The 453307-nt window shown below is 67.4% G+C and carries 432 protein-coding genes, 7 tRNA genes, 4 pseudogenes and 3 riboswitches (2 of these 446 only partly in view); of the genes and pseudogenes, 210 read left to right on the top strand and 233 right to left on the bottom strand.

Annotated elements, in window-relative coordinates; translation table 11 throughout:
* Positions 1-15 carry the end of a GntR family transcriptional regulator gene (locus ACZ50Z_RS23955; RefSeq protein ID WP_464485779.1) on the top strand. 645 nt of this gene lie to the left of the window's left edge, so only the last 15 of its 660 coding nucleotides appear in the window; the start codon falls outside the window, past its left edge; its stop codon occupies positions 13-15.
* A 3-nt stretch (positions 16-18) separates the two neighbouring features.
* On the opposite strand, the gene ACZ50Z_RS23950 is transcribed toward ACZ50Z_RS23955, so the two are convergent.
* From ACZ50Z_RS23950 to ACZ50Z_RS23935, 4 genes are all read right to left on the bottom strand, one after another.
* Complete coding sequence (locus tag ACZ50Z_RS23950) at positions 19-990, bottom strand: LLM class flavin-dependent oxidoreductase (RefSeq protein ID WP_464485778.1); 972 nt, start codon at positions 988-990, stop codon at positions 19-21.
* 1 nt (position 991) lies between these two features.
* On the bottom strand, positions 992-2230 hold the full coding sequence (locus ACZ50Z_RS23945) for an MBL fold metallo-hydrolase (RefSeq protein ID WP_464485777.1): 1239 nt from the start codon (positions 2228-2230) through the stop codon (positions 992-994).
* A 14-nt stretch (positions 2231-2244) separates the two neighbouring features.
* Positions 2245-3516, bottom strand: coding sequence for a sulfotransferase family protein (locus ACZ50Z_RS23940; protein ID WP_464485776.1), 1272 nt, complete (start codon positions 3514-3516; stop codon positions 2245-2247).
* 78 nt (positions 3517-3594) lie between these two features.
* Complete coding sequence (locus ACZ50Z_RS23935; RefSeq protein WP_464485775.1) at positions 3595-3981, bottom strand: DUF2237 family protein; 387 nt, start codon at positions 3979-3981, stop codon at positions 3595-3597.
* A gap of 148 nt (positions 3982-4129) precedes the next feature.
* On the opposite strand from ACZ50Z_RS23935, the gene ACZ50Z_RS23930 reads away from it, so the two are divergent.
* From ACZ50Z_RS23930 to ACZ50Z_RS23910, 5 genes are all read left to right on the top strand, one after another.
* Positions 4130-4603 (top strand): TM2 domain-containing protein, encoded by a 474-nt coding sequence (locus tag ACZ50Z_RS23930; RefSeq protein ID WP_464485774.1) that lies wholly within the window; start codon positions 4130-4132, stop codon positions 4601-4603.
* 242 nt (positions 4604-4845) lie between these two features.
* Positions 4846-5979 carry a cellulase family glycosylhydrolase gene (locus ACZ50Z_RS23925; protein ID WP_464485773.1) on the top strand — a complete coding sequence of 378 codons (1134 nt, stop codon included), beginning with the start codon at positions 4846-4848 and terminating at the stop codon, positions 5977-5979.
* 137 nt (positions 5980-6116) lie between these two features.
* Positions 6117-7607: a putative alpha/beta hydrolase gene (locus tag ACZ50Z_RS23920; protein ID WP_464485772.1), complete on the top strand. Its 1491-nt coding sequence runs from the start codon at positions 6117-6119 to the stop codon at positions 7605-7607.
* Positions 7608-8340: 733 nt separating this feature from the next.
* Positions 8341-8844: a hypothetical protein gene (locus tag ACZ50Z_RS23915; RefSeq protein WP_464485771.1), complete on the top strand. Its 504-nt coding sequence runs from the start codon at positions 8341-8343 to the stop codon at positions 8842-8844.
* A gap of 110 nt (positions 8845-8954) precedes the next feature.
* Complete coding sequence (locus ACZ50Z_RS23910) at positions 8955-9431, top strand: hypothetical protein (protein WP_464486381.1); 477 nt, start codon at positions 8955-8957, stop codon at positions 9429-9431.
* A 39-nt stretch (positions 9432-9470) separates the two neighbouring features.
* On the opposite strand, the gene ACZ50Z_RS23905 is transcribed toward ACZ50Z_RS23910, so the two are convergent.
* From ACZ50Z_RS23905 to ACZ50Z_RS23885, 5 genes are all read right to left on the bottom strand, one after another.
* Positions 9471-9944, bottom strand: a complete 474-nt coding sequence (locus ACZ50Z_RS23905) for a CAP domain-containing protein (protein ID WP_464486380.1) — start codon at positions 9942-9944, stop codon at positions 9471-9473.
* A 131-nt stretch (positions 9945-10075) separates the two neighbouring features.
* Entirely contained in the window at positions 10076-11080 is a 1005-nt protein-coding gene (locus tag ACZ50Z_RS23900) for a glycoside hydrolase family 6 protein (RefSeq protein ID WP_464485770.1), read from the bottom strand.
* Between the two features lie 119 nt (positions 11081-11199).
* A tRNA-Ser gene (locus tag ACZ50Z_RS23895) sits at positions 11200-11289 on the bottom strand.
* A 29-nt stretch (positions 11290-11318) separates the two neighbouring features.
* Complete coding sequence (locus ACZ50Z_RS23890) at positions 11319-11774, bottom strand: nucleoside deaminase (protein ID WP_464485769.1); 456 nt, start codon at positions 11772-11774, stop codon at positions 11319-11321.
* On the bottom strand, positions 11771-12292 hold the full coding sequence (locus ACZ50Z_RS23885; protein ID WP_464485768.1) for a tRNA adenosine deaminase-associated protein: 522 nt from the start codon (positions 12290-12292) through the stop codon (positions 11771-11773). Before ACZ50Z_RS23885 ends, ACZ50Z_RS23890 begins: the two co-directional genes overlap by 4 nt.
* Positions 12293-12421: 129 nt before the next feature.
* Between ACZ50Z_RS23885 and ACZ50Z_RS23880 the strand changes: the two genes are divergently transcribed.
* Positions 12422-13366 carry a prephenate dehydrogenase gene (locus ACZ50Z_RS23880; RefSeq protein WP_464486379.1) on the top strand — a complete coding sequence of 315 codons (945 nt, stop codon included), beginning with the start codon at positions 12422-12424 and terminating at the stop codon, positions 13364-13366.
* Here ACZ50Z_RS23880 and ACZ50Z_RS23875 read toward each other — a convergent pair.
* The 5 genes from ACZ50Z_RS23875 to ACZ50Z_RS23855 are packed head-to-tail and all read right to left on the bottom strand — an operon-like array spanning position 13329 to position 17371.
* On the bottom strand, positions 13329-13928 hold the full coding sequence (locus tag ACZ50Z_RS23875) for a putative glycolipid-binding domain-containing protein (protein WP_464485767.1): 600 nt from the start codon (positions 13926-13928) through the stop codon (positions 13329-13331). The two genes, ACZ50Z_RS23880 and ACZ50Z_RS23875, sit on opposite strands and share 38 nt — an antisense overlap.
* Positions 13929-14645 (bottom strand): ABC transporter permease, encoded by a 717-nt coding sequence (locus tag ACZ50Z_RS23870; protein WP_464485766.1) that lies wholly within the window; start codon positions 14643-14645, stop codon positions 13929-13931.
* A complete protein-coding gene (locus ACZ50Z_RS23865) occupies positions 14642-15328 on the bottom strand; it encodes an ABC transporter permease (protein WP_464485765.1) in 687 nt (228 codons plus the stop codon). The genes ACZ50Z_RS23870 and ACZ50Z_RS23865 overlap by 4 nt, the downstream gene beginning before the upstream one ends.
* Positions 15328-16422 (bottom strand): ABC transporter ATP-binding protein, encoded by a 1095-nt coding sequence (locus ACZ50Z_RS23860; protein ID WP_464485764.1) that lies wholly within the window; start codon positions 16420-16422, stop codon positions 15328-15330. The genes ACZ50Z_RS23865 and ACZ50Z_RS23860 overlap by 1 nt, the downstream gene beginning before the upstream one ends.
* A 1-nt stretch (position 16423) precedes the next feature.
* Positions 16424-17371, bottom strand: a complete 948-nt coding sequence (locus ACZ50Z_RS23855) for an ABC transporter substrate-binding protein (protein ID WP_464485763.1) — start codon at positions 17369-17371, stop codon at positions 16424-16426.
* 99 nt (positions 17372-17470) lie between these two features.
* On the opposite strand from ACZ50Z_RS23855, the gene ACZ50Z_RS23850 reads away from it, so the two are divergent.
* A complete protein-coding gene (locus tag ACZ50Z_RS23850) occupies positions 17471-17821 on the top strand; it encodes a LapA family protein (protein WP_464485762.1) in 351 nt (116 codons plus the stop codon).
* On the opposite strand, the gene ACZ50Z_RS23845 is transcribed toward ACZ50Z_RS23850, so the two are convergent.
* Together ACZ50Z_RS23845 and ACZ50Z_RS23840 are read right to left on the bottom strand one after the other, a co-directional pair.
* Positions 17818-18870, bottom strand: coding sequence for a phosphotransferase family protein (locus tag ACZ50Z_RS23845; RefSeq protein ID WP_464485761.1), 1053 nt, complete (start codon positions 18868-18870; stop codon positions 17818-17820). The genes ACZ50Z_RS23850 and ACZ50Z_RS23845 overlap by 4 nt on opposite strands.
* A gap of 65 nt (positions 18871-18935) precedes the next feature.
* Complete coding sequence (locus ACZ50Z_RS23840; protein WP_464485760.1) at positions 18936-19574, bottom strand: histidine phosphatase family protein; 639 nt, start codon at positions 19572-19574, stop codon at positions 18936-18938.
* A gap of 74 nt (positions 19575-19648) precedes the next feature.
* On the opposite strand from ACZ50Z_RS23840, the gene ACZ50Z_RS23835 reads away from it, so the two are divergent.
* From ACZ50Z_RS23835 to ACZ50Z_RS23810, 6 genes are read left to right on the top strand one after another with little or no spacing between them, the layout of a single operon-like run.
* A complete protein-coding gene (locus tag ACZ50Z_RS23835) occupies positions 19649-20317 on the top strand; it encodes a class I SAM-dependent methyltransferase (RefSeq protein ID WP_464485759.1) in 669 nt (222 codons plus the stop codon).
* A 52-nt stretch (positions 20318-20369) separates the two neighbouring features.
* Positions 20370-21437 carry a phosphotransferase family protein gene (locus ACZ50Z_RS23830; RefSeq protein ID WP_464485758.1) on the top strand — a complete coding sequence of 356 codons (1068 nt, stop codon included), beginning with the start codon at positions 20370-20372 and terminating at the stop codon, positions 21435-21437.
* Position 21438: 1 nt separating this feature from the next.
* Positions 21439-22203 carry an SDR family NAD(P)-dependent oxidoreductase gene (locus tag ACZ50Z_RS23825; protein ID WP_464485757.1) on the top strand — a complete coding sequence of 255 codons (765 nt, stop codon included), beginning with the start codon at positions 21439-21441 and terminating at the stop codon, positions 22201-22203.
* A gap of 18 nt (positions 22204-22221) precedes the next feature.
* Positions 22222-23505, top strand: coding sequence for an acyl-CoA dehydrogenase family protein (locus ACZ50Z_RS23820; RefSeq protein ID WP_464485756.1), 1284 nt, complete (start codon positions 22222-22224; stop codon positions 23503-23505).
* Positions 23486-24109, top strand: coding sequence for a TetR/AcrR family transcriptional regulator (locus ACZ50Z_RS23815; protein ID WP_464485755.1), 624 nt, complete (start codon positions 23486-23488; stop codon positions 24107-24109). The genes ACZ50Z_RS23820 and ACZ50Z_RS23815 overlap by 20 nt, the downstream gene beginning before the upstream one ends.
* Positions 24109-25080, top strand: coding sequence for an NADPH:quinone oxidoreductase family protein (locus ACZ50Z_RS23810; protein ID WP_464485754.1), 972 nt, complete (start codon positions 24109-24111; stop codon positions 25078-25080). Before ACZ50Z_RS23815 ends, ACZ50Z_RS23810 begins: the two co-directional genes overlap by 1 nt.
* A 13-nt stretch (positions 25081-25093) precedes the next feature.
* Here the strand turns inward: ACZ50Z_RS23810 and ACZ50Z_RS23805 are convergent, their stop codons facing one another.
* Positions 25094-26971: an alkyl/aryl-sulfatase gene (locus ACZ50Z_RS23805; RefSeq protein WP_464485753.1), complete on the bottom strand. Its 1878-nt coding sequence runs from the start codon at positions 26969-26971 to the stop codon at positions 25094-25096.
* A gap of 165 nt (positions 26972-27136) precedes the next feature.
* Here ACZ50Z_RS23805 and ACZ50Z_RS23800 point away from each other — a divergent pair, with 165 nt between their 5' ends.
* Positions 27137-27628 (top strand): lipoprotein LpqH, encoded by a 492-nt coding sequence (locus ACZ50Z_RS23800; protein ID WP_464486378.1) that lies wholly within the window; start codon positions 27137-27139, stop codon positions 27626-27628.
* On the opposite strand, the gene ACZ50Z_RS23795 is transcribed toward ACZ50Z_RS23800, so the two are convergent.
* From ACZ50Z_RS23795 to ACZ50Z_RS23775, 5 genes are all read right to left on the bottom strand, one after another.
* Positions 27625-29142, bottom strand: coding sequence for a sensor histidine kinase (locus ACZ50Z_RS23795; RefSeq protein ID WP_464485752.1), 1518 nt, complete (start codon positions 29140-29142; stop codon positions 27625-27627). The two genes, ACZ50Z_RS23800 and ACZ50Z_RS23795, sit on opposite strands and share 4 nt — an antisense overlap.
* Entirely contained in the window at positions 29120-29824 is a 705-nt protein-coding gene (gene tcrX / locus ACZ50Z_RS23790; RefSeq protein WP_008263107.1) for a two-component system response regulator TcrX, read from the bottom strand. Before tcrX ends, ACZ50Z_RS23795 begins: the two co-directional genes overlap by 23 nt.
* Before the next feature lie 153 nt (positions 29825-29977).
* Positions 29978-30133 (bottom strand): DUF6131 family protein, encoded by a 156-nt coding sequence (locus tag ACZ50Z_RS23785; RefSeq protein ID WP_008263106.1) that lies wholly within the window; start codon positions 30131-30133, stop codon positions 29978-29980.
* A 22-nt stretch (positions 30134-30155) separates the two neighbouring features.
* The gene (locus ACZ50Z_RS23780; RefSeq protein WP_464485751.1) at positions 30156-30395 is read right to left on the bottom strand and encodes a hypothetical protein; all 240 of its coding nucleotides are present in this window, start codon (positions 30393-30395) and stop codon (positions 30156-30158) included.
* Positions 30396-30675: 280 nt separating this feature from the next.
* Entirely contained in the window at positions 30676-31620 is a 945-nt protein-coding gene (locus tag ACZ50Z_RS23775; protein ID WP_464485750.1) for a class I SAM-dependent methyltransferase, read from the bottom strand.
* 125 nt (positions 31621-31745) lie between these two features.
* Here ACZ50Z_RS23775 and ACZ50Z_RS23770 point away from each other — a divergent pair, with 125 nt between their 5' ends.
* Genes ACZ50Z_RS23770 through ACZ50Z_RS23760 form a run of 3 tightly spaced genes read left to right on the top strand, consistent with a single transcriptional unit; the run spans position 31746 to position 33656 of the window.
* A complete protein-coding gene (locus ACZ50Z_RS23770; RefSeq protein ID WP_464485749.1) occupies positions 31746-32105 on the top strand; it encodes a nuclear transport factor 2 family protein in 360 nt (119 codons plus the stop codon).
* 39 nt (positions 32106-32144) lie between these two features.
* The gene (locus tag ACZ50Z_RS23765) at positions 32145-33143 is read left to right on the top strand and encodes a phosphotransferase family protein (RefSeq protein ID WP_464486377.1); all 999 of its coding nucleotides are present in this window, start codon (positions 32145-32147) and stop codon (positions 33141-33143) included.
* 18 nt (positions 33144-33161) lie between these two features.
* Positions 33162-33656 (top strand): hypothetical protein, encoded by a 495-nt coding sequence (locus ACZ50Z_RS23760; RefSeq protein ID WP_464485748.1) that lies wholly within the window; start codon positions 33162-33164, stop codon positions 33654-33656.
* A 749-nt stretch (positions 33657-34405) separates the two neighbouring features.
* Here ACZ50Z_RS23760 and ACZ50Z_RS23755 read toward each other — a convergent pair.
* The 3 genes from ACZ50Z_RS23755 to ACZ50Z_RS23745 all read right to left on the bottom strand — a co-directional run bounded on the left by ACZ50Z_RS23755 (position 34406) and on the right by ACZ50Z_RS23745 (position 35549).
* Positions 34406-34708, bottom strand: coding sequence for a hypothetical protein (locus ACZ50Z_RS23755; RefSeq protein WP_464485747.1), 303 nt, complete (start codon positions 34706-34708; stop codon positions 34406-34408).
* Between the two features lie 637 nt (positions 34709-35345).
* A tRNA-Arg gene (locus tag ACZ50Z_RS23750) sits at positions 35346-35418 on the bottom strand.
* A 42-nt stretch (positions 35419-35460) separates the two neighbouring features.
* A tRNA-Ser gene (locus tag ACZ50Z_RS23745) sits at positions 35461-35549 on the bottom strand.
* An 84-nt stretch (positions 35550-35633) separates the two neighbouring features.
* Between ACZ50Z_RS23745 and hisC the strand changes: the two genes are divergently transcribed.
* Complete coding sequence (gene hisC / locus ACZ50Z_RS23740) at positions 35634-36701, top strand: histidinol-phosphate transaminase (protein ID WP_464485746.1); 1068 nt, start codon at positions 35634-35636, stop codon at positions 36699-36701.
* A gap of 10 nt (positions 36702-36711) precedes the next feature.
* Positions 36712-37185 (top strand): DUF4334 domain-containing protein, encoded by a 474-nt coding sequence (locus ACZ50Z_RS23735; RefSeq protein ID WP_464485745.1) that lies wholly within the window; start codon positions 36712-36714, stop codon positions 37183-37185.
* A 163-nt stretch (positions 37186-37348) separates the two neighbouring features.
* On the opposite strand, the gene ACZ50Z_RS23730 is transcribed toward ACZ50Z_RS23735, so the two are convergent.
* A complete protein-coding gene (locus tag ACZ50Z_RS23730) occupies positions 37349-37933 on the bottom strand; it encodes a TIGR03086 family metal-binding protein (protein WP_464485744.1) in 585 nt (194 codons plus the stop codon).
* A 23-nt stretch (positions 37934-37956) separates the two neighbouring features.
* Between ACZ50Z_RS23730 and ACZ50Z_RS23725 the strand changes: the two genes are divergently transcribed.
* From ACZ50Z_RS23725 to ACZ50Z_RS23710, 4 genes are all read left to right on the top strand, one after another.
* A complete protein-coding gene (locus ACZ50Z_RS23725; protein WP_464485743.1) occupies positions 37957-38781 on the top strand; it encodes a crotonase/enoyl-CoA hydratase family protein in 825 nt (274 codons plus the stop codon).
* A gap of 78 nt (positions 38782-38859) precedes the next feature.
* A complete protein-coding gene (gene lipE, locus ACZ50Z_RS23720) occupies positions 38860-40098 on the top strand; it encodes a lipase LipE (RefSeq protein WP_464485742.1) in 1239 nt (412 codons plus the stop codon).
* Positions 40099-40126: 28 nt separating this feature from the next.
* Complete coding sequence (locus ACZ50Z_RS23715) at positions 40127-40315, top strand: hypothetical protein (RefSeq protein WP_008263089.1); 189 nt, start codon at positions 40127-40129, stop codon at positions 40313-40315.
* A gap of 39 nt (positions 40316-40354) precedes the next feature.
* Positions 40355-41473, top strand: a complete 1119-nt coding sequence (locus tag ACZ50Z_RS23710) for an Rv2629 family ribosome hibernation factor (RefSeq protein ID WP_464485741.1) — start codon at positions 40355-40357, stop codon at positions 41471-41473.
* Between the two features lie 5 nt (positions 41474-41478).
* Here ACZ50Z_RS23710 and ACZ50Z_RS23705 read toward each other — a convergent pair.
* Positions 41479-41565: transfer RNA gene (locus ACZ50Z_RS23705), tRNA-Ser, on the bottom strand.
* Positions 41566-41602: 37 nt separating this feature from the next.
* Between ACZ50Z_RS23705 and ACZ50Z_RS23700 the strand changes: the two genes are divergently transcribed.
* Positions 41603-42571 carry an NAD(P)H-quinone oxidoreductase gene (locus tag ACZ50Z_RS23700; protein ID WP_464485740.1) on the top strand — a complete coding sequence of 323 codons (969 nt, stop codon included), beginning with the start codon at positions 41603-41605 and terminating at the stop codon, positions 42569-42571.
* 86 nt (positions 42572-42657) lie between these two features.
* Here ACZ50Z_RS23700 and ACZ50Z_RS23695 read toward each other — a convergent pair whose 3' ends face one another.
* Positions 42658-43854, bottom strand: coding sequence for a cysteine desulfurase-like protein (locus tag ACZ50Z_RS23695; RefSeq protein WP_464485739.1), 1197 nt, complete (start codon positions 43852-43854; stop codon positions 42658-42660).
* A gap of 129 nt (positions 43855-43983) precedes the next feature.
* Between ACZ50Z_RS23695 and ACZ50Z_RS23690 the strand changes: the two genes are divergently transcribed.
* The 21 genes from ACZ50Z_RS23690 to ACZ50Z_RS23590 all read left to right on the top strand — a co-directional run bounded on the left by ACZ50Z_RS23690 (position 43984) and on the right by ACZ50Z_RS23590 (position 70707).
* Entirely contained in the window at positions 43984-45954 is a 1971-nt protein-coding gene (locus tag ACZ50Z_RS23690) for a DUF6541 family protein (protein ID WP_464485738.1), read from the top strand.
* 81 nt (positions 45955-46035) lie between these two features.
* On the top strand, positions 46036-46485 hold the full coding sequence (locus tag ACZ50Z_RS23685; protein ID WP_464486376.1) for a bacterial proteasome activator family protein: 450 nt from the start codon (positions 46036-46038) through the stop codon (positions 46483-46485).
* Between the two features lie 20 nt (positions 46486-46505).
* Positions 46506-47333: a galactan export ABC transporter ATP-binding subunit Wzt/RfbE gene (gene wzt / locus ACZ50Z_RS23680; RefSeq protein WP_067173388.1), complete on the top strand. Its 828-nt coding sequence runs from the start codon at positions 46506-46508 to the stop codon at positions 47331-47333.
* Positions 47326-48252 carry a galactofuranosyltransferase GlfT1 gene (glfT1, locus tag ACZ50Z_RS23675; RefSeq protein WP_464485737.1) on the top strand — a complete coding sequence of 309 codons (927 nt, stop codon included), beginning with the start codon at positions 47326-47328 and terminating at the stop codon, positions 48250-48252. The genes wzt and glfT1 overlap by 8 nt, the downstream gene beginning before the upstream one ends.
* On the top strand, positions 48249-49079 hold the full coding sequence (gene wzm / locus ACZ50Z_RS23670) for a galactan export ABC transporter permease subunit Wzm/RfbD (protein WP_464485736.1): 831 nt from the start codon (positions 48249-48251) through the stop codon (positions 49077-49079). Before glfT1 ends, wzm begins: the two co-directional genes overlap by 4 nt.
* A 39-nt stretch (positions 49080-49118) precedes the next feature.
* Positions 49119-50579 (top strand): HNH endonuclease signature motif containing protein, encoded by a 1461-nt coding sequence (locus ACZ50Z_RS23665; RefSeq protein WP_464485735.1) that lies wholly within the window; start codon positions 49119-49121, stop codon positions 50577-50579.
* A 93-nt stretch (positions 50580-50672) separates the two neighbouring features.
* Complete coding sequence (locus tag ACZ50Z_RS23660) at positions 50673-51152, top strand: GreA/GreB family elongation factor (RefSeq protein ID WP_464485734.1); 480 nt, start codon at positions 50673-50675, stop codon at positions 51150-51152.
* Positions 51153-51203: 51 nt separating this feature from the next.
* Complete coding sequence (locus ACZ50Z_RS23655; protein ID WP_464485733.1) at positions 51204-51626, top strand: GtrA family protein; 423 nt, start codon at positions 51204-51206, stop codon at positions 51624-51626.
* A gap of 32 nt (positions 51627-51658) precedes the next feature.
* A complete protein-coding gene (locus ACZ50Z_RS23650; RefSeq protein ID WP_464485732.1) occupies positions 51659-53041 on the top strand; it encodes an FAD-binding oxidoreductase in 1383 nt (460 codons plus the stop codon).
* Positions 53042-53806 carry a decaprenylphospho-beta-D-erythro-pentofuranosid-2-ulose 2-reductase gene (locus ACZ50Z_RS23645; RefSeq protein WP_464485731.1) on the top strand — a complete coding sequence of 255 codons (765 nt, stop codon included), beginning with the start codon at positions 53042-53044 and terminating at the stop codon, positions 53804-53806.
* 2 nt (positions 53807-53808) lie between these two features.
* Entirely contained in the window at positions 53809-55689 is a 1881-nt protein-coding gene (locus ACZ50Z_RS23640) for a galactan 5-O-arabinofuranosyltransferase (protein ID WP_464485730.1), read from the top strand.
* Between the two features lie 6 nt (positions 55690-55695).
* Complete coding sequence (locus ACZ50Z_RS23635; protein ID WP_464485729.1) at positions 55696-58974, top strand: arabinosyltransferase domain-containing protein; 3279 nt, start codon at positions 55696-55698, stop codon at positions 58972-58974.
* Positions 58975-59037: 63 nt separating this feature from the next.
* A complete protein-coding gene (locus ACZ50Z_RS23630) occupies positions 59038-59361 on the top strand; it encodes an ArsR/SmtB family transcription factor (RefSeq protein ID WP_464485728.1) in 324 nt (107 codons plus the stop codon).
* Entirely contained in the window at positions 59358-59846 is a 489-nt protein-coding gene (locus ACZ50Z_RS23625; protein ID WP_464485727.1) for an SRPBCC family protein, read from the top strand. Before ACZ50Z_RS23630 ends, ACZ50Z_RS23625 begins: the two co-directional genes overlap by 4 nt.
* Positions 59843-60466: a maleylpyruvate isomerase family mycothiol-dependent enzyme gene (locus ACZ50Z_RS23620; protein ID WP_464485726.1), complete on the top strand. Its 624-nt coding sequence runs from the start codon at positions 59843-59845 to the stop codon at positions 60464-60466. Before ACZ50Z_RS23625 ends, ACZ50Z_RS23620 begins: the two co-directional genes overlap by 4 nt.
* 65 nt (positions 60467-60531) lie before the next feature.
* On the top strand, positions 60532-63867 hold the full coding sequence (locus ACZ50Z_RS23615) for an arabinosyltransferase domain-containing protein (protein WP_464485725.1): 3336 nt from the start codon (positions 60532-60534) through the stop codon (positions 63865-63867).
* A gap of 29 nt (positions 63868-63896) precedes the next feature.
* Entirely contained in the window at positions 63897-67064 is a 3168-nt protein-coding gene (locus ACZ50Z_RS23610) for an arabinosyltransferase domain-containing protein (protein ID WP_464486375.1), read from the top strand.
* 182 nt (positions 67065-67246) lie between these two features.
* Entirely contained in the window at positions 67247-67762 is a 516-nt protein-coding gene (locus ACZ50Z_RS23605) for a hypothetical protein (RefSeq protein WP_464485724.1), read from the top strand.
* Between the two features lie 18 nt (positions 67763-67780).
* A complete protein-coding gene (locus tag ACZ50Z_RS23600) occupies positions 67781-68239 on the top strand; it encodes an FHA domain-containing protein (protein WP_464485723.1) in 459 nt (152 codons plus the stop codon).
* 7 nt (positions 68240-68246) lie between these two features.
* Positions 68247-68915: a Crp/Fnr family transcriptional regulator gene (locus ACZ50Z_RS23595; RefSeq protein WP_464485722.1), complete on the top strand. Its 669-nt coding sequence runs from the start codon at positions 68247-68249 to the stop codon at positions 68913-68915.
* 10 nt (positions 68916-68925) lie between these two features.
* Entirely contained in the window at positions 68926-70707 is a 1782-nt protein-coding gene (locus ACZ50Z_RS23590; protein ID WP_464485721.1) for an acyl-CoA dehydrogenase family protein, read from the top strand.
* 76 nt (positions 70708-70783) lie between these two features.
* On the opposite strand, the gene ACZ50Z_RS23585 is transcribed toward ACZ50Z_RS23590, so the two are convergent.
* The 11 genes from ACZ50Z_RS23585 to glf form a co-directional block, all read right to left on the bottom strand.
* Positions 70784-72349: an acyl-CoA carboxylase subunit beta gene (locus tag ACZ50Z_RS23585; protein WP_464486374.1), complete on the bottom strand. Its 1566-nt coding sequence runs from the start codon at positions 72347-72349 to the stop codon at positions 70784-70786.
* 5 nt (positions 72350-72354) lie between these two features.
* Positions 72355-77613 (bottom strand): polyketide synthase Pks13, encoded by a 5259-nt coding sequence (gene pks13 / locus ACZ50Z_RS23580; protein ID WP_464486373.1) that lies wholly within the window; start codon positions 77611-77613, stop codon positions 72355-72357.
* A 94-nt stretch (positions 77614-77707) separates the two neighbouring features.
* Positions 77708-79606 carry a long-chain-fatty-acid--AMP ligase FadD32 gene (fadD32, locus tag ACZ50Z_RS23575; protein ID WP_464485720.1) on the bottom strand — a complete coding sequence of 633 codons (1899 nt, stop codon included), beginning with the start codon at positions 79604-79606 and terminating at the stop codon, positions 77708-77710.
* Positions 79607-79887: 281 nt separating this feature from the next.
* The gene (gene culp6 / locus ACZ50Z_RS23570) at positions 79888-80898 is read right to left on the bottom strand and encodes a carboxylesterase Culp6 (protein WP_464485719.1); all 1011 of its coding nucleotides are present in this window, start codon (positions 80896-80898) and stop codon (positions 79888-79890) included.
* Between the two features lie 151 nt (positions 80899-81049).
* Complete coding sequence (locus ACZ50Z_RS23565) at positions 81050-81952, bottom strand: esterase family protein (protein ID WP_464486372.1); 903 nt, start codon at positions 81950-81952, stop codon at positions 81050-81052.
* A gap of 161 nt (positions 81953-82113) precedes the next feature.
* Positions 82114-83157, bottom strand: coding sequence for a diacylglycerol acyltransferase/mycolyltransferase Ag85A (gene ag85A / locus ACZ50Z_RS23560; protein ID WP_464485718.1), 1044 nt, complete (start codon positions 83155-83157; stop codon positions 82114-82116).
* Positions 83158-83549: 392 nt separating this feature from the next.
* Positions 83550-85523 (bottom strand): terminal beta-(1->2)-arabinofuranosyltransferase, encoded by a 1974-nt coding sequence (aftB, locus tag ACZ50Z_RS23555; RefSeq protein WP_464485717.1) that lies wholly within the window; start codon positions 85521-85523, stop codon positions 83550-83552.
* The gene (locus ACZ50Z_RS23550; RefSeq protein ID WP_464485716.1) at positions 85510-86427 is read right to left on the bottom strand and encodes a decaprenyl-phosphate phosphoribosyltransferase; all 918 of its coding nucleotides are present in this window, start codon (positions 86425-86427) and stop codon (positions 85510-85512) included. Before ACZ50Z_RS23550 ends, aftB begins: the two co-directional genes overlap by 14 nt.
* Before the next feature lie 3 nt (positions 86428-86430).
* Positions 86431-86973 (bottom strand): phosphatase PAP2 family protein, encoded by a 543-nt coding sequence (locus ACZ50Z_RS23545; protein ID WP_464485715.1) that lies wholly within the window; start codon positions 86971-86973, stop codon positions 86431-86433.
* A complete protein-coding gene (locus ACZ50Z_RS23540; protein ID WP_464485714.1) occupies positions 86966-88852 on the bottom strand; it encodes a glycosyltransferase in 1887 nt (628 codons plus the stop codon). Before ACZ50Z_RS23540 ends, ACZ50Z_RS23545 begins: the two co-directional genes overlap by 8 nt.
* Entirely contained in the window at positions 88852-90042 is a 1191-nt protein-coding gene (gene glf / locus ACZ50Z_RS23535; protein WP_464485713.1) for a UDP-galactopyranose mutase, read from the bottom strand. The genes ACZ50Z_RS23540 and glf overlap by 1 nt, the downstream gene beginning before the upstream one ends.
* A gap of 260 nt (positions 90043-90302) precedes the next feature.
* On the opposite strand from glf, the gene ACZ50Z_RS23530 reads away from it, so the two are divergent.
* Both ACZ50Z_RS23530 and ACZ50Z_RS23525 read left to right on the top strand, forming a co-directional pair.
* Entirely contained in the window at positions 90303-91289 is a 987-nt protein-coding gene (locus ACZ50Z_RS23530; RefSeq protein ID WP_464485712.1) for a PirG, read from the top strand.
* 131 nt (positions 91290-91420) lie between these two features.
* Positions 91421-93067, top strand: coding sequence for an N-acetylmuramoyl-L-alanine amidase (locus tag ACZ50Z_RS23525; protein ID WP_464485711.1), 1647 nt, complete (start codon positions 91421-91423; stop codon positions 93065-93067).
* Between the two features lie 35 nt (positions 93068-93102).
* Here the strand turns inward: ACZ50Z_RS23525 and ACZ50Z_RS23520 are convergent, their stop codons facing one another.
* Genes ACZ50Z_RS23520 through ACZ50Z_RS23505 form a run of 4 tightly spaced genes read right to left on the bottom strand, consistent with a single transcriptional unit; the run spans position 93103 to position 96275 of the window.
* The gene (locus tag ACZ50Z_RS23520; RefSeq protein ID WP_464485710.1) at positions 93103-93915 is read right to left on the bottom strand and encodes an HAD family hydrolase; all 813 of its coding nucleotides are present in this window, start codon (positions 93913-93915) and stop codon (positions 93103-93105) included.
* 19 nt (positions 93916-93934) lie between these two features.
* Positions 93935-94720, bottom strand: coding sequence for a lysophospholipid acyltransferase family protein (locus ACZ50Z_RS23515; protein ID WP_464485709.1), 786 nt, complete (start codon positions 94718-94720; stop codon positions 93935-93937).
* Between the two features lie 13 nt (positions 94721-94733).
* Complete coding sequence (locus ACZ50Z_RS23510; RefSeq protein WP_464485708.1) at positions 94734-95498, bottom strand: lysophospholipid acyltransferase family protein; 765 nt, start codon at positions 95496-95498, stop codon at positions 94734-94736.
* 9 nt (positions 95499-95507) lie between these two features.
* On the bottom strand, positions 95508-96275 hold the full coding sequence (locus tag ACZ50Z_RS23505) for a lysophospholipid acyltransferase family protein (protein ID WP_464485707.1): 768 nt from the start codon (positions 96273-96275) through the stop codon (positions 95508-95510).
* Positions 96276-96407: 132 nt separating this feature from the next.
* On the opposite strand from ACZ50Z_RS23505, the gene ACZ50Z_RS23500 reads away from it, so the two are divergent.
* Together ACZ50Z_RS23500 and ACZ50Z_RS23495 are read left to right on the top strand one after the other, a co-directional pair.
* The gene (locus ACZ50Z_RS23500) at positions 96408-97958 is read left to right on the top strand and encodes a Rieske 2Fe-2S domain-containing protein (RefSeq protein ID WP_464485706.1); all 1551 of its coding nucleotides are present in this window, start codon (positions 96408-96410) and stop codon (positions 97956-97958) included.
* A complete protein-coding gene (locus ACZ50Z_RS23495) occupies positions 97955-98296 on the top strand; it encodes a hypothetical protein (protein WP_464485705.1) in 342 nt (113 codons plus the stop codon). Before ACZ50Z_RS23500 ends, ACZ50Z_RS23495 begins: the two co-directional genes overlap by 4 nt.
* Here the strand turns inward: ACZ50Z_RS23495 and ACZ50Z_RS23490 are convergent.
* A complete protein-coding gene (locus ACZ50Z_RS23490) occupies positions 98293-99855 on the bottom strand; it encodes a phytoene desaturase family protein (protein WP_464485704.1) in 1563 nt (520 codons plus the stop codon). The genes ACZ50Z_RS23495 and ACZ50Z_RS23490 overlap by 4 nt on opposite strands.
* Positions 99856-99904: 49 nt before the next feature.
* The gene (locus ACZ50Z_RS23485; RefSeq protein ID WP_464485703.1) at positions 99905-100552 is read right to left on the bottom strand and encodes a TetR/AcrR family transcriptional regulator; all 648 of its coding nucleotides are present in this window, start codon (positions 100550-100552) and stop codon (positions 99905-99907) included.
* Positions 100553-100640: 88 nt separating this feature from the next.
* On the opposite strand from ACZ50Z_RS23485, the gene ACZ50Z_RS23480 reads away from it, so the two are divergent.
* On the top strand, positions 100641-101138 hold the full coding sequence (locus ACZ50Z_RS23480) for a DUF2834 domain-containing protein (protein ID WP_464485702.1): 498 nt from the start codon (positions 100641-100643) through the stop codon (positions 101136-101138).
* On the opposite strand, the gene ACZ50Z_RS23475 is transcribed toward ACZ50Z_RS23480, so the two are convergent.
* Positions 101135-101704 carry a class I SAM-dependent methyltransferase gene (locus ACZ50Z_RS23475; RefSeq protein WP_464485701.1) on the bottom strand — a complete coding sequence of 190 codons (570 nt, stop codon included), beginning with the start codon at positions 101702-101704 and terminating at the stop codon, positions 101135-101137. The genes ACZ50Z_RS23480 and ACZ50Z_RS23475 overlap by 4 nt on opposite strands.
* Before the next feature lie 54 nt (positions 101705-101758).
* On the opposite strand from ACZ50Z_RS23475, the gene ACZ50Z_RS23470 reads away from it, so the two are divergent.
* Positions 101759-102508 carry an AraC family transcriptional regulator gene (locus ACZ50Z_RS23470; RefSeq protein ID WP_464485700.1) on the top strand — a complete coding sequence of 250 codons (750 nt, stop codon included), beginning with the start codon at positions 101759-101761 and terminating at the stop codon, positions 102506-102508.
* Here the strand turns inward: ACZ50Z_RS23470 and serS are convergent.
* Entirely contained in the window at positions 102505-103758 is a 1254-nt protein-coding gene (serS, locus tag ACZ50Z_RS23465; RefSeq protein ID WP_464485699.1) for a serine--tRNA ligase, read from the bottom strand. The two genes, ACZ50Z_RS23470 and serS, sit on opposite strands and share 4 nt — an antisense overlap.
* Before the next feature lie 112 nt (positions 103759-103870).
* On the opposite strand from serS, the gene ACZ50Z_RS23460 reads away from it, so the two are divergent.
* The 3 genes and pseudogenes from ACZ50Z_RS23460 to ACZ50Z_RS23450 all read left to right on the top strand — a co-directional run bounded on the left by ACZ50Z_RS23460 (position 103871) and on the right by ACZ50Z_RS23450 (position 105816).
* On the top strand, positions 103871-105220 hold the full coding sequence (locus tag ACZ50Z_RS23460; RefSeq protein ID WP_464485698.1) for a septum formation family protein: 1350 nt from the start codon (positions 103871-103873) through the stop codon (positions 105218-105220).
* Between the two features lie 4 nt (positions 105221-105224).
* A pseudogene (locus ACZ50Z_RS23455) lies at positions 105225-105624 on the top strand (metallopeptidase family protein); the annotation flags it as partial.
* Positions 105625-105816 carry a hypothetical protein gene (locus tag ACZ50Z_RS23450; protein ID WP_464486371.1) on the top strand — a complete coding sequence of 64 codons (192 nt, stop codon included), beginning with the start codon at positions 105625-105627 and terminating at the stop codon, positions 105814-105816. It abuts the pseudogene before it with no gap.
* A gap of 8 nt (positions 105817-105824) precedes the next feature.
* On the opposite strand, the gene ACZ50Z_RS23445 is transcribed toward ACZ50Z_RS23450, so the two are convergent.
* Positions 105825-106511: a histidine phosphatase family protein gene (locus ACZ50Z_RS23445; RefSeq protein WP_464485697.1), complete on the bottom strand. Its 687-nt coding sequence runs from the start codon at positions 106509-106511 to the stop codon at positions 105825-105827.
* Entirely contained in the window at positions 106508-107458 is a 951-nt protein-coding gene (pheA, locus tag ACZ50Z_RS23440) for a prephenate dehydratase (RefSeq protein ID WP_464485696.1), read from the bottom strand. Before pheA ends, ACZ50Z_RS23445 begins: the two co-directional genes overlap by 4 nt.
* A gap of 90 nt (positions 107459-107548) precedes the next feature.
* Here pheA and ACZ50Z_RS23435 point away from each other — a divergent pair, with 90 nt between their 5' ends.
* Both ACZ50Z_RS23435 and ACZ50Z_RS23430 read left to right on the top strand, forming a co-directional pair.
* Positions 107549-108337: a DUF2470 domain-containing protein gene (locus tag ACZ50Z_RS23435; protein WP_464485695.1), complete on the top strand. Its 789-nt coding sequence runs from the start codon at positions 107549-107551 to the stop codon at positions 108335-108337.
* Positions 108338-108575: 238 nt separating this feature from the next.
* Positions 108576-109520 (top strand): LCP family protein, encoded by a 945-nt coding sequence (locus ACZ50Z_RS23430; RefSeq protein ID WP_464485694.1) that lies wholly within the window; start codon positions 108576-108578, stop codon positions 109518-109520.
* Positions 109521-109529: 9 nt separating this feature from the next.
* Here ACZ50Z_RS23430 and ACZ50Z_RS23425 read toward each other — a convergent pair whose 3' ends face one another.
* Positions 109530-110354 carry a glycerophosphodiester phosphodiesterase gene (locus ACZ50Z_RS23425; protein ID WP_464485693.1) on the bottom strand — a complete coding sequence of 275 codons (825 nt, stop codon included), beginning with the start codon at positions 110352-110354 and terminating at the stop codon, positions 109530-109532.
* Between the two features lie 4 nt (positions 110355-110358).
* Positions 110359-111405: a DUF4328 domain-containing protein gene (locus tag ACZ50Z_RS23420; RefSeq protein WP_464485692.1), complete on the bottom strand. Its 1047-nt coding sequence runs from the start codon at positions 111403-111405 to the stop codon at positions 110359-110361.
* 574 nt (positions 111406-111979) lie between these two features.
* Here ACZ50Z_RS23420 and ACZ50Z_RS23415 point away from each other — a divergent pair.
* The 9 genes from ACZ50Z_RS23415 (at position 111980) to rraA (ending at position 117707) form a co-directional block, all read left to right on the top strand.
* Positions 111980-112135: a hypothetical protein gene (locus tag ACZ50Z_RS23415; protein ID WP_008262955.1), complete on the top strand. Its 156-nt coding sequence runs from the start codon at positions 111980-111982 to the stop codon at positions 112133-112135.
* Positions 112136-112283: 148 nt separating this feature from the next.
* The gene (locus ACZ50Z_RS23410; RefSeq protein ID WP_464485691.1) at positions 112284-112907 is read left to right on the top strand and encodes a superoxide dismutase; all 624 of its coding nucleotides are present in this window, start codon (positions 112284-112286) and stop codon (positions 112905-112907) included.
* Positions 112908-113102: 195 nt separating this feature from the next.
* Entirely contained in the window at positions 113103-113636 is a 534-nt protein-coding gene (locus ACZ50Z_RS23405) for a peptidase (RefSeq protein ID WP_464485690.1), read from the top strand.
* A gap of 636 nt (positions 113637-114272) precedes the next feature.
* Complete coding sequence (locus ACZ50Z_RS23400) at positions 114273-114671, top strand: transcriptional regulator (protein WP_464485689.1); 399 nt, start codon at positions 114273-114275, stop codon at positions 114669-114671.
* A gap of 144 nt (positions 114672-114815) precedes the next feature.
* Positions 114816-115472: a DUF6474 family protein gene (locus tag ACZ50Z_RS23395; RefSeq protein ID WP_464485688.1), complete on the top strand. Its 657-nt coding sequence runs from the start codon at positions 114816-114818 to the stop codon at positions 115470-115472.
* A 28-nt stretch (positions 115473-115500) separates the two neighbouring features.
* On the top strand, positions 115501-116169 hold the full coding sequence (locus ACZ50Z_RS23390) for a YcnI family protein (RefSeq protein WP_464485687.1): 669 nt from the start codon (positions 115501-115503) through the stop codon (positions 116167-116169).
* The gene (locus ACZ50Z_RS23385) at positions 116166-116666 is read left to right on the top strand and encodes a copper resistance CopC family protein (RefSeq protein WP_464485686.1); all 501 of its coding nucleotides are present in this window, start codon (positions 116166-116168) and stop codon (positions 116664-116666) included. The genes ACZ50Z_RS23390 and ACZ50Z_RS23385 overlap by 4 nt, the downstream gene beginning before the upstream one ends.
* A gap of 88 nt (positions 116667-116754) precedes the next feature.
* Positions 116755-117195, top strand: a complete 441-nt coding sequence (locus ACZ50Z_RS23380; RefSeq protein ID WP_464485685.1) for an Rv3852 family protein — start codon at positions 116755-116757, stop codon at positions 117193-117195.
* 26 nt (positions 117196-117221) lie between these two features.
* The gene (rraA, locus tag ACZ50Z_RS23375; protein ID WP_464485684.1) at positions 117222-117707 is read left to right on the top strand and encodes a ribonuclease E activity regulator RraA; all 486 of its coding nucleotides are present in this window, start codon (positions 117222-117224) and stop codon (positions 117705-117707) included.
* Here the strand turns inward: rraA and ACZ50Z_RS23370 are convergent.
* Positions 117704-119173 carry a flavin-containing monooxygenase gene (locus ACZ50Z_RS23370; protein WP_464485683.1) on the bottom strand — a complete coding sequence of 490 codons (1470 nt, stop codon included), beginning with the start codon at positions 119171-119173 and terminating at the stop codon, positions 117704-117706. The two genes, rraA and ACZ50Z_RS23370, sit on opposite strands and share 4 nt — an antisense overlap.
* Before the next feature lie 76 nt (positions 119174-119249).
* On the opposite strand from ACZ50Z_RS23370, the gene ACZ50Z_RS23365 reads away from it, so the two are divergent.
* Together ACZ50Z_RS23365 and dinB are read left to right on the top strand one after the other, a co-directional pair.
* Positions 119250-119891, top strand: a complete 642-nt coding sequence (locus ACZ50Z_RS23365; protein ID WP_464485682.1) for a TetR/AcrR family transcriptional regulator — start codon at positions 119250-119252, stop codon at positions 119889-119891.
* A 23-nt stretch (positions 119892-119914) separates the two neighbouring features.
* Positions 119915-121129 carry a DNA polymerase IV gene (dinB, locus tag ACZ50Z_RS23360; RefSeq protein ID WP_464485681.1) on the top strand — a complete coding sequence of 405 codons (1215 nt, stop codon included), beginning with the start codon at positions 119915-119917 and terminating at the stop codon, positions 121127-121129.
* Here dinB and ACZ50Z_RS23355 read toward each other — a convergent pair.
* Positions 121126-121251: pseudogene (locus ACZ50Z_RS23355) on the bottom strand (FAD-dependent oxidoreductase); the annotation flags it as partial. The gene dinB and the pseudogene ACZ50Z_RS23355 sit on opposite strands and share 4 nt — an antisense overlap.
* Positions 121252-121421: 170 nt before the next feature.
* On the opposite strand from ACZ50Z_RS23355, the gene ACZ50Z_RS23350 reads away from it, so the two are divergent.
* Positions 121422-121892, top strand: coding sequence for a SpoIIAA family protein (locus tag ACZ50Z_RS23350; RefSeq protein WP_464485680.1), 471 nt, complete (start codon positions 121422-121424; stop codon positions 121890-121892).
* A gap of 9 nt (positions 121893-121901) precedes the next feature.
* On the opposite strand, the gene ACZ50Z_RS23345 is transcribed toward ACZ50Z_RS23350, so the two are convergent.
* Positions 121902-122909: a PHP domain-containing protein gene (locus ACZ50Z_RS23345; RefSeq protein ID WP_464485679.1), complete on the bottom strand. Its 1008-nt coding sequence runs from the start codon at positions 122907-122909 to the stop codon at positions 121902-121904.
* A gap of 32 nt (positions 122910-122941) precedes the next feature.
* Entirely contained in the window at positions 122942-123382 is a 441-nt protein-coding gene (locus tag ACZ50Z_RS23340; protein WP_464485678.1) for a hypothetical protein, read from the bottom strand.
* Positions 123383-123433: 51 nt separating this feature from the next.
* On the opposite strand from ACZ50Z_RS23340, the gene ACZ50Z_RS23335 reads away from it, so the two are divergent.
* Positions 123434-124285 carry an LLM class F420-dependent oxidoreductase gene (locus ACZ50Z_RS23335; RefSeq protein ID WP_464485677.1) on the top strand — a complete coding sequence of 284 codons (852 nt, stop codon included), beginning with the start codon at positions 123434-123436 and terminating at the stop codon, positions 124283-124285.
* A 393-nt stretch (positions 124286-124678) separates the two neighbouring features.
* On the opposite strand, the gene ACZ50Z_RS23330 is transcribed toward ACZ50Z_RS23335, so the two are convergent.
* Together ACZ50Z_RS23330 and gltB are read right to left on the bottom strand one after the other, a co-directional pair.
* Complete coding sequence (locus ACZ50Z_RS23330; RefSeq protein WP_464485676.1) at positions 124679-126154, bottom strand: glutamate synthase subunit beta; 1476 nt, start codon at positions 126152-126154, stop codon at positions 124679-124681.
* On the bottom strand, positions 126147-130730 hold the full coding sequence (gene gltB, locus ACZ50Z_RS23325; protein WP_464485675.1) for a glutamate synthase large subunit: 4584 nt from the start codon (positions 130728-130730) through the stop codon (positions 126147-126149). The genes ACZ50Z_RS23330 and gltB overlap by 8 nt, the downstream gene beginning before the upstream one ends.
* Before the next feature lie 603 nt (positions 130731-131333).
* Between gltB and ACZ50Z_RS23320 the strand changes: the two genes are divergently transcribed.
* The gene (locus tag ACZ50Z_RS23320; RefSeq protein ID WP_464485674.1) at positions 131334-132509 is read left to right on the top strand and encodes a MinD/ParA family ATP-binding protein; all 1176 of its coding nucleotides are present in this window, start codon (positions 131334-131336) and stop codon (positions 132507-132509) included.
* Here ACZ50Z_RS23320 and sigI read toward each other — a convergent pair.
* Positions 132506-133384 (bottom strand): RNA polymerase sigma factor SigI, encoded by an 879-nt coding sequence (gene sigI, locus ACZ50Z_RS23315; protein ID WP_464485673.1) that lies wholly within the window; start codon positions 133382-133384, stop codon positions 132506-132508. The two genes, ACZ50Z_RS23320 and sigI, sit on opposite strands and share 4 nt — an antisense overlap.
* A 110-nt stretch (positions 133385-133494) precedes the next feature.
* Here sigI and ACZ50Z_RS23310 point away from each other — a divergent pair, with 110 nt between their 5' ends.
* Both ACZ50Z_RS23310 and ACZ50Z_RS23305 read left to right on the top strand, forming a co-directional pair.
* Positions 133495-134346: an NAD(P)H-binding protein gene (locus ACZ50Z_RS23310; RefSeq protein ID WP_464485672.1), complete on the top strand. Its 852-nt coding sequence runs from the start codon at positions 133495-133497 to the stop codon at positions 134344-134346.
* Position 134347: 1 nt separating this feature from the next.
* Positions 134348-134788 (top strand): nitroreductase family deazaflavin-dependent oxidoreductase, encoded by a 441-nt coding sequence (locus ACZ50Z_RS23305; RefSeq protein WP_464485671.1) that lies wholly within the window; start codon positions 134348-134350, stop codon positions 134786-134788.
* 13 nt (positions 134789-134801) lie between these two features.
* Here the strand turns inward: ACZ50Z_RS23305 and eccA2 are convergent, their stop codons facing one another.
* From eccA2 to ACZ50Z_RS23250, 11 genes are all read right to left on the bottom strand, one after another.
* On the bottom strand, positions 134802-136652 hold the full coding sequence (eccA2, locus tag ACZ50Z_RS23300; protein WP_464486370.1) for a type VII secretion system ESX-2 AAA family ATPase EccA2: 1851 nt from the start codon (positions 136650-136652) through the stop codon (positions 134802-134804).
* A gap of 108 nt (positions 136653-136760) precedes the next feature.
* Positions 136761-138383 (bottom strand): type VII secretion protein EccE, encoded by a 1623-nt coding sequence (gene eccE / locus ACZ50Z_RS23295; RefSeq protein WP_464485670.1) that lies wholly within the window; start codon positions 138381-138383, stop codon positions 136761-136763.
* Entirely contained in the window at positions 138380-140041 is a 1662-nt protein-coding gene (gene mycP2 / locus ACZ50Z_RS23290; RefSeq protein ID WP_464485669.1) for a type VII secretion system ESX-2 serine protease mycosin MycP2, read from the bottom strand. Before mycP2 ends, eccE begins: the two co-directional genes overlap by 4 nt.
* Positions 140026-141555 carry a type VII secretion integral membrane protein EccD gene (eccD, locus tag ACZ50Z_RS23285; RefSeq protein ID WP_464485668.1) on the bottom strand — a complete coding sequence of 510 codons (1530 nt, stop codon included), beginning with the start codon at positions 141553-141555 and terminating at the stop codon, positions 140026-140028. The genes mycP2 and eccD overlap by 16 nt, the downstream gene beginning before the upstream one ends.
* Complete coding sequence (locus ACZ50Z_RS23280; RefSeq protein WP_464485667.1) at positions 141552-142577, bottom strand: MinD/ParA family ATP-binding protein; 1026 nt, start codon at positions 142575-142577, stop codon at positions 141552-141554. Before ACZ50Z_RS23280 ends, eccD begins: the two co-directional genes overlap by 4 nt.
* A 121-nt stretch (positions 142578-142698) precedes the next feature.
* A complete protein-coding gene (locus ACZ50Z_RS23275; protein WP_464485666.1) occupies positions 142699-143529 on the bottom strand; it encodes an ESX secretion-associated protein EspG in 831 nt (276 codons plus the stop codon).
* A 114-nt stretch (positions 143530-143643) separates the two neighbouring features.
* Positions 143644-143931 (bottom strand): WXG100 family type VII secretion target, encoded by a 288-nt coding sequence (locus ACZ50Z_RS23270; protein ID WP_008262888.1) that lies wholly within the window; start codon positions 143929-143931, stop codon positions 143644-143646.
* Between the two features lie 51 nt (positions 143932-143982).
* Positions 143983-144297 carry a WXG100 family type VII secretion target gene (locus ACZ50Z_RS23265; protein WP_008262887.1) on the bottom strand — a complete coding sequence of 105 codons (315 nt, stop codon included), beginning with the start codon at positions 144295-144297 and terminating at the stop codon, positions 143983-143985.
* Between the two features lie 102 nt (positions 144298-144399).
* Complete coding sequence (locus ACZ50Z_RS23260) at positions 144400-145572, bottom strand: PPE domain-containing protein (protein WP_464485665.1); 1173 nt, start codon at positions 145570-145572, stop codon at positions 144400-144402.
* A gap of 31 nt (positions 145573-145603) precedes the next feature.
* Entirely contained in the window at positions 145604-145903 is a 300-nt protein-coding gene (locus ACZ50Z_RS23255; RefSeq protein WP_372460825.1) for a PE domain-containing protein, read from the bottom strand.
* A gap of 439 nt (positions 145904-146342) precedes the next feature.
* Complete coding sequence (locus ACZ50Z_RS23250; RefSeq protein ID WP_464485664.1) at positions 146343-147671, bottom strand: sensor histidine kinase; 1329 nt, start codon at positions 147669-147671, stop codon at positions 146343-146345.
* Positions 147672-147904: 233 nt separating this feature from the next.
* On the opposite strand from ACZ50Z_RS23250, the gene ACZ50Z_RS23245 reads away from it, so the two are divergent.
* The gene (locus ACZ50Z_RS23245) at positions 147905-148555 is read left to right on the top strand and encodes a TetR/AcrR family transcriptional regulator (RefSeq protein ID WP_464485663.1); all 651 of its coding nucleotides are present in this window, start codon (positions 147905-147907) and stop codon (positions 148553-148555) included.
* The gene (locus ACZ50Z_RS23240) at positions 148552-149763 is read left to right on the top strand and encodes an acyl-CoA dehydrogenase family protein (RefSeq protein WP_163714347.1); all 1212 of its coding nucleotides are present in this window, start codon (positions 148552-148554) and stop codon (positions 149761-149763) included. The genes ACZ50Z_RS23245 and ACZ50Z_RS23240 overlap by 4 nt, the downstream gene beginning before the upstream one ends.
* On the opposite strand, the gene ACZ50Z_RS23235 is transcribed toward ACZ50Z_RS23240, so the two are convergent.
* Positions 149753-150370 carry a TetR/AcrR family transcriptional regulator gene (locus tag ACZ50Z_RS23235; RefSeq protein WP_464486369.1) on the bottom strand — a complete coding sequence of 206 codons (618 nt, stop codon included), beginning with the start codon at positions 150368-150370 and terminating at the stop codon, positions 149753-149755. The genes ACZ50Z_RS23240 and ACZ50Z_RS23235 overlap by 11 nt on opposite strands.
* A 25-nt stretch (positions 150371-150395) precedes the next feature.
* Between ACZ50Z_RS23235 and ACZ50Z_RS23230 the strand changes: the two genes are divergently transcribed.
* From ACZ50Z_RS23230 to ACZ50Z_RS23220, 3 genes are read left to right on the top strand one after another with little or no spacing between them, the layout of a single operon-like run.
* Positions 150396-151160 carry an SDR family NAD(P)-dependent oxidoreductase gene (locus ACZ50Z_RS23230; protein WP_464485662.1) on the top strand — a complete coding sequence of 255 codons (765 nt, stop codon included), beginning with the start codon at positions 150396-150398 and terminating at the stop codon, positions 151158-151160.
* A gap of 44 nt (positions 151161-151204) precedes the next feature.
* Positions 151205-152422 (top strand): GNAT family N-acetyltransferase, encoded by a 1218-nt coding sequence (locus ACZ50Z_RS23225; RefSeq protein WP_464485661.1) that lies wholly within the window; start codon positions 151205-151207, stop codon positions 152420-152422.
* Positions 152423-152439: 17 nt separating this feature from the next.
* The gene (locus ACZ50Z_RS23220) at positions 152440-153387 is read left to right on the top strand and encodes an NAD(P)/FAD-dependent oxidoreductase (protein WP_464485660.1); all 948 of its coding nucleotides are present in this window, start codon (positions 152440-152442) and stop codon (positions 153385-153387) included.
* Between the two features lie 42 nt (positions 153388-153429).
* Here ACZ50Z_RS23220 and ACZ50Z_RS23215 read toward each other — a convergent pair whose 3' ends face one another.
* The gene (locus ACZ50Z_RS23215; RefSeq protein ID WP_067102654.1) at positions 153430-153711 is read right to left on the bottom strand and encodes a hypothetical protein; all 282 of its coding nucleotides are present in this window, start codon (positions 153709-153711) and stop codon (positions 153430-153432) included.
* Between the two features lie 190 nt (positions 153712-153901).
* Here ACZ50Z_RS23215 and ACZ50Z_RS23210 point away from each other — a divergent pair, with 190 nt between their 5' ends.
* Complete coding sequence (locus ACZ50Z_RS23210; RefSeq protein WP_464485659.1) at positions 153902-155116, top strand: MFS transporter; 1215 nt, start codon at positions 153902-153904, stop codon at positions 155114-155116.
* A 23-nt stretch (positions 155117-155139) separates the two neighbouring features.
* On the opposite strand, the gene ACZ50Z_RS23205 is transcribed toward ACZ50Z_RS23210, so the two are convergent.
* A complete protein-coding gene (locus ACZ50Z_RS23205; RefSeq protein WP_464485658.1) occupies positions 155140-156177 on the bottom strand; it encodes an LLM class F420-dependent oxidoreductase in 1038 nt (345 codons plus the stop codon).
* 11 nt (positions 156178-156188) lie between these two features.
* On the bottom strand, positions 156189-156611 hold the full coding sequence (locus ACZ50Z_RS23200) for a nuclear transport factor 2 family protein (protein ID WP_464485657.1): 423 nt from the start codon (positions 156609-156611) through the stop codon (positions 156189-156191).
* Between the two features lie 120 nt (positions 156612-156731).
* Between ACZ50Z_RS23200 and ACZ50Z_RS23195 the strand changes: the two genes are divergently transcribed.
* The gene (locus ACZ50Z_RS23195; RefSeq protein ID WP_464485656.1) at positions 156732-157289 is read left to right on the top strand and encodes a PadR family transcriptional regulator; all 558 of its coding nucleotides are present in this window, start codon (positions 156732-156734) and stop codon (positions 157287-157289) included.
* Positions 157290-157295: 6 nt separating this feature from the next.
* Here ACZ50Z_RS23195 and ACZ50Z_RS23190 read toward each other — a convergent pair whose 3' ends face one another.
* Positions 157296-158186, bottom strand: a complete 891-nt coding sequence (locus ACZ50Z_RS23190; RefSeq protein WP_464485655.1) for an SAM-dependent methyltransferase — start codon at positions 158184-158186, stop codon at positions 157296-157298.
* Positions 158187-158282: 96 nt separating this feature from the next.
* On the opposite strand from ACZ50Z_RS23190, the gene ACZ50Z_RS23185 reads away from it, so the two are divergent.
* Positions 158283-159038 (top strand): haloacid dehalogenase type II, encoded by a 756-nt coding sequence (locus ACZ50Z_RS23185; RefSeq protein WP_464485654.1) that lies wholly within the window; start codon positions 158283-158285, stop codon positions 159036-159038.
* A gap of 31 nt (positions 159039-159069) precedes the next feature.
* Here the strand turns inward: ACZ50Z_RS23185 and ACZ50Z_RS23180 are convergent, their stop codons facing one another.
* A complete protein-coding gene (locus ACZ50Z_RS23180; protein WP_464485653.1) occupies positions 159070-159789 on the bottom strand; it encodes an NUDIX hydrolase in 720 nt (239 codons plus the stop codon).
* A 72-nt stretch (positions 159790-159861) separates the two neighbouring features.
* Here ACZ50Z_RS23180 and ACZ50Z_RS23175 point away from each other — a divergent pair, with 72 nt between their 5' ends.
* Positions 159862-160755: an SCO6745 family protein gene (locus ACZ50Z_RS23175; RefSeq protein ID WP_464485652.1), complete on the top strand. Its 894-nt coding sequence runs from the start codon at positions 159862-159864 to the stop codon at positions 160753-160755.
* On the top strand, positions 160752-161018 hold the full coding sequence (locus tag ACZ50Z_RS23170) for a YdeI/OmpD-associated family protein (protein ID WP_464485651.1): 267 nt from the start codon (positions 160752-160754) through the stop codon (positions 161016-161018). The genes ACZ50Z_RS23175 and ACZ50Z_RS23170 overlap by 4 nt, the downstream gene beginning before the upstream one ends.
* A gap of 11 nt (positions 161019-161029) precedes the next feature.
* Here the strand turns inward: ACZ50Z_RS23170 and ACZ50Z_RS23165 are convergent, their stop codons facing one another.
* The 3 genes from ACZ50Z_RS23165 to ACZ50Z_RS23155 all read right to left on the bottom strand — a co-directional run bounded on the left by ACZ50Z_RS23165 (position 161030) and on the right by ACZ50Z_RS23155 (position 162952).
* Positions 161030-161383, bottom strand: coding sequence for a VOC family protein (locus ACZ50Z_RS23165; protein WP_464485650.1), 354 nt, complete (start codon positions 161381-161383; stop codon positions 161030-161032).
* A gap of 38 nt (positions 161384-161421) precedes the next feature.
* On the bottom strand, positions 161422-161937 hold the full coding sequence (locus ACZ50Z_RS23160; protein WP_464485649.1) for a hypothetical protein: 516 nt from the start codon (positions 161935-161937) through the stop codon (positions 161422-161424).
* A 130-nt stretch (positions 161938-162067) separates the two neighbouring features.
* The gene (locus ACZ50Z_RS23155; RefSeq protein WP_464485648.1) at positions 162068-162952 is read right to left on the bottom strand and encodes a cyclopropane mycolic acid synthase family methyltransferase; all 885 of its coding nucleotides are present in this window, start codon (positions 162950-162952) and stop codon (positions 162068-162070) included.
* 344 nt (positions 162953-163296) lie between these two features.
* On the opposite strand from ACZ50Z_RS23155, the gene ACZ50Z_RS23150 reads away from it, so the two are divergent.
* The 3 genes from ACZ50Z_RS23150 (at position 163297) to ACZ50Z_RS23140 (ending at position 166970) form a co-directional block, all read left to right on the top strand.
* On the top strand, positions 163297-163869 hold the full coding sequence (locus ACZ50Z_RS23150; protein ID WP_464485647.1) for a hemerythrin domain-containing protein: 573 nt from the start codon (positions 163297-163299) through the stop codon (positions 163867-163869).
* A gap of 299 nt (positions 163870-164168) precedes the next feature.
* Positions 164169-165497, top strand: a complete 1329-nt coding sequence (locus ACZ50Z_RS23145; protein ID WP_464486368.1) for an MFS transporter — start codon at positions 164169-164171, stop codon at positions 165495-165497.
* Positions 165498-165614: 117 nt separating this feature from the next.
* A complete protein-coding gene (locus ACZ50Z_RS23140) occupies positions 165615-166970 on the top strand; it encodes a WS/DGAT/MGAT family O-acyltransferase (RefSeq protein ID WP_464485646.1) in 1356 nt (451 codons plus the stop codon).
* A 31-nt stretch (positions 166971-167001) separates the two neighbouring features.
* Here the strand turns inward: ACZ50Z_RS23140 and ACZ50Z_RS23135 are convergent, their stop codons facing one another.
* A complete protein-coding gene (locus ACZ50Z_RS23135) occupies positions 167002-167604 on the bottom strand; it encodes a TetR/AcrR family transcriptional regulator (RefSeq protein ID WP_464485645.1) in 603 nt (200 codons plus the stop codon).
* Positions 167605-167707: 103 nt separating this feature from the next.
* Between ACZ50Z_RS23135 and ACZ50Z_RS23130 the strand changes: the two genes are divergently transcribed.
* From ACZ50Z_RS23130 to ACZ50Z_RS23115, 4 genes are all read left to right on the top strand, one after another.
* The gene (locus tag ACZ50Z_RS23130; protein WP_464485644.1) at positions 167708-168886 is read left to right on the top strand and encodes a spirocyclase AveC family protein; all 1179 of its coding nucleotides are present in this window, start codon (positions 167708-167710) and stop codon (positions 168884-168886) included.
* Positions 168887-169705, top strand: coding sequence for an AAA family ATPase (locus ACZ50Z_RS23125; RefSeq protein WP_464485643.1), 819 nt, complete (start codon positions 168887-168889; stop codon positions 169703-169705). It begins immediately after the preceding gene.
* On the top strand, positions 169705-171384 hold the full coding sequence (locus tag ACZ50Z_RS23120; RefSeq protein WP_464486367.1) for a nitric oxide reductase activation protein NorD: 1680 nt from the start codon (positions 169705-169707) through the stop codon (positions 171382-171384). Before ACZ50Z_RS23125 ends, ACZ50Z_RS23120 begins: the two co-directional genes overlap by 1 nt.
* A 78-nt stretch (positions 171385-171462) precedes the next feature.
* Entirely contained in the window at positions 171463-172680 is a 1218-nt protein-coding gene (locus tag ACZ50Z_RS23115) for a cytochrome P450 (RefSeq protein ID WP_464485642.1), read from the top strand.
* 3 nt (positions 172681-172683) lie between these two features.
* Here the strand turns inward: ACZ50Z_RS23115 and ACZ50Z_RS23110 are convergent, their stop codons facing one another.
* Positions 172684-173103: an ATP-binding protein gene (locus tag ACZ50Z_RS23110; RefSeq protein ID WP_464486366.1), complete on the bottom strand. Its 420-nt coding sequence runs from the start codon at positions 173101-173103 to the stop codon at positions 172684-172686.
* A gap of 141 nt (positions 173104-173244) precedes the next feature.
* The gene (locus ACZ50Z_RS23105; RefSeq protein ID WP_464485641.1) at positions 173245-174216 is read right to left on the bottom strand and encodes a 2-hydroxyacid dehydrogenase; all 972 of its coding nucleotides are present in this window, start codon (positions 174214-174216) and stop codon (positions 173245-173247) included.
* Positions 174217-174298: 82 nt separating this feature from the next.
* Between ACZ50Z_RS23105 and ACZ50Z_RS23100 the strand changes: the two genes are divergently transcribed.
* Entirely contained in the window at positions 174299-175156 is an 858-nt protein-coding gene (locus ACZ50Z_RS23100; protein WP_464485640.1) for an LLM class F420-dependent oxidoreductase, read from the top strand.
* A 9-nt stretch (positions 175157-175165) separates the two neighbouring features.
* Here ACZ50Z_RS23100 and ACZ50Z_RS23095 read toward each other — a convergent pair whose 3' ends face one another.
* Both ACZ50Z_RS23095 and ACZ50Z_RS23090 read right to left on the bottom strand, forming a co-directional pair.
* Positions 175166-176713, bottom strand: a complete 1548-nt coding sequence (locus tag ACZ50Z_RS23095) for a SulP family inorganic anion transporter (protein WP_464486365.1) — start codon at positions 176711-176713, stop codon at positions 175166-175168.
* A gap of 278 nt (positions 176714-176991) precedes the next feature.
* Positions 176992-177414: a nitroreductase family deazaflavin-dependent oxidoreductase gene (locus ACZ50Z_RS23090; RefSeq protein WP_464485639.1), complete on the bottom strand. Its 423-nt coding sequence runs from the start codon at positions 177412-177414 to the stop codon at positions 176992-176994.
* Between the two features lie 106 nt (positions 177415-177520).
* Between ACZ50Z_RS23090 and ACZ50Z_RS23085 the strand changes: the two genes are divergently transcribed.
* Both ACZ50Z_RS23085 and ACZ50Z_RS23080 read left to right on the top strand, forming a co-directional pair.
* The gene (locus ACZ50Z_RS23085) at positions 177521-178420 is read left to right on the top strand and encodes an SAM-dependent methyltransferase (RefSeq protein WP_464485638.1); all 900 of its coding nucleotides are present in this window, start codon (positions 177521-177523) and stop codon (positions 178418-178420) included.
* 74 nt (positions 178421-178494) lie between these two features.
* Positions 178495-179181 carry a class I SAM-dependent methyltransferase gene (locus ACZ50Z_RS23080; RefSeq protein WP_464485637.1) on the top strand — a complete coding sequence of 229 codons (687 nt, stop codon included), beginning with the start codon at positions 178495-178497 and terminating at the stop codon, positions 179179-179181.
* Positions 179182-179201: 20 nt separating this feature from the next.
* Here the strand turns inward: ACZ50Z_RS23080 and ACZ50Z_RS23075 are convergent, their stop codons facing one another.
* From ACZ50Z_RS23075 to ACZ50Z_RS23065, 3 genes are read right to left on the bottom strand one after another with little or no spacing between them, the layout of a single operon-like run.
* Positions 179202-180884 (bottom strand): PPE domain-containing protein, encoded by a 1683-nt coding sequence (locus ACZ50Z_RS23075; protein WP_464485636.1) that lies wholly within the window; start codon positions 180882-180884, stop codon positions 179202-179204.
* Positions 180885-180886: 2 nt separating this feature from the next.
* Complete coding sequence (locus ACZ50Z_RS23070) at positions 180887-181195, bottom strand: PE family protein (protein WP_464485635.1); 309 nt, start codon at positions 181193-181195, stop codon at positions 180887-180889.
* The gene (locus ACZ50Z_RS23065; RefSeq protein WP_464485634.1) at positions 181192-181731 is read right to left on the bottom strand and encodes a hypothetical protein; all 540 of its coding nucleotides are present in this window, start codon (positions 181729-181731) and stop codon (positions 181192-181194) included. The genes ACZ50Z_RS23070 and ACZ50Z_RS23065 overlap by 4 nt, the downstream gene beginning before the upstream one ends.
* A gap of 71 nt (positions 181732-181802) precedes the next feature.
* Here ACZ50Z_RS23065 and ACZ50Z_RS23060 point away from each other — a divergent pair, with 71 nt between their 5' ends.
* The 3 genes from ACZ50Z_RS23060 (at position 181803) to ACZ50Z_RS23050 (ending at position 183245) form a co-directional block, all read left to right on the top strand.
* The gene (locus tag ACZ50Z_RS23060) at positions 181803-182228 is read left to right on the top strand and encodes a hypothetical protein (protein ID WP_464485633.1); all 426 of its coding nucleotides are present in this window, start codon (positions 181803-181805) and stop codon (positions 182226-182228) included.
* Complete coding sequence (locus ACZ50Z_RS23055) at positions 182225-183010, top strand: hypothetical protein (RefSeq protein WP_464485632.1); 786 nt, start codon at positions 182225-182227, stop codon at positions 183008-183010. Before ACZ50Z_RS23060 ends, ACZ50Z_RS23055 begins: the two co-directional genes overlap by 4 nt.
* A gap of 67 nt (positions 183011-183077) precedes the next feature.
* The gene (locus ACZ50Z_RS23050; protein WP_464485631.1) at positions 183078-183245 is read left to right on the top strand and encodes a hypothetical protein; all 168 of its coding nucleotides are present in this window, start codon (positions 183078-183080) and stop codon (positions 183243-183245) included.
* A gap of 53 nt (positions 183246-183298) precedes the next feature.
* On the opposite strand, the gene ACZ50Z_RS23045 is transcribed toward ACZ50Z_RS23050, so the two are convergent.
* From ACZ50Z_RS23045 to ACZ50Z_RS22985, 13 genes are all read right to left on the bottom strand, one after another.
* On the bottom strand, positions 183299-183670 hold the full coding sequence (locus ACZ50Z_RS23045) for a hypothetical protein (RefSeq protein WP_464485630.1): 372 nt from the start codon (positions 183668-183670) through the stop codon (positions 183299-183301).
* A 13-nt stretch (positions 183671-183683) separates the two neighbouring features.
* Complete coding sequence (locus tag ACZ50Z_RS23040; RefSeq protein ID WP_464485629.1) at positions 183684-183908, bottom strand: hypothetical protein; 225 nt, start codon at positions 183906-183908, stop codon at positions 183684-183686.
* A 252-nt stretch (positions 183909-184160) separates the two neighbouring features.
* Positions 184161-185396: a TetR/AcrR family transcriptional regulator gene (locus ACZ50Z_RS23035; RefSeq protein ID WP_464485628.1), complete on the bottom strand. Its 1236-nt coding sequence runs from the start codon at positions 185394-185396 to the stop codon at positions 184161-184163.
* A gap of 129 nt (positions 185397-185525) precedes the next feature.
* Positions 185526-186311, bottom strand: coding sequence for a mannan-binding family protein (locus tag ACZ50Z_RS23030; RefSeq protein ID WP_464485627.1), 786 nt, complete (start codon positions 186309-186311; stop codon positions 185526-185528).
* Between the two features lie 12 nt (positions 186312-186323).
* Complete coding sequence (locus ACZ50Z_RS23025) at positions 186324-186920, bottom strand: Mce protein (RefSeq protein WP_464485626.1); 597 nt, start codon at positions 186918-186920, stop codon at positions 186324-186326.
* Positions 186921-186953: 33 nt separating this feature from the next.
* The gene (locus ACZ50Z_RS23020) at positions 186954-188204 is read right to left on the bottom strand and encodes an MlaD family protein (protein WP_464485625.1); all 1251 of its coding nucleotides are present in this window, start codon (positions 188202-188204) and stop codon (positions 186954-186956) included.
* Complete coding sequence (locus ACZ50Z_RS23015; RefSeq protein ID WP_464485624.1) at positions 188201-189433, bottom strand: MlaD family protein; 1233 nt, start codon at positions 189431-189433, stop codon at positions 188201-188203. The genes ACZ50Z_RS23020 and ACZ50Z_RS23015 overlap by 4 nt, the downstream gene beginning before the upstream one ends.
* 2 nt (positions 189434-189435) lie before the next feature.
* Complete coding sequence (locus tag ACZ50Z_RS23010) at positions 189436-190575, bottom strand: MCE family protein (protein WP_464485623.1); 1140 nt, start codon at positions 190573-190575, stop codon at positions 189436-189438.
* Positions 190572-191618, bottom strand: a complete 1047-nt coding sequence (locus ACZ50Z_RS23005; protein WP_464485622.1) for an MCE family protein — start codon at positions 191616-191618, stop codon at positions 190572-190574. The genes ACZ50Z_RS23010 and ACZ50Z_RS23005 overlap by 4 nt, the downstream gene beginning before the upstream one ends.
* Complete coding sequence (locus ACZ50Z_RS23000; protein WP_464485621.1) at positions 191611-192690, bottom strand: MlaD family protein; 1080 nt, start codon at positions 192688-192690, stop codon at positions 191611-191613. Before ACZ50Z_RS23000 ends, ACZ50Z_RS23005 begins: the two co-directional genes overlap by 8 nt.
* A complete protein-coding gene (locus ACZ50Z_RS22995) occupies positions 192687-194249 on the bottom strand; it encodes an MlaD family protein (protein ID WP_464485620.1) in 1563 nt (520 codons plus the stop codon). The genes ACZ50Z_RS23000 and ACZ50Z_RS22995 overlap by 4 nt, the downstream gene beginning before the upstream one ends.
* Entirely contained in the window at positions 194250-195107 is an 858-nt protein-coding gene (locus tag ACZ50Z_RS22990; RefSeq protein WP_464485619.1) for an ABC transporter permease, read from the bottom strand.
* A gap of 1 nt (position 195108) precedes the next feature.
* Complete coding sequence (locus tag ACZ50Z_RS22985) at positions 195109-195978, bottom strand: MlaE family ABC transporter permease (RefSeq protein WP_464485618.1); 870 nt, start codon at positions 195976-195978, stop codon at positions 195109-195111.
* Between the two features lie 333 nt (positions 195979-196311).
* On the opposite strand from ACZ50Z_RS22985, the gene ACZ50Z_RS22980 reads away from it, so the two are divergent.
* A complete protein-coding gene (locus ACZ50Z_RS22980; protein ID WP_464485617.1) occupies positions 196312-196923 on the top strand; it encodes a hypothetical protein in 612 nt (203 codons plus the stop codon).
* Positions 196923-197663, top strand: a complete 741-nt coding sequence (locus tag ACZ50Z_RS22975) for an Mce protein (protein ID WP_464485616.1) — start codon at positions 196923-196925, stop codon at positions 197661-197663. The genes ACZ50Z_RS22980 and ACZ50Z_RS22975 overlap by 1 nt, the downstream gene beginning before the upstream one ends.
* A gap of 21 nt (positions 197664-197684) precedes the next feature.
* Here ACZ50Z_RS22975 and ACZ50Z_RS22970 read toward each other — a convergent pair whose 3' ends face one another.
* The 4 genes from ACZ50Z_RS22970 to ACZ50Z_RS22955 are packed head-to-tail and all read right to left on the bottom strand — an operon-like array spanning position 197685 to position 201074.
* Positions 197685-198641: a dipeptidase gene (locus ACZ50Z_RS22970; protein WP_464485615.1), complete on the bottom strand. Its 957-nt coding sequence runs from the start codon at positions 198639-198641 to the stop codon at positions 197685-197687.
* 4 nt (positions 198642-198645) lie between these two features.
* Positions 198646-199200 (bottom strand): arsinothricin resistance N-acetyltransferase ArsN1 family B, encoded by a 555-nt coding sequence (locus tag ACZ50Z_RS22965; protein WP_464485614.1) that lies wholly within the window; start codon positions 199198-199200, stop codon positions 198646-198648.
* 54 nt (positions 199201-199254) lie between these two features.
* Positions 199255-199686 (bottom strand): SgcJ/EcaC family oxidoreductase, encoded by a 432-nt coding sequence (locus tag ACZ50Z_RS22960; protein WP_464485613.1) that lies wholly within the window; start codon positions 199684-199686, stop codon positions 199255-199257.
* Positions 199683-201074, bottom strand: a complete 1392-nt coding sequence (locus ACZ50Z_RS22955) for an FAD-dependent oxidoreductase (RefSeq protein ID WP_464485612.1) — start codon at positions 201072-201074, stop codon at positions 199683-199685. Before ACZ50Z_RS22955 ends, ACZ50Z_RS22960 begins: the two co-directional genes overlap by 4 nt.
* Before the next feature lie 371 nt (positions 201075-201445).
* Between ACZ50Z_RS22955 and ACZ50Z_RS22950 the strand changes: the two genes are divergently transcribed.
* Positions 201446-202342, top strand: a complete 897-nt coding sequence (locus ACZ50Z_RS22950) for an alpha/beta fold hydrolase (protein ID WP_464486364.1) — start codon at positions 201446-201448, stop codon at positions 202340-202342.
* Here ACZ50Z_RS22950 and ACZ50Z_RS22945 read toward each other — a convergent pair.
* The 5 genes from ACZ50Z_RS22945 to ACZ50Z_RS22925 form a co-directional block, all read right to left on the bottom strand.
* Entirely contained in the window at positions 202339-203016 is a 678-nt protein-coding gene (locus tag ACZ50Z_RS22945; RefSeq protein WP_464485611.1) for a Crp/Fnr family transcriptional regulator, read from the bottom strand. The two genes, ACZ50Z_RS22950 and ACZ50Z_RS22945, sit on opposite strands and share 4 nt — an antisense overlap.
* A gap of 286 nt (positions 203017-203302) precedes the next feature.
* Positions 203303-203470 carry a hypothetical protein gene (locus ACZ50Z_RS22940; protein WP_464486409.1) on the bottom strand — a complete coding sequence of 56 codons (168 nt, stop codon included), beginning with the start codon at positions 203468-203470 and terminating at the stop codon, positions 203303-203305.
* A 98-nt stretch (positions 203471-203568) separates the two neighbouring features.
* Positions 203569-205002, bottom strand: coding sequence for an FAD-binding oxidoreductase (locus ACZ50Z_RS22935; RefSeq protein WP_464485610.1), 1434 nt, complete (start codon positions 205000-205002; stop codon positions 203569-203571).
* A 99-nt stretch (positions 205003-205101) separates the two neighbouring features.
* Entirely contained in the window at positions 205102-205842 is a 741-nt protein-coding gene (locus ACZ50Z_RS22930; protein WP_464485609.1) for an SDR family NAD(P)-dependent oxidoreductase, read from the bottom strand.
* 54 nt (positions 205843-205896) lie between these two features.
* On the bottom strand, positions 205897-206172 hold the full coding sequence (locus ACZ50Z_RS22925) for a hypothetical protein (RefSeq protein ID WP_464485608.1): 276 nt from the start codon (positions 206170-206172) through the stop codon (positions 205897-205899).
* A gap of 139 nt (positions 206173-206311) precedes the next feature.
* On the opposite strand from ACZ50Z_RS22925, the gene ACZ50Z_RS22920 reads away from it, so the two are divergent.
* Positions 206312-206683, top strand: coding sequence for a hypothetical protein (locus tag ACZ50Z_RS22920; protein ID WP_464485607.1), 372 nt, complete (start codon positions 206312-206314; stop codon positions 206681-206683).
* Between the two features lie 49 nt (positions 206684-206732).
* On the opposite strand, the gene ACZ50Z_RS22915 is transcribed toward ACZ50Z_RS22920, so the two are convergent.
* The gene (locus ACZ50Z_RS22915) at positions 206733-207782 is read right to left on the bottom strand and encodes an NAD(P)H-dependent amine dehydrogenase family protein (protein WP_464485606.1); all 1050 of its coding nucleotides are present in this window, start codon (positions 207780-207782) and stop codon (positions 206733-206735) included.
* Between the two features lie 174 nt (positions 207783-207956).
* Here ACZ50Z_RS22915 and ACZ50Z_RS22910 point away from each other — a divergent pair, with 174 nt between their 5' ends.
* The 3 genes from ACZ50Z_RS22910 (at position 207957) to ACZ50Z_RS22900 (ending at position 210146) form a co-directional block, all read left to right on the top strand.
* Entirely contained in the window at positions 207957-208586 is a 630-nt protein-coding gene (locus ACZ50Z_RS22910) for a TetR/AcrR family transcriptional regulator (RefSeq protein WP_464486363.1), read from the top strand.
* Positions 208587-208612: 26 nt separating this feature from the next.
* Positions 208613-209194: a TetR family transcriptional regulator gene (locus ACZ50Z_RS22905; RefSeq protein ID WP_464485605.1), complete on the top strand. Its 582-nt coding sequence runs from the start codon at positions 208613-208615 to the stop codon at positions 209192-209194.
* A gap of 109 nt (positions 209195-209303) precedes the next feature.
* A complete protein-coding gene (locus ACZ50Z_RS22900; RefSeq protein WP_464485604.1) occupies positions 209304-210146 on the top strand; it encodes a TauD/TfdA dioxygenase family protein in 843 nt (280 codons plus the stop codon).
* Here ACZ50Z_RS22900 and ACZ50Z_RS22895 read toward each other — a convergent pair.
* From ACZ50Z_RS22895 to ACZ50Z_RS22860, 8 genes are all read right to left on the bottom strand, one after another.
* A complete protein-coding gene (locus tag ACZ50Z_RS22895; RefSeq protein ID WP_464485603.1) occupies positions 210143-210709 on the bottom strand; it encodes an NAD(P)H-dependent oxidoreductase in 567 nt (188 codons plus the stop codon). The two genes, ACZ50Z_RS22900 and ACZ50Z_RS22895, sit on opposite strands and share 4 nt — an antisense overlap.
* A complete protein-coding gene (locus tag ACZ50Z_RS22890) occupies positions 210706-212082 on the bottom strand; it encodes an LLM class flavin-dependent oxidoreductase (RefSeq protein ID WP_464485602.1) in 1377 nt (458 codons plus the stop codon). Before ACZ50Z_RS22890 ends, ACZ50Z_RS22895 begins: the two co-directional genes overlap by 4 nt.
* Positions 212083-212166: 84 nt before the next feature.
* A complete protein-coding gene (locus ACZ50Z_RS22885; protein ID WP_464485601.1) occupies positions 212167-213030 on the bottom strand; it encodes an SDR family NAD(P)-dependent oxidoreductase in 864 nt (287 codons plus the stop codon).
* Positions 213031-213056: 26 nt separating this feature from the next.
* Complete coding sequence (locus ACZ50Z_RS22880) at positions 213057-214244, bottom strand: cytochrome P450 (RefSeq protein WP_464485600.1); 1188 nt, start codon at positions 214242-214244, stop codon at positions 213057-213059.
* Between the two features lie 13 nt (positions 214245-214257).
* Entirely contained in the window at positions 214258-215616 is a 1359-nt protein-coding gene (locus ACZ50Z_RS22875) for a cytochrome P450 (protein ID WP_464485599.1), read from the bottom strand.
* Positions 215613-215846, bottom strand: a complete 234-nt coding sequence (locus ACZ50Z_RS22870) for a ferredoxin (RefSeq protein ID WP_464485598.1) — start codon at positions 215844-215846, stop codon at positions 215613-215615. The genes ACZ50Z_RS22875 and ACZ50Z_RS22870 overlap by 4 nt, the downstream gene beginning before the upstream one ends.
* 50 nt (positions 215847-215896) lie before the next feature.
* Positions 215897-216640, bottom strand: coding sequence for an SDR family NAD(P)-dependent oxidoreductase (locus tag ACZ50Z_RS22865; RefSeq protein WP_464485597.1), 744 nt, complete (start codon positions 216638-216640; stop codon positions 215897-215899).
* A 115-nt stretch (positions 216641-216755) separates the two neighbouring features.
* Positions 216756-217442, bottom strand: coding sequence for a nitroreductase family protein (locus tag ACZ50Z_RS22860; protein WP_464485596.1), 687 nt, complete (start codon positions 217440-217442; stop codon positions 216756-216758).
* 134 nt (positions 217443-217576) lie between these two features.
* Here ACZ50Z_RS22860 and ACZ50Z_RS22855 point away from each other — a divergent pair, with 134 nt between their 5' ends.
* On the top strand, positions 217577-218347 hold the full coding sequence (locus ACZ50Z_RS22855; protein ID WP_464485595.1) for an SDR family NAD(P)-dependent oxidoreductase: 771 nt from the start codon (positions 217577-217579) through the stop codon (positions 218345-218347).
* Between the two features lie 18 nt (positions 218348-218365).
* Complete coding sequence (locus ACZ50Z_RS22850; protein WP_464485594.1) at positions 218366-218794, top strand: VOC family protein; 429 nt, start codon at positions 218366-218368, stop codon at positions 218792-218794.
* Positions 218795-218798: 4 nt separating this feature from the next.
* Here ACZ50Z_RS22850 and ACZ50Z_RS22845 read toward each other — a convergent pair whose 3' ends face one another.
* Positions 218799-219653 (bottom strand): TIGR03619 family F420-dependent LLM class oxidoreductase, encoded by an 855-nt coding sequence (locus ACZ50Z_RS22845; RefSeq protein WP_464485593.1) that lies wholly within the window; start codon positions 219651-219653, stop codon positions 218799-218801.
* Between the two features lie 100 nt (positions 219654-219753).
* Between ACZ50Z_RS22845 and ACZ50Z_RS22840 the strand changes: the two genes are divergently transcribed.
* The gene (locus ACZ50Z_RS22840; RefSeq protein WP_464485592.1) at positions 219754-220950 is read left to right on the top strand and encodes a cytochrome P450; all 1197 of its coding nucleotides are present in this window, start codon (positions 219754-219756) and stop codon (positions 220948-220950) included.
* 8 nt (positions 220951-220958) lie between these two features.
* On the opposite strand, the gene ACZ50Z_RS22835 is transcribed toward ACZ50Z_RS22840, so the two are convergent.
* The 5 genes from ACZ50Z_RS22835 to ACZ50Z_RS22815 all read right to left on the bottom strand — a co-directional run bounded on the left by ACZ50Z_RS22835 (position 220959) and on the right by ACZ50Z_RS22815 (position 225482).
* Positions 220959-221744, bottom strand: a complete 786-nt coding sequence (locus ACZ50Z_RS22835) for an SDR family oxidoreductase (protein ID WP_464485591.1) — start codon at positions 221742-221744, stop codon at positions 220959-220961.
* Positions 221745-221796: 52 nt separating this feature from the next.
* Positions 221797-222354, bottom strand: a complete 558-nt coding sequence (locus ACZ50Z_RS22830; RefSeq protein WP_464485590.1) for a nuclear transport factor 2 family protein — start codon at positions 222352-222354, stop codon at positions 221797-221799.
* A gap of 132 nt (positions 222355-222486) precedes the next feature.
* Positions 222487-223611 (bottom strand): acyl-CoA dehydrogenase family protein, encoded by a 1125-nt coding sequence (locus ACZ50Z_RS22825; RefSeq protein ID WP_464485589.1) that lies wholly within the window; start codon positions 223609-223611, stop codon positions 222487-222489.
* Entirely contained in the window at positions 223612-224844 is a 1233-nt protein-coding gene (locus tag ACZ50Z_RS22820) for an acyl-CoA dehydrogenase family protein (protein ID WP_464485588.1), read from the bottom strand.
* A 254-nt stretch (positions 224845-225098) separates the two neighbouring features.
* Positions 225099-225482 carry a lipase family protein gene (locus tag ACZ50Z_RS22815; RefSeq protein WP_464485587.1) on the bottom strand — a complete coding sequence of 128 codons (384 nt, stop codon included), beginning with the start codon at positions 225480-225482 and terminating at the stop codon, positions 225099-225101.
* 24 nt (positions 225483-225506) lie between these two features.
* On the opposite strand from ACZ50Z_RS22815, the gene ACZ50Z_RS22810 reads away from it, so the two are divergent.
* Positions 225507-226100 (top strand): helix-turn-helix domain-containing protein, encoded by a 594-nt coding sequence (locus ACZ50Z_RS22810; protein ID WP_464485586.1) that lies wholly within the window; start codon positions 225507-225509, stop codon positions 226098-226100.
* 434 nt (positions 226101-226534) lie between these two features.
* Positions 226535-227562, top strand: a pseudogene (locus ACZ50Z_RS22805) (fused (3R)-hydroxyacyl-ACP dehydratase subunits HadA/HadB).
* Positions 227563-227594: 32 nt separating this feature from the next.
* Here ACZ50Z_RS22805 and dnaB read toward each other — a convergent pair.
* From dnaB to ACZ50Z_RS22760, 9 genes and pseudogenes are all read right to left on the bottom strand, one after another.
* Positions 227595-228971 carry a replicative DNA helicase gene (gene dnaB, locus ACZ50Z_RS22800; RefSeq protein ID WP_464485585.1) on the bottom strand — a complete coding sequence of 459 codons (1377 nt, stop codon included), beginning with the start codon at positions 228969-228971 and terminating at the stop codon, positions 227595-227597.
* A gap of 530 nt (positions 228972-229501) precedes the next feature.
* Complete coding sequence (gene rplI / locus ACZ50Z_RS22795) at positions 229502-229960, bottom strand: 50S ribosomal protein L9 (RefSeq protein ID WP_067170745.1); 459 nt, start codon at positions 229958-229960, stop codon at positions 229502-229504.
* Between the two features lie 31 nt (positions 229961-229991).
* Positions 229992-230246: a 30S ribosomal protein S18 gene (rpsR, locus tag ACZ50Z_RS22790; protein WP_202349564.1), complete on the bottom strand. Its 255-nt coding sequence runs from the start codon at positions 230244-230246 to the stop codon at positions 229992-229994.
* Between the two features lie 37 nt (positions 230247-230283).
* Entirely contained in the window at positions 230284-230808 is a 525-nt protein-coding gene (locus ACZ50Z_RS22785; protein WP_202349563.1) for a single-stranded DNA-binding protein, read from the bottom strand.
* A 119-nt stretch (positions 230809-230927) separates the two neighbouring features.
* The gene (gene rpsF / locus ACZ50Z_RS22780; protein WP_007771721.1) at positions 230928-231218 is read right to left on the bottom strand and encodes a 30S ribosomal protein S6; all 291 of its coding nucleotides are present in this window, start codon (positions 231216-231218) and stop codon (positions 230928-230930) included.
* 134 nt (positions 231219-231352) lie between these two features.
* On the bottom strand, positions 231353-231994 hold the full coding sequence (locus ACZ50Z_RS22775; RefSeq protein ID WP_464486362.1) for a DJ-1/PfpI family protein: 642 nt from the start codon (positions 231992-231994) through the stop codon (positions 231353-231355).
* 3 nt (positions 231995-231997) lie between these two features.
* Positions 231998-233649 (bottom strand): annotated as a pseudogene (locus ACZ50Z_RS22770) (glycosyltransferase family 87 protein); the annotation flags it as partial.
* Positions 233646-236270 carry a transglycosylase domain-containing protein gene (locus tag ACZ50Z_RS22765; RefSeq protein ID WP_464485584.1) on the bottom strand — a complete coding sequence of 875 codons (2625 nt, stop codon included), beginning with the start codon at positions 236268-236270 and terminating at the stop codon, positions 233646-233648. The pseudogene ACZ50Z_RS22770 and the gene ACZ50Z_RS22765, both read right to left, overlap by 4 nt.
* Entirely contained in the window at positions 236267-236701 is a 435-nt protein-coding gene (locus tag ACZ50Z_RS22760; RefSeq protein WP_464485583.1) for a DUF5318 family protein, read from the bottom strand. Before ACZ50Z_RS22760 ends, ACZ50Z_RS22765 begins: the two co-directional genes overlap by 4 nt.
* 121 nt (positions 236702-236822) lie before the next feature.
* Here ACZ50Z_RS22760 and ACZ50Z_RS22755 point away from each other — a divergent pair, with 121 nt between their 5' ends.
* From ACZ50Z_RS22755 to ACZ50Z_RS22715, 9 genes are all read left to right on the top strand, one after another.
* A complete protein-coding gene (locus tag ACZ50Z_RS22755) occupies positions 236823-237701 on the top strand; it encodes a DUF1707 domain-containing protein (protein WP_464485582.1) in 879 nt (292 codons plus the stop codon).
* Between the two features lie 158 nt (positions 237702-237859).
* Positions 237860-238402 (top strand): PadR family transcriptional regulator, encoded by a 543-nt coding sequence (locus ACZ50Z_RS22750; protein WP_008262664.1) that lies wholly within the window; start codon positions 237860-237862, stop codon positions 238400-238402.
* Positions 238403-238456: 54 nt separating this feature from the next.
* Positions 238457-239551, top strand: a complete 1095-nt coding sequence (locus tag ACZ50Z_RS22745) for an inositol-3-phosphate synthase (protein ID WP_464485581.1) — start codon at positions 238457-238459, stop codon at positions 239549-239551.
* A gap of 133 nt (positions 239552-239684) precedes the next feature.
* Complete coding sequence (locus ACZ50Z_RS22740) at positions 239685-240812, top strand: LLM class flavin-dependent oxidoreductase (RefSeq protein WP_464485580.1); 1128 nt, start codon at positions 239685-239687, stop codon at positions 240810-240812.
* Positions 240809-241978 (top strand): sulfotransferase family protein, encoded by a 1170-nt coding sequence (locus tag ACZ50Z_RS22735; RefSeq protein ID WP_464485579.1) that lies wholly within the window; start codon positions 240809-240811, stop codon positions 241976-241978. The genes ACZ50Z_RS22740 and ACZ50Z_RS22735 overlap by 4 nt, the downstream gene beginning before the upstream one ends.
* 1 nt (position 241979) lies before the next feature.
* Positions 241980-242783, top strand: a complete 804-nt coding sequence (locus ACZ50Z_RS22730) for a sugar phosphate isomerase/epimerase family protein (protein WP_464485578.1) — start codon at positions 241980-241982, stop codon at positions 242781-242783.
* A gap of 2 nt (positions 242784-242785) precedes the next feature.
* A complete protein-coding gene (locus ACZ50Z_RS22725) occupies positions 242786-243994 on the top strand; it encodes a DUF1214 domain-containing protein (protein WP_464485577.1) in 1209 nt (402 codons plus the stop codon).
* Positions 243984-244934: an alpha/beta fold hydrolase gene (locus ACZ50Z_RS22720; protein ID WP_464485576.1), complete on the top strand. Its 951-nt coding sequence runs from the start codon at positions 243984-243986 to the stop codon at positions 244932-244934. The genes ACZ50Z_RS22725 and ACZ50Z_RS22720 overlap by 11 nt, the downstream gene beginning before the upstream one ends.
* 6 nt (positions 244935-244940) lie before the next feature.
* On the top strand, positions 244941-245546 hold the full coding sequence (locus ACZ50Z_RS22715) for a TetR/AcrR family transcriptional regulator (protein ID WP_464485575.1): 606 nt from the start codon (positions 244941-244943) through the stop codon (positions 245544-245546).
* On the opposite strand, the gene ACZ50Z_RS22710 is transcribed toward ACZ50Z_RS22715, so the two are convergent.
* Positions 245487-246500, bottom strand: a complete 1014-nt coding sequence (locus tag ACZ50Z_RS22710) for an NAD-dependent epimerase/dehydratase family protein (protein WP_464485574.1) — start codon at positions 246498-246500, stop codon at positions 245487-245489. The genes ACZ50Z_RS22715 and ACZ50Z_RS22710 overlap by 60 nt on opposite strands.
* Positions 246501-246551: 51 nt before the next feature.
* On the opposite strand from ACZ50Z_RS22710, the gene ACZ50Z_RS22705 reads away from it, so the two are divergent.
* The 7 genes from ACZ50Z_RS22705 (at position 246552) to ACZ50Z_RS22675 (ending at position 253321) form a co-directional block, all read left to right on the top strand.
* Positions 246552-247742 carry an NADH:flavin oxidoreductase gene (locus ACZ50Z_RS22705; RefSeq protein ID WP_464485573.1) on the top strand — a complete coding sequence of 397 codons (1191 nt, stop codon included), beginning with the start codon at positions 246552-246554 and terminating at the stop codon, positions 247740-247742.
* Between the two features lie 21 nt (positions 247743-247763).
* Positions 247764-248546, top strand: a complete 783-nt coding sequence (locus ACZ50Z_RS22700; protein WP_464485572.1) for an LLM class F420-dependent oxidoreductase — start codon at positions 247764-247766, stop codon at positions 248544-248546.
* Positions 248547-248667: 121 nt separating this feature from the next.
* Positions 248668-249408 (top strand): GntR family transcriptional regulator, encoded by a 741-nt coding sequence (locus ACZ50Z_RS22695; RefSeq protein WP_464486361.1) that lies wholly within the window; start codon positions 248668-248670, stop codon positions 249406-249408.
* Between the two features lie 50 nt (positions 249409-249458).
* On the top strand, positions 249459-251276 hold the full coding sequence (locus ACZ50Z_RS22690) for an ABC transporter substrate-binding protein/permease (protein WP_464485571.1): 1818 nt from the start codon (positions 249459-249461) through the stop codon (positions 251274-251276).
* Positions 251273-252022 (top strand): amino acid ABC transporter ATP-binding protein, encoded by a 750-nt coding sequence (locus tag ACZ50Z_RS22685; protein ID WP_464485570.1) that lies wholly within the window; start codon positions 251273-251275, stop codon positions 252020-252022. The genes ACZ50Z_RS22690 and ACZ50Z_RS22685 overlap by 4 nt, the downstream gene beginning before the upstream one ends.
* Before the next feature lie 65 nt (positions 252023-252087).
* Complete coding sequence (locus ACZ50Z_RS22680) at positions 252088-252591, top strand: MarR family winged helix-turn-helix transcriptional regulator (protein ID WP_464485569.1); 504 nt, start codon at positions 252088-252090, stop codon at positions 252589-252591.
* A gap of 58 nt (positions 252592-252649) precedes the next feature.
* Complete coding sequence (locus ACZ50Z_RS22675; protein WP_464485568.1) at positions 252650-253321, top strand: SDR family oxidoreductase; 672 nt, start codon at positions 252650-252652, stop codon at positions 253319-253321.
* 6 nt (positions 253322-253327) lie between these two features.
* Here the strand turns inward: ACZ50Z_RS22675 and leuS are convergent, their stop codons facing one another.
* The gene (leuS, locus tag ACZ50Z_RS22670; protein WP_464485567.1) at positions 253328-256237 is read right to left on the bottom strand and encodes a leucine--tRNA ligase; all 2910 of its coding nucleotides are present in this window, start codon (positions 256235-256237) and stop codon (positions 253328-253330) included.
* Positions 256238-256421: 184 nt separating this feature from the next.
* On the opposite strand from leuS, the gene ACZ50Z_RS22665 reads away from it, so the two are divergent.
* Positions 256422-257525, top strand: coding sequence for an LpqN/LpqT family lipoprotein (locus ACZ50Z_RS22665; protein WP_464485566.1), 1104 nt, complete (start codon positions 256422-256424; stop codon positions 257523-257525).
* 68 nt (positions 257526-257593) lie between these two features.
* Positions 257594-257935 (top strand): hypothetical protein, encoded by a 342-nt coding sequence (locus ACZ50Z_RS22660; protein ID WP_464485565.1) that lies wholly within the window; start codon positions 257594-257596, stop codon positions 257933-257935.
* Positions 257936-257953: 18 nt separating this feature from the next.
* Here ACZ50Z_RS22660 and ACZ50Z_RS22655 read toward each other — a convergent pair whose 3' ends face one another.
* A complete protein-coding gene (locus ACZ50Z_RS22655) occupies positions 257954-258559 on the bottom strand; it encodes a YqgE/AlgH family protein (protein WP_464485564.1) in 606 nt (201 codons plus the stop codon).
* 146 nt (positions 258560-258705) lie between these two features.
* Between ACZ50Z_RS22655 and ACZ50Z_RS22650 the strand changes: the two genes are divergently transcribed.
* Positions 258706-259992 (top strand): MFS transporter, encoded by a 1287-nt coding sequence (locus ACZ50Z_RS22650; RefSeq protein WP_464485563.1) that lies wholly within the window; start codon positions 258706-258708, stop codon positions 259990-259992.
* Positions 259993-260042: 50 nt separating this feature from the next.
* The gene (locus tag ACZ50Z_RS22645; protein ID WP_464485562.1) at positions 260043-260816 is read left to right on the top strand and encodes a TIGR03084 family metal-binding protein; all 774 of its coding nucleotides are present in this window, start codon (positions 260043-260045) and stop codon (positions 260814-260816) included.
* 15 nt (positions 260817-260831) lie between these two features.
* Here ACZ50Z_RS22645 and ACZ50Z_RS22640 read toward each other — a convergent pair whose 3' ends face one another.
* Both ACZ50Z_RS22640 and ACZ50Z_RS22635 read right to left on the bottom strand, forming a co-directional pair.
* Complete coding sequence (locus ACZ50Z_RS22640; protein WP_464486360.1) at positions 260832-261158, bottom strand: DUF2710 family protein; 327 nt, start codon at positions 261156-261158, stop codon at positions 260832-260834.
* Between the two features lie 50 nt (positions 261159-261208).
* Entirely contained in the window at positions 261209-262897 is a 1689-nt protein-coding gene (locus tag ACZ50Z_RS22635; protein WP_464485561.1) for a DUF5632 domain-containing protein, read from the bottom strand.
* 82 nt (positions 262898-262979) lie between these two features.
* On the opposite strand from ACZ50Z_RS22635, the gene ACZ50Z_RS22630 reads away from it, so the two are divergent.
* Entirely contained in the window at positions 262980-263123 is a 144-nt protein-coding gene (locus ACZ50Z_RS22630; protein WP_014378759.1) for a hypothetical protein, read from the top strand.
* A gap of 35 nt (positions 263124-263158) precedes the next feature.
* Here the strand turns inward: ACZ50Z_RS22630 and ACZ50Z_RS22625 are convergent, their stop codons facing one another.
* From ACZ50Z_RS22625 to ACZ50Z_RS22600, 6 genes are all read right to left on the bottom strand, one after another.
* The gene (locus tag ACZ50Z_RS22625; protein ID WP_008262605.1) at positions 263159-263470 is read right to left on the bottom strand and encodes a DUF2694 family protein; all 312 of its coding nucleotides are present in this window, start codon (positions 263468-263470) and stop codon (positions 263159-263161) included.
* The gene (locus ACZ50Z_RS22620; protein ID WP_464485560.1) at positions 263467-263784 is read right to left on the bottom strand and encodes an ESX-1 secretion-associated protein; all 318 of its coding nucleotides are present in this window, start codon (positions 263782-263784) and stop codon (positions 263467-263469) included. The genes ACZ50Z_RS22625 and ACZ50Z_RS22620 overlap by 4 nt, the downstream gene beginning before the upstream one ends.
* 50 nt (positions 263785-263834) lie before the next feature.
* The gene (locus tag ACZ50Z_RS22615; protein WP_464485559.1) at positions 263835-265268 is read right to left on the bottom strand and encodes a DUF4226 domain-containing protein; all 1434 of its coding nucleotides are present in this window, start codon (positions 265266-265268) and stop codon (positions 263835-263837) included.
* A 130-nt stretch (positions 265269-265398) separates the two neighbouring features.
* Positions 265399-265761, bottom strand: coding sequence for a DUF4226 domain-containing protein (locus ACZ50Z_RS22610; RefSeq protein ID WP_464485558.1), 363 nt, complete (start codon positions 265759-265761; stop codon positions 265399-265401).
* Positions 265762-265809: 48 nt separating this feature from the next.
* Positions 265810-266628 (bottom strand): C40 family peptidase, encoded by an 819-nt coding sequence (locus tag ACZ50Z_RS22605; protein ID WP_464485557.1) that lies wholly within the window; start codon positions 266626-266628, stop codon positions 265810-265812.
* Positions 266625-267413, bottom strand: coding sequence for a helix-turn-helix domain-containing protein (locus ACZ50Z_RS22600; protein ID WP_464485556.1), 789 nt, complete (start codon positions 267411-267413; stop codon positions 266625-266627). Before ACZ50Z_RS22600 ends, ACZ50Z_RS22605 begins: the two co-directional genes overlap by 4 nt.
* A 144-nt stretch (positions 267414-267557) precedes the next feature.
* Here ACZ50Z_RS22600 and ACZ50Z_RS22595 point away from each other — a divergent pair, with 144 nt between their 5' ends.
* The 4 genes from ACZ50Z_RS22595 (at position 267558) to ACZ50Z_RS22580 (ending at position 270820) form a co-directional block, all read left to right on the top strand.
* The gene (locus ACZ50Z_RS22595; protein ID WP_464485555.1) at positions 267558-267974 is read left to right on the top strand and encodes a WhiB family transcriptional regulator; all 417 of its coding nucleotides are present in this window, start codon (positions 267558-267560) and stop codon (positions 267972-267974) included.
* Between the two features lie 91 nt (positions 267975-268065).
* Positions 268066-269448 carry an acyl-CoA dehydrogenase family protein gene (locus ACZ50Z_RS22590; protein ID WP_464485554.1) on the top strand — a complete coding sequence of 461 codons (1383 nt, stop codon included), beginning with the start codon at positions 268066-268068 and terminating at the stop codon, positions 269446-269448.
* 60 nt (positions 269449-269508) lie between these two features.
* A complete protein-coding gene (locus ACZ50Z_RS22585) occupies positions 269509-270504 on the top strand; it encodes a pirin family protein (protein WP_464485553.1) in 996 nt (331 codons plus the stop codon).
* Positions 270491-270820, top strand: a complete 330-nt coding sequence (locus ACZ50Z_RS22580) for a GNAT family N-acetyltransferase (RefSeq protein ID WP_464485552.1) — start codon at positions 270491-270493, stop codon at positions 270818-270820. Before ACZ50Z_RS22585 ends, ACZ50Z_RS22580 begins: the two co-directional genes overlap by 14 nt.
* 132 nt (positions 270821-270952) lie before the next feature.
* On the opposite strand, the gene ACZ50Z_RS22575 is transcribed toward ACZ50Z_RS22580, so the two are convergent.
* The 5 genes from ACZ50Z_RS22575 to ACZ50Z_RS22555 form a co-directional block, all read right to left on the bottom strand.
* The gene (locus ACZ50Z_RS22575) at positions 270953-271354 is read right to left on the bottom strand and encodes a hypothetical protein (protein ID WP_464485551.1); all 402 of its coding nucleotides are present in this window, start codon (positions 271352-271354) and stop codon (positions 270953-270955) included.
* 79 nt (positions 271355-271433) lie between these two features.
* Positions 271434-273356 carry a TNT domain-containing protein gene (locus ACZ50Z_RS22570; protein WP_464485550.1) on the bottom strand — a complete coding sequence of 641 codons (1923 nt, stop codon included), beginning with the start codon at positions 273354-273356 and terminating at the stop codon, positions 271434-271436.
* Between the two features lie 214 nt (positions 273357-273570).
* Positions 273571-274173 carry a GNAT family N-acetyltransferase gene (locus ACZ50Z_RS22565; RefSeq protein ID WP_464485549.1) on the bottom strand — a complete coding sequence of 201 codons (603 nt, stop codon included), beginning with the start codon at positions 274171-274173 and terminating at the stop codon, positions 273571-273573.
* A gap of 48 nt (positions 274174-274221) precedes the next feature.
* Positions 274222-275784 (bottom strand): long-chain-fatty acid--ACP ligase MbtM, encoded by a 1563-nt coding sequence (gene mbtM / locus ACZ50Z_RS22560; RefSeq protein ID WP_464485548.1) that lies wholly within the window; start codon positions 275782-275784, stop codon positions 274222-274224.
* Entirely contained in the window at positions 275781-276044 is a 264-nt protein-coding gene (locus tag ACZ50Z_RS22555) for an acyl carrier protein (protein WP_464485547.1), read from the bottom strand. Before ACZ50Z_RS22555 ends, mbtM begins: the two co-directional genes overlap by 4 nt.
* Before the next feature lie 263 nt (positions 276045-276307).
* Between ACZ50Z_RS22555 and ACZ50Z_RS22550 the strand changes: the two genes are divergently transcribed.
* Positions 276308-276766 (top strand): DinB family protein, encoded by a 459-nt coding sequence (locus tag ACZ50Z_RS22550; RefSeq protein WP_464486359.1) that lies wholly within the window; start codon positions 276308-276310, stop codon positions 276764-276766.
* Between the two features lie 66 nt (positions 276767-276832).
* A complete protein-coding gene (locus ACZ50Z_RS22545) occupies positions 276833-277192 on the top strand; it encodes a nuclear transport factor 2 family protein (RefSeq protein WP_464485546.1) in 360 nt (119 codons plus the stop codon).
* A gap of 75 nt (positions 277193-277267) precedes the next feature.
* On the opposite strand, the gene ACZ50Z_RS22540 is transcribed toward ACZ50Z_RS22545, so the two are convergent.
* Positions 277268-277350, bottom strand: a tRNA-Leu gene (locus tag ACZ50Z_RS22540).
* A 253-nt stretch (positions 277351-277603) separates the two neighbouring features.
* On the opposite strand from ACZ50Z_RS22540, the gene ACZ50Z_RS22535 reads away from it, so the two are divergent.
* The 7 genes from ACZ50Z_RS22535 (at position 277604) to pknB (ending at position 287423) form a co-directional block, all read left to right on the top strand.
* The gene (locus tag ACZ50Z_RS22535; protein WP_464485545.1) at positions 277604-279229 is read left to right on the top strand and encodes a DUF3662 and FHA domain-containing protein; all 1626 of its coding nucleotides are present in this window, start codon (positions 277604-277606) and stop codon (positions 279227-279229) included.
* A gap of 124 nt (positions 279230-279353) precedes the next feature.
* A complete protein-coding gene (locus tag ACZ50Z_RS22530) occupies positions 279354-279821 on the top strand; it encodes an FHA domain-containing protein FhaB/FipA (protein ID WP_007771646.1) in 468 nt (155 codons plus the stop codon).
* Between the two features lie 64 nt (positions 279822-279885).
* Entirely contained in the window at positions 279886-281391 is a 1506-nt protein-coding gene (locus tag ACZ50Z_RS22525) for a PP2C family protein-serine/threonine phosphatase (RefSeq protein WP_464485544.1), read from the top strand.
* Positions 281388-282797: an FtsW/RodA/SpoVE family cell cycle protein gene (locus ACZ50Z_RS22520; protein WP_464485543.1), complete on the top strand. Its 1410-nt coding sequence runs from the start codon at positions 281388-281390 to the stop codon at positions 282795-282797. The genes ACZ50Z_RS22525 and ACZ50Z_RS22520 overlap by 4 nt, the downstream gene beginning before the upstream one ends.
* On the top strand, positions 282794-284272 hold the full coding sequence (gene pbpA / locus ACZ50Z_RS22515) for a D,D-transpeptidase PbpA (protein ID WP_464485542.1): 1479 nt from the start codon (positions 282794-282796) through the stop codon (positions 284270-284272). Before ACZ50Z_RS22520 ends, pbpA begins: the two co-directional genes overlap by 4 nt.
* Positions 284269-285546, top strand: a complete 1278-nt coding sequence (locus ACZ50Z_RS22510) for a serine/threonine-protein kinase (protein WP_464485541.1) — start codon at positions 284269-284271, stop codon at positions 285544-285546. Before pbpA ends, ACZ50Z_RS22510 begins: the two co-directional genes overlap by 4 nt.
* On the top strand, positions 285543-287423 hold the full coding sequence (gene pknB / locus ACZ50Z_RS22505; RefSeq protein WP_464485540.1) for a Stk1 family PASTA domain-containing Ser/Thr kinase: 1881 nt from the start codon (positions 285543-285545) through the stop codon (positions 287421-287423). Before ACZ50Z_RS22510 ends, pknB begins: the two co-directional genes overlap by 4 nt.
* Here pknB and ACZ50Z_RS22500 read toward each other — a convergent pair.
* Together ACZ50Z_RS22500 and ACZ50Z_RS22495 are read right to left on the bottom strand one after the other, a co-directional pair.
* Positions 287401-288087 (bottom strand): aminodeoxychorismate/anthranilate synthase component II, encoded by a 687-nt coding sequence (locus tag ACZ50Z_RS22500; RefSeq protein WP_464485539.1) that lies wholly within the window; start codon positions 288085-288087, stop codon positions 287401-287403. The genes pknB and ACZ50Z_RS22500 overlap by 23 nt on opposite strands.
* Before the next feature lie 49 nt (positions 288088-288136).
* A complete protein-coding gene (locus ACZ50Z_RS22495; RefSeq protein ID WP_464485538.1) occupies positions 288137-288880 on the bottom strand; it encodes a DUF881 domain-containing protein in 744 nt (247 codons plus the stop codon).
* Between the two features lie 129 nt (positions 288881-289009).
* Between ACZ50Z_RS22495 and crgA the strand changes: the two genes are divergently transcribed.
* Both crgA and ACZ50Z_RS22485 read left to right on the top strand, forming a co-directional pair.
* Positions 289010-289291 (top strand): cell division protein CrgA, encoded by a 282-nt coding sequence (crgA, locus tag ACZ50Z_RS22490; protein WP_464485537.1) that lies wholly within the window; start codon positions 289010-289012, stop codon positions 289289-289291.
* 155 nt (positions 289292-289446) lie between these two features.
* Positions 289447-289872 carry a PH domain-containing protein gene (locus ACZ50Z_RS22485; protein ID WP_464486358.1) on the top strand — a complete coding sequence of 142 codons (426 nt, stop codon included), beginning with the start codon at positions 289447-289449 and terminating at the stop codon, positions 289870-289872.
* A 22-nt stretch (positions 289873-289894) separates the two neighbouring features.
* Here the strand turns inward: ACZ50Z_RS22485 and ACZ50Z_RS22480 are convergent, their stop codons facing one another.
* Positions 289895-290443, bottom strand: coding sequence for a peptidylprolyl isomerase (locus ACZ50Z_RS22480; RefSeq protein ID WP_464485536.1), 549 nt, complete (start codon positions 290441-290443; stop codon positions 289895-289897).
* Positions 290444-290603: 160 nt separating this feature from the next.
* Here ACZ50Z_RS22480 and cwsA point away from each other — a divergent pair, with 160 nt between their 5' ends.
* Entirely contained in the window at positions 290604-291038 is a 435-nt protein-coding gene (cwsA, locus tag ACZ50Z_RS22475) for a cell wall synthesis protein CwsA (protein WP_464485535.1), read from the top strand.
* 2 nt (positions 291039-291040) lie between these two features.
* On the opposite strand, the gene ACZ50Z_RS22470 is transcribed toward cwsA, so the two are convergent.
* Positions 291041-292255: a cytochrome P450 gene (locus ACZ50Z_RS22470; RefSeq protein ID WP_464486357.1), complete on the bottom strand. Its 1215-nt coding sequence runs from the start codon at positions 292253-292255 to the stop codon at positions 291041-291043.
* 196 nt (positions 292256-292451) lie between these two features.
* On the opposite strand from ACZ50Z_RS22470, the gene ACZ50Z_RS22465 reads away from it, so the two are divergent.
* Positions 292452-293018: a TetR/AcrR family transcriptional regulator gene (locus ACZ50Z_RS22465; RefSeq protein ID WP_464485534.1), complete on the top strand. Its 567-nt coding sequence runs from the start codon at positions 292452-292454 to the stop codon at positions 293016-293018.
* Between the two features lie 25 nt (positions 293019-293043).
* On the opposite strand, the gene ACZ50Z_RS22460 is transcribed toward ACZ50Z_RS22465, so the two are convergent.
* The 9 genes from ACZ50Z_RS22460 to dnaA all read right to left on the bottom strand — a co-directional run bounded on the left by ACZ50Z_RS22460 (position 293044) and on the right by dnaA (position 304331).
* Positions 293044-293116 (bottom strand) — tRNA-Ala (locus tag ACZ50Z_RS22460).
* Positions 293117-293278: 162 nt separating this feature from the next.
* A tRNA-Ile gene (locus ACZ50Z_RS22455) sits at positions 293279-293352 on the bottom strand.
* 80 nt (positions 293353-293432) lie between these two features.
* Positions 293433-294323, bottom strand: a complete 891-nt coding sequence (locus tag ACZ50Z_RS22450) for a DUF3566 domain-containing protein (RefSeq protein ID WP_464485533.1) — start codon at positions 294321-294323, stop codon at positions 293433-293435.
* Positions 294324-294469: 146 nt separating this feature from the next.
* Positions 294470-296989 (bottom strand): DNA gyrase subunit A, encoded by a 2520-nt coding sequence (gyrA, locus tag ACZ50Z_RS22445; RefSeq protein WP_464485532.1) that lies wholly within the window; start codon positions 296987-296989, stop codon positions 294470-294472.
* Between the two features lie 53 nt (positions 296990-297042).
* A complete protein-coding gene (gene gyrB, locus ACZ50Z_RS22440; RefSeq protein ID WP_464485531.1) occupies positions 297043-299076 on the bottom strand; it encodes a DNA topoisomerase (ATP-hydrolyzing) subunit B in 2034 nt (677 codons plus the stop codon).
* A gap of 256 nt (positions 299077-299332) precedes the next feature.
* Complete coding sequence (locus ACZ50Z_RS22435) at positions 299333-299896, bottom strand: DUF721 family protein (protein ID WP_464485530.1); 564 nt, start codon at positions 299894-299896, stop codon at positions 299333-299335.
* Positions 299893-301050, bottom strand: a complete 1158-nt coding sequence (recF, locus tag ACZ50Z_RS22430) for a DNA replication/repair protein RecF (protein WP_464485529.1) — start codon at positions 301048-301050, stop codon at positions 299893-299895. Before recF ends, ACZ50Z_RS22435 begins: the two co-directional genes overlap by 4 nt.
* Complete coding sequence (gene dnaN / locus ACZ50Z_RS22425; RefSeq protein WP_464485528.1) at positions 301051-302250, bottom strand: DNA polymerase III subunit beta; 1200 nt, start codon at positions 302248-302250, stop codon at positions 301051-301053.
* 545 nt (positions 302251-302795) lie between these two features.
* Positions 302796-304331, bottom strand: a complete 1536-nt coding sequence (gene dnaA, locus ACZ50Z_RS22420) for a chromosomal replication initiator protein DnaA (RefSeq protein ID WP_464485527.1) — start codon at positions 304329-304331, stop codon at positions 302796-302798.
* Positions 304332-304933: 602 nt separating this feature from the next.
* Between dnaA and rpmH the strand changes: the two genes are divergently transcribed.
* The 9 genes from rpmH to ACZ50Z_RS22375 all read left to right on the top strand — a co-directional run bounded on the left by rpmH (position 304934) and on the right by ACZ50Z_RS22375 (position 311361).
* On the top strand, positions 304934-305077 hold the full coding sequence (gene rpmH, locus ACZ50Z_RS22415) for a 50S ribosomal protein L34 (RefSeq protein ID WP_003874369.1): 144 nt from the start codon (positions 304934-304936) through the stop codon (positions 305075-305077).
* Between the two features lie 22 nt (positions 305078-305099).
* Positions 305100-305459 carry a ribonuclease P protein component gene (rnpA, locus tag ACZ50Z_RS22410; protein ID WP_464485526.1) on the top strand — a complete coding sequence of 120 codons (360 nt, stop codon included), beginning with the start codon at positions 305100-305102 and terminating at the stop codon, positions 305457-305459.
* A complete protein-coding gene (gene yidD / locus ACZ50Z_RS22405) occupies positions 305456-305800 on the top strand; it encodes a membrane protein insertion efficiency factor YidD (RefSeq protein ID WP_464485525.1) in 345 nt (114 codons plus the stop codon). Before rnpA ends, yidD begins: the two co-directional genes overlap by 4 nt.
* Positions 305781-306869, top strand: a complete 1089-nt coding sequence (gene yidC / locus ACZ50Z_RS22400) for a membrane protein insertase YidC (RefSeq protein ID WP_464485524.1) — start codon at positions 305781-305783, stop codon at positions 306867-306869. The genes yidD and yidC overlap by 20 nt, the downstream gene beginning before the upstream one ends.
* 82 nt (positions 306870-306951) lie before the next feature.
* Positions 306952-307518: a Jag family protein gene (locus tag ACZ50Z_RS22395; protein WP_464485523.1), complete on the top strand. Its 567-nt coding sequence runs from the start codon at positions 306952-306954 to the stop codon at positions 307516-307518.
* A 78-nt stretch (positions 307519-307596) separates the two neighbouring features.
* Positions 307597-308337: a 16S rRNA (guanine(527)-N(7))-methyltransferase RsmG gene (gene rsmG / locus ACZ50Z_RS22390; RefSeq protein ID WP_464485522.1), complete on the top strand. Its 741-nt coding sequence runs from the start codon at positions 307597-307599 to the stop codon at positions 308335-308337.
* Complete coding sequence (locus ACZ50Z_RS22385) at positions 308334-309326, top strand: ParA family protein (protein ID WP_464485521.1); 993 nt, start codon at positions 308334-308336, stop codon at positions 309324-309326. Before rsmG ends, ACZ50Z_RS22385 begins: the two co-directional genes overlap by 4 nt.
* 23 nt (positions 309327-309349) lie before the next feature.
* Entirely contained in the window at positions 309350-310345 is a 996-nt protein-coding gene (locus tag ACZ50Z_RS22380) for a ParB/RepB/Spo0J family partition protein (protein WP_464485520.1), read from the top strand.
* 263 nt (positions 310346-310608) lie between these two features.
* Positions 310609-311361, top strand: coding sequence for an acetyltransferase (locus tag ACZ50Z_RS22375; RefSeq protein ID WP_464485519.1), 753 nt, complete (start codon positions 310609-310611; stop codon positions 311359-311361).
* A 7-nt stretch (positions 311362-311368) separates the two neighbouring features.
* Here ACZ50Z_RS22375 and ACZ50Z_RS22370 read toward each other — a convergent pair whose 3' ends face one another.
* The 10 genes from ACZ50Z_RS22370 to ACZ50Z_RS22325 all read right to left on the bottom strand — a co-directional run bounded on the left by ACZ50Z_RS22370 (position 311369) and on the right by ACZ50Z_RS22325 (position 324735).
* A complete protein-coding gene (locus ACZ50Z_RS22370) occupies positions 311369-312589 on the bottom strand; it encodes an N-acetylmuramoyl-L-alanine amidase (RefSeq protein WP_464485518.1) in 1221 nt (406 codons plus the stop codon).
* Positions 312590-312723: 134 nt separating this feature from the next.
* A complete protein-coding gene (trxA, locus tag ACZ50Z_RS22365) occupies positions 312724-313077 on the bottom strand; it encodes a thioredoxin (RefSeq protein ID WP_464485517.1) in 354 nt (117 codons plus the stop codon).
* The gene (gene trxB, locus ACZ50Z_RS22360; RefSeq protein WP_464485516.1) at positions 313074-314084 is read right to left on the bottom strand and encodes a thioredoxin-disulfide reductase; all 1011 of its coding nucleotides are present in this window, start codon (positions 314082-314084) and stop codon (positions 313074-313076) included. Before trxB ends, trxA begins: the two co-directional genes overlap by 4 nt.
* Before the next feature lie 103 nt (positions 314085-314187).
* Entirely contained in the window at positions 314188-314958 is a 771-nt protein-coding gene (locus ACZ50Z_RS22355) for a hypothetical protein (RefSeq protein ID WP_464485515.1), read from the bottom strand.
* Positions 314959-315018: 60 nt separating this feature from the next.
* Entirely contained in the window at positions 315019-315606 is a 588-nt protein-coding gene (sigM, locus tag ACZ50Z_RS22350) for an RNA polymerase sigma factor SigM (RefSeq protein ID WP_464485514.1), read from the bottom strand.
* Between the two features lie 79 nt (positions 315607-315685).
* Complete coding sequence (locus ACZ50Z_RS22345; RefSeq protein ID WP_464486356.1) at positions 315686-319258, bottom strand: lipid II flippase MurJ; 3573 nt, start codon at positions 319256-319258, stop codon at positions 315686-315688.
* 65 nt (positions 319259-319323) lie between these two features.
* On the bottom strand, positions 319324-321711 hold the full coding sequence (locus tag ACZ50Z_RS22340) for a hypothetical protein (protein WP_464485513.1): 2388 nt from the start codon (positions 321709-321711) through the stop codon (positions 319324-319326).
* A complete protein-coding gene (locus ACZ50Z_RS22335) occupies positions 321708-322442 on the bottom strand; it encodes an NUDIX hydrolase (protein WP_464485512.1) in 735 nt (244 codons plus the stop codon). Before ACZ50Z_RS22335 ends, ACZ50Z_RS22340 begins: the two co-directional genes overlap by 4 nt.
* A gap of 405 nt (positions 322443-322847) precedes the next feature.
* Positions 322848-323099, bottom strand: a complete 252-nt coding sequence (locus tag ACZ50Z_RS22330; protein WP_464486355.1) for a hypothetical protein — start codon at positions 323097-323099, stop codon at positions 322848-322850.
* Positions 323100-323208: 109 nt separating this feature from the next.
* Complete coding sequence (locus tag ACZ50Z_RS22325) at positions 323209-324735, bottom strand: putative alpha/beta hydrolase (protein WP_464485511.1); 1527 nt, start codon at positions 324733-324735, stop codon at positions 323209-323211.
* 155 nt (positions 324736-324890) lie between these two features.
* Here ACZ50Z_RS22325 and ACZ50Z_RS22320 point away from each other — a divergent pair, with 155 nt between their 5' ends.
* The 12 genes from ACZ50Z_RS22320 to eccCa all read left to right on the top strand — a co-directional run bounded on the left by ACZ50Z_RS22320 (position 324891) and on the right by eccCa (position 341602).
* Entirely contained in the window at positions 324891-326333 is a 1443-nt protein-coding gene (locus ACZ50Z_RS22320) for a CCA tRNA nucleotidyltransferase (RefSeq protein ID WP_464485510.1), read from the top strand.
* A gap of 24 nt (positions 326334-326357) precedes the next feature.
* Positions 326358-326867 (top strand): pullulanase, encoded by a 510-nt coding sequence (locus ACZ50Z_RS22315; RefSeq protein ID WP_464485509.1) that lies wholly within the window; start codon positions 326358-326360, stop codon positions 326865-326867.
* A 38-nt stretch (positions 326868-326905) separates the two neighbouring features.
* The gene (locus tag ACZ50Z_RS22310) at positions 326906-328876 is read left to right on the top strand and encodes a putative alpha/beta hydrolase (RefSeq protein WP_464485508.1); all 1971 of its coding nucleotides are present in this window, start codon (positions 326906-326908) and stop codon (positions 328874-328876) included.
* A gap of 126 nt (positions 328877-329002) precedes the next feature.
* Positions 329003-329332 (top strand): DUF2563 family protein, encoded by a 330-nt coding sequence (locus tag ACZ50Z_RS22305; RefSeq protein WP_464485507.1) that lies wholly within the window; start codon positions 329003-329005, stop codon positions 329330-329332.
* 249 nt (positions 329333-329581) lie between these two features.
* Positions 329582-329902, top strand: coding sequence for a hypothetical protein (locus tag ACZ50Z_RS22300; protein WP_464485506.1), 321 nt, complete (start codon positions 329582-329584; stop codon positions 329900-329902).
* Between the two features lie 123 nt (positions 329903-330025).
* Entirely contained in the window at positions 330026-330592 is a 567-nt protein-coding gene (locus ACZ50Z_RS22295; RefSeq protein WP_464485505.1) for a hypothetical protein, read from the top strand.
* A gap of 470 nt (positions 330593-331062) precedes the next feature.
* Entirely contained in the window at positions 331063-331371 is a 309-nt protein-coding gene (locus ACZ50Z_RS22290) for a hypothetical protein (protein WP_464485504.1), read from the top strand.
* Positions 331361-333742, top strand: coding sequence for a DUF5631 domain-containing protein (locus ACZ50Z_RS22285; RefSeq protein ID WP_464485503.1), 2382 nt, complete (start codon positions 331361-331363; stop codon positions 333740-333742). Before ACZ50Z_RS22290 ends, ACZ50Z_RS22285 begins: the two co-directional genes overlap by 11 nt.
* Positions 333743-334004: 262 nt before the next feature.
* On the top strand, positions 334005-334781 hold the full coding sequence (locus tag ACZ50Z_RS22280) for a hypothetical protein (protein WP_464485502.1): 777 nt from the start codon (positions 334005-334007) through the stop codon (positions 334779-334781).
* A gap of 273 nt (positions 334782-335054) precedes the next feature.
* Positions 335055-335897, top strand: coding sequence for a transglycosylase SLT domain-containing protein (locus ACZ50Z_RS22275; RefSeq protein ID WP_464486354.1), 843 nt, complete (start codon positions 335055-335057; stop codon positions 335895-335897).
* A gap of 2 nt (positions 335898-335899) precedes the next feature.
* Positions 335900-337387, top strand: coding sequence for a type VII secretion protein EccB (gene eccB / locus ACZ50Z_RS22270; protein ID WP_036457789.1), 1488 nt, complete (start codon positions 335900-335902; stop codon positions 337385-337387).
* A gap of 3 nt (positions 337388-337390) precedes the next feature.
* The gene (gene eccCa, locus ACZ50Z_RS22265) at positions 337391-341602 is read left to right on the top strand and encodes a type VII secretion protein EccCa (RefSeq protein WP_464485501.1); all 4212 of its coding nucleotides are present in this window, start codon (positions 337391-337393) and stop codon (positions 341600-341602) included.
* On the opposite strand, the gene ACZ50Z_RS22260 is transcribed toward eccCa, so the two are convergent.
* Positions 341586-344438, bottom strand: a complete 2853-nt coding sequence (locus ACZ50Z_RS22260) for an MMPL/RND family transporter (RefSeq protein WP_464486353.1) — start codon at positions 344436-344438, stop codon at positions 341586-341588. The two genes, eccCa and ACZ50Z_RS22260, sit on opposite strands and share 17 nt — an antisense overlap.
* Positions 344431-344811, bottom strand: a complete 381-nt coding sequence (locus tag ACZ50Z_RS22255; RefSeq protein WP_464485500.1) for a hypothetical protein — start codon at positions 344809-344811, stop codon at positions 344431-344433. Before ACZ50Z_RS22255 ends, ACZ50Z_RS22260 begins: the two co-directional genes overlap by 8 nt.
* 132 nt (positions 344812-344943) lie before the next feature.
* Here ACZ50Z_RS22255 and ACZ50Z_RS22250 point away from each other — a divergent pair, with 132 nt between their 5' ends.
* A complete protein-coding gene (locus ACZ50Z_RS22250) occupies positions 344944-346161 on the top strand; it encodes a sensor histidine kinase (protein WP_464485499.1) in 1218 nt (405 codons plus the stop codon).
* The gene (locus tag ACZ50Z_RS22245) at positions 346158-346814 is read left to right on the top strand and encodes a response regulator (RefSeq protein WP_464485498.1); all 657 of its coding nucleotides are present in this window, start codon (positions 346158-346160) and stop codon (positions 346812-346814) included. The genes ACZ50Z_RS22250 and ACZ50Z_RS22245 overlap by 4 nt, the downstream gene beginning before the upstream one ends.
* 13 nt (positions 346815-346827) lie before the next feature.
* Here ACZ50Z_RS22245 and ACZ50Z_RS22240 read toward each other — a convergent pair whose 3' ends face one another.
* The 5 genes from ACZ50Z_RS22240 to ACZ50Z_RS22220 form a co-directional block, all read right to left on the bottom strand.
* A complete protein-coding gene (locus ACZ50Z_RS22240; protein WP_464485497.1) occupies positions 346828-347088 on the bottom strand; it encodes a hypothetical protein in 261 nt (86 codons plus the stop codon).
* A gap of 184 nt (positions 347089-347272) precedes the next feature.
* Positions 347273-348613, bottom strand: a complete 1341-nt coding sequence (locus tag ACZ50Z_RS22235) for an aromatic ring-hydroxylating oxygenase subunit alpha (protein ID WP_464485496.1) — start codon at positions 348611-348613, stop codon at positions 347273-347275.
* A gap of 12 nt (positions 348614-348625) precedes the next feature.
* Positions 348626-350386: an N-acyl-D-amino-acid deacylase family protein gene (locus tag ACZ50Z_RS22230; RefSeq protein WP_464485495.1), complete on the bottom strand. Its 1761-nt coding sequence runs from the start codon at positions 350384-350386 to the stop codon at positions 348626-348628.
* Positions 350387-350513: 127 nt separating this feature from the next.
* The gene (locus ACZ50Z_RS22225) at positions 350514-351650 is read right to left on the bottom strand and encodes a phosphotransferase (protein ID WP_464485494.1); all 1137 of its coding nucleotides are present in this window, start codon (positions 351648-351650) and stop codon (positions 350514-350516) included.
* A gap of 101 nt (positions 351651-351751) precedes the next feature.
* Complete coding sequence (locus ACZ50Z_RS22220; protein ID WP_464485493.1) at positions 351752-352372, bottom strand: TetR/AcrR family transcriptional regulator; 621 nt, start codon at positions 352370-352372, stop codon at positions 351752-351754.
* Positions 352373-352493: 121 nt separating this feature from the next.
* Between ACZ50Z_RS22220 and ACZ50Z_RS22215 the strand changes: the two genes are divergently transcribed.
* Together ACZ50Z_RS22215 and ACZ50Z_RS22210 are read left to right on the top strand one after the other, a co-directional pair.
* A complete protein-coding gene (locus tag ACZ50Z_RS22215) occupies positions 352494-353630 on the top strand; it encodes an Rv3169 family protein (RefSeq protein ID WP_464485492.1) in 1137 nt (378 codons plus the stop codon).
* Positions 353630-354706: a phosphotransferase family protein gene (locus tag ACZ50Z_RS22210; RefSeq protein WP_464485491.1), complete on the top strand. Its 1077-nt coding sequence runs from the start codon at positions 353630-353632 to the stop codon at positions 354704-354706. Before ACZ50Z_RS22215 ends, ACZ50Z_RS22210 begins: the two co-directional genes overlap by 1 nt.
* Before the next feature lie 10 nt (positions 354707-354716).
* Here the strand turns inward: ACZ50Z_RS22210 and ACZ50Z_RS22205 are convergent, their stop codons facing one another.
* Together ACZ50Z_RS22205 and ACZ50Z_RS22200 are read right to left on the bottom strand one after the other, a co-directional pair.
* Complete coding sequence (locus ACZ50Z_RS22205) at positions 354717-355208, bottom strand: ATP-binding protein (protein WP_464485490.1); 492 nt, start codon at positions 355206-355208, stop codon at positions 354717-354719.
* Positions 355209-355220: 12 nt separating this feature from the next.
* A complete protein-coding gene (locus ACZ50Z_RS22200) occupies positions 355221-355598 on the bottom strand; it encodes an STAS domain-containing protein (protein WP_464485489.1) in 378 nt (125 codons plus the stop codon).
* A gap of 362 nt (positions 355599-355960) precedes the next feature.
* Here ACZ50Z_RS22200 and ACZ50Z_RS22195 point away from each other — a divergent pair, with 362 nt between their 5' ends.
* Positions 355961-356854, top strand: coding sequence for a fructose bisphosphate aldolase (locus ACZ50Z_RS22195; protein WP_464485488.1), 894 nt, complete (start codon positions 355961-355963; stop codon positions 356852-356854).
* Positions 356855-356891: 37 nt separating this feature from the next.
* Here ACZ50Z_RS22195 and ACZ50Z_RS22190 read toward each other — a convergent pair whose 3' ends face one another.
* Positions 356892-357971, bottom strand: a complete 1080-nt coding sequence (locus tag ACZ50Z_RS22190; protein WP_464485487.1) for a DUF190 domain-containing protein — start codon at positions 357969-357971, stop codon at positions 356892-356894.
* Between the two features lie 269 nt (positions 357972-358240).
* Here ACZ50Z_RS22190 and eno point away from each other — a divergent pair, with 269 nt between their 5' ends.
* Positions 358241-359509 (top strand): phosphopyruvate hydratase, encoded by a 1269-nt coding sequence (gene eno, locus ACZ50Z_RS22185; protein WP_464485486.1) that lies wholly within the window; start codon positions 358241-358243, stop codon positions 359507-359509.
* A 29-nt stretch (positions 359510-359538) separates the two neighbouring features.
* Here the strand turns inward: eno and ACZ50Z_RS22180 are convergent, their stop codons facing one another.
* The 7 genes from ACZ50Z_RS22180 to ACZ50Z_RS22150 all read right to left on the bottom strand — a co-directional run bounded on the left by ACZ50Z_RS22180 (position 359539) and on the right by ACZ50Z_RS22150 (position 367521).
* Positions 359539-361560 (bottom strand): proton-conducting transporter transmembrane domain-containing protein, encoded by a 2022-nt coding sequence (locus tag ACZ50Z_RS22180; protein WP_464485485.1) that lies wholly within the window; start codon positions 361558-361560, stop codon positions 359539-359541.
* Positions 361557-362366 carry an NADH-quinone oxidoreductase subunit B family protein gene (locus ACZ50Z_RS22175; RefSeq protein WP_464485484.1) on the bottom strand — a complete coding sequence of 270 codons (810 nt, stop codon included), beginning with the start codon at positions 362364-362366 and terminating at the stop codon, positions 361557-361559. The genes ACZ50Z_RS22180 and ACZ50Z_RS22175 overlap by 4 nt, the downstream gene beginning before the upstream one ends.
* A complete protein-coding gene (locus ACZ50Z_RS22170; protein ID WP_464485483.1) occupies positions 362367-363869 on the bottom strand; it encodes a hydrogenase large subunit in 1503 nt (500 codons plus the stop codon).
* Positions 363866-365173, bottom strand: a complete 1308-nt coding sequence (locus ACZ50Z_RS22165) for a proton-conducting transporter transmembrane domain-containing protein (RefSeq protein WP_464485482.1) — start codon at positions 365171-365173, stop codon at positions 363866-363868. Before ACZ50Z_RS22165 ends, ACZ50Z_RS22170 begins: the two co-directional genes overlap by 4 nt.
* Positions 365174-365384: 211 nt before the next feature.
* Positions 365385-366068 carry a hydrogenase gene (locus ACZ50Z_RS22160; protein ID WP_464485481.1) on the bottom strand — a complete coding sequence of 228 codons (684 nt, stop codon included), beginning with the start codon at positions 366066-366068 and terminating at the stop codon, positions 365385-365387.
* Positions 366068-367027: a respiratory chain complex I subunit 1 family protein gene (locus ACZ50Z_RS22155; protein WP_464485480.1), complete on the bottom strand. Its 960-nt coding sequence runs from the start codon at positions 367025-367027 to the stop codon at positions 366068-366070. Before ACZ50Z_RS22155 ends, ACZ50Z_RS22160 begins: the two co-directional genes overlap by 1 nt.
* Positions 367024-367521 (bottom strand): NUDIX hydrolase, encoded by a 498-nt coding sequence (locus ACZ50Z_RS22150; RefSeq protein WP_464485479.1) that lies wholly within the window; start codon positions 367519-367521, stop codon positions 367024-367026. The genes ACZ50Z_RS22155 and ACZ50Z_RS22150 overlap by 4 nt, the downstream gene beginning before the upstream one ends.
* Before the next feature lie 11 nt (positions 367522-367532).
* Positions 367533-367606: riboswitch (Fluoride riboswitch) on the bottom strand.
* Between the two features lie 224 nt (positions 367607-367830).
* On the opposite strand from ACZ50Z_RS22150, the gene ACZ50Z_RS22145 reads away from it, so the two are divergent.
* Together ACZ50Z_RS22145 and ACZ50Z_RS22140 are read left to right on the top strand one after the other, a co-directional pair.
* Positions 367831-368403, top strand: coding sequence for a histidine phosphatase family protein (locus ACZ50Z_RS22145; RefSeq protein WP_464485478.1), 573 nt, complete (start codon positions 367831-367833; stop codon positions 368401-368403).
* Positions 368400-369614, top strand: a complete 1215-nt coding sequence (locus ACZ50Z_RS22140; protein ID WP_464485477.1) for an MFS transporter — start codon at positions 368400-368402, stop codon at positions 369612-369614. The genes ACZ50Z_RS22145 and ACZ50Z_RS22140 overlap by 4 nt, the downstream gene beginning before the upstream one ends.
* 76 nt (positions 369615-369690) lie before the next feature.
* On the opposite strand, the gene ACZ50Z_RS22135 is transcribed toward ACZ50Z_RS22140, so the two are convergent.
* From ACZ50Z_RS22135 to ACZ50Z_RS22115, 5 genes are all read right to left on the bottom strand, one after another.
* Positions 369691-371079 carry a PPE family protein gene (locus ACZ50Z_RS22135; RefSeq protein ID WP_464485476.1) on the bottom strand — a complete coding sequence of 463 codons (1389 nt, stop codon included), beginning with the start codon at positions 371077-371079 and terminating at the stop codon, positions 369691-369693.
* 274 nt (positions 371080-371353) lie between these two features.
* Positions 371354-371414: riboswitch (Fluoride riboswitch) on the bottom strand.
* A 35-nt stretch (positions 371415-371449) separates the two neighbouring features.
* Positions 371450-372970 carry a MutS-related protein gene (locus tag ACZ50Z_RS22130; protein WP_464485475.1) on the bottom strand — a complete coding sequence of 507 codons (1521 nt, stop codon included), beginning with the start codon at positions 372968-372970 and terminating at the stop codon, positions 371450-371452.
* Positions 372967-374517, bottom strand: a complete 1551-nt coding sequence (locus ACZ50Z_RS22125) for a MutS-related protein (protein WP_464485474.1) — start codon at positions 374515-374517, stop codon at positions 372967-372969. The genes ACZ50Z_RS22130 and ACZ50Z_RS22125 overlap by 4 nt, the downstream gene beginning before the upstream one ends.
* Positions 374518-374538: 21 nt before the next feature.
* Positions 374539-374598: riboswitch (Fluoride riboswitch) on the bottom strand.
* Positions 374599-374651: 53 nt separating this feature from the next.
* A complete protein-coding gene (locus tag ACZ50Z_RS22120) occupies positions 374652-375824 on the bottom strand; it encodes a sulfotransferase family protein (RefSeq protein WP_464485473.1) in 1173 nt (390 codons plus the stop codon).
* Positions 375824-376918: a DUF1214 domain-containing protein gene (locus ACZ50Z_RS22115; RefSeq protein ID WP_464485472.1), complete on the bottom strand. Its 1095-nt coding sequence runs from the start codon at positions 376916-376918 to the stop codon at positions 375824-375826. Before ACZ50Z_RS22115 ends, ACZ50Z_RS22120 begins: the two co-directional genes overlap by 1 nt.
* Positions 376919-376980: 62 nt before the next feature.
* Here ACZ50Z_RS22115 and ACZ50Z_RS22110 point away from each other — a divergent pair, with 62 nt between their 5' ends.
* Positions 376981-377619, top strand: a complete 639-nt coding sequence (locus ACZ50Z_RS22110; RefSeq protein ID WP_464485471.1) for a TetR family transcriptional regulator — start codon at positions 376981-376983, stop codon at positions 377617-377619.
* On the opposite strand, the gene ACZ50Z_RS22105 is transcribed toward ACZ50Z_RS22110, so the two are convergent.
* On the bottom strand, positions 377606-378202 hold the full coding sequence (locus ACZ50Z_RS22105; protein ID WP_464485470.1) for a TetR/AcrR family transcriptional regulator: 597 nt from the start codon (positions 378200-378202) through the stop codon (positions 377606-377608). The genes ACZ50Z_RS22110 and ACZ50Z_RS22105 overlap by 14 nt on opposite strands.
* Before the next feature lie 180 nt (positions 378203-378382).
* On the opposite strand from ACZ50Z_RS22105, the gene ACZ50Z_RS22100 reads away from it, so the two are divergent.
* The 3 genes from ACZ50Z_RS22100 to ACZ50Z_RS22090 are packed head-to-tail and all read left to right on the top strand — an operon-like array spanning position 378383 to position 382257.
* Positions 378383-380608 (top strand): acyl-CoA dehydrogenase, encoded by a 2226-nt coding sequence (locus ACZ50Z_RS22100; protein ID WP_464485469.1) that lies wholly within the window; start codon positions 378383-378385, stop codon positions 380606-380608.
* A gap of 8 nt (positions 380609-380616) precedes the next feature.
* Positions 380617-381825 carry a thiolase family protein gene (locus ACZ50Z_RS22095; protein WP_464485468.1) on the top strand — a complete coding sequence of 403 codons (1209 nt, stop codon included), beginning with the start codon at positions 380617-380619 and terminating at the stop codon, positions 381823-381825.
* Positions 381826-381831: 6 nt separating this feature from the next.
* Positions 381832-382257 carry a Zn-ribbon domain-containing OB-fold protein gene (locus tag ACZ50Z_RS22090; protein WP_464485467.1) on the top strand — a complete coding sequence of 142 codons (426 nt, stop codon included), beginning with the start codon at positions 381832-381834 and terminating at the stop codon, positions 382255-382257.
* A 3-nt stretch (positions 382258-382260) separates the two neighbouring features.
* On the opposite strand, the gene ACZ50Z_RS22085 is transcribed toward ACZ50Z_RS22090, so the two are convergent.
* Entirely contained in the window at positions 382261-383238 is a 978-nt protein-coding gene (locus ACZ50Z_RS22085) for a LacI family DNA-binding transcriptional regulator (RefSeq protein WP_464485466.1), read from the bottom strand.
* A gap of 300 nt (positions 383239-383538) precedes the next feature.
* On the opposite strand from ACZ50Z_RS22085, the gene ACZ50Z_RS22080 reads away from it, so the two are divergent.
* Genes ACZ50Z_RS22080 through ACZ50Z_RS22055 form a run of 6 tightly spaced genes read left to right on the top strand, consistent with a single transcriptional unit; the run spans position 383539 to position 389826 of the window.
* Positions 383539-384888: an amidohydrolase family protein gene (locus tag ACZ50Z_RS22080; protein ID WP_464485465.1), complete on the top strand. Its 1350-nt coding sequence runs from the start codon at positions 383539-383541 to the stop codon at positions 384886-384888.
* A 2-nt stretch (positions 384889-384890) separates the two neighbouring features.
* Positions 384891-387224 carry a CaiB/BaiF CoA-transferase family protein gene (locus ACZ50Z_RS22075; protein WP_464485464.1) on the top strand — a complete coding sequence of 778 codons (2334 nt, stop codon included), beginning with the start codon at positions 384891-384893 and terminating at the stop codon, positions 387222-387224.
* A 1-nt stretch (position 387225) separates the two neighbouring features.
* Positions 387226-387561, top strand: a complete 336-nt coding sequence (locus ACZ50Z_RS22070; RefSeq protein WP_464485463.1) for a hypothetical protein — start codon at positions 387226-387228, stop codon at positions 387559-387561.
* A 26-nt stretch (positions 387562-387587) separates the two neighbouring features.
* Positions 387588-388748: a thiolase family protein gene (locus ACZ50Z_RS22065; RefSeq protein ID WP_464485462.1), complete on the top strand. Its 1161-nt coding sequence runs from the start codon at positions 387588-387590 to the stop codon at positions 388746-388748.
* Entirely contained in the window at positions 388745-389179 is a 435-nt protein-coding gene (locus ACZ50Z_RS22060; RefSeq protein ID WP_464485461.1) for a Zn-ribbon domain-containing OB-fold protein, read from the top strand. The genes ACZ50Z_RS22065 and ACZ50Z_RS22060 overlap by 4 nt, the downstream gene beginning before the upstream one ends.
* Positions 389176-389826: a MarR family transcriptional regulator gene (locus ACZ50Z_RS22055; RefSeq protein WP_464485460.1), complete on the top strand. Its 651-nt coding sequence runs from the start codon at positions 389176-389178 to the stop codon at positions 389824-389826. Before ACZ50Z_RS22060 ends, ACZ50Z_RS22055 begins: the two co-directional genes overlap by 4 nt.
* On the opposite strand, the gene fadD1 is transcribed toward ACZ50Z_RS22055, so the two are convergent.
* From fadD1 to ACZ50Z_RS22040, 3 genes are all read right to left on the bottom strand, one after another.
* Positions 389765-391399 (bottom strand): fatty-acid--CoA ligase FadD1, encoded by a 1635-nt coding sequence (gene fadD1 / locus ACZ50Z_RS22050; protein ID WP_464485459.1) that lies wholly within the window; start codon positions 391397-391399, stop codon positions 389765-389767. The genes ACZ50Z_RS22055 and fadD1 overlap by 62 nt on opposite strands.
* Before the next feature lie 86 nt (positions 391400-391485).
* Positions 391486-392247 carry an SDR family NAD(P)-dependent oxidoreductase gene (locus ACZ50Z_RS22045; RefSeq protein WP_464485458.1) on the bottom strand — a complete coding sequence of 254 codons (762 nt, stop codon included), beginning with the start codon at positions 392245-392247 and terminating at the stop codon, positions 391486-391488.
* A gap of 75 nt (positions 392248-392322) precedes the next feature.
* Positions 392323-393153 (bottom strand): alpha/beta fold hydrolase, encoded by an 831-nt coding sequence (locus ACZ50Z_RS22040; protein WP_464485457.1) that lies wholly within the window; start codon positions 393151-393153, stop codon positions 392323-392325.
* A gap of 67 nt (positions 393154-393220) precedes the next feature.
* On the opposite strand from ACZ50Z_RS22040, the gene ACZ50Z_RS22035 reads away from it, so the two are divergent.
* Positions 393221-393829, top strand: a complete 609-nt coding sequence (locus ACZ50Z_RS22035; RefSeq protein ID WP_464485456.1) for a TetR/AcrR family transcriptional regulator — start codon at positions 393221-393223, stop codon at positions 393827-393829.
* An 8-nt stretch (positions 393830-393837) separates the two neighbouring features.
* Here the strand turns inward: ACZ50Z_RS22035 and ACZ50Z_RS22030 are convergent, their stop codons facing one another.
* From ACZ50Z_RS22030 to ACZ50Z_RS21980, 11 genes are all read right to left on the bottom strand, one after another.
* On the bottom strand, positions 393838-394464 hold the full coding sequence (locus ACZ50Z_RS22030; RefSeq protein ID WP_464486352.1) for a TetR/AcrR family transcriptional regulator: 627 nt from the start codon (positions 394462-394464) through the stop codon (positions 393838-393840).
* 35 nt (positions 394465-394499) lie between these two features.
* Positions 394500-395789: a lipase family protein gene (locus tag ACZ50Z_RS22025; protein ID WP_464485455.1), complete on the bottom strand. Its 1290-nt coding sequence runs from the start codon at positions 395787-395789 to the stop codon at positions 394500-394502.
* A 112-nt stretch (positions 395790-395901) separates the two neighbouring features.
* Complete coding sequence (locus tag ACZ50Z_RS22020; RefSeq protein WP_464485454.1) at positions 395902-396711, bottom strand: polysaccharide deacetylase family protein; 810 nt, start codon at positions 396709-396711, stop codon at positions 395902-395904.
* Positions 396712-396971: 260 nt separating this feature from the next.
* Positions 396972-398372, bottom strand: coding sequence for an alpha/beta hydrolase (locus tag ACZ50Z_RS22015; protein ID WP_464485453.1), 1401 nt, complete (start codon positions 398370-398372; stop codon positions 396972-396974).
* Positions 398373-398509: 137 nt separating this feature from the next.
* Positions 398510-400789: a heavy metal translocating P-type ATPase gene (locus tag ACZ50Z_RS22010; protein WP_464485452.1), complete on the bottom strand. Its 2280-nt coding sequence runs from the start codon at positions 400787-400789 to the stop codon at positions 398510-398512.
* On the bottom strand, positions 400786-400998 hold the full coding sequence (locus ACZ50Z_RS22005; RefSeq protein WP_464485451.1) for a heavy-metal-associated domain-containing protein: 213 nt from the start codon (positions 400996-400998) through the stop codon (positions 400786-400788). The genes ACZ50Z_RS22010 and ACZ50Z_RS22005 overlap by 4 nt, the downstream gene beginning before the upstream one ends.
* Before the next feature lie 65 nt (positions 400999-401063).
* Positions 401064-401834, bottom strand: a complete 771-nt coding sequence (locus ACZ50Z_RS22000) for an SDR family NAD(P)-dependent oxidoreductase (RefSeq protein WP_464485450.1) — start codon at positions 401832-401834, stop codon at positions 401064-401066.
* A complete protein-coding gene (locus ACZ50Z_RS21995; RefSeq protein ID WP_464485449.1) occupies positions 401834-402655 on the bottom strand; it encodes a mycofactocin-coupled SDR family oxidoreductase in 822 nt (273 codons plus the stop codon). The genes ACZ50Z_RS22000 and ACZ50Z_RS21995 overlap by 1 nt, the downstream gene beginning before the upstream one ends.
* Before the next feature lie 18 nt (positions 402656-402673).
* The gene (locus ACZ50Z_RS21990) at positions 402674-403738 is read right to left on the bottom strand and encodes a hypothetical protein (RefSeq protein WP_464485448.1); all 1065 of its coding nucleotides are present in this window, start codon (positions 403736-403738) and stop codon (positions 402674-402676) included.
* Complete coding sequence (locus ACZ50Z_RS21985; RefSeq protein ID WP_464485447.1) at positions 403728-404888, bottom strand: sulfotransferase family protein; 1161 nt, start codon at positions 404886-404888, stop codon at positions 403728-403730. The genes ACZ50Z_RS21990 and ACZ50Z_RS21985 overlap by 11 nt, the downstream gene beginning before the upstream one ends.
* A 34-nt stretch (positions 404889-404922) precedes the next feature.
* The gene (locus ACZ50Z_RS21980) at positions 404923-405798 is read right to left on the bottom strand and encodes an SDR family NAD(P)-dependent oxidoreductase (RefSeq protein ID WP_464485446.1); all 876 of its coding nucleotides are present in this window, start codon (positions 405796-405798) and stop codon (positions 404923-404925) included.
* A gap of 139 nt (positions 405799-405937) precedes the next feature.
* Here ACZ50Z_RS21980 and ACZ50Z_RS21975 point away from each other — a divergent pair, with 139 nt between their 5' ends.
* Positions 405938-406903 (top strand): LysR family transcriptional regulator, encoded by a 966-nt coding sequence (locus tag ACZ50Z_RS21975; protein WP_464485445.1) that lies wholly within the window; start codon positions 405938-405940, stop codon positions 406901-406903.
* Positions 406904-406941: 38 nt separating this feature from the next.
* On the top strand, positions 406942-407412 hold the full coding sequence (locus tag ACZ50Z_RS21970) for an SRPBCC family protein (protein ID WP_464485444.1): 471 nt from the start codon (positions 406942-406944) through the stop codon (positions 407410-407412).
* On the opposite strand, the gene ACZ50Z_RS21965 is transcribed toward ACZ50Z_RS21970, so the two are convergent.
* On the bottom strand, positions 407400-407972 hold the full coding sequence (locus ACZ50Z_RS21965; RefSeq protein ID WP_464485443.1) for a pyridoxamine 5'-phosphate oxidase family protein: 573 nt from the start codon (positions 407970-407972) through the stop codon (positions 407400-407402). The genes ACZ50Z_RS21970 and ACZ50Z_RS21965 overlap by 13 nt on opposite strands.
* 125 nt (positions 407973-408097) lie before the next feature.
* On the opposite strand from ACZ50Z_RS21965, the gene ACZ50Z_RS21960 reads away from it, so the two are divergent.
* Both ACZ50Z_RS21960 and ACZ50Z_RS21955 read left to right on the top strand, forming a co-directional pair.
* Complete coding sequence (locus ACZ50Z_RS21960) at positions 408098-408712, top strand: TetR/AcrR family transcriptional regulator (protein WP_464486351.1); 615 nt, start codon at positions 408098-408100, stop codon at positions 408710-408712.
* A gap of 69 nt (positions 408713-408781) precedes the next feature.
* Complete coding sequence (locus tag ACZ50Z_RS21955; RefSeq protein WP_464485442.1) at positions 408782-409234, top strand: YkgB family protein; 453 nt, start codon at positions 408782-408784, stop codon at positions 409232-409234.
* Here the strand turns inward: ACZ50Z_RS21955 and ACZ50Z_RS21950 are convergent.
* Entirely contained in the window at positions 409158-409832 is a 675-nt protein-coding gene (locus ACZ50Z_RS21950) for a TetR/AcrR family transcriptional regulator (RefSeq protein ID WP_464485441.1), read from the bottom strand. The two genes, ACZ50Z_RS21955 and ACZ50Z_RS21950, sit on opposite strands and share 77 nt — an antisense overlap.
* Positions 409833-409974: 142 nt before the next feature.
* Here ACZ50Z_RS21950 and ACZ50Z_RS21945 point away from each other — a divergent pair, with 142 nt between their 5' ends.
* The 3 genes from ACZ50Z_RS21945 to ACZ50Z_RS21935 all read left to right on the top strand — a co-directional run bounded on the left by ACZ50Z_RS21945 (position 409975) and on the right by ACZ50Z_RS21935 (position 414062).
* Positions 409975-410598 (top strand): TetR/AcrR family transcriptional regulator, encoded by a 624-nt coding sequence (locus ACZ50Z_RS21945; RefSeq protein ID WP_464485440.1) that lies wholly within the window; start codon positions 409975-409977, stop codon positions 410596-410598.
* A 93-nt stretch (positions 410599-410691) separates the two neighbouring features.
* A complete protein-coding gene (locus ACZ50Z_RS21940) occupies positions 410692-412491 on the top strand; it encodes a flavin-containing monooxygenase (protein WP_464485439.1) in 1800 nt (599 codons plus the stop codon).
* Positions 412488-414062, top strand: coding sequence for a flavin-containing monooxygenase (locus ACZ50Z_RS21935; RefSeq protein ID WP_464485438.1), 1575 nt, complete (start codon positions 412488-412490; stop codon positions 414060-414062). Before ACZ50Z_RS21940 ends, ACZ50Z_RS21935 begins: the two co-directional genes overlap by 4 nt.
* 85 nt (positions 414063-414147) lie before the next feature.
* Here the strand turns inward: ACZ50Z_RS21935 and ACZ50Z_RS21930 are convergent, their stop codons facing one another.
* The 5 genes from ACZ50Z_RS21930 to ACZ50Z_RS21910 form a co-directional block, all read right to left on the bottom strand.
* Positions 414148-414990, bottom strand: coding sequence for an SDR family oxidoreductase (locus ACZ50Z_RS21930; RefSeq protein ID WP_464485437.1), 843 nt, complete (start codon positions 414988-414990; stop codon positions 414148-414150).
* Positions 414991-415024: 34 nt separating this feature from the next.
* Positions 415025-416317, bottom strand: a complete 1293-nt coding sequence (locus tag ACZ50Z_RS21925; protein WP_464485436.1) for a sodium:proton exchanger — start codon at positions 416315-416317, stop codon at positions 415025-415027.
* Between the two features lie 243 nt (positions 416318-416560).
* Entirely contained in the window at positions 416561-417379 is an 819-nt protein-coding gene (locus tag ACZ50Z_RS21920) for an SDR family NAD(P)-dependent oxidoreductase (protein ID WP_464485435.1), read from the bottom strand.
* Entirely contained in the window at positions 417380-417793 is a 414-nt protein-coding gene (locus ACZ50Z_RS21915; protein ID WP_464485434.1) for a nuclear transport factor 2 family protein, read from the bottom strand.
* Complete coding sequence (locus tag ACZ50Z_RS21910) at positions 417790-418842, bottom strand: zinc-binding dehydrogenase (RefSeq protein ID WP_464485433.1); 1053 nt, start codon at positions 418840-418842, stop codon at positions 417790-417792. The genes ACZ50Z_RS21915 and ACZ50Z_RS21910 overlap by 4 nt, the downstream gene beginning before the upstream one ends.
* Positions 418843-418957: 115 nt before the next feature.
* Between ACZ50Z_RS21910 and ACZ50Z_RS21905 the strand changes: the two genes are divergently transcribed.
* Genes ACZ50Z_RS21905 through ACZ50Z_RS21895 form a run of 3 tightly spaced genes read left to right on the top strand, consistent with a single transcriptional unit; the run spans position 418958 to position 422046 of the window.
* Positions 418958-419806, top strand: a complete 849-nt coding sequence (locus ACZ50Z_RS21905; RefSeq protein WP_464485432.1) for a helix-turn-helix domain-containing protein — start codon at positions 418958-418960, stop codon at positions 419804-419806.
* Between the two features lie 41 nt (positions 419807-419847).
* A complete protein-coding gene (locus tag ACZ50Z_RS21900) occupies positions 419848-421236 on the top strand; it encodes an MmgE/PrpD family protein (RefSeq protein WP_464486350.1) in 1389 nt (462 codons plus the stop codon).
* 45 nt (positions 421237-421281) lie between these two features.
* A complete protein-coding gene (locus ACZ50Z_RS21895) occupies positions 421282-422046 on the top strand; it encodes a DUF2127 domain-containing protein (protein ID WP_464485431.1) in 765 nt (254 codons plus the stop codon).
* Between the two features lie 15 nt (positions 422047-422061).
* Here ACZ50Z_RS21895 and ACZ50Z_RS21890 read toward each other — a convergent pair whose 3' ends face one another.
* Positions 422062-422676, bottom strand: coding sequence for a PaaI family thioesterase (locus ACZ50Z_RS21890; RefSeq protein ID WP_464485430.1), 615 nt, complete (start codon positions 422674-422676; stop codon positions 422062-422064).
* Positions 422677-422768: 92 nt separating this feature from the next.
* On the opposite strand from ACZ50Z_RS21890, the gene ACZ50Z_RS21885 reads away from it, so the two are divergent.
* The 3 genes from ACZ50Z_RS21885 to ACZ50Z_RS21875 all read left to right on the top strand — a co-directional run bounded on the left by ACZ50Z_RS21885 (position 422769) and on the right by ACZ50Z_RS21875 (position 424572).
* Complete coding sequence (locus tag ACZ50Z_RS21885; RefSeq protein ID WP_464485429.1) at positions 422769-423614, top strand: SDR family oxidoreductase; 846 nt, start codon at positions 422769-422771, stop codon at positions 423612-423614.
* Positions 423615-423769: 155 nt separating this feature from the next.
* Positions 423770-423934, top strand: a complete 165-nt coding sequence (locus ACZ50Z_RS21880) for a hypothetical protein (RefSeq protein ID WP_464485428.1) — start codon at positions 423770-423772, stop codon at positions 423932-423934.
* 26 nt (positions 423935-423960) lie between these two features.
* Positions 423961-424572 (top strand): class I SAM-dependent methyltransferase, encoded by a 612-nt coding sequence (locus ACZ50Z_RS21875; RefSeq protein ID WP_464485427.1) that lies wholly within the window; start codon positions 423961-423963, stop codon positions 424570-424572.
* Here the strand turns inward: ACZ50Z_RS21875 and ACZ50Z_RS21870 are convergent.
* Positions 424552-425097: a CGNR zinc finger domain-containing protein gene (locus ACZ50Z_RS21870; RefSeq protein WP_464486349.1), complete on the bottom strand. Its 546-nt coding sequence runs from the start codon at positions 425095-425097 to the stop codon at positions 424552-424554. The genes ACZ50Z_RS21875 and ACZ50Z_RS21870 overlap by 21 nt on opposite strands.
* 148 nt (positions 425098-425245) lie before the next feature.
* Between ACZ50Z_RS21870 and ACZ50Z_RS21865 the strand changes: the two genes are divergently transcribed.
* Together ACZ50Z_RS21865 and ACZ50Z_RS21860 are read left to right on the top strand one after the other, a co-directional pair.
* Positions 425246-425941 carry an SDR family oxidoreductase gene (locus ACZ50Z_RS21865; protein WP_464485426.1) on the top strand — a complete coding sequence of 232 codons (696 nt, stop codon included), beginning with the start codon at positions 425246-425248 and terminating at the stop codon, positions 425939-425941.
* Positions 425942-426009: 68 nt separating this feature from the next.
* Positions 426010-426468, top strand: a complete 459-nt coding sequence (locus ACZ50Z_RS21860) for an SRPBCC family protein (protein WP_464485425.1) — start codon at positions 426010-426012, stop codon at positions 426466-426468.
* 16 nt (positions 426469-426484) lie between these two features.
* Here ACZ50Z_RS21860 and ACZ50Z_RS21855 read toward each other — a convergent pair whose 3' ends face one another.
* The 3 genes from ACZ50Z_RS21855 to ACZ50Z_RS21845 form a co-directional block, all read right to left on the bottom strand.
* Positions 426485-427231: a class I SAM-dependent methyltransferase gene (locus ACZ50Z_RS21855; protein ID WP_464485424.1), complete on the bottom strand. Its 747-nt coding sequence runs from the start codon at positions 427229-427231 to the stop codon at positions 426485-426487.
* 96 nt (positions 427232-427327) lie between these two features.
* On the bottom strand, positions 427328-428710 hold the full coding sequence (locus ACZ50Z_RS21850; protein WP_464485423.1) for an adenylate/guanylate cyclase domain-containing protein: 1383 nt from the start codon (positions 428708-428710) through the stop codon (positions 427328-427330).
* 55 nt (positions 428711-428765) lie between these two features.
* Positions 428766-429359, bottom strand: a complete 594-nt coding sequence (locus ACZ50Z_RS21845) for a TetR/AcrR family transcriptional regulator (RefSeq protein ID WP_464485422.1) — start codon at positions 429357-429359, stop codon at positions 428766-428768.
* A 185-nt stretch (positions 429360-429544) separates the two neighbouring features.
* Between ACZ50Z_RS21845 and ACZ50Z_RS21840 the strand changes: the two genes are divergently transcribed.
* A complete protein-coding gene (locus ACZ50Z_RS21840) occupies positions 429545-430516 on the top strand; it encodes an oxygenase MpaB family protein (RefSeq protein WP_464485421.1) in 972 nt (323 codons plus the stop codon).
* 114 nt (positions 430517-430630) lie between these two features.
* A complete protein-coding gene (locus ACZ50Z_RS21835; protein WP_464485420.1) occupies positions 430631-431395 on the top strand; it encodes an SDR family oxidoreductase in 765 nt (254 codons plus the stop codon).
* A gap of 68 nt (positions 431396-431463) precedes the next feature.
* Here ACZ50Z_RS21835 and ACZ50Z_RS21830 read toward each other — a convergent pair whose 3' ends face one another.
* Positions 431464-432207, bottom strand: coding sequence for a cutinase family protein (locus ACZ50Z_RS21830; RefSeq protein ID WP_464485419.1), 744 nt, complete (start codon positions 432205-432207; stop codon positions 431464-431466).
* A 300-nt stretch (positions 432208-432507) separates the two neighbouring features.
* On the opposite strand from ACZ50Z_RS21830, the gene ACZ50Z_RS21825 reads away from it, so the two are divergent.
* Entirely contained in the window at positions 432508-433413 is a 906-nt protein-coding gene (locus ACZ50Z_RS21825; RefSeq protein ID WP_464485418.1) for an SDR family NAD(P)-dependent oxidoreductase, read from the top strand.
* The gene (locus tag ACZ50Z_RS21820; RefSeq protein ID WP_464485417.1) at positions 433403-434965 is read left to right on the top strand and encodes an AMP-binding protein; all 1563 of its coding nucleotides are present in this window, start codon (positions 433403-433405) and stop codon (positions 434963-434965) included. The genes ACZ50Z_RS21825 and ACZ50Z_RS21820 overlap by 11 nt, the downstream gene beginning before the upstream one ends.
* Before the next feature lie 4 nt (positions 434966-434969).
* Here the strand turns inward: ACZ50Z_RS21820 and ACZ50Z_RS21815 are convergent, their stop codons facing one another.
* Both ACZ50Z_RS21815 and ACZ50Z_RS21810 read right to left on the bottom strand, forming a co-directional pair.
* Entirely contained in the window at positions 434970-439820 is a 4851-nt protein-coding gene (locus ACZ50Z_RS21815) for an HAD-IC family P-type ATPase (protein WP_464485416.1), read from the bottom strand.
* Positions 439821-440001: 181 nt separating this feature from the next.
* On the bottom strand, positions 440002-440967 hold the full coding sequence (locus ACZ50Z_RS21810; RefSeq protein WP_464485415.1) for a sigma-70 family RNA polymerase sigma factor: 966 nt from the start codon (positions 440965-440967) through the stop codon (positions 440002-440004).
* Between the two features lie 157 nt (positions 440968-441124).
* On the opposite strand from ACZ50Z_RS21810, the gene ACZ50Z_RS21805 reads away from it, so the two are divergent.
* Positions 441125-441892 (top strand): SDR family oxidoreductase, encoded by a 768-nt coding sequence (locus tag ACZ50Z_RS21805; RefSeq protein ID WP_464485414.1) that lies wholly within the window; start codon positions 441125-441127, stop codon positions 441890-441892.
* Positions 441893-441921: 29 nt separating this feature from the next.
* Positions 441922-442659, top strand: a complete 738-nt coding sequence (locus ACZ50Z_RS21800; RefSeq protein ID WP_464485413.1) for a DUF899 domain-containing protein — start codon at positions 441922-441924, stop codon at positions 442657-442659.
* A gap of 88 nt (positions 442660-442747) precedes the next feature.
* Here the strand turns inward: ACZ50Z_RS21800 and ACZ50Z_RS21795 are convergent, their stop codons facing one another.
* Positions 442748-442972 carry a hypothetical protein gene (locus tag ACZ50Z_RS21795; RefSeq protein ID WP_464485412.1) on the bottom strand — a complete coding sequence of 75 codons (225 nt, stop codon included), beginning with the start codon at positions 442970-442972 and terminating at the stop codon, positions 442748-442750.
* A 43-nt stretch (positions 442973-443015) separates the two neighbouring features.
* A complete protein-coding gene (locus ACZ50Z_RS21790) occupies positions 443016-443393 on the bottom strand; it encodes a nuclear transport factor 2 family protein (RefSeq protein WP_464485411.1) in 378 nt (125 codons plus the stop codon).
* 79 nt (positions 443394-443472) lie between these two features.
* Between ACZ50Z_RS21790 and ACZ50Z_RS21785 the strand changes: the two genes are divergently transcribed.
* Positions 443473-443964, top strand: a complete 492-nt coding sequence (locus ACZ50Z_RS21785; RefSeq protein ID WP_464485410.1) for an SRPBCC family protein — start codon at positions 443473-443475, stop codon at positions 443962-443964.
* Here the strand turns inward: ACZ50Z_RS21785 and ACZ50Z_RS21780 are convergent, their stop codons facing one another.
* From ACZ50Z_RS21780 to ACZ50Z_RS21755, 6 genes are read right to left on the bottom strand one after another with little or no spacing between them, the layout of a single operon-like run.
* Entirely contained in the window at positions 443965-445125 is a 1161-nt protein-coding gene (locus tag ACZ50Z_RS21780) for an NDMA-dependent alcohol dehydrogenase (protein ID WP_464485409.1), read from the bottom strand. It abuts the gene before it with no gap.
* Entirely contained in the window at positions 445122-446663 is a 1542-nt protein-coding gene (locus tag ACZ50Z_RS21775; protein WP_464485408.1) for an acyl-CoA synthetase, read from the bottom strand. Before ACZ50Z_RS21775 ends, ACZ50Z_RS21780 begins: the two co-directional genes overlap by 4 nt.
* A complete protein-coding gene (locus ACZ50Z_RS21770; RefSeq protein WP_464485407.1) occupies positions 446648-447430 on the bottom strand; it encodes an SDR family NAD(P)-dependent oxidoreductase in 783 nt (260 codons plus the stop codon). Before ACZ50Z_RS21770 ends, ACZ50Z_RS21775 begins: the two co-directional genes overlap by 16 nt.
* A complete protein-coding gene (locus ACZ50Z_RS21765; RefSeq protein ID WP_464485406.1) occupies positions 447423-449042 on the bottom strand; it encodes an AMP-binding protein in 1620 nt (539 codons plus the stop codon). Before ACZ50Z_RS21765 ends, ACZ50Z_RS21770 begins: the two co-directional genes overlap by 8 nt.
* 1 nt (position 449043) lies before the next feature.
* Positions 449044-449793, bottom strand: coding sequence for a GntR family transcriptional regulator (locus ACZ50Z_RS21760; RefSeq protein WP_464485405.1), 750 nt, complete (start codon positions 449791-449793; stop codon positions 449044-449046).
* Positions 449793-451415, bottom strand: a complete 1623-nt coding sequence (locus tag ACZ50Z_RS21755) for an SMP-30/gluconolactonase/LRE family protein (RefSeq protein WP_464485404.1) — start codon at positions 451413-451415, stop codon at positions 449793-449795. Before ACZ50Z_RS21755 ends, ACZ50Z_RS21760 begins: the two co-directional genes overlap by 1 nt.
* Positions 451416-451634: 219 nt before the next feature.
* Here ACZ50Z_RS21755 and ACZ50Z_RS21750 point away from each other — a divergent pair, with 219 nt between their 5' ends.
* Together ACZ50Z_RS21750 and ACZ50Z_RS21745 are read left to right on the top strand one after the other, a co-directional pair.
* Positions 451635-452492, top strand: a complete 858-nt coding sequence (locus ACZ50Z_RS21750; RefSeq protein ID WP_464485403.1) for an SDR family NAD(P)-dependent oxidoreductase — start codon at positions 451635-451637, stop codon at positions 452490-452492.
* Positions 452489-453307: the 5' portion of an aromatic ring-hydroxylating oxygenase subunit alpha gene (locus ACZ50Z_RS21745; RefSeq protein ID WP_464485402.1), read on the top strand. The gene runs 582 nt beyond the window's last position; 819 of the gene's 1401 nt are visible here — the first part of the coding sequence; the start codon lies at positions 452489-452491; its stop codon lies beyond the right edge, outside the window. Before ACZ50Z_RS21750 ends, ACZ50Z_RS21745 begins: the two co-directional genes overlap by 4 nt.

Below are 453307 nucleotides of genomic sequence, written 5' to 3'. Positions count from 1 at the left end.
CGCCGCGACGGTTAGCCGTCAGGCCAACACGGGCAGCACCTTGTCGGTAAGCAACTGGACCGACTTCCACGCTTCCTCAACGGGCATGCCTCCGACCAGGGGGTGCATGACGAGCGGGCCGTAATTCTGCGCCTCACGCACCTCGGTGATCAGCTGCTCTGGAGTCAGGAAGCGGTATCGCCCCGACGCCCTGACCTGGTCCAGGGTTTGAACGCCCGGCAGGTGCATGAGTGAACGCTGATCCGTTGACCACCCGCCGTAAGTGACCGCCTCCCAAAGGATGTGGTCGCCGAGTTCCTCCCACGCGCGCTCGGGGTCCTCGTGCAGGTAGATCATTCCGCGGTTGACCGGACCCGGCATCAGAATGAAGGGCGCCATGTCGGCCTCGGCGCATAGCTCGCGGTAGTAGGCGGCGATCTCGGGCAGGTGATCGGCGAGGCTGAGCGGCAGCCGGAACCGGGCCGCGCGGCGGGCCGTGGCGCGCGCACCGCCGCCGACGTACAGCGGTGGGTGCGGGCGGGTCCACGTGCCGGTGCAGATGCCCGCGTCAGGATCGTCACCGGACCAGACCGCCAGCATCCGCTCCAGCAGGCTGTCCATCAGCGCGCCCCGGCGGGCGAAATCGGTTCCGAGAGCGTCGTATTCGACGGTGCGGTACCCCAGGCCCACCGTGGTGTGCAGCCGGCCCCGGCTCATGTTGTCGACCAGCGCGATGTCTTCGGCAAGCCTGACCGGGTTCCACAGCGGCCCCAACGCGCAATCGACGCTGGCGATCAGCGTCGAGGTTCGTGCCAAGAACATCGCCGCGGCCATGATCGGATTGCAGCTCCACCCGTGCCCGGTCGCGTGATGCTCGTCGACACTGATGGAGGTGATGCCGTGCGTTTCGCCCCACTGCGCCAATTCCAAAGCAGCGGAAAGGAGTTCGCCCTGTAAGCGTGGATCCCCTTGTGGGGATGCAAAATTGAACCGCAGCACCGTCAACAGCATGTTATGAGTTCCTCGCGATCTGGTCGCGCAGCCAGGCGCTTTCCCAGAAGTTCGTGCTGGCGGCGAGGAGTCTCTCATGCGCTTGCCGCAGCACATCGCGAGCCTCCGGATGCTCCGAGGGCACGAGTTGCGCGAGGTGGATCGCGTGCAGCTCACGACCGGCAGCCAGGTGATCCCGGGCACGATCCAGCAGTGCATCGGCGCCGGCGAGTTCGACCACGTCGGTGGCGACGGCGTCGAATCCGACCGGGTACAGCTCGGTGGTCGATTCGTGGTGAAACCAACCCGAGTAGTTCTCCCAGACGGCGCGTACGTCCCAGGCGACTTTCCCATAGCCTTGGCCCACTTCGTATTCCGCGGGCACGGTGATCTCGCGCATCAACGTGCGGACGTCCTTGCCGACGTTCATGCCGGCGACCGTCTGATCGTGGATGTACTCGATGGCGTCGCGCAGCCGGGTCAGTTCGGCGTGGATGCGCTCGGCCCCCGCGACGGGCTCGAAGTGTCCGGTGACCAGCAGCTCGGGCTGCAGGTCGCGGACCCGTTCCACCGAAGCGATGGCCGTCAGCGCATCCCGGTAGCGGTCTCCTCGCATGGTGACGAGGTTGGGGATGTGCCCGAACAATGGCCCGAAGGTATTTCCGCACAGACAGATTCGCTCCTGCGGCAACCAGACGACGAGCGAGTCGGTGGTCTCCCCGCCGGGCACCGAGATCAGCTCCATCCGTCGGCCGCCGAGTTCCAACGTCAGCGTGTCCTCGAAGTTGAGGTCGACGACGGGCACGCTCTGGCCTGCCAGCCGCGTCGTCCCGAGGCGGCGTTGGATGGCTTCGATGCCGCTGGCGAGCGTTTCTTTGAACGCGAACGCGCTGCGGCTGGCCCGGTAGGGGATCAGGCGGTCGTTGTCGTCGCGCCACGCGGTCCAGTTCGCTTGCGCGACAACGGTCGTGCCGGGGTCGCGCACGCTGTCCAGTCCGCCGACATGGTCGACATGACCCTGCGTGAAGATGATGTAACGCACGGGCGACGAGTCCACAGCGTCGAAGTTGGCTCGATGCACCGGGCCCTCGAAACCCATGCCGGTGTTGACGATCACCCGGCCCTGCGTCGTGGTGAGCAGATACGAGTTGGACAGGCCGGGCGAGCACCATATTCCGGGGGCGATCTCCTCGGCCTTCTCCGCGGAGGCCGGGCGCATCGCGTCGGCGCCGGGCCTGCTGCGATAGACAGGTTCGGTCATCGCTGCTGACTCCTTTATTCGGGTCGGACGTCGAACTTGTCGAAGTAGAAGCCGAACCGGCCGCGAAGTTCGTCGGCCGAGATGCCGAAGTGCCGTTGCAGTTCGTAATGGATGCGGCCGTGCTTGCCGCGCGGGTTGCCGTCCAGGTAGCGCTGGAAGCAGTCGCGCACCGGCTGCGGCAATTCGACACCGCCGCAATCGTATAGCCGTTCGAGCACCGGCATCTCGTTGCCGCCCAGCTGGTGGAAGTTGACATCGATGCTGCGTGCGGTGTCCACCAGGTCACGGTCGCGCACGCAGGCGCTCAGCAGTCGGTGCACGCGATCGCTCCAATAGTCCAGCAGCCACTGTGGGTCAATGCTACTGCGGCGCAACCGATCTGAGTAGGCCATCATGGTGATCGCCGATTGGATCACCGCGACTGGATCGCGGTGCGTGAAGGCCACGGTCGCGTCGGGGAACGTCGCCATCAGCGGGCCGAGCTGCTCGCAGTGCTGCGGGCTCTTGAGGACCCAGCTTCGTGGGCCGCGCAGAAAGGTCAACGCCTGCAGCGCTTTTTTCATGTAGGTGTAATGGCGGGTTTGGTCGAGGCTCAGGTAGTAGTCGCGCCAGTCAGGCACCCGCGCATGCCATTCCAAGACGTAGGAGGCCAGGTCAAGGTCGAGGAGTTCCACCTCCTCCTCGATCGCCTCGGGGAAGCGGTCATGCATGGCGGCCACCACCGGTGCGCTGGCCATCAGCGCTTCGTGTTCTGATTTGGCCCGCGCGTAGCGGGGGTCGACGCCGAAAATGTCGGGGCCCTGCCCGCGGGCGGGGATGGGATCCTGGCTCTCCCAGTACGGCAGCGCGCGCCGGCGCGGGTCGGCGGCAATGAGATTCACCAGATGCGTGGTGCCCGACCGCGGCATCCCGACCACGATGAAAGGCCGCTCGATCGGGATGGATTCGATCTCGGGATACCGCGCGATTAACTCGGTGAGCGACAACCGGTTGCGCAGCAGGCGCACGATTCGCTCGCGTAGTGAACCGCGGGTGAGCTGGCGCAGGCCCGTGTCGGCTTCGATCGCCGCGACGTGCGCGCGCAGCCGGTCGACGAAGCCGTCGGTGTCGTCGAGATCGGCGGCTTTGACCTCCAGGCCGCTCTGTTCGATGGCCTCGACGAGCATCCGGTCGATGTCGAGGTCGACGCGCTTGGCCTCGGTGAACTTAAGGATCTGACGCTGAACGTCGGTCAACTGGGGCGCGGTCAGATCGTCGAAGTCGATGTCGTCGACCGCAGCACCCACTCCGAACCCCTCTTCGACGCGTCAGGCGAGAGATATGACACCGAGGCTAGACGCGGCGGGATTCCGTCGTTCACCCACCTACAGGTTGGCCAGATCGTCGGGGACGTCGATCTTGTGCGCCTGCAGCGCCTCCAGGGGCACGACTTCGAGGGTGCTTTCGTGCGTGGACGCCAGCACCACCGGCGCCGCGCACCCGTCGTAGTGCGCCCGTAGCCAGTTCAGCGCGGTCACGCACCAGCGGTCGCCGGGCAGCAGGCCGGGGAACCGGTACTCGGGAACCGGGGTCAGCAGGTCGTTGCCGATGGAGCGCTGGTGCTCCAAGAACTCGGCGGTCATTACCGCGCAAACCGTGTGCCGTCCAAGGTCCTGAGGCCCAGTTGAGCAACAGCCGTCGCGGTAGAAACCGGTCAGCGGGTCTGTGCCGCACGGTTCCAGCGGACCGCCCAGCACATTTCGATCAGGCACCCGTCCAGTATTGCTCTCGTAGGGGTGAAGTTTGAAGGGATTTGCCGACTGCGCCGCAAGATTTTTCGCGCCTGTGCCTCGAGGCCCACGGAGGCCGTTGTGGAGGCCGTTGTGGACGGCCCGACCTCGGGCGTGTTAACTCGAATCGATGTCGACGCCGCCCCCACCGCCCGGAAATCCCTCCGATGAGCCACCGTGGGGATGGCAGCCACCCGGTTACGGTCCACAGCCGAATCCGCCCGGCCCGCCGCCACCGCCGGGCTATCCGGGCCCGCAGGCTTATCCCGGGTATCCGGGCTATGGCGGGTATCCGGGATACGTCGACCCGCAGGCGCCGTTTGGCCGCGATCCGATTACCGGACTGCCGCTGTCGGACAAGTCCGCCACCACCGCCGGCCTGCTTCAGCTCTTCCTCGGCATGTTCGGCGTCGGTCGCTTTTACATCGACGCGACTCAGATCGCGGTGGCGCAGCTCTGCGTGGGGCTGTTCGGAATTGTCTTCAGCCTGTTTTGTTTTCTGGGGTTTCCCGTCCTGCTCGGCAGCATCATCTGGGCGATCGTCGACGCGATCTTGATATTCACCGGCAGCGTCAAGGACAACCACGGCCGCAAGCTGCGCTAGGGCAGTGTCGGATTCGTTGTCCGACAACGTGTTTGACGCATAGCTGGGCTAATTTTAACCTGGCCGGCATTCACGGCGGCCCGGGGCGCGCCGGTTGCGATGGTTACGGATTGGTCACGATGTCCAGTGGATGCCAACTTTTCGCGGCGCCGATGACCGACCGGCAACAATTGTTATCTCAAGCTCTCGCGACGCGCTGAGCAAATCCCGGGGAAATCGCCCCGGAAACTTATCGTCACATCGTGGAACGACGAACGGCCCTGAAACTCCCCCTGCTGCTGGCGGCGGGCGCCGCAGTTGCCCGGGCCCCCCGGGCCTCCGCGGAGGAAGCGGGCCGGTGGGCCGCCGACCGCGCCAACCGGTGGTATCAAGCGCAGGGCTGGCTCGTCGGAGCAAACTACATTCCCGCCAGCGCCATCAACCAGTTCGAGATGTTTCAGGCTGACACCTTCGACCCGCGGCGCATCGACACCGAGCTCGGCTGGGCTCAGTTCTACGGACACAACACTGCGCGGGTCTTCCTCCACGATCAGCTCTGGGCCGCCGATCAGCGTGGATTCCAAACGCGCCTAGGGCAATTCGTCGACATCGCGGCCCGTCATCGCATCAAACCGCTGTTCGTCTTCTTCGACTCCTGCTGGGATCCGCAACCCCGCGCGGGTCGACAGCGCGCACCGCGCCCCGGTGTGCACAACTCGGGCTGGGCGCAAAGCCCGGGCGCCGAACGCCTCGGCGACCCCCGCTACGTCCCGGTGATGCGCGACTACGTCACCGCGGTGATGACCCAATTCCGCAACGACAACCGGGTTTTGGGGTGGGACCTCTGGAACGAACCCGACAACCCTGCGAACCAATACCGCAAAACCGAACGAAGCGACAAGGAGCAACTGGTCACCGACCTGCTCCCCCAGGTGTTTCGGTGGGCGCGCGCGGTCGATCCCAGCCAGCCGCTCACGAGTGGGGTGTGGCGCGGCGACTGGGGACAACCCCAGGGCCGCAGCGCAATCAGCGACATCCAGCTCGCCAACTCCGACGTGGTGACCTTTCACTCCTACGCTGAGCCCGCCGGGTTCGAGTCGCGGATCAACGAGCTGACCCCGTTGGGCCGGCCGATCCTGTGCACGGAATACATGGCTCGGCCCCGGGGCAGCACCGTCCAGAGCATCCTGCCCGTCGCGAAGCGCCACAATGTCGGCGCCATCAACTGGGGCCTGGTCGCCGGCAAGACCCAGACCTACTTTCCCTGGGATTCCTGGGACCATCCGTACACCACGGTTCCGAAGGTGTGGTTCCACGACTTGATCCGGCCCGAGGGACGTCCGTTCCAAGACATCGAGGTGCTGACCGTCCGGAAGCTGGCCGGCAGCCAGGCCTGACAAGCAGGGGCGGGCCAATCGTCCTGCCTGGGCTTTGACCATTCAACGATCGCCGTTGCGCTGCCAGTAGTAGCGTTTATGCCAGCTCAGAAGGGGGCGGCGATGATCGTCGGTGTTGGCCATCTGCCCGCGACGCCATGACGCTGTCAAACCTGAGCGAAGCCGAACTGATCGCGTCGGCCGGCGGCGATCCGTGGGCGATCAACCAGAGCTTGCAGGCGGGTAATCCATACCAGATCGACCGTTTGGCGGAGGCCTTTCATAACGCAGGCCGGTGCACCGCTGCGGCCAGCGAGGAGTTTGCACAGGCACGGAAGCGCTTCGACGCGGCCTGGACCCACCAGGAAGGTCCCCACCCGATCAACGAGTCCGAAGAGGTACAGCAGGTAACCAGAGCATTGGGCTACCAGTCCGAGCAGTTGCCAAAGATAGGTCTTGATTTGGAAAACGTCGCGACGGCCTTAGCTGCGGCGCAAAGGGCAGGCGCCGACGAAATTGCGGCGTTGGATCACCAGCTACACGTGCTCGACGTATTGATCGGCGCGGCGAAGAAGGATTTGACGCTAGCCCTCCCCGCGAACGAACGCGACAAACTGGAGAAACTGATTGACGACGCTCACGCCGATGCCGTGGACGACGTTCGAGATGCTCTCAAGCAGATGCAGATGATCCGCGGCTTGTATACCGATGTTTTGGACGCGTCGCGGGGAACGTTGGCTCGAGACGGATATGACCCTTCCCTCATATGGGGTGTCGACGGTCACCAACCTCAACGCCCCGCTCCGCATGGCGCAGGACCGAGTATTGATGGCCCAGCCACGCCACCAAAGATGGAGGGTCAGAACACCGGGGATCAGGACGACTTAGATGTCACGATCCCCGGGACGGGGATCGCTCTCGGTGGGGACGGCAAACATGGATTTCCGCATATCCATGTTCCCGGCGTATATGACGGGAAGAACCCGTTGCCGGTTCCCCAAGACAGTCGGCCACTTCCGACCGGTACCGCCATAGGGCCGAACGGCGAGCAGTATGCGTTCTACGCGATCGTGCCCTACCACAACCCGGACGGAAGTCCGAACAAAAGCTACACATCTCCCGATACGGTTGTTGTGGATCTGCGCCATCCCGAGACGCCCTTGTACACCTTGCATGGCATCTCACAGGCCAGCGGAGCTTATGACGCGCAATCGGGCCGCATGGTCATCCTCGGAAACACGCCCGACAGACAACGTGCGCTGTGGCAATCGGCCCCGGTTAGCCAGAACCGCACGTGGGGAAACTCGTTGCAGCAGCAAGGAACATTTACCGGCCCTATGAACGGGAATCGTGAGAGCCAAATCGTTGCATTACCCAAGGGCGGAATGATGGTAGTTGGCGCGGGCGAAACTCCGTGGCACCAAACCTTGCCGATCCAGGCCGTAACCGCAAGCACCCCACAAGGATTGTTGACCGCCACACCGACGGCACTCGTAAGTCCAAAAGATTTGCCGCAAGTCTACGGGCCGACAATCACCGGCATACAAGAGATCAACGGCAAGGAAGTGATTTCGATGCGGGTCAGCACTTATGGTGACGGCCATTACGACCCGCGCACCTATACAACGACGTTTACAGTCACCCCCTGATTTGAGGAGGATTCGAATGCGCGCTGCCGCAAGTGTGGCCAAGCGGTCATTGGCCGTAATGACGGCCTTGGCGTCCATGTCGTGTACGTCGGCGCCCCAACATGCCGCCGCACAACCGCCCGGCTTCCCCGACCTCGGCGAGTTCGCACCTGTCCCAGTCGAGGGGTACATCGAACCGCCTGAGAAAGGCCCGTCGTTCGCGTACTTTTCGACTCCTTACAACATTGCGTGCTTCTTCGAGGCAAGCGAGGTTATACCAGCGTGGTCCGGGCAAGGGATCACTTGCAACGGCGAGTTTCCGGGAATGGACAACGGATCATGCGTTGTTGGCAGAGCAGCGGCGGCGGGTATGGGGCCGGCCTACGGGTTGATTCGGACGGGCGAAGCGTGTGGCGCGCAATTCTCGCACGGGAAGCTTTTGAATGTCGGACAGAAGGTGACCGCCCTAAATGCGACATGTGCAGTAGGGTCAGACCACCTCGTCGCATGCCTGGACACCACACGCGGCCAGCACGGATTCGTGCTCAAACCCTCTGGCAGCATGGCGTTTTAAGCGCGACGGGACTGCGTCGAATGATCCCGGAGTGTAAACCGGGCTTCGATTTTGTGGAGATTTCTTGCACCGTCCCGATCAATGCTGGATGATTGGAAACTATTGTCATCCAGCCGAATCCAAGCTAGTGGTCGAGGTACCGTTCGGCACCAGGGTCCAATTTGAACCGATGGGGACGATATGCGAGTCAAGAACTTCACCGCGATCGCCGCAATCATCGGCGCTTTTCTGGTGGGACCGGGCGCAGCCCATGCGGACGCTCCGCAGTTTCCTGATCTCAGCAGCTATACGCCAGTCAATGCCACGGACTATAGAGTTGACGCATCCACCCCAGGTATATCGGCTACCCAGGTGTTTTTTCTGACTCCTGATGCCATCGTCTGCAGCTTTTTGTTAGGTCAAGCGCAGTGCACGGTAAATAATCTTCCTGGAATCCCGCCGGCTTCACCTGCATCCCGCGGGTCGCAGCGCGTGAATTGGATTGGCACCATGTCACGCTTACAACAAATCACGCCCTCGGGTCCCACACCAAACGGCGTTAAAACGCTTCCTCCGTCTCACACCATCACCGTCGACGGCATCATCTGCGGGGTCGATAAGTCAGGCACGACCGCATGCAAAGATCCGCAAGGCCGCGGCTTCGTGCTGTCGCCGCATGGCTCCGGTTGGCTGCCCCACGTGTGATTAACGTCTACGCGACCCGTTTAGCCGTCAGACTCTTGGTACCAAGGAGGGCTTACGTGCGTACCGTCGTCAATTCAGCCGCGGTGTCGCTGGCCGTCATGTTCGCTGGGATGTGTACGTCTTATACGGCAGCAGATGCCGACCCTCCCAGTTTTCCCGACCTAAGCGGATATGTATCCGTGAATGTCAAAGATTACGGCATTTCCATTTCCAACCCCGGACAGCCGCCTGACCAGACGGTCTATTTCCTCACTCCAGATGGCGTCATCTGCAGCTTTATTTCCAATGAAGCACTGTGTAGGGGTAATAATTTGCCCGCGATACCGCCAGCGCCGTCAAATCCCGCCGCCGGAATCACCGGAGTGAACTGGATAGGGACAACATCGGGCCTAAAGCAGACGAACGAGGGCGAACAATCCAAGGTAATTGGCCGACAACCGACCAAAACACTTCTGCCGTTCCATTCAATCACCGTGGACGGCGTGATCTGTGGGGTCGATAACTCAGGCATGACCGCATGCAAAGACCCCCAGGGTCGCGGCTTTGTGCTGTCGCCGCATGGTTCGGGTTGGCTGCCGCACGTGTGATTGCCGGCCGAAATCCGAAACCGCTTGATGTGAAAGCGTTTACGAAGCCGCAAAGTCACCGACGACGGTCATTTTGTTGCCGTCCCGTGCGGTGGCAAAGCCGCCTGCGTTGAAGGCGCAATTCAGGATGATCGCCCGGTGCGGGGGACTTTGCATCCACATGTCCAGGGCCTCACGGGGATTCGCGGCGGATCCGGTGCCCCAGAAGACGATTTCACCCGTGGAGCGGCTCCGATAGCCCGCCTGCGCGATCCGCGCCTGCGGCGACGAGCCGTCCGAGCCGATGTGTCCGCTGACCCCGCTGCGCAGCATGTCGTCGGCGTGCCGCTGGGCCGCTTCCGTCAAACGCGGGTCGTCGCTGATCGGCCCGCATCCCTGGCGAAGCTGATTGATGCCGCTGTACACCGCGGTCCCCGCATCGTCGGCGTGCGCAACGGGCCCAGCTGCACCGGAAACAGTCATGAAGGCAGTGCAGATCGAGAGGACCGCGAGAAACCGAACTTTCCTCGTCATGTTTGCCTCGTACCGCATACTGGCTTTATCTGTTTTCGATAACGAAATGTTACCCACTTGCAACCATCAAAGGTCGCGAATCCCAGATCCGTTCGGCGGCCGCCGTCGGCGCGGCTAAGCCAAAGACCCTGCTAGTGGCCGCTATTGCGGGCCAGGTCGATGGCGTACTGATTGACAAAGTTGCCGGCCGGCGGATCACCCTTGCCGCACGTTCCGTCGGACTCGCCGGGACGCTTGATCCACAGGTAGGCGTCGGCGTGCGCGCCCGCGGTGGAGGCGGTGGGCGGAGTGCCCAGCGCCCGACCGCTGGGGTTGCACCAGTTGAGCTCGGAATCGGGCGCAGGTCCGGCACCGTTGCGCGACGTGTCGATTACGTAGTGCGAGCCATTTGTGAGACCGGAAATCGCCTCGCCGTAACCGATTTCGTCCTCGGTGGTGAAGAAGTTCGCGGTGTTGACGCTGAAGCCCCGCGCGTGGCCGACGCCGGCCTGGTTGAGCCGGGCGGCCATGTCCTCGGCACTGTGCCAGCGCAGGTGACCCGCGTCGACGTATACGGCCGCGTTCGGATCCTTTGTCAGCGTGTCGACGGCGTAGTGAATCAGGTCGAACCGTTCCTGGCGCTGATCACCTGAAAGGCAGTCGGCCATCGCGAGCGCATCGGGTTCAACGACGATCGCCACCCGCGAGGTGCCCACACCGCCGGCGATGCCATCGATCCAGCTTCGGTAATCGGCGCCCGATCCCATGCCGCCCGCAGCGAAGCTGCCGCAGTCGCGATGGGGGATCCCATAAATCGTCAGGACGGGAATGGCGCCGGCAACGGCTGCGTCGCCGACGTACTTCCCGACCGTTCCTGCGGACCCGCCCGGGACGATCCAGTACGCCTGCGGGGTATTGGCGACCGCGGTCAACTCGGCACTCGGCGGATCGGCGCGTTGCGCGGCGCGCATGGCCGCAGACGTGGGGTTGACGTAGAACGGCGCCCCGTCCAACGGGTTGCCATCGGCGACCAACCGCACCGTCGGGGCGGGACGGACCGGCACCGGGTCGCAGACAAGGCCGATGCCGGTGACGGCCGTGATCGTCAGGAAGGGAGTGATCCATCGTGCGACTGCACGAGCAGCTGAAAACGTCACCTCAGGAAAATTAGTGGGTCGAACCATCGAGCGCCAACGAGGGTGGCGAGCGATCGGCGCGCGCACGATCGGTGCATCGTGAGAGCACGATCTACCTGCGACGGGGCGCCGGTAGTTTTTGGCGGTGGCGGAGGGATTTGAACCCTCGGACGGTTTTAGCCGTCACACGCTTTCGAGGCGTGCTCCTTAGGCCGCTCGGACACGCCACCGCCGAGCAGCTTACCGAACGGCACGCGTCTCACCCCAATCGCTGGCGGGCGAAGAACGCCTCCAGCGGCGCCGCGCACTCCTGTGCCAGCACGCCGCCGCGCACTTCGGGGCGGTGATTGAGCCGCCGGTCACGGACCACGTCCCACAGCGATCCGACCGCCCCCGTCTTGGGTTCCCAGGCGCCGAACACCAGCCGGCCGATGCGCGAGAGCACCAGCGCGCCCGCACACATGGTGCACGGTTCGACGGTGACGGCCAGCGTGGCACCCTCGAGCCGCCACCCGTCCCCGAGCACCTCGGCGGCCGCGCGCAGCGCGAGGATCTCGGCGTGGGCCGTCGGGTCGCCCAGGGCCTCGCGGGCGTTCACGGCGCGCGCCAGCTCGGTTCCGTCGGCGCCGATCACGACCGCACCGATGGGCACATCACGGGGACCCGCCGTCGCGGCAACCGACAGTGCGGAGCGGATCAGCTCTTCGTCGATCACCGACCGAGGCGGTCGATCACCGCCGACAGCTGATCGGCGAAGCCCATCTCGCGGGCGATGCGGCCCAACTGCTCGTCGGCGTACAGGTCGGTCTCGTCGAGGATGACCCCCAAGACCGCCTCGGGCAGCCCGATGTCGGACAGCAGGCCCAGGTCGCCCTCTTCGAAGGGATCGGAATCCTCGAGGTCGTCGGGATCGATATCGGCGTCGAGCTTGTCGAGCACTTCCGCGGCGATGTCGTAGTCCAGCGCGGCGGTGGCATCCGAGAGCAACAGGCGCGTCCCCGACGGTGCGGGCCGCACGATGACGAAGAATTCGTCGTCCACGTCGAGCAGGCCGAAGACCGCGCCGGCGCTGCGCAATTCACGCAGCTCCGTCTCGGCCGCCGACAGGCTCGTCAGCGACTTACGGGCCATCGGAGCGCAGCGCCACTGTCCCTCCTCGCGCACGACCGCGACGCCGAAGCCGTCCGGCGTATCCGCGGACAGGCCCTGGGCAGAGGCCCGTGTTGCTCCCATGGCCGCTTACGGTAGTCCCTGACCAGGCCCCTGACCAGATGGAGCCTGGTAGGGGCGACGGCTGACCGCACCGTTTGCGAGCGGATGTGCCAACCTTGAAATGTGACGAGCCCTTCTTCTAAGACACCGGTGTGTGTGCTCGGGCTGGGGCTGATCGGCGGCTCGATCATGCGGGCCGCCACGGCAGCGGGTCGTGAAGTCTTCGGCTACAACCGCTCGGTGGAGGGAGCGCAGGCCGCGTCCGCCGACGGCTTCGACGCCACCACGGATCTGACCGCGACCCTGACTCGCGCCGCGGGCTCCGACGCGTTGATCGTGCTCGCCGTCCCGATGCCGGCGATGGCGGGCATGCTCGCCCACATCAGGGACACGGCCCCGTCGTGCCCGTTGACCGACGTCACCAGCGTCAAAAAGGCGGTGCTCGACGAGGTCGCCGCGGCCGGCCTGCAGGAACGGTTCGTCGGGGGCCACCCGATGGCGGGTACCGCGCACTCGGGTTGGACCGCCGGCCACGCCGGGTTGTTCACCGGGGCGCCGTGGGTGGTGAGTGTCGACGATCATGTCGACCCGACGGTCTGGTCGATGGTGATGACGTTGGCGCTCGACTGCGGTGCGGTGGTGGTGCCGGCCCGATCCGACGAACACGACGCCGCCGCGGCCGCCATCTCGCATCTGCCCCACCTGCTCGCCGAGGCGCTGGCGGTCGTCGCCGGAGACGTCCCGTTGGCGTTCGCCTTGGCCGCCGGGTCGTTCCGTGACGGGACCCGGGTAGCCGCCACCGCCCCCGATCTGGTGCGGGCGATGTGCGAGGGCAACTGCGACCAACTGGTTCCGACGGCCGACCGTGTCATCGAACTGCTGAGTCGCGCGCGCGAATCCCTGGCCCACCACAACTCGGTCGCCGACCTCATCGAAGCGGGCCACGCCGCGCGAACGCGTTACGACAGCTTCCCGCGCTCCGACATCTTCCACGTCGTCGTCGGCGCCGAGAATTGGCGTCAGGAATTGGCCGCGGCCGGCCGCGCGGGCGGGGTGATCAGATCCGCTCTGCCAAGCCTGGATAGTCGACGATGAATCCTTCGTGGTCGACGCTGACGGTGGTATCGGCGATCGGGGTGTGCACCTTGATCTCGCCGCGACGGCCCGCGCTGCTGTAGCTCACCGTGTCCGCGGTGATGGACATCTCCGGCACGTTCACATAGACGACGGGCAGCGTGACCGACGCCGCCTGCTCCTGAAGGCCGAGGCGCCGGATCGGCAGGGCGTTGAAGAAAGGGCTGAACTCCACGTCGATGTCGAGGGCGCCGTTGTAGGCCGCGCGGTGCTCGCCCTGGTGGTCGGTGACCAACCACATGTTCTCTTCGTCGCGGGCAAAGGAGAAGACGCGCTCGCGCTCGGCCAGGGTGACGGTCATGCCGAGCCGCTTGGTGGCACCGGCTTCATCGGTCAGCAGGTCGTAGTAGGCGCCGAAAGCCGGGTTGGCGTCGGTGGCGGCCGCGACGATGCGGCCGTTGGCCTTGATTCTGTTGCCGGACACCTGGAGTCGCACGGATTCCATCCGGGAGACGTCCTGTGCACGCCAGGTGAGCATCGCCTGCCATACGCGGCGAGACGGATCGGAGGGGGCTGCGTTCACTCATCTACCGTAAGACGTCCCCGCGAACCGCTGCGGAAGTGTCCGGGAAGTGCGTCGCAGCCGACCGGTGCCCGGCACCGACGCCCACACCAGCAACGCCAGCAGCCCGTCGAGCACCAGCGCCAATGCGGCCACCATCAGCGCGCCTACCAGGGCCAGGTGGAACTCGCGTTCCTTGATCCCGTCGATCAGGTATCGCCCCAGACCGCCGAGGCTGGCATAGGCGGCCACCGTCGCGGTGGCGACCACCTGCAGGGTCGCGTTGCGCAATCCGCCCAGCATCAACGGCATCGCATTGGGCACCTCGACGCGCAGCAGCACCTGGCCCTCGGTCATGCCCATCGCCCGGGCGGCGTCGACGACCGTCGGGTCTACGTTGGCGATCCCCGCATACGTGCCGGCCAACAGCGCCGGCACGCCCAGCAGCATCAGGGCCACCAGCGACGGTCCCAGCCCCAGCCCGAACAACAGCGTCCCGAACAGGAGCACGCCCAGCGTCGGCAGCGAGCGCAGCCCGTTGACGGCGCCCACCACGAACAGGGTGCCGCGGCCGGTGTGCCCGATGACGAGCCCGACGGGAACGGCGATCAGCGCCGAGGCGCAAACCGCGATGGCGGTGTATTCGAGGTGCTCGAGGATGCGGGCCGCAAGCCCTACCGGCCCGGTCCAGTTGTCTGCGGTCAACACATAGGAGATCGCCCGGTCTACGAAGTTCACCGCGCGCCACCCACGACGGGAGCGACGACCGAGCGGCGACCGGTCCCGCCTACGGCCCGGACCCAGGGCGTGGCCAGCCGGCCGGCGAACACGATGAGCACGTCGATGACGACCGCCAGCGCGAACAGCGCGATGATGCCCGCCAGGATCTGATCGCTCTTGTCGGTTTGATACCCCTGGGTGAACCAGCTGCCGAGCCCGCCGATGCCGATAACCGAGCCGACCGAGACCATCGCAATGTTGGTCACCACCACCACCCGTAGACCGGCGACCAGGACCGGAACCGCAAGCGGCAGATCGACTTTCATGATCCGTGTGATCGGCGGGTAGCCGACCGCGACGGCGGCGTCACGCGTCTGTGCCGGGACCGCGTCCAGCGCCTCGAGCACCGCGCGCACCAGCAGCGCTGCGGTATAGGCCGTCAAGGCGACGATCACGTTGGCCTCGTCGAGGATGCGCGTTCCGATGATCATCGGCAACACCACGAACAGCGCCAGCGACGGGATGGTGAACACGACACTGGCGGCCGCCGTCGTCAACCCGCGGGCAATGCGGGTGCGCTGGACCAGCAATCCCAGCGGCAGCGCGATCGCCAACCCGATCACCACCGGCACCAACGACAGCCGCAGGTGCACGATCATCAGCCCCCAGGCGTCGTCGAGATGGGTGAGCAGGTAGTGCATTAGCGGCTCCCCCGTTGGGATTCCACCGCGGCCAAGACGTCGGCGGCCAAGACCCCGCCGATCACCTTGCCGCCGTCGTCGACGGCGATGCCGACCCCCGACGGCGACGACAGCGCGGCGTCGAGCGCCTGGCTCAGATTGCCCCGCGGCCGAAACAGCGAGCCCGCGCCGCTCATGCACTCCGGCAACGGTGTGCCGTCGCGGTGGCGGCGCGCGCCGTCGGCATCGATCCAGCCCAGCGGCGCTCCGGAGTCGTCGACCACGACGGCCCATCCGTCGGAAAGCCCGGTCCCGGACAGAGTTTCGGTCTTAATCTGGGCGACGTCGTGCAGCGGCAGTCCGGCCGCGTCAAGGCGTTGCAACCACCGATAGCCGCGGCCCAGACCGATGAACCTCGACACGAAGTCATTTGCCGGTCGCGACAGCAGCCGAGCCGGCTCGTCGTACTGCTGTAGCGATCCGCCCTTGAATACCGCCACCCGTTCGCCGAGCCGCAGCGCCTCGTCGATGTCGTGCGTGACGAAGACGATCGTCTTGTGCAATTCGCTTTGCAGTCGCAGTATTTCGTTCTGCAGGTCGTGCCGGACCACTGGGTCGACGGCGGAGAATGGCTCGTCCATCAGCAAGATCGGGGGATCGGCGGCCAGGGCGCGCGCGACGCCGACCCGTTGCTGTTCGCCACCGGAGAGCTGCGCGGGGTAGCGGCGCGCGAGCTTGACGTCCAGCCCGACGCGCTCGAGAACCTCGTAGGCGGCTTTGCGGGCGGCGCGGCGCGACTGCCCCCGCAGCACCGGAACCGTTGCCACATTGTCGATCACCCGCTGGTGGGGCATCAGCCCCGCATGCTGGATGACGTAGCCGATTCCGAGGCGCAGCTTCACCGGGTCTCGGGTGGAGACGTCGATTCCGTCGATCGCGATGGTGCCCGACGTCGGCTCGATCATCCTGTTGATCATGCGCAGGGCCGTGGTCTTGCCGCTGCCGGAGGACCCGACGAACACGGTCAGCTTCCCACTGGGAACGGCCAGGTTGAGGCGGTCCACTGCGGTGGTTCCGTCGTCGAAGACCTTGCTGACCTCTTCGAAGGTGATCACGTCATCCTCCGATCGGGTGGTTGAAGCCGTTGTCTCGTATCCAGTTCCGGGCCGCCTCGTCGGGATCGAGGCCCGAGTTTCCCGACACCGCCGCGTTGAGTTCGGCAACGCCGGAGGTGGTCAGCTTCGCTGACACCGCGTCCAGCACATCTTTGAGCAGGTCCGACCTTTTCTGCGAATTGACCAGCGGCACAATGTTTCCCGCCAGGAAGTTGTGCTCCGGGTCGTCGAGCACCACCAGGTGGTCCTGCGGTATCGCCGGTGAGGTGGTGAAAACGTTGGCGGCGTTCACCCGTCCGTCGACCAGGGCGCGCACGGTGACCGCGCCGCCGCCGTCGTCGATGGCGACGAAGTTGCCCGGGCGGACGTCGAGTCCGTATTTCTGCCGCAGCCCCGGCAGCCCGGCCGGCCTGGTCGCGAACGCCGACGGCGCCCCGAATCTCACCTCGGCCGAATGTGCGGTCAAGTCGGCGATGGTCTTCAGGTTCCACGCGTTCGCCGTCTGACTGGTCACGCTGACGGTGTCCGTGTCGGTCGCGGGTGCCGGCGTCAGGATCGACAGGTCGCCCGGCAGGCGCCGGTAGAGCTCCAGCTCGACGGCGTCGAGCGTGGTGGCCTCCGATTGCGGCGCGAAATACAGCAGCAGGTTGCCGATGTATTCGGGCACCAGATCAATGGAATGGTCCTTGAGCGCAGGGATATACGTCTCCCGGCTGCCGATCCCCATCCGCCTTCCGATGTCAAACCCGTTGGCCTGCAATGCTTGTGCATAAATCTCGGCGATGATCTGCGATTCCGGAAAGTCCCCGGAGCCGACGACGATGGACGTGGGGCTGCGGACCTGCGTTCCCAGCGGGTCGGAATTGCTGCACGCCGCAACGACGCACATCGTCGTCAGCAGCACTGCCGCGCGCGCGATCACGCCGTGCAGGCGCGGCGGTTGCGTCATACCGCCGACCCTAACGCCCGAAGCGGGCGCACGCTGGCCTGCGAGGATCGGTTGCGCGAATCGGTTTCATTCTGGGCCGGATCGGGCAAAGATGACACTATGAGCAGCCACAACCCTGCGTCGCCCGGACAGCCGTCCCCCAAGCCCACCCACGGGGACAAGACCGGCGCCTCCACGAAGGAACCCGCTATCGGGTTCACGCGCGCCGGTGCGCTGTGGTCGTCGCTGATCGCCGGCTTCGTGATCCTGATTCTGTTGCTGATCTTCATCACCCAGAACACGGTGCCGACGGACTTTCGGTTCTTGGGCTGGCATTGGAGCCTGCCCCTGGGTGTGGCGATCTTGCTGGCCGCCGTCGTCGGCGGGCTGATCACGGTGGCGGTCGGCACCGCACGGATCTTGCAGCTACGCCGCGCGGCGAAAAAGCACCACGCGGCCACGGCCCGCTAGCCGGGCAGCTTCGCCAGTTCGGCCAGGCCGCGGGAGATCAGCGGCGCCACCACCTCGGGCGCGTGCTCGGCGGCGTCGCCCATGCCACGCGCCTGATCCGACATCCGGCGGCGGAAGTCGATGCCCGCGGCGATGATCGCGAGTTTGAAATACGCCAGCGCCATATAGAACTCCCAGTGCGCCAGCGGTAAACCGGCCACCAAGGAATAGCGGTCGGCCAGCTCGTCGGCCGTCGGCAGCAGCGGTGATGTCCATGCGGCCTGCGCGTTGACGATCAGGTCCAGGGCAGGATCGCGGTACACGCACATCAGGGCCGCGTCGGACAGCGGGTCCCCCAGCGTCGAGAGCTCCCAGTCCACCACGGCCCGAACCTTTGTCGGGTCGTCGGCGTCCAGGATGGTGTTGTCGATCCGGTAGTCGCCATGCACGATCGACGTGCGGCTCTGCTGCGGAATCGCCTCGCCCAGACCGGAATGCAGCCGCTCCACGTCGGCGTCGCGCCGATCCTCCGGCAACCGCACCAGCGCCCACTGGGAACCCCATCGCCGCACCTGGCGCTCCAGATACCCGCTGGGCTTGCCGAAGTCGGCCAGGCCGACGGCGTTGGGATCGACAGTGTGGAGGTCGACGAGAACCCGGATCAGCGAGTCGACGCACCCTCCGATGACGGTGTGGCTGAACGATTCGAGTTGGGCGCGGCGGCGCACCACCTGGCCGGCAACGAATTCGACGATCTGGAACGGGGCGCCCAGCACCGAATCGTCTTCGCACAACCCGATCGTGCGCGCCACGGGAACCGGTGTGTCCTGCAGCGCGGCAACCACCCGGTACTCGCGGGCCATGTCGTGCGCCGACGGCGTCAACCCGTGCAGCGGCGGCCGGCGCACCAGCCAGCTGGTCGCGTCGTCGTAGACGCGGAACGTCAGGTTGGAGCGGCCACCGGAAATGAACTCCCCGCGCAACTCGCCGTCGCGCCCGATCCCGAGTGAACGCAGGTAGGAATCCAGCGAGGCCAGGTCGAGCCCCTCGAGTTGGTCAGCTGAGGTCACCGAACTTGTCTACCATCGCCGGCCGCGACGTGGTTCACCACCTGCGATTTGCCCGCAGCCCCGGTTCAGGCCGTCCCGCGGCCCGCGTCGTCGTCGAGCAGCCTCTGGTTTCGCGGCAACAGATCCCAGACGTGCTCGGTGGTGTTGACCGCGGCCACGGTCGCCTGACCGGACCGGGAGAACAACAGTCGCGTGACCGACGCGTAGTCGACGGGAAAGGACAACAGTCGCGCCGTCCCGAGGATCTCGTGCAGCAGCACGTTGATCACCCCGCCGTGGCTGAACACCGCCACGGTGTCCTCGGGATCGGCGCTCGCGACGAGGCCGTCGACCGCGGAGCGCACCCGGGCACGAAACGCGTCCTCGTCGACCGCGCTGGGCAAATGCCCCTGGGCCAGGCGCGCCCACTCCTCGGGCATTTCCGCGCGGATCTGCTCGACGGGGATGTACACCGGAAGGTCGCGGTCGTATTCGGCGAAGCGGTCGTCGATCTCGACGCGCAGCCCGCGGTCCGCCGCGACCGGTTCGGCGGTCTGGATGGCGCGGCGCTGCGGGCTGCTCACCACCCGCGAGATCGGAAACCTGGCGAGCGCCTTGGGGAGTCGGTCGATCTGAGCCAGCCCTTCCTCCGACAGGTCCGGATCGGAACCTTGGCCGTGTTCGCTGCGCAGTGGCAGCGCGTGCCGGACCAGAAGCACTTGCATAATTCTTCCTGTCGTTCGATGGTGGCAGCGCCAGTTTCTCATCGCGCCCGCGCGGCCGATCTCGAGGAGCCCCGATGACCGAACCGGACAGGGATTGGGACGCCGCCTACCGGCAGGCGGCCCCGCCGCCGTGGAGCATCGGCCGGCCCCAGCCCGAGCTGGCGCGCCTGGTCGATCAGGGCAAGGTGCGCAGCGAGGTGCTGGACTCCGGCTGCGGTCATGCCGCGCTTTCGCTGGCGCTCGCGGCGCGCGGCTACACCGTCGTCGGGCTCGACGCCAGCGCGACGGCGGTCCGGGAGGCGGCCGCCGCGGCCGCGGCGCAAGGTCTGAGCACCGCGAGCTTCGCGCAGGCCGACGTCACCAACTTTCGTGGTTATGACGGCCGCTTCTCCACCATCCTGGACAGCGGGCTGTTCCACGCGCTGCCGCCGGAGCGGCGCCAGGATTACGTGCGGTCCATTTTTCTGGCCGCGGCGCCGGGAGCGGCTTTACACATCCTGGCCTTCGCGGCCGGGGCATTGGACCAGGCTCACCAGGACCGGCCGGGCCCGCCGGGCTTCACCGAAACCGAGTTGCACGACGCGGTCTCAACGCTGTGGCAGGTCGATGACATCCGCGTGGCCAAGGTCTACGGCAACGACGATGCCCCCGGGTCGCCGGGGAACCCGCTGGCACACCTCGAGCATGACGGCGAGGGCCACTTCATGGCGCCCGGATTCCTGCTGAGCGCCCGCAAGCCGTGACCCTTCGCGGTGGAGAATGTTATTCTCCGCACGGAGATTGGGGTGTGCGCAGATGGCTGAGCAGGTGGACGGCGGCGAATCGGGACTGGATGCGGACGTCCTCGCCCGTTGGCTGGACGCGAACGACGCACCGGGCGGTGGCGAACGGCCGCGGCTGACCCAGCTGAAGGGCGGCTCGCAGAACACGCTCTATCTGCTCGAGCGCGGCGGGCAGCGGATGGTGCTGCGGATGCCCGGCGCCCGGGCGGATGCGGCCCGCATCGACGGCCTGCTGCGCGAGATCCGGCTGGTGCGGGCGCTGTCCGGTACCGATGTGCCGCACGCGGGGCTGATCGCCGCCGACGACACCGGCACCGTGCTCGGCATGCCGTTCTACGTCATGCAGGCGGTCGACGGCTGGAGCCCGATGGACGGCGGATGGCCGGCGCCGTTCGACACCGATCTGGCCGCCCGGCGCGGTCTGGCGTTCCAACTGGTCGAGGGCGCCGCCAAACTCGGCCGGGTGGACTGGCGCGCGCAGGGGCTCGAGGGCTTCGGCCGCCCCGACGGCTTCCACGAACGGCAGGTTGACCGCTGGCTGTCGTTTCTCGGCGCCTACAAGGTGCGCGAGCTGCCGGGCCTCGACGAGGCCTCGGACTGGTTGCGCCGCAACCGCCCGGCGCAGTACCGGGCGGGCATCATGCACGGCGACTATCAGTTCGCCAACGTGATGTTCGCCCACGGGGAGCCGGCGCGCCTGGCCGCGATCGTGGACTGGGAGATGACGACGGTCGGCGATCCGCTGCTCGACCTGGCGTGGTGCCTGCTGGGCTATGACGGCGAAAAGCCGCGCGAAGACGGGTTTTATCTCGACATGCGCGGCATGCCCTCGCGCAGCGAGCTGTTGGAGCACTACGAATCCGTCAGTGGGTCGTCGACCGAGAACATCGATTACTACTTGGTGTTGGCCAACTGGAAGCTCGGCATCGTGCTAGAGAAGACGTATGCCGCCGGCGTGCGCACCGGATCGCAAAAAGGAGGAGTCGATCCCAAGATCACCGATGCGTTCGGGCCGATGATCCTTGCGCTCATCGCCACTGCGGCCGACCTCGCCCGAGCCCTACCAACCAAAGGGTCCTGAAATGGGTTATGCCGATCAGCTTTTCGATCTGACCGACCGGGTCGTCCTGATCACCGGCGGCAGCCGCGGGTTGGGGCGCGAAATGGCGTTCGGCGCGGCGCGCTGTGGCGCGGACGTCGTGATCGCCAGCCGCAACATGGACAACTGCGTCTCCACCGCCCAACAGATCGAGGCCGAGACCGGCCGTTGCGCCCTGCCGTATCAGGTGCACGTGGGCCGTTGGGATCAGCTCGACGGCTTGGTCGACGCGACGTACGAGCGGTTCGGCAAGGTCGACACGCTGATCAACAACGCGGGCATGTCGCCGCTGTACGACAAGCTCACCGACGTGACCGAGAAGCTGTTCGACGCCGTGGTCAACCTCAACCTGAAGGGCCCCTTCCGCTTGTCGGCGTTGGTGGGTGAGCGGATGGCGGCGGCGGGCCGGGGTTCGATCATCAACGTGAGCACGGCCGGATCGCTGCGCCCGACGCCGGACATCATTCCCTACGCGGCGTCCAAGGCCGGGCTCAACGCCATGACCGAGGCGCTGGCGAAGGGTTTCGGGCCGGCGGTGCGGGTCAACACGCTGATGGCCGGGCCATTTCTCACCGACGTGAGCAAGGCGTGGAACCTGGATGCGGCCAAGGGCAATATGTTCGGCCATCTCTCGTTGCAGCGCGCCGGCGACCCACGTGAAATCGTCGGCGCGGCACTGTTTTTGGCGTCCGATGCATCCAGTTTCACCACCGGCTCGATTTTGCGGGCCGACGGCGGGATTCCTTAGCGAGCAGGAGGTTGCGCGATGTCCTGGGATTTTTCTACCGAACCGGAGTTCGAGGAGAAGCTCGAGTGGATCCGCGGCTTCGTCCGTGACGAGGTGGAACCGCTGGAGGTGCTGTTTTCAGGCTGCGAGTTTCTGCCGTTGAACGACGAGCGCCGCCGCATTGTCGATCCGCTCAAGCAGCAGGTGCGCGACAAAGGTTTGTGGGCACCGCATCTGGGTCCCGAACTGGGCGGGCAGGGCTTCGGCGCGGTCAAGCTGACGTTGATCAACGAGATACTGGGCCGCAGCCCGTGGGCGCCGATCGTGTTCGGAACGCAAGCGCCCGATACCGGCAACGCCGAGATCATCGCCCGCTTCGGAACCCAGGAGCAGAAGGACCGCTACCTGGCGGGGCTGCTGTCCGGGGAGATCTTCTCGTGCTTCTCGATGACCGAACCCCAGGGCGGGGCCGACCCACGGGTGTTCACCACCCGCGCGGTCCGGGACGGGAACGACTGGGTGATCACCGGCCGAAAGTACTTCTCCTCCAACGCCTCCGTCGCCTCCTTCTTCATCGTCGTCGCGATCACCGATCCCGACGTACCGGTGCATACCGGCGCATCGACGTTCCTGGTTCCGGCCGGCACCGAGGGACTGGTCCTGGAGGCCAATCACCATCTGGTCGGCGCGGATCCGCACGAGCCGGGGCATTCGCTGGTCCATTACGACGACGTGCGAGTGCCGGCCGACGCCCTGCTCGGCGAGCCCGGGCAGGGCTTCCTGATCCTGCAGACCCGGCTGGCCGGCGGCAGGCTGCACCACGCGATGCGGTCCATTGGGATGGCGCAGCGTGCGGTCGAGATCATGTCGCGACGGGCGAAAAGCCGCTTCACCCAAGGCAGCCTGCTGGCCGACAAACAGCTCGTGCAGGAGTTCGTCGCCGATTCCTACACCGATTTGATCCCGTTCCGGCTGACGGTTTTGCACGCCGCCTGGCTGATCGATCAGGGCGACGAGCGCGGCGCCCGCGCGGAGATCGCCGCCTGCAAGATCCTCGCCTCCCAGGTGCTCAAATCGATTGCCCTGCGGGCCATCCAGGTGCACGGCGCGCTCGGGCTCACCGACCAACTGCCGCTGGTCAACGTGTTGCTCGGCGGCATCGCGCTCGGCCTGGCAGACGGTCCGACCGAGGCGCACAAGGTCAACCTGGCGCGCATGTTACTCAAGGGCTATGAGCCCGAAGAAGGCGACTGGCCCAGCGAAATGCTCGACGTGCGGCGCGCGGCGGCACGCGCCAAATACGGTGAGCTCGTTGACCTCTAACAGGGTGACCGCCGCGGTCGAGCGAGCGCTGGATGAGCGTCAGCGGGAGGCCACCGAGGAGGTCGAACGCATCCTGGCCGCGGCGGTGCGCGTCATGGAACGCGTGGCGCCCGAGCCGCCCCGGGTCAGCGACATCGTCGCCGAGGCGGGTTCGTCGAACAAGGCGTTCTACCGCTACTTCGCCGGCAAGGACGACCTCATCCTGGCCGTCATGGAGCGCGGGGTGGGCATCGTCGTGTCCTACCTCGAACACCAGATGGCCAAGGAGTCCAGCTCGCACGATAAGGTCGCGCGATGGATCGAGGGCACGCTGGCGCAGGTGGCCGACCCACACCTGAACAGCATGACCCGAGCGGCGGCCGGCCAAATGTCGGCCGGGACCAGTTGGCGCGCGGCCGACCAGGAAATGATGCGGCCGCTTCGCGAGCTGCTCGTCGAACCCGTTGCGGCGCTGGGCAGTAGCGACGTCGAGCGCGACGTCGAGGCGGTGTTCAGCTGCACGGCGGCGACCCTGCGCCGCTATGTGGGCTCGGCGCAGGAGCCGGGACCAGACGACATCGCACACGTGGTGCGGTTCTGTTTACGTGGACTGGGGGCCAATTGATGCGCGCGGTGATCTGCCGTTCCTATGGCACGCCCGAAGACCTGGTCATCGACGACGTGCCCGACCCCGTCCCGGCGCCCGGGCAGCTGCTGGTGCGGGTGCGCGCGGCCGCGGTCAACTTCCCCGACGTGCTGTTCATCGCCGGCAAGTACCAGGTGAAGATCCCCCCACCGTTCATCCCCGGCAACGAGATCGCCGGCGAAGTCATCGCCGCCGGCGAAGGCGCGCCGTTCCGTCCGGGGCAGCGCGTATCCGGAACCACCTTCGGTGCGTTCGCCGAACAGGCGCTGCTCGACGCCAGTCAGGCGGAGCCCGTGCCCGACGACGCCGACTTCGCGTCGGCCGCAGCCTTCGGCGTGACCTACCGCACCGCCTATCACGCGCTGCGCTCGACCGCCGCTGTCGCGCGGGGAGATTGGGTCGTCGTCCTCGGCGCCGCGGGCGGCGTGGGCCTGGCCGCCGTCGACCTGGCGGTGGCGATGAACGCACGCGTGCTGGCCGCGGCGTCGAGTCCGGACAAACTGGAGCTGTGCCGGCAGCGCGGCGCCGAGGCGACTGTCGACTACGACCGGGAGGACCTGAAGTCGCGGATCCGTGAACTCACCGGGGACAGCGCCCGGGTCGTCCTGGACCCGGTCGGTGGATCGTATTCGGAACCGGCGCTGCGCGGACTCGCGCGGGGCGGCACCTTTGTCACGCTGGGGTACGCGGCGGGTACGATCCCGGCCATTCCGCTCAATCTCATTCTGCTCAAAGACATCTGCGTGCGGGGAATGGAGATCCGCACCTTCATGAGCGACTACCCCGACGACGCCGTCCGCGACTTGACGGAGTTGTCGCAGATGTTCGCCGCCGGTACGGTCCGCCCGTACATCGGCGCGCGATTCCCGCTGTCGCAGACCGCCGCCGCATTGCGGCATGTTGCCGACCGCAAGGTGCTGGGCAAGGTGGTGATCGACGTCTCGCCCTAGCACCGCGAGCCGACTACGGCGTGATGATGTTGAAACTCGGGTCCGGCGCGTCAAGCACATCCAGGAAGGCCTGCAGCGCGCCCCGGTCACCGGATAGCTCCAAGCCGGGCGAGGTGAAGTCACCCGTCGCCACCTCCAACAGCCGAATCTTGTTGGCCAGATTGATGGTAACGGTCGCGGTTGCGGGGTCGGGCGCCGCCTCGCGGTGGACGAGCACCCCGTTACGCAGCGTGAGCCGATAGTTGATGGCGGAGTCCTCGAGGGCGATATCGAGAGCGATGTCGAGATCCCAACCGCGTGGGCCGTTGACCCGGATGGCCAGGCCGTCGAAAATCTGCTCGGGCGTCAGCTGACTCATCATGGACGGTGACGCCGTGGTCGTTGCGGTGCCGAAGTTCCCCTCGCGCAACTCCATCGCCCCGCTCAGGAAGAAATTGCGCCAAGTCGCGTTCTCGGCGCCGTAGGCCAGCTGCTCGAGCGTGTCCGAGTACAGTGCGCGAGCGCCGGAATGCTCGCTATCGGTGAAGATCGCGTGGTCCAACAGTGTTGCGGCCCAACGGTAGTCACCGGAGTCGAATGCCTGTTGCGCGCGGTCGACCACCCGGTCGACGCCGCCCATCGCCTCGACATAGCGGGGCGCGAGCGCCTCGGGGGGATGCGGCCACAGCCGCCCCGGGTTGCCATCGAACCAGCCCATGTAGCGCTGATAGATCGCCTTGACGTTGTGGCTCACCGAACCGTAGTAACCGTGCGTGTGCCACGACCGCTCGAGTGCCGGTGGCATCTCGAACATCTCGGCGATCTCGACGCCGGTGTAACCCTGGTTCAGCAATCGCAGCGTCTGGTCGTGCAGATAGGCGTACAGGTCGCGCTGCACGGACAGGAATTCGACGATGTTGTCTTTACCCCAGGTTGGCCAGTGGTGGGACGCGAACACGACGTCGGCGCGGTCGGCAAAGGTGTCGATCGCCTCGGTGAGGTAGCCCGACCAGGCGTGCGGGTCACGCACCAGCGCGCCACGCAGGGTCAGTAGGTTGTGCAGGTTATGGGTGGCGTTCTCGGCCATGCACAGGGCGCGGAAACGCGGGAAATAGAAGTGCATTTCGGCGGGCGCCTCCGTGCCGGGCGCCATCTGGAACTCGATTTCCACGCCGTCGATCGTGTGTGTTTCGCCGGTGGCGCGGATGTCGATGGTGGGCACGATGACGGCGACCTCACCGGTGGACGTCGTCTGGCCGAGGCCGCAGCCGACCTGATCCAGCGGTCCGCGCGGTAGCAGGGTGCCATACATGTACGTGGCGCGACGCGTCATTGCCGGTCCGGCGTAGACGTTTTCGGAGACCACGTGCTCGACGAAGCCTTCCGGCGCCAGCACGGCCACCGCGCCGGCATCCACGTCGGCTTGCGAGGTGATGCCCAGTACGCCACCGAAGTGGTCGACGTGGCTGTGGGTGCAGATCACGGCGACGACGGGCCGCTGCCCCCCTCGATGCTCGCGGTACAGCGCCAGCGCCGCCGCGGCCACCTCGGTGCAGATCAACGGATCGATGACGATGACGCCGGTATCGGTTTCCACGAACGTCACGTTCGAGATGTCCAGGCCGCGGACCTGGTAGATGCCCGGCACCACTTCGTAGAGGCCCTGTTTGGCGGCCAGCGTCGACTGCCGCCACAGGCTGGGATGTACCGATGTCGGCGCCGGGCCGTCCAGGAAGGCGTATGCGTCGTTGTCCCAGACGACCCGCCCGTCGGCCGCTCGAATCACGCACGGCGACAAGGCCGCAATGAATCCGCGGTCCGCGTCGCGGAAATCCGTGTCGTCCTGGAACGGCAGGGCCTGTTCGCGGTGGGCGGACTCGATGACGGGGCTGGGGGGCTTGTGGTCCACCATTTCCACCTTGCCATTGATGCGGCAGTCCACGAAAGGGAATTCGCCGACCAAATAATGAATACAGCAACAATTTCTCGGGTTCTGGATTCTCGGTCCAGTTAACCCGCATACTGCCCAGACGGCCCTCAATGCCGAGGACCGCAACCTTTGGGCAAAGGAGAACAGGTGAAGCGTCAATTGACTGTCGCGGTGGCAGGAGCGGCAATTCTTGCCGCGGGCATTTCCGGCTGTTCGGGCGGTAACAAGTCGGGAACGAGCACGAGCGGTTCGGCCAGTAGCTCGGGTACCAGCGCGTCGGCGAGCACCGGCGGCGCCGCCGGTACGAAGGTCACCATCGACGGCAAGGACCAGAACGTCACCGGTTCGGTCGTGTGCACAAACGCGGGCGGCACCATCAACATCGCGATCGGTGGGACAGCGACCGGCATCGCCGCCGTGCTCAGCGACGGCAACCCCCCGCAGGTGAAATCCGTTGGGCTGGGCAATGTCAACGGCGTGACGCTCGGCTACACCTCGGGCACCGGCCAAGGCAATGCCACCGCCAGCAAGGACGGCAACAGCTACAAGATCAGCGGCACCGCCACCGGGGTGGACATGGCCAATCCCATGCAGCCGGTGAACAAGCCGTTCGAAATCGATGTGACCTGCACTAGCTAGGTCGATGCGGGCGGTTGCCATCCGTCGGGTGGCAACCGCACCGTGAACTCGGTGCGGCCCGGTGCGCTGTTGACCGCGATCGTCCCGTGGTGCGCCTTCACCACAGCCGAGACGATGGCCAGGCCGAGCCCGGTGCTGCCGCCCTTGCGCGAGCGCGAGGAATCGCCGCGGGCGAACCGTTCGAAGACCTCCGATTGCAGCGCCGCCGGAATGCCGGGTCCGTTGTCGATGACCTGCAGCACGGTGTGCGACGGCTCGGTGCTCAGCCGCGTCGTCACCACGGTGCCCGCGCCGGTGTGGACGCGGGCGTTGGCAAGCAGATTCGTCAGCACCTGGTGGAGCCGCGCCGCGTCGCCGGTGACGACCACCGGTTCTTCCGGCAGGTCGAGTTCCCACTGATGATCCGGGCCCGCGACGTGAGCGTCGTTGACCGCATCCACCGCCAACCGGGACAGGTCGACCGATTCGCGTTCCAGCGGGCGGCCGGAATCCAGGCGGGCCAACAGCAGCAGGTCCTCCACAAGGCGCGTCATCCGCTCGGTCTCGGATGCCACCCGGCTCAACGCCTGCGCCACCGCCTCGCGGTCGTCACCCATCCGTTGCGTCAGTTCGGTATAGCCGCGGATCGCGGCGAGGGGCGTGCGCAGTTCATGGCTGGCGTCGGCGACGAATTGGCGGACGCGGGTCTCGCTGGCTTGGCGCGCCGACAGCGCTTCCGCGATGTGGTCGAGCATCCGGTTGAGCGAGGCGCCGAGTTGTCCCACTTCGGTAGAGGGGTTGGCGTCGGATTCGCGTACGCGCACAGGCAGTTCGACCTCACCGCGCGACAGTGGCAAATCGGCGACCTGACCCGCGGTTTGGGCGACGCGGCGCAACGGAGCGAGTGCCCGCCTGATGATCACGACCCCGGCGATCGTCGCGGCCGCCAGTGCGACCGCGGTGACGATCCCGAAGGTGACGAGCATTCGGATCAGGGTGGCGTCGATGTTTGACATCGAGAGACCGGTGACGATGATGTCGCTGCCGTTGCGGCTCGGGGCCGCGACGACGCGGTAACGGCCGAGGCCGTCCAGGTTCAGCGTGACCGGCGCGCGGTTGCCGGCGATCTGCTCCAGTTGGGTCTGGGCGGTCGGGGTCAGGTCATCCCGGGTGCCGATGCTGGTCAGGTAGCCGGCGTCGACCGTCTTGCCGTGGCTGACCACCGCCGCCACCATGCCCGCCGGTTGGCCCGGGGCATCGAGGAACCGGGGCCCGGGTCCCGGCCTCGGATAGTAGGAATGCTGGTGGTGGTGGTGCCAGCCCGGGTGGTTCGGTTCGGGGTACATCAGCGCCGAGCGGAACGAGGTCCCGGCGAGTTGGCCGTCGAGCTGCTTCACCAGGTGATGGTTCAGCGCCAGCTCGGTCACCGCGGTCATGCCGACGCACACGATCGCCAAGACGACGATCTGTCCGACCAGCAGCCGCAGCCGAAGGGACCAGGCCCGCCGCGGGTCAGCGCGCCGGTTTGAGGACATAACCCGCGCCGCGCAGCGTGTGGATCATCGGATCGCGACCGTTGTCGATCTTCTTGCGCAGGTAGGAAATGTAGAGCTCGACGATGTTGGAGCGGCCGCCGAAGTCGTAACTCCATACCCTGTCCAGGATTTGGGCCTTGCTCAGCACCCGCTTGGAGTTGCGCATCATGAACCGCAACAGCTCAAATTCGGTCGAGGTCAACGAGATTGGCTCGCCGGCGCGGGTGACCTCGTGGCTGTCCTCGTCGAGCACCAGGTCCCCGACCACGAGCTGCGCGCCGCTGTCCACGGTCGTCACCCCGGTGCGCCGCAACAGCGCCCGCAAGCGCAGCACAACCTCCTCGATGCTGAACGGCTTGGTGACGTAGTCGTCGCCGCCGGCGGTCAGGCCCGCGATGCGATCCTCCACGGCATCCTTGGCCGTCAACAACAGCACCGGCAGCTGGGGGATCTCGCCGCGCAGCTTGTGCAGGACGTCGAGGCCGCTCATGTCGGGCAGCATCACGTCGAGGACGACGACGTCCGGACGCTGGTTGCGGGCGGCCGCGATGGCCGATTCCCCGTCGCCCGCGGTAGAGATGTTCCAGCCCTCATACCGCAGCGCCATCGACACCATTTCGGCGAGGACGGGTTCGTCGTCTACGACCAGGACGTTGATGGGGTTGCCGTCTGCGCGGCACATAACAACCCGCTCTACAGAGGTTCGGGGCTGTGTCACAACCTCCAGTATCCGCTACCGACTGAGCCAAGACTATGACGAACCTATGCGCGACCTGTGAAACGAAACGCGCGACTGCCTGGGCAGTCGCGCGTTCGCGCTATTCGGTCGAAGGGGCTAGTACCAGTAGCGTCGGCCGGCGACCGGACGCCCGATCGAGCCCAAGATCCAGAGGATCGCGCCGATCACCAGCAGCACGATTCCCAGCGTGGTCAGCACGGGTACGTGGAAGAAATACCCGAGAACAAGCAAGACAATTCCTAAGATAACCATTTCGACTTCCTTCGGGTGTGGGTTAGAGGTTGATCGATTGCATTGAACTTGGTTGCGGCAGATGGCAATCCGTGACTTTCGGGTTGACACCGAAGTAGTTCAAGGGTCCGGCGATCACGGTCACCGCAACCGTGCCCGCCGAGGCGCATGTTGTTTGGTCGTTTTTGAAGTAATCCCGTTGCCACGCCGCGAAGGCTCCGATCAGCAACCACACCAAAGCAACCGTTCCGATGATCCCGCTGCCACGCATCGTGACCTCCATTGTGGTCGAGAAGAAGTTTTCTCGTGGACGTGAAGTTACCCATTCGACTTATGTCTAAACATGCAATGGGTTATGCGGCAGTGCTTGTCGGCACATCCCGGCACGTCAGAGGTAGTCCAAGCGGTGGCGGGCGACCCGCGCCGCCGGAGCCGGGTAAAGGCGTGCCCGCCGAATCAGCGCAGCTAATTCGGGGACTCTTCCCGCCTCGCGCCATTTGCCGCCCGAAATTGCGGGCTCCGACCGCTAAACAATCAGCGGCACTGTCGATCTCGGCGTCGGATCAACCCGCTCGTCGCTGCGCGGACACGTAGAGGGTGGGCGGCATCGAATCTTCCGCGCCCTGCGGGATGCGCCGGTCATACCGGGCCATCAGCTCCGCGAAAGTCGCGGTCGCGACGTCCCAGCCGCGGCCACGCAGCCAGCCGTCGACGGGCGTGCGTTCCTCCGGGTACCAGAGGTCGTCGAAGTCGGTGATCTCGGCGTTGACCAGCTCCGCGGCCGCGGCCCGCATGCGCCGCATGTCCTCGCGCTGGCGCTGCACACGGTCGGGATCGGTGAAACCCGAATCCGGCACGTTGGACGCCAGCCGGCTGCCCTCGGCGCTCAACGAATCTATCCGCTCGAACAGCAGGTCCTGGGCCTGTGCCGGCAGGTAGCGGACAAGCCCTTCGGCCGACCAGACCGCCGGTAGGGAAGTATCAAACCCCGCTTCCTGCAATGCTTTCGGCCAATCCTGACGCAGGTCTATCGGCACGTTGACCAGCCGCGCGGTCGGCGTCGCGCCGTGGTCGCGCAGCGTGTTGGATTTGAATTCCAGCACCTTGGGCTGGTCGAGTTCGTAGACGACCGTGCCGTCGGGCCAGGGCAGCCGCCAGCTGCGCGCGTCCAGTCCGGCCGCCAGGATCACCACCTGGCGGATGCCGGCGTCGGCCGCGCCCAGAAAGAACTCGTCGAAGAACGCCGTGCGGGTGGCCATGAAGTCGACCATCAGTTGCAGCCGCGCCCGCAGATCGGGCTCGATATCGGCCGCCTTGGCCAACAGCGTCGGGTCGGCATAGATGCTCCACATCCCCTCGCCCGCGGCGTCGACGAACACCCGCGCGAACGGATCCCTGATCAGCGGGTTCTCGCTCTCGGTCTCCGCGGCACGAGCTGCGGCGACGCCGAGCGCGGTGGCGCCGACGCTTTGGGTGATTTCCCAGGAATCGTTGTCGGTCCGCGGCATCGCCAGTTCCCTTCCCCAGAAAGTAAGTTATGCACACTATTCTTCCAGCCGCCGCCGACGGCCGCCGCCCGTCGGCCCTGCCCTAGTCTTTTTCCCAGACGGTCCACAGGTTGCAAGGGAGTGCCATGACGCCCACCCCGTCGCGTACGCCACACGAGGTGTTCGCACACCACGGCGCGGCGCTGGCCGCGGGCGACCTCGACGAAATCCTCGTCGACTACGCCGAGGACTCCGTGCTGATCAGGCCCGCCGGCGTCGCGCGCGGCAGGGAGGCCATCCGCCGGGTCTTCACGCAACTGCTCGCTGATCTGCCGAATGCCCACTGGGACTTGAAGACCCAGCTCTTCGACGGCGATGTGCTGTTCCTGGAATGGGCGGCCGACTCGGCCGCCAGCCGGGTCGACGACGGCGTCGACACCTTCGTGTTCCGCGACGGCATGATCGCGGCGCAGACCGTCCGATACACGCCGCACCGGAAGGGCTGAGCCGTGGACCCCGTGAATCTGGAAGCCGTAGCGGAATGGATGTCCGGGCAGGGCCTCGGGGAGGGCCCGCTGGAAGACGTCTCCAACGTCACCGGCGGAACGCAGAACGTCATGCTGCGGTTCAGCAGGGCCGGCCGGGCCTACGTGCTGCGGCGCGGGCCCCGGCACCTGCGTCCGCGTAGCAACAGCGTGATCCTGCGGGAGACGAAAGTCCTTGCGGCGCTGGCTGGTTCCGACGTGCCGCATCCGCACCTGATCGCCGTCTGCGAGGACCCCGGCGTGCTGGGCGACGCGGTCTTCTACCTGATGGACCCGGTCGATGGATTCAACGCCGGCGAGGGGCTGCCGGCGTTGCACGCGGGCGACGCCAAGGTGCGGCACGGCATGGGGCTGTCGATGGCCGACGCGTTGGCCAAGCTCGGTGCCGTCGACCATGTCGCCGTCGGCCTCGCCGAATTCGGCAAGCCAGAGGGTTTTTTGGAGCGCCAGGTGCCGCGCTGGCTTTCCGAGCTCGAGTCCTACAACGACTACGAGGGGTATCCCGGGCCGCAGATCCCCGGCATCGAGGAGGTGTCGGCCTGGCTGGACCGGCACCGGCCGGCGCACTGGACGCCGGGCATCATGCACGGCGACTACCACGCGGCCAACGTGATGTTCTCACGCACGGGTCCCGAGGTGGTCGCGATCGTCGACTGGGAGATGTGCACGATCGGCGATCCGCTGCTGGACCTGGGCTGGCTGCTGGCCACCTGGCGCCAGCCCGACGGTTCCAGCGTGTTCAGCCACGCCCTGGGCGGACAGGACGGATTGGCCAGCACCGACGAGCTGTTCCAGCGCTACGCGGCCAACACGACCCGCGACCTGTCGCACCTCACCTGGTACACGGTGCTGGCCTGCTTCAAGCTCGGGATCGTGATCGAGGGGACGCTGGCCCGCGCCTGCGCGGGCAAGGCGGAGAAGGAGGTCGGCGACCAATTGCACGCCGCCACCGTGCATCTGTTCGAGCGGGCGCTGCGCCTCATCGACAACGAGGCCTGACCTACTAACATTCGTCTCGTGCCGCCCTATCCCGAGGAACCGGATTACTACTCCGAGCCCACCGCGGCCGCGCGGTACGGCGGCTACTACGACGCCGCGCCCGAGCCGCCCGAACCCCCGACGCCCTGGTACCGCCGCCCGGCGGCGCTGGTCGCGGCAGGCGCGGTCGGCGCGCTATTGCTGGGCGCGATCGTCTTCGCGGCGGTCAAGCTCGCCAGCAATTCGCCGGCGCCCGCCCCGGCAACCACGACGACGCCGACACCGTCGACCACCGCCCCGGTGACCACCACGACGACCGAGGCGCCGCGGCATCACGGCGGAGGCGGCGGGGGCGGCGGTCCGACCGAGACCGTCACCGAAACCGTCCCGCCGCCGAGCACCGACACTCCCACGACGACGGTGCCGCCCAGTACGGTCACGGTGACGCCGAGCACCGAGACCAGCACCGTCACGCAAACCGTGACGGAGCCGCCCCGTCGGGGACCGTTCGGCGGGCCCTTCGGGGGACGCTAGCGGGGTGTCCCCCGGGTTCCGTCAAACCCGGGGGCGCAACGGAATTCGACCGCTTACATCAAGGTGCAAGTGGTGACCCCTGAGGTTGTGCTGCAACCGCAAGCAGACGTCATCAAGGCGCTGGAGGCGATCACCACGGCGGCGAGGATTTTCGTGACACGGGACATGATTCAACTCCGATGTTCGCACGGAACTGACCTGTTGCCCGAGGGCGTTGATATTACGCGTCGGCCGGTATTCGCGGACCGCATTTGCATATCGATGTTTGGGTTGGTTAACGGCTGGCACTCTCCGACCCACCCATCGAGCATCTGCTGAGGCGACACGACAACCCGTCGCCAAGCACCGCGATCACGGCCTGCGTTGCGTCCAAGGAAGTTGTGTACGGATATCAGCTGGCTAGCGGTGTGTTGCAGCCCGAGAGGCGGGCTCGCGTGATCTGTCTGCCGCCCTGCTGAACGACTCACCAACCAAGTGTTACCTGCCTGGCGAATCGAGCTGGCGGATGGACAAGCTCGTCGAGCCCGTGGGCATCACCCGGGCTTTTCCAAGGAGCGCCGGCTGGAGCCTCAAAACACTACCTCGGCGACGCCTCCGGCATGCCACTGTTGGGTTCAGGCGTTTAAGGGCAACAAGGCCGAGACCGCGACGATGCTGCCGTACCCGAAGCCAATCGGCCTTCGTCCCATACATTCGCGTTTCATCGATTAGGGTCTCGCCGACATCGAACACAACTGCTTTTAGCGATACTAGCGACTCTGAAAGCTAAAATACCGACCGAAACATTCGGCCGCTTCCGCCGTCAATTCAGGATGAATTTCCCGCAGCCTGCTTGCAACATAGGATTGCGAACCGGAGAGGTCATATTTTGTCCAATCCACATCCGTCCGCATGGCCTCTTGCATCAACGATTGGATCTTTTCTACCAGCACGCCACCATCCTCTTCGCCATAACGGGCGATGACCTCGTTACTGTCAAATCCCGGCCCGTAAGCCGTATTTCCCGTTGTGAAGGCCCACGTGATCGCATCGCTAAAGTTTTCGATTGTCATGCCTCTTCTCTCCCATCGCGCGAATACCACCGTCTCGGCTCCGGTCAGGGTTGATTTCCACAATTCTTGTCACAGCCGGATTTCCCATGAGCGCTTTTGTCTGGATTCATGACATAGGTGACGGGTGAGTCGGGCCATGGGTTACACCTGGGCGCCGCTGATGAGTCGCGCCATAGGTGACAGTCATGGTTCATGTCCAAAGTGCGTGTCGCCGTCCTTCACGTCATCAGTGGTCACCTCACCGTCACCGCAGCCGCCAAGGCTCAAGCGCTATCGCGAGGGCGGCCTGGAGGCAGTTGACCCACGGTCACGGCGCGCCGTCAGCAAACCCCGCGCGGTCAGCGACGACGTCATCATCGCCATCTTGGGGCTGCATGAACAGCTCGGCACTGATGGTCTAGATGCCGGCCCGGTGACCCTGCAGCCGAACCTGCACCAAGCCGGACTACCGGTGCTCTCACCGCCACCACCGTCACCATCCCGGCCACACCGAGCTACCAACTCATCGCCAGCCACCACATCGACCCTGACCGAAACTACCGGCGCAACCAACAAAAAAGCCCCGGCCGATGGCCGGGGCGATCTGTAACCAATGACGCGACTCAGGTGTAACCCATGACTCGACTCACCACATGAGCGCGCCCGAAGGGATTCGAACCCCTAACCTTCTGATCCGTAGTCAGATGCTCTATCCGTTGAGCTACGGGCGCCTGTTCTTCAGTTGTACTTCCGTGTTCCGTTCAAGGACCCAGCGGAGGCGAGAGGATTTGAACCTCCGGTCCCCTTTGAGGGGGACAACTCATTAGCAGTGAGCCCCATTCGGCCGCTCTGGCACGCCTCCCTTTGGACTTTCTGAGGGTACCGACCCCTTTCCGGTCTCGCGGAACCGGCCATACTGTACACAGTTGAGACATAAACTGTCGAAGTGACCGCCCGTCTGCGCTCCGAGCTGGCCGGACTGCCAGTGTATGTGCCCGGCAAGAACGTGCCCGGCTCGATCAAGCTGGCCAGCAACGAGACCGTTTACGGCCCTCTGCCCAGCGTGCATGCGGCGATCGAGCGGGCCATTGCCGTCGTCAACCGCTACCCGGACAACGCCAGCGTGGACCTCAAGGCGGCGCTGGCTATGCATCTGGGCTCCGACGTCGCCCCCGAGCACATCGCGGTCGGCAGCGGTTCGGTCACCTTGTGCCAGCAGCTCGTTCAGATCACCGCCGCGGCCGGCGACGAGGTGATGATCGGCTGGCGCAGTTTCGAGTGCTACCTGCCGATCATCCAGGTGTCCGGCGCGACCACCGTCCGGGTGCCGTTGACCGACCACACGCATGACCTCGACGCGATGCTCGCGGCGATAACCGACCGCACCCGGCTGATTTTCGTCTGCAACCCCAACAACCCGACGTCCACGGTCGTCGACCCGGACGCGCTGGCCCGCTTTGTGGACGCCGTGCCGTCGCACGTCCTCATCGCCATCGACGAGGCCTACGTCGAGTACGTCCGCGACGGCATGCTGCCCAACAGCCTGGAGCTGGCCCTTAACCGCAGCAATGTCGTTGTGCTGCGGACCTTTTCGAAGGCGTACGGGCTGGCGGGCCTGCGGGTCGGCTATGCGATCGCCCACCCCGATCTGATCACCGCGCTGGACAAGGTCGTCATGCCGTTCGCGGTGACCAACGTCGCACAGGCCGCCGCCATCGCGTCGCTGGACGCCTCCGACGAGTTGATGGCCCGCACCGACGCGCTGGTCCTCGAGCGCACCCGCGTGAGCGACGCCCTGCGCGAGGCCGGGTTCGAGCTGCCGCCGTCGCAGTCGAACTTCGTGTGGCTGCCGCTCGGGTCGCGCACCATGGACTTCACCGAGCAGGCCGCCAACGCGCGCCTGGTGGTGCGGCCGTTCGCGGACGAAGGCATCCGTGTCACCATTGGTGCGCCGGAGGAAAACGACGCCCTGCTGCGTTTTGCCTGCGACTGGATCGCCCGCACCGAACCCTAAGGAGTCGTCCGTGGACCTCGCCCGCAAGAAGTTCATCGAGTTCAAAGAGCGCAGCGGCGACATCGCGGATTCCGAGCTCGACGAGTTCTGGGCAGAGCTTTCGCCCGCCATGCTCGACGAGATGCTCGGCGAGTGGAAGGGCGGCGAGTTTCAGACCGGCCACAAGATGAACGGCCAGCTGGAAAAGGCGGGGTGGTTCGGCAAGACGTTCAAATCCGTCAGCGACGTGCAGCCGCTGGTCTGCCTGGACGCCGACGGCAACAAGTTCTCCAACGTCGAGATGGGCAAGGGCGAGGCCAGCCTGTGGCTGGAGGACTTCCGCGGGGAGGTCACCGCGACCATGGTCTACGACGGCCAGCCGGTGCACGATCACTTCAAGAAGATCGACGACAACGCCGTGATGGGGATCATGAACGGCAAAGGCGTCCGGGACTTCCAGGGCGGGGTGGGCAAGTACTACTACTTCTACCTCGAGCGGGTGTAGGTCCCGAGCCGTCGAGTGTGAACTGACGGCTTTGACTGTGCGTCCAGGGCGACGACACGCCGGGCGGGCCCGCCGTGGGTTCACACTCAAAGCCAAGGCTTCACACTCGACGGGGCGAACTCCGCCGAGCGGGCTATCGCGCCGGCGAAAGCCGTCGAGCGGGCTATCGCGCCGGGTTGCGGCCGGTGAATGCGACCAACTGCTCGAGTGCGCCGGCGTCCGCGGGCACGTCGACTGGGTCGTCGAATCCGGCTTGACCCCGTAATTCCGGCCGGATGATCTGGCGGGCCAGCCCCAGCACGTATTCGGACAGCGGCTCCGGGGCGTCGATCTCGCGGCCCACGGCGGCGGCGTAATCCCAGGCGTGCACCAGGAATTCGATCGACAGGACACCGCACGCACTCTTGGCGGGCATCTCACCCTTGCCGAACGGCACGGACCCGTCCAGGCCGTGGCGGTGCCAGGCGTCCAGCGCCGGGCGGGCCGCCGCGACCACCTTTCGCTCCACCGAATCGCCTTCGGCGGGTTCGGGAATTTCCGCACCCACCATGCCCCCGAGGGCTTTGATCGAATTCAGCAGATGCCCGGTCAGCTGCGCCACGTCGAAATCCGCGCAGGGCGTCCGCCGCGAGACGTCGTCGGCGGCGACGGTATGCAGGACCCGCTGCAGCACCCCGAGGGTGTCCTCGGCGCTGTGCAGCTCGTCGGTCGGCCGGGAATGCGGGCCGGGTCGCAAATCGGGAGCCATATTCGCCACGCTACGGTCTCGATATGGCGCAAGCATATGAATCCGTCACCGTGGAGAAGAAGGACCACGTCGCCCAGGTGACGCTGATCGGGCCGGGCAAGGGCAATGCGATGGGCCCCGCCTTCTGGGCCGAGCTGCCCGAGCTGTTTCCGGAGTTGGACGCCGACCCCGAGGTGCGGGCCATCGTGCTGGCCGGTTCGGGCAAGAACTTCAGCTACGGCCTGGACCTGGCCGCGATGGGCGGGACGCTGTCAGGGGTGCTGGGTGGGGGCGCCTCGGCGCGGCCGCGGGCCGAATTTCACCGAACGGTGCTGCGCATGCAGGGCGCGATCAGCGCGGTCGCCGACTGCCGAACCCCCACCATCGCCGCGGTGCACGGCTGGTGCATCGGCGGCGGCGTCGACCTGATCTCGGCGGTGGACATCCGCTACGCCAGCGCAGACGCCAAGTTCTCGGTTCGCGAGGTCAAACTCGCCATCGTCGCCGACGTCGGCAGCCTGGCCCGCCTCCCGTTGATCCTGAACGACGGGCACCTGCGTGAGCTGGCGCTGACCGGTAAGGACATCGACGCGGCGCGCGCCGAGAAGATCGGGCTGGTCAACGACGTGTACGCCGACGCCGAGGCAACGCTGGCCGCCGCCCACGCCACGGCCGCGGAGATCGCCGCCAATCCCCCGCTGACCGTCCACGGCGTCAAGGACGTGCTCGACCAGCAGCGCATCGCGGCGGTCTCGGAGAGCCTGCGATACGTGGCGGCCTGGAACGCGGCCTTCCTGCCGTCCAAGGACCTGGCCGAGGGCATCACGGCGACGTTCGAGAAGCGTCCGCCGCAGTTCACCGGGGAGTAGTCCGGCCACACGTACCCTCGCTGAGGTGACCTGCGCCGGCGACAATGCAGAGCGCAGCGATGAGGAGGAGCGGCGCCAGTGACCCAGCCTGACGGCAAGATCCGCGTGCCGGCCGACCTGGACGCGGTGACGACGGTCGGCGCCGAGGACCACTCCGATATCGACGCCGCCGCAATCGACCGGATCTGGCAGGCCGCGCGGCATTGGTACCGGGGCGGCTTCCATCCGGCGATCCAGTTGTGCCTCCGCCGGCACGGGCGCGTCGTGCTCAATCGCGCGATCGGGCACGGCTGGGGCAACGCCCCGAGCGACTCGCCCGACGCCGAGCAGATCCCCGTCACGCCCGACACCCCGTTTTGCGTGTACTCGGCGGCCAAGGGGATGGCGGCGACCGTGGTGCACATGCTCGCCGAGCGCGGCGTCTTCTCCCTCGACGATCGGGTGTGCGAGTACATCCCCACCTTCACCAGCCACGGCAAGCACCGGATCACCATCCGGCACGTGATGACGCACAGCGCCGGGCTACCGTTCCCGACCGGCCCGCGACCGGACGTCAAACGCGCCGACGACCACGAGTACGCGCAGCGCAAGCTCGGCGAATTGCGGCCCCTCTACCGTCCCGGGTTGTTCCACATGTATCACGCGCTGACCTGGGGTCCGCTGGTGCGCGAGATCGTGTATGCGGCCACGGGCAAGGAAATTCGCGAAATCCTGGCCACCGAGATCCTCGACCCGCTCGGCTTCCGCTGGACCAACTTCGGTGTCGCCGAGAAGGACCTGCCGCTGGTGGCCCCGAGCCACGCCACCGGGCGCACGCTGCCGCCGGTGGTCGCCCAGATCTTCCGCAAGGCGATCGGCGGAACCGTGCACGAGATGATCCCGATCACCAACACCCCGTTGTTCCTCACCACCATCATCCCGTCGTCCAACACGGTGTCGAACGCCCAGGAGATGTCGCGGTTCGCCGAGATCTGGCGTCGCGGAGGCGAACTCGACGGGGTACGGGTCATCAGTCCGGAGACCATGTACGGTGCGGTAGCCGAATGCCGAAGGCTACGACCAGATTTCGCGGTCGGGCTACAGCCGGCTCGCTGGGGCACGGGCTACATCCTGGGCACCAACCGGTGGGGACCGTTCGGCCGCAACGCGCCGCACGCCTTCGGCAACCTCGGCCTGGTCAACATCGCGGTCTGGGCCGACCCCGCCCGCGGGCTCTCGGCAGGCGTGGTGAGCAGCGGCAAGCCCGGGCGGGATCCGGAGGCCCGCCGGTACACAGCGCTGATGGACACCATCGCCGCGGAAATCCCCCCGGGTTAACGGCCACGGCAGTGGGAACCCTGCCGTCATGGCTACCTATCGAGTGCTCAACCCGAAAGGCGACGTCGTCGCGACCAAGGACATCGACAGCGCCGACGACGCACACGCATGGTTCGTCGACAACAAGGCCGACAACAGCGAGCTCGGCTGGCGCATGGAAGTCGAGCACGACGGCGACTGGCATTTCTTCGACGACAGCGAGGGCGATCGAAGCTAAAGGTGTTTGTGCATCGGCTCGCGGGGCAACCAACAAGGCATGGACTCGCAACGCTTCCGCAAGCTGCTGGACGCACCGGGGCCGTTCGTTTCGGTGTATTTCGACGACTCGCACGACACCCATGACGCCGAGGCTCAACTCGAGCTCAAGTGGCGCGCGGTCAAGGAGGACCTCGAACGCTCTCGCGCCGACGCCACCGTGATCGACGCGATCGAGGACGCGGTCATGAACCTGCGTCCTCCGATCGGCCGAAGCGGGCGCGCGGTGATCGCCAACTCCGACGGTGTGGTGATCAACGAGCACCTGGCCCGCGGCCCCGCCGCGAACGTCGTGCGGGTGTCCGAATTGCCTTACCTGGTACCGATTCTCGAGCAGAGCTTCGATCACCCCGACTACGTCCTGGTGGTCGTCGACCACAGCGGCGCCGACATCACCACCCACATCGGCGGGACGCTGCGCACCGAGACCGTCGACGGCGGCGGCTATCCCGTGCACAAGGCCGCGGGCGCCGAGACCGCCGGCTACGGCGACCCCCAGTTGCGCACCGACGAGGCCGCCCGCAAGAACGTGCGGGCGGTGGCCGATCGCGTCGCCGAACTCGCCGACGACAAGGCGATCGAGGTCATCTTCGTGGTCGGTGAGGTGCGATCGCGCTCCGATCTGCTGGCCGCGCTGCCGGAACGACTGCGCGATCGCGCCGTGGCCCTCGAGGTCGGTGCGCGGCACAGCGGCCACGACTTCGGCGAGATCGAGCAGGCCATCGAAGACGAATTCGTCAAGGGCCAGTTGCGGACGATAGACGATGCCGCACAACGCTTTACCGCCGAGATCGGGCGGCAGTCGGGGCTGGCGGCCGAGGGACTGGGTCCGGTGTGCTCGGCGCTGCGTCAGGGCGCGGTGGAGACACTGATCATCGGCGACATCGGCGACGCCACCGTGGTAGCCGACGAAGACCTGACGACCCTCGCCCCCAACGAGAACGTGCTGTCCGAGCAGGGCGCCGCACCCGCCAAGACGCTGCGGGCCGACGAGGCACTGCCGGTATCCGCGATCTCGGTGGGCGCCGCCCTGGTGCGCACCGACGAGCGGATCTCCCCAGCCGACGGGATCGGTGCGGTGCTGCGCTACGCGCCGACGCTGCACCAGAGCGTCGAGTGAAAGAGCGGTGGCGGAGGGATTTGAACCCCCGGACGGTTTTAGCCGTCTCTCGCTTTCAAGGCGAGTGCATTAGGCCGCTCTGCCACGCCACCACGGACAAGGGTAACGGGGGCCGGTAGCGTGGCCGCCATGCGCGCCATCGTCGCCGAATCCCCCGATCAACTGTCCTGGCAGGAAGTGGCCGACGTCTCCGCCGGGCCCGGCGAGGTCCTGATCAAGGTAACCGCCGCCGGCGTGAACCGCGCCGACGTGCTGCAGGCCGCCGGCAAGTATCCGCCCCCGCCCGGCGCCAGCGAGACCATCGGCATGGAGGTGTCCGGCGTCGTCGCCGAGGTCGGCGAGGGCGTCACAGAATGGCCTGCGGGGCAAGAGGTTTGCGCGCTGCTGGCCGGCGGGGGGTATGCCGAATACGTCGTCGTTCCGGCGGGGCAGGTGCTGCCGATCCCGTCCGGCGTGGACCTCGCCGACGCCGCGGGGCTGCCGGAGGTGGCTTGCACCGTGTGGTCGAACCTGGTGATGACGGCGGGCCTGAGCGAGGGCCAGCTGCTGCTGATGCATGGCGGGGCCAGTGGCATCGGCACCCACGCGATCCAGATCGCGCGTGCGCTCGGGGCCCGGGTGGCGGTCACCACCGGCTCGAGGGAGAAGCTCGATTTCTGCCGCGACCTGGGCGCCGAGATCATGATCAACTACCACGACGAAGACTTCGTCGCCCGGGTGCAGGAGTTCGGTGGCGCTGACGTGATCTTCGACATCATTGGGGCGGCGTATCTGGACCGCAACATCGACGCCCTGGCCAGCGACGGAAAACTCGTCATCATCGGCATGCAGGGCGGCGTCAAGGCCGAGCTCAACATCGGCAAACTGCTCGCCAAGCGCGCGGCGGTCATCGGCACCACGCTGCGGGGGCGCCCGACGGCCGGGCCGAACAGCAAAAGCGAGGTCGTGCAGGCGGTGACGGCGTCGGTGTGGCCGATGATCGCCGACGGCCGGGTGCGGCCGATCATCGGCGCCCGCCTGCCCATCCAGCAGGCCGGCGAAGCGCACCAGCGACTGGTGGCGGGCGAGGTGACCGGAAAGATCGTCCTGACGGTCTAGCGGATTCGCGCGCGTAACGAGGCGGCGATTTTCGGGCCTTAGATTCGCCGTGGCGTTACGCTCGCGGCCAAAGGCTTAGCCCAGCCTCAACCCAGGGAAGCCAGCGCGCGCACCAACTGATCGACCTCGGCCGTCGTCGAATAGTGCGCCAGCCCGACGGTGACCGCGCCGCCGATGTCGTTGACGCCCAACACGTCGAGCGCGCGGGAGCTTTCGTTGGTGACGGCCAGAATCCCGTTGTCCGCCAGCCGTTGCACCACCCGTTCGGCGGGCACGCCGTTCAGGGCGAAACTCACCACCGGGATCCGCACCTCCGGGCGGCCGATGACCATCACCAACGGCAACGAGCGCAACGACACCATCAAGTAGTCGTAGATCCGGTTCAGATACGAGGTGGCGGATTGCATCGACACCGCCAGGCGTTCGCGCCGGGTGCCGCGGGCGGATTCGTCGAGCGACGCCAGGTACTCGATGCTGGCGACCACCCCGGCCAGCAGTCCGAACTGGTGCGCGCCGATCTCGAGGCGCGCGGCGCCCGTGGCCTTGGGGTCGGCCGAGATGGAACTGAACGAGTTGAGCAGCGCCGGATCGCGGAACACGATCGCCCCGATCGGTGGCCCGCCCCACGCGGCGGCATTCACCGCCACCACGTCGGCGTCGGCTTCCTTCATGTCGAGCAGCCGGTAGGGCGCGGCGGCGGAATGGTCGACCACCACCAGGCCGCCGACGTCGTGCACCAGCTTTGTCATCACCCGTAGATCGGTGACCGTGCCCATCGTCGCGGACGCCGAGGCGACCGCGACCAGCCGGGTGGACTTCCCGATCAGGCCCTCCCACTGCCACGTCGGCAGCTCGCCCGTCTCGATGTCGATCTCGGCCCACTTGACCTTGGCGCCGTACCGGTGCGCCGCGCGCAGCCAGGGGGCGATGTTGGCTTCTTCGTCCAGGCGGCTGACGATGACCTCGTAGCCCAGGCCGGCCCGCGACGACGACGCTTCGGCCAGCGCCGACAGCAGGATCGCGCGGTCGGCGCCCAACACGACGCCCGCCGGTTCGACGTTGAACAGATCGGCCACCGCCGCCCGGGCCGCCTCCAAGATGGCGGCACTGCGCTGCGCCGACGGGTGCGCCCCCACGGTGGTGGGCCCAGACCTGCGGAAAGCCGTCGACACCGTGGTCGCGACGGAATCGGGAATCAGCATCCCGGCCGGAGCGTCGAAGTGCACCCACCCGTCACCCAGCGACGGATGCAGTCCGCGCACCCGGGCGACGTCATATGCCATGTGGGCCACCTTAGGCTTCCGCGTTTTTTGCGAAACTGTGACGGTAGCGGGTGCCTTGAAAGGCTCCAAGCCGTGCCGGCGAGTCGGTGGCCTCCCGAGCCAGGGCACCCGGCCAGCCATACTAGTCGAGTGGGGCTCTGGTTCGGAACGCTCATTGCATTGTTTTTGCTGATAGCGCCCGGGGCGATCATCGCACGTATCAGTCAGCTGTCTTGGCCGGTCGCTGTCGCGGTGGGCCCGGCGCTGACCTACGGCGTGATTGCGCTCGCCATTATTCCGTTTGGCGCCATCGGAATACCGTGGAACGGCTGGACCGCGCTGGCCGCGCTGGCCGTGGTGTGCCTGGTGATGACCGGTTTCCAGCTGCTGCTCGCCCGCTATCGAGACCGCGACGCCGAAGCCCGCCGGGTCAGCCGCTGGCCGGCGATCACGGTCGCGGCCGGTGTGCTGCTGGGCGTCCTGCTGATCATGTGGGCCGCCTACCGCGGCCTGACCCACTGGCAAAGTGTCCCGAGCACCTGGGACGCGGTCTGGCACGCCAACGAGGTGCGGTTCATCCTCGACACCGGCCAGGCGTCGTCCACCCACATGGGCGAGCTGCGCAACGTCGAAACGCACCACACGCTGTACTACCCGTCGGTGTTCCACGCCCTGACCGCGGTGTTCTGCCAGCTGACCGGGGCGGCGCCCACCACCGGCTACACGTTGAACTCGGTCGCCGCGTCGGTGTGGCTGTTTCCGACCAGCGCCGCGATGCTCACCTGGCGCCTGCTGCGCCCGACCTGGGGCGAGTGGCGCACCGCGGGAGCCGCGGCGACCTCCGCCGCGCTGGCGGCCTCGTTCACCGCGGTCCCCTACGTCGAATTCGCCGTCGCCGCGATGCCCAACCTGGCGGCCTACGGCGCCGCGGTGCCGGCGTTCGTGTTGATCACCTCCACGTTGCGGCACCGCGACCGCATCCCGGCGGGCGTGCTGGCGCTGGTGGGTGTCATGTCGGTGCACATCACCGGCGGTGTGATCGTCCTGTTGATGCTGGCGGCCTGGTGGCTCCTGGAGGCGCTGTGGCATCCCGTGCGCGGCAGGCTGGCCGACGTCGCGGCCCTGGCCTGCATCGCGGTGGTGTCCGGGTTGATCCTGTTGCCGCAGTTCATCAGCGTCCAGGAACAGGAAGACATCATCGCCGGGCACTCGTTTTTGACCTACCTCAGCAAGAAGCGGGGGCTGTTCGACGCCGTCTTCCAGCACTCCCGCCACCTCAACGACTTCCCGGTCCAATACGCGCTGATCGCGTTGGCCGCCATCGGCGGTGTCATCCTGCTGGTCAAGCGGGTCTGGTGGCCGCTGGCCCTGTGGCTGCTGCTGATCGTGGTGAACGTCGACGCCGGGACCCCGATCGGCGGCCCCATCGGCGCGGTGGCCGGGATGTTCGGCGAGTTCTTCTATAAGGATCCGCGCCGGATCGCGGCCGCCACCACCCTGCTGCTGGAACCGATGGCCGGCATCGCGTTGTTCACGATCGTGATCGGCGTCGTGGCCGGCGCCCGACGCGTGTCGGGCCGGTTCAAACCACTGCCCGCCCCGGTCTGGGCGTCGGTCACCGCGGTCCTGCTGGTGGCGACCACGGTGCTCAGCGCCCACCACTACCTCTATCGGCACCTGTGGTTGTTCGGCGACAAGTACGACTCGGTGATGATCGACCAACGCGATCTGATGGCCATGGCTTATCTGGCCAAGCTGCCCGGGGCCCGCGAGACCCTGATCGGCAACGCCAACACCGACGGCACCGCGTGGATGTACGCCGTCGCCGACCTGCACCCGCTATGGACGCACTACGACTACCCACAGCAGATGGGCCCGGGTCCCAACCGCTACATCTTCTGGACCTCGGCCCGCCGGGGCGATTCCGATCCGAGGGTGCTGGAAGCGATTAAAGCGCTCAATATTCGGTACATCTACACCAGCGCGCCGACTGTCCGGGGATTCGCCGTACCCGACGGACTAGTGTCACTGGATAAGTCGAAGTCGTGGTCGCTGATCTACGACAATGGCGGTGCCCGAATTTATGAATGGCGACCGAACGGCACGACGCCACACTCATAGTCCACAAAGGATGGTGAAGTATTGAGTACCCGCAACGACGATGACGACGTCGAAGTCATCGGCGGCGTCGACCCGCGGATCATGGCGATCGCCGATGATGACTCCGACGAGCGCTCCCTGACCGATCTGGTCGAGCAGCCCGCAAAGGTGATGCGAATCGGGACCATGATCAAGCAACTGCTCGAGGAAGTGCGCGCCGCGCCGCTGGACGACGCCAGCCGCAACCGGCTACGGGAGATCCACGCGACCAGCATCCGGGAGCTGGAAGAGGGATTGGCGCCGGAACTGCGTGAGGAGCTCGACCGCCTCACCCTCCCCTTCAACGAGGACGCCGCGCCGTCGGACGCCGAATTGCGCATCGCCCAAGCACAGTTGGTCGGCTGGCTGGAAGGTCTCTTCCACGGCATCCAGACCGCGCTGTTCGCCCAGCAGATGGCCGCCCGCGCCCAGCTGGAAAAGATGCGCCAGGGCGCGCTCCCCCCGGGCATCGGCAAGCCGGGCGGTGCGCCCGGGCACGGCCAGTACCTGTAAGCGACCTCGAGTAGTTCACGGTGTCGGGTCCTCACATCAAGACGCACAACGCGTGGGTGGAATTTCCCATCTTCGATGCCAAGTCGCGCTCGCTGAAGAAGGCCTTCTTGGGCAAGGCGGGCGGCACGATCGGGCGCAACAACTCCAACGTGGTGGTCGTCGAAGCGTTGCGGGACATCACCATGTCCCTCGAGCTGGGCGACCGGGTCGGCCTGGTCGGCCACAATGGAGCGGGGAAATCGACCCTGCTGCGGCTACTTTCGGGCATCTACGAGCCCACCCGGGGCTGGGCGCAGGTCACCGGCCGGGTGGCGCCGATCTTCGACCTCGGCGTCGGGATGGACCCCGAGATCTCCGGCTACGAGAACATCATCATCCGCGGCCTGTTCCTCGGGCAGACCCGAAAACAGATGCAGTCCAAGGTCGATGAGATCGCAGAGTTCACCGAGCTGGGCGACTACCTGTCGATGCCGCTGCGCACCTATTCGACCGGTATGCGGGTGCGCCTGGCCATGGGCGTGGTCACCAGCATCGATCCCGAGATCCTGTTGCTCGACGAAGGCCTGGGGGCGGTGGACGCCGACTTCATGAAGAAGGCCCAGTCGCGGTTGCAGGGCCTGGTGGAGCGGTCCGGAATCCTGGTGTTCGCCAGCCATTCCAACGAATTTTTGGCCCGGCTGTGCAAGACGGCGATGTGGATCGACCACGGTGTCATCCGCATGACCGGCGGCATCGAGGATGTCGTGCGCGCGTACGAGGGGGAGGATGCGGCCCGGCACGTGCGCGAGGTGCTGGCCGAGACCGCCGCCGATAAGCCCTTTGCCCAGCAGGCATCCGGAGATGAGTGACACCGTCGTCGCCGTCGTCGTCACCCACCGGCGCCCCGACGAACTGGCCAAGTCCCTCGATGTGCTGAGCACCCAAACCCGATTGCCCGACCACCTCATCGTCGTCGACAACGATTACTCGGGCGACGATCGCGTCCGCGAACTGGTTGCGGGACAACCCATCCCAACCACCTACCTGGGCTCGCGCCGCAACCTCGGGGGCGCCGGCGGTTTCGCGCTGGGCATGCTGCACGCGTTGGCCCTGGGCGCCGAGTGGGTGTGGCTGGCCGACGACGACGGGCGCCCGCAAGACTCCCACGTTCTGGCCACCCTGCTGGCGTGCGCGGACAAGCACGACCTGGCCGAGGTGTCACCGATGGTGTGCAATTCCGACGACGCGGCGCGGCTGGCGTTTCCGTTGCGTCGTGGCCTGGTATGGCGCAGGCGCGCAAGCGAATTGCGCACCGAAGCTGGACAGGACCTGTTGGGTGGCATCGCGTCGTTGTTCAACGGCGCGCTGTTCCGGGCCACCACGCTGGAAGCGGTCGGCGTCCCGGATCTGCGGCTGTTCATCCGTGGCGACGAAGTCGAGATGCACCGGCGGCTGGTGCGTTCCGGCCTGCCGTTCGGCACCTGCCTCGACGCGGTCTACCTGCATCCGTGCGGATCCGACGAATTCCGGCCGATCCTCGGCGGCCGGATGCACACCCAATATCCCGACAACGCCGCCAAGCGCTTCTTCACCTACCGCAACCGCGGCTACCTGCAGTCACAGCCCGGGTTGCGCAAGCTGGTGGTGCAGGAGTGGGTCCGGTTCGGCTGGTTCTTCTTAATTACCCGTCGCGACCCCCGCGGCCTGGCCGAGTGGATCCGGTTGCGGCGCTTGGGACGTCGTGAGCAATTCGGCCAGCCACCATCGAGACCGGGAGGGCCCCGATGACGTTCCTCGACGCGGCGGCGCAGTCGCGGACATTCACCCGCGCGCGCGGCGATCTGGCCGACGGCTTCCGTCGTCACGAGCTCTGGCTGCACCTGGGCTGGCAGGACATCAAACAGCGTTACCGGCGCTCGGTGTTGGGGCCCTTCTGGATCACGATCGCGACGGGGACCACCGCGGTCGCCATGGGCGGCTTGTACTCCAAGCTGTTTCACCTCGAGCTGTCCGTGCACCTGCCGTATGTGACGCTGGGCCTGATCATCTGGAACCTGATCAACGCCGCCATCCTGGAGGGCGCCGACGTGTTCGTCGCCAACGAGGGACTGATCAAGCAGTTGCCCACCCCGCTGAGCGTGCATGTCTACCGGCTGGTGTGGCGGCAGGTCATCTTGTTCGCGCACAACATCGTCATCTACGTCGTGATCGCGATGATCTATCCCAAGCCGTGGTCGTGGGCCGACCTCGCGGTGATCCCTGCGTTGGCGCTGATCGTGCTCAATTGCATATGGGTGTCACTGTGTTTCGGCATCCTGGCGACCCGCTACCGCGATATCGGCCCGCTGCTCTTTTCCGTCGTGCAGCTGCTGTTCTTCATGACGCCGATCATCTGGAACGACGACACCTTGCGTCAGCAGGGTGCCGGACGCTGGTCGCGCATCGTGGAACTCAACCCGCTGCTGCACTACCTCGACATCGTTCGCGCGCCGCTGCTCGGGGCGCACCAGGAGCTGCGGCACTGGGCCGTGGTGCTGGTGTTGACGGCCGTCGGGTGGGTGCTCGCGGCGTTCGCGATGCGCCAGTACCGCGCCCGGGTGCCGTACTGGGTGTAGCCCGGCAACTTGTCGTAGGGCATGGCTACTATCGAATGTATGTTCGATACAGTGCCCGGTGACCTGGTGTTTCAGGGCGTCGATGACGCCGGCGTGCTGGACCGCGTCACCGCGGCGGCCCGGGCGCAGAACGCGCAGTGCGCGCGGGAGTTGGCGGCGATCGGGGAGCTGTACGCGCGCCGGGCACCGGCCGACGACGCCGAGCGTTTCAACTGGGCCGTCGATGGACACGCGAACGTGGTCGCCGAGGTGGCCGCCGCGCTGGGCATCAGCCGCGGCCGGGCGGCCGGGCGGCTGCACTATGCGATCGCGCTGCGTGAGCGGCTGCCCCGGGTCGCTGAGGTCTTCGCCCAGGGCGGCATCGATTTCCGTCTGATGGCGGCGGTGGTGTACCGCACCGAGCTGATGGAAGACACCGAGTTGATCGCCCGGCTGGACTCCGCGGTGGCCCGGCACGCGCCCAAGTGGATGCGGTTGTCGGGCCCGAAAATGGCTGAGCGCATTGATATGTGGGTGGCGCGTATCGATCCCGCCGGGGTGCGCGTGCCGGGGATGCGCAGTGAGGATCGCCGTGTCGAGATCGGGCCCATCAGCCCGGGGCTGGCGGAGATCTCGGCGAGGGTGCATTCGACCGATGCGGCCGCGGTGGACAGCGCGCTTGACGCGTTGGCCGACTCGGTGTGCCCGAACGACTCACGCACCAGGGCTCAGCGCCGCGCCGACGCTTTGGGCGCGATGGCCGCCGGGCTGACCGCTCTGCGCTGCAACTGTAGCGGCGCGGATTGCGTTGCGGCACAGCGGCCCCCGGGCACCAACGTCATGATCCATCTGCTGGCCAAGCCGGGCGCGGTCAGCGGCGAGGCGCGCGCACCGGCGTATCTACCTGGGTTCGGTCCCTTGCCGACGGCATCGCTGCGCGATCTGGTCGGTGTTGCCAAAACCAAGCCGCTCTCGGTGCCGCCGGATCGCGCGGAAGCCGGGTATAGGCCGTCGACCGCACTGGCCGAATTCGTCCGCTTCCGCGACCTGACATGCCGATTCCCCGGCTGCGACGCTGCGGCGGACGTTTGCGATATCGACCACACGGTGCCGTTTCCGCTCGGCCCCACGCATCCGTCGAACCTCAAGCTGCTCTGCCGCCACCATCACCTGCTCAAGACGTTCTATACGGGCCCCGACGGCTGGCGGGACCGCCAGCTGCCCGATGGCACGGTGGTGTGGACGTCCCCGACGGGGCATGCGTACACCACCAAACCTCTTGGCGGCCTGTATTTTCCGGCGTTGGCGGTCCCGACGGGAACGTTGACACTGCCGACCTTCACGCCGGCACCCGCGCAGGACCGCGGTGTGATGATGCCGGCCCGGCGACGGACCCGGGCCGAGGATCACGCCGCCCGGGTCCGCTGGGAGCGCGGCCTCAACGAGGCACGCATCGGCGCCGAGGCGGCACGCGAGGCCGAGCGGTCGGCGCCCAACATCAACGACCCGCCGCCCTTTTAGATTTCTTGTTCCCCCGCTGATGGTGGCGGGCTGCCTCATCGTGGTGTCACACTGGTACGCCACCTGAGCACACTGGGCGAAAGGTCCACGGACGTGAGCAAGAAAGTCCAATCGGCAGCGGACGCCGCGCGGAACAACCTCGAGGCTGAGCTGGACCGGCTGCGGCAGCGGCGCGACCGCCTCGAGGCCGAAGTCAAGAACGACCGCGGGATGGTGGGCGATCACGGCGACGCGGCCGAGGCGATCCAGCGCGCCGACGAGCTCGTCGTCCTGTCCGACCGGATCAACGAATTGGACCGGCGTTTGCGGGCCGGGCCGCCGGACTCCGACTCGTCGGAGACGCTGCCCGGCGGCACGGAGGTGACGCTGCGGTTCGCCGACGGTGAGGTGGTCACGATGCACGTGATCTCCATCGTCGAGGAGACGCCGGTGGGCCGGGAGGCCGAGACGCTGACCGCGCGCAGTCCGCTGGCCCAGGCCCTGGCCGGGCGCAAGCCGGGCGACACGGTGACCTACTCCACCCCGCAGGGCGAGAACCAGGTCGAGTTGATCGCGGTCAAGCTGCCCCACTGACGCAGCCCGACGCTGCCCGCCGGGTCCCGCCGGCCCCGTTAAACTCCCCCAATGCTTCCCCCCGAGTCCCCGACCGCGCCGGAGCGGCTGAGCCTGACGACGCAGGTCACGCGTTTCGTCGTCACGGGCGGCCTGGCGGGGATCGTGGACTTCGGGCTCTACTTGGTGTTGTTCAAGGCGGCGCACGTCCAGGTCGACGTGGCCAAGTCCATCAGCTTCGTCGTCGGCACCATCACCGCCTACCTGATCAACCGCCGGTGGACCTTCCAGGCGCCGCCCAGCACCGCCCGGTTCGTCGCGGTCATGGTCCTCTACGCCATCACCTTCGCCGTGCAGGTCGGGCTGAACCACCTGTGTCTGGCGTTTCTGCACTACCAGGGGTGGGCGATCCCGGTCGCGTTCGTGATCGCGCAGGGCACCGCGACGGTGATCAACTTCGTCGTGCAGCGGGCCGTAATCTTCCGCATCCACTGAGCCGCCGTCGGCAGGCGGTACCCTCTTTGACGATGTCGAGCACCGATCCCGTGACCAAGCCCGCCCGGCTGATGGGCTTTGGGCGCACCGCACCGTCGGTGGCCCAGGTGCTGTCCACTCGCGATCCCGAGGTGATCGCCCAGGCGGTGGCCCGGGCGGCCGACTCGGGCGGCCGCGGCGTGATCGCGCGCGGGCTGGGCCGGTCCTACGGCGACAACGCGCAAAACGGCGGCGGCCTGGTGATCGACATGACCGGCCTCAACCGCATCCACTCGATCAGCGCCGACACCCGCCTGGTCGATGTCGACGCCGGAGTCAGCCTGGACCAATTGATGAAGGCGGCGCTCCCGTTCGGGCTCTGGGTTCCGGTGCTGCCGGGAACGCGGCAGGTGACCGTGGGCGGGGCGATCGCGTGCGACATCCACGGCAAGAACCACCACAGCGCGGGCAGCTTCGGCAACCATGTGCGGTCAATGGATCTGCTCATGGCCGACGGCACCGTGCGCACCATCACCCCGGACGGAGACGACGCCGAGCTGTTCTGGGCGACCGTCGGGGGCAACGGCCTGACCGGGATCGTGCTGCGCGCAACCATTGTCATGACTCCGACGGAGACGGCCTACTTCATCGCCGACGGCGTGGCCACCAAGGATCTCGACGAGACGGTGGCCGTCCACCTCGACGGCAGCGAAGCCAACTACACCTACTCCAGCGCCTGGTTCGACCTGATCAGTCCGCCGCCGAAGCTCGGGCGGGCCGCGGTCAGCCGCGGCAGTTTGGCGAAGCTGGATCAACTGCCGAAAAAACTCGCCAAGAATCCGCTGAAATTCGATGCGCCGCAGCTATTGACGGTGCCGAACCTGTTTCCGGTCAGCGCGATGAACAAGCTGTCGTTCATGGCCATCGGTGAGACGTATTACCGCCTCGGCGGAACCTACTCGGGCAAGATCCAGAACCTGTCGCAGTTCTACCACATGCTGGACTTGGTCAGCGGCTGGAACAACGCTTATGGCCCAAGGGGTTTCGCCCAGCACCAGTTCCTGGTTCCGCCGAACGCCATGGACGAATTCAAGGCCATCATCCGCTGGATTCAAACCACCGGACACTACTCGGCACTGAACGTGTTCAAGCTTTTCGGGCCGGGCAACCGCGCCCCCCTGAGTTTCCCCATGGCCGGCTGGAATGTCGCGATGGACTTCCCCAACAAGCCCGGGATCAACGAGTTCCTCAACGAACTCGACCGGCGCGCACTGGAATTCGGCGGACGGGTCTATACCGCCAAGGACTCCCGTGTCAGCGCGGAAACCTTTCACGCCATGTATCCGCGCATCGACGAATGGATCGCGATACGCCGCAAGGTCGACCCCTTGCGGGTGTTCGCCTCGGACATGGCCCGACGTTTGGAGCTGCTCTAAATGGTGTTGGACGCCGTGGGAAATCCGCAGACCATCCTGCTGCTCGGCGGCACCTCCGAGATCGGGCTGGCCATCTGCGAACGCTACCTGCAGAACGCGCACGCGCGAATCGTGCTGGCCGCCATGCCCAACGACCCGGGCCGCGACGCCGCCGTCGCGCAACTGAAGGCCGCCGGTGCGCGATCGGTGGAGTTGATCGATTTCGAAGCCACCGACCCCGACACGCACCCCAAAATGATCGATCAGGCGTTCGCCAATGGCGACGTCGACGTGGCGATCGTCGCATTCGGCATCCTCGGTGACGCCGAGGAGCTGTGGCAGAACCAGCACAAGGCCGTGCTGGCCGCCGAAATCAACTACACCGCCGCGGTTTCGGTGGGTGTGCTGCTGGCCGAGAAGATGCGCGCCCAGGGCTTCGGCCAGATCATCGCGATGAGTTCTGCCGCCGGCGAGCGGGTGCGACGGTCCAACTTCGTCTACGGCTCCACCAAGGCGGGTCTGGACGGCTTCTACCTGGGGTTGGGAGAAGCGTTGCGCGAGTTCGGGGTTCGTGTCCTGGTGATTCGCCCCGGCCAGGTGCGCACCCGGATGAGCGCGCACGTCAAGGAAGCGCCGCTTACCGTCGATAAGGAATACGTCGCCAACCTCGCGGTCACCGCTGCCGCAAAGGGTAAGGAATTGGTTTGGGCACCAGCAGCATTCCGCTATGTGATGATGGTGTTGCGACACGTCCCGCGCCCCATCTTCCGCAAGCTGCCAATCTGATCATGCGTAACGCGCTGGCCACCCTTGGCCAGATGGCCCTGGCGGCGCTGGTTGCGGTGGCCGTCGCGGTGGTGTCGCTGATCGCCATCTCGCGCGTGCAATGGCCGGCCTTTCCCTCATCGAACCAACTGCACGCGCTGACCACCGTCGGGCAGGTCGGCTGCCTGGCCGGTCTGGTCGCCGTGGCCTGGGTGTGGCGGCGCGGACACCGGTGGCTCGCCCAGGTGGGCGGGCTGGTGTTCGTGTCCGCGTTCACCGTCGTCACCCTGGGCATGCCGCTCGGGGCGACCAAGCTGTACCTGTTCGGCATCTCCGTCGACCAGCAGTTCCGCACCGAATACGTCACCCGGCTCGCCGACAACCCCGCCCTGCGCGACATGACCTACCTCGGGCTGCCGCCGTTTTACCCACCCGGCTGGTTCTGGATAGGCGGGCGCGCTGCCGCGCTCAGCGGGGCACCGGCGTGGGAGATCTTCAAGCCGTGGGCCATCACCTCGATCGCCGTCGCCGTCGCGATCGCGCTGGTGTTGTGGTGGCGGATGGTCCGGTTCGAGTACGCGCTCATCGTCACCACCGCGACGGCCGCGGTCACGCTCGCCTACGGCTCGCCCGAGCCCTACTCGGCGATGATCACCGTGCTGTTGCCGCCGGTGCTGGTGCTGACCTGGTCGGGCCTGCGCGCCGCGGACCGTCCGGGCGCGGGCCGCCGGGCGGGCTGGGGTGCGGTGATCGGCGCCGGAATTTTCGTGGGGTGGACGGCCACCTGGTACACCCTGCTGTTCGGGTTCAGCGCGTTCGCGATCGGGCTGATGGCGCTGTGGCTGGCCGGCGTGCGCTGGCATCAAGACGGTGCGAAGGCCGCGCTCGATCCGCTGCGGCGGCTGGCGGTCATCGCCGGCGTCGCCGTGGTGATCGGCTGCACCACCTGGTTGCCGTTCCTGCTGCGAGCGGCCCGCAGTCCGATCAGCAACACCGGCGGTGCCGCCCACTACCTGCCGGCCGACGGGGCCGAGCTGACCTTCCCGATGCTGCAGTTCACGCTGCTCGGGGTCGTCGCCATGATCGGCACGCTGTGGCTGGTGGTGCGGGCCGGATCCTCGGTGCGGGCGGGCGCGCTGGCCATCGGGGTGCTGGCGATCTACCTGTGGTCGCTGTTGTCGATGCTCACCACGCTGGCGCGCGTCACGCTGTTGTCGTTCCGGCTGCAGCCGACCCTGAGTGTGTTGCTGGTGGCCGCCGGGGTGTTCGGATTTGTCGAATTCGCCGCGGCGTGGCGCGAGCGCAGCCGCGCGGTGGTCCCGGTGGCCGGCGCCATCGGGCTGGCCGCCGCGATCGCGTTCAGCCAGGACATCCCCGACGTGCTGCGCCCCGACCTCACCATCGCCTACACCGACACCGACGGCAACGGGCAGCGCGGCGACCGGCGCCCGCCCAGCGCCGAAAAGTTCTACGCGACAATCGATCACGACATCACGCAGGTGACCGGCAAGCCCCGCGACCAGACCGTGGTGATGACGGCCGACTACAGCTTCCTGTCCTTCTACCCCTACTGGGGATTCCAGGGGCTCACGTCGCACTACGCCAACCCGCTCGCGCAATTCGACCTACGGGCCGCGCAGATCACCAAGTGGTCCAAGCTCAAAAACGCCGACGAGTTGATCCGCGCCCTGGACTCCTGCCCCTGGCCGGCGCCGACGGTCTTCCTGATGCGCCGCGGCGCGAACGGCAACTACACCCTGCGGCTGGCCGAGGATGTCTACCCCAACCAGCCCAACGTGCGGCGCTACACCGTCGACTTGCGCGGCGCCCTGTTCGACAGCCCGCGCTTCGTCGTCCGCAGCGTCGGCCCCTTCGTACTGGCCATCCGCAAACCGGCGGCGTAACGGCTGATGAGCACCGAGACCACGCCTCAAACGGGGCCGCACCCGGGGCAAGAACTAGCATCTAGCACCGTGCAAGACAGGGAAGCCAATCACCGGATCGCCCGGCTGGTTGCTTCCGTCGCCGGGCTGCTCGGCGTGCTGCTGGCGATCGCCACACCGCTGCTACCGGTCGACCAGACGACCGCCCAGCTGAACTGGCCCCAGAACGGCACCTTCGGCAGCGTCGACGCGCCCCTGATCGGTTACGTCGCCACCGATTTGAACATCACCGTCCCGTGTCAGGCCGCTGCCGGGCTGACCGGCGGGGGCAACGCCGGCAGGACGGTGTTGCTGTCGACGGTGCCCAAGCAGGCGCCCAAGGCCGTCGATCGGGGACTGCTGATCGTGCGGGCCAACGACGAGCTGGTGCTGGTGGTGCGCAACGTCCCGGTGGTGAGCGCCCCGCTGAGCCAGGTGCTCAGCCCGGCGTGTGAGCGGCTGACGTTCACCGCGCACGCCGATCGGGTCACCGCCGAGTTCGTCGGGCTGACCCAGGGACCCAACGCCGAGCATCCCGGCTCGCCGCTGCGCGGGGAGAAGAGCGGCTATGACTTCCGGCCGCAGATCGTCGGCGTCTTCACCGATCTGAGCGGACCGGCGCCGACGGGCCTGCACTTCTCGGCGACCATCGACACCCGCTACAGCAGCAGCCCCACCCCGCTGAAGATGGCGGCGATGATCCTCGGGCTGGTACTGACCGCCGCCTCCCTGATCGCGCTGCACCGGCTCGACACCGCCGACGGAACCCGGCACCGCCGCTTCCTGCCCGCGCGCTGGTGGTCGATCGGCGCGCTGGACACCCTGGTCATCGCGGTGCTGGTGTGGTGGCATTTCGTCGGCGCCAACACCTCCGACGACGGCTACATCCTGACCATGGCCCGGGTGTCCGAGCACGCCGGCTACATGGCCAACTACTACCGCTGGTTCGGCACGCCTGAGGCTCCCTTCGGCTGGTACTACGACCTGCTGGCGCTGTGGGCCCACGTGAGCACCACCAGCATCTGGATGCGGTTGCCCACCCTGGTGATGGCGCTGACGTGCTGGTGGGTGATCAGCCGGGAGGTCATGCCCCGCCTGGGCCACGCGGTCAAGCAGAACCGCGCGGCGGCCTGGACGGCGGCGGGCACGTTCCTGGCGGTCTGGCTCCCGCTCGACAACGGCCTGCGCCCCGAGCCGATCATCGCCCTGGGCATCCTGCTGACGTGGTGTTCGGTGGAGCGCGCGGTGGCCACCAGCCGGCTGCTGCCGGTGGCGATCGCGTGCATCATCGGCGCGCTGACCCTGTTCTCCGGCCCGACGGGCATCGCCTCGATCGGCGCCCTGCTGGTCGCGATCGGGCCGCTGCGCACCATCCTGCACCGCAGGATCACCCGGTTCGGCGCGCTGCCGCTGGTGCTGCCGTTGCTTGCCGCGGTCACCGTCACCGCCATCCTGATCTTCCGCGACCAGACGCTGGCCGGTGAGGTCCAGGCCACGATGCTCAAGCGGGCCGTCGGCCCCAGCCTGAGCTGGTTCGACGAACACATCCGTTACGAGCGGCTGTTCATGGCCAGCCCCGACGGGTCGGTCGCCCGCCGGTTCGCCGTGCTGGCGCTGGTTCTCGCACTCGGGGTCACGGTCGCAATGTCGTTGCGCAAGGGCCGAATTCCGGGTACCGCCGCCGGGCCGAGCCGGCGCATCGTCGGAATCACCATCATCTCGTTCGTCGCGATGATGTTCACCCCCACCAAATGGACCCACCACTTCGGGGTGTTCGCCGGGCTCGCCGGCCCGCTGGGCGCGCTCGCCGCGGTCGCGGTGACGGCCGTGGCCATGCGGTCGAGGCGCAACCGCACCGTGTACGCCGCGGTGGTGCTGTTCCTGGTGGCGCTGTCGTTCGCCAGCGTCAACGGCTGGTGGTACGTCTCGAATTTCGGGGTGCCCTGGTCGAACGCGTTCCCGGCGTGGCACTACGCCTTTGCCACCGCGCTGCTCGGGCTGACGGTGGTGGTGCTGCTGCTGGCGGCATGGTTCCACTTCGTCTCCCCCGACAACGGTCCGCCCAAAACCCGTTACGGTGCACGCGCGGCCGGAATCATCCAGTCCCCGTTGGCCATTGCGACGTGGGTGCTGGTGGTGTTCGAGGTGGCGTCGCTGACGCTGGCGATGACCGACCAGTATCCGGCGTGGTCGGTGGGGCGCTCCAACCTGCAAGCGCTGACCGGAAAGTCGTGTGGACTGGCCGAGGACGTGCTGGTGGAGCAGGACCCTAACGTGGGCATGCTGTCGCCGGTGAATGCCTCGACGGCGGACGCCCTGGGCGCCGGCATGTCGGAAGCCTTCACGCCCAACGGAATTCCCGCCGATGTGCGCGCCGACCCCGTGATGGAACGCCCGGGTGACCGCAGCTTCGTCAACGACGAGGAGAAGACCGGCAGCAACCAGGCGGGCACCGAGGGCGGCACCACCCCCGCGCCGGGCATCAACGGATCGTCGGCCCAGCTGCCCTTCAGCCTCGACCCCGCGCGCACACCGGTGCTCGGCAGCTGGCGCTCGGGCATCCAGATTCCGGCACACCTGCGGTCGGGCTGGTACCGGCTGCCGCCGCGCGACAAGGCCGGACCACTGCTGGTGGTCAGCGCGTCCGGGCGCTTCGACCCCCGCGAGGTCCAGGTGCAGTGGGCCACCGACGAGCGGGCGGCCAGTGGACATCCCGGCGGCTCGTTCCAATTCGCCGACGTCGGTGCATCCCCGGCGTGGCGCAACCTGCGACTGGCGCTGTCGGCAATCCCCAATTCCGCCACCCAGATTCGGTTGGTCGCCGACGACGAAGACTTGGCGCCGCAGCACTGGATCGCCCTGACGCCGCCGCGCATTCCGCAGCTGCGCACGCTGCAGGACGTGGTGGGCTCCACCGATCCGGTGTTTCTGGACTGGCTCGTCGGGCTGGCCTTCCCGTGCCAGCGCCCGTTCGGCCATCAGAACGGCGTCGACGAGACACCGAAATGGCGCATCCTGCCCGACCGGTTCGGCGCCGAGGCCAACTCGCCCGTGATGGACAACAACGGCGGTGGTCCGCTGGGCGTCACCGAGCTGCTGGCCAAGGCGACCACGATGGCCACCTATTTGAAGGACGACTGGTCCCGCGACTGGGGCTCGCTGCAACGGTTGACGCCGTATTACCCGGGCGCGCAGCCCGCCGACCTGCTGTTGGGAACGGCGACGCGCGGCGGTCTGTGGAACCCGGCGCCGCTGCGCAAGACCTAGAACCGCGGCGCCTTCGGGCGCACCCTTGAGCTGCAGGCATCGGTAAGTCTAGACTTACCGTTCGTGGCCACTTACCAAGCCGGTGACGTGTGGCTGGCCCTGGCGGACGGGACGCGGCGCGCCATCGTGGAACGCCTCGCGCACGGCCCGGCGGCCGTCGGCGAATTGGCCCGCGGCCTACCGGTCAGCCGGCCCGCGGTGTCCCAACACCTCAAGGTGCTCAAGTGCGCCGGGCTGGTGCGCGACCGCGCCGCGGGAACCCGCCGCGTCTATCAGCTCGACCCCACCGGTCTCGAGGCACTGCGCGCCGATCTCGACCGGTTCTGGACCCAGGCGCTGGCCGGCTATGCGCAGACCATCGACGAGATCAACGAAGGAGCACCATGACGCCGCAGCGGACCCCCACCGTCACCCATCACGTCGTCGTCAACGCTGCCATCGAGCGCGCGTTCGCCGTCTTCACCGAACGGTTCGGCGCGTTCAAGCCGCGCGAGCACAACCTGCTGGCGGTTCCCATCGCCGAGACCGTGTTCGAGCCCCGCGTGGGCGGCCACATCTATGACCGCGGCGTCGACGGCAGCGTCTGTCGATGGGCGCGGATCCTGGTCTACGAGCCGCCGCATCGCGTGGTGTTCAGCTGGGACATCGGGCCGACGTGGCAACTGGAGTCCGACACCGCGAAGACCAGCGAGGTCGAAGTCCGCTTCACCTCCGAGGACGGCCAGCGCACCCGGGTGGACCTCGAACACCGCCATCTCGACCGCCACGGGCCGGGCTGGCCATCGGTGGCCGACGGGGTCGACGGCGATGCGGGCTGGCCGCTGTACCTGGGCCGCTACGTCGAGCTGTTGAGCGGCGGTGACCCGCGATGACCGCCGACCTGATGCCCATGGCCCGCGCCGAGCGGGCGGACCTGGCGGACTTTTTGGCCACGCTGACGCCGCCGGACTGGAATGCGCCCAGCCTGTGCACGCAATGGAGCGTGAAAGACGTTGTGGCGCATGTGATCAGCTACGAAGAACTCGGCACCCTGGGGCTGCTGAAGCGCTTCGCAAAGGGCCGGGTGGTGCGGGCCAACCAGGTGGGCGTCGACGAATTCGCCGACCTGACCCCGCAACAATTGCTGGAATTCCTGCGCGCCCACCTCCAACCACGGGGATTGACAGCGGGTTTCGGCGGAATGATCGCACTCGTCGACGGCACGATCCATCACCAGGACATCCGCCGCGCGCTTGGCCGGCCGCGCGAGGTCCCGCACGACCGGCTCGAGCGGGTCCTGTCCCTGGTTCCGGGCAATCCCCGGCTCGGCGCGGGACGGCGAGTCAAGGGTTTGCACCTGCGCGCCACCGACCTCGAGTGGACGCACGGCGACGGGCCCGAAGTGACCGGCCCCGGCGAGGCGCTACTCATGGCGATGTCCGGGCGCCCGGCCGCGCTCGGCGACCTCGGCGGCCCCGGGCACGCCACGCTGGCGGCCCGGCTCGGCGGATAGCGACCGCCCGCTGCGCGGCCCCGCATCCTCAGCGGACACAGGCCCGTCGCTTACGATCGAGCCTCGTGCCCCACGACCGTAATGAGCGATCGCAGCGGATCCCACGATCGGTGGCCGCGGTCGCGGGACTTCTGGGGCTGTTCCTGTGCCTGCTCGTCCCGGTGCTTCCGGCGAAGCAGACCACGGCGACGGTGCTGTGGCCGCAGGGCACAACTGAGGGCCCCGACGGGCACGTCAGCCAGATCACCGCGCCCCTGGTGTCGGGGGCGCCCCGGGCGCTGGACATCTCCATTCCCTGCCCGGACATCGCCACCCTGCCCGCCGACGGCGGCTTGGTGGTCTCGACGTTGCCGCCCGGTGGCATGGACGCCGGGAAGAACGGGCTGTTCGTGCGGGCCAACAAGGACGTCGTCGTCGTGGCGTTCCGCGACACCGTCGCGGCGGTGGCGCAGCGCTCGGCCATCGCCGCCGGCGGCTGCACCGTGCTGCACGCCTGGGCCGGCATCGGGTCGGCCGGCGCCGAGTTCGTCGGCCTCCCCGGCGCCTCAGGCGTCCTGCCGCCCGAGAAGAAGCCGCAGGTCGGCGGGATCTTCACCGACCTGAAGGTGCCCGCGGGGCCGGGCCTCTCAGCCCGCATAGACATCGACACCCGATTCATCACCGCGCCCACCGCCGCCAAGAAGATCGTGATGGCCTTCGGCGTCCTCTCGGTGCTGGCCGCCATCATCGCGCTCGCGGTGCTGGACCGCCGCAGCCGAGGCGGCGGCACGCTGCTCAACTGGCGCTCCCCCATCGCCTGGCTGTCCAGGTACCGCCCCGCCACCCACCTGGCCAACTGGCGGCGCGTCGGACTCGCGACATGGATCGCCGACGCCGGCGTGATCGCAACCCTGTTGCTGTGGCACGTCATCGGCGCCACCACGTCGGATGACGGCTACAACCTGACCATCGCCCGCGTCGCTCCCGGCGCCGGCTACGTCGCCAACTATTACCGCTACTTCGGCACCACCGATGCCCCCTTCGACTGGTATCTCGGGGTGCTGTCCAAGTTCGCCTCGGTGAGCACCGCCGGCGTCTGGATGCGGCTGCCCGCCACGCTGGCCGGAATCGGCTGCTGGTTGATCATCAGCCACTGGATGCTGCGCCGGCTGGGCCCCGGCAGGGGCGGGCTGGCCGCCAACCGCGTCGCGGTCTTCACGGCGGGCGCGGTGTTCGTCGCGGCCTGGCTGCCGTTCAACAACGGGCTGCGGCCCGAACCGCTGATCGCGCTCGGGGTGCTGATCACCTGGATGCTGGTCGAGCGCGCGATCGCGCTGCGACGGCTCGCCCCGGCGGCGGTGGCCATCATCGTGGCCCTGTTGAGCGCGACGCTGGCGCCGCAGGGTTTGATCGCCGTCGCCGCGCTGCTCACCGGGGCGCGGGCCGTCGCCCAGACGATCCGGCGCCGCCGGGCCACCGACGGGCTGCTGGCACCGCTGGCGGTGCTCGCGGCGTCGCTCGCGGTGATCCTCGTGGTGGTGTTCCGCAGCCAGACGCTGGCCACGGTGCTCGAATCCGCCCGCATCAAATACAAGGTCGGGCCGACGATCGCCTGGTACCAGGATTGGCTGCGCTACTACTTCCTGACCGTCGAGTCCAATCCCGACGGGTCGATGGCGCGGCGGTTCGCGGTGCTGATCCTGCTGCTGTGCCTGTTCGGCATGTTGGTCATCCTGCTGCGCCGCGGACGCGTCCCCGGCGTGGCCAGTGGCCCGGCGTGGCGGCTGATCGGCACCACCGCGATCGGCCTGCTGCTCCTGACATTCACCCCGACGAAGTGGGCGATCCAGTTCGGCGCCTTCGCGGGGCTGGCCGGGGCGCTGGGCGCGGTCACCGCGTTCGCGTGCTCGCGGATCGGCCTGCACAACCGCCGCAACCTGACGCTGTACGTGACCGCGCTGCTGTTCGTCCTGGCGGTGGCCACCTCGGGCATCAACGGCTGGTTCTACGTCGGCAACTACGGGGTGCCCTGGTACGACATCCAGCCGGTCGTCGCCAGCCACCCGGTGACGTCGATGTTCCTGACGTTGTCGATCATCACCGGGCTGCTGGCCGCCTGGCAGCACTTCCGGATGGACTACGCCGGCCACACTGAGGTCAAGGACAACCGGCGCAACCGCGTCCTGGCGTCCACCCCGCTGCTGGTGGTCGCGACCATCATGGTCGTCGGCGAGGTCGCGTCGCTGACCAAGGGCGCGGTGTTCCGCTACCCGCTCTACACCACGGGCAAGGCCAATCTCGCCGCGATCAGTTCGGGGTTGTCGTCCCGCAGCTGCGCCATGGCCGACGACGTGCTGGCCGAGCCCGACCCCAATGCCGGCATGCTGTCGCCGGCGCCGGGCCAGACGTTCGGCCCCGACGGCCCCCTCGGCGGCGTCAATCCGGTGGGCTTCAAACCCGACGGCGTGGGCACGGATCTGAGGTCGTACCCGGTGGTCACCAAGCCGGGGGTGGTCAATTCCGACGCGTCACCCAACAAGCCGAACGCGGCCATGAGTGACTCCGCGGGTACGGCCGGCGGGAAAGGCCCGGTCGGTGTCAACGGCTCATCCGCGGCGCTGCCGTTCGGGCTGGACCCCGCCCGCACGCCGGTGATGGGCAGCTACGGCGAAAACTCCCTGGCCGCCACCGCCACCTCGGCGTGGTACCAGCTGCCGCCCCGCACCCCGGATCGCCCGATCGTCGTGGTGTCGGCGGCCGGCTCCGTCTGGTCCTACAAAGAAGACGGCACCTTCACCTACGGACAGTCGCTCAAACTGCAATGGGGAGTTGCCCGCCCGGAGGGGACGACCCAGCCGCTCGCCGAGGTGCAGCCGATCGACATCGGCCCAGAACCGGCGTGGCGCAATCTGCGGTTCCCGCTGACCTGGGCGCCACCCGAGGCCAACGTGGCGCGCATCGTCGCCTACGACCCGAACCTGAGTTCGGATCAGTGGTTCGCGTTCACGCCGCCCCGGGTCCCGGTGACCGAAACCCTGCAGCAGCTGATCGGGTCGCGCACACCCGTGCTGATGGACATCGCGACCGCCGCGAACTTCCCGTGCCAGCGGCCGTTCTCCGAACACCTTGGCGTCGCCGAACTTCCGCAGTACCGCATCCTGCCCGACCACAAACAGACGGCGTCGTCGTCGAACGGCTGGCAGGCCGGCGAGGCGGGCGGCCCGTTCCTGTTCGCCCAGACGATGCTGCGCACCTCGACGATCTCGACGTATCTGCGCGGCGACTGGTATCGCGACTGGGGATCCGTGGAGCAGTACTTCCGGCTGGTGCCGGCTGATCAGGCGCCGGACGCCGTTATCGAACAGGGTGTGATGACAGTGCACGGCTGGAGCCGGCAGGGACCGATTCGGGCGCTCCCGTGAGCGCGCCGACCGCCAGCGACGACGTGCGGATGACGCGCTGGGTGGCGACCATCGCCGGCCTGATCGGGTTCGTGCTGTCGGTAGCCACCCCGCTGCTGCCCGTCGTGCAAACCACCGCGACGCTCAACTGGCCACAGAACGGTCAGCTGAACAGCGTTACCGCACCGCTGATTTCGCTGACCCCGGTCGACGTGACGGCAACCGTGCCGTGCTCGGCGGTGCGCGCCCTGCCGCCGGAGGGCGGGGTCGTGCTGAGTACGGCGCCCAAGAAGGGCAAGGACGCCGCCCTCAACGCGCTGTTCGTGGTCGTCAACGGCAAGCGGGTCGACGTCACCGACCGCAACGTGGTGATCGCCAGCGCGCCCCGGGATCAGGTGGCCTCCCCGCAGTGTCAGCACATCGACATCACCTCGACGAAGGCCGGCGCCTTCGCCACCTTTGTCGGACTCAATGATCCGGCGGGCAAACCCATCAGCGGCGGTTTCCCCGATCCCAACCTGCGGCCGCAGATCGTCGGGGTGTTCACCGACCTGAGCGGTCCGGCTCCGGCCGGTTTGAGGCTGTCGGCGACCATCGACACCCGGTTCTCCACCACCCCAACCACTTTGAAACTGGCCGCGATGGTCGCGGCGATCGTGGCCACCATCGTCGCACTGGTCGCGTTGTGGCGGCTCGACCAGCTGGACGGGCACCGGATGCGCCGGCTCATTCCGGCGAACTGGCGCACCTTCACTCTCGCCGATGTCGCGGTGATCGGCGGGTTCGTCCTCTGGCACGTGATCGGGGCGAACTCGTCCGACGACGGCTACATCCTCGGCATGGCCCGCGTCGCCGACCGCGCCGGATACATGTCGAACTACTTCCGGTGGTTCGGCAGCCCCGAAGACCCCTTCGGCTGGTACTACAACCTGCTGGCGCTGATGACCCATGTCACCGACGCCAGCCTGTGGATGCGGTTGCCGGACTTGATCGCCGGAATCGTGTGCTGGCTGCTGCTCTCGCGCGAGGTGCTGCCCCGTCTGGGGCCCGCGGTGGCCTCCAGCAAGGCCGCCAACTGGGCGGCGGGCACGGTGCTGCTGACGGCCTGGATGCCGTTCGACAACGGCCTGCGCCCCGAGCCGATCATCGCCGTCGGTTCGCTGATCACCTACGTGCTGATCGAGCGCTCCATGCGCTACAGCCGGCTCACCCCCGCCGCGCTGGCGGTCATCACCGCGGCTTTCACGCTCGGCGTCCAGCCCACCGGCTTGATCGCGGTCGCCGCGCTGATCGCCGGCGGCCGGCCGATCCTGCGAATTTTGGTCCGCCGCCACCGCCTGGTCGGCACGTGGCCGCTGGTGGCGCCCATGCTGGCCGCCGGCACGGTCATCCTGACCGTCGTGTTCGCCGACCAGACACTGTCAACCGTGCTGGAAGCCACCAGGATTCGCACGTCGATCGGCCCCAGCCAGGCCTGGTACACCGAGAACCTGCGCTATTACTACCTGATTCTGCCCACCGTCGATGGCTCGCTGTCGCGCCGGTTCGGGTTCCTGATCGCCGCGCTGTGTCTGTTCACGGCCGTGTTCATCATGTTGCGGCGCAAGCGAGTTCCGGGAGTGGCCCGCGGGCCGGCGTGGCGGCTGATGGGTGTCATCTTCGGCACCATGTTCTTCCTGATGTTCACACCCACCAAGTGGGTGCACCACTTCGGGCTCTTCGCGGCGGTGGGGGCGGCGATGGCCGCCCTGACCACCGTGCTGGTCTCACCGGCGGTGTTGCGCTGGTCGCGCAACCGGATGGCGTTCCTTGCGGCGGTATTTTTCGTGTTGGCCCTGTGTTTCGCCACCACCAACGGCTGGTGGTATGTCTCCAGCTACGGTGTTCCGTTCAACAGCGCGATGCCGAAGATCGGCGGAATCACAATCAGCACAATCTTTTTCGCGCTGTTTGTGATCGCAGTCCTCTACGCGATCTGGTTGCATTTCGCGTCCCGCGACCATGGCGAAGGCCGGCTGGCCCGGGCGCTGACGGCGGCGCCGGTGCCCCTCGCGGCGGGCTTCATGGCGCTGGTGTTCATCGCGTCGATGACGGCCGGCATCGTGCGGCAGTACCCCACCTACTCCAACGCGTGGGACAACCTGCGCGAGTTCAGCGGCGGCTGCGGGCTGGCCGATGACGTGCTCGTCGAGCCGGACAGCAACGCCGGCTTCATGGCGCCGCTACCCGGCAATTACGGACCATTGGGGCCGCTGGGTGGTGAGCGCCCAACAGGATTCACGCCGAACGGCGTTCCGGACCGCACCCTGGCCGAGTCGGTCAAGGAAACGTCGGTGCCGCAGCCCGGAACCGACTATGACTGGGATGCACCACTCAAGCTGACGACGCCGGGTATCAACGGATCGACGGTACCGCTGCCCTACGGCCTGAACCCTCAGCAAGTTCCGGTAGCGGGCAGCTTCGCCACCGGCGCGCAACAGCAGAGCAGGCTGAACTCGGCGTGGTACCAGCTGCCCAAACCCGACGCCGGACACCCACTGGTCGTCATCAGCGCCGCGGGCACCATCACCGGCAACAGCATCCTGCACCACCACACCACCGGGCAGACGGTGGAATTGGAATTCGGCAGGCCCGGCCCGGACGGCTCCGTACTGGCGGCGGGCCGCCTGGTGCCCTACGACCTCTACGGCGAACAACCCAAGGTGTGGCGAAACCTGCGGTTCGCACGCTCGCAGATGCCGGCCGACGCCGTCGCGGTGCGGGTGGTCGCCGAGGACCTGTCGCTGACGCCGGACGACTGGATCGCGCTGACCCCACCGCGGGTCCCGGAGCTGCGCTCGCTGCAGGAGTACGTCGGCTCGACGCAGCCGGTGTTGATGGACTGGGCGGTCGGATTGGCCTTCCCCTGCCAGCAGCCGATGCTGCACACCAACGGCGTCACCGAGATCCCGAAGTTCCGCATCACCCCGGACTACAACGCCAAGAAGCAGGACACCGACACCTGGCAGGACGGCGTCAACGGCGGCCTGCTGGGCATCACCGATCTGCTGCTGCGGGCGCACGTGATGTCGACGTACCTGTCCCACGACTGGGGCCGTGACTGGGGATCGCTGCGCAAGTTCGACACGATCGCCGACGCGCGCCCCGCGCAGCTCGACCTGGGCACCGCGACCCGTACTGGGTGGTGGTCGCCGGGCCAGATCCGCATCAAGCCGTAACCGCGGCGAAAAGCGTCATTTATTGGCGTGTTTAAATCGCGCGCCGCGGCCGCTATTCAGTGCCGGAATAGCCCCCCGAATTAACGCCTGGGTAATTGCTGGCGGTGGGTTTGAACCGGCCGATAGCGGGACAATCCTCATTCCGATGTGATCCAGTTCACACTACGGAAAAGGGTGGCCCCATGCGCACGCTGACACGCCTGAAGACCTGCTCCACCGCGCTTACCGTGCTGGTATTGCCGGCCACCACGTTCGCGATCGGCACGTCGGGCGCCGAGGGTGCCGGCACCACCGTCGTTTTCGACGCCAAACTTCGGCGTTGCGATTTCAGTTTGGTGACTTTTGCGGTGCAGGTGCCGCACCCATCCCTGGGGACGGGTTATGCCGTCGTCCACACGGCCGGGTCGAGGGTGGTCGCGGACGTCCATTTGGTGGACGCGCCAGAACCCGGCACCCATTTCGACGTGGGTCTGATCCAGCTGCCCCGCCCCTCCTCCGCCACGTGCGGGCCCGGCGACCCCGGGACCGCGTTCACCGGCCTGGACACCGACGGGGCCGGCCGCGGGAACGCGACCGTACAAGACAGCATTCGGCCCGGCACGACCGGTGTGTGGGTGATCGTCGAACAACCGAACCCCCACGCGCAAAGCCCGGCGGAGTTCTACACCTCCGAGTTCGTCGTCCCCGCGAGGGCATAGGCCGGATGAGGGGCAGCGGTGTCGGCATCGCAACGGGACACACGGCAGCAGCGAATCGCGCCTGATGACGCCACCGGCGACCTTTCCGCGATCCGCGGCTCCCCGTCGCCTGCCGAGGACGTCCCCGAGGAATTCGACACGACATCGGAAGCGGCCGAAGCGGCCGGGATGGCGCGCGGCTCGGCCATGCTCGTGGTGAAACGGGGCCCCAACGTCGGATCGCGGTTCGTCCTGAACCAGCCCGTCATGACCGCCGGGCGTCACCCGGAAAGCGACATCTTTCTCGACGACATCACGGTCAGCCGCCGGCATGCCGAATTCCGCACCGAGGACGACGAATTCCGCGTCGTCGACCTCGGCAGCCTCAACGGCACCTACCGCAACCGTGAACCCGTCGACTCCGCGGTGCTGGCCAACGGCGACGTGCTCCAGGTCGGCAATTTCCGGCTGGTGTTCCTCTCCGCCCAGGCGCCGTGACCCGACGATGTACACCTCCGAATTCGGCGCCGGCCAAACGATTTTCGCGCAGGGGGACCCGGGTGATCGGCTCTATGTGATCGCCGAAGGCACGGTGAAGATCAGCCTCCGCGATCCCGCGGGCCGCACCAGCGTGCGGGGCATCCTGGGCCCCGCGGACATCTTCGGCGAGCTGGCGGTGTTCGACCCCGCCCCGCGCGCGTGCACCGCCACGGCGCTCACCGACGTGCGAGCGCTGTGGCTGGACCGCGCCGCCCTGCGCGCCTCGATGGCGCGGGAGCCGGCGCTCGCCGAACAGGTGCTGCGGGCGCTGACCCGGCGGTTGCGGGGTGCCGAACGACAACTCGTCGAACTGGTTTCCAGCGATGTCCCTGCCCGTGTCGCCCGCCAGCTGTTGATGCTGGGCAGGCGGTTCGGCAGCCGCGAGGGCGGCGCGCTGTGGCTCGCCCATGAACTCAGCCAGGACGAGCTGGCCCAGATCGTGGGCGCCGACCGGGTATCGGTGAACAAGGCACTGCGCAACTTCACGACACGCGGCTGGATCTCGTTGAAGGGCAAGACCGTTCTGATCATCAACCCCGAGGCGCTGGCCCGCCGCGCCGGGGACGGTGGGGACGTCGGGGGCGTCGGGGGCGCCCCCGACGCCCTACCGCATGACGATCGGCTCGGCGCGTAGCGTCTGTCCCATGAGCGACTACGCCGTAGAGGCGGTGGACAGGCTGCCGTTCTCCACTGAGGAAAAATCGCAGCGCTACGCGACGGAGGACTACGCCGGCGCCGTCGGTCTCAATTGGTACAGCACCGATCCCACGCTGCAGTTCACCATGGCCTACTACCTGCAGCCCGACGAGCTGAAGTTGGCCGAACGCCATCTGGGGGGCATCGGCGAGCTGATGGGTGGCTCGGTGGCGCGCTGGGCCGAAGAGACCGACCGCAACCCGCCGCGGCTCGAGCGTTACGACCGGTGGGGCCACGACGTCAGCCGGGTGGTCATGCCGACGTCGTTCACGCAGTCCAAGCGGGCCGTCCTGGATGCCCAGCGAGCGCTGCGGGCCGAGGCTCGCGAGGCGAAGATGAGCTCGTCGCTGACCCTGTTCGCGTCGAATTATCTACTCAATCAAGCCGATATCGGCATGGGCTGCGCGTTGGGCACCGGCGGCGGCATGGTCCAGTCGCTGGTGGCGGCCTACGCGCCGGCCGACGTGGCCGAGCACGTGCTGGCCAAATTCGCCTCCGGCGAGTGGGCCGGCGAGACCGCGCAGTTGCTCACCGAACGCACCGGCGGCTCCGACCTGGGTGCGCTCGAGACGACCGCCACGCGTCACGGCGACTCGTGGCTGCTGAACGGGTTCAAATGGTTCGCGTCCAACTGCGCCGGGGAGGCGTTCGTCGTCCTGGCCAAACCCGAAGGCGCGCCGGACTCTTCGCGGGGCGTCGCCAATTTCCTGGTGCTGCGCACCCGCCGCGACGGCTCCCGCAACGGGGTGCGGGTCCGGCGCCTGAAGGACAAACTCGGCACCCGCTCGGTGGCCTCGGGCGAGGTCGAATTCGTCGACGCCGAGGCGTTTCTGCTGTCGGGCGAACCCGCCGCCGAATCGGGCCCCTCCGACGGCAAGGGTCTGGGCCGCATGATGGAGCTGACCAACGCCGCGCGGCTGGGCATCGCGTTGTTCGGCCTCGGGAACGCGCGGCGCGCCCTGGTCGAGTCGCTGTGCTACGCGCGGCGGCGGCGCGCTTTCGGCGGCGCGCTGATCGACAAACCGCTGATGCGGCGCAAGCTCGCCGAGCTGATCGTCGACGTCGAAGCCGCCCAGGCGCTGGTGTTCGACGGCACCGGCGCCACCAACCATCGCCAGCCGCGCAGCCTGCGGCAGCGCATCGCGGTCCCGGTCACCAAGCTGAAAGTGTGCCGGCTCGGGATCACCGCGGCGTCGGACGCGATCGAGATCCACGGCGGCAACGGCTACATCGAAACCTGGCCGGTGGCAAGGCTTTTGCGTGACGCACAAGTCAACACCATCTGGGAGGGCCCGGACAACATCCTGTGCCTGGACGTGCGTCGCGGGATCGAGCAGACCCGCGCGCACGAGACGCTGCTGGCCCGGCTGCGCGATGCCGTCTCGGTCGCCGACGACGACGAGGCGACCCGGCTGGTCGCCGGCCGGATCGAGGATCTCGACGCGGCGATCACCGCATGGTCGAAGCTCGACCGGGACCTGGCCGAGGCGCGGCTGTTCCCGCTCGCCCAATTCATGGGTGACGTCTACGGCGGCGCGTTACTCATCGAGCAGGCCGCCTGGGAGCGCGCCACCCGCGGCAGCGGACGCAAGGCGCTGGTGGCACGGCTCTACGCGCAGCGGTACCTCGCCGATCGGGGGGCGCTGCGCGGCATCGACGCCGACACCGACGAGGCGATGGAGCGCTTCGACGAGCTGGTGGACGGCGCCTTCACCGCCGAGCAGGCATAGGAGCACGCGAAATCGCCTCGGAATGGGCGTTTTTGGGTGCTTTTGCGACTGCTCGCGGTGAACTCGCGGTGAGCCCTTAGATCGGGATGAGCCCGTGCTTGCGTGCCGTACGGAACCACAGTTGCTTGTCCCGCAGCAGTTTCATCGACTTGCGCAGCAGCAGCCTGGTCTGGTGCGGGTCGATGACCGCGTCGATGAAGCCACGCTCGGCGGCGGTCCACGGGATCGCCATGTTGAGGTTGTAGCCCTCGATGAAGTCCTTCTTGATCTGCTGCGCCTCGGGCGTGGTCGGGTCCGGGAACCGCTTCATCAGCAGCTGCGCGGCCCCCTCGGCGCCGATCACCGCGATGCGCGCGGTCGGCCAGGCGAAGTTGAAGTCGGCGGTCAGCTGCCGCGATCCCATCACGGCGTACGCGCCGCCGAAGGACTTGCGGACCGTGATGGTCACCTTCGGCACGTCGGCCTCGACCACCGAGTACAGGAACCGGCCGCCGCGCTTGATGATGCCGTTTTTCTCCTGCTCGGCGCCGGGCAAAAAGCCCGGGGTGTCCACCACGAAGACCAGCGGAGTGTTGAACGCGTCGCAGAACCGGATGAATCGCGCGGCCTTGTCGGAGGCCTCGTTGTCGATCGACCCGGACAGGTACATCGGCTGGTTGGCGATCACGCCCACCGGGCGCCCGTCGATCCGGGCGAACCCGGTGATGATGGCCGGGCCGTGCTGCGCGGCGACGTCCAGGAAGTCACCGTCGTCGAAGATGCGCAGCAGGATCTCGTGCATGTCGTAGGCCATATTGTCCGAGTCCGGCACGATCGAGTCGAGCTCCAGATCGGTCGGGGTGGTCTCCGGCTCGAGGCCGGGGTTGACGATCGGCGGCTCGCTGACGGTGCTCGACGGCAGGAACGACAGGAAGTCGCGCACGTATGCGAACGCCTCGGCCTCGGAGTTCACCACCTGGTGGATGTTGCCGTAGCGGGCCTGCGCGTCGGACCCGCCGAGCTCGTCGAGGGTGACCTCCTCGCCGGTGACCTCCCGGATCACGTCGGGCCCGGTGACGAAGAAGTAGCCCTGGTCGCGCACCGAGACGAGCAGGTCGTCCTGGATCGGCGAATACACTGCTCCCCCAGCGCATTTCCCGAAGATCAGGGAGATCTGCGGCACCAGCCCGGACAGCGCCTCGTGGCGGCGGCCCAGTTCGGCGTACCAGGCCAGCGAGGTGACCGCGTCCTGGATCCGGGCGCCGCCCGAGTCCTGGATGCCGATGATCGGGCACCCGATCATCGCGCACCACTCCATCAGCCGGGCGACCTTGCGGCCGAACATCTCGCCGACGGTGCCCTGGAACACGGTCTGGTCGTGGGAGAACACCCCGACCGGGCGGCCGTCGATCATGGCGTGCCCGGTGACGCAGCCGTCACCGTAGAGCGCGTTCGGGTCGTTGGGCGTCTTGGCCAGCGCCCCGGTCTCCAGGAAGGTGCCCGGGTCGACCAGCGCGTGCACACGGGCGCGGGCGCTGGGGATGCCCTTCTTGTCGCGCTTGGCGACGGCCTTCTCGCCGCCGGGCTCTTTTGCCAGTTCCAGGCGGCGGTGGAGCTCGGCCAGCTTCTCGGCGGTGGTGTGCTGGATGGGGGCCGGCGCCATCTCCGTCACGACTTGCCTACCTCACTTGTCTGAGTGGTTTCCGCGTCCACCTTATTCAGCACGTCCGCCAGGTGTGCGCCCACCTTGGCGATGATCGGTTCGTCGATGGCCTGGATGTGCTCGCCACCGATGGGAACCACCTCCAGGTCCGCCACGAACTCGCCCCAGCCGCCGTCGGGCTGACGGACCGCGTAGCGAGGCTCGAACTCGATGACGTCATCGTGGTAGCGGTCGGCCATGTAGAGGGTCACGTGGCCGTCGTACGGCTCGATCACGACGGTCTCGAGCGCCCGGTTGTCCAGATACGACGTCCGCTGGTGCTCGACGATGCCGCCCGGGATCTGCACGCCGCTCTGCTGGACGATGTCCAAGACGAACTTGACCTGACCCTCGTCGTCGAGCTCCTCGAGCTGTTCGTAGGGGATCGCGGGGATCTCGACGTTGAAGGTGCGCTCCGCGAATTTCGCGTAACGGTCCCAGCGCTTGCGGGTTTCCTCCTGGGTCTGCGGGATCTCCTCGCCGGCGCGCACCGTGTCGATCATCCCGACGAATCGCACGTCGGCGCCGGCCCGCTTCAGCCCGATCGCGCACGCGTAGGCCAGCGCACCGCCCAGCGACCAGCCGGCGAGGATGAACGGCTTGCCCTCGTTCATCTCCAGCAGCTTGGGCACGTACTGGGCGGCCCGCTCCTGGACGGTGCCCTCCACGCGCTCGAACCCGTACATCGGGGTGTTCGCCGGCAGCCGGTTGAGCAGCGGCTCGTAGACCACGGTCGACCCGCCGGCCGGGTGGAACACGAATACCGGTACCTGCGAATCGTTCTCGGGCGCCCGCAGGGTGCGGACGAAGCCGTCGATCTGGCCGGCCTCCAGGTACTGGCGGACCTTTTCGGCCAGCGCCTCGATGGTCTGCGATGTCAGCACGTCTTCGGCGGTGATGGTGCCCTCGGCGCGCTCCGAGAGGCGTTGCGCCATCTTGGCGGCGGCGTCCTCGTCGAGCGCGGGCAACGGGTTGAAGATGCCGCCCGGCGACTTGCCGGTGACGATCGCCCAGGTGGCGAAGGTGACCCGCTCGGCGGCGTCACGCGGGGGCACATCGGAATTGAGCGCCTTGGACACCGCCTCCTGGCTGAGCGCGCCCGCCAGGTTCGGCTGGCCACCGTTGGTCGCCGCGCCCTTCGGCCCGGACGGATCCGTCGGCGGCGGGGGAATTGGGGCCTGGGTTTCGGGCTCGGCCTGCGGATCCGGATCCGGCGCGGCGACCGATGTCGGCGTTGCCCCGCTGAGCAGCTGGGCCTGCTCCTTGGCGATCTCGTCGGGTGTCAGCGTCTTTTGGTGCTCGTGCAGCTGCGCGACCTCGTCGCGGTGCTCGACCGCGTACTCGATCAGCTTCTCGACGGCGTAGAGGTTGGCGTCGCGCACCGCAGTCAACTGGATGGGCGGCATGTCGAAGTCGTATTCGACCCGATTCTTGATCCGCACGGCCATCAACGAATCCAGGCCGAGCTCGATCAGCGGCACCTCCCACGGCAGGTCCTCGGGCTCATAACCCATGGCCGCCGAGACGATCATGCCCAGCCGCTCACCGATGGTCTCACCGGAATCCGGCGACCACCGCCCGACGCTGGACGGCAGGTAGCGGTTGGTCAGGCTGTCCGACAGCGTCTCGGCGTCGGCCTCGTCCGCCGGGGACGCCGGGGGCGCCTCAACCGCGGCGGTCGTGGTCGGGGCGGCGATCGCCGCGCCGGCGCCCACGGCGGTCGGCAACGCGGCCACGCTCTGGCCGGCCCGCGACACGAGCGCGTCGTAGACCAAAGTGAAGGATTCGTCGATGCGGGCGTGCACCTGGACCGAGGCGCCACCCGGGTGCCTGGTCATCGTCGTCACCAGCCGGGCGCCCGCGCCGGGGACCGCGCGCTGCTCGGATGCCACCAGTTGCGCGTCCGAAAGAACCTGTGTCGCAGCCGCTCTCACCAACGCAGCCAGGTCCGTCTCGCCGTTGCGCGGGGCGTACTCCCAGACGTGCCGGCCGTCCGGCAACGCGACATGGGTCCCCGGCATGATCACCGAGCCGTCGCCGGAGAAGTGCACGTCGAGCCAGTGCTCTTTGCGCTTGAACTTCGTCGGCGGGATGTTCGCGTAGTCTTCCGGCCCCTGGGCGCGACTGAACAGGGTGCGGATGTCCAGGTCGTGGCCGTGGACGTAGAGCTGGGCCATCGCCGAGGTCATCGACTCGACGTCGTCCTGCTTTTTAGCCAGCGTCGGAATCAGTTGGGCGTCATGCAAACCCGCGGCCGCGGTGGTCAAGCCGATCTGCATCAGCGCCACCGGGTTGGGCGCCAGCTCCAGGAACGTGGTGTGGCCGCTGTCGACGGCGTTGCGGACGCCGTGCGTGAAGTAGACCGAATGCCGCATGCCCTTGACCCAGTACGCGACGTCGTGGATCGGCTCGCCACCGGGCTTGACGTAGCTGCCCTCGTGCACCGTCGAGAAGATTCCGACGGTGGGGCTCGTCGGCTTGATGCCCTGCAGTTCCGCGGAGAACTCACCGAGCAGCGGATCCATCTGCGAGGTGTGGCCCGCGCCCTTGGTCTGCAGCTTGCGGGCGAAGCGGCCCTCGGCTTCACAGCGGGCGACGATCGCGTCGATCTGCTCGGGCGGACCGCCGATCACGGTCTGACTGGGAGCGGCGTAGACGCACACCTCCAGGCCGGGGAAATCGGCGAACACCGTCTTCAGCTCGTCGGCGGAGTACTCCACCAACGCCATCAGCCGGATGTATTCGCCGAACAGCATGGCCTCGCCCTCGCCCATCAGGTGCGAGCGCGAGGCGATCACGCGGGCGGCGTCGCGCAGCGACAGCCCGCCGGAGAAGTAGGCCGACGCGGGCTCGCCCAGCGACTGACCCACCACCGCAGCGGGTTTCGCGCCGTGATGCTTGAGCAGCTCGCCCAGCGCGATCTGGATGGCGAAGATGACGACGTTGGACGTTTCGATGCCGTATTCGTGCGAGTCGTCGAGGATCAGCTCGAGCACCGAGTAGCCCCGCTCGTCCTGAATCAGCGCGTCGACCTTCTCGATCCACTCGGCGAAGACGTCGTTGCGCAGGTACAGGTTCTTGCCCATCTTGCGGTGCTGCGCACCGAAGCCGGCCATCGCCCAGACCGGCCCGCTTGTCACCGGGCCGTCGACGCTGAACACGCCTGCGCGCTGCTTGCCCTCGGCGACCGCCCGCAGGCCCTTGACGGCCTCTTCGTGGTCGTGGGCCAGCACCACCGCGCGCGAGCGGCCGTGGTTGCGCCGCGACAGCGCCCGCCCGATCGATTCCAGCGAAGACGCTTGGCCCTCCGGTGTTTCCATCCAGTCCGCGAGCTCGGCGGCCGCGGCCTTCTTGCGCGAGGTCAAAAAGCCCGACACCGCGAGCGGGATCAGCGGCGCTGATTCTTCTTGCGCGGCAAGCTCTTCGGCCGCTATCTCCTTGAGGCGCAGGGCCTCTTCGGTCACGCCCGGCAGTTCGTATTCTTCTTCCTCGTCGGGCGTCTCGGCGTCGGGGATGATGTTGCCGAAGTCGTCGAACCGCAGCGAGTGGGCCTCAAGCGTCGGGGTCTCACCCGGTTCCTCACCGGGAGCCCCCGGCGCGATGACCTGGGCCTCGGGTTCGGGTTCGCGTTCGATCACGTCGCGCGGCAAGACCTCACGCACCACCAGGTGCGCGTTGGCCCCGCCGAAGCCGAAGCTGGACACCCCGGCCAGCGCGTAGCCGCCGTAGCGCGGCCAATCGCTCGCGCTGTCAATGACTTTCAAGCGCATGCCGTCGAAGTCGATGTAGGGGCTGGGTCCGGCGAAGTTGATCGACGGCGGCAGCTTGTCGTGCTGCAACGCCAGCACCACCTTGGCCAGGCTCGCCGCGCCGGCGGCCGACTCCAGGTGTCCCACATTGGTTTTCACCGCGCCCAGCAGCGCCGGACGGTCAGCGGGACGGCCGCGGCCGACGATGCGACCGAGCGCCTCGGCCTCGATCGGGTCACCCAGGACGGTGCCGGTGCCGTGCGCCTCGATGTAGTCGACGGTGCGCGGGTCGATGCCGGCGTCCTTATAGGCCCGGCGCAACACCTCGGCCTGCGCGTCCTGGTTGGGGGCGATCAATCCGTTGGACCGGCCGTCGTGGTTGACCGCGCTGCCGGCGATCACGGCCAGGATCTGGTCGCCGTCGCGGCGGGCGTCGTCGACCCGCTTGAGCACGAACATGCCGCCACCCTCGGAGCGGGTGTAGCCGTCGGCGTCCGACGAGAACGACTTGATCCGGCCGTCGGGCGAAAGGACCTGACCGATCTCGTCGAAACCGAGCGTCACCAACGGCGTCAGCAGCGCGTTGACGCCCCCCGCCACCGCCACGTCGCATTCGCCGTTGCGCAGCGCCTGCACCGCCTGGTGGGTCGCCACCAGCGAGCTCGAGCAGGCGGTGTCCAGCGCGACCGACGGGCCGCGGAAGTCGTAGAAGTAGGACACCCGGTTGGCGATGATCGAGCTGGCGGTGCCGGTGATCGCGTACGGGTGCGCGACGGTCGGGTCGGAGACGGCCAGGAATTGGTAGTCGTTGTTGGAGAAGCCGACGTACACGCCGACGGCCTCGCCGCGCAGGCTCGACGCCGGGATCCGGGCGTGCTCGAGCGCCTCCCAGGTCAGCTCCAGCGCCATCCGCTGCTGCGGGTCGATATTGTCGGCCTCGGTCTTGGCGACCGCGAAAAACTCCGAGTCGAAGCCCTTGACGTCCTTCAGGTAGCCGCCGCGGGTGCGGGCGGTGTCGACGCGCGCCGCGATGCGCGGCTCCTCGAGGAATTCCGACCAGCGGCCCTCGGGCAGGTCGGTGATGGCGTCGCGGCCCTCCATCAGCGCTTGCCAGGTTTCGTCGGGGCTGTTCATGTCGCCGGGCAGCCGGGTGGACAGCCCCACGATCGCGATGTCGACGCGCTCGGCCGGGCCGGTGCGGGTCCAGTCGGCACCGTCGAGGCCGTCATCGGGCACCTCGGGCTCGCCCTCGATGATGCGGGTGGCCAGCGATTCGATCGTCGGATGCTGGAAGGCCACCGCGACCGACAGCGTGACGCCGGTCATGTCCTCGATGTCGGCGGCCATGGCCACCGCGTCGCGCGACGCCAGGCCCAGCTCGACCATCGGCACCGACTCGTCGATGTCGTCCGGTGACCGGCCGACCGCCTTGCCCACCCAGTTGCGCAGCCACTGGCGCATCTCGGGGACCGTCATGTCGGACTTGTTGGCGTTGGTGGCGGGCACCTCCCCGTCGGGGCCCGGGGTGGTGTCTTCGGGGTGCTCAGTGTCAGCCATGGTCCTAAGAGATTCAGTCGGTTTCGCTGGCGAAGGCGGTCGGGGATCCGACACCGCTTCGCAGGCTGCCGTCCAGGTAGGCGGCGCGGCAGGCGCGGTGGCCGATCTTGCCGCTGGAGGTCCGCGGAATCGTTCCCGACTGCACCAGCAGCAGGTCGCGGACGGTCACGCCGTGGCGGACGGCGATCGCGGCACGGATGTCGTCGGCGATGGGCTGGTAGTCCAGTTTGTGCGAACCGGCCGCGCGCTCGGCGACGATCACCAGCTGCTCGGAGCCGTCGTCGGGGTCGTACTTGAGGCCGGCGTGCGGGTTGTCGAACACTTCCTGCGGCAGTTGGTTGGCCGGCACCGAGAAGGCGGCCACGTAGCCGGTGCGCAGCGCCTTGCTGGCTTCCTGCGCCGAGTACTCGAGGTCCTGCGGGTAGTGGTTGCGGCCGTCGATGATGACCAGGTCCTTGATGCGGCCCGCGATATAGAGGTGGCCCTTGTGGTAGGTGCCGTAGTCGCCGGTCTTGACCCACATGCCGTCGTCGGGGGCGCCCTCGGCGTGCGACTGGCTGATCCGCGACTTGAGGATGTTGCGGAAGACGTCGTTGGTCTCTTCTTCCTTGCCCCAGTAGCCGATGCCCAGGTTGTTCCCGTGTAACCAGATCTCGCCGATCTGTCCGTCGGGCAGCTCGCTGGCGGTCTCGGGGTCGACGATGACGGCCCACTCGTCGACGCCGATGATGCCGGCCGAGACCTGCGCCACGGCGTTGGGGGCGTCGGCGGCGACCTCGACGAAGCGCTGCTTGTTCAGCTCCTCGCGGTCGACGTGGATGACGGTCGGCGGCTCGTCCATCGGCGTGGTGGAGACGAACAGCGTCGCCTCGGCCAGGCCGTAGGAGGGCTTGATCGCGGTCTCGCGCAGGCCGTAGGGGGAGAACGCCTCGTAGAACTTGCGCATCGACGCCGGGGACACCGGCTCGCTGCCGTTGAGGATGCCCTTGACGTTGCTCAGGTCCAGCGGCGGCTCGCCTTCCTTGGGCACACCGCGCACCGCGGCGTGCTCGAACGCGAAGTTCGGGGCGACGGTGAAGACCTCGCAGTCCGGGGCGTCCTCGGGCTTGCGCGCCATCTCGCGGATCCACCGGCCGGGCCGGCGCACGAACGCGGCCGGCGTCATGAAGGTGAAGTTGTGGCCGAGCACCGGCGACAGCAGCGCCGTGATCAGGCCCATGTCGTGGAAGAACGGCAGCCAGGACAGGCCTCGGTCGCCCTCCTTGCCCTCCAGGCCGTTGAGCACCTGCAGCACGTTGGTGGGCAGGTTGAGGTGGGTGATCTCCACACCGGTCGGGGTGCGCGTGGAGCCGGAGGTGTACTGCAGGTAGGCGATGGTGTTCTCGTCGGCCTCGGGCGGCACCCAGGTCGACGCGACCTCGCTGGGCACCGCGTCGACGGCGATGACGCGAGGCCGCTCCTTGGCCGCGCGGGCGCGGATGAACTTGCGGACCCCCTCGGCGGCGTCGGTGGTGGTCAGGATGGTCGAGGGGGTGCAGTCGTCGAGCACGGCGTGCAGGCGGCCGACGTGGCCCGGCTCGCTCGGGTCGAACAGCGGCACCGCGATCCGGCCGGCGTACAGCGCGCCGAAGAGCGCGATGAGGTAGTCCAGGTTCTGTGGGCACAGCACGGCGATGCGGTCACCGGGCTCGGTGACCTGCTGCAGCCGGGCCCCCACGGCGCGGTTGCGGGCGCTGAACTCCGACCAGGAGATGTCGCAGGCGACGCCGTCGCGCTCGGTGGAAAAATCCAGGAACCGGTAGGCGAGCTTGTCGCCACGGACCCGCGCCCACTTCTCAACGTGCTTGACCAAGTTCGTGTTCTCGGGGAACTTGATCTTTCCATTCACGATGAACGGGTTGTGGTAAACCATGCCGCTCTCCTGTCACACCTGTTATCTAGGTCGGCTCCGCCGACGTTTCGTTCTCTAGCTCTGGCCGGCTACCGCCGACCGTTACATGTCTACGCGCGGGCCAGAACGCCGGTCACGTGCCGGTCCCAGCCGGCATCGACCCCGACCCGGGCCCGCGACAAAGTCTGGTAGCTCTTAAATTCCTCTTAATGTTACGGGCCCGCCCACGGCGGACCAAATCACAAGGTACCGCTGATAGCCACCGGCAACCGCTACCTAAAGCCTGTGTCCCACCGCCCCGGTCATCCGTGTTTCGGTTGTGGCGCATTCGCAATCAGGCCGTGAGCCCAGTTCAACGTCCAGTCGGTCGCCGGGGCACCGTCGACGCTCCAGCACTGCGTCGTCGCGTACAACGCGTGGACCGGTTGGGCGGCGCCCCCGGCCAAGGTGTTCAGCGTGCTCGGCAGGTTGGCGATGCTGAAGGCCTCTTCCGGTGCGGCGCAGATGAGGTCGCCCGGCGCGCAGATCTCGTTGGTCTTGCCGTTGAGGTCACCGAACCCGCCGGGGCGCGCACCGGTCATGGTCAGGCCCAGCCCGGACAAGATCGGCACCTCGTGCAACGTGACCTCGGCGCCCTGTCCCGGCGGGTTGGGCCCGATGTCGTTGCCGACGCCGAGCTGACGGCGCCCGTCGGCGATCAACGTCACACCGAGCACCAGGTCGTCGTCGACGGGTCCGCGGCCATTGCCGATGTCGCTGGCGATGTCGCCCATGATCACCGCGCCCTGTGAGAAGCCCATCAGCACGTAGCTGGTCAGGGGGCACTTGGTGTTCATGTCGGTCATCGCCTGCACGGTCGCGCGGGTGCCTTCGGCCCGGCTGGCGTTGTAGGACATCTGCGTGTCGCCGCTCAGCGGATTGTGGAACTGCGCGGTGTAGGGGGTGGTGTACGCCTGCACCCGCGACGCGGGGAAGTCTCCGGTGATGCTCGCGGTCACGTTGTGCAGCAACGCGTTCGGGAATTGCAACGGGTTGGCAGGGTCGTCCTGCGGGGCGGACTCCCACGTGCCCGGCACGTTGACCAGCAGCACGTCGGGGCACGATGCGTCCTGATACGCGGGTCGCGGCTTGTGCGGGTGCGACGACGTCGACGACGGGGGCAAGACCCCGGGCGGCACCGCGCTCGGCTGCGACTCCCGCCCGCGCAGCACGGTGACGACGGCCACGATGACCAACAAGACGACGCCGGCGACCGAAAGGGCGGCGACCCAGGCGAGGGTGCGGCGGCGCTTACGCCGGGCGCTGTTAGCCATGTTCTCCTGCCAGCAGAGGGGGTGGAGCGCAGCTCGAATCCGGGGCAAGCGGCCCGCCCGACCCCTGCTGCACTCCTACACGGTACCGGCTCGGCCGCTAGGTCAATCCGGACAACGACCCGCTGCTAGCCAGTTGGACAACGACCCGCTGCTAGCGAATGGCGCCGACGATGTCGCCCGACATGGCCCCCAATTGCCCCGACCACGAGCCCCAGCCGTTGTCGCCGCCGCCGGGAAAGTCGAAGTGGCCGTTGTGCCCGCCGTTGCTGCGGTACTGCTGATAGAACTCCCGGGAACTGCCCATCGCCGCGGCGGCCTGTCCGATCATCGCCGCGTCGTCGCCGCCGGCGTTCGTCGGGCTGTAGACCCACACGCGGGTGTTGTTCTGCGCGAGCAGTGCCGAGTGCACATACGGGTCGTGCCACTTCCACCGGCCGAGCTGCGGGGTGCCCCACATGCCGTTGCCGTCCACGCCGCCGAACTGCTGCAGACCGGCCAGAATGGCGCCGTTGTAGTTGGTGCTCGACGGGTACAGGAATCCCGACAGCGAGCCCGCGAAGCCGAACCGGTCGGGGTGGAAGGCGGCCAGCGCCATCGCGCCGTAGCCACCCTGTGAGGCGCCGACGGCGGCGTGGCCACCGGGCGCCAGGCCCTTGTTGGCGGCCAGCCAATCGGGCAGCTCGCTGGACAGGAAGGTGTCCCACTGCTTGCTGCCGTCCTGCTCCCAGTTGGTGTACATGCTGAACGCGCCCCCGGCCGGGGCCACCACCGAGATGCCCTTGCCGCCCAGCGTGTTCATCGCGTTGCCGGCGGTGACCCAGTTGCTCACGTCCGGGCCCGCGTTGAAGGCGTCCAGCAGGTACACCGCGTGCGGGCCTCCGCCGAGGAAGGCCACCGGGATGTCGCGGCCCATGGCCGCCGACGGCACCATCAGGCTTTCGTAGCCCGCGGCCCTGGCTTTGCCGACGGTCCCGACCGCCGGCGAAACAAAGGCCAACCCGGCCGCCAGCGCGGCAAAGCAGAACACCCGAAGAAGCGCCGGCACACCCCGCACGACCGTCATGTCCACCCTCCATCGTCTAGTCGCTGAATGCACATTAGCCAGCGACTCGGGGCGCGCGCTCGCCGGGTAGTGAAACAGGTCACATCCGCCGAAACGACTAACGGCGGGAACCCCGAAGGGTTCCCGCCGCGAGTCGTGATGCTCGGTGTGTTCTAGGTGCCCTGGCCGGTTCCGTTACCGGCAGCCGCGGCCGTGGCCGGGCCCGCACCGGGGGTGGCTCCCAGGACCGACTGCATGTCAGGCTTCATCGCCTGCAGCTGCGCGCCCCAGTAGGGCCAGTCGTGGGTGCCGTTGGCGTCGAAGTTCCAGAAGGCGTTGTGGCCGCCGGCGGCGTTGTAGGCCTCTTGGAACTTCAGGTTGGAAGTCCGCACGAAGCCCTCGAGGAACTTCGCGGGCAGGTTGTCGCCACCAAGGTCGGACGGCTTGCCGTTACCGCAGTACACCCAGATGCGGGTGTTGTTGGCGACGAGCTTGCCCACCTGAAGCGACGGGTCGTTGCGCGCCCAGGCCGGGTCTTCCTTCGGGCCCCACATGTCGGCGGCCTTGTAGCCACCGGCGTCGCCCATGGCCAGACCGATCAGCGACGGGCCCATGCCCTGGGACGGGTCCAGCAGCGCCGACAGCGAGCCGGCGTAGACGAACTGCTGCGGGTGGTAGGCGGCGAGGATCAGCGCCGACGAGCCCGCCATCGACAGACCGACCACGGCGCTGCCGGTCGGCTTGACCTGCTTCTCGCTCTGCAGGTACGCCGGGAGCTCACTGGTCAGGAAGGTCTCCCACTTGTAGGTGGTGCAGCCGGCCTTGCCGCAGGCGGGCTTGTACCAGTCGGAGTAGAAGCTGGACTGGCCACCGACCGGCATGGCGACCGAGATGCCCGACTGGTTGTACCACTCGAACGCCGGGGTGTTGATGTCCCAGCCGTTGAAGTCGTCCTGCGCACGCATACCGTCGAGCAGGTACAACGCCGGCGAGTTTGCGCCACCGCTCTGGAACTGAACCTTGATGTCGCGGCCCATTCCGGCGGACGGAACCTGCAGGTACTCCACCGGCAGACCCGGGCGCGAGAAGGCACCGGCGGTCGCCGAGCCTCCGACGGCGCCAACCAGGCCCGTCAGCAGCGCCGCGCTGGCGGCCCCCACCACGAGCCGGCGCGGCATACCCGCCACGGCGCCGCGAAATCTGTCGACAAGCGTCATCCTTGCTTCCTCATCCTTCTTGCGGCCTCCCGGCACATTCGTCCGATCGGGCGCTTTCCTGATTGGGTCGAACTGCCTGCGCGTACCCACCTGCACGGCTCTCCTCAGGCCATCGTCGGCCCGCATCGTCGCCGCGCGAAGCGCAGGAGTGCCCGTGTAGTCAACCACACCTTGCCCCATTCGTTCGCATCGAGGCGAGCCGCCGAAGCCGCGAGCGGCCCACCTACCCAGCGGTTTTCATGTCAAACATGTGTAAAAAAGGCGGGGTTTGCGCATGTGCTTGACCGTCATTGCCAGCTGGTGGGGGGCCAAATGTGATGTTGCTGCCATTTTTTCGCGACGGGCGGGTGGTATTCGGCGGGAGATCTGCCGAAAATTCTTCTGCGCAGCGCTTACTCGCGAGGCGGCGGCGGCGCTTGTTCGGGTATCGGCAGCCCGCACCGGGCCAGTTCGTAGAGCGGGACCCGGTCGATCCGGTATTTGGTGAATTGGAAGGAGTGCAGCACGTTGGACAGGAAGCGATGCGGGTTCATCGGCGCGCGCACCGAGCCGAGCACCGCCTGGGTGTCGGGGCACTTCAGCGCCGAGACCGCCTCGGCGACCCACTGCGCGTCCAGGTAGCCAGGAATGCCCGGATACACCTTCACCCAGGGGCCGTCGGCGATCACCCAGTCCGGGAAGAGGTTCTTGTCATGCCCGATGCGGCCGTGTTTGAGCCGCTCGGTGTGTTGCGCAAGCGGATTCGCCAAACCGATCTGGTCGATGACCCGGACGTCGAGCCCGACGTTCATGCCGACCATGCCGAGGTTGGTGAAAAACACCGCGTGCTGAGGCCTTTGCGGCGATTTGTCGCCCGGAGCGGGCTGCGCCTGCGGCACCAGGTCCCATTGGATGTAGTTGCCCGACGGCAGCAGTAACGCGCCGTCGGGGGTGTTGTTCAGGGCCGTCAGGATGGCGGACATCCGCGGGTAGCCCAAATAGTCCGCGGCGGTCAGCGGATGGGCCTGACCAGTGGCCTGGGCATAGAAGCGCCGTTCGTCGACGATGCCGGAGTAGGTGACGTGGGTGGCGTCATCGCCCATGCCGGGTGAGTTCGCCGCCCACAGCGCCCAACCGGCGACCCCCAGCCACAACGCGGCGGCCGCGCCGGCGACCCAGTTACCGGTCTCGCGCGAATAGTCCTGTCCGTCGGGGATGGCGACCGGGACGACGGCCACCGGGGCCAGCACGCAGAACAGCGGTGCCAGCAGCACCCGCGCGTGCATGAAGTCCCCGCCCTGGCGGATCCAGTACAGGGCCTGCAGCACACCGCTGATCAGGACCCACGCCACCACCGCAGGCGGGCTGTGCACCGCCCGGGCCACGCGCCCGTAGTCGGGTGCCAGCGCCGGCCGCAGGAACGAGGGCCGCCGCCGGGCGGCGAACAGCAGCACGCCCAGCGGGACGAGCAGCACCACGGGTATCCACACCGCGTACGGGGCGTTGAAGTTGGAGAGGTAGATCATGCCCTGGGACCACTTGTCCCCGGCCGCGTCCTTGGCCAGGGCGGTGCCGGGCACCAGCAGGCCGTAGTAGCCCATCCGGAAGATTTCGTAGCCGACCGGCAGGAGACCGCCGGCCACCACGATCAGCGCGCGGCGCCGCCAGGTTCGCGCCGCGATCAACATCATGATCAGCGCCAGACCGCCCATGAGGGCCAGCTCGGGCCGAACCAAAACGCTGAACCCGGCGACGAACGCCAGCGCGCCTACGAAGATGTTCTTGTCCGGGCGGTTGCGCACCGGCTGCGCCCAGCAGACCATCATCCACCACAGCAGCCCGAGATACGCCAGCGCCAAACCACTTTCCAAGCCGGACGTGGCGAAGTCACGCGCCGGCGGCAGCGCGACGTAGACCAATGCCCCGGCGGGCACCATGATCGCCTTGCGCCCGCGCAGGCTCGGCGCGTACAACCGTGCGGCGCCCAACATCAGCAGCGCCACGCCGAGCACCGAAAGTACCAGTGCCAGAGCCAAAGCCACGTATTCCATGCGCAGCGGACCGCCGACCCAACTGCCGGCGTACATCAAATACGTCCAGGCGGTCGAGGTGTTGGCCTCCACCCGCTCGCCCTGGTTGAAAACCGGTCCGTTGCCGGCGAGCAGATTGCGCACGGTGCGCAACACGATGAGCCCGTCGTCGGCGATCCACCGCCGCTGCCAGGCGCCCCAGGCGAACAGGACGGCGACCGCCGCGACGCTGATCCACAGGCTGGTCCGCACCATGGTCGTGTACGGGAACACCGGCCAGCCGGGCCGCCTGATCACCGGCCGGCTGCGCATCATGCGCGCCTTGAGCGCCTGCAGCTCGGGGCTAACCGAAGGCAACCGCGGCTCCGACTGTTGCCATCCACGCCAGGAACAGCAGCTGCAGCACCCGGTCCCGCAGCGCGATGTCTTCGGGTTCCCCCGCCAGCCCGCCGTCCACGTCGACCGCGTAGCGCAGTATCGCGATGGTGAACGGGACCATCGACACCGCGAACCACGACCCCGAATGGTGGTCGCGCTCGAACGCCCACAGCCCGTAACAGACCACGACCGCGGTCGCGGACAGGGTCCACACGAACCGTAAGTAGGTGCTGGTGTAGCTCTCCAGGGATTTGCGGATCGCCGCCCCGGTGCGCTCGGCGAGCTGTAGTTCCGCGTAGCGCTTGCCGGCCACCATGAACAGCGACGCGAACGCCGCCGAGAGCAAGAACCATTGCGACAGCGGGATTTCGGTGGCCACACCACCGGCGATGGCGCGCAGCAGGTACGCCGACGAAACGATGCAGATGTCAAGCACCGCTTGGTGTTTGAGACCAAAACAGTAGGCCAGCTGCATGCCGAGGTAGACGGCCATCACCAAAGCCAGGTTCGGCGTCACCATCCATGCGATGCCCAGCGAGGCAGCGCCCACCAGCACCGCCAAGGCGTAGGCCAGCCACTCGGGCACCACGCCCGCCGCGATCGGGCGGAACCTCTTGGTGGGGTGTTCCCGGTCGGCCTCGACGTCGCGGACGTCGTTGACCAGATAGACGGCCGAGGCCGCCAGGCTGAACACCACGAACGCCAACCCGACCTGAGTGAGCATCTGTCCGTAGTCGTAGCGGATCCCGCTACCGAGCCCGGCCACCGGCGCCGCCAACACCAGGACGTTCTTCACCCACTGGCGCGGGCGGAGCGCCTTTATCACCCCGGCGACCAGGTTGCTGGGCGGTCCGGCCACCGCTTCCTCAGTTTCCTCGGTCATTCGTCACCTTCTCGCGAGCTGTCCTGCGCGGCGCGTGACCGCCGCGACGACGGCACCCAGGGCGATGCCGCAGGCCACGTCGCTGGGGTAGTGCACTCCCAGCAACATTCGCGACAGCGCCATCGGCGGCACCAGGCCCGCTTCGCAAACTCCTCGGGGCAGGCCGGTGGCCCGGCCCATCAGAATCGCGGCGGCCGTGGTGGAAGTGGCATGTGCGGACGGAAAACTCAGCTGGCTGGGAGTGCCGACGTTCACCACGACGGCGGGATCGTGCGGCCGCTTGCGCCGCACGATGCGTTTGACGATCACGGCGGCGGCGTGGGCGACGAAGGCGCCGCCGCCGGCGATGAGCCAGTCTGCGCGCCGCTTCGGCGACAGAACCGCGCCGAGCAGGGCTACGGCCACCCAACCGATGCTGTGCTCGCCGAAGTGGGACAGTGCGCGCGCCACCGGTAGCGCCCCGGGGCGATCGCCCAGCGCCGCCTGGACGGCGACCAGCGCGGCCACCTCACCGCGCGGGGCCTGCGCAGCAGAGGCCTCATGCATGTTCTGCAGCTGGCAGCAACGCCGTCTCCCACTTCTGCTTGCTGGACAACACCGGCAGCGCGTCGCGGTACACCCTGCGCATCTCGTCGAACCGGCTGAGCAGCTGGCGCTGGCGGCGCAGCGATTTGAACAACAGCGAGAACATCTTTCGCCGGTCCCGCTGTCGGTAGACCACACCGCACCCGTCGGCCGTCGTGACGGTCACGCCGTCGACCGTGCACAGGCGAAACCAGCGCGCATCCTGGGTCGGCACGTTGTACTCCGGGGCACGGTGGGCTTCGGCGTCCGCCTTGGTCGCGTTGTGCAGGATCCCGCGGGCCAGCCGGTAGCCGATCGACACCGGGTTCACCGGAGGGTTCATCGCCTTGCTCTGGTAGCGCGGCTGCGGCAGTTCGCTGGCCGCCGGCAGCACCACCGCGTCCGGGTATTCCTTGCGCAGGCGATGCACCTCCGGCAGCGCGGATTCCAGGATCGAGAAGATGTGCTCGGGTCCGGCGAGGAAGTCGTCGATCGCCCTGTTCTGGATCGCCACCGTCGAATATTCAAGGCAAGCAAGGTGTTTCAGCGTCGCCTTGAGGTGGCTGCGAACCAGCCCGGTGATGTCGCCGTCCCAGTGCAGCGCGGCGACCACCAGCCTGTTGCGCAGGTGGAAGTACGCCTGCCAGTCGATGGCGTCATCCTTGTCGCTCCAGGCCATGTGCCAGATCGCGGCACCGGGCAGCGTGACGGTCGGATACCCGTGCTCGCCGGCGCGCAGACCGTATTCGGCGTCGTCCCATTTGATGAACAGCGGCAGCGGCTGGCCCAGTTCCTCGGCGACCTGCCGGGGGATCATGCAGGTCCACCAGCCGTTGAAGTCGACGTCGATCCGTCGGTGCAGCAGGGAGCTCCGAGAGTTCTTGTCGCTCAACGGGAATTCCGCGAAGTCATGGTCGTACTCGGCGTGCGGCGCGGCGGTCCACATGAAGTTGGACTGGTTGACGACCTCGCCCATGATGTGCAGGTGCGACGGCTCCTGCAGGTTGAGCATCTGGCCGCCGACGAGCATCGGCGTCTTGGCGAAGCGGTGCATCGCGAGGACCCGCAGGATCGAGTCCGGCTCGATGCGGATGTCGTCGTCCATGAACAGGATCTGTTGGCAGTCGGTGTTTTTCAGCGCCTCATACATCACCCGGCTGTAACCGCCGGAACCGCCGAGGTTGGGCTGATCGTGGATCGACAGCCGATCCCCGAGACCCGCGGCCGCGGTCGCGAAGTCCGGGTGATCGCGCACCTTGCGAGTGCCCTGGTCCGGAACGATCACCGCACCAATCACCTCGTCCACCAAGGGATCAGCGGTGAGGTCGGCCAGGGCGTTGACACAGTCGGCGGGACGATTGAAGGTGGGGATGCCGACGGCGATGTTGGCCGGGACCGGGGCGGGCTCGGTCGCGTACCAGCCGCCGCTGATCAGGTTGACCGCGCTGTCGGTGGTGATGTCGAACCAGATCCAGCCGCCGTCCTCGAACGGCTTGAGCGCCACCTCGATCTCGACGACGGCCGGTTGTTCGTCGGTGCCGACGAATTGGCGGCCCTCGACCGAGATTCGCACCCCGGTGGCCTTCGTCCGGTACACGTCGACCCGCCCGGTTCCGGTCAGCTCGACCCGCAGTACCACCGACGCGCAGATGGACCAGCGCCGCCAGTAGCTGGCCGGGAACGCGTTGAAGTAGGTGGCGAACGACACCTCGGATTCTTTGCCGATCTCCAGCGAGGTGCGGCTCGTCGCGTGCGCCCGACGGGCGTTGGTCGTCGACTCCTCCAGATACAGCTTGCGCACGTCGAGCGGCTCGCCGGGACGCGGCAGGATGATCCGGGACAACAGGCTTACAGCAGGCATCAGGCGCTCTCCCCAACTAAAGCTTTGCCGTCGCGCAGGTGCGGCGCCAGAACGTTGTCGTACATGTTCAGCGCGCTGGCGATGGCCATGTGCATGTCCAGATACTGGTAGGTGCCCAGCCGGCCACCGAAAAGCACCTTCGCCGAAGCGGTTTCGGACTTCGCCCTGGCCCGGTATGCGGCCAGCACGGCGCGGTCGGCCTCGGTGTTGATCGGGTAGTAGGGCTCGTCGTCGTCCTCGGCGAACCGCGAGTATTCCCGCATGATGACGGTCTTGTCGGCGGGATAGTCGCGCTCGGTGTGAAAGTGCCGGAACTCGTGGATGCGGGTGTAGGGCACGTCGGGGTCGTTGTAGTTCATCACCGGTGTGCCCTGGAAATCCCCGATCGGCAGCACTTCCAGCTCGAAGTCGAGGGTGCGCCAGCCCAAGCGCCCCTCGGCGTAGTCGAAGTAGCGGTCCAGCGGGCCGGTGTAGACGACCGGCGCGTCGGGGCTGTCCGCGCGCAGCTGGTCGCGCACGTCGAACCAGTCGGTGTCCAGCCGGACCTCGATGCGGTCGTCGGCGGCCATGTTGCGCAGCCACGCCGTGTAACCGTCAACGGGCAGACCCTCGTAAGTGTCGGAAAAGTAGCGGTTGTCGAAGGTGTAGCGCACCGGCAGCCGGGTGATGTTGGCGGCCGGGAGCTCCTTGGGGTCGGTCTGCCACTGCTTGGCGGTGTAGCCCTTGACGAAGGCCTCATACAGGGGTCGGCCGATCAGCGAGATCGCCTTCTCCTCGAGGTTCTGCGCGTCGGCGGTGTCTATCTCGGCGGCCTGCTCGGCGATGAGCTTGCGCGCCTCGTCCGGCGTGAAGTACTTGCCGAAGAACTGCGACACCAGGCCCAGCCCCATCGGGAACTGGTAGGCCTGGCCGTTGTGCATGGCGAAGACCCGGTGCCGGTAGTCGGTGAAGTCGGTGAACTGGCGCACGTAATCCCAGACCCTCTTATTAGAGGTGTGGAACAGGTGGGCGCCGTACTTGTGCACCTCGATACCGGTGTGCGGCTCGGCTTCCGAGTAGGCGTTGCCACCGATGTGCGGACGGCGGTCCACCACGAGTACACGCTTCCCGAGCTGGGTAGCCACGCGCTCGGCAATGGTCAGTCCGAAGAATCCAGAGCCGACGACGAATAGATCGAAACGAGCGGTCATCGGTTGCTTAGGGTATCCGACCGCGTGGCCCTAACCCATTTGGCGAGGCCAGGAAGCGCGCCGGCCGTTTGACGAGGGCCGTCGGGGGGCGTTGGGGGGCTTCCGGAGCCGCGATCACAGTCCTGGTCGCAATTGCCTCACGATTCAATATCACCACTCTAGTAACAGACCCCCCACTCGTACCATCGACTGTGTGTGATTCCTGCCAGCTAGGACCGGCGGGACCGCCGACACAACACATAGTGATAGAGGAGACTTCCGTGCCGAACCGACGCCGACGCAAGCTCTCGACAGCCATGAGCGCGGTTGCCGCCCTGGCAGTGGCGAGTCCGTGCGCATACTTCCTTGTCTACGAATCGACGGCCGACACCAAGGCGCCCGAGCACCACGAGTTCAAGCAGGCCGCGGTGATGAGCGACCTGCCCGGCGAGCTGATGGGCGCGCTGTCGCAGGGGCTGTCGCAATTCGGGATCAACATGCCTCCGGTGCCCGCCTTGAGCGGGGGCGCGGCCACCCCGGGTCTCGCCAGCCCCGGCCTGGGAACTCCCGGCCTCGGCTCCCCCGGCCTGGGAACGACGGGGCTGACCAATCCGGGCTTGACGAGCCCCGGTTTGACCAGCCCCGGCCTGACCAGTCCCGGTTTGACCAGCCCCGGGCTGGCGAGCCCGGGCCTCACCAATCCCGGCCTGGCCCCCACGACACCCGGGCTCACCGCGCCGGGTGCGTTGCCGGCCACCCCGGGCACGGGCATCGCGACCCCGGGCGCCGGACTCAACCCCGCGTTGTCCAACCCCGGGCTGACCAGCCCGGCCGGCGTGGCTCCGGGGCTGGGCAGCCCGGCGCTGTCCCCGACCGAAGTTCCGATCGACTCCGGGGCCGGCCTGGACCCGGGCGTCGGTGGCACCTACCCGATCCTCGGCGACCCGTCGACGTTCGGTAACGCCTCGCCCATCGGCGGCGGTACCGGCCTGGGCGGTGGCTCCGGGTCGGGCGCCAGTGGCGGCCTCGTCAACGACGTCATGCAAGCCGCCAACCAGTTGGGCGCCGGTCAGGCGATTGACCTGCTCAAGGGCCTGGTGATGCCGGCGATCACGCAGGGCATGCAGGGCGGCGGGGCCGCGGGCGCGCTCCCGGGCGCCGCGGGTGCCCTGCCCGGCGCCGCGGCGGGTGCTCTCCCGGCCGCCGCGGGTGCTGCCGGTGCGCTGCCGGCGGCCGCCGGCGCGGTACCGGTACTGCCCCCGGTCTGACCTTTCCCAAACCCTCCACCAGACGGCACCGCAGAATCATCTGCGGTGCCGTCGATTTTGGTGGAGATTCAGCCGCGCGGAACCTCGTGTCGTCCCATAGATAACATTAGAAACACACGTAACATCGGCTGGTGTCCCGCAGTCGCGCCCCGACGACGTTGCTCACCGCCATCGCCGCGACCGTCGTCATCGTCTCGTGGGTGGGGGACGCCACGCGCGACCGGGGCGCCTCCAGGACTTCACCGACGCGCGGCACCCAACTTGTCGAGCAACCGCTGATCGGGCTGGGCGCCGGAGTCACCGTTCGGGAGATCGGCCAGGACACCGCGTTCTCTTTGGTGGCGCTCACCGGCGACCTGGCCGGGACGTCGACCCGCGTGCGCGCCAAGCGTCCCGACGGTTCGTGGGGTCCGTGGTATCAGACCGAGTACGAAACCGCGGCGCCCGATCCGGCGGCGTCCGGCCATCCGGCCGCAGCCACCGAGGGGCCGCGCGGCACGGACCCGGTCTTCGTCGGCACCACGACCACCGTCCAGATCGCGGTGACCCGACCGCTCGACGCGAAGGCGACCCAGCCGCCCCCGGCATCCCCGGGCGACGCGAGGGATCTGGGATACAAACCGGCGTCGAGGGAACAGCCCTTCGGGCAGAACATCTCGGCTGTCCTCATCTCCCCGCCGCAGGCGCCGAGCCAAACGCAGTGGACGCCACCGTCGGGAGTGGTGATGCCCGGCCAGGCGCCGCCCATCATCAGCCGAGCGGAGTGGGGCGCCGACGAGTCGTTGCGATGCGGTAGCCCACAGTACGACAACGGGATTCGCGCCGCGGTCATCCACCACACCGCCGGCAGCAACGACTATTCACCGCTGGAATCGGCCGGCATCGTCAAGGCCATCTACACCTACCACAGCAAGACGCTGGGCTGGTGCGACATCGCCTACAACGCGCTGGTCGACAAGTACGGCCAGGTGTTCGAGGGCAGCGCCGGCGGGCTCACAAAAGCCGTCGAGGCCTTCCACACCGGCGGATTCAACCGCAACACCTGGGGCGTGTCGATGATCGGCAATTTCGACGACGTGCCCCCGACGCCGATCCAACTGCGCACCGTCGGCCGCCTGCTGGGCTGGAGGCTGGGCCTGGACGGCGTCGACCCCAAGGGCACGGTGCAACTGGAGTCGGCCGGTAGCCACTACACCACCTTCCCGGCCGGCTCCATCGCGACGCTGCCGACCATCTTCACCCACCGAGACGTCGGCAACACGGATTGCCCGGGCAACGCCGCCTACGCGTTGATGGACGAAATACGGGACATCGCATCGCATTTCAACGACCCGCCGGAGGAACTGATCAAGGCGCTGCAGGGCGGCGCGATCTACGACCACTGGCAGGCGATCGGCGCGATGAACAGCGTGCTGGGCGCGCCGACCTCGCCGGAAGACAGCGCGGCCGGTGACGCCCGCTTTGTCACCTTCGCCCGTGGGGCGATGTATTGGTCACCCGAGACCGGGCCTCAGCCGGTCACCGGCGCCATCTACGACGCCTGGGGCTCGCAGAGCTACGAGCGGGGTCCGCTCGGACTGCCGACCAGCGCGGAAATACAAGAGCCGCTGCAGATTACGCAGAACTTCGCGCACGGAACGTTGAACTATGAGCGGCTGACCGGAAACGTCACCGAAGTCGTGGACGGTATCACGACGCCGCTGGCCACCCAATTGCCAAGCGGCCCAACGGTGCCGGCCGAACATTTCTCGCTACCGACGCACCCCGGCGCCACGTAGAGCTAAAGCCAATTGCCGCACTCCTCCTCGCACGGCTAAAGCCACCAGCGTTCCAGCACCCGGCCCACGCCGTCGTCATTGTTGGCGGCGGTGACCTCGTCGGCGGCGGCGCGCACGTCGGGATGGGCGTTGCCCATCGCCACGCCGTGGCCCGCCCAGCGCAGGATCGGCAGGTCGTTGGGCATGTCGCCGAACGCCACCACCTGCTGGGGGGTGATCTCCAGCGGCCTGGCGATCTCGTCCACGCCGGTGGCCTTGCTGATCCCCAGCGGCACGATCTCGATCAGGCCGTTATTGGTGGAGTAGGTGATGTCGCCATCGATGCCGACGTGCTTGGCCAGTTCGGCGGCCATGTCGGAGCTGCGGGCCCCGGCCCGGCGGATGAGCAGCTTGATCGCCGGGGCGCTGAGCAGGTCCTCGATCGACACCTCGGTGTTGTCCGGGTTCAGCCAGGCGTGCTCGTAGCCCGGCGAGCTGATGAACTGCGGGGTCGCGGTGTCGTGGGCGCGGTCGCCGATCCGCTCGACGGCCAGCCCCGCGCCGGGGATGACGCGCGTCGCCAGCTCCGCCAGCTCCGCCAGGGTGTCGACGGAAAGCGTGCGCGTCGACACCACCCGGTCGGTCGCGGAGTCATAGACCACGGCGCCGTTGGCGCACACCGCGATCGGGGCGAAGCCGAGCGCGTCGACGACGGGACGTATCCACCTCGGCGGCCGTCCGGTCGCCACGACGAACTGCGCACCGGAGTCCACCGCGGCGCGGATGGCGTCGCGGGTGCGCGGGGTGATCTTCTCGTCGTCGTCGAACAGGGTGCCGTCGACGTCGCAGGCGATGAGCGTCGGCTTCATCGTCATCGGGCCTTACCGCTCAATGCAATCCGCTTTGGGTCTGCCCCGGGCGCGTGACGCCGTCGGTTCCGTATTTCTGCATCCGGTCCTGCAACTCCGACAGCCGGATGGCGCGGGAATCCTCCTGGGTGGGCGCGCCGCCCCCCAAGCGGCGCGGCACCCAGAATTCGTCCTTCGGGTGCGGATATTCCTCCTGCACGCGGTACAGCAGGGCATTCATCGCCTCGCGCAACACCGCGTTGAGCTGCTCGGGCGTGCCCCGTGGTGGCAGCGGGCGCCCGGCGAGCACGGTGATCGGAACCTTGTTGCGCAGCACCTTTTTCGGATGGTCCTTGGGCCAGATCCGGTGCGCGCCCCACACGATCACCGGGACGATCGGCACCTGGGCCTGAAGCGCCATGCGCGCGGCCCCGGTCTTGAATTCCCGCAACTCGAAACTTCGGCTGATGGTGGCCTCGGGATGCGTCCCGATCAGCTCGCCCTCGCGCATGCGCTGCACCGCCGCGTCGAACGCGTCGTGTCCCGATCTGCGATCCACCGGGATCAGCCGGGCGTGCCTGATGACGTAGTTGACCGCCTTCACGTCGGCCATCTCCGCCTTGATCATGAAGTACGCGCGCCGGCGGCGCTCCCGCACGGCCATCAGCGTGGGAAGCCAGTCCAGGTAGCTGGTGTGGTTCTGGGCCAGTAGTGCGCCGCCCCGCTCGGGGATGTTCTCGAGGCCCTGATAGGTGAACTTGGTTCCCTGCATGGCGACCATCGGCGGGACGATCCACTCCGCGAACCGGTAGAACCCCTCAGGCATGTCTTCTCCTTGCCTACTGCGACGGGCGTTCGGCCCGGTTGGCGGCCTTCTTGGCCGATCGGGCCGCCGCCTCCTCGGCCTCGATGCGCGCGGCCTCAGCGCGGGTCGGGGCGCAACCGCCCAGCCGGTGCGGCACCCAGTACGCTCCGGGCTCGTTCGGATAGTCCCGTTGCGCCTGGTGCAGCAACGTCGTCATCGAGTCGCGCAGGGCAGCGTCGGTCTGCGCAATGTCTTCGCGCACCTGTAACGGCGCGCCTACCTGCACGGTGACAGGAATTTTGGCCCGCCCCAGTTTACGTGGGTGGTCCTTGGTCCAGATGCGCTGCGCCCCCCAGACGATCACGGGCACGATCGGGACGTCCGCTTCCAGCGCCATCCGGGCGGCGCCGGTCTTGAACTCCTTGAGCTCGAAGCTGCGGCTGATCGTGGCTTCGGGGTACACGCCGACCAGCTCGCCTTCACGGAGCCGCTGCACGGCCACCGCGTAGGCGCCCGCGCCGGCGCCGCGGTCCACCGGGATGGTGCGGGTGTGCTTGATCAGGAAATTGACCACCTTCACCCGCTGCATCTCGGCCTTGATCATGAACCGTAGGCGCCGCCCCCGGCGATGGACGGCCAGGCCGGCGGGCAAGAAGTCGACATAGCTGGTGTGGTTGATCGCCACCACGGCCCCGCCGCGTTCAGGGATGTGCTGCTCGCCGCGATAGGTGATCGTGGTGCCGGTGGCCGTCACCGCCAGGTGGGCCAGCAGCTCCAGCGCGCGGAAGGTCGGCTCCACCGTCGATCACTACTCCGGCGCCCCTGCGGGGCGCGCCCGGCGTGCCGCCCGAGCGGCCGCCTCTTCGGCCTCCAACCGCGCCGCTTCCGCCAGCGACGGGGCGCCTCCGCCCAACCGGTGCGGCACCCAGAACGCCCCGGCGGGATGGGCGCCGTAGAGCTCCTGCGCGCGTTCCAGCAGGTGTTGCATCCGGGAGTGCAGGAGGCCCTTCAATTCCTCGATGCCCAGCGTCGGCTCGATCGGCTCGCCGACCACCACCACGATCGGCACCTTGGGCCGCCAGAGCTTCTTCGGATGGTCCTTGGTCCAGACGCGCTGGGCGCCCCAGACGATGTGCGGGACGATCGGCACCCCGGCCTCGACCGCCATGCGGGCGGCCCCCGATTTGAACTCCTTGATCTCGAAGCTGCGGCTGATGGTGGCCTCGGGATAAACCCCGACGAGCTCGCCGTCTTTCAAGTGCCGCACCGCCGCCTCGTAGGAGGCGGCGCCGTCCTGCCGATTCACCGAGATGTGGCGCAGGCTGCGCATGATGGGCCCCGTGACCTTGTGGTCGAAGACCTCCTGCTTGGCCATGAACCGCACCTTGCGTCCCAGGCCCTGCTTGTAGGCGGGCAACCCCGCGAACGTGAAGTCCAGGTAGCCGGTGTGGTTGATCGCGATGACCGCACCGCCGCTTTTCGGGAGGTTCTCCACACCCGTGACCGTGATCTTCAGCCCCTGCGCGCGCCATACCAAGCGGGCTAGCTGGATGACAGTCCCGTAAACCGGTTCCACAGCTCATCAGCCTAGTGCTCCGGACTGTGCGGCGTCCCCCGGATGCCGCCTCGCGCTAAGCTCGGGGGCGCAAAAACCCTCATCGCCGGTCGATACCGAATCGGTCCCCCAGCGTCCTTGGGAAAGGTATTAGTGCAGGTCACCAGCGTAGGCCACGCCGGATTTTTGATTGAGACCCAAGCGGGCAGCATCCTATGCGACCCCTGGGTCAATCCGGCCTACTTCGCGTCCTGGTTCCCTTTCCCGGACAACAGCACGCTGGACTGGGACAAATTGGGCGCCTGCGACTACCTGTACGTGTCGCACCTGCATAAGGACCACTTCGACGCGAAGAACCTGACCGAGCACGTCAACAAAGACGCGACGGTCTTATTGCCGGACTTCCCCGTGCCGGATCTACGAAACGCTCTGCAGGAGTTGGGATTTCACCGATTCTTCGAGACAAGCGATTCGGTCAAGCATCGGATCGAAGGCGCCAGGGGCGCCCTCGACGTCATGATCATCGCGCTACGGGCGCCCGCCGACGGACCGATCGGTGATTCGGCGCTGCTGGTCTCCGACGGCGCCACAACGGTTTTCAACATGAACGACGCCCGGCCGGTCGATCTGGATGTGCTGGCCTCCGAGTTCGGGCACATCGATGTGCACCTGCTGCAGTACTCCGGGGCGATCTGGTACCCGATGGTCTACGACATGCCGGCCCGCGCCAAGGAGTCCTTCGGCATCCAGAAGCGGCAACGACAGATGGACCGCGCCCGCCAATACCTCGCCCAGGTCGGGGCGACGTGGGTGGTCCCGTCGGCGGGCCCGCCCTGCTTCCTGGATCCGCAGCTGCGCCACCTCAACGACGACCACGCGGATCCGGCCAATATCTTCCCCGACCAGATGGTGTTCCTCGACCAGATGCGCACGCACGGCCACGACGGCGGCCTGCTGATGATCCCCGGGTCGACCGCCGACTTCACCGGGTCCACCCTGAATTCGCTACATCACCCGCTGCCCACCGACGAGGTCGAGGCCATCTTCACCACCGGCAAGGCCGACTACATCGCCGCCTACGCCGAGCGGATGGCGCCCGTCGTCGCCGCCGCGCGGGCGAGCTGGGCGCCCGCTACCGGAGAGCCCCTACTGGAACCGCTGCGCGAACTGTTCGAGCCGATCATGTCGCAAAGCGACGAGATCTGCGACGGGATCGGCTATCCCGTCGAATTGGTGCTCGGTCCGGAGACCGTGATCCTCGACTTCCCGAAACGTTCGGTGCGGGAACGGATTCCGGACGAGAAAGTCCGCTACGGCTTCGAGATCGCACCGGAGCTGGTGCGCACCGTGCTGCGCGACCGCGAACCGGACTGGGTCAACACCATCTTCTTGTCCACTCGCTTCAAGGCGTGGCGGGTCGGCGGCTACAACGAGTACCTCTACACCTTCTTCAAATGCCTGACCGACGAACGGATCGCCTACGCCGACGGCTGGTTCGCCGAAACCCACGACGACTCGGCCTCGGTCACCCTGGACGGCTGGGAGATCCAGCGCCGTTGCCCCCACCTCAAGGCCGACCTGTCGAAATTCGGTGTGGTGGAAGGCAACACGCTGACCTGTAACCTGCACGGGTGGCAGTGGCGATTGGATGACGGTCGCTGCCTGACCGCGCGGGGCCACCAGCTGCGGAGCCGGCGCGCGTGAACGACTCCCACCGCTCCTACGATGACGGGCTGGTTGCGCTGGATCGGGCGGCAATCACGCTGCGCCGCTATCACTTTCCATCGGGCACGTCGAAAATCATCGCCCTCGGCACGATCCGCGGCTACAAAGCCGAAAGCCTCGGGCTTTTCACGCAGCGGTTCCGGATATGGGGCAGCTCGGACTTCCGCCGCTGGCTGCCGCTGGACATGCAACGGCCGTTCCGGTCGACCTTGATCACCCTGGACGTGCCGGGCACCTGGCCCAGCCCCGCGTTCACGCCGGCGCGCGCGGACGAGTTCACCGCCCTGCTCGACGAATTGCTCGGCGGGCGCGGCTAGCGCTCCCGATCCGCAAGCGCCTGCCGCGCCGCGTTGTATCCGGGGATGAACGTGATACCCGGTCCGCCATGGCATCCCGCGCTGCCCAGGTACAGCCCCTCGATCGGGATCGGCTGGCCCAGAAAACCCGTGGGGCCCGGCCGGTTGGGGCCGATCTGGTTCGCGTTCAACAGACCGTGGCAGTAGTCGCCGCCCGGGGCGCCGAACATCACCCCCATGTGCTTGGGCGTGAAGGTGGTGTGCCGAATGATGCTGCGTTCGAAATTCGGTGCGAGCCGGGTGATCTTGTCGATCACTCGCTGACCCATTTCGACCTTCGCCTGCCCGTAATCCACCTCGCCCTCGATCGGGAAGAACAGCGCGAACGCCGACGCGGCGTGCTTACCCGCCGGGGCGAGGTCCGGGTCGTTCTGCGACGGGATCTGCAAGACCACCGTCGGGTCGGCCGGAACGATGCCGCGCCGGGCGTCCTCCCACTGCTGCTGGACCTCTTCCGGCGTGCAGAACAGGCCGATCGAGGCCTGCATGGCCGGTGAGTTGAGGCCCTCGTACGGCGGGGCGAAAGCGGGGGCTTCGTCGAGCGCGAAGTGCATCTGCAAATAGCTGCCGCGATGATCGATGCGCGCATAGCGTTCCCGGATGTCGGCGGGCAGCGCGCCGGGATCGATCAGGTCATTGAGCGTGGTGTCCGGGGCGATGCCCGAGACGACGATCGGGGCGTCCAGGGTCTCCCCCGACTCGGTGCGCACTCCGGTCACCCGGCCGTCCGCGACGAGGATCTCGGTGACCTTGGTGCGCAACCGAAGTTCACCGCCGTGGCTTTGCAGCACGTCGCACAGGTGTGAGGTGAGCGCGCCGATCCCGCCGCGCAGCTTCTTCATCTGCATCGTGTCGCCGTCGGGAACGCCGAGGCCGAAGGCGAGCGCGGCCGCGCTGCCCGGCGTGGACGGGCCACGGTAGAGCGTGTTGACGGCCAGCACGGTCATCGAACCGCGCAGCGCGCCGTGCTTCTCGCGGTCCGGCAGATATCGGTCCAGCACGTCGGTGACCGAGCCGAACAGCATGTCGTCGATCGCGGAGCGCTCGAATTCGTTGGTGGCGCAGGCGTACATCTCGTCGATGCTCTTGGGTGGCGTTCCCGCTTCGAACCGGCCCAGCGCGCGGGTCGGGCCCTGGCTCCACGCCATCAGCCCCGCCATTCCGTTGACGGCGTCGGCTCCGTGCACCTCGTTGAGATGGGTGAACAGCTTGATGGGGTCGCTGTACTGCACCAGCGGATCGTCGCCGACGCCGCGCACCGCCACCGACATCACGTCCAGGTCGATCGTGGGCATGGCGTCCAGACCCAGCTCGTCGACCACCACCTGCGATGTCGGGAACTGCACCGAGCCGGCGATCTCGAACTGATACCCGTCGAAAAGCTCTACGGTGGAAGCCATCCCGCCGGCGTAGAGCTTGGGATCCAGGCACACCGTCCGCAGCCCGGCCTTGGCCAGCAGCACCGCCGCGGTCAGGCCGTTGTGCCCCGCGCCGATAACGATCGCGTCATAACCAGTCATGTCCTTGCCCTCCGCAAAGGAGGCTCGCACGGCCACAAAGTTTTGTCAATTATGACGAAACTTGTCGGGAGGTCGCCGTGATCCAGGAGTCCGTGATCCCCGCTCGCAGCGACTCCAGCGCCGCATGGCACAGCCGCGCGAGCTCGCCGAGCGACCGGTCGTCGCCGACCATCCAGACCTCCATCGCGCCGAAGACGGCGGCCGCGATGCACCGCGCGGTCACCGCGGTGCGCACCCGGTGGTCGGCCGCCGGCTCCGCGGCGCCCCCGGCCCCGCGACCACGCCGTTGTAACTGCGCCGCAATGGCATCGGCGAAGTCGGCCTGGACTTCGCGGATGTGGCGGACGATGCGGCCGGGGTCGAGCTCGTCCTGGCGCAGGGCGGCGATCTTGGTGACCGCATCGACGTCGTACGGGAACGAGAAGATGGCCGATTGCACCGAGTCGATGATCGCCTCGTCGGCCGGCCTGGCGTCCAGGGCCGCGCGAAACCAGTGCAGCCCGGTGTAATCGGCGAACAACAAATCGTGCTTCGAGCTGAAGTGGCGGTAGAACGTCCGCAGCGACACCCCGGCGTCGGCGGCGATCTGTTCGGCCGACGTGTCCTCGACGCCCTGGGCCAGGAATCGCACCAGGGCAGCCTGGCGCAACGCCTCGCGCGTACGTTCGCTGCGCGCCGTCTGAGCGGGCCTGACCATCTCAGTAAGGTACCAAGGCGACGGATTTGCCATCCCGGTTGTTGTGTCAATATTGACAAAACTTTACGGCGCGGGTGAGACTGCGCCCATGGTCTCGCTACTCACTCACGCGGTGCTCGGACTGGCGGTCATCACCTGGATCGTCCGGTCGAACTCGAAAGTCTTCGCCCGGCCGGCTGACGGCCCCCTGTTCTCGCCGATGGAAATCGTCTACTACGTCGTCGGCATCGCGTCCGTCGCGCTCGGGTGGTACTTCAACATCACCTTCGTGCACGAGTACTCGCAGGGCTCGACCAACCCGCTGTGGGGCGAGCACGGAAGCTGGGCCGAATACATCAAGCTGATGTTCACCAACCCGGCGGCGAGCTCGGCAAGCCAGGACTACACGATAGCGAATGTGATTCTGCTGCCCATCTTTACGATCGTGGACGGCTACCGGCGCGGCCTGCGCCACCCCTGGCTGTACTTCGTGTCCAGCCTGTTCACCAGCTTCGCATTCGCCTTCGCGTTCTACTTCGCGACGATGGAACGACAGCGACGGCACGGGCACGTTGCCGGCGAGCCGGCGACGAAGATCACGGCCTAGCCCGGTTTGGTGGCCCGCCACCGCTGCCGGCCACGCCTGACGTCGGTGTAGATGTCGGTGAATCCCGCGGCTCGCAGCCGGCCGGGGAGGTCGCCCGGTGCGATGGGGTTGTAGGTATCGGCGACGTGGAGCAGACGGAACGCCAGTGACGGGACGCCGTCGCTTCCGGCGAAGACCCCTCCGGGCCGCAGCAGCCTGAACGCCTCGGCGAAGAGTTGGTCCTGCAAGCCGGCGGTGGGAACGTGGTGCAGCATCGTGAAGCACACCACCGACGTGAAATCGTCTGCGGGTAGCCCCGTTTCGGTTCCGCTCGCCTGAATGATGCGCGCCCGCTCGCCGTAGCGGCGCCGCAGGCGATCGGCCATCGCGCCGTCGAGTTCAACGGCCGTGAGCGAGGCCGTGCGATCGAGCAGGCCGCGCAGCGTCGCGCCATAACCGGGCCCGATTTCCACAGTGCGCGAGCCCAATTCGACGTCCTGCAACGCCCACGGCAGCAGCTGATCGGCCACCGCTCGTTCCCATGACGCCGAGCTGCAGCGCCGTCGGTGGAGGAGATTCATTGCCATATCGTCAAAGTTAAGGGGCACCTTGGCTGCGCGCTTCCGATATCCTGCCGAAATATGTCGGAAATCAGCCATGACGGATTGGTCACCTCGGCGCAGACGCTGCCGCCGGGAGCGCGGATCGAACGGCATCGCCATCCGCAACATCAGATCGTCTACCCGTCCTCGGGCGCGGTGTCGGTGACCACCCCGGCGGGTACGTGGATCACACCGGCGAATCGCGCGATCTGGATACCGGCCGGGTGCTGGCACGAGCACACGTTCCACGGCACCACCCAATTTCACGGTGTCGCACTGGATCCCGCCCGTTACCGCGGCGGCCCGGCGGCGCCGGCCGTGCTGGCGGTCAACCCGTTGATGCGGGAACTGATCATCGCGTGTTCGCGGGCCGAGGGGACCGAGAGCGCCGAGCATCACCGGATGCTGGCCGTCCTGCACGACCAGTTGCAGGTGACCAGCGTCGCGGAACCGCTGTGGATTCCCACGCCCGTCGACCCGCGGCTCCGCATAGCGTGCGCACTGATCGCCGACAACCTGCGCGAGCCGCTGACGCTGCAACAGATCGGCGACCGCGTCGGCGTCGGCCAGCGCACGCTGAGCCGGTTGTTCAGCGACGAGCTGGCCATGACGTTCCCGCAATGGCGCACCCAGGTCCGGCTGCAACGCGCGCTGGTGTTGCTGGCCGACCGGCGCGATGTCACGTCGGTGGCATCCGAATGCGGTTGGGCCACACCGAGTGCCTTCATCGACACCTACCGGCGGGCCTTCGGGCACACCCCCGGGCAGCTGGCCGCCAGCACGGTCTAGGGTTCGAGCACCTCGGCGCCCACGAAGGGCACCAGCGCCGCGGGGATCCGCACGCTGCCGTCGGGCCGCTGGTGGTTTTCCAGGATCGCCACCAGCCAGCGGGTGGTGCCCAGCGTGCCGTTGAGGGTGGCCGCGGTCTGCGGCTTGCCGTTCTCGTCGCGGTAGCGCGTGGACAGCCGGCGCGCCTGGAAGGTCGTGCAGTTCGACGTCGACGTCAGCTCGCGATAGGTGCCCTGCGTGGGAACCCATGCCTCGCAGTCGAACTTGCGAGCGGCCGACGAGCCGAGATCGCCTGCGGCGACGTCGATTACCCGGTAGGGCACCTCGATGCGGGCCAGCATCTCGCGCTGCCAGCCCAGCAGCCGCTGGTGTTCGGCCTCGGCGTCGTCGGGCGTGCAGTAGACGAAGCCTTCGACCTTGTCGAACTGATGCACCCGGATGATGCCGCGGGTGTCCTTGCCGTAGCTGCCCGCCTCGCGGCGAAAACACGATGACCAGCCGGCGTATCGCAGCGGGCCGGCCGACAGGTCCAGGATCTCGTTCCAGTGGTAGCCGGCCAGCGGCACCTCCGAGGTCCCCACCAGGTAGAGGTCGTCGGCCTCGACGCGGTAGATCTCGTCGGCGTGGGCGCCCAGGAACCCGGTGCCGGCCATCACCTCGGGGCGCACCAGCACCGGCGGGATCATCGGGGTGAAGCCGTTCTCGACGGCCAGCCGCAGCGCCAGCTGCAGCAGGCCGAGCTGCAGCAGCGCGCCCTTGCCGGTCAGGAAGTAGAACCGCGAGCCGGACACCTTGGCGCCGCGCTGCATGTCGATCAGGCCCAGCGACTCGCCCAGCTCGAGGTGATCCTTGGGGTCGTCGAGCGCCGGGGGCTCGCCGACGACGTCGAGGACGGCGAAGTCGTCCTCCCCGCCCGCCGGGACCCCGTCAATGACGACGTTCGAGAGCGCCATGTGCGCCGCGGTGAACGCCGTCTCCGCCTCGGCCTGGGCGGTCTCGGCGGCCTTCACCTGCTCGGCCAGCTGCTTCGCGCGCGCCAGCAACGCGGGACGCTCGTCGGGCGACGCCGCGCCGACGCTCTTGCTGGCGGACTTCTGGTCGGCCCGCAGCGCGTCGGCGGAGGAGATGGCGGCCCGGCGCGCGGCGTCGGCCGACAGCAGCGCGTCCACCAACGTCGGGTCTTCACCGCGGCTGAGCTGGGAGCGGCGCACGGCGTCGGGGTCTTCCCGGAGCAGCTTCAGGTCGATCACGGCCCTGAGACTACTTTCACCGGCACCGGCCGACCGCCGCAACGTCCACGTCGACCCGGCTCAGGACTCACATCAGTAACTTTTGTCACGCGGCTCAGGTGGCCCTGTCAGAATGGACCCGATGTCGCAAGCGCCCGAGAAGGAACTTTCGGAAGGCCCCGCCGTCGAGACGCCCGCCGCCTCGACCGGTGAGCCGTCCGAGCAGCAGCCGCCCGCCTTCTTGTGGCCGCGCAGCCTGCAGGCCCGGGCGACCCGGCGGGCCCTGCTGCTGACCGCGCTCGGCGGGCTGTTGATCGCCGGGCTGGTCACCGCGATCCCGGTCAGCACCGAATCGGGACGGCTCCTCGACAGCAGCCCCGTGCGCAGTACCGGGGCCAAGAGCGACGCCGCCTTGAATCGCGCCTCCCGCGGGGAATGCCTGATGTGGCCCGACACCACGCCGGAGTCCGCGAAGATCGTCAACTGCAACGACGACCACAAGTTCGAGGTGGCCGAATCCATTGACATGCGGACGTTCCCAGGCTCGGAGTATGGGCCCAACGCCGCGCCCCCGACGCCCGCCCGCATCCAGCAGATCACCCAGGAGCAGTGCGAGGCGTCCGTCCGTAACTACCTCGGACTCAAGTTCGATCCGAACAGCAAGTTCACCGTCAGCCTGCTGTGGCCCGGCGACCGGGCCTGGCGTCAGTCCGGCGATCGCCGCATGCTGTGCGGTCTGCAGCTGCCCGCCACGAACAACCAGCAGCAGGCATTCAAGGGCAAGGTCGCCGACGTCGACCAGTCCAAGATCTGGCCGGCCGGTACCTGCCTGGGTATCGATCCGGCGACCAACCAACCGACCGATGTGCCGGTCGACTGCGCGGCCCCGCACGCGATGGAGGTCACCGGCACGGTCAACCTGGCCGAGAAGTTCCCCGATGCCCTGCCCGCCGAGCCGGACCAGGACAGCTTCATCAAGGATTCGTGCACCAAGATGACCGACGCGTACCTGGCGCCGGTCAAGCTGCGCACCACCACGCTGACGCTGATCTACCCGACAGTGCCGCTCTCGAGCTGGACGGCCGGCAGCCGCGAAGTGGCCTGCAGCATCGGCGCGACGCTGGGCAACGGGGGCTGGGCGGCCCTGCTGAACAGCGCCAAGGGTCAGCTGCTGATCAACGGCCAGCCCCCGGTGCCGCCCCCCGATATCCCCGAAGAGCGGCTCACGATGCCGCCGATCCCGCTGCAGGCCCCGGCGCAGGCGCCGTCCAACCAGTCGACCAGCGCGCCGGAGATCCCCCCGAACAATCAGCACCTGCCCGGGCAGCAACCCGTGGTGACGCAGCCCCAGCAAGCGCCGCAACCCCAGCAGCCGCCCGCCCAGCAACCGCCGCCCCCGCCGGCGGACAACGGCGCGCCGCCGGCCAACCCGGCACCCGAGGCGCCGCCGCCCCCGCCCGCCGAGCCGCCGCCCGGGGGCTAGCCGGGTGCCCGTGCGGATGGACCCGCGGCGCTTCGACGAACTGGTCTCCGACGCCCTCGACCTGATACCACCCGGGTTGGCCGCGGCGATGGACAACGTCGTGGTGCTGGTCGAAGATCGCCATCCCGAGGACGCCGAGCTGCTCGGACTGTACGAGGGGGTGGCGCTGACCGAGCGCGACTCCGACTACGCCGGTGCGCTGCCCGACACCATCACGATCTACCGCGGGGCGCTGCTGGACGCGTGCGAGTCCGAGGCCGAGGTCGTCGAGGAGGTGGCGATCACGGTGATCCACGAAATCGCCCACCACTTCGGCATCGACGACGACCGGCTGCACGAACTGGGCTGGGCCTGACTGGCGCGGCGTCCCGGATTTGTCCGCGCCGGGTGCTATGAACGCACCTATGAGCACTGACTGCCGCGACTGCCGGGCAGGCTTAGATCACTGTCACGGCACCATCATTCATCACGCCCTGCACCGGTCGGAGTGCACCGAGCCGGATTGCGTCAGCCCCGAATTGTTGCCGCACGCCTTCGCCATCGATTGCGACGCCGTGGGCTGTGCCTGCACCGCGGCGATCGCGCTGGCCGTCTGAGCGACGCCTCAGCCCATCGGGTCGGTGCTTGACCGCACCGCGTCCGCGACCGGGGTCGCCTCGGCCTCCGGATAAAAGGGCGGGGTCAACGTCCCCCACCGCACGCAGCTCCACCGCCCGTCGGTGATCGGGGTCAAGGCCACCGATTGGGCGTTGTCGAGATGATTGTCGAGCGCGAAGTCGGCCTCCACGCCGGCCAGCACCGCGGCGGCCAGCCGGATCGCCGCGCCGTGGCTGACGACCACGATGTCGCCGTGGAAGTCGTGGTCGTCGAGGTAGCGCAGCCGCAGGTCGGTGAGCACCGGCACGTAACGGTCCAGCACGTCGTTGCCGGTCTCGCCGCCCGGCAGCGGCACGTCGAGTTCGCCGCGATGCCAGCGGTCGTAGATCGCGTTGAACTCCGCGACCGCCTCGTCGTCGTTGCGGTCTTCGAGCCGGCCGACCTGCACCTCGTGAATGCCGGGCACCTCGAGGGCGGACATCGCGAGCTGGCCCCCGATCACCGCCGCGGTCTGCGCGGCCCGGGTGGCCACCGAGTGCGCGAGCATCGCCGGCCGGCCCGACCCGCGGGCGAACGCCCGGGCCTGGTCGCGCCCCAACGGTGTCAGCTCCGCCCCGGGCGGGCGGGTGTCGAGGCGGCGCTCGACGTTTCCGTAGGACTGGCCGTGCCGCACCAAGATCAAGTGACCGCTCACCGCCGCGACCCCCCGCCGGGGTCTTCGGGCTTTCCGTCCCGGACCCGCGCCAACCAGCACAACGCCTCGTCGGCGGACGGCGGCAACGCCCCGGCGGGCGAGCCGGTCGGCCACGATCCCAGGTACCGCACATCGGCACAACGACGGTGCAGCGCCTTGAGTGCCTCGGCGACAGCGTCGTCGTCAATGTGTCCCACGCAATCGGCGAAAAACCGGTAGGTGCCGAGCCCGGTTCGGGTCGGCCGGGATTCGATTCGGGTCAGGTCGATGCCACGGACGGCGAACTCGGCGAGCGCGGCCAGCAAGGCGCCCGGCGCGTTGTCGATGCGCAGCACCACCGAGGTCCGATCGGCGCCGGTGCGGGCCGGCGGCGGTCCCGGCGGCCCGACCAGAACGAAGCGCGTGCGGGCGTTGGGCTCGTCGACCACACCGTCGGCCAGGGTGTCCAGCCCCAGGTGGGCGGCGGCCAGCGGTGAGGTCACCGCGGCGTCGACGCGCCCCTCGGCCACCTGCTGGGCGGCGTCGGCATTCGAGTACGACGGCCGCAGTTCGGCGTCGGGCAGGTTGGCGGCCACCCAGTGCCGTACCTGGGCCGCCGCCACGCCGAAGGCGGCCAACGTCCGCACGTCGGCGGCGCGGCATCCGCGTTTGACGACGATGCTGAAGGCGACGTCCAGCGTCGTCTCGGCGAAGACCTGCAGCGGCGAGCCCATGGCCAGGCTGTCCAGGGTGGGCGTCACCGAACCGTCGATCGAGTTCTCGATCGGGACGCACGCGTAGTTCGCGGCGCCGTCGCGCACGGCGTCCAAGGCCGCCGACGTGCTGTCGACCGGCACCGGCCGCACCCCGCCGGAGTCGGTTGCGGGAACCAGGCCGGCGGCGGTGATCTGTCGCAGCGCCGCCTCGGTGAAGGTCCCCTCCGGACCGAGGTAAGCGATGCGGGCCACGTCCCAACCCTAGCGGCGCGCTGGACAGAAAACCCTTGCGACGCCAACCCGGGTAAGTTAACTTAGGCTTACCTAAACATAAGGATGAGGATGGTGTTACCGCTGAGCTGCCACGCCCCGACCACCGCCGAACGGATCCGCAGCGCCTGCGTGCGCGCCGGCGGCGCGCTCTTGGCGATCGAGCATGACGACCCGGTCCCCACGCCGGTGCATCACTTGATGGACGACGGGTCCTTCGCGCTGGCGCTGCCCGTCGAACGGGAACGCGGGAGACCCATCGCGGGATCGCAAGCGCTGCTGGAGCTGACCGATTACGCGCCACTGCCCCTGCGTGAACCGGTCCGGTCGCTGGTGTGGGTGCGCGGGCGACTTCAGGAGGTGCCCCCGGCGCACATCCTCTCCACGCTCGACGCGATCGCCGCCGAATGCCCCGATCCGGCGCTGCTGGGTGTCGACACCCCGCGGTGCGCGCCGTCCGGTGGACACGAGCAGCGGTACACACTGCTGCGGCTCGAGATCGCCTCGGTAGTGGTCACCGACGCCACCGGCGCGGAGCCGGTCACCGTGGCCGACCTGCTTGCGGCGCGGCCTGACCCGTTCTGTGCGCTCGAATCGGGCCTGCTGCGGCACCTGGACGCCGCCCACGGCGACATCGTGGCGCGGCTGGTGTCCCGGCTGCCCGCGCCCCTGCGCCGCGGGCGCGTGCGGCCGCTGGGGCTCGACCGCTACGGCGTGCGGTTCCGCGTCGAGGGCAGCGACCAGGACCACGACGTCCGGTTGCCGTTCCACAAACCGGTGGACGACATGACCGGCCTGCGCCAGGCCATTCGGGTGCTGATGGGGTGCCCGTTCATCAACGGGCTGCGGGCGCGCGGCTAGCCGCGGCGCACCTGCCACGTACGTTAGGCAGGTGAACGGCGAGCGCTCACCCCGGCGTCGGCGGCCCGGACAGCCGGACCCGCCGCGCCGCGAGCCGCCGCAGGTGATTCGCCGCGCGGGCGTCCCGCCGCCGTCACCGACCGCAAAAACCCAACCACTGCACCGGCCGGCGCCACCGGCCCCGCCACGACCACACGCGCCGCGGGCACCCCGCAAGCGGCGCCGCCGGATCCGAACGATGCTGTCGGCGCTGCTGGTGGTCGTGCTGCTGATCGGCGCGGGCGTCGTCGCCGGCGCCGTGTGGTTCGACACCAGACTGCGCCGCGAGCAGGTGCTCGCCGACTATCCCGAACGCCCCGGGCCCGGCCGCGGCAGCAACTGGCTCATCGTCGGCTCGGACAGCCGCCAGAGCCTGAGCGCCACCCAGCAACAGGAGTTGGCCACGGGCGGCGACATCGGTGACGGCCGCACCGACACGATCCTGCTGGTTCACGTGCCCGGGGTCGGGGCCGCGGTTCCGACGACGATTGTGTCGATCCCGCGCGACTCCTATGTGCCGATCCCCGATCACGGTAAGGACAAGATCAACGCCGCGTTCTCGATGGGCGGCGCGCGGTTGCTGGTCCGCACCCTGGAACAGGCCACCGGATTGCGCATCGCTCACTACGCCGAGATCGGATTCGGCGGGTTCGCCGGGTTGGTCGACGCGCTCGGCGGGGTGACGGTGTGCCCGACCACCGCGATCAGCGACCCGTTGGCCGGGATCGATCTGCCGGCCGGCTGCCAGACGCTCGACGGCCGGCACGCCCTCGGCTACGTCAGGACGCGCGACACCCCGCGCGCGGACCTGGACCGGATGGTCAATCAGCGCCAGTTCGTGGCCGAACTGCTGCATCGCGCCGCCAGCCCGGCGGTGTGGCTCAATCCATTTCGCTGGTATTCGGTGCCGCGGGCGGCCGCCGACGCCCTCACCGTCGACCAGGACGACCACGCCTGGGATCTGGCTCGGCTCGGCTGGGCGTTGCACGGCTCCACCGCCACCATGACCGTCCCGATCGGCGAATTCACCAGCGGTGATGCCGGCGCGGTGGTGGTGTGGAACCACGCCGAGGCCGGCCGGTTGTTCGACGCGTTGGCCGCCGATGCGCCGCTACCGCCCACCACCGCGGATGGCCAGCAGTAGCCGGGGAAACTAGATGCTGATTTGGCCCGCCGCATCGCCCCGCAGCCACGCCTTGGTGCGGCCCGGGTGGTGGGTGGCCAGCCAGGCCACGCCGACCTCGCGGCAGAAATCGATGTCGTCGTAGTCGTCGACGTTCCAGCAGTAGACCGCCCTGCCCTGGGCGATGGCGCGGTCCGCCAGTTGGGGATATTCCTTCAACGTCAGCAACGACGGCCCGACGGCGGTGGCGCCGACAGCCGTGGGCGCGCCGCTGGTCAGGTAGCGCGCGGTCTTGCCGAGTAGCACGGTGGGCAAAAGCGGCGCGGCCCGCCGGATCCGCCAGACCGCGGACGCCGAGAACGACATCACCACGGCGCGGGACCGATCGGCCGAGGCGGGCGCGGCGATGCCGAATCGGTGCAGCAGCGCCAGCAGCTTGGTTTCCACCAGTGAGCCGTACCGGACGGGGTGCTTGGTCTCGATGAAGAGTTTCACGGGCCGATGCCAATCCAGCACCAGCGAAACCAGCGCGTCCAGCGTCAGCAAACTGGTGTCGCCGTGGCCGCCGTCCTCGCGCCAGCTGTCGTGCCACGCCCCGTACTCGAGCTCCCGCAGCTGAGCGAGCGTCATCGTGCTGACCAGGCCGGCTCCGGTCGAGGTGCGGTCTAGCCGGCGATCGTGCACGCAGACCAAATGGCCGTCGCGGGTCAACCGCACGTCACATTCCACGCCGTCGGCGCCCTCTTTGAGCGCGAGGTCGTAGGCGGCCAGCGTGTGTTCGGGGCGCGCCGCCGAAGCCCCGCGGTGGGCGACGACATAGGGATGCCCGGCGAGCACCTCGTCGGCCCACGTCATATCCCTATGCTGCCGGTTCCTGCCCCTCTAACTCAACTGGGTCAGCCGAAGCCGGTGCGGCGGCGCCGTCCTCGGGAACCATCACCCAGCGATGCGCAGGACGTGCGACCGGCTTGCGATGGAAGCCCTCGAAAATGCGGGTCGCGGCGGCCAGGGTGGCGGCCGCGAGCAGGTAGGCGACGACCATCAGGACGGTGTTGTTGGCGATGCCCTGCGCGTCGGTGGCGAAACTGGTCGCGATCGCGGCGATGGAGACGGCGTAGCTGCAGACCCACGCGATCCACCACTGCAGGACGGATCGGCGCAGCCGCGCCCAATGGTCCTCGAGCATGGCCAGCTCGATCACGTAGACCGGGGCCCACAGCAGATTGGCCAGCGGCACGACGCAGCCGGCCCACAGCGCGCGCACGGAGCGCGGCTCGGGCAGGCCGTGATGGGCGAACACGGCGGCGCGCCGCGCGATCATCCAGCGGATCAGCAGCACGCCGGAGGCGATCACCGCCGCACCCGCACCCACGCTGGCGAGCACGCCGAGCCAGTCGGCGGCGATGGCCACCCACGAGTTCAGCAAGGTGTTCCGGTTGATGACCAGCAGCACATAGCGGACGACGTAGACCAGGGCGGCAATGCTGAGGACCAGCACGCTCACGAATGACGTGGTGCGGATGATCTGGCCCGACGGCCCCGGTGGTGCGGCCGCTTCGGCCACGGCGGGTGCCTGTTCGACGCGGTCGGCCAAACCCCAACGCGGAATCACCGCGTAGCGCGGGGTGGGCCCGAGGGGGCGCCGGGCGTGCCTGGCCGGCGGGGCGGCGCCGGGACGCACCGCTATCCAGCGATAGCCGGGCGGAAGGCGTGGCGGAGTGCGCTGCCAGGCCGGAGAACGCTGCGGTGCGGCCGGGTGTGGGGCGCCTGCGGTGCCCCACCGCGGGTCGGCGGGCGGGGATTGCGGCAGGGGCGCCATGAGGGCGCCGCGGCAGCGGGGACACCACTCGCGTTGCCGATCGCGCACGTTCCAGCGGGTGCCGCACTGGGAGCACACCTGGATCACCGGACCAGACTAGCGCCGCGACGATGCGGCCCGCGAAACGCGGGGCGAGGAGGAGCGGCGCCATCGGACCCCCCGCGACGATGCGGCCCGCGGAACGCGGGGCGAGGAGGAGCGGCGCCATCGGACCTCCCGCGACGATGCGGCCCGCGGAACGCGGGGCGCGGGCCGCATTCGAGCGGGGCGGGCAAACCTCATCAGCCGCTGCGGACTATCCACAGTTTCCACAGGTTTATCCACATAGACCCAGGGGGTATAGAAAGCCATCGCTACAGCCTCTGGCGCCGGATCGTGCTGCCGCTGTGGATAACACCGCGGTGTTGTACGCATGTCCTAAACAACCCAATCCGGCCGTTGAGCGAAATGGATTGCCTCGCTAAGCATCGGCTGGCCGCGCCCGCGACGCACCGTTTCCCGCTCCGCCGTTTTCGCGCCCCCACGCCGGCAGGTTCTCGCCAACCCCCAGCTCAGAGCGTTATTTCTCAACATCGCCACAAAGCGCTATGATCGCGTTCGCGAAAGTGTTTGTGACTCACCTCACTCACCGTGAGGTGAACCGGGGGGTGGAAGGCGATTGATGGCCACGCATTCGTTCGGTCCGGGTTCACCGGCCGCGTCGAAGTCGTATTGCGGCTCGCCCGCGTGGAATCACAGCTACACCATCGCGGCGCTGCGCGCCGGATTGATCGCACTGGCCTTGCTGGCCGTCCTCGCGGTCATCGTCTTGTTCTGAACTGACGCCGAGCGGGTATCCGCCTTGCGGCTCAACAAGGGTCATTCTTGCGGTGCGCGCGCTCATGGAGCAGGGTTGATAACGGCCGGCCGCCGTGAGGCGGCCCGCGCGACTGAGCGTCAAGACGATAATCGAAGAAAGGAACGCCGTGGCTGAATACACCCTGCCCGACTTGGACTGGGACTATGCAGCGTTGGAACCGCACATCTCAGGTCAGATCAACGAGATCCACCACAGTAAGCACCACGCCACGTACGTCAAAGGCGTGAACGACGCTCTGTCCAAGCTCGAAGAGGCCCGTGCCAACGAGGATCACGCTGCGATCTTCTTGAACGAAAAGAACCTGGCCTTTCACCTGGGCGGCCACGTCAACCACTCGATCTGGTGGAAGAACCTGTCGCCGGACGGTGGCGACAAGCCGACCGGCGAATTGGCCGCCGCGATCGACGACGCCTTCGGATCCTTCGACCGGTTCCGTGCCCAGTTCAGCGCGGCCGCCAACGGTCTGCAGGGCTCGGGCTGGGCGGTGCTGGGCTACGACACCCTCGGCGGCCGGCTACTGACGTTCCAGCTCTACGACCAGCAGGCCAACGTTCCGCTGGGCATCATTCCGCTGCTGCAGGTCGACATGTGGGAGCACGCCTTCTACCTGCAGTACAAGAATGTCAAGGCGGACTACGTCAAGGCGTTCTGGAACGTCGTCAATTGGGCGGACGTGCAGAAGCGCTACGCCGCCGCGACCTCGAAAACCCAGGGCCTGATCTTCGGCTGACTTTTATCTCGATCGGCGGGGGCGTCGCGCACAATGCGCGGCGCCCCAGTCGTTTGTTCGGCCCCGAATCGGCCGGATACGAAGATCCGCGCCGCTGACCGTGTCGTGTTGCACGGCGCCTAATCCGCAGGCATTCTTAATTATTCGGACTATCAGTGTGGTTATTCCAAACGGAGGCGTCGCGCGGAGGTCGAGATGGAAACCGGCTCGGATCGGCCCATCGGGGTTTCCCCGTTCCATTCTCGTGGCGCCCTGAAGGGGTTTTTGATCTCCGGACGCTGGCCCGATTCGACGAAAGAGTGGGCACAGCTGCTCATGGTCGCGGTCAGGGTCGCGTCGCTGCCCGGATTACTCTCCACCACAACGGTGTTCGGTGCCCGCGAGGAACTACCCGACGAACCCGAACCGGGCACGGTCGGCCTGGTGCTGGCCGAAGGCACGGTTTTCGGTGAATCAGCAATCCAGCCAGGATATTTCGCCGACCATCAGCCCCCCGCGCTACTCATGCTGCACCCGCCGTCGGAAACCACGCCGTCACTGCCCGAATGCACGGGCGCGGCATCGGGATGCGTATTGCTGCCCGGCTTGCCCTACCTCGGGCTGGAGCACCGGGCCGCTTGGGTGGAAGCCGAAGCCGACGGCACCATCACCTCGATGGTGAGCCGGGTCGGCGTCGACCCGATCAGTCATCCCGACACGGCAATTCTGGCCATGCTCCTCGCCGCCTAGTCCCAGAACGCAGCGAAACCGAAGTAACCCTTCTCTCACCGCCGGCGGCGAGACCATCGCCGCCGGCGCGCGAATGGCGATTCGCCTTCCCGCGCGCGGGGCCGCGATTCGCGAGCGCCGAAATGACCGACCGATCCGGCCCGGCGAGCGTCACGTCGGCCGGCGGTCGCGACCGAACCCGTCCCGCATGACCGCGATCTCGGCGGCGCCGGCTAAGTTAACGACCCCTCGACCATGGGTGTCCGCCAAGCGGCCGACGGGTTTCGGCGCGCCCCTGGCAGTCTCGTTTGGCGCCCGGCAGCAAATGGTGCACTCGATCGGCGCGGCTCTTCGGCCCGTTGCGGTGCAATCGCCCAGCACGGCGCGCCTGCTCACCGTGCCCCCCACCAGACGGGCCCCCCGCCACTTCGGGACGGGTGTCCGATTCTGCGGATAACCTGTGAGTTCCGTGGATTTGGTGGACACCTCAGCGAATCAGTTAGACGCTCGTCAAGTGGGGAGTTGATGAGCATCAGCTGTGCCGGTCGGGAATCCTTCGGGGTTTGCACCTGGTTACCCTCATCAAGCCTCGCTACCATGATCAGCAAATACACCTAGGTAATAGTTCGCTTCTACAGCCCAGTGGAGGTCAAATCAATGAGCACGACGTTCGCTGCTCGCCTGAACCGCCTGTTCGACACGGTGTATCCGCCTGGACGCGGCGCGCACACCTCCGCGGAAGTGATCGCGGCGCTCAAGGCGGAGGGCATCACGATGTCGGCTCCCTACCTGTCCCAGTTGCGTTCCGGCAACCGCACCAACCCGTCCTCGGCGACGATGGCCGCCCTGGCCAACTTCTTCCGCATCAAGCCCGCGTACTTCACCGACGACGAGTACTACGAGAAGCTCGACAAGGAATTGTCGTGGCTGGCCACGGCCCGCGACGACAACGTGCGGCGCATCGCGGTGCGCACGGCCGAATTGTCCCCCGAGGCCCAGCGCGAGGTCATGGAGCGGGTCAACGAGCTGCGCCGCTCCGAGCACCTGGACGCCTAGCGGCCCGACATCGACCGCCCCGGGGCCTGGCGGCCAGCCCTGGGGAGCTGGCGCCCAGCCATTCCGATTAGGGTTGGCAAACGGATCGCGAACGCGAGAGCGTTAGACGACGATTGCCAGCGAGATACCGGGAGGCGGCCGGGAATGGGCCTGTTCGGCAAGCGAAAGAGCCGCGCGACGCGTCGCGCTGAAGCCCGCGCGATCAAGGCCCGCGCCAAGCTCGAGGCCAAGCTGGCCGCGAAACATGAAGTGCGGCGCGCCAAATCCGCCCAACGGGCGGAGAACAAGGCGCTCAGGGCTCAGATCAAGTCGCAACGCGACAGCGACCGCAATGCGCTCAAAGTCGCTGAGGCCCAACTCAAGGCGGCGCGGGAGGGCAAGATCTTCTCCCCCACACGGATCCGCCGCGTGCTCACGGTGTCGCGGCTGCTCGCGCCGATCCTCACACCGGTGATCTATCGGTTAGCCGTCTCGGCGCGGGCGTTGATCGATCAGCGCCGCGCGGACCGGCTCGGCATTCCGCTGGCCCAGATCGGCCAGTTCTCCGGCCCCGGCGCCCAGCTGTCGGCCCGAATCGCCGGTGCGGAAAAGGCGTTGCGGACGGTGCAGGACAAAAAGCCCAAAGACGCCGAGACCAAGGCGTTCGTGGCCGCCATCACCGAGCGGCTCGCCGATCTGTCGGCGGCGGTCACCGCCGCGGAGAATCTGCCCGCCGCGCGACGACGGGCGGCCCACGCCGCGATCTCGTCGCAGCTCGAAGGCATCGAGGCGGACCTGATGGCCCGCCTCGGGTTGAGCTGACTGACCGCACGAAAGGCAACCTCCTCCCATGTCAACCCACGGCAGGTGGATCTCGCGCATCCTGGTCGCGGTCGGCGCCGCCGCCGTCCTGGCTCTCGGATCGGCGCTGCAGTCCCCCACCGCACGGGCGCACGTCCACGCCAGCAGCGACGACGCGGTGCGCGGTGCCATGGCCCTGGTGACCTTCCAGGTGCCCAACGAATCGAACGCCGGGGCCGCCACCACCGCGTTGACCGTCACCCTCCCCGACGTCGCCTCGGCGCGCACCGAAAGCATGCCGGGCTGGACGGCCCGGCTCGACCGTGACGCGGCGTCCGGCGCCGTCCGCTCGGTGACATGGACGGCCGCGCCCGGCGGGGGGATCCCCCCGGACCAATTCGCACTGTTCCGGTTGTCCGTGAAGTTGCCCGACACCGACACCGTCAGCTTCCCGGCCACGCAGTCCTACGCCGACGGGACCGTCGTGAAGTGGGATCAGGCGCCGCTGCCTGACGGCGGCGAGCCGGAACACCCGGCACCCATGCTCACCCTGGGCAGCGGGCCGGCAGGGTCTCACCACCACCACTCGACGCCCACCCCGGTCACCCAACCCGCGCGGTCCGACGCGGCCGACAACACGGCGCGGTTGCTGGGTGGCGCCGCTCTGGTGGTCGCCGCGGCGGGTGTCGCAATCGCGTTGATCCGCCGGCGCCCATGAAACGGCTGGCGATCGGCGCGTGCGTCAGCGCCATGTTCGCGATGGCCACGCTCACCGCGCCGGTGGCCGCAGCGCACGCCGCCCGGATCGCCACCGACCCCGCGGCCAATGCCGTGCTTGCGTCCGGCCCGCAGCGGGTCAGCGCCACCTTCAACGAGCAGTTGCAGACCACGTTCGCCGCCATGACGGTGGTCGGGCCGGACGGCAACGTGTGGTCCGCCGGAGAGCCCACCGTGGCGGGCGCGGTGGTCAGCGTCGCCCTGCGTCCACTGGGACCGTCCGGGGCGTACACGGTGAACTACCGGGTGACCTCGGCGGACGGCCACGTGGTGTCCGGGTCCTTCTCGTTTCAGCTCACGGTGTCCGGTACCGGCACCCCCGGGCCTCCCGTCGCCGGCGGCGGCGGGGGCGGTGTCGTTCCAGTCTGGCCGTTCGTGGCGGCCGCGTTGGCGCTCGTCGCGGGCGGCGCCTGGTGGGCGGTGCGGCACAGGCGGTGATCGAGGCGCCGGGACGCGGGCTGGCATGATGGGGTCGAGATCCCTGAGCTAGGGAAACGACGACAGAGGAAGCTCAAGGAGCGGCCGCATGGCAGACCCGCAGGACCCCACCGACAGCGCGCCCGACGGCGCCGGCACCCCGCCGGAAAAGAAGCCGCCCGCCAAGGCGGCGAAAAAGGCCGCGAAGGCGCCGGCCAAGAAGGCACCTGCGAAGAAGGCGCCCGCCAAAAAGGCGCCCGCCAAGAAAGCGCCCGCGAAGAAGGCGCCGGCCAAGAATGCCGAACCCGCACCCCCGAAACCGCCCGAGCCGCCGGCCGGCCTGCAGCAGCGGGCGGAAACCAACGGCGACCTCACCGCCGCCGCCAAAGACGCCGCGGCACAGGCGAAGTCGACCGTGGACGCCGCCAACAACCCGGTCTCGCCCGCCGTCCCGGGGCCCGCGGTGGGCCAGTCCCCGGTGCCGCTGATCGTCGCCCTGGCCGTCAGCCTGCTGGCCATCCTGCTCATCCGCCAGCTGCGCCGCCGCTGAGTGCGCGGGTATTTAACGTGTCTGAAGTGACGGTGTCATTCCGGCCGACCGCCGACCTCGTCGACAGCATCGGCGCCGACGTGCGCAGCTGCGACACCCAATTCCGGCAGCTCGGCGGGCGCGCCGAGTTCGCCGGGCCGATCAGCACCGTGCGCTGCTTTGAGGACAACGCGCTGCTGAAGTCGGTGCTCTCCGAACCCGGTGCCGGCGGGGTCTTGGTGATCGACGGCGCCGGATCGCTGCACACCGCGCTGGTCGGCGACGTCATCGCCGAGCTCGCGCGCTCCAACGGCTGGGCCGGGCTCATCATCAACGGTGCGGTGCGCGATTCGGCCGCGCTGCGGGGCATGGACATCGGCATCAAGGCCCTGGGCACCAATCCCCGCAAGAGCACCAAGACCGGCGCCGGCGAACGCGACGTCGAGATCACGCTGGGCGGTGTGACGTTCCTGCCGGGCGAGATCGCCTACAGCGACGACGACGGGATCGTCGTCGTCGTCCCAGACGGCTAAACCGCTACCGGCGCAGGCATTTTCGCGAACTTCAGGCCCTCGTCGTCGACCTTGCCGCGCCGGATCGTGCGCATGTCGAAGAAGTAGTTCTGCTTGAGCCGCCACGGCGCCCGCGACCCCGACTTGGGCAGCAGGTGCATCGAGCGCCGGAAGTAGCCCGGGGTGAAGTCCATGAACGGCAGTTCGTCGACGGCCTCGCCCGGGTGTTGCGGCTCCACGAAGTCAAAGCCCTTGGCGTCCATGTAGTTCAGCAACCGGCAGACGAATTCGGAGACCAGGTCCGCCTTCAGCGTCCAGGATGCGTTCGTGTATCCGAAGGTGATGGCGAAGTTCGGCACCCCGGAGAACATCAGGCCCTTGTAGGTCATCAACGAGGTCAGGTCGATGTCCTCGCCGTTGCGGGTCGGCTTCACCCCGCCCAGCAGCTGCATGTTCAATCCCGTTGCGGTGACGATGATGTCGGCCGCCAACTCCTCACCCGAGATGAGCTTGATGCCGGTCTTGGTGAACCGGTCGATGGTGTCGGTGACCACGTCGGCCTTGCCGTGCCGGATGGTGCGGAAGAAGTCGCCGTCGGGCGCCAGGCACAGCCGCTCGTCCCAGACGTTGTAGCGCGGGCCGAAGTGCTTTTCGACGTCGTAGCCCTGCGGCAGGCGACGCTGCGCCATCGTCATCAACGTCTTGCGCATATAGGCGGGGGCCTTGCGGGACAGCTGGTACTGGAAGGTGCTGAACGCGATGGCCTTCCAGCGGTTGGCCATGTGCGCGAGGCGCTCGGGCAGCAGGCGATTGGCCTTCTCGGCGAACGGATCGACCCCGGGCAGCGAGCCGATGTAGGTCGGCGAGCGCTGCAGCATCGTCACGTGACCCGCGCCAGAGTTCACCAGGGCGGGGATCAGGGTGATCGCGGTGGCGCCGGATCCGATGACGACGATTCGCTTGCCCGCGTAGTCGAGGTCCTCCGGCCAATGCTGCGGATGGACGACGGTGCCGCCGAAGTCGTCCGAGCCCGGGAAGGTCGGCGAGAAGCCCTCGTCGTAGTTGTAGTAGCCGGTGCAGGCGAACAGGAACGAACAGGTCATTTCGCTCGTGCGGCCGTCGTTCTCGACGGTCAGCGTCCAGCGGTTGTCGGCGTCAGACCAGTCGGCGGCCACCACCCGGTGGTTGTAGCGGATGCGCGGTTCGATCCGGTTCTCGACCGCGGCTTCCTTGATGTAGGCCTTGATCGACGCGCCGTCGGCGATCGACTTCGCCGAACGCCAGGGCTTGAACCGGAAGCCGAGGGTGAACATGTCCGAGTCGGATCGGATGCCGGGGTATTTGAAGAGGTCCCAGGTGCCGCCGAGGTCGGCGCGGCGTTCGAGGATGGCGTAGCTCTTGGTCGGGCAGCGTTCCTGCAGGTGCCAGGCCGCGCTCACGCCGGAGATGCCGGCGCCGACGATGAGGACGTCGAGGTGCTCAGTCATACGGCCACGCTATCAACGCTGTGTCGATTCAGTCAACATAGTGTTGATACTTTCGACACCGTGTAAAGTAGCGGCCGTGACTACCGTAGGCCAGACGCGCGCCTTGCGCGGCCGCCGAGCCATGCGTCCCTCCGGGGACGACCGCGAGCAGGCGATCCTTGCGACGGCCGAGCGGCTGCTGGAGGAGCGCGGCTTCGGCGGTATCTCCGTCGACGACCTGGCCAAGGGCGCCGGCCTGTCGCGGCCGACCTTCTACTTCTATTTCAAGTCCAAGGAGGCGCTGCTGATCTCGCTGCTCGAGCCGGTCATCGCGCGCGCCGACTCCGAGTTCGACGGGGCGGTACAGCGGCTGCCAACCGACCCGCGCCGGGTGTGGCGCAATGGCATCAAGGCGTTCTTCGCCGCGTTCAGCTCGCACCGCGCGCTGGCGCGGGCCGCGACCGAGGCGTTGGCCACCAGCTCGGAGCTGCGGGCGGTGTGGCTGGGCTTCATGCAAAAGTGGATCGACCAGACGGCGGCCATGATCACGGCCGAGCGGGCGCGCGGCGCCGCCCCCGAAACCATTCCGGCCGCCGATCTGGCGACCTCGCTGAACCAGATGAACGAGCGCACGATGATGGCCGCACTGTCGGCCGAGACGCCCTCGGTCGACGAGGACCGGGTCGTCGACACCCTGACACACATCTGGGTGAGCAGCATCTACGGCGAATCCGGCTAGCTGTCGGAGCCTCGTGCGAACATATGTTCGTGCGGTGTGATGCGTCCATCCTGCACGCGGACCTGGATTCCTTCTACGCGTCCGTCGAACAGCGCGACGACCCGACCTTGCGCGGCCGCCCGGTGATCGTCGGCGGCGGCGTGGTCCTGGCCGCGAGCTACGAGGCCAAGGCCTACGGCGTGCGCACCGCCATGGGCGGGGCGCAGGCGCGGCGGCTGTGCCCGGCCGCCGTCGTGGTGCCGCCGCGGATGAGCGCCTACAGCCGCGCCAGCGACGCCGTCTTCGAGGTGTTCCGCGATTGCACCCCGATCGTGGAGGCGCTGTCGGTCGACGAAGCCTTCCTCGACGTCGGCGGGCTGCGCCGGGTCAGCGGCACGCCGGTGACGATCGCCGAGCGGCTGCGCGCCGATGTGCGCGAGCGGGTCGGGCTCCCGATCACCGTCGGGATCGCCCGGACGAAGTTCCTCGCCAAGGTCGCCAGCCAGGAGGCCAAGCCCGACGGGCTGCTGCTGGTGCCGCCCGATCAGGAGTTGACGTTTTTGCGGCCGCTGCCGGTGCGCCGGCTGTGGGGCGTGGGGGCGGTGACGGCCGAAAAGCTGCACGCGCACGGGATCGTGACCGTGGCCGACGTCGCCGAGCTCAGCGAGTCGACGCTGGGCTCGGTGGTGGGTGGCGCGATGGGCCGCCAGCTGTATGCGCTGTCGCGCAATATCGACCGCCGGCGGGTGACCACCGGCATTCGTCGCCGCTCGGTCGGCGCCCAGCGGGCGCTGGGCCGCTCCGGTAACACCATGTCGCCCAACGAGATTGATGCCGTCGTGGTCAACCTGATCGACCGCATCACCGGCCGCATGCGCGCGGCCGGCCGCACGGGTCGCACGGTGGTGCTGCGGCTGCGCTTCGACGACTTCAGCCGCGCCACCCGATCGCACACCATGGCGTGGGCGACGTCGTCCACGGCGCCCATCCTGGCCGCCGCGCGGCGGCTGGTCGCGGGTGCGGCGCCGATGATCGCGCAGCGCGGCCTGACGCTGGTGGGCTTCGCGGTGTCGGGCATCGACCGCAGCGGCGCTCAGCAGCTGATGCTGCCGTTCGGCGAATCGAACCGCCGCGCGGCCGGCGACGACATCGACGCGGCCATCGACCGGGTGCGCCGGCGCTACGGCAAGTCGGCGCTGACCCCGGCGGTGTTGTTGGGCCGCGACCCGGGCTTCGAGACGCCACACCTGCCTGACTAGTCCGAACCAAGGAGGGAACGCGCCGCCAATTCGCCGCTTTCCACGGCGCCTTCCATGAAGATCGGCCAGCTGCTGCGTTCGGCGCCGACGAAACGCACGCGGCCATGACTTTGCGGCAGCGATGCGCGGAACTGCGCGAACCGCCCGCCGTGAGGCCGGCAAGTCCTGCGCCGACAACGACGACTCTCATGCGCGTACCTATCCCGTCAGCCGAACGGCCCCTATCCTAGCATTAGGCAACAATTGCACTGGGAAATGAAAGGGGCTCCTTGTGCTGAAACAACTTGCGGGCGTGCCTGACGGCATTCAGGCCCTGGAGGCCGTCGGGACGGTGACCACGGACGACTACGACCGGGTGTTTGCGCCGCTGGTCGATCGGGCGCGACGAACGAGCGGCCGGATGCGGCTGCTCTACCAGTTCGGCCCGGGCTTCGAGCGCATCACCCCGGGCGCCTTGTGGGCGGACACACGACTGGGATTGAGCTACCTGGTGCTGCTCGACGGCTGCGCTGTCGTGAGCGACATCGATTGGATCCGGGCCCCCGCGCACGGCATAAGTGCGTGGATGCCGTGCCCGATGCGCGTGTATGACAACGACAAACGCGATGACGCGCTCGCCTGGCTGGCCTCGCTCCCACACGGCGCCGCCGTGCCAGTGCGGGACATGGCCAAGGCCTTTATCGGCGGCACTCTCGCCGCGGCGGGAAGCCTTGGCGGACACGTCATTTCGGCGGGCATCAAGAGCGGTCGCGGGCCTCGTTGAGCGCGGCGGTCAGTTCGACTCCGTCCACTCCAGCAGCCGGTCGGCCGGCCAGGTGTTCACGATCCGATCGGCCGGAACGCCGGCGTCCAGCGCGCGTTGGGCGCCGTAGCCGAGGAAATCCAGCTGCCCGGGCGCGTGCGCGTCGGTATCGATGGTGAACACGCAACCGATCTTTAGCGCCAGGTTCAGCAGGCGGGACGGCGGGTCGCGCCGCTCCGGTCGGGAGTTGATCTCCACCGCGGTGCCGTGCGCGCGGCAGGCCGTGAACACTGCCTCGGCGTCGAACTTGGATTCCGGACGGATGCCGCGGTTTCCGGACACCAGCCGACCGGTGCAGTGACCGAGCACGTCGGCGTTCGGGTTTTCGACCGCGCGCAGCATGCGCCGCGTCATCGCGGCGGAATCCATCGACAACTTGGAGTGCACGCTGGCCACCACGACGTCGAGACGTTCCAACAGTTCGGGTTCCTGGTCCAGGCTGCCGTCGTCGAGGATGTCGACCTCGATGCCGGTGAGGATGCGCATCGGCGCGAACTGTTCCTGCAGCCGGTCGATCACGTCGAGCTGCTTGCGTAACCGCTCCGGCGACAGACCGTTGGCGATGGTCAGGCGTGGCGAATGGTCGGTCAGCGCGCAATATTCGTGACCCAGCGCCGCCGCGGCGGCCATCATCTCCTCGATCGGCGCCGAACCATCCGACCAGTTGGAGTGCAGGTGTAGATCACCACGCAGCGCGGCACGAATGTCACCGCCACCGAGATCCTCTGCGGTGGAACGCAATTCGACCAGCAGATCGGGTTCTCGACCGGACCACGCCTGGTCGATGACCTTGGCGGTCTTGGGGCCGATGCCCGGCAACGTCTGCCAGCTGTTGGACTGGCCGTGGCGTTCCCGCGCCGCGTCGTCGAGCCCCTCGATGATGTCGGCCGCGTTGCGGTAGGCCATCACGCGTCTGGGGTCGTGACGGCTCCGGTCCTTGTAGTAGGCGATCTGCCGCAGGGCCGCTACCGGATCCATCACTCCAGTGTGCCCGCCGCGGCGCCCTCGGCTTACAGCAGCTGGCCGGCGACGAACCCGGCGAGCAGCACACCGAAACCGCCGATCTCACCGATGATCAGCGCGGCCATCGCCAGTTCGGTACGCCGGTCGGCGTGCTCGAATTGGTTGACGGTGTCGCGCCGGGCTCCGTGGGTGATGTAGGCGGCGATGGCCGCGACGAAGAAGAAGATGACGACGCCGGCCGCCGCCAGGTTCACCCATACCGGCCAGGCGCTGTATTGCACGAAGACCGCGAGCAGCAGCGTCGCGAACGAGTACAGCAGCGCCGCCCGGTGCGCGATGTCGACGTAGGGGTGCGCCAGATGGTTCTCCGAGGTCATCATCTCGCGGTATTTCCAGATTCCGAGAACGAGCGCGAGCAGGAAGATCAGGCCGGCCGCCAGCAGGGTGATCTTGGTGTCGATGCCGAGGGTGCCGCAAACGGTAGTCATAGCGCGGTTGAGTTTAGTTGCCCTTCATAAAGGCCGACTAACGTCGTGGAGATGCGATTCGCGTTCAAGACTTCCCCGCAGAACACCACCTGGGAGCAGATGTTGGCCGTTTGGCAGGAGGCCGACGACATCGACGTCTACGAATCCGGGTGGACGTTCGACCACTTCTATCCGATCTTCTCCGACAGCAGCGGGCCCTGCCTGGAGGGTTGGACGACGCTGACGGCGCTGGCGCAGGCCACCACGCGACTGCGGCTGGGCACCCTGGTCACCGGCATCCACTACCGCCACCCCGCGGTGCTGGCCAACATGGCGGCCGCCCTGGACATCATCTCCAACGGGCGACTCGAGCTGGGGATCGGCGCCGGATGGAACGAAGAGGAATCCGGCGCCTACGGCATCGAGCTGGGCAGCATCAAGGAACGCTTCGACCGCTTCGAGGAAGCGTGCGAGGTGCTGACCCGCCTTTTGACCACCGACTGTTCCGATTTTCAAGGCCGGTTCTACCAGCTCAAGGGCGCCCGCAACGAGCCCAAGGGGCCGCAGCGCCCGCACCCCCCGATCTGCATCGGCGGCAGCGGGGAGAAGCGCACACTGCGGATCACCGCCCGCTACGCCCAGCACTGGAACTTCGTCGGCGGCCCACCCGACGTTTTCGCCCACAAGCGCGACGTCCTCGCCTCGCACTGTGCGGACATCGGCCGCGATCCGAAGGAGATCACACTCTCGGCGCACCTGCGCCTCGAGCCGGATCTCGACTACGGGAAGGTCGTCGACGACGCGGCCGGGCTCGCCGCCGAAGGGCTCGACCTCGGGATCGTCTACCTTCCCCCGCCGCACGACCCGGCGGTGCTGGAACCGCTCGCCGAGGCGATCCGCGATTCGGGGTTACTGGACCGATAGCGCCGTTTTCGGGGTCCGCCCGCGGCGCTCAGGCGAAAATACCGTTCGCTCAGCGCCGAGCAAACCCATCGAGCGCCCGCGAGGGCGTCGGCGGGGCGGTCACGCGCCGAAGAGCAGTAGATCCTGAGCAGTTACCAGCCGCTCGTGCTTGGCGGGGAACTCGCGACTTTTTACCGGGTGGCGCAACCATGACCAGGCCATTCGCCCCATCCGCGTGCGGGGAACTGGGTGGATATGCACAAAAACCACTCCTGCGATCGGTCCGTCCATCCGGGAAACAAGGTGACCCCCCTGTGAGCGGGCTCACAGAGAATTATTAGACACCCAGCATCTGGCAAACTGCGGGAGACTCGCCGAACGAACCGGTGCGTGTTTCTGGTGTGACTGGTGTTACTACTGAAGCGGCGCGGCGGTCGGCTTGATGGGCGCCGGCAGCGCGGTGGAACCCATCATGAACCGGTCCGCCGCCGCCGCGGCCGCCCGGCCCTCAGCAATCGCCCAGACGATCAATGACTGGCCGCGACCCATGTCCCCGGCTACGAAGACGCCCGGAACCGACGTCTCGAAGTCGGCGCCTCGCGCGACGTTGCCGCGCTCGGTGAGCTTGACCCCGAGCTCGGTGAGCAGGCCCTCCCTCTCGGGGCCGACGAATCCCATCGCCAGCAACACCAGATCGGCCTCGAGTTCGAAGTCGGAACCGTCCACCTTGACGAACTTGCCGCCTTCCATGGCGACCTCGTGCGCCTTGAGCGCCGTCACTCGACCGTCCTGACCGACGAACTCCTCGGTGTTGACGGAGAACACCCGCTCGCCGCCCTCTTCGTGCGCCGCGGAGACCCGGTACATCAGCGGGTAGGTCGGCCACGGGGTGGACGGGGCGCGCGTCTCGGGTGGGCGCGGCATGATCTCGAACTGGTGCACCTCGGTGGCGCCTTGCCGATGCACGGTGCCCAGGCAGTCGGCGCCGGTGTCACCGCCGCCGATGATGATGACCTTCTTGCCTTTGGCGGTGAGCGGCGGTTGCCCATCGGCGTCGACCTCGCCCTCGCCGAGCTCGTCCAACGCCTGCCGGTTGCCCCACGGCAGGAACTCCATGGCCTGGTGGATGCCGTCCAGATCCCGGCCGGGAACGGGCAGATCGCGCCAGGCGGTCGCACCGCCGGCCAGCACCACCGCGTCGAAGTCGGAGCGCAGCTCTTCCGCGGTGATGTCGACCCCGACGTTGACGCCCGCCCGGAATTCGGTTCCCTCGGCCCGCATCTGGTCCAGCCGGCGGTCGAGGACGCGCTTTTCCATCTTGAATTCCGGGATGCCGTAGCGCAGCAGCCCGCCGATGCGGTCGGCCCGCTCGAAGACGGTGACGCTGTGGCCGGCGCGGGTCAGCTGCTGGGCGGCGGCCAGACCCGCCGGCCCGGAACCGACCACGGCGACCTTTTTCCCGGTCAGCTTCTCCGGGGGAAGCGGCCGCACCCAGCCCTCGTCGAAGGCCTTGTCGATGATCTCCAGCTCGATCTGCTTGATCGTCACCGGATCCTGGTTGATGCCGAGCACACAGGCCGGCTCACAGGGCGCCGGGCACAGCCGGCCGGTGAAGTCCGGGAAGTTGTTGGTGGCGTGCAGGCGCTCGATGGCGGCGCGCCACTGGTCCCGGCGGACCAGGTCATTCCATTCCGGAATCAGGTTGCCCAGCGGGCAACCGTTGTGACAGAACGGAATACCGCAGTCCATGCAGCGGGTCGCCTGCTCGCGCAAGGTCTCGTTGTCGAATTCTTCGTAGACCTCACGCCAGTCGCGCAACCGCAGCGGGACCGGCCGGCGCTTCGGCAATTCCCGGTGCGTGTATTTCAGGAAGCCACTCGGATCAGCCATGGGCGGCCGCCATGATCGCCTTGTCGACATCCATGCCGTCGCGTTCGGCGTCGGCGATGGCCTGCAGCACCCGCTTGTAGTCCCGCGGCATCACCTTGGCGAACTGCCGGCGCTGTTCCGGCCAGTCACCCAGGATGCGCTGTCCCACAGCGGAATCCGTGGCATCCACGTGTGCCTGGATCATGTCGTGCAACCACTCGTTGTCATCTTCATCCAAGCTCTCGAGCTCGACCATCTCCGCGTTGAGATTTCCTGGCAGTTCGCCGTGCGGGTCGTAGATGTACGCCACACCGCCCGACATGCCGGCCGCGAAGTTACGGCCGGTGCGACCGAGGACGACGACCTTACCGCCGGTCATGTACTCACAACCGTGGTCACCGACGCCCTCGACGACGGCGTGCGCCCCGGAGTTGCGGACCGCGAATCGCTCGCCGACGACACCGCGCAGGTACGCCTCACCGCTGGTCGCGCCGAACAGGATCACGTTGCCGCCGATGATGTTGTCCTCGGCCACGTAGTCCTGCGGCGCGTTGTCCGACGGACGAACCACGATCCGGCCACCGGACAGACCCTTGCCGACGTAGTCGTTGGCGTCGCCGTAGACGCGCAGGGTGATACCCCGCGGCACAAACGCGCCGAAGCTGTTGCCCGCCGACCCGTCGAAGGTGATGTCGATGGTCCCGTCCGGCAACCCTTGACCGCCATAGGCTTTGGTGACCTCATGGCCGAGCATGGTGCCCACCGTGCGGTTGACGTTGCTGATCGTGGTGGAGAAGCGCACCGGCTTCTGCGAGTCCAGCGCCTCGCGGCTCATCACGATCAATTGCTGGTCGAGCGCCTTGTCCAGACCGTGGTCCTGCCGCGAGGTGCAGTACAGGTCCTGGTTCATGAACGCCGATTCCGGCTCGTGCAGGACCGGGTCCAAATCGAGCCGGTGCGCCTTCCAGTGGGCCCGCGCCAGCGTGGTGTCCAACGCCTTGACCTGGCCGACGGCCTCGTTGAGGGTGCGGAATCCCAACTGCGCCATGTATTCACGGACTTCTTCGGCGATGAACATGAAGAAGTTCTCGACGAACTCGGGCTTGCCGGTGAAACGTTCGCGCAGCACCGGGTTCTGGGTGGCCACGCCGACGGGGCAGGTGTCGAGGTGGCAGACCCGCATCATGATGCAGCCGGACACCACCAGCGGCGCGGTGGCGAAGCCGAATTCCTCGGCGCCGAGCAGCGCGGCGATCATCACGTCGCGACCCGTCTTGAGCTGCCCGTCGACCTGGACCACGATCCGGTCGCGCAATCCGTTGAGCAGCAACGTCTGCTGTGTCTCGGCCAACCCCAGCTCCCAGGGCGCCCCGGCGTGCTTCATCGAGGTCATCGGGGTCGCGCCGGTGCCGCCGTCGTGCCCGGAGATCAAGACCACGTCCGCGTGGGCCTTGGACACGCCTGCCGCCACCGTGCCGACGCCGTTCTCGGAGACCAGCTTGACGTGCACACGCGCCGCGGGGTTGGCGTTCTTCAGGTCGTGGATCAGCTGTGCCAGATCCTCGATGGAGTAGATGTCGTGGTGCGGCGGCGGCGAAATCAGGCCGACGCCGGGGGTGGAGTGGCGGACCTCGGCGACCCACGGGTACACCTTGTGCCCCGGAAGCTGGCCGCCTTCACCGGGTTTCGCACCCTGGGCCATCTTGATCTGGATGTCGGTGCAGTTCGTCAGGTAGTGCGAGGTGACGCCGAACCGCCCGGAGGCGACCTGCTTGATCGCACTGCGCCGCCATGCCCCGTCGGGGTCGCGGTCGAAGCGCTTGACGTCCTCGCCGCCCTCGCCGCTGTTGGACCGTCCGCCCAGCCGGTTCATCGCGATGGCCAGCGTCTCGTGCGCCTCCGCGGAGATCGAGCCGTAGCTCATCGCCCCGGTGGAGAAGCGTTTGACGATTTCGCTGGCGGGCTCGACCTCGTCGAGCGGAATCGGCTCCCGTACACCGCCGCGGAACCGGAGCAGGCCGCGCAGCGACGCCATGCGCTCGCTCTGGTCGTCGACCAGCCGGGTGTAGTCCTTGAACACCTTGTACTGGCCGGTGCGCGTCGCGTGCTGCAGCTTGAAGACGGTCTCGGGGTTGAACAGGTGGTACTCGCCCTCGCGGCGCCACTGGTATTCCCCGCCGACCTCGAGCTCGCGGTGGGCGCGTTCGCCCGGGCGGTCCAGGTAGGCCAGCGCGTGGCGGGCGGCGACGTCGGCGGCGATGTCGTCCAGGGTGATTCCGCCGATGGGACAGCTCAGCCCGGTGAAGTATTCGCTGAGCACATCCTCGGAAATCCCGACCGCCTGGAACAACTGCGCGCCGGTGTAGGAGGCCAGCGTCGAAATGCCCATCTTGGACATCACTTTCAGCACACCCTTGCCGGCCGCCTTGATGTAGTTGTTCAGCGCCGTCTTGCGGTCGATGCCCTCGATGACGCCCCGGTCGAGCATGTCTTCGATCGACTCGAACGCCAGGTACGGGTTGATCGCCGCGGCGCCGAAGCTGACCAGCGCGGCCATGTGGTGCACCTCGCGGGCGTCACCGGTCTCCACCACCAGACCGACGTGGGTCCGCGTCCGGTCGCGCACCAGGTGGTGGTGCACCCCGGCCACCGCGAGCAGCGACGGAATGGGTGCCATCTGCTCGTCGGATTCGCGGTCGGACAAGATGATCACCCGCGCGCCGTCGGCGATCGCCGCCGATGCCTGCGCCCGCACGTCCTCGAGGGCGGCGGCCAGTCCGGCGCCACCTTCGGCCACCGGATACAGACAGCGAATCACCTTGGACCGCATGCCATGCGGGCGGCCGTTGACCTCGTCGTCCGGGTTGAGGTTGATCAGCTTCGCCAGCTCCCGGTTGCGCAGGATCGGCTGCGGCAGCGCGATCTGGTGACACGAGAGCTCGGTCGGGGTGAGCAGGTCACGCTCGCCGCCGGTGGTGCCCTGCAGGCTGGTCACCACCTCCTCGCGGATGGCGTCCAGCGGCGGGTTGGTCACCTGCGCGAAGAGCTGCTGGAAGTAGTCGTAGAGCATCCGGGGCCGCTGCGAGAGCACCGCGACCGGGGTGTCGGTTCCCATCGAGCCGATCGGTTCGGCGCCGCTGCGCACCATCGGCGCCACCAGCAGGTTGAGTTCCTCGTAGGTGTAGCCGAATGTCTGCTGGCGCTTGACCAGTCGGTCGTGCGGCATCCGCTTGTAGTGCCCCTGCGGCAGGTCGTCCAGCGGGACCAGATTCTTGTCCAGCCACTCCTGATAGGGGTGCTCGGCGGCCAGCTCCGCTTTGATCTCCTCGTCATCGACGATGCGGCCCTGCGCGGTGTCCACCAGGAACATGCGGCCGGGCTGCAGCCGCATCCGGCGCACCACCTTGGCCGGGTCCAGGTCCAGCACGCCGGCCTCAGACGCCATCACCACCAAACCGTCTTCGGTGACCCAGATCCGCGAGGGGCGCAAGCCATTACGGTCGAGCACCGCGCCGATGATGGTGCCGTCGGTGAAGGTGATCGACGCCGGTCCGTCCCACGGCTCCATCAGCGAGGCGTGGTAGCGGTAGAACGCCCGGCGCGCGGGGTCCATCGACTCGTTGCGCTCCCACGCCTCGGGAATCATCATCAACACGGCGTGGGCCAAGCTGCGCCCGCCCAGGTGGAGCAGTTCGAGCGCCTCGTCGAAGCGCGCGGTGTCGGAGGCTCCCGGGGTGCAGATCGGGAACAACTTCTCGACGTCGGCTTCCGAGCCGAAGACGTCGGTCTTGATCAACGCCTCGCGGGCCCGCATCCAATTCTCGTTGCCGGTGACGGTGTTGATCTCACCGTTGTGGGCGACGCGGCGGAACGGATGCGCCAGCGGCCACGACGGAAAAGTGTTGGTGGAGAACCGGGAATGCACGATTCCTAGCGCGCTGGTCAGCCGATTGTCTTGCAGGTCAAGGTAAAACGCCTTGAGCTGCGGGGTGGTCAGCATGCCCTTGTAGACCAGCGTCTGACCCGAAAGGCTGGGGAAGTACACGGTTTCGCGGCCGGGGCCGTCTTGGCCCGGGCCCTTGGTGCCCAGTTCGTGCTCGGCGCGCTTGCGGATCACGTAGGCGCGGCGCTCCAGGGTCATGCCGGAGGCCCCGGCCATGAACACCTGCCGGAAGGTGGGCATGGCGTCGCGCGACAGCGCACCCAGCGACGAGTCGTCGGTGGGGACGTTGCGCCAGCCCAGCACCGTCAGGCCCTCGGCCTCGGCGATCTTCTCCACCGCGGCGCATGCGGTCGCGGCGTCCTTGGACGATTGCGGCAAGAAGGCGATGCCGGTGGCGTAGCTGCCCGCCGGCGGCAACTCGAAGTCCACGACCTCGCGAAGGAAGGCATCGGGAACCTGGAGCATGATGCCGGCGCCGTCACCGCTGCGCGGCTCGGCGCCCTGGGCACCCCGGTGTTCGAGGTTGAGCAGCGCGGTGATTGCCTTGTCGACGATGTCGCGGCTGCGACGGCCGTGCATGTCGACGACCATGGCTACCCCGCACGCGTCGTGCTCGAACGCGGGGTTGTATAACCCGACGCGCTTGGGCGTCATATGCACCTGACCCTTCACCTGAACGTTCTGCGCGGCCGTTAGCAGCGGCCCCGATGAGGTCGCACCCGGACGTTGCGGGTTAAACCCCTTCGGTCTTGTCTCGATAGGCTGTGCCCCAGGCGGAGATGATCCTGTTCGGGATGTCCGTGCAGCTCTGAACGGTGGCCTGGAACCGGTCTCGACAAGTCGTAAAACGATATGACAATACCCGCCTGACATGCCAACTTCGTCCAAGTCTAAACCGTCGGCGGGCGCCCTCATAAATTTCGCTGTCGCCGCTGATCGGCCATATTGCCGCGCCGCCGTCCGGGCCCGCGCTTTCCCGCCACCGCGGGGTCGCGTCCGGGCGCTCGCCCCCTCGGACAACTCCCCCCAACAAGTTTGCTGCAAGGCGGGCCCCGGGCCCGGCGCAGGTGCGGTGAAGGCCGGGACGGACGTGCTCATCGCCGCGCTCGCGGCCCCCTACCGATCCCGTGCCGAGCCGATCCGGGTTTGCCGATTTTCACACCGGCCGCCTGAGGAGATACTGGACCGGTATCGGCCACGCCCGGCGTCGCCCGCCGGACCGTGGCGTTTATCACGTAACACGGCGCTGAGGAGCCCATGAACGAGCGCGACGAATTCCTGCGGGACCGTCTGCAGCCCGAGCGGCCGAGCGCCGCGGCGGCCCGCCCGCCCGGTCCCCCTCCGCACGGGCCGCCTCCCGCCGCGCGGCCACCGGCTCCGCCGTCCGCTCCCCGCCCGCCCGCGCCCCCGCAGGGCTGGGCGCCGGCGCCCCCGCCACCGCCTACCCCCGCCGCGCCGTCCTTCCGGCCACCGCCCGCAGCGCCGCAGCAACCGGCCCCGACGGCCGCGCCGCCCCAGGAACTCCCCGACCGCGGTTGGCGACGCGTCCTGCGGATCGCCACTTTCGGCTTGATCGCCCTGGGCCCGTCGCCCGCCCAGCTTCAGGAGGCCCAATTCGAGGCGGCCATCCAGACCCGCCTGCACGGCAACTACAAGGTCGGCGTGCTGGGCAAAGGGGGCGTGGGCAAGACGTCGGTGGCCGCCAGCGTCGGCTCATTGTTCGCCCAACTCCGCCGGCAAGACCACGTCGTGGCGATCGACGCGGATACCGCCTTCGGGCGGCTCAGCAGCCGCATCGATCCGGGATCGACGCGCTCGTTCTGGGAGCTCACCGCCGACAAGAACCTGCGGTCCTTCGACGATGTGGTGGCGCGGTTGGGCTGCAATCCCGCGGGCCTGCACGTGCTCGCGGGCGAACCGGCGTCCGGCCCCCGCCGCGTGCTCGATCCCGCGATCTACCGGGAGGCCGCGCTGCGACTGGATCGCCATTTCACGATCTCGGTCATCGACTGCGGTTCGACGATGGATTCGCCCCTCACCCAGGAGGTGCTGCGGGATCTGGATGCCCTGATCGTGGTGTCCTCGCCCTGGGCCGACGGCGCGTCGGCCGCCGCACGAACCATGGAGTGGCTGGCCGATCAGGGCCTGACGACGCTGCTGGGCCACAGCATCGTGGTGCTCAACGATTCCGACGGCCACGCCGACAAACGCACCCGCGCGCTGCTCGCCCGCGAATTCACCGATCACGGGCGGCCGGTCATCGAGGTGCCGTTCGACCCGCACCTGCGGCCCGGCGGGGTCATCGACGTGGCCCGGGAAATGGCCCCGGCCACGCGGCGCAAGTTCCTCGAGATCACGGCGACGATCGCCGGCTATTTCGCGGCGCGGCCCCACCGCTCCGGCGACCGAGGGCCGAAAGACCAACAGAACTAGGCCTTCTCGGCGCCGTTCCCCGCTCGCGCCGCCGGGTCGGCGATGGCCTCGATTTTGACCACGCGCGCCCCGCGGATCGTCAGCACGATGACGGCGAACAGGCGGCGGTCGCTGAAGGCCAGCAACACCGGCGCCCCGACCGGACCGCTGACCAGCGTCACGTCCGGCCACAGGTAGCGCAGGAGGTTGGTGGCCACCGCGTCGGGGCCGTGGTTGACCTGCGGTGGCGGCGCAGGGTCGGCGAGGATCGTGCCCACGCCCCACACCGTCGGATCGAGGACGGCGGCCAGCCCGGCGAGGTCGCCGTTCGCGCACGCTGTGATGAATTTCTCCGTGACGAGCTGATGCTCGGCCTCCGCCACGGAACCCATATTAGGTTGCGCCGCAACGAATTTTGCCCGCGCCCGCCGCGCCAGCTGGCGACAGGTGCCGACCGGGCGGCCCACGGTTTGCGAGATCGAGTCGAACGGCACGCCGAACACGTCGTGCAGCACGAAACTGACCCGCTCACCGGGGCTGAGCCGGCGCAGGACTTCCAAAAGTGCGCTGCGGATCTCGTCGTCGAGGGTGATCCGGTCGGCCGGGTTCCACTGGCGCGGGGCCGGCTGGTCCTCGATGTCGCCCGGGCGTTCGTAACGGGCGCGGGCCGAGCGCACCTGGTCGAGGCAGAGCCGGCTCGCCACCACCGTAAGCCAGCCCCGGACATCCTCGATGGCGCTGATCTCGGCGCGTGAGAGCCGCAGGAACGCCTCCTGCGCAACGTCTTCCGCGTCGCCGACGTCCCCCAGCATCTGGTAGGCGAGGTTGACCAGATAGGGGCGGTGGCGACGCCAGGCCTCGGCGACCTGGTCGCTGGCTGACGGCGACTGGTTCATGACTCTTCGACGATCTGTTACCGCAAAAAGTTACACGTTCTGCGGTGTAACTTTCCCACCCTTTGCCCCGTCCTTGCAGCAGTAGACAAATCCACGAAAGGAACCATGCCATGACAATCGTCGTCACGGGCGCGACCGGTAACGTCGGGCGCCCGCTCGTCGCGGACCTGCGTGCCGCAGGAGCGCGCGTTCGCGCGCTCAGCCGACAACCGGGATCGGCCGGGTTTCCCCCCGATGTCGAGGTGTTCGATTCGGCGACCGCAGCGCTTTCGGGCGCGTCGGCGGTCTTCCTGAACTCCCGTGCGCTGGGCGGGCGACTCGAAGAAGTGGTGGCCGAATGCGGCCGCGCCGGTGTCACCAAGCTGGTCGCCTTGTCGGCGATCAATGCCGACGACGACGTCTCCCGTCAGCCGTCCCGGTTTCGCGGTGACCGCAACAAGGAGGTCGAACAACTCGCCGTCGACTCCGGCCTGGCCTGGGTGAGCCTGCGGCCCAGCGTGTTCGCGTCGACTTTCGCCGGCATGTGGTCCGCGCAGCTGCGCGCCGGCGACGTCGTCGCGGGGCCGTACGCTGCGGCGTCGACAGCGCCGATCGTCGAGACGGACATCGCCGCGGTTGCCGCGCACGCGATGCTCACCGACGAGCTTGTCGGACAGCGGATCCCGCTGACGGGCCCACGGGCGTTCACCAATTCGGAGCTGGTGGAGGTCATCGGTGGCGTGCTGGGACGGCCGCTGCAGTACCGCGAGATCCCCGCTGAGGCGGTGCGGCAACGGTTTACCGGGTTGGGGTTCGGCGCCGGATTCGCCGACGCCTACATCGCCATGCTCACCGAGACGCTCGACAGGCCCGCCCTGGTCACCCACGACGTGGAGAAGATCCTCGGCCGGCCGCCAGTTCCGTTCGCGCACTGGGTCTCCGAACACCGCGTCGTGTTCGACAACGAGAAAGTAGGAATCTGAGATGACCGAACCGCGTCCCCCGCGTTACCTCAAGCCCATGAACAGGTTCATGATGGCGGTCCAACGGCTCGGCATCCCGACCGGACCGGCCATGGTGCTCACCGTGCCCGGACGCAAGTCCGGTCAATTGCGCAGCACGCCAATGACGCCGTTCGACTTCCAGGGCGGCCTCTACGTGGTGGCCGGATACCCCGGCGCCGACTGGGCGGCCAACGCCCGGGCGGCCGGCACCGGCACGCTGAGCCGGGGCCGACGGTCCCGCCGCGTCCGGATCGTCGAACTGTCCGCGGGCGAGGCGCGGCCGGTGCTGCGGGAGTTCCCCGCCAAAGTGCCGGTCGGCGTGGCGTTCGCGAAACGCTCGGGCATGGTGCGCGACGGGACGGCCGACGAATTCGAGGCCCTGGCGGGACGGCTCGCCGTGTTTCGCTTCGAGCCGGCGTAGTCGCCCGCCCGCATCACCAGACGATGGCGGCCATGTCACGGTTGTCCGAGCACACGCTGCGCACCGCCGCCTCGATGTCCTCGGCGGAGATGATCTGCAGGTCCTCGACCGTCACCGGTTGACCCGCACGCTTTTGCGCGACCACCCGGGTGTCGCGGAAGCCCTCGGCACGTTCGACGACATTGCGGGCGAACCGACCGTTTTGCATGGCGTCGATGCCGTGGCGCCCACCCGGGGTGGTGTAGTTGCGGATGGTCGTGGCCGCGTCCAGGAACGTCTCGCGTGCGCCATCGTCGAGCAGGCTGGCGCGCGGTGTCGCGTAGCGGTGAGCGATCTCGACGATCTCCGCCGCCGAGTAGGACTCGAAACGCAGCTTGCGGTTGAACCGGCCGGCCAAACCCGGGTTCACGGTGAGGAATTGGTCGACCTGGTCTTCATAACCCGCGCCGATGAAACAGAAGTCGAACCGGTGCGTTTCCAACGCCACGAGCAACTGGTTGACGGCCTCCATGCCGATCATGTCGGGCGTGCCGTCCTGATGGCGTTCGATCAGCGAGTAGAACTCGTCCATGAAAATGATTCGGCCGAGCGACTTTTCGATCAGTTCGTTGGTCTTGGGTCCCGACTCCCCGATGAAGTGGCCGCAGAAATCCGAACGGCGCACCTCCCGGATCTCGGGGTGGCGCACGATTCCCATGCCGGCGTAGATCTTGCCCAGCGCCTCCGCGGTGGTCGTCTTACCGGTGCCGGGCGGCCCGACCAGCAACATGTGGTTGGTCTGGCCCTCCACGGGCAGGCCGTGCTCGAGGCGCATCATCCGCACTTCGAGCTGGTCCTCCAGCGCCGCGACGGCTTGCTTGACGGCGGCCAGCCCCACCTGCTTCGCCAGCAGCTTGCGTCCCTCGGCAAGCAGCTCGGCCCGCCGGTCGGCGGTGGCGTCGTCGTCGAGTTCGTCGCGGCTCTTGGCCGACGAGGCGTCCCAACGATCGGTGCGGCTGTCGATGGTCTCTTCGTCGGTGACCACCAGGTGCAGGTTCGGGTCGGCCAACGCTTCCTTGGCCGCCGCGGTCAGGACCCCGTTGATGGTGGCCCTGGACAGCCAGATCTGGGCCTTGTCCTCCTCGCGCAGCTGGCGGTGCACCATCCCGCGCACGTACGCAAGGTCGGCGACGAGCAGCGGAATGTCGGCCGGCCCGATCGAGGCGGTCAACACGTCGGCGTCGAACCGGGACGACGACTGGGTGTGCCCGATCACGTCGACGCGGTCCAGCCAGTCCAGCGCGACCCGGCCCTGTCCCAGGTGGGCGGCGGCGTGCGCGGCCAGTGCGCAAATCGACGCTGTCACAGCCGACATGACGATCGCCTGCGCGGGCAGCTCCTCGGCGGCGGCGAGCAGGACGTCCGGCCAGCGCTGCGTCCGGTACATCAGGAACGTGCGGGCCAGCTGGTGCCACTGGTAGTTGGTCCAGGAGTCCAGCAGGTCGCGGTTGGCCAGCAGCCGGTCGGCCTCGGCGTACTCCCCGGCGATCGTCAGAGCCGACGCGAGCGCCAGCCCGACCTGCGACGCGTCGGTGACCGTGATTCCGATGTAGGGGCCCAGCTGGATCTCGGCGGCCAGCGTCTGCCCGATCCGCGTGGTCTCACGGTGCAGCCATTCGCTGCTGCCATACAGATGCCGCAACGAGGCCAGGTCGCTGTCGCCGCACGCGATGCGCCCCAGCCACGCATCGGCCATCGACGCGTCGGCATCGGTGGCGGCAACGAACTCCGGCAGGGCCGCGGCCCGGCCCTGCCGGCTCTTGATCCCCATGGCCCGGTCGAAATGCCTTCGGGCCGTTTGTAAATCACCCATCACATCCCCCATCACGAGCGCCACCGTGGTCACCGGGGTTGCGGGCAGCCGCCCCGGGCCGGACCGAGCTGCCGCGACGTGCGCTCATCAAACTATGCCTCAAACTCGCGTTACGAACTTCTACGTGCCGACCGACATGGTGACCGGATCCAGGCTGACGTAGCGGTGCTCGGCGCGGAACATGTCCATCTCGGCAAGCCAATTCTCCCCCGCGGCACTGACATTCACCACCGAGGGGCCGACTTGCTCGATGATCACCTCGAAGCCGTGGCGTTGCCCCTCGGAGAGCCTGATGCCGGCGGGCGCGATGGTGATCACCGTCGCCGGCCGCGGGGTGGGCGAGATCGCGGCGTCCCGGATGTCGGGGACCCCGGCTTCGGGCGTCCCGTTGCCGTCTCTGCCCCGTCGCGCGGCGTATTCGACCACGCTGACCGTGGTGCGCGGCGCCGGGCGCGAGCCGTTGACGACGCTGATCTCCGGCATTCGCACGCTGACCCAGCGCGACATGTCGCGGCTGTGCACGCAGACTCGTTCCCCGGCGCCCGCGGTGCGGATCACGATCCGCTTGGCGATCGGGTCGTCGGCGGCGACGAATACGCGCGAGAGCTCACCGGCGTCGGTGACGGGCACCAGCAGCCGGTCGCCGTTGCTGAGTTTCCCGATCAACACGCCCGAGGGCCCGATCTCGGTGATCAGCTCCGCGGGCAGCGGGCTGCGCCGGATTCCGCGCAGGTGCGGTCTCGGGCCGCACATGTTGGCCGACGCCGCGGCGGCCTGCTCGCCGTTGAGCCGGCGCAAGATCACGCTGGGCGGCGTGGGCGCGGGTGTCGGTGTGCGCACGGTGATCGTGGCGGTGCACTGCGCGTCCGGATACACCGTCACGTTCTGGATGACCTCGTCCGCGCGCAGCGTCCACGCCTGAGACAGGTTGCGCGACGTGATCGCCTCGGCCGGATAGGCATAGGTGGTCAGCCAGCCCGCTTCCCCGCGGATGGCCTTCCATCGCTGCGCCGGTCCCGACACCGCGTCCCAGCCGAGCCGTCGATCGAGTTCGACCAAATCGGTGGCCGTGGCGACCTTGGCCCGCAACCCTTCGCAGCGCAGCAGACCCGCGATGCGCTGTGCGACCGAGATCGCCGCCGCGCCGACCGTGGTGCGCCACACCAGCGTGTGAGCGTTGTCGAGCACCGCCAGCCGCATGATCAGCCACGTTTCGCGCCGGCCCGCGTACGGCGGGGTGCCGATCTCCGAGTCATACACCCGCGGATAGTCGCCGACGGTTCCGTGCCTCGAACCTATGCTGACGACGCTGATCGAGTCGAGCTGCAGACCCAGGGCTTGGCGCAGCATCGGCACCAATTCGACGACGTCGAGCACGTTGTCCGTCTCGACGGTCACCGAACCGGTCACCATGGTGGCTCGATGCGCTCTGCCGAGCAGTTGCACCGCGACCACGGCGACGCCGTCCTGCACGCGCACGCCGCCACCGGACCGGTTGTTGGCCACGGTGATTGGTGCCGACCACTCGATCGGACGCCGCCCGCGCCGCCACAGCACCGCCCACGACCACGCCGGCTGGCCCCACCAGCGCACGAACACCAGCGCCACGCCCACCACCACCGCGACCGCGGCGCCGATGTAGCCGGCCAGCAGCCAACTCGCGAGCGCGAGCACGAACACCACCCACACCCCGACAACCCGGCGATTGCTGCCGCGGCTGAACCCGGTGAGGTTGGGCCTCATCGCGCCCTCCGCAAGCGCGCCGAGATCGCGAACACGAGAACGCCGGCGGCGACCACTCCCAGGAATCCGATGGCGATGTTGCGCGCCCGGTGGTCGGGCGGCGGAGGCGGCGCCGCCGGGGTGATGACCCGGCTTTGTGCGCCGGGCGGCATCCGGTCACCCGGCGGGATGTTGAAGGTCAACGCGGCGACGGGGTCCACCAGCCCGTAGCCGACCTTGTTGTCGACGCCTGCGGGCGGATTGTGGGCCGACTGCACGATCCGATTGATCACCTGGTGCGCACTGAGATCGGGGTACTTCGCGCGCACCAACGCCGCGACGCCGCTGACGTAGGCCGCCGAGAAGCTGGTTCCCCAGAACGGCATGTTCTTCTCGCCCGGCCGCGACGGCGGGTAGGCGTTGACCGGGATGCCGCCGAACTGGGGCGACAGACCCATGATGTGGGTCCCGGGTGCGGCGACGCCGACCCACGGTCCCGACATGCTCTTGTCCAGCGCGGCGCCACTGGCGTCGACGGCGCCCACCGACAGGACGTAATCGGAAAACCACGACGGCGCCGAGACGACTTTGACCTGATGCCAGTCCCGTGGGTCCGACGGGTCGAGCGGGTCATACATCGGGTTGTTGTTGCAGCCGGCTTCCCCGTCATTGCCGGCGGCGGCCACGATCACGGCGTCCTTGGCGGTGGCCGCGTACCACAGCGCCGCGCCCAGGGCTCGCTGATCGGCCGGGGCCGCCGCGGGCAGGCAGGCGGTGACCGAGATGTTGATCACCTTCGCGCCCATGTTCGCGGCGTGAACCACCGCGCGCGCAACCGAATTCAGCGTGCCTGCCTTGACCTTCTCGTCGGAGTTGGGATCCCCCGGCGGCGGGTTGACCGGTTCGAAAGCCCGGGAGGACTGCCGGATCGAGATGATCGTGGCGTGCGGGGCGACCCCGACCACCCCGTCGGGCGCTCCCGGGGGAAGCGGCGGCACCGCAGGTTCTTCCTCGGTCTGCGGATCGGGGGGCCCGTTCGACGCGGCGGTGGCCCCGCCGCCCTCCGGGGGCGGGGGCGGCGGCGGGGGCGGCGGAAGGACCTGCGTGATCGTCACCGGCGGCGGCGGGGGCGGCGGCGCCATCGGGGGCGGCACCTCGACCGGCGGCGGAGGCGCCCCGGCGACCGGCGGCGGTCCCGCCGGCGGCGGGAACGCCGGGGTGGCCGGCATCGGCCGGGGCATCGGTAAAATCCCTTGGGGCGCAGCGCCGATGATCGAGCTGACGATGGTGCCGTGGGCGTCGCAGTCCGACAGGCCGTCCTCACCCATGATGTAGTCGCCACCGGGCACCACCGGCAGCCGCGGGTTGGGCGTCACCCCGGTGTCGATGACCGCGACGGGCACGCCGTTGCCGGTGCTGTATTGCCACGCCTTGGTGATGTTGAGCAGGTTGAACCCCGGAGCCATCTGCGCCACATCGGGGTTGCGCACGATAATCGGCGACGAGCAGCTGTTGGCGCGGCGCATCGGCTGATCGGGCCGCGGCGGCCCGTCCGGTGGCACCATGCCCGGATCCACCGACGGTGGTGTGATCGCGTGTGCGGCAGGAATATTGGCGGATAACGCGACCAGGGTCACGGCGGCGGTCAGCGCCGCAGCGGTTCTCAGTGGCGAATCCACGTGAAGAGCCCTCCCAGGGCTGCCGCCGCCGGCAGCAGGACGATGAATGCGAGCACTTCCACCCATTCCACGGTCAACCGGATGAACGGCCTGAACCGCATGGCCGGCACCAAAAGTGCTGCGGCCAAACCCAATCCGGCGAATATCGCGACCGCCACCACCGGCCACAGCAATCCCGTTATCGCGTCGTGGGACCCGGCGACGGCGTATTTGATCACGCCCGCGCACACCGCGGCCGACGCCCCGCAGACCAGCGCGACGGCCTGGTATTTGGCGGCGAATCCGCGGCCCTGGGTGATGAAGATCCCCACCACCAGGCCGGCCACCACCAGCGCCAGCCACGCCCACGGGCGGCCCGGCGTCAGCACGCCCCACACCGCGGCCGGTAACACGATCGATACCCCGACGCACAGACCCACCTGGACCGCGTTGACCAAGCGCGCCGAGGCGGCGATCGCGGCGCCGCGCGCGGTGATGTCGGTCAATTCGTTGTCCTCGTCCTCGGATTCGTCCTCGCTGACCGGGGACACGGTGTCGACCGGCATCCCCTCGCGCCGGGCGAAGAGGTCCCGTCCGGTGATCGATCCGAAATGCGGCGGCCGGACCCGGGCCACCCACAACGAGATCAGCGGGGCCATTCGGACCAGGACCAGCAAGCCGACCAGCACACAGACCGCGAGCACCTGCGCCGAGGCCGGGCGGAACATCCGGACGGCGGCAACGACGGCCAGGACGCCGCACACCGTCACCACGGCGGTGACCACCGCGGTCTGCCACCGGTTGCGCGCCGTCACCCCGATGGCGACGGCACCCAGGACCACCGCCACGGCGCCGATCAGCCCGTGTGCTGCGCCGAGCACGCCCGGCGGCGCGCAGGCACCGGCGGCGGCCAGCGAGGCCACCGCGAGCCAGGCGAACCCGCTGAACAGATCGCGCCGCTCGCGCCATCCGCTTCGCACCACCAGCGTCGCGATGACCAGGAGGACACCGACCCCGCCCGCCACCGCCGCCGGGACCGGCCCGTCGGTGAAGGTCCGTGCCCGCAGCGTCAGGGCCACCACCACCGCGACCGCCATCGCGATGACCGCGACCGCCGTGTGCGCGGCCGTCAGCGGTGTCACCGGCGCGAACATCCGGTCGCCGCCGTCGCGGCCCAGCCACTTGCCCATGGCGGCCAGCCCCGTCGACAGGGACTCGTACTGCGGCTCGAACGACTCCCCGTCGACCCTGGGCACCAGCACCAGGGTGTCGCCGTCCTGGACGCCCAGCTCGTCGAGGCTCTTATTGATATCGAGCCGGACCCCATTGATCTTGTGGAGTTCGTAGCTGCCCGCCGGCAACGAAATGCCGTCGAAACCTTTGCGCTTCAGGTCTGCATCGAACAGCTCGACCATTCCCTCGAAGAATCCCTCCATCGGAATTCCGGCGGGGAAAACTTGGGAACAGAGATGCTTCTCGTACGAAATATTGACCGCACAACGCGCCGGAAAAGCGACCTTATGCGGCGAGGTCACGGTACGGCCCGCTCGGCATCCGGAATGTATTTGTCGGCCAGGCCCGCGGTGATTTCAAAAAGGCGCAACCGTGTCTTTTTCTTCAACTCGTGAACCGTATCGATGATGCCGCCTTTGGCGAGGTGCGGATCAAACGGTAGCGGTTCGACGGTCGCCCCGACCTTGGTGAACCGCTCGGTCAGGTAAGCCAGCGCATCCTTGTCGGTGATCTGGTCGGTGTGGTTCACGATCACGGTGCTGCGCGAGACCAACTCGTGGTAGCCCTGCGACCGCAGGTAATCCACCGCCCTCAGCACCGGACGCGAGCGGTCCGCGGTGATCCCCGAAACGAACACGAGGGTATCGGTGTTCTCCAATACCGGCTTCATCACTTCGTGTTCGAGGTCGGGAGAGGTGTCGACGATCATCACCGTGTGGGTGCGCCGCAGCCGCGACAGCACCCCGGAAAACATCGCAGGCACTAACGGCCTGGGTTGATCCGAGGTCCGGTTCCCGGCCAGCACGTCGAGCCCTATCGCGTTCTGCCCCAAGTGTTCTCGGATGTCGGCGTAGCCCTGGACATCGGTGTCGTTGATGATGGCGGTGTAATCACCGGGCGGGGAGTCGTCGATGCGGTCGGCCAGGGTGCCGAAACCGGGGACGGCGTCGATCGCAATCACGTTCTGCGGGCGGCATTCCCGGAACACGCCACCGAGGCAGGCGGCGAGCGTCGTGACCCCGACACCACCCTTGCCGGAGACCACGGTGATCACATACTGCCGTCGGATATGCCGGCGGATACGGTTTTGTAAATCACGGTAGTGCCGTTCACGGGGAGATTCGCCCGGATTTATTTTTCGAAATGAGATGGCGTAAATGAATTTACGCCAGCCCGACCCCGGTGGAATCTTTCGCGGCGCGGCCAGATCGGTAATTCGCATCGTGTCGGATACCGAATCCGGGAAGTTGCTGCCCCCTGACGGATCCCCCCGTCTGAGCGCTCCTTCGTCCGACATATTCGGGTCATTCCAAGGGCTCGTCACGACGAGATGCTAACACGGTTCGCGATACCGCGTTTACCCGTTCAGAAACCCATCAAGTGCGACAGGCGTTGTTATTACAAGACTTTGGTTAACTAAGTTACTTCGGCATCCGATAACACCGTCACACCACGCGCCGATACGAGTGCCACTCGTCGCCGGCGGGCAGCCGGCGGATGAGTCGATGCACGGCTCCGCCGATGTCGCTGCGCGAACCGGGCGAGAGAATCTGGTAACGGCGCTGTCCCGAGGTGACGCTTTCGATGCAGACCCGGCCCCCGGGGGTGTCGACGATCGACACCGTCGAATCGCCGACGGCCACGCGCGCCAGTTCGTCCGGGCCGACGCCCGCCTGCAGCGCCACGATGTTCGCGTGCGCGGACCGCGCGGGATCGGCGGCCGTGAGGACCACCTGCAGCTGGTCGGCGTCGAGGCGCTGTTCGAGCAGGAACGCCCGCAGGCTGGCGGTGTCGCGTACCGAGTTCAGCAGTTGCTCGGTATCCAGGGTGATCGGCCGCAGCGGCGCCGCCTCGGCCACGCCGCACAGCCGCTCGATCTGACCGACCACGAGCTCGCTGGCCGACGATTCGTTGCTGGCCGTGCCGGCGGGGTACAGGCGCACCAGGTCGCCGTGCCGCTCCAGGACCACCCACCATGTCGCGAAACGGTTGATCGACGCGCGCGTCGGCTCGCGCCCCGGCACGCCCATCATCACGACCAACCCCAGGTCCCGCCGCAACAGGACGGTGAGCCATTCGCGGATCATCGGGTCGACGTTGCCGGCCTCGTCGAGAGCGCCGGCGGTCACCAAGTCGGCGGCCGCGGGGTGGTCGAGCGCGCGCTCACGAGTGTCCAGGCGCGGCAACATCGGCCGCAACCCCAGCTCAGGGCAGGTTTGCTCCACCCCGGTGACCGCCTGCAATACCCACAGGCCATCGACCGTGGTTGTCAGCATGTCGCCCCGCCGTTAATCAGCGACTCCCTCGATAGGCGTAGAAGAGACCGAAGGTGGGGCACACGCGCTCGGCGCATCTGCCCCACCTTCGCTTGGCCCGGTGGTCGAGCGGGCTCAGAACAGGCCGGCGATGTGCTGGTCGGTGCTGAGCGCGCTGTCGAGCACGTGCGAGGTCGTCTGGCCGTGCTGCCGGATGGTGTCGATGAGACCCTGCAGCCCCGACAGCATCTGCGCCTGCGCCTCGAAGAAGCCCGACGCGCCGTGGCCTGCGAAGAATTCCTGCAGGGCGTGAGTCCGGTTGGAGGTGTCATCGAAGATGGACTGCAACTGGCCGGCGCGGGAGGCGACGTCCGTGGCGAAGTCGGCGACGGCTCCCGGGTTGTAAGTGATCGGATCGGACATCGTGAATTTCCTTTCAAAAGACCTTTATGAATAGACGAATGGGGAGTCGGGTCAGGAGCCGTGGCCGCCGAATAGCGCGGTAAACGCGTGTGAGGAATCCGCCTCGTGGCCTTCCATCAGCGCCGCCGCCTTCGTGAGGCCCTCAGCCAGGCGCGTGCCGCCGGTCAACACTTTGTTCAAGTCGTTTTGAACTTCGATGGCCGTCGCGTGCGACGCGGCGACCGCGTCACCGGACCAGGTGGCCGGGTTCATCACATTTTCCTGGTTTGCGACGTACCCCTGACCGATCCCGATCGCATGTTCCATGTTTGCCTGAATCGCGTTTGACGTATCGCGAAGCATTTGCGGGGTCACCTTGATTGTCACGGAATTCTCCTTCTGCGGTTGGCCGCCCCCCGTAAGGGCATGAAGCGAAGTGTATGGCGGCTATTTGGACCTGTCGATTCACCTTTCACCAGGGGGTGTGCTTCAGACTCTGGCGTCGACAACCCGCACGGTGGCGGGCTGTTCGGCTTTGTCGCGGGATCCGCGGTCGCCTCCCGCCGCGTGCCCCACGGGCATGCCGCCCATCGGGGCGCCGCCCGTCGTCGTGGTCTGCGGTCGCATGACGTCGGCGCCTAGTGCCCCGGCCGGTCGCAGCCCCACCGGCCGGCCACCGGTGGCGGGCTCGAAAGCGCTGACCGGGCGGGTGAAAGTGCTCGCGGGAACGCCCGCGCTGCCCAGCGACGCGCCGCCGCCGGCTTCCGCCGCGGAGAGCCCGGTCGCCGACACTGCCGAGACCGCGGGCGTCGCCCCGCCCATGCCCATGGCGCCGGGGTTGGCGAACATGCCCATCAGCGGCTGCATCATCTGCATCGGAGCCTGCATCGCCTGCATGGGGGCCTGCATCATCTGGGGGGCGGCGCCCATCATCTGCTGCACGGGCTGCATGAACGTGCCGGCCTGGCCCATGAAGTCCTGGGCGCCCGAGGTCGCCTGGCCCGCGCCCTGTGTCCCCGACTGGGCACCCTGCATGGCGGCGCGCATGCCGTCGCCGGCGCCCATTTGTGCGGCGGACTCCCCGACCGCCGCCGCGGCCTGCGCCGGCGCCGCCGGGGAGGCGCCCATGGTGGCGATCGGGGGCGGGATGGTCAAGCTCGAGGACAGGGCGGTGAGGATCGATCCGTAGCTGGCCCCGACCGCGGAGTTGGTCGGCCACATATTCCCGAAATACTCGAGCTCCAGGGATGTGATCCGTGGGGTCAGCGCGCCGAGCACCAGCGGGTTGATGCCGTAGTCGGTGGCGGTCTCGGTGCGGTTCTCGATGCATTCGGGCGCGGGGCGCATCGAGCCGTATGCCATCTGATACGCCGAGACCGCGGTCGAAACCACCGCCGGCTTGACGTCGACCCAGCCGGCAAGCCCGTGCAGCGACGCGTTCAGCGCGGTGGCGTTGGCCGCCGAGGCCAACGAACCGCCACCGGTCCAGCTCGCCGACGTCGCGACGGTATTGATCGTCGAGGCGATGCTGGAGCCGTGATGGGTCGCCGCCAGCGCGGTCCACGCGGCCTGATTCGCCAAATGAGTGACAACGCCCGCGCCCGCCTTGAGCAGCAGGTCGTTTTCCTCAGGCGTACGCGCAGCCCACCCAGGATCGGCCATGCGCACTTCCCCCTTTGAACGTCGCTAGCGACTAAGCGCCGATAGCCAGCGTCAGGCTACGCATGAGTTCGGTGACGACGTAAGTCCCCGAGGCGAGACTCTGCGTGCCGGCGAACAAGCCGCGCTGGGCGGCGTGCTCGGACACCACTCCCAGATAGCTGGCGCCGCACGCGTTCAATGCCGCCGCGAACATCGCCGAGTCGGGGTCGCCGCCCATCGGCAGCACTCCCAGCAGGACCGGTGACGCCGCCGAGGCGGCCGCCTCGGTTTCGGCGCTGATCGCCGTCTCGGCGCTCGACGATGCCAGAACCGCTTCTGACTGCACCGACATACCAACCATGATTTCCCTCCGAACGCTCAACGCCAAAGCGACGTGCTTGGGGACTTAGTGTAGTGCGGTTTCGGTGATCTTGTATTCAGTGCCTATCGCCCCGATGCATGGCCCTTGATTTCGGTAATTAATGCTGGTCCCAAGCGCGAAACTGCTGATTTCCCAGAGCGAGTCGTTAATAAACCTCAATCACCACTCGAGACTCGGCAGTCACAAAAGCACCGGGTTTTTGGGATCAAGGTTGCAATTCCATGGTCGCACTCGCGACGGCGTGCGGGGTGTCGAGTTTGGTGCCGAATCGGGCGCCTCGAAAGGGGACGTAATGGTGTCGGGGTTATTTGCGGGAAATGGCGGGCGGGTGAGCGCGCGCGCCGGCAATCGGGGTTATCGGAGAAAACATTTTCCCGGCCGTAAAGAATGGATCCCCCCGGCAAGGCCGCTACGCCGGGCCGCGCCCGTCGCCGGCCAGCCGGAGCAGAAGCCGGGTGCCACCGAGCGGACTGGTCTGCAATGCCGCTGTGCCGCCGTGCAATTCGGCCTGCTGGGCGACCAGTGCCAGGCCCAGCCCCGATCCCGACCGCGAGGCCGTCGATCCGCGGGCGAAGCGCTCGAAGACCGTGGCGCGTTCGGATTCCGGAACCCCGGTGCCGTCGTCGTCGACCGTGATCTCCACGCCCTCACCGGAACTGCCGACGGTCAGCTGGATTTTGCCGGCGTTGCCGTGCTTGACGGCGTTGGCGATCGCGTTGTCGATCACCAGCCGCAGCCCGGTGGGCAGCCCGATCATCAGCACCGTCGGCGAGGGCACCAACGACACCTCGACGTCGGGGTAGATGCGCAGCGCGTCGTGCGCCGCGCGGTCGAGGAGTTCGGTGATGTCGAACGGCACGAAATCGTCGACGGTGGTCAGTTCGCCCTGGGCCAGCCGTTCCAGCGCCGTCAGCGTCGCTTCGATGCGGCTCTGGGTGCGGATGACGTCACCGATGACCTCGTGCCGCTGCTCGGGCGGCAGGTCCAACGTGGACAACACCTCCAGGTTGGTGCGCATGGCCGTCAGCGGCGTGCGCAGCTCGTGCGAAGCGACGGCCGCGAAGTCGCGCGCCGATTCCAGGGCCGCCCTGGTGCGCTGCTGCTCCTTGCCGATGCGGGCCAGCATGCCCTCGACCGCCTCGGCGATCTCGACCGCCTCGCGCACGCCGCGAACCTGGACCTCGTCGGGGCTGGACTGGGCGTTGATCGCGCGGGCCTGCTGCGCCAGCAGCAGGAACGGATTGACCATGATCAACGAGATCACCCACCCCACCACGACCGTGCCGCCGATCACGGCGGCGCAGATCAACAGCACCCGCAGGTGCAATTCGTTGATCCGGTGTTGGGCCTCGGCCAATGGCGCGGCCAGGGCTATCGAGGCCGGACCCGCGGTGAAGGTGCGCACGCGGTACTGCACCCCGTTGATGGTGGTGTTGGCGTAACCGTCCGGCAGTTGGGGCAACACGATGCTGCTCGGCGCCGACACGGTCACCCCGGCGATGCGCGCGGTGCGCACCAGGTTGCCGTCCGGCATGTGCCGGTCGGGGCTGGCGGGCGGGGCGTGGTTGAGCAGGCTGCTGATGTCGCCCAGGCTGCTGACCGAATCGAGCCGTCGATCGAGCTGGCTGTACTGGTCGTTGGTGACGCCCACCCACACCCAGGTGCCCAGCAGCACGACCAGGGTCATCACCGATATGGCGGCGACGATGACGATGGTGCGCAGTGACAGCACCCGCATCGGCAGCTGTACACGCGGGAAGACGCGGATGTCGGGCTCCTTTATGGGTTCGAGTGACTTCGTGAGGTACGACCGGTCTGAGTGCAACCCTCACAGCAGCGGGGGTTCGGCACGCTCAGGCGCGATGGCGTTTCGCAAGAATTTACCGCCAACCGCGCCGCCGCCCGGCGCGTCACCTGCCCGGGACCGGGCACCGTTTTGCCCGCCGCCTGGTGAGTGAGTACTCTCTCACCGTGCTCACCGAGCCTGGTCGCGGACGCGACCGACTGCTTGCCGCGGCGTTGCGACTGTTCGCCGCCAAGGGGTACGCGGCCACGTCGGTGGCCGACATCCAGCGCGAATCCGGCCTGGCGCCGGGCTCGGGCGCGCTCTACAAGCACTTCGGCTCCAAACGCGAGTTGCTCGAGGCCGCGGTCGCGCACCGGATCGACAGCATCGTGGCCGCGCGGGAGCAGTACGACGCGGGACAACCGGGCAGCGTCGAGCGGGCGGTGCGCACCGCCGGGCAGCTGATCTGGAGCAACCTCAAACACAGCGAGGATCTGCTCAAAGTCATGTTGCGCGAGCCCGACGAACTCGGCGATCTCGACGAGAAGACGTGGCAGGTCATCACCGACAACGCCTACCAGCGCTTCGCCGACGAATTGGCCGCGTCGAATCGCTCCGGCCGCACCAGCATTCCCGACCCCGAAGCGGCCGCGGCCGTCGCGATCGGCTCGCTGTCCTATGCCGCGACGCTGCAAGCGCTCACCGGCCGCCTGCCCGGCAACACCGACGAAGAACGCTATTTCGAGGCATGGGTCAACCAGACGGTCAGCGTCCTGGCCCAGTATGCGAATCCCCGAAACCCTGTGAACACCAATGATTCAGGAGACCAGCTGTGACGTTTTCACTACAACTGTCCGACGACGTGATCGAAGTCCGCGACTGGGTGCACCAGTTCGCGGCCGACGTCGTCCGGCCCGCCGCCGCGGAATGGGACGAGCGCGAGGAGACACCGTGGCCGGTGATCCAGGAGGCCGCGAAGGTGGGGCTCTACTCCCCCGACCTGTTCGCCCAGCAGGCCGCCGAGCCGACGGGCCTGGGCATGCTGACGGTGTTCGAGGAATTGTTCTGGGGCGACGCCGGTATCGCCCTGTCCATCATGGGCACGGGGCTGGCCGCGGCGGCGCTGGCGGGCAACGGCACGCCTGAACAGCTGGGCCGCTGGCTGCCCGAGATGTTCGGCACCGCTGACGAACCCAAGCTGGGCGCGTTCTGTTCGTCCGAGCCGGACGCGGGTTCCGACGTCGGCGCCATCCGCACCCGGGCGCGCTACGACGAGGCGACCTCCGAGTGGGTTCTCAACGGCACCAAGACGTGGGCGACCAACGGCGGTATCGCCAACGTGCACATCGTGGTGGCGTCGGTCTACCCCGAGCTCGGCACGCGCGGGCAGGCGACCTTCGTCATCCCGGCGGGCGTCAAAGGCTTGGCGCAGGGCCAGAAATTCAAGAAGCACGGGATTCGGGCCTCCCACACCGCCGAGGTGGTGCTCGACAACGTCCGGCTGCCCGAGGACCACATCCTCGGCGGCCGGGAGAAGTTCGAAGCGCGCATCGCCCGCGTCAAATCCGGGGCCTCCGCCCGCGGGCAGGCCGCGATGAAGACCTTTGAGCGCACCCGGCCCACCGTCGGTGCGATGGCCGTCGGCGTGGCCCGGGCCGCCTACGAGTACGCGCTCGACTACGCCTGCCAGCGTGAGCAATTCGGCCGCAAGATCGGCGAGTTCCAGGCCGTGGCGTTCAAGCTCGCGGACATGAAGTGCCGCATCGACGCCGCGCGCCTGCTGGTGTGGCGCGCCGGATGGATGGCCCGCAACAACCAATCGTTCGACTCCGCGGAGGGGTCGATGGCCAAGCTGGTCGCCAGCGAAACCGCGGTCTACGTCACCGACGAGGCGATCCAGATCCTGGGCGGCAACGGGTACACCCGCGACTACCCCGTCGAGCGGATGCACCGCGACGCGAAGATCTTCACCATCTTCGAGGGCACCAGCGAGATCCAGCGCCTGGTGGTCTCCCGGGCGCTGACGGGTTTGCCTATCCGGTGACGGCGTCGCCGCCGCGCAGCGCCCCGATGCCCTCGTCCAGGGCCGCCTCCAGATAGGACAGGTCGCCGGTCGCGAGCATGATGCCGACGCCGCCCTGGATGCCGGCCAGCAGCGCCGCGGCCGATCGGTGGGCGTCGACGCGCGCGGGGATCTTGCCCTGCTCCTGCATGGAGCGGATCCCCGCGGCGATCGCGTTGTGCCACTTGGCGATCAGCTCGGCGGTGACCGCCTGGGCGCCCGTGGTGGTCCGGCCGATTTCGGACATCAGCACCGCGATCGGGCAGTTCTGGCCTTGGCGCCGATACCGGTCCACCACGACGTCCCGCCATCGCTGCCAGGCCGCCCACGACGTGAGCGCCGACAGGTGCGGCTCCTGGTCCTCGATCACCGTCTGTGACTCGAACGCGGCGACCGCCAGCAACAGCTGTTCCTTGCCGCCCGGGAAGTAGTGGAACAGCTGACTTTTCGAGGTGCGGGTGCGACCCATGACATTTTCGAGCGTGGTGAGCGCCACACCGCGTTCGCGGATCTCGGTCGCCGCGCCCTCGATGATGCGCTGGCGGGTCGCCCGCCCCTTCGCGGTCATATTTTGGACTTGCAAGTCCATTTTGGTCGGCGCAGCATGTGGACTCATGAGTCCAAACGGTACGCGGCTGTCCGGCCGCACAGCATTGGTCACCGGGTCGACCACGGGCCTGGGCGCCGCGATCGCGCACGCCCTGGCAGCCGGTGGCGCGTTCGTTCTGGTGAGCGGGCGCACCAGGTCCCGCGGCGATGCCGTCGTCGCCGAGATCCGCGCGCGTGGCGGCGAAGCCGCCTTCGTGGGCGCCGACCTCGCGGCCGGTGACGAGGAGATACGACGGCTGGCGCAGGCGGCCACCGATGCCGCCGGCGGGCGCATCGACATCCTGGTCAACAACGCGGCGACGTTGCTGATGCCCACACCCACGACCGAGATCTCCGGGCAAGAGCTTCGAGAGGCCTTCGCGGTCAACGTCTTTGCCCCCTTCCTGCTCACCGGGGTCATCGCGCCGCAGATGGCGCGCCACGGCGATGGGGCCATCGTCAACATCGGCTCCATCACCGGGCTGCGCGGATCCGCCGGCTCGGCGGTCTACAACGCCAACAAGGCCGCCATCCATTCGCTCACCAAGTCCTGGGCCGACGAGTACGGACCCGCCGGCGTCCGGGTCAATGCGGTGGCACCCGGCCCGATCGCCACCGAACGGCAGGAGGAGTACGCCGCCCACCTGGAACCCGTACTGTCGCGGCTCCCGTCACGGCGGATGAGCAGCCCGGACGAAGTGGCCGCCTCGGTGGTGTTCCTGGCCGGCGACGACGCGGCCAACATCCACGGCGCCATCCTGAGTGTCGACGGAGGCTGGGCCGCCGTGTGAGCCCCCGGCCCGTGCCGGATAGGAAACGCGACATGATGGCGGGCATGGCTACCGAGATCCGGCTGCTCGACAGTGAAGACGACCTCCTCGCCGCCGCGAATGTGTTCCGCACCGCCATGGTCGGGTTTCCGCCGCTGACCGGTCTCGAGCCCGGCCAGATCACGACGCTGCTCGAGCCGGGCCGCACCGTCGGGGCATTCGCCGACGGACAACTCGTCGGCACCGCCGACGCCGTGACGAGCCGGTTGACCCTCCCGGGCCCCGCGATCGTGGGGCATGCCGCCGTCACCCACATCGGGGTGCTGCCGTCGTTCACCCGGCAAGGCATCGCCACCGAGTTGATACGGCATCAGCTGCGCGACTTCGCCGCACGCGGAGAGGTGGTCGCGACGCTGCGAGCCTCCGAGGCGACGATCTACGGGCGCTACGGCTACGGCGTCGCCAGCTCGTCGCAATCCGTGGAGGTCCAGACCGCGCGGGCGGCGCTGCGGCGCGACGTCGGAACCGGGGGCCGGGTGCGCCTGCTCGACACCGCGCAGGCATGGGAAGTGCTGCCCCGCATCTATTCCGAGCATCGCCCCGCCCGTCCGGGAACCATCGACCGCCCGCGGGCGTGGTGGCAGGGCGTGCGGCTGCGCACCGAATCCACCGCGGGGGCCGCGTATGTCGCCGTCCACGGGGACCCGGGATCCGAATCCGGCTTCGTCCGATACCGCCCGATCGACATTGAGCGGTGGTTCGTCAGCGACCAGCGCACCATCGTGGTCGAGGATTTCTTCGCGCCCACCACCGAGGCCTACCTGGGGCTGCTGCGATTTCTGCTGGGACTCGACCTCGTTGACCGCGTGCTGTTTTGGATGCTGCCGCTCGACGATCCGCTGCCCTGGCTGGTCGACGACCGGCGCGCCGTGCGAGTCACCGCCGTGCACGACGAGACCTGGCTGCGCATCGTCGACGCCGAGGCGGCGCTGTCCGCCCGCGGCTACGGCGGCGACGGAGCGGTCACCATCGCTGTCAATGACCCTCTGCTGCCGGCCAATTCGGCGCGATTCGCCATCGCGGGCGACGGCGCGGCGGTTACCGACCGGCAACCCGACATCACCGTCGACGCGGAGGGGCTGGCCGCCGTCCTGCTGGGCGGCACCACGTGGCGCGATCTCGCGGTGGCCGGACTGGCCCGCGCCGATGATCCCGGGGCGCTGGCGGCGGCCGATCGACTGTTCGCGGTGGCCGAGGCGCCCCACGCCGGGTTCTACTTCTGACATCGGGGGTGATGCGCATGATCGTCGTCATCGGCGCGGGCATCTGCGGTCTCGCGGCGGCCTACGAGCTCTCGCGGCGCGATCACGAGGTGGTCGTGGTGGAGCGCGGACGGCCGTTCGGGGAGCAATCCGCCGGGCTGGCGCGCATATTCCGGGTCGCCCATCGCCGACCGGCGCTGTGCCGGTTGGCCCTGGCGGCCCGGGCCGGCTGGCAACGGTGGGAATCCGAGTTCGGCGCGGGGCGACTGCTGGGTGCGGAGGGCTTCATCGCCGCGAGCGCCTGCGACGACGTTGCGGCGGCGATGACTTCCGCCGGCGCGCGGTTCTCCCGGCTGGACCCGGCCGACATCGCGGCACGGATCCCCTTTGCGGTCGTGCCTTGGGAGACAGGCATTTTCGATCCGCTCGGCGGCAGCCTGCGCATCCGCCGCGCCCTGAGCGCGTTGGCCCACCGCGTCGCCATCCGGAACGCGGAGGTGTTGTCGGTGGCCGACGACGGTGCGACGACGCTCGCCGACGGCAACGTGCTGCGCGGCGACCGGGTGCTGATCTGCGCGGGGGCGCACACCCCAGACCTGTTCGGGCCACTCGGAGTTGACTTTGTCCCGCACACACGGTTCACCTACCGGGGCGCCGACGCGGTCGGCGCGGCGTGCCTGTCCGCGCCCGAGGGCTATGGGTTGCCGCTCGGCAGTACCGGCCGGTGGGCATTCGGCCAGGAGGTGGCGGACCCCGCGACCGTGCGCGCGCTGTTTCCGTCACTGTCGCCGGTGGACCAAGTGGACTGCGTCAGTGTCCGCGCCCCGTGGCTTGATGCGGGCGGCGACGGCTGGACGGTGGCGCGACGCGGTCGCGTGCTGGCATTCGTCGGCAGCAACCTCATGAAATTCGGTCCGCTGCTCGGTGAACTGCTGGCCACGGCCGTGCTCGATGACGGGACGCCCGCGGAGTTGCTGCTGGATTAACGCCCAAGAGCGGCAACGGAATCCAGACCGGCCTCGTCACCGTCAGCCGTGCGGCGCCTCGGAGATCTTTGTGTCCGGCTTTCCGAGGGTCTGGCAGTACGTCGTCACCGAAAGCCGCGTCGCGGAAATCTCCACATTGGTCGGGTCGGCGCCGCTCTTGTCCTTGAGCATCTTGCTGACTTCGTCGTTCTGCTTCTTTTCGTCCTGCGTGGTGAAGTCTTTGCATTTTGTGTCGCCGCCGGTGTTGATGACCTGTGAGGCAGAACACGCGCTGGACAGCAAGACGGAGATCGCGATCGTGGCTGCCGCAATGTACTTCATCATTTGCCTTCCTGGGTGCGAGTAGTGGTATCAGTACACCAAATCGGCTGATTTCAAACCCCTTCGCATGGGCAAGTGCGCGTAACTGGCCGGGCGATCGCGTGCGGCGGGAATAACCGACCAGGTGACATCGCGTTCTACGATCGTCGGCCGGTCGCGCTTGGGGCCCGCACGTCGGAAGGGGAAAAGATCGGTGATCTCGTCGATCGTGCGCGGCGGCCGCGGTGACCGAGTTCACCCGGGCCGGGACGCCGCCCCCGCCCGGGCCGTGTTCGTCAGCGTGTTGGCACTCCTGCTGGCGACGGGATGGGTCGCCAATCACTTCGTCGGGTTGATGCCGGTGATCAGCGACCGCGAACACCTGGGCACCGCGACCCTCGACGGCATCTTCGGCATCTACGCGCTCGGGTTACTCCCCGGGCTGCTGATCGGCGGACGCGCGTCGGACGCGTCGGGCCGCCGGCCGGTGGCGCTGGCGGGTGCGGCCGCCGCCGTGGCGGGAACCGTGGCCATGCTGCTGTCGCAACACACCGGCCCGCTACTGGCGGGGCGCCTGGTCGTCGGTGTCGGTGTCGGCCTTGCGATCAGCTCCTGCACCGCATGGGCTTCCGACCTGAGAGGGCCGGCCGGCGCCGCGACCGCCGGCGCGGTACTCACCGCCGGCTTCGCCATCGGGCCGTTCGCCGGCGGAGGCTTCGCCTGGGCCGGGGGGATTCGGGTGTCATTCGCCGTGGCCGCCGCCATTGTCGTCCTGGCGTCGCTTGCCGTCATCGTCGCGGCCGGGCCCGGTGCCGCCATGTCCGCGCCGGCACCGGCCCCCGACACGGGTCCGGCGACACCGTCGGCGCAGGGCGTGTCGCGGGCATTGAGTTGGGCCATGCCGCTCGCGCCGTGGGTATACGCCTCGGCGACACTGGGATTCGTCACCCTCCCCACCCGGTTACACACCGCTCTCGCGGCGCCGATCGCCGCCGGCACGGCCACCCTGATCGTCAACGGCGTCAGCGGAGTCGTTCAGGTACTGGCCCGCACGCGCCGGTGGGGGCCACAGACGGGCACCGCCGGCGCGGCTCTGGCCGCGATCGGCTACGCGGTGGCTGCGATGGCGCCACCGACCCTGACGCCGGCGCTCGGGTTGGCGCTGTTGTTGATCCTCGGGTGCGCCTCGGGCCTCTGCCTGCGCGAAGGCTTGATCGATCTGGAGGCCGCGGCGCCGCAACACCTGCGGGGCGCCCTGACCGGTGCGTTCTACGTCGTCACCTACGTCGGCTTCGCCGTGCCGCTGTTGCTGGCGACCGTCGATTCCGCCGTCTCGCTGTCGATCTTGTCCACCATGGCGGCGCTGGCCTTGGCGACGGCGGTCGGCAGGGCGGCGCGGCTACGACGAGACAGTCACCGCCGGAACTGATCTGACCGATCTCCGGCCGGTCATCACACCAGTTGGCGAAGCGTCTCGATGAGCTTGATCCGCTCGGCGGTCGTGGACGCGATGGGCGCCACGTTCAGCGTGGTGACCCCGGCCTCGCGGTAGGCCGCCAGACGTTCCCTGACGAACTCCCGGGTGCCGATCAGGTTGACGTCGCGCACCAGGTCGTCGGGCACCACCTTGGCGGCGCCGTCCTTGTCGCCGGCGAGGTAGAGCTCTTGGATCCGGTCGGCCTGGGGCCCGTACCCGTACTTGGTGGCAAGGGTGTGGTAGAAGTTCTTGCCCTTGGCACCCATCCCGCCGATGTAGAGGGCCAGGTGCGGTTTGACGAATTCCCTTAGCGGCTCGACGTTTTCGCCGATCGCCAGCACGGGTCCGGCATAGATGTCGAGTTCGCCTAACGCGGGGTCCCGCTTGGCGCGGCCGGCGGCCAGCGACGTCCCCCACACGTCCTGCGCCTTTTCGGGCAGGTAGAAGATCGGCTGCCAACCCTCGGCGATCTCGGCCGCCAGTTCGACGTTCTTCGGCCCCAGCGCGGCCACCAGTATCGGGATGCGCTCTCGGACAGGGGAATTGATGAGCTTGAGGGGCTTTCCGAGCCCGGTCCCCCGGTCGGCAGGCAGCGGGATTGTGTAGTGCTTGCCATAGTGGCGCACGGTCTCGCGCCGCCACACCTGGCGGCAGATATCGATGACTTCACGCGTACGGCCGATCGGGGCGTCGTAGGGCACACCGTGGAAGCCCTCGATGACCTGCGGGCCGGAGGCGCCCAGGCCGAGGGTGAACCGGCCGTCGGAGACGTAGTCGAGGCCGGCCGCGGTCATCGCGGTCAGGGTGGGCGTTCGGGTGTAGAGCTGCAGGATGCCCGACGCCAGCTCGACCCGTTGCGTGCTTGCCGCCAGATAGCCGAGCGCGCTCACCGCGTCGAACGAATACGCCTCGGGGACAAACACAATGTCGAGCCCGGCGCGTTCCAGGTCGGCCACTTCGGCGGCCACGTCCTTGAATCCGCCCGCATAGTTGACGCTCAATCCAATCCGCATGGTCACTACTTCTACGCGGTGCCGGATTGATTGGCCAATTCGAGCGCCTCTTGTTGGATGCGGTCGAACTGGGCTCCCATCGCCTCCGACAGCGCCGTCGCGCCCGACAGCGGGCGCACCATCACCATGAAGTCGTCGATGAGTCCGTCCTCGTTGAAATGCAGGAAATCGCAGCCGGTGATCTTCACCCCCGGCGCCCCGACGAGCCCCGTCTCGAAGACGAGGGCGTGGTCGCGGCCACCCGCGTCATGGATCTCTCGGATGTAGCGGAAGTTCTCGAAGACGCGCAGGACACCGCGCAATATGGCGGCGGTGATCGGCTTGCCGACGTACGGCTTGAACGCCACCGGGCTGGTGAAGACCACCGTGTCGGCCAGCATCGCCTGGATGGCCTGTTCGTCGCGCTCTTCGACTGCTTTACGGAACGGGTGCATCAGCGACCTCGCATAGTCAACTTGTTGAGTAATGCGCTCGACGCTAAAGCCCCCGCCCCAGGAAGTCCAGGGTGCGATTGGTCACCTTGTTGACTAGTCGCATTGTTGTATGATCTGCCGGTGTCGCTGCGTGACGCGGTGTTGGCAGCCCTTCTCGAGGGCGAGTCGTCGGGCTACGACCTGGCCAAGGGTTTCGACGCCTCGGTCGCGAACTTCTGGCCGGCCACCCCGCAGCAGCTGTATCGCGAACTGGATCGACTCGCCGAGCAGGGCCTGATCCGCGCGCGAGTCGTGCGCCAAGAACGCCGGCCCAACAAGCGGATGTTCTCGCTGACCGCCGCCGGGCGCGAGGCGATCCGGCAATTCACCGCGAAGTCGCCGAGACCCTCGGTGATCCGCGACGAGCTGTTGGTCAAGGTTCAAGCCGCCGACGCCGGAGACATGCCGGCAGTGCGCGGGGCCATCCTCGAACGTCTGGAATGGGCGCGCGCCAAAGTGCAGCGCTACGAACGGTTGCGGGCGCGCATGGTGGACGGCCGCAGCGAAGAGAAGTACCTGACCGAGGCCGAGCGGGTCGGTCCTTACCTGACGCTGATCCGTGGAATCTCGTTCGAGGAAGAGAACATCCGATGGGCCGAGCACGCCCTGGCCATCATCGAACGGCGCATGTCGGGCTGAGATAGTTCAGCGTTCGCGGACCGCGGTGAAGAATTTGGTGCGCAGCAACCGATCGAAGACCGCCGGCAGCTCGTGGAACGGCCGTCCATATTCGGCAGCCGCCTTTTCGACCAGATCCACGCCGGCGACGCGCCAATGCCGCTGGGCCAGAAAATCTTTGGTGTCGGTGCGCGCATCGTCGTACCACAGTTCGGCGACCGGCGGCTGACCGGTGTCTTGGCTGATGGTGGGGACGTTGTTGGCGAATTCCTGCAACTCGCCCGGGGCGGGGCCGAGCTCGGCGGCCAGGTGGCTGCCGGGAGCGGACAACTCGTGCAGCCTTTCGAACAGCGCATCCTGGGCCGCCCCGGGCAGATACGGCAGCAGGCCCTCGAGCGCCCACGCGCTCGGTTGACCGGGGTCGAAGCCCGCCGCGATCAGCGCCCCCGCCCAGTCGTCCCGCAGATCGGTGCCGACGGTGACGCGCCCCGTCGACGGCACGGCGCCCCGCCGGTCGAGGACCTGTTGCTTGAAGTCGAGCACCCTCGGCTGATCGACTTCGTAAACCGTATGACCCGAGGGCCATTCCAGTCGGTACGCGCGCGAATCCAATCCGGCCGCCAAGATGACCGCCTGGCGCGTCCCCGAGCGGCCGGCGTGAGCGAAAAACTCGTCGAAGAACCGCGTCCGCACCCCCACCCACTGCGCGTTGAAGGCCGCGGCGCTGCTCATATCGGCGTTATCAACGGCCGCAATCAGATTCGGCTCACCGGCGGCGGCGACGAAGCCGGCGGCGAAGTCGTCGTTGGCCAGCGGCGGGCGCAGCCCGGCATCGAGGGCCCGCGCCGCACACACCGCCAAGGCGGTGAAGCCGACGCTTGTCACGATGTCCCAGGTATCGCCGGCGCTTCGGGCCACAACGGCCTCCCCTCAATCATCGGTGATGACGTGAAATAATTCGTTCGCACAGCTAACGATACAGTACGCCGCCGAGCGCGGCCGTTAGCCTGAGGAATGACCGATTACCGCTCGCCCTCGACCGGCCGGGCAATACGTGCCGTTCTGTTCGACACGTTCGGAACGGTCGTCGACTGGCGCTCCGGGATCGCCGCCTCGGTGCGGGATTTCGCGCAGCGCCACCACCTGCGCCTCGATCCGGAGGTATTCGCGCTGGAGTGGCGCAGCAGGTACCTGCCCTCGATGTCCGAAATCCACACCGGTGCGCGGGGGTTCGTGTCTTTGGATGTTCTGCATCGCGAAAACCTCGTCGCCTCCCTCGAGAAGTTCGACATCGCCGACGGCGCGCTGCCCGACGACGAGGTGGAGGCCCTCGCCCGGTCGTGGCGCTGGCTGCCACCGTGGCCGGACAGCGTCGCCGGCATCGCGGCCATGAAGCGACGCGTCATCGTCGGTCCGCTGTCCAACGGCAACACGGGTCTGCTGGTCGAGATGGCGAAGTACGCGGGCCTGCCGTGGGATGTGGTACTCGGTTCCGACGTCAGCCAGGCCTACAAGCCCGACCCGCGCGCGTACCAGACTCCCGCGCGGTTGCTGGGTTTGGAACCCGGCGAGGTGATGCTGGTGGCGGCGCACACCGCCGATCTCGAGGCGGCCCGCAACAGCGGGCTGGCGACCGGTTTCGTCGCGCGTCCACAGGAGTACGGGCCGGGCCAGGTATTTGACCCGGCGCCCGCGGGCGACTGGGATGTCTCGGGCACGTCGCTGGTCGAGGTGGCGCGGGCGCTGTTCGGTGCCCCGGCCAAATCTTGAACCACCGTATTTCGAAGAAGTTGCGCGACAGTTACTTCCAAGCGAAAACCGGCTGTTCGAGCCCGGCGACCGGGTCGTTACGGCCTTCCAGTCCCAGCCATCGCAGCTGCAGGAGCACCGCGCCGGTAGGCGCGTGGATCAGGTCGCCCCCCAACGGAATCTGCACCACCGGCCGCGGGCTCTCCGGGATGGCGATGAACCGCGGCGAATCGTCGCGCTGCAGTTGGTGCAGGCCCACCCGGTACACCGCGACGACCTCGTCGGGAGACGGGCGCGGATCCAGGCGCCCGCCGCCCCAAATCACTACCGGCGTAATGACATATCCGGAGCGGGTCGGGTAGTCGTCGAGCAGACCCAGCACGGTCGCCTCGGGCAAATCGATCCCGACCTCCTCGCGCAATTCCCGCAGCGCGGCCTCGACCACGGTCTCGCCGGGGTCGAGGCGGCCACCGGGAAAGGCCCACTGCGCGGCGTGCGAGTTGAGTCGAGAAGCCCTGCGGCACAGCAGGAAAGCCGCTCCGCCGGACACGTCGACCATGCGCCCGTCGAGGCCGGCCGCCGGGAGCCCTCGATCGGCGTTCCAGTCGTCGACCGGCGCCGGATCCACCCTGTCCTCCCCGACATCGGAGTCAACCAGCACCACCGCCACCGCGGCGTGCCGCTTGGTCGGATCGGCCACGATCCGGCGCTGATGACCGGCCAGATTGCTCCGGATCCGCTCGTGTAGTACCTGGTCATAGGGGATGGTCACCTCTCGAGCCTAGGCCGGGGCGCTCAGCTCGCATGCTTGGTGCCCGCCCACAACCAGTGGTTAACTGCGAGCATGCGACGACAACCCGAGCTGGCCCGACGCTTCTTCGATCGCTACGAGCCGGTGCATGCGGTGACGTATTTCGCGCCCGAGGCCCGGGCGGCACTCGACGCGTTGGGTTACCGCGGCTTCTGGATGGGCTATTTCGCGGCCCGCTCGGCGCCGCTGGGGACGGTGCCTCGCGAGGTGGTGACCTCGGTCTTCTATAACTTCGCGCCCGAACGGGTTGCCAAGGCGCTGCCGGCGGCGTGGGACATCGCGGGTCCGCAGGACGCGTTGCGGGCGCGCCAGGAATCCGCGGTGGCGGCGCTGCGCCGCTACGGCCTCGGCGCGGACGAAAACGTCCGCGTGGCAGCCGAACTCGCCGGGAAGGCGGCGCGCCACGCGCCGCTCGATGCCCGCCCGCTGTTCGCCGCGAATCTCGCGCTGCCCTGGCCCGACGATCCGCTGGCCGCGCTGTGGCACGCCACGACGCTGCTGCGCGAACACCGCGGAGACGCTCACGTGGCGGTGCTGGCCGCAGCCGGCGTCTCCGGCCGCGAATCCAACGTCTTACACGCCGCGGCGGGCAACGTCTCGCGCGACTACATCGCCCGCACCCGCGACTACGACGAGGGCGCATGGCGTCATCACGAACAGCGCCTCGCCGCACGCGGGCTGCTCGCCGACGACGGCACGTTGACCGCCGCGGGGCGCGAACTCAAGGACCACATCGAGTCCACCACCGACGCGCTTTCCCTGTCGGCGCTCGACGCGCTCAGCGATGACGAGGTGGAAAGCCTGTTCGGGGCGCTGTCGCCCATCACCCGCGCCGTGGTCGCTGCCGGCGATATCCCCGCCGCGACCCCGACGACGTTGCGTCGCGACGAATTACACGATGACAACGCCCATTTGGTGAGCCGATGAGCGCCCCGCGGGTACCCGGCGGGGTGGTGCACAAGCTGCCCGCCGACCTGCGCGAGTCGCTGACCGCCAACGCCACTGCGCTGGCCGCCTGGAACGACATCACACCGCTGGCCCGAAACGAGTTCATCTGCTGGGTCGAAGATGCCAAGCAGGAGGCCACCCGGGCGCGCCGCATCCGCCGCACCAACGAGGAGTTGGAGGAAGGCAAACGCCGGCCGTGCTGCTGGCCGGGCTGCAAACACCGCGAACGCACCGGCAAATAGGCGGCCGAAAGCTAGCGGGCCAACGGTTTATAGAAGACCAAGCCGTTGCCCTTGTTGTCATACACCACGGCGCGTCGCTCGTGGGCATCGTCGTAGGGGCCCTTCACGATGCCACCGCCGCTTTTTTCGACGGCCTTCGCCGCGGCGTCGACGTCCGCGGTCTTGATGCCGACGACGACCTGCCCCGGGATCGGGTGGTCGACCGCCGTCGCCAGCGCCAACGTGACCGGGCCCGCATCGAGGGCCGCGAAGTGCGCCCCGTCGCGGAACTTCAACGGCATGCCCAGCGTTTCGCTGTAGAACCGGATGGACTCGTCCAAGTCGTCGGTCGACAGGATGATCATCTTTGCTTCGTGCTCGCTCATGGCGCCTCCCTATGGCCGGATCGCCACCAGCGGCCCGCTCACGTGGCGCCGGACGGAACCGGTTGGCCCTCAGCGTAATCCATGGGCGGCGCCTCGCCATGTCCCGCACCGCGGTAGGCCACGGCGGTGGCCAGCGCCGAACCACCCTCGATGGTGCCCACCACAACCACTCGGTCGTTGACGGTGAATCGTGGTGCCGCGACGGCGGGTTGGCTGCCGCGGTGGGTGATGACGGTGGTCTCCGGGGTGAAGCGATAGGTCTGGGTGTAGCCGTCGGCGCTGCGCATGGTCACCGAGTCCACCGTCACGGCGATCACGGTGCCCTCCTGCTTCACCGGCTGCGAGATCGTCGGCGGCCCCACATCGGCGACGACGGTTCGCTTGTCGGCGTGAACCCCGTTGAGCACCAACGCCGTCAGGCAGGCCGCGCACAGCAGTGCGGCGCACGCGAGGTCGCATGCCTTCGCCGCACCCGACAGACCGCGCCGCTGACCTCGATCCGACGGCATCGGGATTTGCTCCGGCGACTCCGGCATGCGGTGTTTGGCGGCCACGACCCGTCCTTCCCGCGGCTTGCGCCGAAAGACATCGACACCTACCGAATCAGGTTGTTGCCGTGGAATTACCCGCCGTGTTATGCCGGTAAACCGGACCCCGCGCGAACGAGGGAGCCGGGGACGGGCGTCAGCCCTTGGTCAGCGTGAACTGCGCGACGTCGGTGTAGCCCTCACGGAACAGGTCCGCGCAGCCGGTCAGGTATTTCATGTACCGGTCGTAGACCTCTTCGGACTGAATCTCGATGGCCTCGTCGCGGCGCGCCTCGAGTGCGGCCGCCCAGGTGTCGAGGGTGCGGGCGTAGTGCAGGCGCAGCGGCTGCACCAGCTTCACCCCGAAGCCGGCACGCTGGGCGTGCTCGACGACACCCTTGGCCTGGGGAAGGTCCCCGCCCGGGAAGATCTCGTCCATGATGAATTTCATGAAGCGCAGCTTTGTCATGGTGATGGGCAGCCCGCGCTCGGCGAACTCTTCGTCGCTCGGCTTGATGATGGTGTGCAGCATCATCACGCCGTCCGCCGGGAGCGCGTCGTAGGCCGTCTTGAAGAAATCGTCGTAGCGGTCACGCCCGAAGTGCTCGAAGGCGCCGATCGACACGATGCGGTCGACTTTCTCGTCGAACTGCTCCCAGCCCTGCAACAGCACCCGCTTGGACCGCGCCGACGGATGCGCGTCGAGGCGGCGCTGCACGTGCGCCTGCTGGTTGCGGCTCAGCGTGAGCCCGACGACGTTGACGTCGTAGCGCTCGAGCGCGCGGACGATGGTCGTGCCCCAGCCGCAGCCGACGTCGAGCAATGTCATGCCCGGCTGCAATCCCAGCTTGCCCAGCGAAAGGTCGACCTTGGCGAACTGCGCCTCTTCCAGCGTCATGTCCTCGCGCTCGAAGTAGGCGCAGCTGTAGGTCCGCGTCGGATCCAGGAAAAGCGCGAAGAACTCGTCGGACAGGTCGTAGTGCGCTTGTACGTCCTCGAAATGCGGTTCCAAGCTGACGGCATCGCCGGGATTTTCGGACAAGGCACAACCTCTGACTTATTCATATCGGGTTCAACGGCGCGATCGCATCGATCGCCGCACGGACGCCCCAGTGTATCCGGCCGGCTCACCGCGCCCTTCCGGCGAGTTCCTTCAGCGGCACCGCGCCCCCGAATTGGCACAGAACCCGCCAGATGGCTTACGTCGGCGCAAATTCAGTAAACGCCTGCGGCGCACCCTAACTCGGCAACGCCCGCCATTGCAGTGCCGATCGGGGTCGTTATTTCGACCCCATAACCGGGTAAGACGGGGCTGACGTTCTTTAATGATGTCGAACGCGCGCTAACCAGCCGGGTGACCGGCATCAGAGAGGCGGAGGCTCACCGATGGCCGACATCACCATGTTGATCCTCGCCGACCACGACTGGTTCCGCGAACAGTTCGCCCGGCTGGATTACCTGCAGGCACAGCAGCCCACCGACCGCGCCGGGCTGCGCCAGGTGTGGCGGCCGCTCGCCGACAAGCTCGACGTGCACGCCTACATCGAGGAAAAGATCTTCTACCCGCAGCTGCTCAAACGGGGCGGCGACGACGCCGAAGGCGAGACTCTCGACGCCATCGGCGACCACAACGACATTCGCGACGGGGTGCGCGACGCCGAGGCCGCCGAACTCGGCAGCGAGCAGTGGTGGGCGGCGGTCGGGCGGACCCGGGAGGCCAATGACGATCACATGGGTGAAGAGGAGCGAGAAGGGCTGTCGGACTTCCGCCGCAACGCCCCGATCGGCCTCCGCGAAGCGCTCGGGCGCCAATACAGCGAGTTCATGGCCGAGCACCCGACCACCGAGGGCTTGCCGATCACCGACCAGGACCCGCGCCGCTACGTCGAGCAGGCGGAGGCCTCCCAGCCCAAGCCCGCCGATTTCTCGTTGCGCATCGGCAGCCTGAAGGGCCAGTGACGTGCGCCCATGACCGGGGCAACGTGACGGGGATAACCCGCCTCGGCTCCGCCGATCACGCGATGCGCTGGCCATCGACGCCGACGACCCCGCCCTAGCTGGCGTTTATCGCGCCCGAGCAAACCCGTGCACGCCCGAGCCGGTCCGCCGCGACCGCCGTCGGTCGTCCAAGGTCAGGCGGGGGAAGCCCACCCCGGCGGTTGTTCCCAGGAAAGTTGTGGGTAAGTCTTGATTCGATGGGTATTCGCCGCCGCCGGAGGAAATGGGCACGTAAAGAAATCAGGGTCGCCGATCCCGCGATGCGCCGAACCATCATGGGCACCGCGATCGGAAACTTCATGGAGTGGTACGACTTCGGCGTCTACGGCTACATCGCGACCACGATCGCCCAAGTGTTCTACCCCGGCAAGAACGTCAGCGGAGTCCACCTGATCGCGACCTTCGGCACGCTCGCGGCGGCGTTCGTGGTGCGTCCGCTCGGCGGGTTCATCTTCGGTCCGCTGGGGGACCGCATCGGGCGTCACCGGGTCCTGGTGGTCACCATCCTGATGATGACGGTGAGCACGACCGTGACGGGCCTGCTGCCCACCTACAGCACCATCGGCATCTGGGCGCCGATCCTGCTCGTCCTCGCGCGCATATTCCAGGGCCTGTCGACCGGCGGCGAGTACGTCGGCGCCATGACCTATCTCGTCGAGCAGGCCCCCGACAACAAACGCGGCATGATGGTCGGGTTCCTGCCGATGGGCAATCTGGTGGGGTTCGTCCTGGCCGGCCTGCTGGTGACCGGGCTGCAGACCTGGCTGCCCGAGGACGCCATGCTGACCTACGGCTGGCGGATTCCGCTGCTTTTGGGCCTGCCTTTCGGCCTGGTAGCCCTGTTCCTGCGGCTACGGCTCGAGGAATCATCGGCCTACCAGAGTGCCCACGAGGGCGCGCACTCGGGCGACCAGGGCCGGCAACCGATTCGCCGCACCATCATCGAGCAGTGGCGGCCGATGCTGATCTGCGCGGCGCTGGTGCTGACCTCCCAGGTCGCCGACTTCATGCTCACCGGATACCTGCCGACATACCTGCGGCTCTTCGTGCGCGTAGGCCACACCGCCGGACTGGTCATGATCGTGTCCACGTTGGCGATCCTGATGGGCACCGTGGTGCTCGTCGCCGCCCTGTCCGATCGCATCGGCGTCAAACCCATCATGTGGACGGGCTGCGGCCTGCTGATCGTGGCCTCCATCCCGGCGTTCCTGCTCATCCGCTTCGGCGGCATCTATCCCGTGATCTTCATCGGCGTGCTGCTGATCGGCTTGATGGAACTGTGCTTCGACAGCACCGGGCCGGCCATGCTGCCGGCGCTGTTTCCCACCAACGTGCGTTACGGCGCGCTGGCCATCTCCTACAACATCTCGATTTCACTCGTCGGCGGCATCACCCCGCTGATCGCCCAGGCCGTGGTATCGGGCACCGGCAACGTGATGGTGCCGGCCTACATGCTGATCTTCGGGGGTGTGGTGGGAGCGATCACCCTGCTGTTCACCCCCGAAGTCGCCGGCAAGCCGTTGCCCGGCTCCGGGCCCGCGGTCGAAACCGAGCGGGAGGCTCGCGCGCTCGCCGACGACGTCCGCTGACGCCCATCTCCCGGCTCGTCGGCCCGTTCGGGTGTGGCCGGTGCCCGCCGTGGCTATTAGGAGGTAGGCCGTCCATCCGGTTGGGCGGCGCGACGGCAACAGTTGGGGGCGACACGCATGGAACCGATATCACCGACGGATGCGCTGTTCCTCATCGGCGAATCCCGCGAGCATCCGATGCACGTGGGCTCGTTGCAGCTCTTCGAGCCGCCCGAGGGCGCCGGCCCCCATTTCGTGCGCGAGTGCTATCAGGCGATGCTCGAGTGCACGGACGTGCAACCGGCCTTCAGCAAGCGTCCGGCCTTCTTCGGCGGCGTCACCAACGTCGCGTGGTCCTTCGACAAGGAGGTCGAGCTCGACTATCACCTCCGCCGTTCGGCGCTGCCGGAGCCCGGACGGGTCCGGGACCTCTTGGAGCTGGTCTCGCGGCTGCACGGGAGCCTGCTCGACCGGCACCGCCCGATGTGGGAGGCCCACCTGGTCGAAGGTCTGCAGGACGGGCGGTACGCCGTGTACACCAAGTACCACCACTCGCTCATGGACGGCGTCTCGGCGCTACGCCTGCTGCAGCGGGCCTTCACCTCCGATCCCGACGATGACGAGGTGCGGGTCCCGTGGAGCCTGCCCCCGCGCAAGCGCGGCGGACGCAAACGTCCGTCCCTGATCGAGCGGGTCGGCCGCACGGCGGGATCGGCGGTGGCGTTGGCACCGTCCACGCTGAAGCTCGCGCGCGCGGCGCTGCTCGAACAACAACTCACGCTCCCGTTCCAGGCGCCGCGGTCGATGTTCAATGTCCGGATCGGCGGTGCACGGCGGGTGGCCGCTCAGTCCTGGCCGTTGGAGCGCATCAACGCGGTCAAGGCCGCGGCCGGCGTCACGGTCAACGACGTGATACTCGCCATGTCCGCCGGGGCGCTGCGGGCCTACCTGCTGGATCAGAACGCGCTGCCGGACGCGCCGCTGACCGCGATGGTCCCGGTCAATCTGCGCAAGGACGACGACGACCGCGGCGGCAACATGGTGGGCACCTTCCTGTGCAACCTCGCCACCGACCTCGACGACCCGGCGAGGCGGCTCGAGATCATCAGCGCGTCCATCCGCGACACCAAAGAGGTGTTCTGGCAGCTGCCTCCCGTTCAGCAGTTGGCCCTGTCGGCCTTCAACATCGGGGGACTGTTCTTCGGGCTGATCCCCGGCTACCTCTCCGCGGCTTCACCGCCGTTCAACATCGTCATCTCGAATGTATCGACGGGCGGCTCGGAGCAGCTGTACTGGCGCGGGGCCCGCTTGGACGGAAACTATCCGCTGTCCATCCCCCTCGACGGGCAGGCGGTCAACATCACGGTGACCAACAACGCCGACAACCTCGATTTCGGCCTGGTCGGCTGCCGTCGCAGCGTCCCGCACCTGCAGCGCATGCTCGGCCACCTCGAGGAGTCGCTGAAGGACTTGGAGATCGCCACCGGAGCCTGAGTCACAATGCGGCACGGCGTTTTCCGGGCGTTCAGGGCAGTTTGATCACCGACACGTACATCTCGACGATCGGGCGAAAAAGGTCCACATCATCGAGTTGGCTGCCCAACACGACCGAATCGCTGGTGGCGACGAGCACCTGGGCGAACGTCGACGCGGGAATCAGCAACGTCCCACCCAGCCGGTCGATGCCCGCCACGATGAACTTTGCCAGCGCCTCGACGGCCTCTGATCTCTTGGCGGCCACCCGTTCCCGCGCCTCGGGATTGCGCAGCAGGTACAGCATGAACTCGTGACCTAACGCGGCGTGCTCGGCCCCGCGGTCGCGGCTGAGCTGGCTCCAGCGCTTGGCGATCTCATCGAGTTCGCGCGCACCGACCTGCGTCGCCGGAGCCATCACCTCGGTGAAGTTGACGAAGTACCGACGCCAGTAGCGATCGCTGACCGCCAGAAACAGATCTTCCTTCGTCGAAAAGTGTTTGTAGATCGCGCCTTTCGTGTAGCCGGCGGCGTGGGCGATATCGTCGAGCGTCGCCGCGACGAATCCCTTGTCGCCGAAGACTTCCTCGGCGGCGTCGATCAGCAGCGAGCGAGTGTGCTCGAGGCGGCGCTCTCGCGTCCAACGCTCAACCATGCGCCAGATTCTGCCAGACCTTGCAAGAACCTATTCCGTTTCTCAGATACTCATGAGTATATTGCTCGGAGCGTGGCGTGCCGATCGGGAGGAGACCACCGTCATGAGCGATCTCGCCAACAGGGGCCGGGCCTCGTCCGTGACCGAATCACTGTCCGGCGCGGCCGAACTGGACGCGCAGGGTCGGTCCTCGGTGCGGCCGATCAAGATCTGGGCCGCCGCAGGCGGCGCGCTATTGCTGCTCCAGCTCTATGTGTGGATCCGGTGGATCACCGGACCCTATTTCGAGCGGGTGCCCGCGGGACCGAGCGAGCCACCGATGTACATGAAGGTGCCGCTCATGGCGAACGCGGTGGTCCTGTGGGTCGCCCTGCCCGTCGTCGTGTGGTGGTTCTTCATCAGACCGTGGCGGCGCGAACGGCGAATCACGCTGGACGGCATGCTCGTTGTGTCGATGGGCCTGATGTTCTTCCAGGATCCGTTGCTGAACTACTTCAACACGTGGTGCACATACAACACCTGGCTGTTCAACCGGGGTTCCTGGTCGTCCAACATCCCGGGTTGGGTCTCCCCGGAGGAACCGGGTCGCCAGGTGGCCGAGCCCCTCTTGACCAACACGCCGGGTTACGCATATGGCGTCCTGCTGATCACGATCGTCGGGTGTTGGATCATGCGCAAAATCAAGACGCGTTGGCCGAATATCAGCAATCTTCGGTTGGTCCTCGTCACTTACGCGCTCGCATTCGTGTTCGACTTCATCATGGAGGGTCTGGTCCTGCTACCTATCGGCTTCTACACGTACCCCGGTGCCATCAGGGCCGTGTCGATCAACGCCGACACCTACTACCAATGGCCGGTCTACGAAGGCCTCATGTGGGGTGGCGTGCAGGCGGCGCTGTGTTGTCTGCGTTTCTTCACCGACGATCGTGGCCGCACCGTCGTCGAGCGCGGATCCGACGGCGTTGCAGGAGGATTCGCGAGACAGCAGTTCACCCGGTTTCTGGCGATCTTCGCCGGGGTCAGCGCGTGCTTCTTCTTCTTTTACAACGTGCCCGCGCAATGGATCGGAATGCACTCCGACCCGTGGCCGCAAGACCACCAGAAGCGTTCGTACTTCAACGGCGGCATCTGCGGTGACGGGACGGACACCCCATGCCCGAATCCCGCCCTGCCGATACCCACCAAGCGCTCCGGATACGTCGACGTGCACGGCCATCTGGTCCTTCCGCCGGGCGCCCAGCTGCCGGGCGTCATCCCCTTCGAACGGGCGCGAGGCCGCTAGGTGCTGACGAACTCCCAGCCGACCGTTCACCCGGCATCGGAGGCACCGTTCTACCGGCCGGCCGGCGACGAGGTGGCGGTCTTTCGCGCGGCGGCGCGCCGCGGCCTGCCGGTGCTGCTGAAGGGACCGACGGGATGCGGCAAGACGCGCTTCGTGGAGGCGATGGCCCACGCGCTCGGACGCAATCTGATCACCGTCGCCGCGCACGAAGACATGACGTCGGCGGACCTGGTCGGGCGGTTCCTTCTCAAAGGGGGAGAAACGATTTGGGTGGATGGCCCGTTGACCCGGGCCGTCCGAGAGGGCGCGATCTGCTATCTGGACGAAATCGTCGAGGCGCGCCAGGACACCACGGTGGTCATCCATCCGCTCGCCGATCATCGCCGCGAGCTGCTGGTCGACCGGCTGGGAACGACGGTGCCCGCGACGCCGGGATTTCAACTGGTCATTTCCTACAATCCCGGCTACCAAAGCGTGCTCAAGAACATCAAGGAGTCGACCCGGCAGCGATTCGTAGCCATCGAACTCGACTTCCCGTCCGTCGAGGCCGAGGCGGAAATCGTTGCGCACGAAGCGGGAATCGACGTGGCGACAGCGCGCGCTCTGGTCACCGTCGCCGACGCGATCCGAAGACTCGATGGCTCACCGCTGCGCGAAGTGTCGTCCACCCGCATGCTGATACTGGCCGGCAGCCTGGCCGCCGAAGGACTCAACCTGCGCGGCGCCGTCGAGGCGGCGATCGTCCGGATCCTGTCCGACGATCGCGAGGTCGTCGCCGCCCTCGGCGAGCTCGTCGATTCCCTACTGCCCACGACGTGATGGATACGGATCCCGTTCACCCGCAACGGTATCGGCTCCTCGCCACCTACCTGGCCGGCCGGGCCGTCGACGTCGCCGAAGCCGCCGCCGGCCAGGACGCCTACACGAACGGCGACGTCATCTTCGTCGCGGTGGGCGCCTCCGCCGAGCGGCAGCGCCGGCAGGTGGTGGTCCAGAGCGCGCTGCTCGGTGCGGGCAGCCTCGACCGGCGGCGGGTGAAGCGACTCCGGGGCCGCCCCGCGATCGCCCGGCGCTACCTCGCGCTGGAAGGCCACCGGGTGCTCGCGGACCTCGCCCCCACCGTCGCGCTGGCGGCGGCACTTCGCCCCGACGGCGAGCCACGCACCGCAACGGCGGACCACTCCCTCGAAATGGCCAGGGGCACAACCACGATCGCCGGCCCCCCGGTATGGTTCGGTGCCATCCGACCGGCACAACTCCTGGCATCGTCGGATCGCCGGTCCACCGAGGCCACGGATACGGATCTGCGCACGGCGATCGAGCTCGCCGCCGCGCGGGAGCCCGATGACGACGACGACCCTTCCGCCGAGGAAAGCAAGATCCTCAAGCTGTTCGACAACCCGCTGTTCAGTTCTCGGGCACTGATGAACTTCCTGCGAAAACTGTTGGGTGAGAAGCCGTCGCGCGGCGACGACTCGCCGGGCGGCGAGCTTCAGGCCCGCTCGATCCGGCCGGCACGAACGGTCGGCGCGTCGGCCCGTCCACTTGCGACCCGCATCAATTTCGTCGACGACAGGCCCGGCGCGGCATGGAGAATCGGCGGTGCCCTGCATCCCGAGTGGGATGTCTTCCACAATCGTTATCGGGCGGACTGGTGTCGCGTGATCGATTTTCCGCTCACCGACCCCACCGGCATCGCGGCCGCGCACGTGTCGGACGATGACGAGTTACGGCGGCGATTGGCGCGCGTCGGCCTCGGCCCCAGGCTCTTACGAGCGCGTACCGACGGAGACGAAATCGACATCGAGGCACTCGTCGATTTCTTCGTCGACCTGCGCTCGGGTTGTTCGCCCACGGAGGCCGTCTACACCCAACGCCGCAACGTCGTGCGGAATCTCGGCGTCCTCATTCTGCTCGACGCGTCCGGATCGGCCACCGACGCCGACCACCAGGGAAACACGGTCCACGACCACCAGCGGCGCGCGGCGGCCACCGTGGCGATGACCCTGGAGGAACTCGGCGACCGCGTGGCCATCTACGCGTTTCGATCCCACGGACGCCATGCCGTGCACCTGCCGGCCATCAAAACGTTCGGACAGCGCTTCGGCGCCGCGCAACGCGCGCGGCTCAATCAGCTTGAGCCGTCGGGCTATACGCGCCTCGGTGCGGCGATTCGCGGGGCGGGCACGATCCTCAACGCGCATGCCGGCACACCGAACCGGCTGCTTCTCGTCCTGTCCGACGGGTGCCCGTATGACGACGGTTACGACGGCCGCTACGCGGAAGCCGACGCGAACAAGGCGCTCGAGGAACTCCGCGGCGATGGCGTCGCGTGTCTGTGTCTTTCCCTCGGAAGTAGCACCGCCGCCGACGAGCTCGAGCGCGTCTTCGGCGCCGCCCGCTACGCCAGCGCCGCGACCCTGGCCGAGGTGAGCCCGCGGATGGACGAGATGTTTCTGACGGCCCTACGCGAGCGCGTGGCGCCGGGACCGACATGAGGCCGGCGCGTGTACCACGACACCTACTGTAAGGTCCACGGTAATACCGCGCATGTCCGCTTCGGGGAAGGGTGAGCCATGCCAAGCACTGTTGATACGCGCAGTCAGCTCCGGCCCGACGTCGATCTGACCGACGGCGCCTTCTACGCGGGTGACTCGCGGCCGGTCTATCGGTGGATGCGCGAGAACGAGCCGGTCTTTCGGGACCGCAACGGGCTGGCCGCCGCCGCGACGTATCAGGCGGTGATCGACGCCGAGCGGGCGCCCGAGCTGTTCTCCAACGCGGGCGGCATCCGGCCGGACCAGGACGCGCCGCCCATGATGATCGCGATGGATGACCCCGCTCACCTGTTGCGGCGCAAGCTCGTCAATGCGGGCTTCACTCGTAAACGCGTCAAGGACCGGGAGGCGTCGATCGGCGCGCTGTGCGACGCCCTGATCGACAACGTCTGCGAACGCGGCGAATGCGACTTCGTCTGGGACCTGGCCGCCCCGCTGCCCATGGCGGTCATCGGCGACATGCTGGGCGTCCTCCCCGAAGAGCGTCAGATGTTTTTGCGCTGGTCCGACGACATGGTCACCCTGCTCAGCAGCACGACCGCGCAAGAGGACTTCCAGGTCTCCATCGACGCCTTCGCGGCCTACACCGAATACATGACGAGGATGATCGCCGCACGCAAGGCCGAGCCGACCGACGACTTGGTCAGCGTGCTGGTGCAGGCGGAGGTCGACGGTGAGAAGCTGGCCGACCACGAGATCGTGACCGAGGTGCTGTTGTTGCTCATCGGCGGCGACGAGACCACCCGGCACACGCTGTCCGGCGGCACCGCGCAGATCCTGCGCCACGCGGACCAGCACCGACAACTGGTCGACGACGTGGCGCTGCTCCCCAACGCGATCGAGGAGATGCTGAGGTGGACCGCGCCGGTCAAGAACATGGCCCGCACGATGACCGCCGATATCGAGTTTCACGGCACCCAGCTCGCGCAGGGCGAGAAGATCATTCTGCTCTTCGAATCGGCGAACTTCGACGAAGCGGTGTTCGGCGATCCCGAGTGCTTCCGAATTGACCGCTACCCCAACAACCATCTGGCATTCGGCTTCGGCACCCATTTCTGCCTGGGCAACCAGCTGGCACGCCTGGAGCTCTCGATGATGCTCGAACGCTTACTCAAACGCCTGCCCGACATGGAACTGGCGTCGCCCAACCCACTGCCGCTGCGGCCGGCCAACTTCGTCAGCGGCCTGGAGAGCATGCCGGTCAAGTTCACACCCTCGGCCCCGTTGGGCGGCTGAAAGCTATTGCTGGACCGCGCTATCGGCTTCGGTCGCGTAATCCAGGTAGACGCTGGTGCCGTTGGGACGCGCGTGGATGGTGCAGTGATCGGCGAGGCTGTGCATCAGCGTGATGCCGCGCGAGGCGCGCGGATCGTTGCTCTGCCTCGATGAGGGTTTGCGCCATCTGCCGCGATCGCTGACGCATACGCGGATCGACTCGGCGTCGGGATCGTAGCTGGCCTGCAGTTTCATCCCCCCGGCCTCGCGGCTGGAGCGGTAGGCGTGCTCGACGCAGTTGGCCAGCGCTTCGTTCACCCCCAGAACGACGTCCTCACGAATATCGTCCGATGCACGCACCTCGCGCCGCAGCCACTGTTGCAGGGCACGGCGCCACTGCGCCGCCGTATCGGGGCGGGCTGTGCCGGCGAGCGTCAAGCGCACCGGCGCGGCTGTCTCCGGCAGTAGTGGACTCATGAAAACCGCATACCCAGATGCGGTTGGGGCGATAACCTTCGCGCGGTATCGCTTCGGCCACAGACAGGTTTCCATCCAGGATCGCCTGGTCACAGCGCCGCGAAGCGGTCAGCCCCGAGGGCGCGGTGTCAGTACGGGCGTCACAAGTTCGCCGGTGTCGAGGTAGCTGTCGAGATTATGGATCGCCAGCAGCGCCATCGCCCGGCGGGTCCGGGCCGTGGCGCTGCCGATGTGCGGGAGAAGGACCACGTTGTCCAGGTCACACAGTTCGGCCGGCACGTGCGGTTCGTCGGCGAAGACGTCCAAGCCCGCACCCGCCAGGCCCCCGCTGACCAGCAGCTCCACCAGCGCCTCCTGATCGACGACGCTGCCGCGGGCGATGTTGATCAGATATCCCTCGGGACCCAGCGCCGCCAGCACGGCGCGGTCGACCAGCTTGTGGGCGTCGTGGTCGCCCGTGGTGGCGACGACCAGCACGTCGACCGACTCGGCGAGTTCCACGGCCGACGGGGCGTAGCGGTACGGCGACCCGTCGATGCGGCGACGGTTGTGATACGCGATGGCGCAATCGAATCCGAGCAACCTGGTGGCGATCGCCGAACCGATACGGCCGAGGCCCAGAATGCCCACCTGAAGGCCACTGAGGTCCCTGGCGTACGGAAACCGACCCTCGCCCGCCCACCGGCCCGCCCGCACGTAACGATCGGCGGCGCCGAAACGGCGCAGCGTCATCAGCATCAGGCCCAGTGCCGTATCGGCGACGGTGCCCGACAGCACGTCGGGGGTGTTGCTCACGCCGATACCGCGGCGCTCCGCCGCCTCCAGGTCGATCAGGTCCACCCCGGCCCCGTTGTTGACGATGGCCTCCAGGTTGGGCAGCGCCGCGATGGTGTCGGCGTCGACGCCCGGCGGCCCCCAGGTCAGCAGCACACGCACGTCGGCGGCATGCTCGGCCAGGAATCGGGCGCGCGCCGGGCCGTCGGGAAGTTTCGCAATGTCGTAGCGCGCGGCCAGCTCCTCTTCAAGCGCCGGCTCCAGCTCGCCGACCCGCAGCACGCCGCTCAGATCCTTGGCGGTCACGTCCCCATCATGCGTGACGCCCGCGCCGTGATAGCTCGACGGGCGCGGGAAGCAATCGCGACACCGCGCGGTTGAACCGCGAATGCGCATCGGTGTCGTCTTCCCGCAGACCGAGCTTGGATCAGACCCCGTCGTCTTGCGTGCCTACGCCCAGCGCGTCGAGGAACTCGGGTTCGCCCACATCCTCGCCTATGACCACGTCGTCGGCGCCGACACGGCGGTGCACCAGGGCTTCGAGGGCCCCTACGACATCGACTCGACCTTTCACGAGCCGTTCGTCATGTTGGGCTACCTGGCCGCGGTCACCACCCTCGAACTCGTCACCGGCGTCATCATTTTGCCGCAACGACAGTCGGTGCTGGTGGCCAAGCAGGCCGCCGAGGTCGACCTGCTGACCGGCGGGCGCTTCCGGCTCGGCGTCGGATTGGGCTGGAACGCCGTGGAGTACGAAGCGCTCGGGGAGACGTTCACCAATCGCGGGAGGCGCTCCGAGGAACAGGTCGAGCTCATGCGCACGCTGTGGACGCAGCGCTCGGTCACCTTCAAGGGTGAGTACCACACCGTGACCGGCGCCGGCCTGGCACCGCTGCCCAACCAGCGTCCGATCCCGGTGTGGTTCGGCGCGGCCTCCGACCGGGCCTACGAACGCGCCGGTCGCCTCGGCGACGGGTGGTTTCCGATGACTGCGCCCGGTCCGGCCCTCGACCGCGCGCTTGCGCAGGTGAACCGCGCGGCCGAAGCGGTGGGGCGGGATCCGCGGGCAATCGGGATGGAAGGCCGGGTCAGCTGGACCGGCGACCCCGAGAAGCTCGCCGCCGAGGTCGCCGCATGGCGGGCCGCCGGCGCCAGCCATGTGTCGGTGAACACCATGAAGGCCGGCTTGGCGAACGTCGAGGACCACCTGGCCGTGTTGGAGCGAGTGACCGCCGACCTGAAGTAGCGGCCCGCGTCAGGCGCGTCCGTCCCCGGAGAGCTGCGCGACCAGACTCAGGTGTGCGTTGCGCCGGTGCGGTTTTGACCAGTTCGATTCGTGCCCAACGGATTCCGACGCGATCGTTTCGCGGAGATGGACTTCGCCACCAGTGGCGGTGTGCCGGCGCTGCCAGTCACTGATCGCCTGATGGGCCGCATGGTCGAGGTAGTTCGTGAGCAGGTGCAGCGTCACCGACGTCCGTTCCGGGATGGACGCCAGTACACCGGTCAGCTTCGGCAACGACAGGAAAGTGCACGCCCCCTCGACGACGACGTGCCAGCCATCGTCCACGGGCCTGGCCTCGATCCGTGCGCGCACCACCCGCCATCCGGTCACCACGACGGCCAGGGCGAGTCCGATCAAGACGCCGTGCAGCAGATTGAGGAAGACGACGCTGACGATGGTCACCAGGTAGACCGCGAGATCGCCGTTGCGCAAGGCGGTTTCGATGTGCGCCGGTTTCAACAGCTCGATCCCGATGACGATCAGAAGGCCGGCAAGCGCGGCGGTCGGAATCTTTTCGACCAGCCCGGCGAAGGGCACGGCGAAGAGCAGGATCCAGAACCCGTGCATGATCGTCGAGGCACGCGTTTTCGCACCGGCGTTCACGTTGGCCGCGCTGCGCACGATGACACCCGCGATGGGCAGACCGCCGATCGCGCCGGAGGCGATGTTCGCGGCGCCCTGCCCGATCAGTTCGCGGTTGAAGTCGGTTCGCGGCCCGTTGTGCATGCGATCGATCGACACCGCGGTTAGCAGGCTCTGGACGCTGGTGATCAGGGTGACCGTGATGACGGCGACCACGACGGCTCCCCAATTCCCGTGCGGCACCGACGGCAATTGCAGCGCGTCGAGCACAGAGCCGTTCAGGACGATGCGGGATACGTGGAACGGGAACATCACCGAGATCGCGGTGACGACCACGATGGCGACCAGTGGGCCCGGAATGCTGGCAACCCGCGCCGGCGCCCACCGCCAGGCGACGAGAATGGCAATCACCAGCAGCCCCAGCACCAGCCCCGGGCGGTGCGCGCCGAGAATCTGCGCGGGCAGCCCCGTGACATTGCTCCATGCCGAGCTTTGCGAGGCGCCGCCCAGCAACACGTGCACCTGCTGTAAGGCAATGGTGATCCCGATACCGGCCAGCATGGCGTGCACCACGACGGGCGAGATGGCCAGTGCGGCGCGCGCGATGCGGCTGAATCCCAACACAACTTGCAGGATCCCGGCGATGACGGTGATGAAACAGGTTACGGCCCAGCCGAACTGATGCACGACGTCCGCGACGATGACCGTGAGCCCGGCGGCGGGCCCACTGACCTGCAGCGGTGACCCCCCGATCCATCCGGCGACGATGCCCCCGACGATCGCCGCGATCAAACCGGCGAGAACGGGCGCGTCCGAAGCGATTGCGATCCCGAGCGACAACGGGAGCGCCACCAGGAAAACCACCAATGACGCGGGCAGGTCGTATTGGGCAGCTTCGCGCAGCCGGTCAATGCGCGACGATGCGCCTTGCTCCACACCTTGTCGGCCCGGCGATTCAGCGTGTTGCAAGAGCCCTCTCCTGAATTCGTCAATGGCGGTGGACTTTTGGATATCCATCCGACAACGCCCAAGCCAAACAATGCGTAAAGTCGCGCGGCGCAGGCGAATACAAATCGATGAACACCGTTGTCCAGCTGGGCGTGCCTGGCCCCTGCGTACGAAAGTAGGTGGGCACGCAACACCGGTCAACCGGACGGGCGGGGCGCATATCGAATGCAAATGTTTCGCGGGACGGCCAACGGTGACGAGAACCCTTATTCCAGAACGAAGACCGGGATCTGTCGAACCGTTTTGTTCTGGTATTGCGCGTACGGCGGAAAGGCTTCGACGGCTCGCTGCCACCACTCGTCACGCTCGGGTCCGTCGAGTTCGCGAGCACTGAGCGCGGCAACCTTGTCCCCGTCTTGCAGCGTCACCGCCGGGTTCGCCTTGACGTTCGCGTACCACGCGGGATGCTCGGGGGCGCCACCGTGGGACGCGATGATGGCGTAGCGGCCGTCCTTCTCGACCCGCATCAGCGGTACATACCGCTGCTTGCCGGACTTGGCCCCCGTGACGGTCACCAGGACGACGGGCCGGTCGAAGACCTCAACGCCGTCAGTGGTGCCGCGACTCAAGATTTGTTCGGTCTGCTCGCGGACCCAACCCCTGGGACTCAGCTCGATGTCATTGCCCATGACGACAGTGAACACCACTGGCGGCCTGCGCGGGGACGGGTACAGTTTGACTCGTAATTTATATAAGCTAACTAATCACGCGCATCGTCGCCGAGGGGAGATTGGCGTGGCCCGCACCGAGAACGACACATGGGATCTGGCGTCCAGCGTCGGAGCCACCGCGACAGCGGTCGCCGCACAGCGCGCGATCGCCTCCTGCGGCCCGGACGCCCTGCTGAATGACCCGTGGGCCGACCCGCTCGTTCGCGCCGTCGGCACCGAGGCCTTCATCAAGCTCCTCGACACCCGGCTCGACCGCAGCGACGATCCGCTGCTGAACCGGCAGGCCGTCAAGGAGCAGATCACGGTGCGCACCCGGTTCTTCGACGAGTTCTTCATGCAGGCGGCGGGCTCAGGCCTCCGGCAAGCGGTCATCCTGGCGTCCGGACTGGACACCAGGGCCTACCGACTGGCCTGGCCGACGGGCACGATCGTCTACGAGCTCGACCAACCCGAGGTCATCGAGTTCAAGACGCGGACGCTGGCCGGCCTGGGCGCCACGCCCGGCGCGGAGCGGCGAACGGTCCCGATCGACCTGCGAGAAGACTGGCCGGCGGCGCTCGCGGACGCCGGGTTCGACGCTGGGCAGCCGACCGCCTGGAGCGCCGAGGGGCTGCTCGTGTACTTGCCGCCCGAGGCGCAAGACCGCCTGTTCGACAACATCGCCGCGGTGTCGGCGACCGGCAGCCGTATCGCCACGGAGCACTTGGACCTGCGCAAGATTCCGTCGGATTGGGCACAGAAGCTGACCGAGCGGTCTCGGCGCATCGGCTCCGGCATCAATCTGGCGGAGCTTTTCTACACCGGTGAGCGCAACACCGCGGCCGAGTACCTCTCCGCACGCGGGTGGCAGATCGACATACGGACCACCGAGCAGGCCTTCGCCGCGCAGGGGTTCGGGGTGCCCAACGACGAGCTGGCCTCCTTCGGCGACGCGTCGGGCTACCTGACCGCGACATTGCGGTAGCCGCCGCCGGCGACGTCACCGCGCATATATCAACCTTCTTGACACATATCAGGGCGGTTGATATCAATGGTGGTATGACTCAGCCAACGCACGAGATGTTCGAAGCCGCTTACCGGGGCGAGGCCCCCGAGATGGGCGAGGGCAACCGGCCGCCGTGGAGCATCGGTGAGCCGCAGCCGGAGATCGCGGCCCTCATCGAGGGCGGCAAATTCCATGGTGACGTGCTCGATGCCGGTTGCGGTGAGGCGGCGGTGTCGCTGTTCCTGGCCGAACGCGGTTTCACCACAGTGGGCCTGGACCAGTCGCCTACTGCCATCGAGTTGGCGCGCGAGAAGGCCGCCAGGCGCGGCCTCACCGGCGCCACCTTCGACGTCGCGGACATCAGCGCCTTCACCGGATACGACGGGCGGTTCGGAACCATCGTCGACAGCACCCTGTTCCACTCGATGCCCGTTGAGCTGCGCGACGGCTATCAACAGTCGATCGTGCGGGCCGCCGCGCCCGGGGCGTCGTATTTTGTTCTGGTCTTCGACCGCGCCGCGATGCCGGCCGACGGCCCGGTCAATGCGGTCACCGAAGACGAACTGCGCGACGTGGTCTCCAAGTACTGGGTGATCGACGAGATCCGCCCGGCACGTATCCACGCCAACGTGCCCGAAGGCTTCATGGAGGGTTTCCAGGCCTTCGCCGGTGACATCCGCGATGAGGGCAACGGCCGTAAGTCCGTCGGAGCCTGGTTACTGTCGGCGCACCTCGGCTAGCGGCGCGGCGGACGGCGCGCCTACCGGCCGTCCCAGCTCTCCGGGAGCATCGGCAGACGGGCGCTGGCGCCGGACTCGTTGCCGGCCAAGGTGATCAGGCCCGCCGCCCGCACGTCGGGCTTGGGCAGCGTCCCGGTGAAACCCTCGATCGAGCCGCGGGAGTCCGAAGCCAGAACCCGATCGGGTAGGGACGAGTTAACCGCGGCGGATTCGTCGTCGCCCTCGATGAATTCGTATCGATACCCGGGGTCGATGACCGAACGCGGGCGGCGCCGTGACCGTGCCTGTTCCGGTTCCGGCGCCGTCGCGCGCACCGCCGCCGCGGCCCCCTGCGCGGCCCGCAGTTCGGTTCCGGTGCGGCTCTGCGCTTTCGCGCCCATGCCCAGACCGAGGCCGCCCACCATGTAGCCGAAGCCCTCGGCGCCGCTCACCGGAGCGGGGGGCGTGGGGGGCGCCGCGGGCGGCGCAACGGCGGAGACCGCGGTCGCCGGGGCCGAGACCACCGAGGTGGCCGGCGCAACCGGGGTGCTCGGGGCCATGGGGGCCATCGCCGGCGCCACCGACACCAGCGGTGGCTGCACCCCCACGACGGCCGGCTGGGGGACCTCGGCGACGGGTGCGGGGGTCGGCGCAGCGATCCCGGCCAACCCCGCCAGGCCGGCCAGTCCGGCGAGTCCTCCCAGGCTGGTGATGGACAGGCTCAAGGCGACCTGCAGCAGCAGCGGCAGCTCCTGGAGAATGAACCGCAGTGTTCTGATCGTCCAGTTGATGATCCGAAAGGTCTGCCACGCAATGAAATAATTCATCAGCGCCGGGAACGTGGACGGGTTGAGCAGCCCTGAAGCGTTCTGCTGCAGCCACGCCGCGGCCTGGGCGTTGCCGTTGAAGAAGTTCCCGAGGTTCTGCAGATATTCCGACGGGCTCCAGTTCGGTTGGCCCTGACCGGGGATCTTCTCGCCGTCTGGTCCGAAGAGCATCTCCCAGATCTCTTCGGGTGTGGGTAACTGGAACGACCCGGTGCCGTTACCCCCTCCGCCGCCGTTCCCGCCGCCGGAGCCGCTGCCCGCCCCCGTTCCGGTTCCGCTGCCAGTGCCCGTTCCCGTGCCCGTCCCGGTGCCGGTGCCGGTGCCGGTGCCGGTCCCGCTGCCGGCTCCCGTCCCGGTGCCGCTGCCGGTTCCCTTCCCGCTGCCCGACCCGGCGCCGCTGGTCAACTGGACGGCCTCGGTCGTGACCTGGTAGGTGCTCATCGTGGTGGCCGCCTGAGTCCACATCCGCGCGTAGTCGGCTTCGTTGAGCGCAATCGGAATCGTATTGACCCCAAAGAAATTCGTTGCGACCAAGGCGGCGTGCATGGCATGGTTGGCGGCCAACTCCGGCAACGTCGGCATCGCGGCCAGCGCGACCGTGTATGCGGTGGCCACTCCCTGATGTTGGGCGGCCGCCTCCGCGCTCAGCGTGCCGGCGAGCTCGAGCCAGGCCAGATACGGCATGTGTGCGGCCACATACGTTTCCGCGGTGGGGCCATCCCACACCCCGGCCGATCCGGTCAGCACTGTCGTCAATTCGGTTGCCGCCGACTGGTATTGGGAGCTCAAGGTTGCCCACGTTCCCGCGGCCGCCAGCATTGGACCCGGTCCCGGACCGCTGCTCAACAACGTCGAATGCACTTCTGGCGGCAGCGCCATCCATACCGGGGCGGTCATCGTCAGCCGCCTGCCACCAGATACGTCGCCGCGTCGGCCGCATCCTCGGCGGCGTAACCGACGCCGGCCAGGCTCACACCCAACCCGGCCCGGCCCAACACCTCCACGCCCTTGGCCGCGGCGGCAGTATGCTGGCTGCCCCTGCCACTGAAAACGGCGGCGGCGCCAAGCGATACCGGATCGGCCGCCGGTGGAACCACCGCCGAGACCACCGGGGCGGCGGCCGCATGCGCGGCCGCGAGTTGGGCGGTGATCGCCTCCACCGCCGTGCTCGTCGCGGCCAGGCCCTCGGGGAGAACTCGTAGCGTCATAGCGGCCACTCCTCAATTCGTCTGTTGTAACCCACACAAAGCGCCACCACCCAGGCGAGCAGTCCGGCCAGGAACCCGAAAATCATGTGCCAGCCCGCCTTTTCGAGTAGCCCGCTCGACACCCAATGACCGCCGGCGTGCAGACCGAACATCGAACTGGCCAGTGCCACAAGGTGAATCGGCGCGGCAGCTACCGACAACAACCACCGCCTCACCCGCACCACCGGCAGGGCGGCGGCGGCGTACAGCAACGCCGCCGCGGCCACATAGCGACTACTCCACAATGGGTCGCTCCACCCGTGCATCGGCAACGTCGCCACCGTGGCGCCCGCCCCGACCGCGAGCACCGTCTCGCGCCGGACGGTCACCAGCGCCACCGCCACCAGCAGTGTCAGCCAGACCAACCCACGATGCCCGGGCAGGCCGAGCGGGATCCGGAGATCGGTGGAGGCGACGATCGTGGCGACCGCGAGCAGGGGAAACACCGCCTCGCGGACAGCCGTGAAACCGGCCGCCGGGCTTTGCATCACGGTCACCCGGAAAGCATAGATTGCCGGCCCCGGCCCTGCCCCTCATTTGCGGAATATTCACAGGATAAGATCCGAAAATGCGCAGCTATACGCGGCCGTTTCGGGTAGTCGCGGTCTTGGCCATCAGCGCCGGGGTCGCTGCGTGCGGAGCCTCGGGGACCGACAGTCAACTCGTCGTGCAGGACAATCACCGCGTGCTCGACCGGTTCACCATCGCGCAGCTGCAGCACCTCCCCCAGGTGGAGATCGCCACGCCGCAATCGCACGGCGCGCAGGTTCAGAAGGGTCCCAGCGTGCGCTCGATTCTCAACGCCGCAGGCGCTTCCGATGCCGCCAGGGTGCGGGTGGAAGGGCGCGACCCGGCCCAGACGCTGGTCGCCGCCGCGCTCGACGATCAGACCATCCTCAGCTTCACCAAACGCAACACGCTCAAGCTGACGGGCGCACGCCTCAGCCGCGACCAATGGGTCCGCGATGTCAGCGCCCTGGTGGTCAACCCGTGACCGGAGCTTCCGCGCTCGCCGGTGTGGACCTGCTCGTCGGCATCGACGACACCGACAACCCCTACACGCCCGGCACCGGCCGGCGGGCCCGCGCGCTGCTCCACGAGCTGGCGGCGGCGGGCCTCGGCTCGCCCGCCGGCGCCACCCGCCATCAGCTGCTCGTCGACGACCGGATCCCCTATACGTCGCACAATTCGAGCGCCTGCCTGGCGTGGCGCAGCGCCGACGGCGACCCACACGCGGTGCGAGCCGGGATCATCGAACTCGCCGGGCGGTTCCTGGAACGAGTCTGCCCACCCGATGCCGACCCCGGCCTCGCCGTCGTTATTCCGGGGGACCTCGGCGACGCCGTGCGGCTCATCGACTTCGGTTACCGCGCCAAGCGAGACGTCTTGCCTCCCGGCGAAGCCCGCGAACTCGCCCCGGCGCTGGGCGTGCATTTGTCGGGACACGGGGGCACCCGGGAGGGCATGACCGGCGCGCTGGCGGCAGTCGGCCTGCACCTGTCCGGCAACGACGGGCTGTTCATCACCTTGCCCGGCATCCGCAAGCTGCCCCACCACGCCACCCTCGACACCGTCCGCACCCTGACACCGATCGATCTCGCCCGCGACGACCTGCATCGCCGGCCGGCATCCGGCGAGGTGATCGAACTGGGCGACTGGGTGCGTCCGGTACTGCTCGAGGGACTGGCCGTCTTGCTGCTCGAGCCACCGCGGCAGCAGGACGGCGGCGGCAGAACGTGGCGGACGGCACCGCGCGCCGTGGTCAAACAGTATTGAGTGTTTCGATGCGTGCGATTCGGGAGACCCTGACAGGAGTCATTGCAGACGTTCGGAGGAGATCCCGGTGGATCAGGAAGTCAACATCGACTCGCCCGCTGCGCCCGAGGACGCCCGGAAGACAACCGAGGAACAGCGCAAACTGCAGGAACAGCTCGAGCACCAGAACGAAGACCTGGACGCGCCGGGTTTGCATCAGTCACGGCACGACACCCCCGACGAGAGCACGCGCTAGCTTTCGCGGCAACCGTTGATTCCCAAGGTATTTCGTCCGTCCGTCGCCGTCGATCAGCCTTCGCTGTGTTCGGCGCGGGCCCGGAGGTCGTGGGCGAGTGCCGCGGCGGCAACCCAGGTCAGGGTGAGGCCCCCGAGGGCGGCGGAGGGGATGGCCCACACGCGTCGGGCTATCAGCGCGTTATTGCATTGGCCCACGTAGTCGCGGCCCGCCGGGTGTGGCGCGCCGGCGGTTGCGTTCTGGCCGGCGGGCTTCTGCTCGGCGTTGAAGGCCTGGGTCAGATCCGTCGTAAAGCCACTGCCGCATTTCACTTGCCAGCCGAATTGGTCATAGGCCTCGATGAAGACGGGGAACCGCAGCGCGAAGAGTCCCCCGGCCAAGAACAACACCGCCGCGAAGACAATGAGCGGTCCGCGGGTGATCATGCGCCTGAACCCCCTAGGTCATGCAAACGTTGGAGAACAGCAGCACCGGCCAGGACACGATCGAGCCGAGGAACGACACCACCAGATCGGCGCCGTGCATGTCGTGCAGATGTGTTGTGTGGGTGCTCGACCAGATCACGCCGACGATCAGGTACGGCGTGCCCAGCAGGATGCCCAGTCCCAGCAGTTCGGCGATGGACAACTGATACTCGAGGAACTTGCGGAGCCTGCTGAGCATGAGCAACCCTTTCGCGCGGGCGCTGCCGGAGTCGCCGCCGACCCACACCAAGCGATGAGGACCACCACATTCCGGCGCGCGGACTAGACGCTGAATATGTTAATTCCCATTCGGAGGATTTGGTAGTGTCCCAGGCCGATCGTCGGTGATTAGCGTCAGGACTCTACGCGGAGATGCGCTGCCGGAACGGCACGTTCGACCTCGACCGATTCGCTATCGCTGCCGCCGCGTCGCAGCAAGTGCAGCGCCGTTCTAGGCGTCGGGAGACGCGGCCGGGCGGCCGAGCACCGTCACTTCCATCAGGCGACGAACCGTGAGGGCGGCGGACTGACTGGTATCGGGGTACACGAGCCGCCCGATGTCCACCGCGAGCGCGAATGCGGCGTGCACGGCGTAGCGCGCGCGACCGAGGGTGAGTTCCGGTCTGGCCGCTACGGCCAACCGGGCCCAGGATTCGACGGTGGAGCGCTGAATGTTGTACAGCAGCACCGCATCTGTGTCGGGCAGGTTGTGACGCTCGGTGTAATACACGCACGCGAGTTCGGGGTTGGCCAGCGACCGGGTCACATAGGCGTCGATGAGCCGCGCGAGCGCCCGCTCCGGATCGTCGCTGGTGGCCAGGATGCTGGACAGGTCGCCGGAGAGTTGGTCGGCGGCTCGCCGGTAGTAGACCGCCAAGATGGCGGCCTTGCCCGGGAAGTACTGGTAGATGCTGGCAACGGGAATGCCCACCGCGGCGGCGATGTCTTCCATGCCGGTCTCGCGGTAACCGCGTTCGTTGAACAGGCGCATCGATTCGTGCAGCAGCAGTTCGTAGCTGCCGGCGGCGCTGGTCAGCGTCGACGTCCGCAGCGGTTCGGCGCCACGTTCGCGCTGCACCGGCAACTCGGCGTGCGATACCGCGGTCGCGACATCGGTGAGCGCCGCCCGGATCTCCGCGTTGCCGAGGCGCGACCGATGGTCGGTGATGCTGCCGATGACGCTCAGCGTGGCCGCCGACAGCAACCAGCGTTGCCGCGATGTGAGTTTCGGGCGCAGCCTGACCAACGGCCGCTGCAGGCGCCGGTTGATCAGTTTGATCTGGTCCGCCGAGGCGCGTTGGTCGTCGCCACGCAGATAGCGACCTTCCCACCGATACAGTCCGCCGGTGGTGCGGTTGACGATCGTGGTGTCGATCAGCGCACGGGTGAGCGCGCTGAGGACTTTGTCGGGATCGGCGTCGGCGGGCAGGTCGTCGGCGAACGCCGTGGCATCGACGAGTTGCTGGCCCAGCGCCAAGACGACATCGCGGAACAAGTCGTATTTGCCCTGCGAATGCCGGTACAGCGCGGCCGCGGAGATCCCGACCCGGGCCGCGATGTTTTCCATGCTGACCGCGTGGTAGCCCAACTCGCTGAAGGCATCGGTGGCGGCGCGCGCGATCTGGACCTTGCGGTCCTTGGGGCGCCGCTTCACGGGATCCGCCGACGAGCGGCTAGCCGATGGCATACAGATCACCGTAGCCGCAGCGGCGGCTGACCGGGCGATCGGTGGACGACCGCTTTTGTGGTGATGGCAAGCTGAGAACGCGCGGCGGCGCCCAGCGTCATACCCGAGCTCATTGGACGTCCAACCCCGTTACGCCCCGCCGAATTCCGGCCGCAGCACCGAGCTGAGCGCGCTGAGGGGGATGTGTGGCTCGACGGTGCCTCCGTCCATAAACCATTGCTGGGACTGCCCGTACTGGATCGGGGAGTCGTGCCCGACCGGGTAGTCCGGCATGTAGAGAATCAGCTCGTCGGGCGTGAGGACCCACGCTTTGTAGCCCCCGGAGAACACCTTGTCCGGTGTCCAGCGGTCGACGGTGAACGGATATGTCCCCGGGGTGTGCTGCCATGCGGCGCGGTCGAGCGCCTCTTGAACGAAGGGTTCGGCCAACGGCGGGATGGCGGTCAGCGGGTCGACGCCGGGTTTGGTGATGTCAGTCAGCTGCAACCGGCGGCCACCCGCCATGTCGAAGGTGAAGGTCCGATAGGCGTTGTTGAACGACGGTCCGTCGGCATGGTAGTCCTCGTGGAAGGCCACGCTCAGCGCCCGCCCGTGGGGGAAAACCTGAAAGTTCTCCTCGCCCCAGCTGTCTTGGACCATCGAGGCGCCCTTCGTGCGCCAGTTGTTCATCAGGTTGCGCAGGTATTCGCGGATTGGGGGGCCGCTGGTGGGGTGTTCGACCAGATCGCCGGGCAGGGCCATCTTGATGTCGCGCACAGCTTTTCGCTCGGATGTCACCGAGGTGTGACAGTACTGTCCGTCCCAATCGCCGCCGAGGTCGCCGCAAAACGACTGAGCCGACGCTGAGGCCGCCGGCGCCGTCACCACCGCGGCGGCCACCGCCGCAACACTGGCCGAAAGCCGCAGAGTCCGCATGACCGAAATGCCCTAGGGTAGTTCGACTTTGCTGGCCAGCCAACGGCCGCCGACATTGTCCATCGTGATCTTCATGCGGCTCCGGTCGACGCGGCCGTCGGGACGCACCGCGTTGCTGACCGTCTGGTCGACCATCAACAACACCACCACCCTGGTTTTGCTCTGGGATTCGATCGCGGAGTCGACGACGGTCCCGTGCGCGGTGGCCTTGTTGTCGACCAGCAACTGCCGTAGCTGAACGCTGGCCTTGGTGTATGTGTCCTTGAATTCCCCTGTGGCCCCGTCGAGTACGGCGGAGAAGTTCTGGTCGACCTGGTTGGAGTCGATGCTGGTCAGCACCTGGGCGTAGTTGACCGCGGTCCGCTGGGCGGCCTGCCCGGCCTGGCTCACCGTGTGCTCGTCCCACAGCTTGGCGCCCAGCCCGCCCGCGAGGCCGAACGCACCCAGGTAGACGGCGACCACCAGGACGATGCGCGCGCGCCGTTTCCACTGGCGCTTGGTGGTTTTGGTCTTTTGCGAGTCAATACCCGACGCGGCTTGCCGGTCATCGTCGGGTGGCTTCTCGATGTCCTCGGCGGCGTCGCATTCTTGGTCGGCGGTCACGGTCACGGTGTCTCCTCGAAGTCTGGGATGTCGGTGGGATCAGTGGGGCGGTTCGATCGGCAGCACCGGCCCGCCGTAGGGAGTCGGAATGGTGAACCGCCCCTTCGGTGTTGGGTCGGCGGTTTGGCCGAGGTCGGCGCCGGCGGGCGGGCCCGCCGTGTCGTCGCCGCCTGGGCGGGGCGCATTCTTGGCGCCCCGGATCAACACCTGGGGGTCGTCGTCGCGGCAGTAGGTGTACAGGAACGGTTCGGGGTAGTCCGCCGACGACGACGGCCGACGCGGGGTGCCGTAGTCACAGGTGTAGCGCGGGTAGATGTCGGCGGTCGCCCACAGCCCGTGCTCGTGCATGGTGGTCATCAGTGCCTCGAGCGTGGACCCGCGATAGTTCGGGAAGACCGCGTTCAAGGCCGGGACCCGGACGTAGATGATCCGCGCGGTGGTCACCAGGTTGCCCAGCAGGCCGACCATGGTGTCGGAGTTGTCGTCGAACAGGTTGTCCACCGAGGACATCGCGTGCGGGGTCTGATCGACGAATCTGCGGTAGCCGCGGTCCATCTTGTTCACCCCGGTCATCAGGTCACCGACATTGCGTGCCGCCACCGCGAGCCCGGCATTCTTGTCGGAGAGGGTGGTCAGGACCACGCGACTGGTCTTGAGCATGCTGACGGTCTGCGGCAGCACCGGGTCCATCGTCGAGAGCAAAAAGGTGGAGCCATCGATGATGTCGGTGAGCTTTTGCGGCCCTTCCTTGCTCAAACTCAGTTCCCGCTTGACGATTTCGAGCTTCTTCGGGTCCGTTTGGGCGAGCATGCCGTCGGCGTCGGCGAGGACCTGGGACAGCGGGATGGGAGTCGTGGTGCGCTGTGGGCCGATCACACTGCCGTTCGACAGGAACGGACCGCTGTTGGAGGCGGGCTCGAAATCGATGTACTGCTCGCCGGCGGGCGAGAGTCCGGAGACCCGCACCGGGCTGGCGGTAGGAATCTTGATGTTCGCGTCGATGTTTGCGATCGCCTCGATGCCGGTGGGTGTGGGCCGCAGCGACTGGATTCGACCGACCCGGATCCCGCGGACCGAGACGTCCTGGTTGGCCAGCAGACCGCCGGATTCGGGGAGCCGGATCGTGACCTGGTAGGTGGAGGCCAGCGGGTTGACCCGCAGGGCGCCGATCGCCAGGTAGGCCGAGCCGACCACGAGGGTGAGCACCAGGGCGATGCCGGACAGCCAGGCGCGCTGGCGGTGACCGGTTCTGACCGCGGTGACGATGAGTCGGGCGAGGGTGTCGATCACCGCGGCGGCTCCGGGCTCATGGGATCCGGGGGCGCTTCTCCCCCGGGCACCGGCGGAAGGGGAGGACCGCTTGGGGTCCACGGACTTTGGCCCATCGGCGTTTGCGGCCCGCGGCCCACCACGCGTTCCTGCAGGCGCCACAACACGTACTTGATCGAACCGATCATGTAGTTCCAGTCGCGGCGCATGGGTCCGTGAAATGCCGGATCGCCTTTGAAGCCGCCCGTCTCCGCCCCGGTACCCGGCCGCGATCCCATGACCAGGCGATCGAAGCTTCCACGTACCGAAATGGCGTCGCTGGACGTGGTTTTCACGAACGGCGGGATCAGCCGGTTCAGGCCGGCGAGGCTGGTGTCGGGGCTCAACACGACGTCGTTCCATGCCGCGGCAATGGTGTTGGCGTCCTTGATGACGCTGCGGCCGGTCTTGTCGGTGCCCGCGATGGAGGGGAATTTGGAAAGCTGGCGGGTCGTGGCGCCGAGTTCGTCGACGACGTCGGCGATTTCATCGGCGTTGTCTGACAACACGTTCGTTGCCGGCCCGACGGCCTGAAGGACCTCGGTGATCGCCTGGTTCTTTTCGTCCAGCCGATCGGCCAGGCCCGCCGTCTCGGTCACCGCCGCGTCGATCTGGTCCGAGCGGGCATTGAGCTTGCCCAGCAAGAGATTCGTCCGGTTGATCAGGGCACCGAACGCGCGTCCTTGGTCTCCGGTCGCCTTACCGGCGCCGTTGACGATAGTGGTGAAGTTGCGGACCGCACCGCCGTTGACGAGCAGCGCGGCCGAACTGAGCACGCTCTCGACGGTGGCGGCCGCGCGGGTGGCGGGCAACCCGATGGTTTCGCCGCCCTTGAGCAGCGGCGCATTCGGGTCCATCGGTGTCGGTGGCTTGATGGCAACGAAGACGTCGCCGAGCGGCGTCGCGGACCGCAGCTCGGCGGTGCTGCCGACGGGTATGCGCACGCCGTCCATGATGCGCAGGGTGGTCACCGCGGTGTAGTTGCGCGCGACCATCTTTTCGAGTTGTCCGACGTCGGCGCCGGCCAGTTTGACCTTGGCGTGGGCGGGCAGATTCAGCGCGTTGGAGAATACGGCGTTGAGCAGGTAGCCACCGCCGCCGATTCCCGGTGCCGGTAACGGCAAGCTGGCCAGCCCGTTGGTGGCGCAGCCCGAACTGACCATGACGGCGCTCAGCGCCGCGGCCAATGCCTTGTGTTTGCCCCTGTTCATCGCTACTGCCCCATCGCCGAGAGACCGTCGAGGATGTAGGTCAGACCGAAGTCGGGGCCATAGTCCTGCAACGTGCCCGTGCTGCAACCTAATTGGCGCAGATGCATCAGATTGCACAGCTCCTTGGCCGACTGACTGTCGGTGAGCGCCTTGTCGAGCAGGCCGTGCACCCGAATCGCGCCGTTGTTCTGATCGACGGTGTTGTACAGGTTTTCCAGGGTCAACGGGAGCACGTCCAGCATCTCGGCGACGACGCGCTGATCCTCGACGAGCGTCTTGGCGACGGTGTCGCCGTTGCGGACGGCCTGCTTGAGGTTGTCCCGATTGTGCTCGATCAGCGTGGTGACCTCTTCGAGTATGCGGTTGATGGTGCGCCCGGTGGCGCCGGTGCCGAACTTCTCGTCGGCCAGGATCTGGCTGAGTTGACGCGTGGTGGAACCGAACTGGCGCACCTTGTCGTCGTTGCGCGCGGCCGCCTCGGTGATCGAGCTGAGGTCGGTGATGATCGTGGTCAATTGCTCGCGGGTGGTGACGCCGCGCTCGGAGCTGAGCCGCAACGCTTTGGAAAGCTCGTCGAGGGCGGCCAGGATCTGCTTGCCGTTCCCGTCGGTGATGGCGACCGCCGCGTCGCTCAGGTCGGCGACCGGGCCGCCGCCCTTCCCGTCGCCCTTGAGTGATTTGGAGACTTTGTCGAGCATGTCGAGCACGCGGTCGAACGCCACGGGGGTCTTCGTCCTGGTCAGTCCGATGGTGTCGTGGTTCTTGAGTACCGGGCCGCTCCGGTATGGGGGGGTCAGTTCAACCTGCCGGTCGGTGAGTATCGAGGTGGTGATGGTGACCGCGCGGGCCGCGGCGGGGAGGTCCGCGCGGGCCGCGGCGGGGATCTTGACCTTCTTGTCCACCGTCAGCTCGGCCTCGACGTAGCTGCCTTTGGAGGTGACCTTGCTGACCTTGCCCACCGGCATGCCGAGCACCGCCACCACATTGCCTTCGTAAAGTCCTGCGGCGCTGTCGAATTGGGCGATCACCGTCATCGTATCCAGGCGTGACTTCACGTAGTGCCCGATCACACCGATGGCGACGGCGGCAGCTGTCGCCGCCGCCGCGGCGAGGGCGATGAGCTTGCGCCGACCGGAGATCATTTGCAGTCCTTGAAGTACTGGATCATCTTGAATTCCTTCGCGCGGCCACTGATGGCGCACATCCACGAATCGATGGCGAGCCCGTTGGGCAGGTTGAATTCGACGACCGGCCCGTAGCCGGTGGCGTTGGTCAGGCCCCGCAGCGTCACCGGGGCGACCTGCAGCAGGTTGCGCACCAAGTCGTCGTGCTGCCCGATCATGTTCGTCAGGTCGTGCAGGTTGACGAACAGTTCGTCAAGCATGGGCCGATTGGTGACGACGACCTTGTCGAGCTGGTCGACGAGCTCGGTCAGCGCCGCGAACATGGCGTGGAAGGTGGCCTGGCGGGCCACCAAATGACCGAGCAGGTCCTGACCTTGATCCATCAGGTGACCGATGTTGGTCTGCTGGCGCCGCAGCGTATTGACCACTCGCTGGGTGCTTTTGAGCAGCGTGCCGAGCTGTCCTCGGCGGTCGGCGGTGATCGTCGATAGTGTCTGCAGATTCGCGACGGCCTGCGGGACCAGCGGCGGCACCCCGCCGAGTTGCTTGCCCAGCACGGCGAGCGACTGCGCGAACTGGTCGGAATCGACCTGCTCGAAAGTGGTGGTGGCGTCTTCGAGCAGCGACTGCAGATCGTAGGGCACCGCGGTGTGGGACAGGGTGATCGTTTTGGCCGGAAGGGATCCCGGCCCGTCGGGGACCAGCTCCAGGTAGCGCGACCCGAGGATGGTCATCACCTTGATGACCGCTCGGGTGTCCTTGCCGAGGGGGACGTTGTCACGCACGCTCAAGCCGGCCTCGACGTGATCGCCATCGAGTTTCATGCTGGTGACGTGCCCGACCTCGATGCCGGCGATCGTGATGGGATTGCCGGGCCGCAGCGTGGCGGCTTGCAGGAATTCGGCGGTGTAGTGGGTGTAGCCGACGCCGAGAAGCTTGACGCCCAGCGATACCGCGACAAGAACCGCGACCACCACGAGCCCCGCCAGCCCGAGCCAGGTCCTGTTGTAGGACTCGAGCGGTCGCCGTCGTAGCCATCGCGTTTTCAGTGCGTCAGCCATTGGCCATGTTCCTGCATCGCGGGGTGTGCCATCCAAGGTTCTTCGTGGTGATCGGGTACGCGTTCCCGGGCGTGGCCGCGTTGACGATGAAGGTGGTGATGTCGTTGAGCCCGGGGAAGAAGCCCGTCGCGTTCAGGTCGCAGGCGTAGGCGTTGCCGTAGGTGCCCTCGCCGACGGCCCGGGCGAAGCCCTTGAGCAACAGGGGCAGGTTGTCACCGGTGAACGCCAGTTGGGGTTCGATCCCGGCCAGGTGCTTGCTGAAACCCGGCTCTCGGGTGATCAGTTGGTTCAGCGACGGGTCGACGTCGTCGGCGATCGCCGCGAGGCGGCGGGTCACCCGGGCGATCGAACCCACCGAGTCCTGCAGCGCCGGGCGGCGGGCGTCGAAATTGGCTACCGCGGAGCGGGTTTGATCGAGCGCGTGGTCGAGGTCGTCGTTTTGGCGCGCGACGGTGTCGGTGACTTTGGTGAGATTGCTGATGAGGTCCCCCAGCGACTGGTCGCGCGCCGACAAAGTGCGGGTGATCGTCGACGTCTGCTGCACCAGCAGCGGAATGGAGGCCTGATCGCCTTGCAACGATTGCAGAACCCCCTTGGTCAGGTCGTCGGCGTCCTTGGGGTTGAGCAGGGTGAACAAGGGCTCGAAACCGTTGAGCAGCTTGCCGACGTCAAAGGAGGGGTCGGTCTGCTGCACCGGTATCACGCTTCCCGCCGAAAGCATTCCCCTGCTGCCGGTTTCGCCCAGCGACAACCCCAGGTAGCGCTGTCCGATGATGTTTTGGTAGGTCACCGACGCGACGGTGTTGCCATACAGGTGCTGGTCGTTCTCGACGATGAACGAGACCTTCGCCAGTTTCCCGGCGAGTTCGACGTTTTCGACGCGTCCCACCCGCACGCCGGCCATGCGGACGTCGTCGCCGATGCGCAATCCGTAGACATCGGTGAACATCGCCGCGTACGGCGTGGTCGGCCCGGCCACGTCGCGCCGCAGGGTGGCGTACACCAGCCACGTCACGGCGACGGCGATCGCCATGAACAGCGACAGCCCGATCAGCGGTCCGCGTACCTTCATTCCGGTTCACCCGCCGCCGGTTGCGGTGGCTTCAGGGAGACCGTGGCGCCGCGCGCGACCGGGCCCAGGAGCAATTGCGTCGCCACCGACGCCGGACGGCCCTGGCCGGTGATCACGCCGAGCTGGTCGCGTTCGTGTTGGCTACCCACGGGGCCGACGTTGCCGCCGTAGGCCGCCGGTGCGGCCGCGCCGGGCGGGGCCGGGCTCGGTGGAGGCGGTCCCGGCGCCGGCGGTGGCGGGGCATCGTCGGGGTCGGCGGTCCCCGGGACGCGGGGTGCCGGGCCGATCTGCCACGGCCACCACGGCAGCGGCGGGTTGGGGTCCTCCAGGCTGGGATTGGGGTTGAACAGCGGCGGCCCCACCGCGGCGAGGTTGCCGTCGGGCCCGATCTGCGTGCCCGGAGGTGGCGCCAAATCCGCTGGCGCGTGGTAGTTCTGCGGCAACAACACCTCGGGCAGATCCGGACGCACCGCGATGGTCGGCGCCGTGTAGCAGCTCGGTCCCAGCAACTTGCCGTAGCGCGGGCAGTCGGCGCGGGTGTAGGTGTAGGTCGGGGTCAGCGCCAGATTGACCCGCATGTTTCCGGTGTCCATGTCCGGATCCCACACCTCTTCAAAGAACTTGTCGGACAGTCGGTTCAGCCTGGTGAAGATGGGCACGAACTTGTCGCTGTTCAGGGCGAAGACGCCGAGGGCGGGCGTGAGGTTCTGGCTCATTTCGATCAGCTGGTCGGTGTGGTTGTCGAAGGCTTGCCGGTTCACGCCGAACGTGTGGTGCGAGCCGGTGACCAGCGACCGGAATTGCTCGCGCTTTTCGGCCAGGGTCTGCATCGGTTTGACCGCGTCGTGCAGGACGTCGACGAGGTCGGGGGCGGTGGCCTGCAGGCCGCGGGTGGCGTCGAGCAGGGCGGAGACCGTGGACGGGCCGGGGTCGGTGGTCACGATGGCGTTGAGCTCGTCGAGCACTCGGGTCATCTGTGCGCCGGCGGTAAGCAAGGCGCCGCGCCGGTTATTGGTGGCCGCCGCGACGGCGGCCAGGATTCCCACGCTGTGGTCTTCGCGGCCCCGGCCGGTCGCGGCCAGGATGTCGCGCAGCTTGCTGATCGTGGTCTGGAAGATCACCGTCGAAAGCTGGAGGTCTTCGGGGATGCGCGTCCCGTTGCGGATGCTCGGGCTCGGTCCGCCATCGATGAGTTGCACCGACGAGACCGCGAACACGTTGCTCGGTACCACGCGTGCGGTCACCGCGGCCGGAATGTCCCTGGCGTATTCGGGTTTGAGGTTGATGTGCACGTAATTGGGCTTGCCGTAGGCGGCCGGGACGACATTGTCGACGGCGCCGACGAGCAGGCCGTGATATTTGACATCGGAGCGTGCCGGCAGGCCGTCCCCGACATTCGTCAGCTCAGCGACCACGCGAACGTAATCGTTGAGCCGTCCGGTGGACTTCAGCAGCAGGCTTCCCGTGATCAGTCCCGCGATCAGCAGCACCGCCGCCCCGAGGGCCACCAGCTGTTGGTCGGTGGGACCGCGCCCGTCCAGATCTAGCGAATTTGCCATTCAGCCACCGAATCTCGCGCCGGCGTCGATGCTCCACAGTGCCATCGTGAGCAGCATGTTGACCATGATCACGACGGTGATGCTGGCCCGCATGGCATGCCCGGCTGCCACGCCCACCCCCTCGGGACCGCCTGCGGCGTAGAACCCGTAGTAGCACTGCACGGTGGATGAAAGCCACACGAAGACAACGCACTTGAGAATTGAGTACGCGATGTCTTTGGCGCTGAGCATCATGGTGAAGTAGTGCAAATACGGGCCGATCGACCCGCCGCTGATGATGTTGGCGACCACCTGGCACGTCAGGTAGGTGACCGCGAGGCAGGCGACGTAGAGCGGGATGACGGCGATGACGGAGGCCATCAGCCTCGTCGTGACCAGGAACGGGATCGGGCGTATCGCCAGGGATTCCAGGGCGTCGATCTCTTCGGCGATGCGCATGGCGCCGAGCTGGGCGGTGAATCGGCAGCCGGCCTGCATCGCGAAGGCCAGCGAGGCCATGATGGGCGCCAGTTCGCGGGTGTTGACCAGTGACGAGATGATCCCGGTGGCGGGGCCGAGCCCCAGCAGGTTGAGAAAGTTGTATCCCTCGACGGCCACCAGCGCGCCAGCGGTGAAGCCCAGTACCACCGCGACACCGGCGGTGCCGCCGCCGACCACGATTGACCCGTTGCCCCAGGCGATGTTCGACAGCAACCGCAGGAATTCGGTGCGGTACTGCCGAAACACGCTCGGCACCGCCAGCACGGCACGCACGAAGAAGACCAGCATGTGGCCCAGCCGCATGGTGGGCCCGGCCGCGACCCGGTACGCGCCGACGAGCGGTCGTGCGAGTGCGGGAATGTATGCGGAGGCCGTCATTTCATAGCCCCGTCCGCGGGAACAGGGTGTTGTACAACTGGCTGATCCCGACGTTGACGATCATCAGCACCAGAATCGATTCCACCACCGCCGCGTTCACCGAGTTGGCCACACCCGCCGGCCCGCCCTTGGTGAAAAGCCCTTTCTGGCAGGCGATTACCGCGACGATGGCGCCGTAAATCACGGCTTTGAGCAGCGCGACGATCATGTCCTCCGTGGTGGCGAACGACGAGAACGTCGCCACGAAACTTCCCGGTGCGCCGCGCTGGAAATAGACGTTGAACAGGTAGCTCGCCAAAAAGCCGACGAAACAGGTGATTCCGGTCAGGGCCACCCCGACCATGATGGCGGCGGCGAAGCGAGGTACGACCAGGCGGCGGATCACCGAAACCCCCATGACCTCCATCGCGTCGGTCTCTTCACGCATGGTCCGAGACCCGAGATCCGCGGTGATGGCGGACCCGACCGCCGAAGCCATCAGCACCGCGGCCACCAGCGAAGCCGCCTGACGGATCACGGCGAGCCCACTGGCGGCCCCCGCCAGCGAGGTCGCCCCGACCTGGTTGGCCAGCAGGGCGAACTGGATGGACAGCGTCACCCCGATGGGCAGCGCCACCAGGACGGTGGGCAGCACCGCCGTCGCCGCCATGAACGCGCCCTGTCGCACGAATTCGGCCCATTGGAAGCGACCGGTGAACAGGTCGACCATGCAGTACTCGACCGTGCGGACCGCGAGGATGTACTGCTCGCCGAGCGTGTTGAGCGAGGCCAGGGGGTGCCGCACGACATAGCCCGCGGACCAGTCCTGGATGGTGGCCACGCTGTCGGGTGCCCGGTCCTCGGTGAGCGAGCGGTCGTCCTGGGCGGTCATCGCCGGATGCGCCTCAGCGCGACCACTCGCAGGTAGGTGTGTTCATCGGTGAACCTTTGCTGTGCCCCCACGGGCGGCTATGTTAACCGCTGCTCAGTATATGTGGAAGATCTCACTTTGCACTTTGTGCAAATCCCGCGCCCGATCCGGCCTCCCGGACCGGGTATGACCCTTGGTCATTTCGGCTATTAGCCTGGTGGCAGCCACTTGACGGGCCGCTGACTTCGCGAGAAGATCCCGTTTCAGACCGCCGATGTTAATGGACATTTGTCGACTAAATGGTTGGTTATGTCGTCGGTGGTCGGGAGTTATCGTGTTCGTGGGAAGGCGCGGATGATTCTGGCGAGGTTGCGACGGGCGGGCGGCGGCATGGCGTGTGCCGGGCCGGCACTGCTCGCGGCCGCCCTCATGCTGTCGGGCGATGCCTATGCCGACCCGGGGCAGCCTCCCCCACCGCTACCGGCGTTCACGCCGGCGCCCAGCGATTGGTCACCGAACTTCGACATCTGGCCGTACAACACCTTCGCCTCGCGGGTGACACCCGAGATGATCGGCGGAATGTCCGACTCCTGCCAATGGTTCACGTCCCAATTCGATCCGTTGATGGGCCAGATCAACGACTTCAACCGATACCTCGGTGACCAGCATGACGACTACAGCGCCGGTGGGGTGCAGCGCAACGCCGATGCCGTTGTCGCCAATATCGACCGGTCGACGGCCTTTCTGGGTCCGCGGGTAAAGCCACTGATCATCACCAACGAACCCGACAACTTCGGCCCTTATTCTCCGGTGTACGGCGGGGAATCCATGACCCACTTGGCATTTCAGTTGTCACGGATCAGCGACAGCATCAAAAGAAAGGATCCGTCGGGCGTCACCCATGCGAATATCGTCTCGGCCACCGGTTGGGCGAACGCGCTGCGTGATTCCGGCGCATGTAACTGATGAACCCTCGCCCCTCGCTACGAACAATCGGCAACCCACGGACGTGGTTGGTGCGTCGCTTCCGCGTCGCCGCGCAACGCACGGATGTTGCGGCAGACGACGTGAGCCAGCCTTCGGCCGACGCGGCGAAGGCCGCTGAATGCGCCGACCCGCCCGACACGAACGGCGACACCACCGAGGTGGTGCGGTCCGACGAGGCCGGTGACGCCGACGCCGGGGACACCGGCGCGACCGCTGATGAACAGCCGGCAAAGCGAAAGGGACGCCGGGTCAGGGTCGGCCGCCGGGCCGCCGCCGCGGTTCTGGCCGTCGTGCTCGCCGGCGCCGGATACGAGGGCTGGTTGCTGTTCGAGCACCACCAGAAGGACGTGGCGGCGACCCAAGCCCTCACTGCCGCAAAGAAATACGTCCTTGCGCTCACCAGCGTGGACACCAGCGCGATTGATAAGAACTTCGCCGAGGTTCTCGACGGTTCGACCGGCGAGTTCAAAGACATGTACACCAAATCCAGCGCGCAGCTGCGCCAAACGCTCATCGACAACAAGGCCGCGGCGCACGGCAGCATCGTCGATGCGGCCGTCCAGTCGGCCACCGAGGACAAGGTGGACGTCGTGCTGTTCGTCGATCAGTCGGTGAGCAATGGGGCGGCGCCGACACCTCAGCTGGACCGCAGCAGGGTGAAGATGACGATGGAAAAGGTCGACGGCCGATGGCTGGCCAGCAAGGTCGAGCTCCCCTGAACTGATGCGCCGGCGCCTTGTTCAGGCGCGCCAGGATTGCCGGGCCACGCGATAGAAGTTGCCCCCGAGCACCGCATGGATGTCGCGGCTGTTCCAACCCCTTCCCCGCAGATGCTCGCCGAGCGTCACGAAGGTTTCCGGGGGCATCCATCGGATCGGCCCCCAGTGCGTGTAGCTGTCGTCGAACAGGTGGGGGTTGCGCTGCAGCTCGTTGATGAAATCGGTGGCGTCGAAACAGAAGTCGGTGCTGATGCCGACGTGCTCGATGCCAACGAGCTCGACCGCGTATTCCAGGTGCCGTGTCATCGCTTCCAGCGTGGGCGTGTTGGGTCCGAGAAAGATGCCGACACCGGTGATGCCGATGACGCCGCCCGTCTGCGCGCAGACCCGCGCCTGCTCATCGGTGATGTTGCGGGGATGCTCCCACAGGGCGCGCATGCATGAGTGGCTGTAGATGACCGGGCCGGTGGATACCTCGCACATGTCCAGACCGGTGCGCGCACTGCAGTGGGATCCGTCGGGAACAATGCCCACCGCGTTCAGTTCGGCGAGAACCTCACGGCCCCAGGAGCTGAGGCCGCCATCGGTGCGGTCGAGGCAGCCGCTGCCAGCGCGATTGGCGTTGTTGTAGGTCGGTAGCAGGGTGCGCACTCCTAGGTCCGCCAGCGTGCGCACATTCTCCAGATCGTCATCGAGCGGGCGTGAATCTTCCAGGTCGAAGATGACCGCGATGCGGCCGGCCCGGGTGGCCGCGTCGACCTCGCCGAGGGTGGCCGCCAATTCCAGGCCGGGGTGGGCGTCGACCGCGGCACGATAGTGGTGCAGGAGCGCCACGGTGTCGCTGAAGCTGTGTGGTGAATAGCCCGCGTTAACCGAAAGCACGGTGCCACCGGCGTATTGGTAGCGCGTCAACGGTGTGATTTCGGTGTCGGTGTTCAGTGGCAGGCACGTGTGCTGGTCCCAGAGCAGCGTCGTCATGCGGTTATCCCTCGAGTGCGGTGTCGACGGTGTGATCGGTGAGCTCGGCCCAGGGTTTCGGTTCGCGCGGGGACCCGGTTGGCTCCGCCAGCCGACGATGCCACCAGCCAACGTCCCACCATCGTTCCTGCTTGAAGCCCACGTCACGAAAGATACCGACAGAGGTGAAGCCCAAAGCTTCGTGCAGACCGGCGCTGGCCGGATTGGGAAGCGTGATGCCGGCATAGGCGTTGACATAGCCCTGTGCGACAAGCAGATTCAGCAGCGCCGTGTAGATCCGGCGGCCATGACCTCGACCGTGAATGGATGCGTCGAGGTACAGCGACACATCGACGCACCAACGGTAGGCGTCTCGCGCCCGGTGCGGGCTGGCATAGGCGTACCCCTTGACGCCTTGGCCATCAGTTACGACCAGCCAGGGCAACGTGGCGAGCGAGCCGGTCATCCTCGACCGCATCTCCTGGACGCTGGGGGCGGCCGTCTCGAAGGACACCGCCGTGTCCCGCACATACGGCCCATAGATTTCAGCGACGGCGCCCGCGTCCTCGGGCGTGGCCATTCTCACCCTCACGACCACAGAAGCTAACCCCACAGCGACCGATAGTGTCGGCCTTCAGGAAAAGAGCCTGGCCATAACGGTTTCGATGATCCGGCGATGGGTGGTGTTTTGCGATGCCGCGAGCCGCCAGCGGCCCTCGGTCCGTACGGCGACGCTCGTGTTGACCCGAGCATTGCTCCGATGCCGTCGTCGCCTCACCACTGTCGCGTTCGCGTGAATCAGCGCCACGTCGGCTGTGAGGAACCGGACGTGGGTGACGTCGATCTCCAGGCGAGTTCCCTTGAGGACCTTGCGGAACAGCGGGACATACGATGCCGCGATCGCTTCGCGGCCCCTGTGGTGGCCGCCCAGAAAGGTAACGTAGTCCGCATCCGAAGTGAAAACGCTGGCGTACGCGTCGGGATCGCCTGCCTCCCAACCCTTTACCTGCCGCTCGATCAGCCCGCGGATAGCTTCTTCGTCTGCTCGCTGGTCACCACTCGTCACAACGCCTCCCGCGATCGTTGGTGTCGATACTGCTTCTGCGCACGCGAGAGCCGTCGTCGCAGATTGACGACGAGAACGCGAAGCAGCAATGCGGGGTCCTGCAGGCGCGTGGGTGGGTCGACGAGGTGAGTGATCCGCAGCAGGCGTTCGGTCACGGCGGTGTCGTGACCGGCGGCGCTCAGCATGGCCCCGACCAACCGGCCGCGCAGCCGCCGTCGCAACGAAGGTCTTCCGGATGTGGACGGGGCTCGGTCGTTGGCCTGGTTGCGCGCCCATGTCGGCCCGATGTCGCGGGCGGTCATCTGGAAGAACCGCCGCGCCAAGTCGGCGTCACCGCCGCGAAGGCAGTCACGCAGTGCGAGCGCCTGCTGCGCCGCCATCGTCATGCCTTGGCCGTACACGGGATTGGGGCTGCACAGCGCATCGCCGATGACGAGCAGCCCGCGAGGGAATCTCGGCATCTTGTCGTAGCGCCGCCACAGCGCCGCGGGATTGCGGAACGTGGCGATCTCCGCGAGCGGACGCGCCCGGCGTAACCCGTCCAGGATTTCCACCGGCAGCGCGCCAACGGCGAGTGCGAGCATGGTAGCGAAATCCGGTGGCGCCCCGCCGGTTTCGATCGTGCGGCCCACGGCGAACATCCAGGTATCGTTCTCGCAGGCCAGCAGCAGTCCGCCGGGCTTGTCACCGCCCCCGAGGTTGAACACGACCATCTGCTTATCGATGGATCCGTTGGGGATGCGCAGCAGTTGACTGGAATAGCCGAGCATGGCGGTGGACCGAGTCTCGGGCGGACGTCCATAGCCCAACTCCTCCAAAACCGCCGGTGTGCGGGCAGACCGGCCCATGGCGTCGACGACCAGGTCGGCGGCCAGGCCCGTCGGTGCACCGTTGTCGCGGTGCACGATTCGGGCGCCGGTCACGGCCTCTGCCGCGGTGAGTGGCCCGATCACATCGTGGCCGGTGAGAAAGCGCACGTTGGGCAGAGCCGCGACACGCCGATGCACATGGGACTCCACGAACGGCCGACTGGCCAGGCACAACGTCACGGCCGTGGGATCGGCCAACCTACCTGTACCTCGGAGTTCGTAGTGGCCCGTGCGTACATAGAACCGGGACAAGTCGCCGTCGTTGATGACCACCGCGCCGGCCGCACCCAGCTCGTCGATCAGGCCGGGAAACAATTCGGCGAGGACTTGCGTGCCGCCGCTGAGAAACATATGCACGTGACGACCCTGCGGCACGCCTTTCCGGTGGAAGGGATGACCGGGATCCTTGTCGCGCTCGACCACGCTGACAGAGCCGTAGAAGTCCGAAAGCACCCGCGCGGCAAGCAGTCCCGCGATCCCGGCGCCCAGCACGACGGCGTGCTCACGCGAAGCGTTCACGGCACAAGCCTTCGATCAGTCGAGCCCACACGGTTGCGGTTGTGACCCATGCCGCAGCAGCATACCGCAAAGTTAAGGTTATAGTAAGAATCTTAAGAAGACGATAATACACCTTGTGTACGTGGGAGGAGTCGCTGTCGGACGGGCCGTGGTGCCGTCACCCGCTGCCGGACGCCGGTCATACTCGATGAAAGTTGGCTTTATGCAAAGCATTTGTGTCGTGGCCGGCATCGCGGTCGCGCATTCCGATGCTTCGAAGGCGCCCTGCGGGCCGCCGCGTGTGGTCGCGGATCCTTCCGAGATTGTTCCGCTGCAGTTAAAGTGGGGCGTCGGCGTGGCTGACCTGCATCGCGAATAGGGAGGGTCAAAAACTGTTTTCCCGTTCGCGCCAGATACCGGTTACACCGGCATGGTTCACTGCCGCACTCGATCAACAGCCCGAGCAGGGTGAGGTCGATGTCGACGGCTGCCGCATCCACCTCCGCACTTGGGGCGCCGCGGATCTACCACCGGTGGTGCTCATCCACGGCGGTGGCGCGCACTCAGGTTGGTGGGACCACATCGCGCCGTTCTTTTCCCCTACGCATCGGGTGATCGCGCTGGACCTGTCCGGGCATGGCGACAGTGGGTCACGCGCCGCCTACGACCTTCGCATCTGGGCAAGTGAGGTGATGGCGGCGGCATCCGCCGCCGGCCCCGGCGGGCGGCCGACCATCGTCGGGCACAGCATGGGCGGCTGGGTCGCATCCACGGCGGCGATGCACTACAGCCAGCAGATCAACAGCATGCTGGTGATCGACTCGCCGTTGTGGGAGCGTGCGCCGGAGGAAGGGCGCCTGCGCCGGCACAAACACACCGAGTACCGGACGAGAGACGAGATCCTGGCCCGCTTTACGGCCGTGCCGTCCCAGGAGTTGATCCTTCCCTACGTCCGCCAGCACATCGCGGCGGAGTCGGTGCGTAAATCCGACGCGGGCTGGGTTTGGAAGTTCGATCCGGCGATCTTCGGTGGCGAGTTTCTGGATCCGACGCCCGCCGACGAGGAGTCGTTGGAGAGCATGCTCGCCGCAATGCGTTGTCGCGTAGGGTATTTGCGTTGCGAAGCCGGATTGGTGCCGCCCGCCATGGCCGACCGGATCCGGTCCCTGCTGCAGCTCAGGGGACCCTTCGTCGAGTTGGCCGAAGCAGGTCACCACCCGATGCTGGACCAACCGCTCCCGCTGGTCGCGACGTTGCGCACCCTGCTGGAGTTCTGGTCGATCACCTAAGCGCGTGCGCGGCGAGCCAGTTTCGCGGGCTGGTCGATGATCAGCGCCTTGCCCTGCTGCCGGATCCAGCCGCGTTGAGTGAAGTCCGATAGCGCCTTGTTGACCGTTTCGCGGGAGGAACCCACGAGTTGCGCGAGCTCCTTTTGCGTGAGGTGATGCTCGACGCGCACCGGTCCGCCGTTGTTGGTGCCGAATCGCATTGCCAGATCGAGGATTTGCTTGGCCACCCGGGCGGGCACATCGGTAAAAATCAGGTCGCACAGCGTGTTGTTGGTGCTCCGGAGCCGGCGCGCCAGCACCCGCAGCAGTTGCTCGGCGATTTCGGGTCGTTCGACCATCCATGTCCGCAGGGCCTGCCGATCCATCCTGACGGCTTCCACCTCGGTCAGTGTTATCACCGTGGAGGTCCGCGGACCCGGATCGAACAGTGCGAGCTCACCGAACACGTCACCGGGGCCCAGCACCGCGAAGACGGTTTCACGGCCGTCTGGCGTCTGATGACGGATCTTCACCGAGCCCGCCAGGATCACAAAGAGGTCGTCGCCCACCTCGCCTTCGACGAAGACGGTGCGCCTGCGGGGAAAGGAGACGTGCTGCAGGTGGCGAGCCAACGCGGCGACCGCATCGGGTGCGATTCCCTGGAAGATGCCGGCTCGCGCCAAAATGTCGTCCACGCCGCCCCTTTCAACGCGTTCCGCACGGCGTTTGCGCGCACTAGGCGCTGCTCCAGGTTGGGGGCGTCTTGGCTCGCGACCTTGACTTTACACCAGGGTTAAATTCCGTAACGCGGCAGGTCGGAGGGCCGGCGGCTACGCGGCCGGCGTCGTGGGCCCCGAGTGTGAAACGTGAGCCCTGGCCGTGACACCTGGGTGGTGACACGCCGACGAGCGTCGCCGACGATTCACAACGGATGCCGTGGATTCACATCCAACGCTCAGGACTCACATCGGAGCGCCATCACTAGGCGGCCGGCGTCGTGGCGGTCGGCCCGGTGGTGACTTCGGAGTAGAGGTTGCCGCACGCATCGCAACGGACCTGATACTCGAGCTCGTCGCCGCGCTCGAGAAAACTGTACTGCGCCCAGGCCATGCATCGCGGGCACCGTGCGCGACCGTGTTCCACTGCCATTCACCAAACCCCTCACTCGCACAGATGCAGTGGAAGTACCCCGTGCAAAGCTGGTCTAATCACCAATCATCGGCACCGCGGTGCGGCGGCGCCGATGACTAGTAATTCAGGCCGGAGAACATTACCCGGCTGGGATCATATTTCTGGCGGACCGCGCTCAACCGGGACAGGTTCGGGCCGAAGTAACGCGCGGGCGACTGACTGGCCTCGATGTAGTTCACGTAGCCGCCGACCGAATACTGTTGCACCGCTTGGTGTGCCGTACCGAGCCAGTTCGTCGCCGCCGCCGGATCGCCGGTTTCGACGTACCACTGCACCAACGCCGACTGCCGCCGCCACGGAAAGGCCGTCGCCCCTGGCGCCACGGTGGCCAGCGCGCCGTCGAGCGCGTGCATGATCGCCAGCATGCGCCCGGCCCCGCGGGGAAAGGCGTTGACCGCGGCGGCGATCCCCTTCGCCACGCCCGCGTTGACGGTGGCGAAGACATCGGATCCACCGACGTAGCCAAGCGGCGACGGGTTGAGGTTCCCGACGGCCAGGTAGTTCACCAGGTCCATGTAGTTGAAGGTGTGGTTCTCGGTGCCGGACGGTTGCATCCCGACCGCTTGGGTGATGGCCGCCGCCGTGCTGTTGCCGGACCCGGCCGGGGAGGTCGCCATGATGCGGCAATGCATGCCCATGCCGTCGACGGTGGCGTCGGCCAGCGCCCAGCTGTTTCGGTCGGCGGTGCGCAGCCAGTTCTGCCATCCGACGAGGACCTGGGCGAACGCCTCCGGCGGGAAGTTGAGGTTGACGACGTCGACGTCCTTGGTGGGGAACGTGGCGAAGGTCAGCGAGGTGGTCACCCCGAAGTTGCCGCCACCGCCGCCGCGCAGCGCCCAGAACAGGTCGGGGTTGCTGGCGGCGGATGCGGTGACCGCCTGGCCGTTGGGCAGGACCACCGAGGCCGAGGTCAACTGGTCGCAGAGCAGGCCCGCATGCCGGGATTGGGCGCCCAAGCCGCCGCCCAGCGCGTGCCCCGCGGCGCCGACCGATGGGCAGGTACCCGTCGGGACACCCCTGCCGGCCGCGGCGAGCGTTTGGTGCATCGTGTAGAGGCTGGTGGCCGGCGTCACCGTGACCTGCCCCGTGGCGGCGTCGTAGTGGGCATCGCCGGGCAGTTGGCGCAGATCGAGCACCATGGTCCCGTTCGCGGTCGACGCGCCGATGTAGGAGTGCCCACCACTGCGCGGGGCGACCTTGAGGTTGTGGGCGGCGGCGAACGCCATCGCCTTTTGCACGTCGGCCGCCGACGTCGGGGTGACGACCGCCGCCGGCGTGGAACCGTTGTAGTTCGTGTTGAAAACCTGTTTGGCGCTGGCGAATTGGGGATTGTCGGGAAGCAGCACCTTGCCGCCGAGCGCGGTGGAAAGGCCTTCCCAGCCGGACGGCCGTGGATCGGCGACCGCGCGAGGTGAACCGAGCACCGCTCCGGCGGCTAGCGCGCCGACGGCGCCCCGCAGAAACGTCTGCCGCGAGATCTCACGCGCCACCGTCGGGCCCCCGCGTCTGCCTCATGTCCCGAATTGTCGACGACGAGAACCGCAGCGACGCATGACATGTCGACGGTTGACCGAAACGTGCCCCAACCGTTATCCGGCGCCCTTGCCGTTGTCGACCCGATAGACGGCGCCGTGGATGGCCGCCGCGGCGTCACTGGCGAGGAAGGCGATCACGTTGGCGACATCGAGGGGTTGCATCATGCCGCGCGGTGAGGCGGTGCGCATGATCAGGTCGTAGTTGGGATTGTCGGGCGCGCTGAACTGCTCGATTTGCGGTGTGAGCATGCCGCCCGGGCACACCGCGTTGACGCGTAGGCGATCGGCCGTGTACTCGACGGCCAGCGCGCGGGTGAGGCCGATCAGTCCGTGCTTGGCGGCGCAGTAACCCGCCGAGTACGCCTGGCCCTCGACGCCGGCGATCGAACTGACGTTGACGATGTTGCCGCCTCGCTCCAGCAGGTGGGGCAGCGCAGCCCGGCAGAGATAGAAGGGGCCGTTGAGGTTGACCGCGACGTCGTGGTCCCAGTCGTCGTCGGTCATCGATTCCGTCCGGCGCATCCGGTGCTTGCCGGCGACGTTGACGAGAATATCCAAGCCGCCGAATTCGCGGACGCACTGTTCGACCGCGTCTCTGCAGGCCACCGGCGAGGCAATGTCCACCGATGCGTAGCCACCCCGTTCCACGCCGGCGAACACCTCCGCCAGGCGTCCGGCATCGCGGCCGATCCCGAAAACCGTTGCACCCTGGCGTGAGAACAACCCGGCCGTTTCCGCACCGAGACCCGAGGACGCCCCGGTCACCAATGCCACCTTGCCCTTCAGCGCAGCCATGCCAGCTCTCTTCCTTCTCAGCGACGATCGATGCGCCGAACTGCCTCCGGCGTTCTAATACGACCGCAACCGCACGACGCTACCCCGCAGAAGTTCAAGTGGGGCAAATGGTCTCGATCCTCGCTTAGCAAGGAGCATCCGCTCGAGCTGCAAGTTCCGCTGGAGCCGGCGGGCCGTGATCATCGCGAGCAGGCTGATCGCCTGCCTGCCGAGCGCGATCCGGCTGGTGCGCTTCCTCCAGCCTGGCCGCGTGGCGCCCGCGCGGCGCCCGAAGTAATAGCCGATGCATGCTGCCGCAATGACCGCGCAGATCGCCGCGATTACCGTCACGTGATGAGCGTCCTTCGTCGCCGTCGCGAGAAGGTCACACGCGGGCCACACTCCGGCCACCAAGTCTCGTGCGACCGGTCGGCGCCGCAACAATGTGTGTTTGCCCTTAGGGCCAAGACCGGCCGTCTACCATTTACTGGTGGACGAAATGCCCCACTACTCCGGTCCGATAGAACCCGCCAACCGCAACATTTTTGGGGCAAGTCTGTCGCTGGTCGGCTTGGGCTCGTTGATGATCGCGACTCTCCTCTTGCTGATGGCCGAGAGCACTCCCGCGTTGGCGTTCAAACTCGAAGCCGGATTTTTCCCGCCACTTTCGGAATCTGCGGTGCAGTCGGCACGCACCGAAATCGTCATCGCGACCGTGCTGATCGTCCTGGCCACGGTGTCGGCGGTTACGGCGGTTATCTTTCGCTCGAGCATCGCGTGGCGGCTGATCGGCGGGGTCACGTTGCTGGCCCTGATCGTGGTGGGGCCTTTGCTTTGGGTCTGCTACGACTTGGCTTTTTGAAGCCGGGCGGTCCTATAAATGGCACCCAACGCGCGTTCACAGAACCTATTCAGCCGAGGTGGGCTATCGGGGTGGCCAACTTGGTCGTCGGCACGATCCCGGGCTGCGCGGCGACAACGGCGGGGATGACGTTGACGGGGCGATGCGCCGTGTACCTTCCTGACGCGCGCACATCTTGCTCGATCGGCATCGGCAAATCGATCACCATGTCCACTGGGGCATCACCGTCGACACGTACGCGCCAACCATCGGCGCGCAGATCCCATGCGGGTTCGATGTCCATCGTCACGAACCAATTCGACCGAAAGCGCATCAGGGGCTTGCCATTCCGGCAGCCGTTGACCTCGACGCGCTGGGCTCCGACCGAACCGGCCGGAATCGTGCTGGAATGCAATTGGGTGTCGTGCAAACACGTGGCGAACTCGGTAGTCGTCTCGAAGCGATCGACAGCGAGTCCTAGCGCGGATGCAACGAGGCCGAGCGAGTGTGCGAACACCTGGTCGCGATCTGCGACGTGACGCTGGGCGAACGCCTCCGGAAAATCGCCGAACCCCATGAGGGCCGTAAGCATCTCTTCGGAGCATCCTTCCAAGCAGTTGGCGTATTCCTCGATACTGAGGAAGTCGAGCCGCCGGGACAGCGACGTAACGACGAGGGGAAGCGCTTCGGTAATGAAGCCAGGGCTTGACCCCGTTGCGTGAATGGACGAGTTTCCTTTTTGGCACGCGGACTCGACTCTCTCGCGCAATGCCGGATCCATCATGTCGGGGTTGAAGAACTCCGCACGGGTGGTAACGATGTTGACGCCGTTTTCCAGCATCGCGCAGACGTCGTCGGGGCTCGTGCTTTCCGGCATGTAGATCACGCAGTCGGGTCTCGCGGCCAGGATGGACTCCAGGTCGCGCGTCGCTGTGACGCCGACCGCGGGGCCGCCGCAGAGCTCACCTGCGTCTCTCCCCTCTTTGGTTGGTGAGTAGACCCGAACTCCCACCAATTCCATTAAGGGGTGATCGATGACGGCGCGCATCGCCAAGGCGCCAACGGTTCCAGTCGCCCACTGGGCGACGCGGATTCGACTTTGAACCGGATCCTTGATCATCGAGTCTTCCTCCGCTCGTGGGCGATTGACAGTCAACTTCGCACTGTTCCGCGGCGAGACAGCTTCTTCGACAGTCGGCTGGTTCTGCGCGATCACGGGAACGGCCTGCCACTATACGACTGTACAGTGCGCGGCGAGTGTCACAATACAACGAACCGAATGAACGAGGTGACCATGGCAGCATCGTCTCGGCGTGTAGGTGCCGAAACGTCTAAGACGCGTGACGTCCTTCTCGACTGCGTTGAGAAGATGATGCTCGACGAGGGCTATGCAAGCGTGACCTACCGCGCCCTAGCCTCGGTCGCGGGGGTGACTCCCAGCCTGGTGCAGTACTACTTCCCTAGCCTCGACGACATCTTTCTCTCAGCCATCCGACGCTATTCCGAACGCAGTCAACAGCTGCTCGACAAAGTACTCGAGTCTCGTCCCGACGACCCCCTCCGCGCATTGTGGGAGTTCAGCCGGACCGAGGCATCGGGCGCGTTAATGACCGAGTTCATGGCTCTCGGTAACCATCGCAAATCCATCCAGACTGAAATCGCCGCAGTGACACAAGCTAACCGCAAACGTCAGGTAGACGCGCTGGTCGCCAAATTCGGCAAGACGGCACGCCCCGGTGGACACTTCTCGCTACCCGCGCTGCAGCTGCTGATTTCCGGGCTGCCTAAGTTCCTCAATCTCGAAGAGGGCATTGGCGTCAAGACGGCCCATAAGGAAGTCACTACCGCCTTCGAGAAGTACCTGGACTCGATCGAACCGGTTAAGGCGCCGAAACGTAAGACCGCGCAGAGGCGTCCACGGTAAGGCTCGCGGCAGAGGACGGACTCTTCATGGCATCCGGTAGCGGCGCTCGCCAGTCGGCTAAGTTGCAAGGCATCCTGGCCGCTGCCGAGGCACTGATGCTCGATCAGGGATACGGGGCCGTCACCTTTCGGAGTGTGGCCGACGCTGCCGGTGTCGCCGCGGGCCTTGTGCAGTACTACTTTCCGTCCTTGGACGACCTCTTTATCACCGTATTGCGGTCGGCAACCGATCGCCTCATCGCCGGCCTACGGGACGCTGCCCAATCCGACCAGCCCCTGCGCGGCGCGTGGGCCTATGCAAACAACGCTGCCGGCACCGCTCTGCTAATGGAATTCATGGCATTGGCCAATCACCGAGAGGCGGTGCGCGCCGTCATTGGCGAGGGCGGCGAACGCGTCCGCCAGGCCTTACTGGCTTCGGTCCAATCCCGCTGGGCCACATACGGTCTCGATGAGAACTCTTTGCCGCCCGCCGCTGTGCTGTTCCTGCTGTCCTGCATCCCGCGGATGATCTATCTCGAAGAGAGCCTCGGCACGGTCACTGGCCATGCCGAAGCCATCGCGCTGGTCGAACATTTCCTCGACCGCGTCGAGCCTCCCGCCACCTGACAGCTCGCCTCTTCCCACCCCGTCGGATGATCCGCACCATTTGAGAATGGACGTTCCAGGATTGAGTACGCTATTCTTGTACAAACCACCAAAGTCGGATGGAGGTTCCATGGCGCTCGACTCTCACACCATTTCGGCGGCCTTAGGGCTGGAGATCAAGGGTATGACCTGCAAGGAACTGGTGACTCGCGCCGGCGCCGATGCGACGCAGGCGGCGGTGGATCGTCACGGCGTAGTGGTGTATCGGGAGGTCAATATCAGCGATGAGGACCTGCTGGAGTTGAGCCGTATGCTGGGAACTCTGGTGGTTCAGCCGACTGGCGAGCACCGCTATCCGGAGATCCAGACCATCACGCTGGATCCGACGAAGACCAACGCGCTGCTGGCTTCCTACCGTCAGGGCAACTTCCACTGGCATATCGACGGCGCCACCGACGAGACCCCGCAAAAGGGCACTCTGTTGACCGCTCGGGCCATCGACCCGGCGGGCGGGGATACTGAATTCGCCAGCACGTACGCCGCCTACGACGCGTTGCCCGAGGAGCAGAAGGCGCTGATCTCGGGGCTGCAGGTCGTGCACACCTTCGCCCATGCCCAGTCCCTGGCCAACCCGGACGCCACCGAGGATCAACGCGCGCAATGGAACCGGGTGCCCGCCCGGATTCATCCGCTGGTGTGGACGCATCGCGACGGCCGAAAGTCGATGCTGCTGGGGGCGACCGCCGACGAAGTGGTCGGCTGGTCGTCCGATGCAAGCCGCGAGCTGCTGGACCGCTTGTTGGATTGGTCGACGCGGCCGCAATTCACCATTCGCCATCGCTGGCGTATCGGCGACCTGGTGATGTGGGACAATACCGGAATGTTGCACCGCGCATTGCCTTTCGAACCAACATCAGTGCGCCTGATGCACCGCACGACGTTAGCCGGCGAAGAACCTGTGTCCGCCGCCTAACCTTCGGACATCTGCACTTCATGGGCCAATCGGCCGACGATCGCCCGGAGGCCGTCGACGATGCGCGGATGCTCACAGGGATGGCGCTCGCGTAGCGTCTTGGTGGGGATCGAGAGGTTGACGTCATCCAGTGGCCGCAGTCCTGCGATTCCGAGCGATTTGGCAGTGTCGTCGTGCGCCCATCGGCCGCCGTACTGGCCCAATGACACCCCGACGACCGCGGCCGGCTTTCCGTTCATGGGGCTGTGGCCGTAGGGGCGGGAAAGCCAGTCGATGGCGTTCTTCAGCACACCGGGGATGCTGCCGTTGTACTCCGGCGTGACCACCAGCAGGGCATCGGCGCAGCGAGCTGCATTACGCAGCGCGCCAACGGGTTCAAGGGGTGGTTCGCCGTCAATGTCCTCGTTGTAGTGCGGTAGTTCACCGAGTCGGCCGAACAGCTCCCCGCGGATCGTTGCGGGCGCGGTGTCGATGACCAGCTGTGCGAGCTGCCGGTTGACCGATGCGGCGCGCAAGCTGCCGACGAGAATGAGAATCCCAGTGACCGAGGGTTTTCGGCTCATTGGTCGCAGAACATGCCGCGATAACTGTGCGCTGGATGCCGTTCATTGATGTCGGGAGTCGTAGCGTCAAAAAGCTTCTGTCGCAGTGTTCCCGGCCGGTATTGCTTCTGCATCAGTCCTTTGCCCTGGAGGACGGGGACGAGATGCTCAAAGAACTCTTCATAACTCTGCGGCAGTAGAGCATTCATTACCTGCACCCCGTCCACGCCAGCACCCTGATATTCGAGCAGGCGAGCGGCGATGGTCTCCGGGGATCCGACCACCATCTGTGGTAGTGACAGCGAGCTCAAAAAGTCCTTCACCGTGGGCGTGGCGCCATCCGGCCAGGCGTTGATCATCGCCAGGAATGCGCCTCGGATGCCCGGGATTTCGTCGAGGATGTCTCGCAGCGGGGTTGAAGGATCGAACTGACCGAGGTCCATACCGCTGAGGCTGGAAAAGTACGCTGTCTGGGCCTCCTGGCTGCGGTACTCCTCGAGGTCAGCCCACTTGCGGTGGGCCTCATCGTCGGTGGAGCCGATGACGAACATCATGCCCTGCAAGAACAGAATGTCGCCGTCTCGACGTCCCCGCTGACGGGCCAGGTTGCGTACGGTGGCGATCTGTTGGGCAATCGTGTCCAGGGACATCGCCGAGACGAACATCAACTCGGCGTGGCTGCTAGCAAATTCCAGTCCGGCCGGCGATCCGCCCGCCTGAGCCAGCACCGGGGTGCGCTGCGGAGAGGGCTCCATGAGGTTGAAGCCTTCGACGCTGTACCGCTTACCCGCATGGTTGATGTTGTGCACCTTGCCGGGATCGGTGTAGATGCCTTTCGCGGGGTCGTTGACGATGGCCTCGACGTCCCAGGATCCTTCCCACAATTTGTAGGTGACATCGACGTATTCGTCGGCCCAGGCGTAGCGCTCCTCATGCGAGAGGTTCCCCGGCAGGCCGAGATTGCGGAACGCGCTCTCATTGGCGGATGTGACGATATTCCAGCCGATGCGACCACCGGAGAGATGGTCGAGCGTTGACACGGCGCGGGCGAAGACGAAGGGATGGTGTGAAATGACGGAACTCGTGTAGAGGAATCCGATGTCCTGGGTTTCATAGGCCATCGCCGGGATGAGCATCGTGCAGTCGCCGATCGGGACGTTCATCGCCATCTCGAAGACGATGTCGCGCGAGCCTCGATATTCGCCCTGCACGCCGACGACGTCCGTGAAGAAGAACGCGTCGACCTTGGCCCGCTCTGCCTTCTTGGCCAGATCGACCCACATCTCCGCGGTCTTGAATGCGCGGTTATCGGCCTGTGGGTGCCGCCAGCTGCCATGGAAGTTGTGGCCGATCGCATCCATCACAAGCAAGGTGAAAATCATGCGTTTGGACATAAGCGCGCGCTCTTTTCGACGGACCGAATCAGTCAGATGCTGTACGACTGTATAGCAATACCGTGCCTCTGCGGTCAACCCTGCTCAGCGCATTACGTGTGAGCACTGGGTGTGCGGATGCACGTCGAAAAGGTCGCGATAGGACGGTGGTTGCCGACCGTCCTCGTCGGCAATGCCATATTTGACGGCGAGTTCCGCGCCGATGAGCGTCCGGCCGCTGAGTTCCATGAATTCGGGGTCGTTGTAGAGCGCCCAGATCACATGCCCGCTGAGTTCGGGGGTTTCGGCGGTGTCGAGGATTCGGCCGAATTTGTCGGGGTTGCCGGCGATGATGGTCCGGACGCGGTCGGTGAGCAGCGATCCCATCCACAGCGATACCGCGGCGATCCCAGTGTCTTTGAAGTCAAACGCCATATCGGCGGCCATCTTGTCGACGGCGGCTTTCGGTACTCCGTATGCGGGTCCGAAGGCGTAGTGCACGGACCCCGACGAGGACGTGAACACCACCAGGCCGCGGCGCCGCGGAAGCATCAGGGGCGCGGCGTAGACCGTGGCGACATAGCTGCTGCGGACGCCGACATCCAGGGTGTCGATGACGTTGAGCGGTTCTTCCCAGAACTTGGTGCGCCCCATCATCTCGTCGCGGATGATGGCGGCGTTGTTCACCAGGATGTCGATGTGGCCCTGTTCCTGCTCGATCCGGGCGAACAGTTCCTTGACCTGTTCGTCATCGCCGTGGTCGACGCGCACGGCGATGCCCTGACCCCCTGCGGCGCTGACCATTTCGACGGTCTGGTGGATGGTACCGGGCAGGGCGCCGTCGCCGGTGTTCTCACTGCGGCCGGTGACGTACACGGTGGCGCCGTGCTGACCGAGGGCGTGGGCGATTCCGGCTCCGGCGCCTCGGCTGGCGCCGGTCACCACTGCCACACAAGGGGCGGAAGACATACGGGGGTGTTCTCCTGATTGTCGGGTCAACCGATGACCGCGGGCATGGAATCCCAGCCCCGGACGGTTGATGTGCGCGAGCGGCGCGCATTGTCCATGTCGATGGTCCACTCGGGGAATCGCTTGAGCACCTCTTCGAGCGCGACACGGCCCTCGAGGCGGGCCAGTGGTGAGCCGACGCAGAAGTGGGCACCGCGACCGAAAGTCAGGTGGCCACCGGGCTTTCGGCGGATGTCGAACCGGTCTGGGTCCTCAAAGTGCCGTTCGTCGCGATTGGCCGAGGCGAGCATCAGAAGTATCGCGCTGCCGGCAGGCACGATCTGCTCCTGGAACGCCACATCTTCGGCCGCGACGTAGCGCGCGACGTGTGGCCCGGGGGGTTCGAAGCGCAGCAGTTCCTCGATCGCCGTCGGGATCAGCGACCGGTCTGCGGCGAGCTCCTTGCGCTGGTCGGGATGTTCGGCCAGCACCTTACCCATCCACCCGAACAGCCTCCCGGTGGTCTCGACACCCGCGCCGGCGACGACCGCGAGGAATATCACGAGTTCCTGTTTGGTGAGTTTGCGGGTGATGCCGGTCTCGTCCTCGAATTCGACGTTCAGCAACTCGGTGATCAAGTCGTCGGAGGGATGTTTCTCGCGCCACTCGACGTACTCACCGAACATGTCACCGGTGAAGTAGCGTTCCTTGTCGATCTGCATTGGCTTGCCAGCCTCGTTACGAAGCGAGGCGTTGGCGTGGGCACGCACCGCGGGCTGCTCGGAGTCCGGGATGCCGGCGAGCATGCCGATGGTCTTCATCGGGAGTTCGGCCCCGAGGTCCTCGACGAAGTCGAAGCGTTCACCACCGACCAACGGGTCGAGGCAGGCGGTGCAGAAGGCGCGCACCTTGTCCTCGATGGCGCGCATCTTCTTCGGTGTGAAGGCGCGCGAGACGATGGCGCGGTGGATCGTGTGCAGCGGGGGATCCTCGTTGATGAAGACGCCGGGTGGGATCACCGGATCGGTGAGGACGACTTCGAGGATGTCGCCTTTGGCCGAACTCAACCGAGCGGTGTCCTTGAGCGCCGCGTCGACGTCCGCGTAGCGGCTGATGCCCCAAAAGTTGTGCCGCTCATTGAAGTACACCGGGGCTTCGTCGCGGAGCCTGCGGTATGTCGGATAGGGGTCGAGGTCGATCTCGACGTCCCAGGGGTCGTAGTACAGGTCGCTCATTATGCCTCCACAGTCAGACGTCGGCGGGTTCTTTGCGTTCGGTGATCGGCCGTGCCAGACCCTGCTCGTCGCAGGCGCGCTGGAGGGTGTCCAACGTCTCGACCAGACCCGGGCCAAGCCGCGGACCCGGGCTGAAGTACGCCGGCAGGTGGCGCAAACCCTGGATGACGCCGATGCTGTCGTAGTGCACGGTGCCCTCGGCGACGCACTGGTAGTCGGGCATCCGGTCCAGCACGGCGGTGAGCATGGCCTTGAACACGGTACGTGCCACATTCGACCCGATGCAGCGATGCACGCCGAGTCCGAAACTGAAGTGCCGGTTGCCCTTCCGTTCCATGACTACCCGATCGGGGTCGGCAAACACCGCAGGGTCGCGGTTGGCCATCGCCCACGACAGCCACAGCCGGTCCCCCTCCTTGAGCGCAGTCCCGTTGAGGTTCATGTCCTCGGAGATGGTTCGGGCATCGCCGGGGGCCGGGGTGAAGTAGCGGAGGAACTCTTCGGTGGCCGGGTTCAACAGCGTGTCGCGCTGCTCACTGAGCCGGACACGTTCCCCCGGATTTTCTGAAAGCCATTCCAGGGCATGCGCCGTCAGCGCCGTCGTCGTGTCGAATCCGCCACCTATCAGCAGGTTGAGCATGCCGATCAATTCGATATCCGGTGGCGCCTGGCCATCGATCCGCAGCTTGGCGAGCGCGTCGATGACCCCGGGCCGCGGGTTCTCGCGGATCTCGACGAGGTTGGCGAACAGATCCATTCCCATCGCCAGGTACAGTTCGCGCACCCGTGCCGCGTCCGACGAGTCCGGAGGCGTGTACACCGACGCGTGTGCGGGTTCGTTGTAGAGGGACCACTTGTCCAGCGGCACACCGAGCATCGCCAGGGTCAGGACCGCCGGAACCACATTCGCCAGGTCGTCCACGAAATCGATCTCGCCGGTTTCGATGCGCTCGTCGAGGCAGGCGCGCACGATCTCCCCGACGAACGGTTCCCACCGCTTGACCGCCGCCGGAGACAGGTAGGGATTCAGCGCCGTGCGGTAGTAGCGGTGTTCCGGATCGTCCATCTCGAGCATGCCGCCGCGGAAGTTCTCCGCTTCGATCATCGTGGGAATGGAGATGCCCTTGTAGCCGCAACGCTCGTTGTTGACGTCGTGGTCGTTGGAGACGTGCGGGCAACGCGCCAACTCGAAAACCTCGGCGCTGCCGGCGGCCACCCAGTGCCCGTCGTAGGTGTCCGTCCATGCGATCGGGCACTTTTGCTGCATCTCATGGGTGATATCGAGGAACTTCTCCCGGTATTGCGTGTGGTGCCGGTCGAAGTGGTAGCGCGGGGCTCGTTCGAGATCGATACGTTCGTCGAGGGGGTTCACGTGTGCGCCCCGTTCTGGGCGGGTCCGGCGTCGCGCTCCACCTGAAAGACGATCGCCTGCTCGGGACACGACCGAGCCGCGTCGCGTACCTGTCGCCGGTATTCGCTGGGGACCTGTTCGTTGGTCACGTGGGCGTGGCCATCGAGGTCGTCGAGTTCGAAGACCTCCGGAGCGATCATCGCGCAGAGGGTGTGGCCTTGGCAGCGTGCCGATTCGACCCGTACTTTCACGTTGTTCCTTGCCTATCTATCGTTGCGGCACTGGGTGTTTGAGAGCCCGCCTAGATCACGGCGCCACCGTTGACGCCGATCACCTGTCCGGTGACGTAGCCCGCGCCGTCGGTGCACAGGTAGGAGCACAGTCCGGCGACATCCTCGGGCGAACCCAAATGACCGGCGGGGATCGCCTGTGCGAGGTACTCGGCCGGCGGCAGCTTTCCCAACTGCTGTTGTTCACGCAGCATCGGAGTGTCGATGGCGAAGGGCGGAATGCTGTTGGCGGTGATGCCTTTTCCGGCGTAGTCGCGCGCGATGGTCTTGGTCAATGCGATCACCCCGCCCTTAGTGGCCGAGTAATGCCCCTGACGTGGCGCACCCTGTTGGCCGGCCGCGGAGGAGATGGTGACGATGCGGCCCCAGCGGGCGGGCACCATGTCCGCAAGGCCCGCCTGCAGGCTCAGAAAGGTGCCGGTCAGGTTGACGGCGAGGAACCGATTCCACTCCGCCAGGGTGATCTGGTCGAACCGTGTGAAGCCGCCGATGGCCGCGCTGGTCACCAGGATTTCGACGGGGCCGAACTGCGCGCGCACCGTGTCGAACGCGGCGTGAACCGACGCTTCGTCCGATACGTCGACACCGACCGCGAGGGCCGTGCCTCCGCTCGCCTGGACCTCGGCGACAACCTTGACCGCGGCCTCCTCGTTGACGTCGAGGACGGCCACCCGGTGGCCGTCGGCGGCGAGACGAGTGCAGATCGACTGCCCTAGGCCCGATCCGCCACCGGTCACCACCGCCACTCGGCTCATGTCAGCCACTCCTTGCCCGCCACCCACACCCGTGAATGCTATACGACTGTATAGCGGAAGGCCCCGGCGAGCACAAGGCGGTTACCCCGACGGCTTTGCCCCTGGACAGCAGCGATCAATCAGCCGACTTCTTGGCGCGGTTTGGGCGTGCGCCGCCCCCGTAGACGATGTCTGCGCGGCCAGGGTCCCAGCGGTCGCGGAACACCACGTCGTCGATGGACCGTCGACGCACCGGACCGTGGTGACCGCGTGGCCAGCCGACGACGATGTGCCCGGCCAGGAACCATTCGTCGGGCACGCCGGTGGCCTCCCGCAGGATCCGTTCGCCGTCGTAGGACGCCCAGCTCGTCAAACACGCTCCCAAACCTTGTGCGCGGGCGGCCAAGTAGAAATTCTGCATCGCCGGGTAGATGGATCCGCCCTGCAGGAGCTCGGAGGCGAAGTCGTTCTTGTATGCGGTGAACAGCACCGAGGTGCACTCCCCCGCACGGTCGTGCAGCTCGTACGTGGCTCGGTTGTTGCGGGCGGCTCGGCTGTGATCGTCGACCGGCGGTCGCTTCATCCCGTAGATCTTTTCAATGGTGCCCAGCGCCGACCGCGCCGCTCGGGCAACGGCGGCACGTTGGTGCGGCGCGGACAGTACGACAAAGCGCCACAGTTGCGCGTTGGCACCGTTGGGCGCCCATGTCGCGGCCGTTAGGCAGCGGTTCAGTGTGTCCTCGTCGACGGGGTCATCCGTGAACCTGCGCATCGATCGTGCGGTCGAAAGCACTTCCCAGACGTCATCGGTGGAATCCGGCATGCCACAGGTGTACTCGACCCGCACGCGTCATGTCGAGAGAGTTCGTGGGGTTTGCCGCGAAAGCGTATGGCCGCGTTTCGCCCATGCTGTACAGTCGTATTGCATCTGTCCGGCTGGTGATGGGAAGTGGTGTTGTGGACGACAGGTTCTCGATGGAGGGGCGGGTGGCCGTCATCACCGGCGGCGGGACCGGCATCGGCCGGGCATCGGCGCTGGTGCTCGCCGAACACGGCGCCGACGTCGTGCTCGCCGGACGCCGGGAGGAGCCGCTGAAGGCCACGGCTACCGAGATCGAAGCGCTGGGACGGCGGGCGCTGGCCGTCCCGGCGGACGTGACCGACGCCGCGGCGTGCCAATCCCTCGTCGACGCGACGCTGGCCGAATTCGGCCGCCTGGATGTGCTTTTGAACAATGCCGGCGGAGGTGAGACCAAGTCCCTGATGAAGTGGACCGACGACGAGTGGCACCAGGTGCTGGATCTGAATCTGTCCAGCGCGTGGTACCTGTCGCGCGCGGCCGCCAAGCCAATGATCGCAGCGGGTAAAGGCGCCATCGTGAACATCTCGTCGGGCGCGAGTCTGTTGGCCATGCCACAGGCGCCCGTGTATGCCGCCGCCAAGGCGGGGCTGAACAACCTCACCGGCTCGATGGCCGCGGCCTGGACCCGCAAGGGAGTGCGGGTCAACTGCATCGCCTGCGGTGCGATCCGCACGCCCGGTCTAGAGGCCGACGCGGAGCGCCAGGGCTTCGACATCAACATGATCGGCCAGACAAATGGGTCGGGGCGAATCGCCGAGCCGGACGAGATCGGTTACGGCGTGCTGTTTTTCGCCTCCGATGCGTCCAGCTACTGCTCAGGTCAGACGTTGTACATGCACGGCGGCCCCGGTCCCGCCGGCATCTGAGACATTCGGGAGGCAGCCATGAGTGTCAGCCATCTGGGATTGCGTGTCCGCGATCTGCCCAAGGTGCAGCGGTTTTACCAGGCGCTTGGGTTCAGCGAGGTGAACCGCCTGACCGTGCCGGACAAGCTCGCGGCCGGTCTGCTGGGGTTGGAGCCGCCCATCGGATTCGAGGCGGTTTATCTGGACAATGACGGCTTCATCCTGCAGTTGCTCACGTTCTCCGGGTATCCGGCGCCGGAGGAGCCGGAACGGACGATGGTCGGGGCGGGGCTGACGCATTTGTCCATCGCGGTCGATGATTTCCCGGCGGCGCAAGCGGCGGTGAAGGACTCCGGCGGGAGCGTGATCGCCGATCCGGGTGGCGGTTTCGCCTGCATGGTGCGCGACCCCGAAGGCCAGCTGCTCGAGCTGGTCCATTCCAGCGTCCGCCCCGTCCCGAAGACCTAGGTCGTCAGCCGAGTTCGCCGGCCATGTCGGCGTACCGGTCGAGAAACGCCAGCGTCGTCGACGGGTCGAGCGCGTCGCGGCGGCCCCCGCCCAGCACCACCCGGGTGAAACCCAGATCCCGGTAGCTCGCCAGCCGCCGCAGCGACGGGTCACCCCAGACCATGATCGTCAGATCCAGGTCGCCTGCGTCACGGCCGACTTCTTGTGCCGCGCGGCGGAACTCCGCCAGCGCGGTTGGCAGATCGGGAAACGCCGCGTCACCGGGCAGCCAGCCGTCGGCCCATGGCAGGCAGCTGCGGATGGCCTTGGCACCGGTGGCGGCGGCCAAGAGCGGGGGGTGGGGACGCTGCCTCGGTTTTGGATTCGACCACACCGCCTCGAAATCGACGAAATCCCCGTGGTATTCGGCCTCGTCGTCGCTCCAGAGCGTGCGCAGCGCGGCGATCATCTCACCGAGCGCCCGGTAGCGCTCAGACCATGCCAGGCGAGGGCGGGCGACCGCGAGTTCGCCGCGAAATCCCACCCCGACGCCCAACATCAACCGCCCGTTGCTGATGTGGTCGAGCGTCGCGACCTCCTTGGCGAAAGTGAACAACTCGCGTTCCAAGGGAAGCGCGACCGCGGTGCCCAGACGCAGGTTCGACGTGGCCGCGGCCGCGGTGGCCAGCGACAAGAACGGGTCCCAGATGCGCTTCTGTGCCTGCAACAGCGCCGGATGGAATCCACCGGCGGCCGATACCGGGATCTGCGGGTGCTCACCGACCCACAGCGATTCGAACCCTCGCGATTCGAGTTCTGGTCCGAGCGCGGCGAGGGAGACATCCCCCGGTGTGTTCAGCGAGACGTATCCCAGCTCCATCGACGCTCCTTCGGGTCAATCCGCGCGCCGGCAAGCGCCCCTCTGCTATACGATCGTATAGCAGAGGCATAGTTGCGATCCCGCGAGGACGAGGAGTGCGATGCACGCGGTGACAGAAGGCCAGATCTCCTACGATCCCTACAACGTCGAGATCGACGCCGACCCTTACCCCACCTACCGGCGACTTCGCGACGAATCGCCGCTGTATTACAACGAGCAGTTCGACTTTTGGGCACTGAGCCGCTTCGCCGATGTCGACGACGCACTGCGCGACATCGACAACCTCAGCTCCGCCAAGGGAGACATCCTCGAAGTGGTCAAGGCGGAGCCGGTGATGCCGGCCGGCGTGTTCATCAACGAGGACCCGCCGCTGCACACCATGCACCGCTTACTGGTGTCACGCGCGTTCACGCCCCGGAAGATGAAGGCGATCGAGAATCAGGTGCGGGCATTCTGCGCGGCGTGCCTGGATCCGCTGTCGTCCGGGGATCGTTTCGACTTCACCCTTGATCTGGGTGCGGAGATGCCGATGCGCGTGATCGGGATGCTGGTCGGCATGCCCGACTCGCTGCAGCGCAGTGTCCGCAAGGCGGCGGGGCAGCGGTTGCGCAACAGGCCCGGCGAGCCGCTGCCGGTGAGCAAGAACAATTACTTCAACGGCAACATGTTTCGTGATTACGTGCAATGGCGCGAGCGGAATCCCTCCGACGACCTGGTCACCGAACTGTTGGCGGCCGAATTTCGGGACGTGAACGGCGAGACGCGCCGATTGTCGGCCGGAGAACTGCTGGTCCTGCTCGGCGTCATTGCCAACGCCGGCACCGAGACGGTGGGCCGGCTGTTCGGGTGGCTCGGCAAGCTACTGGGTGAGCATCCCGATCAACGCCGCCAGCTCGTCGAGAAGCCGGACCTGATCGCGAGCGCCGTCGAAGAGGTGCTGCGGTTCGAACCCCCCGTCCACAACATCGCGCGCTATGTCGCCAAAGATGTTGATTATCATGGGAAAACCGTTCCTGCCGGGAGTGCGTTGCTGCTGATGACGGGTGCAGCCAACCGCGACGAGCGCCGCATCGCCAACCCCGACCGGTTCGATGTCCACCGCAGCGTCAATCACCTGGCGTTCGGGCGAGGCACCCATTTCTGTCTCGGCGCCTCGCTGGCCCGGCTGGAAGGTCGGGTCGCGCTGGAAGAGATCCTGAAGCGCTGGCCGGACTGGACCGTGGACCTGGACAACGCCGTGCGGGCGCCCACCGCGACCGTGCGGGGCTGGGACAGCATGCCGACGGTGCTCGGCTGACCGTGCGGTCAGCGGGCGCTGATCGGCACGTTCAGCCGGCTGTCGGGGCCCGGGACTTCCGCAAATTGCATTGCCCAGGGCGGCTTCCCGTGCTGCACGACCCACGTCGACCCGTTGGCATCGAGGGGCGCCGTGACCGCGGCCAGGACGGCGTCGGCGATCGCCTGCGGTTCCATGACCGGCACCCCGGCGCCCTCGACCAGTCGGCGCCGGTTTCCGAGCACGCCCGTTTCGGTGATCCCCGGGCAAACGGTGTGCACTGCAATGCCTTCCGGCGATAGGTTGGGCGCAATGGCCCGCATAAAGCCGACAACGGCGTGCTTGCCCAGCGAGTAGACCGGGTCGGGATGCCAAGGCAGGATTCCGGCCAGTGAGGCGGTCGCCACGATCGCGCGCTCGCCCGCGGCGGGACAGGCCCGCATCGCACGGACGGCGGCGCGGGCGCCGAAGACGACCCCGTCGAGATTCACTCCGAGGGAGCGACGGTAGTCGGCGGCCTCCAACATGGCGATATCCCCGGACCAGCGAATGCTGATGCCCGCGTTGAGAAAGGCCACGTCCAGGCCGCCGAACTCATCGAGGCAGGACTCGAACGCGGCGTCGATCTGCTGAGGGTCGGAAACGTCGCACCCCCGTGCGAGGCCACCGATTTCATCGGCGACCGTACCGGCGGAGGCCTCGTCGACGTCGACGACGCACACCCGCATGCCGCGGCCGGCCAACAGCTGCGCGGTGGCACGGCCGATCCCCGAGCCGCCGCCGGTCACCATCGCGACCCGCCCATCGAGCTTCATCGCTGCCGTTCGACTCGGCGTCGCCGTGGTCGTCCTCGCGTTCCGCCGACGTTCACCACCGTTCGGCGGGAACGTCTTCGATGGTCAGCGGGCGGGCGTAGGAGGGATCGGTGCGGTCCCACTTGCCTTTGATGAACCCCTTGACAGCGCCGGAGGCCATCACCGACGAATCGCCACTCATCATCCACTCCAGGGTGCAGCGGCGCAGCGCGATCTTCCAGACGCCGTGCCGGCGCTCGAGGCGATCGAGGTAACGGCCGCCCATCAACGACACGACCTTGCCGCCCTTGGCCCGCATCGCCCCAATGACGTAGCTCTCCGCATGGGCCTCGTCGCCGTTGATCTCGCAGGTGTGGGTGGTGATGTTGTGCAGGTGATCCTCGAAGACCATGCTGTGCGCCTCGTTGGCCCAATCCCCGTATTCCGGGCCGAGTTTCACGGTCGGACCGTGCTCGTCCACCCCGTCCTCGAAGTAGACGCTACCCATCAATTCCGCGTCGTGACGGTCATGGCCGCGCGACTGATTCATCACGCAATCGAGGATCGCAGTGCGGTCCTCGAGGTACTGCACCCGCTCCTGCAGCTGCTTGAGCTCGTCGCCGTTGGTCATGACGGTCCTTCCGCTGAAATTTCTCTGCGCTGTACGTCTGTATAGCATACAGCGGCGCGCAGTCGTCCCGGCGGGCCATTATGAAAGTTCGATTAACCGGAACCCTCGAATGAGGGCAACCTGTATGGCGAGCTAGGCGTTGGTCAGCTCGGCGTAGCGCGCGATGTGCTGGTCGGTGGTGCCGAACTCGTATTGGATCGCGGTGAGCCGTTTGAAGTAATGGCCGATTGCCAGCTCCTCGGTCATCCCCATCCCGCCGTGCAGCTGCACGGCTTGCTGGCCGATGAAGCGTGCCGCACGGCCGATGGTGGCCTTGCCGACCGATACCGAACGGGCACGGATCGCCTCGTCGGCCTCGAGATTGAGGATGGCCAGATAGACGGCGGCGACGGCCTGTTCGAGTTCCATGTACATGTCGACCATGCGGTGCTGCAATACCTGGAAGCTACCGATCGGCTGCCCGAACTGCTTGCGTTGCTTGCAGTATTCGACGGTGTCCTCCAACACTTTTCGCATGCAGCCGACCGCCTCAGAACAGATCGCCGCGGCGCCCTCGTCCCGCGCCCGGGCCAGCGACGGCCCTGCCTGGCCCTGTTCCCCGAGCAACGCCTCAGATGGCAACCGCACCTCGTGAAACACGATGTCGGCCGCGCGCCGGTCGTCGATGGTGCGATACGGGTGAATCTCGATGCCTGGTGCGTCACCCTTGGTGAGAAACAACGAGATTCCGTCGACGCCCTCCGTGCGCGCGGCGACCAGCAGGTGCGTGGCCAACGGTGCGGCCACGGCGACGACCTTCGCGCCGTTCAATACCCAGCCATCGCCGTCGGGTTGGGCGACGGTCTTTGCCACCTGCCGATGATCGGCCGAGTCCGGCTCCCCGGCGGCCAGCGCGACCACCGCGGTGCCGGCGATGATCTCCTTCAGCACGGCTGTCGCCTCCGGGCCTCCGGCGCGGTGCAGCAGCCCACCCGCAACGACCACCGTGTCGACGTAGGGTTCGATCACCAGGGCGTGGCCGAGCTCCTCGGTGATAACCATGAGTTCGACTGGGCCACCGCCGATTCCGCCGACGTCTTCGGGCAGGGTGGCGCCCAGGATGCCCAGCTCGGTGGCGAATCCGCGCCAGATGTCCGGCTGCCAGCCGGCACCGGTCTTCGCGGCCGCACGGCTCGTTTCGAGGTTGTATCGCGCGGCGAGAAACTTCGCGAGCTCGTCGCGCAGCAGTTGCTGCTCGTTGGTCAGGGTGAAGTCCATCTACAGTCCCAGTGCGGCCTTGGCGAGGATGTTCCGCTGAATTTCGTTGCTACCGGCGTATATCGAGCCGGCGCGGTCATTGAAATATCGCAGCGGCGCGACCGCCTGCCACGGCTCGCCGGTCAGGTATCCGTCGGGCGGCGGTTCGAACTCGGCGATGGGGCCGCCGGGTGCGGTCACGTGCGGCTGGTAGGCCCGGCCCCGCGGGCCGGCCGCCTCCAGCGCGAGCTCGGTGAGTGCCTGGCTGAGCTCGGTGCCCAAGATCTTGAGCATCGACGACGCGGTGCCGGGGTTGCGGCCGCCGGCCGCCGCGGCGAGCACCCGGTATTCGAGGACCTCGAGCACCTCGGCGCGGATCCGCGCGTCCGCCAGCTTGTGCATGAAGGCTGCGTCGTCGGCCAGCCGGCCGCCGGCCGGGCCGGGCTGGCCCTTGGCCGCGTGACCGATCTCCTCGGCGGCCACTTGCAAGGCCGGCGCCACCGCGCCACCGCCGCGTTCGAACTCCAGCAGATATTTCGCAACGGTCCAGCCACTGTCGATATCGCCGATGACGTTGGCTTTGGGCACCCGCACCTCGTCGAAGAAGACCTGGTTCTGGATCTGTTCGCCAGAGGTCATAACCAGTGGGCGAATCGCGATGCCGGGTGAGGCCATCTCGATCAGGACGAAGGTGATGCCCTGCTGCTTCTTGTCCATGCGCGAGGTGCGCACGAGCGCGAACATCCAATTCGCCTCGGCGGCATGGGTAGTCCAGATCTTGCTGCCGGTACACACCAGATCGTCGCCGTCGGCGACGGCCGCCATCGACAATGCGGCCAGATCCGACCCGGCCTCGGGTTCGGAGTACCCCTGGCAGAAGAACACCTCACCGGTCAGGATGCGGGGCAAGAAGTAGTCTTTCTGCGCATCGGTGCCGTATTTGATGATCGCGTGAGCGACCATCCGAATCCCCATCGGCGACAGCGACGGCGCACCCGCCAGCGTCGATTCGCGACTGAAGATGTAGTGCTGCGTGAGGCTCCAGTCGCACCCGCCGTATTCGACCGGCCATGCCGGCGCGGCCCAGCCCCGTTCGTGCAGAATCGCCTGCCACGCCATGCTCGCCTCGTGCTCGGCGTAGACACTAGTCATCAACCGTCCGGCGCGCCGCAGCTCGGGAGTCAGCTTCTGGTCGAGAAAAGCCCGGACCTCGTCTTGAAACGCGCGATCCTGTTTCGACCACAGCAGATCCATGAGTTTCTCCGGCCATGACGTCGTATCACCGCGATGTTCGCGTGAGTCTAGCTCTCACCGAACCGGCGGTAGCTTGGGGTCCATCGGGTCCGCGCTTGCACAAACAGCACAGCAACTTGAGCTGGACGGCGTCGAGGCGCCGTCGGCACGATCGAAAATCACTACGTCCCACTCGATCTGGCTGCTGTCGATGGGGGAAAGCCGCGCGACCATCGTGGATGCGAGAGCAGACGCGCGAAAACACCGCAGCACAATTAGATCGCCCCGCAGTTTGACGTGGTGGGCAGCCGGGCGAATCGGTCGGCGACCCAGTCCAGTGCCATGTGTGCATCGACGACCATGGGAAGCGCATGGTTGATCGCCAGCTTGTTCAACAGAGGCGGCTCCTCGTTGGTGTTGAACTGGACATCGGCGCCCCGAGCGCACCAGTCGAGGGCCATCTGATGCGCGGCCGTCCACGGCACGAGCGGGTCGTAGCGGTTGTTGTTCACCAGCACCGGCCCGGTGGGGTTGAGCAGGCCAATGCGTTGCTGGTCGAACATCGTCTTGAATGGTTCCTCGTCAACCACACGTGCGATGTCTTCGGTGAAGTACCGGTCGATATGACGGAACATGAAGTTGACGACCGTCTCACCCACACATTGGTTCTGAGTCTTGGCAAAGTGACAGCAGCTGACGGGTCTCTCACCGCTCAACTGGTCGCGCGCAATGTGCGCCGCTACAGGCAGGAGCGCGGAATGTCGCTCGGCGAAGTGGCGCGACGATCAGCGCTGTCCAAACAAACGCTGTCGAAAATCGAGCAAGGGCAAGGCAATCCAACTATTGAGAAACTTGTCCAGATCGGTGCTGCCCTCGACATCCCGGCCCGCCGCCTGCTCACCGAGTGGGGCACTCCTGTATTCGTGCAACGCGGCGATGCCGCCGGGCGCAATGCGGCGGGCGGGTACCGGGTGCGCATTCTCGACGAGGTCTACGGCACCGGTTATGTCCGCACGCAGCTTCTGGAGTTGGCGCGCAACGCTCCTACCGACCAGAGACCTGAGCCAGGTTCACCGGGAACACTCCACCATCTGTACGTCATCAGTGGCGAGCTGCAGACCGGGCCATTAATCGAGCCGGTCAGACTTTCCGCCGGGGACTTCGTGCGATTCCCCGGCGACGTACCGTACGAGCACAAGTGTCTCAGCGCCCACGTGGTCGCACATCTGGTCACCACCGTCCCCCAGCTACACCAGTTCGACCACTTCCACCCATGACGATTTGACTACACCCTGCGGCGCGCGGCGATCGATTCAACCTATTGCGGCGGCACAAAGCGTGCCGGGCGATGACCGCAACCGCCAATGTCCTTGATGACGACAGGAATTGCCTCGCGAAACGCGAACCTGACGGCGAGCGGTTATAGCCCGCGGAATTCGAACGGCTAGACCCGTTACTGATTTTGCATTCTGTCTGGCAGCTCCGCCGCTGCCAGACTCGTGTAGGCGACTGCGGTGTTGCAGAATTCTCGTCAAAAGGTCGTCGATGCGGTCGACGTCGAATGTCGATGACGTCGGAGATGGTCGGCCAGCGGTAACTTCAGCGGGGCAATATGGTCATTCCTGTTGCGGCCTCCGGTGGCCTGGTGTCGCCGGGTTAGTGTGCGTGGGTCGGCTTCCGTCAACAGGCCGACAGAAAAGTTGGGCACTCCATGACAGCAGCAGAAGCGTCGGCTCTCGAAGCGCGGGTCGGCCACTACTACCGGATCGACGACACTTACCAGGTCGGCCGCGAGAAAGTTCGCGAGTTCGCCCGTGCCGTGCAGGACTACACCCTGCGCACTGGAAACTCGACGCTGCCGCTGAACTGGGATATCCGGACCTGGTGGCGCCGCTGACGTTCACGTCGGCCCCGGCCATGGCCGCCAATCGGCACTTGTTCGAGTCGGTGGTCATCGGTTACGAGATGTACCTGCAGACCGAAGAAGTCTTCGAACAACACCGCCCGATCGTGGCCGGCGACGAACTGCACATTGACGTCGAACTGTCCTCGGTGCGCAGGATCGCCGGCAGAGACTTGATCACCGTGACCAACACGTTCACCGACACCGCCGGCGAGCGGGTGCACACCCTGCACACCACCGTCGTGGGCGTCACCGCCGAGGATGTCGATCCGACGATCAGGAGCGTCGCGGAACAGGTGATGATGCACGACGTGAACCTCGCCGGAATCGACTACTCCGACGAGGACTACGAGAAGACACTGCGCCCGGCGGACGAGGTTCGGATCGCCCACGCAGGCACGACCCGCACCCCGGGAACACCATCCTTCGATGACGTGAAGGTCGGCGACGAATTACCGGTCCACCACGCCCGACTGTCGCGCGGCGACCTGGTGAACTACTCCGGGGTGGCCTGCGATGCCAACCCGCTTCATTGGGACGAAAACCTCGCCAAATTGGCGGGGCAGCCCGACGTGATCGCCCACGGAATGCTCACGATGGCGTTGGGTGCCGGATTCGGCTCGGCATGGTCAGGCGATCCCGGTGCGGTTACCCGCTACGCGGTGCGGCTGTCCCAGCCCGTGGTCGTGTCGGCCACCGAGGGTGCCGATATCGAATACAGCGGCCGGATCAAATCGCTGGACCCGGAAACCCGCAGCGGAGTCGTGATCGTCGGCGCAAAGTCGGCCGGCCGCAAGATCTTTGGCCTGGCGACGTTGAACATCCGCTTCCGCTGAGACTGCACTTATCGTGGTGGTCGGGTCGTTTGTCACCGCGCCATGTTGGCAAAGCGCGACAGGTGCAGCTGGTGCGCAACAGTCACCGTCTTCGTCGGGCCGTTGCGGTGTTTGGCGAGAATGAAATCCGCCTCTCCCCCGCGCGGATCGTCCCGTTCGAACGCGTCCGGCCGGTTCAGCAGGATCACCATGTCGGCATCTTGCTCCAAGCTTCCCGATTCGCGAAGGTCGGACAGCATCGGCTTTTTGTCGGTGCGCTGCTCGGGACCGCGGTTGAGCTGGCTGATCGCGACGACGGGAACCTCGAGCTCCTTGGCCAAAAGCTTGAGGTGGCGCGAGAATTCGGACACCTCGAGCTGTCGCGACTCGACCTTCTTTCCCGACGACATCAGCTGCAGATAGTCGACCACGACCAGACGTAGGTCGGCTTTCTGCCGCAACCGGCGCGCTTTGGCGCGGATCTCCATCATGGTCAGGTTCGGCGAGTCGTCGATATACAGTGGGGCCTCGCTGATTTCGCTCATCCGCCGCGCCAGCCGCGTCCAGTCCTCATCGCTCATACGGCCCGAGCGCATGTCCGCGAGTTTGATTTTCGCCTCCGCCGACAGCAACCGCATCACGATCTCGGACTTGCTCATTTCTAGCGAGAAGATGACGCTGGCCATCCGGTGCTTGATCGAACACGAGCGTAAAAAATCTAGTCCTAGCGTCGATTTCCCCACTCCAGGCCTGGCCGCCACGATGATCATCTGCCCGGCGTGCAGACCGTTGGTCACCTCGTCGAGCTCGGTGAAACCGGTTGGCACACCGCGCGCCACGCCGCCGTTGGAGGCGATGGCGTCGATCTCGTCCATCGTCGGCTGCAACAGATCCTCAAGCGGGACGAAATCCTCCGTCGTTCGCCGCTCGGCCACCTCGTAGATCTCGGCCTGCGCTCGGTCGACGACCTCGGCCACATCGGCGCCCTCGGCGCCCGCGTAGCCGTACTGCACCACCCGGGTTCCGGCCTCGACGAGCCGCCGCAGCAGCGCCTTCTCGGCCACGATGGTCGCGTAGTAGCCCGCGTTGGCCGCGGTCGGCACCGTCGAGATCAGCGTGTGCAGATACGGCGCGCCGCCGATCCGGCGCAGCAGGTTGCGGCGATCCAACTCGGCGGCGACCGTGACGGCGTCGGCCGGCTCCCCACGCCCGTACAGATCCAGGATCGCGTCATAGACGTTCTGGTGCGCGGGACGGTAGAAGTCCCCGGGCCGCAGCCGCTCGAGCACGTCGGCGATGGCGTCCTTGCTCAGCAACATGCCGCCCAGCACGGCCTGCTCGGCCGCGAGATCCTGCGGCGGTTGACGTCCGAAGTCCTCGCTGGGCGACGATGCATCCATGCCCGACGTCAGATCATCGACGACCGCCATGGATTCCCTTCTCCCGTGATCCACTCACCCGAACATACATTCGATAGCTGACATTGAGGGTAGGTCAAGGTCCTGACACCTTCGCCCCAGAGCATTCGCGCGCCAGACGCCGGGACGACGTTAGACGTTGCTGGCTACTAGGTAAAAGGGGTGCTGTTCATGAAGCTGTGGATCGTGTGTGCATATCCGTCGACACCTGTGTTGACCGGGGTGTGGAGAACCTGTGGATTAATGCAAAGGGCTAGGACATCAGTGCAGATACCAGCCATACAACGCCATCAAATTTGTGTGGACAAGAATCTCTACGGCGTGTCGGGCCAGGTTACCGTCCCGGGCGTGTTGGCTTTCCGCGACATTTTCCCAGCGTTACGGGCCGGTAACGGGGACCGGCCGAATGCACCCGGGAAATAGTTCGCTAGGGGGCATGTCCGCGACCGCCCGGGGCGGACGGCGGCCGCAAGGCCGCTGCACAACGAAGCCCGGCGGCGGCCGATCAAGGCCACCGCCGGGAATGAGCAAATGTGGGGCGCTTAGCTCTGCGCCACTACCTCGAGCGCAACCTCGACGTCGACCTCCGGGTGCAGGTGCACCGCCACCGGGTGGGTACCGAGGGCTTTGATGTGCGACTTGGGCAGCCGGACGATCCGTTTGTCCAGGTTGGGACCGCCCGCCTTCTTGATCGCGGCGACGATATCGCCGGCGGTCACCGAGCCGAACAGCTTCCCGGAATCCGCGGCGGTTTTCACGGGCAGCGAGACCGGCCCCAGCGCCTCGATCGCGGTCTTGAGCTCGTTGGCGTGGCCGAGGTCGCGCACCGCCTTGGTTTCGCGGGCCCGGCGGATGTCGTCGGCCTGCTTCTGCGCGCCGCGCGAGGCCACGATCGCCAGACCGCGCGGGAGCAGGTAGTTGCGGCCGTAGCCATCCTTGACCTCGACAGTGTCGCCGACGGTACCGAGGTGGTCGACGTCAGCCGTCAGAATCAGCTTCATCGTTTTCGTACTTTCAGTTGGCCTTCAGCGACTATCGCGCCGAGGAGGTGAAGGGCAGCAGCGCCACTTCGCGGGCATTCTTCACCGCGATGGCGACGTCACGTTGGTGCTGCACACAGTTGCCGGTGACGCGACGCGCACGAATCTTGCCGCGCTCACTGATGTAGGTGCGCAGCAGCGCGGTGTCCTTGTAGTCGATCGTTTGATCTTTTTTGGCGCAGAAGACACATTTCCGTGCCTTGACCGGCTTTTCCGGAGCCGGGCGCCGCTTGTTGGACTTGGCCATGTCTGTCTTTCTTTCCTTTTTCTACTGCTGAAGTTTCTTAGAAGGGCGGTTCGTCGTCGCCGCCGCCGAACGAGCCCGATGCCGGCGCACTGCCCCAGGGGTCGTCGGCCGGTGCGCTGCTCGCGGGCGCCGCCTGCTGGCGGGATCCACCGCCGCCGCCACCGCCGAAGCCGCCACCACCGCCACCGCCGCCACTGCGCGAGGCCTTGTTGACCTTGGCCGTGGCGTACCGCAGCGAGGGACCGATCTCGTCGACCTCGACCTCGACGACGGTGCGCTTCTCGCCTTCACGGGTCTCGAACGAACGCTGCTTGAGCCGGCCCGTGACGATCACGCGGGAGCCACGGGTGAGGCTTTCGGCGACGTTCTCAGCGGCTTCCCGCCAGATGTTGCACCGCAGGAACAGCGCCTCGCCGTCTTTCCACTCCCCACTCTGGCGGTCATAGATGCGAGGCGTCGACGCCACCGTGAAATTCGCGACGGCGGCACCCGACGGAGTGAACCGCAGCTCAGGGTCTGCGGTCAGGTTTCCGACGACGGTGATAGTGGTGTCACCAGCCACAGTTTCCTCCTCGTTCCACGCTGTTGCTCGCCGCTCCGGTAGTGGATGTCATGAGCGTGTTCTCGCTGAGAGCCTACGCACGTGCGCCCCGCCGTGGGTCCACGGCGCGGCCACGATTGTTAGTGCTTGTCGGTGCGCATCACTTTGGTGCGCAGTACCGACTCGTTGAGGCTCAGCTGGCGGTCGAGCTCGGACACCGTCGCCGGCTCGGCTTTCAGGTCGACGACGACGTAGATGCCTTCGGCGTGCTTGGCGATCTCGTAGGCCAGCCGGCGCCGGCCCCAGATGTCGACCTTGTCGACGGAGCCGCCATCCTTGCGGACGACGTTCAGGAACGTCTCCAAGGACGGGGCCACGGTGCGCTCGTCGAGCGTGGGGTCAAGAATGACCATGATTTCGTATGGACGCATGGAAACCTCACCACCTCCTCTGGTCTCTAGCGGCCACGGCCTATCCGTGGCAGGAGGGTCGCCTGCGTCGGCAACCGCATCAGGCTACCGGATAGCGGCCTGACCAGAAAAATCCGGGAGAGGGGGCAACGTCGCTATCGACGGGCGGCCAGAAATTCCTTGGCCCTGGCCACCGTCGCCGGATCGGCCTTGGCGAGTGCACCGGAGTCGAAGGGCGGCTGCGGGTCGTATTCGATGAGCAGCTGGGCGGCCTGCGCGGCCTGGCGATCGACGAGGAGCTCCACCAGCCGCAACGCCATGTCGATGCCGCTGGAGATCCCCGCCGCGGTGATGATCCGCTGCGGTAGGTGCTCGACGACTCGTTCCGGCACGTACCGCGCGCCCAAACTGTTGAGCAGCTCGGCGGCGCCCCAGTGGGTGGTGGCGGTCAGCCCATCCATCAGCCCCGCCGCAGCCAACAGCAGCGCGCCGGTGCATACCGAGGTGGTGAACCTGGTGTTCGGATGCACCGCCCGCAGCCAGTCGCGGATGGACTCGTCGTGGATCAGCTGGCGGGTGCCGATGCCGCCGGGGAACACCACCACGTCCGGCGCGCTCACCTCGTCGAAGGTGGCGTCGCAGCTGACGCCGAGCATCCCGTTATCGGTCCGCACCTCACCGCGACGGTGCCCGACGAACACGACGTCGATCGACGGAATGCGTTGCAGCACGTCGTAGGGGCCCACCGCATCCAGCGCGGTGAAGCGCGGAAAGATCGGAATCGCAACCTGTGTCATGGCGCCGCGCTGCTCGCGATCGCGGGTTCTTGGTCGGCCTGGTCGGATGCCCGCGCGCTCGCACGGCGTGACCCCGCCGGCCGCAGCCAGTCCGGTAGCCAGCCGGGCGGGGCGTCGGGTGCGCGGTCGAACGGTCCGCCCGACGGGTCGTCGACCCGTCCGCCCCAGCGCACCAAATCCTCGTCGGGCCGGTAGATCTGACGGATCACCAGCGCGCACAACCCGATGACCGCGACGTCCCGCAGCAGCACCGTGGTGGTGAAGAACTGCTCGGGCAGTGAACGGTTCGGGTTGCCGTACAGGTAATACATCCGCGGCACCCACACCAACGCATCGATGGTCATCCAGGCCAAAAGCACCCGACGATGCGGTAGCGCGAGCACCGCCAGCGGCACCAGCCACAGCGAGAACTGCGGGCTCCACACCTTGTTGGTCAGCAGAAAAGCCGCCACCACCAGGAACACGACCTGCGCCACCCGAGGCCGTCGCGGAGCGGTCAAGATGATGAATGCGATTGCCGCACAACATGTCACGAACAGCACCGCCACCACCGTGTTGAGCACCGTCGGCGGCTGCCAGAACCCCAGCTTGGGATCGAAACCCCGCCAGCCGGTGAACGACTTCACCACGTTGTACAGCGAGTCCATGTCATCGCCACGTCGCGTATTGAGCCGGAAAAACTCCGACCATCCGCGCGGAAAGAACACCAGCACGGGCAGGTTCACCAGCAGCCAGGTCACCACGGCCGCCACCGCGGTGCGGCCCCACGCGCGCAGCCGCCCGGTCCGAATTCCCAACAGCAGCATGGGGCCCAGGAACAGCAGCGGGTACAGCTTCGCCGCGGCCCCAAACCCGATCAGCACACCGGCCAACACCGGCTTGCGCCGCGCCCACGCCAGCAATCCGGCCATCGCGAAACCCGTTGCCAGCGCATCGAAGTTGGTGAAGATCTGAAAGATCAGCACCGGCGACGCCGCCACCAGGGCCGCATCCCAGACCCGCCGCCCGGCCAGTCCCGCGGACGCCCAGACGGTGGCCAGCCAGGCCAGCGCCAGCCCGAACGCCGAGATGTTGAAGAACATCACCACCTCGGCGACCACCGGAAGCGGGGCCAGCTTGCTCAGCGCCGTGTAGGTCTTGGCCAGCGCCATCGAGACGTACTGATACATCCCGGTCAGCACCGGATACTCCATGTAGCGCACCGCGGGCCGGCCGTCGTAGCGGATCTGCTGGGCGCCGGTGGAGTCGGTCTCGATCCAGCTCGACTTGTACGGAAACTTGCCCTGGCTCAACAACTCCGCGCCGTAAAGCGGCACGGTGTCGGAGTAGCACAACTCGTAGTAGGCGCGCTGGTTGTCCCAATTGGCCACGCGCTGATCGCCGGTGCCGGTGCCGGTGCTTTGCAGGCAGGCCGCCTTGGTCGACCAGCCGAGCGCCAAAAAGACCAGCCCGATCAAAAACATCACCCGCAGCGGGGTCATCAACCGGGCGCGGCCGATCAGCGCGTGCCGACCGACGGGGCCCCCGACGACGTCGGCGAGCGCGGCGCCCAGAAAGTCGGTGCGGCTCGGGCAGTCTCGGTTGTGGGCGCTACGCAGATCCGCGGCCAGCGGCCGCGGCGAAATGGTCGCGCCGTGTTCCGCGTCCCCGGTCACGGCGGCGGGGACGGCGCTTGGGGCCCACCCGGCGGGACACCCCCGCCCGGCTCCGGGGAGCCCGGCGGGCCACCGCCGGGCGGCGGAGGCGCCAGCGTGATCGTCGTGGGGGGACCGACCGGGATGGTGATGCCCGGCGCCACTTCGATGGTGGGCTGGATGACGGTTTCCGCCGGCGGCTTCGGCGGGGGCGGCGGCGCCGGCACACCCGCATAGCCGCCGATCTCGGCCGGCTTGGGGAAGGATTCGTTGGAGGTGCCCTTAAGAGCCCCGTCCATGGTGGCCTTCCAGATATCCGAGGGCAGGCCCGACCCGTAAACCGGTGCGCCCGAAGCCGTTACCAGCGGCTGGTCGCCCCTGGCCGTACCCAGCCATACGGCCGTCGACAGCGACGGCGTGTAGCCGACCATCCAGGCATCCTTGTCCGAGTTGGTGTCGCCCAGCTGGGTGGTGCCGGTCTTGGCCGCCGACGGCCGGCCGCCGGCCAGGGCGTGGCCGCGGGAGTAGCTGGCGATCGGCGCCATGGCCGCGGTGACATTGTCGGCGACGGCCTTGGGGATGCGCTGCTCGCCATTGTTCTCGGACTTGCTCGCGTCGAACAGCACCTGGCCGTCGGAATTGACGACCTTCTGCACGAAATGCGGCCGATGATAGACGCCGGATGCGGCCAGCGTGGCATACGCCGAGGCCATATCGATCACTCGGGTTTGGTACTGGCCCAACACAATTCCGTTGTTCGGCGGTCCACCCTTGCCGTCCTCGGACAGCGTGTGCGCCACGCCGGGGAAGCTGGTCGCGACGCCGGCCTGGTGCGCCGCGTCGGCCACGGCCTGCGGTCCACCCTTGAGCTTGAGCATCAGCCGGTAATACGAGGTGTTCAACGACTGCTTGAGCGCCTGGGCGATGTTGCACGTTCCGCAACTTTCGCCCTCGACGTTGCTGATCTTGATGCCGTCGACGGTCAACGGCGAACTGTCCACCTGATAACCCAGGCCGATCCCCTGCTCGAGCGCGGCGATCAAGCAGAACACCTTGAACGACGATCCGGTCTGCAGTCCGGCCTGAGCGAAGTCGAAACCGTTGGCGTCGCTTCCGCCGTAGTAGGCCCGGATGGAGCCGTCGTGCGGATCGACCGACACCACCGCCGTGCGCATGTCGGGGTCTTGGCCGTCAAGGTATTTCGACACGGCCTTTTCGGCGGCCTGCTGGGCCTTGGGATCGATGGTGGTGGTGACCTGCAGACCCTGGGTGTTCAGGGTCCGCTCGTCGATGTTGAACAGATCCATCAGTTCTCGGGTCACTTGGCGCTCGATGAGCCCGTTGGGCCCGGTCGTCTGGTTTTCCGCGCGCGCCTGATCGGGCGGCACGGTCTGCGGGAACACCTGCGCGGCACGGTCGTTCGACGACAGCGCCTTGGTCTCCACCATGCCGTCGAGCACCCAGTTCCAGCGCGCCAGGGCGCCCTTGGGATCGACGGCCGGGTCCAGCGTGGAGGGCCGCCGGATGAGCGCCGCCAGCAGCGCCCCCTCCGAGACGGTGAGCTGCTCGACGGGCTTGTCGAAGTAGGCCTTCGACGCCGCGGAAATACCGTAGGCGCCGCGGCCGAAGTAGATGATGTTCAGGTAGGCCTGCAGCACTTCGTCTTTGGACCACTCGCCCGACATCTTGGTGGCGATGACCAATTCCTTGGCCTTACGCATCAGGCCGCTGATGCCGTGTTGGGCCGAGCCGACGAGGGCGTTCTTGACGTATTGCTGGGTGATCGTCGATCCGCCCTGCAGGTCCCCGCTGCCGAACAGGTTGTTGCTCACGGCCCGCGCGAAGCCGCTGAAGTCGAAGCCGGGGTTGGAGTAGAAGTTGCGGTCTTCGGCGGCGATCACCGCCTGGCGGACGTGCACGGGCACCTGATTGAGGTTGACGTCGACCCGATTGCCCTCCGGCGGAATGATTTTGGCGATTTCCGAACCGTCGCTGGCCAGAATGGTCGAAACCTGGTTGGTACGAAGGTCACCCGGCTTGGGAATGTCGACGATGAAGTACGCCATGCCGAAGGTGACGATCGGCAACAGCACCAACACGACCGCACACAGGTAGGCCACGCGGCGCACCCACAGCCAGTTGACCTGCTGCGTCCAGGCCCAGTCGCGCCACGGCCCGGCCGTGCGCCTGCCGGGACCGTCGGGCCCCCCGGGCCCCCCACGCCGCGGCGGTGGAGGAGGAGGTCCACTGGGCGGGCGGCCTCCGAAGCTGGCGCGCTCTTGCCGGCCGGATGCCGGCCCCCGGCGGTCCAGGGCGGCCTTGACCTCGTCGAGCGCGTCACCCCGCAACGGCGTCGACGGGGGGCCGGCCAACGCGGCTTTGACTTCGTCGAGGGGGTCGGACCGCCGCGGCGCCCGGTCATCTCTGACCGGCGGCAGGATGGTGGTCAGGCGATCGTCGGGCGGCCCGGGACGGCGGCGATTGGACGGCGGCGCATTCCGTCGTCCCGGCACCTCCGGATCGGCGCCCCGCCTCTCAGGGTCGCGGCGGTCGTCCTTGTCGTGGTTGCCCACCCGCTCGGTCCCTGGCCCACGCTGGTCACCGGACGACTGGCTGTGCCGTCCTTCGTCATTCGAGCTCATTCAGTGGCCGTGCGGGCGCCGTTGCGCGCCGTCCGCGAGCGCCCGCTGCCCCGGGGAGGAGACGCCGGGCGCGCCGCACCGAGCACATATGACTTGACGAGGTGATTCCAGCTGCACGTGCGGCACACCTCCACCACGTGGACCGCGAACTCGTCGAAGCGGGTGGCCAGCATCACCAACTCTTCGGCGGTGCGCGCCGAACCCGAGACCGCCCCCAGGTGTTCGCCGAACACCCATGACACCAGCGTCAGCTGCTCCTTGCGGCAGATCGGGCACATGACCTGGCTCGGTTTCCCGTGAAACTTGGCGGCGCGCAGCAGATACGGGTTGGCGTCACACACCTCGGACACACCCGTGCGGCCCGAATAGACCTGGGCCAGCAGTGAGCGCCGCCGGAGCGCGTAATCCACTACTTGTCGCTGCAGTCGCACGCCCACCAGAGTACGACGCCATCCCGACCAGTGATACGCAACCAAAACTGTGGCGGACCGCGCCGCGGCGATCGGTGGCGGTTTCTGCGCCCAACCGGGGCCGGACTTCTACGATCATCCCGTGGCGAAATGGCTTCCGACACCGCTCGCCGGCGGGGTGACGGCAACCACCCGCGCCAAAGACAGCGATCGTCAGAACACCTGCACGATCCTCGACAACGCGCTGAGCGACGGCGAGGTCTCCGCTGAGGAGCACCGGGAACGGGTCAGCGCGGCCACCAAGGCGGTGACGCTGGGCGACCTGCAGGGTCTTGTTGCCGACCTGCAATCCAACACCGGGCGGCAACTGCCCGCCCGCGACTCGCGGCCCACGCGACCGCGGCCGGCCGGGTGGGGCACGCTGGCCGCCGCCTTCGTCGTGTCGGTGCTGCTGGGCGTGGGCATCGGATGGGGCCTCTACGGCAACACCCGCTCGCCGCTGGACTTCACCACGGACCCGGGAGCGAAGCCCGACGGCGTCAACGCCGTGGTGCTGACCCCGCCCACGCAGCTGCACTCGGTCGGCGGTCTCACGGGGCTGCTCGAGCAGATGCGCAAACGGTTCGGCGACACCATGGGCTACCGGCTGGTGATCTACCCGACCTACGCTGTGCTGGACCGTCCGGACCCCGCTGACGACCGGCGGGCGCTGGCCTATACCTACCGCGGCGGATGGGGCGATCCGACCAGCTCGGCCAAGAGCTCCTCGGACGGGCCCGTGGCGGTCGACCTGAGCAAATTCGACGTCAACGCGGCCGTCGGCATCATGCGCGGCGCCCCCGAGTCCCTGCGCATGAAGCCGTCCGACGTGAAATCGACCTATCTGATCGTCGAGCCGGCGAAGGACCCGACCACGCCCGGGGCGCTCACGCTGTCGCTGTATGTTTCCAGCGACTACGGCGGCGGCTACATCGCTTTCGGCGGTGACGGCACCGTCAAACAGATGAGTTTGCCCACGTAGCGTCCGGTCCCCGGCGCACCTGAGCCCCATCGCGCTGTGACGAATTGCAAACCAACACCAAGTGGTGTTGTGGCTAATATATCGGGACGATACGATTGCGCGAGGCGTCGGACCGTCGTAACTGGCCATGCAAACCGTTTTTTGAAGGGGGTGAATCGATGCTGGAGCTCGCCATCCTGGGTCTCCTGATCGAGTCACCCATGCACGGCTACGAGTTGCGCAAACGGCTGACCGGTTTACTCGGCGCGTTCCGGGCGTTTTCGTACGGTTCGCTCTACCCGGCCCTGCGGCGCATGCAGGGCGAAGGGTTGATCGCCGAGGACGCCGCGCCGGCCGGGACGCCGGTCCGGCGGGCCCGGCGCGTCTACCAGTTGACCGACGAGGGCCGTCGGCGTTTCGGTGAACTGGTGGCCGACACCGGTCCCCACAACTACACCGACGACGGCTTCGGGGTACACCTGGCGTTCTTCAACCGGACTCCGGCAGAGGCGCGGATGCGCATCCTGGAAGGCCGCCGCCGTCAGGTCGAGGAACGGCGGGAGGGTCTGCGTGAAGCCGTGGCGCGGGCCAGTAGCTCGTTCGACCGCTACACCCGCCAGCTGCATCAATTGGGGCTCGAGTCCAGTGAGCGCGAAGTCAAGTGGCTCAACGAGCTCATCGCCGCGGAGCGGGCTATGCCCGGCCTCTCCGAGCAAACATAATCCCCGCACGAACCAGCATCCCAGTCAGAGGTCAGAGGTTAGGAGAACGCCCATATGAGTGAGCATCAGCCGCAGGAGTCGACGGAGGTACGAGTCGCCATTGTCGGCGTCGGTAACTGCGCGTCTTCGCTGGTTCAGGGCGTGCAGTACTACTACGACGCCGACGCGAACAGTACCGTGCCCGGCTTGATGCACGTGAAGTTCGGCCAGTACCACGTGCGCGACGTGAAGTTCGTGGCCGCGTTCGACGTGGACGCCAAGAAGGTCGGATTCGACCTGTCCGAGGCCATCTTCGCCTCGGAGAACAACACCATCAAGATCGCCGACGTGCCGCCCACCAACGTGACGGTGCAGCGCGGCCCGACGCTGGACGGCATCGGCAAGTACTACGCCGACACCATCGAGGTGTCCGACGCCGACGCCGTCGACGTGGTCCAGGCGCTCAAGGACGCCCAGGTCGACGTGCTGGTCTCCTACCTGCCGGTTGGGTCCGAAGAGGCCGACAAGTTCTACGCCCAGTGCGCCATCGACGCCGGCGTGGCGTTCGTCAACGCGCTGCCGGTGTTCATCGCCTCGGACCCGGTGTGGGCCAAGAAGTTCGCCGACGCCGGCGTGCCGATCGTGGGCGACGACATCAAGAGCCAGGTCGGCGCGACCATCACCCACCGCGTGATGGCCAAGCTGTTCGAGGACCGCGGCGTGCAGCTCGACCGCACCATGCAGCTCAACGTCGGCGGCAACATGGACTTCCTCAACATGCTCGAGCGCGAGCGCCTGGAGTCCAAGAAGATCTCCAAGACGCAGGCCGTGACCTCCAACCTGCAGCGCGAGTTCAAGACGAAGGACGTGCACATCGGCCCGTCCGACCACGTCGGCTGGCTCGACGACCGCAAGTGGGCCTACGTCCGCCTCGAGGGGCGCGCCTTCGGTGACGTGCCGCTGAACCTGGAGTACAAGCTCGAGGTCTGGGACTCGCCGAACTCCGCCGGCGTCATCATCGACGCGGTGCGCGCCGCCAAGATCGCCAAGGACCGCGGCATCGGCGGCCCGGTGATCCCGGCGTCGGCCTACCTGATGAAGAGCCCGCCGCAGCAGCTGCCCGACGACATCGCGCGCACCCAGCTCGAAGAGTTCATCATCTCGGGCTAAGCAACCCTTTCGCGACCCGCGAGCGTAACGCCACGGCGATCTTCCCTCGAGGATCCGCCACGGCGTTACGCTCGCGGCCGTTGCGGCCAAATCATCGACACGATGCTGTGCAGGTGCTTAGCATCATCTTTCGATGACCGTTCAACCCGCAGCGTTCCTGCGCACCACGCTCCCGCTCGACCTGTCGCGGCTCGGCGAACTCGACAGCGGCCGCTACCACTCGATCTGGCTGCCCGATCACATGGTCAGCTTCTGGCCCGACTCGATCTGGACGCCCGAGTTCACCGATCTGGCCACCGCCTCCCCATCGCCGCACCGCCACCTGGACGGGCTCGCCGTCGCGGCCGCGGCGGCCGTGCTGACCGAGCGGGTGCCGCTCGTCAGCGCCGTGGTCGACACGGTGCGCCGCCATCCCGTCATGCTCGCGCAGACGGCGGTGACGATCGATCACCTCGCCAAGGGCCGGTTCGTCCTCGGCCTGGGCAGCGGCGAGAGCGAAAACACCCTGCCCTACGGCTTCGACTTCTCCCGTCCGGTGAGCCGTTTCGAGGAGGCCCTGACGGTGATCCGGCTGCTCTGGCAGAGCGACGGGCCGGTCGATTTCGACGGCCAGTTCTACTCGCTGCACCACGCCCGTCTGGACACCGAACCCTACGAGGGCCGGACACCGCCGATCTGGATCGGCGCCAGCGGCCCGCGAATGCTCGACATCGCCGGCCGGCACGCCGACGGATGGTGGCCGGCGGGCGCATGGACTCCCGAGCACTACGCCGAGATGCTCTCCGCGGTAAGGGCATCCGCGGAACGCGCCGGACGCGACCCGATGGCGATCACGCCGAGCTTCATCCAGGTGTGCCTGATCGGCGAAGACGACACGGCCCTCGCCGAGATCCTGCAGGCCCCTTTGGTCAAGGCGTTTCTGCTACAGGTGTCCGCGAAGACGTTGCGCGACTTCGGTTTCGAGCATCCCATGGGGGACGCTTGGCGTGGCTTCCAGGACATCGACCCCGCCGTGCTCACCCGGGACCGCATCGTCGAGTTCCTGGGCAAGGTGCGCCCCGAGATGGTGCTGTCCGTGGTGCCCCACGGGACACCGAAAGAGGTCGCCAAGATCGTCAAGACCTATGTGGACGCGGGGCTGCGCGTCCCCAAAATTCTCGACTACGGCGCCATGGCCGGATTGACGTTCGCGCAGGCCTCGACGGCGAACGTTCGCGCGGCCGAGGACGAACTCGTGCGACTGTGCGGAGACCCGTCGTGACAACGCTTTTGGATGCCGAGGAGCTGCTCGCCGGCGCGGAGGCCGAAACCGGGCTGAGCGACTACGACGATCCGACATTGCCGGAGCGCTTCGCCGTCGCCGTCGACCATCTGAACCGCCTCGGCCTGGACGCCGACGGCAGATTCGAGGCCGCGCAGGTGTGCCGATGGCTGCTGACCTCACGGCTTGAACTCATCGAAGACCGCAACCGGTACCCGATCGGCGACGAGGTGATCGACTCCCCGATGTTCGTCACCGGCGAACCGCGTTCGGGGACAACGCTGATGCACGCCCTGATGTCCGTCGACCCGCAGGCACGCGCGCTGCGGTTCTGGGAGGTGATGTATCCGTCGCCGCCGCCGGGTCTCGCCGGTCCCGACGACGAGCGCCGGGCGCGCGCCGACGCCGACTGGCGCGAGATCAACGCGAAGATGCCGAAGTGGCTGCACAGCCACCCCTACAACGACATGCTCGGCGACGGCCTTCCCGAAGACGAGCGCACCTGGGCATTCGACTTCCGGGTGATGACACCGACCGCGTGGTGGCGGGTACCCATGCAGTCCCTGGTCGGCGGTCTGGCCACCGACCCGGCCGCGCAGTACCGGCTGCACAAGGCCATGCTGCAACAGTTGCAATACCAACGTCCCCCAAAATATTGGGTGCTGAAGGGGTTTCACGGATTTCGGCTCAAGGAGATGTTCGACGCCTACCCCGACGCCACCCTGGTCTGGCTGCACCGCGACCCGGTGCAGGTCGCGGCCTCACGCACGATGATGATGGCCGACATCGCCGAAGGCATGGTCGGTTCGGTCGACCTGCACGCCCTGGCGAAGATGCATCTGGAGTTGACGCGCGATGGCGTCGCCAACACCATGACCAACCCCATGGTGGACGATCCGCGCATCCTGCACATCCGCTACACCGACTTCGTCGCCGACCAAATCGCGACGGTCCGGCGGTACTACGAGTTCGCCAGACGCCAACTCACACCCGAGGCCGAATCGGCGATGCGCGACTACCTGGCCAACAACCGCGGCGACCGCTACGGCAAGTTCTACTACTCCACCCAGCTGCTGATCGACATCGGCGGAGACCTCGATGCGCTGCACACCGAATTCCAGGCGTTCCGTGAGCGATTCGGCGTCGAGATCGAAACCAGGGGCTGACGTGACGGCGCCGCACAAACGCCTGTCGGTCCACGACGTCACCTTCTTCGGCGCGCCGCTGGCAGAGGTGGCACAGCACTGGGCGGCCCTCGGTGTGTCGCGGCTCAGCGTCTTGGACAGCGAGCTGCTCGACCCCCGTTTTCCAAAGCTGGTGCAGCGCAACGCCTACATGGTGGAGGCGGTGTGCCACATCTTCGGCGGTGGTCGGCTCGACACATCCGGGACCGCGGCGCGGGATGCGCTGCTGGCGGTGATCGATGCCGCGGCCGCAGTGGGCGCGCGGGTGGTCTACATGCTCACCGGCGGCCGCGGCGCACTGACCTGGCCGCAGGCCGCGGACCGATTCAGCGCCATGATCGCTCCCTGCGTCGAGCACGCGAGGCGGGCGGGGGTGGCGCTGGCGATCGAGAACGCGTCGAGCCTCTACGCCGACATTCATCTCGCGCATACCCTGCGCGACACCGTCGCGCTGGCCGAGATGAGCGGGCTCGGAATCTGCATCGAGCTGTTCCACTGCTGGGCGGAAGGCGATTTCGAACCGATGGTGCAGCGGGCATTGCCACGAACCGAACTCATCCAGCTCAGCGATTACGTGCTGGGCGACCGGGCGCTCCCAGGGCGCGCGGTGCCCGGCGACGGCGCGATCCCGCTCGAAGCGTTCCTTGCCCAGGCCCTGGCCGGCGGCTACGCCCACGGATTCGACCTGGAACTGATCGGGCCCCGCATCGACACCGAGGGCCGCCTGCAGGCCGCGCGACGCGCCTGCGACGTCGTCGGCGCGATGCTGAGCAGATTGGGTGCCTGACAATGGGTTTCGGTGACGGCCCCGACGACGCGACACTGCAATCGGCGTGGACCGAATTCTGCGCCCAGCTGGAGCGCGCGGGCCGGCAGGTGTTCAAAGACGCCAACCCCGCTACCGCAACCCACCGCGTGGATGCCTACCGGTTCCTCACCCAGAACCTCGGCCAGGCCTTCGATCTGGCCCTCGAAACCCGCGACACCGGCTACCCGGCGCTACACACCTTCAGCGGCCCCACCCGCAAACTCGGCGGCGACTGCGCCGACTTCACCTATCAACAGGCATGGATCGACGGGCACTCCACCTACCGGCTCACCGGCACCCGCGGCACCGCGCGGTTCTTCAACGTCACCGTGCAGGGGCGACGCACGCCCGGCCCGGGCGTCCTGCACGAACCCTTCGGCGACGCACCGGAAGCCAACCTGCTCGGCCACCAACTCGACATCGGCGAGCGCGGCGAGCTCGAGCTCTACATCGGCGGTCCCGAGCGGGGCCCGAACTGGCTGCCCACCACGCCGGAGTCACGAAAGCTGTTCATCCGCCAAGGATTCGACAGCTGGGACGAGCTTCCCGCGCAGCTGCGCATCGAGCGCGTCGACATGGCCGACCCCAAACCGCTGCCCGCGCCCGCGGACATGGTCGAGGCGATGCGCTGGGCCGGCGATTTCGTCACCGGCCTGATGTCGGATTGGCCCGAGTTCCCGTTCCACTACGGCGGTGTCGACGCCGACCACCCGAACCGCTTCCCTGGCGTCGGGGCGACCGACGCCGACGCCAAGCGCGGTCGCGCCGCCGCGAACATGTATTGGGAGCTGGCCGCCGACGAGGCGCTGATCGTCGAATTCGAAGCCCATGACGGGCTATGGATGTTCACCAACATGGGCGTCTTCTTCAACAGCATGGACTACCTGTACCGGCCGGTGAGCTACACGCCGAGCCGCACCCGGATCGACCGCGACGGACGCATCCGGCTGGTTATGGCTCACCGTGATCCCGGCGTGCACAACTGGCTGGACACCCAGGGCTTCGAACGCGGCAACCTCACCTACCGCCACATGCTCGAGGGCGGACCCGTCGCGCTGGGCACCCGGGTGGTCAAGCACGACGAACTGCCCGGCGTGCTCCCCGAGGGAACCGCCATGGTGAGCGCCGAACAGCGGGCCGCCGCGATGTGGGAACGCTTCCGCGGCATTCGCCGCCGCTATGTGCTCTAGATGGTGCGGGCTAGGGTCAAGGATCGTGACCGAAGTATCTGAGGACGGGCTGGCCGGGCTGTCCGAATTCTCGCTGCTGTCCGAAAACGCCGAGCAGGCCGGGGTGTCGGGCCCACTGCCCGACGTCGAGCGCGTCGAATCCGGCACCGGTGAAGCCAAGATCAGCGCGCTGCGCTGGGGCGGTGCCGCGCCGCGCATCGTGTTCATCCACGGTGGCGGGCAGAACGCGCACACCTGGGACACGATCATCGTCGGCCTTGGTCAGCCCGCGCTGGCCGTCGACCTTCCCGGGCATGGCCACTCCGCCTGGCGCGAGGATGGCGACTATTCGCCGCGGCTCAACGCCGACACCTTGCTGCCGATCCTGCGCGAGCACGCACCATCGGCCGACCTCGTCGTGGGCATGTCGCTCGGCGGACTGACCGCGATCCGGCTGGGCGCGGTGGCGCCCGAGCTCGTCAAGGAACTCGTGCTGATCGACGTCACGCCCTCGGCGCTGCAACGCCATTCCGAGATGACCAAGGAGCAGCAAGGCACCGTGGCGCTGATGCACGGGGAACGGGAGTTCCCCAGCTTCCAGGCCATGCTGGACCTGACGGTCGCCGCCGCGCCACACCGCGAGGTGAAGGCGCTGCGGCGCGGGGTGTTCCACAACTCCCGCAAGCTCGACAACGGAAGCTGGACCTGGCGCTACGATGCCATCCGCACCTTCCCCGACTTCTCCGGCCTCTGGGACGACGTCGACGCGTTGTCCGCACCCGTGACCCTCGTGCGCGGTGGCACATCGGGTTTCGTCAGCGACGACGACGCGGCCGAACTCGACCGTCGCGCAAAGCATTTCCGCGCAGCACACGTGGTCGAGAATTCGGGACACTCGGTGCAGAGCGACCAACCCCTCGCGCTGATCGACCTGCTGCGCGGGGTGCTCGACGCGCGCTGAACCGGCATGAGCGACCACGACCCCAACGCTAGAGCTTCCGGGCGCCCGCGTGACGCCTCGATCGACGAGCGCGTGCTGTCGGTGACCCGCGGCCTGCTGGTGGAGGTGGGCTGGGACGAGTTGAGCATGCGCCTGGTCGCGGCGCGGACCGGCGTCGGGCGATCCAGCCTGAACCGCCGCTGGTCGTCCAAGGCGGAACTGGTGCTGCACGCCATCCTCGGTGAAACCCCCGACCTGGCACCGTTTTCCGGTACCGACCTGACCGGCTGGATTGACTGGGTGGTGCGCGGTAGTCACGAATTGTTCGGCAGGCCGGACGTGCGGGCCGCGGTACCGGGCTTACTGCTGGCCCTCGGCGAAAACGACGACTTACGCAGGGACCTGTGGGAAAGGTTCAGCGGGCCGGCCGTGCAGCTTTTCGCCGACGACGTGCACGCGACGACGCCCGCCCAGCGGCGCCGGGCCGACGTCGACGCCCGCGCGACCCTGGCGATGGCGGCGGGCGCCGCGCTGTTCGTCACGACGGTCGCCGTCGAGGACGACTCCGAGACCCTACGAAAGCGGATCGCTCACCTGTTGATCACGGCCGTCGCGGCGTCCCACCCGCAATGACTCGACAATCGCCGCTTTCGGGGACCGCCAGGTGATTCCGAAGTCGCCCACGGTCTTGCTGTCGTCAGTGGGGGTGGCGGCGGTCAGCAGCAGCGCCGCCTCGTAACTGAGGCCGTCACCGAGCGCGATGTAGCGGCCGGCGGCGTCGGCCAGACGACCGATGCCACGCAACAGGCCCGGCGACAACGGCACGCGCCGCACCCGGCGGCCCAGCCCCTCTTCGAGCGCGTCGATCATCTCGTCGAAGGTGAGTAGGTGCCCACCGCACACGTAGCGGTGCGGGCCACGACCGGCCTGCATGATCCGCGCGTGCACGTCGGCGACGTCTCGCACGTCGACCATCTGCATGCCGCCGCGGACCTTTGGTGCCACCGCCCACCGCGCGATCGGCGCCCATCCTTGTTCGGTGATGCCGGCGGCAGTGCCGAACGCCGGCCCCACGACGCTCGACGGATACGTCACGACGACGGGCGCCCCGGTCTCCTGCAGCCGCCGGGCGACCCGGTCGGCGTACCCCTTGGTCTTCGCGTACGCGCTGCGGCCAGGCGCCGGGGGCGAGTCCGGCGTGATGATGCCATCGGGCGGCGGAAACAGCGCGCTGTAGCTGCTGACCAACACCACCGGGTCGAGCGCGAGGTCGACCGCGCGAGTCAAAATCGCCTCCGTCGCATAGGCATTGACCTCCCACATCAACGGCGCGCGGCGTTCGTCGGTGCCCACGATTCCGGCGGCATGCAATAGGGCGTCGGCTCCGGTGAGGAGTTCCTCAATGGTCGCGGCGGATCTCACGTCACCGGTCAACACCGTCACCGAACCGAGCGCCCGTAGCCGGTCGAGGACGGTGTCGGGGTCAGTGGGAGTGGCCAACAGCTTCACGTGGTGGCCGGCCCGGATCAATGCACGCACCGTGTGCGCGCCGAGATATCCGGTTCCGCCCGTCACCGCTACGCGCATAGATAGTTCTCCGCTCTGTGATCGTTCCGTCCGTGCTATATTTCGGTGCCAATGGTATCGAAACTGGCGTTCAGTCCCCTGCGTCTGGGTCCCCTCACCCTGAAGAACCGCTTCATCAAGGCGGCGACGTTCGAGGGCGTGATGCCGCGCGGCACCGTCAGCGAGGCGCTGATCGACTTCCACACCGAGGTCGCGCGCGGCGGGGCCGCCATGACGACCGTCGCCTACTGCGCGATCTCACCGGGCGGCCGCGTTCACCGCGACACCGTCGTGCTGGACCGCGATCGCGTGCCGCAACTGCGCCGGCTCACCGAGGCCGTACATGCGGCGGGCGCTCTCGTGTGCGCCCAGATCGGCCACGCCGGGCTGGTCGCCAACACGCTGTCGAACCGGGCGCCGACCCTGGCGCCGTCCACCCGGGTGAGCGCACCGGCCATGGGACTGGTTCGCGCGGCCACCTCCGAACAACTCGACGCCGTCGTCGACGGATTCGGGACGGCAGCCCACAACGCCGTCGACGCCGGATTCGACGCACTCGAAATCCACATGGGCCACGGGTATTTGCTCAGCTCGTTCTTCAGCCCGAATCTGAACCGGCGCACCGACCGCTACGGCGGCGACACCGTGCGCCGCGCCGAACTGGCCCGCCGCGTGGCCGAACGGGTCCGGTCCACCGTCGGCCACTCCGTCGCCGTCACCGCCAAGTTCAATATGGACGACGGCGCGCGGCGCGGCTTCTGGCTCAACGACAGCATCCCCACGGCGCAGCTTCTCGAGTCCGACGGGCACCTCGATGCGTTGCAACTGACCGGCGGGAGCTCGCTGCTGAACCCTATGTACTACTTCCGCGGCGATGTCCCGATGGACGAATTCATCGCCTCCCAACCCCGGCCGGTCGGTCTGGGTCTGCGCGTGATGGGCCGGCGCCTGTTGCGGGCCTACCCCTTCGAAGAGGCGTTCTTCTTGCCGCTTGCGCGCCAGTTCCGCGCCGCGGTTTCGATGCCCTTGATCCTGCTCGGCGGCATCAACCGGCTCGACACGGTGGATGCCGCGTTGGCCGAAGGTTTCGAGTTCGTCGCCATGGCCCGAGCGTTGCTACGAGATCCCTTCCTGGTCAACCGCTTTCGCGATGAAACCGCCACCGAAGGCTCGTGCATCCACTGCATGAAATGCATGCCCACCGTGTACAGCGGAACGCATTGCGTGGTGCGCGAGCAGATCGAGGCGACGCCAGTGGCCTGACGGAGGCCTACGGTGGGTCCTATGACTCGCGACGACATCCGCATCGGTGTGCAGCTACAACCCCAACACGCTCCGCAATACAGCCAGATCCGCGACGCCGTGCGCCGGTGCGAGGACATCGGCGTGGACATCGCCTTCAACTGGGACCACTTCTTCCCGCTCTACGGCGATCCGGACGGCGCGCATTTCGAATGCTGGACGATGCTCGGGGCCTGGGCCGAGCAGACGTCGCGCATTCAGATCGGTGCGCTGGTGACGTGTAACTCCTACCGCAACCCGGAACTGCTCGCCGATATGGCCCGCACCGTCGACCACATTTCCGACGGACGACTCGTCCTGGGCATCGGGTCGGGGTGGAAGCAAAAGGACTACGACGAGTACGGCTACGAATTCGGCACCGCCGGTAGCCGCCTCGACGACCTGGCGACCGCGCTCCCCCGGATCAAAGACCGGCTGACAAAGCTGAACCCGGCGCCCACCCGGGAAATCCCGATCCTGATCGGCGGCGGGGGCGAACGCAAGACGCTGCGGCTGGTCGCCGAACACGCGCACATCTGGCACAGCTTCACCACCGCCGACGAGTTCCCCGCCAAGTCGGAGGTGCTGGCGCGCCACTGCGCCGACGTCGGCCGCGATCCGGCCGGCATCGAACGCTCCGCGGCCGTGAAAAACGGCGGCGAACTGCTGGCTAACGCCGAAACCCTCGTCGGCCTCGGCGTCACATTGCTGACCGTGGCATGCGACGGCCCGGGTTACGACCTGACCGACGCCGAAGCGCTATGCAAGTGGCGCAATAACCGTTAAACGGGCACCGGGGCGGCTTTGCTCCAGGTTCATCCGCCAAACGCCTCAACGCACGCGTCAATTCATGAGAAACTCTCAGCGCTAGATGCCCGAACTGGCGCGAAAGAGACTCAATAAAAAGATGCCGAAGAAATACGGGGTCAAAGAAAAAGACCTGGTTGTTTCGCACATCCTCCATTTGTTGTTGACTGGCAAGCTGCGCAGCGGGGACCGCGTCGACCGCAATGAAATTGCGCTGGGCTTGGGAGTCAGCCGGGTCCCCATTCAAGAGGCACTGGTCCAACTCGAACACGATGGCATTGTGTCCACCCGTTACCACCGCGGCGCCTTTGTCGAGCGATTCGATGAAGCCACCGTCCTCGAACACCACGAACTGGACGGGCTGCTCAACGGGATTGCGTCCGGCCGTGCGGCGACCAACCCCACCCCGCGGATCCTGGGACAGCTCGATGCCCTCATGCGCTCGCTGCGCACGGCCAAGGACGCGCGCGCGTTCACCGACATCGCCGCCGAATATCGGCGCACCGTCAACGACGAGTACGCCGGGCCGCGGCTGCATGCCACCATCCGCGCCTCGCAGAATCTCATCCCGCGCCTGTTCTGGACGACCTATCAGGGCGGACGCGAGGAAATGCTGCCGTTCTACGAAGACGAGACCTCCGCCATACATCGTCGCGACCCCGCGGCCGCGCGGGCGGCGTGCGTCGACCGCTCTTACCTGATGGCCCAGACCATGCTCGGCGAGTTGGTTCGGCGCCGGGTCATCACGCCGCCCGATGACGTCCGTCCCGTGGTTCCCGGTCCCCTTCAGGTGATTACCGGAGGAGAGACGCTCTCCGCCGAAGCTTCGTTGGCGCTGTAGAACACACTCTGACCGGGCCGCGCCGCCGGCCAGTCGATACGGTGGCAGTGATGAGTTTGCCCGTGCGCCGGCGCACTACGCGCCTTGCAAAACTGTTCGCACTGGCCTCGACATTGCTGGTGGTGTGGGGGTCGACGTCGATCGCGCTGGCCGGTCCCGCGGCCGCAGACCGGAACCAATGCGCGCCCGCCGGCCCGAAAAGCGCGGCGGTGCTGCCTGAGGAGCTGGCCCGTAGCCGTGCCATGGGCCGGCCCGACGAGCACACCACGCCCGGCGTCGAGCCGTTGAATGCGGTGAGCATCGACACCCTGGGGTTGGGCACGCCCGGGGTGTTGACCGTCGGCACGCTTTCGGGCGCCCCGCCCCACATCTGCATCACACCGACGGGCCAGTACAGCGGTTTCGACAACCAGTTGCTGCGGGCGATCGCCCGCAAACTCGGACTCCAGGTCCGCTTCGTCGGAACGGATTTCTCAGGGTTGCTCGCCCAGGTGGCGACGCACCGCTTCGACGTCGGGTCGTCGTCGATCAAAGCCACCGACGAGCGCCGCAACACCGTCGCCTTCACCAATGGCTACGACTTCGGCTACTACTCGCTGGTGGTGCCCCCCGGCTCCGCGATCAAGGACTTCCGCGATCTGGCCGCGGGGCAGCGCATCGGCGTGGTGCAGGGCACCGTCGAAGAGTCCTACGTCGTCGACAACTTGCATTTGCAGCCGGTGAAGTACCCCGACTTCGCCACGGTGTATGCCAGCCTCAAGACGCGCCAGATCGACGCGTGGGTGGCGCCGGCCGGGGAAGCCGCCAGCACGATCCAGCGGGGCGATCCGGCGGTGATCGTGGCGCACGCCTTCAGCAACGAGGGATTCGTCGCGTACGCGGTGGCCAAGGACAACAAGCCGTTGGTGGATGCGCTGAATTCCGGGCTGGACGCCGTCATCGCCGACGGCACCTGGTCAAACCTGTACTCGCAGTGGGTGCCCCGCACCCTGCCGCCGGGCTGGAAACCCGGATCCCTGGCCGTCCCGGCGCCGGTCCTGCCGGATTTCGCCGCCATCGCCGCGAGTCAGCACCACAAAAAGGTGGGCCCGACCGCGCCGAAATCGACGCTCGCGCAGATGCGTGACTCGTTCTTCGACTGGGACATGTACCGGCAGGCCATTCCCGCTCTCTTCAGCACCGGCTTGCCCAACACGTTGATCCTGACCAGCAGCGCCAGCGTGATCGGGTTGGCGCTGGGCATGCTGCTGGCCGTCGCCGGGATCTCCCAGTCGCGCTGGCTGCGCTGGCCGGCGCGGGTGTACACCGACGTGTTCCGCGGGCTCCCCGAAGTAGTGATCATCCTGATCATCGGGCTCGGCGTCGGGCCGATCGTGGGCGGGTTGACCAACAACAACCCCTACCCGATCGGCGTTGCCGCGTTGGGGATGATGGCCGCGGCCTACGTCGGCGAAATCCTGCGCTCGGGCATCCAAAGCGTGGACCCCGGCCAGCTGGAGGCCTCCCGTGCGCTGGGGTTCAGCTATGCGGCGGCGATGCGCTTGGTGGTGGTTCCCCAGGGTGTCCGACGGGTGCTGCCGGCGCTGGTCAATCAATTCATCGCCTTGTTGAAAGCCTCTGCGCTGGTGTACTTCCTGGGCCTGGTCGCCGACCAGCGGGAGCTGTTCCAGGTGGGCCGCGACCTCAACGCCCAGACCGGCAACCTGTCGCCGCTCGTCGCCGCCGGCGCCTTCTACCTGATATTGACCGTCCCGTTGACGCATTTGGTGAACTACATCGACACTCGCCTGCGCCGTGGTCGCGCCACCGTCGATCCCGAAGAGCGGCCCGACATGCTCACCTCGACGTTCGGCCAGGAGATCACGTGACTCCCAGCATCGACGGCCGGGCGCCAGTCTCTTTGGCGTGCAATGGCATTCACAAAACTCTGGGCGGCACCGCGGTGCTGCGTGGCGTCGACATCGAGGTCCCCGCGGGCAGTACCGCGGCGGTCATCGGGCCATCCGGCTCAGGCAAGTCGACGCTGCTGCGCACGCTCAACCGCTTGCACGAGCCCGACAGCGGCGACATCCTGCTCGATGGCAGGTCGGTGTTGACCGACGACCCCGACGCGCTCCGCCAGCGTATCGGCATGGTGTTCCAGCATTTCAACCTCTTTCCGCACCGCACCGTGCTGGACAACGTTGCGCTGGCACCGCGCAAGTTGCGGCGTCTGCCCGCCGACGAGGCCCGCGAACTGGCGCTGACGCAGCTGGACGGAGTTGGCCTGAAACACAAGGCCGGTTCCCGCCCCGGCATGCTGTCGGGCGGCCAACAACAGCGCGTGGCGATCGCCCGCGCGCTGGCGATGTCGCCGCAGGTGATGTTTTTCGACGAGGCGACCTCGGCGCTGGATCCCGAAATGGTCAAGGGAATCCTGCAACTCATTGCCGACCTTGGTGCCGACGGCATGACAATGGTTGTCGTAACCCACGAAATGGGTTTCGCCCGGTCGGCATCCGACGCGGTGGTATTCATGGATCACGGCAAAGTGGTGGAATCGGGTCCTCCCGAGCAGATATTCGAAGCCGCCGAGACCGAACGGCTGCAGCGGTTTTTGTCCCAAGTGCTTTGATCTCCACTGCCCGATGGGCAATAGCTCCCTTGTCCGCGCCTGATAACGGGTTAGACTCCCGATTTATGGCAGACAGCGAATCGAACCCGGCCGAGGTTGCCGAGCTCGCCGAAGGTTTGCATCGTGCGCTGTCCAAATTGTTTGCCATGCTCCGGCGAGGCGACCCCAGCGGGGCCGCGGCCGGAGAATTGACCCTGGCGCAGCTGTCGATTCTGGTCACCTTGCTCGATCAGGGCCCGATTCGGATGACCGATCTGGCGGCGCACGAACGCGTGCGGACTCCGACCACGACCGTGGCGATCCGCCGGCTCGAGAAGGTGGGGCTGGTCAAACGTTCCCGCGACCCGTCCGACCTGCGGGCGGTCCTGGTCGACATCACCCCGCGCGGTCGGGCCGTTCACGGTGAGTCGCTGGCCAATCGTCGCGCGGCTCTTGCCGCGATGCTCAGTCAGCTTCCCCCCGCCGACCTCGACACCCTGATGAAGGCGCTGGCGCCGCTGGAGCGGTTGGCCTCCGGCGACCCCACCTCCGGGCCGGCCGGCGTGCCCCCCGCACGCAAGGAAGCCTGAAAACTACTTTCGTTCAACGCTTTTCGTCAGCATTCGTAGGCTGGGTAGACTTTCAGGCATGCCCAATGCACTCATCACCGGCGCCGGCCGCGGGATCGGCACCGCGATCGCCGCGGCGCTGGCCCCCACGCACACCCTGCTGCTGGCCGGCCGCCCCTCCGACCGGCTCGACGCCGTCGCGGAGCGCCTCGATGCCACCACGTTCCCACTGGACCTGACCGACGGTGGCGATATCGAGGCCGCCTGCGAAATCGTGGACGAACTCGACGTGCTGGTGCACAACGCAGGGTTGTCGATCCCCGCGAACGTCGCCGACTCCCACGTCGACGAGTGGCGTGCCACCTTCGCCGTCAACGTCTTTGGGCCGGTGGAACTTACGCTCGCGCTGTTACCCGCGCTGCGACGCGCCCGCGGCCAGGTCATCTTCATCAACTCCGGCGCGGGGCGCAACGTCTCGCCCGGAATGGCCTCGTATTCGGCCAGCAAGTTCGCCATCCGCGCGTTCGCGGACTCCCTGCGCAACGACGAGCCGGAGTTGCGCGTCACCACGGTCTACCCCGGCCGCACCGACACCGATATGCAACGCGAACTCATCGAATTCGAAGGCAAAAGCTACGATCCCGACAAATTCCTGAAGCCGGAAACCGTTGCGGCCGTGGTCGCCAACGTGGTGGCCACTCCGCCCGACGGGCACGTCCACGAGGTGGTGCTTCGCCCCGCCGGACGCTAGGCGGCGCTACACGACCAGGTTGACCAGCCGGCCGGGAACCACGATCACCTTGCGCGGGCTGGCGCCCGCCAGGAACGCCTGGACCTTCTCGTCGGCCAACGCGGCGGCCTTCAGGCTGTCCTGGTCCGCGTCGGCCGCGACCGTCACGCGTCCACGGACCTTGCCGTTGACCTGCACCGGATATTCGACGGTGTCGTCGACCAGGTACGCGGGGTCGGCGACCGGGAACGGCCCGTGCGCCAGCGAGGTGGTGTGGCCGAGCCGCAGCCACAATTCCTCGGCCAGGTGCGGAGCCAGGGGCGCCAGCATCAACACCAGCGGTTCGACCGCCGCGCGGGGCACCGCTTCACGATGCTCCTTGGTGAGATGGTTGGTGTATTCGATCAGCTTGGCCGCTGCGGTGTTATTACGCAGTGCGGCATAGTCTTCCGCGACACCGGCGATGGTGCGGTGCAGGACCCGCAGGGTGCTGGTGGCCAGCTCCTGAGTGGGCCCCTCGTGCGCCCGCGTCTCGCCGGTCTGTTCGTCGACCACCAGCCGCCACACGCGCTGCAGAAAGCGGTGGGCCCCCACGACGTCCTTGGTCGCCCAGGGCCGGGACGCCTCCAGCGGGCCCATCGACATCTCGTAGACCCGTAACGTGTCGGCACCGTAGTCGTCGCAGATCTCGTCGGGTGAGATCGAATTCTTCAGGCTCTTACCGATTTTGCCGAATTCCTGGAAGACTTCGACGTCTCCCCCGGGCCCCGGATAGACGAAACCGCCGTCACGTTCGACCACCTCTTCCGCCGGCACATACGATCCGCGCGCGTCGGTGTAGGCGAAGGCCTGGATGTAGCCCTGGTTGACCAGCCGGCGGTAGGGCTCGCGCGAGCTGACGTGGCCCAGGTCGTAGAGAACCTTGTGCCAGAACCGGGCGTACAGCAGGTGCAGCACCGCATGCTCGGCGCCGCCCACGTACAAGTCGACGCCACCGGGATCCTGTGGGCCGTGTTCGGCCGGCCGTGGCCCCATCCAGTAGGCTTCGTTTTCCTTGTCGCAGAACCGTTCCGAGTTGTGCGGGTCGGTGTAGCGCAGTTCGTACCAGGAGCTGCCGGCCCACTGCGGCATCACGTTGGTGTCGCGGCTGTAGGGCTTCAGGCCGTCGCCGAGATCCAGCTCGACGTGCACCCACTCCGTCGCCTTGGCCAGGGGCGGCGAGGGTTCACTATCGGCGTCGTCGGGGTCGAACAGCACGGGCGAGTAATCCGGCACGTCGGGCAGCTCGACCGGCAGCGCGGCCTCGTTGAGTGCGTGCGCGCGGCCGTCGCTGTCGTAGACGATCGGGAATGGTTCACCCCAGTAACGCTGGCGGGCGAAAAGCCAGTCGCGCAACTTGAATTCGATGCGCGCGCGACCCCGGCCCTCGGACTCCAGGCGGGCGGTGATCGCTTCCTTGGCCGCGGCCACGTCCAGACCGTCAAGGTATCCGGAGTTCACCAGCACTCCGTCACCGGCGTAGGCGGCTTCCGAAATGTCACCACCGGCAATGACTTCCACGATCGGCAGTCCGAACTCGTGGGCGAAGTCCCAGTCGCGCTGGTCGTGGCCGGGAACGGCCATGATCGCCCCGGTGCCGTAGCCGGCCAGGACGTAGTCGGCGATGAAGATCGGCACGGGTTTCCCGTTGGTGGGATTGGTGGCATAGCAGCCCAAAAAGACGCCGGTCTTGGCTTTGCTTTCCTGACGCTCGAGGTCCGACTTCGAGGCGATGGCGTGCCGGTAGGCGTCGACCGCCTCGCGGGGCGTCGCGGCGCGATAGGTCCAGCGCGGGTCGGTCCCGTCGGGCCAGGCCGCGGCCACCAACTCGTCGACCAGGTCGTGCTCGGGGGCCAGCACCAGATAGGTGGCACCGAACAGCGTGTCGGGCCGGGTGGTGAATACCTCGATGTCGACCGTCTCGCCATCCGACTTGGTCGCCGAAAACAGGGCCTTGGCTCCGGTGGACCGCCCGATCCAGTTGCGCTGCATGGCTTTGACCGGTTCCGGCCAGTCCAGAACATCGAGGTCGTCGAGCAGCCGGTCGGAATAGGCGGTGATCCGCATCATCCACTGCCGCAACCGCTTCCGGAACACTGGGAAGTTGCCGCGGTCGCTGCGTCCGTCGGCGGTGACCTCTTCGTTGGCCAGCACGGTGCCCAGTCCGGGGCACCAGTTCACCATCGAGTCAGCCCGGTAGACCAGTCGGTGGCCGTCGATCACGTCGGCCCGCTCCCCCACCGACAACGCGGCCCAGTCCCGCCCGTCCTCGAGCCCGCGCGCCCCGGACTCGAATTCGGCGACCAGCTCGGCGATGGGGCGGGCCTCGTCGGCGGCGGTGTCGAACCAGGCGTTGTAGATCTGCAGGAAGATCCACTGCGTCCACTTGTAGAACTCGACGTCGGTGGTCGAGAAGCTGCGCCGGCTGTCGTGGCCCAGGCCCAGGCGGCTCAGCTGGCGCCGGAAGTTCACGACGTTTGCCTCGGTCCGGGTGCGCGGGTGGGTGCCGGTCTGCACGGCGTATTGCTCGGCGGGCAGCCCGAACGCGTCAAAACCTAACGCGTGCAACACGTTACGGCCTGTCATACGGAAATAGCGGGCGTATACGTCCGTCGCGATATAGCCCAGCGGGTGGCCGACGTGCAGGCCCTCCCCCGACGGGTACGGAAACATGTCCTGCACGAACAGCTTGTCGTCCGGGACCGGGGACCCGTCTGTCGAGGCCAGCGATCCGACCGGGTTGGGCACGTTGAACGTCCCCAGCTTCGCCCAGTTGTCCTGCCACGCGCCCTCGATCCGGCCCGCCAGCGCCGCGGTGTAACGGTGCGGCGGCGCGTCGGAGTCCGGCTGGGCGGCGCCAGGGCCGCTGCCTGGCGTAGTGGTCGAGGATTCGGTCACCTGAACAGGGTATAAGGGCCGACACGGCGGTCCGCCGGGCACAGGTTGGTCTCGGTTGCGTTGCGCGGCGATCAGGGGTTCATCCCAGGTGTATTTCGAGCCTGTTCACCGCCTTTGACCTCTAGTTACAGTCAGCCACTATCGACGGCTTCGGGTATTTGAGCCATGGGAAGGACCGACGCAGATGATTGACATCGTCCCCGTCCACCGGGCACTTCTCGGCGGCATGGTCGCCGGCCTGATGGGTTTGGCGGTTGTTGCGGGTGGCACCGCATCGGCGGACCCGTTGCCTCCGGCGCCTGCGCCGGTCCCCGCCGTCCCCGCACAGGCGCCGCAGAACCTCGGGCCCGAGCTGGTGCCTCCGAGCAGATACCTCGCCGCCCCGCAGGCGGCTACCCCCTTCGCGCCGCCGGCCACCGCCACGGCCCCGGGAACGTCGGTGCCTGCCGCGGCCGCGCCGGCGCCGGCTCCCGTTCCCGCGACCTCCGGCACGATTCGTGAATTTCTGCAGTCGAAGGGCGTCAAGCTCGAGGCGCAAAAGCCGCAGAACTTCAAGGGTCTCGACATCACCTTGCCGGTGCCCGCCCGCTGGACCCAGGTGCCCGACCCCAACGTGCCCGACGCGTTCGCGGTCATCGCCGACCGGCGCGGTAGCAGCATCTATTCCTCGAACGCCCAGGTGGTGGTGTACAAGCTGGTCGGCGATTTCGATCCGAAAGAGGCGATCACGCACGGCTACGTCGACAGCCAGAAGCTCCTGGCGTGGCAGCCCACCAACGCGTCGATGGCCGATTTCGGGGGCTTCCCCTCGTCCATCGTCGAGGGCACCTACCGCGACGGCGACATGACGCTGAACACGTCGAGGCGCCACGTCATCGCCACGTCGGGATCCGACAAATACCTCGTCTCGCTCGCGGTAACCACCGATCGTGCGGTCAGTGTTGCCGATGCACCGGCCACCGACGCCATCATCAACGGCTTCCGGGTCGCCGCCCCGGGCGTGGCCGCGCCGGCGCCGGCCCCGGCCCCCGCTGCCTCTCCGGTCGGGCGACCCGCCCAGCCGCCAGCCGCCCCGGCTGCCCCGGCCCCCGCTCCGGTTGCCCCGGCGCCCGCCACGGCTCCGGCGCCCGCCACGGCTCCGTTGGTGCCGCTCGCCCAGACGACGCCCGCGGCCCCGGCCCGGCTCCCCGCGCAGACGCCGCTGCCCAACCAGCAGCACACGCCCAGCCTGCTGGCCATGGTGCCGGGCCTGCCGCCGCTGCCGAACTTTTCGTTCCTCCAGCACTGAGTCCGGCCGCGCCCCACGCCGGCAGAGCCGGATGAGCGGACCGCCAACCCGGCTCGTATTGTGGGCCCATGCTGATTGCGGGCGTGCTGTGCATGTGTGCGGCGGTGGCCTCGGCGGGGTTCGGCACCTGGTCGCTTGCGCACACTCGGAATTTCGGCGCCACGGCGCTTGCGCTGCGCGCCATGGCACCCACCCAGCTCGCGGCCGCGGTCATGCTCGGCGCCGGTGGCGTCGTGGCCTTGGCCGCCGTCCCGCACACCGCCCTGGTGGTGCTGATCGTGTGCGTCGCGGGGGCGCTGGGGACGCTGGCCGCGGGTTCATGGCAGAGCGCGCGTTTCGCGCTGCGCCAGGAAGCGGCGGCGCCCGCCTGCGCGGGCAGCTGCGCCGGCTGCACGCAGTCGTGCCACTGACCCTTGGCCGGCGGAGCCCTAGTTTCGGCTGATGTCGATCGGGTGGGTCGCGAGCAGCGAAAGCGGCAGCGGCTGACGGCGCAGGACGTGGCCCCACAGATCTGACCTGGGGCCGACCAGAACGTCGGATGGCAAGGCGGACAAGACGATCCAGTCGTCGCGTTCGATCTCACCTTCGAGCTGGCCGATCGTCCAGCCGGAGTACCCGGCGAAGATCCGCACCCCCTCCACGAGTGGCGCGATCGCGTCGGGGTCGGCGTCCAAATCGACCATCACCACCCGGCCGTCCACGTGCCGCAGGCCCGGGACGTCCTGCGGATCGGCGCCGACGCGCAACGTCGCCAGACACAGTGCGGCGTCACGCTTCACCGGGCCACCGATGAACATCGTCTTCGGCTTCGCCGACAGGTTCGTCCACTGGGGCAGCACGTTGTACACCGCGGTTTCGCTGGCGCGGTTGAGCACCACACCCAGCGTGCCGCCATCGTTGTGCTCGACGATGTAGATCACGCTGCGCCGAAATGTCGGTTCGAGAAGGTCGGTGTTGGCGAGCAGCAAAGTGCCCGCACGCACCCGTTGCGCGGCGGGTGCGACATAGTCCTCTGGATCCTCCGGCGGCGGCACCTCACCATCATCGCATCTGGCCGATCGTCGCCCAGGGCAATCGAGAGCGCGGGCCACGGCGATTTGTACTGTTGTTGGGACAGCTCTGAGCGCGCGAGCTTGCCAGCCCCAATCGCGGAAGTCGGTTTTCGGTGATCCCAACCCGGATGCAATCCAGCGCACCCGTCGAAGTCTGGCGGTCCGTGCGCGGTTTGCCAGACATCTGGGGGCTGCTGCAAGTGCGCATGGCGAGCCAGTTCGGTGACGGCCTGTTTCAGGCGGCGCTGGCCGGAGCGCTGCTGTTCAACCCGGATCGAGCGGCCGACCCGCTTTCCATCGCGCGCGCCTTCACCGTCCTGTTTTTGCCGTACTCGCTGCTGGGACCGTTCGCCGGCGCACTGATGGATCGGTGGGACCGTCGGCTCGTCCTCGTCGGCGCCAACGCGGGTCGCCTGATTCTCATCGCCGCGATCGGCACGATCCTGGCGGTCCGGGCCGGCGACCTGCCCCTGCTGCTGGGCGCGTTGTTCGCCAACGGCTTAGCCCGGTTCGTCGGGTCCGGGCTGTCGGCGTCACTGCCGCACGTGGTGCCGCGCGAGCAGGTGGTGACGATGAACTCGGTGGCCACCGCCGTCGGGGCCATCGCGGCGTTCGTCGGCGCAAACTTCATGCTGGTGCCGCGGTTCATCTTCGGCGCGAGCGACAAGGGCGCCTCGGCGATCGTCTTCATCACCGCGATTCCCGTGTCGATCGCGTTGCTGCTGTCGTGGCGGTTCGGTCCGCGGGTGCTGGGCCCCGACGATACCCGGCGCGCGATCCACGGACCGGTCATCTACGCGGTGGTCACCGGCTGGCTCCACGGTGCGCGCACGGTGGCGCAGCGCCCGACGGTCGGCGCCACGCTGTCCGGCCTGGCCTCGCACCGGATGGTGGTCGGCATCAACTCGCTGCTCGTCTTGCTGCTGGTCCATCACATGCCCGATCCCGACGGCGGGGGATTCGGCACCGCGCTGTTGTTCTTCGGCGCCGCGGGCTTGGGCGCCTTTTTGGCCAACCTGCTGACACCGCCTGCGATCCGTCGCTGGGGGCGCTATGCCACGGCAAACGGAGCGTTGGCGGCTTCGGCGGTCATCGAGGTCGCCGGCGCCGAACTGCTGGTCCCGGTCATGGTGGCGTGCGGCTTTCTCCTCGGCGTGACCGGTCAGATGGTCAAGCTCTGCGCCGACACGGCGATCCAGATGGATGTCGACGACGCTCTTCGCGGACATGTGTTCGCCGTGCAGGATGCGCTGTTTTGGGTGGCGTTCATCGTCGCGATCACGGTGGCCGGGATGTTGATTCCCGACGACGGGCACGCGCCCGCGTTCGCACTGTTCGGCTCCGTGCTCTACCTGGCCGGCCTGGCGGTGCACAGCTTCATCGGGCGCCGCGGCGAGCCGGCGAATGATCGCTAAGGTGGCCACGTGATCTGTCCGATGGTCGCGTCATGCAGGGGAGCGCAGCGATGACCGGTCCCGCACCCATGGTCGAGGACTTGCGCGCCGAAAGTGACGCGCTCGACGCCCTGGTCGCGCCGCTGCCGCCCGCGCGCTGGGCCGACCCGACACCCGCGCCCGGCTGGACCATCGCGCATCAGGTCGGGCACCTGCTGTGGACCGACCGGGTCGCGCTGATCGCGGTGACCGACGAGCCCGGGTTCGCCGACGTGCTGGCGGGTGCGGCCGCCGACCCGACGGGTTTCGTCGACAAGGGCGCCGACGAAATGGCCCTCCTGGCGCCCGCCGAGCTGCTCGCCGACTGGCGCTCCACCCGCCGCCGGCTGCACGAGGAGCTGCTCGGCGTCACCGATGGTCGCAAGCTCCCGTGGTTCGGGCCGCCGATGAGCGCGGCGTCGATGGCCACCGCGCGGTTGATGGAGACGTGGGCACACGGTCTCGACGTCGCCGACTCCCTGGGCGTCACCCGGCCCGCGACCGATCGCCTGCGGTCGATCGCTCATCTGGGGGTGCGCACCCGCGATTTCGCCTTCGCGGTCAATAATCTGGCACCCCCGGCCGAGCCGTTCCTGGTCGAACTGCACGGACCCGGCGGTGACATCTGGTCCTGGGGACCGCCGGAGGCTGAGCAGCGCGTCAGCGGCTCCGCGGAGGACTTCTGTCTCCTTGTCACCCAACGGCGCCCGCTGAGCGACCTCGACATCACCGCCCAGGGCACCGAGGCGCGGCGCTGGTTGGAGATCGCGCAGGCTTTCGCGGGGCCTCCCGGCGCCGGCCGATGAACCCGGTGCGGGCCGTCAGTGCAGCGGGCCGCCGTAACTCGCCCGGTTCTCGGCCTCCGCCTCTTCGCGCAGCGCCGTGATCGCCAGGTTCAACCTGTCGGCCAACTCGCCGTGGCCGTACCCGGTCATCACCCCGGGATGCAGCCTCAGTTTGATCAGCCGACCGTCGGAATTCGCCACGGCGTACACGTCGCCCAGGTCGACGCTGTAGGTCACCGCCTCGGCCTGCGCCACGAGCGCTTCCCACTTGTCGGCCGCTTGGCTCAGTTCCCGGAGAACCGACTCGACGAGGTCTTTATCGCTGAGATTCGCGCGACTGCCCGAACCCGACACGAGGGACAGTATCGTCGTCCCCTCCGACCAGCGTCAATTCATACGCGGGGGTTCTCGGCTCAACTGGTGGGCGCCGACGCGGCGAGCTTGTGATACCAGGCGAGGTGATAGTTCGCCGACACCGTGTCGCCGCTGGCAATGCCTTCGGTGGCGGCCATCAGCATGCACTTGAGCAGCAGTCCCGGATTGACGTTCGGATACTGGACCAACAGCTGGTACCGGGCCGTGTCGAGATGCACGCGCAGCACGTCGACCTCCTGATCGACGACCAACCCGCCCGCGGCCGCGGCGTCGGCCAGCCGCGTCGCGATCTTGGGCAGCTCGGTGCGCGCCCGGGTGATGTGGCTGAGCACGCTTGCCAAGTCGTCGATGGCCGGCAGCTGCCGCGGCTCCACCGACGATCGTGTCGCGGCGAAGTCAGCCGAGCGGCGCAACGAATCACCGGGGGCGTACGTGACGACGCGTGCCGTGTCGCCGATCAGTGCGGCGACCCTGCCGCTGCGTCGCTCGGGTTCCAACAACCGCACACCGGCCGGAAGGCTGATGCCAGACGGGATCCAGCCGTGGGCGAGGTCGGTGACCAAGACCGTCGTTCCGTCGGCGCGATCCCCGATCGCCCAATTCAGCCGCGGCTCTTGCCGGACCACAAACTCCAGGAGCCGGTTCAGCCGGTCTTTGTCGAATCCCGTTGGGGTCACCGGTTTTTCGACAGGCGCCTGCGCTGCGGCGACGGCTTCGGCCGGGGCCGCGGCAGGGGTCTCTTGGCTTGTTGCGGCCGGCTCGTCGCCGCCGGGTGCCGCCGGTTCCTCCGCCGCGGCGTGGTGGCGCCCGCTCCCGCTCTTGACGGGTTCCTCAACGGGCGCCGGTGGGGTGTCGACGGGCGGCTCGACGACCGGCTCCGCGTCCGTGACCACCGGAATGACCTGCGTCTCCTCGAGATGCGCCGCATCGGCGACCCCGGCCGGTTCCTCCTCGTCGGGGGCGGCTTCCTGCCCGGGTGCCGCCGGTTCGTCGTCAGCATCGGGCTCGTCCGCGACCGCATGGTGGCGTCCGCTTGCGACGGGTTCCTCGGCCGGCTCGGGTGCGGTGTCGCTCGGCGTCTCGATGGCCGGTTCCGCGTCGGTGACCACCGGAATGACCTGTGTCTCCTCGAGATGGGACACATCGGTGGCTCCGGCGGCATCCTCGTCGTCGGGGGTGGCTTCCTGCTCAACCGCCTGCGGCTCGCCGGGGCCAGCGACTGGTTCGACCACGCGGCGACGCCACCTTGGCGGCGGCTGGGGTGGCTCATCGCCGTGGTCGAGCTCGCGGACCGCCGGTAGCACCTGCGTCTTCTCCAGGTCCGCGCCGGAATGCTCGAGGGCCGATGGGGGAGCAGCGACGGGCTGTGCACCGCTCTGCACCGTATGCAGGTAGCGAATCGTCGATTCGACGCGGCGCACGGCGCGGCCGCGGGCTTCCTCGATCACCCGCGCCTCGGCTGCCTGACGGGCCGGGTCGCTCATTCCCGCGCGCTTGAGCATCTTCAATTGGTCGTTGGCACCGTGAGCAATCCGCTCGAGGTCCGCCTTGAGATACTCTGCGAGAGTTGCGGTTTCGGTAGTGACCATCGACAACTCGGCAGGCCAAAGCCCGCCTGTCACCCAAGGGGTGCAGTCGATGGGAGAGCTGAAAGCCGGAATCGCCAAAGATTCCCGGGTAGCTCTCCGGAGGCGCTGACGCGCCGTCATCCGACCGAAGATCGCCACTAGCTAAGCCTACCGCCAGCGAGCGGACGACTTGTGCGGTCAGTGAATTGTGCGCCCGCAAACGCCTGGGTAGCGTGGGGACATGGCTGAATCTGCACTGCAGCAGCAACTCGACGAGGTGCGTGCCTTGCTCGCGCGCGCACGAGAGTTGTTCGGCCCCAATCCCGTAGAACCGCCGACGGGCATCGCCCCCGATCCCAGCGCAGCTAAGCCCTGGCTGCGCTAGGCCGACGCCGTAGCTGCGAAATCCGTGCGGGCCGGCTAGCGCCCGCCGTTGCGGCGGCGCAGCTTGTGCGCCAGCAACTTCTCAATGGCGGCATCGAGGTCTCGTGGGGTAGGAACCTCGGCGGAAGGGGTGTGTCCTGCCGCGACGATCTCGTCGCGAATCTCCAGCAACGCCTTGAGGCACGACACATCGGCGGTGAGCACGATACCCTGGGCCAGGGTCTCGGCATCGGTTTCCATCGCCTCTTCGCTCAGCGCCACGCTGTGCATATATCCGCCGCGGCAAGAGCGGACCAAGATGTGCCCACTCGGGTGAACGGTGTCGAAAGCGGGATTCGCGTCGGTCATCGACCGGGGTCGACGACGTCGCCGAACTTGCGTGCAGCCTCCTGCTCGTGCTGTTCCCACATCGTCGCCGATACGGTCAATTGGTCGGCCAAATCGGCGTGGTCAGCGGCCTGCTGCTCATAACACTGGCGTCGCAGCTCCAGCAGCTCGCGGCCGGCATCGCGAAGCTCACTAAAGATCGGCCCGAGCGAATCGAGGCTCTCCTGGATCGCGGCGTGCGACGACGGAACGGTGCGCAAGTATTCCGAGGTGTCCTGATGATGCGCGGCGGCCTGACGTAAGTGCGCGGGCACCACATGTATCGAATCTGCCATCCGCTGTCTCCTGTTGACGACCGCCGTATGTGTCGGCGAGTTCATTTTTCTCAGCTGGTCGACGAGGTTGCCGGCCGGGTAGGTGTCGGGGGTTCAGGCGTGGTCGGCGTGGTCGCGGACGCGGCCGCCGCCGGCGGATGCTCCCAGCCTAGAAAGTTCGGTCCGCTCACGGTGGCGATGTGCTGAATTTGGCCATCAAGGAGCGCCTTATCGGGGCCAAGGGCAAGGGCGTGACGGTCCGTGAACATACCGATGTCGCCAGGTCCTAGCTGTAGGGCGTCGATCGGGTTGGCAACCGCCGTTCCCGGTGGCGGAATGGTCATTCCCTGTTGGTGAAAGGCTTCCGCGATCGGCGTTCCGCCGACGGCCGCCTGGATCGCCGCTGCCAACTGCGGGCTGGCGGCCGTCACTGTTTCGCCGTCGGGCAGCGTCACCGGTGTCGGGCCGGCCGAAGGCTCGTCGGACGACACGCTCTGTGGGTCATCGTTCTCCGCGTCGGGGCCCTCGCCGGCGTCGTGCGCGCTCGCATCTTCCTCTTGGACGTCCGGTACTTCTTCATCGGCCAAATCCTGCAGCGCCGGATCGCTTCCGGCGTCCCGCGAAGAGGGAAGGCCGCCGGGCGCTTCCCATCCCGCCATGGAGGCGGGCATCGTGCCCAGACCAGGGAGCGGCCCGCCACCGAAGTTGGGCATCGGGGGCGCCATCGGCGTTTCCGTCGCCGGCACTGTCGGGGCGCCCGCCGCCGGACCGTCCCCGGGCCACAATTCGTCATCGTCGGCCAACATCGAGTCCAGCAGTGGATCCCAGTCGGAGACGAGATCGCTTGACTCGTCGGCCGCATCACCGCCGGGCGCCGTCGGCGGGTGCTCGCCCGGCCGATGCGGTTCATTCTTGGACGCGTCGTAAAGCGACGTCCACGCGGCCATCAGCGCCGACTTCGACGTGTCGTCCAGGCTGGCGTTCAGCACCACCGCGCGAATGTCTCTGAGCTTGCCGATGAGGAAACGTTGGAAATCGCGCGCTCCCGCCGGAGTGTCCAGGTCTGACCTCACCCGTACCGCGGCTTCGGTTTCTTGTTGCAACTTGGTGAGCGCTTCTCTGCCGTCGACCGCACTCAGGTGCGCGTTCAGGATCGCCGATACCACTTGCATATCCAGTTGCGAACTGGCCGAGTTCTGCTGTGCGAGAGCGGCTTCGGCGCTCGCGATGGCGTCCGCGGCCGCGCCCGATTCGTGATCCGGCGGTGTCGCGGTCCCCTCAAACGGTCGCCCCGTGGGCGAACCGCTCGCTGGCGCGGGCCCGAACACGTCCGCGTGCTGTCGGCGGATCTTGCGCGCGATGGCCTCGAGTTGGTCGGTGCGCGTGGTCGGCGTGATCACGGCTGAGACTTCGGTCGGCGCCAATCCCGTCTGCCACGCGTTGGGATCACCGGTGCGATCTCGGACGTCTTTGACCGTGGCCAACAGGTCGTCGTAGGCCGACATCAGCCGTACGGGCGGCGCTGCAGCGGCCCCCGCTGCGGGACGTGACGCGACCCCTCCATGTCCGGCGACAGTACTCAGCGCCGTTCCTGCCGACAATTCACTGAGATACATGGTTGTGGACTAGATCGGGTTAAGCGCTGCCGCCGGTGTACTGCGCCCGAAGGTTTTCCAACACAACCTTTTTCGCGTGAGCGAGTTCGCGCGCCCCGGCCACAACCGCGGCGATCTCGCGGCGCTTGTCCAGCAGAAACTTTTGAAACTCGCGCGCCCCCATAGGTGTATCCACGGCGAGGTCGGCTTGCTGTACGACGGCGTGGTCGATCTGTTCGGCGATGGCGTCCAGCCGCCGGACGCTCTCGCGCGCGGCGGTGTGAGCGGTATTCAGTACGTCCGTGAGCACGAGGTCGGCTTCGGACGCGGCGCCGTGCTGACTCGCCAGCGTTGATCGCCGTGCCTCGGCGGCCTCTAACGAGGGCCCGGGTTGTTCCGGCATCGGCTCACCCTTCTCGTCGTGCCCGCTGCGTCGGGCGAAGTCGGCATGTCATATCGGTCGGCGGATCGCAACGTTGTTGCCCATTCGGCTTATTCGCACCGACGCGCCCGCGTACGGCGCCTCGACGACCAGGTTGTTGCCGATGGCGAGCTGGACGTGACCGGCGTGCGGAAAGACCAGATCACCCGGACGCACCTGTGCGCGAGGCACTGGGATGCCGTCGTTGATCTGCTGATATGTGGTGCGGTCCAAGTGAATACCGGCCCGCGCGTAACTCCACTGAACGAGCCCGGAACAGTCGAACGACTCGGGGCCGCTCGCGCCCCAGACATAGGGTCGGCCCAGCCGCGATAAGGCCGCCCGCACCGCGAGCGCGGCACGGTCGTTCGACGGCAACCCGAGGCCGCGCCCGTGTCGCAGCCGATACCGCAACGCCAGCAGTGCCGCATGGTGCCGACGCGCACGCAACCTCGCCGATGCGACGTGGGCCCGCTGCGTACGCAGTCGCGCCACGCGGCGGCGCATCGCCTCTCGCTGTGCCAACGGGGTCGACGGGAGTGTCGCGGCGTCGGCGCGGGCCGCGTCGAGGACGTTTCGGGTCAGGTCCCGGGCCTGCGCCCGGTCTCGGTGGGCGCCGGCGAGCACGTCGGTGACGGCGGTGTCGGTCCCGGCCGCCGACGCGAGCCGTTGCCGAGCGTGGTCCACCGCGAGTTGGTAGCCGCCGTGGGCCACTCCGTCGTTCAGCCGGGCCGCCCGGCGCAACAGGCTGCGGTAGTGCGCGGTATCCGCATCCAGGGACGGAGGCGTCGTGGCGCCGGCGAAGAGTTGGTGAGCGCGCCTCAGCGCGTCGAGTTCGGTCTGGCTCACCGGGCCCCCTCGACGCGGTCGTGGCTTGCCTGTTCGTGGCCCGTCGTCTCGACCGCCTCGGTGAAGGCGCGCACGCGGGGGAGGGCGCCCGGCGAAATGACCCCGCGATTGCGGATGTCCCACATCTCGTCGACGTCGACGCCGACCAGCGCGGCGATGATCGTCTCCGGCAACGAGGATTGTGCGCAGGCCCGGTCGAAACGCGCGCTCAGGCTGGCGGGCATCCGCTTCAGCAGGGCAGTGCGCGTTGCCTCCAGAGCCTGCAGATGCTCCATCAGCCGGTCGGTCGAATCGGCGCCCGCGCTCACCGCCACCCGCCAGGAGCTGGCGGCGAGCATCTCCGCCTTCACGCACTGAGCGATCACAGACAGAATATACGTCTCATATTCGTTTGATGTTGTCGCAGGAAGCCGATCGATGACGGATTTGAGGGCATCGAGCTGAGCTTCGGCATACCCTTCCAGCACTTCGGTGTCGCTATGACGGTCGACCACCACCGGTCCGGTGCGCCGCGCCGGCAATGCATCCGGCGGCGGCGCGGCCATCAAGCGGGCCAATTCGGCGTCCGGATCGGCGGCCACCACGAGCCGCGAGTACGTGCCCGGTGGCAGACCAAGCCCGTTTTCAACCTTCTGAACTGTGCTTTTATGCGGTTTACGGGCGCCGCGTTCCAGGAAGCTGAGCCCCATCATGCTGACCCCGGTCGCGGCGGCGAGGTCGGCTAGGGACCAGTCCCGCGACTCACGTAGCGCGCGGATCGCCGCACCGGCCGATTCACGGCTCACCACACGCTCCGGCCATAGGCCGGATAGTACACAGCCACCGTCTCGGATATGCGTATATACGTTTTTATCAATGTTTCTCTTGCGTCAGCCGCCCATCTCTGTATACGCTTTTGCCTACGTTTCACGCTCGACAAGGAGACCGACATGGGACACCCGTGCGCAGCCAACCCGGAGCTTTGGTTCGGCTACCCCGACGACGACGGTGGTGACGGCGCGGCGAAGGCGCGCGCATACGAACGGTCGGCCACCGAGGCGCGCCTGCAATGCCTGCGCCGCTGCCCCCTGGCCCAACAGCGCCGCTGCGCTCAACACGCCATCGCACACCGCGAGGAGTACGGCGTGTGGGCGGGCGTGAAGCTCCCGGGCGGCCAGTACCGCAAGCGTGACCAGCTCGCTCACGCCCACGACGTCCTTCGGCGCATCGCGTCCGGTGAAATCAACGCCCGGCAGCTGCCCGAGAACGCGGCGCTGCTGGCGCGGCACGAGCACGAGTCGGTCGCGGCGGCCGCGGTCGTGTTGCATCTGCCGCTGGCACAAGTCGGGCCTCGTACGGCGGCCTGACGTTGCGACGAAATCCCAGCTCGGCAGTTTGTTGATGCAGTCAACGGGGTAGTCGCGCCAAGACCAGTCTGTCGACTTTGAAGGCGCACCCATGACGTTCGACCTGACCCCGACTGCGGCGCAACACGATCTGGCCAGACGCACGCATGAGTTCGCCGAATCCGTAATACGCCCGGTAGCCCTCGACTACGACCAGCGCCAGGAGTTCCCCTGGCCGGTGCTCGAGGAGGCGGCCCAGCAAGGTTTCTACAGCCCGCTGTTCTATCGCGACCTGATCGGCGATCCGACCGGCATCTCTTTGCCCATGTTCATGGAGGAACTGTTCTGGGGGTGTGCCGGGATCGGGCTGGCCATCGTCATGCCTGCCCTGGCGCTCTCGGCGATCGGCCAGGCCGCGTCCCCGGAGCAGATGCTGGAGTGGGCGCCCGAATGTTTCGGCACCCCAGGCGATCTCAAGCTCGCCGCGCTGGCGATCTCCGAGCCCGAAGGCGGCAGCGATGTGCGCAACCTGCGCACGTGCGCGCGACGCGACGGTGACGATTGGATCATCGACGGCCACAAGATGTGGATCGGCAACGGCGGGATCGCCAACGTGCACGTGGTCAACGCGGTGGTCGACGAGGAACTGGGCCATCGGGGTCAGGCGCTGTTCGTGGTACCCGGCGGTACGCCAGGGCTGAAGCTGCTACGAAAGCTCGACAAGCTAGGCTGCCGAGCCTCCCACACCGCCGAGCTGCTCTTCGAAGGTGTGCGCGTGCCGCGCGCCAACCTGCTCGGCGGGGAAGAGAAACTCGAACACAAGCTCGCCAAGGCGCGCGAAGTGGTGGCCGGCGGAAAACGCTCGGGCTCAGCGACATTGGGAACCTTCGAGCAGACGCGACCCATGGTCGCGGCCCAAGCCATCGGGATCGCCCGCGCGGCGCTGGAGTACGCGACCGCGTATGCCACCGAGCGTGAGGCGTTCGGTGGGCCCATCATCGACAACCAGGGCATCGCGTTCCCGCTCGCGGAACTGGCCACGCAGATCGACGCGGCCCGGCTACTCACCTGGCGTGCGTCTTGGATGGCGGCCAATAACGTGCCTTTCGAACGGGGGGAGGGCTCGATGTCGAAGATGGCCGCCAGCGAGGTGGCGGTCAAGGCCACCGAGCGCGCCATCCAAACCATGGGCGGCTGGGGCTACATCACGGATCACCCGGTGGAGAAGTGGTATCGGGATGCCAAGCTGTACACCATCTTTGAAGGAACCAGCGAGATTCAGCGAATGGTCATCTCCAACGCGCTGGGCGCGGCTGTCGGAACTCCACCGCTGCACGTCGTCCTCGAGCCGTCCGGGGGACCGTTGAACCGGGTCTTCGGGCGGGGCACCCCGTTGCGCTCCCGCGTCGCCGACACCGCTCTGTCGATGCAGGACCGGGTACCCGAGCCCGTCATGCGGCTGGCCATGAAGGTGCTGCGGCCCCCGGGCAAGTGAGCCGGGGGGTACGGTCGCGAATGACGGCGCCGTGCGCTGGCCCGCGACGAAGGATGGACGATGAGCAACCTGGAAGCCGCACCGGCCGAAGTCGCCTGCGCCGCTTCGCAACACCGGGTCAGCCCGTCCAGGGTGGAGGTGCTGCATCCGCGGGAGGTTCCCTTGGGTGGCCCGAGGGCGATCCGGGTGCAACGCACGCTGCCGCAACGCGGGCGCTCGCTGATCGGTGCGTGGTGGTTCATCGACCACTACGGGCCGGTCGCCGCGAGGATGGATGTCCCGCCACATCCGCATACGGGACTACAGACGGTCAGTTGGTTGTTCAGTGGGAAAGTGGAGCACCGCGACAGCGCCGGCGTTCGTGCGGCCGTTCGGCCCGGCGAGCTGAATCTGATGACCGCGGGCGCTGGCATTTGCCATTCCGAAGTGTCGGTTGGGGCGGGGCCCGTCTTGCACGGCGTCCAGCTCTGGGCGGCGCTGCCGTCTTCCGCACGCGACACGGGGCGAGACTTTGCCCACTTCGCGCCCGTCCCGGTCTCGTTGCCGGCTGCCGAGATACGCGTGTTCCTCGGCGAGTTGGCCGGGAGTTGTTCGCCCACAACGACGTTCACCCCACTGCTGGGTGCCCAGCTCGACCTCGAGGCCAATACAGCACTGCATCTCGACGTCGACCCTGCCTTCGAGCACGGAGTGCTCTGCGATGCGGGCGCTGTCCAAGTGGAGGCGACGTCCCTGGCTGTCGCCGATCTGGCATACCTCAGCCCCGGCCGTTCGGAGCTGTATCTGCGCAACGTGGGGGAGCGGCCCGCGCGGGTGCTGTTGCTCGGCGGTACGCCGTTCCCTGAAGAATTGGTGATGTGGTGGAACTTCGTCGGACGAAGCCACGAGGACATCGTCAACTACCGCCGACTGTGGGAGGACGGTGGCGACCGGTTCGGCGCTGTCGAGGGATACCGGGGAGCGCTTGCCCGGCTACCCGCCCCGCCGCTGCCGAGCACTCGGCTGCGGCCTAGACCGATAACCCAACGAAAGGAAAGCGCACATGACAACCGATAAGACCGGCGCGGAAACCACGGTCACCCTTCAGGAGGGCAAATACACGATTGCCGTCGAGGGCAAGACGGTGGGCCTGGCCGATTTCGCCGACCGCGGCGATCAACGCGTCTTCTACCACACCGAAATCGATCCGGCCTACGGCGGACGTGGCTTGGCGACGATCCTTGTCGAGGAGGCGCTCAACGAAGCGCGCGACGAGGGCAAGCGCATTGTTCCGGTGTGCTCGATGATCGGCACCGTGCTCAAGAAGCATCCGGAATTCGACGACATCACCGACCCGGTCACTCCGGAAATCACGCAGTGGGTGCGGTCTTAGGGAGATCGCATACAACACGCAACTTGGAAGGGCTGTCGTACTGACACGGTGATTGCGTAGTACGCGTCTGGTGAGTTGCCGCATGCGATATCCCGTTATTTCGCACTCCAGCGGCACCAGGTAGCCCGCGGGCTAAAGTCCGGCGCTTTTGGCGATATCCAATAACTCGTCAATCGATTTCGTCATTATATGACTGAAGATAGTGGCGTCTCCCGCGACTAGAATCGCGCAGTCACCGTTTAGACATACTTGGATCTTGCCTTCGCCCAATTCCGAAACTTCGATACCGGGGGCATACCCGAGCCGGTAGAGGTCAGCTCCTAATGGCCCAGAAGCCAGCCCTGAACGAGCTAGGGTCGCCCAATCCCAAACAAGATACTTTTCTACAAGGCCGAATGTGGAGAATGTCGCCACGTCACTACGTTTCTGGCCTCGATCGTCGATCACATCGAGTGCCCAGCGATTTTCATCTTTGCGCAGGTGGACAGAATAGTCGGTTGCCTTAAATGCAACTTCATAATCGTCGCGTGCCATCGATATATCCACGCCCGTTAGGCCGGCTTTGGGCGCCCATGTTGACCAAATACTAGACAAGTGTGAGAAGTCTGTCATGTCACCTTATCCGTCGCACAACGCCGAAACGTTCCAACTGCTCCACCGTACCATTTTCGCCGTCCGGTCTAATGATCCGATATTGCTGGCCTCCTCCTGGCTGATGAAACCATGGAGCTGCTTCCGACCCTTCTATATGCCAGCCGGGTGGTAACGCGGCGGGGTCCTGCACAACATATTGGTAAAAAGGCTTGGCAGCACTTTCTGGAGGAAGCGAGAGCTGTGCAAACGGCGTTCCTTCAGGAGCTATGTAAGCCCCTCCCGGGTGGCCGAATCGACTGAGAACTGTGCCCGGAGCGAGGTTGGCGTCCGGAACAACGGTTCCGGGAATCGCATACGGTTTGGTTGGCAATGTGTCGTCCGGATACAACAGGCTGCCGTCGGTTTTGATGAATTCCGGTCCCGGCTCAACCGGATGGTAACCATCGAACAACGGGTGATCTGAGCCTAAGGGCGGCGGCGCCGGGGCATCTGGTGGTAGAGGTACATGACCATCCGGCAGCACAGGTACGTGGGGCCCGGCAGGCGCATGCTCGACGGGTATGTCGCCATGCGCGGCGGGCGGCGCGTGTTCGACCGGGGGTGGCTCGAGAGGGTGAGTGCCCGGAACCGGCTCCCCGGTTAGCGGCGCATGAGACGCCAGGTTCCGTTCTGCGACCTGGAAGTGTTCCTCGGCGCCGGCGAGTGCGCGGGGGAACACGTTGTCGGCCGTCAAACCTTCCAACATCTCGCGGCTGAAAAGCATCTTTACGCCCTGAATGGCCACCTCGCCGCCCGCCTTGAGCGCTGGGGCTCCGACCGCCAGCGTGACGGCAGTAAAAAGTGGTTCGGAAGTCGCTTCCACTTGCCCGGGATCCGGTGTGCGCATGCCGGTCAACTTGCCGGCGTTGAAGGTGTAGTACGTGCCCATGGCTTGATCGAAGAATTCGCCAGTGCCGTTCTTGAGCTGGCCGTAGGCCTGCACAGGCTGCCCGTTGACGTTGTAGGTGAACGTGAAATGCCCGTCGGGGCCGACATTTATCGACGCGGGGTCAACGCCGTTGTAGTCGGGAATCTTGCCCAGGTCGTCGAGAGCACGGGCGAGGTCGGCTTTGAGCTTGGGCAGTTTGGCGCTCGCCGCCTCGCCTTCCGGCGAACCCGGGCCATGGGCATAGAGGTCGGCCGCGGCTTTACTGAGCGCTTCCTGGGCGGCGCGTACCTTGGCCATTTGGTCCACGACAGCCTGATTGGTGGCTTGGCGAATGTCAGCCAGCGCGGCCAGCTGGGCGGGAGAGGGTGGGGCCACGCCGTCAGCATCGGCACCGTGGAGCGGCGCGCCGTCGTACCCTTCGGCGTGAAGGCTGTTCAGCGACTTCTGAAGGCCGTCGGCGTACCCGTTGCGAATCGCCTGTAGCGCGGCAAGCGCGGACTTGGTGTCGCGCAGGGCGTCGTCCTCCAACGTGTTGATGAGGGCGTGCAGCGCGTCCTTTTCACCCGCGCTGAGGCTCTTGTCGTTGTTCAATATGGCGACGGTCTGGCTAACCAAGTCCGAAGTGCTCTTCAGCTGAGAATCTAAGGTTGCAATCCGCGCGGCTCCGGCCTTCTGCGCATCGGCCAGCGCCGCTGCGATGCTTTCCAGGTCCGCGGCGATCTTGGGCAGCTGCAACGACTGCGCCCCTAGGGATTTCGTGACCCGCTGAACTTCGTCAGAATCGTTGATGGGATGGCCGCCGCCGTCACGTTGGTTCCAAGCGGCCTCGAAGCGAGCGCGAGCTTGCTGGAAGGCATTATCGGCCTCGGCCGTACATCGGCCCGCGCGGTGGAAGGTGTCGGCCAGATTCGAAATTTGCAGCGGGCTGCCGGCTTGCAGGCTGGCATTGATCGCCCAGGGGTCGCCGCCGGCCTCGGCGATCAGCGCCCGTTCATCTATATACGGAAGTCCCATGACACCGTCGATGGCTAACTGCTGATACGTATTTCATCGCGGATGGTCCGGCGCCCCTTGGCGCCAGATACAGGCGTCCCGACTCGCTGCGCATGGACCAAACCCTCCTGAGGTGCTCATAAGGGTACTGATGCCGACGCAGCGGTCAATTCACTGCGTATTGGGTGCCACGAAGCGCTATAGAAGTGTTGGTCTGCAACGGGAACAGCGGCGGCTACCGCTGCAGCGCGTACAGCGCCATCCGGCGATTCGGCATGTCGTGTTCGCCGAGGAAGTCGCAACGGAGGAACTCACACAGTCGCCGCACGGTCGTATTGCGATGGTCGGGATCGAACATGATCCGTTGGCAAGCCGGGTCGGCGGCCAAAACGTTGGCGACGATCTTGCGGAGTATCAATGGGCCCAGGCCCCGATTAACCAACTCCTCGTCCGCGATCGCTCCGTGCAGTCCCAAATCGTGTGGCTGACTTTCGTAGCACCGGGCGATGGAGTCCTTCGCCGCCCGGTAGATCTCCAGGTAGGCGCGATCCACACCGTTGATGCTCACGATGAGCGGCCGCGAGTACGCGCCGCTGACCTGGGCCCGCAAGTGATTACGCCAACGCGCCACCGGCCAGTCGTACTCCCAGGTGGCCGCGAGATGTGGCCGGTTCATCCATTCCGCGACCACTTCCGCATCTGTTCCGTCAGGGTCTGCAACGCGAATGGCGCTAGGCGACAGCAATTCCGGCACCGGCGGTGGCGGAACCACGCGGACAGCCTCGGAGATATCCGCGCGCTCACGGGGGAGTGCAGTTGCGGGTACGCCGCTAGTCACGCGAGAAACGTCCTTCTCCCCGCTTTTCGATATAGCTCATCGTGTACGTCAGCTTCCCAGCCGCCGGCCGACCTCCAGCCGCCTGAGCTTGCCCGACGACGTGCGCGGTAACGATCCCGGTGGCATCAACACGACGTCGGCTGGAGTCACGCCGCACACCGAGATGACTCGCTTGATGACGGCGCTGCGGGCGCCATCGTGATCGGATCCCACGAATTCCGCGGCGATGAGCAATCGAGACTGGGCGGCACCGGATTTGGAGCCGACCGCGACCACGCCGCCGTGCCGCACACCATCCACTTGTGCGGCGACTTGTTCGATTTCGGTGGGAAAGATGTTGCGGCCGGCGATCGTGATCACCTCTTTGGACCGCCCGCAAATGACCAGTTCCCCGTCGATGAGATAGCCGATGTCTCCCGTGCGGAACCACTCCGCTGCGTAATCGGGCTCGGCGGCCGCGTCGCCGAAGTACTTCGTCATCATCGATGATCCGCGGATCTCGACTTCTCCAACGGAATCATCCGTTGAGTGGTCCGTCGGGCTGATCCGCAGCTCCATACCCGGAATGGGGCGGCCCAACAGCGCATACCGTTGGCGTGCACCCGATTCCGTTCGCTCGTCGATGCGCAGCCCCTCCCCGCAGGCGGGCATCGTCACGGCGCACGTTGACTCCGCCATCCCGTATGCCGGTGTCGCCGCCGACGCCCGCAGTCCGAACGGGGCCATCGCCGCGGCGAATCGCTGAAACCCCTCGCAGTCAACGGGTTCGCCGCCATTGATGGCAATCCGCAATGCCCCCAAGTCGACGTCCGAAACCCGGCCCGAGTAGCGGCCGAGCATGGAGTAGCCGAAATTGGGGCCGGCGGTGAAGGTGGCCGCGCTGGCCGAAAGCCAATCCGCCCAGCGAAGCGGTGCCGCAGAGAACGCGCCGGTCGGGGCCTGCCATAGCGGCATCCCGCTCAGAACAGCGGTCAACAGGAACGCCAAGCCCATGTCGTGGTAGATCGGCAGCCACGAACACGCCCGGTCGGAGGCGCCATCGAGTTGTAACCGCTCGATGAGGCCGCGCATGTTGTTCAGCACGGCGTCCGGCGCCAGGACCGCGGTGCGGGGATCACCGGTCGAGCCCGCGGTGCCCTGCAGGATCGCCGCCTTCGAATCGGGTTGATTTTGAAGGTTATTCGAGGCAGGAGTGCGGGCGGCCTCGGTGAGGCCGCAGAGCGACAGGCTCGTCTCCGTCTTGGCCAGCGTGTGCAGCGTCGCGCCGTGACTGAATACCGTGCTGACTCCGATTCCGCTGAACCGACCCAGGGTGCTGTGCGCCCACTCGGCCGGGTCGGCGCCGCGTCTGGGGCGGGGCAGAATGGATACGGCGGCGCCCGCCAGCCACGCGCCCTGTATGGCGGCGACCAGTTCGACGGTCGGTTCACCGACGATTCCGACCGCCCCGAGGTGGTCCTGCTGGAGCAAACGCGTTGCGATGCTTTCGGCCATCCCATGGACCTCGGGCCAGGGGCGGGAATTCCATGTGTCGGATTCTTTGTCCAGGACGACCAGGTCATGCGGCGATCGCGTCATCGCTTCGCGCACGGCGGCCGCGAGAACGTTCACGCGTCGATCCCGGCGCCGATCGCGGCCTGCAGGTCGCCGACGGTCGTGCAGGTCAACAGGTCTTCCTCGCTCAATTGCGCGCCGAACCGTTCTTCGATCGCAACCAGGCCGGCGGCAAAGGCAACGGAGTCCATTCCCAGGTCATCGATCAGACGCGTTGTGGCAGTGACGGTTTCGCACTTGAGGTCAAGGTCATCGCGAAGAATGCTGACCAACTGATCGTCGACGGTGCTGGGCGCAGGGGGAGTGGCGGATGTCATGTGCCGGGACCATACCGGGTTGATTTAGGTAAGGCTACCCTCATCGGTATTGTGTGGGTTGTCTCACCGCCGAGGCCGACGCACACGGACCGCCCGAGGCCGTCGGCCGGCCGGAGCTTGCCGAAGGCGACGATTGTCGCACGGGCACAACGACTTTGAACGCCGCGGGTCGGTGACGACTGGCCGATCCGGCTTCGCGATTCCTCCGCTGAAATGATGGTGCCGTGACCGAACCCTGCGCAGAATGCGGTTTCGCTTACGACCTGCGCCGAGCCGCATCCGCCGGCGGTGAGATCCGAGCGCTGACGGCCGACGTGGTTGTACTTCTGTCTAACAACAAAATTGGCGTGCGGTCCCGCGCGCGTCCCGACGTGTGGTCGCCCCTGGAGTACGCGTGCCATCTGCGAGATGTGCTGCTGGTACAGCGCGAACGGGTGCTCGCGGCCCGGCGGACGAACGGTGCCGACTGCGCGTCCATGGGACGCGAGGAGCGGGCCGAGCACGACGGGTACAGCGAACAGGACCCGGCCGAGGTCGCTCGTCAACTTGCCGACGCGGCAGCACTATTCAGCAATGTCCTGGCTCGGTTATCCACCGATGACTGGGACCGAACGGTTATGTACCACTATCCGGAGACCCGCGAACGGTCGCTGCGCTGGGTCGCGGTACACACCGCGCACGAGCTGCAGCACCACCTTCTCGACATTCGCCGCCAACTGTGACGGGAGCGGGCACGGCGCTCGAGAACCGCGCGGCCGGCCGAATTCACCTGCACTACAGTGCCGGCCATGAACGTCGATGCGAACGCCTTCTCCAAACGTTGGGCACAACACTGGAACGCCCACGATGTCGACGCCGTCCTCGACGACTTCCACGACGACGTGGTGTTCACATCGCCCGTCGCGGCCGAACTCCTGCCCGAAACGCAGGGGGTGGTCCGCGGCAAGGCGGCGCTACGCCGGTACTGGATTGCCGCCCTCGAACGCATTCCGGATCTCCGGTTCACCGTGGAAGGCGTCTACCAAGGCGTCAACACGATCGTCATCACCTACCGCAACCAGAACGACGGTCTGGTCAACGAGGTCCTGGTCTTCGACGACGACGTGATCGTCGAGGGCCACGGGACATATCGCCGCGCCGGCTCATAGCGCGCAGTCGGTCGCCCCAAACACGAAAGTCACGACCTCTTGCGAGGTCGTGACTTTTCGTAGCACCGCTCAATGTGGGCGAAGGGGGACTTGAACCCCCACGTCCCGAAGGACACTGGCACCTGAAGCCAGCGCGTCTGCCATTCCGCCACTCGCCCGGAAAAACAACCGATGGACCATACCACTGTAATGGCCCGATTCCCGAACCGCGGCAGCGGGCCTGCAAGCGTCGCGGCACCCTGCGCCGCACGGCGAGCGCGCTCCTGAGCTGCGGGGACACAGCTCTCACGATGTGGAGAGTGCCGCAGCGTCGCGTGGTGCCGATACCATGCGGGAGTGAACCAGCACGCGGGCGATTCGTTTGCCGCGCACCGGCAATACCTTCTGGCAAGTGCAGGCGAACGGTAGGACATGAGTAGCCAACGGGGGCTGGCCGCGCGAATCGAGCGCAAGCTCGAGGCGACGGTGGACAACGCCTTCGCCCGCGTGTTCGGCGGATCGATCGTCCCGCAAGAGGTGGAAGCCCTGCTATGCCGCGAGGCTCGCGACGGAGTTCAGAAGCTTCACGGAAATCGCCTTTTGGCCCCCAACGAATACATCATTACCCTCGGTATGCACGACTTCGGAAAGGTGAGCGCCGATCCGGATCTCACGTCGAGCTCTTTCGCGAGGTACTTGGCTGACTACATCCACGAACAGGGGTGGCAAACGTATGGTGAGGTGGTCGTCCGGTTCGAGCAGTCGTCGAACCTGCGTACCGGCCAGTACCGCGCCCGTGGTGCTGTCAACCCCGATGTCCAGCCCCGCCCGACGGACGAAGACGCCGTCCGGCCACAATCAAATAACGCGTTCGGCGATGAACGAGGAGTAGCACCAATGACTGACAATTCGAGCTACCGCGGGGATCAGGGGCCGGGCCGGCCCGGCGACGAGTACTACGACGACCGCTACCGGCGTCCCCAGGACGACGCGCGCGGTGGCCCGGACCCGCAGGGTGCACCCGACCAGCGGGGGGGATATCCGCCTGAGCAGGGTGGCTACCCACCTCAGCAGGGCTACCCGCCGCGCCAACCCGAGCAGGGCGGTTACCCCGAGCAAGGCGGCTACCCAGCTCAGCAGGGCTACCAAGACCAGGGCGGCTACCAGGGACAAGGCGGTTACCCCGACCAGGGCCAGGGCGGCTACCCGCCCCAGCAGGGCTACCAGGACCAGCGCGGCTACCCCGACCAGGGGCAGGGCGGTTACCCGCAGTCGTATGAGCAGCGCCCGCCCGCGGCCGGCGGATACGGCGGGGGCCAAGGCTACGACCAGGGATACCGTCAGGGCGGCTACGGCCCTCCCGGCGGCCAGCCCGGCGGCCAGCCGGGCTACGGCGGCGGCTACGGCGACTACGGCCGCGGCCCGGCGCGCCAGGACGAGGGCGGCTACGCCCCACCGGAACAGCGCCCCGCCTACCCCGATCAGGGCGGTGGGTACGAACAGGGCTACCAGCAGGGCGGTGGATACGGTCGCCAGGACTACGGCTCTCCCGAATACACCCAGTACGCCGAGCATGCGCAGGGCGCGACATACGGCGGCCAGGGCGGGGGATACCCCGAGGCCGCCAGCCCCGAGTACGACTACGGCCAGCAGGCCGACTACGGCCAGCAGGCGGAGTACGGCCAGCAGGCCGAGTACGGGCAGCCCGCCGACTACGGTCAACAGGCGGGTGGCTACGGCGGGTACGGCCAGGGCGGCTACGGCGCCGCGGGCACCACGATCACCCTTCAGCTCGACGACGGCAGCGGCCGTACGTATCAGTTGCGCGACGGCTCCAACATCGTGGGCCGTGGCCAAGACGCGCAGTTCCGGTTGCCCGATACCGGCGTGTCACGTCGGCACCTGGAGATCCGCTGGGACGGGCAGGTCGCGCTGCTGTCGGACCTGAACTCCACCAACGGGACCACCGTGAACAACGCGCCGGTCCAGGAGTGGCAGTTGGCCGACGGCGACGTCATCCGTTTGGGCCATTCGGAAATCATCGTCCGAATCCACTAAGTCGCTGGGCTCAACGCTGCCGTGCTTCGCCCCGTGTCGACGACCGTCCAAGTATCGTGACGTAGCCGATGTGCTCGGAGTCACGGGCGCCGGGGACACGACGCTAGGACGGAAAGGACGCCAGATGCAGGGATTGGTACTGCAGCTGACGCGCGCCGGATTTTTGATGTTGCTCTGGGTTTTCATCTGGTCCGTGCTGCGAATCCTGCGGACCGATATCTACGCCCCGACCGGTGCCGTCATGGTGCGTCGCGGTTTGGCGTTGCGCAGCACGCTGCTGCCTTCGCGACAGCGCCGACACGCGGCCCGCTATCTGGTGGTGACCGAAGGCGCGCTGGCTGGTGGGCGCATCACTTTGAGCGGTCAGCCGGTGTTGATCGGGCGAGCTGACGACTCCACGCTGGTGCTCACCGACGACTACGCCTCGACCCGGCACGCCCGGCTATCTCAGCGCGGCTCGGAGTGGTATGTCGAGGATCTAGGATCGACCAACGGTACTTACCTTGACAGGGCGAAAGTGACGACTGCGGTACGAGTCCCGATAGGAACGCCAATTCGAATCGGTAAAACGGCGATCGAGTTACGCCCGTGACCCGCGCCAATGACAATGATGCCGGCTTGACAGATCCTCCAGCCGGGATCGAGGAGTGGCGCCCGTGACCCTGGTCCTGCGATACGCCGCCCGGAGTGACCGCGGCCTGGTGCGCGCCAACAACGAAGACTCCGTCTATGCGGGCGCCCGGCTACTGGCCCTGGCCGACGGCATGGGGGGTCATGCGGCCGGCGAGGTGGCGTCCCAGCTGGTGATCGCGGCGCTGGCCCACCTTGATGACGACGAGCCGGGCGGCGACCTGCTGGCCAAGCTCGACAACGCGGTGCGTTCCGGCAACGCGGCGATCGCCGCGCAGGTGGAAGCGGAGCCCGAACTCGAGGGGATGGGCACCACCCTTACCGCGATCCTGTTCGCGGGCGACCGAATTGGATTGGTGCACATCGGTGATTCGCGCGGCTACCTGCTGCGCGACGGCGAGCTGAGCCAGATCACCAAGGACGACACGTTCGTTCAGACCTTGGTCGACGAGGGCCGGATCACCCGGGAAGAGGCACACAGCCATCCGCAGCGGTCGCTGATCATGCGGGCGCTCACCGGGCACGAGGTCGAGCCGACGCTGACCATGCGAGAGGCGCGCGCCGGGGACCGTTATCTGCTTTGCTCCGACGGGTTGTCGGATCCGGTGAGCGACGAGACCATCCTCGAGGCGTTGCAGATTCCCGACGTCGCCGAGGCCGCCTATCGACTCATCGAGTTGGCGTTGCGCGGTGGCGGGCCGGACAACGTCACCGTCGTCGTCGCCGACGTGGTCGACTACGACTACGGGCAGACCCAGCCGATCCTGGCGGGTGCGGTGTCAGGTGACGAGGATCAAATGACGTTGCCCAACACCTCGGCGGGGCGCGCCTCGGCGATCCGGCCGCGCGACGAGTCCGCCAAACGTGTTGCACCGCAACCGGAGACGACGCATCGGCCACGGTGGTCCCGCCGACGGATGGCCGTGGTCGCCGCGTTGGCGGTGCTGCTGGTCGTCGCGGGCCTCACCGTCGGGTGGTGGGTCATCCAGCGCAACTATTACGTCGCCGAATACAACGGCAGGGTTTCCATCGTCCGGGGGATCCAGGGAACGCTGCTGGGCGTTCCGTTGCAACGGCCTTACCTGGCCGGCTGTCTCAACGCGCGCAACGAGCTGTCCCTGGTCAGCTATGGGCAATCCGGCCATCCCAATTGCCAGCTGATGACACTGCAAGATCTGCGCCGCCCCGGACAGGTCCAGGTCCAAACCGGGCTGCCGGGCGGCAGTTTGGACCAAGCGGAATCGCAGCTGCGCCAATTGCTGGCCGAATACCTGCTGCCGATCTGTCCGCCACCGCGCGCCACCTCCCCGCCCGGCTCCCCGTCCACCGCCGGAACACCCCAATCCAGCACCACTGCATCGCCAGCACCACCGACCACCAGTTCCACCAGCGCCAGCCCCCCACCCAGCACGAGCGCCTCCAACGGCCCCGCGACCTCATCACCGGCCGGTCCGACGACCACGTCGCAAATGGTGACCGCGCTTCCCGGGCCCCCACTGCAACCGGGCATCGATTGCCGGACGGTGGCATGACAACACAGCTTCAGCCGCCGGTCGCGGTCACGCCTCCTCTGCCTACCCGGCGCAATGCCGAGTTGTTGCTACTGGGCTTTGCGTCGTTGATCACCGTCGCCGCGCTGCTGATCGTCGAGGCCAACCAGACCCGCGATCTGCACTGGGACGCGATCAACTACGGGCTGGTGTTTCTCGTCGTGTTCGGCTCGGCGCACATGGCCATCCGGCGCTTCGCGCCCTATACCGATCCGCTGCTATTGCCAATCGTGGCCTTACTCAACGGACTTGGCCTGGTGATGATTCACCGGCTCGATCTGGTCACCAACCAGCTCAGCGGCCGCCACCACCCCAGCGCGACCCAGCAGATGCTGTGGACCCTGGTCGGTGTGGTGACCTTCGCCCTGGTGGTCACCTTCTTGAAGGACCATCGCCAACTGGCGCGCTATGGCTACATCTGCGGGCTCGTCGGCCTGACCTTTCTGGTGATCCCCGCCCTGTTGCCGGCATCGCTGTCCGAACAGAACGGCGCGAAGATCTGGATTCGCTTGCCCGGCTTCTCAATTCAGCCCGCCGAGTTCTCCAAAATTCTGCTCCTGATCTTCTTCTCCTCGGTGCTGATCGCCAAACGTGGCCTGTTCACCAGCGTCGGCAAACACTTCATGGGCTTGACCCTCCCCCGTCCCCGCGACCTCGCGCCCCTGTTGGCGGCCTGGGTGATCTCGGTCGGCGTGATGGCCTTCGAAAAGGACCTTGGCACTTCGCTATTGCTGTATACGTCGTTTCTGGTGGTGGTCTATCTGGCCACCCAGCGCTTCAGCTGGGTGGGGATCGGCCTGGTGCTGTTCGTCGCGGGAAGCGTTGTCGCGTACTTCATCTTCAGCCACGTCCGGGTCCGGGTGCAGATGTGGTGGGACCCGTTCTCCGACCCCGACGGCAGTGGCTACCAGATTGTGCAGTCGCTCTTCAGCTTTGCCACCGGGGGAATCTTCGGCACCGGGCTCGGCAACGGTCAACCCGACACCGTGCCCGCCGCGTCAACCGACTTCATCATCGCGGCGTTCGGCGAAGAGCTGGGATTGGTGGGCCTGGCGAGCATCTTGATGCTCTACACCATCGTCATCGTGCGAGGGATGCGCACGGCGATCGCCACCCGGGACAGCTTCGGCAAGCTGCTGGCGGCGGGCCTGGCCTCGACGCTGGCCCTGCAGCTGTTCATCGTCGTCGGTGGGGTAACGCAACTCATTCCGCTCACCGGGTTGACCACCCCGTGGATGTCCTATGGCGGCTCGTCGTTGCTGGCGAACTATGTGCTGTTGGCCATCCTGGCGCGGATCTCGCACAGCGCTCGTCGTCCCTTGCGCGCCCCAGCGCGCCACGAGCCGCCGATCGCGACGGCCGGCACCGAGGTGATCGAGAAAGTATGAACGCCTCCCTGCGCCGGATCTCGGTGACCGTGATGGCGTTGATCGTGCTGCTGTTGATCAACGCCACGATGACGCAGGTCTTCGCCGCCGACTCGTTGCGCGCCGACCCGCGCAATCAGCGCGTCCTGCTCGACGAGTATTCGCGCCAGCGCGGCCAGATCGTGGCGGGCGGGCAGTTGCTGGCCTACTCCGTGGCCACCGATAACCGCTTCCGCTTCCTGCGGGTCTACCCCAACCCCGCGACGTACGCGCCGGTCACCGGGTTCTACTCACTGAGCTACTCCAGCACCGGCCTGGAACGGGCCGAGGACCCGCTGTTGAACGGCTCCGACGAGCGGCTGTTCGGGCGCCGGCTGGCCGACTTCTTCACCGGCCGGGACCCGCGCGGGGCCAACGTCGACACCACGATCAAGCCGCGGGTGCAGCAGGCCGCGTGGGACGGGATGCAGCAGGGCTGCGGCGGCCCGCCGTGCAAAGGCGCCGTCGTAGCCCTGGAACCGACTACCGGGAAGATCTTGGCGATGGTGTCGTCGCCGTCGTATGACCCCAACCTGCTGTCGTCGCACGATCCCGACGTGCAGGCGAAGGCCTGGCAGCGGCTGCGCGACGATCCGAATAACCCGATGACCAACCGTGCCATCTCGGAGACCTACCCACCCGGCTCCACCTTCAAGGTCGTCACCACCGCGGCCGCGCTGCAGGCCGGAGCCTCCGACACCGAGCAGCTCACGGCCGCCCCCTCGATTCCGCTGCCGAACAGCACCGCGACGCTGGAGAACTACGGTGGACAGGCGTGTGGCAACGAGCCGACCGTGTCCCTGCGGCAGGCGTTCGCTCTGTCCTGCAACACCGCGTTCGTCCAACTCGGCATCCTCACCGGATCCGACCCGCTGCGCAGCACCGCGCGCTCATTCGGCCTGGACAGCACCCCGAGCGTCATCCCGCTTCAGGTCGCGGAGTCGACCATCGGGATCATCCCGGACGCGGCGGCGCTGGGCATGTCGAGCATCGGCCAAAAGGATGTCGCGGTGACGCCCCTGCAGAACGCCGAGATCGCCGCGACCATCGCGAACGGCGGGGTGACGATGCAGCCCTATCTGGTCGACAGCCTCAAGGGGCCGGACCTGACCACGATCAGCACCACGGCACCCTATGAACAGCGGCGCGCCGTGTCGCCGCAGGTCGCCGCTAAGCTAACAGAGCTGATGGTCGGCGCCGAGAAGGTCGCACAGCAGAAAGGGGCCATTCCCGGCGTGCAGATCGCATCCAAGACGGGTACCGCAGAACATGGCACCGATCCGCGGCACACACCGCCGCACGCGTGGTACATCGCTTTCGCGCCCGCACAGACCCCGAAGGTCGCCGTGGCGGTGTTGGTGGAGAATGGCGCCGACCGCCTGTCCGCGACGGGGGGTGCACTCGCCGCGCCGATCGGACGGGCTGTGATCCAGGCCGCGCTACAGGGAGGACCATGAGCCCGCGAGTTGGTGTGACGCTGTCTGGCAGATACCGCCTGCAGCGCCTGATCGCCACCGGCGGCATGGGTCAGGTCTGGGAGGCGGTAGACAGCCGCCTGGGCCGACGCGTCGCGGTCAAGGTGCTCAAGCAGGAGTTCTCCCAGGACCCCGAGTTCATCGAGCGGTTCCGCGCTGAGGCGCGGACCACCGCGATGCTCAACCACCCCGGGATTGCAGCGGTCCACGATTACGGCGAGAGCCAGCTGGATGGGGAGGGCCGCACCGCCTATCTGGTGATGGAGCTGGTCAACGGCGAGCCGCTGAACTCGGTGCTCAAACGCACCGGCCGGCTGTCGCTGCGGCACGCGCTCGACATGCTCGAGCAGACCGGTCGCGCGCTGCAGGTCGCGCACGCCGCCGGTTTGGTCCACCGCGACGTCAAGCCCGGCAACATCTTGATCACCCCGACCGGCCAGGTGAAGATCACCGACTTCGGCATCGCCAAGGCCGTCGACGCCGCGCCGGTGACCCAGACCGGCATGGTGATGGGCACCGCCCAATACATCGCGCCCGAACAGGCCCTGGGACACGACGCCACCCCGTCCAGCGACGTGTACTCGCTGGGAGTTGTCGGCTACGAGGTTGTTTCGGGCAAGCGGCCGTTCACCGGCGACGGCGCCCTGACGGTGGCGATGAAGCACATCAAGGAGCCTCCACCGCCGCTGCCCGCGGAACTGCCGCCCAATGTGCGGGAACTCATCGAGATCACCCTCGTCAAGAACCCGGCGATGCGGTACCGCAGCGGGGGACCGTTCGCCGACGCCGTGTCCGCGGTGCGTGCCGGTCGCCGGCCGCCGCGGCCCAGCGCGACACCGCCCGCCGGCCGGGCCTCGCCGGCGGCGATTCCGTCCAGCCCGACGACCAGGGCGGCCGCGGTGTCCCCACGCACCGCAGCGCCTCGTCGGTCCCGGCCGACCACCGGCGGCCACCGCCCGCCCCCGGCCCGGCGTACCTTCTCGTCGGGGCAGCGTGCGCTGCTGTGGGCCGCCGGGGTGCTCGGCGCGCTGGCGATCATCATCGCGGTGCTCATCGTCATCAATTCCCGGGGGGATCAGCAGCAACAGCCCCCGACGGTCACCGACACCGGCACCCCACCGGCCTCGGCGCCGCCGGCCAATACCCCGAGCGGGTCGGCGCCCCTGCCGGGCATGCGGCTCACATGGCCGGATGACGGCGCGATAGCAATGTCGGGATTCCGCAGCGGACCCGCCCGACATGGGACATCACCATGACCACCCCGCAGCACCTGTCCGACCGCTACGAGTTGGGGGAGATCCTCGGCTTCGGGGGGATGTCCGAGGTTCACCTGGCGCGCGACCTCCGCCTGCATCGCGACGTCGCGGTCAAGGTGCTGCGCGCGGATCTGGCCCGCGATCCCAGCTTTTACCTACGCTTCCGGCGCGAGGCGCAAAACGCCGCGGCGCTGAACCATCCGTCCATCGTCGCCGTCTACGACACCGGCGAGGCGGAGACGCCCACCGGTCCGCTGCCCTACATCGTCATGGAGTACGTCGACGGCGTCACCCTGCGCGACATCGTGCACACCGACGGCCCGCTGCCGCCGCGGCGCGCGATCGAGATCATCGCCGACGCGTGCCAGGCGCTGAACTTCAGTCATCAGAACGGCATCATCCACCGCGACGTCAAGCCGGCCAACATCATGATCAGCACCACCAATGCGGTCAAGGTGATGGACTTCGGTATCGCCCGCGCGATCGCCGACAGCGGCAACAGCGTCACCCAGACCGCCGCGGTGATCGGAACCGCGCAGTACCTCTCGCCTGAGCAGGCCCGCGGCGACACCGTCGACGCCCGATCCGACGTGTATTCATTGGGCTGCGTCCTTTACGAAATCCTCACGGGCGAACCACCTTTCGTTGGAGACTCACCGGTTGCGGTCGCCTACCAACATGTCCGCGAGGACCCCGTCCCGCCGTCGCAGCGCCACGAAGGCATCTCGGCCGACCTCGACGCCGTCGTTCTCAAGGCGCTGGCCAAGAATCCGGAAAACCGCTATCAGACCGCGGCGGAGATGCGGGCCGACCTGGTCCGGGTGCACAACGGCGAGAAGCCCGAAGCGCCCAAGGTTTTCACCGACGCCGACCGAAGCTCGATGCTGTCGTCCGGCCCCGGCAGCGCGGGCCCGCCGCGGACCGATCCGCTGCCTCGCCAGGTTCTCGCTGACGCCGGTGAGGACCGCACCGTCGGTTCGGTCGGTCGCTGGATCGTCGCGGTGGCGGCACTGGCCGTCCTGACGATCGTCGTGGTCATCGCTTTCAACACCTTCGGTGGCGGCGCCCGAGACGTTCAGGTACCCGATGTGCGCGGGCAGGTTTCCGCCGACGCCATCGCGGCGCTGCAAAACCGCGGATTCAAAACGCGCACGCTGCAAAAGCCGGATTCGATCATCCCGCCCGATCACGTCATCGGCACCGACCCCGGCGCCAACGCCTCGGTCAGCGCCGGCGACGAGATCACCGTCAACGTCTCCACCGGCCCGGAGCAACGCGAGGTGCCCGACGTCTCGTCGCTGAGTTACTCCGACGCGGTCACCAAGCTCAAAGCCGCGGGATTCACGAAGTTCAAGCAGGCCAATTCGCCGTCGACGCCGGAGCTGCTGGGCAAGGTGATCGGGACCAACCCGCCGGCCAACCAGACGTCGGCGATCACCAACGTCATCACCGTCATCGTCGGCTCCGGGCCGGAGACCAAGCAGGTTCCCGACATCGCGGGCCAGACCGTGGATATCGCGCAGCGCAACCTGACCGTCTACGGCTTCAGCAAGGTGACCCAGGCACAAGTGGACAGCCCCCGGCCCGCCGGTGAGGTGATCGGGACCAATCCGCCCAAGGGACAAATGGTTCCGGTGGACTCGGTCATCGAGCTGCAGGTGTCCAAGGGCAATCAGTTCGTCATGCCCGACCTGTCCGGCATGTTCTGGACCGATGCCGAGCCCCGGCTCCGGGCGCTGGGCTGGACCGGAATCCTGGACAAGGGCGCCGACGTCGACGCGGGCGGCTCCCAGTCCCACCGGGTGGTGTATCAGAACCCGCCGGCCGGCGCCGGAGTGAACCGGGACGGAATCATCACGCTGAAGTTCGGTCAGTAGCCGCCGGGTCGGCCGGCATATACGGCCGCACCGCGGCGTGCACGTCGTTCTCGAGCCGGCGCACCAGCGTGTCGTTGCGCACCAACCCGCACACGGCCAGCCAGTTCGCCAGCATGCGATGACCGCCCTCGGTCAGGATCGACTCGGGGTGGAACTGCACGCCGTGAATGGGCAATTCGGCGTGGCGAACCCCCATGATCACGCCGCTGTCGGTGTGGGCGGTGACCTCGAGCGCCGGCGGCAGCGATTCGGGCAGGATGGTCAGCGAATGGTAGCGGGTCGCCGTGAAGGGATCCGGAAGTCCTTGCAACACACCGACATTGGTGTGATGAACGCTGCTGGTCTTGCCGTGCAGCAGTTCTGGGGCACGGTCGACGGTGGCGCCGAACGCTACACCGATGGCCTGGTGCCCGAGGCAGACCCCGAGCAGGGGAGTCTTCTCCGCGGCACACGCGCGCACCATCCCGATGGAAGCGCCCGCGCGCTCCGGGGTGCCCGGCCCCGGGCTGAGCAGCACGCCGTCGAACTGCCGGGCGGCCGCGGTCTCGTCGGAAAGCCGGGCGTCGTCGTTGCGCCAGACGTCGGCGTCCACACCCAGCTGCCCCAGGTACTGCACCAGGTTGAACACGAAGCTGTCGTAGTTGTCGACAACCAGGATCCGCATCGTGCCAGGTTACCGTCCGATGGTCCGCGCTCTGCCCGGTCAGTGGGCGTCAGTAGCCGATCGGGCCGCTGGGCTGCGCGAAATGCAGCCGATCGGGCTCGAAGTGACCGACGACCTGGACATCGGATTTGACGTCTTCGCGGTAGCCCAGGCCGAACCGGACCACGTACTGCTTGTAGAGGGTCACCAGGGGAGCGGCGGCGAGGGCGGCTTGCATGGCTGCGGAGTTGCCGATCGCCGTGATCGTGTACGGCGGGCTGTAGGTGCGTCCGTTGAGCAGGAGCGTATTGCCCACGCAGCGGGGCACCGAGGTGGCGATGAGTCGTTGGTCTTGCATCTGGATCGCCTCGGCGCCGGCGCTCCACAGCGCGTTGAGCACGGCCTGGATGTCTTGCTGGTGCACCACCAGGTCGTCGGGTGACGCGTCGCGCGGGAACCGGCCGTTGGCGTCGCGCTGCGCGTCCTCGAGGGTGACGACCAAGCCCGGGCCGTGCACCGGGTTCATATCCGCCTGGCCGGCAAGCTGCGCGGTGCGCCGCAGCATCGCGGCCAACGCCGCGTCCGAAGAGTGCCCGTGGGCCGCGTCGATCTTCTTCGCCAGCTCCTCGCGTTCGGCGTTGAGCCGGTTCACCGATGACTGGGTCTCGCGGACCAGGTCCACCAGCCGCGGGGCGTCGCTGCCGCGGATCTCGGCGCCGCCGGATACGCCGTGCGTGGCCGCGAGCAGCAATCCGGCCAGCGCACACACCACCGGGACGCCGAAGCGCCATGGCGACTGGCGCGTCTGGATCATCGAGTCTCCATTTCCTGGTCACCGTCCCAGGTGCGTTAGTCTCGTAGCCAAGCTATGGGTGCAGCTGCCGTGTTCATCGTTGCACCCCGTCCCGCTCACCGTGTTGTTGAGGTAATCCGCGAGGTAATAATGCCCAAGTCCAAGGTCCGTAAGAAGAACGACTTCACCGTCAGCGCGGTCAGCCGCACCCCGGTGAAGGTCAAGGTCGGACCCTCGAGCGTGTGGTTCGTCGCGCTGTTCATCGGGCTCATGCTGATCGGCCTGGTCTGGCTGATGGTGTTCCAGTTGGCCGCGGTGGGAACTCAGGCGCCGACGGCCCTCAATTGGATGGCGGAACTGGGGCCCTGGAACTACGCCATCGCGTTCGCTTTCATGATCACCGGTTTGTTGCTCACGATGCGCTGGCACTGAGCAGGACGGCCGGCGGAATGAATTCATTTTTGGGCTGATTTGTTACTGCGCCAGCAACTTTCCAACCACCCAATCACACGCGTGTGATTTATCCCCACTGTTGATAGAGATTGTGGATAACTGCATCGGCAGTGGTGGGAGGGGCTAAGGACCGCATGCAGCAAACACAATGGGAGCCGCACACGGCCGGAATCGCTGGTTGCGGAGCCGCGGGCATTTTGATGGCTATCGTCGCTGTGACCCTGATCACAGACCTGCCCGGACGCGTTCTGGCGGGCGTTGCCGCGGTGGGTCTGATCTTGTTTGCGGGAATGTCTTGGCGCGCGCGTCCAAAACTGGCAATCACGCCCGAGGGCCTGACGTTGCGCGGCTGGTTCCGGACGCAACTATTGCGGCAATCCGACATCAAGATCATCCGCATCATCGAGTTCCGCCGTTACGGACGCGCAGTGCGGCTGCTGGAGGTCGAGGCCGCCGACGGCGGCTTGGTGCTGTTCTCCCGCTGGGACCTTGGGACCGACCCGCTGCACGTGCTCGACGCGCTGACGGCGGCCGGCTACGCGGGCCGTTCGCAACGCTGAACGGCCCGCAGCGGGCGTGCGGTTAAGAGATGGTGATCGACTCGATGACGACCGCCTCGGAGGGACGGTCGTTGCCGTCGGTACTCGTCGTCGCGATCGCGTCAACCACCTGCTGCGAATCCGGATCGGTCACTTCGCCGAAGATCGTGTGGCGCCGGTTGAGGTGCGGCGTCTGATCGACCGTGATGAAGAACTGCGACCCGTTGGTGCCGGGGCCCGCGTTCGCCATCGCCAGCAGGTAGGGCTTGTCGAATTGCAGTTCGGGATGGAACTCGTCGGCGAACTTGTACCCCGGTCCACCGCGGCCGGTCCCGGTCGGGTCGCCGCCCTGGATCATGAAGCCCCGGATCACCCGGTGAAAGACCGCGCCATCGTAGAACGGGCCGGAGGAACCTCCCGACGCGTTCTGGGTCGAGTACTCCTTGGTTCCCTGCGCCAGGCCGACGAAGTTGGCGACGGTCTTGGGCGCGTGGTTTCCGAACAAGGCGACCTTGATGTCGCCGCGGTTGGTGTGGAGCGTGGCGGTAGCAGTCTGAAAGGGGCTGTTAGTCACGGCATCAGAGTCTGCCACTACGTATGAGCGCGCCCGCACGCGGTGTCACCCAATCCGGCCCGCCCACGAAAACCTCGCGAACGCGCGCCGTGGCCGTCGACGTCCCTATGCTGGCAGTCTGTTCAGGTATCGGGCCGGCTGCGCGACAGGCGTCACCGGCGGAGCGGGAGGGCGGCAGATGAGCGCGAAGACGGAATCCCGGTTGACCCCGCGGGAGCGACTGGCCCGCGGCCTGAGCTATTCGGCGCAGGGGCCGGTGGACGTCACCCGCGGGGTCGTCGGCCTCAGCGTCCAGTCCGCGCAGTCGTCCGCCGCGCAGCTGCGTCGCCGGTATCAGGAGGGGCGCCTGGCGCGGGACATCGCGGCCGCCCAGGAGGCCCTCGCCCAGGAACTGGCCGCCGCGCAGGAGGTGGTCACCGGCCTGCCCCAGGCGCTGCAGGACGCACGGCGGGCGCAGCGTCGCGGCAAGCGCCCGTTGATCATCGCGGGAGTCGCCGTCGCGGTCCTCGCAGGCGGCGCCGCGGCGTTCAGCATCGTCCGACGCTCGGTGCGGGCAAAGCCTCAGGAACCCCAGTCGCGGCCGCCCAGTGTGGATGTGCAGCCGCGCCCTTGACCTCACTGCACTGCTAGGCGCAAGCGTTCGCGGCGCCGAACCAGAATGCTCGGCAGCCATTCGCCGACGTCGGCCGCGTCGATCCAGGTGGTGCGCTCGAGCAGCATCCGCAACACGATGTGGGCTTCCAGGCGTGCCAGCGCGGCGCCGACGCAGAAATGCACGCCCTTGCCGAAGCTCACGTGACTTTTGCCACCGATGCGGTCGAGGCGAAATTCGTGGGGCGCATCAAAGTGCGCGGGGTCACGGTTGGCTGCCCCCCACATCAACAGCAAGTGGGAATCGCCCGGCACCTCGATGCCCCCGAGCGTGGTGTCGCGCCACACGTGCCGGTAATGCCCCCGAAACGGCGCCTCGAAGCGAAGCGTCTCTTCGATGAAAGCGCTTAGCAATTCCGGCTTCTCGCGGAGCCGCCGTTGGATCGCCGGACGATCGGCCAGAATCCACGCCGCGCTGCCCAGCAGCGAAGCCGTCGACTCGCCGGCCGCGCTGAAGAGGGTGAGCATGATGCCCAGCGCCGGCAGTTGCTCTAGTTCGCCCGAGGCGTAGCGCGCGGCGAGGTCGGCAATCAGGCCGTATTCGCCGTTGGCGCTTGATTTTTCGAAGTGCTCCAGGACGTAGCCGGACAGTTCCATCGCCGCGGCCCCGGCTTGCTCGAGATGCTCGCGCGTCACGATCCCGTCAAGCAATGTGGTGGTGGCGTAGCCGAGCCGGATGAGGTTGTCGACGTCGTCATCGGGGAGACCCAGGAGCTTGCAGACCACCATCATCGGCAGCCGATTGGCGACGCCGCTCATCCACTCGATCTGACCGTCGCGCAGGTTCTCTTCCCAGAGGCGGTCGGCGGTCTGGACCGCGAATTCCTCGATGATCCGCACGCGCTTGGCCGACAAGTGGGGCAACAAAATCTTGCGATGCAGCGCGTGCACGGGGTCATCGGCGGTGGCCAACGCGTGCATCGAACCTCCCGGCGGTCCCATGTCGAGCGGAACGACCGTGCCGTCCTCGTGAAAGACCATCGTCGCCGTGAGGTTCGACGAAAAATCTTCGACCCGCTCGACGGCCTCTTGCACCGCGTCCCAACCGCACACGGCGTAGAAGACGGAATCGCCGATGCGGTGCACCGGCGCCTCGGCGCGCATCCGGTCATACAGCGGGTAGGGATCCTGTATCGCCGCGCTACCGAAGAACCGGGTCGCACTGTCCAACACCGTCACGCTTTTCAGGCTCGACGCAGGTCGCCGCGGGGTCAATGGAATGCGGAGAGGTTGAGGAGCGCTTGCGACCGATGGCGATGGTGGATATCCGCGTGCACCCATCACCAGCTGCGCGTTCGTGTGAGGGAAATGCTCTGAAAATTCTCGCGCTGCGAGAAGTATTTCGGCGTCCCGCAGCGTAAGGGAGCATGGGTGGATGGCACGTGACGACTGGTTGGTGGGCCGCGATCGCCGCAGCGAAGGCACCGAACGGATCTACGCCGCGGCGGCGGACCTCATAGCCCGCCGGGGATACGACGGGTTCACGATCGACGCCCTGGCCGCGCGGGTTCATTGCTCGCCGGCGACGATTTACCGGCATGTCGGCGGCAAGGCGGCCATTCGGGACGCCGTGGTGGGTCTGCACGCGGCCCGCATTGTCGACACCACACGGGAAGCCATCAAGGACCTTCGCGGGCCGGACCGGGTCGTGGCCGCCACGATCATCGCCCTGCAACGCCTGCGATCCGACCCCCTGGCGCAGCTCATGCGGTCGATCCACGCGGCCCCGGTCAGCGACTGGGTGATCAGCTCGCCCACCGTCACTGGTTTGGCCGCCGAAATGCTGGGTCCCGGCAACGATGACCCGTTGGCCGCGCAGTGGCTGATTCGCGTATTCCTGGCGCTGTGGGGCTGGCCGCTCAAAGACCCGGCCGCCGAACGCGCCTTGGTGGAACGCTTCCTCGGCTCGTCGTACACACCGTGGACGGAGACGGCCAGTTGAGCGGCGCGAAGAGGGATCGGGCTTGTGGAGCCTAGGGGAATCGAACCCCTGACACCCGCCTTGCAAAGGCGGTGCTCTACCAACTGAGCTAAGGCCCCTCTATCGTGACCCCCCATCGTGGCCCAGCGGTTGACCGGGGTCATCCACAGCCACGTGCCAGACCTCGACTCCACGTCGTGACCGCGCCACCGCTGCCAAAACGGCGATCAGTCCCAGTGGCAGTGCGAGTCGTACGCAACGTCTTGACGGGCACATGGTTGTGGGCCTAGGAGGACTCGAACCTCCGACCTCTTCGTTATCAGCGAAGCGCTCTAACCGCCTGAGCTATAGGCCCGTACTCGCGTACGGCCGAGCGACGAGATTACCGCACTAGCCGCCCGACTCCCAAAAACGCAGCATCCGAGCGGCCATGCGCTAGTCGCGATCCGCCAGCGTCACCTCGATGCCGCCGATCAGATCGGTGGTCAGGTTGTAGACGAACGCGGCGATGGTCGCCATCGCGGTCAACAGCACGATGTTGACCAGGCCGATCAAGACGGCCCCGCCGAAAATCGTGCCGCTGGATACCAGTTCGCCGCTGCTGCCGCTGGTGTTGTTCAGCAAGTCACCGACGTTGCTGTTCAACTTCGACCACACGCCCATGCCGCCGAGCACGAGGTAGAGGAAGGCGACGGCGATCATCCACACGAAGAACAACGCCACCGAAAGCAGCAGCGACACCTTCAACGTGCTCCACGGGTCGATCCGGCGGATCTGCATGCTGGCCCGGACGGGGCCCCGCGTCCGCCGCGACACCTGCACCCGGTCGCGGTTCTCGCGCGGTTCTCGGCTTTCCGTCGCTGCCGCGCGGGCGGTTCCCGACGAACTGTCCGGCGTCCGCTGCTCCGGCGCGGGCTTGCGGTGCGGACCGCGCGGCAGGGGGCCGGACAGGTCCGGCAACTCGCTGGCGTAGGCCTCGGCGGGCGATCCCTCGCCGCGGGGCGGCGGGGCTTCGGCCTCTTTCGAATGCGCCGCGCCGCCCGCTCCCGGTGCCGCGGTGCCGGAGATGAAGCGGTTCAGCCGGGCCTCAACCCCGCTGGCCGGGCCCGATGGCCGCTTCTCGGTGGGCGGCTCGTTCTGGCGGGGCGGCGGCTGCTGGGGTCGGGCCGCGCCGCCACGCTGCCACGGCGGTCCGTCGCCGGTCTCCTGGGGACGGCCACCCTGTGCGGGCGGCGCCGCGCGGCGCACCCCGGCACGCTCGGCCGAACCATCCCCGTTGGGAACGTCTCCCTTTTTGGGGGCGCCCGGCTCGTTCGGTGAAGTCACCCCGACTCCTTAGGTCTTCTACCCTGGCCGCGCAGGCGGTGCAGTCGCGTCATGTCTGGTCGGGCTGAGTCTAATTGCCCAGTTCCTCCACGGGCCGCGCCGCCGCCCGCATCGTCATCGGGCCGAGTCTAGTGGCTTCGTACCGACTAGCTCTCGGACTCCGCGGCACCGTCGATTTCCTCGACGACTTCGTCCGCGTTTGCTTCGGCATTGCGGGCGATGGCCAACAGTGTGTTTTCTTCACCGAGGTTCATCAAGCGCACGCCCTTGGTCTGCCGTCCCGCCTTGCGGACCTGGCCCGCCGCGGTCCGGATGACGCCGCCTCCCGAGGTGATCGCGTACAACTCGCTGTCCTCATCGACGATCAGCGCACCGACCAGCCTGCCGCGTCGACGGTCGTACATCACCGTCAAGACGCCCTTGCCGCCGCGGCCCTGCACCGGATACTCCTCGATCGCGGTGCGCTTGGCGTACCCGCCGGAGGTCGCCACCAGCAGGTAGGTGTCCTCACGAACCACGTTGAGCGACAACAGATAATCGTCAGCGTTGAAACGCATGCCCTGTACGCCGGAGGTGGCGCGTCCCATCGGGCGCAACGCTTCATCGGTCGCAGAGAACCTGATGGACTGCCCATTGGCCGACACCAGCAGCAGGTCCTCCTCGGACGAGCACAACACCGCGCCGACCAGCTCGTCGTTGTCGCGCAGGTTGATCGCCACGATTCCGCCCGAACGGTTCGAGTCGAAGTCGGTCAGCTTGGTCTTCTTCACCAGGCCGTTGCGGGTGGCCAGCACCAGGTACGGCGCGTCCTCATAGCCGCGGATCTGGATGACCTGGGCGATCCGCTCCTCGGGCTGGAACGCCAGCAGGTTGGCGACGTGCTGACCGCGCGCGGTGCGCGACGCTTCCGGCAATTCGTAGGCCTTGGCGCGGTACACCCGCCCCTGCGTGGTGAAGAACAGGATCCAGTCGTGCGTCGAGCACACGAAGAAGTGCCGCACGATGTCGTCCTGCTTGAGCCCCGCGCCCTGAACGCCCTTGCCGCCGCGCTTCTGGCTGCGGTACAGGTCGGTTTTGGTGCGTTTGGCGTAGCCGGTCTCGGTGATGGTGACGACGACGTCCTCGCGGGCGATCAGGTCCTCGTCGTTGACGTCGCCGTCGGCGGCGACGATCCGGGTGCGCCGCTCATCGCCGTGCTTGTCGACGATCTCGGACAGCTCGTCGTGCACGATGGCGCGCTGCCGCTCGGGCTTGGCGAGGATGTCCTCCAGGTCGGCGATCTCGGCTTCGATCTTGGCCAGGTCATCGACGATCCGCTGGCGCTCCAGGGCCGCCAGCCGGCGCAGCTGCATGTCCAGGATCGCCTGAGCCTGGATCTCGTCGATATCGAGTAGCTCGATCAGGCCGGCCCGGGCGATGTCCACGGTCTCCGACGCGCGGATCAAGGCGATGACCTCGTCGAGGGCGTCGAGCGCTTTGACCAGACCGCGCAAGATGTGTGCGCGTTCGTTGGCCTTGCGCAGCCGGTAGGTGGTCCGCCGGACGATGACGTCGAGTTGATGCGCAACGTAGAGCCGGATCATCTGGTCCAGCCGCAGCGTGCGGGGGACCCCGTCGACGATGGACAACATGTTGGCGCCGAAGCTGGTCTGCAGCTGGGTGTGCTTGTAGAGGTTGTTCAGCACCACCTTGGCCACGGCGTCGCGCTTGATCTCCACGACGATGCGCAAACCGACGCGATCGCTGGACTGGTCCTCGATGTTGGAGATGCCGGCGAGCTTGCCGTCGCGGACCTGCTCGGCGATCGAGGTGATGAAGTTGTCGTGGTTCACCTGGTACGGCAGCTCGGTGATCACCAGCGAGGTGCGGCCGCGTGAATCCTCTTCCACCTCAACGACTCCGCGCATCCGGATCGACCCGCGTCCCGTGGTGTAGGCGTCGTGGATGCCCTGCGACCCGACGATGAGGCCGTGCGTGGGGAAGTCCGGCCCCTTGACCCGCTCACAGACCGCCGCGAGGGTGGCCTCCTCGTCGGCCTCGTGATTGTCCAGGCACCAGTAGACGGCGTCGGCCAGCTCGCGCAGGTTGTGCGGCGGGATGTTGGTCGCCATCCCGACCGCGATGCCGCCGGAACCGTTGGCCAGCAGGTTGGGGAACCGGCTCGGCAGCACGGTCGGCTCCTGCACCCGACCGTCGTAGTTCGGGATGAAATCGACTGTCTCCTCGTCGATTTCACGCAGCATCTCCATCGCGAGCGGCGTCAGCCGCGCCTCGGTGTATCTCATCGCGGCCGGTGGGTCGTTACCCGGCGATCCGAAGTTGCCCTGCCCGTCGACCAAGGGATAGCGCAGCGACCACGGCTGCGCCATGCGCACCAGGGTGTCGTAGATCGAGGCGTCACCGTGCGGGTGGTAGTTACCCATCGTCTCGGCGACCGACCGCGCCGACTTGGCGTGGCTGCGGTCGGGCCGGAACCCCGAGTCGTACATCGCGTAGAGGACCCGGCGGTGCACCGGCTTGAGGCCGTCGCGCACCTCGGGCAGCGCGCGGCCGACGATGACGCTCATCGCGTAATCGATGTAGCTGCGCTGCATCTCCTGCTGAATGTCGACGGGCTGGATCCGGTCGACGGAGTCGTCACCTGGCGGCAGCGTGGTGTCAGTCATCTATTCCTCGTTGGTCGGTCAGCACGGTCCAGTCTGAGGCGGGTCCGGTTCGATCAGACATCCAGGAAGCGAACGTCCTTGGCATTACGGGTGATAAAGCTGCGGCGCGCGTCGACGTCCTCGCCCATCAGGATCGAGAACAGCTCGTCGGCGGCCGCCGCGTCGTCCAGCGTGACCTGGCGCAACACCCGGACGGTGGGATCCATTGTGGTTTCCCACAATTCCTTGGCGTCCATCTCGCCCAGACCCTTGTAGCGCTGAATGCCGTCGTCTTTATTGATCTTCTTGCCGGCCTTCTGCCCGGCCTCGAGCAGGCCGTCGCGCTCGCGGTCGGAGTAGGCGAATTCGGGATCGCTGCGCTGCCACTTCAGCTTGTACAGCGGCGGCTGCGCCAAGAACACGTGCCCGTTTTCGATCAGCGGCCGCATGAACCGGAACAGCAGGGTCAGCAGCAGCGTCGAGATGTGCTGGCCGTCAACGTCCGCGTCGGCCATCAGCACGATCTTGTGATAGCGCAGCTTGGTGAGATCGAACTCGTCGTGGATGCCGGTGCCGAGTGCGGTGATGATCGCCTGGACCTCGGTGTTCTTCAGGACCCGGTCGATGCGGGCTTTTTCGACGTTGATGATCTTGCCGCGCAGCGGAAGAATCGCCTGGAACATCGAGTCGCGGCCACTCTTGGCTGAACCGCCGGCCGAATCACCCTCCACCACATACAGTTCCGACTTTTTCGGATCAGTAGAGCGGCAATCGGCCAGCTTTCCGGGCAGCCCGCCGAGGTCGGTCGCGCTCTTGCGACGCACCAACTCGCGCGCCTTGCGCGCGGCTATGCGGGCCTGAGCCGACGAGACCGCCTTATTAACAACGACTTTGGCGTCGGCCGGGTTGGCCTCGAACCAGTGGGTTAGCTGTTCGTTGCAGACCTTCTGCACGAACGACTTGACTTCGGTGTTGCCCAGTTTCGTCTTTGTCTGGCCCTCGAACTGCGGTTCGCTGACCTTGACCGAGATCACCGCGGCCAGACCCTCGCGGATGTCGTCGCCGGTGAGGTTCGGGTCCTTGTCTTTCAGCAGCTTCTTGTCTTTGGCGTACTTGTTGACCACCGTCGTCAGCGCGCTGCGGAAGCCCTCCTCGTGGGTGCCGCCCTCGTGGGTGTTGATCGTGTTGGCGAAGGTGTGCACCGATTCCGAGTAGCCGCCGTTCCACTGCATCGCGATCTCGACCTCATGGCCGGGGCCTTTCCCGTCGAAGTCGACGATGCTCTGCTGGATGGGACTCTTGGTGCGGTTGATGTGCTTGACGAAGTCGACGAGACCACCTGGGTAGTGGAAGGTGCGGTGCTTAACCTTATGTGGCGCAGTCGATTCGGCCGCCTTTTCTTCGGCGGACTTGGGCGCTTCGGCCGTGTCGCTGACGACGTCGTCGACGACCTCGTCCTGCTCTACGCGCTCGTCGGTGAGGTTAATGGTCAACCCCTTGTTCAGGAAGGCCATTTCCTGCAGGCGGCGCGCCACCGTCTCGAAGTCATAGTTGGTGGTCTCGAAGATGTCGGGGTCGGCCCAGAACCTGATCGTCGTTCCGGTGCGCTTGGTGGCCTCGCCCTGCTTGAGGGTGCCGGGCACGGCTTTCTCGTAGTACTGCGACCACTCGTGACCATCGCGGGCGATGTCCACCTCGAGGCGGGTCGACAGCGCATTGACCACCGACACCCCGACGCCGTGCAGGCCACCACTGACGTTGTAGCCGCTGTTCTCACCGCCGAACTTGCCACCCGCGTGCAGTTGGGTCATCACGACATCGACGGTGGGAGCGCCGGTCGCGTGCATCGCCACCGGGATGCCACGGCCGTTGTCGGAGACCTCGACGCTGCCGTCGTCGAGCATGCGGACGTCGACCTTGTCGGCGTAGCCGGCCATCGCCTCGTCGACCGAGTTGTCGACCACCTCCCAGATGAGGTGGTGCAGACCACGCTCGCCGGTGGATCCGATGTACATGCCGGGACGTTTGCGGACGGCCTCGAGGCCTTCCAGCACGGTGATCGCTGAAGCGCCGTAATCGTCTTGCGCCTTCTTCTTCTGGGCAGCCACGGTCGGAATGCTCTCCTTGGGGTTTCATGCGGGCGGTTCCAGTCACCGCAACAATCGCATATGGCCAGTCTAGCGTGATGAGCGGTCCGCACCGATTTTCTGGCCGCGTTTCTACCTGGCTAACTGCGCCGTGCGGACGATTTTTCTATTCTGGCCGCGTCCCGACGTGCATCAAGGGTGTCTGCGTCATTGTGGCCGATTTGAGCGGCCTGTGGATAAAACCTCGCCCGAGGATCAAAAGGTGCCCCCGAACACGCTAACCGTAGGTGTCGCGTGGCCCTCTCCCGGCGATGTGGCGCGGCCCCTTGCGCCACGACGGCGCGGCCGGACCGGTGATTTTCAACGACGTCACCACCCCGTTGCCGACAGCCGCCGCGATCTTGGCCAACAACTGTGCCTGGATCATCCGCAACTGGGTGGCCCACGCCGTCGATTCGGCGGCGACGCTCAGCACACCGTCGCTGAGGGCGGTCGGGACCGCATGGTCGGCGATCTGGTGGCCGACCACCGATGTCCAGTTGCCCAGCACGGTGCCCTCGGCGACCTGCGCGGACCAACCCCGCTTTTTGGCGAGGTCACGCGCCAATCTGCCCAGCGGTTGCGGGTCACGAACGTCGGGCCCCGGCCCCGACCAGCTGCGCCGCTGGCCCGCCACCCGGCGGGGAAAAGGCGACACCGCGCGACCGCGGCCGGCGTCTTTCCCCTGAGCCCGCGCCGCCGCCCGGGCTTCCTCGAGCGTGCGTCTGACCAAGTCGATCCCGCTCAGCTCGCTGGAGCCTCCGCCGGACTCGGGACCCGGACCTTCTCCCGTTCCGGTCATGGGCGCATCTCCGATACCCGGCCGGAATCACCGTCACGCAAGTCCACATAGACCCGTCGAACGTCCCAACCCGTCGGGATGTCCTCGACGACGGCGGCAGTGACCAGGACCTGCTCGGCCGATTCGGCCACCGTGGCCAGCGCGCGGCGTCGCGCCGCGTCCAGTTCGGCGAAGACGTCGTCGAGCAACAACACGGGGTCGCTTTCGTCGGCACGCAGCAACTCGTAAGCGGCGAGCCGCAGCGCCAACGCAAACGACCACGACTCCCCGTGACTGGCAAAGCCTTTCGCCGGCTGATCACCGAGCCACAGTTCCAGGTCGTCACGGTGCGGACCGACCAGACACATGCCGCGCTCCAACTCCGCATCGCGCCGCGCCGACAACGCCGCCAACAGGGCGGATTCCAGGAATTCCCGGTCACCGCCGGCGATATCCGCCGCGGCGTCGGCACCCAGACTGGAGCGGTAGCTGATCGATGCAGCCCGCGATCCCGGGGCCAGCAGCTGATAGGCCTTCTCGACCTCTGGCGCCAGTTGGTTCACCAAATCGATACGGGCGGCCATCAATTGGGCACCGTGCTCGGCCAGGCGACTGTCCCAGACATCGAGCGTATCCAGCGCGCTTTGGTCGCCCCGGTACCGCGCCCCGGACACGGATTTCAAGAGCGCGGTCCGTTGCCGCAGAACTTTTTCGTAGTCGGCGCGCACCGCCGCCACCGCCGGGCGGCGCACCGTCGCCAGGTCGTCGAGATAGCGCCTTCGCTCCGACGGGTCGCCGCGCACCAGCGCCAAATCCTCGGGAGCAAACAGCACCGCCCGCAGCACGCCGATGATCTCCCGGGTGCTGCGCACCGGCGAACGATTCAGCCGTGCCTTATTCGCCCGCCCTGCAGCGATTTCCAGGTCGACCGCGCATTCCCTGCCGTCGTTGACCACGATGGTCGAGACCACCGCCCGGGCGGCTCCGGCCCGGATCAACGGCGCGTCGGTCCCCACTCTGTGTGACCCCAAGGTGCTCGAATACCACAGCGCCTCAAGAAGATTAGTCTTGCCGAACCCATTGGAACCGATGAAGACCGTCCGACCGGGTTGCAACTCGAGGTCGGCGTGTGCCCAGGACCGGAAGTCGCGCAGTCCTAAATGCCGGACGTACACCTAGCCAGGCAACCGGACAGGCATCAACAGGTAGACGTAATCGGTCGGCAGGGCGCTGAAGGGTCCCGGCCCCGTCGGGTGGCTGTCATCGTCCAGTGCCGGGCGCAGCAACGCGGGCTTGCCCGGAGTGGTGAAACCGAACGACACCCGCTCGGAGTGAACCGATCCCAATCCGTCGGTCAAGTAAGTCGGGTTGAAGGCGATCGTCAGCGGTTCGCCGGCAAAATCGATCGCCAGGTCTTCTTCGGCCCGGCCGACGTCGTCGGCTCCCGCCGACAACCGCAGCGATCCCTCGCTGAATTCCATCCGCACCTGCGCACCGCGGTCGGCGACCAGCGCGACCAACTTGATAGCCTCCGTCAACTCCGACACGTTGATCGTCGCGACGGCCGTGTGCTCGGCCGGCAGCAGCTGGCGAAACTTCGGGAATTCCGCGTCGAGCAGGCGCGTGGTGCTGCGCTTGCCGTTGCCGCTGATGCCGAGCAAGCCGTCTTTTCCGACGCCGGCACCCGCACCCAGCGACAACCGAACCTCGGAACCGTCGGTGCCGGCTCGGGCCGCCTCGGCCAGCGTCTTGGCGGGTACGAGGACCGCGGCTTCGATGTCCGGTGAGGCCGCCGACCAGGTCAACTCGCGAACCGCGAGCCGGAACCGGTCGGTGGCGGCCAGGACCACCGTGTCGCCCGAAATCTCAACCCGGATCCCGGTCAGCATGGGCAGCGTGTCGTCACGGCCGGCCGCGATGGCCACCTGGCTGATCGCCTCGGCGAACAGGTCGGCGGGCAGCGTCCCGGTTTCGTCGGGCAGGGCCGGCAGCGTCGGGTAGTCCTCGACGGCCATCGTCGGCAACGAAAATCTGGCGTTCCCGCAGTTCAGTGCCACCCGATTGCCGTCGACGTAGAAGTCGATCGGCTTGTTCGGCAGCGCGCGAACGATGTCTGACAACAGCCGCCCGGACACCAAAACGCTTCCCGGAGAAGCGATTTCGGCTGCCACCTGCGCTTCCGCGGACACTTCGTAATCGAATCCCGAGATGGTCAGGCCGTCATCGGTCCCGGACAGCAGCACACCGGACAGCACGGGCACCGCGGGTCGAGAGGGCAGGTTCTTCGCCACCCACGACACCGCGTCGGCGAATGACTCCCGCACCAAACGAAACTTCAAGTCGCTGAGGCCAGCCGTTGTCGTCGCCGCGTCCATAGCGTCCCTTCACCTTCAGCGTTTTCGAATCCATCGAATCCATTTGTGGCTAGCCTCTCCCCGCTAGCACGGGGCCCCGCCACGAACGCCGGTGACGCGATGCGCCGACGACGACCGTAACGGCAGTCGAAGAACAACCGTAGATCCTCCGGGGCCATCTTGAAAGCTAATCGCAAAGGCCGACAAAACGATCTGACGACGGTGTCGACGACGGGTGTGGAGCGAGCGTCCCCAAGCCTGTATTTCAAAGAAGAACCGATGAAGAGATCTCAATAACAGTATTAAGGCCTGTGCATTCTGGGGACAGCGCCATCCCGGCGCAGCTAGGGCGACGATCGGGATGTGGATCGTCGCCTGGGCGCCTGTGAGTCATGTGTTGGTCCGGTGGGGACGAACGACAGGTGTGCACGGGACGCCCGGTATTGCACCGGTGTTTGAGTGCTGTGTGCACAAGGCTGCGCACATGCCCTGGGTGTGGCGGATGTGACGGACGGGTGAGAAGTTTCTCGAAAAAATCACGCGCACGGGCGCCGAGAACCCGTGATTCAGCGCTTGGAGCGCTGCCGGATGCGAGTGGTGAGCTCCTTGACGTGATCAAAAACCTCACGGCGCTCGGCCATCTCGGACAAAATCTTGCGCTGCGCGTACATCACCGTGGTGTGGTCGCGGCCGAAGGCCTGTCCGATCTTGGGCAGCGACAGGTCGGTGAGCTCACGGCACAAATACATCGCGATCTGGCGTGACTGGGCCAGTGCCCGCGTCTTGCCCGGGCCCCGGAGTTCTTCCACGGTGGTGTCGAAGTATTCGGCGGTGGCGGCCATGATGGTGGCCGCACTGATCTGCATGGTGCTGGCGTCGGCGATCAAATCGCGAAGCACGATCTCGGCCAGCGCCTTATCGATCGGGGTCTTGTTCAGCGACGCGAACGCCGTCACCCGGATCAGGGCGCCCTCAAGTTCGCGGATGTTGCGCTCGATGCTGCTGGCGATGAGTTCGAGGACGTCGTCGGGGACGGCGAGCCGCTCCATCTGAGCTTTCTTGCGCAAGATGGCGATCCGGGTTTCCAGCTCCGGGGGTTGCACGTCGGTGATCAGGCCCCACTCGAACCGCGTTCTGAGCCGGTCTTCCAGGGTGGCCAGCTGTTTGGGCGGCCGGTCCGAGGAGATGACGATCTGCTTGTTGGCGTTATGCAACGTGTTGAAGGTGTGGAAGAACTCTTCCTGGATACCTTCCTTGCCCTCGATGAATTGAATGTCATCGACGAGCAGCACGTCGACGTCGCGGTAGCTGCGCTTGAAGGCCACCTTGCGGTCGTCGCGCAGCGAGTTGATGAAGTCGTTGGTGAATTCCTCGGTGGAGACGTACTTGACCCGCATCCCCGGGAACAGCCGCTGCGCGTAATTACCGGCGGCGTGCAGCAGGTGGGTCTTCCCGAGACCGGACTCGCCCCAGATGAACAGGGGGTTGTAGGCGCGGGCCGGGGCCTCGGCGATCGCGAGGGCCGCGGCATGGGCGAACCGGTTGGAGGCGCCGATGACGAATGTGTCGAAGGTGTAGCGGCGATTGAGACTCGTGCCGGCGGCGACGGCGGGGTCGATGGCGTGCGGTCGCTCGGTGAAGTAATTCGGCCAGCCAGGCTGGGCGCCGTCGATGGTCTCGCCGTTTTCGAACGGCTCGTCGGTGTCGAGCGCGGCGTCGTCGCCAGGGAAGGGGCCGTCGGATCCGGGGAACGGTTCCGCCGGCGGGATCAGGGCGTCCTCGACATCGTCGGGTGGGGGAGCGATACGGACTCCCAGTTGGATCTGCTGTCCGAGCCGGCGGCTGAGTGCGTCGGTGATCGGGGCCCGCAGATGACGTTCGATCTCGTTTTGCACGAAGCTGCTCGGGACCGACAGCAGGGCAAATCCCTCGACGATCGTCAGCGGCCGGACGAGATTCAGCCAGGCCCGTTGCTGCGGGGTGAGGGGAGTGACCAGGGTTGTGCGGTTGGCGGCCATACCGTCTGCGGTGGGGTCACCGTTGAGCTCGGAAACGACCGCGTTCCACACTGTCGTAAAGCCTGAACCGGGGTCATCGGTCAACGACGCATCTCCCTGGTTCTCGAACGTCCCGGGTCGAAGTACAACTCACGCTTGGCGACAAAACGGCTGTCCACATAGTTATACACAGGTGTGGACAGGGTGATCGTATGCGAGCCGCAACCTACCGGCGACGGCTCGCGATCTCCGCGCTGGAAGAAAACCCAAAAAGGTTGTCTAGGCAGCTAGACGATCCACCATCCTCGCTTCATTGTCGAGCGCTGCTTCAGTCTAAAACGACTTGGGCAGAAGCTAACAGTTTTCCGTGCGGCTGCCAACCGTTCTGCTGCATTCCAATCGGGTCATTTAGGGTGAGTGGGGCCTTGCTTCGGGTCGTTATGGTAGTCACGCCGAAGGCGAGCGTGAGCGGAACGGAAAATCTTTCGCGGAGTCCTCGCGGCGGCGTTGCGGCAGGCCAGGTTTGACCAGGCGAAGGCTCGTCAGTACCCTCAAACAGTCGCCCGAAAGTCGGCGATACGGCTGCGACCCAGAACCACATGGGGACCGCGCCGGCCAGTAGCAGCAAGACCACCTCCGGTCGGAACGCAGACGAGCCCGAAGCGAACCGTCTGAGCGGCCGGATGGCAAACAACGAGGAGAACGTCGTGGCCAAGGGCAAGCGGACCTTCCAGCCGAATAACCGGCGCCGAGCCCGCGTGCACGGCTTCCGTTTGCGGATGCGGACCCGTGCCGGACGCGCGATCGTGTCCGGTCGGCGCCGCAAGGGCCGCCGCGCGTTATCTGCCTGATTGCGGGACAGGTCTTTCGGCGGTGCTTCCCGCACGCAACCGCATGACGCGGTCAATTGAGTTTGACGCGACGGTGAAGCACGGGATCCGCATGGCACAGCCCGACATCGTCGTGCACTTCCGGCGCGAAACCGACCGCGGCGACGCGACGGCGCCGCACGTCGGACTGGTGGTCGGCAAGCCCGTCGGGTCGGCCGTGGAACGCCACTGCGTCGCCCGCCGCCTGCGGCATGTGGCCCGCACGATTCTGGGTGAACTCCAGGAGTCCGACCGGGTGGTGATCCGGGCGCTGCCCAGTAGCCGGACCGCGTCGTCGGCCCGTTTGGAACAGGAACTGCGGCGCTGTCTGCGACGGATCCCGGCGACGGGAATCGCACCGTGACGAGACGGTATCCGGTGGGCGCATTCACCGTTGGAAGGTCCGCCGCGCGTGCACTGATTTTCCTCATCCAGCTCTATCGGCATATGGTGTCGCCGCTTCGTCCGGCGACCTGTCGCTTCATTCCGACCTGTAGTCAGTACGCGGTCGACGCGTTGAACGAGTACGGGTTGTTCCGGGGGACCTGGTTGGCTGCGGCCAGACTCGCCAAATGCGGACCATGGCACGAGGGCGGATGGGATCCGATACCGGATCGTCCTGAATGCCAAGGGAATTGCCAAGATGCCAGCGACGCTTGGGCCTTCCGAGCGACGCGAGGGGAGAGTGAGTCTTTTGTCCTTTGACGTTTTCAGCCTCGACTTCGTCTACTACCCGGTCTCGTGGATCATGTGGGTTTGGTACAAGTTGTTCGCCTCCATGCTGGGGCCGTCGAACTTCTTCGCCTGGGCGCTGTCGGTGATGTTCTTGGTCTTCAGCCTGCGGGCTCTGCTCTACAAGCCCTTCGTGCGGCAGATCCGCACCACGCGGCAGATGCAGGAGTTGCAGCCGCAGATCAAGGCGTTGCAGAAGAAGTACGGCAAGGACCGTCAGCGCATGGCGCTCGAAATGCAGAAGCTGCAGCGCGAACACGGCTTCAACCCGATTCTCGGCTGCCTGCCGATGCTGGCGCAGATCCCGGTGTTCATCGGTCTGTATCACGTGTTGCGTTCGTTCAACCGAACCACCGGCGGGTTCGGGCAGCCGCACCTGTCGGTGGCCGAGAACCGGCTCACCGGAAACTATGTGTTCACCCCGACAGACGTGGCGCACTTCCTGGACGCCAACTTGTTCGGCGCTCCGATCGGTGCCTTCATGACGCAGCGCACCGGTCTGGACGCATTCACCTTCTTCAGCCGGCCGGCCGTGATCGCCGTGGGATTGCCGGTGATGGTCCTGGCCGGGGTCGCGACGTACTTCAACAGCCGGGCATCGGTGGCGCGGCAGAGCCCTGAGGCGGCGGCCAACCCGCAGACGGCGATGATGAACAAGCTTGCGCTGTATGTGTTTCCGCTCGGCGTGGTGGTCGGGGGGCCGTTCCTTCCGCTGGCGATCATCCTGTACTGGTTCGCCAACAACATCTGGACCTTCGGGCAGCAGCACTACGTCTTCGGGATGATCGAAAAAGAGGACGAGGCCAAGAAGCAGGAGGCGATCGCGCGCCGGGCGGCCAACGCGCCGGCGCCGGGAGCCAAGCCGAAGCGCAACCCGAAGGCGGCGGCGCCGGGCGGGAACGGTTCGGGCGCGGAGTCAGAGGTGTCCGGATCCGCGGAGGCGGATGCCGAGGGTGCTGACGGGCAGGCGACGGAAGCCACCGAGGCGCCGAGCAATCGGACACCGCGCCCGGGGGCGCGGCCAAAGAAACGCAAACGCTGATTACGGCGGACAAGCTATCGGGGCGAGCCTGGGCAGGGCGGCCCCACCCGGGCTCAGACCCATGGATGAGGGAGAGAAAGACATGACAGACGCCGACACCACCGAACGCGACGTGGACACGGAACTCGAGACGCAAGAGCCGGCCGTGGACACCAGCCAGGGCGACGCCGAGGAAGGTGACGACCTGGAGGAGCGGTTGGTCGCCGAAGGCGAGATCGCCGGGGACTACCTCGAGGAGTTGTTGGACCTGTTGGACTTCGACGGCGACATCGACTTGGACGTCGAGGGGAGCCGGGCCGTCGTGAGCATCGACGGCGGGGACGACTTGAACAAGTTGGTCGGCCGTGGTGGCGAGGTACTCGACGCGCTGCAGGAGCTGACCCGGTTGGCGGTGCACCAGAAGACCGGCGTGCGGAGCCGGTTGATGCTCGACATCGCGAGCTGGCGCCGGCGTCGGCGCGAAGAGTTGGCGGCGCTCGGCGACAAGGTGGCGCGGCGGGTGCTGGACTCGGGGGAGCGCGAAGAGCTGGCGCCGATGACGCCCTTCGAGCGGAAGATCGTGCACGACGCCGTGGCCGCGGTCTCCGGGGTGCACAGCGAGAGCGAGGGCGTCGAGCCGTCGCGCCGCGTGGTCGTGCTGCACGACTGACACTCCAGAGTTACAGCGGTGTAGTTCGTCTGCTCCGGAGGGCTGCCGAAGGGTGAAAGTGCATGCGCCGACTAGAGGATGTTTCACGTGAAACATGGCGGCCCGGCCGAAGCCGCGGGTGGGAGCGCGGGCCCGACCCCCGGCCCCGGCGCCCCTCCGGATTCGGCCACGGCCGCCTTCGGGCCGCGGCTCGAGATCGCGGAGCGGTATGCCGCGCTTCTCGCCGACGCGGGCGTGGAGCGCGGGCTGCTCGGACCGCGAGAAGTGGGCCGCATCTGGGACCGCCACATATTGAACAGCGCCGCGGTCGCCGAACTGCTGGACCCGGGCGAGCGCATCATCGATATTGGCAGCGGCGCGGGGCTGCCCGGCATACCGCTGGCGATCGCGCGGCCCGATCTCGAAGTCGTATTGCTTGAGCCCCTCCTGCGCCGCAGCGAATTTCTCAACGAGGTCGTCAACGAACTAGGGTTAGCCGTCGAGGTGGTCCGCGGCCGAGCGGAAGAACCTGGAGTGCGTGGCCGGTTCGGGGAGAGGGATGCGGCGGTGTCACGAGCGGTTGCGGCGTTGGACAAGCTGACGAAATGGAGCATGCCGTTGCTACGCCCGGGCGGTCGGATGCTGGCCATCAAGGGGGAGCGGGCGTCCGAGGAAGTTGAACAGTTCCGGCGTGTGATGGCAGCATCGGGCGTCGCTGATGTCAGGGTGGTCACATGTGGCGCGGACTATTTGCGTCCCCCCGCAACCGTAGTTTCAGCGCGACGCGGACAGCGGCCGCACCACAGGTCGACACGGACCGGGAAGGCTCGAACGCGATGACTTCTCCAGCAGACAAGCCGGTGACTTCGCGGGTGGGGGAGAGCGCTGCAGACCCGGCGCTCGCGCCGCGAGCGGACGCCCCCGCGGCTCAGTCGCCGCCGGCGCCGCCGAATGTTTCACGTGAAACAACGGCCGAATTCGACACCCCGATCGGGGCCGCCGCCGAACGGGCCATGCGGGTCTTGCACACCACGTACCCGCCGCTGCGCCGTCCGGCTCGCCGCCGAGTCTTCACCGTCGCGAACCAAAAGGGCGGTGTGGGCAAGACGACCACCGCGGTCAATCTCGCTGCCGCCCTCGCGCTGCAAGGGCTCAAGACTCTCGTCATCGACCTCGACCCGCAGGGCAACGCGAGCACGGCGCTAGGCATCACCGATCGCAAATCGGGGACGCCGTCGTCGTACGAGGTGTTGCTCGGCGAGGTCTCCGTCCACGACGCCCTGCGGCAGAGTCCGCACAACGAGCGACTGTTCTGCATCCCCGCGACGATCGATCTGGCCGGCGCCGAGATCGAATTGGTGAGCATGGTTGCGCGTGAGAATCGGTTGCGCAACGCTTTGGCAGACCTCGACAGCCTCGACTTCGATTGCGTCTTCATCGACTGCCCGCCGTCGCTCGGCCTGCTGACCATCAACGCGCTCGTCGCCGCGCCGGAAGTCATGATCCCGATCCAGTGCGAGTACTACGCCCTCGAGGGTGTCTCGCAGTTGATGCGCAACATCGAGATGGTCAAGGCGCACCTCAACCCGAAGCTCGAGGTGAGCACCGTGGTGTTGACCATGTACGACGGACGCACCAAGTTGGCAGACCAGGTCGCCGAGGAGGTGCGCCGCTACTTCGGGAGCAAGGTGCTACGAACGGTGATCCCGCGCAGCGTGAAGGTTTCCGAGGCACCGGGCTACAGCATGACCATCATCGATTACGACCCCGGTTCCCGCGGGGCGATGAGCTACCTCGACGCGAGCCGCGAACTCGCCGAGCGCGATTGACCACCATCCGTGAAGGGACGACCATGACGCAGCCGTTACGCAAAAAGGGTGGCCTCGGCCGGGGGCTGGCTTCGCTGATTCCCACCGGTCCCGCCGAGGGCGACTCCGGCCCGGCAACCCTCGGTCCCCGGATGGGCGACGCGGCCGCGGACGTCTTGATCGGGGGTCCGCCACCGCAGGACGCGTCAGGCACCGCTTCCATGGGAGCGGTCTACCGCGAAATCGCGCCGGCCGACATCGAGCGCAACCCGCGTCAGCCCCGGCAGGTTTTCGACGAGGAAGCGCTGGCCGAACTGGTGCACTCCATCCGCGAGTTCGGACTCTTGCAGCCGATCGTGGTGCGGGCGGTCAAGGATTCGGCCAGCGGTGCGCGCTACCAGATCGTGATGGGGGAGCGGCGTTGGCGAGCGGCCCAGGAGGCCGGGTTGTCGACGATCCCGGCGATCGTGCGCGAGACCGGCGACGACGACCTGCTGCGCGACGCCCTATTGGAAAACATCCACCGGGTACAGCTGAACCCCTTGGAAGAGGCCGCCGCCTACCAGCAGCTGCTCGACGAGTTCGGTGTCACCCACGATGAACTCGCGGCCCGCATCGGACGATCGCGGCCGTTGATCACCAACATGATTCGCTTGCTCAAGCTGCCCATCGCGGTGCAGCGGCGGGTGGCCGCCGGGGTGCTGTCCGCCGGACATGCCCGCGCACTGCTATCCCTGGAGGCCGGTCCCGACGCCCAGGAAGAACTGGCCACCCGCATCGTCGCGGAGGGGTTGTCGGTGCGGGCCACCGAGGAGGCGGTCACCCTGGCCAACCGGTCCGGTGCTAGCACCCCGACACCTCCGCGACGCAAGCCGATCCAGATGCCCGGCCTGCAAGATGTCGCCGATCGGCTGTCGACCGCCTTCGATACACGCGTGACGGTCAGCCTGGGCAAACGCAAGGGCAAGATCGTCGTCGAGTTCGGGTCGGTGGACGATCTACAGCGAATCATCGACGTCATGTCGCCGCCGAAGGCCTGATCTAGGACACGGTGTAATTACGTCACTGTGACACTGGGGCCGGCGCGGCGGGAGATTTCGGCGCCCCGGCGTGACGGCTTGGCGAAACAGCATGGGTAGCAATGACTTTCGGAAGGCGGCGGCCCGCGGCCGCCCCGCGGCAGCGTTTTGACGGCGCCAACCGGGATGGCCAGGTTAAAGCTGGCCCGATCCCGACCACCTCTCCTATCCTGGAGGGGTTGTCGGTGCAGATGGCTGCAGTACCGCACAGGAGCAGGAGGCTAGTGTCCGCTCGAATCACGCCGCTGCGGCTCGAGGCCTTCGAGCAGCTTCCCAAGCATGCCCGCCGGTGCGTCTTCTGGGAAGTCGATCCGGCGACCCTCGGTAACCAGGATCACCTCACCGACCCCGAGTTCGAAAAAGAAGCGTGGTTGTCGATGGTGATGCTGGAGTGGGGCTCGTGCGGGCAGGTGGCGACCGCGGTTCCCGACGAGCGAAGCCAGGCTGAGCCGCCGTGCCTGGGTTATGTGTTTTACGCGCCGCCGCGCGCGGTACCGCGCGCTCAGCGATTTCCGACCGGACCGGTGTCCGCGGACGCGGTGATGTTGACGTCGATGGGCATCGAACCCGGCCCGGCCGCCGACGACCTGCCGCACGGCCTGATCGCCCGGGTCATCGACGAGTTGGTGCGACGCGGCGTGCGAGCGCTCGAGGCCTTCGGCCGCACCCCGGCGGCTTCGGAATTGCAGGATCCGCGATTAGTGGGCCCGGATGTCCGGGCGGTGTTGGAAGCGGTCGGCGATTGCTCAGTAGACCGCTGTGTGATCGACGCGGAGTTCTTGAAGGACGCGGGTTTCGTTGTGGTGGCACCGCATACGTACTTCCCGCGACTGCGCCTCGAGCTCGACAAGGGGCTGGGATGGAAGGCCGAAGTCGAGGCGGCCCTGGAGCGGCTGCTGGAAAGCGCGCATCTGGAGCAGCCGGTCGGCGCCGGTTCGACGGCGGGAAATGCGTTGGGGACCACCCTGGGTGGTTAGCGGGTGGTTACGAGCCGCCCAGCTGGCTGGTGCGCTCGACCGACAATTCGTGGGCCAGTAGCTCGGCGAAAGTGAATGTGCCCGTGGGACGGTCGTTCTTGCCCAGCAGGTAGAGCCGCTTGACCGCGGCGAGGATTCCCTCGGCGATGGCGTCACGGGTCTGGGTGGAGACCAGCATCGCGCGGTCGCGCGGATTGGTGATGTAGCCGATGTCGACCTGGACCGTCGGCATTCGGGTCAGGCGCAGCAGGTCCCACGTCCGACCGTGCGTACGGCAGTCACGTAAACCGGTGCGGGCCACCACTTCTCGCTGGATGAAGTCGGCGAGATTGCGCCCGATGGTGGACACCGAACCATGGGAGTTGCCGAAGTGAAAGGACGCCACCCCGTTGGCGGCGGAGCTGAGCTGATTCTCGCAGCGCAGGCTGATCATCAGGTCGGCGCCGACGTTGTTGGCGGTCGCCGCGCGTTCGGCGTCCAGGGGGCTGCTGTTGACCGGCCGCGACAGGAAGGTCTCCATGCCGATCGCGGTCATGCGGCCCTCGAGCCGGCTCGCCAAGTCCCACAACACATCTGCTTCGCTGACCGGTCCAGACGCGCCGTGCACGATCAGGCCGTGGTCCGCACCGCCGCGGCCCGGATCGATGATGATTCGCTTGCCCGACAGCTTGGGACCCGAGCGGCGCACCAGTTCTTCTTCGCGCAGCGCGTGCGGCGACCCGCCGGTGACGCGTGAACTCAGAAAGTACAAGGACCGCAACGTTTCCGGGCCGCAGATACCGTCGGCGGACAGTCCGTACTCGCGCTGATACGACATCAAAGCGTTGTGCGTCTGCAACCCGAAATAGCCGTCGACCAGGCCGGTGTAAAAGCCGAGATCCTGTAGCCGCGCCTGCAGTGTGGCGACGTCGTCACCGAAGAGGGGGGCACCGAACTGGTGATACAACGTGCGCGCGCCCAGCCGGTACGACGCTTCCTTGAGTGCGCGGTAGGTGGCTTCGCCGACAATGCCGTCCACGAGCAGCCCGCGATGTTGTTGGAAAGCACGAACCGCCTGGTCAAGTTCGGCGTCGAAAAGTTCCAGGGCCACGTGCCGGCCGGTACTGAGATCCTCGTCGGAGCCATCCAGCAGGCCCAATGTGGCCAGCGTGGCCCGGATCTCGGTCACAGCGGCGCTGCGGTCACCACAGCGCAGCGCGTCGCCGTATTCGCGGCGCGGACTCGACATACCAAGGGCCCTCCGGGACAAACTGACATGCTCACATATGGGCAACAGCTCACCGTATTGTCGCAGACGCTTGGCAAATTCCAGAAAACCCCAGGCTATGCGCCGGGGTGTGGTGCGCCCTATTCAGATGACGATCAGCTGAGGCCCGGTACCGCGTCGGAAAGCTCGCGCAGCAGTGCCGCCTTGCCCTTGGCGCCGACAATGCGCTTCACCGGCTGGCCGTCTTTGAACAAGATCATGGTGGGGATGGAGACCACCTGGAAGCTCTGGGCGGTTTCCGGGTTGGCGTCGACGTCGAGCTTGGCGACGGTGAGGTGATCGCTGCGCTCGCCGGCGATCTCCTCGAGTACCGGCGCCACCATCTTGCAGGGCCCACACCATGTGGCCCAAAAGTCAACGAGCACAGGCTTATTGCTGGACAACACCTCGGTCGAAAATGATGCGTCCGAGACTTCTATTGTGGCCCCGGTCTTTTCGGCATCGGTCATTGTGGTGCTCCAATCAATGTGTTGGTACTGCCCGGAAATTCGGTGGCGTCGCCTTGGGCGGCGGCGCTGGATTCTTCGTGGTCGGCGAGCCAGCGTTCGGCGTCGATGGCGGCCGAACAACCGCTGCCGGCCGCGGTCACGGCTTGGCGGTAGGTGCGATCCACCAGATCCCCAGCGGCAAACACCCCCTCAATCGAGGTACTGGTGGTACGACCCTGCACCAGCACATAGCCGTCGGGATCGGTCTCGAGCACCTCGCGCACCAACTCCGAACGCGGATCGTGCCCGATGGCCACGAACACCCCGCTCACCGCCAACGTCGACTCTTTACCGGTCACCGTGTCGCGCAACCGCAACCCCGTCACCGTCTGGGCACCCTCGACCGCTTCGACCGCCTTGTTGGTCACAAACGTGATCTTCTCGTTGGCCCTCGCCCGCTCCAACATGATCCGCGAGGCCCGGAATTCCTCGCGCCGGTGCACCAGGGTGACGCTGCGGGCAAAGCGGGTCAAAAACGTGGCCTCCTCCATCGCCGAATCCCCACCCCCGATCACCGCGATGTCTTGATCCTTGAAAAAGAACCCATCACAAGTCGCACACGACGACACCCCGCGACCTAACAGCTCCTGCTCGCCGGGCACCCCCAGATACCGGGCGGCAGCACCCATCGCCAAAATGACCGCCCGCCCGCGCACCGTCTCACCCTCGCTGGTGGTCACCGACTTGATCGGACCATCCAACGACACGGATTCGACATCCTCCATCCGCAAATCAGCCCCAAAGCGCAGGGCCTGCTCACGCATCTGATCCATCAACTCCGGGCCCATGATCCCCTCACGAAACCCCGGGTAGTTCTCCACCTCAGTGGTCGTCATCAACGCCCCACCAAACGACGTCCCCTCAAACACCACCGGCGCCAACTGCGCCCGCGCCGTATACAACGCCGCGGTATACCCCGCAGGACCCGAACCAATAATGATCACGTCATGCACAGTGTCGGCGGTCATGAAAACCTTTCGAGCGATCGTCTCTGGACCCGTATAAACGCCAGCGCAGGCACGGCTGTTCCCGGGTGTTCGGGATAACACCGGCACCGCCCATGGCACCACATTAGGGGCCGGGCACCTGGGTATTGGCCAACAGCCCGGTATCGGCGGCGCTGCAATTCGGCGACACGGCGTAGACAGCCAGGACGTGCGGGCTGTCGCCGGCTATCACCAGAACGACGCCGGGGCGGGCGTTGATCTGGACCGGCCGCGCACCCAGTACCTGTGTGGCCGCCGGGTAGCCGAGGCCGGTGAGGCAGGAGGCGCGCCGGGCGGGGTCGTTGAGTGCGGCCCCGGAGGAACCGAAGTCGGGAGCGCGGTCAAGCAGGCCGAGGATCTCGCCGGGGGAGAGCGGGATCTCCATCGGCGCCGTCGACAGCGTGATGTGCTGGACGTCGTCCGGGGTGCTCGGCGCGGGTTCGGGAGCGTGCAGGAGCGCGACGGTGCCGAAGCCGATCGCGGCTAGCACTGCGCACAGACCGGCGACCGCCGCGATGATGCGGGCCGGCCGGGGGCGCGGGCGCGCGGAGTGAGCGGCGCGGCCGTTCGGGGGGTCCGCGGATCGCAGCGCCGCGGCGATGCGGTCGGCGACCTGCGGGGGTTGGTCCGGCGCGCAGGCCGGGTCGGCGCCCACGGCGGCGACGTCGCGGCGGACGCGGTTCAGCGCGGCGAGCACGCCCGCCGCGTGCGGATCGGTGCGGACCTGCCGGCGGACCCGCGCGGCCGCCTCGTCGTCGAGCGCGCCGGCCTGCAGATCGGCGAGTAGTTCGACGGTCAGCGCCGGGTCTGGTTCCGCGTCGCGGTGATCCGCCCCATCGTTGTCCGCCGCATTCATCGGACCCAGTGTCCGTCATGCGCCGACGGATGGCCACGGATGGGCCCGCGTGGTGACGGGTCAGGCCTGGCCGGTGGCGCCCTCCGGTGTGGCGCGGGTGCCGGCGTTGAGGTAGCCCAGTAGCTCGGCGAGGCGGCCGCGGCCGCGTGCGCAACGGCTCTTGATCGTGCCTTCGGCGACGCCGAGCAGTCGGGCGGTGTCGGCCACCGAGTAGCCCTGCATGTCGACGGCCACGACCGCTGCCCGTTGCTCGACGGGAAGCCGCATCAAGGCGCGCTGCACCGCCAGCGTCGTCTCGACCTGGGCCGTCCGGTCGGCGACCGGGTAGACGTCCTCCAGCGGAACGGTCGGGTGGGCCTTCGTGCGGCGCAGCCGATCCAGGCAGGCGTTGACGACGATGCGGTGCAGCCAGCTGCCGACGGCGGCGTCGTGGCGGAACGCTCCGGCGCCGCGGTGGGCGGAGAGCATGGCGTCTTGCAGCGCGTCTTCGGCATCCTCGGGCGTGCGAGTGGTGAGCCGGGCGAGCCGGTGCAGGTGGCGCTGATGGCGAACGAAGAGCTCGCTGAAGGCGTAGCGGTCCCCGGCGACGTGGGCTGCCAGCAGCTCGGCGTCACTGCGGTCGCGCTTGACGTTTCTCCCGAAGCCCACGGCCGGACATTAACCAATCCAGTATCGGGCGGCACTTCACTCGGAGGCGGTCATGTGAGTCTGTGGAACGCGCCGCGGATCAAGACGCAGCCTGGACCGTGATCTCGAAAAAGCCCGCCTGGCTCTTGCCGCCCGTAGTCCCCAGCGTGGAGATCCAGACCAGCAGATTCGACGTCGGCGAACCGGCCCTGACCGGGATGACGTTGTGGCCGGGCTTGAGCGTGAAGGCCTGCGCCAGCAGCTTGGTGTCGTTGAGGGAGGCCGGCGCGGATGAGGTGGCCGCGCGGATCTCAACCTTGGTCCCGGAGCTGGGTGTGTCAATGGTGACCTGGCCGATGACGGTCGGGTTGGGCAGTTGCAGGATCAGACCCTCACCCTGCTTGAAACTGGGGAAGGGGACCGCGTCGGTGTACACCTCGGTCGCCCAGGCGGTGGAGGGGTCGCCGTCGATCGCCTGTCCGGCCGTGCCCGGGTTGTCGACCTCGCCGTCGGGGGAGTAGACGCTTGCCCGCGTGGGCTTGACGACGCTGCCGGCTGCGGCCGATGTGGTGGTCGACGGCGCCGACGTGGACGACGAGGGGCCGTTGAGTCCAAGCTCGTCCTTGTTGAGGCCACCGCCGACGTTGCCGAAGATCTTGCTCACCACCGACGCCAGCACCAGCAGGGCCACCACGATGACGGCCAGGCCGGCGCCCGCACCAATGAGCAGGTTGCGCCGGCGGCGCGCGAAGGTCGCCTGCTCCTGAGCCGGCGAGATGAGCGCCGTCGACGGCGAAGGGGAATCGTCGATCGGCCCGAGCACCTCGGTGCGGTCGGCGACCGCGGTGGCCTGCTGAAGCAGGTTCAAAAGCGTTGAGGCGCTACGTATTCCGCCGTCCTCCTGAACCGCCCGGACGGCGACCGCGGAGATCTGGAACGGGATGTCGCGGTCGACGGCCATAGGTTCGACGGGATTGCCCGACGAGTCGCGTTCGGCCGGCGCGAGCCCGCTGCGCACCCCGCTCTCCCGCAACGGCCACCGGTTGACCAGCAGGGCATACAGCGCGGCACCGATGCCACGGATGTCGTCTTGAGGGTTGGCGTCGGGCATGGTCGCCGGGTAGGCCAGCACGACGTCGCCTTCGATGCTGACCCGCACCCGGCTGGGGTGGTCGATCGACAGCGCGACGCCGGCGCGATGGGCCGCGTCGGCGGCGGCCGCCAGCGACTGCATGGCCCGCACGGCGCCCACCGGTGACGGTGCGGTGTCGGCGACCTCCTGCAACGAGCCACCCCGGATCCACTCGGAGACCACCAGGCCGCCCGAGCCGGTGTGCACGACGTCGAGCACGCGGGCAATGCCTGGTTTGTCGATGCGGCTGAGCCGCAAGGTGCGGGACAGGATCTCCTGCAGCACTTCGTCGGGCAGGGCGCCGTCCGGGTCGACGAACGTCAGCGCCACCTGCCGGTCCAGCGCGGTGTCCAGCGCCTGCCAGAACTGCAGCGGCGGGGCGCCGCCATGGAACACCAGCAAGCGATACCGGCCGCCGGCGATCCGGGCGCCCGGCACCAAGTGGACGTCGTCACCCGCGTCCGCGGCACGCTCGCGGGGCACATCGAAAGGGGCGCGCCGGGATTCGCCCGCGACATCGCCGTTGGCCGGGTCGGAGAGGCGCGGCTCGGGCGAGCGCGGAGCTGCCCGTTTCGGCTCGTCGGCGGGGATGTCGGGCTGGAAGTCGTCGGCGACCGGCCGCGAAGTCCCTGACCCTGTGCCGGGCCCGGCGCTGGATGCGGGGCTCTCCATCGGGCGGTCGGTCACCTCCGGTCCTTTCGCTAGCCGGGCTCGGTTTGCCCGCTCCGGAGGCCTGCGCCGGATCGGCTCCTGGACCGCATTGACCCCAGGCGGGGACGAATTCCTCTGCTCAGGGTACGTGACCGGGCGCCGGTGAGACGATCGATCCGCTGCCTTCGGCCTGCGGGGCCGCGGCCCTCGGCCCGTGATGCGGAACCGCAGCGCGTCCAACGCGGCCTGGGCTTCGGGGACCTGCGCGCGGAGCATGACCGCGGCCGTGATCGGCAGCATGATGAGGGCCAGCACGAACAGGCGAAGCAGCGAGCCGGCGCCGCCGTGGTCGGTCAGCCGGTCCAGCCCGAACAGCCGATCGGCCACGTGCGCGATCAAGCCGGCCAGCATGGATGCGGTCAGCGTCACCAGGATCGTGCGCACCTCGCCGACGCCGACCAGCTGCCCGCCCCCAGGCAGCAATGCGCGTCGCAGCAACACGTAGCCGATGAGAGCACCCGCGAGAAAACCGACACCATTGGCCAACCCCAGGAAACCGGCCACCAGCTTGGGGTCGTTGGTCAGGTGAGGCGCCAGCACCGAGCCGAGGATTTTGACGGCCGTGATGACGAGGATGATCACGATCGGCGTCCAGGGCTGTTCGCGCGCGTAGAACACCCGCAGCTGCAAGAGCACCAGCCCGTAGGGGATGAGCGTGAACGCCGACAGCGCGATCGCGGCGCCGAGGTATCCGGCGTCGACGTTGCCGAAATGGCCGTAGGCGAACAGCGCGCTGCCCATCGCCGGGCCGCCGACGGTCATGAAGGCCACGATCGGGATCAGCGTGATCAACGTCAGCCGGGTGGCCAGCGACAGGTCGGCGAGCACCGCCTTGGTGTCGTTGGCGGCCGCGTTGCGGCTCAGTCGCGGCATCACCACCGTCAACACCGTCACCCCGATCATGCCGAACGGCAGCATCAGGACCATCCAGGTGTAGTTGTAGATCGCGGGCCCGGATGCCGCTGCGGTGCTGGCGATTTGGTTGCCGACCACCAGTCCGAGCTGGCTGATCAGGACGTAGAGGACCATGGCGGCGGCCATGGTGCCGAAGCGTTTGAGGCGTTCGTCGATTCCCCACAGCGGGCGCAGGTCGACGTGTTGTCGTCGCAGCGCGATCAGCAGCATCCCGGTTTGCGCGAAGACGCCGAGCGTGGTGCCGATGGCGAGCACCAGCAGCTTGGTGTTGCCCATCCGGACGGGATCGACCGAGAGCTCACCGGGGACGGCCGCATAGATCGCCAGGGTGGCCAGCGCGACGACGTTGTTGACCACGGGCGCCCACGCGGTGGGCCCAAACACGTTGCGGGTGTTGAGGATCGCCATGAACACCGAGGTGAGGCCGTAGGCGAGGACCTGCGGGAGCAGCAGGTAGGCGAAGGCCACGGTCAGCGGCTCGTTGACCTGCGGGTCGCGGCCCAGCATCAGCCGCACCAGCAGCGGGGCGGCCACCACCGAGACCACGGTGGCGAAGACCAGCAGCGCCGTGGTCAGCGTGACCAGGCGCCGGACGAACGCCGCGCCGCCGTCGGCGTCGCCCTGCTCGGCGCGCGCCAGCACCGGCACGAAGATCGCGGTGAACGTCGCCTCCAGGACGAGGGCCGCCACCAGGTTGGGCAGCTGATTCGCTACCGAGAATGCGCTCGACAACGCGGCGCCCAGGATCGCGGCGAGCAGCACCACCCGGGCGAAGCCGGTGAGCCGGCTGATCAATGTCGCGAAGGCCATCGCCCAGGACCGCGACACCAGCGCGGCATCCGACAGCTCCGGGCGTCGACGATCGATCCCGGCGGGCACGGGCGGCAGCGGCCCGGTCGGCGGCGAGCCCTGCATCCGGGAACGCGGCGACGGCTCTGGCAGGCGGTGATGGTGTGAGGGGGCCTGCCGGTAGGCGGGGCTCATACTCGGTGCTCTTGTTCGACCCGGCGGTCGGCGTCGTCGTGCGTGGCGCCGGATTCGGCGTGCCGGCCATGGGGCGGATCGGGGCGATCCAGGTCGGCGGGATCGGGCTGGCCGCGGAAACGATGCCACAGTCGCCGCCCTGCCAGCAGCACCAGCACCGCCGCGGCGGACAGCGTGATCGCGAACAGAATCTTGCCGTAGGCGTTGGAATGCACCGACAGCCGCACCGGCTCGCCCAGCCGCAGGCCGTCCGCCGTCCGCAGCGTCACGTCGACGGCGACCCGTTGGGTGAAGTTGACTTCGACCGGAATCCGCAGCGGGAGGTAACCGGGCGGCAGCTCGATCTGCCCGACATCGGTGACGTTCATGCCCGGCGGGGCGTCCACATGCACCCGCACCCGGATCGGAACGGTCAGGCCGTTGTGCAGCGCCAACGGCAGCGGGCTGTGCTCGGTCGCCAGCGTGTAGGAGCCGCCCGGGTTGACGATCGTGACGGCGCCGAACAGGTCGTTGATGGTCTTTCCGACCACGGCCAGGCGCTCCTGCGCCAAGCCGTTGCGGGAATCGGGCGGTTCGGACTGGCTCAGCGCGCGCAGCATGTCCTCGCGTAGCGGCGCGGTGTACTGGACGCCGGTCAGCCCGGTGCGGTCGTCGGTCATCAGCGCGGACGTCAACCCCCACAGCCGCCCGACCTGCCCGGCGATCGCGGCCGTGACGTCGTCGTTGAACTGGCCGCGCGCGGAGGCGTAGGTGCCGGCTTCATCCGGGCGTTCGGTGGGCGCCGAGGCGTCGGCGACCACCGCCGGCAGTGGGCGCGGCACCGCCAGCCCGGAGCGGATGGTGGTGCTCAGCGCGGTGAGCATGACCTGCGCGTCGTCGGCCTGCAGGTTCCAGGTGGCCGGCGGGACCAGGATCTGGGTGCGCGGCGCGGCGTCCTGCCGGAGCGCGTGCCAGAAGATCGAGCCCAAGGCGTCCTGGCGGCGCGCGGTCACCGAATCGTGCGCCAGCCGGACCGACAGGGACGGGTCCAGATAGGTGGGCACTTCGGGGCTGGATCCCGCGCCGGCCAGTGCGGCCCCGACGGCCGGATCGAAGGGCGCGACCACCACTTTGGGGGACAACCGCCGGGGCGCGGTGTCGACGGAGGCCTGCGTGTCGGCGGCCGACAGGTCGGCGGCGGCGATCGCGACCGTGCCCTCGTTGGCGCTGAGCAGTTTGACCGCGCGGCCGGTCAGCGGGGCGTCGGGCACCAGCGTGGCGCCACGGACGGAGGAGACGTCCAGGATTTTGTCGATGATGCTGTTGCCGCTGGTGGTGGCGGTGGCGGTGAGGCCGGGGTCGTTGACGCGTTGCAACGCATCCAGATCGGCTTGCGCGTAGGGCAACGGGGCGACGCAGGTCCGGTGCGCGAGCGCGCGCAGGCGGTTCAGCCATTCGGACGCGGTGGCCTGCCCCGTGCCGGGGTGGGTCGGGGTGCCGGGAAGTTGAGCCGGGCCGTCGGGCGAATTGGACACGACGTAGCCGGCGGTCATCGCGTTGACGGTGACTAGCAGGTCGGGGTCGATCGCCAAACACAGCGCGCGGCCGACGGCGCCGTCAGGGTCGACGTCGTGACTGGTCGCGACCTCGGCAGCCGACAGCAGGATGTCGAGCCGACCCCCGGTGGCCAGGGAGGTGGCCAGGTCGTCGTCGACCAGTCGGATCGGGATGGTTCCCCCGGGCACGCCGGGCGCCAGGCGGGGCCGGTCGGCCAGCGGCCACAACATGGTGATTCCCACCGGCTTGGAGGTGTCGGGCGCGACGGCGGAGCCCACGTCGTCGGCGCGGTCGGGCGGCACGCCGACCGCCGGCAGCAGGAAGCGCGCGTTGTCCAGCCGGGCGGGAGCGCCGTAGTCGGGGGTGCCGTTGGCGTTGACCAGGAGCGGATAGATGCCGGGCTTCTCCACTCCCAGCGACGGCTTGGTCAGCGCGCGCAGCGGCGCCGACAGGGTGAAGCCGACCTTTTGCCCGCGCTGCAGTTCGGGCGCCACGGTGAGGAAGTCGGCGGCGGCCTCGTACCCGTCGGTGTCGCCGTCCAGGGTGGTGCGCAGGCCCGCGGAGGTGGTGATCGCGCCGGCGTGTTCGAGGCGGACCATGACGTCGCGGACGGGGCGGTCGCCGATGTTGATCACCATGCCGCTGACCGTCACGACGGGCGGACTGGTCGTGGTGACCACATCCGGGGTGACCTGGTCGATGCGAACCCGGACGAACGGCGTCACCCCCGGCTCGCCCGCGGCCGCGGGCGGAACCACCGGCCCGGCGAGTGCCGCAAGGCCGGCCACGATGCCGAGCACGGCCGCGATGCGCAGCAGGCCTGCCCAACAGAAAAGCGGCGCCGTCACGGCCCCGGTCCGTGGCCGTTCTTCCGACCCGTGGCCGGTTTGTCCGAATGCCGGGTCCGCGAGTGTGTCTGCGGGCGGCGCCGCGGCGCGCTAGGCGGCAGCGGGGGAAGCGCGGCCGGGCCGTCGCTTTGCAGCTTGTCGATCAGTTCGTCGGCGACGCGGGCCAGGCGGCGTTCGTCGGCGTAGGCCAGCCGCGACGGCAGTTCTTGCATGGGCACCCAGGCGACCTCGGCGACTTCGAGGTCCTCGTCGGAGAGCTCTCCGCCGGAGAAGCGCATTAAATAGTGGTGCACGGTCTTGTGCACGCGGCGGCCGTCGGTGACGAACCAGTAGTCGATGCGCCCGAGCGCGGCCAGCACGCTGCCCTTGATGCCGGTCTCCTCGGCTACTTCTCTAATGGCGGTCTGTTCGGCAGTCTCGCCGAGTTCGATGTGTCCCTTGGGCAGTGACCACAACATTCGGCCGCGCCGGTCGATGCGCCCGATCAGGGCGGCGACCTGCGCGTCGCGCGGCCCGTCGAGCCCGTCGATCACCAACCCGCCGGCCGACGTCTCGTGCACCGTGCGCAGGCGCTCCGGGCCGTGCCGGGACGCGCGGGATCGGCGCGGTTTGGTGGCTGTCGAATCGCCGGTTACTTGACCGTTGGTCTTTTTTTCGGGCGAAGCCGCAGCGCCACGACCGCGGCGCCGTCCCCGGCGCCGACGTGGTTTGCCTTGTTCGCCGTCCGACACCCAAGCGATAGTAGCTGGCACGGCATGCTCTCCTGGACATACTCGCCGCTGAGTGAGCGCGGATGCTCAGGACGGAATACGTCTCGTCAGATCGGGCCTATCGCTTGGGCGACGACAAAAGCCGGGATGAAAATCAGGAGCGACAACGGGCCGGACAAGCTGCCAATCACCATTCCGCGGCCGACCTGGCCCCACTTGCCTGGTGCCCTCGCAATAACGGCGCAGATGGCGGCGTATGCCAGTGTTATCGGAAGAACGAAGATGGCGTATGGCCACATCGGAAGGCAGATCAGCCAGGTGACTAGCTCCACGACAAAGACGTGGGCGATAGCGACCGCAAAAGTCAGGGGACCATACCGAACATTGGATATGCTCGCTCCGGATGTATTTGTCAACTGTTGCCTTTCAGCGCAGGATCAAGTAAGCGAAAATCGTTCCACCCGCGAGCACTATGATGGAACAAGTCGAAATGCTAAGGGCGAGACCACGATTGCGCGACGAAGGCGACCTCAGCAGCGCGGTGCTGATCAGCAAAAACCCCAAAGTCGTTACAACGGTTGTGGTCAGCATCCATGCGCGCTCGCCGGCGTACGCGCTATGCGTGTTGAACGGCCACTTGCCCAGTAGCCACATCGCGATAAGCAGCGATCCCAACATTAGTTGGATGACAAACGGCGCCGACAACGTAGCCATGCGCCAGGCGCGCGCATCCAAGTCGCGAACTCGAAGGAGAGACGGCATTTTTGCTGCTTTCATTTTCTCGTGGTCATGCAGGAACTGCGCTTCGTGTGGGCAAAGGAGGCACCGAAGGGCTATCGGTGACAGGGCCGAAATCGGTCGCGGGGAGCGGAGTCGGCACGTCGTATTTCGGGTTCCATCCGCCGGTGTCGAATGGCGCGAACGCTCTGCCACCAAGGGGACCTACGTCGTGGTGCCTGAACAGGTTCAAGGCTGGCCCTGCCGAGCTACCGGATCGTGCGGGGTCGATCAATATTGTGCGGCTGCCACCAGGCAAGTCTTGGTAGGCCTCCAACGATGGATAGTTAGTGCGCGTGCCATTCACTTGCACTCCTTCGGGACCCGGCGTGAACACAAGGTCTCCGTTGACAGTGATCGTGTGCCCGGCCAACGGACCCTTCGGATCGGCTGTGAACCCTGGCGCGAAGGGATTGCCCGCGTCGTATTTGATGCGAACCGACCCGTCCGAGAGTTGAGTAACACTGCCTTTGGGTGTGCCGACCTTGACCGTGCCCGGCGCCCCGGTAGGGGTCTCCTCGACAGAGGGATTCTGACGCAGAACCACGATCCCGTTTTCATAATCGATGTAGGTCGTTACCTTGGTGTCCTCTGGGTCAAAATGTTGATCGGGTCCACGGTTATTACCAAGGTCCCGATTGCCAGTGAGGGAACTGGTCACATCCCGATGTTCGATCCATTGCGATACGCGCACCACCCCCTGGCCGGGGACTGGCCGAATCTTCACGACCTCGATCTGCGATTTGGCACCTTTGAACTTCGGGTCATAGGTCTGAGAGTCCAGGGCCGCCGCCGTCTCCCAGTCAGCCGCGGACGTCGGTTCCCGGCCGAAGACCTGTTTGAATGCCTCGATCTGATTGTGACGGCGTTGCTCATCCTGCGGGTTCTGTGGGGGCGCCTCCGGGATGTCACCACCGACAGCCTGGATCGGTGCCTCGTATCCGTCCTGCGTTCGTAGATTGCCCATTGAGGTCTGTAGGTGCCGCGAATACTGATTGCGAATAGCGTTGAGCTTGCTTAAGGACGCCTTGGTGTCATTAATTGCATGCTGCTCGAGGCCGTTGATGTAGTGGTCGAGCAGATTCCTATCCGAGGCGGTTAAGTGTGGATTTTTCTCGAGCTCGACGGCCTCACCAATCTGATCGTCCAGGCCCTGCAGCGCTCCTTCGAGCGTCGAAATCTCACCCTTTCCCGATCGCTGTGCTTCGGCCAGCGCGACCGCGATGTTTTCCAGATCGATCCCGATCTTGGGCAACTGAGCGGCCTGCACGCCGAGCGAGGTTCTGGCGCGCCGCACTTCAGCGGCATCGTTGATTGGATTCTCGCCGTTCTCGTGTGTCCACGCCGCCTCGAAGTGGTCCTGTGCCTGACGGAATGCCGCTTCGGCTTCGGCGGTGGACCGGGCCGCGTCATGAAAGGCTTTTGCGAGATTGGCGATCTGGGCGGGTCGGCCGCTCTGCAATGTGCCGTTGATCTTCCACGGGTCGCCACCCGCGAACATGATCAGTGCGCCCTTGCTTATGTATCGAAGATGCACCGCATCGTCCCGCCGTTCACCCTCCTTGTCGTGCGTAACGCTACTACCGCGAATCGCCAGGTCAACTCACCTTCGGCGCGCACCAGCCACGCCGTCGGCGGGTGCGAGGCTCCTCACACAGGCATTTCATCCCCAGCCGACTAGGCTGATCGAACGTGCCTGACGCCGCCCAGGATGCCGAGCTGCTGACCGCCGCCGCGGTCGCGCTCAATAGGCATGCGCCCATGCTGACCGAGCTCGGCTCGGCATTCGACGCCGCAGGCCATGAGCTCTACCTCGTCGGCGGATCGGTACGGGATGCCTTGCTGGGCAGGTTGAGTCCCGACCTCGACTTCACCACCGACGCGCGCCCCGAGCAGGTGCAAAACATCCTGCGGCGATGGGCCGACAACCTGTGGGACACCGGGATCGAATTCGGCACCGTCGGCATCGGCAAGGGCGACCATCGCCTGGAGATCACCACGTTTCGCGCCGACACCTACGACCAGGTGTCGCGAAATCCCGAGGTGCACTACGGCGATCGCCTCGAGGACGATCTGGTGCGCCGCGACTTCACGGCCAACGCGATGGCGGTGCGCATCACGCCGGAGGGGCCGGGCGAATTCCTCGATCCCCTCGGTGGTTTGGCGGCGCTGCGCGGCCGGGTGCTGGACACCCCCGCCGCGCCCGAGGTGTCTTTCGGCGACGACCCGTTGCGGATGCTGCGGGCGGCGCGGTTCGTCTCACAGCTCGGCTTCACCGTGGCGCCGCGCGTGCGGGAGGCGATCGAACAGATGGCGCCGCAGCTGGCTCGGATCAGCGCCGAACGCGTGGCCGCCGAGTTGGACAAACTGGTACTCGGCGACGACCCCACGGCCGGGATCGATCTACTGGTGCAAACCGGCATGGGCGAGGTGGTGCTGCCCGAGGTCGGCGGCATGCAGATGGCCATCGACGAACACCACCAGCACAAGGACGTCTACCAGCACTCGCTGACCGTGCTGCGCCAGGCGATCGCCCTCGAAGACGACGGCCCGGATTTGGTGCTGCGCTGGGCCGCGTTGCTGCACGACATCGGCAAGCCGGCCACCAGGCGCCACGAAGCCAACGGCGGGGTGAGCTTCCATCACCACGAGGTCGTCGGCGCCAAGATGGTCCGAAAGCGGTTGCGGGCCTTGAAGTATTCCAAGCAGATGGTCGAGGACATCTCGCAGTTGGTGTATCTGCATTTGCGCTTCCACGGCTACGGCGAGGGGAAGTGGACCGATTCCGCGGTGCGCCGATACGTTACCGACGCCGGTCCGCTGCTACCTAGGCTGCACAAACTGGTGCGCGCCGACTGCACGACGCGCAACAAGCGGCGGGCCGCGCGGCTGCAGTCCAGCTATGACCGGCTCGAGAGCCGGATCGCCGAGCTGGCCGCCCAGGAGGATTTGGCGCGGGTGCGCCCCGACCTGGACGGCAACCAAATCATGGAACTGCTGGGCATCCCGGCGGGGCCGCAGGTCGGCGAAGCCTGGCGGTTCTTGAAGGAGCTGCGCCTGGAGCGCGGGCCGCTGGACACCGACGAGGCGACCGCAGAGTTATTGGCGTGGTGGCAATCTCGGGGGAACGGCTAGCGGCGACTGCGCGTCCGAATAGTCGTGGACTACTGCATCGGTGGCGATGACGGCGCGGCGGCGATCTGGCACGGACAACCCGACCTCGACCTGGATCACGACGGACGCTTCGAATCGATCGGGATCGACTTCGACCACGACGGGCTGCGCGACGACGCGCTCGCGGATCTCGACGGCGATGGTCTCGTCGATCACGCCGTGCTCGACCTCGACAACGACGGCACTCCCGAGGCCTACTTCACCGACGACGGTTCCGGGACGTGGGCCGTGGCCATGGATCGCGGCGGCCAATTGCGCTGGTTCGGCCTCGACGGTGTCGAGCACACCGGCGGCCCGCTGGTCGACCTCGACGGTCACGGGCGTTCCGATGACCGGTTACTCGATACCGATGGCGACGGGCTGGCCGACCGGGTGCTGCGCTCTGACGACGACGGCGTGACCGGATACGTCGACACCGACGGCGACGGCAAATGGAACGTCCGCCTGACCGACACTGACGGTGACGGTCTCGCGGACGGGGCGAGTTCCCTATGAGGTTGCTGGCGTAGCGATTTCGTTCGGCGGCCGCTGCGATGGAACTACGCTACATAAGCATCCCGTTTCTCGTCGCTGAGGCCGGTGGTGATCCGTGGTCGCTCAACGGCGGCCTGCAGGCCGGTCGCCCGGGACAGATCTCCGATTTAGCGCGAGCCTTCCGTGCCGCCGGGGCCAGCACGAGCGAAGCTGCCGCCGCATTTGAGGCCGCGCGGCATCAGTTCGACGCGTCGTGGGGCCATCGCAGCGGCGAGCACCCGATCAACGACTCCGCCGAGGTGCAGCGGATGACCCGGACGCTGGGTCTGCAGGCCGAGCAATTGCCCACGATCGCAACCGATTTGGAGAACATCGCCGCGGTGCTGACCGAGGCGCAACGGACTGCCGCGTGGTACGTCGGCGCGTTGGAGTACGACCTCGACGTGATCGACGACGAAGTCTGCGAAGCCCTTGCTGCCGGTGACCACTGCGACGTCGACGATCTTCGTGAAGACGCCGTCATCGAGACGAAGGCGATCGTATTCGTGCTCGGGCAGATTCGTGACCGATATGCGACGGCGCTCGGCGCGGCGCTGCGCCGTCTGCGAACAGACGGCGCTGATGCGGCCGAGATCAGCGGTGTCGACGAACTGTTGATTCCACCGCCGGACGCACGCCCGGAACTGGTCAAACAGTGGTGGGATTCGTTGAGTACCAGCCAAAAACAGCTCCTGATCGATCAACACCCGCCCGAGTTGGGCAACCTCAACGGCATTCCGGCCGACGTGCGGAACTCGGTGAATCAGGCGGCGATGAACGACGACCTGCACGCGGTCGAAGTCATCGCCCGTCAGCGCGGGCAAGATCTACAAGCGCTCCGCAACAACGCACTCAACAACCAGAATGCGGATCTGTTCACCAATCCCGGGAAGTACGGATTACGCGGCACCGACATCGTCAGATACCAAAATGCGGTGAAGGCTGACGACTTCCTCGAGCGTGACAACAAGGCTGAAGGGTCTTCGATTATGCTGTGGGCGTACGACCCGCTGGCCTTCGACGGCAAGGGCAGGGCGGCCATCGCAATCGGCAACCCCGACAAATCCCGGAATACGGCCGTCATGGTTCCGGGGACCAACAGCAGCGTCAGGGGAGGGTGGATGTCCGACGGGCCCGACGACGCCATCAACCTCTACCAGCAGTCGATGAAGGCCGACCCCGACCACTCCACGGCGGTTCTGGCGTGGATGGGTTATGACGCACCCGAATTCGACCACCCGCATTGGGAACGGGCACTCACCCACCCAGCCGAGCTGGAACAGGTCGGCACTCCATGGAGGGCGCGGCAGGCCGGTGCGCTGCTGGCCGCCGATGTCAACGGCCTCGCGGCAACCCATGACGCGGCGATGTCGAGCCATGTGACCGTCCTCGGACATTCCTACGGGTCCACGACCGTGGCCGACACGTTCGTCCACAGCGGCATGCGTGCCAACGATGCGGTGCTAACCGGTTGCCCGGGAACCGATTTGGCGCGCAGTGCCGCCGACTTTCACCTCGACGGCGGCAGGGTGTACGTGGGTGCGGCATCGACTGATGCGATCAGCTGGATCGGGGAGTCGGGCATTGGACTTCCGAATGGGCTGAACGAGGCGCTCGGGGGACCGCTGGGCCCCTGGGCCGGACTGGGCGCCGACCCAGCCCACGACGCTTTCGGAGCGGTGCGCTTTCGCGCCGAAGTCGCCGGCTCGCATAGCCCCACGCCGTGGTTCAGCGACCACGCGCACTATTTCGACATGGGCAGCGAAGCGCTGCACAACATGACTCAAATCGTCACCGGCCATGGTGATCGGCTGGCGGCTGAAGGCATGCTCGCCGACGACCGAGCCCAGGCGCGGATCGCGATTCCTCGCCAGGTCCACACCCCGTTGGGGACCATCTCGCTACCGCATGTCGAGATTCATGTGCCCATTGCCGTCGACCCGGAATGGGATCGCCCGGCGCGCACGGTCACCAACGAGCATGGGTTCTAGAAGAGATCGGATTCGTCGGGGCGTCGCCCGGTGAATTGACCACTAGCTAGCGGGCGTTTAGCCTGGTCAAAAGGCCTAGAGGTCGCAGACCGGGACCGCGACGGTCGATGTTTGGAAGGAGTGCCGATGTTCGTCAATACGGAGCAGTTGCACTCGGGAGGCAACCAGTCGCACCGCGCGGGTGGGCACGCCCAAGAAGGGGCCGATCACCTCGCCGGAGGAACCCTGGCATCCGGGATGTTCGGAGACTTCGAAGCGGCCGACAGCTTCCACACTGCCGTGACCGCCGCACACGGGCAGCACGTGAAAAACCTTCAGGGACACAGCGAGACGCTGACCGGAGTCGGCACGAAGGCACATCATGCGGCGAACGGATTCACCAACATGGATGAGCAGAACGCTGCCGAACTTAAGGCGGTGCGACCGAGTTCGGGTCCGTCGACACTGAACGGCTGAGGAAGGCTCGTGGCGGAAGAGCAGCCCTGTAATCCGGTTGGGGGCCATTCTTTCGGTCAGTGGGCACCGGGTTACCCGCCTCCGCCACAACAGCGCTCCCGGTTCTGGCCGACCATCGCTGTGGGTGCGCTCGTTATAGCGGTGGTCGCGGCGATAGTGGCGGTCGCTGCGCTAGTTGTGGCTACGACCCGAATGCCAACGTCTACCTCGGCGCCTAGTACGAGCGCGCCTACCTACAGCGTCGCCGAAGTGTCTGCGGCGCACCAAAAGTTGTGCGACGCCTACAAGCTCGCTGCACGTGCAGTGCAAATCGAGACAAACGGCGATAACCAGGCATTGGCGGGCATCGCCACTGTCAATGGCGCACTAATACTGGAGCACGCGTTGAGTGCAACCCCTGCGATCCCAGTTGGCGAGCGTTCTGCGGCGGTGGCGCTGGCGGAGGCGTACAGCAATGCCCAAGCCACGGCTGCGACGGTACGTCAGCGTGATGATCCCTTGTGGCAGTCGACGATCGGCGATGTCAACGCCAAGGATGCCGGCATGCAACGGGTATGTGGGAGCGGGTGAGCCCAGCCCGGTCCACCCGTGACGATGCCTGACAGCTGTGGTTGCTCGACTATTGGAGCGGATTGCGTACACAATCCTTTGACAGATGATCTCGACACGGCATGCCGACTATGAGGAGGATGTATGGCGGAGGATTTGCCTCCAACTTCGGGGGGGCCAACCGCGGGCCCGCCGCCGAATCCGATGCAGTGGCCACCACCGTTTCCCATGCAGCCGCCGCCACGCCCGCGGGCATGGTCAGCGATCATCCTGGCCACGATTGCCGTCCTGCTGGGTGCAGCGGCTCTGGTTGTTGCGCTGACGCGGACTGTGGGAAGCCCGTCGACGACCTCTGCAACTACTTCTACGCCCCCTTCGTACACCGCGGAGCAAACGGCGGCAGCGCATCAGAAGTTATGTGATGCCTACAAGTTGGCGTCGCGCGCAGTGCAAATAGAGACGAATGGCACTAACCAGGCGTTCGCAGGAATCGCGACCGTCAATGGCGCAGTGATGTTGCAAGAAGCCGTGAATAACAATCCGGGGCTTGCTCCGAGTGAACGTGCCGCCGCGCTCGCTTTAGCTGAGGCCTACAGCAACGTTGCGGCCACATCCAGCTTGGCGGGCGGCCAAGATCCAGCATGGCAATCTGCCTTGAACGATGCCAACGCCAAGGATGCTTCGATGAAAAGGGTCTGCGGGAGCGGGTGACCATACCTCCGCGTCAGTCCGGCTGATTGATCCTTAGTCAGTTAGCTGTTCAACTATTGGAGTATCGGAGCAAATCTCCGGGGGCCGAAAGGGGTTAGTAGAGCGCCAGGACAGTCCACTTCGTAGTGAATTGCTGTCGTCGCGTTGCCTGCCTCACTATTGAAACGATAAGGGTGCCGGGCACTCGGAAACGGGACTTACCGCGCTGCCGACGAATAGGGGGACGGATGGAGGGCGACGCGCCTTCGGGCTTCGGTCAGGGGCCAGCCGCACAGCGGCCTGCGGGGAACGGGCCACCTCACCCAGTTGAGCAGCCCGCGACGCGCTCACGCCCGTGGCTGGCGATTGCTGTTGTGGCGACGACTGCGACAGCTGTCGCTGCACTGATCGTGGCGCTAACTCGGTCTGCGCATCCGAATTCGTCGACGTCCATCCCTACGGAACCGACTCATACCGCTACGGAAACTGCAGTGGCGTCACAGCGGCTTTGCGATACCTACAAGCTGGCCGCCAGAGCCGTCCAAGTTGATACAAACGGCAGCGATAAGGCGTTCGCGCGCACCGCCCTTACGAACTCCGCCATCCTGCTTTACAACGCAACCAACGACCCTGCTCTGGACGAACAGCACCGCGGTGCCGCCGGGGCGCTAGTAACGGCGTACCTGACGGACACGGCGAAGAGCAGCGAGGGAGTCGCCCCCGATTCCGAATTTCAGGATGCTGTCGCCGACGTGAACGCAGAGGACGCGGCAATGAAAAAGGTATGCGGTGTGGGCTGACCTTCCGCCGGGCACCTGGACGGCTGCGCTAATTGGACCGTGGTGGCCAGCGCCGTCGACGGCACTACGGGCCGGTGCCCAACATTGGGGTGAAGCATGCGCGGAGCAGCAGCTCTATTCGCAGACCTTGCGCACCCAGTGGACGTTATTCGCGGCGCAGAATCAGGGGCATACGGCAGACGACCTTATAGACCGCTTCCAGCAGGGCGAGAAGTTTCACCTGGACCTCGCCGAGAAGTATCAAACAAAGGCATCGGCATTCAATTCTGCCGCCGACGCCACTGACTATCTACGAAGTAGATTGGCAGAGATTGCGAATTCGGGTAATAACGAGATCAATCAAATACTTGCGTCGAAGAAGTTGCTTCCGCAAAAGTTAGCGGAAATACAAGCTGTACAGGCGCGCTGTAACGCGGATGCCGGGAACGCTAGTCGTGACGCGCTCGACAAGATGACGGCGGCGACGCAGAAAATCCTCAATGTTGAAGGTATAGGGGGCGACGCTCGGAGCTGGGCGCGTGCCAACGGCTTGAACGTCGACGATCCTCCTCCACCGAGCCCGATCAGTGAGCATGACTTGAATTCGGCTACACCCCAACCTGGAGGCTCAGGTACGCAAGCGCTTGGGGGTGGCACGGAGCGGGGTGGGGGTGCGTCGGCCGCGGCATCCGGGGGTTCAGGCGTGGGCGGAGGACAAGGCCGCGTTGGTTCTTCGCCGGGAGGCGGCGCGCCGGCTCGGGTGGCAGCTCTCGGTGGCGCCGGGGGCCACGGTGCTGAGGTGTCAGGTGGCGGTGGCGGTGGAGCAGCGGGACCATCGTCAGCGGTCAGCGGCCTGCAGGGGCATGGTGTACAGATGCCGGGTGGCGGTGGGGCAACGGGACCATCGTCAGCGGTCAGCGGCCTGCAGGGGCATGGTGTACAGGCGCCGGGTGGCGGTGCGACAGCTGGGCCATCATCAGGGGCGCCAGTGGGTGGCCTTCAGGGCCACGGCACACAGTTCCTGGGTCCGTCACCAGGAGCCTCGACGGGTGTGCCGACCGGCGCGCCGTTGTCGGGTGGCGCAGGAACCGTATCGCCAGGGATGTCAGGCATTCAAGGCGGCGGCATGTCGATGTCGCCGGCTGGACTCGGCCAAGGCCCTCAGCCCAACCTGGCTCAATCCTTCACATCCGGCTTCGCGACTGGCCAGGCGACAGGCCCTGGGGGACAAGCATTTGCAACGGGGACGTTTAACGCGTTCGATGGCGGGCCGCCTCAGACTTCTCAGGGAATGCCGGCAGTTGCGCCGACCGTCCCCAGCGCCGGAGCGTTCATTGCGGCAACGCCTCCCGTCGACGCGCCCCCGGCTGCAGCCCCGGCCCCGATGACAACTGGCGGAGCGACTCCGGTAGCGCCGGCAATGATGACCGGGGGTTCGTGGTCGCCATCGGCAGCGTCAGTGAGCGGGTCGTCGATCCCTTCAGGTTCGTTGCCCGCCTACGGTTCTGACCTACGTCCACCCGTCGTGGCACCCCCGTCGGTGCCGTCCGCCCCGGCTGGTCCGATCTCGGGTGCGCCGGTAGCACCACCGTCACCGGCGTCGTCCCCGTCGGCCGGTGGGCCGCTGGTCTCGCCCGTGGAACGAACCGCTTCCGGCGCCGCCGCGGGGCAGGCGGGCGCGGGCTCGTCGGCGATGGCCAGCGCATCGGCCGCATCCGCGGCAACGGGCGCGACGGCAGGCGCGGTATCCGGCCGGGCGGCCGAACAGCAGCGACTCCAGCGGCTCGTCGATGCGGTCGCTCGTCAGGAGCCGCGACTGTCATGGGCGGCCGGCCTCCGTGAGGACGGCACCACGACGCTGGTCACCGATCTCGCCGGCGGATGGATGCCGCCACACGTGCGGGTGCCCGCCCACGTAACCCTGCTCGAGCCGACCCCGCGGCGCCATGATGCCAACGTCGTCGACCTGCTCGGTGCCATCACCGTGGCGGCGGCCCACCACGCCAACACCTATGTCGCAGAGCCGGGTTCCGACGAACCCGCGCTGAGCGGCGATCGTCCGGCTCGCTCGGCGGCGCCGCAAGTCGATGAGCTCGGCCCAACCTTGGTTGAAGCGGTGCGCCGCCGCGACGGCCTGCCGCGAATCGCGCAGGCCGTCGCCGCGCCCGCGGTACGAAAAACCGGCGTGCTGGAAAGCGAAATCGAAATGTTGCGCGAATGCGTCGCCGACATTCAGCACTCGGTGCTGGCCGCATATCCCCATCACGATCCGGCGGCCGTCGGGGATTGGATGCTTTTAGCGGCGATCGAGGCGTTGATCGACGGCCACGAATACCTCACGAATTACCACATGGCCTGGTTTGACGCGATCAGCCACCGAAGCGGTTCATAGCGCATCCTCGATCGTTGGGTGAATACCGCCCGCGACGTCTTGTGCCAAAATGACGGTACGAGCATTCGAATCGCCTGAATAGGCACCGAACGGTTGCGAGTGCTGCGACTGGGGTGGAGGTGAGATTGTGGGCAGTCCCGGCGGACCCATCCGATCCGATTTGCCAACCACTTTTGGGCTAGGCAGCGGACCACCTGCGTCCATTCCGAGGCCGTTTCCTGTTCCGCCGGGCGGTGCCTCGCCCGCCGACGGCGGGCAGGGGATGGTCGGAGCGGCAGGCAACACTGGCGTCCCTCAAGACGCCGCGGATGCCGAAGCGGCAGACGCGGACCGCAGAGCTCATGCCGCCGACGCCGCGGCGAAGTTCCCGGCCAATGAGGCAAACGGGCAGCAAGAGATGCAGATGATCCAGCAAATGCTGTCCAGCGTGACGGGTGCGATGGGTGGCGCGATGGGCGGCGTCATGGGCCCGATGACTCAGCTTCCCCAGCAGGCGATGCAGGCCGGCCAGAGCGCCCTGCAGCCACTGATGAGCGCGGTTCAGGGCGCACACGGCGCCGCCTCCCTCGCCGACAGCGCCCACCTGGTCGACAGCGTCGGAGCGGGCGGCGGCGGACTGGGCGGTGGAGCCGGTGGCGGTGCAGGCCTCGGCGGCGGCGGCACGGTTCCGGCCAGCTCGCTGGGCCCACCGCCCGTGCCGACATCGTCGCCGCCGACCACACCGGCCGGCGCCAAAGTACCGATCGCGCCGGCAACCGGCGGCATGCCCGCCATGCCCGGACAGACGGGAATGACCGGGATGCCGATGATGCCGCCGGGCGCGATGGGCGCCGGTGGCGAAGCTGGCAACAAGGACAAGCCGGTCGAGAAGCGCGTGACCGCCCCGGCGGTGCCCAACGGCCAGCCGGTCAAGGGCCGCCTGACGGTCCCGCCGAGCGCGCCGGGCAGCAAATCCGGCGAGGCCAAGCCGACGGTCGTCACCAACAGGCCCAACCGCCGGATCGTGATCATGCCGTCCGAGGACGAATCCAAGGACTAGCCGCAGCCCACTGACAGGTGAGTGGTTCGGCGGTACGACCGGCAGTAGGGTCGCTACGTAATCGCGGCCGACCGGCGCCAAGTCATATTGGGTTGCCCGTTATTGACAGCAGAACTGTCGATACGTGCATGCTATGAGGTACGTCTGCAGCGACCGCGGAATTCGCGGTCAGGAGGGTGTGGGAGTACTAGCTCGAGTGTCCGGCAAGGATGCGGCGCCGTCACGGCGCACAGGTGGATTGGGGCGGGGAAGTCGATGACCGATCCCCGGAGAATGCAAGCGCTCGCGGCGTTGGCCCGCGCCCACAATCTGTTCGCCGGCACGACAATAAGTCCCCGCATCGATGACGTGGCAGCGCAGACGGACGCGATACCGCACCACGCCACGACGCTGCCGCGCGCGGCGGCGACCCGCTCGGGCGCCTCGATACAACTGCTGAACCACTCAAGCCACACCGATCGGGCGCTGGGGGAGATCATCGCGGCCGCACGGGCCGATCACGCGCACGGCCGGGCGGCGACGCGGGCGGTCCTCGAAGACGCCCGGTCGGACGCGACGCCCGCCGCCGATACGCCGATGGGCCGGCGCGAGGCCATGGCCCGCACGGCGGCACGGCTGCGGACCCAGCATCGACACATCGCACGATCGCGCAGGCGCGCAAGGCTGCTCGCCCTGAGGCTGCGACGATTGCACTACCGACACAGGCGGTCGACGACGATACACGGCAACCCAGCCAGCGGACGCCAAGCGGTGTTGGCGGCCATCCGTAAAGCCCTGGATTTAAAAGGCATTCATAACCCGGCGGCGCGTGCGCGCTGGGAACGCGGCATGGATCTGGTGGCCCGCCGCGAGTCCAACTACGACGCCAACGCGATCAACAATTGGGATTCCAACGCGGCGCGGGGCACCCCGAGCAAGGGCGCCTGGCAATTCATCGCGCCCACGTTCGCGGCCTATCACCAACCGGGCACCTCGCGCGACATCCACAACCTCGTCGCGCAGGCCTGCGCGTTCATCAACTATGCGATGGGCCGCTACGGCGTTGCCGCCGACGCGTCGAATCTCGCCGATCGGATTCAGCAGGCCGATCCTCACCGATCACCCAAGGGGTACTGAGCATGCCGCTGAGTTTGTCTAACCGCGACCAGAACTCTGGGCACCTGTTCTACAACCGGCGGCTGCGCGCGGCGACCACCCGCTTCTCGGTGCGCATGAAACACGACGACCGTAAGCAGACGGCCGCACTGGTGCTGTCGGTACTTCTGGTGGCCATTGCGTCGGGCTGGATGCTGCTGCTGAACGTGCTGAAACCCACTGGCATCGTGGGTGATTCGGCGATCATCGGCGACCGTGATTCCGGGGCGCTCTACGCCAAGATCGACGGCCGGCTCTACCCGGCGCTGAACTTGACGTCCGCACGGCTGGCGACGGGCACGGCGAATCAGCCCACATGGGTGAAACCCGCTGAGATAGCGAAATATCCGACCGGGCCGCTGGTCGGCATCCCGGGGGCTCCGGCGGCGATGCCGGTCCATCGCGGTGCGACCTCGGCCTGGGCGGTATGCGACACCGCGGGGCGCCCTCGCAGCCCGGAAAGGCCGGTGGTCACCTCGATCGCCGGCCAGCTCGACGCCTACGACCGCGCCACTCCGCTGCGCGACGACGCCGGGCTGTTGGTCACGTTCGAGGGCAACACCTATGTCATCTGGGGCGGCAAACGCTCCCAGATCGATCCGGTCAACCGGGCGGTCACGCTCAGCCTGGGCCTCGACCCGGGAGTGACGCTGCCGGTGGAGATTTCGCGCGCCCTGTATGACGCGCTGCCGGCGACCGAACCGCTCGGCGTCCCCCAAGTGCCCCTAGCGGGGACGCCGTCGACGTGGGTCTCGGGTTCGCAGGTGGGTGCGGTGCTGCAGGCCCAAACCGCAAGCGGCGGCAAGCAGTTCTACGTGCTGCTGCCCGAGGGCGTGCAAAAGGTCACCAGCTTCGTGGCCGACCTGTTGCGCAGCGCCAACTCCTACGGGTCGACGGCGCCGCGCGTGGTGACCCCTGACGTGCTGGTCAACATCCCCGAGGTGACTTCGCTGGCCGTCGATTACTACCCGACCAAGCGCCTGAATTTCATTGACACCGCAGCCGATCCGACCACCTGCGTCGGCTGGGAGAAGGCGTCGACGGATCCGCGGGCCCGCGTCGTGGTCTATAACGGGCGGGGACTGCCGACACCGTCCTACCTCGACAACCGGATCGTTCACTTGGTGCGCGACGACCGCGACCCGGCATCGGTGGTCGCCAACCAGGTGCTGGTGTTGCCGGGCGCGGCGAACTTCGTGACATCGACCAGCGGCGTGGTCACCTCGGACTCTCGCGAATCGCTGTTCTGGGTGTCCGACAACGGGGTTCGGTTCGGAATCGCCAACGACGAGACGACGCTGCGGGCGCTCGGGCTTGATCCGGGTTCGGCGGTGCAGGCGCCCTGGCCGCTGCTGCGGACATTCGCGTCGGGTCCCGCGCTGTCCCGGGAGGCAGCGCTTGTAGCGCGTGACACCGTGCCGGCGCTGGGCAAGGTGGCTGTGGTGACGACATCGGCGAAGCCGGGAGGCTAAAGAATGTCCAAGAAAGCGTTCCCCATCAACCGCGTCAAGATCGAGCCGCCGAAGCCGGTTCGGGTAGCACCCAGCGCACCCATCGCGCTGCCGGAACGCGAGCCGCGCAACATCTGGGTGATGATCGGAGTGCCGGCGCTGATCGTCGCGCTCATCGGCACCATCGTCATGCTCTACGTCTCCGGGGTCCGCAGCCTGACCACCGGGTTCTTCCCGCTGATGGGCATCGGCGCGTTCAGCATGCTGGCGTTCTCCGGCCGCTTCGGCCGAGCCCGCAAGATCACCTGGGGCGAAATGGAAAAGGGCCGTCGCCGCTACCTCCGCGACCTCGACGGCAACCGCGACGAAATCCAGACCGCGGTGTGCGCCCAACGCGAATGGCAGAACTCCGTGCACTCCGACCCACGCGGTTTGGGCGCCATCATCGGCGGCCCACGCATGTGGGAGCGCGGTCGCGCCGACGCGGACTTTTTGGAGGCGCGGCTGGGCACGGGCGTGCAGCACGCACCGGACTCGGTGCTTTCGGTGACCTGGCCCGACATCGCTTCCGACGAGGAGCTCGAACCCGTCACCGGGCAGGCATTGCGCGATTTCATCTTGGAGCAGCGCAAGATTCGCGATATCGCCAAGGTGGTGAACCTTCGGTCGGCCCCGGGCTTCAGCTTCGTGGGCGAGGACCTGGACCGGCTGCGGTCACTGATGCGCTCGGTGCTGTGCTCGCTGGCGGTATTCCACAACCCGCGCGACGTCAAGCTGATGGTGGTGACGCGCAATCCCGAGGTGTGGTCGTGGATCGTGTGGCTGCCACACAACCTGCACGACGAGCTGTTCGACGCGTGCGGTTTTCGGCGCCTGGTGTTCGCCACACCGGAGGAACTCGAAGAGACGCTGGGCGCCGAGTTGCACATGAAGGGCAAGCGCGGCGCCTGGACGCCGCTGGCCGCGGCCAGCCCGACCGCCATGGGATCGGCCCTGGAAACCGCCACGGACACCGTCGATTTGGGACCGCACCTGGTGATCGTCGACGACAACACCGGCAGCCCCGACGCCTGGGAGAGCGTCGTCGGACAGGTCGGTAAGGCGGGAATCACCCTGCTGCGCATCGCCTCCCGCGTCGGCACCGGTGTGGGCTTCGCCGCCGACCAGGTGTTCGAGCTCAGCGAACGGCACAGCTCACCCAACGGCTCGGTCAACGGCGAGGTCGCCCTGCACCGGAACGGCTCGGACTCCGACGGAGAAGACGGCCGCCCGGCCCCCCTGCTGCGGGTGCGCAACAAGTTCTTCGCGCACGCCGACCAGCTCTCCGTGCACCGCGCCTACCGGTACGCGCGGGCGATGGCGCGCTGGTCACCGACCAGCCGCAGCGAGATCGCCGATTCCGTCAGCGGCGCAACGGAATTGCTGCGCGCCCTCGGCATCAGTGACCCACGTGACCTGGATGTCGACCGGCTATGGGCCGAGCGGCGCGGCCGCGGCGACGAGCGTTGGTGCGAGGTCCCGGTCGGCGCCAAGCCCAACGGCGAGCTGCAGAACGTCACCATCCGCGCCAAAGACTTCGGCGGCTTCGGATTCCACTCCGTGGTCATCGGGACCAGCGGTTCGGGCAAGTCGGAGTTCTTCTTATCTCTGGTCTACGGCATCGCGCTGACCCACTCCCCGGAGACCTTCAACGTCATCTTCGTCGACATGAAGTTCGAGTCGGCGGCCCAGGACATCCTCGGCATCCCCCACGTGGTGGCCGCGCTGTCCAACCTCGGCAAGGACGAACGCCACCTGGCCGAGCGGATGCGCCGCGTCATCGACGGTGAGATCAAGCAGCGCTACGAGCTGTTCACCTCGGTGGGCGCGCGCGACGCCAACGACTACGAGGAGATTCGGCTCGCCGGGCGCGACCTGCCCCCGGTGCCGGTTCTGCTGGTCATCGTCGACGAGTACCTGGAGCTGTTCGCCAACCACGAGAAGTGGATCAACCTCATCATCCACATCGGTCAGGAAGGCCGCGGCGCCAACGTGTTCTTCATGCTGGGCGGCCAGCGCCTGGACCTGTCCTCGCTGCAAAAGGTCAAGTCCAACATCGCCTTCCGCATCGCGCTGCGCGCCGAGTCCGGTGACGACAGCCGCGAGGTGATCGGCTCGGACGCCGCCTACCACCTGCCGTCGAAGGAGAACGGCTTCGGCCTGCTGAAGGTGGGGCCACGCGATCTGGAGCCGTTCCGCTGCTTCTACCTCTCCGCCCCGTTCGTGGTGCCGAAGACCAAGGAAGTCGCCGAGACGGTCGACATGACCCTGACCAAGCCCCGGCTCTACAACTGGCAGTTCCAGCCGTTGGACGCCGCGGACGCCACGGCTCTGGAAGCCGCCGCCGCCGTCGACGCCGAACCCGACGAATTCCTGTACTACGAGGACGGTTTCAAGCGGAAGAAGATCGTCGATGTGCTGCGGGAGTCGTTACACAACGTGCCACACCGCTCCCCGCGCCGACCCTGGCTGGAGCCGCTGGAAGAGCCGGAGCCGATCGACGTTCTGGTCGCGGGGTACCGGGGCAAGCCCTGGCACGTCGATTACGGGCGTAACCCGGGCCTGATGTTCCCGGTGGGTGTCATGGACATCCCCGAGGAGTCCAAGCAGATCGTGCACGCGGTCGACGCACTGCGCAGCAACGTGATCGTGGTCGGCGCGAAGCAGCGCGGAAAGACGACCACCTTGATGACGCTGATGTGTTCGGCGGCAACGATGTACAGCCCCGCCCGCGTCACGTTCTTCTGCATCGGCGGGGCGACCCTCGCCCAGGCCGCGTCGCTGCCGCATGTCACCGACATCGTGTCGCCGAAGGACGCCGAGGGCATCGAACGCATTTTGAGCAGCATGGACGCGTTGATCGATGCCCGCGAAGACTCGTTCCGCCGGCTCAAGATCGACCTCGACGGTTTCCGCGAGCGCCGGTTCGCGCCCGGCAGCGACGGGCTGGGCGGCACCGACGCCAACGACCCGTTCGGCGATGTCTTCGTGGTGGTGGACGACTACGACGACTTGTATTCGAAAGACACCGTCCTGGGCGACCGCATCATCTCGCTGAGCAGCCGCGGTCCCGAATACGGGGTACACGTGATGTGCAGCGCCGGCGGCTGGATTCACGGGCAGCGACAAAGTCTGCTGCAAAACGCCACGGCGCGAATCCAATTGCGGTTGGCCGATCCGAGCGAAAGCCAGATGGGCCACTCGTCCCTCGAGTCGCGGGACGCGGCGCGTCGGACGCTGAACCGCCCCGGCTTCGGTCTGACCGACAGCCTGCACGAGCTGCGCGTCGGCGTGCCGGCGTTGACCGACCCGGCCACCGGCGCGATGGTCAGCATCGTCGACGTCGGCGCGCGCATCGCGGACGTCGCCGGCGTCACCAAGCATGCAACCCTGCAGCGGCTGCCACAGCGGGTGGAGCTCAAGGCGATCCTCGAATACGAGGCCGCCCACCCGATTGGTGACGACCTGTCGATCTCGTTTGCCATCGGCGAACGCCACGAGCTGGGGCCGGTCCCGATCAAACTGCGCGAAAGCCCGGGCGTGATGATCCTGGGCCGGCAGGGCTGCGGAAAAACCTTGTCACTGGTCTCAATTGGTGAGGCGATCATGAATCGGTTCGGCCCCGAGGAGGCACAGCTGACCCTGATCGACCCCAAGACCGCCCCGCATGGCCTGCGGGATCTGCACGGGCCGGGCTATGTGCGCGCCTACGCCTATGACCAGGACGAGATCGACGAGGTGATCACGGCGCTGGCTCAGCAGGTGCTGCTGCCGCGGCTGCCCCCCAAGGGACTGAGCCAGGAGGAGCTGCGCGCGCTCAAGCCGTGGGAAGGGCCAAGGCATTTCGTGCTGATCGACGACATCGGAGATCTGCGCCCGGATCAGAGTTACCCGCCCAAACCTCCGGTGGGTGCGGCGTTGTGGAAGCTGATGGAGCGTGCCCGTCAGATCGGCCTGCACGTGTTCACCACTCGCAACAGCGCGAACTGGGCGACGCTGCAAATGGATCCGTGGATCAGGTTCCAGAACTCGGCGAAAGTCGCTCAGCTTTATATGGACAACGACCCACAGAACCGGATCAACCGCAACGTGCGCGCCCAGGCGCTACCGCCGGGTCGTGGGCTTTTGGTCAGCGCCGACGGCGACGTCGAAGGCGTGCTGGTGGGGCTGCCGTCGTCGGTCATATCCCCGCAGTAACCAGCTGCGGCTCAGGGGCTTTCACCCCCGCGGCCACGGACCGGCGGGGGAGTGGGCTCGGCCACCAGAACCACCGACCCAACAGCGCCACGATGGACGGCACGATGAACGCCCGCACCACCAGGGTGTCGAGCAACAGCCCGACCGCGATCGTCGTGCCGATCTGGGCGATGCTGAGCACGCTGCTACTCAGCAAGGCCAGCATGGTCAGGCCGAACACGATGCCGGCGACCGTCACCACCCCACCGGTGCCGCCGAAGGCGCGAATGATGCCTGTCCTCAGCCCCGCCGCCGCTTCCTGCTTGATGCGCAACGCCAGCAACAGGTTGTAATCGGCGCCGACGGCGATCAGCGCGATGAACGCGATCGGGGCGACGGCCCAATGCAGATCCTGATGGAGCAGGTGCTGCCAAATCAGCACGCTGGCACCGATCGCCGAGGCATAGGACAACACGACGGTGCCGACGACGACGAGCCCCGCGACCGGACTGCGCAGCATCGCGGTGACGATCAAGAAGATCAACACCAGCGCGGCGCCGACCAGCAGGGTGGTGTCACTCGCGACGAAGCGCTGCAGATCGGCGGTCACCGGCCCGACGCCGGCGAGGTCGACCTCCACCGGCGTCAGCGTGCCTTCCTTGGTGGCCTCCTTGATGGCGGCGTGGACCTTGTCCGCGCGGTCGGCGCCGTCGGCGCCCCACTCCGACCCGCCGCCGTAGACGAGAAGGTAAGCGGAGCGGCCGTTCTCGGAGATGAGGTGGCGCAGCACGGCGGCGTACCGGGGGTCGGTCAGGGCGCGCTGCGGCATGTAGAAATCCGCCGCGGCGCTGCCCTGAAATTGCGTGGCGATCTCGTTCATGTAATCGGTGAGTTGACGCATCTGCGGCCCGAGGGTGTCCGTCAGGCTCAGGAGGTCGCGAGTGGCGGATCGCGCCTGTCCCAACGCGTCTTTCATTGCCGTCACGCTTTGCGGCAGGCCGGCCATCGCGGCTGCGGCCGTGCTCGATCCACTGGTCAGTTTCGTCGCGCCGGCATCGAGCTGCGAGGAGGTCTGCACCAGGCTGTCGACGGGTTGCAGCACCCGGTCCACCGTCGAGCAGATCGGATTGACGGCGCAGTCGGGGGTCCGCACGACGAAGTCGCGCAGCGGGTCGAGGTAGCCCGACACCGTGGTGACGTTGCGCTGCAATCCGTCCATTCCGGCGCGCATGTCGGTGGCGGCGCCGGACATGTCGGCCAATCCCGCGCTGCCGCCGCGTAAGCCGTCGCCGAGGCCGTCGACGGCGGCCTGGGTCTGTGCCAGCGCGCCATCCAATTCGGAAACCCGCTGCAGACGCTGGGTCAACGAATCGATCGTGTCGCCGAATTGGCGGCCGAGCACGCCGGCCTGATAGCTGAGGGTGGCCTGTTCGGGCACCTTGCCGTCGGGGCGGCTGGCGGACTGCACCGCACGCACACCCGGGACGGCCATGATGTGGCGGGTGATTCGCTCGATGGCGATCAATCCGGCCGGGTTCCGCAGGTCGTGATCGGCCTCGACCGCGATGACATCGGGCAACAAGGCGTTCGGCGCGAAATGCCGGTCGGCGCCGGCATAGCCGCGGTTGGAATCGGTGAACGACGGTGTGGCGGCGGGTTCGTTGAAGCCGACGCGCATGCCGGCCAGCGGCAGCGCGACCAAAAGGGTCAGTCCCAGCGCGGCGACCAGGATCGGGCCGGGCCAGCGGGCCACGGCGGTGCCGACGCGACGCCAACGCCGCGCTGTTCTCGACGGCCGCGGTTCGAGGTATCCGCGTCGCACGGCCACCGCCATGAGCGCGGGCGTCAGGGTCAGCGCCGCCAGCATGGTCGTCAGAATGCCGATGGCACAGGGCAATCCGGCGCTGCGGAACGAGCCGACGTGAGCAAACACCAGGCACGCCAGTGCCACCGACACGGTCAGCGCCGATCCGATCACGACGGGCGCGATGGAACGGTAGGCCTGCGTCAACGCCTGGCCCGGCGCGACACCGCGACGGCGTCCTTCGTGATAGCGACCGACCAGGAAGATCGCGTAGTCGGTGCCGGCACCCAGCGTCATGGCCGCCATGAGCGCCACCGAAAACAGCGACACTTCAACAATATTGGCCTGGCCCAGCGCGGCGACGACGGCACGTGCGAGGGCCAGCGCAAGTCCGACCGAGATCAGCGGTATCGCGGCGGCCACCGGCGAGCGGTATACCGTCAGCAACAACAGCAGAATGAGACCGATGGTAGCGGCGGTGATTCCGAGCATCTGCCGGTCGATCGCGGAGAATTCGTCGACGATCGTGGCCCCGGGGCCTGTGACATGCACTTCCAGACCGGCCGGCGGCGAAAGCTTCTGGACGGCGGCGCGCACGGAATTCACCGAATCGCGCGCCTGCGAGGTTCCCAGCATCCCGGCGAGTCGCACCATCACACTGACGGCCCGGCCGTCCGCGCTCTGCGCACCTGCGGCCGTCGCGGGCTGTGACCAGAGGTCGGTGACCGCATAGACGTGACGGTGATCGGCACCCAGCGCCGTCGTCAGCGCGTCATAGAACTGGCGGTCGTGCGGCGTCAGCCGCTGATTGCGTTCCAGCACAACGTAAACGAAGTTGTTGCTGGGCGTCTGGTTGAACAGCTGGGCGGCCCGGGCGGCCGCCACCGCGCTCGGCGCGGTCGGCGGCATGAACGATCGGGCGTGGGAGTCGACGACTCGTTCCAGTTGGGGCACCGCCAGATTGGCAGCACCCGCCACCAAGACCCAGAGGCCGACGACCAGGGCCGCGTACCGACCGGTCAGCCGCGCAAGGATCCCCGACCGGTCATGCAACGGTCTGCCGATCTCCGGCGGGCCCGCCGAAGAGGCCCACGGCCACATGTTCGCCACGAGACAGCGATCGCACCCGGACGGAGCGGCGTGACCCGATCCTCACCAGCGCGTGCAGGCCGGGCTCGGCGGCCTCGAGATCGGCCCGCACTTGTTCGGCCGACGCGCCCTCGTGGGCCGCCTGGTCCAGCTTGGCCACCAGCATGGTGATCCAGCGCTGGCCGAGCGAAAGCATCAGGCCCTCCGCGTCGCCGAATAGCTCGGGCACCTCGGATGAGTTGTCGATCAACACAAGTGCCGCCTGGGGGTCCGTCTCGGCGGCCTTGATGACTTCGGCCATGAAGGCCATGCGGTCGTGCAGCAGTGTCCATGTCATGACTCGACGCTAGGAAAACGGCCGCCCCCGCGCGTCGTGCCGAAGTGCAGTCTTTGTCTCCTACCAGGGGCGGAGACGGGTGCCGTCCGCAGGAGGATGTGGGGAGGCGCGGGGCTCTTCTAGGATTGGACGATGTTGCGCGCCGCAGCGGATCACGTGCGGGAGCAGCTTCGCCGACGCAGCGAGCTGATTCCCGTCGGCGTCACGTGGACGTCGCTGATCGCCGTCGATGCCGCCCTCGTATTCGGCGGCGTGATCGGGACGCTGCAGCGGCCCGTCTCCGATTGGCCCGTGGCGCTCACGGCGTTCGCCCTGGCCCTGTCGCCCGAGGTGATGTTCTTCGTCTTCAACATGAAGATCATCCCGGGGCCGTTGTGGGCGGCCTGGTCGGCGGCCGCCGCGCTGACGCTCTTCGCCACATCGACGCCCATTCACGCCGATTTCGCACCCGCGTTGTTGGTCCTGATGGTTTTGTCCGTCGCGACGTTGGCATCGATCCTCGGCGGCTTCCTGGCCACCGCATCCGCGGCCGCGATGTTGCTCACCGCGTCCGCGCTGCACCGCCTCGACGCGGTGGCGCTGTACCTGGGTTTCATCGCGGTGGCTTGGCTGCTCGGCTACCTGATGCGGACGCAGCGGCTGCTGCTGGCCGAACAGATCGCGGCACAAGAGGCACTGGCAGAGCACGCCGTCGCCGACGAGCGGCGCCGGATCGCGCGCGAAGTGCACGACGTCATCGCGCATTCGCTCAGCATCACCCTGTTGCACGTGACCGGTGCGCGCCGCGCGCTGCAGCAGGATCGCGACGTCGACGACGCGGTCGATGCGCTGGAACAGGCCGAGAAGCTCGGGCGGCAGGCGATGGCCGACATCCGCCGTACAGTCGGGCTGCTCGACAATTGGCCGACAAAGACGGCTCAGACCACGCCCGAACCTGGCATCGACGACGTCGCGGTGCTCGTCGAAGGTTTTCAGCAAGCCGGCCTGGGCGTCACGCTGTGCGTCGAAGGATCCACTGATCACGTGTCGCCCGCGGTCGGCCTCGCGCTCTATCGCATCACCCAGGAGTCGTTGGCCAACATCGCCAAGCATGCGCCCGAATCGAAAGCCAGTGTGGTGCTCGATATTTCGTCGGCCTCGGCGCGGCTCGCCGTCAGCAACCTGGTGCCGGCCGCGGTCGTTGCTGCGCGGTCGACGGAGGGGCGCGGGCTGCGCGGCATGCGTCAGCGCGTGGACCTGCTCGGCGGCGCGCTCGACGCCGGCCCGACCCGCGACGGGTGGTCGGTGTGCGCGGAGATACCGCTGCAGGAAGGTGACAGCACCTGGCGCCCGTGGTGGTGCAAGCAATGACCGACCCCGCACCCGAGACCACGGTGCTGCTGGTCGACGACCAAGACCTGGTGCGTTCGGGCCTGCGCCGGATCCTGCGCCGCAAGGACGGTTTCGTCATCGTCGCGGAGTGTGCCGACGGCGACGAGGTGCCCGCGGCGGTGGCCGAGCACCGCCCCGACGTCGTCGTGATGGACCTGCGGATGCGCCGGGTCGACGGCATCGAGGCCACCCGCAGGCTGGGCGGCAGGCCGCCGGTGCTTGCGCTCACCACCTTCAACGAGGACGAGCTGTTGTCGGGGGCGCTGCGCGCCGGCGCGGCCGGCTTCGTGCTCAAGGACTCCTCCGCCGAGGAGCTGATCCGCGCGGTGCGCGCGGTCGCCCGCGGCGACAGCTACCTGGATCCCGCGGTGACCTCGCGGGTGCTCTCCACGTATCGCAAAGCGGCCCCCGGCCCGCGCGGCACCGCGATCGCCGAGCTGACCACCCGCGAGCTCGACGTGCTGACGTTGATCGGCCAGGGCCTGTCCAATACCGAGATCGCCGGCGAGCTCTGCATTTCCGGCGTCACCGTCAAGAGCCACATCGGGCGGATCTTCGGCAAGCTCGACTTGCGCGACCGTGCCGCCGCGATCGTCTACGCGTACGACAACGGCATCGTCGCCCCGCGCTGAAACCTACGGCGGCTTACAGCGGGGCCGACGGCTCCGCAAGGTTCAGCAGGAGGTAGGCCATGCACACGAGGAAGTTCAGCACCACCATGACCAGGCCCGCGAACATGAGCGAACGGGTGCCGCGTTGCTTGAGCCTCTTGTAGCGCGCGGCACGAGACTCGCGGTCGAGCTGAATCGCGATCAACGCGAAGTTCACGTTGATCAATTCATGAGCGGCCAGCGGCGCACCCGCCAGCATTTCCCGCAGCCGCTCCGGTGCCGTTCGAACACCCACCCGTTCGAAACTGTGGCACAGACGTCGCGCTCGCCGTCGGCGAAGCGTGTGATACGGCAGCCGTAGCTGACGCGAAAGTTGCCCTCGATCGTCCCCCCAGGGGTAAGACGGGGTCATCACAAGCGGGATTCTAAATCGCCCGGGGCCACTTTGGCCGTGTGTACACGAATTATGTTGCGAGAGGTCATTTCGCCGCGCCGCCGCTCATTTGCTCGGCGGCCGGCAAATCGAGGTAGCGCTCCAGGTTGCGGTGCATGTTGATCACTCGGCGTTCCTCGCTGGACAACACCAAGTGCGTGAACCCGGGCTGGTGCATGCCGCGCTGCAACCCGGGCAGCACCGCAATGTCCTGGGTGAGCACGATGCCCGGCTCGGCCGCCTCTGCGGCCATGCGCACATCGGTCGGCTTGGCGCGCGGCGCGCCCGGCGGCATCCGGGTCATCAGGAACATCACCAGCTCGCCCTTGTCGGGGTCGGCGCCGGGGCGTGAACACATCACCGTGAGGTGGTCGGCGTTGGCTAACAAGGTCATGTTGGGAAACACGTTGTACTGGTGCAATCGGGTCATTCGGTCGGTGTCGGCCCAGTCGAGATCGACGCCGCGGCCCGCGGCGAAGGCCCGGGTGCGCTCGGCGATCAGGTCGGCCACCGTCTGCCCGGGCCGGCGTTCGTCGGCGGGGAAGGGCGTGCCCTCGGCCGCGCCCATCAGCGCTCCCTGCGTGTAGACGTAGGCGTCCCACACCTCTTCGTCGCTCAGCGCGCCGTCCAGGCGCGGGCTCTGCACGCCGTAGGGCTGATCGGACTTGCCGGTGTGACCCCAAATCTGTTGCGGCGCATGGATATCGTCGACGCAGCGCAGCAGTTCGGGGTGCAGGGTCTGGATATGGTAGGTCTCGCTGTAGCCGTCGGCGATGGTTTTCCAGTTGGCGTCGACGTCGACGGTGAGCGTGGCGTAGCAGCGAAAGTCCTCGAGGTGGCACCAGGCGATGTCGTCGGGCACCGCCTCCAGGTACTCGAGCAACGACACCGCGCCCGGGTCGAGGTTGACGAAGACGAGTCCCGCCCACGTCGCGACGCGGGCCGGTATCAGCGGGAAGTCGGACATGCGCAGCGAGCCGAAGCCCTTGCGGTTCGGCACCCGTTTGAGCGCGCCGGCCAGGTCCCAGGTCCACCCGTGATAGCCGCACTTGAGCTCGCGCAGGCCCGAACCCGAGCCCGTGCACAGCGAGTTGCCGCGATGCCGACACACGTTCTGAAAGGCGCGGATCTCCCCGTCGTCGTCGCGCACGATCAGCACCCCGTACGGCCCGCAGCGGTACTCGAAGTAGTCGCCGGGTGCCGCGATGTGGTCCACCATGCACGCCAGCTGCCACACCCTGGGCCACATCCGCTCGACCTCGAGCGCGGCGAACGCGGGAGAGTAGTAACGCTCGGCCGGCACCAGCGTCGGGCTCCTTGGCGGGGTGCCGATCGCATCCTCCTGGACGTGCGAGCGGGTGCGCGCCGGGTTGCCAGCCGTTGCCATCGGGCGGAGCTCTCAGCGCGCTCCGCGGACCAGGCGCCCGGGGCGGGCCCCGGTGTCGACGTCCTTGCGGCGGGTGACGGTCCCGCTGACGATGGTCGCCGCATAACCGCTGGCGCCCTGCAAGATTCGGTTGCCGCCGGCCGGCAGGTCGAAGGCCATCGCCGCCGGGTGCAGGGTCAGGGCGTCCATGTCGATGACGTTGATGTCGGCCTTCTTGCCCGGCTCGATGGTGCCGCGGTCGGTGAGGCCGAACAGGTGAGCGGTGTCGCGGGATTGCTTGCGAATCACGTACTCCAGCGACAGCTTGTCGCCGCGGTGCCGGTCGCGTGCCCAGTGCGTGAGCAAGAACGTCGGGTAGGACGCGTCGCAGATCATCCCGCAGTGGGCGCCGCCGTCGGACAGCCCGAGCACGCCGGCGGGGTGGAGCATCATCTCGCGGATCGCGTCGTGGTTGCCGTCGGCGTAGTTGAACAGCGGCAGCATCAGCATGTTGGTCGCGTTGGACTCGAGCATGAGGTCGTACAGCGTGGACAGCGGGTCCTCGCCGCGGGCCTTGGCGATAGCCGCGACGGTGCGGTCCGGGGTGGGCTCGTAGTCGGGCGGAGTGCCGAGCGCGTATAGCCGCCCGAGCGAGTGCTGCACCAGGGCGAACATCCCGTCGAACAGCAACGTGGGGTCGGCGGGCAGGTCGTCCTCGGACAGGATCGCCGCCTTCACCGCGGGGTCGGCCAGTCGCTGCGCGAGCTCCTCGCGGCCGCACTCCGCTTTGAGGCGACGGTAGGTGGGGCGGTGGCTGAAGCCGTGGTGGCCCTGGAATCCGATCATCATGCCGAACGGGCGCGCCGCGATCTGCGGGTACAGGCGCGCGCCCGCGGCGTGTGCGTCGGCGGACAGGTCGAGCATTTCGCGCCACAGGTTCGGGTCGGCGTCCACCTGGATGAGGGCGAACGATACCGGCCGGTCGATCTCGCCGCTCAGCCGCCGCATCCAGGCCAGTTCCTTCTTGGGGCCGATGATGTCTTCGCCCGCGGCGCCCTGCGGGGCGAGCTCGAACACCGCCTGGCCGCCTGCGGCCATGGCGCGACCGAGGCCGAACAGCTCATCCTCGGCGGCGAACGTCCCCGGTACGGGTTCGCCGTCCATGGCGCGGTGCCCCATCGTGCGCGACGTCGAGAAGCCGAGCGCGCCGGCTTCGATCGCCTCGCGAACCAGCCGGCCCATCGCCTCGATGTCGTCGGGGGTGGCGGGCTCGTTGCGGGCGCCCCGCTCGCCCATCGCGTAGGCGCGGATCGCGCCGTGGGCCACCTGGCTGCCGACGTCGACGGAGAATTTGTGCTTGCCGATCGCGTCGAGGTACTCGGGGTAGGTTTCCCAGCCCCACGTGATGCCCTCGGTCAGCGCAGTGCCCGGGATGTCTTCGACACCCTCCATCAGTTCGATCAGCCACTGCTCGGTGCCGGGCCGCACGGGCGCGAAGCCGACACCGCAGTTGCCGGTCACGATCGTCGTGACGCCGTGGCCGCTGGACGGCTCCAGCAAGCCGTCCCATGTCACCTGGCCGTCGTAGTGGGTGTGGATGTCGACGAAGCCGGGAGCCACCACATGCCCTGTCGCATCGATGGTTTCGGCGGCCTCCCCGGCCAGCGTGGGGCCGTCGGCGGAGCGACGAACGACGTCGACGATCTTGCCGTCCTTGATGCCGATGTCGGCGCGGTAGCGCTCGGCGCCCGTGCCGTCGACGATGGTTCCACCGGTGATTTTCAGGTCGAACATGAGACTCCTCTTCGCCGCCGTGGGCTGTCTCGGAGGGCTGAGCGGAAGGCGCGGCAGCATTTCGCTACGGTAGGTAGCGTAACTCGTGGCGCCGCGAAGGCAATAGCTTCAGCCGAATTCGCCGGTCCTACAGAGAGCTCTTCAGGGCCGCGACGGTTTCCAGATCGTCGAGCGCGGCGACCCCCCGGCTCAGGCCTTCCATGGCGATGCCTTCGACCTGCATTCCGCCCATCCCGGTGGTGATCAGCGGGGCGGCATAGGCGTACAGCGCGCCCTGGCGGAACCGCAGCCACAGGTCGTCGCGGTCCAGTTCGGGGCCGCCGGCGGCCACCAAAGCCCGGCGGTAGTCGTCGAGGAGATCGCGTTGGCTGGCCCGACGGTCCTCCGGGGTCAGGCTGGTGATCAGGGTGTAGGCGAGCTCGCGGCTGGGGTGCCCGCGTCGCACGGCCTGCCAGTCCAGCAGTCCGGCCTTGCCGCCGTGGAAGTACATGTTGCCGGGGTGGGCATCGCCGTGCATGACGGTGTGCGGGGGAGTGTCGATGAGTGCGGCGACGGCGCGGTAGTTGTCGGCGATGAACGCTCCGTTTTGAACCGGGATCGTGGTGCGGTCGGCGAGCCGCTTGATCGAGGTGTGCATGAGCGAGCCGGTCAACAAGGAGGTCACGTCGCCCGACGGCGTGTACAGCCAGCCCAAGGGTCCGCGCCCGTCGCGCGGCAGCCGCCCCCAGAACGTGGCGTGCAGCTCGGCCAGCAGCTCGACGATCAGGCTGGCCTGGTCGGTCGACAGCGGGTGCAAGGTGTCCGGGAACTCGCACGACTCGGCCGGGAGATCTTCCAGCACCAGCAGGTACCGGCCCGTCCACGCATCGAACGCCGCGCCGTAGCAGTAGGGGACGCCGATGACCTGCGGCGCGAGCTGGCGATAGAAGCGCACCTCGGTGTGCCCGAGCCGGCCGAGCTCACCCATCAGGCGGGTCGCGGCCGTCTTCGCCGCGACCTTGACGAACACCGACTCCGGAACGTCCTTGCCGGTCAGCACCAGCCGGCCCCGCGAGGACGTGCCCGCGTCCCTGCTCAGCACGCGGACCGACCGCACGGTGGTCCCCATGACGCGGGAAAGGACCGCCGGGTCGATCTCTTCGACCGCCCGTGGCAAGCCGAATCGGCCGCCCACCGCCGCATCGGTCGCCACCCGGCCCGCGCCCCGGCCCAGGTGGGCGGCCAGACCAAGGAAGGAGAAGGCTTGTCCCACAGGAGATTTCATGTCCATCCATCCCGGTTTTCCGTACGCCCCCGCTGCTACGTCATCAACACCAACGCCGGCGAAGAAAACCAATCAACGTCTGGACATCAGACAATATACGATTATTGTCTGATCTGTGGAACCAGGGCCCTCACCACGAGCTGTTCGACGAATTCGCGTTTGTCGGCCGTGGGTCGGTGGCGCCACGAGGGCGCCAGCAGAAACAGGGTCGTGCTGTGCAACCACTGGACGATCGACCGAAAGTCCACGTCGGGGTAGAGCAGCCCCGCCGCTTTCCAGCGTTCCAGCAACGGCCCGTAATGCCGCAACAGCAGCTCGACGATCGGCTCGGAACCTTTCTCCAGCGCAGAGGCCACCGCGGTGCTCTCGGCCGCGAACAGCGCTTCGTTCAGCGGGTTGCCGTCCACCGACTCCACCCGTGCCAGCACCATCTCGGGCACCGATCGAACGGGATCGTCGGGCGCGGGCAGCGAGCGCACCAGCTCGCCGAGCGCGGTGTCCACGCGCGACAGCATCAACCCCAACAGGACATCGTCGCGGCCGGGAAAATAGCGGTACACCGTCGAGCGCGACACCCCGGCCTCGTCGGCGACCTCGCCCATGCGGAACTGGGTATTGCCGCGCCGGACGATGCAGCGGCCGGCGGCATCCAGGATCCGTCTACGGGCCTCCTCGTCGTCGAGGATCGCGCGGTCGTCGCCCCACCGCCGGCTCGGTTCCATGGCGGGGATGCTACGGGATGCGTTGCGCTACTTCGGTATCGGATGCCCATCGGACCTGTTTGGGATCCGACCATGAAACACCTTGCACCGCAACGACGAACCTCGCCAGAAAGGCTGATTGATGGCGTATTCCGCCGCGGATGAATCGTTCACCCACCAGCTTCCGGCCACTTTCGACCAGGTGCACAACCCCGACCCGACGTGGTCGGATCGGTGCTACTTCTTCGCCGCATCGCCGGACGGCACCATGCTGCTGGCCAGCGGCTACGGCAACAACCCGAACACCGGCACCGGCCTGGGCTACGTCAAGGTCAGCCTCGCCGACGGCCGGCACTGGGACCTGCTGTCCGGCCGGCCCGTCACCGGGGACGACCGCGGCGATTTGAACGCCGGGCCGATGCGCTGGACCTGCGTCGAGCCCCTGAAGAGGTGGCGGCTGGACGTCGAGCCCAACAACTCCGGAATCGAATGGGAGCTCTACTACGAACCGACGGCCCCGATGTGGGAGCTGTTGCCCATGAAGGTGCACGGCAAGGACGGCCAGATGTTGGCCGACATGTACCACATGAAAGAGCCCGGGCGCTGGAGCGGCTGGGTGACGATTGACGGGGAACGGTTCAGCGTCGACGGCTTTCACGGCGGCCGCGATCGCACCTTCGGTGTGCGGGTCTCGGACAAGATCGACTTCTGGTTGTGGCTCGACGCCGGGTTCGACGACCATGCCATCGAAGCGTGGATCATCGAAACTGCTGACGGCACAGTTAATTACGTCGACGGGGGCATCACCTACGCGGACGGGAGGTTGTCGAAACGATTCGTCAAGATCGACCACGACGTCGAATTCGACGGCGACCGCAAGCGACCCACCCGCGCGGTGCTCGTGTTCACCGACGAAGACGGCAACACCCATCGCGTGACCGCCGACGCGACCCAGCAACAGGTCAACGCCTACTACGGGCTGCCGATGGCGCACTGTCAATACGAGGACCTGGGCGGCGGTGCCTACTTCATCCATTTCGCTTGGGACAGCAGCGATCCCGACCAGTTGTCCGAGACCGAGGGCAAATCGATGGCGCTCGACCAACTGATGCGGTTCGAGCGAGACGGTGACACCGGTTGGGGCATCTTCGAATTGCTGATGGGCGGGCAGGGCTACGCCCGTTACCCCAACTGGACGGCGATGGACATGTCGGCGTTCACCCAGGACAAGACGCCGGTCGAACGCTTGCCGGCGGACAGCGAAGGCGTTCGGCAGTGATGCTGGGTGCCGAAATGGAACGACGGTTGACCGACTGGGTGCGCGCCCAGGTGCCCGATGCCGATGACGTCCGTCTCGAGGGCATCGACCGGGTGAGCTTCGGCCACTCGGCCGAAATGATGACGCTCAGCGTCGTCACCCGGCGCGGCGGGCGCGACGAACGGCACGACGTGGTGTTGCGGCTGCGGCCCAAACCGCCCGCGCTGCTGGAGCCCTACGACCTCGCCCGCCAGTTCGCCATCCTGCGCGCGTTGGCGGACACCCCGGTCCGGGTCCCGCGGGCGCTGTGGCTCGAGCCGACCGGCGAGGTACTCGGCCGGCCGTTCTTCGTGATGGAGCGGGTCGGCGGAGACGTGTACGAAATGGAACCGCCCGCCGGCGCCGCCGGCGACACGGTGGTCCGGATGTGCCAGAGCCTGGTCGAACAACTGGCCGCCATTCATGCCGTCGACCTCACCCGGACCGGGCTGGACACCCTGGACGATGGCGCCAGCCACCTGGACCGCGATCTGAGCCATTGGGCCGCGGAGATGAACCGGGTCAAGCGCGACCGTCTGCCCGCCCTGGAACGCCTCCATGAGGCCCTGCTCGCCGGCAAGCCCGACCCGTGCCCCACGGTTTCGCTGGTGCACGGCGACGCGAAACCGGGCAACTTCGCTTTCACCGCCGGTGAGGTGAGCGCCGTCTTCGATTGGGAGATGACGACCGTCGGCGACCCGCTCACCGACATCGGCTGGCTCGAGATGCTGTGGATGCAGCCGGTCGGCATCAACAGCCACCCCGCGGCCCCGTCCATCGAGGCCCTGCTGGCGCACTACGAATCGGTCAGCGGGATCCACGTCGTCAACCGGCCGTGGTACCGGGCGTTCAACGCTTTCAAGATGGCCGTTATCTGCCTGATCGGCGCGATGCTCGTCGAGGACGGCCACAGCGATGATCAAAAACTCGTGCTCGCCGCCTACGGCACCTCGCTGATGACCAAAGCCGGGCTCAGCGATCTCGGCATCGACGAACGCCTCGACGACGGGCCGGTGCTGCCCCGCGAAGACCGTATTGCGCAGGTCCTGGCCGGATAGTCAGCCGCGTTCAGGCGTTGCAGGGGGAGCGGGTCAGGTCGGTCCAGGTCAAGGTGACGCGGGTGCCCTGCGGGCTGCGGTCGATGACCGCTTCGTCGGCGAGCGCCTCCATCAGCGGGATGCCACGGCCACGCATCTGCCGGCGGCGCGGCGCGGCCACCTTCTGCCGCCACCGGCCGCGATCGTCGACGGTCACGGCGAGGGTGTCGGCGTCACCGTCGTAGGTCGCCCTCACATCGACCGTCCCGCGATGCGCCGCGTCGACGTACGCGAACTCCGCAGCATTGGCGATCGCTTCGTTCACCGCGAGGAGCACGTCACTGAAGCGGTCGGCGCACAGCGAGAAATACCGGTTCAGCCACGCCCCGAATTCGGCGCGGGTCCGGGTGGCGCTGCGCGCATCGGCCGCCACACGCGTTCGCACGAAAAGGGTGCGGTCATCGACGTCCGAGAGGTTATGAGGCTGATCCGAGCGGCCCATCGTCCCGAGATGTGTCCTCATTCTTCTCGGGGATCATTCCCCGGTGATACCGCTCAGCGCGCCGTCCAGGCTGCTGTAGAGCGCGAGGACGCTGTCGATCCCCATCAACTTGATCGGCCTGCTCGTGGCCGAGCCGTTGGCGACGACCGCGAACTTCGTCGGCGGTTCGACCTCCGCCTGCGCGGTGACCAGCACGGTCATCCCCGCCGAGGCCAAGAAACCGACCTTCGACAGGTCGACGATCAGCGCGGCGGGCTTGGTGGCCAGCGCGGTCTGAATGGCTTCAGCCAGCTGCGGCGAGCTGAGCATGTCCACCTCACCCGAGACGGTGAGTACGACCGCCTGATCTACCTGGTGTTTGCCCACTTCAAAAGCGGTTGGATCGACGACGTCGCCGGTTTGTTCGCCCATGGTCCATCACTCACATTCGGTCCCGTGTGGGACACCGCTAGCTCTCGTACAGCCACTGCCATATCCGGGGGCTGCTGCTGAACCCCTCGGGAACACGCTTGCCTACGGAGGAGATGCGCCCCGTCGATCTGCGCTGATTGTGCAGATACAGATACAAGTGTTTGGTCAATGGTAGGACACGCGGCGACCGCGGCCCAAAATGCTGGACGATTGTCGGCGCCGCGATGGGGCGCGGGTCGACCCCGGACCGATGGCCTGCCTGCCCCCGTCGGGGCTGGCCGAATATGATCGGCACGATTCAGGCTTGAGCGCGCGTGGTCTTTCCGGCCGGGTGTGCCCATTACGAGGGAGTGAAGAGTTCAATGTCGAACCAGCAGCAAGCGGACCGGATGACGTCGGGCAAGGGATTCATCGCGGCGCTCGACCAGAGCGGCGGCTCGACGCCGAAGGCGCTGCGCCTGTACGGCATCGAGGACAGCGCGTACTCCTCCGACAAGGAGATGTTCGACCTCATCCACGAGATGCGTTCGCGGATCATCACCGCGCCGTCGTTCACCGGTGACCGGGTGCTGGCGGCGATCCTGTTCGAACAGACCATGGACCGGGAGATCGAGGGCAAGCCGTCGACCACCTACCTCTGGGAGACCAAGGGTGTGGTGCCGATCCTCAAGATCGACAAGGGGCTGGCGGACGCGTCCAACGACGTCCAGCTGATGAAGCCGATGCCGGGGCTCGACGACCTGCTGGAGCGGGCCGTGAGCAAGGGCGTGTTCGGCACCAAGGAGCGGTCGGTGATCGGCGGCGCCAACGCCGAGGGAATCGCCGCCGTGGTCGCCCAGCAGTTCGAGGTCGCCCGCCAGGTGCTCTCGCACGGGCTGGTGCCGATCATCGAGCCGGAGGTCACCATCTCGATCTCGGACAAGGCCGAGGCCGAGGCCATCCTGCGCGACGAGATCACCAAGCAGCTCGACGGTGTGCCCGACGGCCAGCGCGTGATGCTCAAGCTGAGCCTGCCCACCGAGGCCAACTACTACCGTCCGCTGATCGAACACCCGAAGGTGATGCGGGTGGTCGCGCTCTCCGGTGGCTACTCGCGCGAGGAGGCCAACGAGCTGCTGGCCAAGAACGCCGGCCTGATCGCCAGCTTCAGCCGGGCGCTCACCGAGGGGCTCTCGGTCGACCAGTCCGACGAGCAGTTCAACACCACGCTGGACAAGGCGATCCAGTCGATCTACGATGCCTCGGTCGCCGGCTGACTATCCCGATGGCGGCGACCCGCTTCGCGATCGCCATCTAGTAGCGGTGCTGGGCCATTCGCGGTGGCCCGTGCCCGCCGTCGTCCTCGTCGGAGACCAACGCGGGCACCATTTCACTGGTGACGAGTCCCTCTTCGCTCGTCAATTCGTCGATGACGGCGAAAGATTCGGCGATGTTGGCCGGGGTGTCGATCACGATGGTCACGATGGGCACGCGACGCGTCAGCGAGAACAGCTTGTCGCCATGGGGCTGGTGGTCGCCGTGAAAACCCCAAACGCCGCGGAGCACGGTGGCGCCATCGACGGTCTTGGCCTTGCGTAACCGCTGAACGATTGCGCGATGGATCGGCATACCGCCGTGGTGTGCCGACTCGGAGGTGTAGATCGTCAGCTTCTGCCATAGCGGCAAGCCATGTTCGTCCATCCCCGGCAGGGCGTGCGGTCGCTCCAGTAGCTCACCGTCGCGCTTGCAGACGCGGACCCGTTCGAGAGTGAACATCGGCCGGTGGAGTAACCCCCCGAGCTCCGGTAATACCCGACCGATGTGCTCACCGGACCCGACGGCGACGATCATCATCGGCACATCGGCATTTCGGCTGAGGAAATGGGCACGTTGGCGTTCCCCGTGAGCGACGCCGTCGACACCCAAAAGCACTGTCGCGCCTGCAATTCGGCGTCGATACATCAAATCACAGATGGCGATGTAGGCCGGCACCCCGTAGACGCGTTCCTTGCGCCCCACGTAAACCGTCAACTTGACGGATTCACGCAGATCCTCGGGGAGTTCGGCGGGAACGATGTCTTCGCGCAGCAGCCGTGCGCGCTCCAGGGTCGCCAGGCCTCGCTGTTTGATGGACAGCACAGGGTCGAGCAGCGGCTCGATCTTCGTCCTGGTGTCGACCGCGAAGATCGCCACCGGTGGATCCTCGGATAACGTCAACGACTGATCGGTGCGAAAACGGCGCATGGTGCCGAAACCGCTGATGCCGCGCAACACCACGCTACAAGCGATGCGGTGCCGCGCGTATAGGCCGAGTAGGACGTCGGAGACAAAGCCGTCGCTGGTCCGCCGGCGCTCGGCCAGATACGTGGTGAGCTTCAGACAGTCTTCGTCCACTGCCGCTCCTCAGATATTGGTGTACGAGAGCTTTCAGGTCGTCCTGAGAGGCCATCGTCTAGTCTCGCCGCTTTGCCGGATATTACGCGCGGTGAGAAGTATGTCGTTGTCGCCGTGGCGCCTCTTTCGTTGGCAGGGCCCAGCTAGCGGCTGCCGCTGGTAGTGTCCGTGTCCAACGGCGGTGGGGCTCGCCACAACCGCGGCGGCCACGGCATTGCTGTGGTCGCGCGCCAACGGTCCCTGGCTGACTGGGCTTTAGGAGATCCGTTATGCCTGTGATCTTTTCGTCCGTTTCCGCATTGGAGGTGCTGGACTCCCGTGGGCGGCCCACGGTGTCGGTGCGGATGACCTTGTCCGACGGTCGCGCCGTGGTCGCCGGCGTGCCCTCGGGGGCATCGACCGGCAGTGGCGAAGCGGTCGAGTTGCGCGACGGTGATCCGACACGGTACGAGGGCCGAGGTGTCGGCCGAGCGGTTTCCGGCGTCAACGGTGTGATCGCCGACGCTCTTACGGGCCGCGCGTTCGATAATCTTGAGCAACTCGATGCGGAGCTGGTCCGGCTCGACGGCACACCGAACAAGTCGCGGCTGGGCGCCAACGCGATCGTCGGGGTGTCGATGGCGGCGGCGCGGGCGTTCGCCACCGAGTCGCAACAGCCGCTGTGGCGCTGGCTTGCGCCGGACGGTGTCACGCCGCGACTGCCGGTGCCGCATTTCAACGTGATCAACGGCGGCGCGCATGCCCCAAACCCGTTGGAGTTTCAGGAGTTCATGATCGCCCCCGTGGGCGCCCCGTCGTTGCCGGAGGCGATTCGTGCCGGAGCGGAAATCTACGGCCGGTTGCGCGCCACGCTGCAAGAACGAAAGTTGGGCACCGGTTTGGGTGACGAGGGCGGCTTCGCGCCCGATATCGAGTCGCCCGAGGAGGTGCTCACACTGCTCGTCGAGGGGATCGCGGCTGCCGGCTACACCCCTGGACGTTCCGGGGTGGCGATCGCGCTGGACCCCGCAGCCAGCGAATTCCACCGGAATGGCTGCTATGAGGTTGGTGGGCAAGCGCTTTCGAGTGACGACTTGATCCAGCGGTACGCGCAGATGGTGCAGGAATTCCCGATCTGGAGCATCGAGGACGGTATGGGGGAGTCGGACGCCGACGGTTGGTGCGCGTTGACCGAACGGCTCGGCGAGAGCGTCCAATTGGTCGGCGACGACAACTTCGTCACCAATCCGGCACTGATCCGCTCGGCGGTTAGCGCGGGAATCGCCAACGCGGCGTTGATCAAGGTCAATCAGATCGGCACGGTCAGCGAGACTCTGGAGGCGCTGCGGGTGTGCCGCGACGCCGGCTACGGCGCAATGATTTCGCACCGGTCCGGCGAGACCTGTGACACCTTCATCGCCGACCTGGCTATCGGATCCGGTTGTGGGCAAATGAAATCCGGTGCACCGGCTCGCGGCGAGCGTGTCGCCAAGTACAACCGGCTGGTCGAGGTCGCCGCCAGCGTCCCCGGCTGTGCGTTCGGGCTGCCGCCGCGCTAAGCGACGTTGCGTGCTACCGGTGCGGGCGGTCACGGTCGCCACACCGCCATGATCACGGCCAGGACCGCGAGAACGGCCAGCAGCATGTACGCCATGTAGGCATCGAGGCGGCCCGATTGCAAACGCTTGGCCGCCCGGGCCACCGCCAGCAATGCCGCGATGGCCGGTCGGTACAGGTAACGGTCGAAGACCTCGACGACCTCGACCCGGTAGGTCAGCACGGGTTGCCCGACGGCCTGAGTTGACGGCTCGGTCGGGGCACCCCGCAACTCGGTCCGGGTCAGCAACACATTGGCCAGCACGTTGCGCATGGGGTTGGCATAGGCGAAGGAGGTATACCCGACGCCGCGGTGCACGCCCGGCGACGCCGACGACCACGGTGTCACCCACCGCACGCGATCGAGGCGCCGTCCCGCTAGGCCGCTGGCCACCGCCGCAATGAGCACCGTCATCACGGGTAGCACGATCCACAACCAGCTCGGCGACAGCGCGGAAAACTCGCCGAAAACCGGCTGCAGTACCCAAGGTTTGGCGTTGGCGCCCCGCGCTTGGTCCCCGACGATCGGGGCTAGTCCGGCAGCGATGACGCGGATCTGCAGCGGCGCCAGCGCGGCCACACCGAGGCAGCCGGTGACCAGCAGCGCAATCCCTATCCGCAACCACCCGTTATGGTCGGCGCGGGTGCCGGCCGGGTCGAATGCGGGTTCGTCGATGCGGGAGGGGCCGAACGCGGTCAGTGCGACCACCCGCACGAACGTCACGCCGGCCACCCCAACGGTGAGCGCGACCAGCACACCCGCCACTGCGGTGCACAACTGCATGGCCAGGCCGGTGACCCGGAACTGCTGCATCAGCGATTCCAAAATGAACCATTCCGAGGCGAATCCCGCCGTCAGCGGCAGTCCCGCTAGTGTGAGCGAGCCGATGACCAATCCCGTTCCCGCCCAAGGTAATCGGCGTGCGATGCCACCCAGCAGGTCCAAATTGGTGGTGCCCGCGGCGGCCTCGATCACCGACGCCGCGATGAACAGCAGTGATTTGCCCATCGCGTGGGTGATGACTTGGGCGGTGGCGGCGACCAAGCCGGCGGCGGTCAGGAGCGGCACCCCGGCGGCGGCACCGATGAGGGCGACCCCGAACCCCGCGAGGATGAGGCCGGCGTTCTCTACGCTCGACCAGCCGATCAGCACCGTGAGGTCGGGGTGCACCGCGGCTTGCGCGATGCCGAAGATCGCGCTCACCCCGGCCAGCACCAGCAGTACGCATGCCAGCCACAGCGGCGGGGCCCCAAGCAACTGCAGGGTGCGCCACATCCCATAGAAGCCGACATTGACGGCGGCACCGGCCATCAGCGCCCGTGCCAGCCCGGGGGAGGCCGCGTAACAGCGGGGCAGCCACACGTGGCCGGGCAACAATCCGACCTTGATCGAGAACCCCACAAGGAGCAGCGCGTAGGCCGCCTGCCCCAGGGCACCGCGTGCATCCACGCCGGCGGCAGTGAGTGTGAAGGTGTGGGTGCGCGAGACCAGCAGCAGACCACCCAGCAGGAGTGCCGCCCCGCTGGCTTTGCCGAACACCACTGTGACCAAGGATGCCCGTGCCCGCCCCGGGTGGTTCCGGTGGAATCCAGTGAGCAGATAGAACGCCACCGTCAGGGCTTCCCATCCGAACAGCAAGACGAATAGGTTGTCGGCGGCCACGATGACCGCGACCGCCGCGATCGTCAGCGCCAGTGCGGCGGTCAGTCGGCCATGCCGAGCGCCGCCAAACGCGGCCGCGGCGCACAGCGCGGGGACCGCCACCCCGCCCGCGATGACGAGGAACAAACCCGACAGCGGGTCGGCGTGCAGGGCCGCGGGCCCCAGCCCTCCTAAGCCGCCCAGCGGCACCCGGTCGCCGTGCCCAGCCAGCCCGCGCGCTCCGGCCACGGCGAACGCCGCGGCCGAGGCGACCACCGCAGCCGATGCCGTGAGCTGCGGACCACGGCGTTCTCCAGCAGCCCAACCGACGAGCACTGCAAGGGCCGCGAGTGCTAGCCCGGTGGCGATCACGACACTCTCCTCGGCCTAGCGGGGAGCCGGCCCAATGCGAGCAGGATGCCGTGCAACAGGCTGAACGGAGATGCGGGCGATCCGGGGATCCAGACGTCGACCGGCAGGAGATCGCCGACACCGGTGCCGCCGGTGTAGCCGCCGCCCACCAGACCGCCGCTGATCGCGTCGGTGCCGACCGCGATGACCACGACGGGCCGCGGCATGCCATCGAGCGTGCGGCGCAGTGGTTCGGTCATGTTGGCCGCACCGATCCCGGTCACCATCAGGATGTCGGCGTGCCGCGGGCTGGCGGTGAAGAAGATGCCCAGCCGATGCAGGTCGTACACGGGATTGCTGAGGGCATTTACCTCCCATTCGTCGCTGCCGTCGGAGCCGGCGTCAACGTGCCGAATGTGTACCGATCGGCGCAGCCGCCGCACACGCTTGGCCAGCTCGGTCCGCATCACGTCGAGCGCCTCGTCGGTTTCCGGGACAGGGCGTACCACCAGCGCTTCGCGGCGCAGCCGCGCGGTGTCGGCGCCGTGTGCCCATGCGAACCAATCCGGGGCGGTCGCGACGCAACGCCCGCACAGGATGCATTTGCCCCGATCCAGATTGGTCATGTCGGTGACGGCGATCGCCGCGGTGGGGCACTGCGTGGCGGCCTCCGCGGCCCGACGCAGCAGACGCCGGTGTCCGGCTCGCGGGTCGCTGCGCGGTAGCACTTCGACGGCGGCGGGAAACTGACCAAAATACGTGTCGGGGTGCTTCGGCCATCTGGTAGTGAGAAGGCCGTCGCGCAGGCCGCGGAAAAAGACCACCATCTACATCGCCACCCCGGCATAACAGAGACCGAAGCTGGCCTCGATGAACGGAAAATCGGTGAACACATCACCGTGAAAGACGTCGTGAAAGAGCACCATGTTGTGCAGCGAGGCCGTGCGCGCAAAGCAGCGGCCGACGCGGCCCTCACGCAGCTCAATCCCGTAGAGAACCTCGCCCTGCGGTGACTCGGCCCAGCCCGCGGCAAAGCCGTCGTGCGGGTCGACGGGGACAGAAAGGTCCGCATGGACTGCCCCGCTGAGCCGGGCGCAGGCGTGCTGAATCAGGTCGACGGCGGCGTCGATCTCGGCCCAGCGCACCCGCAGCCGTGCCATCGCGTCGCACTCCGTGCTGAGGGGCGCCTCGAACGCGGGCAACTCTGAATAGCCATCGTAGGGCCGATGGAGCCGGGCGTCGTCGTCGAACCCTGATCCGCGGCCGACCGGTCCCAAGGCCCCATGCGAGGCGGCGAGTTTCTCGTCGAGCCGCCCGGTGCCGCGGATGCGGTCCAGAAACGACGGGCTTTCCATCAGCGCGCGTCGATCCGCGCGGATGCGATGCGCCACATCATCGATGGCGACGTGGAGGGAGGCGGGGCTCATGCGCGGCGGCGCGGACACGCCGCCGACGCACACCACCGAGCGGCCGAACCTGTTGCCGCACAGCAGGGATACCAGTCGCATCACCTGCTCTTTGTGCCAGCCGAAGCGCGCGTTACCGATGGCCAGGCCCGCAGCGTCGCAGAGGCGCACGACCACGTCCAGGTGGTTGGCGATGCGTTCGAGTTCTGCGTGGATTACCCGGATCAATGCGGCGGGCGGGGGAATTTCCGTGTCGGCCAAGGCTTCCACCGCGTGAGCGAACGCGAGCGCATGGGCGACGGAGGAAATACCCTCGACGCGTTCGGCGATCAGTATGGCGTCCTCGACACCGAGGCCTTCGAAGCGTTTGGCGATGCCACGATGTTTGTAGTGCGGGCGGATATTCAAGTGCGGGATATCTTCCCCCGGTGTTTCGATGAGGAATTCGATCGACTCATAGACGCCCGAGCGCACAGGACCCAAGGGCAATGTGAACACCCCGTGCCCGCTGACATCGACCGGCCCCTGCCGGTCGCTGGCCGGCAACTCGCCGCCGGGTTCGGCATGCCCTGGACGGGGATGCAGCTGGCCGGGCTCGGTCGCCAGTAACAGGGGATCGAGCCTCGGGTGCCCCAGTGGCGTCACCCCGGACAGGTCGTGCAGGGCGCGCTCGTACCAAAACGCCGCGGGCACATCGGGCGTCAGTGCCGGATAGGTCAACTCGCCGCCGGTGCCGACCGAGAGCTCGGCGCCAAGACATTCCACGCCGGTTCGGGTGACCAGCATGGCGCGCAGTTGCGCGTCCTCGTCTCGGTGGGTGCAGAACAATCCGCCGAAGCGCGCGCCGGTACCAAGGCGGGTCAGTACTTCGGCCCGCCATTGGGGTAGCGGCAGTTGAACTTCCATCGTCGTCGCGGCGGTCATCGACTGGATCTCGCCAGATCATTGGCTGCGTGGGTGAGGAGTTGGATCAGGTCGGCCGGTGGTGCCAACCCGAGCAGCAGCAGCGCTGCGGTACCCATCACGACTGGGGCCACCATCCAGGCGCTGGGCTCACCGCGCTCCATGGCTTCGGCCTTCGCAGCACCGGGGCCCTCGGGGTGAGAGGGCGCGAACAGCATCCACGTGGTCGCGGCGGTGAGCCCGGCGAACGCGACCGTGACCAAGCACACGAGCGCTACCGCTGCGGCGTTGCGGTGATCGGTCAGACCCCCTGCGACGATCTGAAACTCACTGCGGAATAACCCGAACGGCGGCATGGCAGATAGTGCGAACACCGCCAACAGAAACATCGGGGCCGACCACGGCAGCCGCGACATTGCGTCGCGAATGCGGTGAAGTTCCTTGGTGCCGTATTTGCGGACCAGCACCCCGGCACCCATGAACGCGTTGCCTTTGGCTGCGGCATGGGCAACCACGTGCAGCAGTACCCCGGCCAGGGCGAGCGGAACACCGAAGCTCGCCCCGATCGCCAGGATGCCCATGTGTTCAACACTCGAATAGGCAAGTAGGCGTTTGATATCACGCTGTTCCAGCAGATAAAGCGCCGCCAGCAGCAGCGAGGCTGCGCCGAAGATCAGCAGCACCAGCTGGGGGAAGCGAGGGCCTAGCGAAATGATGGAGATTTGGTAGAACCGCAGGATGGCGTAGAACGACACCGCAAGAAGCGATCCCGACAAGAGGGCTGAGATTGGAGTGGGGGCTTCGGCGTGCGCGTCGGGTAGCCAGGTGTGCACGGGAAAGAGTCCGACCTTGGTGCCGAATCCGACGACCGCCAGCACGAAGGCGAGCGCAACCGGAGTGTGCGGCATCCGCGCGGCGCTGTCCAGCAGCGGATCGAACGCCAAGTCATAGGATTCGCCGAGGACCGTCGAGCCGGCATGGTACATGAAAATAGTTGCTAGCAACGCGATCCCGAGCCCGGAGGACGCGATCAGCACGTATTTCCACGCGGCCTCAGTGGCACCCTCGGTATCGTCGAGCGCCACCAGTAGCGCCGACACGACGGTGGTGATCTCCACGGCGATCCACAGCAGTGCCAGCCCGTTGACAAGTGGCGCGGCGATCATCGACCATGCGAACGCGTTGAGGCCGACGTAGAAGAGTCGGCTGTAGCGGGCGAAGATGCGCCGGTCTTCTGCCCCGGCCGCAACGGTGGCAGCTTCGGCGGCCTGATAACCGACCGTATAGATGGCAGTCGTCATGTACAGGAACGCGGTGGCCAACACGAAAACGACCGACAACGCATCGGCGCGTAGATAACGCACCGCGGTCAACGTGTGATTGGTCGCGGGTGTGACCAGTGCCACCGCAAACGCAAACGTCGCGATCCCGGTGGCAACCGTCAAAGTCGCGGCCGCCCGCCGGGGCGCGACGACACAGGTAAGGGCGGTCAGAGCGGGTACCACCACCAAAAGCACGAGCAGCACCGACATCTCGCTACCCCCTCAGCCGGTCGAGGGTCTGGGTGGACAACGAGCGCGTGCGGCGGTGATGGGTGCGCATCAGCACGCCGAACACCACGACCGCCACGAGCAGATCGAACAGGAACGCTACTTCGAGGATCAGCGGCATGCCCGCCGCGACCACGAGACTGGCTAGCGAGACGCCATTTTCGAGTGAGAAGAATCCGATGGCCTGGCTGACGACGTCTCGGCGCATGATCATCAGGACGAACGCGACCAGGACGACGGCCACCGAGAGACTTAGCGCGGTGGTGGGCAGGACCGAGGAGTGAATTCCGAGAACGCCGATGGAGAAAAACCCGAATCCGGTGACGCCGATTGCCACCAGCACCTGGTTGGCCACCCCGAGTGAGCCGCTTCCGGCGATCTCGGCGCGGGCGTCTCGCAAGAGCGCCAGCACGATCAGCGGCACGACGATTACCTTGAGTAGCAGCGAAAGGACCGCCAGCGCATACAGTTCCGGGACATCTCGGCCATGGGCGACTACGGCGGCCAGGACGCTCACCGCCAGCGACTGGCCCGCATATAGGCGCACCTGCGAGCGCAGCAGGGCCGCCCGCAGCATCCCGAATTCCAGCAACAACACAATGACAGCCACCGTGTTGGCGATGCCCTCGAATACGCTGGGCACGGATTGGCTGACAGCTACCGTGGTCATCAGCCGCCTCCCAGATATAGGGTGAACACCGCGAGCACCGAGAGCAGCAGCGCGGCCGAGACGAACTCGGTGATTTTGAACAACCGCAGCTTGGCGAAACTGTTATCCAACACCGCGATCAGGCATCCCAGCAGAGCTGCCTTGCCGAGTAGCGCCGGAATCGCCAGCGCAACGTCCAAGGGGCGCGGGGTCGACGCCATGCCCCATGGGGCGACGAAGACATTGAGGAAGATCACGTACAGGACAAGTTGTTTGGCCGCCGATCCCCACTGCAGGAGGGCGAGATGGGGGCCGGAATACTCAAACGACCGGCCTGTTTCGATCATTCCGAATTCAATAGTGCCGGTGTGGGTTTCGACCGGAATCCGCGCGGTCTCGTAAAGGATCACCATGAACAGTGCCGCCGAGGCCAGTAGGTGCGCTGGACGCACGATTTGGTCGGGGCCGCTGCGGACGGTCGCTCCGAGGACGTAGGGCAGATCCGTCGTGGTGATCAACGCGACCGCAAAAATCACCAGCAGCATGACCGGTTCAGTGATCGCGGCAAAGGTCTTGGCGCGGCTCGACGCCAATTGTGCGTATCCATCCCCCGTTTCGGCCGCGGCGACCGCAACGACGAAGCTCGCGAAAGCCAGAATGAGACCGCCGCCGAGGATGTCGCCCATGTAGCCCAGCGGTAGCGGATAGCTGGTAAGTACCGGAATCAGCATTGGCACCGTCAGGTAGCACGCGAGCGATACGACCGGCGCCAGCCGAAAGAACGGGCCGGCGCCAACTGGTGCAAGGCTTTCCTTGGAAAAGAGCTTGGACAAATCGAAATACGGTTGCAGGATCCGCGGGCCGCGCCGTCCCTGCAGCCTCGCTTCAAACCAGGCGATGAAGCCGCTGATGGCCGGCGCACCGGCCACCACGGTCAGTACCTGCAAAGCCTGCACGAACGACAGCGGCAAGCCCGTCATCGATCGTCCCAATCCGGACGCCACATGTTGCCGAGGTAGCGGGCGTATCCGCCACGTCGCAGGTCGGGGAGAAAGCCGGCGATCGGCGGGTGCAGGGTCAGTGCCTTGAGTTCGTCCCATCGCACCCACACCGGACGACGGCCTGGTTCACCGGCCAGTTTTGAGCTCGCGTCGAATTCCTCGGCGATGAAGACGACTTCGACGACGCGATGATGTGCAACGGGATCATTGACTTCCAGAACCAGGGCACACCGGTTGGGGAAAACGTCGAGACCCGTCTCCTCACGGGTTTCCCGTCGCGCGCAGGATGCCAGCCCTTCGTGCGGGTGCGGACGTCCGCCCGGCAGCACCCAATCTTCACGATCTGGTCGTTGCACCAGCAGGACAGCATCGCCACGCACCACCGCTACGGCACAACGCAATTCAACCGGCGCATCTTCAAAACATGCCGCTGAATCACCGCGCTCGGGCGCGGCCAAAGGACGAGAGGCCACCTGCGACTCCTTCGTTCGCAGGAGCCATCAGCCTTGTGGCGGTTCGGAAGTCGCCTTCCGGGCGGGCACCATCGCCAATAAATCAGTCAGTATCAGTCAGTATCAGTTAATCAACAGACCTCTAGCTGGTCAAGCAACGGCTTCAGGTAGCGCCGCTGCAGACACCGAAAGCTTTCCCAGTTGTCCCTTGCCACCCGTTGTCGCCGCGTGGGTAGGCTGGTCTGCGGCGATGGATCTCCGCCGGGATGACGTTAAGTGTCCGAACCGCCCGATCGGGTTGATGGCTCCTAGCGAACCGGAAGGAGAGTCATGCCCGCTGGCGGTATCGACCGGGTCTATTTGGCCCGGCATGGGCGCACCGCGCTCAATGCCGATGGACGATTGCGTGGACTGTCCGATCCGCCGCTCGATGACGTGGGGCGCGTGGAGGCCAAGCGTCTAGGCGAGGCCCTCGCCACGCTCGGGGCGACGGTGGTGATCAGCAGCCCGTTACAGCGGGCGGTCTCCACGGCAGAAGCGATCGGTGCGGAGGCGCGTGTCCGCGTGGAGATCGACCATCGGCTCAACGATCGCGACTACGGTCCATGGACCGGCGCGCCACGCATTGAGGTTGAACAACGGTTCGGCAGCGTCGATGCCGCACCCGGCGTTGAACCCGCCGACGGTGTAGCTGCGCGCGCGTTAGCCGCGTTTACCGAGTTGACCCGCGAATACGCCGTGGGCCCTTTGATTATGGTTTCGCATGACGCATTCAATACCGCGTTGCTTCGCATGCTCGACCTCGTGTTGCATGGGATCCCGCAGCGCACAGGTTGCTACAACCAGATCAGCCGCCGCGAGGGACGGTGGCAGGTCGACTTCTACGACCGCAAGCCGCAATGACCCGCGCAAGGGCCGACGGGCGTTGGTTGACGCCCGGCGTCGGTGCCGTAGGAGCCGCGAGCTTCTTCTCCGATTCGGGACATGAGATCACGACCGCGCTGCTGCCGACGTTCTTGACCAGCACTCTGCACGGGTCCGCGGCGGGCTTGGGCATCATCGATGGTTTCAGCGATGCGCTGGTCGGCGTCATGCAATTGGTGGGCGGGCCGCTGGCCAATGACCCGCATAAGCGGGCACGCACCGCTTCTGGTGGCTACCTGGGCACCGCTGTTGCCACGGGTGCGATCGGGTTGGCCGCCACGGTTTGGCAGGCCGGGTTGTTGCGCGCGCTGGCATGGGTGTCACGGGGCTTGCGCTCGCCTTCGCGCGACGCGCTGCTGGCATCCCTCAGCCCGACCACGGCACACGGCCGAGCCTTCGGCCTAGAGCGTGCGGGCGACAACCTGGGTGCGGTAGCTGGGCCCCTGCTGGCTGCCGGCTTCGTGGCGTGGGTGGGTGTACGCCCAGCCCTGTTGCTGGCGGCAATCCCCGGTATGTTCGCCGCTATCGCGATCTATGTGGCCGCGCGAGAAGGCCGTCGCCACAACCGCTCCGCCGAGCAAGTCACGCGGCGACGGCTCGATTTGGTGGCCTTGCGCAACGCCGGAATGCTTCGCGCGCTGGCGCCGGTGGCGCTCTTCGAGTTCGGCAACATCGCCACCACCTTGCTGATCCTGCGCGCCACGCAGCTACTCACCACACCACATCGATCGCTCACCGCTGCCACATCGCTTGCCATCCTGATTTACGCCGGCCACAACGTGATCGCGGCGCTTGCCTCGCTGTTTGCCGGTCGCTGGTATGACCGCGCCGGGCCACGCATCGTATTCGCCGCTGGAGCCGCGGTGTACGTGATCGCGTATGGGCTCTTCGCCGCCGGTGGCAACGACGCATGGCTTCTCGTTGTAGCCTTCTGCGCCGCTGGGGCCGGCATCGGGCTGGCCGAACCCACCGAATCAGCGGTGGTGGCTCAGTTGCTGCCTGATAGTTTGCGCGGCAGTGGCTTTGGTGTCTTGGGCGTGGTGCAAGCCGGCGGCGATGTCATCGCCACGGTGATGGCGGGGATCTTGTACACAGTGGTCTCTCCGCCGGCCGCGTTCGCATACGCGGCCGCGTGGATGTTCGCGGCCGTGCTGGCATCGGGCATGCTCGGTCGCTTGACCCGCCCCTAATTCGCTTCGGGCGGGGCCCTATTACAGAAACTCACCGCGCCGGTTAACTGTCTGTTCCAAAGCGTTACCGGTCCGATCAGCTACCGAGGAAGCGACGTCGTTGTGGTGTGGGTTCCTGCGAGGTCACGAGCCCACCGTCGTGAAGTTTGGCGAGCAGCGACTGGGCCCGTTCGGCAAGTTCACGCAGTTCGGCTTTGATGTCGGCCGCCGGTTCGTTCGGGAACCGCTTCGGTTCCTTCGATATTGCCGGACTGTTCGGTCGGAAACGTTCGGTGCCGCCTCGGCCCAGGCCCGCGCTACCACCGACGGCGCGTCCGGCAGCTCCGGCCAGGGCCATGTCTGCGAACAGGTTGCCAGAACTTGCTGTCGCCGCTTCGGGAGCAATCTGTAGCTCGGTGAGCGGCAGCGCGTAGGCGAGCGGCCGAAACGCCGGAGCGGCCGAGGTCCAGCCCGGCGGTACCGACAGTGAGCCGACCGTGGCTCCCCTGCCCAAACCGGCGGCAATCGGAGAGGGTGCGGCGCTGGGCGTTTCGGCGAGCGCGTTCGGGCCGCCGAAAATCCATTCTGGCACCATCTGTCCGCCCGGTCCGTAACCGGTGTAGGGCCCTTTGCCTGCCGCATAGTCGCGGTCGGCGTTGATCATGAAGCCGCGGTAGCTGGTTCCGGCTGAGGTGAACGACGCCGTCGCACTCGTCGTCGATGCAACGACACCGGTACTCGCAATCGGTATGTCAATGGATATCAGCGGTATCGCGATCAGGGTGAGAATCGTGATCAACGTGGTGGGATCCAGTGCGGTGGGCAAAGTTAGCAACGGGGCCGCAGTGGCCGCGGGTATCGCTAACCCGTGGATCGCCTGGGGGATCGCAGACATTAGTTGAGGGCCGTCGGACACGAGCGACTCTGTCACCGCGGCGGCTTGGCCGGCCGTTCCTGCGGGGTTGGTGGTCTCCGGCGGCGGGGTGAACGGCGTCAGTGTCGATGCGGACGCCGCGGCCCCCGCATAGCCGTACATTGCGGCGGCGTCCTGGGCCCACATCTCTAAGTATTGGGCCTCGGTGGCGGCGATGGCCGCGGTGTTCTGTCCGAGAAAGTTCGTCGCGATCAATGCCATCATCAGGCTGCGATTGGCTGCGACCACCGGTGGAGGCACCGTCATCGCAAACGCTGCCTCATAGGCGGCGGCAGCCGCTCTGGCCTGTACGGCGGCTTGCTCGGATTGGGCGGCCGTCGTCGTCATCCATGCCACGTAGGGTGCGGCCGCTGTTGCCATCGAGGCCGACGAAGCCCCCAGCCACGGCCCGGCAGCAAGCCCGGCAACTTCGGCTTCGTAAGATGCTGCCGTGGAATGTAATTCGACAGCCAGCGCGTCCCAGGCCGCCGCCGCGGTCAACATGGGTCCCGCGCCGGGTCCCGCATAGATTCTGGCGGAGTTGATCTCCGGCGTCAGCATTCCGAAGTCCATTTTCGTGAGCTCCCTTGGTTTTAGCCATGTGGCGACAAAAGGCATGTGGAACTTCTGGTGAAGAGTCGTTGGTTAAGGCCTGCCGAGGGGTGACTGTCGGCCGGACGTGGGCGTGGCAATCACCCGTTGGAGGTGCGCGGCGGCGCGCGATCGGTGGCCGAGCACCGGCGTGGCGCGGATGGACGGTCGAGGTCAGTCCCCGCGTGACAGCGCAAGACAACAGTGCTGGCAAGATGTGCCAATCGCCTCCACCCGCCTTCTACCCCTGGCAAATCAACGGGTAGAAGCCATCAGCCGGTGCGGCGGTTAAGGCGAGCTTCATCGCCTGTTCGCGATATTAACGCCGCTTGATCGGGCCTGTAAAGGCGCGCTATCGGCCGGCGGGGCCAGCAGCGGGGGCGGGTGCACCGAACACTCGGCGAAACGAGTCTTCAGCGTAGCTCGTCGGTTCGGGTGCGGCAGCGATCATTTGGAAGGTGCGCACCCCATCAGTGCGTCGTTCGGCACGTAAGAACCGGTATTGATCGCCACCACGCCGGTACAGCTCGCGCGCAAGGCTATACATGTGTGTCACATACACGACCGTGACGCCGCATTCGAGCATCGCGTCGATGATGCCGCGAGCGATTTCGGCGCCCTCGCGTTCATTGGTGGATGCAAACGATTCATTGCACAGCATCATCGACTGCGGCTGAATGAAGTCGGCGAGCCCGCTCATCCGCGCCAGTTCCTCATCAAACTTACCGTGCGTCATGGTGTCGTCCTCTTCACGCCTGAAGTGAGTGAAGACGCCGTGGGTGACATTGGCGCGCAGCGACTTCGCCATGACGAACATGCCGGCCTGCATCATTAGTTGTGCGGCACCCACACTGCGCAGGAAAGTCGACTTGCCGCCTTCGTTGGCACCCGTGACGACGATTAGCGAGCTGCCGTCGGCATCAACGTCATTACCTGACACGGGCTTTTCGGTGGCAAGGCATAGCCCGACATCGCGCAAATCACGGCATGTGAAGGTTCGCGTGCCGAGCGGTGTCGGCTCCGGGAAGCAGGTCGGCACGCCGACCCTGGCGAGCGCGTCGTAAAGGTTCATGCAGCCCAGATAGAAGGCGAGTTCGGTGCGCAACCGCCCGAAAAAGCCGCGTACGTGGTCGGCAGATTGGGTGACCGTGTTGGCAATGTCGTTGAGAGCCTTGCCGGCTATGTCGACGAGGGCATGCGAACCGGCTTCATCGTGTGGATCGACTTCGAACCCGTAGCCGGTGTGGTTGCCGGTGATTCTGTCCCGCCAGCCTCGCCGCGACGGCACATGAAGCGCGTGGCCGCATCCCTTATTCCCCGGGCCCAGCGCAGCCGAAAGCAAGGTCCCCCGTGGAAGATTCAGCTCGTCGAGGTGATCGGTGAGCTGTTGCAGGTAGTCGTCACTGAGCTGTTGGGCAATCATCGCCGTAAGCTGTCGCAACCCGGCGGAGTGGAATTTGCCGGCATGCTCGTCGCACAGTCTGCGCAATTGCTTGAGGTTGTCGACCAGGGGTGCAAGCAGCCGCACCGATCCGCTCAGTATTTGGCCTGGCTCGCGGAACACCAAACCGGACAGGAATACCTTGCGCCGCACCTCGTCGCCTTCGACGGCGATCGCGTACATCTCCTCGGCAGCTGCGCGATTCGCCATACAGTCGGCGAGGACCTGCTGGCGATACAGGATGATGTCTGGATCCGTCACGCTGAGCGCAACCACCTTCTTGGCAACGTCAAGCAGAAAAGCGTCGCCGTCTGCCATGGCGTTGTAGAGCCTCGTTAACTCCAGGTCGCCCTCGACGAGAAAGGCCACCGCGTTGGGCAGCCGCGGCGACAAGTCGATGTCGTGTTCGGGATGTAACAGCCGGACCCTCATTGACCGATCCTCCGCACCAGTACGTCGCGTGACAGACCGTATTTGTCTGCCAGTGCGGCTGCGTAAGCGCGACCGTCGGCCGGGCGGCGCGTGAATGTGAAGGCCCGCTTGGTCGGATCGTCGTGGTCGACTTCGCCCACCATGCTGACGCAGGCGCGATGCAGGCTTGCAAGCTCGTCGAGGAACGTGACATAGACGGCCACACAGCCGAGCGCGATGATCCGTTCGAGGACTTCGGCGCCGATCTGCAGGGAGTCATCGACGGTGGTGGACGCGAAGCTTTCGTTCATCACGATGACCGAGCCGGGGGTGGCCCGTGACAGGATGTCGTGGATCCGCACCAACTCGTTGTCGAGCTTGCCGTGTGTCGTGGCGAGGGTTTCCCGACGCTCGAAGTGCGTGTAGAGACCGTCTGGCAGCGTCATCATGGCCCGACTGGCCGGAACGGGGCAACCGAGTGCGGCCAGGTACGCCAGTTGACCGATGGTACGCGCCAAGGTGGTCTTGCCGCCCTGGTTGGGTCCGGTGATCACGAACACCCGTTCCGGCCCGTTCAATCGAAAGTCATTGCACACCAGAGCGTTACCATCTGTCATTGTCTTCCCCGCCAAGGCGAGGTCGAAGGCATCGTCGGCGTAGATTGAACCCGGGTCATCGGTGATGCGCGGATAGCTGAACCTCAGTCCGGCATCGGTAAAGCGACGGGTGAACGCCAAATAGGACAGATAAAAGCTCACCTCGTGATCGAACCGTGCGATGGTGGCATCGAGATAGGTTCGATACCGCGAGCAGAACGTGTCGAGTCGAGTGAACTGATCGTCATAGAGCTTGGCGACGCACTGCAGTATCTGCTCCTCCACGGGGTTCATGTCAGGGAAGTCCTTCATGCGCACGCGGTAATCCCCGGCAGATTCGGAGGCAAACCGCTCGAACGTCGCTGTGACGGCGCGGCTGTAATCGGGCCGGCCGTCGTATCGATCGACGTGCACCTTCAACCCATCGATGTGTACCGCGTAGCGAATACCGCGCAATTCGGTTTGCAGGTCGGCAATTTCGGTGACCAGTGCCCGAAATTGATCGCCGTTGACGTAGGACACGACATAGTCGGCAAATTCGCGTAGTCCGTGCGACGACGGGGCGGCCCGGCCCAATCCGTCATTCAGCGCCGCCACAGCATCGCAATACGCCTGGACCGCATAGACAAACCAACCCTGTCGTTGCAGCGGATGCCAAAGGCGTCCAACGCGATCCAGCTGCTGTCGCATGGTGCGCATGCCCGCGACAAATGCTTTTATCGGCGCACATACCTCGACACGATCTAAGTCTCGGAAGACTTCATGGCGGTACGTGACGGCCGAAGCCTCGCGCAAAGGGAGATAAAAGTAGCGATCGAGCTGTCCGTCGGCATTGCCTCGGACGACATCGCTGACAATCTGGTCCAGATGCAGATCCGCAAAGCACTCGGGTGCGCTGACCTGGTCGATATCGGCGCCGTCATCCGGATCGATGAACAGGATGCTTCTGAATAGGGACACCTTGCCGCTCACCTGCCTCAAACGCGCATGGTCTAACGAGTAGAAGCCATCAGCCGGGTGGCGGTCGAGGCGAGCTTCATCGCCTATGACGATGTTAGTGCCGCCGGGTGTCGGGCGCGAGCGTCAAGGGCAATCGAGCAGCGCGCTCACCGCAGCGGTTCGGTCGGCACCCCGTAGCGGTCCTGGTACGCGCTCACTCGCTCGCGGACCTCATTGCCGTCGAGTCCGGTGTCCGACCAGGTGTAGCGGCTGTGCCCGCCCTCGGACGGATGGGAGGCGAGGAACTCGCGCATCTTCTGTTCGGTGTCGGGCCGCAGCTCGCGGTCCAGCCGCTGGTAGATGTCTTTGATCGTGGTCCAGGGATCGGCCATGAAATCGGCGAACCGCACGTCGATGACCCGCCCCGCGGGCAGGGCGCCGCTGTCGCGCAACGCCATCTCGCGCTCCAGGCCGACGACGATCTCCTCGTAGGACTGGGCCGCACACTCGGCGATGCTGGATTCGTCGCTGCACATCCGGCGCAGGTGATGGGTGAGTGCGGTGATCGACGAGATGACGTTGACCGGATCGCGGTGCGTCTGCACGATCAGCGCGTCCGGGTATTCGGCCAGCAGCGCATCCAGCTGCCACAAATGCGCGGGCGACTTCAGCAACCACTGGCCGGGGACACCGGACTGCAAGTGTTGCAGGAAGATTCGGTGAAAGCGATACGCCCCCGCGTGGTCGGCCTCATACAGCAGCCAGCGGTAGTAGCCCGGCAGCCGATACTGCACCGAGAAGATCATGCTGACGAACTCCGCCGCGGTGATACGCACGCATTCCTGCCCCACCAGAGCGCCCATCGGATGAAATGCCAAGAAGCCGGGCATGATCTGTTCGGACATGTCGAGGCTTGCCTGACACTGGGCGATGCGCGGATCGTCGTGGTAGGTGTCGGGCTGCGGGACGGGGCAGGGCTCGTCGACCTCCCAGGTCAGTGGGGCGCGCAGCTCGGGATCCTGGGCGAGCAGGTCATAGAGGATCGTGGTCCCGGTGCGCGGCTGGCCGACGATGAAGATGGGCGCCGGGATATTCCGCTCGGCGATCTCGGGATGTTGCTTGCGCCAGGCGATTACGCCGAGCCGGTTTTTCAGGGCGCGCATGATGTCGAGGTGGGCGATCTCGACGCCGATGTCGGATAGCCGCGCGTCGTTGATCAATCCGTCGGTGACGCGGTGCAGCCCGGGGCGCCAGCCCTCAGCTCCGAAGTCGTCGCTGCCGACTTCCTCGCAGGCGGCGGCGATCAGCCGTTCGGGGGCGAATCGGTCCTGCAGTTTCATCACCGCTCCTGTCCTTGGCGCACCGATACCGTCACCTCGGGTGGGCTCGGGTTGTCCAGCCAGCGCAGGACGATGAAGCCGCGATGTCGGCCGCCGGTGTCGAGCCAATGGCCAAACCCGAAGTCCTCGGCGGAGATTGCGATCCGCACCCGCCCGTCGGAGTCGGGTCGCACACCGCGATTCGTCACCGAACTGTGCCGGCGGCGCGGCTCCAGGCATTCATGCCAGATGCTTTCCAGCGTGACGTTCCAGTACCGCGTATCGGGCGGCACGATGTCGAGAACGAGGGCCTGGCCGGGCTCGAGCCGGAAGGTTCCCATCATGTAGAGGTTGTCGGGCGTGGTGTCGGCCGCGCCCAGATCGGCGGCCTGGGCCGTCAACAGGGTGTTCGGGGTTTCCAGGAGTTCGGGCTTGATGGTGCGGTGCAGGGTCGTGAGCTTCATCAGCGACCACGCCATCGCGGTGAACTGATCGGCGAGGTCGTCGTCGGTCAGCGTCGTCAGCGGACCCGGGTCCAGCGCCTCGATGTGCAACGCGGCCAATTCCTCGCCGGCCCGGTCGCCGATGTACTCCCGCACGACCACCGCCGATGCGTCGGCCGGGATGTTCACCCACTGCGCGCCGGCCAGATCGGGCGGTTCGTCGGCGGAGAGCACGAGCGCGAAGTCGCCGGAGTTCAGTGCCAGGTCGGTGTCGCTGACGTAGCCCGCCATCCGCCGCGGGGTCAGCCCGGTGCCGGCCAGGATCTGAAAGCCGAGGTAGGCGCTGGTGCCGCGGGAACCGGTGATCCGGAAGCGGCGGTCCCCGCGGATCATCGCCAGGTAGTAGTTGCCGTCGGGGTTGGGACCGCCCACCATCCGGTTGTCCGAACACATATCGAAGAACGACGGCCGATCCGGGTCGGCCTCGACCGACATCTGCGCGCACAGCGCGGACACCCGCGCCACCACGCGCAGCCCTTCGGCGAGTTCGCGCTCGGATTCGGCGTCCTCGGTGACGATCTTGCTGACGTCGGTGAGCATCTGCTGGAAGAACTGCAAAGCGGCGCGCGCCTTCGGGGCGGCCTGGTCGGACGGATCACCGGTGTGAGACATTGTCTCATGCTAAGACTATGTCTTACAATTTTGGTGTCGATTCGAGAGATCGGGGCGGGGGCATGTCTCATACACCGGTTTCCGTGCCGGCTTCGGTGCCCGTGACGCCGCTGGCCGCGCGCAAGCGCGCCGCGATGCGGCAGCGCATCGCCGCCGCCGCCGCCGAACTGGTCGCCAGTCGGGGGCTGGTCGGGGCGACCGTGGACCGCATCGCCGACGCCGCCGATATCGGGCGGGCGACGTTCTTCCGCTACTTCAACTCCAAGGAAGACGCCGTGGCCGAGGGCATGAATGCCCACTGGCTGGACCGGATCACCGCCGCCCTCGCGGCGCAGCCGCCGCAGCTGAGCGCGATCGAGGCGGTCATCGGCGCGTTCGGCGAACTTGCCCGCGGTTTCGCGGAGATCGAGAACCAAGTCCGCGAATTAGCCACGCTGACAAGGTCTTCCGAGACCCTAGATGCGTGGACGCTGCACATCTATGTGCGCTATGAGGTGGCGATCGCCGAGCTCATCGCGCCGCGGATGCCCGGGTTGGCCGCGCACGATCCGCGGCCGCGCCTGATCGGCGCGCTGGCGATGGCGGCCGTGCGCATCGCCCTCGACGACTGGCTGAGCCACGGTGGCTCGTTGCCCGACCGGGTGAGCCAGGGACTGGCCGCGGTGTCGGTCGACAGTGCGGCGGCCGTCAGCCGCCGGTGAGCGCTCCCACGATGAGCCGCGTGGTCCGCTCCGCCCGCCGCCGGGAATAGGGCTGGGCGCCGGACAGGATCGGATACACCACGCCGCCCACGATGGCGTCCGCGGCCGATTCGGCGCTCGTCTCGTCGATGCCGTCGGCCACCAGCCGGGCGCGCACCCGTTCGTGCAGCGGCGCACTGAATCCGGCGCGCAGTTTGACGGCGGTGTCCTCGTGTTCCATGCACGCGACCGTCAGTGTTCGCAGCATGGCCGACCCCCGCGGCGTCGTCAGGCTGGCGAACAGCTTGCCCACCCAGCCGACTAGGTCGCCCTCCAGGCTGCCGCTGTGGTTGACCGACGAGAGAAGCTTGTCGGCGTCTTCCAGCATCACGTCGGCGACCAGGGCGGGACGGGTGGGCCACCAGCGGTAGATCGTCTGCTTGCCCACTCCGGCGCGGGCGGCGACCGCCTCGATCGACAGGCCGTCGAACCCCCGCTCGAGCAGGAGTTCGCGAGTCGCGGTGACGATCGCCGTGCGGGACTTCTCGCTGCGACGCCGGGGTGCGTTCGCCGGCGTGCCCACCTCGGTGAGATCGCTTGGCATCTGATGGTCCTCACTGCTGCGCTAGCCCGCTTTACATATCCTGACTACCCCCGGTAGTCTGCCACAAGACGAGACGGTCCGTCTTGTCACCGCGGTGATCGCAAGGGTGGCGAAGCCGCCATGGGAGTCGGAAGGGTAGCAGTCCGTGCGGCCAACGTCAGTCACTGTGCGGCCGCCCGCATGACCCTGGGACTGAGCCCGGAGCAACAAGAGCTGTGCGACGCCGTCGGGCAGTTCGCCGCCCGCAATGCCCCCATCGCCACGACCCGTGACCGCTTCGATGAGCTCGCGGCCGGTGGGCTTCCCGAATGGTGGGATGCCCTGGTTGCCAATGGGTTTCATGCCGTGCACCTGCCGGAGGACCTTGGCGGTCAGGGCGGACGGCTGATCGACGCCGCCTGTGTGCTGGAGTCGGCGGGCAAGTCGCTGTTGCCCGGTCCGCTGTTGCCGACGGTGGCCGCGGGTGCGGTCGCGTTGCTGGCCGATCCGACACCGAGCGTGCAATCGCTGGTGCGTGACCTCGCCGCCGGCATCACCGCCGCCGTCGTGCTTCCGGGCGACGGCGACCTGCACGCGCGGGCCGAGGATGGGCGATGGATCATCAGCGGCGCGTCGGAGGTCACGTCGGGCCTTTCCGCAGCGCGGAGGATCCTGGTCGGCGCGCAGACCCAGGACGGCGACGTCGTCTGGGTGCTGGTCGATACCCAAAAGTCCACGGTGACAGTCGAACCCGTGTCCGGCACCGACCTCGTGGCCGATGCCGGGATTCTGCGTCTCGGCGACTACACCGCAACGGACTCCGACGTGCTGACCGGGATCGACCCCGAGCGGGCACGGTGTGTGCTGTTGGGGCTCGTCGCCAGCACGATGAGCGGCATCGTCCAATGGTGCCTGCAGGCCGTCACCGCCCACCTGCGTAGCCGCGAACAATTCGGCAAGGTGATCGGCACCTTCCAGGCGTTGCAACACAGCGCGGCAATGCTGTTGGTCAACAGCGAGTTGGCGACCGCGGCGGCCTGGGACTCGGTGCGCGCCGTCGACGAATCACTCGATCAGCATCGGATGGCCGCCGCCGGCGCGGCCGTGATCGCGATCTCGCCCGCCCCGGATCTGGTGCTCGATGCGTTGACGATGCTCGGCGCCATCGGTTTCACCTGGGAACACGACGTGCACCTGTACTGGCGGCGGGCCATCAGCCTGGCGGGGTCGATCGGTCCGGCGAACCGCTGGGCGCGGCGGCTGGGGACGCTCACCTGCGCTCAGACGCGCGACATGTCGGTGAATCTCGGCGACGCGGAACCCGAATTCCGTTCCTGGGTGGCTGAGACGCTCGATGCGGCCCTGCAATTGCGCAACGACAAGCCCGCACCGAACGGGGATTATGAGCACCTCGCAACCGGACCGCAACGCACGTTGATCGCCGACGCCGGCCTCATGGCGCCGCACTGGCCGGCGCCGTGGGGCGTCGACGCGGATCCGTTGAAACAGCTCATCATCGACGAGGAGTTCGCCAAGCGACCCGCTCTGGTCCGGCCGTCGCTGAACATCGCCGAATGGATTCTGCCCTCGGTGTTGGCCGCAGCACCGAAAGACCTACAGGAGCGGCTGATCCCGGCGACACAACGGGGCGACATCCTGTGGTGCCAGCTGTTCAGCGAACCGGGCGCCGGCTCCGACCTCGCGTCGCTGGCCACCCGGGCGACCAAGGTCGACGGCGGCTGGCGGATCAACGGCCACAAGATCTGGACGTCGTTGGCCCAATACGCCGACCTGGGTGCGCTCCTCGCGCGCACCGACCCCGAGGCCAGCAAGCACCGCGGCATCGGCTATTTCATCCTCGATATGCGTTCCCCCGGGGTGGAGGTCCAGCCCATCAAGACGGCGACCGGCCAGGCGCACTTCAACGAGGTGTTCCTCAACGACGTCTTCGTTCCCGACGACATGCTGCTGGGCGGCCCGACCGATGGGTGGAGCCTGGCGATCGCCACGATGGCCGAAGAGCGTTCGGCCATCAGCGGATACGTCAAGTTCGACCGGGCCGTGGCGCTGCGCCGACTCGCCGCTCGATCCGGGCCCGACCGTGACGACGCGCTGCGTGAGCTCGGCGGGCTCGACGCCTACACCAACGCGATCAGGGCGCTCGGGGTGCGGGAAACCATTCGGCTGCTCGACGGGCAGGCGTCCGGCCCGGCGTCCAGTATCGCCAAGGTCGCGATGAATGTGCTGCTGCGGCGCACCTTCCAGGCCACGCTGCAGCTGACAGGGCAGGTCGCGATGGTCGACGACCCAGAAGCCGCGGTCGTGGAGCCCTATCTGCATCTGCCGGCCGAGCTGATCGGCGGGGGTACCCGGGAGATTCAGCTCAACATCATCGCGCAGATGATCCTCGGATTACCCCGAAAGTAGGACAGCTCATGGGATTACGTGGCGAAGCCGCGATCGTCGGGTACGTCGAACTTCCGCCCGAACGCATGACCAAGGCGTCGCCAGCCCCGTTCGCCGTCGAGCAATGGGCGGAACTGGGCGCCGCCGCGCTTGCCGATGCGGGGCTGCCCTTCGAGGTTGTCGACGGCATCGTGGCGTCACACCTGGCCGAGTCGGAGATCTTCGTCCCCTCCACCATCGCCGAATACCTCGGAGTGGGAGCGAGATTCGCCGAACACGTGGACCTGGGCGGAGCCAGCGCCGCGGCCATGGTGTGGCGGGCCGCCGCCGCCGTCGAACTAGGCATCTGCGACGCCGTGTTGTGCGCGCTGCCCGCCCGGTACATCACCCCGATGTCACCGAAAAAGCCCAGATCGCTGGGCGACGCGTTGTATTTCGGGTCCTCGAGCAACCAATACGGCTCTCCCCAGGCCGAATTCGAGATCCCCTACGGAAACCTCGGCCAGAACGGCCCGTACGGCCAGGTGGCACAACGCTATGCGGCGATTTATGGCTATGACGAGCGGGCGATGGCCAAGATCGTCGTGGACCAGCGCACCAACGCCAACCACACCGACGGCGCGATCTGGAAGGACAAGCCGCTGACCGTCGAAGACGTCCTGGCCAGCCCGGTCATCGCCGACCCGCTACACATGCTGGAGATCGTCATGCCGTGCGTGGGGGGCGCCGCCGTCGTGGTCGCCAACGCCGACCTCGCCAAGCGCTCACGCAATCGGCCCGTGTGGATCAAGGGGTTCGGCGAACACGTGCCGTTCAAGACGCCGACCTACGCCGAGGATCTACTGTGCACCCCGATCGCCGCGGCCGCCGACACGGCGTTCGCCATGACCGATCTGACGCGCGACCAGATGGACATGGTCTCGATCTACGACTGCTACACCATCACCGTGCTGCTCTCCCTCGAAGACGCGGGCTTCTGCGAGAAGGGCAAGGGGATGGAGTTCGTCGCCGGCCATGACCTCACCTTCCGCGGCGATTTCCCGCTCAATACCGCCGGCGGCCAATTGGGCTTCGGCCAAGCGGGTTTGGCCGGCGGCATGCACCACGTCTGCGACGCGACCCGCCAGATCATGGGACGCGCCGGGTCGGCGCAGGTCGAGCACTGTCACCGCGCGTTCGTGTCCGGCAACGGCGGGATCCTGTCCGAGCAGACCACGCTCATCCTCGAGGGAGACTGATCACCCATGACCACCTTCGAGCGGCCGATGCCCGTCAAAACTCCGACCAGCGCACCGTTTTGGGAGGCGCTCGCCGAGCATCGCATCGTCATCCAGTATTCGCCGTCACTGCAGGCGTATGTGTTCTATCCCCGGGTGCGCGCGCCGCGCACTCTGGCCGACGACCTGGAATGGCGCGAGATCTCCGGGATGGGAACGCTGTACTCCTACACGGTCGCCCACCGGCCGGTCAGCCCACACTTCGCCGACGCCGTGCCCCAGCTGCTCGCCATCGTCGAATGGGACGAGGGCCCAAGGTTTTCCACCGAGATGGTCTTACCTGGTGACCGGGCCGACCCGGCCCGCCTCCAGGTGGGGATGCGGGTGAAGCCGGTGTTCTGCGACTACCCGGAGCACGACGTCACGCTGCTGCGTTACGAGCCCGCCGACTGACGCTCAGGTCGACGACCGCACCACCAGGTGGGCGATATCCGTCAACTCGGGAGAGGGCGGGGCGGGTTGCCCCAGCCGCTCGAAGACGGCGGCGAGGGCGGCGTCGGCGACCGCGCTCGGATCGAATTGGACGGTGGTCAGCGGTGGCGTGCTGACCATGCCCATGGGGCTGGCGTCGACGCCCATCACCGCGAGGTCGCCGGGACAGCGCAGCCGCGCTTGATGGATGCCGTAGAGGACGAGGCAAGCGATCTCGTCGCTTTGGGCGCAGACGGCGGTCACCCCGTCGCCCACCCATGCGGTGACCACATCGGCCGCATTGTCGAGCGTGACCTGGTCGACGCGCACGGGCGGGAGGCCGCGTGATTGCGCGGCCCGCGAGACGCCTTCGAACCAGTAGTCACCCAGCGGCTTCCACCGGTCGATCCCGGTGTAGGCGAAGGCGATTCGCCGATGGCCGCGCTCGACGAGGTGCGCGACGCGCATCTCGCCGACCGAAATGTGGGGGCTGTTGAGTGCGGGCAGTGTCCCGATCTCGATGTGCGGGATGCCGGTCTTGCCCACCGCTTCGCGGGCGGCCGCGCTCAGCGGGAACAGGCTGGTGATCGCGACCGGGTCCAGGTTCTCGATCGCGTCGACGACATGATGATCGTCATCGGTCTCGAAAATCTGTACCTGAAGCAGACCTTGGCGTGCCAGCGCGGTGGTCATGCGACTGCCGGCCTGCATGGGCATCTCGCCCACGGCCACGTGCGGCACCACGTAGAGCACCACACCGCTTTTGCCGCGCGCGAGATTGCGGGCGGCGAGGTTGGGCCGGTAACCCAGCAGTTTGGCGGCCCGGTAGACGGCGTCGCGGGTTTCCGGGGAGATCCGCCGGCCCTGGGCGTTGTTCAGCACGTAGCTGACCGTGGCGGTGGACACGCTCGCCAACCGGGCCACGTCCGCGGTCGTCGGACGCGCCGCCTTGTTGCTGCTCAACTTCCGTTACCTTCCGGGCCCGGGCATGCCCCATCGTGGCACGCGAGCCCCATCCACACCGCAGGATGCCGTGCGGCGTGACCCCGGTGGAGCCGATCTCCACGGACTATTAGTCCACAATTGGCATGGCGCCGCGAAGGCCCACGGTCCCCAGCGACCAGGCAGGGCAGCGCGCGTGTGCCGTTGCTTCGTCGGGAAAGCGGATCATCGTCCGCACAGCGCCCTACTCGGCCACGCCGTTGACACTGTGACGAACACCATTGTCTACTAGTCACTGTAAATTGACCGAGGAGCGCGGGCATGAACAAGGACGATCTGATCCTGATCAGCGTGGATGACCACATCGCCGAGCCCGCCGACATGTTCGACGCCCACGTCCCCGCCAAGTACAGGGACCGTGCCCCGCGGGTGGTTCTCGAGCCCGACGGCATCCAGCAGTGGTATTACGGCGAGGTCCGCGGCCGAAACATGGGTCTGAACGCCGTGGCCGGCAAGCCCCGCGAGATGTACAACATCGACGCCTCGCGCTACGACGAGATGCGGCCGGGCTGCTTCAACGTCGACGAGCGGGTCCGCGACATGAACGCCGGCGGCCAGTTGGCCGGGTTGAACTTTCCGAACTTCACCGGCTTTTCCGGCCAGGTGCTCAATCAGGGCCCCGACCGCGAGGTCAACTTGGTGATGATCAAGGCCTACAACGACTGGCACGTCGACGAATGGTGCGGGGCGTACCCGGGCCGGTTCATCCCCTGCGGCATCCTGCCGCTGTTCGATGTGGCCGAGGCCGCCAAGGAAGTCAAACGCCTGGCCGACAAGGGTTGTCACGCGGTCACCTTCTCGGAGAATCCGGAAGCGTTGCAGATGCCCAGTATTCACACCAAGTACTGGTACCCGCTGTTCGAGGCCGCGTGCGAGAACAAAACCGTGCTGTGCACCCACGTCGGCTCCGCCTCGCGCTCCCCGCAGGTGTCGACGGACGCGCCGCCCAGCGTGCAGATGACGGCGTCGTCGATGATGAGCATGTTCACGTTCACCGAACTGATCTGGGCCGAGTTCTGGGCGGATTTCCCGCAATTGAAGTTCTCGCTCACCGAGGGCGACGTCGGCTGGATACCGTACTTCCTGTGGCGCGCCGAGCACGTGTACAACCGCCACTCCGGGTGGACGCTGGCGACGTTCCCACCCGGCTACAGTGGTCCCACCGATGTGTTCAAGCGGCATTTCTACACGTGCTTCATCAGCGACAAGGTCGGCGTACAGAACATGGATTGGTTCAACGAGGACATGCTGTGCTGGGAGTCCGATTTCCCGCACTCCGATAGCAACTGGCCGTTCGCGCCGGAGGACATCATCGCCACCATGGGCCATCTCGACGACGCGGTGATCAATAAGATCACCCACGAAAATGCCATGGCCGCATACTCCTTCGACCCCTTCCGGCATATCCCGAAGGAGCAGGCGCGGGCGGGGCGGCTGCGCGCGCAGGCCACCGATGTCGACGTCGTCACCCACGTCGGCCGCCAGGCCAGCCAACGCGACCGGGATGCGTGGACCCGGATGACGCAGTTCGCCCTGCAGGCCGGGGCCACCGCGCCCGTGACGGCGGAGGTGGCCGGCATCGCCGGGCGCGCCACCACCCTGGGCAACTGAACGTGGCGGGTGTGGCACCGTTCGCGGATTGGCGCGTGCTGGAGTTGTGCAACGGACTGGCGGTCTCCTACTGCGGCAAGATGTTTGCCGACGCCGGCGCCGAAGTCGTAAAAATCGAAATGCCACAGGGTGATTCGCTGCGTGGCTGGTCAGCGGGCGGGCCGCCCGGAGCATTGTTCGGATACCTTGCCGCGGGCAAGAAGTCGGTGATCAATCGCGGCCAGGCCGAGGTCACGTCGCTGCTGGCCGGCGCCGACCTCGTGCTCACCGACCTGACCGACGGATGGACGCTCGAGGGCATCACCGCGCACACCGCCGCGGCGGCGGTGGTGGTGGCCGTGACACCGTTCGGCACGACCGGGCCCTACGCCGAAAACCAGGTGGTGGCCAACGAATTCATCCTGCAGGCGTTGTGCGGATCGATCGCCGGGCGGGGTTGGCCGGATGACGAACCGGTCCAAGCCGGCGGGCGGCTCGGCGAATGGCTGGTGGGCACATTCGCCGCGGCGGCCGCGGCGGCCACGGTCCGGCACGCCGCCCGCAGCGGCGCGGGACAGGTCATCGACGTTTCGACGTACGAGGCCATGGTGATCGCCATGGGCGGCCTGTCCGCGATGTCGGCCAGCGTGCTGGGCGCCGATTCGCTGCTGCACGAACGCAGCCTGGAACTGCCGTCGATCGTTCCCACCGCCGACGGCATGGTCGGCTTCTGCACCATCACCGCGCAGCAGTTCCAAGATTTCCTGGTGATGATCGACCGCGCCGATCTCGTCGACGACGCCGAGCTGGCGTCCTTTGTTGGGCGGGTCGAGCGCCGCGACGAGTTCCTGGACATGGTCACCGCGTGGACCCGGAGCCGAACCACCCAGGAGATCGTCGACCTCGCGGTCGCGTACCGGATCCCGGTGGCCCCCATCGCGTCTCCCGAGATGCTGCCCAAAGTGGACCACTTCGTGGAACGCGGCGTGTTCGTCGAATCCCGGGCCGGGGTGCTGGCACCGCGGGTGCCGTATCGCAGCGAGGCGATAGCGACCAAGGCGCCGGGGCAGCCACCGGCACTCGGCGCCGACAACGGACGGCTGCGCTGGCCGGCGCGACCCGCGCCACCCCGCAGCGCCGACGCCGACGCGCTTCCGCTGGCCGACGTGCGGATCACCGACTTCACCGCGTTCTGGGCGGGCCCGGTCGCCACGCAACTGCTCGGCGCCCTGGGCGCCGACGTGATCAAGGTCGAGGGAGTCCGCCGGCCCGACGGCATGCGGTTCTCCGCGGGCCGCCCGCCCGATTGGGATCAGTGGTGGGAGTGGGGACCGGTCTTCCTGTGCAGCAACAACAACAAGCGCGGGGTCAGCGTCGATCTGGGCACCGATGCCGGGCGATCCGTCGCGCTCGAGCTCATCGCCGTCAGCGATCTGGTCATCGAGAACTTCTCGCCCCGGGTGATGGCGAACTTCGGCCTGGAATGGGACGCGGTCCGTGCGGCCAACCCGCAGGCCATCATGGTGCGGATGCCCGCCTTCGGCCTCGATGGCCCGTGGCGTGATCGGGTCGGGTTCGCGCAGACGATGGAGCAGGCAACCGGCATGGCGTGGATGACCGGCCATGCCGACGGTCCGCCGGTGATTCCGCGGGGCGTGTGCGACCCGATCGCCGGCCTGCACGCCGCCTTCGCCGCCGTGGCGGCGCTTGCGATCCGCGACCGCGAGGGCGCCGGGATGCAGGTCGAATCGACCATGGTCGAAGCCGCGCTCAACGTGGCGGCCGAAATGCTGGTCGAGTACTCGCGCAACGGAATCGCCCTGCGGCGCAACGGCAACCGCGGTCCGGGCGCGGCGCCCCAGGGCGTGTACCGCTGCCGCGGCGACGACGAATGGGTCGCGCTCGCCGCGATGGACGCCGCCGCCCGCACCTCGCTCGCCGTGCTCCTCAACCAACCGGATCTGCCCGAAACCGGCTGGGACGAGCGGGCCGACGACATCGACAAACTGATCTCCGCCTGGGCCGCGACGCGCCCGGTGACCGACGCGGTCGACGCGCTGCGCGCCGCCGGGGTGGCCGCCGCGCGCGTCACCCCGGCCGCGGTGCTGCTGACCGATCCGCACCTGCGCGCCCGCGGCTTCTGGGAGACGGTCGACCATCCCGTCGCGGGCTCTTTCCTGTGCACCGGAATGCCTTTCACCTTCCTCGGGCGGCCGAGGCGCTGGATTCGGCGGGTGCCGCCGCTCTACGGACAACACACCGAGGAGGTGCTCACCGGGATCCTCGGTCACAGCGAAGAGGACCTGGCCGACTTGCGGCGGTCGGGCACCATCAGCGACCGGCCGGCCGGCCTGTGACATGGCCGTCAGCCTGTGCGTTCCGCCCCGCCCGGGGGAACTGTGCGCGCCGGTGCGCTTCTTGGTGCGCCAGGATTCCGTGGTGATGGAACTGACCGCCCGCCACCGCATCACCAGCGTCGAATGGGACGAGGACGAACACGCGGTGGCGATGGTCGTCGAGATCACCGACCCGCAGACTGCGCGACCGGTGGACGTGCGGATCGATGTCGTGGACGAGGCGGCCGCCGCCGGGCGCGGCGCCGCACCCGCCACCACGATCGGCACCATTACCCGCGGCGGGAGGCGATACGAGGTCAGGGGCACCTACCTGGGTGTCGTCGCGGACGAAAATTGAAGGGCGGTAATAGGAATGGGGTATCGGTGAGCGCGACGAAGCGCACCGCGGCGATTGTCGGGGTGCACAATACCCGGCAGGGGCGGCGGCTGGACGGCGAGACGTCGCGGGGCCTGGCGATCAAGGCGATCCTGGGCGCGCTCGACGACGCCGGCCTGAGCCTCGACGACGTCGACGGCATCAGCGCGAGCCCGCAGTCGACCTCGTTGATCTATGACCTGCGGATCGGCCCGGCCTGGCAGGGCCTGGCGTTCGGGGTCGGCATGATCACCGAGGCCGTCACCGCGATCGAGCACGGCATGGCCGACGTGGTGGTGCTGGTCGCGGCGCAGGCCGGTGAATACCGCGACCACGAGGCCACAGCGCCGTGGACCCGGCCCGAGAACGAATTCGTCGCGCCCTGGGGCATGTTCACCACCGCCGAATTCGCGCTCATCGCGCGGCGGCACATGCATGTCTACGGCACGACGCGCGAACAACTTTCGATCGTCGCGGCGACCATCCGCAACAACGGATCCCGCAACCCCGAGGCCATCTACTACCAACGCGGCCCCTTCGCCCCCGACGACATCACCGCGTCGCGCCCCATCGCCGACCCGTTCCACCTTTTGGACTGCGCGACCACCTCCGAAGGCGGGTGCGCGCTCGTCGTGGCCAACCTCGACGCCATCGACGTCAAGAGTCAACCCATCTACATTTTGGGCAGCGGCGCGGACTTTCACGGCCCCTCCTATCAGCACCCGCCGGCGTACGACCTTGCCGGGCGGCGCGGCGATCATGTGAACGGTGTGGTGGGCCGGCGCGCGGCTGAGCGCGCCTTCAGTCACGCCGGGCTGCGCCGCGATGACGTCGACGTGCTGGAACTGTACGACCCGTTCTCCTTCGAAATCATCCGCCAGCTCGAGGCGTTCGGTTTCTGCGGCGACGGCGAGGGCGGGCCGTTCGTCGCCGATGGCCACATCGCCATCGACGGCAGCCATCCGATCACCACCGACGGGGGAACCATGTCGTTCAGCCACGCGGGCTCCAACCCGCAGATGATGCAACGCGCGATCCGGGCGGTCGAGCAGTTGCGCGGCCAGGCCGGTGATCTTCAAGTCCCCGATGCGCATATCGCGTTGTGCAGCAACGGGGGAGCGGGGGCCCTGTTCACGACGGTGCTGATTCTGGGAGACGAACCACGGTGACCTCTGATCCATTGCGACCCCAAACCGGGCCCGTCCCGCACGCGAGCAGCCATGTCAGCACGCCCTTCTGGGAGGGCTGCCGGTCAGCGCAACTGCGCTATCAGCGCTGCGAGGCGTGCGGCCTGGCGAACTTCCCCCCGACCGAGCATTGCCGCCAATGCCTTTCAGACGACGTCGACTGGCGCGAGGGCGGCGGTCGCGGCGAGATCTACAGCTGGACGGTCGTTTATCGGCCGGTGACAGCGGAGTTCCAACCGCCGTATGCGCCGGCGATCGTCACGCTCGACGAGGGTTATCAGATGCTGACCAACATCGTCGGCGTGCCGCCGGAGGACATCGAGGTCGGCCTGCGCGTGCGGGTCCAATTCCACGGCGTCGGCCCCGACGTGGCCCTTCCGTACTTCACCGCGGAAGGAACGGACAGTTCGTGAGTCCTCGCACCAGCAATGGACTTCCGGTCACCGCCTACCTGGTCCTGGGCGTGCTGGCGGCCAACGACGAGCAACTCACCGCCGGTGAGATCAAGATGCGCGCCGAACTGTCGGTCGGCCACTTCTACTGGTCCCCGTCGGTCAGCCACGTGCGGCGCGAACTGACCCGGCTGCTGGCCCGGGGAATGGTCAGCGAGACCGGCGCCCAATCCGGCAAGCGCGCCATCACCCTGTACGAGACCACCGAGGCCGGGATCGACGCGCTGCGCCGCTGGGTGCAGCATTTCCCCGGGCAGGACCAGGTGGTGATCAAACACCCCGTCATCCTCAAGACCTGGCTGGCCCGCGGCGAGGATCCCGAACGCATCCTGGACACCCTGGACCGCCATCTCGACGCGACCCGGGCCCGGCTCGACGAGGCGCTGTGGTCGCGGCAGCGTTCCCACGAGCTCGGCATCACCGAGGACCCAGACCAGCGGTACTCGTTCGCCGTTCTGGACTACGCGATCCGGGGCCTGTACGCGGAAATCTCCAACATCTCCCAGCTGCGCGACGAGATCGCCGCCGGCACCAGCCGCGATCCCGTCAGACGGGTGCGACGCTCGAAGGGGCAGATCCGCCGCAGGGCACCGCGGAGCCCGGCTTAGCGGCGTAGGCCGTCCCGCGGGATTCACGCTCCCACAACACTTCTCCCTCGCCGATCGCGGTGCCCTCGGCGATCAACTGGCGCTTGAGCACTTTGTGGGTGGCGGTGCTGGGCAGGTCGGCCGCGATGCGCACATAGCGTGGCCGGGCCTTGGGGGACAGGTCGGGCTGTGCGTCCAGGAAAGCTTCGAATTCGTCGGGCGTCAGCGCCTGGCCGTCGTTGAACACGATGGCCGCCATCACCTGATCCCCGACGTGGCCGTCGGCGACGGCGTAGATCGCGGCCCGGTTGATCGCGCTGTGCCGCAACAGGATCCGCTCGATCGGAGCGGCGGCCAGGTTTTCTCCGTCGACCCGCATCCAGTCGGCGGTGCGGCCGGCCAGGTAGATCCAGCCGTCGGCGTCGCGGTAGGCAAGGTCGCCGGACCAGTACATGCCGTGGCGCATGCGCTCGGCATTGGCGTCCGGGTCGTTGTAGTAGCCGGTGAAGAAACCCGTGCCCGCCGTGTTCACCAGCTCGCCCACCGCGTCGTCGGCGTTGACGAGCGCGCCGTCGGCGTCGAACCGGGCGACCGCGCATTCGGTGACGGTGTCGCTGTTGTAGATGGCCACCCCGTCGGCGCCCCGGCCGATCGAGCCCTTCGGTGTGCCGGGTTCGCGAATCACGATGACGGCGTTCTCGGTCGACCCGAAGCCGTCCTCGACCTGCACGCCGAAGCGGCGCCCGAACTCCTCGATGTCCTTGTCGTTGGCCTCGTTGCCGAACGCCACCCGCAGCGGATTGTCGGCGTCGTCCTCGCGTTCGGCGGTGGCCAGGATGTAGGCCAGCGGTTTGCCGACGTAGTTCATGTAGGTGGCGCCGTGGCGGCGGATGTCGTCGAGGAAGTTGCTCGCCGAGAATTTCGCCGGCACAATCGCGGCGCCCGAGCACACCGCGGGTGCCCATCCCGCGACCACCGCGTTGGAGTGAAAAAGCGGCATCGACACGTAACAGGTGTCTTGGTCGGTGAGCGTGAAGCGCTCGGCCAGGCTGAGTCCGGCGACAGTCGCCATGAGGTGAGATACCTGCACGGCCTTGGGATTTCCGCTCGTTCCCGACGTGAAGATCATCATGAAGGCATCCATCGCGGTGACCTCCCGATGAGGGGTCAGCTCTCCGGCGCCGTCGACGAACTCGGCCCAATGCGGCGTCGAGGTGTCGAGGATTCGCGTGTCCGGCAGGTCGAGCCCATCCAGCAACGGCCGGTGTTCGGCGTCGGTCACCACGAACTGACAGTCGGCGCGGCGAACATCGGCGGCCAGCGCCTCACCGCGCCGGGTGGTGTTCAGGCCGCAGAGCACATACCCGCCGAGCCCCGCCGCGGCCATCTGGCTCAGCATCTCGGGGGTGTTTCCCAGCAGGGCGCCGATGTGCATCGGCCGTCCCGGGTCGGCGGCGGCCAAAAGGGCAGCGGCCCGCGCCGTCGATCCCTCCAGGTAGCGACGCCAACTCCATTGCACATCATCGTATTTCACCGCGACAGACGGATCGGATAGGCGCTTGCGCAGCAGCGCTTGAATCGTGTCGTCAGCCATCGGTCCGATTCACCCTCACTATGCCTGTCCTACGAGACGAGACGGTCCGTCTTATAGTAGCGGCCCGGCCGCGGCCGGCGCGCCTCCTATCCGCCCACCATCATCAGGCCGCCGTCCACCGCCAGCAGTTGCCCGGTGATGAAGCCCGATCCGGGCCCGGCCAGAAAGACCAGCATCGGGCCGAGGTCGCGGGCGGGCTCCCCCAGCGTGCCGCCGAGCGGGATCATCATCTTCATCTGCTGGTCGATGAGCGCCGCGGCGTCCGGGCCGAGGAATTCCCGCAGCCGGTCGGCGCCCGGCGTCTGCACGGCGGGCGCCAGGGCGTTGACGGTGACGTTGTCGGCGGCCCAGGCCTTGGCGGCCGACCGGGTCCACGCCTGCACGGCACCCTTGGTCGCGGCGTAGACGGCCGAGATCGGGCTGCCCATAACGGCTTCCGACGAGCCGAAGTTGATGATCCGCCCGCCGGTGGGGTCTTGCTCCTTCATGACGGTGTAGGCGGCCTGGTTGGTGAGGATGGTCGCTTTGACGTTGGTGTCCAACAGGAAGGAGATGTCGTCGGCGCCGATGTAGCCGGGGATGCCCGCCTGCCAGAGCCCCGCGGCGTTCACCAGGACGTCGAGCCCGCCCAGGTGTTGCGCCGCGTCGGTGACCGTGGCCGAGATGCCGTCGGGATCACGCGCATCGCACTGGAACCACTTGGCGGCGAGGCCTTGGGGCGGCGGGGTCTGGTGATAAGTCGCGGTGACCTCGGCGCCCGCCTCGGTCAGGACCGCCACGGCGGCGGCGCCGATTCCGGTGGCGGCGCCGGTCACCAGGATTCGCCGGCCTCGCAGCATGTTTTCCATGCCCGCGAGCGTAACGCCACGGCGAAATCGCGCTCGAATTTTCGCCGTGGCGTTACGGCCGCGAGGCAGAAGGCTTTACGTGCGCACCGCGACCGTCGACAGCAGATCGGCGAGGTGGTCGGGTTGATCGATCATGGAGAAGGTCCGGGCTCCGGCGATCACCTCGAGGCGGGCGTCGGGAATGGTCGCCGCCAGTCGCGCGCCGTCCTCCTGCTCGAAGAACACGTCGTCGGCCGACCACGCGATGAGCGTCGGTTTGTCGAAGTCGCAGAGCCGGGCCGCCACCGTCGTCGTCACCTCGGGGCGCATCGAGAGGGTGAACTGGCGCAGGTCCTCGGCGACCTCCGGCAGCGACAGCGCCGGGCGCACCCAGAGTTCGGTGAGGTCGTCGATGTTGCGGTGCGCGAGGCCGTCGAACGCGCGCTTGCGCACGGTCGGCACCCGCATGGCCTGGGCGACGGCCCGGAACGTCGTCTTCGACTTGGCCGCCAGGATCACCGGTTTGAGGATCGGCGGTGGAAAGTGTTCGAACGCATCGCAACTCGTGAGTACCAGCGCGCCAAGCCGCTCGCGGTGGTGCACGGCCACCAGCTGGGTCACGACGCCGCCGGTGTCGTTGCCGACCAGCACCACGTCTTCGAGGTTGAGCGCGTCGAGCGCCTCGGCGACCATGCCGGCGACGCCGGTGATGGTTCGATCGGCGCGGCGGCGCAGCGGCTCCGGGTGCGCGCCCAGCGGCCAGGTCGGGGCGATGCACCGCAGGCCGCGGGCGGCCAGCCGTTCGCTGACCTGGCGCCACAGTTGGCCACCCATCATGTACCCGTGCACGAAGACGACGGGCCTGCCGTTCTCGGGTCCGGTTGCTTCGTAATGGATGGTTCCGGCACTAATGTCGATCGTCGACATATGGGACTCCTACGTCAGAGATACACTTACAAACAGGCTGCCTGTTCGTAAGTTACCAACAGGTTGTATGGAAAGCAAGAGACGCACCCAGGAGGAGCGCTCCGCGGCGACCCGCGAAGCGCTGATCGCGGCTGCCCGCAAACTCTGGGGCCTGCGGGGATACGCGGACGTGGGCACGCCCGAGATCGCCTCGGCCGCCGGGGTCACCCGGGGCGCGATGTATCACCAATTCGCCGACAAGGCAACGCTATTCCGTGAGGTCGTCGAAGTCGTCGAGCAGGATGTGATGGCGCGGATGGCCGTGGTGGTCGCCGAATCGGGGGCGGCGACGCCGACGGCCGCCGTCCGGGGCGCGGTCGATGCGTGGCTCGAGGTGTCCGCCGATCCCGAAGTGCGGCAACTGATCCTGCTGGACGCGCCGAGCGTGCTCGGCTGGGCGGCGTTCCGCGACGTCGCGCAGCGGTACAGCCTGGGCATGACCGAGCAGATGCTCACCGAGGCGATCCGGGCCGGCGAGTTGGCCGAGCAACCGGTGCGGCCGCTCGCGCACGTGCTGATCGGCGCGCTCGACGAGGCGGCGATGGTCATCGCGACCGCCGATGACCCGGACCGCACCCGCCGAGAGACCCGCGAGGTTTTGCACCGGCTCATCGACGGCATGTTCGACACGCGCTGACGAGGCGGTCAGTCACCGCGGACGTGCGCGACGCCGGCGATGACGCCCTGGATGAGCCGGTCGAGGTGCTCGGGGTCGCCGACGGAGGGCTGACCCGCGACGAAGGTCAGCATGATTCCGTTGATGAAAGCCAGGGTGGCGATCGCCTGGTCGTCGACCAACGCCGGGTCCGGGGTGCTGCCCTCGGGGTGCCATTGGGTGACGACGTCGCGGGCCAGGGCGTAGAGGCGGTCCGCCGACTCACTCAGCACCGCAGCCAGTTCCGGGTCTCGGCCGGCCAGCAGCGCCAGCTCGTAGCGGGCCTTGGCGCGGGTCAGCCACGGTTCGCTGTTCACGTACATGACGATGCGGGCCAGCCCCGCGGTGCCGGTGAACTGGGTGGCGTGGTCCTCGGCCAGCTCGGCCATCATCGAAAAGTCGGCGACGTCGAGTTCGGACAGGCGGGTGGCCATGGCGTGCACCAGCGCCTTGCGGGTCCTGAAGTAGAACGATGTGGTGCCCGCCGGCACGCCGGCGTGCTCGTCGACTTTCGGGTGACTGACGCCGTGCACCCCGTTGCCGCCCAGCAATTCGATCGCGGCGTCAGTGAGTTGGCGGCGCCGCTCGGGCGCGTTGTGCTTTCTGCGTGCAGCGATACGCCCAGTTTATCGGCGCCGACCTCGGCCCCGCTTTAGAACTGTCCGCAGTTCGGTGTGGTCGGCTCCCCGTTGAAACGGGCCGCGATCCACTGCATCGCCGGTTCGCCGTCGACCAGCATCGGCAGCGCGTGGTTGATGACGAGCTTGTTGAGGAAGGGTGGCTCCTCATTGGAGCGGAATTCGACGTCGGCGTCCTGGGCGCACCAGTCGCGGCCGAGTTGGTTGGCCGCGGTCCACGGCACCAGCGGGTCGTAGCGGTTGCTGTTGATCAGCACCGGCGCGTTGGGTTTGTAGCGCCCGATCCGCTGCGCCTCGAACAGGCTGCTGAACGGCTCCTCGTTCACCAATTGATTGATGTCCTCGGTGAAGTAGGGCTGGATGTGGCGAAACATGAAGTCCAGCAAGGTCTGCCCGACGCACTGGCGCGATACCGATTCCAGCATCGCCAACCCGCGCGGGGTCATCTTGGAGCGGATGGTGTCGGCGAATTCCGGGTAGGCGGCCATCACGCTGTTGAGCGCGTATCCGACGACGCCGACCAACGCGCTGCCGTCGGCATAGGGCAGCAGTTCCTTGAGGTTGGCGGGCGGCGCCCCGGCGTAGGTGCCCACGATATGCAGCTCGGGGGCGTACTGCGAGGCGAGCTCGGCCGCCGACGCCGTCGCGCCGCCGCCCTGCGAATAGCCCCAAAACGCCACCGGCCCATGCGGATCCAGCGACGTGTCGGGCAGCCGCATGGCGGCGCGGGCGGCGTCGAGCACGGCCTGTCCCTCGGCCACCCGGCCCACATACGTGTGCATGGGCGCGGTGCCCAGGCCCTCGTAGTCGGTCATCACGATGGCGAACCCACGCGCGACCATGGTGGCGACGAACAGCTCCTCGTAGTTGAACATGATGTCCCAGCCACCCGAATAGTGGATGCCCTGGTTGAACATTCGCGACGGCGCACACTGATTGCCCTGCCCCTGGGTGCCCGGTGCGTAACTGATCAACGGGCGCGGCCCGCCGCCGGGCCAGTCGTTGTAGGGCTCGAAGTAGGTGCCCGTCACCGCGATCGGGTTCCCCCGGGTGTCCGTGCTGCGATACATGATCCGCGTGCCGGTCGCCATGATCGCGCCCAGTTGGCCCGACGGTTCGAGCACCAGTCGCGACGGCTCGGCGCGGATCAGGTCGCCGGGTTGGCCGGGTGGCAGCGGATCCGGCGCGGCGTAAAAGTCCGCGTACTGTGGCTCGTCCCCGCCGTCGGCGCGTGCAATTCCGGCTCCCACCAGTGCCGACGCAATTATCAGCAGTACTGTTAAAACGCCCCCGCCCCGATGCATTACGGAACGGTAACAATGGACCGCCCGCCAGCGGAAGAGCAATCTCTAATTTTTTAGAGATTGGCCGATCCTTAACGGTGATTCCGGTCGGAGAATTGCCAGACGGCCGCCGTCAGGGCGTCTTCAGGAACACGTCGTTGAGGGTGACGGTGCGAAGGTTTCGGTCGCGGATGATGTCGACGAGCTGCGGATAGACGTGGGTCACGGGCAGATGATTGAGGTGTCCGATCACGATGGCCTGGGGCGTGAAGTACTGGTCGGCCATCTGCACGATGTAGTCCTCGGTGATCAACGTCGAATCCGATAGCGAACCCGACCACAGGGTGGGGACCTTGTAACCGAGGTCGGCGGCCACGGCATCCACGGCGGCGTTGCGCTTGGCGTAGGGCGGGCGCCAGTACGGTTTCGCGCCGATGCCGTACGTCTTCTTCAAGAACGCGTCGTTACGCGAGAGCTGTTCGGCGACTTGCTCTTTGGTCAGCGTGGTCAGGTCCGGGTGTGACCAGGTGTGGTTACCGAGTTGGATCTGCCCGCTGTCGACCAACGGCCGAAGCAGCTCGGAGTTTTCGGTCCACGAGTCATAGACCCCGTTCACGAAATACGTCAGCCGCACCCCGGTGTCCTTGGCGAACTGCGTGTAGGCGCGCACCACTTCGCTGTTCACACCGTCGTCGACGGTCAGCGCGAGCAGATCGCCCTCGCCGGGGATCTTCATCAGCGCGCCCCCGCCCGGCAGCGGGATGCGGGCGCTGAGCGGCGGGGGCGGCAGCAGCGCCTGCGGCGCGGTCGGACCGGAAGTCGGTATGTCGACCCCGGGCGTCTGGGCGAACGTACGCGGCTGCGGGTCGACGATGAGGCGCGCCGCCCCGACGCCGGCAACGACCGACGCGGCAAGAGATCCGAGGAACTGGCGGCGATTCATGGCTGCGACGCGGCGATGTCGATCAAAGGGAAGCTCGGGCCCACGAATGGCGAATTCGGACCGGTTATTCGAAATTGGATGATGGCGCGTTGCGTCGCAAGCGCGTCCCCGCAAGGACCGCCGTTAGCGCAAAACACCGAGGCCACAGCAGCGAACCGTACCATTCGCAGGCCCGATAAGTCGGCTGCGTTACGGGAGGGTCAGCTGTCAATTCTCGGCGGCGGCCATCGCGGCCACCGAAGGCGAATGACCAGCGGCAATTAATGCGGTTCGCCGGCGCCGCCGTGCGGCAATTGCACGGGTTCGGCGTCCGGAGTTCCGAGCGTAGAGGCCAGCCACGGCAGGGCGGTGGCAAACGCCTGGGCGGCAAACGGCCAATCGTGCTTACCCTCCTGGGTGACCACCGCACACACGATGCCATGGGCGGTGCCGACCGCGCACAGCGACCTCGCGGCGGCGTCCTGGCCCTCGGGGTTGGCGGCCGCATCGGCCGAATCGGTGCTGGAGGCGGCGAGCGTGGGGCCGGCTTGTCCGGCGACGTTGTGCGGTGCCGAGGAGACGGGCACGTCGAACCATCCGGACAGGTCGGCGTAGTGACCGTGCTTCGTCATGACGGTGACCGGGTCGAAGGCGGCCCACGCGGCCTCGTTCCCGTCGAACAGCCGGGCGACGGATTGGTCTTTGGAGCCGACATTGGGGCCGCGGTCGCCCGCGATGTCCACGAACGCGCTGAACAGCTCCGGATGCATGACGGCCAGGTCGACGGCGCAGGTACCGCCCATCGACCAGCCGGCGACGCCCCAGTTGGCGCGATCCGCGCTGACGCCGAAGTTCGACACCGTGAACGGGATGACGTCCTTGGCCAGGTGGTCGGCGGCGTTGCCGCGGGGGCCGTTGACGCACTCGGTGTCGTTGTCGAACGAGCCGGTCGGATCGACGAACACCAGCACCGGCGAGAACCCGTGATGTGCGGCGGCGAAGTTGTCGACGGCGGTGAAGGCACCGCCGGGGCCCAGCCAGTCGGCCGGGGTGTTGAAGGCCGAGCTGACCATCATCACGGCCGGCAGCCGCGGCGGGGGATTGCTGTTGAACCATGCCGGGGGCAGGTAGACCAACTCGCGCCGGTGAGCGAAGTGGGAGGCGGAGGCGTCGATGTCGACCGGCACCACGACGCCCTTGGTCGGCCTCGTCCCCGCGATCTGCATCTCGGTGACCCGCAGCCGGTCGATCTGGTCGGGCAACGGCACCGATGTCAGCTGATTCCACGCGGCGAGCGCGGTGGGGAAGTAGCCCACCCAGCCGTTCAGTGCCATGCCCGCGCACAGGACGCACAGCGGTATCGACAGCACCGCGAGTCCGCGGCGCCACCAGCGCACGCCCCGCCAACCCACCAGGAACACCGCGGCGGCCAGGCCGGTCATCGCGATCCACAACCACAGCGTCGTCGGCGCCGGGTCCCCGGCCACCCCGAGCGATGTGATGTACCACCGCGACAGCACGGTCACGGCGACGGCGGCGATCAACGCCACGGGCAGCACCCGCTTGAGCCAGCTTCGCGCGCGCCATTGGATGGCGACGATCAGCACGAGTAACGCCAGGCCCTGCACGGCCGGCGGAAACCAGCCATGTAGCAGGGACAGTTGCCCGAAGAACTGCTCCAACGGTCGTGACCTTTGCTAGTTCGATCGCTGTGCGAGGGTGCGGTGAATGCCACAGGGCCGGTGGGGGTCTTGGCAGACGGCGGCCGGACCCACTATCCCATACGATCGCGGCCCGCCGGCCCAACGCTGGGCCCGGTTCACGGGTCGGTGATGACACTGGTGAACGCGCGCAGCCGCAGGCTGTTGCCGACGACGAGAACGCTGGAGAGCGCCATGGCCGCGCCGGCCAGCATCGGGTTGAGCATGCCCAGCGCGGCGAGGGGGATCGCGGCGAGGTTGTAGCCGAACGCCCACACCAGGTTGGCCTTGATGGTGGAAAGCGTCCGGCGGGAGAGCCGGATCGCCTCGGTGGCCGCGCGCAGGTCGTCGCGGATGACGGTGAGGTCGGCCGCCTCGATCGCGACATCGGTGCCGGCGCCCATTGCCAGGCCCAGATCGGCGGCGGCCAGTGCGGCGGCGTCGTTGACACCATCGCCGACCATGGCGACCACCTTGCCCCCGGCTTGCAAACGTTTGACGGCTGCGACCTTGTCGGCGGGCAGCGCCTCGGAGATCACCTGGCCGATCCCGAGTTCGTCGGCGATGCGGCCGGCGACGGTGTGGTTGTCGCCGGTGAGCAGCACCGGGGTCAGGCCGAGTCGCCGGAATTGGCGGACGGCTTCGCCGCTGGTCGGTTTGACGGTGTCGGCGACCACCAGGAGCCCGCGGGCCACGCCGTCCCAGCCGACGGCGACGGCCGTCCTGCCCTCGGCCTCGGCGCCGGTTTTGGCCGCCGTGAGCGCGGGGTCGAGGCGCACACCGCGCTCGCTCAGCAGGCTCGCGCGCCCGACGACGACGGCGTGACCGTCGACCGTGCCGTGCACGCCCATGCCGTGGACTCCCGTGAAGTCGGCGGGCGCGGGCAGCGCGCCGAGTTGCGCCGTGGCGGCCCGGGCGATGGCCCGCGCGACGGGGTGTTCGGAGGCCGCTTCCAGGGCGCCGGCGTAGCGCAACAGCGTGGCGCGGTCGGTTCCCGCCCCGGCGATCACGTCGACCAGGATCATCCGGCCGGTGGTGACGGTGCCGGTCTTGTCGAGCACGATCGTGTCGATCCGCCGGGTGGACTCCAGCACTTCGGGCCCCTGGATGAGGACGCCGAGCTGGGCCGCCCGGCCGGTGCCGACCAGGAGCGCGGTCGGAGTCGCGAGGCCCATCGCGCATGGGCAGGCGATGATCAGCACCGCGACGGCCGCCGTCAGCGCGGTGGTGGGCGAGAAGCCCGCCGCGAGCCAGCCGCACAGGGTTGCGACCGCGAGCACCAGGACGACGGGAACGAACACGGCCGAGACGCGGTCGGCGAGCCGCTGCACCCGGGCCTTGCCGGATTGGGCCCGCTCGACGAGTTTGGCCATCTGCGCCAGCTGGGTGTCGTCGCCAATCCCGGTGGCGCGCACGACAAGCCGGCCGCCGGCGTTGACGGTGCCGCCGGTGACCGCGTCGCCCTCGCCGACCTCGACGGGCACGGACTCGCCGGTCAGCATCGAGGCGTCGACGGCCGAGGAACCCGCGACGACGACCCCGTCGGTGGCGATCCTTTCGCCGGGACGTACGACGAATTCGTCGCCGACCGCCAGCCGCTCGATCGGGATGCGGGTCTCGGCGCCTTGAATGTCGGGGCGCAGTACCCCGACGTCCTTGGCGCCCAGCGCCACCAGCGCGCGCAGCGCGTCCCCGGCGGACCGCTTGGCCCGCTTCTCGAAGTACCGGCCGGCCAGAACGAACAGCGTCACGCCGGCGGCCACCTCGAAGTAGACGTGGCACGGCGCGTCATCGCGGCCAACGGTGAACTCGAAGGCGTGCTGCATACCCGGCTCGCTGGCCGTCCCGAGGAACAGCGCGTAGAGGGACCACAGGAATGCGGCCAGGGTCCCGATCGAGACCAGGGTGTCCATGGTGGCGGCGCCGTGTTTGAGGTTGGCCCAGGCGGCTGCGTGGAAGGGCAGCCCGCACCACGCGACGACCGGCGCGGTCAACGCCAGCGATACCCAATGCCAGTGGTGAAACTGCCACGCGGGAACCATGGCCATGGCGATCACCGGGACGGCCAGCACGGCGGCGGCGATCAGCCGACGGCGCAGCGACGTCAGCTCAACGTCGCGCACCGGCGAGCGTCGCGCCACGGCCGCCGCGTAGCCGGCCTTTTCGATCTCGGCGATCAGGATCCGCGGTTCGTACCCGGCGGGGGCGCTGACGGCGGCCTTCTCGGTCGCGTAGTTGACAGTGGCGGCGACGCCGTCGAGCTTGTTGAGTTTCTTTTCGATCCGGGCCGCGCAGGCGGCGCAGGTCATTCCGGTGATCTCGAGCTCGATGGGGGAGGTGGCGGCCGACGTGTCCTCGGGGAGGGTGCCCTCGTCGGCATGCCGTGGGGGCGTGCTCATGCGACCAGAACGGCCTCGTAGCCGGCCTCGTCGACCGCGATGAGGACGGCGTCCGCGTCGATGGGCAGCGCGCTCGTGACGACGAGCCGGCCGGTGTCGGCGCTGACCGTCACGCCGTCGACGCCGGGGATCTGGGCGACCTCGCTGCGGACGGCGGCCTCGCAGTGCCCGCAGCTCATCCCGCTCACCTGATATTCGCTGGTGGGCATGCCGCTCCTTCTCGATACCCCGCTGCAGTCTTGACCCCACCATTCTGCCTGCCCGGCGGTTCGGGCTACTGCCGCAGGTGTGACCCGCCGCCGATGTACCACACCTGGCCGGTGATCCACTCGGCCTCGCCGGAAAGCAGGAACGCGGTGATCGCCGCGAGGTCGTCCGGCCTGCCCAGCCGGCTGGTCTTGCCGAATGTCAGGAAGGCCTGCTGGAGCGCGACGTCGTTCTGCCGCTCCTGGGTTTCGCCCATCACCAGGCCGGGCATGACGCCGTTGCTGCGGATGTTGTGTTTGCCCCAATTGACGGCCACGTGGCGGGTCAGGTGATTCACCGCCGCCTTCGAGGCGCCGTAGGCGACGTGCATGGGGTCGCTGCCCAGGGCCGCGCCCGACGAGGTGTTCACGATGCTGCCCCCGCCCCGGGCGAGCAGGTGCGGCAGGACCGCCCGGATCGTGCGGACGTACCCCATCAGGTTGACGTCGAGCGTGCGTTGCCAGACGTCCAGCTCGGTATCGAGAATGGTGGTGTCGCGTCCCAGGTTGTCCTCGGCCAGGTCGGCGCCCACGTTGTGCAGGCCGTCGATGCTCCCGAACTCGTCCAGCGTCGCCTCGACGAGGCGCCGCACGGATTGTTCGTCCGCAAGGTCGAATTCGACGGCGATCGCCCTGCCGCCGGCCGCCTCGATCCGCTCGGCGGTCGCGGTGGCGCCCGCGATGTTGTTGTCGCCGACGGCCACGCGGGCGCCTTCGGAGGCAAGGCGTTCGGCGGTGGCCGCACCGATCCCGGTGGCGCCGCCCGCGACCACGAATGTCTTGCCGGCCAGGCCGCGCATCACACGTACCCGACGCCGATGTCGACCGAAACCTGGGTCGCGGTCACCAATCTGGATTGGTCGGAGGCCAGCCACGCGACGGCGTCGGCGATGTCCTCCGGCTGCGCAATGCCCTCGGGCAGTAGCGGTTTGTGCATGCCGCGCAGGTGCGGGTAGTCGTCGGCGGCGGCCTGCAGCGCTTGGCGCATCCGGCCGGTGCCCATCGGGGTGGCGACGGCGCCGGGGTTGAGGCTGTTGACGCGAATGTTGTACCGGCCGAGCTCGGCGGCGAACGCGCGCGCCATGCCCACGACGGCGTGTTTGCTTGCGGTGTAGTGGATCATGAACGACTGCATCTTGATGCCGGCCGCCGAGCCGATCAGGATGATCGACCCGCCGCGGCCGCCGTCGATGATGTGCCGCACCCCCGCCATCACGGTGTTCCAGGTGCCGATCACGTTGGTGTCGATGGTGTCCCGGAACGCCTGTGCGCTGATCTGATCCCAGGGCGCGGGGCTGCAGATCCCGGCGTTGGCGACGATGACGTCGAGCCGGCCCAGCTCGCCGACCGCCTCGTGCACGGTGGCGGACAGCGCGTCCAAGTCGCGAATGTCGGCCTCGGCCGTGACGATCCGCCGTCCGTTGGCGCTCACCAGCGTTGCGGTTTCGGCCAGATCGTCGGGCGTCGGCGAGTCGTAGGGGACGCTCGGCGGCAGCGGCCCGGCGAGATCGACCGCGATGATGTCGGCGCCCTCGGCCGAAAGGCGCACGGCGTGTGCCCTGCCCTGCCCGCGCGCGGCGCCGGTGATCAGCGCGACCTTTCCCGAAAGTGACTGGCTCATGTGTGGTGTCGCTTCCCTTCAGTCGCGCGCGATCTTGTCGAGCGGGTTGGAGCGTTCCAGCATGCCGTACGTTTCTTCGCCGTCCCATCGGTAGCGCACGCCGGCCTGCTGGACGGCGGGAAACTCGGCCATCTCCTGTTTGAGGGCGTGCATGGAGTACATGTCGTCGTCGTGGTGGACATCGTGTGTGGAAAACACTGTCTCGCCGGAGATTTCGACGAGGCCTGCGGCGGTCTCCAGCACCAGCGATGCGTCCTCGCCGAGTGGTCGCAGGCGGGTGAGCCACGGCGCCCGCACCGCCCGCGCCGGGACGAGGCCGCCGTCACCGGTGAAGATGAATCCCTCGTTGAAGGTGGGCTGGCCGTCGGCGCGCGGCGGGTAGGCGATGTAGCCGAAGGCGCGGCCGCTGCCGAACACGGCCGACTGCCAGCAGTGTCCCCAGAAACCGGCGAGCTTGCGCACCCCGGTGCGACGGATCCGCAGGCCGCTCCCGGTGAACGTGTGGCGTTCCCCGGGGGCCTGGAATTCCCCTGTGGCGGTGAATAATTGCTCGTACCGCGGCCCGCCCATGATTTCGCCGACCGCGGTGGTCTTCAGCTGGGTGTCGGCGTCGGCTTGCAGCGTGCCCTGGACCCACGGGGGCACCGCCATCTTCGCCTCGACGCGGAAGCCGATGTCGACCGTCGGGCCGTCCTTCTTGCCGGCCACCAGGTCGGCCGACGAGGTCTGCACGGCCGGCCCGTCATACGACATCGTCCAGGTGCCGAAGGGTTCGAGGCATTCGAACGCCAGCCCGCCGGCGCCGAGCACGACTGCCCGCCCGTCGGCGCCGCGGGCGGGCAGCGACGGCCCGTTGGTGCGCAGCCGGTACACCCGCCCGTCGGGAAACGCGGCGTTGACTTGGATGTCGTGCGAGTCCCAATTGGCCCCCACCGCCTCGATTCCCACGCGCGGCAGGCCGATCTCGCCGCGATCATCGACGACCCAGAAACTGACCGAGTCACGCATCTCCGGATCCTCGGGGCGCTGCGCCAGCACGTACTCCCGCGACGGATCGATGCCGCCGGTGAGGTCAACCGCCATTGCTCTTCTCACTCCTTACGTTTGCGTGCCGCGTCCACCGCCGCGCGCAATCCACGTAACGCGCGAACCGGGGCCGAACCTCCTCGAAATCGATACCGAACTCCGCGGGGTCGGCGTGCGAGCTCGGCTCGCGCTCCGCGGCGGCGTGCTCCCACCAACTGTGCATCCGCGAATCGAACTCGTCGGACACCGGCGCGCCCAGCCAGGCGTACAGGCCGGCGACCTCGCCGACCGGGTCAGCCTGCATGGCCCGAAAGTCGATGTCGTAGAAGCGATCCTGCGCTCCGGCCGCGCGGAACTGCAGCGCCCGCTCCATGCCCAGCGACCAGTGCTCGACGTTGAGCCGACCGATGTAGCGGCGGTCGATCCGGCTGTTGAACGTCCCGATGATGTCGGCATACAGATCGGCCACGGACAACAAGACGTCGGTGGGATCGCGATGGGTCATCACGAAGCGCGCGTCCGGGAACACCGCGTCCACGGCGTCGAGCCACAACACGTGCGACGGGCACTTCAATCGCCACGGCCGTTGCGGTTCGCCCCATTGCAGCAGCTGCATCACCCGCCGCTGATAGCGAAATGTCGAGGTGAGATCGGCGTGCTCCACCAGCCACGTTGAATACGAGGGGATTTCGGCGAACGACTGGAAGATGTGCGACTTGAAGTCGAGCGCCATCAGTTCGTGGCACTCCATCGGCCCATGCGTGTCGCCGGGGACGTGGCGACGGGTGCCGACCATCTCGCCCTTGTCGGCCGGGACGCGGGGATCAACGCCCCGCACCGTCGACGGCGGCGGACAGGGTTGCGTCGACTCCCACCCGCGCAGGTACCGCACGTCGGGATCCTGGGCCAGCAGCATCGACAGCGCGGTGGATCCGGTCCGGGGCAAGCCCAAGCCCACCAGCGGTGCGCGGATGGGCACGTCACCGATCTCCGGGTGCCGCCGAAACCAGTCCTCGACCTGTAGCCGCTGCGAGAGATATCCCGAGAGGCGTTGGCGCAGAAACGCTTTCCCATGATCGTTCAGGTGCGCCTCGTCGCGCAACGCGCACAGCAGGACGTCCAGTCCCTCGGTGAAGGAGTCGTCGCCGAAGTCGGCGAGGCCGGTCCGCGCCGCGGCCTCCTCCATCAGCTCACCGGGTGTCAACACGGGTTCTCCCTCGTGAAAGACGCTGTAGCAGCAGTCATCCCATCCACTGCCCGCCGGCGACGTCGATGGTCTGTCCGCACAGGTAATCGGCCGCCTCGGAGGCCAGGAACGCGACCATGTTCGCGGCTTCCTCGGGCAGCGACGCGCGCCCCAGCTGGACCTGGTGGGTGATCGCTTCCTGGATGGCGCCGCGGCCGGCGCGCTGCTTGTCGTCCTGAGGATCGAGCAAGTACTGCCGCATCTCCGGCTTGATCATGATGCCCGGCGCCACGCCCAACACGTTGACGCCGCGCAGCGCGACCTCGTGAGCGAGGTTACGGGTAAACCCGATGACCCCGGCCTTGCACGCGTTGTACACGACCAGGCCGCGCTGCTGGATGCGGCCGCCGACCGACCCGATGTTGATGATCTTCCCCGAGCCCTGGGCAAGCATGTGCTGCAGCGCGGCGTGCGCCCCGTACATCATCATCGTCAGGCTGCCCAGCACCGTGTAGTCGATGTCGTCTTTGGTCTGCTTCTCGAACGGACCCGCGGCCACCATCACCGGGTTGTTGACCATGATGTCGAGGCCACCGAGTTCGCCCTGGGCTTGTGCCACCGCGCCGTGCACCTGATCCCAGTCGGACATGTCCGCCTTGACGGGGATTGCCCGCACCCCCCAGCGCTGCTCGACCTCCTTGGCGCGGCGTTCGACCTTCTCGAAGGTGCGGCCGATGAGCGCGACCTCGGCGCCGCAGCCGGCCAGCCGGTTGGCGATGGCCTGTCCCAGACCGTCGCCGCCGGCACCGGTGACGAAGGCCTTCTTGCCGGACAGGTCCATCAGTTCGGTGACGCGCTTGCCGACGATGTGCTCCGGTAAGCGATCCAACCCGAGCAGCTGCACCCAGTCCTGTTCGTCCTGAACCGTCATCGTCGTCCTCTCTTCAGCCAGACCGGGACGGCATCGCCGGCCCACCTCGCTGACCATATGGCCACCTCACGGCCAGCAGGTAATACCAATTCGGGAAACTTGTCATGCCGCATTTGTATGGCTGGTAGATGTGGAGCCGATGGACACCCATCGCCTCAAGTACTTCCTGCGGATCGCGGAGGAAGGCTCGATCACCCGCGCGGCCGCGGTGCTGGGCGTTGCCCAGCCGGCGCTGAGTCGCCAGATCCGGCTGCTGGAGGAGGACCTCGGCATCACCCTGTTCGAGCGGACCCGGCGGGGTGTGCATCTCACCGAGGAGGGCGAACGGCTGCGCTCCTCGACCGCCGCTCCGCTGCGCCAGCTCGAGCTCGCCGTCCGGTATGCAGGATCGCCGTTGGCGCGCATCGAGCGCGGACTGCTGTTCGGCATGGCACCCACCGCCGCCGGCGTCCTGGCGGCGCCACTGGTGGCCAGCCTGGGTGCCGCGTTCCCGAATGTCCATGTCCACGTCGCCGTGGCCGAGACCGACGATCTGGTGCAGCGCCTGCTCAAAGGCGCGATCGACCTCGCGGTGATCAACCCGGTCTCCGATGACCGGCTCTTCTACCGGCACCTGGTCGTCGAGGACCTCGTGCTGGTCGGCGGCCCCGCGTCGGAGCTCTCGCCCGCCAACCCGATCCGCTTCACCGAGCTCGCCAAGCTACCGCTCGTCATGCCCACCGCGCTGACCGGCATCCGAAACACGTTGGAGAACACCGCGCTACGGCTCAAAGTCGCCATCACGGCCCGCTTTTCGACCGATTCGGTGGAGGTGTCCAAGCATCTGGTCGAGGCGGGGCTCGGCTACGCTGTGCTGCCGATGGCAGCGTGCGGCGCCGACGTGGAGGCCGGACGGCTGCGGTGGACGTCGATCTGCGAACCCCGGATCAACCACCAGCTGGGCGTGGCCGCCACCGCGGCGCTGGAGCTGCCCCGCGAATTCGCGGCGAAGATCGGGATCGTGTTGCGCGAAGAGATCGCGCGGTTGACCAAATCCGGCTTCTGGCCGGCGCGTTTCGAGCCGTCGCCGGTGTGGGATCCGAACATCCCCGAGCCGCGGAACTGAACGGGATTACGCTGCCGGTTAGCGGAAAGGAGATCGCAATGACCGTCACCGTCGTCGACCGGGGGCCCCGCCAGGTGAGCCGCAGAGTCCAGGTGGCCGCCCCGGCGGCCGAGCTGTACGCCATCGTCGCCGACCCGCGGCGTCACCACGAACTCGACGGGTCGGGCACGGTGCGCGACAACATCACCATGCCACCGCAACTCCTTGAGGGCTCGAAGTTTTCGACGAGCATGAAGATGTTCGGTTTGCCCTACCGCATCACCAGCACGATCACCGCGCTGACGCCGAACGAAGTGATCGAATGGCGCCACCCGTTGGGGCACCGCTGGCGGTGGGAATTCGAGGCGCTCTCACCGACCCTGACGCAGGTCACCGAGACGTTCGACTACCGCGATGCCGGTGCGCTCAAGAACAAGCTGAAGTACTACGAGCGGATGGGTTTCGCCAAGGCGAACGGCTCGGGGATCGAGGCGACGCTGACCAAACTGCGGGATCGCTACGCGGGGTAATCAACACCCGCGGGATCGGCTGCGTCCCAGGGCATTACACCGGACACCCAGTGGCTCAGCTCCGAGGCCTGGTCGTTGCGGTGCAGGTGGCGCGGGGGCGTCGCGTAGGTGGAGTAGGGCCGGCACCGGATGACGACGCGGTTCTCGCGTTCGCACATCGCCTGGATGTGCGGGCGGGCTTCGTCGCCGAGTGGCTGGCCGGACATTCGGCCGGCGACCGCCAGCATCACGTCGACCGCCAGATCCAGGTTTTCCTCGACGGTGGCGTCGGCGTAGACCTGCAGGTAGGCGAACGGCCACCGCTCGTCGAGGACGCACAGGCTCACTTTGCCGTCACGTTCGACGACGCGGGCCTTGCCCCTGCCGGCCATGGTGGAGACGAGCAATTCGTCGGTGTCGGTGGGGATGTAGTACACGACCGACATGGCCGGGCCGTCGGTGCGGCGACGGTAGCCGAACACGCAGGTGCGATGCGTGCGCACGAACTCGCGTCGCTCGGAGGGAAGCATGTCCCGGTCGGTCGGAGCGGTGTAGGGCTCTGCGGCCAGGGGAAGGAGCATGACGAATTCTCCTTGCTGTCAAGGGGGTTGAATCGGAAAATATTTATGGATACAGTGTCTTCATAATGTATGAAGATGTCAATCGGTCGCGGCCGCGGCGTTCCCGCGGCCGGCCGGCCCTGCCGATGGACCGCATCCTGGGCGCGGCCGTCGAACTCCTCGACGAAGAAGGGGCGGACGCGGTGTCGATGCGGGCGTTGGCCCAGCGCCTGGAATCGGGCACCGCCACGCTGTACCGCCACTTCTCCAATCGGTCCGAATTGGTGTCCCTGGTGATCGACCAGATACTCGGCGAGGTCGACCTCGCCGCGGAGGCGCTGGCCGCCCTACCGTGGCAGGAGGCGTGTATCACGTTCTCACAACACATGTTCGACGCGTTGCGCAGGCATGGCAATGTCGCACCACTGCTGATCGAGTACACGCCGATGGGACCCAATGCCCTGGCCAATCGCGAGCGATGCCTGGCGGTCCTGCTCGACAACGGCTTTGTCCCCGCGGTCGCGGCCCACGCGTATGCCACGCTGGCCCGCTACGTGCTGGGCTTCGCGATCCAGCTATCCGGGGCGACGGCGGGCGGCGATCAGCAGCACGCCGAACTCGCGGCGGCGTTTCAGCGGCTCGATCCGTCGCGCTATCCCGCGACCGTCACTGTGGCCGACCAGCTTCCCGTTCCGTTGGCCGATGAGTTCGCTTTCGGGTTGCGGCTCATCGTCTCCGGGCTCGAACGACTGCGCGAGTGAACGCTTTCGCCGCGTGAACCGTGGGTTGGGTTGGATGACCGCTTTCCCTCCCCGAAAGGACACGTCTCGATGAGCGATCACACGCTGAGCCGGTGGGGCCAACTCCTCAGCCGTTACGGCCTGGTGGTTGTCCTGGCGTGGATCGGAGTGGGCAAGTACGTGAAAATGGAATCCCGCGTGCTCATCCAGCACAGCCCGTTGATGAGCTGGCTCTACGACGTTTTCAGTGTCACGTTCGTCGCGCGGGCCCTCGGGACGATGGAAATCGTTGCCGCCCTTCTCATCGCGCTGCGGCCGTGGTGGCCGCGGGTCTCGGTGGCGGGCAGCGCGCTGGCGGTGGTGCTGTTCTTGGGCACGGTGAGTTTCTTGTTCACCACCCCCGGTGTGTTCGCGACCCACGCCCACGGCATCCCGGTCCTCTCGGCGCTGCCCGGCCAGTTTCTGCTCAAGGACCTGGTGTTACTCGGTGTCGCCTTCTGGACGCTGGGTGACTCACTGGGCGCGCAAAGAGCGAGCCCCTGAGCAGTTCCTTGGCCGAATCCAGGGTGGCCGCATAGGCATCCGGACCCAGGTTCGCCGCCCGTTCGGTGAGACCGCGGGCCAGTGCGTGGATCGCGTTCGCCGCGGCACCCGGATCGGTGTCTGCGGGCAGCGCGCCGCGTGCGTGGGCATCCTCGACAATCTCAGTGATGATGTCGCGCAACGCCTTCAGCCCGGAATACGGCGCCCGGTTGCCGCCGCGGTGCTCGTTGCCCGCCACCCGGATCGCGCGCTCGAAGGCGGCCAGGTACGGATAGTCGTGCAGCAACCGACTCGACTCGTCCAGCACCGCCACCAGGCGATCGACGACGTCGCCGTCCTGCCCGGCGGCGGACCGTAGCCGGGGGAGTGCGATGCGTTCCATTTCGCTGACGGTGGCGCCGAGCAATTCCGACTTGTTCGGAAAGTAGTGATACAGGCTGCCGCTGGTCATATCGGCGGCCCGGGCGATCTCGCGAATCGTCGTGCGGGCGTAGCCCGTCTCGGCCACACAGCGCATCGCCGCGGTGATGATGCGCGCGCGGGTCTGCTCACCGTCGGCCCCGACCGGCCGGCCCAGTTGCGACGCCTTCGTGGCCATACCGAGCGTTACCCGCCGCCGGGCCGTTGGTCACGCACTGCGCACCTCCGCGCCAAACCTTCGGGGGAAATTGATCGTTCGATTATATTCGATGTGTCGGCCGCCGGCCGACGGACAGGATGCGGCCAGTGGAGGTAGTGCCGTGACGCGGGCGCAGCTCGGACGCCCGGTTGGTGCCAGCGGCGAGGAAACCCGTCAGCGGATCATCGTCGCAACCATGCGATGCGTGGCCTCCGCGGGCTACGCCCGCGCGACGATCCGCGAGATCGCCCGCACCGCCAACGTCACCAGTGCGAGCCTGTACAACTACTTCCCGAACAAGTCCGAGCTGATGAAGGCCGCGGTGGCGGCGCGGACCGACGTCGCCGTCCCGCGGCTGCGTCAGGCGGCCGCGCGTCCCGGCGAGACCGTTGCGCGAATAGAAGCGGTCCTCGACGAGTCGGGCCGGCTGATGCGCGAGTACCCCGACCTCGCGGCGTTCGAGTGGGTGATCCGGGCGGAGAGCGCGATCGCCCTTGACGCGCACGAGGCGGGCAACTCGGGGTTTCGGGCATTCCGCGAAATCATCGACGGCATCGTCGACGACGCTTTCCGCACCGGCGAGCTCGCCGGTGATCGGCACAGCGTCGTCGAGGCGCTCTACGCGCTGATCTACGGGCTGGTCGAGTTGGCCGCGACGTTGCCGGCCGAGAACTACCACGCGGCGCTGACCTCGGCCAAGGGGCTGATCAGAGGCACTCTCCTCGCCGCCGAGCGGCGGCCCTAACGGCCGGCCAAGGCGGCCGATGCCACGAACGATCCCTTGATATGATCAAGCGATTGATTATATAGTCGTGGCCACGGAGAGGAACCCGAGTCCGTGACTGAGACCGTTGGCCAGGCTCTAGACGTCGATGCGCTGCGACGCAGGTATGCCGACGAACGCGCGCGCCGATTGCGCGCGGACGGCATCGCCCAATACGTGGAGATGACGGGCGCGTACGCCCGATTCGCCGAGGACCCGTGGGTGGACGGGGACGTTGCCCGTGAGCCGCTCACCGACGATGTCGATGTGGCCGTCATCGGCGCCGGGTTCGGCGGGCTGCTGACCGGGGCCCGGTTACGCCAGCTCGGTGTGCGGGGCGTGCGGCTGATCGACAGGGCTGCCGACGTCGGCGGCACCTGGTACTGGAACCGTTATCCCGGAATCGCTTGTGACGTCGAGTCGTACGTGTACATGCCGTTGCTCGAGGAGCTCGGCTATACCCCGACCGAAAAGTACGCCAAGGGCCCCGAGATCTTCGCGCATTGCCAGCGCATCGCCCGGCACTACGACCTCTACCGCGACGCCTGTCTGCGGACCGAGGTGCGTGAAATCCGTTGGGATCAAGGCGAATCGCGCTGGATCATCCGTACCGATCGGGGCGACGAAATGCGGGCCAGGTTCGTGTCCATGGCCAACGGATACCAGGCCAAGCCCAAGTTGCCGGGCATCGAGGGCCTGGGCGACTTCGGCGGGCACGCCTTTCACACCAGCCGGTGGGACTACGCCTACACCGGGGAGCATTTGCAGAACCTGGCCGGCCTGCGGGTCGGCATCATCGGAACCGGCGCCACCGCGATCCAGTGCGTCCCGCACCTCGGCGCGGCGGCGGGGCGGCTCTACGTGTTCCAGCGCACGCCGTCGTCGGTGGACGTGCGGGCCAATAGCGCCACGGATCCGCAGTGGGCCAGCGACTTACGGCCCGGGTGGCAACGCGAACGCATCCGGAACTTCCAGATCCTCACCGCCGGTGGCCAGGCCGACGAGGATCTGGTCGCCGACGCCTGGACGAGCATCACCCGCAAGCTCCCCGTCATGCGTCACGACGATGACGGCCTCAAGGATCCCGAACAACGCGGCCGCGACATCGAGCTGGCCGACTTCGCCAAGATGGACGAGATCCGGGCACGGGTCGACGCGATCGTCGCCGACCCCGCCACCGCCGAGGCGCTCAAGCCGTGGTACGGCTACTTCTGCAAACGACCCTGCTTCCACGACGAGTACCTGCAGACGTTCAACCGTGACAACGTCACGCTGGTGGATACCCAGGGGCGCGGGGTGCAGCGCATCACCGACGCCGGCGTGGTGGTCGACGGGGTCACCTACGAACTCGATTGCCTCATCTTCGCAACGGGTTTCGAGGTGGGCACCGACTATTGCCGGCGCACCGGATTCGAGCTGATCGGCCGCGACGGGAGGACGCTGACCGAACACTGGGACGACGGCGTGCGCACCTTCCAGGGACTGTGCACGACCGGATTCCCGAACTGTTTCATCGAGAGCATCGCCCAGGCCGGCCTGACGGTCAACTTCCCGTACCTGCTCGACGTGCAGGCAACCCATGTCGCGTGGATCATCGCGGCCGCACTCGCCGGCGGCATCACCGAACTCGAGGCCGGGCCCGGCGCCGAAGCCGCCTGGGTCGAGACGGTGGTGGCGCGGTCGGTGGCGAGTGCGGAGCGCGCCAAGACGTGTACGCCCGGCTACTACAACCGGGAGGGGAAGGCCGACGCCAAGACCCGGCAGGGCAGCTTCTTCTTCGGGGCGCCCACCGAATACGCCGACATCCTGCAGCAGTGGCGCGCCGACGGGGACCTGGCGGGGCTGCTGGTCCGCCGCGCCCAGGACGGGCCGTGACAAGCCGAAAAGCCCGGCGGCTCTACGCCGTTGGGCGGGCGCGCGCGGCGACACGGCGTCGACCATCGCCGCGGGTGGCGATTATCGGCGCGGGGTTCGGCGGTTTGGGTGCCGCCGTCGCGCTCCGCCGCGCCGGCATCGACGACCTGGTGATCGTCGAGGGCGCCGACGGCGTCGGCGGCACCTGGCGACGCAACACCTATCCCGGCGCCGCCTGCGACATCCAGAGCCACCTGTACTCGTTTTCCTTTGCGCCCAACGCATCCTGGAGCCGCACGTATGCCCGGCAGCCCGAGATCCTGGCCTATCTCGAATCGGTGGCCGACGATTTCGATCTGCGCCGCCACCTCATGCTCGACACCGCCGTGCGATCCCTGCACTGGGACCCGGGCGCCGGGGCGTGGCAGTGCCGATTGCAGCGCAGCGGCGTTTCCAGCACGTTGACCGCCGACGTCGTCGTGTGCGCCGTCGGGCTGTTCGGCTCGGTCAAGCTGCCCGACATCGACGGCCTGGCGGGCTTCGCCGGCCCGGTACTGCATACCGCGCAGTGGGATCACCACCTCGATCTGGCGGGACGCAACGTGGCGGTGATCGGGACCGGCGCCAGCGGGGTACAGCTGGTGCCCGAACTGGCGAAGACCGCCGGACACGTCACGGTCTTCCAGCGCACCCCACCGTGGATGGTGCCCAAGGACGACCGACCGTACAGCGCAAGCGAATTGGCGCGTTTCAAACGCAACCCCGTCGCGCTGCGCCGCACGCGGTGGCAGATCTGGAAATTCCAGCATGACAACACCGCGACGTTCGCCGACGATCCCGTGGTGACCGCGCGCACCCAGATCGCGGCGTCGTTTCTGGATCGCACCGTCGACGACGAGCCGCTGCGGCGGGCGCTGACGCCCGGCTATCCATTCCGTTGTAAGCGAGTGTTGTTGGGCGACGACTATTACCGGGCGCTGCAGCGGAAAAACGTCGAATTGGTCACCGACCCGATCGCGCGGATCGGTGAATCGTCGGTGATCACCGCGCCGGGTCGCGAAATCGACACTGACGCGATCATGCTGGCGACCGGGTTCGAGACGTCCCGCTACCTGTCCGGCATCGAGGTCACCGGCGCCGGCGGGCGCCTCCTGCACGAGCACTGGGGTGACGATCCCTGCGCCTACCTGGGAGTGGCGGTCAGCGGCTTCCCGAACTTCTTCATGCTCTACGGCCCCAACACCAATCAGGGTGGCAATTCGATCGTCTACATCCTCGAGGCCGGGGCGCGGCTGGTCGCCAGCGCGGTGAGCCGGCTGGCACGCCGAGGCGGTTACCTCGACGTGCGTCCCGAGGCCGAAAAGCGGTTCAACGACCGGCTTTCCGCGGACCTGGAACGCACCATCTGGACGCAGTGCGACAGCTACTTCCGTTCGCCCACCGGCCGCATCGTCACCCAATGGCCCTATACCGAGCTGGACTACGCCCGCCGGACCTGGCGGCTGCGACGCCGGGAGTGGACACACCGTAGACCCGCCTCGACGAGCAATGGTGCGGACCTCGCCGACGCCAAAAGTAGCTGTGCTCGCTGAGTGCGTCGACCGTGGGTGCTACGTAGGGATTGTGACTACGTCTCGTCCATAGCGCCCACGCTCGGCGAGCGGGGCATAGGCGCCTTCAGGCCGAGCTGGCCGCTGCCGCCCTGGCCCGCTCGGTCATCGACGCGATCACGCCGCCGTCGTTGAGGATGTCGGTGCCGGTGAGATAACCGGCCTTCTCGCTGGCACAGAAGGCGAGCAGCTCGCCCATTTCCTCCGGCTTGCCCCACCGCGGGACCGCGGCGTCGGCCACCATCGCGCCGGCCCCGGCCTGCTCCTCGAGCCTGCCCATCTCGGTGTCGATCGACCCCGGGGACACCGAGACGATGCGCAGGCCGCGCGCGTTGAAGCGCTCCGCCTGCGACTGGCTGTACCACTTCACGAAGGTCTTGCTCAGGGCGTAGGCGAGGCCGGGCCGCGCGTCCTCGGGGGCGATGTCGCACGCGGTCAGCATGCCCGCCATGAACGCGTCACTGTCCTGGAGCGCGAGCGGAAATTGGTCCGCGGGAACGATTTCCGCGGGCAGCATGTGCGCCGCCATCGAGGCCACGTTGACGATCACCGCGCCCTCGCCGGCGAGGGTGTAGAACTCCTCGTCGACGTTGACGGTGCCGACCGCGTTGGTCCGCATGACGTAGTCGGCGGGACCCATGCTCGGGCTCACCCCCGCGGTGTGGATGACGGAGACGACCGTTCCGAGGTTGGCGGCGGTGGCGAGCAGATCCGCGACGGCTCGCCGGTCGGTGACGTCGCAGTTGACGACCGTGGGAGTGATCCCGAGGTCGCCCAGGGTGGTGGCGGCGGCTTGCAGCCGGTCCTGGCGGACGTCGCAAAGCACCACGGTGTGGTCGCGTCCGACGATTTTCGCGGTGGCCAAGCCCATGCCACCCGCGCCGCCGGTGATTACGGACACTCGATTCATACCTGGACCGTATACGGCGCCTGGCCGCAAGACGTTACGGGTCCGGCACCGGATGTAACGGGTGGCCGCTGTGGCGGATGGCCGTCCCGAAGAACGGCGCCCGGACGGTGGGGGCCAGGTGGCGCCGGTAGCGGATCAGCGCGACGATGGCCACCGTCGTGTAGACACCGCAGAGCAGCAGCCGGCCCTGCGTCGAGACGATGGGGAACTGCACGACGAACAATCCCAGCAAAGCGAACGCCGCGCCCCGGTGGAAACGCAGCGCCAGGATCAGCGCCACGCCCATCATCGTCTGGGTCGCCGTCAGCAGCATCTCCTCCACCTGGCGGGAATCGAGGTACAGGGCGAACCCGCCGCCGCCGAGCAAGTGGGCGATCGGTAAGGACCCGATCAGCAGGGTCCACTGGTTGACCTTGGAGGAGATCAGCGTGGCGATGGCCGCCGTGCCCTTGCCCCGGGCGGCGAAGATGGTCGCGATGATGAACTCCGGGGCCTCCGAGGCCAGCGGGGCCAGCCATTGGACCAGCAGGAAGCGGTTGACGCCCAGTTCGGTGCCCGCGGCCACCAGGTTGTCGGCAAACGGCTTGGCGCACAGCAGAATCACCGCGCCGGAGGCAACGAAGAGGCCGACCACGGCGATGTGCCGGCGGGTGTCGGGCAGTTCGCCCAATGCGGCGGCGGTGCCGATCAGGTCGGGCTCTTCGACCTCGCCGTGGCCGATCTTGTAGAGGTAGAACCCGAACCACGCCAGCAACGCCAGCCCGAGCCCGAAATGAATCTCGCCGCTCGCCGGCACCGCGAAGGCGAGGACGCCGGCGATCAACAGGAATCCCAGTTCGACGCGGTTTGCTGGCTCCAGCGTCAGACCGGCGGGTTTCGCGGATCCGGACCGGCGCGCCACCAGAATGCTGACGAGCACCACGACCGGCCAGCCCAGCCCCATCAGCAGCCGGTTGGATCCAGTCATATTGGCCGCGGCGTACTGCGTGTATTCGGCGTTGTGGCCGGACACGTAGGCGTAGTAAAGGTCGACGGCGTATTCGGGCAGGACCGCGATCAAGGCGAGCAGCGCCGTCGCCAAACCGCCGGACACGTCGATCTGGGCGGCCTCGGCGGCCCACGCCAGCAAGAAGCTGGCCGCCACCACCGCGGCCCCGAAGATCAGCAGGGCGGGGACCGGGCCGACGTGCAGGCCGGCGATCCGGATGATCACGGCCGGGGCGACGAATGCGCCGGTGATCAGCCCCGAACGCGTCAGGGTGCGGCGCCGCCACTGCGCCGTCATGGCGACGTCGGCAGCGGGCCTGTCTATGGCGAGCATCGTCATCCTTCGCGGGGAGCGGCGATTGGGTGTGGTACTTCGGCTCGGTTGCCGTGGCGAACTGATTACCCAAGCTACCCGGGCGCCTACACCGTCAGCAACGCGGCGGGTAAGCCAAGCCGACGACGTGTGCCGACCTATATTTGCTGACCAGGGCCGTATGGAAGCAAAATTTAGGGTGCCCTGATTTCGAACTTTGGCAAACCTCGCCACTTTTAGTTCGACGCGCAGCGAACGGTTCGGGTTCCCCTAGTCGTCCGGGCCCATGGCCGCGGCGGCGGCCTGGGTGAAAAGTTCGACGGCCTGATTGCGGCTCAGCGACGCCAGCAGCTGCGCGGCGGCGCGCATGGTGTCGCCAACCATCAGGGTCGGGCCGTTGCCCAGGTTCTCGAAGGCCTCGGCGATGACGTCGGACACGGCCGCCGCGTCCGCGGGCGCCTCGTCGGGTGAGCCGATCTGGCCGCGGCTGTATTCGAGCGTGCGCAGGGCCGGCGTGTTGGTCTTGCCGAGGATGAGGCCCAGCACGTCGACGCCCTTGCCGTGCAGTTCGGCCCACAGCGCTTCGGCGAACACCATGTCAAAAGCCTTGGAGGCGCCGTAGGCGACCATGTTGGGCCCACCGGCCAGCCCCGCGCCGGAACCGAAGAGCACGATGCCGCCGCTGCCGCGCTCCACCATCGCGGGCGCGAAGTGGTGGCACAGCTGCATGGGCACCATGCAGTTACGCTGCACCATCGCCTCGGCGGCCTCGATCGAATTGGCAAGGAATGGGGCGAAATCCGGGTCGGCGCCCGCGCAGTAGACGAGCATTCCGATCTCCAGGTCGGCGGTGGCCGCGACCACCGCCGATGCGGCACCGGCCCGCGCGAGATCGACGGCGACAGTGCGGGTTTGCGCCGAGGTCGTGTTCTCTATCCGGCCCGCGACACGGTCGAGCACGCTTTGCCGCCGGGCGAGCAGCACAACGTTGACCCCGCGTTCGGCCAGTCCTTCGGCGAACGCCGCGCCCACGCCGTCGGACGCGCCGGCCACCAGCGCCCACGGACCGTACTTCGTCGCGAATGTCATTCAGGCGCCCCCCACCGTCGTGATGCGTACCTGGGTGTAGCGACGGCGGGCGATGCGCCACCCCGCGGATGTGCGCACGATCTCATCGTCGTAGAAGCCAATGGCATTGACGCCGGAGTTGTTGTCGCCGGCCATGATCAGCCCGTCGATATAGGTCCGCGCCGTGGCGTGATCGCCGTCGACCGTGATGGCCTGGTTCGTCAGGCGATGCAGCGTGTGCCCCGCCAGCGCGTGCACCTGCTCCATGAACTCCGCGACGGCATCGACGCCATTCCAGAGGCCGATCTCGCCGTAGTCGAGTTCGCAATCGTCGGTGAACACGGTGCGAAACAGCGGCCAGTCGCGCCGGTCGATGCCGGTGGCATAGCGCACCAGCAGCTCCGAAATATCCTGCAGGTCTTCCCTTTCGCTCACGAGCGATCCCCATTCGGACGGACGATGATCCGGGGCGGACCGTCGGACCTGCGGGCCAGCTCCAGGGCGTCGGGCACCTCGTCGAGGCCGATGACCTTGCCGACGCTCGGTAGCGGGTCCAGCCGCCCCGCGGCGATCGCCTCTAGCGTGCCGTACCAGTCCTGCGGGTGCGGCCCGCCACCGAACTGGATGGTCACGCCCTGGCGGGTGGCGGTGGTGATGTCCAGGGTGTCGCCGGTGTACCAGCCACCCGCACAATAGATTCGGGTGCCCATCTCGGCGGATTCGACCAGCTTCTGGATCAGTCCGGCGGCGCCGACGCATTCGAAGACGACCGCGGGCCCGGGCAGTCCCCGCCGCGCGCGAACCTCGTTGAACACCTCGAACGGGGTCGTCTTTTTCGGGTCGACCGCGACGTGCGCGCCGAAGCGTTGGCAGGCCAGGTCGCGGCGGTCGGATTTGTAGTCCGCCACGATGATGGGCTCGATGCCGCGGGCGGCGAGGGCGGCGACGGCCGAAAGCCCGATCGCGCCCGCGCCGATGACAATGGCGACCTCGCCGGGGCGCAGCTGCGCCGAGCGCACGTAGAACTCGCCGACGGCGAACGCGTCGGTCAAGGCGACGGCATCGCTGGACACGTCACCGGGGACGGGCTTGGCCGCGACCTCCGAAACCACCAGCAGCTCACCGAAACTGCCCTGCGCCTCGGGATGCTGACCGATGATCCGCATGCCGCCCGCCCCGCCGTCGACCAGGCGCACCGGCATGGCGGTCACGCGCGTGCCCGCGGCGAACTGGTCGGTGCAGCCGGGACCGTGCCCGACGACCTCGCCCACGAATTCGTGGCCGAGCACGATGTCGCGCTCGGTGTCATACAGCGAGCGGCCGGTCGGGTCGTCGATGGCGAGTTCCGGGTGGTCCATGAAGTGCACGTCGGACGCGCAGATCGCGGTGCTCAACGTGCGCAGCAACAACTCACCCTGGCCGGGCTCGGGGTCGGGGGTCTCCCGGACCTGCAGCCGACCGTCCCGCAACACTACTGCGCGCAATCCCTTAACTTTCTCGAATAGTCGATATAAAATCTCGAATGTTCGTACAACTCTAAAAATCGCGCAGCGAAGGAGTCAAGCGATTCGCGGATCGACGTCAGCGCCGACCGCGCGAGTGCTCGATGTCGTCGAGCTGCTGGCGCGGTCTCCGAACGCTCGGCTGCGGTTCTCCGACGTGGTGCGCGAGCTGGATCTCACGCAGGCGACGGCGCACGCGATCCTCAAGACGTTGTGCGACCGCGGGTGGGCCAGTCGCGACCCGATCGCGAAGACGTTCGCCTTGGGGCCCGCGCTCGCCGTGGTGGCCGCCCGCACGGACACCGCCCGGCCGCTCGCCCACGCGGCGCGTTCGGCGGCGCTGCGCCTGTCCCGCGAAGTCGGCTACGCCTGTTCGGTGGTCGAAAAGTTCGGGGACTCCCTGGTGGTCACCGCCTTCGAGGGCGAGCCCGCCACCCAGCCGTCGGGCATACCGGGCGATCGCATCCCGTACGCGCCGCCCTTCGGTGTGGCGATGGCGGCCTGGGACACCGAGGAGGAACAACGCGCCTGGATCCGCCGCGGCGCCGGGAGCAACGCCGATCGCACGCAGCGCCTGCAGCAGGTCCTCGCACACACGCGGGAACGGGGATTCGACATCGACTGGACGACGCCAGCCCTGGCGCAGGCTGTCCAGGTGGTCGGCACCTTGGACAGCAGCGAGATGCCGACACCGGTGCGCCACATCATGGACCAGCTGCTCGTCGAATTCACCACCATCGGTTTCCTTTCCGACGACAACCCCGGACGCCGCAAGCAACCCGTGGTGACCATCGCCGCACCGGTCTTCGATGATCGGGGACGCGTCTCCCTGATGGTGGCCGTGCACCCGCTCTGCCCGCTCAGTGCGCGGCAGATCCGCGACATCGGGGCGCATCTGACCGACGAGACGACGGCACTGAGCGGATCGCCACCACCGGCGGGGTAGCCTCGCCTCGGAGGCGAAAACTCGTGGCAGATAACTACATTGTGGACCAGCTGGCAGAATTCGTCGTCGGCGCGCGGGCGTCGGATCTCACCGGGCGGCCCCGCGCATTGTTGACGCGCAACGTGCTTGACAGTGTGGCCTGCGCGGTCGGTTCCCTGGACGGGGGACTGGTCGCGACGGTCCGTGATCACACCGCCCAATTCGGTGGCGCCCCGACGGCAACGCTGGTCGGCGGAGGCCGAGCGTCGGTGGACCAGGCCGCGTTCTTCAACGCCGTGCTGGTGCGCTACCCCGATCTGCTCGACACCTACCTGACGGTGGGAGGCCTGTGCCATCCCGCCGACAACTTCGGCGCCGTGCTGGCGGTAGCCGAGCACACCGGCGCCGGCGGGGCCGACTTCCTGCTGGCGCTGGCGGTCGCCTATGAGGTCCAATGCCGTTTCAGCGCACAGGTTCCCGTCATGGCGCGCGGCCTCAACCATGCGCTGCAACTGGCGATGTCGGTGGCGGCGGGCAGCGCGAAGCTGCTCGGGCTCAACGCCGAACAGACCGCCAACGCCATCGCGGCCGCCGCCGCCGACAACGTGTCGCTGGCGACGGTGCACGCCGAACCGGTATCCCATTGGAAGGGCATCTCGCCGGCCATCACCGGGATGCGCGCCGTGTACACGACGATGCTGGCGGCGCGCGGCGTGACGGGTCCCAAGTCGCTGTTCGACGGGCCGCACGGGTTGGTGCAATTGTTCGGACAGCCAATCGATTTCCACACCGCCGACCGCGGACTCTCCTGTGTCGAGCAGACCTATTTGAAGCAGTACTGTTCGCTCATCCACGGCCAGGTGGTGATCGACGCGGTCCTGGCGCTGCGTACCGAGAACGACCTGCGGGGCGAGGACGTCGCGCGGGTCACGCTCGAAGTCTTCCAGGGCGCATACGATTTCGCGGGCGGTGGCGCCTACGGCAACAAGGAGAAACCGCGCACCAAGGAGCAGGCCGACTACAACCTCAAGTACCTGAGCGCTGTCGCCCTGCTCGACGGCGGAGTCGGCCCCGAACAGCTTGAGACCGAACGGGTTCTGCGCGGCGACGTCCAGGAGCTGTTGTCGCGGGTGGACGTCACGCCGGCCGACGACTTGACCGCGGACTATCCGCAACGCACGGCGGCGCGGGTGCACATCAGAACGCACGACGGGCGCGAGTTCGGGCGCGAGCAGGACGATTACGAGGGATCGCCCACCCGCCCGATGTCCTGGGATCGCGTCGTGGACAAATTCCGGTGGCTCGCCGAGCCGTTTTGCGAGCCGGCGCTGGGTGATCAGATCATCGCCGCGGTCGAGCACCTCGACGAGATCCCCGTAGCCGAGCTCACCGGGCTGCTCGGTGCTGTGAGCCCCACGGCGCGGCGGCCGCGCGGTAGCCCGCGCTTCTGAGCTCGCCCCCTTGCGCGCCCGGGCACTCGCGGTCGATGATCGGCCATGCCCAAAGAATGCGGCCCCAACCGATGGGAGCTGGTTACCTGCGCGCTCGCGGGACACGTCACGTATGCGCCCGACGAGCACACGCTTGCCGAACGGCTGAGCGGCACCACCGGGCTCGGCGAGGTGTGGCGCTGCCTGCGGTGCGGCGAATTCACCGTCGGCCCACCCCACGGACGCGGCCGCGCCGAGGACGCGCCGATGATCATGCGCGGCAAGGCCTTACGTCAGGCCATCATTATTCGCGCCCTGGCGGTGGAACGCCTGTTCCGCGCGGTGGTGATCGTGCTGGCGGCCTACGCGGTGTGGAAGTTCCGCGGCGCGCGGGGCGCCATCCAGGCCACACTTGACCGTGACCTTCCGATCTTCCGCGCCGCCGGCTTCAAGGTCGACCAGATGACTATCGTGCACGAGCTGGAAAAGGCGTTGGCCGCCAAGCCGTCCACGCTGGCGTTGCTGACCCTGATGCTGGTTGGCTACGCACTGCTCGAGGTCGTCGAGGGTGTCGGCCTGTGGTTGCTGAAACGCTGGGGCGAGTATTTCGCGGTGATCGCCACCTCGGTCTTCCTGCCGCTGGAGATCCACGATCTGGCCAAGGGCATCACGATGACGCGGGTGGTGACGTTCACCATCAACGTCGCCGCGGTGATCTACCTGCTGATCTCCAAACGCCTGTTCGGCCTGCGCGGCGGGCGTAAGGCCTACGACGAGGAACGGCGCGGCGAGCAGCTGCTCGACGTCGAGCGGGCCGCGGCGGCTGCCTGAGCCCCGGGCGGTGCGTTATTCCGAGGCCTGCCGGGGATGAATGAAGATGCCCTCGGCTTCCACGGTGACGCCGTGCTCGTCGGCCAGCTGACCGACGGCGAACGTCTTGACGCCCTCGACGCGCTCGACGTGCGCCTGGGCCCGCAGCGGCCGGCCCAGCGCCGTGGGGCGCCGGTATCGCAGGGTGAGCGTGCCGGTGAACGCGGGCCTGTCGGGCTGATGCGCGGTCGCGCCGAGCACATGGTCGAGCACCAGCGCGCACACACCGCCGTGCACGGTGTCCGGCGGGCCCTCGTAGGCCGCACCCAGAACGAACTCCGACCACACCAGTCCGTCGGGTTCGTGATGGATGACCAGCGGCGGTGCGATCGGGTTACGCAGGCCGATCACGGCGTTGCCCCACGCGATGGTCTGGCCATCGGGATTGCGGTGCACGCCGAACGGCCCGGGCTTGAGCTCCTCGCTCAATTCCGCTGCGGCACCGTCGATCTTGGACGCGGCCGCCGCCACCGCCGCGGGCCCGGCCTCGGTGCGGATGCTGATGTCGATGAGCCGGCGCAGCGATTCGGCCAGCGGCGCGTAGAGCGACTCGAGCCGGCTGAAATCGATGCAGGGCGTTTGGTCTCGCATCTTCGCAACTTAACTCAGGTGTCCACCCAGCGGGTGGTGCCCCTCGGATCAGCTCTCCCGCCCGGCATACTGCCCTGGGAACGGAGGAGTCAATGGCAACCTATGCGATCACCGGATCGGCTTCCGGAATGGGGCGCGAGACGGCGCAACGCCTCCGGGATGGCGGACACACCGTGATCGGCGTCGACATCAAGGACGCCGACATCGTCGCCGATCTGTCGACGTGCCACGGGCGTAACGAGGCCGCCGAGGGCGTCCTGGCCGCGGCGGGCGGCAGGCTCGACGGCGCGGTGCTGGCGGCCGGACTCGGGCCGAGCCGCGGCCCGGATCGTGTTCGCCAGATCGCCCAGGTCAACTATTTCGGGGTCGTCGAATTGCTCACCGCCTGGCGGGACGCACTGGCGGCCGCCGGGCGCGCCAAAGTCGTTGTCGTCGCCAGCAATTCGACGACGACGATGCCCGCCGTGCCCGGTCGGGCCGTGAAGGCGCTGCTCGGGCACGACGCCGGCAGGGCGCTGCGCGCGGTGCGGCTGTTCGGGCCGGCGGCGCCGAGCATGATGTACGGCGCGTCGAAAATCGCTGTCAGCCGTTGGGTGCGGCGGCACGCGGTGCTGCCCGAGTGGGCGGGTTCGGGCGTGCGCCTCAACGCACTGGCCCCCGGTGCGATCATGACCCCGCTTCTGGCCGAACAGTTGTCGGACCCCCGCCAGGCCAAGGCCGTCCGGTCCTTCCCGGTTCCGGTCGGTGGTTTCGGCGATCCGGGACAGATGGCCGACTGGATGTGCTTCATGCTGTCGGACGCTGCCGACTTTCTGTGCGGCACAGTCGTATTCGTCGACGGCGGCACCGACGCTTATTTCCGGCCCGACGACTGGCCGAAGGCGGTGCCGGCGCGCCGGCTGTTCGGGTACCTACGCCGGTTCCGAAGTTTTCCATAAACCCTGCTGTTGCGTGCCTTTCGTTGGACCGGGAATGTGCGCTATCCCACAGCCCGGCTTTTCGTGACGTTCACCTCGGTGCGGCGTCCGCGCAAAACATCTGTGGTGCAATTGAATGAATCGGCACACGGCCGAAAAGACAAAGGATCACAACTGTGGCCACACTTCCGGCCTGGGTCAGCCAGGCCCCCGCCAACCTCGACGTCGTCGCGCCGCTGCGGGCGCGTGCTTGCGACGCGCTGGACGCGGTTTTCGGAAGCAAGCGGCACCCGGCGGCTACCGGTCCGCGCATCATGTCCAGGGGCGTCGAACGCTGCTGACACCCGTGGGGAAGACTGACCCAACGGTGCATGAATACGCGAAGCACGATGACTACTGGAACCACAACTCGGCGTATCACCCCTGGCTGGTCGGCATCGCCGCGCGACATCGCGGCGATGTCCTGGACGTCGGGTGCGGCGAAGGGCTGCTGGCGCGGCGGTTAGCCGCGGTGTCGCGCAGCGTCGTCGGCATCGCTGCCGACCCGATCTCGGTGTGGCGCGCGGCGCAGCGATTGCAGCCCCTTGGCAACGCCACGGTGGAACATCTGCGGTTCGAGGACCTCGACGAGGCCGAGCGGCGCTACGACCTGATCACGTTCGTGGCCAGCATGCATCACCTGCCGCTGCGGGATGCGCTGCACAAGGCGCGCCAAATGCTGCGGCCCGCAGGGCAACTGGCCGTCGTCGGGCTATCCGCCAACAAGACCATTGCCGACTGGGTGTGGTCCGGTCTGTGTATGCCGGTGGCGCGCGCCGGGGGATTACTGCATCGGGAGACCCGCGACATCGGCGTGGCCGTTGCCGATCCGCGGGAGGGCCTCGACGAGATCCGGCGCGTCGCCGCCGACGTCTTACCCGGGGCCGTCATCCGGCGGGGACTCTATTACCGCTACCGCCTACTGTGGCGGAACCGCTGAGCGCGTTGCGTTTTCGCGTTCGCGTCGACGCGCCCGGGACGCTCGCAAATTGACGGCGTTGCCGCACGTCTTGACGTCGTGCCAGACCCCGCTGTTGTTTCTCGAGCGGTCGTAGAACGTCGACCCACAGCGGTGGTTGTGGCAGCGCTTGACCCGACGCCAGGTGTCGGCGTGCTGGCTCAACAGGATCTCGCCCCACAGCGCCGAAGCCAACCAACGCCAACCGCCGCCGCTGGGATCAAGGCGCACGTCGCCGGCATCGGACAGCGCGAAAGATGCGACGACACCGTGGGTGCCCCGCGAGCTCGGCGGTGCGCCGGCAACCAGCCGCTCGATGGCGGCCCGCACCGCGCGAAGCTTGACCAGATCCGCCTCGCCCAGCGCGGGCGGGGGCACGTCCGCGCCGCGCGCGGACGACCACGCGCGCACCGCGCCGGCCACCCAATCGTTCGCCGGTCCCGGGTCGGCCAGCAGGTCTGTGCCGTACCCGTCGATGGCCCGTGTGTTGAGGAAGTCCTGAACCAGCCCCAGGCCACCGGGCGCGGTGGCGCAGCCGTATCGCTGTGACGCAACCCACGACGATGACATAGCCAAATACTACTTGACTACGTCGTCACGCACAATTAGCGTGACGTAATCAAAATAGCTTTGCCTCAGTCAAAGGAGTAGGTTCATGGTCAACGTCAAGGGATCGACAGTGGTGGTCACCGGCGGACAGCGCGGCCTCGGTAAGGCCATCGTGGCCGAGTTGCTGGAAAGGGGTGCGGCGAAGGTCTACGCGACAGCGCGAACCCCGAAACCCAGCGAGGATCCCCGGGTGGTGGACGTCGAATTGGACGTGACCCAGCCGGATTCGGTGGGCGCGCTGGCGGCGACGGCGGCCGACGCCGACATCGTCATCAACAACGCCGGCGTCCTCGGTGCCCGGAGCCTGCTCGACAGCGACATCGACGAGGTGCGCGCGGTCTTCGAGACGAACTACTTCGGCGCGCTGCGCGTGGCCAAGGCGTTCGCACCCGTCCTGGCCGGCAATGGCGGTGGCGCGCTGGTCGACATTGCCTCGATCCTGTCCTGGATGCCCGGATCGGGTGGGTATGGCGACTCCAAGGCGGCGCTGTGGTCGATGACGAATTCCCTGCGTATCGAACTCGAGAAGCAGGGCACCCTGGTTATCGCCGCCCACCTCAGCTTCACCGACACCGACATGACCGCCGGCTTCGAGGCCGCCAAGAACGACCCGCGGCAGGTCGCGCGCGCGATCGTCGACGGCATCGCGGGCGACGACGCGGAGGTGCTGGCCGACGACGACACCCGTTACGTCAAGGCGGCGCTGTCCGGACCGGTCGAGGCGCTGCCCCGGATGGGGTGAACCGCCCGTTGCGGCCCGGGGTCAACCTCACCAGGGCGTGCACCGCACCCGCGTGTTTGGATAGCGGTATGTCCGATCCGGAAGCCGAACGCATCGTGAGCGCCACCCGCGTGATGTCGGCCAACGCCGCGCGAATCTTCGAACTGATCGCCGATCCGTCGCGTCAGCCGAGCTGGGACGGCAACGACAATCTGGCGTCGTCGGCGCCCGGTCAGCGTGTGCGCCGAGTGGGTGACGTGTTCAAGACGACACTGACCAACGGTGCGGTGCGGGAGAACCACGTCACCGAGTTCGTCGAGGGCAGCACAATCGCTTGGCGCCCAGCCGAACCCGGCAAGCGGCCGCCCGGACACTTGTGGCGCTGGGAACTCAGCCCGGTCAACGCCGAGCTGACCACGGTGACTCACACCTACGACTGGACGGAGCTGGCCGACGCCACCCGCCTCGAGCGGGCCCGTGCGACGAGCGCGGAAATGCTGCGCGAGTCGATGGATCGGCTCGCCATGCTCGCGCAGGCGCCGGACTGAGACGCCCGGCCGACGGTCAGCCCAACTTGGCGCGCACCCACTGGAACGTGCCGAAGTTCTTGACCCGCACGCTGGTAAATCCGTTGTCTTCCAAGGTGTCGCCGATCTCGTCGTCGTCGAACGCGTGCGCGCCGACGTTCGGCAGCAGCTGCCAATAGCGGGCCAGGCGCCCGGCCGTCGGGACCATGACGGCCACCCTGCCGCCGGGCTTCAGCACGCGCGCGATCTCGGTGAGCGCGGCCTTCGGGTCCGGGACCAACTGCAGTACGGCGGTCGACACCACCGCGTCGAAGGTGTTGCCACGCAGTGGAAGTCGCTGCGCGTCGGCCTTGATGAAGCCGACCTGCGGACCGGCCTCGTTGCGCACGGCGCGGGCCAGCATGGGCTCGGAAATGTCGACGCCGAGGGCCAGCCCGTCCGGACCGGCGGCTCGCGCCAACGACGAAGTGACGTTGCCCGGCCCTGAGCCGACGTCCAGCGCTATACCACCCGGCGGTATGCGCAACCACTGGAGCGGCAGTTGCCAGGCGGCGATCCACTGGCGGGCGAAGGCCTGGGCGTTGTCGTAGAGCATCGACCCGACTCGTGACGCCCACGCGGCCTGGATCGGGCCGGTGTTTTTCCCGACCGTTTCGTCGTCGGCCGAACCGTTGCCGAGCAGGTCGAGATAGCCGTGGCTCACGTCGGGATCCGCCGGCGGATCGGCGAGCAGATCCAGCGCTCGCCGCAGGGCCGGAGGCAGCGAGATGTGCACGTCGGTCATGCGTACTCCTTCGAGTAAATGCGAGTTGGACGCCAGAAAACAGACCGGTCTTTTCGAAGACTCCCCCGGTTTGGCAGCCTACGCCGGGGCGCCCCGTTACCGCCGGACGGCGGCGTGCTCGCGGACCAGGGAGTACAGCCGCCAGTAGCCAGGCACGCCCTTGAGCGCGGACTCACCGCGGTCGCCGAAGCGGTGCCGCGATCCGGTGACGATGTCGCGCAGCGTGGAGGACACCAAGACCTCGCTGGGCCCGGCGAGGGCCGCCACGCGCGCGCCGATGTGCACGGCCATGCCCGCGATGTCCTTACCGGCGCCGCGCACCTCGACCTCGCCGGCGTGGATGCCGACCCGCACCTCGATCCCCAGAACGTGAACGGCGTCGACGATGGCGTCGGCGCAGGCGATCGCGGCGCTGGGGCTGCTGAACGTCGCGACGAATCCGTCTCCGGCCGTGTTGACTTCGCGGCCGCCGAAGCGCTGCAGCTCGTGGCGCACGATGGTGTCGTGGTTGTCGAGCAGGTCGCGCCAGCGGTAGTCACCGAGGGTCGCGGCGCGTTCGGTGGACCCGACGATGTCGGTGAACACGATGGTGGTGAGCAGCCGCTCGGCCTCGGCGCCGCCCCGGATGCCGGTGATGAACTCCTCGATCTCGTCGAGCATGGGCCCGGTGTCGCCGACCCAGTACAGGGAGTCCTCCCCGGGCAGTTCGACGAGGCGGGCCCCGGGGATGCGATCGGCGAGGTAGTGCGCGTGCCCGACGGGACTGAAGGCGGGGTTGTCGCGATGCAGCACCAGCGTCGGCACGCTGACGCGCGGCAGCCTGTCGCGGACGTCGCCCTCCCTGACTTTGTTGATGAACGCACGCGCCATGCTGGGTGACGCGGCCCGGTTACCGGCCATGTCCCACCACGAACGGAACGCGTCGTCGTGCGCGACGCTGGGGGCGATGATGCCGAGCATGTCGAACCCCTGCTCGATGGCGTCCGGCTCCATCCCGATCGATGTGAATCGATCGGCGGCATCGAGCTCAGCCCCGATCGGGTAGTCGGGACCCCGCAGCGTGCGTGCCGCGCCGTTCGCGATGACAAGGCTGGTCACTCGATCGGAGTGGTCGGTCGCGAGAACCACACCGGCCAGCGTGGTGAAACCCGGGGCGAAGATCGTCGCCCGCTCGCAACCGACCGCGTTCATGACCGCGAGCGCATCCTGTGCCCACGATTCCGGGCCGAACATGTCCAGCGACGGGACCCGGGACGACAGGCCGATCCCGCGCTGATCGAAGCGGATCACCCGGCAGAAGGAGGCCAGCCGTCGATGGAACCGATACATCGAGGGCTCGAGGTCGACACAGTCGATCGGGATCAGCGGGCCCGGCAGCATGAGCAGGTCGATCGGGCCATCGCCGAAGACCTGGTAGGCGATGTCGATCTCGCCGCAACTGGCGTACCGGGTCCGCGGAGCCGCAGAACTCCCAGCCACGGCTCAAGGCTAGTTCAGGGTGCCGACAATTTGAGCGCCGTTGGCGGGCCAACTGCTAGCGGCTGATGATCGGAACCAGGTAGCGACCGGCGTACTCGCGCACCGCCGCCGGGTCCGAGGTGTCGAGCCGGTCGGTGGGAAAGACGATGATGCCGAGGGCGACGCGCAGCAGGATGTCGGCGATGTTGTCCAGATCGGCGTCGGGGATGTCCGCGCCGCAGCGCCGCAGGGTGTGGGCGATCCCGTCGGCGAACTGGCGGATCGGGAACACCTGCGACTGCGAGAACATGCCGAACAGCTCCGGCTCGCTTTCCGCGATCCGCGAATACAGCGGTGAGTCCTGCACCAGGCGTACCCCGAGCGCGAACGCCTCGACCACCGCCTCGTGCGGATTACATCCGGTCGTCGCCTGATCGAGCGTGCTGAAGAAGAGTTCGGCCTCGCGCCGCACCACGTGTCCGAACAGCTTTTCCTTGGTCGGAAAGCGCCGGTAGATGGTGCTGCGGCTGACCCCGGCGCGGGCGGCGACGTCGTCGATGTTGGCGCGGCGCACGCCATAGGTCTCGAACACGCCGCGCGCGGTGTCCAGGATGGTGCGATCGAGATCGGTGAGCGCCTCGGTGATGGCAGAGCCCGGTTCGGACTGCATGATTGGCGGCATCGTATCAACTCCTCCGCATGGTTCCCGCCGGGTTTTTTCGACGCCGGTGCCCGCCGGGGATGTGCAATGCCACCGAACGGTTGCTAGGCTCTGAAACAAAGATACGGCTTTGTGTCACTGGTTCACAATGCCCCGCCCGGGGCCGGGCGCGGCGTGGCGTTGAGGAGGTGGGCATGACCGCCCAGAACGACCAGCTCGTCGGCGTGAGCGCGGGGTCACGTTTCGACAGCGGTGTCCGCGAGGCCGTGGCTATGCCCACCGACGGACCGGACTGGACGCCCGGGAACGACACCTCACCGCGTCTAGGGCCCGATTCGTTGATCTGGAAGTTCTACGGAGACAACCGAACCCAGCTCTTCGGATTCCAGCGCACCGCCGGGGTAGAGAACTGTATCGAGCAGCTCGCCCAGGGCGTGCTGGACCACTCCGTGATCTTCAGCGACACGCTGGGCCGGGCCAAGCGGACCGCCCCCCCGCTGATGAACACCGTCTATTCCGAGGACCCCCACGAGTGGGGGCGCAAGGTGCGGGACTTCCACAAGAAGATCAAGGGCACCGTCAGCGACGGCTCGAGGTATCACGCGTTGAACCCTGAGCTGTTCTACTGGGCCCACGCCAGCTTCGTCGACCAGGTCATCTACAACACCGACACCTTCATCCGCCGGCTGTCGCACGCCGAGAAGGAGCAGATCTTCAACGAGGGCAAGGTCTGGTACAGCCTTTACGGCGTCAGCGACCGGGGCCAGCCGCAGACCTACGACGACTTCGTGGCCTACTGGGACGAGATGCTCGACCGTTTCGTCCCGCACAAGACGGTGCTGTACGGCACCGGCTACATCCGCAAAGGCATCCCGGGCCCACGCTGGATGCCCAAGCCGATCTGGAACGTGGTGTCGGCGCCGCTGAACGCCTACACCCGGCTGGTCGTCGTCGGAACGCTGCCGCCGCAGATGCGTGAGGTGTGCCAGCTGCGGTGGGATGCCAAGAAAGAGAAGCGATTCCAGCGGCTCGCCGCCACCATCCGGGCGCTCAACCCGCTGATCAACCGGCTCCCGGTCAAAGCGCTCTACACCCCCTGGGCGGCCGAGGCCTGGGCCCGCGCCGGCGTCGACCCACGCCGGCTGCACAACCGCGCCGCGGCGTAATCGGTGTGACGCCGCGCGGGCGTATTGAGCATCGTGGTTAGCCGGCGTCGCAATGGGGCATTCCGCAACGTCGGTCGAGTGGGACCGGTCGAGCGAACCCGAAGGAGAACCGCGATGCAGATGACGGGCAATACCGTATTGGTCACCGGCGGCGGCACCGGAATCGGCCGCGGCCTGGCCGAAGCGTTGCACCGGTTGGGCAACCGGGTCATCGTCGCCGCCCGGCGCGGCGAGCACCTCCGCGCGGTCGCCGAGGCCAACCCGGGCATGCAAATCCTGTCCCTCGATCAAGGCGACCCGGCCGACATCCGCAGATTCGCCACCGAGCTGACCGACCACTACCCGGACCTCAACGTGGTGGTCAACAACGCCGGCATTCAACGGGTCGAAGACCTCACCAGTGGCAACGTCGGCCTGGCCGAGCAGACGGTGGCTATCAACCTGCTGGGTCCCATCCGGCTGACCTCGGCGCTGTTGCCGTCGCTGCTGCGCAAACCGCACGCCGCCATCCTCAACGTCACGTCCGGCCTGGCCTTCATGCCCAGCGCGCTGACCCCCAGCTATTGCGCCAGCAAGGCGGCGCTGCACTCCTTCACCCAATCGCTGCGGTTCCAGCTGCGCGACACCTCGGTGCGGGTCATCGAGATCATTCCGCCCCAGGTGCAGACCGGGTTGCAGGGCGAGCGTGGATTCGACCCCCGGGCGATGCCACTCGAGGAATACATCACCGAGACCATGGCCCTCCTGCAGGCTCACCCGCAGGCCGACGAGATCGTGGTGGAGCGCGTCAAGGCGTTCCGGTTCGCCGAGCGTGACGGCACCTACGACGACATCTATCCCCGTTTCAACGAGGCGATCACCGCCGGGCCCGGGCGTTAGGGACACCACGCGCAACACCGCCGGGCGTGAAACCCCTTGCGCGACAGGCCGATAAACGGGTTAGCTGCTCACTCCCCGAAACCGCCGTGCGGCGACGCGACCGACATCGCGCTCGGGGCGCCCATGCCGAGGTGGCTGGAGGCGAAGGCGACGCCTTTGTCGATGATGGAGCCGTCGTCGGCGTAGGTGTCGTGGGCGGCGAAGTTCATGCCGTCGGAGCACACGGGGTCCTCGACGGCACACACCTTGATCGTCTTGTCGACGTAGGTGGGGCCGATGACGACGGGGGGTTCGCCGAGGAAGTTCATGGCCCGCACGTTGGGCATGCCGAAGAGCACGACCGAGGAGACGTGGTTGGCGACATCGGGGGCCAGGGGTTTGGGGACGGTGGCCGGGTCGATGCCGTCGGGGACGGCCGCCGAGGTGACAAAGCCCATGACGGCAGCGCCCTGGGAGTAGCCGCCGAGGACCATTTTGGTGTTGGGGCAGTCGTGTGCCATGGAGACGACGTGGGTGCTGGCGTCGCGGATGCCGTCGATGCCGGTGTCCCATTGGTCGGTGGCGGGGTAGTTGACGGGGTAGACGTCAAAGGAGCGGTCGCCGACGCGTTGGTGCAGGGCGTCGACGAAGGCTTGGCCGGTGGGGCCGACGCCCGGCTCTTCGCCGGTGCCGCGGGCGAAGACGACTTGGACGTCGGGGCATGCGGCGGTGGCGGTGGGGATCAGGGAACCGGTCATGGCCGAGGCGGCCATCCCGGATGCGGCGATAACTACTGCTGGACCAACGGAACGAACGATGTGACGCGCAAACATGCCGCCATTGTGCCCATTCAACACGCGCCTTAAACAAAGGAAACGCCGAAATTACTGTGTTCTCATAAAAGAACCGCCGCTGATGCGGGCGTAGTGAGATCGGTTGTGCGCGGCGCTCATCCGGCATGAGCGCCCCGGCCCCTTACGTCCCGCGCCGCACCGCGATCGCCGCCAGACCGTCATGGCCGGGCCGAAGCGCGGCCCCGCGCCGCAATGTGGTCTGCTACTTGTAGTTACGTGTCGGGGCACGGTTGAGCAACAGCCACACCCCGGCAAGCGGCTCGAGTGAATGCGGCAGCGATGTTGAACGCACTAGCCCACGCCTTGAACGCGGTCTTCACCACGGCGGGAGACCATGTGGCCAATCCGGCGCGCGTGTCGGATCCCGACAGGCTGCGCGGCGCCGCCTCCGGCAAGACCGCGCTGGTGACCGGCGCCTCCTACGGCATCGGCGAGGCAACCGCGCGCAGCCTGGCCGCCGCCGGAGCGACCGTGCTGGCGGTCGCCCGGTCCGAGGAAAGGCTTGGCGACCTGACCGCGTCGATCAACGCCGGCGGCGGGCGCGCGGTCGCCTACCCGACCGACCTCACCGACGAATCCGCGGTGGGCGGCCTGGCCAAGCAGATCACCGAGGAGCACGGCCCTCTCGACATCGTGGTGAGCAACGCCGGCAAGTCGCTGCGCCGCTCGCTGCACCACCAGTACGACCGGCCGCACGACTTCCAGCGCACCATCGACATCAACTACCTGGGGCCCGTCCGGCTGCTGCTGGGACTCCTGCCCGCCATGCGCGACCACGGCACAGGGCACATCGTGAACGTGTCCAGCGTCGGCGTGCGGGTGGTGCCGGGTCCGCAATGGGGTGCGTATCAGGCATCGAAGGGGGCGTTCGACCGCTGGCTGCGCAGCGTGGCTCCCGAATTGCACTCCGACGGCGTCGATGTCACCACCGTCTACTTCGCGCTGGTCCGCAGCCGCATGATCGCGCCCACGCCCCTGCTGGGCCGGCTCCCCGGCTTGTCACCAGACGCCGCCGCCGACGTCATAGCCAAGGCTGTCATCGAGCGGCCCCGCACCCTCGAACCGCCCTGGGTGCTGCCGGCCGAGTTGGCCTCGGTGCTGCTGGCCGGGCCGGCCGATTACGCCGCCCGGCTCTGGAACCGCCGATTCCTCACCGATTCCGACGGGCCCGACCATGACCGGTGACCGCGTCGCCACCACCGCCGCCCGCGCCCTGGTCCGCTCCGGCCTGCTCACGCCGCCGTCGCCGCCCGCGGGCCTGCGGCTGCTCCGCGAGGCGCGCCGCGGCGGGACCAACCCCTACACGCTGCTGGCGGTCACGGCGGCCCGCTGGCCCGGCCGGACGGCAATCGTCGACGACGACGGCGCCCTGAGCTATCGCGAGCTGCAACGAGAAACTGAGGCGCTGGCGCGGCGGTTGGCGGGCGACGGCGCCGCCCCCGGCCAGGCGGTCGGCGTCATGTGCCGCAACGGACGCGGTTTCGTCGCAGGTGTTTTCGCCGCCGCCCTGCTGGGCGCCGACGTGGTGCCGGTCAGTACGGAGTTCCGCAGCGACGCACTGGCGGCCGCCGTGCAGGCCCACCGCGTCTCAACGATGGTCGCCGACAACGAATTCGCCGCGCGAATCCACGACGCCGACGAATCGGTCGTCATCGTCGACCCGGCCACGACGACCGACGACGAGGAGGCCGCGCGACCACGCGTGGCCGCGCCCGGCCGGATCGTGCTGCTGACGTCGGGCACCACCGGCAAACCCAAAGGGGTGCCGCGCGCACCGGAGATGCGGTCCGCGGTGGGGGTGTGGGTGACGATCCTCGACCGCACCCGGCTGCGGACCGGGTCGCGAATCTCGGTGGCAATGCCGATGTTTCACGGCTTGGGGCTGGGCATGCTGATGCTGACGATCGCACTGGGCGGCACGGTGCTCACGCATCGTGAGTTCGACGCCGAAGCCGCGCTCGCCCAGGCATCGCTGCACCGCGCCGACGCTTTCACCGCGGTGCCGGTCGTGCTCGCGCGCATCCTCGACCTGCCCGAGCGGGTGCGCGCGCGCAACCCGGTGCCGAACCTGCGCGTGGTCATGTCCAGCGGGGACCGCCTCGACCCCACGCTGGGGCAGCGGTTCATGGACACCTACGGGAACATCCTCTACAACGGCTACGGCTCCACCGAGGTCGGCATCGGATCCCTCGCGACGCCGGCGGACTTGCGCGACGCCCCCGAAACCGTCGGAAGGCCCGTCGCGGGCTGCCCGGTGCGGATCCTCAACAAGAGCGACCGACCGGTGGGCCCGCGGGTGACCGGCCGCATCTTCGTCGGCGGCGAGCTGGCCGGCAGGGGCTACACCGACGGCGGCGCGAAGGCCGTGGTCGACGGCATGACCAGCACCGGGGACATGGGCTACCTCGACAACGCGGGGCGTTTGTTCATCGTCGGCCGCGAAGACGACATGATCATCTCCGGCGGGGAGAACGTCTACCCGCGCGCGGTCGAAAACGCGCTCGCCCAACACCCCGCCATCGCCGACAACGTGGTCATCGGCGTCCCCGACGAGCGGTTCGGCCAGCGATTGGCGGCGTTCGTGGTGGCGCAACCGGGCAGCGAGATCGACGTGCCGCAGCTCCGGGAGTACCTGAAGAGCCGAGTCTCGCGCTTCGAGCAGCCGCGCGACATCAACGTCGTGGACGGCATCCCGCGTAACCCGACCGGCAAGGTGCTGCGCAGGGAGCTCTCGTAGCGGTTCACTCCTGGCCGGGCTCCAACGCCTCGACCTGCTTGGCCAGCCAGTTCGGCGCCAGCGCCGAGATCGCGGTGGCACCCGCGGTGGAACCCAGCACGCCCGACCAGGCGACCGGTCCCAACGGCGTGCACCCGAAGAACTGGCTGAGCACCGGGGTCTGCACGATGCCGATCAGCACGCCGGCGCTGCCCAGCGCGGTCGCCACGACAAGCGGGCTGTGCCGACGGGTCAACAGCGTCTGTGCCAGCTGCGTCGTGACCAGCGCGGTCAAACCCATTGTCGCCGTGCGTCGTTCGGTGCCCGGGGTCCAACGCCCGATGGCCCAGGCCGCCGTCGCCCCGGCCGCGGTCACGGCGCCGCGGGTGACGATCTGGCGCATCAGCGGGGCGTCGAGGGAGGGGGTGGGGCCGGTCAGCACCGCGCGGCGGTGCTGCCGGCGCGCCTCTTCGGCCTCCTCGGGGGATTCGTATTCGGCCTCATCCGGTTCGACGTATTGCGACGTGACCGCGACCGCGAGCGCGGGGAACATGTCGGTGAGCAGGTTGACCAGCAGCAGCTGACGCGTCCCCACCGGCGCTCGCCCGGCGCCGAAGGCCGTGCCGATGATGGTGAACAGCACCTCGCCGACGTTGCCGCCGACCAGGATGGTGACGGCGTCCCGGACGCCGGCCCACATGCTGCGGCCCTCGACCAGGGCGTCGAGGAGCACGCCCAGGTCCTCGTCGGTCAACACGATGTCCGCGGCCCCGCGCGCGGCCGAGGACCCCCGCCCACTCACCCCGATGCCCACGTCGGCCATCCGGATCGCCGCGGCGTCGTTGGCGCCGTCACCGACCATCGCGGTCACCCGCCCACAGCGCTGCAGCGCGGCCACGATCTGCACCTTCTGCTCGGGGCTGACGCGCGCGAAGACCTGCACGTCGGCGACCAGCTTGGCGCACGCGTCCTCGTCGAGACCCGCGAGCTCGGCGCCGGTGATGACCCGCGCGTCCGCGGGCAGGCCCAGCTGCCGGGCGATCGCCCGTGCGGTGATGGGGTGGTCGCCGGTGATCAGCACGACGTCGCGGTCGGCGTCGGTGAGCGCTTCGATCAGCGGACGCGCCGACGCCCGGGCGGTGTCCGCCAGGCCGACGTAGCCGAGCAGTTCGAGGTCTTCGGCCGCCGCGTCCACGGCGTCGGCGTCGGTGTCCTCGTCGTCGGTCTCGTGTTTCCAGCCGCGCTGCGCCACCGCGAGCACCCGCAGGCCCTGTTCGGCGAGACCGCGGACGACGGTCTCGGCCCGCTCCTGGTCGGCCCGCGGGTCGGCGAACCGGCAGCGCGGCAGGATGACCTCGGGTGCGCCCTTGAGGATCAGCACCGGCGCGTCGGCGGGGTGCCCATTGGTGATGCCGTCGGCGCCACCGTGGCGCAGGGCGCCGATCGCTGCGGCGAAGCCGCGACTGGACTCGAAGGGCACCTCGGCGATCATCGTCCAATCCGAATCGCCGTGGCCGTTCAGCGAATTCGCCGCGGTGAGAATCGCCTCGTCGGTGGCGTGGGCGTGACCCTGGCCGTCCTGCGGCTGGGCGGACGCGCGCGCGGCGGCCCGCAGCAGCCCCGCCGATTGCGGGTCGGTCAGCGTCGGGAACGGGTCGTGCGGATCGGCGCCGACGGGCACCGCGCACACCACGCGCAGCCGGTTCTCGGTGAGCGTGCCGGTCTTGTCGAAACAGATCGTGTCGACGCGGCCCAGGGCTTCGATGGTGCGTGGCGCGCGGACCAGCGCGCCGCGGGCCGTCAGCCGCTGGGCGGCCGAGAGCTGGGAGAGGGTGGCCACCAGGGGCAGCCCCTCGGGCACCGCGGCCACCGCGATCGCGACGCCGTCGGCCACCGCCTGGCGCAGCGGGGCGCGCCGCAGCAACGCCAACGCCGACACGGTCGCGCCGCCGGCCAGCGTCAGCGGCAGCACCTTGCTGGTGAGTTCCCGCAGTCGGGCCTGGATTCCGGCCGCGGTCTCGACGTCGGCGACCGCCGAGATCGCGCGGTGCGCGGCGGTGCCGACCCCGGTGGCGACCACGATGGCCCGGGCGTGGCCGGCGACGATGGTGCTGCCCTCGAAGAGCATGCTGGCGCGGTCGGGGTCGTTGACCGCGACGGGGTCGACCTGCTTGTCCACGGGCAGCGATTCGCCGGTGAGCAGGGACTCGTCGACCTCGAGGTCCTCGGCGACCAGCAGGCGGGCATCGGCGGGTACCACTTCCGGTGCGGCCAGGTCGATGACGTCGCCGGGCCGCAGCGACTTCGCGGACACCGTCGCCGTGCGGGTCGCGTGCCGGGCGGCCTCGAGCCGGCGCCGCGTCGTCGCGACGGCCGGGACGACCACCCGGCGCACCAGCTGATCCTGCTCCGCGAAGAGCTCGGCGGCCGCGGACTCGGCCCGGAGCCGTTGCGCCCCACCGGTTATCGCGTTGACGGTCATGACGCCCGCGACGAGCAGCGCGTCGATGTTGCTGCCGACGATCGCCGACGCCGCCGCCCCGACGGCCAGGATGGGGGTCAGCGGATCGGCGAGTTCGGTTCGCGTGGCCGACGCCAGCCGGGCCACGTTGTGGAGCGGCTTGCGCAGGGGCGCCAGGCCCGGGCTGTAGGACAGGTCGTCGAGCCGGCGGCGCCACGACGGTTCGGTCTCGACGGCCAGCGGCCGCGCACCGCCGGCCAGCCGCGAATAGACGATCTCGGGATCCAGCGCGTGCCAGGCGGTCAGCGGTTGCGGGGTGGGGTCGGGCAGCCGCAGCACCCGGGTCGCCGAGAACGTTCCGGCCACCAGGGCCGTGGCCGCGGCGGCGTTGACCGGGTTGAGCCAGCGCCGAAAGCTCACGGGGTTGGTGGTTTTCTCCTGCTCACCAGTGACCAGCAGCAGCCCGGCCAGCGTGGTGCCGCCCTGGGCCAGGTGCACCGCCGATTCGCTGGCGGATCGGGCCACCGGGATCGCCGAGAGGATCCGCACCGCGTCGGCCAGGTCGGTACCGGTGATGATGTCAGCCGTCCACGCCGTGGCGGCGCGCGGATCATCAAGGGCCACACCGACATCGGCGATCGCGAGCGCGGCCAGGGTGTCGGTCGACGCGAAGTCGCGGTGCAGCGCGGTGATCAGCAGCACCGGTCCGCGGTCGGCCCGCAGCTCGCGGACCACGTTCAACAGCGGGGTTCCGGGTGGGTGCGTCGCGCCGACGCTGGCGGTGAGGTCCTCGGTGCCGGCGACATGGCGAAGGACCACCCGGGCGCCGGTGCGGTGCGCGGTCTGGAACAGCGGAATCGCGTAGGGGTCGACCTCCCAGCCCACGTCGACGCTGCCCACGCATTCGCCGTCGACCATCAGGTCGGCGCTTTCCAGCCCCTGCGCGGGTGTGGCCGAAGGCCCTTGGTTGCGAACCCATTTCAGCCGCGCGCCGGTCGCCGGCAGCTCGTCCGGGTCGGGGTCGGGCGCCTGTTCGCCGTGCAGCAGCGCGTCGGCGACCTCGTAGACCCGGTCGTCGTCCCAGCCGGGCGCGTCGCCGCGGACCCGCAACACGGCGCGGTGGTCGCCGCGCAGGGCGGCGCCGTCGATGACGACCACCTTCACCCGGTCCAGGCGACGCAGCGCGCCCGGGTCGAGAACCAGCTGCCCGGAATTGGCGAGCCCGCGGCCCAACACCGCCGCGAACGCCTGACGGCCCATGTGCGCGGCCCGCGGCACCCCGGCTTCGATGGCCGCGGCCGCGTCTTCGGTGCCGCCGCCGGCCACCAGCGCGCTGACCGCGGCGATCAACGAGCCGTTCGCGGCGGAATCGACGTAGCTCTCCACCGGGCCGGCCATCGAGCCCTTCGCCTTGTCCATCGCCGCGTCGATGGTTCCGCCGACGACGACGTGGGACGCCTCGCCGGCCGCCGCGGCCGCCCAGCTGTGGCGGGGCACCTCCGACTTGGCGGACGAGATGACCGGGACCACCGGGGCCTGCGGGCGTTGGGGCGAGGCCAGCTGGGGTTCCCGGTCCCGCCACACCCGGCGGTGCGCCGTCGCCTCGGAGACCTGCAGGGTGCGCTGGGTCAGGTCGAGCATCGGCGTGCCGAACGACTGGGTCAGGCCGTGGGCGGCGGCCGTGGTCGCGGCCAGCGCGATGTCGGTGCCCACCCGGCCCAGGCGTGCCTCAAGGATCGCGACCATGCGCGGTTGATGGTTGATCAGCGCGGCCGCGGCCCGGGTGGTCTGCGGCGCCGCGGGCAGCCGGGTCACCCAGCCGGTCACCGCGGCGCCCATCGCGACCAGATCCAATGCCGCCGCGGTGAGGGGCACCAGGATCGCCAGCGGGTTACCCGGGTCGGCGAAGGGCGCGGAAGGCGTCGCCGCCTCCGCCTTCGACCAGGTGATGTCGGCGGCGATGGACGCGACCGTCGAGCGGACCTCGTCCAGGACGGCGTCGTGGTCGGCGCCGTCGGAGAGTTCGACCACCAACCGGCCCAGCGAGCCCTCGACGTGCGCCTTGGCCACGCCCGGGATCCTGCGCACCGGCTCCTCGACGGCGGGCGCGTACTCGTGCCAGCGGGGGAACGGCAGCAGCGGGTCCAGGTCCAGGTGCACTCGTTGCCCGCTGTGCCAGCGCACCGGTGGCGCGATCGGGGCGGCGGTGCCGTCGGTGGACGTGTCCACCCCGATCGCCCGGCCCGTGGTGTGAGCCACCGATTGGATGACGGGGCCCGCGAGCTCGGCGACCGGGCCGGCCAACGTCTGCAGCGCGCCGGCGGCCCCCGCCGCGGTCGATACGCCGGCCCGTACCACCTGCGCGGCGCCGCCGGCCACACCAGCGACGACGCTGGAAACGCCGGGAATCTTCACTCGTCACCCTTCAACTACGTCTCCCGCGCCTAATGATCCTGGCGTGTGAAGGACCTGTCCACACGTGGGGCGGGAAGGTAAACCGTCCGACGACATCGCTGACGGTGCAGGCCGATGCGGGTCGATGCAGGTCGGGCTTCCCAAGATGGCAGGGGCTGCGATCACGTCCCTGGCACAAACATTACCGGGTTGAAGGTAAACCAAACGCGCTGAACAAGTCGGGGTCGAGAAAGACGGTGATGCCGGCGATCCCGGCGGCACCCGGAGTCAAGACGTGGATCGAATGGGCACGCATCACCCCGTCGGCCGCGCGGCGATATTCGGCGACGGCGGGTTGCGCATTCGCGGCCGTCGGGATCATCGCGAGGTCGCCGGCCTTGGCCAGCGCGCGCGCCGCGAGGAACCGCAGCACCGTGTCGCGTCCGGTGAACCACACTGGCAGAGGCGGCATTTCGAGCTTGACCTCGGCTTGCAGGAGCGCCGTGAGCGCCGCCATGTCGGCGTTTTCGAAAGCCGCGCAATACCGGTCGAGCAGGTCACGCCGCGCGGCGTCGTGGGGCTCGGACATCGTGTCCTCGATGGGAGAGAGCTCGGCGAGGCGAGTCCGGGCCCGCTGCAGCGAACTGTTGACGGCCGCGGGCGTGGTGTCGAGGAGCTCGGCAACCTCGGCGGCGCTGAATTGCACGACGTCGCGCAGAATCAACACCGCGCGCTGGCGCGCCGGGAGCTCCTGAAGGGCGGTCATCACGGCCAGCCGCACGCTCTGCTTGACGCTGACTTTGACCCCCGGGTCGTCCGGGCCGGCGAACATGAGGGCGTCCGGGATGGGCTCGAGCCACGCGTGCGCGTCGGCTTTCGCGTCGAGGTCGGCGTCCGGGTCGATCGAGCCCTCACCCAGCCCGGTCGGCAACACGCGGCGGGCCCGGTTCTCCAGCGCGCGCAGACAGGCGGTCGTCGCGATCCGATACAGCCAGGTCTTCAACGCCGCGCGTTCCTCGAACGCCGGGTAGCCGCGCCAGCCCCGCAGGTATGTCTCCTGCACGAGGTCTTCGGCGTCGTGCACCGAACCCAGCATGCGATAGCAGTGCGCGATCAGCTCGGCACGAAACGGCGCCGCCCGCTCGACGAAATCCTCCTGCGCCGGCACCACCCTCTCCTCTCGGCTGCGAAGCGAACCTACTCCTGTAGAGACGTCCGACCGCCGAAATTCATCGGTCCCCGAGCGATGAATCCAGTCGCCGCGCCGTATCTCCATTAGTGAAGCCGCGGCTCGGTCGCGGTCCACCAGAGGAAGCGAGCACGACATGAACCAGACCCCAAACCCCCGCGCCGACGGGCTCGTCGGCAGCACCGCGATCGTGACCGGGGCCGGCCGCGGATTCGGCCGCGCGATCGCCACCGCGCTGTCGACGGCCGGCGCCGAGGTCGTCGGTGTCGCGCGCACAAGGGCACAGCTCGACGAGGTGCGCGCCGTGCTGGGCGACACCTTTATCCCGGTGGTCGGCGACGCCGCCGATCCACTGACGGCGGCCGGCCTCATCGAGCGCTACCGCCCGCGCACACTGGTGTTGTGTGCCGGGGCGGCGCCGCGGATGGCGCCACTGCAGGATCAGACCTGGGAGACGTTCAGTGAGAACTGGAATTCCGATGTCGCGCAGGCGTTTCACTGGGCCCGCCACGCGCTGCGTCTCCCGCTGGCGCCGGGCAGCTCGGTGATCGTGATGTCCAGCGGCGCGGCCGTCGCCGGATCACCGCTGTCCGGCGGGTATGCCGGCGCGAAGGCGACGGTCAGGTTCATCACCGGGTACGCCGCCAGCGAATCGCAACGCGTCGGGCTGGACATCGACTTCACCGCCGTGCTGCCGCGGTTGACACCGGCCACTGGCCTGGGGGCGGCCGCGGTCGCGGCCTATGCCGAGCGGCAGGGCGTCGACGTCGACACGTTCCTGCAATCGGCGGGGCCCGTGCTCACCGCCGAACAGGTGGGTAAGTCGGTGCTCGAGATCGCCACCGAGGGCACGGATTGCGACGCCTACCTGCTCACCTCCGCCGGCCTCGCGCCGCTGACCTGATACACCCGACACTGCAAAGGCGGACAGCGATGAACACACCCCCGATCGTGACGGCCCACGAGTGGACGACCGCGCATCAACAACTGCTGGAAAAGGAGAAGGAACTCACCCGGGCCCGCGACGCCCTGGCGGCCCGGCGGCGCCGGATGCCCTGGATGGCGGTGGATTCCGGCTACCGGTTCGAGGGGCCCGAGGGCACGGTCGACCTGCTGGGCCTGTTCCAGGGAAGGCGGCAGCTGGTGGTCTACCGCGCCTTCTACGGGCCCGACATCGACGGCTGGCCCGAACACGGTTGCCGGGGCTGCTCGATGATGGCCGACCATGTCGGCAACCTCGCGCACCTCAACGCCCGCGACACCACGCTGGTGTTCGCGTCGCGGGCACCCCAGCCCGACATCGAGCGGCTGAAGGACCGGATGGGCTGGAAGATGCCTTGGTACACGATCACCGATGGCTTCGATACCGACTTCGGCGTGGACGAATGGCACGGGACCAACGCCTTCATTCATGACGGCGATCGGGTGTTTCGCACGTACTTCATCAACAACCGCGGCGACGAGGCGCTGGGGACCACCTGGAGCTTTTTGGACATGACCGCGCTGGGACGCCAGGAAAGTTGGGAGGATTCGCCCGAGGGGTACCCGCAGACCGCTCCCTACGAGTGGTGGGACTGGCACGACGCGTACGGCGAGCACGAGCCGTCGCGCTGGTTCGGTGAGCCGGATCCCAACGATCCCAACGACATCCGGCCACCGCGGAAGGCCTAAGCGGCGCAACGTTTTTGGTGCATAAAACACGAATGCGCGGTAGCCGTGGACCGGCTACTCGCGCACTGCTCCGTCGAGGATTCTTCGGCTATAAGATTCGGTGGTTCGCCCTGTCGACCTGGTAACCGGCCGGGAAGGACTTCTCGATCACCTGCAACTGGTGATCCACCCTGGACTCCAGCTCGAGCACCACGCAGCTGTCGCTGAAGGATTTCGATTCGAGAACTATGTACCGCTGACCGCAATCGGTGATCGGGTCGCCCGAGTGCAATTTCTCGACCGGCACCGACTCCGGAGTTCCATCTGCCTCCATCCATCACACGGTAGGTCAATTCCGCGGGTGAGGGAATAGACCCCTACGTGGCGCTTGCCTGCCGCTGCTTGAAGAACACGCTGACGTGAACGATCAATCCGTGCTGGTCCCGCTCGAACAGGATGCATTCGGGCCACGTGGTCGCGACGCCGCCGATCTCGAATGTCTCGGACAATTCGGCGTAGGAGATCCGGGCGTCCACGTGTGAGACGCGGTGCACCCGCAACCGATGGCCCGGCAGCTCGGTGCACACCTTGCGCAGGTAGGCGACGTAGCGCGCCTTGCCCTCGACGACGTCGCAGAACGGCCCCTCCCGGGTCAAGCCCTGCTCGGCGAGGGTGTCGGCCAGGCCGTTCCAGTCGTGAACCGCCAGGCACCGCAGGTACCGCTCGACCGCTTGACTTTCCGCCGCGCCGCCCATCGCGCCTCCGCTCCCGGCCTGCGCTATTTGGCCTGCGCCGAGCGTAACGCCACGGCGAAAAAACCGGCAGAATGTCGCCGTGGCGCTACATCCGCGGGCTCGGTCGTTGTTGTTCGTGCATGCCGAGCGGACGCTGTCCGAGCACGTGCCCGCGTCGCCCGATGCGGTGCGCGACTTCTACGTGGACCTGGACAACATCAAGCTCGTGCACCCGTTGATCGTGTCCGTGGAAACGTTGTCCCGCAGCCAAATCCCGGAGGGCTACCAGCAGAGCTACCGGGTGGTCGACCGAATCCCGTTGGGGCCGTTCACCGTCCGCACCGCCTACCACGCCCGGCTGCGCGTGCCCGCCGTCGGTGACGTGCTGACCGAGGCCGATCAGTCACCCGGGGTGCGGCTGCGGGGCACGGTGAGCTTCGAGCCGGCCGACGGCGGCACCCGCGTCACCGAGCGCATCCGGATAGGCGCGCCGCGACTTCTGGCGGGGGTGACCATCCGCGAGGCGGTCAAGGCGCACGCCGAGATGCTCGCCGGCATGCGCAGGCACTTCGAATCCGGTCGGCGAGGTTAGTCACACACCGGCGAAATCGATGACGCCACGAATGTTGCGGCCCTCGCGCAGGTCCACGAACGCCTCGTTGATCTCGTCGAGCCGGTAGTGGCGGGTGACCAACTCGTCGAGTTTCACCGCGCCCGCCTGATACAACGACAACAGCATCGGCACGCTGGTGCGCGGATTCATCCCGCCGTACAGCGCCCCCCGCAGCTGTTTGGCCGACAGTGTCATCTCCTGCAGCACCAACGGCACCGGGGGCTCGGTGAACGGGGTGATGCCGGTGAGCACGCAGATCCCGCCTTTGCGAAGCAGCGTCATCGCCAACGCAACCAAGTCCACGTGCACCACGCCGGGACAGACGACCACCCGGTCGGCCATCAGGCCGGCGGTGATCTCCTTGACCAGCGGTATCGCGTCCTCGGCGGAGGCCGCCGTGTGCGTGGCGCCGAAGAACTTGGCCGAATCGCGCTTGGACTCAACAGGATCCACTGCGACAACGTACTTCGCGCCGACGGCCCGTGCGCCCTGCAGGGCGTTCATCCCGACGCCGCCGGCGCCGATGACCACCACGGTGTCGCCGGGCTCGGTGCCCGCCGAGACGGTCGCGGAACCCCAGCCGGTGCTGACGCCGCACGACACGAGCGAGGCGGCATGGAACGGGATCGCGTCGTCGATCTTGATGACGGACCTTTCCGATAGCACCGCGTATTCGGCAAACGTGCCGAGTTGCCCATAGGCCAAAAGGTTTTCGTCACCGAGGTGGCGGCGGCAGGTTCCGTCGGTGGGCATTTCCCGCACGAACAGACTCGCGCCGATGTCGCAGATATAGCTCTGGCCGTTGACACAGAACCGGCAGCTGCCGCACGCGGGAATGAAGGAGAGCGCCACGTGATCCCCGGGTTGGACCGTCGTCACGCCCGGTCCCACTTCCGCGACGACGCCGGCGCCCTCGTGACCGCCGAGCAGGGGGAACCAGTCGGGCGCGGGCTGGCCGCTCGCGGCCAGCGCCTCGGGGGTCGGCACGACGTCGCCGGTGAACAGGTGGTCGTCGGAGTGGCAGATCCCGGCGACGGCCATCCGCACCAGGACTTCACCGCCGCGGGGCGGATCCAGCTCGATCTCGCGGATCTCCCAGTCCTGGCCGACCCCGCGGATCACAGCGGCGCGACACTTCATTGCGTCCTCCTTGATGTCTCCTGGATTTCCTGACGCGGCGGGGGGCACGGCGCCAGGGCGGCCCGCAGTTCCCGCTTGAGCACCTTGCCGTAGCTGTTTTTCGGTAGCTCGTCGACGAATTCGTAGCGCTTGGGACGTTTGAAGCGCGCGATGCGCCGCAGCAGGTGCGCGTCCAGCGCCGCGGCGTCGAGGCGATCGCCGGTGCCGACGATGAATGCGACCACCACCTCGCCCCATTCGGGGTCGGGTGCACCGAGTACGCACGCCTCCGCGACCCCGGGGCATTCGAGCAAGACCTCCTCCACTTCGCGGGGGTAGATGTTGCTGCCGCCGCTGATGACGACGTCCTTCGAGCGATCGCGCAGCGTGAGGAGACCGCGCGCGTCGAACGAGCCCATGTCGCCGGTGAAGAGCCAGCCCTCTTTGAGGGTGGCGCGGGTCGCGCCGGGGTTACGCCAGTAGCCGGACATGACCGCGTCGCCGCGGCACACGATTTCGCCGATCTCGCCGGCGGGCGCGGGGGCGCCGTCGGGGCGCAGCACGGCGACGTCCATCCCGGACCGCGCGTAGCCGACCGACCCCAGGACGGCGTCGTCGGCGGATTCGTGGTCGGCGCGGCGCAGCCCGGTGATGGTCATCGGTGACTCGCCCTGCCCGTAGATCTGGGCGAAGATCGGGCCGAACGCCGCGATCGCCTTGCGCAGGCTTTCGACATACATCGGGCCGCCACCGTAGACGATCGTCTTGAGGTTGGCCGGGCGGGCGCGGCCCGTGTTCACCAGGCGCTGCACCATCGTCGGGGCGAGAAATGCGCTGCCGCCGGGGTGATGCTCGCACAGATCGAGGAACTCGTCGGGGTCGAATGCGCCCGACGCGGGCACCACCTGGCGCGCGGCGCGCAGCACGTAGGGCAGGACGTAGAGGCCCGAGCCGTGCGACATGGGCGCCGCGTGCAGGAGGCTGCACTCCTCGTCGGGGGCGTCGATGTCGGCGAGGTGCGCGACGGTCATCGCCGTCAGGTTGCGGTGCGACAGCATCGCCCCCTTCGATCGACCGGTGGTGCCGCTGGTGTAGAAGAGCCATGCGAGCGCCGACGGGTCGGTGCGGGGCGGTGCCGATGGCGCGGCGGCGTGCCGGCGCGAGTAGTCCTCGGACTCAAAGGTTTCCACCGGCGTCATGGTGATCGGCGCCAGTTCGCCGCCGATCGCGGCGGAAGCGAACACCTGCACCGCGCCCGCATCATCGAGGATCTCGACCATCTCGCGCGGATGCAGCTTGTAGTTGATGGGGACGACGACACACTCGGCGGCCCAGATCGCGAACATCAACTCGACGATCTCGGGGCGGTTGTGGGTGGCGACCGCGACGCGGGCACCAACCCCGTGCTGTTGCCGGAGCGAGGCGGCCAGGCGTAATGCCCTGTCCCGCAGCTCGATCCAGGTGCACAGGCGACGGGCCCCGTGATACAGCGCGCCGCGGTCGGGGTGGCGGCTCGCCGCCTGGTCGAGCATCGCAAACAGATTCATCGCTCGATCCATTGCGAGGACAGCGCGAATTCCGACAGATACTTCGTCGAGCTCCAGCCGCCGTCGACCACGATCGTCTGGCCGTTGATGAAGCTTGCGCCCGGCGAGCACAAGAAGGCGACGGTGCTGGCGATGTCATCGATGCGGCCCAACCGCTGATGCGGCGTCATCTCGGTGCTGATCTTGCGGAATCGCTCGTCCTCCAAGCGCTTCTCGACCATCGGCGTCACCGTCACGCCGGGCGCGACGGCGTTGCAGCGGATGCCGGACGCGCCGTACTGGCAGGCGATGTGGGTGGTCAGCGCGGTCAGTCCACCCTTGGCCGCGGAGTAGGCCCCGCCCCGCAGGCCGCCGACGACCGCGAATGTCGACGTCACATTGATGATGGCCGATCCGGGTTTCATGTGGGGCAGCACGTCACGCGCGAGCCGAAACGGCGCCCGCAGCATCAAACCCAGGAAGTAGTCCAGGGTTTCGTCGTCGGTTTCGTGCAGCGGCTTGGGGCTGCCCACTCCGGCGTTGTTGATCAGGAAGTCGATGTGGCCCCACCGCTGCACGGCGAGCTCGACGATGCGGCGCGGGGCGTCGTCGTCGGTGAGGTCGACGGCCAGCGTGGCCACGCGATCCGGATCGCCGACGGCCGTGTGCAGCCCGGCCAGCCGGTCCTGGTCGCGGCCCGTGCCGAGGACCGCCATGCCCATCTCGGCGAGTTTGGTGGCGCAGCCCAGGCCGATGCCGCTGCTTGCGCCGGTGACGATCGCGACCTGCATCTCACCCATCCTGAATCTCCGCCCGTGTTAGCGCCGCCCGGATCCGATGCTTGAGAACCTTGCCCGCGTCGTTCTTCGGCAGGGCATCGGTGATCACGACCTGTTCGGGCGCCTTGAATTTGGCGACCCCTTTGCTCACCAACAGCGCCAGCAGGCTCGCGACGTCCGGGCGCTGCGCGCCCGCGGGAACGATCACCGCGCAGGCCCGTTCCCCGGTGCGCTCGTCCGGCAGCCCGACCACCGCGATCTCGGCGATGTCCGGATGATCGGCGAGCAGGTCCTCGACCTCCTTGGCCGAGATGTTCTCGCCGCTGCGGATGATGACGTCCTTGGCGCGGCCGGTCACGACGAGGTACTTCTCGTCGCGGCCGGCCGTGACCCAGCGCCCGAGGTCCCCGGTGCGGAAAAAGCCTGCGGCATCGAAAGAGTCGTCTTCGGGATGACGGTAGCCCACCAGCATCTGCGGGCCGCGCAGGCAGATTTCGCCGTCACCGGCGGGCGCGGATTCGTGGGCGTCGAGCTTGATCTCGGCGATGCCGGCCCTGCCGTCGGTGTCCGCGGCGCGCTCGGCCTCGTCCGGACGCGGTGCGCCGACGGTCGCGACGGGCACCTCCGTGCAGCCGTACACGCGGGTTACCACCGCGCGCTCGAAATACTGTGCGGCGCAGCGGATCAGCGACGGCGACACCGATGCGCCGCCGCAGATGAACACCTTCAGGTCGGGCAGGCGGGTGCCCGCCCCCTCGGCGGCGGACAGCAGCTGCTGCAGAAACGGCGTGGCCCCCGCCATGTGCGTGCACCGCTCGGCATCCATCAGGGCGACCGCCTGCGCCGGATCCCATCGGTCCATCAGGACCGCGGTCGTGCCCAGCAGCAGCGGGCATTCGAAGGCATAGATCGAGCCACCGATGTGGGCGACCGGTGAGGGGACCAGGAACGTGTCGCCCGGATCGATGTTCCAGTGGTCGCGGAGCTGGCAGATGAGGGCGTGCAGCGAATTGTGGGTGTGCAGGACGCCTTTGGGGCGGCTCGTGGTCCCGGAGGTGTACAGGATCATCCGCACGGCGTCGGGATCGAGGGCCGGAAGCGTGCCGGCGCCCGGCGCAGGGCCCAGCAGGTCGGGATAGCGGGTGTACGGACCGGTCTCGGAGCCGCGCAGCACCACCACCTCGGGCGCCGGGTTCATCGCGGCCGCCACCCGTTCGAGCATCGCCGCGTAGTCGTGACCACCGTGTCGGTGCGGGACGAAAATCATTGCGGTGCCCGCATCTTCGAGGATGAAGCGCAGGTCGTGGTCGCGCAGCGACGGCAGGATCGGGTTCACCACCATGCCGGCCAGGGTGGCGGCCAGGTAGATGACGGCGGTCTCGTGCCAGTTCGGCAACATGAACGACACCACGCTACCCGTCGGCATGCGCTCCAGCAGGGCGCCCGCCAGCGCACCGGCCTGCGCGGACAGCGTGGCGCAGTCCAGTCGAACGCCCTTGTCCACCAGCACTGTTCGCCGTGGCGATGCCTCAGTGGCCGCGCGCAGCGAATCGGCCAGCGTGGTGTGCACCCACAGTCCGCGCCGGTAGGCCTCTGACGCATGCGCCGCGTCGTGGCGGGCCCGGGCGATCAACTCAACCGGCCTGACCGGTGACGCGGCGCATGGTCATCGCGTACCGAAACCTCGACGACAGGTGGGTGTTGATCGTCACCTGGGCCACCTCACCGTCGGAGGTCGTGTAGGTGCGCCGCATCTGCAGCGCGGCCGTTCCCGCTTCCACGCCGAGACCGTCGGCCAGTTCCGGCGACAACAGGACGGCCGCGATCTCCTGGTGCAACTGCGAGACGCTCACGCCGAACAGATCCTCGATCAACGGGAAGATCGGTCCGGCATGGCGTTGCAGCAGTCTGCCGACCGCAGCGAAACTGCGGCTGATGTAGTACTCGGTTCGGCACATCGGCACCGACGCGCCGTCGGCCTGCCGGTAGCCCCGCACCGAGAGCCACTGCGTGCCCGGCTCGAGCCCGGTCCGCGCGGCGAGGTCGTCGTCGATCGTCACCATCGCGTTGGATTCGATGGTGAGCTGCGCGCCGGCCGCGAACGCGAGCAGGTCGTCGATCGACATCGCGTCCTGGGCATAGGAACTCGACGCCGGCCGGGGGACCACCCGGGTGCCCGCCCGCGGCCGCGACGCGACCAGGTTGTCCTCCCGCAGCCGGCGCAGCGCCTCGCGGACGGTGTAGCGGCTCACCGCAAATCGCTCACACAGTTGGTGCTCGGTCGGCAGCTGCGATCCCACCGGATAGACCCCGTCGACGATCTCCTTGCGCAGCGTGCGGGCGATCTGGAGATAGCGGTGGTCGCCCGCGATCGCCTGGGACATCAGCGGCCGCGCCCCGCCGGGCGCACAGCCAGCACGCTGCCCTCGCCGTCGGCCGAGATGTACAGCGTCCCGTCGGCCGCCGCCGTGATGCCGGCGAACGGTCCCTGGGGCCCGGAAAACGGCGGCATCCCCCGCAGCGGCTTGGGCGTCACGCCCGGCGGGGGACCGACCGGCAGCCCCGACGCGATCGTCTGGCGCGCGTGGCCGGCGAGATCGACGGCGACCAACTCCTTGGCGCCGGCATCGACCACGTAGAGCACACCGTCGCGCACCAGAATGCCCTGCGGCCGTTGCAGATCGGCGACGACGGTGTCGGGCGTCGGCCCGGCAAGCCTGACCACCCGCCCGGCTCTGGCCTCGGCCACCAGACACGTCCCGTCGGCATCGATCGCGACCCCGACCGGGTCACGCAGACCGGTCGCCAGCACGTCGACGCCCCCCGACCGCAGCGACAGCACCCGCCCGGTCCCCAACTCCGCAACCACCACGCCGCCCGGGCCCACCGCGACACCGTAGAGCTGGTCGAAACCGTCCGCCAGCACCTCGGTTTCGTTGGCTTCGGGCCGGTAGCGGGCGACCTGGCCGCCCGACGTCGTGACGATGAATTCGCCGGACCCGCTCGCGGCGACGCCGCGCAGGAAGCCGGGATAACCGGGGCTGAACAACATTCCCGCGGTGTGCAGCGAGCCGTCGGGCAGCGCGACGTAGAAGTACGTGCCGTCGGCGATGTAGAGCTGTCCGTCGTGACCTACGGCCAGGTCCATCGGCCAGTTGAGCCCGCCCGGCAGCACGGAAACCGTTGTGCCGTCGGGCGATATCTGCGTGATCTCGCCGGTGAAATTGGAGACGAACAGCTGGTCGCCGACGAAGGTGCAGTTGTCCAGGCCCGGGTTCAGCTGGGCGAGCACGCGGCGCTCGCCGGTGCGGGGATCGATGCGCAGCACCTGCCCGCTGGCGACCTGTGTCGAGACGAGGTAGCCGTGGGCGTCGAATTTGACGGAGTCGGGCACGCCGAGATCGCCCGCGACGCAGTGTGGTTCGCCGCCCTCGGGGTCGACGCGCCAGATTTCGTTGGCGCCCATCACTGGAAAGTACAGCAGGCCGTCGGGACCGACCTCCATCGCGTTCGGTGAGGGCACGTTCTCCAACAGCACCCGTGGCGGGCCGCCCGACAGGTCGAACTCCAGCAGGCGTCCGCCCTCACGGCATTCACCGATGAACAACCGGCCGCCGTGGAACGTGATGCCGTTGGCCGACGGCACGTCGTCGCGCAGTACCCGCGTCCGACCGCCGGTCTCGCGGACGCTCACCCGGCCGTCCATCACCTCGGTCGCGTACAGGTTGCCGCCGGGGTCGAACGCGACGTCGTCGGGCGCCACGATGTCGCCCCCTTTGGGGCTGGCGATCACCAGTTCCCCGGTGCGGTGGTCCAGCGCGCTGATCTGGCTGCCGGTCACCTGAGCGATGTAGATGCGGCCGTCGGGACCGGTGCGCAGCCCGTTGGCGCCGAACAGGCGGCTGGGCGCGGTGACCCGTTCGAGCTCCCAGCCCGGCGCGACGTCGACGGGGTCTGGGGCTGAGTACCGCGAGGGCTGCGTTGAGAGCGCCCTTGAAATGGACATGCTCGCCGAGGTCCTTCCGTCAGCCGGTTGGGCTGGACGTTATCAATTCCTCGTAGTCCAGACAATAGCTGCCGCCGCGTTCCGGCCCGACCTTGACAGCGAAGTCCACGGGTCGGAATAGTGTTCTCGCAGGGACAGAATGCCATATCTTGTCCGGACAAACTAGGCAGATCCCGCTTGTCGGCGCTGGACCGCGCCGGCGGCGGGCGAAAGCAGGTCATGGACGATCAATTCGGGCACTTCAGGCTGGATGGCCGCATCGTCGTGGTGTCCGGCGCGGGTGGCGGCGGCATCGGCACGGCCGTCACGGCCATGGCCGCCCGCGCGGGAGCGACCGTGATCGCGGTGAGCCGATCGAAGGAAAACCTCCACGAGCACATCGCCCCGCTGGCCGCCCACGGGCTGGCCGTGGTGCCCGTCGCGGCCGATGCATCCACCGACGACGGCATCGCCACGGTGATCGACCACGCGCGCCGCGCCGACGGGACGTTGTACGGCCTGGTCAATGTCGCCGGCGGCGCCGAGCCGTCGACGTGGATGCCGTCGACGCGGGTGACGCGCGGCGACTGGCGCAAGATCTTCGCCGACAACCTCGAAACGGCGTTCTTCATGAGTCAGGCCGTGGCGGCCGAACTCGTCGCGCACCAACAGCCGGGGTCGATCGTGTCGATCTCCTCGATCAGCGGCATGAACACCGCGCCGTTCCACATCGCCTACGGGACCGCCAAGGCCGCGATCACCGCGATGACCCGCACGATGGCCGTCGAATTGGCGCAGGCGGGAATCCGGGTGAATGCCGTGGCGCCCGGCGTCACCGAGACGGCGGCCTCGCGCACCTACGTCGACGAGGACCCCGAGCGGGATCGTCAGGCGATCGCCATGGGTCGGCGGGGCAGGCCCGAGGAGCAGGCCGGCGCCATCCTTTTTCTGCTCTCGGAAATGTCGAGCTACATCACCGGCCAGACGCTGCTCGTCGACGGCGGGCTGGACCTCAAGTGGAGCCACCTCGGCGCCGACAACACGTCGCTATTCCTCAAAGACGAATCCTTCCGGGCGGCAATTAGGAGGATGGCATGACCGACCTCGCCAAGGGCACGAATTCTACGGGGGCCGAGGAGCTTTCGGCGCCGATGACGATCGGTGTCGAGGCCTACATCTCCGAGGAGTACGCCCGCGCCGAGCGCGACAAGCTGTGGCGCAGGGTGTGGCAGCAGGTGGGCCGGGTCGAGGAGCTGCCTGAGGTGGGCAGCTACCTGACCTACGACATCCTCGACGACTCGATCATCGTGGTGCGCACCGGAGCAGGAGAATTTCACGCCCACCACAACGTGTGCATGCACCGCGGCCGCCGGCTGATCGACACCCCCGAGGGCGCCAAGAACGCCTGCGCGCGCACCCGAAAGTCGTTCGTCTGCGGCTTTCACGGCTGGACCTACGGCCTGGACGGGGCGTGCACGCATATCCGCGAACAACAGGACTGGCAGGACGCGCTCACCCCGGACAACACCCACCTTCGGCCGGTGCGGGTCGACACGTGGGGCGGCTGGTTGTGGATCAACATGGACCCCGATTGCGAACCACTGGCCGATTACCTGTTCCCCGCCGCGAAGATCCTCGACCCGTTCGGCCTGGAAAACATGCGCTACAAATGGCGCAAGTGGCTGTCCTTCGACTGCAATTGGAAAGTCGCGCTGGAGGCCTTCAACGAGACCTACCACGTCTACACCACGCACCCCGAATTCAATAAGTTCGGCGAGTTCAAGGGTTGGGCGAAAGCCCAAGGCAGACACAGCAACATCGGCTACGACGCCCCAGAGGACATGGAGGCCACCAAGTCCAAGATCCGCCTGGGCATCGGCGCCGATCCGCGGGTGTCCACCGCGGAGATGCAG

Source organism: Mycobacterium sp. NTMscope_MAC_269 (assembly GCF_976985695.1).
The sequence above is the reverse complement of the archived record's forward strand: the minus strand, read 5'-3'. Positions and strand labels throughout refer to the sequence as shown.

Bases quoted from the DNA above. Each gene is read 5' to 3' on its own strand.
- ACZ50Z_RS23950 (WP_464485778.1), bottom strand. From the start codon at position 990: ATGCTGTTGACGGTGCTGCGGTTCAATTTTGCATCCCCACAAGGGGAT.
- ACZ50Z_RS23945 (WP_464485777.1), bottom strand. From the start codon at position 2,230: ATGACCGAACCTGTCTATCGCAGCAGGCCCGGCGCCGACGCGATGCGC.
- ACZ50Z_RS23930 (WP_464485774.1), top strand. From the start codon at position 4,130: ATGTCGACGCCGCCCCCACCGCCCGGAAATCCCTCCGATGAGCCACCG.
- ACZ50Z_RS23920 (WP_464485772.1), top strand. From the start codon at position 6,117: ATGACGCTGTCAAACCTGAGCGAAGCCGAACTGATCGCGTCGGCCGGC.
- ACZ50Z_RS23915 (WP_464485771.1), top strand. From the start codon at position 8,341: ATGCGAGTCAAGAACTTCACCGCGATCGCCGCAATCATCGGCGCTTTT.
- ACZ50Z_RS23910 (WP_464486381.1), top strand. From the start codon at position 8,955: ATGTGTACGTCTTATACGGCAGCAGATGCCGACCCTCCCAGTTTTCCC.
- ACZ50Z_RS23905 (WP_464486380.1), bottom strand. From the start codon at position 9,944: ATGACGAGGAAAGTTCGGTTTCTCGCGGTCCTCTCGATCTGCACTGCC.
- ACZ50Z_RS23885 (WP_464485768.1), bottom strand. From the start codon at position 12,292: ATGGGAGCAACACGGGCCTCTGCCCAGGGCCTGTCCGCGGATACGCCG.
- ACZ50Z_RS23865 (WP_464485765.1), bottom strand. From the start codon at position 15,328: ATGCACTACCTGCTCACCCATCTCGACGACGCCTGGGGGCTGATGATC.
- ACZ50Z_RS23855 (WP_464485763.1), bottom strand. From the start codon at position 17,371: ATGACGCAACCGCCGCGCCTGCACGGCGTGATCGCGCGCGCGGCAGTG.
- ACZ50Z_RS23850 (WP_464485762.1), top strand. From the start codon at position 17,471: ATGAGCAGCCACAACCCTGCGTCGCCCGGACAGCCGTCCCCCAAGCCC.
- ACZ50Z_RS23840 (WP_464485760.1), bottom strand. From the start codon at position 19,574: ATGCAAGTGCTTCTGGTCCGGCACGCGCTGCCACTGCGCAGCGAACAC.
- ACZ50Z_RS23835 (WP_464485759.1), top strand. From the start codon at position 19,649: ATGACCGAACCGGACAGGGATTGGGACGCCGCCTACCGGCAGGCGGCC.
- ACZ50Z_RS23830 (WP_464485758.1), top strand. From the start codon at position 20,370: ATGGCTGAGCAGGTGGACGGCGGCGAATCGGGACTGGATGCGGACGTC.
- ACZ50Z_RS23825 (WP_464485757.1), top strand. From the start codon at position 21,439: ATGGGTTATGCCGATCAGCTTTTCGATCTGACCGACCGGGTCGTCCTG.
- ACZ50Z_RS23820 (WP_464485756.1), top strand. From the start codon at position 22,222: ATGTCCTGGGATTTTTCTACCGAACCGGAGTTCGAGGAGAAGCTCGAG.
- ACZ50Z_RS23810 (WP_464485754.1), top strand. From the start codon at position 24,109: ATGCGCGCGGTGATCTGCCGTTCCTATGGCACGCCCGAAGACCTGGTC.
- ACZ50Z_RS23805 (WP_464485753.1), bottom strand. From the start codon at position 26,971: ATGGTGGACCACAAGCCCCCCAGCCCCGTCATCGAGTCCGCCCACCGC.
- ACZ50Z_RS23795 (WP_464485752.1), bottom strand. From the start codon at position 29,142: ATGTCCTCAAACCGGCGCGCTGACCCGCGGCGGGCCTGGTCCCTTCGG.
- tcrX (WP_008263107.1), bottom strand. From the start codon at position 29,824: ATGTGCCGCGCAGACGGCAACCCCATCAACGTCCTGGTCGTAGACGAC.
- ACZ50Z_RS23785 (WP_008263106.1), bottom strand. From the start codon at position 30,133: ATGGTTATCTTAGGAATTGTCTTGCTTGTTCTCGGGTATTTCTTCCAC.
- ACZ50Z_RS23780 (WP_464485751.1), bottom strand. From the start codon at position 30,395: ATGGAGGTCACGATGCGTGGCAGCGGGATCATCGGAACGGTTGCTTTG.
- ACZ50Z_RS23775 (WP_464485750.1), bottom strand. From the start codon at position 31,620: ATGCCGCGGACCGACAACGATTCCTGGGAAATCACCCAAAGCGTCGGC.
- ACZ50Z_RS23770 (WP_464485749.1), top strand. From the start codon at position 31,746: ATGACGCCCACCCCGTCGCGTACGCCACACGAGGTGTTCGCACACCAC.
- ACZ50Z_RS23765 (WP_464486377.1), top strand. From the start codon at position 32,145: ATGTCCGGGCAGGGCCTCGGGGAGGGCCCGCTGGAAGACGTCTCCAAC.
- ACZ50Z_RS23755 (WP_464485747.1), bottom strand. From the start codon at position 34,708: ATGACAATCGAAAACTTTAGCGATGCGATCACGTGGGCCTTCACAACG.
- ACZ50Z_RS23730 (WP_464485744.1), bottom strand. From the start codon at position 37,933: ATGGCTCCCGATTTGCGACCCGGCCCGCATTCCCGGCCGACCGACGAG.
- ACZ50Z_RS23725 (WP_464485743.1), top strand. From the start codon at position 37,957: ATGGCGCAAGCATATGAATCCGTCACCGTGGAGAAGAAGGACCACGTC.
- ACZ50Z_RS23715 (WP_008263089.1), top strand. From the start codon at position 40,127: ATGGCTACCTATCGAGTGCTCAACCCGAAAGGCGACGTCGTCGCGACC.
- ACZ50Z_RS23710 (WP_464485741.1), top strand. From the start codon at position 40,355: ATGGACTCGCAACGCTTCCGCAAGCTGCTGGACGCACCGGGGCCGTTC.
- ACZ50Z_RS23700 (WP_464485740.1), top strand. From the start codon at position 41,603: ATGCGCGCCATCGTCGCCGAATCCCCCGATCAACTGTCCTGGCAGGAA.
- ACZ50Z_RS23695 (WP_464485739.1), bottom strand. From the start codon at position 43,854: ATGGCATATGACGTCGCCCGGGTGCGCGGACTGCATCCGTCGCTGGGT.
- ACZ50Z_RS23685 (WP_464486376.1), top strand. From the start codon at position 46,036: ATGGCGATCGCCGATGATGACTCCGACGAGCGCTCCCTGACCGATCTG.
- glfT1 (WP_464485737.1), top strand. From the start codon at position 47,326: ATGAGTGACACCGTCGTCGCCGTCGTCGTCACCCACCGGCGCCCCGAC.
- wzm (WP_464485736.1), top strand. From the start codon at position 48,249: ATGACGTTCCTCGACGCGGCGGCGCAGTCGCGGACATTCACCCGCGCG.
- ACZ50Z_RS23665 (WP_464485735.1), top strand. From the start codon at position 49,119: ATGTTCGATACAGTGCCCGGTGACCTGGTGTTTCAGGGCGTCGATGAC.
- ACZ50Z_RS23655 (WP_464485733.1), top strand. From the start codon at position 51,204: ATGCTTCCCCCCGAGTCCCCGACCGCGCCGGAGCGGCTGAGCCTGACG.
- ACZ50Z_RS23650 (WP_464485732.1), top strand. From the start codon at position 51,659: ATGTCGAGCACCGATCCCGTGACCAAGCCCGCCCGGCTGATGGGCTTT.
- ACZ50Z_RS23645 (WP_464485731.1), top strand. From the start codon at position 53,042: ATGGTGTTGGACGCCGTGGGAAATCCGCAGACCATCCTGCTGCTCGGC.
- ACZ50Z_RS23640 (WP_464485730.1), top strand. From the start codon at position 53,809: ATGCGTAACGCGCTGGCCACCCTTGGCCAGATGGCCCTGGCGGCGCTG.
- ACZ50Z_RS23635 (WP_464485729.1), top strand. From the start codon at position 55,696: ATGAGCACCGAGACCACGCCTCAAACGGGGCCGCACCCGGGGCAAGAA.
- ACZ50Z_RS23625 (WP_464485727.1), top strand. From the start codon at position 59,358: ATGACGCCGCAGCGGACCCCCACCGTCACCCATCACGTCGTCGTCAAC.
- ACZ50Z_RS23620 (WP_464485726.1), top strand. From the start codon at position 59,843: ATGACCGCCGACCTGATGCCCATGGCCCGCGCCGAGCGGGCGGACCTG.
- ACZ50Z_RS23610 (WP_464486375.1), top strand. From the start codon at position 63,897: ATGACGCGCTGGGTGGCGACCATCGCCGGCCTGATCGGGTTCGTGCTG.
- ACZ50Z_RS23605 (WP_464485724.1), top strand. From the start codon at position 67,247: ATGCGCACGCTGACACGCCTGAAGACCTGCTCCACCGCGCTTACCGTG.
- ACZ50Z_RS23595 (WP_464485722.1), top strand. From the start codon at position 68,247: ATGTACACCTCCGAATTCGGCGCCGGCCAAACGATTTTCGCGCAGGGG.
- ACZ50Z_RS23590 (WP_464485721.1), top strand. From the start codon at position 68,926: ATGAGCGACTACGCCGTAGAGGCGGTGGACAGGCTGCCGTTCTCCACT.
- ACZ50Z_RS23585 (WP_464486374.1), bottom strand. From the start codon at position 72,349: ATGGCGCCGGCCCCCATCCAGCACACCACCGCCGAGAAGCTGGCCGAG.
- pks13 (WP_464486373.1), bottom strand. From the start codon at position 77,613: ATGACGGTCCCCGAGATGCGCCAGTGGCTGCGCAACTGGGTGGGCAAG.
- fadD32 (WP_464485720.1), bottom strand. From the start codon at position 79,606: ATGGTTTACCACAACCCGTTCATCGTGAATGGAAAGATCAAGTTCCCC.
- culp6 (WP_464485719.1), bottom strand. From the start codon at position 80,898: ATGGCTAACAGCGCCCGGCGTAAGCGCCGCCGCACCCTCGCCTGGGTC.
- ag85A (WP_464485718.1), bottom strand. From the start codon at position 83,157: ATGACGCTTGTCGACAGATTTCGCGGCGCCGTGGCGGGTATGCCGCGC.
- ACZ50Z_RS23550 (WP_464485716.1), bottom strand. From the start codon at position 86,427: ATGACCGAGGAAACTGAGGAAGCGGTGGCCGGACCGCCCAGCAACCTG.
- ACZ50Z_RS23545 (WP_464485715.1), bottom strand. From the start codon at position 86,973: ATGCATGAGGCCTCTGCTGCGCAGGCCCCGCGCGGTGAGGTGGCCGCG.
- ACZ50Z_RS23540 (WP_464485714.1), bottom strand. From the start codon at position 88,852: ATGCCTGCTGTAAGCCTGTTGTCCCGGATCATCCTGCCGCGTCCCGGC.
- glf (WP_464485713.1), bottom strand. From the start codon at position 90,042: ATGACCGCTCGTTTCGATCTATTCGTCGTCGGCTCTGGATTCTTCGGA.
- ACZ50Z_RS23520 (WP_464485710.1), bottom strand. From the start codon at position 93,915: ATGAAGCCGACGCTCATCGCCTGCGACGTCGACGGCACCCTGTTCGAC.
- ACZ50Z_RS23515 (WP_464485709.1), bottom strand. From the start codon at position 94,720: ATGCCTGAGGGGTTCTACCGGTTCGCGGAGTGGATCGTCCCGCCGATG.
- ACZ50Z_RS23490 (WP_464485704.1), bottom strand. From the start codon at position 99,855: ATGACTGGTTATGACGCGATCGTTATCGGCGCGGGGCACAACGGCCTG.
- ACZ50Z_RS23485 (WP_464485703.1), bottom strand. From the start codon at position 100,552: ATGGTCAGGCCCGCTCAGACGGCGCGCAGCGAACGTACGCGCGAGGCG.
- ACZ50Z_RS23480 (WP_464485702.1), top strand. From the start codon at position 100,641: ATGGTCTCGCTACTCACTCACGCGGTGCTCGGACTGGCGGTCATCACC.
- ACZ50Z_RS23475 (WP_464485701.1), bottom strand. From the start codon at position 101,704: ATGGCAATGAATCTCCTCCACCGACGGCGCTGCAGCTCGGCGTCATGG.
- ACZ50Z_RS23470 (WP_464485700.1), top strand. From the start codon at position 101,759: ATGTCGGAAATCAGCCATGACGGATTGGTCACCTCGGCGCAGACGCTG.
- ACZ50Z_RS23460 (WP_464485698.1), top strand. From the start codon at position 103,871: ATGGACCCGATGTCGCAAGCGCCCGAGAAGGAACTTTCGGAAGGCCCC.
- ACZ50Z_RS23450 (WP_464486371.1), top strand. From the start codon at position 105,625: ATGAGCACTGACTGCCGCGACTGCCGGGCAGGCTTAGATCACTGTCAC.
- ACZ50Z_RS23435 (WP_464485695.1), top strand. From the start codon at position 107,549: ATGGTGTTACCGCTGAGCTGCCACGCCCCGACCACCGCCGAACGGATC.
- ACZ50Z_RS23430 (WP_464485694.1), top strand. From the start codon at position 108,576: ATGCTGTCGGCGCTGCTGGTGGTCGTGCTGCTGATCGGCGCGGGCGTC.
- ACZ50Z_RS23425 (WP_464485693.1), bottom strand. From the start codon at position 110,354: ATGACGTGGGCCGACGAGGTGCTCGCCGGGCATCCCTATGTCGTCGCC.
- ACZ50Z_RS23415 (WP_008262955.1), top strand. From the start codon at position 111,980: ATGGCCACGCATTCGTTCGGTCCGGGTTCACCGGCCGCGTCGAAGTCG.
- ACZ50Z_RS23405 (WP_464485690.1), top strand. From the start codon at position 113,103: ATGGAAACCGGCTCGGATCGGCCCATCGGGGTTTCCCCGTTCCATTCT.
- ACZ50Z_RS23400 (WP_464485689.1), top strand. From the start codon at position 114,273: ATGAGCACGACGTTCGCTGCTCGCCTGAACCGCCTGTTCGACACGGTG.
- ACZ50Z_RS23395 (WP_464485688.1), top strand. From the start codon at position 114,816: ATGGGCCTGTTCGGCAAGCGAAAGAGCCGCGCGACGCGTCGCGCTGAA.
- ACZ50Z_RS23390 (WP_464485687.1), top strand. From the start codon at position 115,501: ATGTCAACCCACGGCAGGTGGATCTCGCGCATCCTGGTCGCGGTCGGC.
- ACZ50Z_RS23385 (WP_464485686.1), top strand. From the start codon at position 116,166: ATGAAACGGCTGGCGATCGGCGCGTGCGTCAGCGCCATGTTCGCGATG.
- ACZ50Z_RS23380 (WP_464485685.1), top strand. From the start codon at position 116,755: ATGGCAGACCCGCAGGACCCCACCGACAGCGCGCCCGACGGCGCCGGC.
- ACZ50Z_RS23370 (WP_464485683.1), bottom strand. From the start codon at position 119,173: ATGACTGAGCACCTCGACGTCCTCATCGTCGGCGCCGGCATCTCCGGC.
- dinB (WP_464485681.1), top strand. From the start codon at position 119,915: ATGTTCGTGCGGTGTGATGCGTCCATCCTGCACGCGGACCTGGATTCC.
- ACZ50Z_RS23345 (WP_464485679.1), bottom strand. From the start codon at position 122,909: ATGGATCCGGTAGCGGCCCTGCGGCAGATCGCCTACTACAAGGACCGG.
- ACZ50Z_RS23340 (WP_464485678.1), bottom strand. From the start codon at position 123,382: ATGACTACCGTTTGCGGCACCCTCGGCATCGACACCAAGATCACCCTG.
- ACZ50Z_RS23335 (WP_464485677.1), top strand. From the start codon at position 123,434: ATGCGATTCGCGTTCAAGACTTCCCCGCAGAACACCACCTGGGAGCAG.
- ACZ50Z_RS23330 (WP_464485676.1), bottom strand. From the start codon at position 126,154: ATGGCTGATCCGAGTGGCTTCCTGAAATACACGCACCGGGAATTGCCG.
- gltB (WP_464485675.1), bottom strand. From the start codon at position 130,730: ATGACGCCCAAGCGCGTCGGGTTATACAACCCCGCGTTCGAGCACGAC.
- ACZ50Z_RS23320 (WP_464485674.1), top strand. From the start codon at position 131,334: ATGAACGAGCGCGACGAATTCCTGCGGGACCGTCTGCAGCCCGAGCGG.
- sigI (WP_464485673.1), bottom strand. From the start codon at position 133,384: ATGAACCAGTCGCCGTCAGCCAGCGACCAGGTCGCCGAGGCCTGGCGT.
- ACZ50Z_RS23310 (WP_464485672.1), top strand. From the start codon at position 133,495: ATGACAATCGTCGTCACGGGCGCGACCGGTAACGTCGGGCGCCCGCTC.
- ACZ50Z_RS23305 (WP_464485671.1), top strand. From the start codon at position 134,348: ATGACCGAACCGCGTCCCCCGCGTTACCTCAAGCCCATGAACAGGTTC.
- eccA2 (WP_464486370.1), bottom strand. From the start codon at position 136,652: ATGGGGGATGTGATGGGTGATTTACAAACGGCCCGAAGGCATTTCGAC.
- eccE (WP_464485670.1), bottom strand. From the start codon at position 138,383: ATGAGGCCCAACCTCACCGGGTTCAGCCGCGGCAGCAATCGCCGGGTT.
- ACZ50Z_RS23275 (WP_464485666.1), bottom strand. From the start codon at position 143,529: ATGCTGACAACCACGGTCGATGGCCTGTGGGTATTGCAGGCGGTCACC.
- ACZ50Z_RS23270 (WP_008262888.1), bottom strand. From the start codon at position 143,931: ATGTCCGATCCGATCACTTACAACCCGGGAGCCGTCGCCGACTTCGCC.
- ACZ50Z_RS23260 (WP_464485665.1), bottom strand. From the start codon at position 145,572: ATGGCCGATCCTGGGTGGGCTGCGCGTACGCCTGAGGAAAACGACCTG.
- ACZ50Z_RS23255 (WP_372460825.1), bottom strand. From the start codon at position 145,903: ATGTCGGTGCAGTCAGAAGCGGTTCTGGCATCGTCGAGCGCCGAGACG.
- ACZ50Z_RS23250 (WP_464485664.1), bottom strand. From the start codon at position 147,671: ATGCGGGTGCTGTCACTGCGCACCATCGTCATCGTCGCCGCCATATCG.
- ACZ50Z_RS23235 (WP_464486369.1), bottom strand. From the start codon at position 150,370: ATGGACTTGCAAGTCCAAAATATGACCGCGAAGGGGCGGGCGACCCGC.
- ACZ50Z_RS23230 (WP_464485662.1), top strand. From the start codon at position 150,396: ATGAGTCCAAACGGTACGCGGCTGTCCGGCCGCACAGCATTGGTCACC.
- ACZ50Z_RS23225 (WP_464485661.1), top strand. From the start codon at position 151,205: ATGGCTACCGAGATCCGGCTGCTCGACAGTGAAGACGACCTCCTCGCC.
- ACZ50Z_RS23220 (WP_464485660.1), top strand. From the start codon at position 152,440: ATGATCGTCGTCATCGGCGCGGGCATCTGCGGTCTCGCGGCGGCCTAC.
- ACZ50Z_RS23215 (WP_067102654.1), bottom strand. From the start codon at position 153,711: ATGATGAAGTACATTGCGGCAGCCACGATCGCGATCTCCGTCTTGCTG.
- ACZ50Z_RS23205 (WP_464485658.1), bottom strand. From the start codon at position 156,177: ATGCGGATTGGATTGAGCGTCAACTATGCGGGCGGATTCAAGGACGTG.
- ACZ50Z_RS23200 (WP_464485657.1), bottom strand. From the start codon at position 156,611: ATGCACCCGTTCCGTAAAGCAGTCGAAGAGCGCGACGAACAGGCCATC.
- ACZ50Z_RS23185 (WP_464485654.1), top strand. From the start codon at position 158,283: ATGACCGATTACCGCTCGCCCTCGACCGGCCGGGCAATACGTGCCGTT.
- ACZ50Z_RS23175 (WP_464485652.1), top strand. From the start codon at position 159,862: ATGCGACGACAACCCGAGCTGGCCCGACGCTTCTTCGATCGCTACGAG.
- ACZ50Z_RS23170 (WP_464485651.1), top strand. From the start codon at position 160,752: ATGAGCGCCCCGCGGGTACCCGGCGGGGTGGTGCACAAGCTGCCCGCC.
- ACZ50Z_RS23165 (WP_464485650.1), bottom strand. From the start codon at position 161,383: ATGAGCGAGCACGAAGCAAAGATGATCATCCTGTCGACCGACGACTTG.
- ACZ50Z_RS23150 (WP_464485647.1), top strand. From the start codon at position 163,297: ATGGCCGACATCACCATGTTGATCCTCGCCGACCACGACTGGTTCCGC.
- ACZ50Z_RS23145 (WP_464486368.1), top strand. From the start codon at position 164,169: ATGCGCCGAACCATCATGGGCACCGCGATCGGAAACTTCATGGAGTGG.
- ACZ50Z_RS23140 (WP_464485646.1), top strand. From the start codon at position 165,615: ATGGAACCGATATCACCGACGGATGCGCTGTTCCTCATCGGCGAATCC.
- ACZ50Z_RS23135 (WP_464485645.1), bottom strand. From the start codon at position 167,604: ATGGTTGAGCGTTGGACGCGAGAGCGCCGCCTCGAGCACACTCGCTCG.
- ACZ50Z_RS23130 (WP_464485644.1), top strand. From the start codon at position 167,708: ATGAGCGATCTCGCCAACAGGGGCCGGGCCTCGTCCGTGACCGAATCA.
- ACZ50Z_RS23120 (WP_464486367.1), top strand. From the start codon at position 169,705: ATGGATACGGATCCCGTTCACCCGCAACGGTATCGGCTCCTCGCCACC.
- ACZ50Z_RS23115 (WP_464485642.1), top strand. From the start codon at position 171,463: ATGCCAAGCACTGTTGATACGCGCAGTCAGCTCCGGCCCGACGTCGAT.
- ACZ50Z_RS23100 (WP_464485640.1), top strand. From the start codon at position 174,299: ATGCGCATCGGTGTCGTCTTCCCGCAGACCGAGCTTGGATCAGACCCC.
- ACZ50Z_RS23090 (WP_464485639.1), bottom strand. From the start codon at position 177,414: ATGGGCAATGACATCGAGCTGAGTCCCAGGGGTTGGGTCCGCGAGCAG.
- ACZ50Z_RS23080 (WP_464485637.1), top strand. From the start codon at position 178,495: ATGACTCAGCCAACGCACGAGATGTTCGAAGCCGCTTACCGGGGCGAG.
- ACZ50Z_RS23075 (WP_464485636.1), bottom strand. From the start codon at position 180,884: ATGACCGCCCCGGTATGGATGGCGCTGCCGCCAGAAGTGCATTCGACG.
- ACZ50Z_RS23070 (WP_464485635.1), bottom strand. From the start codon at position 181,195: ATGACGCTACGAGTTCTCCCCGAGGGCCTGGCCGCGACGAGCACGGCG.
- ACZ50Z_RS23060 (WP_464485633.1), top strand. From the start codon at position 181,803: ATGCGCAGCTATACGCGGCCGTTTCGGGTAGTCGCGGTCTTGGCCATC.
- ACZ50Z_RS23045 (WP_464485630.1), bottom strand. From the start codon at position 183,670: ATGATCACCCGCGGACCGCTCATTGTCTTCGCGGCGGTGTTGTTCTTG.
- ACZ50Z_RS23040 (WP_464485629.1), bottom strand. From the start codon at position 183,908: ATGCTCAGCAGGCTCCGCAAGTTCCTCGAGTATCAGTTGTCCATCGCC.
- ACZ50Z_RS23035 (WP_464485628.1), bottom strand. From the start codon at position 185,396: ATGCCATCGGCTAGCCGCTCGTCGGCGGATCCCGTGAAGCGGCGCCCC.
- ACZ50Z_RS23030 (WP_464485627.1), bottom strand. From the start codon at position 186,311: ATGCGGACTCTGCGGCTTTCGGCCAGTGTTGCGGCGGTGGCCGCCGCG.
- ACZ50Z_RS23015 (WP_464485624.1), bottom strand. From the start codon at position 189,433: ATGAACAGGGGCAAACACAAGGCATTGGCCGCGGCGCTGAGCGCCGTC.
- ACZ50Z_RS23010 (WP_464485623.1), bottom strand. From the start codon at position 190,575: ATGATCTCCGGTCGGCGCAAGCTCATCGCCCTCGCCGCGGCGGCGGCG.
- ACZ50Z_RS23005 (WP_464485622.1), bottom strand. From the start codon at position 191,618: ATGGCTGACGCACTGAAAACGCGATGGCTACGACGGCGACCGCTCGAG.
- ACZ50Z_RS23000 (WP_464485621.1), bottom strand. From the start codon at position 192,690: ATGAAGGTACGCGGACCGCTGATCGGGCTGTCGCTGTTCATGGCGATC.
- ACZ50Z_RS22995 (WP_464485620.1), bottom strand. From the start codon at position 194,249: ATGGCAAATTCGCTAGATCTGGACGGGCGCGGTCCCACCGACCAACAG.
- ACZ50Z_RS22990 (WP_464485619.1), bottom strand. From the start codon at position 195,107: ATGACGGCCTCCGCATACATTCCCGCACTCGCACGACCGCTCGTCGGC.
- ACZ50Z_RS22985 (WP_464485618.1), bottom strand. From the start codon at position 195,978: ATGACCGCCCAGGACGACCGCTCGCTCACCGAGGACCGGGCACCCGAC.
- ACZ50Z_RS22980 (WP_464485617.1), top strand. From the start codon at position 196,312: ATGATTCTGGCGAGGTTGCGACGGGCGGGCGGCGGCATGGCGTGTGCC.
- ACZ50Z_RS22975 (WP_464485616.1), top strand. From the start codon at position 196,923: ATGAACCCTCGCCCCTCGCTACGAACAATCGGCAACCCACGGACGTGG.
- ACZ50Z_RS22970 (WP_464485615.1), bottom strand. From the start codon at position 198,641: ATGACGACGCTGCTCTGGGACCAGCACACGTGCCTGCCACTGAACACC.
- ACZ50Z_RS22965 (WP_464485614.1), bottom strand. From the start codon at position 199,200: ATGGCCACGCCCGAGGACGCGGGCGCCGTCGCTGAAATCTATGGGCCG.
- ACZ50Z_RS22940 (WP_464486409.1), bottom strand. From the start codon at position 203,470: ATGGCAGTGGAACACGGTCGCGCACGGTGCCCGCGATGCATGGCCTGG.
- ACZ50Z_RS22930 (WP_464485609.1), bottom strand. From the start codon at position 205,842: ATGGCTGCGCTGAAGGGCAAGGTGGCATTGGTGACCGGGGCGTCCTCG.
- ACZ50Z_RS22915 (WP_464485606.1), bottom strand. From the start codon at position 207,782: ATGATCAAGGATCCGGTTCAAAGTCGAATCCGCGTCGCCCAGTGGGCG.
- ACZ50Z_RS22910 (WP_464486363.1), top strand. From the start codon at position 207,957: ATGGCAGCATCGTCTCGGCGTGTAGGTGCCGAAACGTCTAAGACGCGT.
- ACZ50Z_RS22905 (WP_464485605.1), top strand. From the start codon at position 208,613: ATGGCATCCGGTAGCGGCGCTCGCCAGTCGGCTAAGTTGCAAGGCATC.
- ACZ50Z_RS22900 (WP_464485604.1), top strand. From the start codon at position 209,304: ATGGCGCTCGACTCTCACACCATTTCGGCGGCCTTAGGGCTGGAGATC.
- ACZ50Z_RS22895 (WP_464485603.1), bottom strand. From the start codon at position 210,709: ATGAGCCGAAAACCCTCGGTCACTGGGATTCTCATTCTCGTCGGCAGC.
- ACZ50Z_RS22890 (WP_464485602.1), bottom strand. From the start codon at position 212,082: ATGTCCAAACGCATGATTTTCACCTTGCTTGTGATGGATGCGATCGGC.
- ACZ50Z_RS22885 (WP_464485601.1), bottom strand. From the start codon at position 213,030: ATGTCTTCCGCCCCTTGTGTGGCAGTGGTGACCGGCGCCAGCCGAGGC.
- ACZ50Z_RS22880 (WP_464485600.1), bottom strand. From the start codon at position 214,244: ATGAGCGACCTGTACTACGACCCCTGGGACGTCGAGATCGACCTCGAC.
- ACZ50Z_RS22865 (WP_464485597.1), bottom strand. From the start codon at position 216,640: ATGAGCCGAGTGGCGGTGGTGACCGGTGGCGGATCGGGCCTAGGGCAG.
- ACZ50Z_RS22860 (WP_464485596.1), bottom strand. From the start codon at position 217,442: ATGCCGGATTCCACCGATGACGTCTGGGAAGTGCTTTCGACCGCACGA.
- ACZ50Z_RS22850 (WP_464485594.1), top strand. From the start codon at position 218,366: ATGAGTGTCAGCCATCTGGGATTGCGTGTCCGCGATCTGCCCAAGGTG.
- ACZ50Z_RS22845 (WP_464485593.1), bottom strand. From the start codon at position 219,653: ATGGAGCTGGGATACGTCTCGCTGAACACACCGGGGGATGTCTCCCTC.
- ACZ50Z_RS22840 (WP_464485592.1), top strand. From the start codon at position 219,754: ATGCACGCGGTGACAGAAGGCCAGATCTCCTACGATCCCTACAACGTC.
- ACZ50Z_RS22835 (WP_464485591.1), bottom strand. From the start codon at position 221,744: ATGAAGCTCGATGGGCGGGTCGCGATGGTGACCGGCGGCGGCTCGGGG.
- ACZ50Z_RS22830 (WP_464485590.1), bottom strand. From the start codon at position 222,354: ATGACCAACGGCGACGAGCTCAAGCAGCTGCAGGAGCGGGTGCAGTAC.
- ACZ50Z_RS22825 (WP_464485589.1), bottom strand. From the start codon at position 223,611: ATGGACTTCACCCTGACCAACGAGCAGCAACTGCTGCGCGACGAGCTC.
- ACZ50Z_RS22820 (WP_464485588.1), bottom strand. From the start codon at position 224,844: ATGGATCTGCTGTGGTCGAAACAGGATCGCGCGTTTCAAGACGAGGTC.
- dnaB (WP_464485585.1), bottom strand. From the start codon at position 228,971: ATGGCGGTCGTCGATGATCTGACGTCGGGCATGGATGCATCGTCGCCC.
- rplI (WP_067170745.1), bottom strand. From the start codon at position 229,960: ATGAAGCTGATTCTGACGGCTGACGTCGACCACCTCGGTACCGTCGGC.
- rpsR (WP_202349564.1), bottom strand. From the start codon at position 230,246: ATGGCCAAGTCCAACAAGCGGCGCCCGGCTCCGGAAAAGCCGGTCAAG.
- rpsF (WP_007771721.1), bottom strand. From the start codon at position 231,218: ATGCGTCCATACGAAATCATGGTCATTCTTGACCCCACGCTCGACGAG.
- ACZ50Z_RS22775 (WP_464486362.1), bottom strand. From the start codon at position 231,994: ATGACACAGGTTGCGATTCCGATCTTTCCGCGCTTCACCGCGCTGGAT.
- ACZ50Z_RS22765 (WP_464485584.1), bottom strand. From the start codon at position 236,270: ATGAGCTCGAATGACGAAGGACGGCACAGCCAGTCGTCCGGTGACCAG.
- ACZ50Z_RS22750 (WP_008262664.1), top strand. From the start codon at position 237,860: ATGCTGGAGCTCGCCATCCTGGGTCTCCTGATCGAGTCACCCATGCAC.
- ACZ50Z_RS22745 (WP_464485581.1), top strand. From the start codon at position 238,457: ATGAGTGAGCATCAGCCGCAGGAGTCGACGGAGGTACGAGTCGCCATT.
- ACZ50Z_RS22740 (WP_464485580.1), top strand. From the start codon at position 239,685: ATGACCGTTCAACCCGCAGCGTTCCTGCGCACCACGCTCCCGCTCGAC.
- ACZ50Z_RS22725 (WP_464485577.1), top strand. From the start codon at position 242,786: ATGGGTTTCGGTGACGGCCCCGACGACGCGACACTGCAATCGGCGTGG.
- ACZ50Z_RS22720 (WP_464485576.1), top strand. From the start codon at position 243,984: ATGTGCTCTAGATGGTGCGGGCTAGGGTCAAGGATCGTGACCGAAGTA.
- ACZ50Z_RS22715 (WP_464485575.1), top strand. From the start codon at position 244,941: ATGAGCGACCACGACCCCAACGCTAGAGCTTCCGGGCGCCCGCGTGAC.
- ACZ50Z_RS22710 (WP_464485574.1), bottom strand. From the start codon at position 246,500: ATGCGCGTAGCGGTGACGGGCGGAACCGGATATCTCGGCGCGCACACG.
- ACZ50Z_RS22705 (WP_464485573.1), top strand. From the start codon at position 246,552: ATGGTATCGAAACTGGCGTTCAGTCCCCTGCGTCTGGGTCCCCTCACC.
- ACZ50Z_RS22700 (WP_464485572.1), top strand. From the start codon at position 247,764: ATGACTCGCGACGACATCCGCATCGGTGTGCAGCTACAACCCCAACAC.
- ACZ50Z_RS22695 (WP_464486361.1), top strand. From the start codon at position 248,668: ATGCCGAAGAAATACGGGGTCAAAGAAAAAGACCTGGTTGTTTCGCAC.
- ACZ50Z_RS22690 (WP_464485571.1), top strand. From the start codon at position 249,459: ATGAGTTTGCCCGTGCGCCGGCGCACTACGCGCCTTGCAAAACTGTTC.
- ACZ50Z_RS22680 (WP_464485569.1), top strand. From the start codon at position 252,088: ATGGCAGACAGCGAATCGAACCCGGCCGAGGTTGCCGAGCTCGCCGAA.
- ACZ50Z_RS22675 (WP_464485568.1), top strand. From the start codon at position 252,650: ATGCCCAATGCACTCATCACCGGCGCCGGCCGCGGGATCGGCACCGCG.
- ACZ50Z_RS22665 (WP_464485566.1), top strand. From the start codon at position 256,422: ATGATTGACATCGTCCCCGTCCACCGGGCACTTCTCGGCGGCATGGTC.
- ACZ50Z_RS22660 (WP_464485565.1), top strand. From the start codon at position 257,594: ATGCTGATTGCGGGCGTGCTGTGCATGTGTGCGGCGGTGGCCTCGGCG.
- ACZ50Z_RS22650 (WP_464485563.1), top strand. From the start codon at position 258,706: ATGCAATCCAGCGCACCCGTCGAAGTCTGGCGGTCCGTGCGCGGTTTG.
- ACZ50Z_RS22645 (WP_464485562.1), top strand. From the start codon at position 260,043: ATGACCGGTCCCGCACCCATGGTCGAGGACTTGCGCGCCGAAAGTGAC.
- ACZ50Z_RS22630 (WP_014378759.1), top strand. From the start codon at position 262,980: ATGGCTGAATCTGCACTGCAGCAGCAACTCGACGAGGTGCGTGCCTTG.
- ACZ50Z_RS22625 (WP_008262605.1), bottom strand. From the start codon at position 263,470: ATGACCGACGCGAATCCCGCTTTCGACACCGTTCACCCGAGTGGGCAC.
- ACZ50Z_RS22620 (WP_464485560.1), bottom strand. From the start codon at position 263,784: ATGGCAGATTCGATACATGTGGTGCCCGCGCACTTACGTCAGGCCGCC.
- ACZ50Z_RS22615 (WP_464485559.1), bottom strand. From the start codon at position 265,268: ATGTCGGCCTACGACGACCTGTTGGCCACGGTCAAAGACGTCCGAGAT.
- ACZ50Z_RS22610 (WP_464485558.1), bottom strand. From the start codon at position 265,761: ATGCCGGAACAACCCGGGCCCTCGTTAGAGGCCGCCGAGGCACGGCGA.
- ACZ50Z_RS22595 (WP_464485555.1), top strand. From the start codon at position 267,558: ATGGGACACCCGTGCGCAGCCAACCCGGAGCTTTGGTTCGGCTACCCC.
- ACZ50Z_RS22590 (WP_464485554.1), top strand. From the start codon at position 268,066: ATGACGTTCGACCTGACCCCGACTGCGGCGCAACACGATCTGGCCAGA.
- ACZ50Z_RS22585 (WP_464485553.1), top strand. From the start codon at position 269,509: ATGAGCAACCTGGAAGCCGCACCGGCCGAAGTCGCCTGCGCCGCTTCG.
- ACZ50Z_RS22580 (WP_464485552.1), top strand. From the start codon at position 270,491: ATGACAACCGATAAGACCGGCGCGGAAACCACGGTCACCCTTCAGGAG.
- ACZ50Z_RS22575 (WP_464485551.1), bottom strand. From the start codon at position 271,354: ATGGCACGCGACGATTATGAAGTTGCATTTAAGGCAACCGACTATTCT.
- ACZ50Z_RS22570 (WP_464485550.1), bottom strand. From the start codon at position 273,356: ATGGGACTTCCGTATATAGATGAACGGGCGCTGATCGCCGAGGCCGGC.
- ACZ50Z_RS22555 (WP_464485547.1), bottom strand. From the start codon at position 276,044: ATGACATCCGCCACTCCCCCTGCGCCCAGCACCGTCGACGATCAGTTG.
- ACZ50Z_RS22545 (WP_464485546.1), top strand. From the start codon at position 276,833: ATGAACGTCGATGCGAACGCCTTCTCCAAACGTTGGGCACAACACTGG.
- ACZ50Z_RS22535 (WP_464485545.1), top strand. From the start codon at position 277,604: ATGAGTAGCCAACGGGGGCTGGCCGCGCGAATCGAGCGCAAGCTCGAG.
- ACZ50Z_RS22530 (WP_007771646.1), top strand. From the start codon at position 279,354: ATGCAGGGATTGGTACTGCAGCTGACGCGCGCCGGATTTTTGATGTTG.
- ACZ50Z_RS22520 (WP_464485543.1), top strand. From the start codon at position 281,388: ATGACAACACAGCTTCAGCCGCCGGTCGCGGTCACGCCTCCTCTGCCT.
- pbpA (WP_464485542.1), top strand. From the start codon at position 282,794: ATGAACGCCTCCCTGCGCCGGATCTCGGTGACCGTGATGGCGTTGATC.
- ACZ50Z_RS22510 (WP_464485541.1), top strand. From the start codon at position 284,269: ATGAGCCCGCGAGTTGGTGTGACGCTGTCTGGCAGATACCGCCTGCAG.
- pknB (WP_464485540.1), top strand. From the start codon at position 285,543: ATGACCACCCCGCAGCACCTGTCCGACCGCTACGAGTTGGGGGAGATC.
- ACZ50Z_RS22500 (WP_464485539.1), bottom strand. From the start codon at position 288,087: ATGCGGATCCTGGTTGTCGACAACTACGACAGCTTCGTGTTCAACCTG.
- ACZ50Z_RS22495 (WP_464485538.1), bottom strand. From the start codon at position 288,880: ATGATCCAGACGCGCCAGTCGCCATGGCGCTTCGGCGTCCCGGTGGTG.
- crgA (WP_464485537.1), top strand. From the start codon at position 289,010: ATGCCCAAGTCCAAGGTCCGTAAGAAGAACGACTTCACCGTCAGCGCG.
- ACZ50Z_RS22485 (WP_464486358.1), top strand. From the start codon at position 289,447: ATGCAGCAAACACAATGGGAGCCGCACACGGCCGGAATCGCTGGTTGC.
- cwsA (WP_464485535.1), top strand. From the start codon at position 290,604: ATGAGCGCGAAGACGGAATCCCGGTTGACCCCGCGGGAGCGACTGGCC.
- ACZ50Z_RS22465 (WP_464485534.1), top strand. From the start codon at position 292,452: ATGGCACGTGACGACTGGTTGGTGGGCCGCGATCGCCGCAGCGAAGGC.
- gyrA (WP_464485532.1), bottom strand. From the start codon at position 296,989: ATGACTGACACCACGCTGCCGCCAGGTGACGACTCCGTCGACCGGATC.
- ACZ50Z_RS22435 (WP_464485530.1), bottom strand. From the start codon at position 299,896: ATGACCGGAACGGGAGAAGGTCCGGGTCCCGAGTCCGGCGGAGGCTCC.
- dnaN (WP_464485528.1), bottom strand. From the start codon at position 302,250: ATGGACGCGGCGACGACAACGGCTGGCCTCAGCGACTTGAAGTTTCGT.
- ACZ50Z_RS22395 (WP_464485523.1), top strand. From the start codon at position 306,952: ATGACAGACGCCGACACCACCGAACGCGACGTGGACACGGAACTCGAG.
- rsmG (WP_464485522.1), top strand. From the start codon at position 307,597: ATGTTTCACGTGAAACATGGCGGCCCGGCCGAAGCCGCGGGTGGGAGC.
- ACZ50Z_RS22385 (WP_464485521.1), top strand. From the start codon at position 308,334: ATGACTTCTCCAGCAGACAAGCCGGTGACTTCGCGGGTGGGGGAGAGC.
- ACZ50Z_RS22380 (WP_464485520.1), top strand. From the start codon at position 309,350: ATGACGCAGCCGTTACGCAAAAAGGGTGGCCTCGGCCGGGGGCTGGCT.
- ACZ50Z_RS22370 (WP_464485518.1), bottom strand. From the start codon at position 312,589: ATGTCGAGTCCGCGCCGCGAATACGGCGACGCGCTGCGCTGTGGTGAC.
- trxA (WP_464485517.1), bottom strand. From the start codon at position 313,077: ATGACCGATGCCGAAAAGACCGGGGCCACAATAGAAGTCTCGGACGCA.
- trxB (WP_464485516.1), bottom strand. From the start codon at position 314,084: ATGACCGCCGACACTGTGCATGACGTGATCATTATTGGTTCGGGTCCT.
- ACZ50Z_RS22355 (WP_464485515.1), bottom strand. From the start codon at position 314,958: ATGAATGCGGCGGACAACGATGGGGCGGATCACCGCGACGCGGAACCA.
- ACZ50Z_RS22345 (WP_464486356.1), bottom strand. From the start codon at position 319,258: ATGCAGGGCTCGCCGCCGACCGGGCCGCTGCCGCCCGTGCCCGCCGGG.
- ACZ50Z_RS22330 (WP_464486355.1), bottom strand. From the start codon at position 323,099: ATGTTGGGATCGCTGCTTATCGCGATGTGGCTACTGGGCAAGTGGCCG.
- ACZ50Z_RS22310 (WP_464485508.1), top strand. From the start codon at position 326,906: ATGGAACTACGCTACATAAGCATCCCGTTTCTCGTCGCTGAGGCCGGT.
- ACZ50Z_RS22305 (WP_464485507.1), top strand. From the start codon at position 329,003: ATGTTCGTCAATACGGAGCAGTTGCACTCGGGAGGCAACCAGTCGCAC.
- ACZ50Z_RS22295 (WP_464485505.1), top strand. From the start codon at position 330,026: ATGGCGGAGGATTTGCCTCCAACTTCGGGGGGGCCAACCGCGGGCCCG.
- ACZ50Z_RS22280 (WP_464485502.1), top strand. From the start codon at position 334,005: ATGGTCGGAGCGGCAGGCAACACTGGCGTCCCTCAAGACGCCGCGGAT.
- ACZ50Z_RS22275 (WP_464486354.1), top strand. From the start codon at position 335,055: ATGCAAGCGCTCGCGGCGTTGGCCCGCGCCCACAATCTGTTCGCCGGC.
- eccB (WP_036457789.1), top strand. From the start codon at position 335,900: ATGCCGCTGAGTTTGTCTAACCGCGACCAGAACTCTGGGCACCTGTTC.
- eccCa (WP_464485501.1), top strand. From the start codon at position 337,391: ATGTCCAAGAAAGCGTTCCCCATCAACCGCGTCAAGATCGAGCCGCCG.
- ACZ50Z_RS22255 (WP_464485500.1), bottom strand. From the start codon at position 344,811: ATGACATGGACACTGCTGCACGACCGCATGGCCTTCATGGCCGAAGTC.
- ACZ50Z_RS22250 (WP_464485499.1), top strand. From the start codon at position 344,944: ATGTTGCGCGCCGCAGCGGATCACGTGCGGGAGCAGCTTCGCCGACGC.
- ACZ50Z_RS22245 (WP_464485498.1), top strand. From the start codon at position 346,158: ATGACCGACCCCGCACCCGAGACCACGGTGCTGCTGGTCGACGACCAA.
- ACZ50Z_RS22235 (WP_464485496.1), bottom strand. From the start codon at position 348,613: ATGGCAACGGCTGGCAACCCGGCGCGCACCCGCTCGCACGTCCAGGAG.
- ACZ50Z_RS22230 (WP_464485495.1), bottom strand. From the start codon at position 350,386: ATGTTCGACCTGAAAATCACCGGTGGAACCATCGTCGACGGCACGGGC.
- ACZ50Z_RS22225 (WP_464485494.1), bottom strand. From the start codon at position 351,650: ATGAAATCTCCTGTGGGACAAGCCTTCTCCTTCCTTGGTCTGGCCGCC.
- ACZ50Z_RS22220 (WP_464485493.1), bottom strand. From the start codon at position 352,372: ATGGAACCGAGCCGGCGGTGGGGCGACGACCGCGCGATCCTCGACGAC.
- ACZ50Z_RS22215 (WP_464485492.1), top strand. From the start codon at position 352,494: ATGGCGTATTCCGCCGCGGATGAATCGTTCACCCACCAGCTTCCGGCC.
- ACZ50Z_RS22210 (WP_464485491.1), top strand. From the start codon at position 353,630: ATGCTGGGTGCCGAAATGGAACGACGGTTGACCGACTGGGTGCGCGCC.
- ACZ50Z_RS22205 (WP_464485490.1), bottom strand. From the start codon at position 355,208: ATGAGGACACATCTCGGGACGATGGGCCGCTCGGATCAGCCTCATAAC.
- ACZ50Z_RS22200 (WP_464485489.1), bottom strand. From the start codon at position 355,598: ATGGGCGAACAAACCGGCGACGTCGTCGATCCAACCGCTTTTGAAGTG.
- ACZ50Z_RS22195 (WP_464485488.1), top strand. From the start codon at position 355,961: ATGTCGAACCAGCAGCAAGCGGACCGGATGACGTCGGGCAAGGGATTC.
- eno (WP_464485486.1), top strand. From the start codon at position 358,241: ATGCCTGTGATCTTTTCGTCCGTTTCCGCATTGGAGGTGCTGGACTCC.
- ACZ50Z_RS22175 (WP_464485484.1), bottom strand. From the start codon at position 362,366: ATGGTGGTCTTTTTCCGCGGCCTGCGCGACGGCCTTCTCACTACCAGA.
- ACZ50Z_RS22170 (WP_464485483.1), bottom strand. From the start codon at position 363,869: ATGACCGCCGCGACGACGATGGAAGTTCAACTGCCGCTACCCCAATGG.
- ACZ50Z_RS22160 (WP_464485481.1), bottom strand. From the start codon at position 366,068: ATGACCACGGTAGCTGTCAGCCAATCCGTGCCCAGCGTATTCGAGGGC.
- ACZ50Z_RS22155 (WP_464485480.1), bottom strand. From the start codon at position 367,027: ATGACGGGCTTGCCGCTGTCGTTCGTGCAGGCTTTGCAGGTACTGACC.
- ACZ50Z_RS22145 (WP_464485478.1), top strand. From the start codon at position 367,831: ATGCCCGCTGGCGGTATCGACCGGGTCTATTTGGCCCGGCATGGGCGC.
- ACZ50Z_RS22140 (WP_464485477.1), top strand. From the start codon at position 368,400: ATGACCCGCGCAAGGGCCGACGGGCGTTGGTTGACGCCCGGCGTCGGT.
- ACZ50Z_RS22135 (WP_464485476.1), bottom strand. From the start codon at position 371,079: ATGGACTTCGGAATGCTGACGCCGGAGATCAACTCCGCCAGAATCTAT.
- ACZ50Z_RS22130 (WP_464485475.1), bottom strand. From the start codon at position 372,970: ATGAGGGTCCGGCTGTTACATCCCGAACACGACATCGACTTGTCGCCG.
- ACZ50Z_RS22120 (WP_464485473.1), bottom strand. From the start codon at position 375,824: ATGAAACTGCAGGACCGATTCGCCCCCGAACGGCTGATCGCCGCCGCC.
- ACZ50Z_RS22115 (WP_464485472.1), bottom strand. From the start codon at position 376,918: ATGTCTCACACCGGTGATCCGTCCGACCAGGCCGCCCCGAAGGCGCGC.
- ACZ50Z_RS22110 (WP_464485471.1), top strand. From the start codon at position 376,981: ATGTCTCATACACCGGTTTCCGTGCCGGCTTCGGTGCCCGTGACGCCG.
- ACZ50Z_RS22105 (WP_464485470.1), bottom strand. From the start codon at position 378,202: ATGCCAAGCGATCTCACCGAGGTGGGCACGCCGGCGAACGCACCCCGG.
- ACZ50Z_RS22100 (WP_464485469.1), top strand. From the start codon at position 378,383: ATGACCCTGGGACTGAGCCCGGAGCAACAAGAGCTGTGCGACGCCGTC.
- ACZ50Z_RS22095 (WP_464485468.1), top strand. From the start codon at position 380,617: ATGGGATTACGTGGCGAAGCCGCGATCGTCGGGTACGTCGAACTTCCG.
- ACZ50Z_RS22090 (WP_464485467.1), top strand. From the start codon at position 381,832: ATGACCACCTTCGAGCGGCCGATGCCCGTCAAAACTCCGACCAGCGCA.
- ACZ50Z_RS22080 (WP_464485465.1), top strand. From the start codon at position 383,539: ATGAACAAGGACGATCTGATCCTGATCAGCGTGGATGACCACATCGCC.
- ACZ50Z_RS22070 (WP_464485463.1), top strand. From the start codon at position 387,226: ATGGCCGTCAGCCTGTGCGTTCCGCCCCGCCCGGGGGAACTGTGCGCG.
- fadD1 (WP_464485459.1), bottom strand. From the start codon at position 391,399: ATGGCTGACGACACGATTCAAGCGCTGCTGCGCAAGCGCCTATCCGAT.
- ACZ50Z_RS22045 (WP_464485458.1), bottom strand. From the start codon at position 392,247: ATGGAAAACATGCTGCGAGGCCGGCGAATCCTGGTGACCGGCGCCGCC.
- ACZ50Z_RS22040 (WP_464485457.1), bottom strand. From the start codon at position 393,153: ATGTCGACGATCGACATTAGTGCCGGAACCATCCATTACGAAGCAACC.
- ACZ50Z_RS22035 (WP_464485456.1), top strand. From the start codon at position 393,221: ATGGAAAGCAAGAGACGCACCCAGGAGGAGCGCTCCGCGGCGACCCGC.
- ACZ50Z_RS22025 (WP_464485455.1), bottom strand. From the start codon at position 395,789: ATGCATCGGGGCGGGGGCGTTTTAACAGTACTGCTGATAATTGCGTCG.
- ACZ50Z_RS22020 (WP_464485454.1), bottom strand. From the start codon at position 396,711: ATGAATCGCCGCCAGTTCCTCGGATCTCTTGCCGCGTCGGTCGTTGCC.
- ACZ50Z_RS22010 (WP_464485452.1), bottom strand. From the start codon at position 400,789: ATGAGCACGCCCCCACGGCATGCCGACGAGGGCACCCTCCCCGAGGAC.
- ACZ50Z_RS22005 (WP_464485451.1), bottom strand. From the start codon at position 400,998: ATGCCCACCAGCGAATATCAGGTGAGCGGGATGAGCTGCGGGCACTGC.
- ACZ50Z_RS22000 (WP_464485450.1), bottom strand. From the start codon at position 401,834: ATGCGCGGCCTGGCCGGCAAGACATTCGTGGTCGCGGGCGGCGCCACC.
- ACZ50Z_RS21995 (WP_464485449.1), bottom strand. From the start codon at position 402,655: ATGAGCCAGTCACTTTCGGGAAAGGTCGCGCTGATCACCGGCGCCGCG.
- ACZ50Z_RS21990 (WP_464485448.1), bottom strand. From the start codon at position 403,738: ATGGCGGTTGACCTCACCGGCGGCATCGATCCGTCGCGGGAGTACGTG.
- ACZ50Z_RS21980 (WP_464485446.1), bottom strand. From the start codon at position 405,798: ATGACGGTTCAGGACGAACAGGACTGGGTGCAGCTGCTCGGGTTGGAT.
- ACZ50Z_RS21975 (WP_464485445.1), top strand. From the start codon at position 405,938: ATGGACACCCATCGCCTCAAGTACTTCCTGCGGATCGCGGAGGAAGGC.
- ACZ50Z_RS21970 (WP_464485444.1), top strand. From the start codon at position 406,942: ATGACCGTCACCGTCGTCGACCGGGGGCCCCGCCAGGTGAGCCGCAGA.
- ACZ50Z_RS21965 (WP_464485443.1), bottom strand. From the start codon at position 407,972: ATGCTCCTTCCCCTGGCCGCAGAGCCCTACACCGCTCCGACCGACCGG.
- ACZ50Z_RS21960 (WP_464486351.1), top strand. From the start codon at position 408,098: ATGGACCGCATCCTGGGCGCGGCCGTCGAACTCCTCGACGAAGAAGGG.
- ACZ50Z_RS21955 (WP_464485442.1), top strand. From the start codon at position 408,782: ATGAGCGATCACACGCTGAGCCGGTGGGGCCAACTCCTCAGCCGTTAC.
- ACZ50Z_RS21950 (WP_464485441.1), bottom strand. From the start codon at position 409,832: ATGGCCACGAAGGCGTCGCAACTGGGCCGGCCGGTCGGGGCCGACGGT.
- ACZ50Z_RS21930 (WP_464485437.1), bottom strand. From the start codon at position 414,990: ATGAATCGAGTGTCCGTAATCACCGGCGGCGCGGGTGGCATGGGCTTG.
- ACZ50Z_RS21925 (WP_464485436.1), bottom strand. From the start codon at position 416,317: ATGACGATGCTCGCCATAGACAGGCCCGCTGCCGACGTCGCCATGACG.
- ACZ50Z_RS21920 (WP_464485435.1), bottom strand. From the start codon at position 417,379: ATGACATTCGCGACGAAGTACGGTCCGTGGGCGCTGGTGGCCGGCGCG.
- ACZ50Z_RS21895 (WP_464485431.1), top strand. From the start codon at position 421,282: ATGCCCAAAGAATGCGGCCCCAACCGATGGGAGCTGGTTACCTGCGCG.
- ACZ50Z_RS21890 (WP_464485430.1), bottom strand. From the start codon at position 422,676: ATGCGAGACCAAACGCCCTGCATCGATTTCAGCCGGCTCGAGTCGCTC.
- ACZ50Z_RS21885 (WP_464485429.1), top strand. From the start codon at position 422,769: ATGGCAACCTATGCGATCACCGGATCGGCTTCCGGAATGGGGCGCGAG.
- ACZ50Z_RS21865 (WP_464485426.1), top strand. From the start codon at position 425,246: ATGGTCAACGTCAAGGGATCGACAGTGGTGGTCACCGGCGGACAGCGC.
- ACZ50Z_RS21860 (WP_464485425.1), top strand. From the start codon at position 426,010: ATGTCCGATCCGGAAGCCGAACGCATCGTGAGCGCCACCCGCGTGATG.
- ACZ50Z_RS21855 (WP_464485424.1), bottom strand. From the start codon at position 427,231: ATGACCGACGTGCACATCTCGCTGCCTCCGGCCCTGCGGCGAGCGCTG.
- ACZ50Z_RS21845 (WP_464485422.1), bottom strand. From the start codon at position 429,359: ATGCAGTCCGAACCGGGCTCTGCCATCACCGAGGCGCTCACCGATCTC.
- ACZ50Z_RS21840 (WP_464485421.1), top strand. From the start codon at position 429,545: ATGACCGCCCAGAACGACCAGCTCGTCGGCGTGAGCGCGGGGTCACGT.
- ACZ50Z_RS21835 (WP_464485420.1), top strand. From the start codon at position 430,631: ATGCAGATGACGGGCAATACCGTATTGGTCACCGGCGGCGGCACCGGA.
- ACZ50Z_RS21830 (WP_464485419.1), bottom strand. From the start codon at position 432,207: ATGTTTGCGCGTCACATCGTTCGTTCCGTTGGTCCAGCAGTAGTTATC.
- ACZ50Z_RS21825 (WP_464485418.1), top strand. From the start codon at position 432,508: ATGTTGAACGCACTAGCCCACGCCTTGAACGCGGTCTTCACCACGGCG.
- ACZ50Z_RS21820 (WP_464485417.1), top strand. From the start codon at position 433,403: ATGACCGGTGACCGCGTCGCCACCACCGCCGCCCGCGCCCTGGTCCGC.
- ACZ50Z_RS21805 (WP_464485414.1), top strand. From the start codon at position 441,125: ATGAACCAGACCCCAAACCCCCGCGCCGACGGGCTCGTCGGCAGCACC.
- ACZ50Z_RS21800 (WP_464485413.1), top strand. From the start codon at position 441,922: ATGAACACACCCCCGATCGTGACGGCCCACGAGTGGACGACCGCGCAT.
- ACZ50Z_RS21795 (WP_464485412.1), bottom strand. From the start codon at position 442,972: ATGGAGGCAGATGGAACTCCGGAGTCGGTGCCGGTCGAGAAATTGCAC.
- ACZ50Z_RS21790 (WP_464485411.1), bottom strand. From the start codon at position 443,393: ATGGGCGGCGCGGCGGAAAGTCAAGCGGTCGAGCGGTACCTGCGGTGC.
- ACZ50Z_RS21780 (WP_464485409.1), bottom strand. From the start codon at position 445,125: ATGAAGTGTCGCGCCGCTGTGATCCGCGGGGTCGGCCAGGACTGGGAG.
- ACZ50Z_RS21775 (WP_464485408.1), bottom strand. From the start codon at position 446,663: ATGGATCGAGCGATGAATCTGTTTGCGATGCTCGACCAGGCGGCGAGC.
- ACZ50Z_RS21770 (WP_464485407.1), bottom strand. From the start codon at position 447,430: ATGGGTGAGATGCAGGTCGCGATCGTCACCGGCGCAAGCAGCGGCATC.
- ACZ50Z_RS21760 (WP_464485405.1), bottom strand. From the start codon at position 449,793: ATGTCCCAGGCGATCGCGGGCGACCACCGCTATCTCCAGATCGCCCGC.
- ACZ50Z_RS21755 (WP_464485404.1), bottom strand. From the start codon at position 451,415: ATGTCCATTTCAAGGGCGCTCTCAACGCAGCCCTCGCGGTACTCAGCC.
- ACZ50Z_RS21750 (WP_464485403.1), top strand. From the start codon at position 451,635: ATGGACGATCAATTCGGGCACTTCAGGCTGGATGGCCGCATCGTCGTG.